The sequence below is a fragment of the Gordonia humi genome (genome assembly GCF_014197435.1).
Classification (GTDB): Bacteria; Actinomycetota; Actinomycetes; order Mycobacteriales; family Mycobacteriaceae; genus Gordonia; species Gordonia humi.
Genome location: NZ_JACIFP010000001.1, coordinates 3,272,222 through 3,733,594 on the forward strand (window position 1 = coordinate 3,272,222; position 461,373 = coordinate 3,733,594).

Here is a 461,373-nt window from a genome sequence, read left to right on the forward strand (position 1 = left end):
CCCTGTCGACGATCCACCAGGCGCCGTCGACGAATTCGAACGCCAGATGCGTCCGAGAGACCAGGGGGTGGTTCACGACCACGTCGTTCTCGGGGGTGCGCCCCAACGTCGCCGGGGACGTCCGCAGCACCTGGGGCCGGGACTGCGCCATGCGAACCGACAGCGGGGCGATCAGAGTGGCGGTCATCGGCGGTGCTCTCCGGGAGTGGCGTGCGGCGACGCGGTACTCTGCTGTACTCCGACGTCGAGTCTGATCAGGGTGTCGGCGACGTCGAAGTATCGGTCGTCGTGGGTGATCACGACGACGGTCTTTCCGCGCGCGGCGAGGTCGCCGAGGATCTCGCGGTAGAACCGGTCGCGGAACCGCGGCTCCTGGTCGGCCGCCCATTCGTCGAACAGGTAGATCGGCCGGTCCTCGAGCATCGCGGTGACCAGGGCCAGGCGTTTGCGCTGCCCCTGCGACAGCGCCGTCGTCGACAGGCGACCGTCGAGCACGCGCGCCTTGTCGCCGATGGCGAGCATGTCGAGGTAGCGGTTGGCCCGATCGTCCAGGTCGGGGTCGTCGAAGCCGAGGTATTCGTCGAACAGGTGGAAGTCGGTGAAGATCGCCGACGTGTTCTGCCGGAACCATTCGATGTTCCCGTGGTCGATGCGCTCGCCGTTCAGCGTGATCGTCCCCTGCTGCGGGACGTACAACCCGGTCAGGAGCTTGGCGAGGGTCGACTTTCCGCTGCCGTTGCCGCCGACGATGAAGGTGATCCGTCCCGGCTCGAAGACGGCGTCGACGGGGCCGAGGTGGAAGCCCGCGGGCGGGGGTCCGCCCGGCGCGCCGGGGCCGCGGCCGTCGGGAGGCGGTGGGCCCTGACGTCCGGGCGGCGGGCCCGCGGGTCCGCCGCGTCGACCCGGTCGTGCGGGGAGCCTGCCGTCGGGCACGGTCTCCGCACGTCCGCTCGTCCCCCAGTCGACGTCCGGTCGCGGCCGTCCGTCCCGGCCGCCGCCGTCCGGCGGCCGCCGGTGCTCGCCGCCGGGGCCCGGCGGCGGACCCGGCACGCCGGGTTCGGTCAGGTACGTGTAGCCCAGCCCGGCCAGTTCCAGGCGCGCCGAGGTCGCGAGCGGTCGTTCGGTGTAGGGCAGCGCCTCCTCGTCGTGCAGCGCCTCCATCGAGAGCTCGAGAGTCGTGATCTTGGCGAGGGCGACGTCGCCGCGCAGCAGATCGGGGATGCGGCTCATGAAGTTCTGCATCGGCATCGCCAGGAAGGTCGTGACGATCACGTAGCCGACCATCGTCTCGGCGGGCAGATCCATCCAGACGGCGACGCCGAACAGGATGAGCGCCATGGTCCCGAGCTGCAGGACCTGTCCGATGTTCTGGCCGATCGAGAACTTGACGCCGGCCTCGACGTTCCGGTCGCGGAGGTCGGCTGCCGCGCCGAGCAGCCGCCGGTCCATGAAGTCGCGGCGCCGTGCACGGTGGCCCTTGAGCTCCTTGATGCCGACGCTCACCGAATGGAACGATCCGAGCAGGTCGTCCTCGCGTTCGCGGGCGCCGCGGAAGATGCCCCGGACATGGGTGAGGAACGACTCCACGACGCCGATCGCGATGAGCGTCGCACCCACCTGGATCGCGAACAGCGGCGCCGACAGCACCGCCAGGTACACGAGGCAGCCGACGATGGTCGCGATGTCCACGCACATGCTCGGGATCGCCGAGACGGCCATCGACAGCGACCGCACATCCTCGGTGAGCGTGGCGAGGAGACGATGCGTGCCGAGCCGTTCGAGGTGTTCCAGCGGGGCCGAGACCACGCCGGCGCTGAGCTTGGCCCGCAGCCGGTAGATCGCGTCCTGGGCGAGTCGGATCAACAGGATCTGCGAAGCCAGGCCCGTCGCGATGACCACGGCGACGGTCGCCACGAACCGTTGCCAGGACGGATCGGCGCCGACGCCCGGCGGCGCGACCGCGGCGTTGATCTGGGTGACCAGGTACGCGTTCGCGCCTCCCCCGATCAACCCCATCAGCACCGCCGCGGCGATCTGTGCCCACGAGACGGAGAACAGGAAGCCGAAGAGCTTCATGACGTGCCCTTTCCTGGATCTGAGATCGTCGCCCCGGTCAGCGGACCAGGTCGAAGAGCATTCCCTCGAGGGTCACGCCGGGTGCGAACGAGAACGCCACCCCGGTCGACGGTCCCTCGTGATCGCCCCGGTCGGCGATGAGCCGTTCCAGCACGAACACCAACGCCACGCTCAGCATGTTCCCGTACTCGGCCAGGACCTCCCACCCGGTCGACGAGCGCTCCCGAGCGAGACCGAGCGACCGCGCGGACTGCTCCAGGATCGCCGGGCCGCCCGGATGAATCGCCCACAGCTGCACATCGCCGCGCACCAGCCCCGATTCGGCGAGCGCGGCGTCGATCGCCGGGCCGACACCGCGGTAGATGTAGTCGGGCAGGTCCCGGGCCAGCTCACACGTGATCCCGTCGTCGTTGACCCCCAGCACGATGCCGTCCTCGGTATCGGCGAACAGCCGGCTGAACGTGTCGCGGACGACGATCTGCCCGGCCGGCAGCTCATGCCCCGGCTCACTCGCACCGACGAGCATCGCGCCGCACCCGTCACCGAACAGGCTGTGCGTGACGATCTCCACGACGTCGCCGCCGAACACCGCGTTCACCGACGGCAGCTCCAGACAGATCACCAACGCCTTGCGGTCCGGGTGGGCCCGCACATAGTCGCTCGCGGTCCGGATCCCGTTGACCGCGGCCGCACAGCCCATGAAGTTCACGACCACCCGGCTCACCGTGGCCGGCAGACCGAGTCGCTTGATCACCGCGACGTCGACGCCCGGCGCGACGAACCCGGTGCTGGTCACGAAGACCACCGAGCCGATGTCGGCGACGTCGTCGACGGCGGCGATCGCCCGGGACGCGACGTCGACGGCGAGCGGAACGGCGTGCTCGGCGAACAGTCGCATCCGCTCGCGGACGGTGCCCGGCCGCGAGCTGAACTCGACGAACTCGGCGGCGGTCGGGTCGATCGCGAGACGCCGGGTGGCGATCCGGGTGTTGTCGTAGACGCGCAGGACGCGTTCGGCTGCCACGGGATCGCCGACGATCCGCGCGGTGCGGCGCGCGGCCTCGCGTTGGTCGACGACATGCGCCGGAGCGCCGGTGGCGAGCGATTCGATGACGGCGACCGTGGTCGGCGGCGACGGACGCTCGAGCGTGGGAGGCGACGTCGGCGCGGGCCGCTGTCGAGGATCGAACGAGAGGGTCATGGCGGGGTCCTTTCTCACCGTCTCGTACAGGTGCGGACAATCATGTCCGGTCGTGGCGGTCGTCGCGAGCATCGAGTCGATCGGCCGAATGGTCGGCTTCACACGGTTCCGATGCCGGTGAATCCCTTCACCGTGTAATCGGCGCACGTCTTCAACGCGGTCGGTGAGAAGTGCTCGCGGAAGAATCCCCACTCGTTCTCCTGCGCGGTTCTCGACCGTGCGCCGAGATAGGTCGACAGCTGTTTCGGCAGCCGATCGGTGAAGAAGCTCTTCGCGGGCAGCCATTCCACGTCGAATCTCTCGGCTTCTTCGCGCAGGACGTCCTCGGTGACGATGTTGGCGAATCCGCTGCGTTGATACGGCAGCACATGGTGGACCCGATGCGAACTGAGTCCGGCGGAGAGGAAGCAGTCGACGTACCGGTTGCCGATCACCTTGAGGTCGTAGGCCTGCTCCACCTGGTTCACCGCCCAGTCGTCGGTGTCGGATTCGACGTCGTCGGCGTCGATGTCGAAGTCGTGGCTGGCGACGACGAGGAAGGTCGAGACCCACAGGGTGGCGACGAACTGCAGGATCCAGGCCAGCACGTCGCCCGCGACGATGAACACGATCAGCTCGCCGAGCAGCAGGAATCGCATGCCGAACGCACCGATGAAGTGCGGCAGACCGCCGCGCCACGACCCGTACATGTCCGCGATGCCGACCTGGCGGGTGAGTTTGCAGATCTCCAGCAGCCGGACCGTCATTCCGGTGACCGTGTGCCCGAACTTGTGGACGGTGTGGATCGGAACCCGGTACAGGCGAGGCAGGTCCATCATGAAGGTGAAGACGTTCTTCTTGATGTCGACCTGGCTCTGGGTGTGCGGATGGTGAAGGAGCGCGTGCCCGTCCGCGGTGACGAACGAGAGCGCCACGTAGTTCATGTCGAAGGCGTTCACCGCTATCTTGTTCGCACCCTTCTGCGCGCGATGAATCGCATAGTGACCGACTCCGGCCAGTGCGCTGCGCACGACCACCATCAGGACGACGAACGCGACCAGCGGCATCCACGAGGTGTTCCACAGACGCAGCCCCATGATCGCGAAATAGGCGATGAACAGCAGGACGGCGACGATGTCGAAGGCTCGATCCATGCGCCGGATCCGCGCCCGCATCTCGGGTTCGGTCAACCGCCTCCGGACCGCGTGCAGGAGATCGTCCTGTCGCGAGAAGTCGTAGTGCGGGGTGTCGCGCCAACTGTCGAATCCCTCGGTGAACAGGAAGGCCGGCGCATTCGCCTTGGGGTGCACGTCCTCGATCACCGCGTCCCGGCCGAGAGCGTATCGCTCGATCATGCGACTCACCTTCTCCGGATCCTTGTGGTAGGACCCGATGATCGAGGTGATGTCGCGGTTCTTGGTGCGTCCGATGAAGAACTCCCCGCCCGGATGCTTGGAGATCCAGTCGGACAGATCGTAGGCGCGCCCGTTGTAGACCCACACGTCCGACAGCTGCGGGCCGCCGTCCGGCGCCGCCTTCCGCCCCAGATCGGGGCCGGGCGAGTCGTCGGGAAGATCATCTGCTTCATCCGCCTGAACGGCCTCGGACGACATCGTCGCTCCTGTCTCGATTCCGCCCACCTGCTGTGCGGTTGGCATCGACTCTGACACCGCGCAGCGTCCGAGTCATCCGGATTCATTCAATTGACAGATATTGAGTAGAGAATCCGACCGATTCCGTCAAGTGTCCGCTAGGGTACCGAGGTGTGAAATCAGACACATGCACGGCACCGTCCCGAATGAAGCGTTGGGCTGCACCCGCAGTCGCGACCATGGCGATCTGCGCCGTGGTTCTGACCGGTTGTTCGTCGGAGACCAAGAGCGACGAACCCACGAACTCCGCCCCGCCGACGTCGGCGGGGCCGCGGTCGGGCGACGCCCCGAAGGTCGACGTCACCGACGCCGCCGCCCTGCTCGACCAGGCGTCCAAGACCACTCGTCTGACCTCCGCGGTCCACATGAACCTGAAGGTCGACCCCGAATTCAAGGGTCTGCCCGTCAACGATCTCGACGCCGACGTGGTCGTCGAACCGGCTCCCGCGGCCAAGGGGTCGGGCGAGTTCCGACTCACCGAGGAGTACACGAGCGCGGAGTTCGTCATCGTCGACGGCACGCTCTACATCCGGGAGAAGGGCAAGACGGAGTGGACGACGTCGCCGGCCGGGGAACGGTCGTACGATCCGTCGGTCGTCCTGTCCGAGGACAAGGGCCTGGCGAATGTGCTCGCGAAGTTCCGGAATCCCGAGGTCGCGGGGACCGAGACGGTCAACGGCGTCGAGGCCGTCAAGATCACCGGCACCCTCGACTCCGCCGACTTCGAGGCGATCTTCCCGACCCAGGGGCCGGGTGCGCTCAAGGGCGAGCATCCGGCGACGGCCTACATCGCCGCCGAAGCACCGTACAACCTGGTGGAACTGGCGTTGAACACCAAGGACGGCGACATCACCCTGACCACGTCCAAGTGGGACGAGAAGGTCACCGTCACCAAGCCGTGACGGCTCCCGGGAGGCCGGACCGGTGGCGCACGGCGAACCGCATCAGCGCGGAGTCAGCTCCTTGCGGTAGAGGGACGTCCCGGTCGCATCGCGCAGGTCGACGGTCAGCGACCGGCTGTCCTTGGAGATCGTCACCGTGCCGAAGTGCGCGAAGCCCTCGGCCGGCGACGAGTCGGGCTCCGCGGGCGCGTGGACGAACTCGTACTTCGCGCCGAAGGTGCCGTCGAGCGGGCTCTCCGGGAAGGCTCCGGCCTGCAGCGGGCCGGTGACGAACTCCCAGAACGGCGCGAAGTCCTGGTAGTCGGCGCGCTCGGGCTCGTAGGAGATCGCCGCGGCGTAGTGGACGTCGGCGGTGAGGTACACGATGTTCGCGACGTCCCGGGTGGCGGAGAAGATCCGCGCGAACGCCTTCTCGCGGCCGAGAGGAGCGCCGTCGTCGCCTTGGGCGACTGCCTCCATCGACGCCCGCGCCCCGGGCCGGTCGGTGTTGGTGTCGGGTACGACGATGCTGATGGGCAGGTCGTTCGCGACGACCTTCCAGGTCGCCGTCGACGTTCTGAGCTCGTCGATCAGCCACCGTGTCTGCTCGGCTCCGAGGATTCCGTCGGAGTCGTCGGGGTTCCACGCGTCGGGATTCGGATCCTTGTACGAGCGCATGTCGAGGACGAAGACGTCGAGGAGCGGACCGTACGGAACCTTGCGGTAGAGCCGGCCGCCGGCGGCGAGCTGCGTGGGCTGCCACTCCGCCCAGGCCCGGTGCGCGCGCTCGGCGAGCACGTCGACGCGCATCTCCGTGTAGCCGTCGCGTTTCTGACCGGTCAGGTCCTCGCCGGGGAACCAGTTGTTGAGCACTTCGTGGTCGTCCCACTGGATGATCTGGGCGACCGACGACGCGAACCGTCGGTACTGCTTGTCGGTGAGGTTGTACGCGTAGTTGCCGCGGAACTGGTCGAGCGTCTGCGCGGGCTGGTTCTTGGCGTCGGCGGTGACACTCCGATAGACCTCGCCGTTGTTCTGCTTCTTGGTCTCGGCGATCGGGCCGTCGGCGTAGATCGCATCGCCCGAGTGCAGGAAGAAGTCCGGGCGGGCGTCGGCGATCGCACCGAAGATCGGCATGCCGCCCAGATCCGGGTTGATGCCCCAGCCCTGGCCCGCGACGTCTCCGGACCAGGCGAACGTGATGTCGGCCGCCGCCGTCGGCGCGGTGACGAACACGCCGGTGAGCGGCTCCGACGTCGCACCGTCGTCCCCTTCGAGCGTCACCCGGTAGTGCACGGTCCGGCCCGGTTCCAGACCGGCGACTCGGATGCGCCCGGTCCCGTCCGAGGCCGGTGTCAGCTGCGGTCCCCGCAGGCTCTTGGCGTTGGCGAAGTCCTCGGTGGCCGCCGTCTCGACGAGCATGCGGGCCGGTGTGTCCGACCGCGCCCACACCAGTGCGCTCGACGCGGTGATCTCCCCGGCGGCGACCCCGTGCGTCAGCGTCGGACGGTCCCGACGGAGAGTCGGTGACGGCTGGGCGGAGCTGCGGCCCGCGAGCACGGCGCCGGCCGGCACCAGAAGTGCTCCGGCCGCGCCCGCACGCAGAATCGTGCGACGGGACAGGGACTGATGAGGGCTCGACATGCGTCCACCGTCGCGGCGGCAGGCGACGTGCCCGCCAATGGCGCATGACGACCGGATGAATCGTTACTGTCGGTCGAACAGACGACACTTCGGCCGGTGTGCGGATCCGGCGACGTCAGCTCTTGCGCAGCACGGCCAGGAACATCGCGTCGGTGTCCTGCCGGTGAGGCCAGAGTTGAACGTGCGGACCCGCGCCGAACGACGAGGGGTCCACCGCGTCGCCCGCGACGAGGGGTCGCGCGTCGATCTGCTCGACGCCGTCGACCGTGTCGAGCACGGACGCGATCACTCCGGTCGTCTCGGCCGGATGCGGCGAGCACGTCGAGTAGACGACGACTCCCCCGGACCGGACCAGGCGCAGCGCCTCGGTCAGCAGCTGGGTCTGGAGTTCGACGAGGGCGGGGATCTCATCGGGGGTGCGCCGCCACCGGGCCTCCGGACGGCGACGCAGCGAGCCCAGACCCGAGCACGGCGCGTCGACCAGGACGCGGTCGTATCCCGGTTCCAGACCCGAGTCGCGGCCGTCGGCCACGTGCACGGTGACCGGCAGCGAGTCGACGACCTTCTCGATCAACGCGGCGCGGTGTTCGGACACTTCGACGGCGTCCAGGTGCGCGCCGTCGAGGTCGGCGAGCGAACCGAGCAGCGCGGCCTTGCCGCCCGGGCCCGCGCACAGGTCGAGCCACCGCCCGCCGTCGGCGCCGACGTCGGCGCGAGGGAGTGCGAGCGCGACGAGTTGGCTGCCCTCGTCCTGGACCCCCGCGAAACCGTCGCGGACGGCCTCCAGCGATCCGGGATCGCCCTCGGGCAGGTACACGCAGTACGGCGAGTAGCGCCCCTCGTCGCCGCCGCTGATCAGCGCGAGCTCCTCGGCGGTGATCTGTCCCGGACGGGCCACCAGATGGACGATCGGCCGTTCGTCGTCGGCGGCGAGCGCCGCCTGCAGTTCGCCGATCGAGCCGAGGGAATCGAGGAACACCTCGGCGATCCACCGCGGATGGGCGTAGGTGAACGCCAGGTGGCCGACCATGTCGTCGGCCATCGACGGTGCGACGGTGTCGATCCACAGCTGTTCGTCGCGCTGAGAAACCTTGCGCAGCACGGCGTTGACGAATCCGGCCTGCCCCATGCCGTGTCGGGCGCGCACCAGGTCGACCGACGTCGACACCGCGGCGTGCGAGCCGATGCGCGTGCGCAGCAGCTGGTACGACCCCAAACGGAGGACGTCGAGGAGATCGCCGTCGATCTCGGCGACCGGGCGTCCGGCAGCGGACGCGATGATCTCGTCGAGCATGCCCGCGCAGCGCGCGGTGCCGTAGGTCAGCTCGGTGGCCAGCGCCTTGTCGCGGCGGTCGAGGCTCCGCTCGCGGAGCAGGCGCGGCAGGAGCAGGTTCGCGTACGCGTCGTCGCGGCGGACGGCGCGCAGCACCTCCAGTGCGACGCTCCGCGCCGGATCGGTCTGCTTGTCGCGTGTCTTCGGATCGCGGGTCGTCTGCTGGGGATCTCGCCCGCGCGCCGCACTCCGATCCGGTCGGCCCCGTCCATCCTGTGTCATGCCAGTCGTCCGTTCTCGTCGAGTCGTGTGCCGCGCGCCCAGTCGGCGGCGTTCATCGCCTTCTTGCCGGGCGCCTGCACGGTGCTCAGGCGGACCGGACCCGATCCGGTGCCGACGAACACCGCCTTCTTGGTGACCGCGAGCCGTCCCGGCTCGAGCGGCCCCGGAACGTTCGGGTCGTCGTCGGCCGGGCTCACCGGGCCGAGCTTGAGGCGGAGGTCACCGAGACGGGTCCACGCTCCGGGCGAGGGTGTGTGGGCCCGCACCGTGCGGTCGACGATGTGCGCGGGAAGGTCCCATCGCACCCGGGCGTCGTCGACGGTGATCTTCGCCGCGTGCGAGACTCCGTCCCGGTCCTGCGGCACGGGTGACAGCTCCCCGGCCTCGATGCCGTCGACGACCGCGCGCGTGAGTCCGGATCCGGAGTCGGCCAGGCGCGCGAGGAGGTCGCCCGCGGTGTCCGTCGAGCGGACCGGCGCGGTGAGCGTGCCGTACACCGGCCCGGTGTCCAGGCCGGCTTCGAGGGCGAAGACGCTCGCCCCGGTGATCTCGTCGCCCGCCGCGATCGCCGCCTGCACCGGGGCCGCTCCGCGCCAGGCGGGCAGGATCGAGAAGTGCAGGTTGATCCAGCCGTGCGGGAGCAGGTCGAGCACCGGCTCCGGGATCAGGCCGCCGTAGGCGACCACGACGCCGAGGTCGGGCGCCCACCGCTCCAGGGTCTCCACGACCTCGGGATCGGACATGCGGCGCGGCGTGAGGACCTCGATGCCGTGTGCGTCGGCGACGACGCCCACCTCCGAGCGCACCGCCTTGCGTCCGCGTCCGGACGTCGTGTCGGGTCGGGTGATCACCCCCACCACATCGTGGTCGGATGAGTCGATCAGTTCTCGAAGGGTCGGCACCGCCACATCGGGCGTGCCCGCGAACACCAGCTTCATAATCATCCAATCGTAGGCGGGTCGATCTGGACCCGGATGCCCGCGGTGTCGTCGTGGCGGGCGTGGCGCACGGTCTGCGCGGCACGCAGCGCGTCGGCGAGGTGACGGCCGGAGCTGCGCGGGGCCCGGAGCAGGAGTCGTTCGACGTCCCCGTCGCCGTCCATCCCGGCCGGCCGCCGGACTCCGGACGGCAGCGGGACCGGGCCGAGGGTCTGGGCCCCGGCGGGCAGGTCGACCATCTCGACGAACGCGGTGATCGCCGGTCCCGGTCCGTCCACCGACGCCATCGTGACCGCGGGCGGAAATCCGAGCTCCCGCCGTTGCTGCAGGTCGGCGGCGGCGAATCCCACGGGATTCCACGCGATCAGCGCCTGGACCACGGCCCCGGAGGCGTCGGCGACCACGACGACCCGTCCGCCGTCGGCCTTGCATCGGACGAGGGAGGCGACGGCCGTCCACTGCCGCATCGCGTCTTCGCCCGCCCTCAGATCCTCGCGGTCGAGTTGCGCCCAGGTGTCGAGCAGGACGGCCGCACCGTATCCGTCCGGTGCGCGCGGAGCCGCCCCGGGAGTGGCGACGACGACGCGAGGTCCCGCCGGGATCTCGTCGACGATCTTCTGTCCGCCCGAGGTCACGACGGGGATCCCGGGAAACGCGCGGCCGAGTTCCTCCGCGGTGCGTTGATCTCCGATCATTAAGGCGCGCACCGCTTTCGCACCGCATACCGGGCAGACGAACCGAAGTTCGGGGCGTCCGCACCACCGGCACGACAGGTCGCCGCGATCGTTCATCGACAATGGCCCGCTGCACGTCCGACAGCGGGCGTGCGTCCGGCAGCGCGCGCAGGCGACCGACGGTAGATAGCCGCGACGGGGGACGCTGAACAGGACCGGAAATCCCGCGGCGATGGAGCGTCGAGCCGCGTCGAAGGCCGTCGCGGGGATGCGGGCCGAGCGTGCGAGCGGGTCTCCGCCCAGCCGACGGTCGTCGTCGGCGACGCCCTCGATGCGCGGGGCCGCCGCCCGAACGGTCTCCCGCGGGGCGAGCAGGTCGTGGGCCCAGCCCGACTCGACGAGCGCCTGGGCCTCGGCGGTGCGCGCGTAACCGCCGATGAGCATCGCCGCGCCCGCCGCGTGCGCCCGCAGCACCGCGACCTCGCGCGGATGCGGATACGGCGACCGGGGTTCGTTGAGGCTGTCGTCGCCGTCGTCGAAGACCACGGTCAGTGCGAGATCCACGACGGGGGCGAACATGGCGCTGCGCGTGCCGATCACCACCGACGCCTGACCGCGCAGCACCGCGAGCCACCGCCGGTAGCGCGCGGTGGGTCCGAGTCCGGCGGCCAGGGTGACGCACCGGTCGCCGAGCAGCGGCTCGCACGCCGCGGCGAGCCGGTCGAGGTCGCGCTGGTCCGGCACGACGACGATCGCGCCGCGGCCCGCGGCGGCGACCGTCGTGACCAGCTCGGCGAGCCGCGCCGCCCAGTCGTCGCCGGGCAGCACCTGCCACACCGCACGCGGATGGCGCCCGTCGACGACGGCCTCGAGGAACGACTCGCCCGCGGCGTACTGCGCCCACCCCGCGAGGTCCGGAGGCGTGATCGCGGGGTGCGGCCCGTGCGCCACGGCCTCCTTCTCGACGCGGGCGTGGCGCGGCGGAACCGCCAGTCGCAGCACGTCGGCCACCGTCCCGGCGTATCGCTGTGCGACGGCCCGACACACGGCGATCACCTCGTCGGTCAGCACCTGTTCGGGCGAGACGACCCGTTCGAGCCACGCGAGCTGTCCGCCGTGGTCGCTGGATTCGCGGCGTTCCAGTAGGTATCCGTCGACGAGGCGTCCGGCGAACCGGACCCGGACTCGGACCCCGGGCTGGGCGTCGGCGTCGGTCTTCTCGTCGACGAGATAGTCGAACGGGCGATCCAGGTGGGCCAGCGTCAGCATCGGCAGCACCCGAGCGACGGGACGATGCGTCGCCGGCCTGCGCCGGTTCACCTCGTTCGTGTCGCTCACTGCTCGGGCCTCATCATCGGGGAGAACGATCTCGACTCCGCTCGATCACCGAGGTGGCGCGTCGAGCGGAGTCGTGACGGGACATCGGGTCGAGCGCGGCGCCGACTGCTGGTCGAGCCCTCCGCCCGTACTCCGGGGAGTCGGTCGAGTCGAGCCCTACAGCCCCGCGGCGCTGCGCAGTTCGTCGACGCGGTCGGTGCGCTCCCACGGCAGATCGAGGTCGGTGCGGCCGAAGTGCCCGTAGGCGGCGGTCGGCGCGTATATCGGCTGCAACAGTTCCAGATCGCGGACGATGGCGCCCGGGCGCAGGTCGAACACCTGCGAGACGGCCTTCTGAATGGTTCCGGGATCGACCTGCTCGGTGCCGAAGGTCTCGACGAACAACCCGACCGGGGCGGCCTTGCCGATCGCGTACGCGACCTGGACCTCGATGCGCTTGGCGAGGCCCGCGGCCACCGCGTTCTTGGCGACCCAACGCATCGCGTAGGCGGCGCTGCGGTCGACCTTCGACGGGTCCTTGCCCGAGAACGCCCCGCCGCCGTGGCGGGCCATGCCGCCGTAGGTGTCGACGATGATCTTGCGGCCGGTGAGCCCGGCGTCGCCCATCGGTCCGCCGAGGACGAAGCTGCCGGTCGGGTTCACCAGCAGACGCACATCGCTGGTGTCGAGGGCGACGGGGAGGTCGAGTTCGGCGAACACCGGGCCGAGCACGTGCTGACGGATGTCCGGAGTCAGCATGTTGTCGATGTCGATGTCGGCGGCGTGCTGGGTGGAGACGACGACGGTGTCCAGGCGGACCGGCGTGTCGCCCGCGTACTCGATGGTCACCTGGGTCTTGCCGTCCGGGCGCAGGTACGGCAGAGTGCCGTTCTTGCGGACCTCGGTGAGACGCCGGGAGAGCCGGTGCGCCAGGGCGATCGGCAGCGGCATCAGTTCGGGGGTCTCGGCCGAGGCGTAGCCGAACATCAGCCCTTGGTCGCCCGCGCCCTGGCTGTCGAGGTCGTCCCCGCTCCCGCCGGTGCGCGTCTCGTGCGAGGCGTACAGGCCCTGCTCGATCTCCGGCGACTGCGCGCCGATCGCCACGTTCACGCCGCACGAGGCGCCGTCGAAGCCCTTGGTCGACGAGTCGTAGCCGATCTCCAGGATCTTCTCGCGCACGATGGTCGGGATGTCGACGTAGCCGGTGGTGTTCACCTCACCGGCGACGTGCACCTGGCCGGTGGTGACGAGGGTCTCCACGGCCACCTTCGCCTTGGGGTCGACGGCAAGCAGTGCGTCGAGCACGGCGTCGCTGATCGCATCGCAAATCTTGTCTGGGTGGCCTTCGGTCACGGATTCGCTGGTGAACAGGCGGGACGCTGAGGCGGTCATCGGTTCCTCTCGGGAGTGCTTTCATCGCAGGGCTCGCCCCTGCGGTCGTCAAATCAGAACAAGCGGGTTTCTGCTCGCCTAACCATGAGGCACGACAGACGCCGCTTCGTCAAGGATTCTGCTCGCCATCAATGTCTTCGATCCGAACGGGAGGGCCGTCTCCTGACCGTCGGCGGTCAGGATCCAGCCCGTGTTGTCGTCGGTGCCGAACGCCTTGCCGTCGCCGACGGCGTTCACGACGAGCAGATCGCAGCCCTTGCGGCGGAGTTTGGCCCGGCCGTGGTCGAGGACTCCCCCGTCGGCGTCACCGGTCTCGGCGGCGAAGCCGACGATCACCGTCTCCCGGCGGAGCGTGCCGTCCGACCTGGCCCGGACGAGTCCGGCGAGGATGTCGGGGTTGGTGTCGAGGCGGATCGGTGCGGGACCGTCGTCGCCCTTCTTGATCTTCGATCCGGCGACGGAGATCGGGCGGAAGTCGGCGACGGCCGCCGCCATGATCACGATGTCGGCGTCGCGGGCGTGCTCGATCATCTCGCGTTCGAGTTGCACCGCGGAGTCGATGTGCACGATGTCGACGGCGGCGGGCTCGCCCGGTTCGCTGGTCGCTCCCGAGACGAGGGTCACCTGTGCGCCGCGCTGCGCGGCCGCGCGGGCCAGGGCGTACCCCTGTTTGCCGGAGCTGTGGTTTCCGAGGTAGCGGACGGGATCGAGGGCCTCGCGTGTACCGCCCGCGCTGATCACCACGCGGCGACCGGCGAGGTCGTACGGGAGGGCGTCGGCGCGGTCGAGGAGCAGTTCGCCGATCAGTCCGATCTCGGTCGGCTCGGGCAGGCGGCCCGCGCCGCTGTCGGCACCGGTCAGCCGTCCGCTCGCCGGTGTCATCACCGTCGCGCCGCGACGGCGGAGGGTGGCGACGTTGTCGACGGTCGCGGGGTGCTGCCACATCTCGGTGTGCATCGCGGGCACGAACAGCACCGGGCAGGTGGCCGTCAGCAGCGACGCGGTCAGCAGGTCGTCGGCGCGGCCGGCGACCGCTCGCGCCATCAGGTCGGCGGTGGCGGGTGCGATCACCACGAGGTCGGCACGGCGGCCGAGCGCCACGTGGGCCACCTCGTCGACGTCGTCGAAGACCTCGGTGCTGACCGGGTTCCCGGACAGCGCCTCGAATGTCGCGGCCCCCACGAAGTTCAGGGCGGCGCGTGTCGGGACGACCCGTACATCGTGTCCGGCCTCGGTGAAGTGTCGGATGACACTGCACACCTTGTACGCGGCGATCCCCCCGCCGACCCCGATGAGGACGTGCGACACCGGCGGGCCTACTCGCCTTCGGTGTGCTCGAGCAGATCCGAGTGGATCTCGCGCATCGCGATCGAGAGCGGCTTCTCCTGGACGCCCGGCTCCACCAGGGGGCCGACGTATTCGAGGATGCCCTCGGCGAGCTGGTTGTAGTAGTCGTTGATCTGGCGGGCGCGCTTGGCGGCGTAGATCACCAGCGCGTACTTCGACGACGTGCGTTCGAGCAGTTCGTCGATCGGCGGGTTGGTGATGCCCAACGGGGTGTCGTACACGGGCTCGTCGACGACGGTCTGATCGATCTCGGTCTGAGTGCTCACACGTTCTCCTGCGCAGTATTCGTACGGTCGGCCGCATCTGACGGTCGCGGCCCGACCAGCAAGCTTAGCAATTGTCCCACCGCTTCGTCGACATCGTCGTTCACGATGAGGTGGTCGAACTCGTCCTGGGCCGCCATCTCGACCCGCGCGGTGTCCAGTCGACGCGCGACGGCGTCGGAGGTCTCGGTGCCGCGGCCGGTCAGGCGGGACACCAGTTCGTCCCAGCTGGGCGGGGCGAGGAACACGGTGATCGCCTCGTCGAGGTGTTCCCGGACGTTGCGGGCGCCGACGAGGTCGACCTCCACCAGGACGGGCCGTCCGGCGGCCATCGCCGCCTCCACCGGTGCCGCCGGGGTGCCGGAGCGCTGCAGCCCGCCGTGGACGTCCGCCCACTCGAGCATCTCGCCCGCGGCGATCATCTCGTCGAACGCCGCGCGCGTCACGAAGTGGTAGTCGCGGCCGTCGACCTCGCCGGGGCGAGGGTCGCGCGTCGTCACCGACACGCTGAAGTGCAGTTCGGGAAGTTCCTCACGGAGACGGCGTACCACCGTGGACTTACCTACGGCCGAGGGGCCGACCAGCACTACCAGTCGGCCCCTCGGTCGGGTGTTCTTCTCGGGCACGCTCAGGAGCTGAACTTCTCGAGCAGAGCCTTGCGCTGACGGTCGCCCAGGCCGCGCAGGCGGCGCGTCGGTGCGATCTCCAGTTCGGTCATGATCTCCTGCGCCTTGACCTTGCCGACCTTGGGCAGGGCCTCCAGAAGGGCCGAGACCTTCATCTTGCCGAGGATCTCGTCGTTCTCGGCATCGGCCAGGACCTGCTTGAGGTCGGTGCCACCGCTCTTGAGGCGGTTCTTGAGCTCGGCACGCACGCGGCGGGCTGCAGCCGCCTTCTCGAGCGCAGCAGCGCGCTGCTCGTCGGTCAACTGGGGAAGAGCCACGGTTCCTCCGTCTTTCGTTTCTACGGGTTCGGTTGGTCCGCACGACGCTACCAAGGTCGGACGGTGGTCCGCCGGGAGACCTGTCTGCCCCCGGCGATCTCCGACGATCGTAACGCTCGTCGCGTGGACCAGCACAGACGGTACCCGCTGCGGCCGGTACTTCGCACGCTCCACCCCGGGCGCGCCGCGGAATCTCCTGCGGTAGTACCGTGTCGCAGCATGCTGAACGACCTGCGCACGCTGGCTCGCGTGCTCTGTGACGACTACGCCCCGCGCACCGCCACCGAATCGGTGATCATCAGCGACCGCCCGCATGGACGTCTGCGCAGGTACGGGAGCCGCGAACAGTTCGATCGGGCTCGCCGCGACGGCGCCGTTCCAGTCCTTCTCGTGCCGCCGTTGGCGGTCCCGGCGAGGTGCTACGACCTCGCGCCGGGCGTCGAGCCGGCGAACTCCGTCGTCGAGTTCCTGTTGTCCACCGGATCGATTCCGTACGTCGTCGATTTCGGCGACGTGGGACGCGCCGAGCGGCGTCTGGGGTTCGAGGACTACTTCGACGGCTTCGTCCCGAGGGCGCTCGGGGACGCGCTCGGCGACTTCGGCGTGTCGGGCGGCTCCGCGGACCTGCTCGGGTGGAGTCTGGGCGGGACGATCTCGTTGCTGACGGCGGCGTTCCACCGCGATCTGCCGATCCGTTCGGTCATCACCGTCGGCACCCCTCTCAGCTACGCGAAGATCCCGATGTACCGCGCGGTGCGCACGGTGCTGGCACCCACCGCGGGCCGGCCCGTCGACTCGGTCCTGAAGGCGCTCGGCGGCATTCCGGCGCCGTTGGTCCAGTTCTCCTACCGGGCCCTCGCATGGCAGCGTGAGCTGCGTAAACCCAAGTACATCCTGGACAATCTGAACGACCGCGACGCGCTGATCCGGATGCAGGTCATCGACCGCTTCCAGGACTCGATGCCCGGCTATCCGGGACGTGTGAGCGAGCAGATGCTGCTCAACCTGGTGGTACGCGACGAGATCGGCGACGGGGTGCTCCACCTCGGCGACCGCACCGTCGACCTGCGCGCACTGACCGCGCCGGTGTTCGCCGTCGGCTCACACCGCGACGCCGTCGTGAGCCACGCCGCGGCACAGCACTGTGAGAACCTTCTGACGTCGTCGTCGCGCGTGGACTTCCACACAGTCGAGACGAGCCACCTGGGTCTGCTGACCGGCGGCGTCGCCGCCGCGCGGACCTGGCCCGCGATCGCGAAGTTCCGCGACGAACTCACGGTCACCGCCTGAGCGCTGATCGACCCGAGTGCCTGGCTACCCGAGCACCTGGCTGCCCCGAGTGCCCTGGCTGTCCCGACTGCCCTGGTTACAGGGCCGCCTCGATCTCGTCTCGGGTCGCCTCCACCGCGGCACGCAGCGCGGCGACGTCGGGACCGGCGCGCAGGATGCTGCGGGAGGCCGCGGGGAGCAGCCACGACACGTCGGCGCCGTCGAAGATGCGCGCGAGGTCGGCCGGGGTCGCCCCCTGGGCGCCGAGTCCCGGCGACAGGATCGGGCCGCCCAGACCGCTCAGGTCCAGACCGTGCTCGCGGGTCGCACCGACCACGACGCCGACGGTGCCCGGACTCTGCGCGTTGACCGCCGCGCCCGCGTCGACGATCGTCTGCGCGACGGTGCCGTGGTCGGCGACGGCGGCGGTCTGCAGCGCTCCGCCGTCGGGGTTGGACGTGCGCGCCAGGGCGAACACCCCCCGATCGGTCGCCTGCGCCGCCGTCACAGCGGGAGAGAGCGATCCGAAGCCCAGGTACGGGGATACCGTGACGGCGTCACTGCACAACGGTGAGGCGTCGTCGAGCCATGCCGTGGTGTAGGCGGCCATCGTCGATCCGATGTCGCCCCGTTTGGCGTCGGCCAGGACGAGGGCGCCGACGTCCCGGCAGCCGGCGATCGTCTCCTCCAGCACCGCGAATCCGGCGGATCCGAACTGCTCGAAGAAGGCGACCTGGGGCTTCACCACGGCGGCGATCGGTGCGACACCCGCCACGCACGCCTGCGCGAAGGCGCGCAGGCCGTCCACCGACACCGGCAGACCCCACTCGGTCAGCAGTGCGGCGTGCGGGTCGATGCCCGCGCAGAGGCGGCCGCGCGCGGCGACCGCCTCCGTGTAGCGTGCACCGAAACTCACGCCCGACCCAGCATCTCGGCGTGGCGGCGCTGCAGCGAGGCCACACCCATCGACGCGCCGATGGCGGCCTCGATGCCCTGCACCGCGGCGCTCGCGCCCGGCACCGTGGTGATGCACGGGACCGTTGCGCCGATGGCCGCCGCGCGGATCTCGTAGCCGTCCACGCGGGGACCGGACGTGCCGTACGGCGTGTTGATGATCATGTCGACCTCGCCCGCCTTGATCTCGTCGACGACGGTCCGCCTGCCCTGTGCCGCCTCGGCGCCCTTGGCGACGGTGGTGACCTCGATACCGTTGCGCCGCAGGACGTCCGCGGTACCGGCGGTGGCCATGATCGAGAAGCCGAGATCGGACAGCCGCTTGATCGGGAGCAGGATCGACGCCTTGTCGCGGTCGGCGACGGACACGAACACGGTTCCGGAGGTCGGGAGTGCACCGCCCGCGCCCTCCTGCGACTTGGCGAACGCGCGTCCGAAGTCGGCGTCGATGCCCATCACCTCGCCGGTGGACTTCATCTCCGGCGACAGCAGCGAGTCGACGCCCGTGCCGTCGGCCCGACGGAAGCGGTTGAACGGCAGGACGGCCTCCTTGACGGCCACCGGGGCGCCCGCCGGGGTCGTCGACCCGTCACCGGTCGCCGGCAGGATGCCCTCGGTGCGGAGCTCGGCGATGCTGCGGCCCATCATGACGCGGGCACAGGCCTTCGCCAGTGGGACGGCCGTCGCCTTGGAGACGAACGGCACGGTGCGGCTGGCGCGCGGATTGGCCTCCAGGACGTACAGGACACCGTCGGCCAGGGCGTACTGGACGTTGAGGAGCCCGCGGACGCCGATGCCCTTCGCGAGCGCCAGCGTGGACGCGCGCACCTGCTCGATCTGCGCGGCGCCCAGCGTGATCGGCGGCAGAGTGCACGCCGAGTCGCCGGAGTGGATGCCCGCCTCCTCGATGTGCTCCATGATGCCGCCGATGTAGATGTCGGTGCCGTCGTAGAGGGCGTCGACGTCGATCTCGACGGCGCCTTCCAGGAAGCGGTCGACGAGCACCGGGCGGTCGTCGGAGATCTCGGTGGCGCGGGCGATGTAGGAGGCCAGGGCCTGCTCGTCGTAGACGATCTCCATACCGCGGCCGCCGAGGACGTACGACGGGCGCACCAGCACCGGATAGCCGATGTCCGCGGCGATGTCGCGTGCGCCGTCGAAGGTGGTCGCGGTGCCGAACTTGGGCGCGGGCAGACCGGCTTCGGTCAGGACGCGGCCGAACTCGCCGCGATCCTCGGCGAGGTCGATGGCCTCCGGGCTCGTGCCGACGATCGGCACACCCGCGGACTGCAGGCGGGCGGCCAGGCCGAGCGGGGTCTGTCCGCCGAGCTGCACGATGACGCCGACGACGGTGCCCGAGACGCTCTCGGCGTGGTACACCTCCATCACGTCCTCGAACGTCAGCGGTTCGAAGTACAGGCGGTCGGCGGTGTCGTAGTCGGTGGAGACCGTCTCCGGGTTGCAGTTGACCATCACGGTCTCGTAGCCGGCTTCGCTGAGCGTGAGGGCGGCGTGCACGCACGAGTAGTCGAACTCGATGCCCTGACCGATGCGGTTGGGGCCCGATCCGAGGATCAACACCTTGGGCCGTTCGGTCTGCGGGGCGATCTCGCTGGTCGCGGCCGGATCGATCTCGTACGCGCTGTAGTGGTACGGGGTCTTGGCCTCGAATTCGGCGGCGCACGTGTCGACCGTCTTGTAGACCGGGCGGACGCCGAGACCCACTCGCAGGGCGCGCGCCGCGTCCTCGTCGGCGAGATCGGCGCGCAGCGCCGCGATCTGGCGGTCCGACAGACCCGTCGTCTTCGCCACCCGCATCAGCTCCTCGTCGACGACGTCGGCATCACGGACCCGGTGGCCCACCTCGCGGACTCCGTCGATCTCGGCGAGGAACCACGGGTCGATCGCCGTGACCTCGTACAGCTTCTCGATCGACACCCCGGCCTCGAGTGCGAGCATCAGCTTGTACATGCGGCCATCGCGGGCCACCGCGATGTCGGCGAGCAACGCGTCGACGTCGAGCGTCGCCGGATCCGGGCGGTCGGCTTCGGTCCAGAATCCGGCCGCCTTGGTCTCCATGGAGCGCATCACCTTGCCGAAGGCCTCGGCGAAGCTGCGGCCCAGGCTCATCGCCTCGCCCACCGACTTCATCGTGGTGGTCAGCTCGTCGTCGGCGCCCGGGAACTTCTCGAACGCGAAACGGGGCGCCTTGACGACCACGTAGTCGAGCGTCGGCTCGAACGCCGCCGGGGTCACCTTGGTGATGTCGTTGGTGATCTCGTCGAGCGAGTAGCCGATGGCCAGTTTGGCGGCCATCTTCGCGATCGGGTATCCGGTGGCCTTGGAGGCCAGCGCCGACGACCGAGACACGCGCGGGTTCATCTCGATGACCACCAGGCGGCCGTCGCGCGGATCCTGCGCGAACTGGATGTTGCAGCCGCCGGTGTCGACGCCCACCTCTCGGATGATGTCGATCGAGAGGTCACGCATGATCTGGTACTCGCGGTCGGTGAGGGTCATCGCCGGGGCGACGGTCACCGAGTCGCCGGTGTGCACACCGACCGGGTCGACGTTCTCGATCGAGCAGACGACGACGACGTTGTCCTTGTTGTCGCGCATCAGCTCCAGCTCGTACTCCTTCCAACCGAGGATCGACTCCTCGATGAGTACGTTGGCGGTCGGCGAGGCCGCGAGGCCGCCGCCCGCGATGCGCTTGAGATCGGCGTCGTTGTACGCCATGCCCGAGCCGAGTCCGCCCATGGTGAACGACGGGCGCACGACCACCGGGAAGCCGAGCTCGTCGACGGTCGCGCGGACCTCGTCCATCGTGTAGCAGACGGCCGAGCGGGCGCTCTCGCCGCCGACCTTGGTGACGATGTCCTTGAACATCTGACGGTCTTCACCGCGCTGGATGGCGTCGAAGTCGGCACCGATGAGTTCGATGTCGTACTTCTCCAGGATACCGGCGTCGTGCAGACCGACGGCGGCGTTGAGCGCGGTCTGTCCGCCGAGGGTCGCGAGCACCGCGTCGATCGGGTGACCGCCGGCCGCTTCGGCCTGGATGACCTTCTCGATGTACGCGGGGCTGATCGGCTCGACATAGGTGGCGTCGGCGAACTCCGGGTCGGTCATGATGGTCGCCGGATTCGAGTTGACCAACGACACGCGCAGGCCCTCGGCCTTGAGAACGCGGCAAGCCTGGGTGCCCGAGTAGTCGAACTCGCAGGCCTGGCCGATGACGATCGGGCCGGACCCGATCACCAGGACGTGGGAGATGTCTGTACGACGGGGCATCAGGAACGGTTCCCTTCCATGGTCTGGACGAACTTGTCGAAGAGGTTGGCGGCGTCGTGCGGGCCGGACGCGGCCTCGGGGTGGTACTGAACGGAGAAGGCCTTGCCCGAGAGCAGTTCGACGCCTTCGACGACGCCGTCGTTGGCACACACGTGGGAGACGCGGGCGCGGCCGAGCGGGCTGTCGAACTCCTCGCCGGCCTCCCCCTCGAGGGCGAAGCCGTGGTTCTGCGAGGTGATGGCGATACGGCCCGTCGCCGTGTCCAGGACCGGGATGTTGATGCCGCGGTGACCGAACTTGAGCTTGTAGGTGCCGCGACCGAGGGCGCGGCCCAAGATCTGGTTGCCGAAGCAGATGCCGAAGGTCGGCAGCCCCGAGTCGACGATCTCGCTCGTGAGGGCGACGGCGGCGTCGGCCGTGGCGGGGTCGCCGGGACCGTTGGAGAGGAAGAATCCGTCCGGGTTCACCGCGCGGATGTCGTCGTAGGTCGCCGTCGACGGCAGAACATGCACTTCGACGCCTCGGGCGGCGAGCATGCGCGGAGTGTTGGCCTTGACGCCCATGTCCAGCGCGGCGACCCGCAATCTGGCCTGTCCGCCCGCTGCCTCGACGACGTACGGCTCGGCGGTGCTGACCTCGGCGGCGAGGTCGGCTCCGGCCATCGACGGCTGGGCGCGGACCGCGTCGAGCATCTCCTCGGTGGAGGCCAGTGCGTCGCCGGAGAAAATTCCCGCGCGCATCGAACCGTTCTCGCGCAGGATCCGGACCAGGGCTCGCGTGTCGATGCCCGCGATCGAGACGACGCTCTGATCGGCGAGTTCGCCTTCGAGGGTCGAGCCGGCGCGCCAGTTGGACACGCGGCGCGCCGGATTGCGGACCGCGTAGCCCGCGACCCAGATCTTGCCCGGATCATCGTGATCGATGAAGTCCGCCGACCAGGTCTGATAAGGCCCGCTCCCCGGCTCTCCCGGCACCCAGCGCACCGACGACCGCTTGCCGAGCAGGCTCTCGCTGTCTTCGGTGTTCCAGCCGGTGTTCCCGATCTGCGGCGCCGTGGCGACCACGATCTGGCGGTGGTAGCTCGGGTCGGTCAGCGTCTCCTGGTACCCGGTCATCGCGGTGCAGAACACCGCTTCCCCGAGTGTGCGGCCGGTGGCGCCGTACGCCAGTCCGGTGAACACCTGGCCGTTCTCCAGCACCAGTACTGCCTTGCTCATCTAGTCTTCCTTCTTTTTCGTGGTGCCGGACTCGCGTTCCGCCGCGTCGAGGTCGGCGAAAGCGCGTTCGGTGAGTTCTTCGTATGCGGCCACCCACTCGGGGTAGGCCGACTTGTCGTCGCCGCGCAGACCGGTGTCGATCTGGGTTCCGGTCGGCAGGGTCCACCGGATCACCAGGACGCCGTCGCGGCTCATGACCTTGCCCGCGAGCCCGTTCTCGGTGCGGACCGCGACGATCGACTCGCGCGGGATCCAGATCGGCGAGGCGCCCCGGCGGGTGAGGGCGATGCCCTCCTCGTAGTCGGTCAGTTCGGCCAGGGCGCGGTCGCCCTTGTCGCCGATGGCGATGCGATTCTGCCAGCTCGGCGCCAGCGTGCTGCCGACGTACAGGCCGGTGTGCGGTCCGCGGACCGGTTCGCCGAGCTCGGCGGGGAGATCGGGGAACTCCCCGACCGCCTCCTCCTGACGACGGCCCCGATTGCGCCAGCCGCGCAGGGCCAGCGCCACCAGAATCAGCCAGACGAACAGCGCGCCGAGCGCGATCAGCAGGTAGTACAGGGTGTTGCTCATGACCACTCTCCCACCGTGTCCGCCGCCGCTCGGCGTGCGGTGACTCGTCCGCGCAGGAGCGTCGCCCGCACGACGCCGGGCAGTGTCATCTCCTCGTACGGGGTGTTGCTCGACTTGCTGGCCAGTCCGTCGCCGCGCACCGTCCACTCCTGGTCGGGGTCGACGACGGTGAGGTTGGCCGGTTCGCCGACGGCGATCGGGCGGCCCTGGTCGTCGAGTCCGACGATCTCGGCGGGCCGTTCGCTCATCACCCGGGCCACCCCCCGCCAGTCGAGCAGACCGGGCACGAGCATGGTCTCGACGATCACCGACAGCGCCGTCTCCAGGTTCAGCATGCCCGGGCGGGCCTGGGAGAACTCGCAGCACTTCTCCTGGGAGGCGTGCGGCGCGTGATCGGTGGCGACGCAGTCGACGATCCCGTCGGCGAGCGCCCGACGCAGCGCGGCGACGTCGCTCGCCTCGCGCAGCGGCGGGTTGACCTTGTTGACGCCGTCGTAGGTCTCCAGGCGGGAATCGTCGAGCAGCAGGTGATGCGGGGTGACCTCGGCGGTGATGTCGATGCCCTGACTTCGCGCCCACCTGATCAGTTCGACGGTGCCCGCGGTGGACGCGTGCGCGATGTGCACTCGCGCCCCGGCGTCGCGAGCGAGCAGCGCGTCGCGAGCGACGATCGACTCCTCGGCGGCACGCGGCCACCCGGCCAGACCGAGCCGGGCGGCGGTCGGACCGTCGTGGGCGACGGCGCCGACGGTCAGTCGCGGATCCTCCGAGTGCTGGGAGATCAGGACGCCGAGCCCCCTCGAGTACTCGAGGGCGCGCTTCATCAGCACCGGATCGTGAACGCACTTCCCGTCGTCGCTGAACAGGCGGACCTTGGCGACGCCGTCGGCCATCATGCCCATCTCGGCGAGTTGCTCGCCGGCCAGACCGACGGTGACCGCGCCGACCGGATGCACGTCGACGAGGCCGATCTCCCTGCCGAGTCGCCACACCAGGTCGGTGATCGACGAGTTGTCGGCGACGGGCGCGGTGTTGGCCATCGCGAACACCGCCGTATAGCCGCCGCGCGCCGCGGCGAGCGATCCGGACGCGATGGTCTCGGTGTCCTCCCGGCCGGGTTCGCGCAGGTGAGCGTGCAGATCGACGAATCCGGGCAGCAGGACGCCGCCGCGACCGTCGACGATCTCGGCGCCCTCGGGCGCGTCGAGTCCGCTGCCGATCGCCGCGATGACGCCGTCGACGACCGCGACGTCCACCGGGTCGCCGTCACCGTAGGGCCGAACATTGGTAATCAGGGCCGAACCGGCGACGGTCACTACTTGTCTCCTTGAGATTCGATGGCGGTGTGGTGGGCGGGCGCGGCGTCCTCGGCGCCCGCGATGAGGCGGAACAGCACGGCCATGCGGACGTGCACTCCGTTGCGGACCTGTTCCAGGACGGTCGCCTGCGGGGTGTCGGCCACGTCGAAGCCGACCTCCATACCGCGCAGCATCGGCCCGGGATGGAGCATGACCGCGTGCTCGGGCAGCATCGCCATGCGCAGGTCCGAGAGTCCGTACCGCACCGAGTACTCGCGGCTGCTCGGGAAGAAGCCGCCGTTCATGCGCTCGGCCTGCACGCGCAGCATCATGACCGCGTCGGCGCCGGGCAGTTCGGAGTCGAGGTCGGTGGCCACGCGGACCGGCCAGGTGTCGACGCCGGTCGGCAGCAGGGTCGGCGGTGCGACGAGGACGACCTCGGCGCCCAGCGTCGACAGCAGCAGCGCGTTCGAGCGCGCCACCCGGGAGTGCAGGATGTCGCCGACGATCAGCACGCGTCGGCCGTCGAGTCCGCCGAGTCGCTGCCGGATCGTGTAGGCGTCGAGCAGGGCCTGCGTCGGGTGCTCGTGCATGCCGTCGCCCGCGTTGACGATCGACGGTCCGCTCTGCCCGGGGATCGACAGCACATCGCTGCCGTCGTTGGTCCACCGCGCGATCTGCGCCGCGGCGCCCGAGGCGGGATGCCGCACGACGAGGGCGTCCGCCCCCAGCGCGCGGAGCGTCTTGGCGGTGTCGCGCAGGGATTCGCCCTTGTTGACCGAGGAACTGGAGGCGCTGACGTTGATCGCGTCCGCGCTCATCCATTTGGCGGCGACCTCGAAGGAGACCCGGGTGCGCGTGGAGTTCTCGTAGAACACCGTCATCACGGTGCGGCCGCGCAGGGTCGGCAGCTTGCGGACCTCGCGTCCGGCGAGCGCCTGCTCGAAGCGCTGCGCCTCGTCGAGGACGTCGATCGCGTCGTCGCGCGAGAGGTCGGCGGCCGAGAGCAGGTGCTTCATCGGAGCACCACCTCATCGACGCCGTCGTGCTCGAGGAGGTGGACCTGCACGTCCTCGTCGCGGGCGGTCGGGATGTTCTTGCCGACGTAGTCGGCGCGCAGCGGCAGTTCGCGGTGTCCGCGATCGACCAGCACGGCCAGTTGCACCGCGGCCGGCCGGCCGAGATCGCGCAGCGCATCGAGTGCGGCGCGGACGGTGCGGCCGGAGAACAGGACGTCGTCGACGAGGATCACCAGCGCACCGTCGACCCCGCCCTCCGGGACCAGGGTCCGTTCGAGGGGCCGGTGCGGCTTATCGCGCAGATCGTCGCGGTAGAGCGTGATGTCGAGGTACCCGGTGGGCAGTCGCACATCGGTGAACTCGGCGATCTTCTCGGCGAGTCGACGGGCCAGCGACGTGCCCCGGGTGGGAATCCCGATCAGCAGCACCCGGCGAGCGGACGGCTCGTCCAGGGTGGTCTTCTCGATGATCTGGTGCGCCATGCGGGCCACCGTGCGTCCGACGTCCGAGGTGTCGAGCAGGACCCGCGGCTGCGGCTTGTTCTGGGCATCATCGACCGGCGGAGCCAAGCCGACCTCCTTCCCCGCCTCACAGGACGGTCCGTTAAAGGAATTTCGCTTGTCGAGAAGTCTACCCCCGCGTCAGCGGGCGCCGCGAGCGGGCCGGGCTTCGGCCCGCTCGCACGTCATTCCGCGGAGGCGGCGGCGCGGACCTGCGGGGCGAGTTCGGCCACGCGACCCAGCACACCGTTGACGAACGCGGGCGATTCGTCGGTGGAGAGCTCCTTGGCGAGTTTGACGGCCTCGTCGATGACGACGTTGATGTCGACCTCGTTGGAGTAGAGCAGTTCCCACACCGACAGGCGCAGGATCGCGCGGTCGACGGCCGGAAGCCTCTCCAGTGTCCAGTTCTGCAGATGCGAGGAGATGACGGCGTCGATCTGCGCCGCGTCCGCCGCGACCCCTTCGACGAGGGTGACCGTGTAGCCGGTCATCTCGCCGACGGCGTCGTGTTCGGCGAACCAGGCGCGGCGTTCGGCCACCAGCTGGGTCGCGGGGACCTCCTTGGCCTCCGCCTCGAACAGGATGTCGACCGCACGACCGCGCATGCGGTGGCGACCCTTGGCTTCACTCACTGGTAGTTCTCGTCACTCGTCGTCGTGGTGGGATGGGGATGGTCGTCGCGAGCCTGATCAGCCGTTGACGCGACCGAGGTAGTTGCCGTCGCGCGAGTCGATCTTCAGCTTGTCACCGGTGTTGATGAACAGCGGAACGGCGATCTCCGCGCCGGTCTCGACCGTGGCGGGCTTGGTGCCGCCGGTGGAGCGGTCGCCCTGCAGACCCGGGTCGGTGTGGGTCACTTCGAGCTCGATGGTGACCGGCAGTTCCACCGACAGGGGCTCGCCCTCGTGGGTGGAGACCTGCACGGTCATGTTCTCCAGGATGAAGCGCGCACCGTCGCCGACCACTTCGGGGGCGATGTTGATCTGCTCGAAGGTCTCGCCGTCCATGAAGACGAAGTCGGCGCCGTCCTTGTACAGGAAGGTCATGTCGCGGCGGTCGACGGTCGCGGTCTCGACCTTGACGCCCGCGTTGAAGGTCTTGTCGATGTTCTTCGCCGACGTCACGTTCTTGAGCTTGGTCCGGACGAAGGCCGGGCCCTTGCCGGGCTTCACATGCTGGAACTCGACGATCTGCCAGAGCTGGTTGTCCATCTTGAGAACGAGGCCGTTCTTGAAGTCTGCGGTCGTCGCCATGGATAGGTCTCCTCGGGGTTGTCGTGCAGGGCCGGTGGCCTGCCGGGCGGTTGGTTCTACAGGGCGGTCAGCGCCCGGGACGCGGTCGTCAGTGACCGGGGTCCGGCGTCGGTGACCACCAGGGTGTCCTCGATCCGCACGCCACCGCGTCCGGGAAGGTAGATACCCGGCTCCACAGTGACCGTTGCGCCGTCAGGCAGTGTACCGCTCGCGGCGGCTCCGATTCCCGGTGCTTCGTGGATCTGCAGGCCCACACCGTGTCCGAGACCGTGCACGTACCGCGGTCCGTACCCCGCATCGGCGATCACCGAGCGCGCCGCGGCGTCGATTCCGGCCAGATCGGCCCCCACGGCCAGCGCGTCGCGGCCCGCACGCTGGGCGGTCGCGACGACGTCGTAGATCTCCCGTTGCCAGTCGGCGGGCGACCCGAGGACGAAGGTCCGTGTCATATCCGAGTGATATCCGCCGACGACGGCCCCGAAATCGATCTTGACCAGGTCGCCGGTGGCGAGGACGGCGTCCGTCGGGCGATGGTGCGGCACGGCGGACCACTGTCCCGTCGCGACGATCGTCTCGAAGGCGATCGCGTCGGCGCCGAGGTCGAACATCGCCCACTCCAGATCGCGGGCCACCTGTCGTTCGGTGCGGCCGGGTGCGATGGCTCCGCGCGCGATCAACCGGGCCAGGGCGTCGTCGCCGATCCGGCAGGCGGACGTGATCAACTCCACTTCGTCGGGGTCCTTCGCGATGCGCAGACGCTCGACCGCGTCGCCGACGGGGACGATGCTCGATCCGGTCTCGGCGGCGAGGTCGACGAGGCGCCGGTAGTCGGCGACCGGCATCACGTGGCCCTCGATCGCGATGCGGGAGCCCGGCCGCACCGTGCCCGCGTAGCGCACCAGCTCCGCCGGGCAGTCGCGCACGATGATCGCCGTGAGGTCGGGGGTCTGCTCGGCGACCTGGGTGATGTAGCGGCCGTCGGTGCTGATCCGGTCGTCGGCCCGGTCGTCCCCGGTCCAGACGATCGCCGCACCGTTGCTGCCGGTGAATCCGGTCAGATACCGGAGATTGGTCGGATCGCTGACGACGATCGAGTCGGCCTCGCCCAGGCTCGCCGAGGCCGCGAGGGCGGTTCGACGAGCACTGTTGTGGTTACTCATCGGTATGTCTCCATTGTTGAACGTGTTCCAGACCGCTAGTGTGTTCGGCATGACTTCGTGGCTTCTTCGTGGCGTGGTGATGTCCATTGTGCAGATCGCGGCACGGTTCATCCTCGGCGCCTTCATCATCTCGTCGCCGCTGTCGAAGACGCCGGCCACGTGGGTGACGATCGCGATCGTGATCGTCGTCGCCATCGTCTGGGGCGGCATCGACGGCATCCGAGACGCCAAAGCCCACAGCGACCCCGACGACTACGAGGACCTGACCGTCCGTTGGCTCAAGGCCGGGCTGCTCGCCGGCTTCGTCTCGTGCCTGGTCAGCTACATCGTGGGCACCGCGGGCTGGCTCAACGGCATCGGACAGGCCTCGTTCCCGATCGAGATCATCGCGGGCACCTCGTTCGTCGCCCTGCTCGTGTTCGTCCCGGCGTTCTTCGGCGTGTCGATGGGACGCATCATCATCCGTCGCGAACAGCGCAAGGCCGAAGAGGCCGCCGAGGCGCAGACGACGCAGTTGCCCGTCGCGAGCTGACCGGACCGCACTGCTCCACCCCGACTCGTCTCGTCCGCCCCTGGGGCTCGTCCAACCCGGCGCTCGTCCAACCCCGGGGCTCGTCTACAGCAGGATCGCTCCCCCGCCCGTCGGCGCGTCCTTGGAGATCGCCGAGTAGGCGGCCGCGATGAGCGACGGGTCGGGCGCCTCCAGGCGTCCGGGCTTGGCCAGTCCGTCCAAGACGACGAAGCGCAGCATGCCCGAGCGGTTCTTCTTGTCGCCGGCCATCGTCGTGAGCAGGGCGCTGAGCGCATCGGCGTCGTACGACGTCGGGAGTCCGACGAGTTCGAGGATCGCGCGGTGCCGGTCGGCGGTCTCATCGTCCAGTCGTCCGGCCAGGCGTGCGAGCTCGGCGGCGAACACCATGCCGACCGAGACGGCCGCCCCGTGGCGCCACTTGTACTGTTCGCGCCGTTCGATCGCGTGCGCCAACGTGTGACCGTAGTTCAGGATCTCGCGCAGCGACGACTCCTTGAGGTCGGCCGAGACGACGTCGGCCTTGACCTGGATCGCACGACGGATGAGTTCGGGCAGTACGTCGCCCGCGGGGTCCAGTGCGGCTTCGGGGTCGGCTTCGACGAGATCGAGGATCACCGGATCGGCGATGAAGCCCGCCTTGATGACCTCGGCCATACCGGACACGACTTCGTTGCGCGGCACGGTCTCCAGGGTCGCCAGGTCGACGAGGACGGCGTCGGGTTCGTGGAACGAGCCGACGAGATTCTTACCCGCATCGGTGTTGATACCGGTCTTGCCGCCGACGGCCGCGTCGACCATGGCCAGCAGCGTGGTCGGGACGTGGATGACGCCGATTCCGCGCATCCAGGTGGCGGCCACGAATCCCGCGAGGTCGGTGGCGGCGCCGCCGCCGAGGCTGATCACCTTGTCGTTGCGCATCATGCCGATGCGCCCGAAGACCTCCCAGCAGAACGACGCCACCGACAGGTCCTTCCCCGCTTCGGCGTCCGGGATCTCGACGCGGTGAGCGTCGAATCCGCGTTCGGCGAGATACTCGCGGATCTGCTCCGCGGTGGCGCCGAGCGTCGGCTGGTACACGATGGTGATGCGATCGGCGCCCCGGGCCGCGGCGACGACGTCGTCGAGCAGACCTCGTCCGATGGTCACGTCATAGGGCGACGCGGCGCGGACGGCGACGGTGACCGGTTCGGTCATGAGTTCTCTCCTTGCAGCGGGGCGTCGGACGGACGGTACGGCGTCCATCCTGAATTCGGCAGTCCTTCGATGATCTCGGCGACGATCTGCGCGACCGGACGCGCCGCGTCGACGGTCTGCGCGGCCACCGCGCGGTAAGCGTCGACGCGCGAGGCCAGGATCGCGGCGTAGCGGGCGCGCGGGTCCGGATCGGCGAGCATGGGACGGTCGGAGCCGCTCACCCGCTCGTAGCCGTCGTCGGGGCCGATCTCCAGGTACACGACGTGGTGTCCGGTGAGCGCCTCACGGATCGCCGGAACGGTCGGTGATCCGCCCCCGAGGGCGACGATCCCCCGGGAGGTCGCCAGAACGTCGCGGACGGTGTCGGCCTCGATGGCGCGGAAACCGTCTTCGCCGTCGGCGGCGAAGATCTCCGGGATGGTGCGGCCCGCCCGTCGCTCGATCTCGGCGTCGGTGTCGACGAAGTCGAGACCGAGTGCACCGAGCGCACGACCGACGGTCGACTTTCCCGACCCCATGAATCCGGTGAGGACGACGGCCGGGCGGGACGTCACGGCCGCGGCGGGCGAGCGTTCACGCCGGCGAGGTAGGCCTGGACGTTCTGTCCGGTCTCGGTGACCGAGTCGCCGCCGAACTTCTCCAGAGCGGCCTGCGCGACGACGAGGGCGACCATCGCCTCGGCGACGACGCCCGCCGCGGGCACCGCGCACACGTCGCTGCGCTGGTGGATGGCGCTGGCCGTCTCGCCGGTGGTCATGTCCACGGTGGCGAGGGCGCGCGGCACCGTGGAGATCGGCTTCATCGCGATGCGAACGCGCAGATCCTCGCCGTTGGTCATACCGCCTTCCAGACCGCCTGCGCGGTTGGTGGAGCGCAGCACGCCGTCGGCGCCGGGCACCATCTCGTCGTGGGCCTGGCTTCCGCGGCGGCGGGCCGTCTCGAAGCCGTCGCCGACCTCCACGCCCTTGATGGCCTGAATGCCCATCAGCGCGGCGGCCAGGCGTGCGTCCAGGCGGGTCTCGCCGCTGACGTGCGAGCCGAGGCCGACGGGCACGCCGGTCGCGATCACCTCGACGACGCCGCCGAGCGTGTCGCCGTCGCGCTTGGCCGCCTCGATCTGGTCGATCATGGACGTCTCCGCGTCCTTGCCGAACGCGCGGACCGGGCTGGCGTCGATCGCGTCGAGGTCGCCTGCGCGCGGCGCGGGGCCCTCGTACGGTTCGCTGGCGCCGATCGAGATGATGTGCGAGACGATGTCGACGCCCAGCACCTGCTTGAGGAAGTTGCGGGCCACGGTGCCCGCGGTGACTCGCGCCGCGGTCTCCCGCGCGCTCGCGCGCTCGAGGATGGGGCGCGCGTCGTCGAAGCCGTACTTGAGCATGCCCGAGTAGTCGGCGTGTCCGGGCCGCGGGCGGGTCAGCGCAGCGTTGCGCGCGGTACCCGCGAGCTCATCGGCGTCGACGGGGTCGGCCGACATCACCTTCTCCCACTTGGGCCACTCGGTGTTGCCGATCTCGACGGCGATCGGGCCGCCGAGGGTCTTGCCGTGGCGCACGCCGCCGATCATCGTGACCTTGTCAGCCTCGAACTTCATGCGGGCGCCGCGACCGTAGCCCAGGCGACGCCGAGCCAATTGCTCGGCGATGTCGGCGGAGGTGACGTCCACCCCCGCGACCATTCCCTCGACCATGGCGACCAGGGCCGGTCCGTGTGATTCTCCGGCAGTTATCCAACGCAGCACGATTCGATTGTTCCAGAGTCAGGTCCAGGCGCCGAATTCCGGCTTGAGGATCGTGTTCACATCCACCTCTACGCCCCCGACTCGCGACTGCCCGGGCAGCTGGCGAAGATGCGCCGCCGGGTGCACGTAGCCGGCAGGCGTTCCCCATCCGTGCTGCCAGAAGCGGGTGGCCAGACCGAGCGACGCCGCCCGCTGGATGGTCGGCGCGTTGGCGTAGAGCCCCACTCGACCGGGGCCGACCACAGCGTTCCATCCCGCCAGATACGGTGCGATCCGCAGGTAGAACTGCTCGGCGCTCGGATCGTCGTCGATGGACGCGTAGATCGGCGCGGACACCGGTCCGCCCGCCTGACGGTGCAGCTCGTCGCCGCGCCGCGCGTGTTCGAGACCCGCGGCGAACCCGCCGAGCCAGTCGGCGGTCTCGGCCTTGCCGAACTGGTAGCAGGAGACCACCGCCAGCCCGGCGGCGCGCATCTGGTCGGCCTCGGCGCGCAGCAGTGGTTTACCGGTCATGAACTCGGCGCCCGGTCGGCGATCGGAGACGTAGCGGATCACTCCCCGATGTCCCGCGCCGCGCACGGCCGCGGCGGACGGCACTCCGACCGCGTAGTCGAGCAGAGTGCCCAGGCCCGGGTCGGCCGCGCCCGACGGCGGCAGCTCGGACGATCCGGCCGCGGCCGCCCGTCCCCCGCTCCGTCCGGCGACCGCGACTCCGGCTCCCGCCACCGCGGAGGCCAGGAACGTACGACGAGTGAGCGACATGGCGAGATCCGATCTGCTTGGCGACGCAACGATCGTACCTTCAGCCACGTGAGAACCAACAGTCACTTGAGTAACAGGAGAAACAGGTTCTCGGCGTGCCGCAGCAGTCAGATCATCCGTCAGATCATCGCCGCCGCGAGGACCGCGGCGGCCGCGCCCACCATCGCCGGACCGTGGACCGTCGTGCGCCGTCGCCGCGCGGCGGCGGCGATCAGCGACAGCACGGCCGCCCCGACCACCACGAGAAGGATCGCGGCGGGGTTCCCGACCGCCCCGCCGACCACCGCGGCGAGCTTGACGTCGCCCCCACCGCACGCCCCGCACACGAAGGCCACCGCGTACACGGCCGCGCACAGGGCCGCGGACGCCCCGACGGCGGGCTGGAACATCGCGACGATCGCGACGACGCCGATCGCCGGCATCGTCAGCGCGTTGGGTATGCGACCGGTCCGCGCGTCGACGACGGCGCATGCGAACGCGACGGCGAGGAGACCGATCGTCAGGACCACCATGCCCCGAGCATCGTCCCCGTCCGCTCACCTGCCAAGGGCGTTGTCCACAACCGGCGAGTAACCGGGACACCGAAGGCGATGCGGATGTCCGCGCGGGACGAACGGCCGCATCACGGACGGTGGCCGGGGTCCGTCGTCACGACGTCAGGCCGACGGCCGACGCCATCGCCGACTTCGGCGCGGGCCTGCCGGTGAACTGCTCCACCTGGCTGTAGGCCTGGTGCAGGAGCATCACGACACCGCCGACCACGGTGCCGCCGGCCTCGGCCACCGCGGTGGCGAGCGGAGTCGGCCACGGATCGTAGATCACGTCGACGAGCCGCCGTGACGCGGCGACCGCCGGGGCGAGAACCGCCGCCGCGGGTGCGGGCACGGTGGAGATCGTCACATCCGACGCCGCGCATTCGCCGCGGAGTTCGGCGGAGTCCTCGAAGCCGACGAGACGCGCGCGCACCGACAGGCGGTCGGCCAGATCGAGGACGCCCGCGGCTCGGCCCGCATCACGGGCGACCACCGCCACGTCCGTCACCCCGGCGGCGGCGAGCGCGGCCAGCGCGGGACGGGCGGTGCCGCCCGCCCCGATCACGACGGCGCGCGAGCACGGTCCGGCGAGGCCGGTCTCGGCCAACGCACCGGTCACGCCGTCGACGTCGGTGCAGTCGGCGCGCCACCCGTCGGCCGTGCGCACCAGGGTGTTCGCCGATCCGATCAGTTCGGCCCGCGGGGTGACGACGTCGGCGAACGCCAGTGCGGCCGATTTGCACGGCATGGTGACCGAGAAGCCGATCCACTCGTCGCCGCACCCGCGCACTCGATCCGCGAGTCCGTCCGCGGTCGTCTCCACCGCGTCGTAGGTCCACCCGGTGAGACCGAGGGCCGCGTAGGCGGCGCGGTGCAGCGCGGGCGACTTCGAATGCCCGATCGGCGACCCGAGCACGGCCGCCTTGCGGGCGCCGGGATCAGGCACAGCCGACCTTCAGGAACCCGTTGCGGCAGGCCACCTCTCGGTTCTGATTGTGCTTGGCGAAGGTGTTCGCGAACAGCGTGGTGCCGTTCTCGTCGACGGTCACGAAGTACAGCCATTTACCCGGTGCCGGACTCTCGGTGGCGCGCAGCGCACGATCGCCGACGGCTCCGATCGGGGTCGGCGGCAGACCCTCGTGCTTGTAGGTGTTCCACGGGTTGTCGCCGTCGTAGACGTCACCGTGCACGTCGTTCGCGCGCACGTCGGCGGTGTAGTTGGCCGTCGAGTCCATCTCGAGGCGCTGCCCCTTGTCGAGCCGGTTGAGCAGCACTCGCGCGACCTTCGGGAAGTCCTCGTCCTTGCGTGCCTCGGCCTCCACGATCGACGCGAGGATCAGCGTGTCGTACGGCGACCGCCCGGTGCTGTTGTCGCCCAGCAGACCCCACGCGGTGTACCGCGAGACGCTGCGGGTGATGAGTTCACGCAGGATCTGCGTCGCGTCCAGACGCGGGTCGACGTTCTCCCAGGCGCCCGACGCGATGAGTCCCTCGATGCGCCGATGATCGCCGGTGAGGGCCTGGACCTGCTTCGCGGCCCATGCGGGAACACCGAGGTCGGCGGGCGACGCGTCGGCCGCCGCCTTGTCCAGATCGGCGACGCTCACCCCGTACTTCGCGTCGTCGGTGGTGAAGGTCGTCGCCTTCGAGATCATCTCGAACACGCCCGGTCGGCTCTCACCGCCGGTGCTCTTGGTCGAGTCCAGCTGGAGGCCCTCGGGGACCACGATGCGTCCGACGCGCTTGTCCGTGCCGCTCATCATGTCCACGGCGGCCTTGGCCGACAGTCCCTTCGGCAGGTCGTAGAAGCCCGCGGGCACCCCCGGCCCGTTCTCCGCGGCGTCCACGAACGCCCGCTTGCTGCCGACAACACCCGCGTCGGCGAGCGTCTGACCGACGTCGCGGATGGCGGCGTCGGCGGGTACTTCGACCAGTACCGAACCCGAACCGGTCGTGCTGCTGTAGTCGGTGCGCGAGTCGAAGACGCCCAAGAACTTCAGACCGAGCCCGCCGACGACGAGGATCACGACCAGCACGACCAGACCGATGCCGAGCAGCAGCCGCTTGTTGCGACTGCGTTCGGGCATCGCCCCGCCGACCCCGTCCGGATCGTCGTCGAGGATGTCCGGTGGCGGCGCCGCATCGTCGCCGCCGACGTACAGCGGCTCCTCTGGGGCAGGCACCACCTGGATCTCTCGCGGGGCGCTGCCGATCTCCTCGGGAACGGGTTCGAGGACGTCGAAATCAGGGGTGAACTCCGGACCGGACTCGTGCCAGGGCTCGCCGGAGGCCGCATGGCGCGGCTCGGCCGCCGGAACCACCTCGATCGGTCCGGTCGTCGCCTCGGCGGGAACATCCGGCTCGACGCCGCGTCGCGGCACGGCGGTGCGCGGCGGCTCCGAGACTCGCGGCGGCTCTGACACTCGCGGCGGTTCTGGGGTGCGCGGCGGTTCTGGGGTGCGCGGCGGCTCGGGCGTCGGCTCCGGCGCACGATGCGCGGCTCGGTACCGCTCCTCCCACTTGGGTTCGGAGAACTGCATCGTCGGCTCCGCCGTGCTCCGGTAGCGGACCTCGAAGTACGGCGAGGCGCCGGCCGGCGGCTCCGGCGTCCGATACTCGATCGTCGGATCCGGTAAGGCGTTGTCCACGCGGACGATCGGAATGCTGCCCGTGGTCGTCGGGTCTCCCGGACCGCGGCGACGCCGATGCCGGTTGGCGGCCTGCGCGGAGGACGAGTCGGTGAAGAACCGTCGCGCATCGTCGTCACCCGGTCGGGATGTCCGGTCCTGATCACTCACGTCGGTCGTTCCTCCTCATAGGCGGGGCACACATCACCGTCTCCCGTCCAACCATCCCTGAAGAATAGCCACCGCGGCCGCCTGATCCACGACGGCGCGCGCATCCTTCGCCTTCACACCACTTGCCCGTAATGCCGCCGTCGCGGTGACTGTCGTCAGTCGTTCGTCGTAGAATTCGATCGGCACATCGCCGCCGGTCTCGCGCCCGGCCAGACCCGCCGCCAGCGCTTTTCCGAAGCCGCGCGCGGCCCTGACCGCGGGCCCCTCGGTGTTCGAGAGGGTACGGGGCAGACCCATGACCACGCCGATCGCCTCGTACTCGTCGATGATCTCGATGATGCGCGCGATGTCACTGCCGTCCTTGGCGCGGCGCACCGTCTCGACCGGCGTCGCCAGGATCCCGTCGGGATCGCACACGGCGACGCCGATGCGGACGCTGCCCACATCGATCGCCACTCGCCGCCCGCGAGGGGTGATCATCGGCCCCCGACGACGTCGGCCAGACGCACCAGCGCGGCGTCGACGCCCGCGGCATCGGTTCCCGAGCCCTGCGCCAGATCGGGCTTGCCGCCGCCGCGACCGGCCACCAGCGGCGCGATCTCCTTGACGACGTCACCCGCCTTGATGCCCGCCGCGCGTGCGGCGTCGGTGGTGCCGACCGCGAACGGGACCTTGTCGCCGTCCACGGAGAACAGGGCGACCACGGCGTTGCGGTCGGCCACCCGGCCGCGCAGGTCGGTGACCAGCGCACGCAGTCCGTTCGCGTCCACACCGTCGGCGACGCGACCGGCGACGACGAGGGTGTCGCCGACGGTGCGCGCCTGATCGATCAGACCGGACACGGCGGCCCGCGCCTGCTCCGCCTTGGCCGCCTCGACCGCCTTCTCGGCATCGCGAAGGCGGGCCACGAGCTGCTCGACCCGCCCCGGGACCTGATCGGAGGGCACCTTGAGCGAGGACGCCAACCCGGCCATCAACGCCCGTTCCTTGGACAGGTAGCGGAACGAGTCCATGCCGACGTACGCCTCGACGCGGCGTACGCCCGAACCGACCGACGACTCGCCGATCACCGTGATCGGGCCGACCTGCGCCGAACTGCCGACGTGCGTACCACCGCACAACTCCATGGAGAAGGGTCCACCGATCTCGACCACACGCACGCGGTCGCCGTAGTTCTCGCCGAAGAGCGCCATCGCACCCATCGCCTTGGCCTTGGCCAGTTCCGTTTCGAAGGTGTTGACCTGGTAGTTCGCCTCGACGGCCTCATTGGAGATCTGTTCGATCTGCGCGCGCTGCTCGTCGCTGAGCCCGGTGGCCGAATGGAAGTCGAAGCGCAGGTAGCCCGGCCGGTTCAGCGAACCGGCCTGGGTGGCGGTCGGACCGAGGATCTGTCGCAGCGCCGCACCGACCAGGTGGGTGCCCGAATGCCCCTGCGTGGCGCCGTGGCGCCAGCCCGCGTCGACGCTGGCCAGGACCTCGTCGCCTTCGGCGATCTCGCCCTCGTCGACGATCACGCGGTGCAGCCACACCTGCTTGCCGACCTTCTGCACGTCCTTGACCGAGAGCCGGACGCCGTCGGAGGTCGTGATGACGCCCTGGTCGGCCGTCTGGCCGCCGGCCTCGGCGTACAGCGGGCTGCGATCCAGGATCACTTCGAGTTCGGTGCCCGGGGCGGCCGAACGGACGCGTTCGCCGCCCGCCACCAGACCGAGGACACGGGCCTCGGAGACCAGTTCGTCGAAGCCGGTGAACACCGTGGGGCCGCGGTCGAGGAACTCGCGGTACACGGTCTGATCGGCGTGGGACGACTTGCGCGCGGTCGCGTCGGCCTTGGCGCGGCTGCGCTGGGCGGCCATGAGCTCGGCGAATCCGTCGCGGTCGACCTCCAGGCCCGCCTCGGACGCCATCTCCAGCGTCAGGTCGATCGGGAAGCCGTACGTGTCGTGCAGGGTGAACGCGTCGGTACCGCTGAGCTGCGTCCTGCCGTGTGCCTTCGTGGCGTCGGCGGCCTCGGAGAACAGCTTCGAACCGGCGGCCAGGGTCTTGGAGAAGCTCGCCTCCTCGCCCACCGCGACGGCGACGATGTGGGCGCGCTGCTGCTCCAGTTCCGGGTACGACGGGCTCATCAGATCGATGACGGCCTCCACGATGCGACCCATCGTCGGCTCGCTGGCGCCGAGCAGACGCATCGAGCGGACCACGCGGCGCAGCAGGCGGCGCAGCACGTATCCGCCGCCCTCGTTGGACGGGACCACGCCGTCGCCGATGAGCATCACCGAGGTGCGGGCATGGTCGGCGACCACGCGGAAGCGGACGTCGTCCTCGTGACGACCGGCGCTGTAGCTCCGGCCGCTGAGGTCGGCGGCCAGGTCGATGATCGGGCGGCACAGATCGGTCTCGTAGACGTTGTCGACGCCCTGCAGGATGCAGGCGACACGTTCGATCCCCATACCTGTGTCGATGTTCTTCTTCGGGAGCGCACCGAGGATCTCGTAGCCGTCCTTGCCGCCGCCCTCGCCCCGGATGCTCTCCATGAAGACGAGGTTCCAGATCTCGATGTAGCGATCCTCGTCGGCCTCCGGACCGCCTTCGACGCCGTACTCCGGTCCGCGGTCGTAGAAGATCTCCGAGCACGGGCCGCACGGTCCGGGCACGCCCATCGACCAGAAGTTGTCCTTCTGTCCGCGCCGTTGGATGCGCTCGGCGGGCACGCCGATCTCGTCGCGCCAGATGGCCTCGGCCTCGTCGTCGTCGAGGTAGACCGTCGGCCACAGGCGGGTCGGGTCGATGCCGTAGCCGCCCTCGGCGACCGGGTTCGTCAGCAGTGTCCACGCGAACGAGATGGCATCGCGTTTGAAATAGTCGCCGAAGGAGAAGTTGCCCGCCATCTGGAAGAACGTGTTGTGGCGGGTGGTGACACCGACCTCCTCGATGTCGAGGGTGCGCACGCATTTCTGGACGCTGGTGGCGCGCTCGTACGGCGGTGTCTGGTCGCCGAGGAAGTACGGCTTGAACGGCACCATGCCCGCGTTCACGAACAGCAGGTTCGGGTCGTCGACGATCAGCGATGCGCTGGGCACCTCGGTGTGTCCGGCCCGGATGAAATGGTCCAGGAAGCGCTTCCGGATGTCATGCGTCTGCACTGCGGGGTGTCCTTCGTCGAATTCGGGCGATGATTCACCGGCGAGTTTACCGGGGCGCGACCGTGGGCCTGCATCACAGTCGGCGGCTCGCGTGTCAGTTGCGGCGGCCGCGGCCCGCGATGCCGCGCACGATCGAGCGCAGCTTGCCCACGCGCGGGCCGAGTTCCCGCTCGAAACCGTGATCGGTGGGCTGATAGTAGTCCGCGCCCACCAGTCCGTCCGGCGGATACTGTTGGGGCAGAACACCGTCCGGATGATCGTGCGGGTACTTGTAGCCGACGGCGTTCCCCAGCTTCTTGGCGCCCGCATAGTGCCCGTCCCGCAGATGCGGGGGCACCGCGCCGACCTTGCCCGCCGAGATGTCCGCGACGGCCGCACCGAGCCCCGAGGTGACGGCGCCGGACTTCGGTGCGGTCGCGAGATGGATCGTCGCCTGCGCCAGTGCGAGCTGCGCCTCCGGCATGCCGACCATCTGAACGACGTGCCCGGCGGCGACGGCGGTCTGCAGCGCGGTGGGATCGGCCATGCCGATGTCCTCGCTCGCATGGATCATCAGACGCCGCGCGATGAACCGGGGGTCCTCCCCCGCCACGATCATCCGCGCCAGGTAGTGCAGAGCGGCGTCGACGTCGGATCCGCGAATCGATTTGATGAACGCGCTGGTCACATCGTAGTGCTGGTCGCCGGAGCGGTCGTAGCGGACGGCGGCGCGATCGATCGCGGCCTCCACGTCGGCGACGGAGACCACGGCGTCCGTCGCGCCGTCGGCGCTGGCCTCCAGCGCCGTCAGAGCGCGCCGGGCGTCGCCGCCGGACACCGCGACGAGGTGATCGAGGGCCTCCTCGGACAGTTCGACGGTGCCGTCGAGCCCGCGCGGATCGGTCGTGGCCCGCCGCAGCAGCGTCTTCACATCGTCGTCGGTGAGCGAGCGCAGGTGCAGGACGAGCGACCGGGACAGGAGCGGCGCGACCACGGAGAACGACGGGTTCTCGGTGGTCGCGGCCACCAGCAGCACGATGCGGTTCTCGACGGCGTCGAGCAGTGCGTCCTGCTGAGTCTTGGAGAAGCGGTGCACCTCGTCGATGAACAGGACCGTCTGCTCGCCGCCGACCAGACGACGGCGAGCGGCGTCGATCACCGCGCGGACCTCCTTGACGCCGGCCGACAGCGCCGACAGCGCCTCGAAGCTGCCGCCGGTGGCCTGGCTGATCAGCGAGGCCATCGTCGTCTTGCCGGTACCGGGCGGGCCGTACAGCATCACCGAGGAGCCGCCGGATCCGGCGATGAGCCGCCGCAACGGCGACCGCTCGCCCAGCAGATGGTCCTGCCCGACCACCTCGTCGAGCGAGGTGGGACGCATCCGGACGGCCAGCGGCGCGGACGGCGCGGGGGTCGTCGGCGCCGACCGACGTGCAGTTCCGACATCGTCGAAGAGGCTGTCCTCGGTCACCGGGAACTCACTCGAACCAGAGGCGGCGCAGCGCCCGCTCCATGCTGCGGGCCACCTCGCCGACCACCTGGACGTCCTCGGCGCCGACCGAATCGTCGACCGTGTCCGCGAGATCGGCCCAGCGCATGGTCACCACGCGCGGATCGGAGGTGTGCAGGGCCCAATCGTGTCCGGACGTGTCGGACTCGAGCATCCAGTAGGTGCCCAACCACGCCCAGAGGGTGCACGCGGTGATCAGGCGTGTGTGCAGCGTCCGGTCGTCCGAGAGCGCGGGCCACAGCGGCGACGCCTCCGACCGCCAGGCGTCGATCAGCGCCGACTCCAGTTCCACGCGGCGAGTCGACGCCTGATCCGACAACGCGGCCGGGAACGTCGTCAGCGCATACGCGACGTCGAGTGCGGCATCGCGGAAGGCGCCCCACTCGTAGTCCATGAACTGCACGCCGTCGTCGTTGATCAGGATGTTCTCCGGACCGACGTCCGACGGACTGAACGCGCGGAACCGGCTGTCGCTGAACAGTTCGAGTCCCGCGGAGAGGACGTCGCCGAACTCGCCGGGGACGTCGATGCCCACCTCCGCGGCGACCTCGTCGGCGCGCCGCACCGAGGCCGCGGCCTCCCGACCGATGCCCGCCGCGAGGGCGTCGGCGTCCGGGCGTCGGCCGCCGCGACCGGACACGCGCAGCAAGGCTCTGAAGTCGTCCTCGCCGCCGTAGGTGGCGGCGTGCATCCGACCGAGCGCCTGGCCCCACGCGCTGACACCGCGTCGGACCTCGTCGACGTCGGGTGAGGCGAGCTGGTCGAGCATGCCGCGACCGTTGCCGAGGTCGGTCAGGACCAGGATCCGCGTGTCGAGATCGGATGCCAGCAGTTGCGGTCCCGGCCGAGACGCGGTCGGGAGGGCGGTCGCGTAACGGTACGACGCGATCTCGCGCAGCACCTGTGCGGACTCGGAGTTGTCGTCGAAGGCCTTCACCACCAGCGTCCGGTCCAGGGAGACGGGGTTGTCGGCGACCCGGACGCGCAGCACCGTGCTGCGTCCGGAGCCGCCGAGGTCTTCGGGGTCGTCGATGCGGACGGAGGCACCGGCTCGACGCGTCAGGATGTCCTGCGTCGCGTCGAGCACGGCATCGATCCGATCGTGTGCCACTAGGGTCATGTTCAGATCAGGCGCCGGACGCCTGTCCCTCCTGAGCTGCCACCGAGCTCTCGTCCCGCTTCTTGACGGCGGGTCTGGCGTCGATACCCGACTCCTTGCGCTGCGCCGCGGTGATCGGCGCGGGCGCATCGGTGAGCGGGTCGACGCCGCCGCCGGACTTCGGGAAGGCGATCACTTCGCGGATCGACGACTCGCCGGCGAGCAGCGAGGTGATGCGGTCCCAGCCGAAGGCGATGCCGCCGTGCGGCGGTGCGCCGTAGGCGAAGGCGTCCAGCAGGAAGCCGAACTTCTCCTGCGCCTCCTCTTCGCTGATGCCCATGATCGCGAAGACACGTTCCTGAACGTCACGTCGGTGGATGCGGATCGATCCGCCGCCGATCTCGTTGCCGTTGCACACGATGTCGTAGGCGTAGGCGACGGCCGCGCCCGGATCGGCCTCGAGGTCCTCGAGACACTCCGGCTTGGGCGAGGTGAACGCGTGGTGCACGGCGGTCCAGGCTCCGGAGCCGACGGCGACGTCGCCCGCCTCCACGGCGTCGCCCGCCGGTTCGAACATCGGCGCGTCGACGACCCAGGTGAACGCCCAGTCGCCGTCGTTGATGAGGCCGAGCTTGTTCGCGATCTCGCCGCGCGCGGCGCCCAGGAGCGCACGCGAGGACTTGACGGCGCCCGCCGCGAAGAAGATCGCGTCGCCGGGCCGCGCCCCGACGTGGGCGACGATGCCGTCGCGCTCGGCGTCGGAGATGTTCTTGGCGACCGGCCCGGTCAGCGAGCCGTCCTCCTGGACCAGGATGTAGGCCAGCCCCTTGGCGCCGCGCTGTTTGGCCCACTCCTGCCAGGCGTCGAGCTGGCGGCGCGGCTGCGAGGCGCCGCCCTCCATGACGACGGCGCCCACGTACGGAGCCTGGAACACGCGGAACGGCGAGTCGGCGAAGAACTCGGTGCACTCCACCAGCTCGATGCCGAAGCGGAGGTCGGGCTTGTCGGAGCCGTAGCGCGCCATGGCGTCCGCGTAGGTCATCCGCGGGATCGGGGTGGTGATCTCGTACCCGATCAGCTTCCACAGCGCCACCAGGATCTCCTCGGCGAGGGCGATCACGTCGTCCTCGTCGACGAAGCTCATCTCGATGTCGAGCTGGGTGAACTCGGGCTGGCGGTCTGCCCGGAAGTCCTCGTCGCGGTAGCAGCGCGCGATCTGGTAGTAGCGCTCCATACCCGCCACCATGAGCAGCTGCTTGAACAGCTGCGGGCTCTGCGGCAGAGCGTAGAAGCTGCCCGGCTGCAGGCGCGCGGGCACCAGGAAGTCGCGGGCGCCCTCGGGCGTCGAGCGGGTCAGCGTCGGGGTCTCGATCTCGACGAAGTCGTGACCGCCGAGCACCTCGCGGGCCGCGGCGCTCACTTTGGAGCGCAGCCGGATCGCCTTGGCCGGACCCTCGCGTCGCAGATCGAGGTACCGGTGGCGCAGACGCGCCTCCTCGCCGGGCTGCTCGTCGAGCTGGAACGGCAGCGGCGCCGACTCGTTCAGGACGACGAGTTCACGGGCGTTGAGCTCGACGGCGCCGGACGCGAGGGCAGTGTTCTCGCTGCCGTCGGGACGGACCTCGATCTCGCCGGTCACCTGCACGCAGAACTCGGCACGGAGCTTATGGGCGGCCTCGGCCACCTTCTCGTCGCGGAACACCACCTGGACCAGGCCCGAGGAGTCGCGGAGGTCGATGAAGACGACCCCGCCGTGGTCGCGTCGACGAGCCACCCAACCGGCTACGGTGACAGTCTGCGAGGCGTTCTCGCGGCGCAACGATCCGGCGAAATGCGTGCGGAGCACTGGGTTCCTTCCTGATAAGGACAAGATGATCTCGACCCAGTCTACGGTCCGGTCCCGACAAAGCGACACCTGGATCGACTGTCTGTGCGACAGTCCCCCGATCCGCCGTGGGCACCGGATATCGTGTTCGCATGACTTTCCAGGGAAGCGGCCCGCTGAACACCGGCGGAGTCTCCGCGGGCGGCGGCGGAGGCGGTGGCGGCCGGATCGCGATGGGCGGCGGACTCGGTCTCGTCGTCACGATCGTCGCGCTGCTGTTCGGCGTCAATCCCGGCGACATCATGGGCGGCGCGGACACGTCGTCGGGTCAGCAGGCGACCGGCGACCAGGCGGCCCTGCAGCAGCACATCGACGAGTGCACCGTCGAACTGGCCAACTCCGACGACGTGTGTCGGCTGGTGGCCACCAAGAACAGCCTGAACCAGGTGTGGCCGAAGCTGATGAACGGCTACACCGACGCCGACATGACCATCTTCTCCGGGGGCATCGACACCGGATGCGGTGCCGCGTCGTCGGCGATGGGCCCGTTCTACTGCCCCGCCGACCAGACCGCGTACTTCGATCCGAGCTTCTTCTCCGAGCTCAAACGCATGGGCGGATCGGACGGTCCGCTCGCTCAGATGTACGTCGTCGCCCACGAGTACGGCCACCACGTCGAGAATCTCACCGGCGTCCTCGCGAAAGGACAGCGGATGGGCAACGACGGTTCGGTCCGCATCGAGCTGCAGGCCGACTGCCTCGCGGGCGTGTGGGCCAACCACGCCGACGACGGCCCCGACGCCATGCTGGCTCCGCTGACCGACGACCAGATCGCGACCGTCATCCAGTCCGCGAAGGCCATCGGCGACGACACCATCCAGGGTGCCAACTCCAACCCCGAGGGCTGGACCCACGGCAGCGCGAAACAGCGCGTCCGCTGGTTCACCACCGGCTACGAGTCGGGCGACCCGAAGCGCTGCGACACGTTCGCGACCGACGACCTGTAAGCTCGTTCATCTCCGCCAGTCGACGCGCCGCATCCGCGGCACCCGCAGACGCCCGCGGCCGTCGGGAATGCCGCGCATGTCGGCGGAGCCCGCGAATGCCGGTGGTGCGACGACCCTGTGGACAACGCGGGTGCGCTTTTCGGGATTCGCGCGTGTACTTCAGGCCATGACATGGCCAGTAGATCGATACGGAATCATCCACCGTGACGTCGCTCTCGCGTCCGGTATCAGCGAACGCACGATCTCCGGCGCGCTGCGTCGTCACGAGATCCACGGCGTCGGACGCGGGAGGTACATCCCGACGCGGCCGCTGGCCGGTCGAGACGACGCCGCGGACCTCGTCTACATCGCGACGTGCATCGCGGCCGCGACGGGCGTCGGAAAGCCGGTGCTGAGCCACGACTCCGCGGCGGCCGTACACGGGTTGCCGACCCTCTTCCCCGACCGGACGCACGTCCACGTCACCAACGGACGCGACGGCGGCGGCACCAGGCGCGGGGCCGCATCGTGCACGCGGGACTGTTCGGCCCGGACGACGTGGTGGAGGTCGACGGGGTCGTCGTCACCAGCCTCGAACGCACCTGCGTCGACCTCGCGACCGCCCGTGACGATCTGCCCGAGGCGCTGACGGTGTTCGACGCCGCACTGCGCGCCGGTGCGAGCACCGAGGGGATGGAGAGGCACCTGCGCAGGAGCAAGCGCGGGGTCGCGATGGCTCGTCGCGCGTACTCGTTCGCCGATCCCCGAGCCGAATCGCCCGGCGAGTCGTGGAGCCGCGCGCAGATGATCGACGCCGCGCTGCCACTTCCCGACCTTCAGGTCGAGCACCTGCTCGGCTCGGGTCGTCTGGCGCGATGCGATTTCGGTGTCGACGGGGTCTTCGTCGGCGAGTTCGACGGCCTCGTCAAGTACCGTCGCGAGATGCGTCGGGGCGAACCGCCCGAGCAGGTGGTGATCCGGGAGAAGCTTCGCGAGGACGGCCTGCGCGCGCTCGGCCTCGACGTCGGACGGTGGATCTGGGACGACCTGCGCGCCGGCCGACTGGTCGCCAGACTCGAAGAGCGCTACGACAGGATCGGAATCCGATACGGCTGACCGCCGCGTCGGCGCATCCGCGGCCGCCACCGGCATCCGCGGCCTCCCCGACTGCCGCGGAAGCAGCCGGGAGCCGCGGATGTCAGGAGTCGAGTCGGCGCTGGACCTCGGCGAGGACGTCGTCGAGCGCCACCGACTCCTGGGAGCCGTCGCCGAGGTCCTTGAGTTCGACGATCCGCTCGCCGAGCTCGCGTTCGCCGAGGACCAGGGCCAGGCGCGCGCCGGAGCGGTCGGCGGCCTTCATGGCGCCCTTGAGGGCGCGGTCGCCGTAGGCCAGGTCGACGGTGACACCCGCGTCGCGGAGACGACCGGCGATCGCGACCATCTCGGCCTTCGCGTCGTCGCCCAGCGGGACGCCGAACACCTGGACCCGTCCGGCGCCGGCCACCGAGACGCCCTCGGCCTGCAGCGCCAGAATCGTGCGGTCGACGCCGATGCCGAACCCGATTCCGGAGAGCTCCTGTTTCCCGCCGATCTGCTTCATCAGACCGTCGTAGCGGCCACCGCCGCCGATGCCCGACTGCGCGCCGAGCCCGTCGTGCACGAACTCGAAGGTCGTCTTGGTGTAGTAGTCCAGGCCGCGGACCAGACGCGGGTTGATCACGTACTCGACGCCGAGCCGGTCGAGGTGGCCGGTGACCTTCGCGAAGTGGTCGCGGGCCGACTCGCTGAGGTGATCGAGCATGAGCGGGGCGTCGGCGGTCATCGCCTTGATCTCGGGGCGCTTGTCGTCGAGCACACGCAGCGGATTGATGCGGGCGCGCTCGCGCGTGGCCTCGTCCAGGTCGAGCCCGAGCAGGAACTCCTGCAGCGCCTCCCGGTACTGCGGACGGCACGTGTCGTCGCCGAGCGAGGTCAGGTCGAGGCGGTAGCCGGTGAGTCCCAGCCGCTTGTAGCCCTCGTCGGCGATCGCGATCACCTCCGCGTCCAGCGCCGGATCGTCGACGCCGATCGCCTCGACGCCCACCTGCTGCAGCTGGCGGTAGCGACCCGCCTGGGGCCGCTCGTAGCGGAAGAACGGACCCGAGTAGCAGAGCTTCACCGGGAGCTGACCGCGGTCCAGACCGTGCTGGATCACCGCACGCATCACCCCGGCCGTCCCCTCCGGACGCAGCGTCACCGTGCGGCCGCCGCGGTCGGCGAAGGTGTACATCTCCTTGCTGACGACGTCGGTCGACTCGCCGACACCGCGCGCGAACAGCGCGGTCTCCTCGAAGATCGGCAGCTCGATGTGTCCGTAACCCGCCCGGTAGGCGGCGTCGGTCAGCGCGGACCGGACGGCGACGAAGTCCGCCGAGGCCGGCGGGAAATAGTCCGGAATGCCTTTCGGCGCGGAGAACTCGCTCACAGTCCGAAACGTCCCTTCTTCTTCACATCGGGCAGATCGACGAGGAACGGGTTCCCGGTGCGCTCGGCGCCGATCGTCGTCTGCGGTCCATGGCCGGGCAGGATCACCTGGTCGTCGTCGCGCGGCATCAGTCTGGCCGCGATGGAGTCGAGCAGCTGCTGGTGACTGCCGCCGGGCAGATCGGTGCGGCCGATCGAACCGTTGAACAGCACGTCGCCGGAGAAGCAGACCGAAACCGCTCTCCCGGTCTCCGGATCGACGGGCAGATCGGGGGTCAACAGGACGCTGCCGCGCGAATGCCCGGGTGCGTGGTCGACGGCCCACCGCACACCGGCCACCTCCACGTCCTCCCCGTCGACGAATTCGACCACTTTCTCCGGCTCGCGGAACTCCAGACCGGCGATCATCGACGAGAGGGCCGAACCGATGCCCATCCCCGGATCGGTCAGCATCGGACGATCGTCGGCGTGGATGTAGGCCGGGATCGAGTACTCGTCGGCCAACTCCTGCGCGTTCCAGGTGTGGTCGAGGTGACCGTGCGTCAGAAAGATCGCGACCGGGGTCAGCGAGTACTCGGCGAGCGCGGCGCGGACCTGCGGCGCCGCGTCCTGCCCCGGATCGATGACGACCGCTTCCGAACCGGGCCCGTCGGCCACGAGGTAGCAGTTGGTCTGGAAAGCCCCCGCGGCGAATCCCGCTATCAACACTGCGCTGAAGTCCCTTCGATCGTCGGCACATTCGGTGTGCGTCGGACTCCATTGTCTCATCGACCTCTCACGGCTCTGCGATAGCATGGGTCGCGCCGTGCGGACGAGACCGCCGACGGCACCCGCGTACAGGAGGTTCCACCAGCGTGTCGACCAACGAAGAGCGTCGCGAGGCCGCCCGCCGCAAGCTCGAAGAACGGCTGGAGCGCGAGAAGCAGGCCGCGAAGAAGCGGCGCCTCTCGATGATCGCCGCCGCAGGCGTCGTCGTCGTCGCCATCGCCGCGGTGGGCGGTTACTTCTGGTGGCGGTCGTGGGACAACGGTCGTCACGCCCAGTGCACGTACGCGGACGCCCCGTCCGACTTCAAAGCGCAGATCGATCGACTCACCCAGGCGTTGCCGCAGGCGCCCGCCGATCAGAAGGCAGAGGTCGAATCGCTCATCAAGCAGCTCAAGGACGGTTCGCAGAAGGAGCGCAAGTCGGCTAAGCCCGACGACCGCCCCCGCAACTCCGGGACCGCGGATGTGACGTTCACGACCGACAAGGGCGACATCTCGATCGCCGTCGATCGCAGCACCGCCGCGTGCAATGCGAACGCGTTCCTCACCCTGGCCTCCGCAGGCTATTACGACGACACCGGCTGCTCGCAGCTGTGGAACACCGAGAACATCCGCGGTCTGCAGTGCGGCGATCCGACCCTCACCGGTATCGGGGCGCCCGGTTGGAGTTCGCCGGACGAGCCGCCGCACGGTCTGCGCACCGTCCCGATCGATCCGCAGACGGCCCAGATGGGCTCCCCCGACGCCGTCATCTATCCGCGCGGCACAGTGGCGATCGTCAACACCAACGCCGAGGACGGTTCCCGCACGAACACCGGCAGCGGCAACTTCATCATCTTCACCAAGGATTCGAAGCTGACTCCGACTCTCGCCGTCGTCGGCAAGGTCGACCGGGACGGTATGAAGATCGTCGACCAGATCGCCGCGGGCGGCATCGCTCCGGGACCGGGATCCACGGCGACCAACGGCCTGCCGAAGACTCAGCTGAACATCACGAAGGCGTCGGTCAGCGACGACGACTGAGCCCGCACCCGTGTGCCGGGGCGCGGCTCAGCTCGCCGAGGTCACCCGGTACACGTCGTAGACGCCTTCGACGTTGCGGACCACGTTCAGCACGTGGCCGAGATGTTTGGGATCGCCCATCTCGAAGGTGAATCGGCTGATAGCGACGCGGTCGCGGCTCGTCGTCAGCGACGCCGACAGGATGTTGACGCGTTCGTCGGCGAGCACTCTCGTCACATCCGAGAGCAGCCGATGCCGGTCGAGCGCCTCCACCTGGATGGCGACGAGGAACACCGCGTTCGTGGTGGCCGCCCAGCTCACCGGCACCAGTCGTTCGGGCTGGGTGCGGAGTTCTTCGGCGTTCGTGCAGTCCGAGCGGTGCACGCTCACGCCTCCGCCGCGCGTCACGAAGCCGAGGATCTCGTCGCCCGGCACCGGGGTGCAGCATTTGGCGAGTTTGACCAGCACGTTGTCGATGCCCTCGACGACGACGCCGCTGTCACCGCTTCCGGTGCGTGATGCGGGCGGGGTCGACGGCGTCGCCCGATTGGCGATCTCCTCCTCGGCGGCCTCCACCCCGCCGAGCATCGCCACCAGACGATGGACCATCCGCCCGGCGGGTACGTGTCCCTCGCCGACCGCCGTGTACAGGGCGTCCACGTCGTTGAACCCGAACTCTTTGGCCACGGCCGTCACGGACTCGCCCGAGAGCAGTCGGTGCAGCGGCAGACCGCCGCGGCGGACCTCCTTGACGATCGCCTCCTTGCCCGCCTCGAGCGCCTCCTCGCGACGCTCCTTGGCGAACCACTGACGGATCTTGGCCTTGGCGCGCGGCGAGACGACGAAGTTCTGCCAGTCCTTGCTCGGCCCGGCGCTCTCGGCCTTGGAGGTGAAGACCTCCACCACCTCGCCGTTCTCCAGCGGCCGTTCCAGGGCGACGAGCCGACCGTTGACGCGCGCGCCGATGCATCGGTGCCCCACCTCGGTGTGCACCGCGTACGCGAAGTCGACCGGAGTCGAGCCCGCGGGCAGCGTCACCACGTCGCCCTTGGGGGTGAAGACGAAGATCTCCTTGACCGCGAGGTCGTAGCGGAGCGACTCGAGGAACTCCCCCGGGTCCGCGGCTTCACGCTGCCAGTCGAGCAACTGCCGCATCCACGCCATGTCGTCCACTTCGGCGACGTCGGTGGCCTTGCGCCCCTTGCCTTTGCGTCCCTCTTTGTACCGCCAGTGCGCCGCGATGCCGAACTCGGCGGTGCGGTGCATCTCGTGGGTGCGGATCTGGATCTCGAGGGGTTTGCCCTCCGGTCCGATCACGGTGGTGTGCAGCGACTGGTACACGCCGAAGCTGGGCTGGGCGATGTAGTCCTTGAACCGGCCGGCCATCGGCTGCCACAGCGAGTGCACCACGCCGATCGCGGCATAGCAGTCGCGCACCTCGTCGCACAGGATGCGCATGCCCACGAGGTCGTGGATGTCGTCGAAGTCCTTGCCGCGCACGATCATCTTCTGATAGATCGACCAGTAGTGCTTGGGCCGTCCCTCGACGGTGGCCTGGATGTGGGCGCCGCCGAGGGCGTTGTTCAGGTCGCTGCGGACGCGTTCGAGATACGTGTCCCGGCTGGGCGCGCGATCGGCGACCAGACGCACGATCTCCTCGTACTTCTTCGGGTGCAGGATCGCGAACGCGAGGTCCTCCAGCTCCCACTTGACCGTTGCCATGCCGAGCCGGTGCGCCAGCGGAGCGATCACCTCGAGGGTCTCGCGTGCCTTGCGCGCCTGCTTCTCCGGCGGCAGGAAACGCATGGTCCGCATGTTGTGCAGCCGGTCGGCGACCTTGATCACGAGCACCCGGGGATCGCGGGCCATCGCGATGATCATCTTGCGGATGGTCTCGCCCTCGGCGGCGCTGCCGAGCGCCACCTTGTCGAGTTTGGTGACGCCGTCCACGAGGTGCGCCACCTCGGGACCGAAGTCGGACTCGAGCTGATCGAGCGAGTAGCCGGTGTCCTCGACCGTGTCGTGCAGCAGCGCGGCGACGAGGGTCGTGGTGTCCATTCCGAGGTCGGCGAGGATGGTCGCGACCGCGAGCGGATGCGTGATGTACGGGTCTCCGGACTTGCGCATCTGACCGGTGTGGTGGGCGTCGGCCACGTCGTAAGCCTGTTGGAGGACGGCGACGTCGGCTTTCGGGTAGACGTCTCGATGCAGGGCGACCAGCGGTTCGAGGACTTGCGCGACACCGCCGCGCGGCGCGGACGTCATGCGGCGCGCCAGACGCGCGCGCACCCGCCGGGAACTCAGAGGTGCAGCGGTCTCGTCACTGCGGCGCGCGGCATCGGGTTCGCTCATGGTGCGAGTCTAAGCCCCGATCGAGGAGTGACCCACATCACCCGTCACAGAGGTTGTGCACGCGCAGCGAACCGCCGCCCGCCGCCTCGACCCGCGTGCGTCCCGGAAAGCCCTCCAGTTCCATCACCACGGCCACATCGCGCACCGACGCACCCATTCGCATCAGGAGTTCCACACTGGCGCACAGGGTTCCACCCGTCGCGAGGACGTCGTCGACGACGGCGACACGGCGACCGGCGAACTCGATGCCCGATGCGGGCACCTCCAGCCGCGCCGAGCCGTACTCGAGGTCGTAATCGACGCCGACGACCGGCGGCGGCAGCTTTCCGCCCTTGCGGACGGCGACGACGCCGATGCCCAGCCGGTGCGCGATCGCGCCGCCGAGCAGGAAGCCGCGGGCGTCGATGCCGGCGATCAGATCCGCGCCCGCACAGACGTCGGCGAGCGCCTCGGTGACCGCGGCGAGCCCGTCGGCGGCGGCGAGGACCGGCGTCAGATCTTTGAACGCGACGCCCGGTTCCGGGAAGTCCGGCACCAGCCGGGCGTGTCGCTCGATCGCCGTCCGGGCACGCGCCAGGCGCACGGCCGTCTCCTCGGCCACTCCGACCGTCATCCGGTCACTCCCCATCGATCCATGTTCCATCCCGTTCCCGAGCGCCCGAGTCCGGGCACCATCCGTTGCACCGCGTCGGTGGCCTCTCGGCCTCGCACGGTGCCGTACAGCGGGATCGTCGGCAGCCGATCCCAGGTCTGCGTGTCGATCGTCCGCAACAGCGGCAGTCGAGCGCTGTCGCTCGCCGTCGCGGACAGGTCGGTCACCGCGGCGCCCACCGACTCGCTCCGGAAACCGGAGAGGTTCAGCGGATCGCCCGGATAGAACGCGTAGATCGCGGGCACCCCGCTGGCCGTGCCCGACGCGGCGAACGTGTCACCGGACATCAGGACCGCGTCCGCGGTCTTGCCGAGCTGGGACACCGAGAAGTCGGGCGTCGCGACGTCGCGCACGGTGATCCCTGCGCCGACACACGCGTCGGCGATCGTCGTGACCACCGCCGCCGCAGTCGGCGACCCCTTCGGATACCCGATGCGGATCACCGGCTTGGACCGCCGCCCGTTCTCGTCGGTCGGACGCTGTTCCAGGATGCCGCGGGCCCGCGCCGGGTTCGATCGCGGGTACCGCCTGCTGAACTGCGCGTTGAGCGACGGCCCGAGCGCATCCGCCGGGGCGGCGCTGCGCAGACTCCACACGATGCCGTTGGCGCCGTGCTCGCGGGCCAACCGATCCCGCGGCATGCACGTGGCCAGCGCCTGGCGCACTCGGAGATCGGCGGCCACGCCGCTCCGCGCGAACACCAGGCTCGTCACCGCCAGCGGCGCCGTGTCGCGCTGGGCGCTGCGATCGGTGTCGGTGGGCGCGGCATCCTCGCCCGCGACCTTGTCGGCGGTCGCGACGTCCGCGGTGTCGGCGACGTCGACGACACCGTCGTCGACGGCTTTCGCCCCGTCGGTGCCGGACGGCCAGACCGTCACGTCGCCCAGGACCGGATCGCGCCCCCACCACTTGTCGTTCGCGACCAGTCGCAGGCCCTTGTCCGCGCTGTAGGACTCCACCCGATACGGACCCGAGGCGACGAAGGTCTCCGGATCCACGTCGTCGCCGGGTGCGAGTTTGAAGCCGGTGTTCCACGCGTCGGCGATCTTCGCGATCGCCGCGCGGTTGCCCGTGGTGAGCGCGGAGGCCACCTCGGCGACCCCGGCGAGGCGTCCGACGACGTGGGCGGGCAGCAGGGTGCCGGCGCCGAACAGTCCCTGCCAGTCCAGGTACTGGCTGTTCTTGTCGAATGTGACGGTGGCCGTCTTGGCGCCCGGGGTGCAGTCGACGCGATCGATGTCGCGGTAGCCCGCGTTGGTGGCGGCGTCGAAGCCGCGGACCCGGCCGCCCATCGCGGCGGCGGCCAACACGATGTCGTCGCACACCATGGGCTTGCCGTCGGAGTAGACGGCCTTCGGGTCGAAGTCGTACCGGACGGTGGTCGGCGACGATTCGACGAGAGTCGCGGTGCCCACATCGCGGTCGGCGACGATCTGACCGTCGGGTCCGATGAACGAGAATCCGGGAAGCACACGGGTCAGCGCCATGAGCGAGCCGTCGGCGTACCCGTCACTCGTGTTCGCGTTGTAGTCGGAGACTCGGGCGTCGATCAGGTAGTCGATGCTCGAGGACTCCTGCTCGCCGCACGCGACGAGGCCTGCGCCCGCGGCCGCGAGGGCAGCGGTGAGTGCTGCGATCCGTCGCAGCCGCGGGCCGATCACGCCTGTGCCGCCATCTTCTCGCGGCGAGCCAGCACCTTCTTGGTGTGCCTCTGAACGTCCTTACGACGCTCCTTCATCGACACCAGCAGCGGCGATGCGAGGAACACCGACGAGTAGGTGCCGACGACGACGCCGACCAACTGGATCAGCGCGAGGTCCTTGAGCGTGCCGACGCCGAGCATCCAGACCGCGACGACCATCAACGCGATGATCGGCAGCACCGAGATGATCGTCGTGTTGATCGATCGCATCAGGGTCTGGTTGACGGCGAGGTTCGTCTGTTCGGCGAAGGTTCGACGGGATGTGGCGAACACCGATCGAGTGTTCTCCTCGACCTTGTCGAACACGACCACGGTGTCGTACACCGAGAAGCCGAGGATGGTGAGCAGACCGATGACCGTCGCGGGCGTCACCTCCCACCCGACGAGCGAGTACACGCCCGCGGTCGCGACCACGTCGAACAGCAGGGACACGAGTGCACCCGCGGACATCTCCCGGTCGAAACGGATCGCGATGTAGACGAACACCACCACGAGGAACACGATCAGCGCGATCACCATCTTGCGGGTGATCTCGGCGCCCCAGGTGGAGCTGACGTCCGAACTGCTCACATCCGACAGCGTGATGTCGGGTTTGAACGTGTCGGCGAGAGCATGCGAGAGCTTGTTGGCGTCCTGATCGGACAGCGACTCGGTGCGCAGCTGAATCGTGGCGGCGTCACCGGCGCCCGCGGTCTGCACGGCCTCCGGCGCGTACCCGAGGGTCGTGCTGAACACGTCGCTCACCGCATCGGTCGTGACCGACGACGACGCGGGCAGCGACACCTGGGTGCCGCCCTCGAAGTCGATGCCCGGCGTGAAGCCGCGGAAGATCATCGACAGCACGCAGATCAACATGATCACGGCCGAGACGATGTACCAGGTCTTGCGTTTTCCGACGATGTCGAACGCACCGGTGCCGGTGTACAGGCGGGACAGGAACGACTGGTTCTTCGCCGCGACGTAGTCGTCGTCGGCCCAGACCGTGGTGGGCTTCTCCTCGCTCACAGCGCGTCCTCTCCTGCGTTCGCCTTCTGCTTGGCGGCGGCACGTCGTTTACGGGCCACTTCCGACACCGCACCGAGACCGTTGATGCTCGGGCGGGACAGGAACTGCGTCCTGCTCGCCAGCACGACCATCGGATGCGTCACCAGGAACACGATGACGACGTCGATGATCGTGGTCAGGCCCAGCGTGAACGCGAAGCCCTTGACCTGACCGACGGCGAGGAAGTAGATGATCGCCGCGGCGATGAAGCTGACCGCGTTGCCGGTCCACACCGTGCGACGAGCGCTGGCCCAACCGCGCGAGACCGCCGAGCGGAACGATCTGCCCTCGCGCATCTCGTCCTTGATCCGCTCGAAGTAGACGACGAACGAGTCGGCGGTCATGCCGATGCCGATGATCAGACCGGCGATGCCCGAGAGGTCGAGGGTGAAGCCGATCCATCGGCCGAGCAGCACGATGAGGCCGTAGACCATCGCCGACGCCAGGATCAGCGACAGGAAGGTCAGGAAGCCCAGCATCCGGTAGTACAGCAGCGCGTACAGCAGCACCGCGAGGAGACCGATGGCACCGGCGATCAGACCCGCCTTCAGGGACGAGAGTCCGAGAGTCGCCGAGACGGTCTGCGCGTCCGAGGTCTCGAACGAGAGCGGCAGCGAGCCGTACTGGAGCGCGTTCGCGAGTTCTTCGGCCTCGGCCTGGGTGAAGTCGCCGGACACCTCCGTGGTGCCGATGATCGCCGAGTTGATCGTCGCGGCGCTGACCACCCGCGAGTCGAGGACGGTCGCGGTCACCTTGCCGACGTTCTTGGACGTGTAGTCGACCCAGGTCTGCTTGCCGTCGCCCTTGTAGTCGATCTGCACGACCCACTGGCCGGTCTGGTTCTGCGCCGCCTTGGCCTTGTCGACGTCGGTGCCCTTGATGATCTGCGGTGCGAGCAGGTACACCTGCCCGTCCTTCTGACCGCAGGCGACGAGGTACTCGTCGGGCTTGTCGTAGCCGACGAGCGGGTCGACGGCGTTCGGATCACAGTTGACCTTGGCCATCTCCGCGCGCAGACGCGTGATCTGCGCGTCCTTCGGGTCGTTGGGATCGGCGGTGGCCGGCGCCTGCCGCGCGGCGCGCGCGGCGTCGATGGCGGCCGTCTGCTCCTCCGAGGTCATCTCCGACAGCTTGGGCGCGTTCGGATCGGTCTTCTGCTGGACCGCCGCCTGCGAGTCGATGACCGGCCGGATGTAGAGCCGTGCGGTCTGCGCCAACGAGCGCGCCTGCTTGCCGTCGTTGCCGGGCACCGTGATCACCAGGGTGCTGCCGTTGACCACGACCTCGGAGCCGCCGACGCCGAGCCCGTCGACGCGCTGCTCGATGATCTGGCGAGCCAGATCGAGCTGCGACCGGTCGGGGGCCTTACCGTCCTCCGTGCGGGCCGTCAGGACCACGCGGGTACCGCCCTGCAGGTCGATGCCCAGCTTGGGTTCGGCCTTGTGATCGCCGGTCGCGAACACCAGCACGAAGATCAGGGCGAGGACGCCGATGAAGCCCAGGAGCGGCGCCCACGGCGACGTCTCCCGCTGCGCGTTGCGCCTCGCAGTGAGTGGATTGTTGCTCGTCACGTGCAGTGAGCCTACTTCTCTTCGGGCTTGTCGTCGTCCGACTCGTCCTTCGAGGGCTCCGGATCGGCGGCCTTGCGCAGATCCGGACCGTCACTCGCACCGTCCAGTCCTTCGAGGCTGTCGGGCACCTGGAAGTCGGTGTCGTCGAGGTTCTCGGGCTCGTCGGAGGCGATCGGGGCCGCCTCACGGATCGCGAGGCGGTTCCACTCGGTCACGACGCCGGGCGCGATCTCGATGTGCACCACATCGGAGTCGGAGGTGTCGGCCACGATGCCGAACAGACCGCAGTGCAGTTGAACACGTGTGCCCTCCACGATGGAGGACTGCATGTCGGCCGTCGCCGCGGCCCGCTTCTTCTGGTTGCGGATGTTCACGAACATGAACACCGCCATCGCCGCCAGCATCAGCGGGATGATCAATGAGGATGACATGGCCTCCAGTGTGCCAGGCCGAGTCGCGCACGCATGCAGCGCACACGCCGGGAGGCGGGCCGATCAGTCGAACGGCGTCTCTTCGCGGGCCCGCACACCGTGAACCTGGTCGATGGCGTCGGGCGGCGCCTGCAGGCCGAGGTGATTCCATGCCGCTCCCGTCGCGATCCGACCGCGCGGGGTGCGCGCGATCATGCCCGCGCGCACCAGGAACGGTTCGCACACCTCCTCGACGGTGGCCGGTTCCTCGCCGACGGCCACGGCGAGGGTCGACACGCCGACCGGTCCCCCGCCGAATCCGCGGACGAGGGCGCCGAGGACGGCACGGTCGAGCCGGTCGAGTCCGAGCTCGTCGACGTCGTAGACGGCCAGTGCCGCACGTGCGGCGGCCACGTCGACGCGGCCGTCGCCGCGGACCTCGGCGTAGTCGCGGACGCGCCGCAGGAGTCGGTTGGCGATACGCGGGGTCCCGCGTGAGCGTCCGGCGACCTCGGCGGCCGCATCGGCGTCGATGTCGATGTCGAGGATCTGCGCGGACCGCACCAGCACGCGGACCAGTTCGGCGGCCTCGTAGAACTCCATGTGCGCGGTGAAGCCGAATCGGTCGCGGAGAGGTCCGGTCAGCGCGCCCGACCGCGTCGTCGCGCCGACCAGGGTGAACGGTGCGATCTCCAGCGGGATCGACGTGGCGCCGGGCCCCTTGCCGACGACGACGTCGACGCGGAAGTCCTCCATCGCCATGTAGAGCATCTCCTCGGCGGGCCGGGCGATGCGGTGGATCTCGTCGATGAACAGGACGTCGCCCTCGACGAGATTCGACAGCATGGCCGCGAGGTCGCCCGCCCGCTCGATCGCCGGGCCGGACGTGATGCGGATGGCCGATCCCATCTCGCTGGCGATGATCATCGCCAGCGACGTCTTGCCGAGTCCGGGCGGACCCGACAGCAGGATGTGGTCGGGAGTCCGTCCGCGCCCTCGCGCGGCGTGCAGGACGAGTTCGAGCTGTTCCCGGACCTTCGGCTGCCCGACGAACTCGGCGAGGCTGCTCGGTCGTAGGCTCGCGTCGAGATCACGGTCGGCGGGGATGGCGTCGGCCGTGAGAAATCCGTCGTCGGCGTCGAAACCGTCGGTCATCGACGCGGTCCGAGTCCGGCGAGCGCGGTCCGCAGCAGCGTCGCGGAGTCGGCGTCGGGTTGTCCGGCCAGAACGGCGGCGACCGCCTGCTGCGCGGCGTTCTCGGTGAAGCCGAGACCGATGAGCGCCTCGACCACCTGGGCTCCGACGCCCGTCTCCGGGGCACCGGGCACACCCGCTCCGACCGGGGCGGCGGCCACCTTGTCGCGCAGTTCCACGACCAGACGCTCGGCCACCCGCTTGCCGATGCCGGGCACCGCGGTCAGCGCCTTGGCGTCCGATTCGGCGAGCGCGCGACGCAGACTGTCCGGTTCGAGGACGGCCAGGGTGGCCATCGCGAGCCGGGGTCCGACGCCGGTGACGGTCTGCAGCAGACCGAACAGCTCACGCGCCTCCGGATCGGTGAATCCGTACAGGGTCATCGAGTCCTCGCGCACGATCATCGACGTGAGCAGGCGCGCATGCTCCCCGCGGGTGAGTCTGCCGATGGTCGGCGGCGTCGCCAGCACCCGGTAGCCGACGCCAGCGCATTCGACGACGACGTGGTCGAGGGCGATCTCGACGACCTCTCCCGAGACAGACCTGATCATCGTGCTGCAGCCTCCTCCTGTGCCGCCTTCAGGCGCGCACGGTGCCGATCCTGAGCCGCCTTGGCCTTCGCGGCGGCCTCCTCCATCCGGTCGTTCAGGGGACCGCGCCAGCAGTGGCAGACCGCCAGCGCGAGGGCGTCCGCGGCGTCGGCGGGCTTAGGCGCGGTCTGCATCCCGAGGATCCGGGTGATCATCATCGTCACCTGGGCCTTGTCGGCGCGACCGGAACCGGTGACCGCGGCCTTGACCTCCGACGGCGTGTGGAAGCGGACCGGGATGTCGCGCTGCGCGGCGGCCAGGGCGACGACGCCCGCCGCCTGCGCGGTGCCCATCGCGGTGCTCACCTGACGCTGCGCGAAGACGCGCTCGACGGCCACCACGTCCGGTCGATGCGTGTCGAGCCAGTGCTCGACGGCCGTGTGGATCTTCAGCAGCCGCTCGGCCAGATCCATGGCGGCCGGGGTGCGCACGACGTCGACGTCGAGCGCGGTGACCTTACGACCCGAGCCGGACTCCACCAGTGCGACACCGCACCTCGTCAGCCCCGGATCGACGCCCATCACGCGCACCTTCGCGACCCACCTCTCCCGATTACGAACAGTTGTTCGAGATTGTATCGCATGGTCGCCCCGCATCGCGCCGCCGACACGGCCGTGCCGACGGCGAAGGCCCGGCGTCCGCCGATCGCGGTGCCGGGCCTTCGTCTAAGGAGGTCAGTCCTCGTCGAGCTGTGCGAGCACCTCGTCGCTGATGTCGACGTTGCTGTAGACGTTCTGCACGTCGTCGGAGTCCTCGAGGGCGTCGATGAGCTTCATCATCTTGCGAGCGCCGTCGACGTCCACCGCGACCTCGACCGACGCGCGGAAGTCCGGTTCGGCAGAGTCGTAGTCGATGCCCGCCTCCTGCAGCGCGGTGCGCACGGCCACGAGGTCGCCCGGTTCGCTGACCACCTCGAAGGTCTCGCCGAGGTCGGTGACCTCTTCGGCGCCGGCGTCGAGAACCGCCATCAGGACGTCGTCCTCGGTCTGGTCGCCCTTCTCGAGCGTCACGACGCCCTTACGGGTGAACAGGTACGAGACCGAACCCGGGTCGGCCATGTTGCCGCCGTTGCGGCTCATCGCGGTGCGGACCTCGGTGGCCGCACGGTTGCGGTTGTCGGTGAGGCACTCGATCAGGATCGCCACGCCGTTCGGGCCGTAGCCCTCGTAGGTGATGTTCTGCCAGTCGGCGCCGCCGCCCTCTTCACCGCCGCCGCGCTTGCGGGCGCGCTCGATGTTGTCGTTCGGGACCGACGACTTCTTCGCCTTCTGGATCGCGTCGTAGAGCGTCGGGTTGCCCGCAGGATCACCACCACCCGTACGGGCGGCCACCTCGATGTTCTTGATCAGCTTGGCGAACATCTTGCCGCGCTTGGCGTCGATGGCCGCCTTCTTGTGCTTGGTGGTGGCCCATTTGGAGTGGCCGCTCATGGTGGTGATCCCTTCCGTGTACGCAGTCCCGGCGCTGTCCGCACCGGAAGTGACTGTGAAATCTTACGCCGCCCGAACCATGTCGACGAAGTACCCGTGCACTCGATGGTCGCCGGTGACCTCCGGATGGAACGAGGTGGCCAGCACGTTCGCCTGTCGGACGGCGACGACGCGCCCGGCCGCCGGGCCCTGCGGGACGGTGGCCAGAACGTCGACGTTCTCGCCGACCGACTCGACCCACGGCGCGCGGATGAACACCGCGCGCATCGGAGCGGCGTCCGCGACATCGGTGATGCCGCGGAACTCCAGATCGGTCTCGAACGACTCGACTTGCCGTCCGAATGCGTTGCGCCGCACCGTGATGTCGAGGGCGTCGAGGTGTCGCGCATCGGCGCGCGTGTCGAGGATCGCCGAGGCGAGCATGATCATCCCGGCGCAGGAGCCGTAGGCGGGCAGGCCGTCGCGCAGCCGCGCCCGCAGCGGGTCGAACAGATCGAACACGCCGAGCAGGCGACTCATGGCCGTCGACTCCCCGCCGGGGATCACGATCCCGTCGACGCGGTCGAGTTCGCTCACGCGTCGCACCGGCAGGACGTCCGCCCCGGCCGCCCGCAGACCCGCCGTGTGCTCGCGCACATCGCCCTGCAGTGCCAGGACCCCGATGAGCGGCGTCACTCGCGCACCGCGATGAAGGTGGCCTTGCCCTCGGGCACGCCGGTGCGCGTGAGGCCCTCCTGGGTCACCGCCGCGACCATGCGGCCGGCCCGATCGTAGATCCGGCCCTGGGTCAGCGAACGCGCGTGCGACGCCGACGGCGAGGTCTGGTCGTACAGCAGCCAGTCGTCGGCGCGGAACGGACGCAGGAACCACATGGCGTGATCGAGCGAGGCGCTCTGCACCGTCGCATCGGGGTGCGCGACCTTCGACGAGCCGAGCAGCGTCATATCGCTCATGTACGCCAGCGTGCACACGTGCAGGAGCTGATCGTCGGGCAGCGGTTTGCGGTAGCGGAACCAGACGCGCTGCTGCGATGCGAACCACCCGTGGGTCACGAGTTGGTCGGGCGGGACGATGCGGACGTCGAAGTTGTCCCATTCGGCGCGCAGGAGCTTGGCCGTGCCCTCGAGTTCGCTGCCGTCGGGCAGGCTCTCCGGGTCGGGCGCCGGCGGCATCGTGTCCTGGTGCTCGATCCCCTCGTCGTCGGCGACGTGGAACGAGGCCGACATGGAGAAGATCGTCTCGCCGTTCTGCACCCCGTTGACGCGACGCGTGACGAAGGACCGTCCGTCCCGGATGCGGTCCACCAGGAACACCGTCGGCTGGTGGGGTTTGCCCGGACGCAGGAAGTAGCCGTGCAGCGAGTGCACACCGAACTCCGCTCCGACGGTGCGTGTCGCGGCGACCAGCGCCTGGCCCGCGACCTGGCCGCCGAAGGTGCGGCGGAGCGCGCTGGCGAAGGCGCTGCCGCGATAGATGTCGTCGTCGATGCGCTCGACGGCAAGAATGTCCTCGATGTCTGCCACAGCAGGCATTATCCCTCACCGGCGGGGCTCCGTCTCATCTGGGCTCACTGCGTGAACGCGGCTTCCTGGGTACGCTCGCGGCATGACTGGAGCCGACGCCGAGCACACCACAGCCACCGATCTGACCGACCTCCTCCGCGATGTCCTGGACGGGCGGTGGAGCGCCACGCGCGACGCGGTGCGCGCGCACATCGCCGCCGACGACGTCGTACCGCGCAGCGATCTGTCCATCCCCGAGTACCGAGCCCGGATGCTCGAGCAGATGACGGCGATGGTCCCGCTCGGCTTCCCGGCCGACGGGTTCGCCGCCTCGCACGGCGGCACCGGCGACGTGGGGGCCGCGGTGACCGCGATCGAGACCCTCGGGTACGGCGATCTGTCGCTCATGGTGAAGGCCGGCGTCCAGTGGGGACTCTTCGGCGGCGCGATCGAGAACCTCGGCACCGCGCGCCATCACGAGCGGTACGTCCGCGGCACCATCGATCTGGACGTTCTCGGCTGTTTCGCCATGACCGAGACCGGTCACGGTTCCAATGTCCAGGCGCTGGAGACCACGGCGACGTACCTGCCCGAGACCGGCGAGTTCGAGATCACCTCGCCGACCGCGAGCGCGCGCAAGGACTACATCGGCGGCGCGGCGCAGCACGCCCGGTATGCGGCGGTGTTCGCGCAGTTGATCACGGCGGGGCCGGGCGAGGAGCAGCAGGGGCGCGGCGTGCACTGCTTCGTCGTCCGGATCCGGGACGACGACGGGAACGACCTGCCCGGTGTCACCACCTCCGACTGCGGACGCAAGGGCGGCCTGCCGGGCGTCGACAACGGTCGGATCGTCTTCGATCACGTGCGGATCCCGCGCGACGACCTGCTGAACCGGTACGGGGACGTCGCCGCCGACGGGACGTACTCGAGCCCGATCGAATCGGTGAACCGACGCTTCTTCACGATGCTCGGCACGCTGATCCGCGGCCGGGTGACCGTCGGCGCGGCGGCGGGTGCCGCCGGACGTCTGGGACTGGCGACGGCCGTCAAGTACGCCCTGGTACGACGACAGTTCTCGGCGCCCGACAGCGACGACGAGTTGGTCCTGCTGGACTACCGGACGCATCAGCGTCGCCTCTTGCCGCTGGTCGCGCGGGCGTATGCGTTCGCCGTCGCCCAGAACGAGGTGGTCGCCGAACTCCACGAGTTGCAGTCCGGGGACCCGAGCGAGGCCGATCCGGACGCGGTTCGCAAGCTGGAGGTGAAGGCGGCCGCCATCAAGGCCGGGCACACCGCGCTCGCGTCCCAGGCCGTCTCGCAGGCGCGTGAGGCGTGCGGCGGCGCGGGCTATCTCGACGAGAACCGCTTGTCGTTGCTGCGCGGCGACATCGACGTGTTCACCACGTTCGAGGGCGACAATCTGATCCTGCGGCAGTTGGTGGCGAAGAACCTGCTGACCGCGTACGCCGCCGACATGTCCGATCTGGACGCGGTCGGCTGGATCCGGTTCGTGGCGTCGACGGTCCGGGACATCGCCTTGGAGAAGACGGCGGCGCGACAGGTGGTGCAGACGCTGTTGGACGATTCGGACGAGGATCCCGAGGACAGCGATCTCACGCATCCAGGCACGCAGCTGCGGTTGCTGCGCAATCGGGAGGATCATCTGCTCCGGACCGCGGCGGCCCGGATGCAGCGGGCCTCCGCCGACGACGCCGACGCGCAGGAGGTGTTCACCGAGACCCAGGACCACCTGATCAAGGTCGGCGACGCCCACATCGAGCGCATCGTGCTGGAGATCTTCGTCGACGTGATCGGCTCGGTCGAGGATCGGGCCGCTCGGACGGTGCTCAAGCGGGTGCGCGATCTGTTCGTCTATTCGCTGCTGGAAGAGGATCTCGGATGGTTCCTGATGCACCGGCACGTCTCGGTGGAGCGGGCCAAGGCCATCCGCCGCGGCGTCAATGATCTGTGCGGAACCCTGCGCCCGCACGCCGACGCCCTGGTCGACGCGTTCGGCGTCCCCGACGTCGCTCTCGACGTGCCGATGATCCGACACGGCTGACGCGAGTCTCCTCTCGCCGGTCGGTTCCTGTCGCCGGTCGAGCCCCGCTCACCGGTCGACCGGAGTCGACCCCGTCACAGCTCGTCGATGTCGACGATGTCGTCCTGGATGGCGCGGGCCACGAGAGCGGCCTTGGTGGAGGCCGGTCGGCCGATCTCGGCGTACTTGGCGCGGATGCGCGTCAGGTGCGTGTTGACGGTACCGAGCGAGATGTGGAGCTCGTCGCCGCATACGGGCTTCGAGTCGACCATCAGCCAGGTGCGCAGCACCTGCACCTCGCGGTCGGTCAGCGTCGGGCGGGGCAGTTCCGGAGCGGCCGGCTCGATCGATGCGACGGCGGTCAGGTGGCCGCGACGGCTCAACGGCGCCTCGACGTACACGGGTCGGCCGGGCAGCGGCATCACCCGGGCGGACAGACGCGCCAGAGCCTCGCGGCGACGGGCGTCGGCCGAGGCCGATCGGGCCGGTGTCGAAACGGTGAGACGTCCTGCGGTCGAGTGTCCTGCGGTGGAGTGGATCGCGGCGGCGGTCATCTGTTCTTCCCTTTCGTACCTGCCCGGGCCGGTCGGTCACCGGGCTGTTGAGAAGAACGTTATGGTGACGCCGACCATAACGCGATGGGGAGAACTACCCATGGTATCGACGCAGGTCAAACCCTGTTTTTCAGGTCGGCGGATTCGTGTTGCGCGCGTACTCCGCGTCGAGCATCGGCAGATCGCCGCGACTCACGAGTCCGGTCGACAGCGCGTACTCGACGAGCTTGAGTCGTCGGTTGGAGGCGAGTCGCCCGCCGCCCGCGCGCATGCCGCCGACCCCGATCATGTCGAGTTTGTCGCAGACGTTGTCGAGCTTGCGGTTGAACTTGGTCAACGACCATCCCAGGCGGGCGGCGGCCTGCGCCGAACTCGGCAACGCGCTGGCGCCGGTGCCGTCGCGGCGCAGGATGGCCTCGGCGAGGACGAGGACGGCCAGTTTCTGGCTGTCGGTGAAGTTGGGCACTCCCCTGGTGGTGTCGCCGCCGACCGTCGTCCCGGGCGGCGGCGGGGCCACCGCGGGTGCGCCGGCCTGGACCTGTACCTCGTAGGTGGTGGGGCCGGCCGCGAACACGATGCTGGTGCGGCCGAACACCAGCGGCATCCGCGCACCCGGCCCGAGCGTGGCGGTGAAGCCGAGGTCGGCGGCGGTGACCGTCGCCGACAGGTGGGTGCCCAGATTGGTGAGCCACCACATGCCGTTCTCGTCGTGCAACAGCAGGAACCGGCGATGCAGATACGGGTTGTCGTCGACGGTGAGCGTGGCCTCGCGGCCGATGTAGAACGGTTGTCCGGGGACGACGGGGTAGCGTTCCCCGACGAATTCGACGAACGTCGTGCCGTGGCCCGAGGCCTGCACCGCTATCGACTCACCGTCAACGCGGCGACGGTGACGTTGTCGTGGGCTCCGCTGTCGAGCGCGGCTTCGACGAGTGCGGCGGCGGCGACTTCCACGTCGCCGTCCGCGGCGGCGAGGACGGCGGCGATCTCGGAGTCGGCGAGCTCGCCGTCGAGGCCGTCCGAGCACAGTACGACGATGTCGCCCGGCACCGCGGCGAAGGCGAAGTAGTCGGCCACCGGCTCGGCCATCCCCGCGCCGAGAGCACGGGTGATCACGTTGCGGCGCGAGTCGACCCGGGCCTGCTCCGGCGTCAGATAGCCCGCGTCGACGAGCTCCTGGACCTGCGAGTGATCGACGCTCACCTGAGTGAGCGAACCCTGCGAGTACAGGTAGGTCCGCGAGTCGCCGATGTTGAACGCGACCCAGGCGGGACCGTCGTCGCCCGCGGCCATGACGACACCGGTCGTCGTGGTTCCGGCGCGGCGACCCGTGTCGGACCCGAAGGCCCCGATCTTCTCCTGCGCCGCGACGAGAAGTCCCGCGATGTCGGTGCGGGTGGCGTCGAAGTCCTCGCCGACGGGCGCCTGACTCAAGGTGAGGAGCGCGGCCTCGCTGGCGAGCTCTCCGCTGTCGTGGCCGCCCATGCCGTCGGCGACGAGGTAGCGCCCGGGCAGGGCGAGGGCCGCGTCCTCATTGGCCTCGCGGACCCGACCGACATGGCACACCACGGACCAGTCGACGGTCACGTCGCCGACCACGTCCTGCCCGGTCTGCGCTACGTCACGCAAGATGACGGTGTCGTCCATGCTGTTCCTGTCCCTCCGGCCACTGACTCATCACGCGAGACGTCTCATCGACCGCTCAACGAGGCGGGGCGTCCCAGTACTGATCTCTACCCTGTCACAGCACAAACCATGCCCGACAGAATAGTCGAGATCGCCCACGAGGATCACAGCGGTGTGGGCATCACGAGCGGGTCGGGCCCCGACTCACCATCCGCGTTCGGCGAACTGGATCGACCGTGCGGGCTCGTCGACGTTGATACCCACCATCGCCTCCCCCAGACCACGCGAGACCTGCGCCAACACATCCGGATCGTCATGGAACGTCGTCGCCTTCACGATCGCGGCCGCACGCTGAGCCGGATTCCCCGACTTGAAGATCCCCGACCCCACGAACACGCCCTCGGCGCCGAGCTGCATCATCATCGCCGCATCCGCCGGCGTCGCGATACCACCCGCGGTGAACAACGTGACCGGCAGCTTGCCCGCCCTGGCCACCTCCACGACCAACTCGTACGGCGCCTGCAACTCCTTCGCCGCCACGAACAACTCGTCCTCGGGCAGCGACGTCAGACGACGGATCTCCTGACGGATCTTCCGCATGTGGGTGGTCGCATTCGACACGTCACCGGTGCCGGCCTCACCCTTCGAGCGGATCATCGCCGCCCCCTCGTTGATCCGCCGCAACGCCTCACCCAGGTTGGTCGCGCCGCACACGAACGGCACCGTGAACGCGAACTTGTCGATGTGGTTCTCGAAATCGGCGGGAGTCAACACCTCCGACTCGTCGACATAGTCCACCCCCAGGCTCTGCAGGATCTGCGCCTCGACGAAGTGACCGATCCGAGCCTTGGCCATCACCGGGATCGACACGGCCTCGATGATCCCGTCGATCATGTCCGGATCGGACATGCGCGACACACCGCCCTGGGCCCGGATGTCGGCGGGCACGCGCTCGAGGGCCATCACGGCGACCGCACCGGCGTCCTCGGCGATCTTCGCCTGCTCGGGGGTGACCACGTCCATGATCACGCCGCCCTTCAGCATTTCCGCCATACCGCGCTTGACGCGGGCGGTACCGGTTGCCGGGGTGTTCTGCGGATCGGTCGTCACGGTGCGGTGCTCCTTGGTCTGTGCTGCGAACTGACCACATAAGTAAACCCGATCGACCGGGCGGCGACCAACGCCGGGTCGGTAAGCGGACCACGAGCACTTCCGCAGATCACGGACTCACCGGCCGGAGCGGTCGCCGGCGGATCGAGGCGCGGGCGTATCGAGCCGGTGTCGGCTTCGCCGGACCGTCGCGCCCGCGAGTCGAGGGGCACACCCGCGGACGGGTCAGCCGCGAGTGACGCGTTCGGTGATCTCGAAGTAGGCCGGCATCGGGGCGTGGCCCGCCAGGTGCAGCCAGCGGACCATCCGCCGACCACGCAGATTGCGGGTGTCGCGGACCGCGTCGTTGTAGAACCGCCGCGCCATTCCGACGCGGATCTGGGCGTCGGTGAGGTCGGCGGTCAGCTCGGAAGGTCGACGGTCCGCGTCGGCGTAGGCGATGGCCGTGGACAGCAGGTTCTCGGGGGCCTCGCGGGATGCGAGGTCGGCGGCGGCGGCCGCGTCGGCGGCGTCCAGCAGTGCCTGCGCGCCGTGCGCGTCCGGGTCGGCGCGGGCGATCGCCCGCACCACGTCGACTCGGCGGTCGAGTGCGGCGCGCAGCGCCCCTCGGGCGAGGTCGCCGCGGATGTGCAGGCGGTGCAGTCGGGAGGCCCGCGTCGTCGACAGGACGGCGAGCCAGATCGACCCGATCACGGCGAGCACGACGACGATCGTGACGATCCAGGAGGCGGCACTCATCAGTCGGACACCACCACGGGGCCCGCACCGTGGGTCACGGTGTCGTACACACGCTGGATCTGGTCGGCGACCCGCGACCAGTCGTACAGGTCGGCGCGGTCGCGCCCGCGCGCGATGAGTTCGGCGCGGAGACCGTCGTCGCGCAGCAGTGCGGTCACCTGCTCGGCGAGCGCCGCGGGCGACCCGGTCGACACCAGCCGGCCGGCTTGCCCGCCGTCGAGGACGCGGGAGAACGCGACGAGGTCGCTGGCCACGACGGCCGCTTCGGCGGCCATGGCCTCGACCAGCACGATGCCGAAGCTCTCGCCGCCCAGGTTGGGAGCGACGTACACGTCGGAGCTGCGCAGGGCGCGCGCCTTGGTCTCGTCGTCGACCATGCCCAGGAAGCGCAGGTGGTCGGCCAGGGCGCCCGCGCGTCGGCGCAGCGCCGCCTCGTTGCCGCCGCCGACCACCAGCACCTGGACGTCGGGGAACTCGTCGACGATGCTCGGCAGGGCGCGCATCAGGATGTCGATGCCCTTGCGCGGCTCGTCGAACCGGCCGAGGAACATCACGGTCCGGCCGTCTCGCGGGTATCCCTCGAGCGGCGTGGCGCGTGCGAAGGCGCCGACGTCGACGCCGTTGGGGATCTCGATCGCGTCGTTGCCGAGGGATTCCATCTGCCAGCGCCGAGCGAGTTCGGAGACGGCGATCTTACCGCTGATCCGTTCCCGGAACTGACGGAGCACGGAGTCGAAGAGCGACAGCCACAACGACTTCGTGGTCGCGGTGTGGAAGGTCGTGACGATCGGACCGCTGGCGATCATCAGCGCGAGCATCGACAGACTCGGCGAGTTCGGCTCGTGAACGTGCAGGACGTCGAACTCGTGGTCGGCGATCCATCGGCGCAGCCGCTGGTAGGCCTTCGGGGAGAAGGTGACCCGGGACACCGACCCGTTGTACGGGATGCCGAGCGCCGGTCCCGCCGAGTCGACGTAGTCGGGCAGCACGATGTCCGGTCCGGCGGGCGCCAGGACGCGCACCTCGTGGCCGCGTCCGATGAACACTTCGGCGAGTTCGACGACGTGCGCCTGCACGCCGCCGGGGATGTCGAACGCGTACGGGCAGATCATGCCGATCCTCACCCGTCGCGCTCCACTCCCAGTCGAGCACGACGCTCGGCGGACCAGTCGGCCTCCCACAGCGGCTGCAGCATGTGCCAGTCGGCGGGCGCGGTGGCGATGTCCCGGGTGAACGCGTCGGCGAGGCGCTGCGCGGTGGGCGCGACGCCGCCGTCGGTGTCGATGACGGTCCCGCAGCTCAGTTGCGACGTCCCGACCCCGGTGTAGCTGTGGTGCACCGCGTGCAGCACGGCGCCGGTCTCGATGGCGAGTTTGGCCGATCCCGCCGGAATGCGGGTCTTCTCGCCGAACATGGTCACCGGGACACCGTGCGCGGACAGATCGCGATCGGCCATCAGGCACACCAGGCCCCCGGCGCGCAGCCGCTCGGCGAGCAGATCGAACGGGGGCTGTTCGCCGCCGGTCAGCGGAAAGACCTCGAAGCCGAGCGATTCGCGGTAGGCGACGAACTGGTCGAACAGCGATTCGGGTTCGAGTCGCTCGGCGACGGTCGCGAACTGGCCGTAGTGCTTGACCAGCCACACCCCTGCGATGTCCCAGTTGCCGGAGTGCGGCAGCGCCATGACGACACCGCGTCCGGAACGGATCGACGCGTCGATCGCCCGCCGGTCGTGGTCGGTCATCGACACGCTCGCCACGATGTCGTCGGGGTCGGTCGTCGGCAGTCGGAACGCCTCCCGCCAGTATCGGGCGTACGAGCGCATCGCCTCTTCGACGAGAGCGTCGGGCACGTCGGCCGCCGTCGGGGCGCCGATGACGCGCGCCAGGTTCTTCCGCAGTTGAACCGGTCCCCCGTTGCGCCGGCCCGCGAACGTTCCGGCGGCGTCGAACACACCGCGCGCGAGAGCCTCCGGGGAGTGCTTCACCGCGGCCCAGCCCGCGCGGTAGCCCAGATCCGACACGAGGTCCGTGAGTCCGCCCAGCACCGGGTCAGGCCTCCGGCTCGGCGTCGTCGGCGTCCTCGGCGGGTGCGGCCGAGGGGATCAGATCCCGGGCGCCCGGCGAGCAGTAGATCGACCACATGCGCTGAGCGACGGTGATCACGCTGAGCACCGCCAGAATCCACATGGCGACGTGGATCGCCCAGCCCCAGTGCAGTCCCGGGAAGTCGGTGAACCCCGCGCCCACGAGGACGATGATCAGCCGGTCCGGGCGTTCGATGAGCCCGCCGTCGCCGTTGAGGCCCGCGGCCTCGGCGCGCGCTTTCGCATAGGAGATGACCTGCGAGGTCACCAGGCAGATCAGCGTCGCGATCAGCAGGAGTCGGTGCGGCTCCTGGACGGCCGCCCACCAGGCGAGGCCGCCGAAGATCGCACCGTCGGCGATGCGGTCGCAGGTCGCGTCGAGCACCGAACCGAAACGGGTGCCGCCGCCGCGCGCCCGGGCCATCGCACCGTCGAGCATGTCGAACATGACGAACGCCCACGTCACGAGCGCGCCGGCGAACAGGTGGCCCTGGGAGAACAGCCAGATCGACGCGGCGACGGTGATCACCGTGCCGACGATCGTCATGATGTCCGGCGTCAGTCCGGTGCGGATGAGTGCGCGACCGATCGGCAGCGTCACCTTCGACACCGACGCGCGACCCTTGATGCTAAGCACGTGCTGGTCCCCCGAGGTCCGTCCACGCCCGCGCGAGCAGCGCGCGCGTGTCTTGAAGCAGTTGCGGCATCACCTTGGTGTCGCCGACGACGGTGATGAAGTTCGCGTCGCCCGTCCATCGTGGCACGACATGCTGGTGCAGGTGTTCCGACAGCGAGCCGCCCGCCGCCGCACCGAGGTTGAGCCCGACGTTGAACGCGTTCGGGTTCGACACCGACTTGATCACCCGGATCAGATGCTGGGTGAACGCCATCAGCTCCCGCGACTCGTCGACGGTGAGCTCCTCCAGGTCGGCGACCTGACGGTACGGCACGATCATGGTGTGGCCGGGGTTGTAGGGGTACAGGTTGAGCACGGCGTAGACCCACTCGCCGCGAGCCACGATGAGCCCCTCCTCGTCGGTCATCCGCGGGATGTCGAGGAACGGGTGCCCGGTGAGTTCACCGCCGTCGGACGCCCTCTTCGGCGCCTCCGCGGTGATGTAGCTCATCCGATGCGGGGTCCAGAGGCGTTCGAGCGCCTTGCGCGCCGATCCCTCGGGCGCGGTCATCGGCGTTTCCTCACCAGCTCGACGAACTCGCGCACGGTGTCGGCGGTCGGCGAGTCGTTGCGCCGCGACTCCTCCCACTCGTCGATCGCGACGACGGCGTCGTCGACGTCGACCCCGTTGAGCTGAGTGCCGTCGCGGAACCGGAAGCTGACCGCGTTCGCTTCGACGTCGCGTTCGCCCGCGAGCAGCATGAACGGGACCTTCGCGGTGGTGTGGGTGCGGATCTTCTTCTGCATCCGATCGTCGGAGTGATCGACCTCGGCGCGGACTCGACGGCTCTTGAGGCGGTTGATCGTCGTCTGCAGATGACCCGCGAACGTGTCGGCGACCGGGATGCCGACCACCTGGACCGGCGAGAGCCAGACCGGGAAGGCGCCGGCGTAGTGCTCGGTGAGGACGCCGAAGAATCGCTCGATGGAACCGAAGAGCGCGCGGTGAATCATCACCGGACGCTTCTTGGTGCCGTCCGACGCCGTGTACTCGAGTTCGAACAGCTCCGGCTCGAAGAAGTCGAGTTGCAGCGTCGACATCTGCCAGGTGCGACCGAGCGCGTCTTTGACCTGCACCGAGATCTTGGGACCGTAGAACGCGGCGCCTTCAGGATCCGGCACCAGCTCCAGACCGGATGCCTCGCCGACCTGGCGCAGGGTGTCGGTCGCCTCGGCCCACACCTCGTCCGACCCGACTGACTTCTTCGGGTCCTGCGTGGACAACTCCAGGTAGTAGTCGTCCAGGCCGTAGTCCTTGAGTAACTGGAGCACGAAGTTCAGCGTGGTGGTCAGCTCTTCGACCACCTGCTCCTGCGTGCAGTAGATGTGCGCATCGTCCTGGGTGAAGCCGCGTGCGCGAGTCAGTCCGTGGACGACCCCGGACTTCTCGTATCGGTACACCGAGCCGAACTCGAAGAGCCGCAACGGAAGCTCCCGGTACGAACGGCCGCGCGAGCGGTAGATCAGATTGTGCATCGGGCAGTTCATCGGCTTGACGTAGTAGTCCTGGCCGGGCTTGCGAACTGTTCCGTCCTCGTTGTACTCGGCGTCGAGCTTCATCGGCGGGAACATGCCGTCGGCGTACCAGTCGAGGTGCTTGGAGACCTCGAACAGATGGCCCTTGGTGACGTGCGGGGTGTTGACGAACTCGTATCCGGCGGCGGCGTGCTGCTCGCGCGAGTAGTCCTCCATCTCCTTGCGGATGATGCCGCCCTTGGGGTGGAACACCGGCAGACCCGAGCCGAGTTCGTCGGGGAAGCTGAACAGGTCCAGCTCGCTGCCCAGGCGACGGTGATCGCGCTTCTCGGCCTCGGCGAGACGGTCGAGGTAGAGGTCCATCGCCTCGGTCGACTCCCACGCGGTGCCGTACACGCGCTGCAGATCGGCCAGGCTCTGGTCGCCGCGCCAGTACGCGGCCGAACTGCGGGTCAGTTTGAACGCCGCGATGTACTTGGTGGTCGGCACGTGCGGGCCGCGGCACAGATCGCCCCACACGCGGTCGCCGGTGCGCGGGTTCAGGTTGTCGTAGGCGGTGAGCTCGGCGCCGCCGACCTCCATGATCTCGTCGTCGTCGGCGGCGCCCTTGTCGTCGATCAGTTCCAGTTTGAACGGTTCGTCGGCGAGTTCGGCGCGCGCGGCGTCCTTCGACTCGTAGACGCGGCGCGAGAAGCGCTGCCCCGACTTGATGATCTTCTTCATCGACTTCTCGAGGGCCTTCAGATCCTCGGGGGTGAACGGCTCGTCCACCTGGAAGTCGTAGTAGAAGCCGTCGGTGATCGGCGGTCCGATGCCGAGGTTCGCCTTCGGATTGAGCTCCTGCACGGCCTGTGCCAGGACGTGCGCGGCCGAGTGACGGATCACCGAGCGGCCGTCGTCGGAGTCGGCGGTGACGGGTTCGACGTAGGCGTCCTCGTCCGGCGCCCACGACAGGTCGCGGAGGGTGCCGTCGGCCTCGCGGACCACGACGACGGCCTGCGGCCCCTTGTTCGGCAGTTCCACGCCCTCGGGCAGCTCAGTGTCCCGCATGGCTGCCCCCGCAGTAGTGCCCGCCGGAACCCGCACGGTCTCGGGAAGGCGAACTCGTTGGGCGGACGCGACGTTGTCGGGCACTAGCTGACTCCTGTGTTTCTCGTGTCTGACGACAGGGAACTGTCGAGCCTGATGGTATCGGTTCACCGCGGACGACGACGGACCGCGTCCGTCAGCGGGCGCGGTCCGTCGTCGTCGTACGGTCAGGGCGTGGTGAGTGCCGCGTACCTGGCCAGGTGACGGTCGGTGGTGCCGTACTCGTACTGCAGAGCCGACAGCCGCTTGAAGTAGTGGCCGATGGCCAGTTCTTCGGTCATGCCCATCCCGCCGTGCAGCTGCACCGCGTTCTGGCCGACGAACCGCGCGGCACGGCCGATCGTGACCTTGGCCGCGGAGACCGCACGGGCGCGCTCGTCGGGTGCCGCGTCGAGTTTGATCGTCGCGAGAAGTGCTGCGGCAGATGCCTGTTCGACCTCGATGAGCATGTCGACCATGCGGTGGCTCAGCACCTGAAAGCTGCTCAGCGGGACACCGAACTGCTGCCGCTGCTTGCTGTACTCGACGGTGTCGTCGAGCACCTTGCGCATGGCGCCGACGGCTTCGGCGCAGATCGCGGCCACGCCGGCGTCGACGGCGCGGTGCAGCACCGCGAGCGCGTCGTCGCCGGTCGCCAGGAGCGCGTCGGCGGGGATCCGCCAGCCGCTCAGCTCGAGGTCGGCGGCTTGACGGTCGTCGACGGTGCGGATCGCGTGGGCGGTGACACCGGCGGCGTCGGCGTCGTATCCGGCGACGAACAGGCCGACACCGTCGTCGGTCTGCGCGGTGACGAGCAGATGGGTGGCCAGCGGTGCGTCGACGACGAGCGCCTTGAACCCGTCGAGGACCCACGCGTCGCCGTCGCGCCGCGCGGTGGTCGTGACGGTGCCGAGGTCGTCCGACGAGTCCTCGGCGGCGGCGAACGCGACGATCGCGTCACCCTCGGCGATCTTCTCGGCGACGCCGCGCGCCGCCGGGGAGTCGATGCGCGCGAGGAGCCCGCCCGCGACCACGACGGTGTTCACGTACGGTTCGACGACGAGTGCGTGCCCGAGCGCCTCGGCGATCACCATGGTCTCGGCGGGGCCGCCGCCCATGCCGCCGACCGATTCGGGAAGGGTGGCGCCGAGGATGCCCAGCTCGTCGGCGAACGCCCGCCAGATCTCCGGCTGCCATCCGGCACCGGTCTTGACGGCCTTGCGCGACGACTCGAGGTCGTAGCGTGCGGCCAGGAAGTGCGTGAGTCCGTCGCGCAGCAGCTGCTGCTCGGCGGTGAGATCGAAGTCCATGTGTGTCAGAGCCCCAAAGCTGCTTTAGCGAGAATGTTCCGTTGGATTTCATTGCTGCCCGCGTAGATGGATCCGGCGCGGTCGTTGAAGTACCGCAGGGGCGCCACCGCCTGCCACGGCTGTCCGCCCGCATAGCCGTCGGCGGGCGGCGTGTACTCGGCGATCGGCCCGCCGGGTGCGGTCACATGCGGCTGGTAGGCGCGGCCGTATCGCCCGGCGGCCTCCATCGCCAGTTCGGTGATCGTCTGACTCAGCTCGGTGGAGATCACCTTGCCCATCGACGAGGCCGGTCCCGGGTTCTTACCCGCCGCGACGGTCGCCAGCACCCGGTATTCGAGGATCTCGAGGACCTCCGTGCGGATGCGCGCATCGGCGAGTTTGGCGGCGAAGTACGGGTCGTCGAGGAGACGTCCGCCACCGGGAAGCGTTCGGTCCGCGGCGTCGGACGTCAGATTCTCGAGCATCACCTGGAGCGCGGGCGCCGCGGCGCCGCCTCCGCGCTCGAACTCCAGCAGGTACTTGGCGACGGTCCAGCCGTCGTCGATCACGCCGAGCACCCCCGACTTCGGCACCCGGACCTGGTCGAAGAACACCTGGTTCTGCACCTCCTCGCCCGAGGTCATCACCAGGGGCCGGATCTCGATGCCCGGCAGGGTCATGTCGATGAGGATGAACGTGATGCCCTGCTGCTTGCGCTCGGAGCGCGAGGTCCGCACGAGGGCGAACATCCAGTTGGCCTCGGTGGCGTGCGTCGTCCAGATCTTGCTGCCGGTCAGGACGAGATGGTCGCCGTCGTCGACGGCCGCCATGGTCAGCGATGCGAGGTCCGACCCGGCCTCGGGTTCGGAGTACCCCTGGCAGAAGAAGACCTCGCCGGTGAGGATCCCCGGCAGGAAGTAGTCCTTCTGTTCGTCGCTGCCGAACTTCATGATCGCGTGCGAGACCATGCGTATGCCCATCGGGGAGAGCGCCGGCGCCCCGGCGAGAGTCATCTCGCGGCTGAAGATGTAATGCTGGGTCAGGCTCCAGTCGCACCCGCCGTAGCGCACCGGCCACGCCGGTGCCGCCCACCCGCGTTCGTGCAGGATGCCCCGCCACGCCATCGACGCCTCATGGTCGGAGTAGACGCTGGTCATCAAGCGTCCGGCATGCGCCAGGTCGGGTGTCAACTTCTCCTCGAGAAAGGCCCGGACCTCGTCGCGAAACGCGATGTCCGCCGGGGACCACTCCACATCCATGTGCTTCCCTTCCTCCGACTCACCGTCGAAGATTCTGATAACAACCGTTCTCGGATATGAAACGCAGGGGCGGGAGGCAATGTCAAGACGACATCACGCCGCCTCGGTCGACGTGTCGTGAACCACACCGGGACGGGCGCGACGGCGCGCCCAGACGAGCGTCACCGCGATGGTTCCGAGTAGAAGCAGCGGATAGGCGCCGCCGGCGATCAACTGCAGCGGCAGGTGCCAGCCGACGGTCTCGGATCCGTAGAACCCGCGGAACACGCCGAAGACGCGGCCGTCGATCGTCTTGCCCGCGGATCCGATGATCGGCAGCACCGCCGACTGCGAGTAGGTGAACGTCAGCGCGATGATCGCCGCGGGGGCGAGCCACCACAGCCAGGTGAGCGGCTCGCGCCTGCGCGTCGTATCCACCGCGTGGACGACGCTGATCAGCAGCAGCGGCAGCACCCACACCCAGTGGTGGCCCCACGAGAACGGTCCGACCGCGCACGAGGTCATGCCGGTGATCGAGACGGCGAGCAGACCGGCACCGGTCCGATAGGCGGCGTGCGCCGCCCACAGTCCGAGTATCCCGACGATAAGACCGATCGGCAGCCACAGCCACGACGGCGGGTGCGCGACGTCGAACGTCGCCAGCCGCGCGAAGTAGCCGCGGAAGGTCTGATTCGCGGGCGCGTCCAGTCTGCCGATCCGACCGGTCTGGGTCAGCTGTTCGGTCCAGAACCGGCGTCCTTCGCCTCCGAGCAGTGCGATTCCCAGGACGATGGTCGCGGCGAAGGTGATCACCGCGACCGCCGCCGCCCGGAATCGCCGGGTGGTGATCAGATGTGCGACGTAGAAGATCGGGGTCAGTTTGACCCCTGCCGCGAGTCCGACGCCGATCCCCCTCAACGTGCTGTTGCGCCGCACCAGATCGGCGACGACGATCAACGCGAGCACGATGTTGATCTGTCCGTTCCACAACGTGGTGTGGATCGGTTCGAGGACGGTGGAGGCGATCGTGACCAGGACGGTGAACACGACCAGTCGCAGATCGATCCGGAACGCCAGCCCGCGCATGCAGACCAGGACCAACAGGAACAGGCAGACGACGTTGCCGATGTTCCACAGCGTCATCGCGGTGTGCACGCTGAAACCGGCGAGCGGGAACATGAGGAGCGCCGCGAACGGCGGATAGGTGAACTGCCACACCCGGTAGACCGGCTTGTCGTACAGCGGCATGTGGTCCCACACCGCGACGGCGCCGCCGCGGTACACCCGGGTGTCGATGCCGTTGTGGAACAGTCCGTAGACCGGGTCCGTGTACGGCACCGCCCAGATGTGCCACGCGATGACGAGCGCTGCCGCGCACGCCGCAAGAACGATCATCGTCGGGGTCGTCGATCTGGTCGACGAGCGGTCACTCACTCACAGATGATACGTCCGCCGAGTGGTGTGGGGCGCGCCCGACACGTCGGTGCCCGAAGCATCCGATCTACCGGGTTGATCCTGGTGACGGGCGATTCTCCGGATTCTTCCGGTCGGGCGCGAGCGTACCCGCGCCGGGCCGAGCACCGGGTGTCCGGCAGCTGTGGATCAGGACGTCGACACGCCCCGGTCGGCGGACTCGGGCGCCGCGTCCGACGCGCGTCCGGTGGCGTCGACGCGGGCTCAGGCGAGACCGCCGTTCGCGAAGAGCGTCTGGCCGTTGATCCAGCGCGCCGGACCCGCGAGGAACGCGGCGACCTCGGCGATGTCCTCCGGGGCGCCGAGCCGGCCGAGCGGTGCGGCGTTCGCCAGGGCGGCGACGGCCTCATCGCTCTTGCCGTCGAGGAACAGCGGCGTCGCGGTGGGGCCGGGGGCGACCGCGTTGACGGTGATGTCGCGGCCGCGGAGTTCGCGGGCCAGGATCATCGTCATGCCCTCGACGGCCGATTTGCCTGCGACGTACGGACCGTAGGTCGGGAACTGGGTGCGCGTCACCGTGGTCGAGAAGTTGATGATCGCTCCCCCGCCGCGGACGCGACGTGCCGCCTGCTGTGAGACGACGAAGGTGCCGCGGACATTGGTGCGCATGAGGCGATCGAAGTCGTCGAGACCGAAGTCGGCGATCGGTCCGAGGATCATCACTCCGGCCGTGTTGACGACGACGTCGACGCCGCCGAACTCGGTCTCGACCCGGTCGAAGGCCGCCTCCATCGCGATCTCGTCGGCGACATCGCCGCCGACGGCGATCGCCCGACCACCCGCCGCTCGCGCATCGGCGACGATCGTGTCGGCCCGGGCCTGGTTGCCCGCGTAGTGAACGGCGACGGCGAATCCGTCGGCGATCAGCTTCTCGACGACGGCCTTGCCGATCCCGCCCGAGCCGCCGGTGACGAGTGCGACACGCGTGTTCTGTGTGGTGCTCATGATCGTCTCTCCTTGGATCATTGTGTCGTGCTGTTGGATTCCCGCCGGCCGAGCGGCGTCGGGACCCTAGCCCATCCGCCCGAGCCATTCCTCGAACAATGCGGCCTCCGGCGCCGTGAAGTCGTCCGACGACCGCACCCGCGCGCGGATGGTCGCGGCGGACCCGGCGATCGGATCGACGCCGTCGTGCGTCGCGAGGATTCCGCGGAGCGTCGCTTCGCGGGTGACGTCCGAGATCGCGGTGTCGGGGTACACTTCGCGGCGGAGCAGCAGACCGAGGGCGACGCCGCTGTTGGCGGCCATCACGACCTGTGCGGCGTCCTCCGGCGACATCGCGAGCCGTCCGTCGGCCGCGAGTCGCTCGAGGATCGCGGTGAGCAGTCCCACCGCTTCCACGATCGCCGCCGGCCGCTTCGAGAGGTCGGATGCGAAGACCAGTCGGTAGGCGTACGGGTTCTCGAGCGCGAACGCGGTGTGGTTGTCCCATCCCGCGCGCAGGTCGTCGAGCGGATCGCCGGAGCGCTCCGCGGCCCGTTTGCCCGCGAGGTACGACTCCCAGACCGAGTCGGCGACCGCGGACAGCAGTCCGTCCTTGTCGCCGAAGTGCCGGTACAGGACCGGCTGGGTGACTCCCGCCGCGTCGCACACCGCCCGAGTGGAGACGTCCCCGCTGCCGGACTCGGCCAACAGTCGCGCCGCGGCGGCGATTATCGATGATCTCGTTGACACCATATCAACGGTAATACGCGATATCACCGAATACAAGATTCGGTACCAACGATATGGATCGGAATCTCGTGATGGGCATCGTGGCCGGTCAAGCCCCGGGCCGTGGTGTAACTGGTTTGTGATCCTTCGTTGCTGGTCAGGCGGGTAGTTGCAGGTACGGGTCTGTGCCTACTTCCGTGGTCGTGTCGGTGTCAGTAGCGACGGTCAGGCGGCATCGGCTGAGGGCCTCGAGTCCGAGGTAGCGGCGACCTTCGGCCCACTCGTCGGTCTGCTCGGCGAGCACAGCGCCGATGAGGCGCACGATGGCGTCCCGGTTCGGGAAGATCCCGACGACGTCGGTGCGGCGGCGGGTCTCCCGGTCGAGCCGTTCGGTGGGATTGTTCGACCAGATCTGCCGCCACACGTCGTCCGGGAAACCGGCGAACGCGAGCAGGTCCTCGCGGGCGTCGCCGAGATGCTCGGCGACCTTGGGCAGGCGGTCCTCGGTGTACTCGAGGAGCCGATCGAACTGGTCATGCACCGCGGCGGCGGTGGGCTGGTCGTAGACGCTGTGGAGCATCGCTTTGACGGCCGGCCACATCGATTTCGGGCACACTGCCATGAGGTTCGCCGCGTAGTGGGTGCGGCAGCGTTGCCAGACGGCGCCGGGCAGGTTCGCCGCGATCGCCTCGACGAGCCCGGCGTGGGCGTCGGAGGTCACCAGCCGTACCCCGCCGAGCCCGCGTGCTACGAGGTCGGCGAAGAAGGTGTTCCAGGAGGCTTTGGTCTCGCTGGTGGCGACCTGCATGCCGAGGACCTCACGGTGCCCGTCGCCGTTCACGCCGGTGGCGAGCAGGACGACGGCCTTGACGACCTGCTTGTTCTCGCGGACCTTGATCGTCAGGGCATCGGCGGTGACGAAGGTGAACGGGCCGGCCTCGTCGAGGCGCCGGTGCCGGAATGCGGCGACCTGCTCGTCGAGGTCCTCGGCCATGCGTGAGACCTGCGATTTCGACAGCGAGTCGATACCGAGCGTCTTCACCAGCTTGTCCATCCGGCGGGTCGACACGCCGGCCAGATAGCAATCGGCGACGACGGTGATCAGTCGCTGATTCGCCACGCTTGCGGCGCTCGAGAAGCCATTCGGGGAAGTAGCTGCCCGACCGGAGTTTGGGCACGGCGACGTCGATGGTGCCGACGCGGGTGTCGAGCGGGCGGTGCCGGTAGCCGTTGCGCCGGTTGGTGCGTTCGGCGGTGCGGGCGTTCTACTCGGTGCCGCATACGGCGTCGGCGTCGGCGGAGAGCAGCGCGTTGATCATGGTCTGCAGCAGCTCACGCATCAGGTCCGGTGATGCGTTGGACAGGGCTTGGCCAAGCAGGCCGGCAGGGTTGACAATGTGGGGTGCGGTTATCGTGATGACTCCGTTCGAGGGTGCTGTGAGAGGTTCACTCGAAGGATCACACGGTGGCCGCACTGCGTCCGTGAGCGACGCGGCGTCGCAGGCGAACTCGGCCACCGAGTTACACCACCTTATGGGGCACTACTTCGTGGCCATGTTTCAACGGCGCGGCTGCGGGCGACCCTCAGTGCATGTCGCAGTCGAACAAGAGAATCTCGACGGTCGGACTCCTCGCCGACCCGGGAGCACCGCGAGACGTCGCCGGGCGCGTCGCCGACCGCTTGGCACGCGACCTGAACCGTCGACTCGACGGTGAGTGGTCGATCGAGGTCAGCGAGGAATCACTGCCGATCGACCCGAACGGCGAGATCCCGCTCACCGCACGCGCACCGGAACTCGTTCGGCGACACGAATGGAGCGTTCTCGTATATCTCACCGATCTGACGCAGAGTCGGTCGGGCGCACTGCTCAGGTACCAGCTCGACACCGACGAACCGGCGATCGTCGTGTTCCTTCCGACGGTCGGCTGCGTGCGCCGCGAGGCCGCGGCCCGCAGGCTCATCGCCGACATACTCGCGGCACCGATCACGCAGGCGATCGATGACCCGAGGACCGAGCTGCCCGATGATCGCGTGCGCGGTCTCATCGGACACCTGCGGATGCTGTCCGGCATGGTGCACAGCAACAAGCCGGCGGCGATGGGGCGAGCACTACGCGGCTGCACGGCCGTCGGGATGGCCTCGGGAGCCTTCGGCGTCTTCTTCGGCAGCGTGTGGCAGATAGCCGATTCGATGTCGATCGTCAGGTTGACCGCTGTGACGGTGGCCTCGATCTCGATGCTGAGTGCGTGGTTGATCGTCCGCAACGGGCTGTGGACCGGCCGTACGAACCGCACTCCCCCGAGCACCGTGCTCGACAACGCGTCGACCATCGCGACGGTGTCGTCGGCTGTGACCCTGATGCATCTCGTCCTCTTGACCGCATTGACCGCGCTCGCCGCGATCGTCGTGGATCCCGGTTATCTGACTTCGCAGCTCGGGCATGCCGCGTCAGCGACGGACTACCTCGAACTCGGCTGGTTCTCCGCATCGATGGGCACCGTCGCCGGAGCTCTGGGGTCCAACTTCGACAGCGAGGAGGTCGTCCGAGAGGCGACATACAGTAAGAGGTGGCATCAACGACGTCTCATGTTCGACGACTACGAGACGTGACGCGTCACCGCGCGATCACCGTCTCGTTCGCGGCCCACGCCTGCATGAACGCCGTGTCCAAGCGGCTCTCGACCGCCTGCAGGGCGAGAATCCCGAAGACGACGTCGTCGGCGAGCCACGGCTCGTTCGCGAGCAGTGATGCGACGACCTCGTGCCGCATCACCAGCTCGTGCACCGCATCTGCCTCGACGTGCTCGCGGTAGAACAGCCGGGCCTGTTCCGGGGCCCCGATCCGTTCCAGGCCTTTCAGCAGCCACGCCGATGCCACCGGAGACGACACCTCGGTGGCCGCGAAGTGCCCGACGACGGCGCCTCGACGGGACCTCCGTAGACCGAGTGTCGACATCAGGGTGACCGGGGCGAGCGCCACCGCTGGGGCCTCCGACAGGTATCCGAGGTAGCCGTCGTCGAGGTGCATCGACGCCAGCAGGTCGGCGAACAGCTCTTGATGCACCAGGCCGCCGCGCCCGGCGCCGTATTCGTCGTACTCCACGGCGACGAATGCGGCCTTGGCCGCACCCGACAGACGCGGAATCGCCCACGCGTGTGGATCGGCCTCCTTGAGGTGGTAGATCGACCGCGCCGCGAAGTAGTCCGCGAACTCCCGCTCGGTGCCGTGTCGCCGCAGATGGGCGGTGGCACCGGTCGGCACTGTACGAGCAAGTCCATCGAGCTCGTCCGCAGCGGTCGCCGAACCGCTGCGTGGATCGATCTCATCGCGCACTGCGTCGAGAAAGGACTCCTCGAGACGTGTCCGTGCCCCGATGAGAGCGGGGTCCCACTCGCAGTCTCTCCCGGCGTCTGCCCAACCCCGGTAGTGGAGCTCATGGCAGACGGTCAACGCGAGTTGCACGTCCTCGCCCCATGGATCGAGTCGCTCGGGGAGATCTATCCGTGTCGGTGCGGTGTCGTCCGACATGCGCACGGCATCGATGACGCGTTCCGAGATCGGTCCGCGAGGATCCGGCATCGCTCGCCGCGACGCGCGGATTCGGTTCGAAGTCTGTGATGCCATCCAGCTCACCTGCCTCCTGTACGGATGGGATCTCCAGAGCGGAGACCTCTCGGCCGAGTACCCGAGTGCGTCACTCGACAAACCTGCTGTCCGACCTCCTCTCCGGCAAGGGCTCACCGACGTTTGACTCTCGAACGACCGGGTACTCCCCTGCCATCTCGAATGCGTCGTATCGCAGGAGAGCACACAGAAGGAGACTCCCCCGTGAAGAACCTGATGGCTGAACTGAGATCGTTCGCCGATCCCGTGATCGGCTCCGTCTCACATCATGGACTCGACCGTCCTCTGTTTCACCGCCGCGGACTCGTCGTCCGAGGCCGGGCGTTCATCGACAGCGATGTGCTGCCGCTCAGATCCGGAGCGGTCTCCGTCCGGATCTCGAAGTCTCTCGGCCTGCCGGCGCGCGTTCCCGACGGTGTCGGCGTAAGCATTCGGTTTCCACCGGCCACAGTGCTCGTCGCCGACACGAGCGGCGGGTGGGACCTGATGATGTCCGGTCCCGAGCACCGGGTCGCAGGTGTCCCCGTGAAGAGTCCCGCGTTCGGGTGGAACGAGACTCGGGTCGCATCGCACACCGCGTATCGCTACCGCGGGGAGAGCTGGCATGTCTTCGGCGAGTTGCTCACACCGCCGGTGGAGACGGGGCTCGACCTGGACGGACTCGGTGCGGCGCTGACTCGTGATCCAGGCGTCCTCGCGCTGACCGCGAGCGTCGAGGGGCGGCCCTCGACGCCGATCGGAACGGTCGACTTCGGCGGTGAGCCGCTTGAGGACGAGATCGATTTCGACCCGTCGGCTGTGCCCGACGACGTACAGCCTGTGCACGGGTGGCGGGACGAGGTCCAGCACGCGCGTTCCCGCGGACGGAACGGTGACGCATGACCGTCCCAGTCACGGGGTCGACGGCCGACATCGACTCGATCCCTCCGGTCGGCGTGTACGCGCCTCGGGAGGACACCCACCTCCTGATCGATGAGCTGACGAAGATCTCGCTCACCGGCAGCCGCCTGCTGGATCTGTGTACCGGCTCCGGTGCCGTCGCGATTGCGGCCGCGCTGGCCGGTGCCGACGTCACGGCGGTGGACTCCTGCCCGGCCGCCGTCTCCCACGCCCGCCGGTGCGCTCTCGATGCGGGCGTCGACATCGGCGTGTCGTGCTTGGACCTGGCGGATTTCGGACGCACCGGATTCGACGTGGTCACATGCAATCCGCCTTACGTGCCGACTCCATCGGGCACGGAGGATTCGCTGCCCGGGCCCGCTCACGCATGGAACGCCGGTCCCGACGGACGCGCCGTCCTCGACGTGCTCTGCACACTGCTACCCGGCTTTCTCGCCGACGGCGGTACCGCATTCATCGTCCAGTCCGAACTGTCGGCCGTCGATGCCACGATTGCGGCGCTACGGGTCGGAGGATTGTCGGCCCGGGTGGTCCGCGAGCGCTTCGTCCCTTACGGACCGGTGGTCACGTCTCGTCGGCGTCAGTTGGTCGACGCCGGCTGTCTCGATCCCAACGACGACCACGAGGCGATCGTCGTCATTCGAGCCGACAAGCACCATGTCCGGTGAGTCGACGAGGGCCGGAGATCGCCGTCACCGCCGTGTTCGAGTGATACCCAAGGGCCCGGTCATGGTGGAGGGCCCCGTCGACATCGAGCGACCGGACGGCTCAACGATGCATTGCGATCGATTCCAGGTGGCCATATGCGCATGCGGCTGCAGCGGCACTCCGCCGCTGTGCGACGCGACCCATCGGCGGCTTCCGGGACCGTCGCCCGACCGGCCGACGCAGAAAGACCCGCAGAAGGAGTGAGGACATGACAGAGGACCCGATCCCAGACCAGGCGGCCACGACTGATCATCGACTCGACGGCGCGCTGGTCGCAATACTCGCGACCGATGGCGTCGAGGAGGTCGAATTGACGCAGCCGCGCGAAGCCCTTGAGAAGGCGGGCGCGCACACCTTGCTCGTGTCGCTGCACCCCGGAGAGATCCAGGCGATGCACGGCGACGTCCATCCCGCCGAGCGTTTTCGAGTCGACCGCGTCGTCGGCGACGTCTCTGCCGCAGACGTCGATGCACTGGTGCTTCCCGGCGGTACGACGAACCCCGATCAGCTCCGACAGGACGCGCACGCCGTCGACTTCGTCCGCGCGTGCATGCACGCCGAGCGGCCGACCGGCGTGATCTGCCACGGGCCGTGGACTCTCGTCGAGGCCGATGTCGTCGCCGGACGAACCCTCACCGGCTACCCGAGTGTGCGCACGGACATCCGGAACGCGGGCGGCACCGTGGTGGACGCTGAGGTCGTCGTCGACGGCCGGTTGGTGTCGAGCCGCGGTCCGGACGATCTGCCGGCATTCTGCGCGAAGCTCATCGAAGTGATCGCGGAGACCAGGCACCCGGCAGGGGGCGACTAGGCCGACCACCGAAGGCCATCTCTCCACTCGGCAGCCCGCTTGTATGCGGGCTGCCGAGTGCGTCTCCGCGCTACTCTAGTGTCGCGTGTCGTTAATTAGTTTTCGGTTGGGCTTTCTTCAGAATGTCCTCGGCGGTTTTGGTCCATACGAAGGGGTGTTTGCGGTCGTTCCAGCCGTTGATGAATGCCCGGATCTTCGCGTTGAGGTCTTTGACTGAAGTGAAGACACCTCGGCGGATGGCTTGTCGGTCGATGATGCCGAACCAGACCTCGACGAGGTTGAGCCATGACCCGGAGGTCGGGGTGAAGTGGGCTGTGATGTTCGGGTGCTGGGCGAGCCAGTCGCGGACTTCGGCCTTCTTGTGGGTGGCGTAGTTGTCCATGACCAGATGCAGTTCCTGGCCGGGGTAGGCGCGGTCGATCTGCCGTAGAAACGCCAGGAACTCCTGGTGGCGATGTCGCGGTTTGACCGCGGCGGTGACTTGCCCGGTGGCGATCTGCAGGGCCGCGAACAAGGTGGTGGTGCCGTGGCGTTTGTAGTCGTGGGTGCGGCGTTCGATCTGCCCTGGCTGTGTCGGCAGCATCGGGGCCGTGCGATCGAGGGCCTGGATCTGCGATTTCTCGTCCACGCACAACACGATCGCGTTCTCCGGTGGTTCCAGGTACAGGCCGACGACATCGGTGACCTTGGCGATCAGCTGCGGATCGGTGGAGAACTTGAATGTTCCCGATCGCCACGGCTGAACGCCGTACTCACGCCAGGCGCGGGCGACCGTGGCGTTCCCGATTCCGAGGTGCCCGGCCAGCAGCCGCGAGGACCAATGCGTGACCCCGTACTTTCTCGGTGGCGGCATCAACGTCGCCGACACGACATCGGCGTGATTGAGATACCTTGGGCGACCGGTCCTTTCAGCGTCGAGCAGACCATCGAGTCCGTCCTGGAGATACCGTGAACGCCACTTGAGGACCGTCGGTACCGACGTCCCGACGACCTCACTGATTCGCGTATTAGCCATCCCATCGGCAGCAAGCACGACGATCCGCGCCCGACGCGCCAGACCAGCCGACGTCGTGGTCGACCTCAACAACTGATCGAGCTCGTCCGCATCACCATCACGCAGTTCCAGGGCCGGGGCTGGAGTATTAGCCATAACCAATTCTCTCAACCCGACAACCCTAAACTAATTAACGACACGCGACACTAGATGACCTTCCGTAACTCGGGAGGGAACGTCAGGAACGGGATGAACCGGTCCCACGCTGCCCGGAACGACTTCACTGCCGATGGATACTTCCGCCCCATGTCGGAGTCTTCGAACGCGTCTAATGCGTCGGCGGCGGCCTGCTCGGTCGAGGCCTGATAGATCGGCTTCAACAGGCGCACGACGGCTTTGCGGTCGGTGTAGGAGACGAACCGCATCGACGCCCGGATCAGGTGCACCACACATGTTTGGACCGTCGCTTGCGGCCACGTGGCCTCAACGGCCTCAGCGAACCCGGTCAGCCCGTCACAGCACACGATGAGCACGTCCGCGACTCCGCGGTTGCGGAGCTCGGCGCAGACCCCAGCCCAGAACTTGGCACCCTCATGCTCCTGGATCCAGATGCCCAGGACGTGTTTGACCCCGTCCATGTCGACGCCGACGGCAATGTGCGCGGCCTTGTTGATCACGTGCCCGCCGTCACGGATCTTGACCACGATCGCGTCCAGGTAGATGACCGGGTACAGGGCGTCGAGGTCGCGGGTCTGCCACCGGGTCACTTCGTCGGAGACCTCGTCGGTGATCTTCGAAATCGTCTCGTGCGACAAGTCGGTGCCGATCGTCGAGATCAGGTGATGCTGAATGTCTCGGATCGCCATCCCACCCGCATACAGGGACACGATCATCCCGTCGAGCCCGTCGAGGCGGCGCTGCCCCTTACGCACGAGCATCGGCGTGAAGGTGCCGTCCCGATCACGCGGGACGCTGATCTCCACATCGCCGACCTCGGTCGCCAGCGTCTTCGCGCTGTAGCCGTTGCGCGAGTTCGGAAACGACGAGGCGTCGGCGTCACCAGTCTCGTAGCCGAGGTGCTCGGTCAGCTCGACGTTGAGCCCTCGCTCGAGGGTGGCCTTCAACAAGGCGTTGAGGAGGCCGTCTTCGCCGGCGATCGGCTGGCCGGCGTCGATCTGGGCGAACACGCCGTCCAACGCCCCGGAAGCGACGAGTTGATCGACGGTCGCTGCCTGGCGTCCTCGGCGTTCTTCACGCGAAACAGGTTGATCCACAACTACATTCTCTTCGATGGTCACGAGGTGAGTTCCTTTCAGGACTGAACATCACCGCTTACACACACCATCTGACACGCCCGACCAGGTCACGGGCTGTTTCCTGCTCGAGGGTCGGAACCGCCACCGGCACGACTTCATCCAGGCGTAAAAGTCGAGCAAGATGGATCGCGTCCCTGGCATCAGTCTTAACTCGGTCACCGGAAGGACGCTGCAACCTACTCGGCGCAGCGACCTCGCATCGGATTCCGGCCTCAGTAAGGTACCTGTACAGGCCGAACCCAGTCGGCCCGGCCTCGTAGGTGACCGCGACCGGGCCCGGCAAGTTCTGAAGCCAGGACCGCACATGTTCATACGCTGGGGTCAATCTCGCCTGAACCAGTCTATTCGTTTCACCGTCGATCGCTGCGGCAACAATCGAACGTGCGTGCACATCCAGACCTACACTCGTACGCTCTGTAAACACCGGGGCCTCCCACAAATGTCGGATAGGCCGGGCAGGGGACATCCTGTCCGGTAACCCACGAGTCTTTGTGAGTGAGGCCCCGGCCCGCAACGCCCGACGGAAGTCGGCGGTCACTACATACCGTCTAGAGATCCGCTGACGAGGGCCGCTTCCCCGCTGGTCGACCGCCGGGGAAGCCGCCCTCGTCGGCACGTCTCCCGAGCCCTGCCGTCCGTTGATATGCATCTGAGTGTCGTCCAATCGGATGATTCCTGTGACTGCCGATACATTCGACATATGAAACTCGGATTACAGCTCGGCTACTGGGGCGCACAGCCTCCGACCAATCACCGCGAACTCGTCGCCGCAGCCGAGGCGCACGGATTCGACTCGATGTTCACCGCGGAGGCGTGGGGCTCGGACGCCTACACTCCCCTCGCCTGGTGGGGCTCCGAGACCGAACGAATCCGGTTGGGCACCTCCGTCATTCAGATGTCGGCTCGGACACCGACAGCGTGCGCGATGGCAGCCCTGACACTCGACCACCTGTCCGGCGGCCGACACATCGTCGGCCTCGGCGTCTCCGGACCGCAGGTCGTCGAGGGCTGGTACGGACAGCCCTTCCCCAAACCACTGGCCCGCACCCGCGAGTACATCGACATCATGCGCCGGGTCTGGGCGCGCGAAGCCCCCGTCACCAGCGAGGGTCCGCACTATCGGCTGCCGTTGACCGGGGACGGCACCACCGGCCTGGGCAAGGCGCTCAAACCGATCGTCCATCCGCTGCGGTCGGACATCCCGGTCTTCCTCGGGGCCGAGGGCCCCAAGAACATCGCGCTGGCGGCGGAGATCGCCGACGGCTGGCTGCCGCTGTTCTACACGCCGCGCCTGGCCGATCAGTACAACGAGTGGCTCGACGAGGGCTTCGCTCGGCCGGGCGCGCGGAACACCCGTGAGACCTTCGAGATCTGCGCGACGGCGCATATCGTCGTCACCGACGACCGGGAGGCGGTGTACGCCGCCGTCAAACCGATGCTCGCGCTCTACCTGGGCGGTATGGGCAGCGAGGACACCAACTTCCACGCCGAGGTCTATCGCCGCATGGGCTACGCCGACATCGTCGACGAGGTGACCGCCCTGTTCCGCTCCGGACGCAAGGACGAGGCGGCGCAGATCATCCCGGATGCGGCGGTCGACGACTCGGCGATCATCGGCGACGAAGCGCACGTACGCGAGCAGATCCGCGTCTGGGAGGCCGCCGGAGTCACCACGATGCTGGTGTCCCCCGGTTCGGCCGCCGAGATCGAGCGTCTCGCCGCACTCGTGCGATGAGGCTCTGCGCCCGCGAGTCAAGGTGAACGGAAAGTTAACACGCAGGGAATGATGGTTGACGGCGAGTGGATCAATGGTTACCTTGGTGTGGACTGAAGAAGACGGAGGAGGACTCCACCATGCGAAACAGCACCAGTCCGACGTTCGCGTCGACCATCCGCGGTTACGGCAGCCGGATCAACAAGATGATGCACATGAGCAATGCAGACCGCGCGGCACTCCAGTTGTCGAACTCGCCGGTCGCAGTGCTCGGATCGCCGCAGCAACACCGCTGACACCCCACCTTCAGTGACGAAGGCCTCGACCCCACCGGGTCGGGGCCTTCGTCGCGTGTGGCCTGCTCACCCCTTGCCTGCTCACCCCGGTCGCGGCACACCGCTCGTCAGATGCCAGTAGCCGCATCGGCATTCGTAGCAGCGCAGCGACGGTCGGCCGCGCGAGGACCGGGTGATCGCGAGGATCGCACCGGCGACGGCGGCGTAGTCGGGGTACGCGATCTTCTCCGGCGTTGGACACACGACCGCGGTGGTCTCCACCAGGCGACGTCGACGGCGCGGGCGCGCGTTCGCGGCAGCCGTACTCGACTCGATACGTCGGTAGAACTGCTCGAGTTCGTCGTCGTCGAAGAGCGCCACCCGCTTCATTATCCTCGCGCGCGGCCGACATGCGCGAGCGACGTCCATGCCGCGCGCGCCCGCGGGCCCTACAGGCGAGGGAGCACTCGATACACCGACAGTTCCTTCGGAACGCCTTTCGCACGGAACCGCCGCTTCTTCACCGCGTACCGATCGGCGTCGAGGTCTGCGAGAGTCGTCTCGCTGACGAAGATCTCGCCCGCGCCCGCGCCGTCGCACACGCGCGCCGCGATGTTCACGTCGACGCCGATGTAGTCGTCGCCGACCGCTCGCGGTTCGCCGGTGTGCAGACCGGCACGCAGGGCGGGCCGATGTCCGTCGACGGTGATCGCGGTGACGGCCTCCCCGCATTCGTAGGCGGCGTCGACTCCCTGTGCGGCGTCGACGAACACGGCCATCGTCCCGTCGCCGAGCGTCTTGACCACGTGTCCGCCGTGCCGGCGGATCACTTCGGCGCACACCCGGTTCACCTGCCCGATCAGTTCCAGGACGCGATCGTCCCCGGCGCGCAGCGCCCAGGAGGAGAAGCTGACGAGATCGGTGAACAGGATCGTGACGGCCACCGGCGCATCGGCGGTCGTCGGGCGACGACGTTCGACGAGATTCTGCCACACGGCGACCGACGCCAGACCGAGCTCGCGGACGGCACTCTGCCTGCCGGGCCGGGAGTCGCCGATCACGCGGGCGATGCGATCGGAGGTGCGTTCGGCCACGGGCGGGAAGACGTGGGTGTCGGCCGGTGCCAACCGTCGCGCGATCTGTGCGGCCTTCACGGCGGCGTCGGACGAGTCGGTGCGGGAGATCAGTTCACCCGCACGGTGCAGCGGCGACTGCGGTTCGTCGCCGTGGGGCGTCTCCGGACGCGGTCGAGTCACGGTGACGAGTGTACGGCGGCCCGGCGGGAACAGTGGAGTTCGAGCCCGGTGTCGTCACGACGGTCGTCGGCGGCCTCGGTCATCGGAGCCGTTCGGCGGCCGCGGCCAGGGCGACGAGTTCGTCCGTGAGCACGGTGAGCTCGGCGGCGTCGGCGTTCTCGGCGACCGCCGTGCGCACGTCTTCGGCGGCGCATCGGACGGCGAAGAGCCGGTCGCCCAGTGCCGCGGCCTCGTCGGTCGAGAGGATCACCGCGTCGGCGGGAATAGCGGTGCCCGCCAGAAGCGTTCTCTGTTCGTAGGCCCGCTGGCGGCACGACCGTTTACAGTATTTCCGCCGACGGCCCGCATCGGAGTCGACCATCTCCCGCCCGCACCAGGCGCAGGCGTACGGGCGCTTGTGGGGTGAGGTCGACGACACGCTGAGCACGTTACCCTCACCGACCCGCACGGTCTGCACGGCGACACGTCGCGACGCGTAGACTGGTGTGGATAATCTGCCAGAGAGAGGAACCATGAATGGCTGATCGAGTACTGCGCGGTAGCCGTCTCGGAGCGGTGAGCTACGAGACCGACCGCGACCACGACCTCGCGCCGCGGCGGATCGTCCAGTACCGCACCGACAATGGTGAGATCTTCGACATCCCCTTCGCCGACGACGCGGAGATCCCGTCGAAGTGGCCGTGCAAGAACGGTATGGAGGGGACGATCCTCGAAGGCGCCGAGCCCGAGGAGAAGAAGGGCAAGCCGCCGCGCACCCACTGGGACATGCTCCTGGAGCGCCGCTCCGAGGAGGAGCTCGAGGTTCTTCTCACCGAGCGGCTGGACCTGCTCAAGCAGCGTCGCCGCGGGGGAACCGCATAAGAGATCACGACGGCGGGGCCTCGACTCGATGAGTCGAGGCCCCGCTCGTTCTGTGTCGGCTCGTTCTATGTCGGCTCGTTCTGTGTCGGGCCGCCCGCGAATGCACCGGACGCGGGGTGGAATCGTCCGACCGGCCGGCGCGGGTCAGCGACGGAGCTTGGCCAGACGCCCCTGAACGCCCCACCGGGCCACGTTGATGAAGGATTCGGCGATGACGCCGCCGTCCATCTTCGATTCGCCGATGGCGCGCTCGGTGAACGTGATCGGGACCTCGCGGATGGTGAACCCGTTCTGCAGGGTGCGCCACGCGAGATCGATCTGGAAGCAGTATCCCGCCGACTCGACCCGGTCCAGGCCGATGGTCTCCAGGACCTCGCGGCGGAACGCGCGGTATCCGGCGGTGATGTCGTTGACCTTGACGCCCAATGCGATACGCGCATAGGTGTTGGCGCCCTTGGACAGGAGCTCACGTCGTTTGGGCCAGTTGACCAGGGCGCCGCCGGGAACGTAGCGGGAGCCGATCACCAGGTCCGCGCCGTCGTTGATCGCGGCCAGGAGTCGGTGCAGCTGTTCGGGGGCGTGCGAGCCGTCCGCGTCCATCTCCACGATAACCCGGTAGTCGCGGTCGAGTCCCCAGGCGAACCCGGCGAGGTAGGCCTTGCCCAGTCCGTCCTTGGCGGTCCGGTGCAGCACGTGGATCCGGTCCGCGGCGTCGTCGGCGGCGAGAGCGTCCGCGACCTCGCCGGTGCCGTCCGGACTCGAATCGTCGACGATGAGCAGATGCACGTCGCCGAGCGAGGTGAACAGGCGCTCGGTGATGAGCGGGAGGTTCTCGCGTTCGTTGAACGTCGGGACGACGACGAGCGCGCCCGCGCCCTGCTGCCCCACCACGCTCTGATCGCTACCGCTCATCGTGCTCCTTCGTCCCACCGGTCGGCGACCCATCGCGGGTCCTGCGAAGCCTAGATTCGCCGACGAACATTTCGAGGTTAGTCGTTGCCACGAGCGCGACCAAAAATGCGATCGCCATGACCAGGAGAACGACTCGCTCGGGCCAGGGGCCGAGCCGGACCGCGGGGGTGGCGCCCTCGCGCAGTTCCATGGCGCTCTGCAGCGCCGCGGGCTCGAACAGTTCGCTCGAGGAGATGATCGAGCCGTCGGGGCGGATGAGCGCGCTCAGTCCGCTGGTCGCGACGACCGCCGTCGACCGCCCGGTCTCGACCGCTCGCACCCGCGACATCGCCAACTGCTGGCTGCTCATGTCGGTGAGTCCGAACGTCGCGTTGTTGGTCGGCACGTACAGGAGCTGAGCGCCGTCGTCGACGGCCTGCCGGGGCGAACGGTCGAAGGCGACCTCCCAGCAGGTGGACACGCCGATTCGGACCGGCCCCTTGGCCGTCTGGGCGGTCAGGATCGCCGGACCGGTTCCGGGCTGGAAGTTGCCCGCCCGGTCGGCGTACGAGGAGAAGTGCCGGAAGAATCCGCGCCACGGCAGGTATTCGCCGAACGGCTGGATGATGTGCTTGTCGTAGCGGTCGGACGGCAGGTCGTCGGCCACCCCGTCATGCAGTCCCCACAGCAGGACGCTGTTGGTCGGGCCGTCGGCTCCGGGCATCAGCGTGCCGACGGTGATCGGGGCCCGCGAGACGGTCACCGCTCCGCGGATCTCGGAGGCGGCGTCGGCGTTCTGGAGCGGTGGGATGTCCGAGGCGTTCTCCGGCCAGAGCACGAGGTCGGGCTGTGTGCGCTCGCCGTCACGCACCTGACGGGCGACGTCGAGGGTCTCGCGGACGTGATTGTCCAGGACGGCGCGGCGTTGGGAGTTGAAGTCGAGCCCCAGTCGGGGCACATTGCCCTGGATCGCGGCCACCTCGATCGTCGAGGAGCCGTGGGTGCCGGGGGCCCCGGTCGCGGCCAGTACGCCGCCCGCGATCAGCGGGACGATCAGCGCGGCGGTCGGCGCGAGCAGTCGACGCCACGAGGCGACGCCGTCGCGCAACGCGATCGCCGACAGGACCAGCGATGCGCCGCCTGCGCCGACGAGCGCGACGAGCAGCGAGACGCCGGGGGCGCCGACGACCGATGCGGTCGGCAGCAACAGCCCCGAGGTCTGACTGAACACCGCTCGTCCCCAGGGGAATCCACCGAACGGGAAGGACGAGCGGATCGCCTCGACACCGGTCCACGCCACGGCGAACCACAGCGGGGCCCACCGCAGACGCATGGTGAGCGTCGCGATCGCGCCGAACGCCGCCAGGTACAGGGCCATCACGACGCTCAGCGCCAGCCAGGGCACCGCACCGACGTACTCGCCGATCCACGGCAGCAGCGGAACGAAGAACACGAGCCCGAACACGAACCCCGAGAGTGCGCCGACCCGGATCCGGGGTCGGCCCACACGCAGCACCGCGTACAGCAGCCCGAGCGAGACCGGTGCCAGGAACCAGAGGTCACGCGGCGGGAACGCCGCGAACATCAGTCCACCCGATGCGGCGGCGCCGAGGGGGCGCCACGCCCACGCGGGCATCCTCACGCAGTCGGCCGCTCGTACACGGTGACCCCGCCGATCACCGTTCGCACGCATTCGGGCAGTCGTGCGCCCGGTGCGACGTCGGGCAGTGCGGGCACCCGCGAGCGCGGGTCGGTGGACCAGCGTTGCACACCCGCGTGCGAGGCCGCGACGACGAGGGCGTCGACGTCCCACACCGCGTAGTGTGCGGGTGCGCCGGGAACCAGGGTCCCGGTGAGACCGTCGTTGACTCCCCCGGCACGCCAGCCGCCGCGGGTGCAGGCCGCGAAGGCCGCGCGCGGCGAGACCGCGTTGGTCGGAGCGTGGTGGTGCACGGCGGCGCGGATGCTCGCCCACGGATCGATGTCGCACACCGGTGCGTCACTGGAGAAGGCCAGCGCGACACCGGCTCTGGCGAGTCCGGCGAAGTCGTTGAGGGTGGGTGCCCGATCGCCGAGTCGACGGATGTAGAGGGCGTCGTCGCCGCCCCACTCATCGTCGAAGAGGGGCTGCATGCTGGCCACTACTCCGCATCGCGCGAAGAGTTCGGCCTGTTCGGGGGTCACCATCTCGGCGTGTTCGAGGCGATGCGCGCAGCGCGCCAGCGCCGGGGTGCCGAGTTCGTCGGCCACGGTGGACATCGCCGCGGCGACTGCGGCGACGGCGCCGTCCCCGATCACGTGGAAACCGGCCTGCACGCCTGCCAGGGTCGTCGCCCGCAGGTGATTCGCGATGGTCTCCTCGTCGAGGTAGGCCACGCCGAACTCGCCGGGCGCGTCGGTGTACTCCTCGGTGAGCCACGCGGTGCGCGAACCGATGGCGCCGTCGACGAACAGGTCGCCGCCGATCGCATCGGCGCCCATGGCCGAGACCACCGCGCGCGCCTCCTCCAGCGTGCTGACCGGCTGCCCCCAGTAGCGGCGGACCATCACCGGGTGATCGAGATCGGCGATCGAGCGGAAGTCGTCGACCCCGCTGATGTCGGGTCCGCCGTTCTCGTGGACGGCCACCACGCCGCGGGAGGCGGCGTGGTCGAGCGCGCGCAGCTGGGCGCGGCGGCGCGCTTCCGGAGTGATCAGCGCGCGGGCCGCGGCGCGCACGCGATGGTGCGCGTCGGCGACGAGGGGACCCTGAGGGTCGAATCCGGTCGCGGCTTCGATGCCGTGGACCATCTCGCGCAGCGCGCTCGACGCCGCCGCCGAATGCTCGTCGATGCGCGACAGGTAGATCGGCCGACCGCCGGCGACCGTGTCGAGGTCGGCGGTCGACGGCGGCATGTCGTCGGCGTCGTTCTCACCGGCCCACGTCGAGGAGTCCCAGCCCAGACCCCAGACGATCTCGGCGTCGTGGTCGGCGACGTAGGCGGCCAGGCGTGCCAGGCAGTCGGTCCGGCTGGTGGCCTCACTCAGGTCCAGGCCGATCAGGCGCAGTCCGGTGTCGGTGAGGTGGACATGCGAGTCGACGAACGCCGGTGCGACGAAGCGTCCTTCTAGGTCGACGATCTCGGCGTCGGGATGCAGGGCCCGACCGACGTCGTCGGTCCCCACCCAGACGACGGTCCCGTCGGTGATCGCGAGGGCGGTGGCATCGGGCACGGCCGGCGAGGAATAGACCATCCCGCCGAGAAGCAGCTGAGTCGTCACGGGTCGATTGTGTCAGGGCGCGCCGGATCAGCCGCGTGCGGGCGGCGGCTCGGGGAGGCCGGGCACGTCGATGTACACGGTGCCGTCGGGCCGACGCTTGGTGACGTCGACGACGTCGGAGGTCTCGTCGACCACGGAGCCCTCGACGGTCCCGTCCACGTATCGGCCGTTCCGGACACGGCCGCCGGGGACACCGCCGAGGATCGCGGTGGCACGCCGCAACATGCTCGCCTCCACGGCCGGGCGCAGCACCGCTCGGGCGGGCGGAGTCATGAGCAGCAGTCCGACGACGGTCGACACGACGCCGGGCAGGATCGTCAGGACCGCGGCGCCCGCGAAGAGCGCGCCGTCGCCGGCCGGGCGGAGATCCGTCGGGCCGCGCCGTGTCGCCGATCGCAGATCGGCGGTGAGCCCGCGCGCCCGTCTGCCGAGGACGGCGAACCCGAGCGCGGCCGCTCCGACGGTGATCAACAGCGCCCACCCGAATCCGAGGAAGTGGGTCAGCGCCCAGAACGCCGCGATCTCCACGACGAGGTAGGCCACGATTGCGAGCCTGATCATGTGTCGTCACTCTCCGATGCACGAGGTGTGTTCTAGAGGGTGTAACGCTCGAGACGACGGATTGGTTCCCGGCGGGAAGGCGACGCGCGTCCTACTCCTCGCCGCGCCCTTCGATGTCGCCTTCGGCCTCCAGGTACACCCGACGCAGCCGGTCGAGCAGTTCGGCGGGCGGCTCATGCCACATGTCGCGTTCGACGGCTTCCAGCAGACGTTCCGAGATACCGTGCAGCGCCCAGGGATTGGACTGTTCGAGGAACTCTCGGTTGGTCTCGTCGAGCACGTACTGCTCGGTGAGCTGCTCGTACATCCAGTCGGCGACGACGTCGGTCGTCGCGTCGTAACCGAACAGGTAGTCGACGGTCGCGGCCATCTCGAAGGCGCCCTTGTAGCCGTGACGGCGCATCGCGGCGAGCCAGCGGGGGTTCACCACCCGGGCGCGGAACACGCGGGAGGTCTCCTCGTGGAGGGTGCGGGTGCGCACCGAGTCGGGGCGCGTCGAGTCGCCGATGTAGGCCTCCGGGTTCTCCCCGGTCAGCGCGCGGACGGTCGCGACCATGCCGCCGTGGAACTGGAAGTAGTCGTCCGAGTCGGCGATGTCGTGCTCGCGGGTGTCGGTGTTCTTGGCGGCGACGGCGATCCGCCGGTACGCCGCACGCATGTCGTCGACCGCGGCGACGCCGTCGAGGTCACGGCCGTAGGCGTAGCCGCCCCATTCGGTGTACACGGCCGCGAGGTCGTCGTCGGTGCGCCACTGCTTCGAGTCGATCAACTGCAGCAGGCCCGCGCCGTAGGTGCCCGGCCGCGAGCCGAACACGCGTGTGCTGGCGCGGCGGGCGTCGCCGTGCTCGGCGAGGGCGGCACGGGCGTGCGCGGCGACGTAGTTCAGCTCATCGGGTTCGTCGGCGTCGGCGGCGAGTCGCACCGCGTCGTCGAGCATGGTCACCACATGCGAGAACGCGTCGCGGAAGAATCCGGAGATGCGGATCGTCACATCGATGCGCGGGCGGTCGAGTTCGTCGAGCGGAACCAGTTCCAGACCGGTGATGCGCCGCGACATCTCGTCCCACACCGGGGCGACGCCGAGGAGCGCGAGGATCTCGCCGACATCGTCGCCGGAGGTCCGCATGGCGCTGGTCCCCCACACCGACAGCCCGACCGACGCCGGGTACTGCCCGTGATCGGCGAGGTACCGTTCGACGAGCGAGTCGGCCATCGCGCGACCGGTCTCGAACGCCAGTTGCGAGGGAACGGCCTTCGGGTCGACGGAGTAGAAGTTCCGGCCGGTGGGCAGGACGTTGATCAGACCGCGCAGCGGCGATCCGCTCGGACCGGCCTCGATGAATCCGCCGTCGAGGGCGTGCAACACCTGGTCGATCTCCCGCGACGTCTCACGAAGGCGCGGAATCACCTCGTGGGCGGCGAATTCGAGGATCGCACGCACCTGGTCGGGGCGGCCGTCCGCGGCGGCGGCCACGGCCGCGTCGGACCAGTCCCCTGCCGCGCAGGCCGACACCAGATCGCGGGCGATCTGCTCCACGCGGTCGACGTCGCCGCGGGCGGATTCGTTCTCGACCAGGCCGAGCGCCTCGCGCAGTCCGGGAAGCGTCTGCGATCCGCCCCAGATCTGGCGGGCGCGCAGCATCGCGAGCACCAGGTCCACCTCGGTCTCGGCGTCCGGCGCCTGCCCCAGGACGTGCAGCCCGTCGCGGATCGCGGCGTCCTTGATCTCGCAGAGCCAGCCGTCGACGTGCAGCAGCATGTCGTCGAAGACCTCTTCGTCGGGCCGTTCGGCCAGCCCCAGATCGGAGTCCATCTTCGCCGCGGTCAGCAGCGTCCAGATCTGCTGGCGGATCGCGGGGAGTTTGGACGGATCGAGCGCGGAGATGTTCGCGTGCTCGTCGAGCAGTTGTTCGAGGCGTTCGATGTCGCCGTAGCTCTCCGCGCGCGCCATCGGCGGGATCAGGTGGTCGACGAGCACCGCGTGCGCGCGACGCTTGGCCTGCGTGCCCTCACCCGGATCGTTCACCAGGAACGGGTAGATCAGCGGGAGGTCGCCGACGGCGGCGTCGGTTCCGCAGTCCGCGGACATGCCGAGCGTCTTGCCGGGTAGCCACTCCAGGTTCCCGTGCTTGCCGATGTGGACGATGGCGTCGGCGCCGAAGCCCCAGCCGTCGACGTCGGTGCGCGAGGCGAGCCAGCGGTAGCTCGCCAGGTAGTGGTGGCTCGGCGGCAGGTCGGGGTCGTGGTAGATCGCGACGGGGTTCTCGCCGAATCCGCGGGGCGGCTGCACCAGCAGGACCACGTTGCCGAACGTCATCGCGGCGATCACGATGTCGCCGTCGGCGTTCACGGAGCGGTCGACGAACAGCTCGCCCGGGGGCGGACCCCAGTGTTCGACGACGGACGCGCGCAGTCCGTCGGACAGCGTCTCGAACCACGCGGTGTAGTCGGCCGCGGACACCCGGATCGGGTTGGCGGCGAGGGCCTCCTCGGTGAGCCAGTCCTGATCCTGCCCGCCGGCGTCGATGAGGGCGTGCATCAGGGCGTCGGGATCGTCGTCGGCCTCGGTCGCGCCGAGACCGGGGATCCCGGCGTCGATCGTGTAGCCCGCCGTATGGAGGGCGCGCAGGAGGTGGACGAGGCTGCGCGGGGTGTCCAGACCGACGGCGTTGCCGATCCGCGCGTGCTTGGTCGGATACGCCGACAGCAGCAGGGCGATCCTCCGGTCCGCGGCGGGCAGATGTCGCAGACGGGCGTGGCGCACGGCGATCCCGCCGACGCGCGCACAGCGCTCCTGGTCGGGCGCGTAGAAGGGCAGTCCGTTCTCGTCGAACTCCTTGAACGAGAACGGGACCGTGATGATCCGGCCGTCGAACTCGGGCACGGCGACCTGGCTGGCGACGTCGAGCGGTGAGACACCGTCGTCGGCGGCCTCCCAGTCGGCCCGCGACGACGTCAGGCACAGACCCTGCAGGATCGGGATGTCCAGGCCGGCGAGGCGTTCGACGTTCCAGGCCTCGTCGTCGCCGCCGGCGCCCGCGGTCGCCGGTGTGGTGCCACCGGCGGCGAGGACGGTGACGATCAGCGCGTCGAACGTGCCCAGGTGCGCGATCAGGTCGTCGTCGGCGGCCCGCAGCGACGCGCAGAAGACGGCTTCGGCCGCCGCACCGTGGGTCTCGATCGCGCCGCAGAGCGTGTCGACGTAGTCGGTGTTGCCCGCCAGGTGCTGGGCGCGGTAGTAGAGGACGCCGATGCGGGGCGCGTCTGCGGAGACGGCACCGGCGGCGCGTTCGAGCGTCCCCCACGCGGGCGTCTCGACCGGCGGGGCGAAACCCAGTCCGGTGAGAAGCACGGTGTCGGAGAGGAAGTCGTGCACAGCCTCGATGTTGGCGCGCCCGCCGGCGACGAAGTAGCTGTGCGCCTGCGCCGCGACGCCGGTCGGCACGGTCGAGAGCGCCATCAGATCCGGATCGGAATTGAGTTCACCGGAGAGCACGATCACCGGAACCGACTGCGCGAGGACGGCGTCGAGGCCCTCCTCCCAGGCTCGTCGACCGCCGAGGATCCGGACCACCACGAGGTCGGCGCCGTCGATCAGTCCCGGGATCTCGTCGAGGAGGATGCGGCTGGGGTTGGCCACCCGGTAGTCGGCGCCGCACGTGGCCGCGGTGCGCAGATCGGTGTCGGACGTGGACAGCAGTGTGATCACGGGGTCACTCCTCGCCGGGTTGGCGCGCCCGGCATCGTAGGGTCGACCGGGTGCACCCGGCCTGGGGTGCGACGAGGGGTCTGGCTCGGGGCCCGTGATGCGGCCCCTCACAGTGGCGCGTCCGCTCCGGCTTCTCACCGGCTTCTCTCGTCGCGTATGTGTGATCAGCGTAATTGATGGGTCCGCGGCGGCGGGCGGCGGATCCGCCGAGAGTCGGGCCTACCCTGGAGGGGTGAGTTCTGCGCCGTCGTCACCCGTCCCCGATCGCTGCCCGGGCGTGTTCCGCACGCACACCGCGGCCGACGGGGAGTTGGCGCGCATCCGCGTGCCGGGCGGGGTGATCGACGCCGCGGCTCTCGAGGCTCTCGCGCTGGCGGCCGACGAGTACGGCGACGGCGCGATCGAGATCACCGTCCGCGGCAACCTTCAGGTCCGCGGGATCAGCGACGTCGCCGGATTCGGTGCCGCCGTGACCGCCGCCGGACTGGCCGGCGACGCCGACCACGATCGGGTGCGGAACATCGCGACCTCGCCGCTGACCGGTCGGATCGGTGGGCTCGCCGATCTGCGTCCCGTCGCGGACGAGCTGGGCGCCCATCTCACCGCGCAGTCGTGGTCGAGCGGCCTGTCCGGTCGATTCTGGTTCGGCCTCGACGACGGGCGCGGCGACGTCCTGGCCCACCGCACCGATGTGACCGGTGTGGCGGTCGACGCCGACTCTGCGGTCGTCGTCGTCGACGGCCGTGCGGTGGGCGGTCCGATGCCGCTCGCCGACCTCCCCGCGACGATGGCGCACGCCGCGTCGACGTTCCACGATCTCGCCGACGGCGCGTGGCGTATCGGCGATCTCCCCGCGGCTCGTCTCGCCGAGCTCCACGAGCGGCTCGAGACCGTCGACCGTCGGATCCCCGATGCGGTGCACCCCGATCCGCGAGTCGGCTGGTTCGAGCAGTCGGACGGGCGGGTGGTGCTCGGCGCCGTGGTTCCGTTCGGGCGCCTCACCGCCGAGCAGGCGCGCTACGCCGCGGCGGTCGGGCGACCGGTCACGGTGACGGCCGAGCGCGAGATCCTCATCGGCGACCTCGACGAGGCCGTCGCCGAGACCGTCGTCCGCGTCCTCGCTCCCCTCGGCTTCGTCTTCGACGCGCGGTCGCCGTGGGTGTCGCTGACCGCGTGCACGGGATCACCCGGCTGCGTGAGATCGCTGGCGGATGTGCGCCACGACCTGCGCAGGCACGTCGCCGCCCGCCACCTCGACGACGATACGCCGTCCGCCGAGCACTGGGTGGGGTGCGCACGCGGGTGCGGATCCCCCGCCCGCCCGCACGTGCGCGTCGAGGCGTCCGGCGACGGATATCGGCGCGGCGCACGCTGACCGAACGCTCGGGCGCCCGCCTGTTCGGGACGGACTATCGGCTCGGTTTCGGGACGAACCATTGCCTCGGTTTCGGGACGAACCATCGCCTCAGTAGTCTCGAACGCACTATGACCGAGTACATCCGTGACGGCGCGGAGATCTACCGCCGTTCGTTCGCCATGATCCGCGAGGAGTCCGACCTCGCCCGCTTTCCCGCCGATGTGGAGCCCGTGGTGGTGCGGATGATCCACGCCTCCGGACAGACCGATCTGGCCGACGACGTCGTGGCGACCCCGGGCGTGGTGACGGCCGCGCGGGCCGCCCTGGCCGCGGGCGGACCGATCCTGTGCGACACGAACATGGTGGCCTCGGGTGTGACGCGCACGCGACTTCCCGCCGACAACGACGTCCGCTGCCACCTGCGTGAACCGGGCGTCGCCGAGCTCGCCGAGAAGATCGGCAACACGCGTACGGCCGCCGCACTGCACTATTGGCGCGAGGACCTCGACCGTGCGGTGGTCGCCATCGGCAACGCACCGACCGCACTGTTCGCGCTGCTCGATCTGATCGACGAGGGCTGGCCGCGGCCGGCCGCGATCATCGGCGCCCCGGTCGGCTTCATCGGGGCGGCCGAGTCGTGCGAGGCGCTCGCCGCCCGCACCGACCTCGAGTTCGTCACCGTCCGTGGACGACGCGGCGGCTCGGCGATCACCGCCGCCGCACTCAACGCCCTCGCGAGCGTGGTCGAGTGAGCGGCAAACTGTGGGGTGTGGGACTCGGTCCCGGCGACTCCGAGCTGGTCACGGTCAAGGCCGCGCGGATCATCGGCGAGGCCGACGTGATCGCCTTCCACTCGGCTCGGCACGGGAACTCGATCGCACTCGGCGTCGCCGGGCCGTACCTGCGCGACGGCCAGATCCACGAGCGGCTCATGTATCCCCTCACCGTCGAGACCACCGACCACCCGGGCGGTTACGCCGGGGCGATGAGCGACTTCTACACCGCGAGCGCCGCGCGGCTCGCCGAGCATCTGGAGGCCGGACGCGATGTCGTCCTCCTCGCCGAGGGCGACCCGCTGTTCTTCAGTTCGTACATGCACATGCACAAGCGTCTGGTCGATCGTTTCGAGGCGGAGATCGTCCCCGGCGTCACCTCGGTGAGCGCGGCCGCGGCCGCCGTCGGCATCCCGCTCGTCGAGGGTGAGGAGACGCTCACCGTGGTGCCCGGCACCGCCGAACCCGGTGAGCTGGTCGCGAACTTCCGGTCGGGCAGGGCGCTGGCGGTGATGAAGCTCGGCCGGACCTTCGGGAAGGTTCGCGAGGCCCTGGAGACGGCGGGGCGGCTCGACGAGGCGTGGTATGTCGAACGCGCGTCGACCGACCGTCAGCGGGTGGAGCGCGTCGCGGACGTCGATCCGGCGACCGTGCCCTACTTCTCGCTGATCGTGGTACCCGGCGCGCGGAACAACCCGTACGCCGGCGAGCAGCGCGGCGCGGGTGAGGTGGTCGTGGTCGGCCTCGGTCCCGGCCCCGTGGACCAGACGACGCCGCAGGTGGCCGCCGAACTCGCCGCCGCGACCGATCTGATCGGCTACACCACCTATCTCAAGCGAGTCGCCGCGCGACCGGGGCAGCGCGTGCACGCCAGCGACAACCGGGTCGAGGCCGAGCGCGCCGAGTTCGCGCTCGATCTCGCCTCCCGCGGCGCCCGTGTCGCCGTGGTGTCTTCCGGCGATCCCGGTGTCTTCGCGATGGCCGCCGCCGTCTGCGAGGTCGCGTCCGAACCGGCCTGGCGAGACGTTCCGGTCCGCGTGGTGCCGGGCGTCAGCGCGGCGCACGCGGTCGCGGCGCGCGCCGGTGCGCCGATCGGTCACGACTTCGCGGTGATCTCACTGTCGGACCTGCTCAAGCCGGGTGCCGTGATCGAGGACCGGCTGCGGCACGCGATCGCCGCGGACCTCGCCGTCGCGATCTACAATCCGGCCTCGGCCAAGCGCACCGAGCAGATCGAGCGGCTCAAGGAACTGCTCACCGAACTGGTGCCCGCCGATCGTGTCGTGGTCCAGGGCCGCGATGTCGGCGGCCCGGGCGAACGGCTGCTCGTCACCACGGCGGGAGAGTTCGATCCGACAACCGTCGACATGCGGACCCTGCTGATCATCGGCTCGTCGACGACGGTCGCCGCGCGGCGGCCCGGCGGCGATCTGGCGTTCACCCCGCGGCATTACGGGCGCTGATCCGATCGGTCGGGACGTCGTTCTCGCGGGAGTGGTACGTGTGCTCGGAGCCGACCTCGTATACGCGGCGGCTCCGAGCACACGTACCGTTTGCGCGAGGATGCGATGACGACACGGTCAGATCGGTCCCCGGTCAGTGCTCAACCGAGCAGGCCGCGTACCCGTTCCATCGCCTCCTCGACGGTCGACACCGAGAGCGTCCCGGCGGGTTCGGGCGGCCGGTCGACGACGATCACCTCGATACCGCGTTCGGCGGCGACGTGCAACTTCGCCGAGGTCAGCGACCCGCCGCTGTTCTTGGTGACGATCAGATCGAGTCGGTGCTCATCGATCAGCGCACGCTCGTTCGCGAGCGTGTACGGTCCGCGGGAGCGGAGGACCAGATGGTGCGGAGGCAGCGCGGTGTCGGGCTCGTCGACCACGCGGATCAGGAACCACGCGTTGTCGACGCCCGCGAAAGCGGACACGTCCTGGCGGCCCGTGGTCAGGAACACCCGTCCGCCGCGGTCGGCGACGGCCCGCGCCGCCGCGGCGATGTCGGGCACGCGCGTCCAGCGGTCCCGCGGTCCCGGCTCCCACGCGGGTCTGGCGAGTCGGAGGTACGGCACATCGGCGTCATCGCACGCGTCGACGGCGTTCGGGGTGATCCGCGCGGCGAACGGGTGCGTGGCGTCGACGAGTGTGCCGACTCCGTTCTCGCGCAAGTAGTCCGCGAGACCTTCTCGGCCCCCGAAACCGCCGATCCGAACATCGCCCACCGGGAGGCGCGGATTCCTCACCCGTCCGGCGAGGGAGCTGATCACGTCGACGCCGTCGTCGGCCAGTCGCGCCGCCAACGCCCGGGCCTCGCCGGTGCCTCCTAGGATCAGGACCTCAGGCATCGGCGACGTTCCCTCGGAGCTTGGTCATGCGCGCCTGCGAGTACAGATAGCTGTCGACGAGGTCGGGGTGCGCGGCCCCGTCGAGCGCGCGCCCGACGAGGATCACCGCGGTCTTGGTGATGCCCGCGTCGGCGAGGGCCGCGGGCAGATCCGCGAGCGGTGCGCGCACGATCTGCTGATCGGCACGCGAGGCGAACGCGACGGTCGCCGTCGGAGCGTCGGCGCCGTAGTGCGGCGTCAGCTCCTCGACGATCTGCTCGGTGCGGTGCGCCGCGAGGTGCAGGGCGAGGGTCACGCCGGTGCGAGCCAGAGACGCCAGGTCCTCCCCCGGCGGCATATCGGTCGACAGCGTCGACACCCGTGTGATGAGCAGACTCTGCGCGACGCCGGGAACCGTGAGCTCGGCGTCGAGGGCGGCGGCGGCCGCGGCGAACGCGGGCACTCCCGGAACCAGCTCGTACGGGATGTCGAGCTCGCGCAGGTGCTTGAGCTGTTCGGTGAGCGCCGAGTAGAGGGCCAGATCGCCCGAGTGCAGGCGTGCGACGTCGTGCCCGGCCTCGTGTGCCTTCGCGATCTCGGCGATGATCCTGGTCAGCGGCATCCTCGCCGTGTCGATCGCGGCGGCGCCGGCGGGCAGTCGGTCGAGCAGTTCGCGGGGCACCAGGGACCCCGCGTAGAGGCAGGTGCGGCAACGCGTCAGGAGTTCGGCGCCGCGCACGGTGATGAGGTCGGCGGCGCCGGGTCCCGCGCCGATGAAGTAGACGGTCAAGCGTTGTCCTCAGTCTTGGTCGCGGTCCATTGGACGATCGGCAGCGAGGGTCGCCACGCCGTCGAACGGCCCAGCGGCGCAGCGTGTTCCACACTCAGACGCAGCAGGTCGCCACCGCGACGGTCGGCGGCGTCGGCGACGAGCCGCTCGGTCTCGCGGGTCACCGCGTTGGCGACGATCCGCCCGCCGACCCGCAGCGCGGACCACGCGTGCTCGAGCACCCGCGGCGTCATGCCGCCGCCGATGAAGACGGTGTCCGGAGTCGGCGCATCGGCCAGAGCGTCCGGTGCGCCGCCGCGGACCACGAGGCGATCGCCGACACCGTGGCGCTGCGCGTTCGCCGCGACGACGCGCGCCCGCTCAGGATCGGACTCGAACGCGTAGACGCGTCCGCCGTCGAGAAGGCGAAGCCACTCGATGCCGATGCTGCCCGATCCCGCGCCGATGTCCCACAGCGTCTGGCCTTCGGCGGGGCGCAGCGCGCTGACCGTGAGCGCCCGGATCGGCCGCTTGGTGAGCTGGCCGTCGTGGGTGTATTCGTCGTCGTCGAGTCCGGGGGCCCGACTCGACACCGGACCGACGCAGTCGAGTGCGACGATGTTCAGCGACGACGGCGCCCCGGTCCAGGTCGCGGCGGTGCCGGTGTGGTGTCGTTCGTGCGGTGCGCCCAGATCCGACAGCACCGCCATCGGCGAGGCGCCGAATCCCCGCCCGGTCGCGAAGTCCGCGACATCGGCGGGCGTCGTCGCGTCGCGAGACAGGATCAGGATCCGCGCACCGTCCGTGAGTCGGGACGCGAGCACGTCGACCGATGCGGTGACACAGCTGACGACGACGGTGCGCGCCAGATCCCATCCGAGGCGGGCGGCCGCCAGCGTGGCGCTCGACGGCGTCGGGATCACCTCGACGCGGTCGGCGCCGAGTACGCGGACCAGCGATGCCCCGACACCGTGGAACATCGGGTCACCGCTGGCGAGCACGTGCACCGGCGCGTCGGGTGCGGACTCGGCGAGTTCGGCGAGATGCTCGCTCATCGGGCTGCGCCAGACGATCCGTTCGGCGTCGACGACGGGAGGCAGCAGATCGAGTTGCCGCGCGGAGCCGTACACGATCCGGGCGGCCTCGAGTTCGCGATGCGCGTCCGGAGTCAGCCCGTTCCACCCGGCGGCACCGATGCCGACGACGACGAAGGATGCGCTCACCGCGACAGTCGCCTCCAGACGAACCGCGGGACCAGTCTCATCGCGAACGCCGCGGCGCGCAGCGGTCCGGGGATCCAGACCTCGCGGCGCCCCCTCCGATAGGCGGTCGCGACGGCGTCGGCCACCTGGTCGGCGGTCACGGACATGGGCGCGGGCTTCACCCCGGAGGCCATCAGGTCTCGGGTCATGGCGCCGACGACGAAGCCGGGCCGGGCCAGAAGCACCCGGACGCCGGTGTCGTGCAGTGCGTCGGAGAGGCCGCTGACGAACGCGTCGAGTCCGGCTTTGGTGGAGCCGTAGACGTAGTTGGCCTTGCGGGCGCGGACTCCGGCGATCGACGAGAACGCGATGATCGTCCCCGATCCCTGCGCCCGCAACGCCACCGCCAGCGGAGTGATCACACTGATCTGCGCGTAGTAGTCGGTGTGCGCGATCGCCAGAGCGTGCTCGACGTCCGTCTCGGCGCGGGCGCCGTCGCCGAGGACGCCGAAGGCGACGATCGCGGCCTCGATCGGTCCGTGGTCGGCCACGACGGCCTCGATGAGCCCGGGGTGCGAGGCGATGTCGTCGGCGTCGAACGCGACGGTGTGCACCGCCGTCGCTCCGGCGGCCTGCAGGACTCTGGTCTCGACCGCCAGGTCGTCGGGGCGTCTGGCCGCCAAGACCACTTCGCGGCCGGCGGCGAGTCTGGATGCGGTGGCGACGCCGATCTCACTGCGTCCGCCGAAGAGCACGATGGTTCCCACACCTGCAGTATTCCAGCCCGGCGTCCGCCGACTAGTGTCGGAGCATGCCGCGCACCCTCGCCGACCTCTCGCCCGCAGCTCACGCGATGCTCACCGAACGGCATCTGGGCTCCATCGCGACGCTCCGGCGCGACGGCACACCGCACGTGTGCCCGATCGGCTTCACCGTCGACCTCGATGCCGGCCTCGCGCGCGTGATCACCTCGGGCGGGAATCAGAAGGCCGTCAATGCGGCGCGCGGCGCCTATGCGTCGCTGTCGCACGTCGACGGCGCGCGGTGGATCACCGTCGAGGGGCCGGCGCGCGTGCTGACCGACGCGACGTCCGTGCGCGACGCCGAGGACCGCTATGCCGCGCGCTACAAGGCGCCGCGCGAGAATCCGAAGCGTGTGGTCATCGAAGTGACGATCACGCGGGTGATGGGTGCGCGGTCGATGTTCGTCGAGCGGTGACGGACCGGCGTCGGCCGTCACCCGCCGATGTGGCGGTCGTCGTCCGCCCCCTCACGGCGCCAACCGCACCAGGGAGTGCGGCCGGTTGTTGAGCGGCTCGCAGCCGTCGGCGGTCAGCACGACGATGTCCTCGATGCGGGCGCCCCAGTCGCCGCCGAAGTACACGCCCGGCTCGATGCTGAAGGCCATGCCCTCGCGGAGGATCTCGTCGTTGCCCGCGACGATGTACGGCTCCTCGTGGACCGACAGGCCGATGCCGTGGCCGGTGCGGTGGATGAACCGGTCGCCGTAGCCCGCCTCGGTGATCACCGACCGGGCGGCGGCGTCGACGGCCTCCGCCGTGACACCGGGTCTGGCCACCGCGACGGCGGCCGCCTGCGCCCGTTCGAGGACGTCGTAGGCGGCGGCGATGTCCGGACGCGGCGGCGCGAAGCAGTAGGTGCGCGTGGAGTCGGAGTTGTACCCGGGCTCCACCGGTCCGCCGATGTCGATCACGACGATGTCGTCCACGCCGATCACGCGGTCGGAGTGCTCGTGATGGGGATCGGCGCCGTTCGGCCCCGAACCGACGATGATGAACTCGGCGACGGTGTGGCCCTCGGCGAGGATCGCGGCGTCGATGTCGGCGGCCACCTGGCCCTCGGTGCGTCCGGGCCGCAGGAACTCGCCCATTCTCGCGTGCACGCGGTCGATCGCCGCACCGGCTCGCCGCAGCGCCTCGATCTCGGCGTCGTCCTTGATCATCCGGAGTTCGCGGAGCACCCCGGTCGCCAGCTCGGGGGCGTGCGAGAAGCGCTCGGACAGCGGAATCAGATGCAGTGCGGGCAGCGTGTCCGAGACGGCCAGGCGAGGATCGGCGAGCCCCGCGAGAGCCAATGCGTACGGGTCCTGACCGTCGACCCAGTCGACGACGTCGAGGTCGAGATCGCCGATCGCCGAATCGCGCAGCGACGCCAGTTCCAGTCGCGCGGTGACCACCCGCGCACGGCCGCGGGCCGGGATCACCAGGGCGGTCAGTCGCTCGAAGGTGTCCGCGTCGGAGCCGGTCAGATAGCGGAAGTCGGGGCCGGTACCGACCACGAGGGCGTCGAACCCCGCGTGGACGGTGAGGTCGGCGGCGCGCTCCAGGCGCCGGGCGTACACATCGGACTCGAATCGGGCTGCCATGGCACCCAGGGTATTGCACCGGTGTGGAAAGCTGATGGCATGACCGGATCAGTGATGCTCCTCGACGGCGCCAGCCTGTGGTTCCGTTCGTTCTACGCCCTGCCGGAGAAGATGACCTCCCCCGACGGGCGCCCGGTGAACGCGGTGCGCGGCTTCATCGACACGATCGCCGCACTCGTCACCGAGCATCGGCCCACCCGGCTCGTCGTGTGCCTCGACCTGGACTGGCGCCCGACGTTCCGCACCGATCTGATTCCGTCGTACAAGGCGCATCGCGTCGCGACCGTGGGCGACCACGCCGCAGGCGACGGCAGCGGTGACGTCGAAGAAGTGCCCGACACGCTGACCCCGCAGGTCGACATGATCCTCGAAGCGCTGCGCTGCGCCGGCATCGCCACGTCGGGGGCCGTCGGCTGCGAGGCCGACGACGTGATCGGCACGCTGGCCTTCACCGAGGCCGACGACGACGTCCTCGTCGTCTCCGGCGACCGCGATCTCCTCCAGGTGGTGGCCGACGATCCGGTGACCGTCCGCGTCCTGTACGTGGGCCGCGGCCTCAAGAACGCCGAGCTGATGGGTCCGGTCGAGGTCGCCGACAAGTACCACGTTCCGGCGGACCGGGCCGGCGCCGCGTACGCGGAGATGTCGATCCTGCGCGGCGACCCGTCGGACGGCCTGCCGGGCGTCCCCGGCATCGGCGACAAGACCGCTGCCAAGCTCATCACCGAGTACGGCGACCTCGACGCGCTCGAGGCCGCCGCGTACGACCCGTCGTCGTCGCTCGCCAAACGGGCCCGCAACTCGATCGTCGAATCGAAGGACTACCTGCGCGCGGCCCGGGTGGTCGTCGCCGTGCGCACGGATGCCGAGACCGTCCACAGCCTCGAGGACGACGTGCTGCCGACCGCCCCAGCCGACCTCGACGGTCTTCGCGCCCTCGTCGCCGAACTCGGCGTCGACAGCAGCGTCAACCGACTGTCCACGGCACTGGGCTGGGACGAGAGGTTCTAGTGCCCCGATCGGCGGACCGGCCTCAGTTCGTCGGGCGAGACACCTCGTAGGTGCCGTCCCCGTCCTTGACGGTCACGGTGACGTGCTTGTTGTCACCGTTGACGGTCACCGAGCAGGTGAAGGTAGTGCCCTGCTCGACCTTCTGGCCGCCGGGGCAGCTGACGTTCTTGACGTCCTTGAGCCCGTAGCCGTCGGGATCCGGTGACGTCAGGATCTTCTGCACGCCCTGTTCGACGGCGCTCTGGTTGAGCCCGCCCTTGGCCCAGTTCGGCCACACGAACGCGGTGATCAGCACGATCGCGGCGATCAGTACGACGACGCCGCCGATGATCGCGATCAGCTTGCCCTTGCCGCCGCTCGACGACGCGCCGTCGGCCGTCGGAGCGTACGGGTTGAGGGTCGGGTCGGCGGCGAACGGCTGCTGCCCGGCCTGCGGAGCCTGCTGACCGTACGCGGGTGCCCCGTACGGCTGCCGGCCGGGCTGCCCGGCCTGGGGGTATGCCGGCGCACCGTACTGGCCGGGAGCCGACTGCTGCCCCTGGTTCGGGTCGAACTGCGGCTGCCCGGTCGGACCGTAGGCGGGCGCCCCGTACTGGGGTGCCTGACCGTACGGACCGGGCTGGCCGTACTGGGGCGGCTGGCCTGACTGGGGCGGCTGGCCGGGCGCACCGTACTGCGGGGCGACACCTGGCTGGGGGTTCTGGCCGTACTGGGGGGCCTGCTGACCGTAGGCGGGCGGCTGACCGTACTGCGGAGCCTGCTGACCGTACTCGGGCGTCGGCTGCGGCGTCGTCGGTTCCGACGGAACTCCGGCCTGCGTGTAGGGTGCGGTACCGCCGACGGACGGCTGCTGCGGGCCGGGCGCGAAAGCGGTCTGCTCGTACGCGGCCTGCCCGTCTCCCGGATTCGGTGCGGTGGTCGACGCGTCCGGCTGCGGTGCCGGCGTCGCGGGCAGCTGCGAGATCGTGGTGGCGTCGGCATCGTCTCCGACGGTCGGCGCATCCGACACCGGGACGTCCGGCCGCTCCACGATCGACGTCTTGTCGTCGTCGGGCACGGGTGCACCCGGCTCGGTCGGCTCATTGCCAGTGGTCATCTAGACCTCTCCTCGTCAGTGTCGAATGCCCTGTCTGCGTCGGGTGTCAGGCTACCGCAGGACGACCCGCGCACCCGGCATGAACGACCGGTGTCGGCGGGTCAATCGAGCTCGGAGGCGACCACTCCTCGGCGCACTCCGGCGATCGCCCGCTTAGCCGCTCCGGCCAACGGCGCCGCCGGATCGAGGCTGCCTCGGATCTGCTCCAAGAGGTCGATGACCTGCCGGTTCCACCGGACGAAGTCGCCCGGGGACAGCAGGTTGCCCTGTTCGGACGCGGCGGCCAGCGCCTCCCGCAACGACCGCCCCGACGCCCATGCGAACACCGCCGCACAGAAGCCGGTGTCGGGTTCACGCGTTTGAACGACTCCGTGTCGATCCTGGACCCGATTGGTCGCCTCCCACACCTGGAGGGTGCCCGTCAGCGCCTCCCGCAGCGCCCGGTTCCCGGGCATCGAGTCGACGCCCGCGTTGTACGACTCGCGACGCGACTGGAACAGCACCGCGGACACCACCGCGGCGAGGTCCGGCGGCGTCAGCCGATCCCACACGCCCGCGCGAATGCACTCGGCGACGAGGAGATCGCTCTCGCTGTAGATCCGACGCAGGACCGTTCCCGTCGGGGTCACGCTCAACGCGCCCTGCCCGTCGTCCTCCAGGTAGTTCAACTCCAGCAGGACGGCGACGACGGCGTCGAAGTCGGTCTCGAGTTGGGAGGTCCGCTCGTGCACCGACTTCTCCAGGGCGCCGACCTCGCGTTGGATCCGCGCGCGCCGCTCGGCCAACCGGAACAGATCGTCCAGTCCGGCCGCCTTGTGCACCGGGTGTCGGCGCAGACGTCCGCGAAGCTCGTCGAGCTCGTGATCGGTCGGTGCCGCGTTCTTCTTGACACGGCCGCGCGGCCGCTCGATGCCGGAGTCCCGCAGACTCGCCGCGATCTCCCGGCGGGCGTGACGCGTCCTGGTGTCTTTCGGAACCCGGATGTTGCCGAGGACCTCCGGCGGATTGACGAACTCGGTGGTTCCGACACGACCGACCCAGCCGTCCTCGCTCAACACGAGCGGCTTCGGGTCGGCGCCCCGCCACGCGGGATCCAGGACCACGGCCAACCCTCGATGCCGACCGGCCTGCACCGCGACGACGTGACCGCGTTTGAGGGCGCCCAGGTCTTCGGCGATCGACTGCTCGCTGTCGTAACGGCGGATGAACCGCTGAGCGCGTTCGCGCTGCTTGATCGCCGCGCGCAGCTCGACGTACTCGACGAACGTCTCGGGATCGAGGGAGTGCCTGCCGGAGGCGGCGTCGAGCTCGCCGTCGATCTTGCGCAGGCTCCGCGTCGCCGAGTCGAGCTGGCGGGCCTGGCCGACCACCGAGCGGTCGGTCTGGAACTGGGCGAACGACTGCCGCAGCAGTTCCCGGGAACCGTCGAGTCCGAGCCGGTCGATGAGATTCATCGCCATGTTGTACTCGGGTGCGAACGAGCTCCGGAGCGGGAAGGTGCGCGCGCCCGCGAGCCCGGCGACCCGCTCGGGGATCACCTCGGGCGTCCACACCACCACGGCGTGGCCCTCGACGTCGATGCCCCGGCGACCGGCTCGGCCGGTCAGCTGCGTGTACTCCCCCGGCGTGAGGTCGACATGCGATTCGCCGTTGTACTTGACCAGACGCTCGAGCACGACGCTGCGCGCCGGCATGTTGATACCGAGGGCGAGGGTCTCCGTCGCGAAGACCGCCTTCACCAGACCCATCACGAACAGCTCCTCGACCGCCTGCCGGAACGTCGGCAGCATGCCCGCGTGATGCGCGGCGAAACCGCGGCGCAGCCCCGCGCGCCAATCGTCGACGCCGAGCACCGCCGCATCGCCGGGGGCGAGCTCGGTGAGATGACGGTCGACGACCTCGTCGACGCGGTCGGCCTCGGCGGGTTCGAGCAGATGCAGATCCGAACGCAGGCACTGGGCGAGGGCGCCCTCGCAACCGGCGCGGGAGAAGATGAAGGTGATCGCCGGGAGCAGGCCCTCGTCGGCGAGCATCGAGATCAGGCGAGGACGGGAGACGCCGGTCGATCGACTGCCCCGCCGTCCGCGCTCGCGCGCCATCGCGTTCCGATACTGACCGACCGCGTCGGCACCGAGGACCCGGTGCTTGATGTAGCGGCTCAGCTCGGGATTGACCTCCCGCTTGTCGCCGCCGCGCGGACGGCGGTCGAACAGTTCGAAGATCCGGTTGCCGACCAGCATGTGCTGGTGCAGCGGCACCGGTCGATGCTCGTCGACGACGACGGCGGTGTCGCCGCGGACCGCGGTGATCCAGTCGCCGAACTCCTCCGCGTTGCTGACGGTCGCCGACAGACTGACCACCCGCACGTCGGCGTCGAGTCCGAGGATCACCTCCTCCCACACCGCACCGCGGAAGCGATCGGCGAGGAAGTGGACTTCGTCCATCACCACGTGCGACAGGCCGACCAGCGCGGGCGAGTCGGCGTAGATCATGTTGCGCAACACCTCGGTGGTCATGACGACCACCGGCGCCGACGAGTTGATCGAGTTGTCGCCCGTCAACAGACCCACGTTCTCGTCGCCGTGCGCCGTCACCAGATCGTGGTACTTCTGATTGCTCAACGCCTTGATCGGCGTCGTATAGAAGCACTTGCCGCCGCGCGCCAACGCGAGGTGGACGGCGAACTCGCCGACGATCGTCTTGCCCGCACCGGTCGGCGCGCACACGAGGACCCCGAGTCCGTCCTCCAGTGCGGTGCACGCCTGGATCTGGAAGGGATCGATCGCGAAGTCCAGCCGCTCGGTGAAGGCGGACAGCTGTTCACCGGTGATCACAGGGTTCGTACTCATCCCCTACAGGATGTCATCGAATGTGTCGGCCGCGCGCACCGAACTCCGCTTCGGGGCACCGCCCAGAGTCGACGCGGGAGCCACCGGGGCGGGTCGCTCCACCGCGGAGGCCTGTTCCGAGCCGACCCGGTGATCGAGCGGAGAGGCCTCGTCGTCGGAGATGTCCATCCAGTCCGGACTCCGCTTGGCCTTGCGTCGATCGTGCAGCCGCGCGAACTGGATCGCGAACTCGAGCAGAACCGTCAGCGCCAGCGCGAGCGCGAGCATGGTGAACGGATCCTGACCGGGGGTGACCACCGCCGCGAACACGAACATGGTGAAGATCAGTCCCCGACGCCACACCTTGAGCTTGGCGTATTTGAGGACGCCGACCAGGTTCAACGCGACGATCAGCAGGGGCAGTTCGAAACTGATGCCGAAGATGATCAGCAGATGCAGCATGAAGCTGAAGTACTGGTCGCCGGAGAGCGCGGTCACCTGGACGTCGTTGCCGACGGTCAGCAGGAACTTGAAGGCCTTCGAGACGATGAAGTACGCGAGCACCGCGCCGCCGACGAACAGGACGGCCGATGCGGAGACGAAGCTCCCCGCGTACTTGCGTTCGTTCGTGTGCAGGCCGGGCGTGATGAAACGCCACAGTTGGTAGAACCAGATCGGACACGCCAGCACGATGCCCGCGGTCAACGCGACCTGCAGACGCAGCATGAACTGGTCGAACGGCCCGGTCGCCAGCAGTCGGCACTCCCCGTCGGGAGTCAGTGTGGCCCGCGTGTCGGCGGGCAGATCACAGTACGGTCGGCGCAGGAGCTCACCGAGCGATTCGATGCGCCACGGTCCGTAGCTGTACCAGATGAAGCCGACGATCGTCGTCAGGACGATGGCCGCGAGCGCGACGAGCAGACGGTACCGGAGTTCGTACAGGTGCTCCCGAAGAGGCATCGAGCCGTCGGGATTGACCTTGCTGCGTCGTTGTCGAGGGTCGAGTCGGCGGAGGTTGATGCGCACGCGAGACAGTCAGGTGCGCGGCTACGCCGACTTCTTGGTCTCGTCGCTGACGGTGACGTTCACATCGACGTCCGGATCGCTCGTGGTCAGTTCGTGCGGAGCCTGGACGTCGACGTGCGTCTTGTCCTTGTCGCCGTCCTTCGTCATCTCCGCCATCTCCGACTTGAAGATGCGCATCGAGCGTCCCAGGCCGCGTGCGGCCTCGGGCAGCTTCTTGGAGCCGAAGAGTACGACGAGCACGACGAGCACGATTGCCCAGTGCCACCAGGAGAGGGCGCCCATGAAGAAACCTCCGTTAGTTCTTTCGTGATGTCTGTGCTCACTCTACTCGTTCGGCGAGGGTCCGGCCGGACACCGGCGGAACACAGTCTGTTGAGTTGTATCATCACCCGATTCGGGCGATCAGTATCTCGACCGCGCCGCCGACGCGGTCGCGGCGACGGCCCGGGCCACATCGTGTTCGTCCGGCGCATCGACCAGACGCACGCGGCCGCCGAATCCGAGGAGGAACCGCACGAGCCACTGCGGCGATCCGTACCGAAGCCTAGCGGTGATCGGACCGTCTGTCTCGGCGGACAACTCGACCTCCGGCTCGGCCGGGTAGTACTCGAGCAGCCACCGCGCGTCCGGATCGATCTCGATGCGCGCGGTGGGCAGATCGTGGGGCAGCGTCGAACCCGTCGAGAACTCCTGGACGGGTGTGTCGGCGGGCGGCGACGACGGCTCGCCGGTCGGCTCGGCGGCCAGCACCCGGTCGAATCGGAACAGGCGCACCGCATCCGACGAGCGGCACCACGCCTCCAGGTAGCTCTGCCCGTCGACGGCCTTGATCCCGATCGGATCGACGATCCGGTCGGTCACCTCGTCGCGGCTGGGCGTGTAGTACTGGATCGCCAGCGCGGCGCGGTCGTTGACCGCCGCACGGATCGTCCGGCGCACCGGGTCGTCGGCGTCGACGGCCATCGGCGCCGCCGAGACCGCCGCATGCGACTCCCCGACCGCCTCCTCGATCTTCGCCATGGTCCGGCGCACCGCATCGGCGTCGACGGCGCCGGTGTCGACCAGCATGCGCAGCGCGATCAGCAGGACGTTGGCCTCCGTGCCGGTCAGCCGCAGCGGCCGATCCATGCCCGCGGTGAACCCGACGTGCACGTATCCGCTGGAGAACTCGATGTCGATGAGATCGTCGGGCATGTAGCCGGGCAGACCGCAGACGAACAGCTGCTCCAGGTCCTTGGTGAGCTGTCGTTCGGTGAGCCCGAGGTCGACGGCCGCCGTCGAGAGTTTGATGCCCGGGCGCGCCAGGAAGTACGGGACCATCGCCAGCAGCCGGGACAGCCTCGTGGGCGCCGCGCTCATCGGTTCGCCCCCTCCGGCGCGGCGACGAGCCGATCGAGCTCGTCGATCACCGTCTCCCGCAGATCCGCGGGTTCGAGGACGACGGCGTCGGCCCCCGCGCTGAGCACCGCTCGAACGACGCCGACGCGTGAACGCAGCTCGATCTCGGCGACGTCGCCCGGCTCGGATCCGAGCGGTTCGGACGTCAGCGACGTCGCCATGCGGCGCAGTCCCTGCGCACGCCCGTCGGCGAGCCAGATCCGCGCGGTGCCGCCCGTCGCGTCGTCGGTCCGCGAGACCGCCTCGTCGACCAGAGTGTTGAGATCGAGTCCGGCCGGCACGTGCACGGTGCCCCGGTCCGACGCGACCGCGACGTCCTCCACGCGAGACAGCCGGAACGTCCGGGTGGCGCCGCGGTCGAGATCGTGACCGATCACGTACCAGCGGCCGCGGTTCCCGACGACGCCCCACGGCTCGAGTCGGCGGACCGCCCGGCCTCGGGTCGAGCGGTGGGTGAACGTCACCGACTGGGCAGCCTCGACCGCTTCGATCAGGCCTCGGATCACACGCTCGGACCCCAACGACCGCGGTCCCCCGGCCTGGGTGACGCCCAGTTCGTCCGGGGCGACGACCTCGACGCCCGCCGCGCGGAGCTTCAGCACGGCGCTCTGCGACACGGCCGCGACCTCGGGCTCGTGCCACACGGCCGCGGCGGCCGCCAGCGCCGCGGCCTCGTCGGTCTCCAGGCTGATGTCGGGCAGCGCGTAATCGTCCGGCTTGATCCGATACCCTTCGTCGCCGACGCCGTTCCGCCCGGTCACGACGGGGATGCCGAGTTCACGCAGCTCGTTCTTGTCTCGTTCGAGCATGCGCTTGAAGGTGTCCTCGCTCTGATCGCCGTCGTATCCGGCGACGTTGGTCCGAAGATACTCCGCACTCACGAACTGACTCGTCGACATCAGGCAGATGACCAGATTGAGCAGCCGTTCCGGTTTCGAGGTGGATGCCACGCCGTGATCCTATGTCCTACAGGGACGCGATCAGGCGATCGACGCGCTCGTCGACGCTGCGGAACGGATCCTTGCACAGCACCGTCCGCTGGGCCTGATCGTTGAGTTTGAGATGAACCCAGTCGACGGTGAAGTCGCGCTCGGCCTTGGTCGCCGCGGCGATGAAGTCGCCGCGCAGCTTGGCGCGCGTGGTCTGCGGCGGCGTGGACACCGCGGCGTCGATCTCGGCGTCGGTCACGGTCCGGGCGGCGAGCCCCTTGCGTTGGAGCAGATCGAACACGCCGCGCCCGCGACGGATGTCGTGGTAGGCGAGGTCGAGTTGAGCGATCTTCGGATCGGACAGGTCGATGCCGTAACGGTCCTGGTACCGGCGGAACAGCTTCTGCTTGATCACCCAGTCGACCTCGGTGTCGACCGCGCTGAAGTCACCGGATTCGACGGCGTCGAGCATGCGGCCCCACAGGTCGACCACCCGGTCCATCGTCTCGTCCGGTGTGCGGTTCTCCAGATGCTTCACCGCGCGGGCATGGTATTCGCGCTGGATCGCCAGCGCGTTCGCCGTTCGGCCGCCCGCCAGGCGGACCTCCCGCCGCCCGCTCACATCGTGGCTGATGTCGCGGATGGCGCGGATCGGGTTGTCCAGGGCGAAGTCGTGGAACGAGATCCCCGACTCGATCATCTCCAGCACGAGCAGGGCCGAACCGACCTTGAGCATGGTGGTGGTCTCCGACATGTTCGAGTCGCCGACGATCACATGCATGCGTCGGTACTTCTCCGCGTCGGCGTGCGGCTCGTCGCGCGTGTTGATGATCGGCCGCGACCGCGTGGTGGCCGAGGACACGCCCTCCCAGATGTGGTCGGCGCGCTGGGACAGGCACAGCGTCGCGTCCTGTCCGACGGTCAGCACCTTGCCCGCGCCGCAGATGAGCTGGCGGGTCACCAGGAACGGCAACAGGACGTCGGAGACCCGACCGAACTCCCCCATCCGACTCACCAGGTAGTTCTCGTGGCAGCCGTACGAGTTGCCCGCCGAATCGGTGTTGTTCTTGAACAGGTAGATGTCGCCGCCGATGCCCTCGTCGGCGAGCCGCTGTTCGGCGTCGACGACCAGATCTTCCAGGATGCGCTCACCCGAGCGGTCGTGGGCGATCAGCTGTGCGATCGAATCGCATTCGGCGGTCGCGTACTCGGGATGCGAGCCGACGTCCAGGTACAGTCGGGCGCCGTTCTCCAGAAACACGTTCGACGACCGCCCCCACGCCACCACTCGCCGGAACAGGTAGCGCGCCACCTCGTCCGGGCTAAGCCTGCGCTGTCCGTGGGAGGTGCAGGTGACACCGAACTCGGTCTCGATGCCCATGATGCGGCGTTCCACGTCAGTCCTCTCCCAACAGTTCGGCGACCCGCTCGTCGGTGAGCCGCCGGAATGCGCGCCGGGTGCGCGTGCGGTCGAGGACCGCGGCCTCGATCTCGGCGACCGGAAGGGTCGGCGACGCCGTCGACTGCTCGGTCTTGTCGTTCTTCTCCGCGGGCGTCGCGAGTGCGCGTGCGGCCGCGCGCAGTGCCTCCTCGAGCGGCATGTCCGAGCGATAGGACTCCGTCATCGACGTGACGATCGGCTCGGTGGCACCGCCCATCACCAGGAACGACTGCTCGTCGACGATGGACCCGTCGTATCCGATGCGGTACAGCTGCGACGGGGTCCGCGTGTCGTAGCGCCCGACCTCGGCGACGCACAACTCGACCTCGAACGGCTTGGCCTGCTCGGTGAAGACGGTGCCGAGCGTGTTCGCGTATGCGCTGGCCAGCGACAGCCCGGTCACATCGGCGCGGTCGTACGAGTATCCGCGCAGATCGGCGAGCTGAATCCCGGCCTTGCGCAGACTCTCGAACTCGTTGTACTTGCCGACCGCGGCGAATCCGATCCGATCGTAGATCTCGCTGATCTTGCGGAGCGTGTTGGACGGATTGTGCGCGACGAACAGCACGCCCTCGTCGTAGGTCAGGGCGATGACGCTGCGTCCGCGAGCGATGCCCTTGCGCGCCAGTTCCGAGCGGTCGCGCATGATCTGCTCGGCACTCGCGTAGTACGGAAAGGTCATCGCGCGCCCTCTCGGTTCTCGGCGGCGCGTCGGTCGACCACGGCCTGCGCCGCATCGGCGATCTCCGCCTCGGGCACCTCGCGTGCACCGTCGTCGTCGATCCGCACGGCGGTGGGGAAGATCCGACGGATCAGATCCGGACCGCCGGTCGCCGAATCGTCGTCGGCCGCGTCGTAGAGCGCCTCGACGGCGAGTGCGAGCGCGTCGTCGCCGGTGATGTCGGCGCGGTAGAGCTTCTTGAGCGATGAGCGAGCGAACACCGATCCGGATCCGATGGCGTCGTACCCGCCGCGTTCCTCGTGCCGCGACCCGGCGACGTCGAAGGAGAAGATCCGCCCGTGCGTCGGCTCCGCCGACGGCTCGTAGCCCACGAGCAGCGGGATCGCGGCCAGTCCCTGCATGGCCGCGCCGAGGTTGCCACGGACCATGGACGCGAGTCGAGAGGCCTTGCCGTCGAGGGTGAGCCGAACGCCTTCGATCTTCTCGTAGTGCTCGAGTTCGACGGCGAACAGCTTGACCATCTCGATGGCGATGCCCGCGGTGCCTGCGATGCCCGCGGCCGAGTACTCGTCGGTGAGGTACACCTTCTGCACGTCGCGGGTGGCGATGACGTTGCCCATGGTGGACCGCCGGTCTCCGGCGAGGATCACTCCCCCGCGGTAGCCGACGGCGACGATCGTGGTGCCGTGCGGAATCTGTTCGGCCGCATCGAGGGGCAGACCGACTCCCGCCGACGCCCCCGGAAGACGGTCCGGGGCGTTGGCACGGAGGAATTCGGTGAACGAGGAGATGTCGTGCCTGCCGATGCCGCCGGAACGGGCGGTCACTGCCCGCCCTTCTGAACGTATGCGCGGACGAAGTCCTCGGCGTTCTCCTCCAGCACGTCGTCGATCTCGTCGAGCAGATCGTCGGTCTCGACTGCGAGCTTCTCCCGGCGCTCCTGACCTGCGCCGTCGCCGCCGATCGCCTCGTCGTCGCCCGAACCGCCGCCCCGCTTGGTCTGCTCCTGCGCCATCATCGCCTCCTGAAGAGTGGTTGTCCTTCAACACTACCGGTGCGCCGCACCCGGGGATGCGGCGAATCGCCGGTCAGTTCGCCGTCAGCTGATCTACCAGCTCGACGGCCGAGGTCGCGGTGTCGAGCAGGTCGCCGACATGAGAGCGCGTGCCGCGCAACGGTTCCGGCATCGGGATGCGGACCAGCGAGTCCGCCCCGACGTCGAAGATCACCGAGTCCCAGCTCGCGGCCGCGATGTCGGCGCCGAAGCGTCGCACCGATTCGCCACGGAAGTACGCGCGCGTGGACTCCGGCGGCGTCGACACCGCCGCCACGACCTGCTCCTCGGTCACCAGCCGCTGCATGGAGCCGCGGGCGACGAGCCGGTTGTACAGCCCCTTGTCGAGTCGGACGTCCGAGTACTGCAGGTCGATGAGCTGCAGCCGCGAGGCCGCCCAGCCCAGCCCCTCCCGGGTGCGGAATCCGTCGAGGAGCCGCAGTTTGGCGGGCCAGTCGAGGAGGTCGGCGCACTCCATCGGATCCCGTTCGAGCTTGTCGAGGACGTCGGCCCAGGTCGCGATGACATGGGCGGCGCGCTCGTCGTCGGAGGCGTGCTCATCGTGGTGTGCGCTCACGCGGGCGAGGTACTCGCGCTGCAGTGCCAGGCCGGTCAGCTCCCGGCCGTCGGCCAGGGCCACGGTGGCCCGCAGGGTCGGGTCGTGACTGATGGCGTGTACGGCCTCGACGGGGCGGGCCAGTGCGAGATCGGTCAGGTCGACACCGGCCTCGATGAGGTCCAGGACCAACGCGGTGGTGCCGACCTTGAGGTAGGTTGCGGTCTCGGCGAGGTTCGCGTCGCCGATGATCACGTGCAGGCGACGGTACTTGTCCGGGTCGGCGTGCGGCTCGTCGCGAGTGTTGATCAGCCCCCGCTTGAGGGTGGTCTCCAGGCCGACCTCGACCTCGATGTAGTCGGCGCGCTGGGACAGCTGGTAGCCGGGCTCCTCGCCGCGCTGCCCGATGCCGACGCGGCCGGATCCGCAGATCACCTGGCGGGAGGCGAAGAACGGCATGAGGCCGACGATGATCGACTCGAACGGGGTGTCGCGGCGCATCAGATAGTTCTCGTGGGTGCCGTATGAGGCGCCCTTGCCGTCGATGTTGTTCTTGTACAGCTGCAGCCGCGGTGCTCCCGGGACACTGGCGACGTAGCGTGCCGCCTCCTCCATCACGCGCTCGCCCGCCTTGTCCCAGATCACCGCGTCGAGCGGATCGGTCACCTCGGGCGCCGAATACTCCGGATGCGCGTGGTCGACGTAGAGTCGGGCGCCGTTGGTGAGGATCATGTTGGCGGCGCCGATCTCGTCGGCGTCGATGATCGGTGCGGGGCCGGTGTGACGACCGAGGTCGAATCCCCGTGCGTCGCGCAGCGGCGACTCCTCCTCGTAGTCCCAGCGAGTGCGCCGATCACGTCGCGGCACACTGGCCGCCGCCGCGTACGCGAGGACGGCCTGCGTCGAGGTCATGATGGGATTCGCGGTGGGGTCCGACGGTGCCGAGATGCCGTACTCGACTTCGGTGCCGATGATGCGCTGCATGTCACCCAGGGTAACCGGGCGCGGGGACGGTGCCGGGCGCGGGCGATCGGCCGCCGAAGCGGTCAGCGTTTGCGCAGGCGCAGCCGCGAGTAGATCAGGGCGAGGAGCAGCACGGCCATCACCGCCAGGACTCCGTAGGCGAGCACCGTGTGCGCGGTGGTCGGCTCCCACCACGGGTATTCGACCGCCTTGCCCGGCACCTGCCGGACCTGAGTGGCCTCCGGGTTGACCCGCGGGACGTCGACCGACTGCGCGGCGGCGGTGAAGCCCCAGTACGCCGGGAAGATCCAGCCGAGCTGGGCGGCGCCGGTCGCGGTGATCGGGAACAGGCCGCCGCAGAACACGAGCTGAACCATCACGACGATCACCAGCGGCGGCATCGTCTGCTCGTTGGACCGCACGAGCGAGGAGATCGCCAACCCGACCAGGGTGCTCACACACGCCAGGGCCGCGATCGCGACGAACAGCGACACCGGCGGAGGGAGGACCACGCCGCCGAACTCCGGGATGTCGCGCAGTCCGTAGGTGATGCCGAGCATGATGGCGCTCTGCATCGCCGTCAACGAGAAGAACACGACCGCCTTGGCGGCCAGATAGGCTCCGGGCCGCAGTCCCACGGCTCGTTCCCGTTCGAAGATCGGTCGCTCCCCGACCAGATCGCGGACGGTGAGCGCCGCGCCCATGAAGGCCGCGCCGATCACCAGCACCACCAGGAGCTGGATCGCCTCCGGACTCGACGGTATCGACGACCCGGGTGCCAGACCGGGTTCGGTCTCGATGAGCCCGAAGCCGTTCTCCCCCGGGATCACCAGGGTCAACGCCCCCAGCACGATCGGCAGGAGCAACAAGAACACGAGGTATCCGCGGTCGGCCAGGATCAGCCGCAGCTGGCGACGGAAGACGGTCGAGGCCTGCCTGCCCGCGCTGGCCTGGTGCACCTCGACCGATGGTCCGGTCGACGGTGCGGCGGGCGGCGACGACGAATGCGGATGCCGGTGCCGATAAGCCGCCCACGCCTGGTCCGGGTGATCGGCGGTGAAGGCGAATATCTCGGCCCAGTCGGTGGTGCCGAGCTCAGCGCCGACGTCCTTCGGCGCACCGCAGAACGCCGTCTTGCCGCCGGGCGCCAGGAGCAGCACCCGGTCGCACAGGCTCAGGTAGGTCAACGAGTGGGTCACGACGAGCACCACGCGACCCGCGTCGGCCAGCCGACGCAGGGTCTGCATCACTTGACGGTCGAGTGCCGGGTCCAGACCCGACGTCGGCTCGTCGAGGATCAGCAGCGACGGCCCGGTCAGCAGTTCCATCGCGACGGAGGCGCGTTTGCGCTGTCCGCCGGACAGTCTGTCGACCCGGGTGTCGACGTGCTCGGTGAGCTGGAGTTCGCTGAGCACACCGTCGATCACGTGGTCGCGGTCGGCGGTCGAGAGGTCGGCGGGCAGTCGGAGTTCGGCGGCGTAGCGCAGCGCCTGCCGCAGTGTCAGCTTCCGATGCAGCACGTCGTCTTGCGGGACCATGCCGATGCGGGTGCGCAGCGCCTCGTACTCGGCGTGCACACCGCGACCCTCGAATGTGACGACGCCGACCGTCGGGTCGCCGAGTCCGGCCACGATCTTCGAGATCGTCGACTTTCCCGCACCCGACGGGCCGATGATCGCCGTGAGAGTTCCGGGCGCGGCGTCGAAGGAGATGTCGTTGAGCAGGGTCTTGCCGTCGATCGTCAGGCCGACCCCGTCCACCCGGACTCCGCCCGCCACCTCGGTCTGCGGGCGGCCGCGCACCAGCACGCCCCCGGTCATCACGAAGTCGGAGTTGCCGATGGTGACGACGTCGTTCTCGGACAGGCGGTGCGCCATGACGCGACGTCCGTTGACGAACGTGCCGTTGACACTGCCCAGGTCCTCCAGGAGCAGGCCCTGGGGCGTGGACGTGACCCTCGCGTGATGACGCGAGGCCAGGACGTCGCTGACGACGATGTCGTTGTCGGGGGTGCGACCGATGCGCTGAGTTCCCGACAGGACGATCGTCTCGCGGCCGACCCGCAGATCCGAGGGGACCTCGAAGACCGCCGACGCGTTCTGATGCAGAGCCGCCAGATGAGGCGCGTCCGCGAGCTCGCCGAACCGGGGCGCCCTACGCGGCGGGGTCGGACGAGGCCGACCGGGGCCGGACTGATTGGGGTCGGACGGGTTGGGACCGGACTGGTTGGGGCCGGACTGATTGGGACCGGACTGGGGCCGGGGTTGCGCGGGCATCGGCCGGGACCGTTGCTGCTGTTGTGCGCGAACCGGATTCGACGGCGGTGGCGTCTGCGGCCGCGGCGGTCGGGGTGCCTGCTGCGGTGGGACCCGCGACGACTGCGGCTCCGAGGGGGCCGGCGGGGACGGCGTCTGCGGCTGCGCGGGCGTGCGTCCGGACGCTGGGACGATCGTGGGCCGCGCGGGCGCCAGTGCGGTCAACTCCAGCACCGGGCCGCTCGTCGCGTCGCCGAGACGGACACGGGCCGACCCGACGACCGCCACCACGTTCTGCCGGATCCCGCCGACGAACATTCCGTTCGTACTGCCCGCGTCGATCACCTGCCAGCCGTCGACGGCCGACCACTCGATCGACAGCTGCCGCCGCGAGACCAGCGGATGGTCGACCACGATCTCGTTGTCCGGTGTGCGCCCCAACGACACCGGACTGGTTCGGATCGTCTGCGGGCCGCCCGGCCCGACCCGAACCTGCAGCGGGGTGATTCCGTGAGTGCTCATCGCAGAACACCATAGCCGGTTCGGCTCGCCAGTCCCGTTTACCGGAATGACGGCGCGAACCGGTCATTCACGTCGGCGGGTCGTCCCCCGAGCATCCGACAGGCCCGAGTGTCCGACAGGCCCCGAGCGTCCTACAGGTACTGGCCGGTGTTCGACTCGGTGTCGATGGCCCGGCTCGCACCACTGCCCTTTCCGGTGACCAGGGTGCGGATGTAGACGATCCGCTCGCCCTTCTTACCGGAGATCCGCGCCCAGTCGTCGGGGTTGGTGGTGTTCGGCAGATCCTCGTTCTCGGAGAACTCGTCGAGGATCGAATCGAGCAGATGCGAGATCCGCAGACCACGCTGTCCACTGTCGAGATGCGCCTTGATCGCGTACTTCTTGGCCCGGTCGACGATGTTCTGGATCATCGCGCCCGAGTTGAAATCCTTGAAGTACATGACCTCCTTGTCGCCGTTGGCGTAGGTGACCTCGAGGAACCGGTTGTCGTCGGTCTCGGCGTACATGCGCTCCACGACGCGCTGGATCATCGCGTCCACGCAGGCCTGCGCGTCGCCGCCGAACTCGGCGACGTCGTCCGGGTGCAACGGGAGCCCGGGCGTCAGGTACTTGGTGAAGATGTCGACGGCCGATTCGGCGTCGGGACGCTCGATCTTGATCTTCACGTCAAGTCGTCCCGGGCGCAGAATGGCCGGGTCGATCATGTCCTCGCGGTTGGAGGCGCCGATCACGATGACGTTCTCCAGCCCCTCGACACCGTCGATCTCGCTCAGCAGCTGCGGGACCACGGTGGTCTCGACGTCGGACGACACACCGGATCCGCGGGTGCGGAAGATCGAGTCCATCTCGTCGAAGAAGACGATGACCGGGGTGCCCTCGGAGGCCTTCTCGCGCGCCCGCTGGAAGATCAGACGGATGTGCCGTTCGGTCTCGCCGACGAACTTGTTGAGCAGCTCGGGACCCTTGATGTTCAGGAAGTAGCTCTTGGCCTCGGCCTGATCGTCGCCGCGGTGTTCGGCGATCTGCTTGGCCAGCGAGTTCGCGACGGCCTTGGCGATGAGCGTCTTGCCGTTTCCGGGCGGACCGTACAGCAGAACGCCCTTCGGCGGACGCAGCGAGTACTCGGCGAACAGGTCGTTGTGCAGGAACGGCAGTTCGACGGCGTCGCGGATCTGTTCGATCTGACGACGCAGGCCGCCGATGTCGGAGTAGTCGACGTCGGGGACCTCCTCGAGGACGAGGTCCTCGACCTCGGCCTTGGGGATGCGTTCGAGGGCGAATCCGGCCTTGCCGTCGATCATCAGCGAATCGCCCGGGCGCAGCTTGCGCTCGGATCCCCCGCCGTCGTCGGTGTGCACCAGGGTGTCGGCGAGCGAGACGATGCGCTCCTCGTCGGTGTGTCCGACGACCAGGGCGCGGCGACCGCCCGCGAGGACCTCGCGCAGGGTGGCGATCTCGCCGACCTCGTCGTAGCCGAGCGCCTCGACCACGGTGAGCGCCTCGTTGAGCCGCAACGACTGTCCGCGGGTGAGCGTCTGGACGTCGATGTTCGGCGAGACCGTCAGGCGCATCTTCCGGCCGGAGGTGAACACGTCCACGTTGTCGTCGGATGCGACGCCCAGGAGCACCCCGTATCCGCTGGGCGGCTGCCCGAGGTTGTCGACTTCTTCACGCAGGGCGATGAGTTGCTGCCGCGCCTCTTTGAGCGTCTCCAGGAGCTTGGCGTTGCGCGCCGTCAGCTTCTCGATCCGCTCCTGCGGGTTGTCACCGTGTGCACCGGACTCCGTGGTCGGGGTCATCGGGCCCTCCTTCGTCGACAGTTCTCCCTCCTACGCTACCCGCGCGTGGGACGCCGCTTCACGCGGAGGGTTTCCGTGCCGTCGGCGAGTCGTCGCGCCGTGATCAGGAACGCCGTGTGCCCCTGCATGCGGTGTTCGGGGCGCACCGCCAGCCCCACCGCGCTCCAGTCGCGGACGAACGACTCCCAGGCGCGCGGTTCGGTCCAGCACTGGAGCTCGCGGAGACCTTCGACCACCTTGGAGAGCTGGGTGACGGTGGCGACGTACACAGTCAGGACGCCGCCGGGTCGCAGCGTCTTGGAGACGAGTTCGAGCTGTTCCCACGGGGCGAGCATGTCGAGGATGACGCGGTCGTACTGGTCGGCGGGATCGTGATTGGCCAGATCGTCGACGACGAGCGTCCAGTTGTCCGGGTGCTCGCCGAGGAACGTCTCCACGTTGCGGACGGCGTGCTCGGCGTGGTCGTCGCGGACCTCGTACGAGAGCACCGAGCCCTCCGGTCCCACGGCGCGCAGCAGCGACAGCGTCAGGGATCCCGATCCGGCGCCGGCCTCGAGGACCCGGGCGCCGGGGAAGATGTCGCCCTCGGCGACGATCTGCGCGGTGTCCTTCGGGTAGATCACCTGCGCCCCGCGGGGCATCGACAGGATGTAGTCGGTCAGCAGCGGACGGAGCGCGAGGTATTCGGTGCCGTTGACCGACTTCACGATGGAGCCCTCCGGGGCGCCGATCAGATCGTCGTGCTCGATTCCGCCCTTGTGGGTGTGGAACTGCTTACCGGGGTCGAGGACGACGGTGAACTTGCGCCCCTTGGAGTCGGTGAGCTGTACGCGGTCGCCCTCGGCGAACGGGCCGGTCGTCGGCATGCGAATGGGTGTCCTTCGGGTCGAGAGCGGAGGTGTCGGCTCCCCAAGCATAGAGTGACGCCCATGGCAGATGACGCACCGGCGGCCCCGAGCTATTACGAGCCGATCGCCGTCCCCGACGGGGCCGATCCCGACTACGACTACTTCCTTCCGACCGAGGCGACGGTGAGCGTCTGGTCGTCGGACATCCAGCACGGCGGTCCGCCCGCCGGGCTCATGATGCGCGCCATGCTGCGTGAGGCCGGGGACGACGGCAAGGTCGTGACCCGGGTGACCACGGAGATCCTCGGCGCGATGGGTCTGGGCGTGAACCGGGTCCGGGCCTGGACGCCGCGTCCGGGCAGGCGCATCGCACAGGTCGCCGCCGACCTGGAGGTCCAGACGCCCGGCGGCGAGTTCCGGACTGTCGGACGGACCGTCTCCTGGCGACTCGCGACGGCCGACTCCTCTCCGGTCGAGCACACTCCCCATCCCCCGCTGCCCGCCGGACCCGACGACCTGCCGCAGATCGTCGGCTTCCCCACCGACGGCGACGAGGCCGTGCCGTGGGGCAGGGTCGGTTTCATCGGGTCGACGGTGATCGCCCGCCAGCCCGGACGCAACGGCCGCACGCCGGCGGTATGGATCCGCCCGGCCATTCCCCTGATCGAGGGCGAGGAGATGTCACCGCTGGAATCGGTGTTCACCGTGCTCGACGTCGCGAACGGCGTCGGCACCCGACTGGATCCGACGAAGTGGTCGTGGATGAACGTGGACACCACCGTCCATCTGACGGCGCAGCCGACGACCGGATGGCTCGGTCTCGACGCGGACCTCGCGATCGGCGCCACCGGCTACGGCGCCACCTTCGCCGACCTGTACGACGTCACCGGGTTCATGGGACGCTCCGCCCAGGCCGACATGGTGGTTCCGACGTAGGCCCCTCCGCGCGTCCACCCGCGCCCGCGGCATTCGACGACGTCCGCGGCACGCCCGACTGCCGCCGATGTCGTCGGACGCCGCGTCTCAGAAGCGGCAGCTGCGGATGTCCGAGGCGAGGATGGCGCGGGCGCCTAGTTCGGACAGTCCGTCCATCAGCGACTGGTGCGTCTTGCGCGGCACCATGGCTCGCACGGCGAGCCATTCCGGATCGAGCATCGGCGAGACGGTCGGCGACTCGAGGCCAGGTGTCATCGCGACGGCGTCGTCGAGGAGGTTCTTGGGGCAGTCGTAGTCGATCATCACGTACTGCTGACCGAAGACGACGCCCTGCACGCGGGCGATGAGCTGCTTGGCGGCCTTCGACGGCTCGGCCGACTCCGGGTTGCGGATGAGGACCGCTTCGGAGTCGCAGATCGATTCTCCGAACGGGGCGAGACCGTGCTGGCGAAGTGTGCGCCCGGAGCTGACGACGTCGGCGATCGCATCGGCCACGCCGAGCTGGATCGAGATCTCGACGGCGCCGTCGAGGCGGATGATCTCCGCATCGATGCCGCGCTCGGTCAGGTGGCGGCGCACCAGGTTCGGGTACGACGTGGCGATCCGCTTGCCGTCGAGCGCGTCGACCGACCACTCCTGGTCGGTCGGGGCCGCGTAGCGGAACGTCGACGACCCGAACCCGAGTGCGACCTCCTCGATGACCTCGGCCCCGGAGTCGGCGGCCAGATCGCGACCGGTGATGCCCAGGTCGAGGGTGCCCGCGCCGACGTAGATGGCGACGTCCTTGGGACGGAGGAAATAGAACTCGACGTCGTTGTTGACGTCGATGACGGACAGATCCTTGGAGTCCGACCGCTTGCGGTATCCGGCCTCGGACAGGATCGCGGCGGCGGCTTCGGACAGTGCCCCCTTGTTGGGGACGGCGACACGCAACATGAGTGAGATATTCCTAGCGTTGGCGGGGTCGGCTCAGAGATACCGGTAGACGTCGGCCGGAGTGAGTCCGCGTTTGATCATCATGACCTGAAGCCAGTAGACGAGCTGACTGATCTCCTCGGAGAGCGACTCGTCGGACTCGTGCTCCGCGGCGAGCCACACCTCGCCCGCCTCCTCGATGATCTTCTTTCCGAGCGTATGGACGCCCTTGTCCAGTGCGGCGACGGTGCCGCTGCCTTCGGGGCGGGTCGCGGCCTTGTCGGTCAGCTCGGCGAAGAGTTCATCGAAGGTTTTCACGTGAGGTATTTTCGCATGACGTGCACCGCCTCGGCCGAGCGGGCCGAGGAAGATCACTCGTCGGCGGTGGCCGCGGTCGGGTCCGTGGCGGCCGCCGTCTCGGCCTCGGTCGCCGGGGCGCTCAACCGTCCCAGAGCGAAGGTCGCGATGCACATGAACGCCAGCGAGACCACGACGATGAAGTCGCCGGTCTTGGAGATGTGCAGCTGCTCCTGGTAGATCGACAGCCCCAGGGCCATCGCGACCATCGGCTTGAGGACGGTGACCGTCGGCAGCGAGGTCTGGACGTCGCCCGCCTGGTAGCTCGACTGCTGCCAGAGCGTGCCGAGGGTGGCGGTGACCGCCATCGCCCAGAACTCCCAGCTCGACAGCCCGTTCAGGAAACTCTCGCCGAACGCGTCGATGCCGGTCTTGGTGAACGGCGCCGAGAAGCCGAGCATGAGCCCCGCGCCGACGGCCAGCACCAGCGAACGGTTGGTGCCGTGCGGCAGACGCGAGCCTCCGACGATGCAGACCGCGACCACCACGACGAGGAAGATCAGCGGCACGATCCAGGAGTGGAAGGTCGGCGTCGTGATGCCCTCGGTCGGCTCCCCGAACACCGCGAATAGCACCAGCGAGATCATCAGCACCGTCGCCCACAGCCACTCGAACTTCGTGAGCATACGTCTCTCGCTGAAGGCGGCCAACGGGAGTGCGAACAGCAGCGTGCTCACCAGCAGCGGCTGCACCAGCAGGAGGCTGCCGACCGCGAGCGCACCGGCCTGCACGGCGAAGCCCGCGATGTCGGCGACGATCCCGGCGACCCACACCTTCCGCCGGATCAGTTTCGCGAAGAAGCCGATGCCGACGGCGTCGTCGTCCGACAGTCCCTCGGTGCCCTTCTCCTGCAGCACGGCGGCGAGCGCGAACAGCAGGGCGGCGACCAACGACAGTCCGATGGCGAGTACGGTCACGCTCTCTCCCAACATTCCTCAGACGGTCGAAACCGCCGATCAACGTGAATCAGACTACGCACCGCGCGCAAGGTCGAGCGCCCGGACACGACCGGACAGACCGAACCGTGCCGCGTCGACGCGCTATCGTGCCATCGCGTCGACGGCCGCCGGCTCCGGCGGAACGCTGAGCCTGCTGAGCGCGAAGGCGGCGACGACCATCACGCACAACGCGGCCACCACGGCGACATCGCCCGCACGATCGATCCGCAGATGCTCCTGATAGATCGTGAGACCGATCGCGGTCGCGACCATCGGCTTGAGGACGGTCACCGCCGGCAGCGACGTCTGCACGTCCCCCGCCTGAAAACTGGACTGCTGCCACATGGTGCCGACCGACGACGCGACGATCATCGCCCACAGCTCCCAACTGCACAGTCCGCGGACCAGACCGTCGCCGAGCGCGTCCATCGCCGTCTTGGTGAACGGCGCCGAATAGCCGAGGATGACGCCGGCGCCGAGCGCCAGGACCAGCGACCGCTGCGCACCGTGCGGCAGGCGCGCTCCCCGCGACATCGACAGGACCGCGCACGCCGCCAGGACCGCCAACGGCAGGATCCACGCGCGGAACGACGGCGCCGTGATGCCCGCGGCGGGTTCGCCGAGGACCGCGAAGACCACCAGCCCGACCACGAGTACGCCCGCCCACATCCATTCACGCCACTGCAGTCGCCGCTTCTGCGTCCACGCCGCGAGCGGCAGTGCGAACAGCAGGGTCGAGACGGTGAACGGTTGCACGAGAAGCAGACTCCCGATGGCCAGTGCGCCGGCCTGCAGCGCGAACCCGGCGAGGTTCGCAGCCAGCCCCGCAAGCCAGATCTTCCGCTGGAACAGGGCGATCACGAACCCGACGCCGATCGCGGCGTCGTCGGACATGCCCTCGGTGCCCTTCTGCTGGAGCACCGCGGCCACCGCGAAGAACGCGGCACTGAGCACCGCGAGGACGATCGATAGCGCGCTCACGCCACTTCTCACCGCTTCCGTCGACCCCCGGGTCATCGTCAAGAAGACTACGGGGGTCTCGCCGTCGCTCGACCGGCGGGACGCGACTCGACCGGGGCGGGAGGAGCCTCGACGCGAGAGCGGACTCGTCAGGCCAGAGCGGCGGCCAGGTCGTCGAGAGTGAGGCCGACGAGGGAGTCCCGATAGGTGTAGGTGGCGCGCGGCTGCACCTCGATCGCCGACGGGACGATGATCGCGCGCACCCCGGCGGCGAAGGTCGCGGCCGCACCGGCGGGCGAGTCCTCGATCGCCAGGCACCGGTGCGTCGGCGCGCCCACGAGTTCGGCCGCCCGCCGATAGATGTGCGGTTCCGGCTTGCCCGCCTCGACCTCGTCGCCGCACACGGTCGTGACGAACCGCTCCCGACCGATCGTCTCCAGGAGCACGTCGGTCACCTCGCGCATCGTATTCGTCACGAGCACCATCGGAATGTCCGCGGCGGCGACCAGGTCGAGGGCGTCGATCGCGCCCGGCCGCCACGGCGGGCCGCCCGCGAACTGCTCCAGCACACGCTGGACCATCCACTCCTCGTCACCCTCGAAATCCCGTCCCGCCTCGGGGACGAGGGCCGCCTCGTACACCTTCGTCATCGCGTCGACCGAGCTGTTGCCCATCGTCGAATCGCGCAACGCCGACGTCATCTCGGTGCCGAGCCGTTCGGCGAACTCGACGAGGACCTTCTCCCACAGCGGTTCGGTATCGAGCAGGGTGCCGTCCATGTCCCAGAACACGGCGTCGGGAAGTCGGGCGTCGAGCGGTCGAGCCTCGGGGGTCACTGGTGTCCTCCTGGTGGGGTCGGGCGCGAGCGGGTCCGCCCCCACCTTAGGCACACCGCGCGCTCACGTGTTGAAGTACTTGGCCTCCGGGTGGTGCAGGACGAACGCGTCGGTCGACTGCTCGGGATGCAGCTGCAGTTCCTCGGACAGTTCGACGCCGATACGACCGGGCTCCAGCAGATCGATCATCTTGGCGCGGTCCTCCAGATCCGGGCAGGCACCGTAGCCGAACGAATAGCGCGCACCGCGGTACTCCAGGTCGAAGAAGCCCTGCGGGCGGTCCGGATCGTCGTCGGCCATCACGCCCTTGGCGAACGCCAGCTCGCCGCGGACCCGCTGATGCCAGTACTCGGCCAGCGCCTCGGTCAGCTGCACGCCGATGCCGTGCACCTCGAGGTAGTCGCGGTACGAGTTGTCCGCGAACAGTCTGTTCGCGAAGTCGGCGATCGGCGCGCCCATCGTGACGAGTTGGAACGGCAGCACGTCGACGAGGCCGTCGGTCCGCGCCTGTTCACGCGAGCGGATGAAGTCCGCGATGCACAGGAACTTCGGTCGCTGCTGACGCGGGAAGGTGAAACTGTGCCGCACCGGCGACGACGGGTCCGGCGATTCGAGAACGTGCACGGTGTCGCCCTCGCTGACCGCCGGGAAGTAGCCGTAGACCACCGCCGCGTGCTGCAGAATGCCCTCGGTCGAGAGACGATCGATCCACTCGCGCAGACGCGGACGCCCCTCCGTCTCGACGAGTTCCTCGTAGCCCGGCCCCTCGTCGCCGCGCGTACCGCGCAGACCCCACTGCCCCAGGAACAGGGCGCGCTCGTCGAGCATCGTCATGTAGTCGGCCACCGGGATGCCCTTGACGATCCGGCTGCCCCAGAACGGCGGGGTCGGGACCTCGTTGTCGGCGGCGACATCCGAACGCGCGGGCACCTCGATCGGCACCTCCTCGGCCTTGCGCTTGGCCGCGATGCGCTGCGAACGCTCGCGGCGCGCCTTCCGCTCGGCGACCTTGGCCGCGGCGGCCTTCGCCTCCGGACTGTCCGGATCGGGTCCCTCGCCCCGCTTGATCGCCATGATCTCGTCCATCAGGGTCAGGCCCTCGAAGGCGTCACGGGCGTACCGGACGTCGCCGTCGTAGACCTCGGCGAGATCGCCCTCGACGTAGGTGCGCGTCAACGCGGCACCGCCGAGCAGGACCGGGAACTCGCTCTTGCCGCGGGCGTTGAGCTCCTCCAGGTTCTCCTTCATCACGACCGTCGACTTGACCAGCAGCCCGGACATGCCGATGACGTCGGCCCGGTGGTCCTCGGCGGCCGACAGGATGGTCGCGATCGGCTGTTTGATCCCGATGTTCACCACGTCGTAGCCGTTGTTGCTCAGGATGATGTCCACGAGGTTCTTGCCGATGTCGTGGACGTCGCCCTTGACCGTGGCGAGCACGATGCGTCCCTTGCCGTCCTCGTCGGTGGCCTCCATGAACTGCTCCAGGTGCGCCACCGCGATCTTCATCACCTCGGCCGACTGCAGCACGAACGGCAGCTGCATCTGACCGGAGCCGAAGAGTTCGCCGACGGTCTTCATACCCGCCAGCAGATGATCGTTGATGATCGCCAGGGGCGGAATCTGCGCGCGCGCCTCGTCGAGGTCCTCGATCAGTCCGTTGCGCTCGCCGTCGACGATGCGCTGCGCCAATCGCTCGAACAGCGGCTTCGCGGCGAGCTCGGCGGCGCGCGACTCGCGGGCCGAGGCGGCCGAGACGCCCTCGAACAGCTCCATGAGCTTGGCCAGCGGATCGTAGCCGGGATCGTCGGGGCCGTCGGTGCCGGGCTCGCGGCGACGGTTGTGCACCAGGTCGAGCGCGGTCTCGCGCTGCTCGTCCTCGATGCGCGCCATCGGCAGGATCTTCGACGCGTGCACGATGGCCGTGTCGAGGCCCGCCTGGACGCACTCGTGCAGGAACACCGAGTTCAGCACCTGGCGGGCGGCCGGGTTGAGTCCGAACGAGATGTTCGAGATGCCGAGCGTGAAGTGCACCTCCGGATGCGCCTGTTTGATCCGACGGATCGCCTCGATGGTCTCGACACCGTCGTTGCGGACCTCTGCCTGGCCCGTCGAGACGGGGAAGGTGAGGGCGTCGATGATGATGTCCTCTTCGGCCATCCCCCAGTTCGTGGTGAGGTCGGTGATGAGGCGTTCGGCGATCTCGACCTTGTGGTCGGCGGTGCGCGCCTGCCCCTGTTCATCGATGGTCAGTGCGACAACCGCCGCGCCGTGCTCGACGACGTGCGCCATGATCCGCGCGAACCGCGAGTCGGGTCCGTCCCCGTCCTCGTAGTTGACCGAGTTGACCGCGCAGCGCCCACCCAGATGCTCCAGACCCGCCTTGATGACGTCGGGCTCGGTGGAGTCGATCATGATCGGCAGCGTCGACGCGGTGGCGAAGCGGCCCGCCAGTTCGGTCATGTCGAGCGCACCGTCGCGGCCGACGTAGTCGATGTTCAGGTCGAGCATGTGCGCGCCATCGCGGGTCTGCTCCTTCGCGATCTCCAGGCACTTCTGGTAGTCGCCCGCGATCATCGCTTCGCGGAACGCCTTCGAGCCGTTGGAGTTGGTGCGTTCGGCGATCACCAGGAAGCTGGCGTCCTGATCGAAGGGCACGGCCGAATACAACGACGACGTCTCCGACACGTGCTCGGGAGTGCGTTTGCGCGCCTCGAGGACTTTGACCGCCTCGGCGACGCGACTGACGTGCTCGGGAGTGGTTCCGCAGCAGCCGCCGACGAACTGCAGCCCGTAGTCGGTCACGAACGACGACAGCGCGTCGGCCAGTTCGGGTGCGGTCAGCGGGTACTCGGCGCCGTGCTTGCCCAGGACCGGCAGTCCGGCGTTCGGCATCACCGACACCGGGATGCGCGAGTGCTTGGACAGGTAGCGCAGGTGCTCGCTCATCTCCGCCGGGCCGGTCGCACAGTTGAGACCGATCACGTCGACGCCGAGCGGCTCGACCGCGGCGAGCGCGGCGCCGATCTCGGAGCCGACCAGCATCGTGCCGGTGGTCTCCACGGTGATGTGGGCGATGATCGGCAGATGCCTGCCGAACTGGTCCATCGCACGCCGCGCGGCGACGACGGCCGCTTTGAGCTGCAGCAGGTCCTGGCAGGTCTCGACGAGGATCGCGTCGGCCCCGCCGTCGAGCATGCCCAGCACGCATTCGACGTACGCGTCGCGGATGGCCGCGAACGTGGTGTGGCCCAGGCTCGGCAGCTTGGTTCCCGGACCGATCGAGCCGAGCACGTAGCGGTCGGTGCCGTCGGCGGACGGGCCCATCTCGTCGGCGACGCCGCGAGCGATCGACGTGCCCTTGTAAGCGAGTTCGCGGATGCGGTCGGCGATGTCGTAGTCGCCGAGGTTCGACAGGTTGCAGCCGAAGGTGTTCGTTTCGACCGCGTCGGCGCCCGCCTCGAAGTACCGTCGATGGATGTCGGCGAGCACATCGGGTCGGGTGTCGTTGAGGATCTCGTTGCAGCCTTCGAGGCCCAGGAAGTCCGTGTCGAGGTCGAGGTCGGCGTTCTGCAGCATCGTGCCCATGGCCCCGTCGCCGATCAGTACACGACGGGACATCGCCTGCAGGAATGTCGAGTCGTAGTCGTCTGGTCGCGTTGAGGAGAAAGGCATGACCACTAGGGTAGTTCGCCGTCGTTCACACTCACCCGTAGGCTCTCCCCAGTGACCTCTCAGCGACCCTCCCGACTTCCCGCCCTGCGCCGACCGGTGATGATCGCCGCCTTCGGCGGATGGAACGACGCCGGCGACTCCGCATCGTCGGCGGCCGAACATCTCGCTCTGACCTGGGACGCGACGCAGCTGTGGGAGATCGACAGCGACGACTACTACGACTTCGCGGCCACGCGACCGAACATCACCCAGGCCGACGGTGTGACCAGGCGCATCGAGTGGCCGTCGACGTCGGTGTCGTATGCGCGGGTCCCGTCCGCGGGCCGCGACGTCGTCTTCGTGCTCGGTCCCGAACCGAATCTGCGGTGGCGCACGTACTGCGCGCAGCTGGTCGAACTGGCCGACGCTCTCGACGTGGAGCTGGTGGTGATGATGGGTGCGCTCTTGGCCGACACACCGCACACCCGCGACGTCCCGGTGTCCGGTTCGGCCGAGACCAGCGCCGCCGCGACCCGGTTCGGGCTGTCGCCGAGCAAGTACGAGGGCCCCACCGGGATCACCGGGGTGCTGCAGGACGCCTTCGTCCAGGCCGGGATACCGTCGGTGTCCCTGTGGGCGGCCGTCCCCCACTACATCGCCCATCCGCCCAATCCGAAGGCCACACTGGCACTGCTGCGCAGGCTCGAGCCGATCATCGAGATCCCGATCGACACCGATCTGCTCGCCGACCAGGCCGCCCAGTGGCAGGAGGCCGTCGACGAGATGATGTCCGAGGACGAGGATCTGGCCGGCTACGTCCGCGATCTCGAAGAGCAGGAGGACGCGGCCCGCGACGTCGACGACGCCATGACCGAGGTCGACGGCGACACCCTGGCCGCGGAGTTCGAGAAGTACCTGCGACGACGCGGCGACTCCTCGGCCGACTGAGCCTGCGGACGCGCGCCGAACGCCGCGGTCAGCCGATCCGCTCGATCTCGACGACGGGCGTGGTGATGCGCCAGGTGCGCACGTCGGGGTCGTCGGCGGCGGCGACCCAGAACTGGGCGGGCCGGCCCACCGTGCACTCCTTGACGCCCAGGAGCGGGATGTCCTCGGAGTCGCGACGGAGTTCGCTGACCTCCCAGTGCTCGTCGGAGTGCCGCCCCACGCCGGGTGCGCGGAGCAGCGTCATCTCCTCGAAGTCGAGAACGTAGGTCGAGGTGTGGGTGACGACCGTCCACACCCCTTCCCTCGTCCCGGCCGGAATCACGCTCGTGCGAGGCATGCGGTCACCGAGGTGCGATGTCGACGCCCAGCAGTGCGTCGACGGCGTCGGCGATCAGTCCCGGAGCCGTGGTCGACGAACCGATCCCGAGGATCGCGTCGGCCGCCCACGCGTCGACGGCGGCGAGCGCCTTCGGCGTGTCCAGGTCGTCGGCCAGGTGTTGGCGCAGCCGGGCGACGGTGTCGGTCGCATCCACCGCGGTGGCGACGGCGGCGGCACGGCGCCACGTCGCGAGGCGCCGTTCGCCCTCGGTGAGGACCTGATCGGTCCACATGCGGTCGCTCCGGTAGTGCTCGCTGAGCAGACCGAGACGGACCGCGCCCGCGTCGACGCCCTTGCTCCGCAGGACGGAGACCTTCACCAGGTTGCCCAGGCTCTTGGACATCTTCTCGCCGTCGAGGCCGATCATGCCGGTGTGCGTGTAATGGCGCGCGAACCGCCGCTCGCCGGTCGCGGCCTCGGCGTGTGCGGCGGAGAACTCGTGGTGCGGGAAGATCAGGTCGCTGCCGCCGCCCTGGACGTCGAACGCCATCCCGAGGCGGTTGAGCGCGATGGCCGAGCACTCGATGTGCCAGCCGGGGCGGCCCGCGCCGAACGGCGACGGCCAGGACGGCTCTCCCGGCCGTTCGGTCCGCCAGAGGAGGGCGTCGAGCGGGTTGCGCTTGCCGGGGCGATCCGGGTCGCCGCCGCGCTCGGCGAAGAAACGCGCCATCGTCTCCGCGTCGTAGTTCGACTCGTAGCCGAACTGCGGCGTCGCGTCGACGCTGAAGTAGACGTCCGGGTGCTCGGCGTCGTCGAGGACGTACGCCGCACCGGACTCGAGGAGTCTGCCGACGGCTTCGACCACCTCGTCGACCGATTCGACGGCGCCGATGTAGTCGCGCGGGGGCAGCACGCGCAGTGCGGTCATGTCCTCGCGGAACAGGTCGATCTCGCGGGAGCCGAGATCGCGCCAGTCGACGCCGTCGCGTTCGGCGCGCTCGAACAGCGGATCGTCGACGTCGGTGATGTTCTGCACGTAGTGGACGTCGTGTCCCTGATCGCGCAGGACGCGGTTGATCAGGTCGAAGGTCACGTAGGTCGCGGCGTGCCCGAGGTGTGTGGCGTCGTACGGGGTGATGCCGCAGACGTACATCGTGGCGACCGGTCCCGGCGCCACCGGCTTCACTTGCGCATCGGCGGTGTCGTACAGGCGAAGGGCCGGTGCGGTGCCGGGTACGGAGGGGATCTGGGGCGACGACCACGACTGCATGCGCACAACTCTATGTAAGCAGTCGAACCGTGTCAGAACGGGGGCCACGGGATGGCGCGCTCGGACGGCGGGAACGGCATCACGCCGTCGTCCCCGAGCAGCCGGGCGCGCCGCGCGAGTGCGGCGATCTCGTCGGAGGTGATGAGCGCCGCCAGCCGCACGGTGAGCGTGTCGTCCGGGTCGGCGAGACGGTCGGCCAGACGACGCAGATCCGAGGTGAGGTCCTCGGGCACCGGTCGACCGGCCCAGCCCCAGAGGATGGTCCGCAGCTTGTTCTCGGTGTGCAGGCAGATGCCGTGATCGATGCCGTACACGATGCCGTCGGCGTCGACGAGGATGTGTCCGGCCTTGCGGTCCGCGTTGTTGACGAGGGCGTCGAAGACCGCCATCCGCCACAGCTGCGGAGAGTCGGCGTGCACCAGGGCGACGAGGTGCCCCTCCTCGTCGTAGGCGCGCAGGATCGCGAGGCGATCGTCGGTCAGCTCGTCGACGGGAACGAGTTCGACGGGATCGGCGCCGGTCGGTTCGTCCGGCTCGTGGATCCACCGCTGCACCATCCCGGGACCGAGGTCGGCGTCGGGTGGACCGTCGTCGCGCAACACCGTCTCGGGCACCAGGTCCCAACCCAGCGCGTCGCTGACGAGGTAGGCGGCCACCTCGCGGCCGGCCAGGTCGCCGTCCGGGAAGTCCCAGAGCGGGGCCTCTCCGCGAATCGGCTTGTAGACGCACACGAACTCGTCGTCGCCGTCGCGCACACGGCAGGCCAGTGTCAGGTTGCTCGCGGTCGGGACGCGCCCCAGAAGCGTCAGGTCCCCGCCGGCGAGGACCTTCAGAACAGTCGAGTTCACTCGCGCGAATCGTCGTCGGGATCGGTCGGATCCTCGGCGTCGAAGTCCTCGTCGACCTCGAAGGCGGTATCGAATCCGGGCACGATGCGACCGAGAGCGGCCAGGACGTCGGGATCGATGAACTCGACCGACCGCGAGAACTCGGCGTCGCGCTTGTACCCGTTGCTGCGCGCGCAGATGTGACCGGCGGCGTCGAGCGGCTGGTTGCACAGCGGGCACAGCGGCCGACCCGCGGAGATGACCCGCATCGACCGCGCGCTGAACTCGCGGGCGGCGTCGGCGGTCAGGAAGATCCGGACGGTGTCGGGCCCCTCCTCGGTGTCGTCGAGGATCACGCTCTCGTCGAGCGGCTGTTCGGTGATCGCGAGCAGTTCGACGACCACCGCGGCAGCCTCGGCGTCCCAGCCCAGGCCCATGGATCCGACGCGGAACTCGGCGTCTATCGGCATCGCGAGCGGTGCGGCGTCGACCACCCGGTCGGTCTCCGGCGGCACGTCCGCGCCGAAACGCCGAGCCACCTCGTCCAGGAGGTAGCCGAGACGGTCGGCGAGGATCAGCACCTGCTGCTTCTCGAGCTCGACGCTCATCAACCGCTGTTCCTGGACCACTTGGAGAAAGAACGTGCGATCGCCGGGCTCGCCGACGGTCCCCGCCACGAAACGGCTCGGCGTGCGGAATTCATGAATGGTGCGCGACACGTCTACTTCGCCTCCCTGCTCATCGTCTTCACGGTACCCGGGTCCTGGGCTCCCGCGCCGCCGCCGACCTCGGCGTCGGTGGAGTGGCGCGGCGGCGGCAGCGCGAGCGCTCCATTGTTGTTCAGGGTGAGCACGTACGGTCGGTCCCTGGTGTAGCGGATCACGGTGATCGACGCCGGATCGACGACGATGCGCTGGAACCCGTCCAGGTGCATGCCGAGGGCGTCGGCGACGATCGACTTGATGACGTCGCCGTGCGAGCACGCCAGCCACAGGCCCTCACCGTCGTCGCCCCCGTGCTCGCGGTCGAGTTCGCGGACCGCGGCGCTCGCGCGGCGGGACACGTCGGCCAGCCCTTCGCCGCCGGGGAACACGGCGTGCGACGGATGCCGCTGCACGGTCTTCCACAACGGTTCGCCGACGAGTTCGGTGAGCTTGCGACCGCTCCAATCGCCGTAGTCCACCTCGGCGAGATCGTCCGCGGTGATCTCCCGGCAGCCGTCCAGACCCGCGACGAGCGGTGCGACGGTCTCGGCGCAGCGCTGCAACGGCGACCGGACGACGGCCCGCAGCCGGCCGGCCGCGTCGCCGAGACGGTCGACGAGCCCGTCGGCCTGACTGCGTCCGAGGTCGTCGAGCCCGACGCCCGGGGTGCGCCCGGCGAGGACTCCGGAGGTGTTGGCCGTCGATCGTCCGTGGCGGACCAGGATCACCGTCATGGGCATCAGATTACGGCGTGCCGGGCGCACGCGCGCCGATCAGGTGGTGATGACGCCCGCGGTCAGCAGGATCAGGACGAGCAGGCCCAGGGCGATGCGGTACCCGGCGAACCAACCGAGTGAATGGTGCGAGACGAATTTGAGGAGCCACGCGATGGAGGCGTAGCCGAGGACGAAGGCGATGAACGTGGCGACGAGGATCTGCGCACCCGAGGCGCTGACGCCTTCCCCGTCGGGGTGGAAGGCGTCCGGCAGGCTGAACAGACCGGAGGCGAGGACCGCGGGAATCGCGATGAGGAAGGAGAATCGGAACGCGGCCTCACGCTTCATGCCGAAGAACAGTCCGGCACTGGCGGTGCCGCCCGATCGCGAGACGCCCGGGATCAACGCGAGGCACTGGGCCACGCCCATGGCGAGGGCGTCCCTCGGTCGCATCTCCTCGAGCGATTTGCCGGGCCGCTGGGCGGCCGTCATCTCGGCTGCGATGAACACGAACGAGAAGGCGATCAACATGATCGCCACCAGCCAGAGGTTGCGCCCCGCCGTGCGGATCTCGTCTTTCAGGAGGTAACCGAGCAGCCCGATCGGAATGGTGGCGAGAATCACGTACCAACCGATCCGGTAGTCGAGGTTCCGCCGGTCCGGGTTCCGCAGTCCGCCGAACCACGCGAGGACGATCCGCCAGATGTCTTTGGCGAAGAAGATCAACACCGCGAGCTCGGTGCCCAGCTGCGTGACCGCGGTGAACGAGGCCCCCGCGTCCTGACCGAACCAGATCTGCGAGACGATCCGCAGATGGCCGGACGAGGAGATGGGCAGGAATTCGGTCAGTCCCTGGACTGCTCCGAGCACTATGGCCTGCAGCCAGTTCATCGAATCGATCACGAGCGACGATGCTACCCATCGATTCTTGAGTTTCGCTGATCGCGCAAGATGGAGGGCATGCGTGTGCGAACCAGATTGGCGGCCGGACTGCTCGTCGCGGCGACTGCCGTGTCCTTGACGGCGTGCGGCGACTCCGGTGACGGAGGCGCCGACGGAGTCGAGACCCTTCCGCCCGCCACCGCCGCGGTGTCGCCGACCGGTACCGCGCAGCCCGCGGGCACGGTCGTCCCGCAGGGTGCGGGCACGGCGGTCGCGGTCTCCGGATCGACCGCCGCGGTGCTCGGTGCGGACGGACGCACCGTGACTCTCCACGTCGAGCCGGGCGCGACGGGCGCCCCCGCACCGAAGACCGTCGTCTCGCCGTCGGACGGTCTGGTCGATCTGATCGCCGTCGACGATCACTTCCTGGCGGTCGGACCGAACGGACTGGTGCGCATCGAGACCGACGGCCGCACGTCGGTGACCGACGAGAAGATCGACTCACCGTTGACGCTCGCCGCGTACAAGGACCAGACGCTCGTCGGCACCGGAAAGGGCCAGATCGTGGTCCTCGACCACGACGGCAGACGGGACAAGGTGATCGGCGGCTTCGTCCGCGTCGACGACATCCTCGTGGCGCCGCCGACCGCGACCGAGGTCGAAGGCCAGGTCAGCGTGCTCGACCAGGCGCAGTCGGCCATCCTGCCGGTCGACATCGAGACCGGGGAGCACAAGGCCGCGCTGCGGGCGGGCAACGGCGCCACGAACGCCGTGGTCGACAAGGTGGGGCGCATCCTGGTGACCGGCACCCGCGACGACCAGTTCTACGCGTTCTTCGGTTCGCCGATCGTCATGCGGATGCGCGCGCCCGCCCCGGCGAGCCCGTTCGCTCTCGCCTACGACGATCAGCGCGATCTGCTCTGGGTGAGTTCGACCACCGAGAACGAGGCGGTCGCCTATGACATCTCCCACGGCGACGCCCGTGAACGCGACCGGGTGCCGACCGTCGGTCAGGTGACCGCGATGACCGTCGATCGCACGAGCGGCCGTCTGCTGATGGTGTCCGGTCGCGGCGACGGACTCCAGGCCGTCCCGCCGCTCGACGCCAAGCCCTGACCCTCTGCGACACCCGAAAGCACCCCATGCTGAGCACTCTGAATCGACTGGCCTATCCCCTGCTGCTCAAGGCGATGTTCCTCGTGCCGCCCGAGCGCATCCACCGGCTGATCGCGACGCTGATCAGACTCGCCGGGCGCACCCCGGTGGTGCGTTCGCTGCTGGCGCGGTTGTTCGCACAGCCCGATCCGGTGGTGGCGAGCACGGTCTTCGGCGTCGACTTCCCCGCCCCGATCGGGCTGGCCGCGGGCTTCGACAAGTCGGCCGAGTGCGTCAACGCGTGGGGGCAGCTCGGGTTCGGCTACGCCGAGATCGGGACGATCACCGGTCAGGGGCAGCCGGGCAACCCCGGACCGCGACTGTTCCGTCTACCCGCCGACCGCGCGTTGATCAACCGGATGGGCTTCAACAATCCGGGCGCGGCCGCGGCCGCGAAGAAGCTGCGGGAGCCGCGCCCGGGACCGGTGCGGACACCGATCGGCGCCAACATCGGCAAGACCAAGGCGGTCCCGCTCGACGGCGCCGTCGACGACTACCGTCTCTCGGCAGGTCTACTCGGGCCGCTCGCCGACTTCGTGGTGGTGAACGTCAGCTCGCCGAACACCCCGGGGCTGCGGGACCTGCAGGCGGTCGAGTCGCTGCGCCCCGTGCTGGCCGCCGTCATGGACGTCGCGGCGGCGCCCGTGCTGGTGAAGATCGCTCCGGACCTGTCCGACGAGGACGTCGACGCCGTCGCCGATCTCGCCGTGGAGCTGGGTCTGGCGGGCATCGTCGCCACGAACACGACCATCGGCCGCGACGGGCTGTCGACTCCGGCGGCGCGCGTCGAGGAGATGGGGGCGGGCGGCCTGTCCGGCCCACCGGTGGCCGATCGATCGTTGGAGGTGCTGCGGCGCCTGTACGCGCGCGTCGGCGGCCGGATCGCCCTGGTGAGCGTCGGCGGCATCGAGACCGTCGATCAGGCGTGGGAGCGCATCCGGGCGGGCGCCGACCTCCTGCAGGTCTACACCGGATTCATCTACGGCGGCCCGGTCTGGCTGCGCGGACTCAACGACGGCATCGCCGGACGCCTCCGAGCCCACGGCTTCGCCTCGCTGAGCGAGGCCGTGGGCTCGGAGAACGGGTAGGCGAGGAGGTGTCGACTCCGCTCGACCGGCGGAGTCGACACCTCTTACTCCCCCGGCAGCTCGAATACGGCGGTCAGCGTGCCGCGTGCGATGGCGTGGGAGTAGAGGTTGAAACCGAGGAACGCGGGCGTCGCGCCCTCGGGCAGTTCCAGCGACTCCACGTCGACGGCGTGCACGACGAAGATGTACCGGTGCGGGCCGTGGCCGGGAGGCGGTCCCGCACCGACGAACTGCGCCAGGCCCGCATCGTTGCCGAGGGTCACGGCGCCGGCGGGCAGATCGGCCGAGTCGGGCGAGCCCGCGCCCGCGGGCAGCGAGGTGACCGACGCCGGGATGTCGGCGACGGCCCAGTGCCAGAAGCCCGACGCGGTCGGGGCGTCCGGGTCGAAGCAGGTCACCGCGAAGCTCTTGGTGCCGGACGGGGAGCCGGACCAGCTCAACTGCGGGGAGACGTCCTCGCCGCCCGCGCCGAAGATCGCCGACACCTGCGGCATGGGGAGCGTCTGTCCCTCACTGAAATCGGTCGACGTCACGGTGAGGTCGGGCAGTCTCGGCAGGACCGAGTACGGATCGAATGCGGTCACGATCTGTTCCTTTCACCCTCTGGCGGCGACGCCGCCGTCCGGGTCAGCAGTGGTGGAGGAAATGCTCAAGAACCTTGGTACCGAACAGGATCGACTCTACCGGGACGCGCTCGTCGACTCCGTGGAACAGAGCGGCGAAGTCCAGATCCGGCGGCAGTTGCAGCGGCGCGAACCCGAAACAGCGGATGCCGAGCTTGGCGAACGCCTTCGCATCGGTGCCGCCGGACAGCATGTACGGCACGGTGCGCCCGTTCTCGTCGTGAGCGACGACCGCGTCGTTCATCGCATCGACGAGGTGACCGTCGAACGTCGTCTCGTAGGCGTCGAGGTGGGTGATCCACTCGCGCGTGATGTTCGGGCCGATGAGTTCGTCGATCGTCGCCTCGAACTCCTTCTGGCGGCCGGGCAGCACCCGGCAGTCGATGACCGCCTCGGCCTGCTGTGGAATGACGTTGGCCTTGTACCCGGCCGACAGCATCGTCGGATTGGCGGTGTCGCGCAGCGTGGCTCCGACGATGCGCGCCAGGTTGCCGATCTTGAACAGCGCGGTCTCCAGGTCCGGTGTCTCCGGGCTGAAGTCGAGACCCGTCTCCTCCGACAGCGCCGCGAGGAACTCGCGGACCGACTCGGTCATCACGAGCGGGAACGTGTGGGCGCCGATCCGGGCGACGGCGGCCGCGATCTCGGTGACCGCGTTGTCGGCGTGCAGGAACGAACCGTGCCCGGCGGTGGCGTCGCAGGTGAGCTTCATCCACGACAGGCCCTTCTCGGCCGTCTCCACCAGGTACAGACGGCGGGTGGTGCCGTCCGGGCGGTCGACGGTCAACGAGAAGCCGCCGACCTCGCCCACGGCCTCGGTGATCCCGTCGAACAGCTCCGGGCGGTTCGCGACGAGCCACTGTGATCCCCAGGCGCCGCCCGCCTCCTCGTCGGCGAGGAACGCGAACACGATGTCGCGCGGGGGCACCGTGCCGTCGCGTTTGAACTGGCGGGCCAATGCCAGGACCATGCCCGCCATGTCCTTCATGTCGACGGCTCCGCGGCCCCACACGTATCCGTCGCGGACGGCGCCGGAGAACGGATGCACGCTCCAGTCCTCGGCCTGTGCGGGCACCACGTCGAGGTGCACGTGGACCAGCAGCGCGCCGCGCTCGCGGTCGGCGCCCTCGAGACGGGTGAACACGTTGGCCCGTCCGGGCATCCCGGATTCGACGTACTCGGTCTGGTAGCCCACCTCTTCCAGCTGCTGCTGGACCCAGCGGGCGCATTCGGCTTCGCCGACCGTGGTCTCCGGCGCTCCGGTGTTCGACGTGTCGAACTGGATCAGACGGCTGACGAGGTCGACTACTTCTTCGGTTGCTCTAGAGGACGTCACACCCTCAATTACTAGGCGATTTGGGATACCGGGGCAAGCATGGTTATTGTTTACGGGCACGAGCGAAACGGCCCGCGCGGCAACTGAATACTGATCGAGTCCGAGTGGCGGAATGGCAGACGCGCTAGCTTGAGGTGCTAGTGTCCTATTAACGGACGTGGGGGTTCAAGTCCCCCCTCGGACACTCGAGAGATCCCCGGAGCGAGCGCTTCGGGGATTCTTCATCTGTCCAGGTCGTAGACGCGGAGGCATCCGCGCCCGGCGGCGGATGCCTCCGTCCGTCAGTCGAGGACGCCCGGCAGGGAGGCGATCTCGACGACCGATGCGAGCACGTGGTCGGCGCCGTTGTCCGCCAGCGTCGACGCGGGCGTCTGGCCGGTCAGCACACCGACCGAGACGGCCCCCGCGTTGCGGGCGGCCCGGACGTCGACCGCGGTGTCGCCCGCGGCGAGAACGGCCGCGGTGTCGACGACGCCCGTCGCCTCCATCGCGCGGAAGATCATGTACGGAGCGGGTCGGCCGGCGGGCACGTCGTCCGTGGTGATCACCGCGTCGAGCACCACGCCCGCCCCCTCCCGCTCGCTCCAGCCGAGAGAGCGAAGGAGCGGGTCGACGACGGTTCGGTCGAACCCGGTCGTCAACGCCACTTCGACGCCCGCGGCACGGAGTCGGGCGAAGAGCTCCTCGGTGCCCGGGATCGGCCGCGGCGGCCGGCTGCGGTACTCGTCGGCGAGGATCTCCTGGAAGCGCGCGAACGCGGTGAGCGCCGCGGCGCGGTCGACGTCGACGCCGCCCAGCCGCGCGAGGTTCTCGATCGCGGTCACCTTGTCGGTGCCCATCCACTGCGCCAGGTCGGCGTCGGCGACGCCCGCCCCCAGCTCCTCGACGCAACGCCGTAGCGCGTCGTACACGGCGCCGCCGTCGTCGACGGTGGTGCCCGCGATGTCGAAGGCTGCCAGTCTTATCATTCCGGTCACTGCTCTCCCTGTGGTGAACGACTCATGCGAGCCGGATCTGAGACCGACCGCCGGCGGCGGTCAGACGGTTCGTGATGCTGATCGCGCACTGTCCCGGCACGTACCGGTCTGTCGCGCATTCGATGACGCGACCAGTCGAGTCCTCGGTGGTCCGTCGCACCCGCATCATCGGGGTCCCCTCGTCGACCCCGAGATGCTCGCGGTCCTGCACGGTCGCGGCGACCGCGTCGACGTGATGGGTCGAGCTGTACAGGTCGATGCCCTGATCGAGCATGAAACGGTTGATCGACCCCGAGTCGGGGTCGAACTCCATCAGGACACGTCCGACATCCCAGACGAACGACATCGTCTCCAGCAGGGCGGGCTCGCCGTCGAGGGTGCGGGCGCGAACGATGGTCAGCACCGGGTCGCCGACCTCGACGTCGAGCCGATCGGCGAGATCGGCGTCGGCGGCATGCCTCGACTGCAGAACGGTGCGCTGCCCGGGCGTGCGTCCCTGAGCGACGGCCCACGCGGTCAGCGATCCGAGGACACTCGCCTCGTGGATCGGCGCGGATCTGCGGACCAGCGAAGGCCGTCCCTGACCGCCGACGAGCAGTCCGTCGGCGCGCAGCGCCGCGATCGCCTGTCGAACAGGGCCGCGGGAGACGCTGAACTCTTTGCACAGTTCGGCCTCGCTCGGTGCACGGGACCCCTCGGGCCACCGTCCGGAGGCGATCCGGGATCGGAACTCGTCGGTGAGACGTCGATGTATGGGCACGGTCACAGACTTGAGTATACAAATGAATCGGCATATCGAGCGCTTCCCGAGCGAACCGTAGATGAACAACGATCTACCTGGTTTAACAAGAATCCAACTTGTACATACAACTATCGATCTCGTGTTGCCACGGGGATCCGCCCCGAGTGAACTGTCCACCATGAGCACCACAGAATGCGACGTCCTCGTCGTCGGCGCCGGGATCGTCGGTCTCGGCCACGCCCTCGCCGCCGCCGACGCGGGCCTGTCCGTCACGATCATCGACCGCGATCGGCGACCGGTCGGCGCGTCGATCCGCAACTTCGGCCACGTCTGCGCGACCGCGCAGACCGGGACGCTCCGCGACCTCGCGCTCGGCAGCCGACAGCGCTGGCTCGACGTCGCATCGCGCTCCGGGATCGGCGTGCGGACCGGCGCGGGCCTCGCCGTGGCGCGGCACATCGACGAACTCGCCGTTCTCGACGAACTCGCGCAGACCCGCGGCTCGGTGCGCCCGCTGACCGCCCTGGACGTTCGCGACGAGATCGGCGGCGCGGCCGACGGCGTCGTCGGCGGAGCGCGTCTGCTCGACGATCTGCGGATCGATCCGCGGACGGCCGTGCCGACGCTGGCCGCGTGGCTCGCCGAGCGCGACCGCGTCGAGATCCGATGGAACACCGCCTACCACGGAGTCGACGAGACGCAGACCCCCGACGTCGTGGTCCGCACCTCACGCGGCGCCGTCCGCGCCGGACGCGTCTACGTCTGCGTCGGCCACGACCTCGACACCGTGGCGCCGTCGGTGACCGACGAGGCCCGCGTCGCCCGCTGCGCGCTGTCGATGATGCTCACCGCCGATCCCGGAATACGCATCGATCCGGCCGTGCTGACCGGCACCTCGCTGCTGCGCTACGAGGCCTTCGCGCAGACCGCCGCCGCGACCGCGCTCGGCGAGCGGCTGCGCGCCCGCCGACCGGAGCTGATGGCCGCCGACACGAACATCATGTTCACCCAGCGACCCGACGGCGGTCTGCTCATCGGCGACTCCCACCACGTGGAGCCGACCGTCGATCCGTTCCTCGACGAAGACGTCGCCGACCTGATCCGCCGGGAGGTCTCGTCGGTCCTCGGCGTGGACCTCACCGTCGTCCAACGGTGGCAGGGCGTGTACGCGTCACGGCCGGACGGCCCCTACCTCACCGCCGAACTCGCGCCCGGCGTACGCGCCTGTTCGGTCACCACCGGAGTCGGCATGACCGTCGGCCTCGAACTCGGCGCCCGTCACGTCGCCGACGACCTCCCCTGACTCATCCACCCCTCCGCTCACTCCATGCCCAGAAAGGCCCCATCAGCCATGCGCAAGCGCACTCTGCCCGTCCGTCCCCTCCGCATCGCGGCCGCGACCGCCGCGGCGTTGTCCCTGACCGCCGTCGCCGCATGCGGCGGCACCGGCGGCGGATCGTCGTCCGCCGACTCCGTCACCGTCTACAGCGCCGACGGCCTCGGCGACTGGTTCACGACCCAGTTCAAAGCGTTCGAGGACGAGACCGGCATCTCGGTGGACTACGTCGAGGGCGGATCCGGCGAGGTGGTCTCCCGCGCCGACAAGGAGAAGTCCAACCCGCAGATGGACGTCCTGGTGACGCTCCCCCCGTTCATCCAGCAGGCCGATGAGAAGGGACTCATCGGCGACACCCGTCCCGCCGGGATCGACGCGCTGCCCGCCGAGGCGAAGGCCGACGACGGCCACTACGTCACTCTCGCCGACAACTACTTCACGATGATCCGCGGCACGCGAGTGTCCCCCGAACCGACCTCGTGGGACGATCTCCTCGCGCCGCGCTTCGCCCAGAGGATCCAGTACTCGACACCCGGTCAGGCCGGCGACGGCACCGCCCTGATGCTGCTCGTGCAGCATCTGTACGGCGAGCAGGGCGGCCTGGACTACCTGACCCGGCTGCAGGCGAACAACGTCGGACCGTCGGCGTCGACGGGCAAGCTCGGCCCCAAGGTCGGCACCGGCGAGCTCTCGGTCGCCAACAGCGACGTCCAGATGGCGCTGGCCGCGATCAAGAACGACAAGGCCGCATACGAGACGTTCATCCCGACGGGACCGCACGGCGAGCGGGTGACGCTCTCGCTCCCCTACGCCATGGCCGAGGCCGCCGACGCGCCCCACGGCGCGAACGCGCAGAAACTCATCGACTTCCTGATGTCCGTCGACGTGCAGAAGACACTGGCCGACGACGCCTTCGGAGTCTCGGCGCGCACCGACGTCCACGCGACCGGTTCCAACGCCGACGCGATCACGGCGGCCGTCGACGGAGCCCAGATCTGGCAGCCCGACTGGAACGACGTGAACGAGCGGTTCGACGCCCTGGTCGAGGCGTACGGGAAGGCGACGGGCCAGTGAGCACCGGACTGCGTCGACTGCGTCGGACGACCGACTCCGCCCCCGCGCGCGACCGTGCCTCGACCGCTCCCGCCGTGCGACTGGCCGGTGTGTCGGTCGCGTACGGCTCCACGCTCGCGCTGGCGGACTGCTCGTTCGAGGTGGCCCGCGGCGAGACGCTCGCGCTTCTCGGACCGTCCGGATCCGGGAAGTCGACCGCGCTCAAAGCCGTCGCCGGATTCGAGAACGTGGTCGCCGGGACCGTCGAGATCAACGGCCGCGACGTCACCCGATTCCCGCCCGCCGCCCGGGGCATCGGTTTCGTCGTCCAGCAGTATGCGCTCTTCCCTCATATGACCGTGCGCAGGAACGTCGCGTTCGGGCTCACCGCCCGACGCACTCCCCGATCGGAGGTCAAACCGCGCGTCGACGAGGTGCTCCGCATGGTCGGCATGTTCGGATTCGCCGACCGCCTCCCGCGCGAACTGTCCGGCGGACAGCAGCAGCGGGTGGCGATCGCGCGGGCCCTCGCGAGTCGCCCCGATCTGCTCCTGCTCGACGAGCCGTTGTCGGCTCTGGACACCAGGCTCCGACAGGAGATGCTGGTCGAACTGCAACAGTTGCGGCGTGACCTCCCGGACATCGCGATCGTCCACGTCACCCACGATCAATCGGAGGCGCTCGCACTCGCCGACCGGATCGCGCTGATGCGCAACGCACGCCTGGAGTCGATCGACACCGCCGACACCCTGTTCCATCGCCCGCCCAGCGAGTTCGCGGCGACCTTCCTCGGCGGCGCAGACATCCTCCCGGTCCGCGCCGTCGACGAGATCGCGCCCGGCGGCGTCGGCGTCCTCGATCACGGCGGCGTCCCGATCCGCGCGCGCAGCGTCGACGGTGTGCCGCGCGGCAGGCATCTGGCACTCGCGGTGCGGCCGTGGGCGTGGCGGTTCACCGGTGCGGAGCCGGCGAACGGGTTCGAGGTCGAGGTGCTCGACGTCCAGTGGCGCGGATCGACGCGGCACGTCAGGGTACGAGTCGTCGCGACCGACCAGCGGCTCGGCGTGGACGTCCCGGTCCTGCAACACGCGCCGCCGCCCGGCGAGAGGCTCTTCGTCGACGTGGCGCCGCACGACGTCCACATGGTGCCCGCGGAGAAGAGCGCATGACGCCCGTCGCCGCGCCACCGCGCACCGAACGGGCGTCCCGGCCCGCTCCGCCGTCGCGGCGCACCGGGCTCCCCGGCCGCCTCGGAACCCTGGCCCTGCTCCTCGGTCCTCTCGTCGTACTGGCCGCCGCACTCGGCTACCCCCTCGTCGTCGCCGTGTCCCGATCGTTCACCGATCGCGACGACCGGTACGTCGGGACGCAGACCTGGGCGTCGGCGCTCGGCGACCCCGCCGTACGCCGAGCGATCGGGCAGACCGTCGAGATCGCGGTGGCGTCGACCATCGGCTGCGTGGTGGTCGGCACGTTCATCGCCTTCGTCCTGTCGTTCGTCCCGTTTCCGGGGGCCGGCGTGATCGTGCGCATCATCGAGGCCGTCGTCTCGCTGCCGTCGTTCCTGATCCCGCTCGCGCTCGGCGTGATGTTCGGCCCGGTCGGCGTCGTCTCCGCCGTCACCGGCCACCGTCTGGCGTTCATGAGTTCGGTGACCGGAGTCGTGCTCGCCGAGGTCGCCTTCTACACGCCGTTCGTCGTCCGACCGCTGCTGGCCGCGTTCAGCCAGTTCCCCACCGCTCAGATCGACGTCGCGTCCTCACTCGGCGCGGGCCCCCTGCGCATCGCGATGCGCGTGATCGCCCCCGCCGTGTGGCCCGCGCTCGCCGCCGCGGCGTCGTTGACGTTCCTGCTCACCCTCAACGAGTTCGGCATCGTCCTGTTCACCGGTGCGAAGAGCGTGACGACGTTGCCGATCCTGATCTACACGAAGTCGATCGTGGGCTCCGACTTCGCGACCGCGGCCGTCCTGGCGACCGTTCAACTGTTCCTGTCCCTCGGCGCCTACCTGCTCTACCGCACGGTGGTCCGCCGCTTCGACACCACCGGAGGCTGACATGCTGATTCGCGACCGAACCTCGCGCGTCGTCGTCTGGACGGTGTTCGCCGTCGTCGTCGCCGTGCTGGTGATCGCGCCGATCCTCATCACCGCGATCACCGCGTTCGCCGGTTCGTGGACGTCGGTGTTGCCGTCCGACTTCACTCTCGACCACGCGAACGCCGTGCTGTCCGCGGAGAACCTGCAGTCGGTGTCGGTGTCGGTGCAGACCGCGGTCGTCGCATCGGCGATCGCGGTCGCCGTCGGCACCTGGGCCGCGCTCGCCGTGCGGAAGGCCCCGCCGCGGCTGCGCGGTCTGCTCGACGCCGCCTATCACCTCCCCGTGGCGATACCGTCCGTCGTCATCGGTCTGGCCGTGCTGATCGCGTTCTCTCGTCCACCGGTGATCCTCAACGGCACCGCGAGCATCGTGATCCTCGTCCAGGCCCTGCTGGTGCTGTCGTTCGCGTTCTCGATGGTGTCGGCCGCGGCGAGATCGCTCGATCCCGATCTGGATCGGGTCGCCGGATCGCTGGGCGCATCGCGGCTTCGGATCCTGACGACCGTCACACTGCCCTTGCTGGCGCCGTCGATCGCGGCGGCGGCCGGCCTGTCGATCGCGCTGTGCATGGGGGAGCTCGGTGCCACGATCATGGTCTACCCGGGCTCATGGCGGACGCTCCCGGTCACGGTCTTCACCCAGTCCGACCGCGGCGACCTGTTCGGCGCCGCCGCCAACACGCTCCTGCTGGTGCTGGTCACGGTCGTGATCCTCGGCGTCCTCGGCCGGGTGCGCTCGCGCGCCCAGGTCCGCTGAGCACCGATCCGGACCGCACGTCCCGGCCGTGTGGCCGGGACGTGCGGCCGAGACGTGCGGCGACGCCCTAGAACCCGGCCTGCTCCACGATCTGATCGGCGGCGAGCGTCGGGGTCAGCGAGCCGTCCAGGACGGCCTGTTCGACGTCGCGGCGGACCGCCCGCACGCCGGGGGCCTCCTCCAGACGGTTCAGGACGTTCTCGCGGACCATCGTCCACATCCAGTCCACCTGCTGCTGCGCACGACGGCGAGCGAACTCCCCCGCCTCGGTCAACACGCTGCGATGTTCGGTCACCGACTCCCAGAAGCGGTCGACGCCGGACTTCTCCATCGCACTCATGGTGAGCACCGGCGGAGTCCACAGCGCATCGTGCGGATAGATGAAGCCCAGTGCGTTCCGCAGTTCCCGAGCCGCCGCCCGTGCCTCGTTGACATGCTTGCCGTCGGCCTTGTTGACCACGACGATCTCGGCGAGCTCGAGGACGCCCTTCTTGATGCCCTGGAGCGAGTCGCCGGTGCGGGCCAGGGTGAGGAAGGTGAACGTGTCGACCATGTTGGCCACGCTCACCTCCGATTGCCCGACGCCGACGGTCTCGACCAGGACCACGTCGTATCCGGCGGCCTCGACGAGCACGATGGTCTCGCACGTGGCCTTCGTGACGCCACCGAGGGTGCCCGACGTGGGCGACGGACGCACGTAGGCGTCGGCGGCGGCCGACAGCTCGCCCATCCGCGTCTTGTCGCCGAGGATCGAGCCGCGCGTGCGTGTCGACGACGGGTCGACGGCCAGCACGGCCACCCGGTGGCCCTGCGCGATCAGGTACATGCCGAGCGCCTCGATGGTCGTCGACTTGCCGACGCCCGGGACGCCGGTGATGCCGACGCGGAACGACTTCCCGGCATGCGGGGTCACCTGCAGGAGCAGCTTCTGCGCCGCTTCCCGGTGGTCCGGACGCGTCGATTCGACGAGGGTGATCGCCTTGGCCAGATCGGCGCGACGCCCCGCCAGCACTCCGGCTGCCAGGGCGTCGACGTCGATCGGGCGGCGGTTGGCCGCACTCATAGGATCTCCAGACTCACTTGTTGCGAGACGCCAGTTCCAGGTCCAGCTGATCGGCGAGCTTGCCGATCAACTCGACCGCCGAGTCGGCGATGACGGTGCCCGGCGGGAAGATCGCCGCCGCACCGGCCTCGTACAACTCGTCGAAGTCGCCCGGAGGAATCACACCGCCCACGACGATCATGATGTCCTCGCGGCCGACGGCCGCCAGCGCCTCGCGGAGTGCGGGCACCAGCGTGAGGTGGCCCGCCGCCAGCGACGACACGCCCACCACGTGGACGTCGTTGTCGGCGGCCTGCGCCGCCACCTCTTCGGGCGTGGCGAACAGCGGGCCCACGTCGACGTCGAAGCCGAGGTCGGCGAACGCCGTGGCGATCACCTTCTGGCCTCGGTCGTGGCCGTCCTGACCCATCTTCGCGACCAGGACGCGGGGACGCCGGCCTTCGGCCTCGGCGAACTCGTCGACCACGGCCAGCGCGTCGTCGATGTTCGACACAGCCTCTCCCGCCTCGTTCTTGTAGACGCCGGTGATCGTCTTGATCTCGGCCTGGTGGCGGCCGAAGACCTTCTCCATAGCGTCGGAGATCTCACCGCCGGTCGCACCGGCGCGCGCGGCGTTGATCGCCAGCGCCATCAGGTTGTCGTCGAGGTCGCTGCCGCCCGGCGCGGCCGCCGCCCGGGTGAGGTCGGCCAGTGCGGCGTCGACCGCCGACTGGTCGCGCTCGGCGCGCAGCTTCTCGAGTTTGGCGATCTGCTCGGCGCGGACCTTAGAGTTCTCGACCTTGAGGACCTCGATCTCCTCGTCCTGCTCCGGCCGGTACTTGTTGACGCCGATCAGCGGCTGACGACCCGAGTCGATGCGCGCCTGGGTGCGTGCCGCGGCCTCCTCGATCCGGAGCTTGGGCAGCCCCTCCTCGATCGCCTTGGTCATGCCGCCCGCGGCCTCGACCTCTTCGATGTGGGCGCGTGCCTTCTCCGCCAGCTGGTGGGTGAGCCACTCGACGTAGTTCGAACCGGCCCACGGGTCGATCGGTCGCGTGGTGCCCGACTCCTGCTGTAGGAGCAGCTGGGTGTTGCGGGCGATGCGCGCGGAGAAGTCGGTCGGCAGGGCGATCGCCTCGTCGAGCGCGTTGGTGTGCAGCGACTGGGTGTGCCCCTGGGTCGCCGCCATCGCCTCGACGCAGGTGCGTGCGACGTTGTTGTAGACGTCCTGTGCGGTCAGCGACCAGCCCGAGGTCTGCGAGTGGGTGCGCAGCGACAGGCTCTTGGCGTTGCGGGGCTCGAACTTCGCGACCAGTTCGCTCCACAGCAGACGCGCAGCGCGGAGCTTGGCGACCTCCATGAAGAAGTTCATGCCGATGCCCCAGAAGAACGACAGTCGCGGCGCGAACTTGTCGATGTCCAGTCCCGCCTCGAGACCGGCACGGATGTACTCGACGCCGTCGGCGAGCGTGTACGCCAGCTCCAGGTCGGCCGTCGCTCCGGCCTCCTGGATGTGGTAGCCGGAGATCGAGATGGAGTTGAACTTCGGCATCTTCTGGCTGGTGTAGGCGAAGATGTCCGAGATGATCCGCATCGACGGGGTCGGCGGATAGATGTAGGTGTTGCGGACCATGAACTCCTTCAGAATGTCGTTCTGAATCGTTCCGGCCAGCTTCTCCGGCGGCACGCCCTGCTCCTCGGCGGCCACGACGTACAGCGCCAGGATCGGCAGCACGGCGCCGTTCATGGTCATCGACACCGAGACGTTGCCCAGGTCGATGCCGTCGAACAGCTGACGCATGTCCAGGATCGAGTCGATCGCCACACCGGCCATGCCGACGTCGCCCGCCACGCGCGGGTGATCGGAGTCGTAGCCGCGGTGGGTGGCGAGGTCGAAGGCCACGGACAGTCCCTTCTGACCGGCCGCGAGGTTGCGACGGTAGAAGGCGTTCGACTCGGCCGCGGTGGAGAATCCGGCGTACTGGCGGATGGTCCACGGCTGGTTGACGTACATCGTCGGGTACGGGCCGCGGATGAACGGCGCCTCACCCGGGATCGAGTCGAGCGGGTAACCGCCGTCGGCGGCCGCGGCGTCGCGGTCGGCCCGGGTGTACACCGGGCGCACGTCGATCTGCTCGGGGGTGCTCCAGGTGATCTGTTCGGCGGTGTAGCCGTGGGCGCCGGCGAGCGCGTCGGTCAACGCCTCCCCGCTGCCCGCGTCCGCGGCGGCCGCGGTCAGTTCGACGTCGGCGAAGTTCGGAATCGTCGTGTCTGTCATGTCACACTCCCGTCGATGCGGTAGGGGCGGTGGCCTCGAGCAGGTCGGTCAGGACCGCGACGGCGTCGATGCCGACCTTCAGGTGTCCGTCGACGGGCTCGTCGGCCGTCCACTCGCGTTCGGGACCCGCGACGAGGAGTCGACCGACGCCTGCCTCGCGGGCGGCCGCCGCAGCGGCTCCGCCGTCGTCGGCGTACCGGGCCTTGGTGCCGCACAGCACGGCGACGACGTGCGGATTGTTCGCGACGGCGTCGGCGACGTCGGCCGGGCTCAGCGGACCGGGGTTGATCGCGTCGATGCCGCCGGCGGCGAGCAGGTTGGCGATGAAGGTCGTCCGGCCGTTGTGTTCGGCGACCGGGCCGAGCGGCAGCATGAGGATCTGCGGACGGTTCTCGGCGGCGTCGGCGCGGTCGCGGAGTTCCTCGAAGCGGCGTGCCACACGAGCCAGTGCGGGCGAGGCGGTCGGCAGGTCGGTGGTCCGAGCCGATCCCTCGGAGCGGGTCGGCTCGCCCAGGTTCGGGAACTCGCTGACGCCGGTCACCGGTGCGGTGCGGTGCGCGACGGCCTCGTCGCGTGCGGCCAACGACTCGGCGACGATCGAGGCGACGGCGCCCCCGTCCAGGGCCGCGGAGTATCCGCCCTGACGCTCGACGTCGGTGAACACCGTCCATGCGGCGGCCGCGAGATCACTGGTGAGCGACTCCACGTACCAGGAGCCGCCCGCCGGGTCGAGGACACGACCCAGGTTCGACTCCTCGAGCAGCAGCAGCTGGGTGTTGCGCGCGATGCGGCGAGTGAACGGCGAGCGCGAGGTCCGCTGGTCCACGGGGATCGCGGCGTCGAAGGTGTGCACGGTGACCTGATCCGCGCCGCCGACCCCGGCGCCGAAGGCGGCCACGGTGCTGCGGAGCATGTTGACCCAGGGGTCGCGCTGGCTGAACATCGCCAGATCGGTCACCGCGTGAGTGATCGCGGCGCCTGCCTCGGATGCACCGAGGACGTCGGCGACCCGGGACCACAGGGTGCGCAGCGCGCGCAGTTTGGCGATGCCCGCGAACTGGTCGTCGGCGATGGACACGGCGAACGTCACCTGGTTCAGGGCGGCCGCGGTGTCCAGTCCGGCGGCGACGGCGTCGCGCACATGAGCGAGGGCGACCGCCACGATCAGGCCGAGCTCTTGGGCGTTCGATGCGCCGGCCTGGGCGAAGTCGGTGCCGTCGACGCGGAAGGCGCGCACGCCCGCCGGTGCCGCGACGGCGAGCTCGGTGGCCTGCGCCGCCGATGCGCTCGCACGGCCGGAGAAGGCCGCGGTGTACGGGGAGAGTCCGAGACTGTGCGTGGTCGCCGCCGTCGTCGGAGCCTGCTCCGGCGCCGCGGGTGCGGCGGCCAGAACGTCCAGGAACGCTCGGGCCGCGGCGGCGCCGTCGGCCCCGCCGTCGATGGTGACGGGCATCAGATCGAGGTAGACGCCCCGCAGGACCACCGCGAGATCGTCGGCGGCGAGGTTCGCCCCCACCGCCAGCCACAGTCCGCTGGTGCCATTCGCGGCGGCTTCGAGGATCGACTCGTTGATCGCGACCGCATCGGCGTCGTCGGCGAGGTCGCCGAAGCGCTCGGTGACCCGCCATCCCTGGGTGACGTCGCGTGCCGGGTCGGCGCCGCGGACGAACGGAAACTCGCCGGGGACGCCCTGCTCGGCGACCTCGTCCTTCCGCGTGTACAGCGGGCGGACGGTCACACCGTCGCGGGTGGGCGTCGCGAGCATCGCCTCTGGGGGCTCTGGCAGCTCCTCCGGGGTGGTGCGCGCCGATTTGGCGAGCACCCCCGCAGCCGCCTTCGTCCACCGGTCGTATGCCTGTGCCAGGCTCGGGTCCACCGGATTCTCACCTGCCGTCATCGATCAGCAGCCTTCCGTCATACGCGAATAGAAACATGCATTCGAACCTTAACCGATCGATCGCTCGGCCGTAGCATCGCGCTGCGACCGCCCCCGTAAGATAAGTCACGATGCGCCGTGACACACGAGACCGGAAGATCCTGGTCGAAGAAGCAGTCTCCCTCGACGGCGAGACCGCCGCCCCGATCGCGGCTCCCGAAGCGGAGGACCAGCGCTCGACGGCGGTGCGGCGGGCCCTCATCGGCCTCGTGGTCGTGGTGATCGTCGCCCTCGCCGCCTACCTCGTCCCGTTGCCGTCGGTGGCCTTGGCTCGTGAGTGGTCCGACGATCTGGGCCCCTGGTTCGCCTGGGCGTTCTTCGCGGTCTACACGGTGGCGACGATCGCACCGATCCCCCGCACCCCGTTCACAGTGGCCTCCGGCGTGTTGTTCGGACCCGCTCTCGGATTCACCGGAGCGATCGTGGCGGCCACGATCGCGGCCGTCGTCGCCTTCGCGCTGGCGCGCGGACTGGGTCGGCGCCGCGTGGCGCCCCTGCTGGCCAAACCCGTCGTCGCCACGGTCGAGGCCCGACTCGCGCGGCGCGGCTGGCTCGCGGTCGGGTCGCTCCGACTGATTCCGGTCTGCCCGTTCTCCCTGGTGAACTACCTGTCCGGGCTGTCGTCGGTACGACCGGTCCCCTATCTGATCGCCTCCGTTGTGGGAACGGCCCCGGGCACCGCCGCCGTGGTGTTTCTCGCCGATGCGCTGACGGGCGAGACGCATCCGGCGATGATCTTCGTCTCCGGTGGACTCTTCGCGATCGGACTGATCGGACTGATCGTGGACGCGCGAATGCCTGTCAATGATTGAACCTTGATTCCCACAGAATCAAGCCTTTAGACTTGATTTGAGATAAATCAAAGTATTCCGCTTGACGAGGAGGGGCATGTTCGTCGTCACCGTCGATCAACGCAGCAGCAGAACCGACCGCGACCGCGTTCCCGAGGTCCTGGCGCGCTATGCGTCCGCGCACACAGTCCGTCCGTTCGATCGGACGGCGGGCGACGAGGTGCAGGCCGTATTCGACTCCGCCGACGAGCTCGCCCCGATCGCCGTCGACCTCGCCGCCTCCGGCAACTGGAGTGTGGGCATCGGTGTCGGGCCCGTGGAGCTCCCCCTGCCGGCGACGACGCGGGCCGGGCGGGGCCGGGCGTTCGAGGCCGCCCGCGAGGCGGTCGAGGCCGCCAAGCTCGATCGCAGACGACTCCGCGTGGTCGGCGACTCTGCCGCCGCGACGCACGCCCAGACCGCCGCCGCCCTCCTGGTCGACGTCGTCGCCGGCCGATCGGAGGCCGGTCACGACGCGGTGGCCCTCATGCGGACCGGTGTCACGCAGACGCAGGCCGCCCGCGAGCTCGGCATCTCCCCGCAGGCCATGTCCTCTCGCCTGCAGGCCGCGGGCTGGGACGTGCAGACGTCGGGTGAGGCTCTCGTCTCCTATCTGCTGGCCGAGGCCGGAGATCGATCATGATCGCGACGATCCTCCTCGGCGTCTCCGTCCTCGCCGCGGCACTGGGCGCCTGGCGTCGGTCGCGGATGGCGGCCGATCCGGCCGTGTCCGACCGGTCCGTCCTCGTCGCCGATGCGACGACCGCGATCGGCATCGTCGTGCTGCTGGTCCCCGCGGCGGTCCTCGCCTGGCGCGCCGACCCGCTGACCGGCGGCGAGTATGCGACCGCGGCGGTGCTGGCCGTCGCCGTGGCCGCGTTCACCGGCAGCAGCGTGGTGCGGCTCGTGCTCACCGCGGGCGGGATCCCGACGCGCGCGGACAATCACGACGATCCCGGCGACGGTGAGACTCCACTGCGGGGCGGGCGCATCATCGGGGTGCTCGAGCGGGCGAGCGTCGCGGCGTGTCTGTTACTCGCCTGGCCGGCGGGACTCGCGGTGATCCTCGCGGTCAAGAGCCTGGCCCGCTTCTCCGAACTGCGCGCGCCCCGCGCCAGCGAACAGTTCATCCTCGGCACGTTCGCGTCGGTGATGTGGGCGTGTGCCGTCGCCGGAATCGGTTGGCTCCTGGGCGTCTGACGTCCCTCCGCGTACCCTCGTCGAACGTGAGCAACCAGATCCAGATCATCGGCCATTGGACGGCGACGCTGCCCGGCGGCCTGCGTGCACAGCTGGCGGTGGCCGCCCAGGACGGCCGCTACGCGCTGATCTACACCGACGCCGACGAGTGGGACGCGGTCGCCTTCGCCTACGACGAGGAGTCGGCCCGCCGCACCGCCGACCTCATCGGTCACCTCGTCACCATGCCCGAACACCTGCGGATCGGCGGCGACAGCATCGCGTCCACGCCGGACGGCGACCATCCCGGCGTGGAATGGGTGGTGCCGACCGAAGTGGTCGACGACCCCGATCCGGCCGTGCGCCTCACCGGCCCCGGAACCCGACGTCTGTGGGCGGTGCCCAGCACCGACGGCGAGGTCCTCGGACTGCTCAATCCGGACGGTGATCCGCGGGACATCGCCGAGTTCGTCTCCGTGGAGGCCGCCGACGCGTTCATCGCGTTCCTGGACGCGATGCTCGGCGATCGGGCGTACGGGGAGAGACAGGCTCGCGGGGAGAGATAGGCGCACGGGGAGCGACAGGAGTACGGGAAACAGGCTACGGAGCACCCGGGCCGACGGTCACGAAGTCGATCAGTTCCTCGACGCTCCGGAGCAGCGGCACCTCGATGTCGCGGAAGCTCGAGACACCCGCGAGCACCCGTCGCCAGCCGTCGCGGGGCGCGCCCCACCCGAGTTCGGTGCAGATGCCGGTCTTCCAGTCGGTCCCCATCGGGATCGTGGGCCACGCGGTGATGCCGACCGACGCCGGCTTCACCGCCTCCCACACGTCGATGTAGGGGTGGCCGCAGACCAGCACGTTCTCCCCGACCTCCGCGGTGAGCCTGGCCTCCTTCGTCCCAGCCACGAGATGGTCGACGAGCACGCCGGCACGACGGTGCGGTGCGGGCTGGAACTCGGCGAGGACGGCGTCCAGGTTGTCCAGTCCGTCGAGGCTCTCGACGACGACGCCCTCGGCGCGCAGATCGTCGCCCCAGACCCGCTCCAGCAGCGTCGCGTCGTGCACGCCTTCGACGAAGATCCGACTCGCCCGGGCGGTACGAGCACGCTGCTTCGGGGCGGCCCGCGAACCCGACGCCGTCCGGGCCTGTGCCTGCGCGACCGGTCCGCGGCCCTTCGGCCGGACGAGCGTCACGGGCCTGCCGTCGATGAGGAACGCCGCCGGATACATGTGGAACACCCGGACACGACCGCGTCGGTCCTCCAAACGCACCATATCGCCCGCGTAGCTGCGTTCCATGCCGACCACCGCACCGCAGAATCCGGTGGCCGCGTCCTCGACGACGAGGTCTTTCTCGGCCGCCACCTCGGGTGCCTTCGGCTTGGTCTTGCGGGGTGAGGCCAGCACGTCGCGGCCGTAACGATCGTCCATCACGGTCGCCAACCCTATGGCACGCCGACGGCCCCGTCGCGCAGGCGCTCCGCGCACCCCCGCACGAGGTGTCCGAGTATCGTGGTCAGGCGATGAGCACTCCCCCGATCACCACCATGCGCGCCTGGCCCGCCGCGTCGCTCGCCGTCTGGGCGGCGGCCCGCGACGCCGGACGCTGCGCTCCCGACGACGTCCTGCACACCCTCGGCGACTTCGCACAGGTCCACGAGGTCGACGCCGCCGAGACGAGCGGCGATGTGCTGTCGCTACTCGACATCGTCTCGCGGAACGCCCATCTCGCGGTGCGGATGCCCGCACCCGGCGACGCGCAGGGGCTGCCTCCCGGGGCGTTGACGCAGGCCGCGATGACGGCCGGAGAGGTGCTGCTGCTCGATCCGCGGCCGGTCGGCGCGGAGGGCGTCGTCGACGCGCTGGCGCTGATCCCGCGCGGCACGCCCGAACGCTGCCGCTGGACGGTGCTGCGGTCGGAGACGCCGATCGCCGTGGACCGTCTCTCGTCCGATCTGCCGCTCGGCGAACTCGAGTACGAGTTGCGCGACGCCGTCGGAGAGACCGCGCAGATCATCGCGGGCCTGTCCGGGGCGCGCGCGGCGTCGCCCGCCGACCTGCGGGACGCTCTCGGCGCACTCACCGAGGCTCGCCGGATCGATCTCCCCCCGCACGACAATCCGCGCGTCGACCGGGTCCTGGCCAGTGCCGCGCAGATCGATGCGATCGTGGCGCTGGCGGGGTCGGGAACGCTCGGGGTGACCGGTGCGCAGCACGACGTCGCCGACGAACGGCTGCGCGAGCTGGCGTCGCTGACCCGGGCGGCCCGCACCGCCGCGATCAACACGTGCATCGTCGACTATCGGCGGTGAAGGACTATCGGCGGTGTAGGCCGCCTACACGCGAGTGAACGCCGCCTACACGCGAGTGGAGGCCGGCCGCCGCACCGGGACACAGCAGTCCGGGCGGCAGATCCCGCCGTTGTCGCCGCAGCCCATCGCGGTGAGATCTCCCCCGCCGTCGACATAGCGTTCGACGAGGTCGGCGACGAGCGCGACGAAACGCCGAGACGGACCGGCCGTGGCGACCCGGACGTAGTCCATGCCGAGTTCCTCGGCGAGGTCGGCGGCCTCCGAGTCGAGGTCCCACACCACTTCGAGGTGATCGGAGACGAAGCCGATCGGGCAGACCGCGACCCGCTGCACCCCGTCGGCGTGCAGAGCGCGCAGATGGTCGCAGATGTCGGGGTCGAGCCATGGCACCTGCGGCGGCCCCGACCGCGACTGCCAGACCACGTCGAACTCGTCGACGCCGACCAGTCCGGCGACCGCGGCCGATGCCGCCCGCACCTGGCGGGAGTAGAGCCGACCGCCGTCGGCGGCGGGTCCCGCCGCGCGATCGGCCGACTCGGGGATCGAGTGCGCGGTGAACACCAGACGCGGCACCGGGCCGTCGGCGAAACGCGCCAGGCCGACGCGGACCGCGTCGGCGACGGCACCTCGGAACTCAGTCTCCTCGCTGAACTGCGGCAGCTTGCGGAGCACCACGTCGGCCGGCAGACCGTCGACGGAGCCCAGCGCCTTCTCGATGTCCTCGTGGTATTGCCTGCAGCCCGAGTATCCGCCCCACGCGGAGGTCGGGAACACCAGGATCCGACGGTGTCCGTCGGCGATCATCTCGGCGAGGGTGTCGCCGGCCAGCGGATGCCAGTTGCGGTTGCCGAAGTAGATCGGCAGCCCGTCGCGGCCCCGACTGTCGAGTTCGGCGCGCAGGGCGTCGATCATGTCGAGGTTGAGTCGGTTGATCGGCGACACCCCGCCGAAGTGCAGGTAGTGTTGCGCGACGTCGTCGAGGCGTTCGGGCGGCACACCCCGGCCGCGCGTCACGTTCTCCAGGAACGGACGCACGTCGGCGGGCTTGTCGGGGCCGCCGAACGAGAGGAACAGCACCGCGTCGAACGGTGCTCCAGCGGAAGCCACCTCAGGCCAGGAAGTCGTCCGGGAACCAGGTGTTGTGGCTCGCGCCGCCGTCGACGTAGACGATCGAGCCGGTGGTGGCGGGCAGGAAGTCCGACAGCAGGGTGCACACGCTGGTGCCGACCACACCGGGGTCGTCGACGTTCCAGCCGATCGGCGACGCGCCGTCCCAGTACTCGTTGAGCATGTTCAGCTTCTTGGCGTCGTCGGTCGCGGTCCCCGAGATCGCCTTGGCGGCGAGTGTCTTGATCGGGCCCGCGGCCACGAGGTTGGAGCGGATGCGCTTGGCCTCGCCGACCTCGCGGGCCACGTAGCGGTTCACCGACTCGAGCGCGGCCTTGGCCACACCCATCCAGTTGTAGTCCGGCAGCGCGGTGCGGGGGTCGAAGTCCATGCCGACGATGGCGCCGCCCTCGTTCATGACCGGGAGTGCGGCCCGCGCGAGCGAGGCGTAGCTCCACGCCGAGATCTCGAACGACTTCGCGACGTCGGGTCCCGGGCCCTCGAGGAACGGCACCGCGTCCGGCCCCATCAGGGTCTTCGGGGCGAAGGCGATCGAGTGCACCAGGCCGTCGATGCCCTGCGGTGCGAGTTCGCGGACCTTGTCGGCGAGCGCACCGAGGCTCTCCTCGTCGGTCACGTCGAGCGGAACGGCGGGCGGCACCTCCTGCGGCAGACGCTTGGCGATGCGGTCGATCAGGCGCAGGCGCTCGGGGATGCCGGTGATGATCACCGTCGCCCCCTGCTCCTGGGCGACCTTCGCGGTGTGGAATGCGATGGAGGCGTCGGTGATGATGCCGGTGACGAGGATCGTCTTGCCGTCGAGAATGCCGGTCACTGCTGTGCTCCTAGCTCGAAGTGGGAAATGATCGTCGCGGGCAGGCTCACTGGCCCATGCCCATGCCACCGTCGACGGGCAGCACGGCGCCCGTGATGTACGACGCCGCATCGGAGGCGAGGAAGCTGATGGCCGCGGCGACGTCCTCGGCCTTGCCGGTCTTGCCGAGCGGGATCGCCTGCTTGGCCATCTCGATGTAACGGTCCTCCATCGCCGCGGTCATGTCGGTCTCGATGAAGCCGGGGGCGACGACGTTCGCGGTGATGTTGCGCGAGCCGACCTCGCGGGCGATCGACCGCGCCAGACCGATCAGGCCGGCCTTCGACGCCGCGTAGTTCGTCTGGCCCGGGACGCCCGACGTGCCCACGACCGACCCGAGGAAGATCATGCGACCGAACTTGGCGCGCTGCATGCCCTTCGTGGCGACCTTGGCGCACCGGAAGGCGCCGGTGAGGTTCGCGTCGATCACCTTCACGAAGCTCTCCTCGGACAGACGCATCAGCAGCATGTTGTCGTCGATGCCCGCGTTGGCCACGAGCACCTCGACCGGTCCCTGGTGCTCGGCGACCTCGGCGAAGGCGCGCTCGACCGACGCCATGTCGGTCACGTCGCACTGGACGCCGAACAGGCCGTCGGGGGCGCCCGAGCCTCGGTGGGTCACCGCGACCTTGTGGCCGTCGGCGGACAGTCGGCGTGCGGTGGCGAGTCCGATGCCGCGGTTGCCGCCGGTCACCAGGACCGAACGCGAGGTCTGCTCAGGGATCTGTGAGGTCTCTGCCATGGTTGATCAACCTATCTCAGCGGGACGGCGACCGCGAAAGCGCGTCGCACGATGTCGGTGTCAGGGAAGTCGTCGGTTGAGCAGGAGCGCGCCGGCCGCGCCGATCAGGACGATGAACGTGCCCGCCAACAGCCACGGCCGCGAGTTGTCGCCGCGCTGACGTTCGTACCCGATCTGCTTCTGCAGCGTCTCGTACACCTTGTTCAACTCGTCGAGGCTCGACGCGGTGAAGAAGTCGCCCTTGGACAGGTTCGCGATGGTGTGCAACGAGTCGTCGTCGACGGGCACCGGGACGCGTTCGGCCCCGCCGCTCGGCGACTCGATGTCGACGGTGCCGTGCATGGTTCCGAACGAGATCGTCGACACCGGAACGTGCTTCTCGGCGGCCTTGCGCGCCGCGGTGAACGCGCCGCGCGGGTCGTCCGGATTCTCCGGGACCGTCTCCTTGCCGTCCGAGAGGAGCACGATGCGGGCGGGCGGTGCCGCGGCGTCGCCGCCGAGCGCCGCGTTGAGCGTCTGGATCAGTTGCAGCCCGGCGAAGATGCCCTCTCCGGTGGCGGTCTTCTCGGCCAGGCGGAGGTTGTCCATCGCCTTCTTCGTCGCATCGTGATCCGGCGTCGGCGAGACGAGGGTCGACGCGGTGCCCGCGAACGAGACCAGGCCGAGGTTGATGCCGTCGGTCAGATCGTCGGCGAACCGCTTGCCCGACGCCTGTGCGGCCTGCAGGCGCGACGGCTCGACGTCGGTGGCCTTCATCGACTGCGAGACGTCGACCACCAGGACGACCGTCGCTCGGTTGCGGGCCACATCGCGTTCGGCGATCGGTCCCGCCGCCGCGATCGTCAACAACAGGACGCCCACCGCGAGGATCGCGAACGGCACGTGCTTGAACCGGTCGGCCTTGGCCGGTGCCACCGATTTGAGGACATCCATGTTCGAGAACGCCAGCGCCCGCGCCTTCCGACGCCGCAGGACGTAGACGTACACGCCGACGAGGGCGACGACGAGCAGGATCGACAGCAGCCACCAGGGGTGGGCGAACCAGTTGCTCATCGGCCGACTCCCGCCGACAGTCCGCGGCGGCGCCGTCCGACGAAGCGCACGGTGTCGGCGATCCAGTCGCGGTCGGTCCGCAGCGGCAGCACCGAGCCGCCGCTGCCGCGGAATGCCTTGTACACCTGCTCCCGGTGTGCCGCCGCGGCGGCGGCGAAGTCGGCGCGCAGGGCCGGGGTGGCGTCGACGTCGAGCAGTTCACCCGATTCGGCGTCGCGCAGGGTGAGCGCGCCGACCTCGGGGATGTCGACGTCGCGTGGATCGAGCACCTCGACACCGAGCAGTTCGTGGTGGGCGCCGATGGCACGCAGTGATCGAGTCCAGTCGAGGGGACCGAGGAAGTCGCTGACGACGACGGCCAGCCCGCGTCGGCGCAACGGGCGACGCAGCGCCTCCAGGCCCGCGTCCAGGTCGCCGCGCACACCGGGCGCACTCCGCTGCGTGGTCGCGACCGCCTTGAGGAGGGCGCGGTCGTGTGCGGCGCCCGATCGGGCGGGGATCCGGACGATGTTGTCGCCGGTCACGATGACCGCACCGTGCCTGTTGCCGCCGCCCGCGGTCAGGTGCACCACCGCCGCGCAGGCGGCGACGGCGAGGTCGCGCTTGGTGCGTCCGCCGGACCCGAAGTCGAGGCTCGCCGAGGCGTCGACGACGAACCACGTCTCGAGCTCGCGGTCGGCGATCATCTGGCGCACATGCGGGGTGCCGGTCCGCGCGGTGACCGACCATTCCATCCGACGCACGTCGTCGCCGGGTTGGTAGGGCCGCGCCTCGCCCGGTTCGGATCCCGGTCCCGGGATCAGACCGAGATGTTCGCCCTGGAGCACTCCGTCGAGCTTGCGACGGACCGTGAGTTCCAGAGTCTTGAGCGCTGCGGTCAGCTGCGGGTCGTTGAGGGTGCCGTCGTGGAACGACGGGAGGCCGCTATCGACCGGCATGACCCTGCTGATCCGGCGATGCCGCCTGCGTCTGCTGCGGAGCCTGTTGCGGCGGCGTCTGCGGCGGTGCGGCGGGTGCCTGCTGCGGCATCTGCGGCTGGGCCTGCGCCTGCGGCTGTCCCGGCTGCGCGACCGGCGTCGCGCTGACCTGCGGAAGTCCGACGGTCTGCAGAATGCGGGTGATGATCGCGTCCGCGGTCACCTCGTCGGCCATGGCGTCGTAGCTGAGCACGAGGCGGTGGCGCAGTACGTCGGGGATCACCTCGACCACGTCCTGCGGGATCACGTAGTCGCGTCCGTGGATGAGCGCGAGGGCGCGTGCGGCGGCGACGATGCCGAGGGTCGCGCGCGGCGAGGCTCCGTAGGCGAGCCACTGCTCGACCTCGTGGAGACCGGCCTCGGCCGGGCGACGCGTCGCGTTGATGACGCGGACCACGTAGTCGACGAGGGCGTGGTGGACGAAGACGTTCGCGGCCTTGGCCTGCAGGCGCATCGTCGTCTCGGGGTCGAGGATCTGCGACGCCGACGGCGGAATGTTGCCCATCCGGTAGACGATCTCACGCTCTTCTTCGACGCTCGGGTAGTCGACGACCACCTTGAACAGGAAGCGGTCGCGCTGCGCCTCGGGCAGCGGGTACACGCCTTCGTTCTCGATCGGGTTCTGGGTCGCCATGACCAGGAACGGCTCGGGCATCGGGTAGGTGGTGCCGCCGATGGACACGTGCCGTTCGGCCATCACCTCGAGCAGCGCGGACTGCACCTTGGCCGGCGCGCGGTTGATCTCGTCGGCGAGCAGGAAGTTCGCGACCACCGGGCCGAGCTCGGTGTCGAACTCTTCGCGGCCCTGACGGTAGATGCGGGTGCCGATGAGGTCGGTCGGCACCAGGTCGGGGGTGAACTGCACGCGGGAGAAGCTCCCGCCGATCACCGTCGCGAACGTCTCGACGGCCAGCGTCTTCGCGACACCGGGGACGCCCTCCAGGAGGATGTGCCCCTTGGCGAGCAGTCCGACGAGGATGCGTTCGACGAGTTTGTCCTGTCCGACGATCACGCGCTTGACCTCGTACATCGCGCGTTCGAGGATCTTGGTGTCCTCAGCGGTGAGTGCCAGGTCCGGACTGTCCGTTGAAGTCAAGCGTTCGCTCCTGAAGATCGACATGGTCGTGCTACCTCAACCACCCTAGCGGTCCGGCCCCGATGCGCGCCGCCGCAGACACGCCGACGTCGTTCACCGCGCCGACGCGGCGGATCGTCGCGGCGCCGCCCGCGGACGCATCCGCGGCACCCACCGACAGTCGCGGCCGTCGGGAGCGCCGCGGCTGTCGTCGGATGCCGCGAGTGTGCCGGGGAGGTGAGTGTGTCGGAGAGGTGAGATCCGCCGGCTAGAGCAGCCGCACCACGTTCGGCATCGCACCGGCGGTCCGGACCGGCGAGATCTTCACCACGTCGCCCGACTGCGGGGCTTCGATCATCGTGCCGTCGCCGAGGATCAGGGCGACGTGCTGGCTCGCGCTGGGCCCGTAGAAGATCATGTCCCCGCGGCGCATCTCCGACAGCGGGACCTGGGGACCGGACGTGTACTGATATCCGGTGTAGTGCGGCAGATCGATGCCGACGCCGGCGAAGCCGTAGATCATCAGTCCGGAGCAGTCGAAGCCGACCTTCTGGTAGTCGCCGTAGCTGTCGGCGACGCCGCCGTCGCGGATGCCGAGCGTGGGACCGTTCGCATCGCCGCCGCCCCACGCGTAGGTCACGCCGAGCTGCGACTTCATCCGGTTGACGACGAGTTCGATCGCCTGCGGTCCGCGCAGTCCCGGGTTGACCGGGCCGGACGGGCCCTGAGTGCCGCCGAACATGTCGCCGAGAGAGCCGTTGCCGATGCGGGTGAAGGTGTTGTCGTCGCCCGGCGAGAACGGATTGGTTCCGCCGATGCCGAGTTCGTCGAGCAGTTGCGAGTGCGGGATCTGCTGGTTGCCGATGAGACTCGCCAGCAGTGCCTGACCGGTGTCGGCGGCGAGCTTGGCCGCGGCCTCGGCGGCCTGGGCGACGAGGTCGTCGCCCGCGACCGGCTTCGACGGGATCGAGTCGACGGCCTTGCCGAGCGTGTCGGTCACCTCGGTGGGCAGTGCGGGCGCACCGGGTCGGGTGGACGGCTGTGTCTCGGTGCTCTTCGCAGCGGGCTTACCGCGCAGTTTCGCGAGTCTCTCGGCGAGCGAATCGCGCTGGCGGATCAACTCGCCGCGCGCGGTCTGCTGTTCGGCGACGGCCTTCTGCGCGTCCTTGTAGGCGGTGACGGCGGCGTCGCGTCGGGAGGAGGCGTCCTCGGCGGCCGCCTGAGTCTGCCGTTTCGTGACCTCGGTGGCCGCGACACGGTTGGCCTGCTGGTTGCGCGCCACCTGCAGCTTACGGATGACCCCCTGCTGCTGGCGGGTCACCTGGTCGACGGCGGTCATCTGCTCGAGGACCTTCTCGGGGTCGTCGGAGGCGACGTACTTCGTCATCGCGCCACGATTGTCGCCCTGCCGATACACCGACCGGACGAACGCGTCGAAGTCGCGTTGCGCGCGTTCGACCTCGGCGCCGACCTTCTCCAACGAGGTCTTGGCTCCCTGGTTCGCCTGGACCGCGAGCTGCCGTGCCGCGACGGCGTTCTGGAAGTCGACGAGCGACTTGTTGACCGTCTCCTGCTTCGCGGCGACCGCGTCGGCCAGGTTCGAGAGGTTCTGATCGACGTCGGCGATCTGATTGATCAGTGCCGCGACCGGATTCGCAGAGTTGGGCGCGGCCACCGCCGGACCCGCCGCGAGTAGGCCCGCGAGCGCGAACGCTCCGACGACGCTACCGCGCCGAGCCCAGCGCGCGCCTGTGTCAGCTCGCATCAACCGTGCACTCCCTCAACAATCGTCCCCCGCACACCACAAGTGTCCTCTGCACCGTACGTCACTCAGACAACACACGAAACCGTAGTCACTGAATTACAAAGGGGTGATTACCTGCGTGAACGCGGCTGATCAGCAGAAAGGAGACGACAGTCGATGTCGTCACAGTTCGATAACATGAAACGCCGGCCCGCGGGAGTCCTTCATACGGACGCAAATGCGCCGGTCAGCGGGACTCAGACCTCGTCGGGAGACGAGCCGGCGTCGCCCGCATCGGGCGGCGCGTCGTCCGATGCGGCGGCCTTCGGGCGGCGCGCGAGCATCCGTGCGACGACGGCGCCGATCACCACGACGACGATGAGCACGATGGTCGTGAGCGTCCAGTCGACGTTCGGCTGGGTGGCCTTGTCGTAGATCTCCCGCGCCTGCTGCGGTATCGAGACGCCCTTGTGCATCTCCGACGTCGCATCCTCGATCTGAACTCGAGAGAAGTCGGTCGAGCTGGTGCCCAACCCCGTCGGCCCGAAGACCAGCACCGTGCCGCCGGTCGAGGTCTGGATCTCGTGCGCGATGTCGCGGTAGACGGTGAACGGACTGAACGACTCATCGATCACCACCAGGTACAAGTCGTGTCCGTCGGCCTCGGCGTCCTTGACCACCTTGGTCAGTTCGGGAACCTGATCCGCAGGCGCGGACACCCCCGTGGCCTTCAGATCCTTGATGATCGCGGGCATGTCGAGCTTGGACCACGCGTCCGCGGGTCGGCCGCCCACCGGATCGGGTGAGGCGACGGTGACCGTGACCGGTTCCGGACTCATGCGCGATGACCTCGTCTCTTGGGTGCCGCATCGGTTGACTGACCGCGCATCAGGATACGGCAGGACACCGACAGACCCGACGCGCAGGTGAATTCGGCGAGTCGTCTTGGAGGTTCGGCGCGAACCAGTACGAACGTACTGCTAGGATGGAGGGCGTAGCGATCCGGCCGCGACCCGGCCCGCTTCGCGAACTTCCGACGACGCAGCCCGTCGCCGGTCAGCCCGAACAGAGTGGAGCACACATGAGCGTCAATTCATTTGGAGCCCGCGGCACACTTGAGGTCGGTGAGAACTCCTACGAGATCTTCCGCCTCAACGCAGTTCCCGGCACCGAGAAGCTGCCCTACGCGCTGAAGGTTCTCGCCGAGAACCTCCTGCGCACCGAGGACGGCGCCAACATCACCACCGAGCACATCAACGCGCTCGCCCAGTGGGATCCCAGCGCCGACCCGAGCATCGAGATCCAGTTCACTCCGGCCCGCGTCCTCATGCAGGACTTCACCGGCGTCCCCTGTGTGGTCGACCTGGCCACCATGCGCGAGGCCATCACCGCGCTCGGCGGCGACCCGAACAAGGTGAACCCGCTCTCCCCCGCCGAGATGGTCATCGACCACTCCGTGATCCTCGACGTGTTCGGCACCGCCGACGCGTTCGAGCGGAACGTCGAGTTGGAGTACCAGCGCAACGGCGAGCGCTACCAGTTCCTCCGGTGGGGCCAGGGCGCGTTCGACGACTTCAAGGTCGTCCCCCCGGGCACCGGCATCGTGCACCAGGTCAACATCGAGTACCTGGCGCGTTCGATCATGGTCCGCGACGGCAAGGCCTACCCGGACACCTGCGTCGGCACCGACTCGCACACCACGATGGAGAACGGTCTGGGCGTCCTGGGCTGGGGCGTCGGCGGCATCGAGGCCGAGGCCGCGATGCTCGGTCAGCCGGTCTCCATGCTGATCCCGCGCGTGGTCGGCTTCAAGCTGACCGGTGAGATCCAGCCGGGCGTCACCGCGACCGACGTCGTCCTCACCGTGACGGACATGCTCCGCCAGCACGGTGTGGTCGGCAAGTTCGTCGAGTTCTACGGCAAGGGCGTCGCCGAGGTGCCGCTGGCCAACCGCGCCACCCTGGGCAACATGAGCCCCGAGTTCGGCTCGACCTGCGCGATCTTCCCGATCGACGGCGAGACCATCAACTACCTGCGCCTGACCGGTCGCGACGACGACCAGCTCGCGCTCGTCGAGGCATACGCCAAGGAACAGGGCATGTGGCACGACCCGGACCACGAGCCCGCCTACTCCGAGTACCTCGAACTCGACCTGAGCACCGTCGTCCCGTCGATCGCCGGCCCGAAGCGTCCGCAGGACCGCATCCTGCTGTCGGAGTCGAAGGTCGCCTTCCGCAAGGACATCCACAACTACGTGGAAGAGGGCAACACCGCCGCCCACACCCAGCTCGACGAGGCCGTCGAGGAGTCGTTCCCGGCGTCCGACCCGGCAGCTCTCTCGTTCGCCGACGACGGCGCGGTGAGGGTCCAGTCGGCCGCCAACGGCGCCGAGGGCCGTCCGACCAAGCCGATCAAGGTCAGCTCGGCCGAGCGCGGCGAGTTCATCCTCGACCACGGCGCCGTCGCGGTCGCGGGCATCACCTCGTGCACCAACACCTCGAACCCGTCGGTCATGATCGGCGCGGGTCTCCTCGCTCGCAACGCGGTCGAGAAGGGCCTGGTCAGCAAGCCCTGGGTCAAGACCAACATGGCTCCGGGCAGCCAGGTCGTCACCGACTACTACGAGAAGGCCGGCCTCTGGCCGTACCTGGAGAAGCTCGGCTTCTACCTGGGCGGCTACGGCTGCACCACCTGCATCGGCAACACCGGTCCGCTGCCGGACGAGATCAGCGCCGCGGTCAACGACAACGATCTGACCGTCACCGCCGTGCTGTCGGGCAACCGCAACTTCGAGGGACGCATCTCCCCCGACGTCAAGATGAACTACCTGGCGTCGCCTCCGCTGGTCATCGCCTACGCCCTCGCCGGCACCATGGACTTCGACTTCGAGACCCAGGCCCTCGGCCAGGACACCGACGGCAACGACGTCTTCTTGAAGGACATCTGGCCGTCGGCGCAGGAGATCGACGACACGATCAAGAACGCGATCAGCCAGGACATGTTCCGCAAGTCGTACGCCGACGTGTTCGCCGGTGACGAGCGCTGGCAGGGCCTGAGCACCCCGGAGGGCGACACCTTCGAGTGGGACGACAAGTCGACCTACGTCCGCAAGGCCCCGTACTTCGACGGCATGACCGCCGAGCCGGCTCCGGTCGAGGACATCAAGGGCGCTCGCGTCCTGGCTCTGCTGGGCGATTCGGTCACCACCGACCACATCAGCCCGGCCGGTCCGATCAAGCCGGGCACCCCGGCCGCGCAGTACCTCGACGCCAACGGTGTGGCCCGCAAGGACTACAACTCGCTGGGCAGCCGTCGCGGCAACCACGAGGTCATGATCCGCGGCACGTTCGCGAACATCCGCCTGCAGAACCAGCTGCTCGACGGCGTCTCGGGCGGGTACACCCGTGACTTCACGCAGGAGGGCGGCCCGCAGTCGTTCATCTACGACGCGTCGGTCAACTACAAGGCGGCAGGCATCCCGCTGGTCGTCCTGGGCGGCAAGGAGTACGGTTCGGGCTCCTCGCGCGACTGGGCCGCCAAGGGCACCGTCCTGCTGGGCGTCAAGGCCGTCATCACCGAGTCGTTCGAGCGCATCCACCGCTCCAACCTCATCGGCATGGGCGTCGTCCCGCTGCAGTTCCCGGAGGGCGAGAACGCCAAGACCCTGGGTCTGGACGGCACCGAGGTCTTCGACATCGAGGGCGTCACCGAACTCAACAACGGGGTCACCCCGTCGACGATGAAGGTCACCGCCACCCGCGAGAACGGCGAGAAGGTCGAGTTCGACGCCGTGGTCCGCATCGACACCCCGGGAGAGGCCGACTACTACCGCAACGGCGGCATCCTGCAGTACGTTCTGCGGAACATGATCAAGGCCTGACTCAGTGCCGAAGGTCAGCGATGACCGGCTCGCCGCGCGTCGTCGGGAGATTCTCGACGGCGCGCGGCACTGTTTCGCCGAGTTCGGCTACGAAGGCGCCACCGTGAAGCGGCTGGAGGAGACCACGGGCCTGTCCCGCGGTGCGATCTTCCACCACTTCAAAGACAAGGAGGCCTTGTTTCTGGCGCTCGCTCGGGAAGACGCCGAGCGGATGGCCGACGTGGCGGCACAGGAGGGCCTGGTCCAAGTGATGCGGGACATCCTCGCGCGGCCGAAGGACTTCGACTGGCTGAGCACGCGTCTGGAGATCGTGCGGAAGATGCGGAGCGATCCGAACTTCCGTCGTGCGTGGGAGGAGCAGTCCGCCGATCGGGAGCGGGCGACGTTCGCCCGCCTCGAGCGCAAACGTCAGGCCGGCAGTCTGCGCAGCGACGTTCCGCCCGAGGTCCTGGTGACCTACCTCGACGTGATCCTCGACGGCATCGTCACCCGCCTGGCCTCCGGCCAGTCGACCGACGATCTCCACGCCGTCCTCGACCTCGTCGAACAGTCCGTCCGGAAGCCGCGCGCCGAATCGTGAGGTCGTGTCGACGTCGTTCGCGCTCGCGCGGACGACGTCGACACGTCTCGTTCGGGGGCGAGGGCCCGTCGGGTCGTCGCGATGACGCGGTCGGGACGCCGTCTCCGCGCCCGCGTCCGCCGATCTCCCGCCGGTCGCGAAGAACGTCGACGGATCTCGTGGTCGGACCGGTACCGTCGGAGGCGACACCGACATAAGGAGCGTTACGTGTACCCAGGCACTCATGCGGCGACCACTCCGGACAAGCCCGCCATCGTGCGGCCGGCGAGCGGCGAGACGGTCACCTTCGGACAGCTCGACGACAGTTCGACGCGGATCGCCCACCTGTTGCGCGACGAGTTGGGGCTGGTGCCGGGCGACACGGTCGCGATCGTCTCGGACAACGACCTGCGAGTGTTCGACGTGTACTGGGCGGCGATCCGCAGCGGCATGTACGTGACGGCCGTCAACCACCATCTGACCCCGGCCGAGGTCAACTACATCCTCACCGACTGCGACGCCAAGGCGCTGTTCGCCGGGACCGCCGTCGCCGAGGCGGTGTCGAAGGCGGCCGAGATCCCGGCGCTGGCCGACGCGACGCGCCGGATCGCGTGGGGCGACGGCATCGACGGATTCAGCGACTACGAGACGGTGAAGGCCGCCGCATCGGCCGAGCCGCTGACCGATCAGCCGCGCGGCACCGACATGCTGTACTCGTCCGGTACGACGGGCCGTCCGAAGGGCATCAAGCCGCTTCTGCCGCAGGCCCAGGTCGACGAGGAGCCGGATCTGATGTCGCTGGTGTTCGGGCCCGTCTACGGATTCGACACCGACACCGTCTACCTGTCGCCCGCCCCGGTCTATCACGCCGCTCCCCTGCGATACTGCGCCATGGTCAACGCCCTCGGCGGCACCGTCGTCCTGATGGACCGCTTCGAACCGGAGGCCGCGCTCAAGCTCATCCAGGACTACCGGGTGACCCACAGCCAGTGGGTGCCGACGATGTTCGTCCGCATGCTCAAACTCGCCGACGAGGTCCGCGGCAAGTACGACGTGTCGAGTATGAAGGTCGCCATCCACGCCGCGGCCCCGTGCCCGGCCGAGGTGAAGAAGGCGATGATCGACTGGTGGGGTCCGGTCATCAACGAGTACTACGCGGCGACCGAGGCCGCCGGCGTCACCCTCATCGGCTCGCAGGACTCGCTCGACCGCCCCGGATCGGTGGGCCGGGCCGTGCTCGGCGTCGTCCACATCTGCGACGACGAAGGCGCCGATCTCCCCGTCGGCGAGGTCGGCACCGTCTACTTCGAGCGCGATGAGATGCCGTTCGCCTATCACAACGACCCGGACAAGACCGCCGCCGCACAGCACCCGAAGCACGACAACTGGGCGACCACCGGCGACCTCGGGTACCTCGACGACGACGGATTCCTCTATCTGACGGACCGGAAGGCCTTCGTCATCATCTCCGGCGGCGTCAACATCTACCCGCAGGAGGCCGAGAACGTCCTGATCAACCATCCGGCGGTGTACGACGTCGGCGTCATCGGCCTGCCCGACGACGACCTCGGCGAGGTCGCCACCGGATTCGTCCAACTCGTCGACGGCGTCGACGCCACCGACGAGCTCGCGGCCGAACTGATCGAGTTCGCCAAGGCCGACCTCGCCGCGTACAAGGTGCCGCGGGACATCCGGTTCATCGAGGAGCTTCCGCGGACTCCCACCGGCAAGCTCGTCAAGGGCGATCTGCGCAAACAGATACTCGGCGGCTGAGTGCGACGTCCCGCTCGGCCCGCGGGCGGGACGCGCCCCTCCTGTGCCGGACGCGTACCGCGCGGACGCACCCTCCCCGCGTCGACGGCTCCTACCGCTCGCCTCGTCATTCAATCGAACGACGACGTCGCGGGCGGTGCGTAACCGGCTGTCTCCACACCGCGACATACCCGGTGTCGGGAACCAACGCCGCGGTGCGTTCGTCACCCGGCTGTCCTCAGGAGACAGACATGATCAGAGCACATCGTCGAACGCTCGCCGTACTGGTCGCACTACTGGTCGCGACGGTCACCGCGATCGCCCTCGCGGCCCCTCCCGCATCGGCCGATCCCGACGGGGCGCCGCCGTCGAGCACCACCGAGCCCGCGGATACGACGACCGACGGACCCCCGACGACCGACGGACCGACGACGAGCAGCACGCCCGAACCCGGCACACCGTCGAGTACGTCGCCGACGTCGACGCAGACTCCGCCGACCACCGGTACGGTCACAGTGACCGCGATCGATTTGAAGACGCACATCCCGGTCACCGGTGTCGGTGTGGAGCTCAGATCGGGCGACGCCGTCGAGGCTGTGGGCTCCGGGTCGAGCGTCGAGATGCCCGCCGGAACGGTCGTCGCACACGTCACCTCGATTCCCGCGGGCTACAGCCGAGCATGGGTCGATCCGACGAGCACGACGCTGACACCGGGCGGCACCGCCACGTTCATCGTCTCGCTGACCCGGATCGGGCAGGTCGGCGCCGTGTCGATCACGAAACGGGACGCGATCACCGGGGCTCTGCTGCCGGGTGCGCGGTATCGCATCACGGCCTCGCACAGTGATCAGAGCGTCGTGCTCGTCACCGGTGCGTCGGGCACCGGATCGGTCCAGCTCGCACCCGGCGGCTACGACGTCGAGGAGATCACCGCCCCCGCCGACCATCTGCTGGACCCGACCGTCCGCTTCGTCGAGGTGACGCCGTCGCAGACCCGGTACCTGGAGCTGTACGACTCCCCGATCCAGCCGCCGGTCGTGGTCCGAGACCCGGGCGGACGCCATCCGTTGACGTCGATCCCCACCGGCCGGACGCACTGATGTCCCGCCTGCGTCGGGTGCTGATCGCGGCCGCCGCGGCAGCGCTGCTGGCCGCGAGCGCATGCGGCTCCCAGGACGCCACGTCGGCGCCGAGCGGTGCCCAGTCGGGTCTGCCGACGCCGGTCACCGCGGTGTCGCACGACGCCTCGGCGCCGCAGCGGCTGGTGATCGACGGCGCATCGGCGCCGATCGAACCGGTGGCGACCGACGCCCGGGGAACACTGCTGCCGCCCACCGACGTCGCGAAGCTCGGCTGGTGGGTCGACTCCGCGCTGCCCGGCTCCGGCGCGGGCACGATCGTCATCGCGGGCCACGTCGACGACGCCGACCAGGGCGTCGGATACGCCGCCGAGTTCGCCCACCTGGCGACGGGGGGCACCGTCACGGTCGAGACCGCTGACGGTCACGATCTGCCGTACCGCGTCACCAGAATCGTCGACGCGCAGAAGGAGGGCACCGGCGCCGACGCCGTGCCGTTCGGCGAACTCAACAGGCTCGACGGACCGGAGACGCTCGCACTGGTGACCTGCGGCGGCCCCTTCGTCGGGCCGCCGCTCGGTTACCGCGACAACATCGTCGTGTTCGCGGTGCCGACGGCCGACGCCGCGCCGACGCCGTCGTGATCGTCGCCGACCGGCACGGGGACGTCACGCCAGTTCGATGAGCTCCTGGTATTCGGCCGACCAGTGGTCCTCGGTGCCGTCGGGCAGCAGGATGACGCGCTGCGGCTCGAGCGCCTCGGCGGCGCCCGGGTCGTGCGTCACCAGGACGACGGCCCCCGTGTAGCTGCGCAGCGCCTCCAGGACCTGCTCGCGCGAGATCGGGTCGAGGTTGTTCGTCGGCTCGTCGAGCAGCAGCACGTTGGCGGCCGACGAGACCAGACCGGCCAACGCCAGGCGAGTCTTCTCACCGCCGGACAACGTGCCCGCGGGCTGTTCGAGCTGCGGTCCGGTGAACATGAACGCGCCGAGGAGCCCCCGCAGGTCCTGCTCGCCCGCGTCCGGTGCGGCGTGCCGGATGTTCTCCCACACCGTGGCGTCGTCGTCGAGCGTGTCGTGCTCCTGCGCGAAGTACCCGATCTTGAGTCCGCGACCCGGTTCGAGTCCCCCCAGGTCGGGCTTCTCGACACCGGCCAGCAGTTTGAGCAGCGTCGTCTTGCCCGCACCGTTGAGACCGAGGATCACCACGCGCGACCCCTTGTCGATGGCCAGATCGACACCGGTGAAGATCTCCAACGAGCCGTACACCTTGGTCAGGTTCGACGCCATGAGCGGCGTCTTGCCGCACGGTGCGGGCTCGGGGAACCGGATGTGCGCGGTCTTGTCGGCCACGCGCACCTCGTCGAGCTCGTCCATCATGCGCTCGGCGCGCTTGAGCATCTGTTGGGCGGCGGTGGCCTTGGTGGCCTTGGCGCCGAGCTTGGCCGCCTGCACGCGCAGCGCTCCGGCCTTCTTCTCCGCGTTGGCGCGCTCGCGCTTGCGACGCTGTTCATCGGTGGCGCGGGCGTCGAGATACCGCTTCCAGCCCATGTTGTAGACGTCGGCCTCGCCGCGGACCGCGTCGAGGAACCAGACGCGGTTCACCACGTCGGCCAGCAGGTCCACATCGTGGCTGATCACGACGAGCCCGCCGTCGTGGTTCTGCAGGAACGTCCGCAGCCAGGCGATGGAGTCGGCGTCGAGGTGGTTGGTCGGCTCGTCGAGCAGCAGCGTGGTGTCCGACTTCCCCGACCCGTCCGACGCCGCGAACAGGATGCGTGCCAGCTCGATGCGACGGCGCTGGCCGCCGGACAGGGTGCGCAGCGACTGTGCGAGGACGCGGTCGGGCAGGCCCAGGCTGTTGCAGATGCGCGCCGCGTCGGCCTCGGCGACGTAGCCGCCCAGATTCGAGAACCGCTCCTCCAGGCGCGCGTACTTGGCGATCGCCCGGTCGCGGACCTTGTCGTCGGCGGACTCCTCCATCAGCGTCTGCTGTTTGGCCATCGATGCGAGGATCTCGTCGAGGCCGCGCGCGGACAGCACTCGATCCTTGGCGAGGACGTCGAGGTCGCCCTCCTTGGGGTCCTGGGGCAGGTATCCGACGGGCCCGGAGGAGCGGACTGTGCCCGCATACGGCTGCGTCTCCCCCGCGAGGATGCGCAGAGACGTCGTCTTGCCCGCACCGTTGCGGCCGACGAGTCCGATCCGGTCGCCCGGCTGAATGCGCAGATGGTCTCCGGGCGCCGACAGGAGGGTCCTCGCGCCCGCTCGAACTTCCAGGTCGGTCGCGGTGATCACGAGGATCCATCGTACGGATCGCCCACCCGGATCGGCTAATCGACATCGGGTGGAACCGCACACGTCGCCGTCGGTCGACCCGCGGCGGATCCGGTGGTCACCGTCGTCGACGCCGCGCCGGCCCTCGGACGCACAGCGCCGTCAGCGATCCGATCGCGACTCCGATCACCGTGTCGGCGCCGCGCTGGACCAGCATGTCCAACGGCGGCCCCGGGGCGGTCAGCTCGGTCATGAGCATGATCAGCGGGGTGAAGAACCCGATCGCGACGGCGTAATGCCTGCCCATGAACAGTTCGGTCGGCCACAGCAGCAGAGCGGCGACGACGGCCGCGATCGCGGGCTCGGGGCCGAGCGCGAGGATTCCGGCGGCCAACAGGAGACCCGACAGCGTGCCGATCGTCCGGTGGGCGGCGCGCCGGAGCGTCGGCACCGCCGTGCGGACGGGCCGGTATCCGTCGGCCGCCGCCAACGGCACCGCCGCCGCGGCCATCGCCCAGTTCGCGTGGTCGAATCCGAGGAGCATGCCGATCGAGCCGCTGAGGAACACGGCGATGCCGTACCGGAGCGCGTGGACGCGCACGCCCGACGGCGGGGTCCGTAGAAGGACGCGCAGCCCCGTGGTCCACGGCGGCCCGTCGAACGGCCGCGGCATGCCGACCGTCCCGACTGCGATCGCCAGAACGGCCGTCGCCGCGCAGACGACGATCGCGACGATCGGTGCGACGACTCCCGCGGGCACGGTCGCCGCGGCTCCGAGCCCGAAGATGAAGAAGAACGGACCGACCGGGCGCAGCCGGGCGATGTCGGCGAGGACGGAGCCGACCACGGCGTAGCCCGTCTCGACGAGGATGAGGACGGTGGTCGAGGCGCCGGTCGCCGCCAGTGCGACGCCGATCGCCACCCCGCCGACCAGCAGTCCCGCGGCCTGCACCTGGCGGACGATCCGCTGACGTCCGGCGACGCGTCGCCCGTACATGCCCGCGAAGGATCCGAACGCGGCGTAGACCAGCAGTTCGGGCCGACCGGTCGCGACCATGATCGAGACGGGGACCGCGAGAGCGACCAGCACCCGGAGCGCCTGTCCGTGATCGTCGCGGCCGGGAACGACGGCCCGCAGACTGCGGACGAGCGCACCCCGGCCGTCTGTACTCACCGCGCAACCGTAACCGATCCGTTGCGGGCGACTCCCGACCCAACAGCATAAGTCGAGATATGCTCAGCACGGATCCGCCGACGATGAGAGGCCATCGATGCGCGCAGCTGTACTGGACGAGGTGGGCGGGACCCCGACGATCACCGAGGTCGGCACGAGCGACCTGCGCGCGGGCGAGGTCTTGATCGCCGTGCGCGGCGTCGGGATCTGCCACACCGACCTCACCGTGATCGACGGCGCTCTCCCCCAACGCACCCCGCTGGTCCTCGGCCACGAGGGTGCGGGCGTCGTCGAGGCGGTCGGCCCCGGAGTCACCGAGCGTGTCGTCGGCGATCACGTGATCTGCAGCTTCGACTCGTGCGGCGCGTGCGATCGCTGCCTCACCGGAGAGCCCGCCTACTGCCGACGGTTCCAGGAGTACAACTACGCGGGCGCACGGCCGGACGGCTCCACCACCCTGTTCCGGGACGGACGGCCGCTGCACGGCAGTTGGTTCGGCCAGTCGACGTGGGCGACACACGCCGTCGCGAGCGTACGCAACACGGTGTCCGTCGACCGGTCGTTGCCCATCGAGACCTTCGGTCCCCTGGGCTGCGGTCTGTTGACCGGCGCGGGCGCCGTGCTGAACGTGCACGCACCGTCGCCCGGTGAGAGCTACGGGGTGTGGGGGCTCGGTTCGGTGGGCCTGGCCGCGATCATGGCCGCGAAGGCGTCCGGGTGCACGACGATCGTCGGCGTCGACCCGAATCCGGCCCGCCGCGATCTCGCGCGGGAGCTGGGCGCCACCGCCGCGTACGAGCCTGCCGACGATCTCGCCAAGACTCTCGTCCGGGAGACCGGCGGCCTCGACTACACGCTCGACACGGTCGGCACCGGTCCGGTGATCGGGGCCGCGATGATGTCGCTCGCCTCGCCCGGATCGTGTGTCACCGTCGGGTTCCGCGGGCCGCGCAATCGGATCGAAGTGGAGCAGGGCCACCTCCTGCAGGGGCGTACGCTGCGCGGGGTCATCGAGGGCGACGCCGATCCGCACGAGCTGATCCCCCGACTGGTGCGGATGTGGTCGGCGGGCGAGTTCCCGTTCGATCGACTCGTCACCACCTATCCCTTCGACGACATCGCGGCCGCGATCGCCGACTTCCGCGCGGGCGCGGTGATCAAACCGGTGCTCGTGCCTGCGGTAGCGTCGCACGAGTGACCGCTCTCCCCGATCTCGCCGTGGTCGGAGCCGGCCCGGCGGGCCGCGCACTGGCGCACCGCGCCGTCGCCGCCGGACTGCGCGTGGTGATCGTCGACCCGGCTCCCGACCGGGTCTGGTCGGCGACGTACGGGCTGTACACCGCCGATCTTCCGGGCTGGTTCGATCCGGCGGTGATCGCCGCCTCCGCACCGTCGGTCACGGTGTTCACCCCGGACGAGCGGGTGTTGCCGCACGGGTACGCCGTCCTGGACACCCCGGCACTGCAGCGCTCGTTGACGGTCGACGGCGCCCGGGTCGTCGTCGACTCCGCGGTCGCACTCACCGCCACGACGGTGACCCGCTCGGACGGAGCGCTCATCCGCGCCCGCCACGTGGTGGACGCCCGCGGCGCCCGTACCGCCGAGCACCGCGACCGGCCGCGCCAGACCGCGGCAGGCGCCGTCATCGACTCCCCGGATCCGACGATGGTCCTGATGGACTGGCGCCGCGCACCCGACCGGTCGGCCGAGCGCGCACCGTCGTTCAGCTACCGGGTGGCCCTCGGCGACGGCCGACGACTGGTCGAGGAGACGTGCCTGGCGGGTGCGCCGCCCGTCGACGTCGATGAGCTCGCCGCCCGCAACCTGGCCCGCGGCGGGTCGGCCGACGTCGACGAGGCCGTCGACTTCCCGCTGCTGACCGGTGCCGCTCCGTGGCGGCGCGGCCACGACGAGGCTCTGCGTGTCGGCGCCGCCGGCGGCCTGATGAACCCGGCCACCGGGTACAGCGTCGGACAGTCCCTGACCGTCGCCGACACCGTGGCCGCCGCGATCGCGGCCGGACGCGATCCGCACGCGGCCGTCTGGCCGCGATCGGCGCGGACCGCGTTCGGTCTGCGCGCGACCGGGCTCGGCGTGCTCCTGCGTCTGGACCCCGACGACCTCGTCTGCTTCTTCGACGCGTTCTTCCGCATCGATCCGACTCTGCAGCGTCGATATCTCACCGCGCATGCCGACGCCCACGGCGTCGTACGGGCCATGGGCTCGGTGTTCGCGCGGCTGCCGATGCGCCTGCGCGCGACGGTGGCGGCGGCGACGGTCTACTGATCGAGCTTCGTCAGGAATGTGTACTGGGCGGAGATCTTCTCCTGCGCGGTGGTGAGGTCCTCACCGTAGGCCTCGCCGACGTACGGTCCGACGGCGATGAAGCAGCCCGCGCCCTGGTCGACCGTGACGCAACGAGCGGTGCTCAAGTCCTGCGGGCTCGCCGCCGACCTCCCGGTCTGTCCCTTGGTGTCCTTCTCCAGGAAGTCGAGCCAGCCCTCGGCCTGCTCGTGACTTCCCGCCTTGTAGGCCTGTGTGTCGTTCCACGCGAACTGTTCGATACCGGCCTTCTTGAGCGCCTCGTAGGCGGCCGCCTGGTCGGAGTAGAACAGCGCGGCCGCGCGCTGGGAGTACACCGCGCCGTGCAGCGGCGCGGTCTGACCGTCGGGGTCGGCCACGGTCCCGGTGATGAGGTGGTCGGGGTCGGGGTCGCGGTCCTGCGACTCGGGGCCGGCCTCGTCGAGCAGCGCCTTCTGCTTCTCGTATGCGTCCTTGACGATCCGCTCGGCCCAGGAGCGGTCCGGGGACTGCGCCCACGTGTAGATCATCCGGGCGCCGACTGCGGTGAACGCGACCACGGTGTGCGTGCCGCGTTCCTCGTCGTGAATGACCACCGCGCCCGTCGGCATCCCCGGGACCGCGGCGAGACGATAGTGCGAGTACTCGGTCGGGCGGAGCATCAGATCGGAGAACTGCTTGGTGGCCGCGGTGGCCGCCGTCGGCGACGAGAACGCGTAGACCGCATGGTTGAAGCCGATGTCGGTGTCCGTCTCGTTACCGCTCGACAGCGTGAATCCGTACTGGAAGTCGCGCATCACCGGCAGATCGGCCGAATCCGGAACGATCACGGCGCTGTTGCGCGGGACGGCGAGCGCTTGAGTCGGCATCTTCCCGTCGTCGAGCTTCGGATCGAGGTCGTGCGCGAAAATCATGTGCTCGGCGAGCCGCACACCCCTGAGCTTCCCCCAACTGGCGTCGGTGGTGGCTTCGGGAAGAGGCGACGACTGCATCCGGCCGTATTCGCCGGTGAGCAGTTGCACGGGGCCGCGGGTCGCCGTGCCGTCGACGGTGCAGCCCGCCAGAACGCACGCGAGTGCCGCCGCGACGGCGACGAATGACTTACGCATGCACGTGATACTAGCCAGTCGGCGTCGATCTCCACTCGTCCGAATGACGCGTGTCCGCGGGCTCGCCGCCCGGCGCGGAACTACTCGGCCTGGCCGCTCTCGCGCAGCGCCTTCTCGACGTCGAGTTCCTTGAGCTGCCCGATGAGGGAGTCGAGCGCCTGCGGTGGGAGCGCACCCGCCTCGTTGAACACCAGGTGACCGCCCTTGAACGCCATGATGGTCGGGATGGAGCGGATCTGCGCGGCGCCGGCGAGCTGCTGCTCGGCCTCGGTGTCGACCTTGCCGAAGACGACGTCGTCGTGCTTCTCCGATGCGGCCGAATAGGTGGGAGCGAACTGCTTGCAGGGTCCGCACCACTCGGCCCAGAAGTCGACGAGGACGATCTCGTTGTCGAGGACGGTCTGCTCGAAGTCGCTGCCGGTCAAATCAATGGTTGCCATGTGGGTATTCAACAGGACGTGACGGGACCGTATTCCGCGGCGCCCGATCCGGCTCGGCGAGGCGGTCGCGGACGTCGTCGGCGAGCAGATCGGCGTTCACCGCCGCGCCGACGGCGACACCCGATCCGGCCGACGACGCCACCATGGCGGCGAGATCGACGGCGTTGCCGACCGCCCACACGCCCTCGATCGGGGTCGCACCGCCGGGACCGGACGGAACGAACCGGCCCATCGGGTGATCGGCCAGCTCGCCGCCGAGCCGTTCGTAGAGGTCGCCGCGGGCCACCATCCTTGGTCCGACGACCACGGCGTCCACATCGTGCGTGCGGTCGGTCAGCACCACCGATCGCACCTGGATCCCGTCCATCTGGAGCCGTAACACCCGACCGTCGACGATCGTCACACCCATCACGGCCAGTTCGGCGCGCTGAGCGTCGTCGACGTCGACGCCGTCGGTGAACAACGTGGTCTGGGGCGAGAGTCGGGAGAACAGAAGCGACTGGTGCACGGCCTGCGGCGCCACCGATGCGATGACGCCGATCCGCTGTCCGCGCACTTCGTATCCGTGACAGTACGGGCAGTGCAGCACGCTGTGCCCCCATCCGTCGCGGACGCCGTCGATCGCGGGCAGCTCGTCCGTCAGGCCGGTGGCCAGCACCAGTCGGCGCGCCCTGACGCTCGAGCCGTGTTCGAGGTCGACGACGAATCCGCCGCCGTCCCGTCGCGCGTCGACCGCGCGGGTGTCGGCGAACGCGACGCCGTATCCGGCCGCCTCGCGCCGCCCGTCGGCGAGCAGTGCGGCGGGCGCGATCCCCTCGCGCCCCAGCACGTTGTGCGCGGCGTCGGACGGCAGGTTCCGTTGCTGCCCGGCGTCGACGAGGAGGACCGAGCGCAGGGATCGTCCGAGGGCCACGGCGGCGGCGAGTCCGCCCGGACCGCCGCCGACGATGACGACGTCGTAGTCGGTCGCGGTGTCGTAGTCGGTCGCGGTGATGTCTGCTGATGTGCTCATGGTCATCGACGCTAATCGCATATTGCGCCGACGGCATACACTCTTGCCTATGACGCAAGAACCTGTGGATTCAGACGTGGACGCTCTGGTCCGGCACCGGATTCGCGGCCTTCGGGTGGCGCAGGGGTGGACGCTCGACGCGTTGGCCAAGCGCTGCCATATGAGTCCGTCGACGCTGTCGAGGATAGAGACGGGGCACCGTCGGGTGGCCCTGGATCAGTTGGTGCCGATCGCGAAGGTGCTCGGCACCACACTCGATCAGCTGGTGGAGCCCGTCGGCGACGACGACGTCGTGATCCGTCCCGAGCCCGATCAGCGACCGGGCACCACGACGTGGTTGCTCTCGCGCGATCGCGCGGAGAACGGCCAGGTGGTGGCCAAGATGCGGCTGACGCCGACGCCCGGCGCCCCGGTCGAGCAGCGAGTGCATCCCGGCCACGACTGGTTCACCGTCCTGTCCGGCACGGTGCGCCTGCATCTCGGTGACCGCGTGATCGACGTCCAGGCCGGCGAGGCCGCCGAGTTCGACACCATGACGCCGCACTACTTCACCGCCTACCGCAGGGTCGCCGAGATCCTGACCATCTTCGACCGCGACGGCCAGAAGGCGCACCTGCACGAGTGACGGCGGGGACGGGCTAGACCGTGAATCCCAGCGCCCGCAGCTGCTCGCGGCCGTCGTCGGTGATCTTCTCCGGTCCCCACGCCGGGATCCAGACCCAATTGATCTCCATATCGGTGCAGAGTCCGCTGTTGACGAGGACGCCGCGGGTCTGATCTTCGATGACGTCGGTCAGCGGGCAGGCCGGCGAGGTCAGCGTCATGTCGATCTTGACGGCGGCGTCCTCGTTGACCTCCAGTCCGTAGACGAGGCCGAGGTCGACGACGTTGATGCCGAGCTCCGGGTCGACGACGTCGCGCATGGCCTCTTCGACGTCGTCGACGGAGGGCAGCGAGGTGGATACGGGTTCGGTCATGTCATGCTCCGGTCTGTGCTGGGAGAATTGTGGGCGTCGACGGTCTGCGAGACCGCGTCCTTGAATGCCATCCAGCCGAGCAGCGCGCATTTCACGCGTGCCGGGTACTTGCTGACTCCGGCGAAGGCGATGCCGTCGCCGATCACGTCCTCGTCGCCGTCGTCCTGACCGCGGGAGGTCATCATGGTGTTGAACGAGTCGAGGGCCGCCATGGCGTCGCCGACGGAGAGCCCGACGATCTGGTCGAACAGCACCGACGTGGACGCCTGCGAGATGGAGCAGCCCTGGCCGTCGTAGGAGATGTCGGCGACGGCGTCGTCGACGACGGACACGCGCAGCGTGATCTCGTCTCCGCAGGTCGGGTTGACGTGGTGGACTTCGGCGTCGTACGGGTCGCGCAGACCGCGACCGTGCGGATGCTTGTAGTGGTCCAGGATCACGTCCTGGTACATCTGTTCCATTCTCATCGGTCGGCTCCGAAGAACTTCTGGGCGACGCCGATCGCGTCGGCGAGCGCGTCGACCTCGGTGATCGTGTTGTAGAGGGCGAACGACGCGCGGGCGCTCGCCTGCACGCCGAAGCGCCGGTGCATCGGCCACGCGCAGTGGTGGCCGACGCGGATCGCGACGCCCTCGTCGTCGAGGACCTGCCCGAGGTCGTGGGCGTGGATGCCGGCGACGTCGAACGCCACCGCTCCGCCGCGCGCGACGGCGTCGGTCGGCCCGACGATGCGCAGCCCGTCGATCGCGGTGAGCCGATCGAGCGCGTGCACCACCAGATCGTGCTCGTGGGCGGCCACGGCGTCCATCCCGAGGGCGGTCAGATAGTCGACGGCGGCGCCGAGCCCGACGACCTGCGAGGTCATCGGGACGCCGGCCTCGAAGCGCTGCGGCGGCGCGGCGTACGTCGAGCCCTCCATGGTGACGGTCTCGATCATCGAGCCGCCGGTCAGGAACGGCGGAAGCTGCTGCAGGAGGTCGGCTTTGCCGTAGAGGACGCCGACCCCGGACGGACCGAGCATCTTGTGTCCGGAGAAGGCGGCGAAGTCGACGTCGAGCGCCGCGAAGTCGACGGCCATGTGCGGCACCGACTGGCAGGCGTCGAGAACGACGTACGCGCCGACGGCACGGGCCCGCCGCACGAGTTCGGGCACGTCGGCGACGGCGCCGGTGACGTTCGACTGGTGGGTGAACGCCACGATCCTCACGGTCTCGTCGAGGTCGAGCGAATCGAGATCGATGCGCCCGTCGTCGGTGATCCCGTACCACCGCAGGGTGGCGCCGGTGCGCCGCGCGAGCTCCTGCCAGGGCACGAGGTTCGCGTGGTGTTCGAGTTCGGTGACGACGATGGTGTCGCCCTCGCCGAGCGCCCGCCCGCCGAACAGACCGGCCGACCGGTCGTCGCCGAGGGTGTAGGCCACCAGGTTCAGCGATTCGGTCGCGTTCTTGGTGAACACGATCTCGTCGACCTTCGCACCGACGAAGCCCGCGATGGCGCTGCGGGCGTACTCGTAGGCGTCGGTCGCCTCCTCGGCGAGCTGGTGCGCTCCCCGATGGACGGCCGCGTTGCGGTTGAGCAGGAAGTCGCGCTCCGCGTCGAGCACCTGCAGCGGACGCTGCGAGGTCGCACCGGAGTCGAGATAGACCAGCGGCTTGTCGTCGCGCACCGTCCGCGCCAGGATCGGGAAGTCCGCGCGGACGGCGGCGACGTCGAAGCCCGTTGCCAGAGTCACGACAACTACTTCGCGACGGCGGCGGTGAAGCGCTCGTACCCGTCGCGCTCGAGCTCGTCGGCCAGTTCGGGACCGCCGGACTCGACGACGCGACCACTGACGAACACGTGCACGAAGTCGGGCTTGATGTAGTTGAGGATCCGCGTGTAGTGCGTGATCAGCAGGATTCCGCCGTTCTCGCGCTCGGCGTAGCGGTTGACGCCCGCGGAGACGATGCGCAGCGCGTCGACGTCCAGACCGGAGTCGGTCTCGTCGAGGACGGCGATCTTCGGCTTGAGCAGGCCGAGCTGGAGCACCTCGTGGCGCTTCTTCTCGCCGCCCGAGAAGCCTTCGTTGACGCTGCGGTCGCCGAACGCCGGATCGATGTCCAGCTCGTTCATCGCCTCGCGGGCCTCCTTGACCCAGTGGCGCAGCTTGGGCGCCTCACCGCGGACCGCGGTGGCCGCCGAGCGCAGGAAGTTCGACATCGAGACGCCGGGGACCTCGACCGGGTACTGCATGGCGAGGAAGATGCCCGCGCGAGCGCGTTCGTCGACGCTCATCGCCAGCACGTCTTCACCGTCGAGGGTCACGGTGCCCGAGGTGACCGTGTACTTGGGGTGACCGGCGATCGCGTACGAGAGCGTCGACTTGCCCGACCCGTTGGGGCCCATGATGGCGTGCTTCTCGCCCGAGGAGATCGTCAGGTCGACGCCCTTGAGGATGTGGATGGGCTCGGCGTCGGGGTCGCTCGGGGTGACGTCGACGTGGAGGTCGCGGATTTCGAGGGTAGTCATCGGAAGTGTTGTTCCTTCGTATCGGTGAGAGTGTCAGGCGCCCGCGGTCTCGAGTTCGGCCTCGATGGCCGCCTCGAGTCGTTCACGGAGCTCGGGCACGGAGATCTTGGCCAGGACCTCGCCGAAGAAGCCGCGGATCACCAGGCGGCGGGCGACGTCCTCGGGGATGCCGCGCGAGCACAGGTAGAACAGCTGCTCGTCGTCGAAGCGACCGGTGGCGCTGGCGTGGCCCGCTCCGACGATCTCGCCGGTCTCGATCTCCAGGTTCGGCACCGAGTCGGCGCGCGCGTTGTCGGTGAGCACCAGGTTGCGGTTGAGCTCGTAGGTGTCGGTGCCCTCGGCCTCCGGACGGATCAGCACGTCGCCGATCCACACCGTGTGCGCCTCGCCGCGCTTGTCACCGGAGGTGTCGCCCTGCAGGGCGCCCTTGTAGGTGACGTGCGAACGGCAGTGCGGCGCCGAGTGGTCGACGAGCAGACGCTGCTCCAGGTGCTGACCCGCGTCGGCGAAGTACAGACCCCACATCTCGGCGTCTCCGCCGGGCCCCCGGTACTGCACGTGCGGGGACAGGCGGACCAGGTCGCCGCCGAGGCTCACCGCGAAGTGGCGGATCGCCGCATCGCGTCCCACGGACACGTGGTGCGCGGTGACGTGGACGGCGTCGTCGGCCCAGTCGTGGACGTTGACGACGGTCAGGTGCGAGCGGTCGCCGACGACGAACTCCACGTTCTCGCCGATCGTGCCGCTGCCGCGCTGGTCGAGGACCACGACGGCCTTGCTGAACGGCTCAGTGCGGATCTGCAGGTGCGTGTAGGCGACCTCGCCCTCGCCGGGACCGTCGAGGGTCACGGTGATCGGGTCGGCGATCTGCGCGTCGCGGGCGACGGTCAGGATCCGGGCCTTGTCGAACGACGAGAAGGCCTGGGCCGCGATGCGGTCGAACGGCACACCGCCCTGTCCCAGTCGTTCGTCGCCGCGCTCGACCAGTTCGACGCTCACACCGTCGGTGACACCGTCGAACTCGTAGTCGACGACCGCAGTGGACGGAGCGGTCCCGTTGTGCAGGCCGCGAAGACGACGGAACGGGGTGAACCGCCACGCCTCCTCGCGCGAGCCGGGCACCTCGAACGCCTCGACGTCGAACGCACTGAACAGCTCGCCCTTGTTGACTGTCACGCCGGACCCGCTCGCGGGGCTCCCCGCGTCGACGACGTCCTTGGCAGCGGTGGTGTCCGCCATCAGCCGACCGATCCTTCCATCTGCAGTTCGATGAGCCGGTTGAGTTCGAGCGCGTACTCCATCGGCAGCTCCTTGGCGATCGGCTCGACGAAGCCGCGCACCACCATGGCCATGGCCTCCTCTTCGGTGAGGCCGCGGCTCATCAGGTAGAACAACTGGTCGTCGCTGACCTTGGAGACCGTCGCCTCGTGGCCCATCGTGACGTCGTCCTCGCGGATGTCGACGTACGGATAGGTGTCGCTGCGGCTGATCTGGTCGACGAGCAGCGCATCGCACTGCACCGTCGAACGGCTGCCGTGCGCGCCCGGGTTGACCTTGATCAGACCGCGATACGACGAGCGGCCGCCGCCGCGCGCCACCGACTTGGAGACGATGTTGCTCGAGGTGTGCGGCGCCAGGTGCACCATCTTGGAGCCGGTGTCCTGGTGCTGGCCCTCGCCCGCGAACGCGACCGAGAGGACCTCGCCCTTGGCGTGCTCTCCGGTGAGCCACACGGCCGGGTACTTCATGGTGACCTTGGAGCCGATGTTGCCGTCGACCCACTCCATGGTGGCGCCCGCTTCGGCCTTGGCACGCTTGGTGACCAGGTTGTAGACGTTGTTCGACCAGTTCTGAATGGTCGTGTAGCGGCAGCGGCCGCCCTTCTTCACGATGATCTCGACCACCGCGGAGTGCAGCGAGTCGGACTTGTAGATCGGTGCGGTGCAGCCCTCGACGTAGTGGACGTACGCGTCCTCGTCGACGATGATCAGGGTCCGCTCGAACTGCCCCATGTTCTCGGTGTTGATGCGGAAGTACGCCTGCAGCGGGATGTCGACGTGCACGCCCGGCGGGACGTAGATGAACGAACCGCCCGACCAGACGGCCGAGTTCAGCGACGAGAACTTGTTGTCGCCCGCGGGGATGACGCTGCCGAAGTACTCCTCGAAGATCTCCGGGTGCTCGCGCAGACCGCTGTCGGTGTCGAGGAAGATGACGCCCTTCTCCTCCAGGTCCTCACGGATCTGGTGGTAGACGACCTCCGACTCGTACTGCGCGGCGACACCGGCGACGAGACGCTGCTTCTCCGCCTCGGGGATGCCGAGCTTGTCGTAGGTGTTCTTGATGTCCTCGGGAAGCTCTTCCCAGCTCTCGGCCTGCTTCTCGGTGGAGCGCACGAAGTACTTGATGTTGTCGAAGTCGATGCCCGACAGGTCGCCGCCCCAACTCGGCATCGGCTGCCGATCGAAGATGCGCAGTGCCTTGAGCCGCTGTTCGAGCATCCACTCGGGCTCGTTCTTCTTGGCCGAGATGTCGCGGACGACATCCTCGGACAGGCCGCGCTTGGCGGACGCGCCTGCATCGTCGCTGTCGGACCAGCCGTAGCCGTAGCGGTCGAAGGAAGCGATGGTCTCTTCCTGGGACAGCTGCGGAGTGGCGGGATCGGTGACCGTCATCGGGGGACCTTTCCATCGGGGGTGTCGGCGACGGCGGGCTGCGGCGTCGCCTTCTTCTCGAGCTCGGTGCCTGATTCGTGCGACGCGGGACGCGCCGAAACGACCGGGACATGGGTGCTGCACACGCAGTCGCCGTTGGCGATCGTGGCGAGCCGTTGCACATGCGTGCCGAGGAGTTCGGTGAACACCGCGGTCTCGGCTTCGCACAGTTCGGGGAACTCGGCGGCGACGTGAGCCACCGGGCAGTGGTGCTGGCACATCTGGACGCCCGCACCGACTTCGCGGATGTCGGCCGAGTAGCCGGCACCGGTGAGCGCGTTCGCGATCTGCTCCACGGTCGCGATGACCGATCCGGACTGCGCGACCGGTTCCACGTCGGCGACGAGTCCGGAGACGCGCTCACGAGCGAACTTCTCGACAGCGGCCTGTCCGGCGACGTCGCGCAGCGACCGGATCGCCGCACCGGCGAGATCGTCGTACGCGTGTCGGAGCTTGCCGCGGCCGGCCGGAGTCAACTGGAACCATTTGGCGGGGCGGCCGCGGCCGCCCTTGTGGAAACCGGCGGGAGCCAGTTCGACGTCGCCGCCGTCGGTGAGGTTGTCGAGGTGACGTCGGACGCCCGCCGGGCTGATGCCCAGCCGTTCGGCGATGTCGCTCGCCGTCATCGGCCCCTCGTCGACCAGCAACGACACGACGGCGGCCCGAGTCTGGCCGTCGGGGCCAGACCCTTCCGCATGCTGTTGCCACAGCAGCCGTTTCGAATCGGTCATGCTTTTCACAACACAAGTGTGACGTAATTGATTCCACGGTTCCAGCAAGGGTGACCTAAGCGGCAGTCGCCCGCGGGCCCCTCCCGCGCGGGGTGCGCCCGCGGGCTGCCGGGACCGCTAGAGTGCTCGTGTGCCCGAACTCCCGCTGATGCGCCGCGGACTCGACTACCTCGGCGTGGCTCGCCCCACCGTCGATCGTGACATCGACCGCACCGGCGAATACGGCAGTTCCCTGGCCCGGATGCACGACGACGAGCCGGAGGTCGGCCCGCTCAACGCGCTCGAGACCGCGAGGCTGCGTCGTATCCAGCTGTTCGGAACCACCGGATCGGTCCTGATCCTGATCGGCTCGCTGGGCACCGGCATGCTCCCCGTCCTGCAGAATCCGATCGTCGGCACCCGGATCCTGTCGCTGCCCTCGCGGATGTACTCGACCGCGCTGACGGTCTCCATCGGCGGGATGATGACGCTGGTCCTCGCGTGGCTCCTGCTGGCCAGGTTCACCATCGGCCGCTTCGGCGTCGAGGTGGCGGAGGGACGCAGTCCGGCGCGCCGGATGTCGCGGAGCCAGCTCTATCAGACGATGGTCATGTGGACGGTTCCGCTGATCATCGCCCCGCCGATCCTGAGCAAGGACGTCTACTCGTACCTCGCCCAGAGCGCCATCGCCTATCGCGGGATGGACCCGTACACCTACAGCCCGATGCGCGGACTCGGCGTCGACCATCCGCTGACCCTGTCGGTACCGAACCTGTGGAAGGACACGCCGGCGCCGTACGGCCCGCTGTTCCTGTGGCTCGGCGAGCACATCACGGCGATCACCGGGGACAACATCACCGTCGCCGTGCTGCTGCACCGGGTGATCGCACTCTGCGGTGTCGCGATGATCGTCTGGGCGCTCCCCCGCCTCGCGCGCCGGTGCGGCGTGTCGAGCGTGGCCGCACTCTGGCTCGGTGCCCTCAACCCGCTGGTGATCCTGCATCTGATCGGCGGCGTCCACAACGAGGCCCTCATGCTCGGCATGATGCTGGTCGGCATGGAGTGGTGCTTCCACGCGATCGACTCGGCCGACCCGCTGCGCAGTCGCGATCGGCCGCTGCCGTCCAGAACCGGCTGGATCCTGCTCGCGGGCGTCGCGATCATCGCGGCGTCGTCGATGGTCAAGGTGTCCTCGATTCTGGCTCTCGGCTTCATCGGCATCCATCTCGCTCGACGGTGGGGCGCCACGCTTCCCGCCTTGCGCAACGCGCCGATACGACGGTGGTGGGAGCGGTCGAAGACCTCGTTCGTGGCCGTGGTGAAGTCGGCCGCGCTCATGTCGGCCGTGACGATCGTGGTGATCGTCGGCGTCTGCGCCGGAACGGGCCTCGGATTCGGATGGACGGGCACCCTGACTACCGGCGGCATCGTCCGCTCGTGGATGTCGATGCCGACCCTGCTCGGCGTCGTCTCGGGCCGGATCGGACTGTGGCTCGGTCTCGGCGAACAGACGCAGGCGATCCTCGACGTCGCACGACCCATCGGCCAACTGGTCGCGGCCGTGCTCGTGGTGCGCTGGCTGCTGGCCTGCCTGTCCGGGCGGGTGCACCCGCTCGGCGCGCTGGGCATCGCCATGACGACGTTCGTCGTCTTCTTCCCCTTCGTTCAGGCCTGGTATCTGCTGTGGGCGATCATCCCGCTCGCGGCCTGGGCCACCACCCGCTGGTTCCGCGTCGGCACCGTCGTGATCTCGGCCGTCATGTCGGTGGTCGTGATGCCGACCAGTTCGGACACTCCGCCGCTCGTCGTCGCCCAAGGCCTGGCGACCGGGATCGTCATGGTCGCGGTGATGGCGATGGTCTTCTTCTCGGGCAGCCCGCTGCGGCTGCGGATCGCGCGTCGACATCGTTCCCGGACCCGGTGACGCACCGGCCGATCCTCGGCGACGCCGCGGATGTGCGCCCCGGCACATCGGTCTCACCCGATGGCCGTTCACCGGCCGTCCTCGCCTAGGCTGATCATCGTGCACGACGCCTCAACCTCCCCGAACGGTTCGGCCGACCGCGCCGCGGGCGAGACCACGCTGAGCATTCAGGGTCTGATCAAGCGGTACGGCGACGTCGTCGCGGTCGACGGCCTCGACCTGCGGATGCGACGCGGCGAGGTCGTGGCCCTCCTCGGTCCCAACGGCGCCGGTAAAACGACGACCGTCGAGATCTGTGAGGGGTTCGCCGGACCCGACGCCGGGAGCGTCCGCGTCCTCGGTCTCGATCCGGTGGCCGACAACGACGAACTCCGCAGCCGCATCGGGGTGATGCTGCAGGGCGGCGGAGCCTATCCGGGCGCCAAGGCCGCCGAGATGCTTCGGCTGTGCGCCGCGTACAGCGCCGACCCGCTCGACCCGGACTGGTTGATGGACATCCTCGGGATCACCGACATCGCCAAGACTCCTTTCCGGCGACTGTCCGGCGGACAGCAGCAGCGACTGTCGCTGGCGTGCGCACTGGTCGGCAGGCCCGAACTCGTGTTCCTGGACGAGCCGACGGCCGGACTCGACGCTCACGCCCGGATCATGGTGTGGGAGCTCATCGCACGCCTCAAGTCCGACGGCGTCTCGGTGCTGTTGACCACGCACCACCTCGACGAGGCCGAAGAGCTCGCCGACCACATCGTCATCATCGACGCCGGACGCGCGGTCGCGTCGGGCACACCGGCCGACCTCGTCCGCAACGACGCCGAGGGGCAGCTCCGGCTCACCGCCGACGACGTCGACGACGCGGCGCTGTCCGCCGCGCTCCCCGACGGCTACACGAGCAGCCGGACGCCCGCGGGCGACCATGTGGTCCGCGGCGACATCGATCCGCGCATCGTCGCCGCCGTCGCCTCGTGGTGCGCCGACAACGACGTGCTCGTCACCTCGATGACCGTCGACACGAACTCGCTGCAGGACGTGTTCCTGGAACTGACCGGACGCGAGGTACGCGCATGACCGAATCCAGCGGCGCCGCCGTGCCGAACCGCTTCCCCGCGGGCACGTTCACCCCGCGGCCGTCCCCCGCTCCGCTGGTCAGGATGCTGGCCGCGCAGACCCGGATGGAACTGACCCTGCTCCTGCGCAACGGCGAGCAGCTCCTGCTGACCCTGTTCATTCCGATCACCCTGCTCATCGGACTCAGCGTGCTGCCGATCGACACCGGCTCCGGCGACACCGCGGCCGCCCGCGCGACGACCTTCGTCCCGGCGATCCTCGCCGTCGCCATCATGTCGACCGCGTTCACCGGCCAGGCCATCGCCGTCGGCTTCGACCGCCGGTACGGGGCGTTGAAGAGACTCGGCGCGACGCCGATCCCCCGGTGGGGGGTCATCGCGGGCAAATCCGGCGCCGTCGTCATCGTGGTGATCCTGCAGTCGCTGATCATCGGCGTCATCGGCTTGGCGCTCGGCTGGCGACCGTCGATCGTCGGACTGGCGCTCGGCGCGATCGTCATCGCCCTCGGAACCGTCGCCTTCGCGACCCTCGGCCTGCTCCTCGGCGGGACCATGAAGGCCGAGGTGGTCCTGGCGCTGGGCAATCTCATCTGGTTCGTCCTCCTCGGGCTCGCCGGCCTGGTGGTCTTCGACGAGCACGTCCCCGACGCCGTGCACTGGGCGGCGCGCTGCAGTCCGTCCGGTGCTCTCACCGAAGCGCTCGTCCGGGCACTCGACTCCTCGGTGGACTTTTTCGGTATCGGCGTCCTGGCGGCCTGGGCCGTCGTCGGCGGCGCCCTCGCAGTGAGGTGGTTCCGTTTCCAATGACCGACGCAGCAACGAGACCGTCCGTGCTCGGCTCGTGGGCCGGGTTCAAGAACCCGACCCAGCGGTTCCTGTACGGCTGGGCCGTCGCCGACCTCGCCGTCAACATCCTGCTCGTCGTGACCGGCGGCGCGGTGCGTGTCACCGATTCCGGGCTCGGTTGTCCCACCTGGCCGCAGTGCACGTCCGGCTCCCTCACCCCCCACGCCGCGATGGGCGTTCACGGAGTGATCGAGTTCGGCAACAGGATGCTGACGTGGGTCCTCGTGATCGTCGCAATCGCAGCGTTCGTCGCGGCCTGGCGGCGTCGACCGGTCGACCGGCTCTCTCGCCGACTCACCCTCGGCATCGGACTCGGCGTCCCCCTGCAGGCCGTGGTGGGCGGCGTCACCGTGCTCACGAGTCTGAACCCGTGGGTCGTCTCGTTCCACTTCCTGGCGACGATGCTGATCATCTCGCTGGCCTCGTGGCTGGTGGTCCACACACGTCCGGTTCTGCGGACGGACACCCCGGCACCGGCTCCCGAGCTCATCTCGCGAATCGTCGTCGTGGCGGCGTGGGTGGTGTACGCCGTCACCTGGGTCACCGTGTATCTCGGCACCGTGGTCACCGGCTCCGGTCCGCACGCCGGTGACATCGATTCCAAACGCAACGGTCTGCAGCCCACTCAGGCCACCCAGCTGCACGTCGACGCGGTGTGGACCCTCGTCGGCATCACTGCGGGCCTGATCCTCGTCGCCGTGGTCGCGAAGCTCGCGATGCGCCGCGCAGCGGTCGTCTTCGGCGGGATCATCGTGCTCCAGGGCCTGATCGGCTACATCCAGTACGCGACGAACCTGCCCGAGTGGATGGTGGTCCTGCACATGTTCGGCAGCGCGCTCCTCATGGTCGGCGCCACGTACCTGCTGGTGTCGGCGACGCGCGCCCACCGCGCCGCGAGCGTGAGCGGCGTCATCTGATCCCGAACACTCCGACGAACATCGGGGTGTCGACCAGTGTGTGCGGGGCTATCGCGTGGTAGGCCCACACATGCGTCCACGCGTTCGCCGTCCGCACGGTGATGAACGTCTTGAACATGCCGGGACCGGTGTAGAAGAGCAGGACGTACGCCACGGACAGCACCGCGTCCGACGGCGACGTGAAATCCGTCCATCCGTCCACCACGTGCAGGAGCGCGTACGTCACCCCGCCGAGGACCACGGTGGCGGGCACCGATCCGGTGACTCGGAGGAACCGGGGCACCAGGATGCAGTAGATGAACACCATCGCGGGCAGCACCGTGCCGGCGAACGAGAGCACGAAGGTCACCGGCGCCCCGATCAGCGCCTGCCGTGCGGTCAGGTCCAGAATCGTCGAATCGGACACCGCGAGCTGCACCGCCGACTCGACGACCAGCACGGCGACGATCAGCATCAGGTCCGCGCGCCGGTCGCTCGAGCGCAGGTTCAGCTGCTCGGCGCTGTAGCGGCGACCGAACACCACCAAGGGAATCACCGCGTAGGCGACCACGTTGTACGCCGCCCAGCAGATCGCCTCCGCGGGAGTCACCGGATCGCCGGACCGGATCACCATGTTGTCCAGGTGCAGCCCGAACGCGTGCCATCCGCAGAGGGCGCCGATGATCGACCCGACGACGAGTACCGCCGCCCCGTAGGCGACGACGGCGACGATCTCCCGTCCGGCCCGTGATCGGTCCGGTGCGCGCTCGGCGATGTCGGGGACCTCGCGTCGCCGGGTGAACAGGTACACCATCACCGCGAGGGCCGCGACCTCCAGATACATCAGATCCGCTCGGACGATCGCGTCCCCCGTCGGTGGGTCGACCAACGACGACGCGTGGAACGGCAGATGTCCGCCGGCGAATCCGTACAGGACGGCGTTGACGGCGATCAGGCCGACGACGGTGCCGACGACCACTGCTCGTGCGCTGATGCGAGCCGTCGACGGGCGATGCCGAGGTCGTGTGATTCTGCTCATACTCGGCACGCTACCCCTCTTTCATACGTTCGTATAGTACGAACGTATGAAAGAAGTCGGTAGTATGCGGTCATGCCCGATCCGTCGTCACGCGCCGCGGTACTGACCGCGATCCTCGAGATCGTCGACGACCGCGGCCTCGACTCGGTCAGCTTCCGCGAGGTGGCCGCGGCGGCGGGGGTGTCGATCGGAACCGTGCAGTACTACTGCCGCTCCAAGGACGAGATGCTGCGAGCCGCCTACGAGCACATCGCCGAACGGTTGGCCGCGCGTGTCGTCGCCGTCGCCGCGCCGACCGTCCGCGAGCACATCGACCTCGTCGCCCGCGAGTTGCTCCCCCTCGATCCGGAGCGGACCGCCGAGTCCCGCGTGTATCTCGCGTTCGCCGCGCGCGCCGCGACGTCGCCCTCGCTGCGCGCGGTGCAGCATCGGATCCTCGGCTCGTTACGAGACGGGCTCGTCGACGCGTTCGCCCACGCCGTGGCGGAGGGCTCGGCTCGGCCGGACCTCGACCCACGGGTGGCCGCCGTCACGACTGCGGCGCTCGTCGACGGTCTGCTGTTGCACCGACTCACCGACCCCGACGAGGTGACACCCGCGACGGTCACCGACGCGCTCGACGCGCACCTGTCCGGACTGCTGCCGATCGAGTGAGGCGGCGCCGTCGGGTCAGTCGACGATCTTGCGGTTGCGGGCCCGCGGGAAGTGCTTCTGTCCGGCCACCCAGCCGGCCATCCGGCGCCAGTGGCTCGGGGCCACCGTCGCGACCGAGGTGAGGTCGCGATCCCATTCGGCCGTCTCCAGGCCTTCGACGGCGTCGACGACGGCTTCGGCCGTGGCCATATCGGTGACGACGCGGTCGCCGAGGATGCCGTTCTCACCGACGAGGGTCACCCGGACACCCGCCTGACCGGCCGGCTGGAGCACGGCCTTGGCCGAACCGCCCTCGGCGGCGACGAAGCGACGGATGGAGGAGACCACGTCGGACGGTGCGGTCGCGGGCGTGCGCACTGCGGCATCTTCAGTCATGCGGGTCATCATACCGGCGTGCGAGAATGGATACGTGCGCGCGATACACGTCACCCGCCACGGCGGGCCCGAAGTCCTGGCCACCGTCGAGGTCGACGACCCCGTACCCGGTCCGGACGATCTGTCGGTCCGGGTCCGAGCGGCCGGCGTCAACTTCATCGACACCTACCTCCGCGAGGGACGGTATGCGTCGTCTCCCCCGTACATCCCCGGTGCAGAGGGTGCGGGCGAGGTGATCGGCGTCGGCGCGAATGTGACCGGATTCGCGGTCGGCGACCGGGTCGCCTGGCCGGACGCACCCGGCTCGTACGCCGAGCTGGTGACGCTTCCCGCGGCCAAGGCCCTGCACATCCCCGACGGCGTGAGCGACGAGGTGGCCGGCGGCGCCGTCCTGCGCGGGCTGACCGTGCACTACCTCCTCGACGGCAGCGCGCACCCGACGGCCGGCGACACGATCCTCGTCCACGCCGGGGCGGGCGGAATCGGCTCGATCCTCACCCAATGGGCGACGGCACGCGACATCACCGTGATCGCCACCGTGTCCTCCGATGAGAAGGAGTCCCTCGCGCGCGCGGCGGGCGCCGCTCACGTCCTGCGCTACGACGAGGACATCGCGGGCCGAGTCCGTGAGATCACCGGCGGCGCGGGCGTCGCCGTGGCCTACGACGGTGTCGGTGCCGCGACGTTCGACGCGTCGATCGCCGCCACCGCGGTCCGAGGCACCGTCGTCCTGTTCGGCGCGGCGAGCGGCCCGGTGCCGCCGTTCGACCTCCAGCGACTCAACGCGGCGGGATCGCTGTCGGTGACGCGGCCGACGCTCGCGCACTTCATCGCCGATCCGGACGAGTTCGCCCGGCGCGCCGCCGACTACTTCGGGGCCATCGCCGACGGCACCCTCCGCGTGACTGTCGGCCAGACGTTCCCGCTCGCCCGGGCCGCCGACGCGCACCGTGCACTCGAGGCGCGGGCGACCACCGGTGCGACGGCGTTGATCCCGTGAGCCGCGAGCTCCAGATCCGCGCGGGTGCCGGAGTCGCCGCCTCTGCAGGCGTCCTCGCCCTCGCCGTCGCACGCCCGATGCCGGCCGCGCCACTGCTCGTCTGCTTCGCTCTGCTGCTCGGCATCGTCTTACTCGCCGCGGTGTGGCCGCGGACCGAGGACATCGCCGTCGAAGCCGCCCAGATCAAACGCGACATCGATGCGAAGAGCACCGCGAGCGCCAACGCCTTCGACACCGGCGCGACCGGCGCTGGCGCGCACCGAGCTCCGCCTCGTACGCCGCCGACCGCATCGACCGGTCCGTCGCCGGAGACTCGGCGCCAGCAGTGGGTCCGTGCCACCGAGCATCACGACGCCGTGCTGGGCGCATACGGCTCGTACGAGCTCGATCCGGCGATGCTGCTGAGGTATCCGGCGATGTGGGATCTCAGCGCGCAGCCGGTCATGGACTTCCACGACGCCCTCGATCTCGCGGGCAGTCTGCGGACCGAGCAGTTCACCGACGGCCCCATCGCGTCCGACTACGTCGACGCCGTCTCGATTCTCCGCAGCGAGTGGCACAAGGTCGATCGCTTCGCCCGCAGCACCGGCACCGATCATCTGACCGACGACGACGCCCGCGACTGCCGCCGCGCGCTGAAACTCCTCGACCACGCGAACGGCACGGCGGGCGCCGAACGCGCGACCTACCTGCAGCAGGTCATGACGACCGTCGGGCGCCTCACCGACCGCGGGGTCGTCGCCGACGTTCCACGGATCCGCCTGGCGTTGGAGGCACAGGTCCGCCTGGCGCTGGAGGCGTGAGCCCCGCCCGGTGTCCCGTCCGACGCTCGTTGCCAGGCCGGCGGGCGCCCGACGACGAGCAGGAGCCGCTCGGTGAAGCGATCAGCCGTCTCAACTGGTCCCGTCGCGGACGAAGCGCCCGGCGAGAGTGTAGACGCCGCCCTCGACGTCTCTGACGGCGCCGACGTTCATCCGGATCGCAGTCACCCGATCGCCGTCGTCGTTCGAGACCGCCTCCACCTGGAAGCCGACGACCTCCTTGTCGTAGGCCGCCAGACCGCGGCGCCGGATCAGGTCGTCGCGGGCGCGTGACACCGCCCGCTGGGGCACGTCCTTCACAGTGAACGAATTCTCCTGCGGAGACGGCTCGGTGGTGCGCTCGCTGAGTTCTGGGAACTCCCCGGGCACGGCGACGATCTCCGAGAGGGGGCCGTCGTCGAACTCCATCGCGATGCCTCCACTGCTCTGGACCGCCGACGCTCCGGGGACGTCGGATCCCACCTCGATGGACTGGAAGTCGAATGTGTTCAGCTTCGTCGTCGCAGCGTCGAGTCCGGCCGCTTCCATGATCCGCGTCGCCGACGCCATCACCGTGTCGACCGACCCCGCGTCGAGAGTGTCGGGGAGTCTGCCGCGCGTATCCACCTGGATGTCGCGCATGATGTCGTCGCTGTCGAATGTCAGAAGGAGCTTCTTGTCGGAGTCGCGACGTTCGATCTGGATCGTGTCTGCCGTCTTCTCGGCCGTGTCTCCGAGCTTGCGCGCCCCGGCGACGGCGGTCTTCGCCGCCTCCGACAGCGACAGACCCGTCAGGTCGGCCCGTCGGTACACGTCGCGGCTCGTGGCTCGCGACGACGACGGGTCGCTCCACGTGTCGCCGGACCGGCTCGACGAGAGCCGATCGCCCGTCCGCCGATCGAGCACGTCGACACTGGTCGACGTCCCGAACTGCATGCTCAAGATCGACGACGACCCGTTCGCCGCGAGACGGTCGGCGTGGTCGAGCGCTTCGGCGAGCTGTGCGTCGAGATCCAGGTCGTCGATCGACGCGGCCGGGTCGTCCGAGGAGCCTCCCCCGGACTCCGACGCGAACGGCCCGGGCCCCTCAGACGCGATGACCGCGGCCACCGGCGTCCCGACTGCCAGGACGAGCGCCGGAAGCACCACGGCACCGACCAGCGCCGCTGTCCGTGAACGCCCGGTCGCCGCGCGTACGCCGACGACCGCGGCACCCAGACCGACGATCGCCGCGATCACCCGAAGCGCGACACCATCGAGTGTTCCGGCCGCGACGAACGCGGCCACGGCGACCGTCGCAGACCCGACGAGTGCGACCACCGGCGTCGGTTTGGATGACTCTGTCACCCGTTCAGTTTAGGCGGGAGCGGTCGGCGCCGCCTCACCCGACGTATCGTCCGCCGAAGGTGTACCGCCCTTCGACGTCCATGGGTCCGACGGACATCCGCATCTGTCGCGGCTCGCCGAACGGACCTCCCGCTTGGAAGCCGACGAGATCCCGATCTGCGTCCGACAACGAGTGTCTGCGGATCTGGTCCTCGCGCGCCCTGGTCAGGCCCGCTCGGGTGAGGTCGGTCAGCGTGAACGACCGGCCGCTCGAATACGTCGGACCCGTTCCAGCGATCGGGAACTCTCCCGGCCGGACCAGGATCTCATCGATCGGGCCGTCGTCGAACGCCATGATCACCCCGCCGCTGTTCATGATCTGCGACGCACCGGGGAAGTTCGCGCCGTCGCGCGTGGTACGGAAGTCGAACTCACTCATCGGAGTGGTCCGCGGATCGAGCCCGACGGCCCGCATGGCGCGGCCGGCGCCGGCCAGAACGGTGTCCATCGACGCCATGTCGAGGGTGTCGGGCAGACGACCCCGCGCGTCGACCTGGAGCTTGCGTCCGGGGTCGTCGCTGTCGAAGGACGCCAGGAGACGATGATCGGGGTCTCGCCGCTCGATCACGACGGTCCCGACGTATCCGACCCCGGAGTCGCCGATCGCCTTCGCGGCGCTCGCGATCAGCGGTTCGACCGCTCGGAACGAGAAGCTCGACAGGTCGACCGCGGCGAACGTGTCCCGGGTGCGGGCCACGTCGTGCGACGGCGAACCCCAACCGTCCTCGTCCCAGCTCGCCGACACCGCGCTCTGATCGCGCGGATCCAGCACCACCAGCTCCGACGCCCAGCCGAACCGGATCGACAGGATCGACGCGGATCCGCCCGGGGCGAGCACATCGGCGTGCTCGATCGCGGCGGCCAGCTGCTCGTCGAGAGTCTTAGGCGCAGGCGTCTGACGGACCGGAGGATCGTAGTGCCGCGTCGCGGTCGGCGGCGAGTCCGCGGCGTCGAGGATTCCGGCGACCGGGGCGCCGACGACGACGACCGCCAGCGGCACAGCGGCGACGGCGACCAGCCCCGCGGTGCGCGAGCTCCGCGCCGCGAGGCCCGCACCCGCTCCGGCCGCGGCCAGACCGAACAGCGCACCGACGACGCGCACAAGAGAGTGGTCCACGGTGCCTGCGACGACGAAGCCGATGATCGACACGACGGCCGCGCCGATGACGAGCAGTGTCGGATTCGTCCTGTGCGTCACCCGATCAGACTACGGGTTCGCGAAACGGCGATCAGAAGTAACTGGCGATGTCCGGCAGGTTGATGACCGCATCGACGGCCAGACCGCAGAACAGCAGAGCCAGGTACTCGTTGGAGACGAGGAAGATCTTGAGCGGCTTGAGTTCGACGCCCGCACGGGTCTGCGCGTACAGCTTGGCGACCCACCAGGTGAACCAGACACCCGATGCGAGCGTGACGACCAGGTAGATCCAACTGGTCACCGGAATCAGGAACAGCGACGTGATCACGGTCAGTACCGTGTACACGAGCATCTGAAACGTGACCTTCTCGTCGGAGGCGATCACCGGGAGCATCGGTACCCCGGCCGCGCGGTAGTCCTCGCGGTAACGCATCGCCAGCGCCCACGTGTGCGGCGGGGTCCAGAAGAACACGACCAGGAACAGCACGAACGGCTGCCAGCTGAGCGAATGCGTCACCGCCGCCCAGCCGACCAGCGCGGGCATACAACCCGCCGCTCCGCCCCAGATCACGTTCTGCCAGGTGCGACGCTTGAGGATCAGTGTGTACACGAAGACGTAGAAGCCGATCGTGATCAACACGAGGATCGACGGGAGGAACGACCGGTCGCCCTGGTCGTCGACGGTGCCGAAGTACAAGACCACGAACGACGCCGCCGCGAGCACGATCCCGTAGATCAGCACGTTCCGGATGGGCACGGCGCGGCGGGCGAGCGGACGCTTCTGCGTGCGCTTCATCTTCTGATCGATGTCGGCGTCGGCCACCATGTTGAGACTGTTGGCGCTCGCCGCGCCCAGCCAGCCGCCGATCACGGTGACGATGATCAGCCAGATGTCGATGTGACCGCGGTGCGCCTGCAGCATCACCGGGATCGTCGACACGAGCAGGAGCTCGATGACGCGGGGCTTGGTGAGTGCGATGTAGGCGAGGACCGTGGCCTTCACCCGCGACCAAGCGGTGGACTCAGTCACGTCGGCATCGGCGCTCTCGGCGAGTCCCACACATGCTCCTCACAATACGAACAGCCGTGTCTCGTGACGCGTCCGCGCCGACGGCTACTACAAGCGATGGTAGACCGGGCTCCGTCGGCGGGAGGAATCGGGCGGACGCCCGTGCGACGAGTGCCACACTCGTCGTTTGAGTACAGCCGCACGCGCACAGTATGGGCACGGCTAGGCTGGAAGGCGTCATTGTCCGCGGGGGCAAGTTGAGAAACGACGCACAGGAGACACCACGATCGTGCCCATCACCGATGAGATTCGCGCACTGACCCGACCCGTCCACCCGTCCGACTGGACCGAGGTGGACACCAAGTCCGTCGACACCGCCCGGATCCTCGCCGCCGACGCGGTGCAGAAGTGCGGCAGCGGACATCCCGGCACCGCGATGAGCCTCGCGCCCCTCGCCTACAGCCTGTACCAGCGCGTCATGCGCCACGATCCGACCGATCCGTCGTGGGTGGGCCGCGACCGCTTCGTGCTCTCGTGCGGGCACTCGAGTCTGACGCAGTACATCCAGCTGTACCTCGGCGGATTCGGTCTCGAACTCGGCGATCTGGAGGCACTGCGCACCTGGGGTTCGCTGACCCCGGGCCACCCGGAGTTCCGCCACACCAAGGGCGTCGAGATCACCACCGGTCCCCTCGGCCAGGGCCTGGCGTCCGCGGTCGGCATGGCGATGGCCGCGCGCCGCGAGCGCGGGTTGTTCGACCCCCAGGCCCCCGCCGGGGAGAGCCCGTTCGACCACCACATCTACGTCATCGCCTCCGACGGCGACATCGAGGAGGGGGTGACCTCCGAGGCCTCGTCGCTGGCGGGCACCCAGGAGCTCGGCAACCTGATCGTCTTCTACGACGCCAATGAGATCTCCATCGAGGACGACACCAAGATCGCCCTCACCGAGGACACCGCCAAGCGCTACGAGGCGTACGGCTGGCACGTGCAGCACGTCGACGGCGGCGAGAACGTCGCGGGGATCGAGGACGCGATCGCCGCGGCCAAGGCCGTGACCGACCGCCCGTCGATCATCGTGCTGCGCACCGTGATCGCGTTCCCGGCTCCCAGCAAGATGAACACCGGAGCCGCGCACGGCAGCGCGCTCGGCGCCGACGAGGTCGCCGCCACCAAGGAGGCCGTCGGCTTCGACCCGACCAAGAGCTTCGACGTCGCCGACGACGTGATCGCGCACACCCGCGGCCTCGCCGGTCGCGCGGCCGCCGTACGCGCCGAGTGGCAGAAGGGCTTCGACGCGTGGGCCGCGGCTAACCCGGAGAACAAGGCGCTGTTCGACCGCCTGCACGCGGGCGAGCTGCCGCAGGGTTGGACCGACGCACTCCCGACGTGGGAGGTCGGTGACAAGGCCGTCGCGACGCGTTCGGCGTCGGGCAAGGTCCTCGGCGCGCTGGCGCCGATCCTGCCCGAACTGTGGGGCGGCAGCGCCGATCTCGCGGGCTCGAACAACACGACGATGGCCGGTGAGCCGTCGTTCGGTCCCACCGCGATCGCGACGTCGACGTGGGATGCGCAGCCGTACGGCCGCACACTGCACTTCGGTGTGCGTGAGCACGCGATGGGGTCGATCCTCTCGGGAATCGTCCTGCACGGTCCCACCCGCGCGTACGGCGGCACGTTCCTGCAGTTCGCCGACTACATGCGTCCGGCCGTCCGTCTGGCCGCACTGATGGAGATCGACCCGATCTACGTGTGGACCCACGACTCGATCGGCCTCGGCGAGGACGGCCCGACCCACCAGCCGGTGGAGCACCTGGCCGCGCTCCGCGCGATCCCGAACCTCGACGTCGTCCGCCCGGCCGACGCCAACGAGACCGTGTACGCCTGGCGTCACGTGTTGGGCCGCCGGAACCATCCGGTCGGTCTGGCGCTGACCCGTCAGAACGTCCCGATCCTCGCTGGCACCTCGTACGAGGGCGTCTCCCGCGGCGGCTACGTGCTCGCCGACACCGACGGCGCCCCGGACGTCGTGCTGATCGGCACCGGCTCCGAAGTGGAGTTGGCCGTCGCCGCCCGCGAGACCCTCGCCGGTGAGGGCGTCGCCGCGCGCGTCGTGTCGATGCCGTGCCTCGAGTGGTTCGACGAGCAGGACGCCGACTACCGCGAGTCGGTTCTGCCGACCGGGGTCCCGCGCGTGTCCGTCGAAGCGGGCATCGCCATGCCGTGGCACGCCGTCGTCGCCGGCGGCGCGATCGTCTCGCTGGAGCACTACGGCGCCTCGGCCCCGTACGGCACGCTCTACGAGGAGTTCGGCATCACCGCCGACGCCGTGGCCGCCGCCGCGCGCGGACTCCTCGGACGCTGACCCAACCTCCCCACGACGTCTGGAGCACATCCCAATGACTCAGAACCCCAATCTCGTAGCGCTCTCCGAAGCCGGCGTGTCCGTCTGGCTCGACGACCTCTCACGCACCCTCATCGCATCGGGCGGTCTGCAGGAGCAGATCGACACCCGCAGCGTCGTCGGTGTCACCACCAATCCGGCGATCTTCCAGAACGCGATCTCCTCGGGCGGCGGCGCGTACGCCGACCAGATCGCCGACCTGGCCCGTTCCGGCGCCGACGTCGATCGGGCGATCACGGCGTTGACCACCGATGACGTCCGGTCCGCGTGCGATGTCCTGGCCCCGGTCTTCGAGGCCTCCGGCGGCGCCGACGGTCGCGTCTCCATCGAGGTGGACCCGCGTCTGGCGAACAAGACCGCCGAGACCGTCGAGCAGGCTGTCGAGCTGTGGAACCTCGTCGATCGGAAGAACCTGCTCATCAAGATCCCGGCCACCCCGGCCGGCGTCCCGGCGATCGCCGACGTCATCGCACAGGGCATCAGCGTCAACGTGACCCTGATCTTCTCGGTGGACCGCTACCGCGAGGTGATGGACGCCTACCTCGACGGTCTCGATCGTGCGCTGCGCAACGGCCACGACGCCGGTGCGATCGCGTCGGTCGCGTCGTTCTTCGTCTCGCGCGTGGACTCCGAGATCGACAAGCGTCTCGATGCGATCGGCACCCCGGAGGCGCTCGAGCTGCGCGGAAAGGCCGGTCTGGCCAACGCACGCCTGGCCTACGCCGCCTACCAGGAGGTCTTCGAGACCGAGACCCGGTTCCCGGATCTGCAGGCGCAGGGTGCGGTTCCGCAGCGACCGCTGTGGGCGTCGACCGGCGTCAAGAACCCGGAGTACCCCGACACGCTGTACGTCAGCGAGCTCGTCGCGCCGAACACCGTCAACACGGTGCCCGGCAAGACCCTGGAAGCGTACGCCGACCACGGCTGGGTGAACGCCGAGTCGATCATCGGTCAGGGCCCCGCCTCCCGCGAGGTCTTCGACGCGTTGACCGCTGTCGGCGTCGACCTCGGCGACGTGTTCGAGGTGCTCGAACGCGAGGGCGTCGAGAAGTTCGACCAGGCGTGGGCCGAACTGCTCACCGCCACGTCGGCACAGTTGGACGCCAACCGCTGACCCAGGTCACCTCCGCGGAGAATCGACAGGACTGAACAGTGCCACAATCGGCCGAGCCGGAATGGACCAATCCACTTCGTGATCCGCACGACCGGCGGCTCCCGCGCATCGCGGGGCCGTCGGCGTTGGTGATCTTCGGTGTGACGGGAGACCTCGCCCATCGCAAACTGATGCCGGCGATCTACGATCTGGCGAACCGGGGGCTGTTGCCGCCGAGCTTCGCGCTGGTAGGGTTCGCGCGCCGGGACTGGGATCACGACCAGTTCGCCGACGTCGTCCGCGAGGCCGTCGAGGCGGGCAGCCGCACCGGGTTCCGACCGGAGGTGTGGGATCGGCTCGCCGAGGGCATCCGCTTCGTACAGGGGACGTTCGAGGACGACGACGCGTTCGAGCGTCTGCGCGCGACCCTCGCCGACCTCGACTCCGAGCGCGGCACGGACGGCAATCACGCGTACTACCTGTCGATTCCGCCGAACGCCTTCCCCGTCGTGCTGTCCCAGCTGCGACGCACCGGTATGGCCGATCAGACCGGCGACTCGTGGCGGCGGGTCGTCATCGAGAAGCCGTTCGGCCACGACGAGTCGTCGGCCGTCGAACTGAACGAACTGGTCAACAGTGTCTTCGCCGAGGAGTCGGTGTTCCGCATCGATCACTACCTCGGCAAGGAGACGGTGCAGAACATTCTGGCGCTGCGCTTCGCCAACCAGCTCTTCGATCCGCTGTGGAGTTCGCACTACGTCGACCACGTGCAGATCACCATGGCCGAGGACATCGGTCTGGGCGGCCGCGCCGGCTACTACGACGGCATCGGGGCCGCCCGCGACGTGATCCAGAATCATCTGCTGCAGCTCCTCGCGCTCGTCGCGATGGAGGAGCCGGTGTCGTTCTCCCCGCACCATCTGCAGACCGAGAAGATCAAGGTGCTGCAGTCCACCCGCAACATCCTGCCGATCGCCGAGAACTCCGCCCGCGGCCAGTACGGGGCGGGTTGGCAGGGCTCCGAACCCGTCGTCGGACTCAAGGACGAGGACGGCTTCGCGGCCGATTCGACGACCGAGACGTTCGCCGCGATCGCCCTGGAGGTCGACACCCGCCGCTGGGCCGGAGTGCCGTTCTACCTGCGGACCGGCAAACGTCTGGGCCGACGCGTCACCGAGATCGCGTTGGTCTTCAAGCGAGCACCTCACCTGCCGTTCGACGACACGATGACCGCCGAACTCGGCCACAACGCGCTGGTGATCCGGGTGCAGCCCGACGAGGGCGTCACACTCCGCTTCGGGTCCAAGGTGCCCGGGTCGTCGATGGAGGTCCGCGACGTCAACATGGACTTCAGCTACGGCGGGGCGTTCACGGTGTCCTCGCCCGAGGCCTACGAGCGGCTCCTGCTGGACGTGCTGCTCGGCGAGCCGTCGTTGTTCCCGGTGAACGAGGAGGTCGAGCTCAGCTGGCAGATCCTCGATCCGGTCCTCGACGAGTGGGCGGCGGACGGTTCGCCGGACGAGTACGAGTCCGGCACTTGGGGCCCGCACTCGGCAGACGAGATGATGAGCCGCACCGGTCGCGTCTGGCGGCGACCGTGAGCGCGGCGCAGAACAGGAGCCGTCGATGATCGTCGACCTGCCCGACACCGACACCACCGAGATCAGCAAGAAGCTGGTCCGCATGCGCAGCAGCGGCGGGGTCACCACGCTCAGCCGCGTCCTGACTCTGATCATCGACGTCGACGCCGGTGAAGCCACCGAGGACGCCGTCGAGGCGTCGAACGCGGCCAGCCGCGAGCATCCGTGCCGTGTGATCGTCGTATCGCGCGGCAGTCGCGACGGGCAGGCCCGTCTCGACGCCCAGATCAGGGTCGGCGGCGACGCGGGCGCATCCGAGGTGGTGCTGCTGACCCTGTCGGGGCCGATCGCCGAGCATCCGCACGCCGTGGTGACCCCGTTCCTGCTCCCGGACACCCCGGTCGTCACCTGGTGGCCGGGACGGGCGCCGGAGACGCCGTCCGAGGACCGGCTGGGCCGTCTCGCGTCGCGGCGGATCACCGATGCGCGCAAGGCCTCCGATCCGCGCGGGTTCCTGGAGGCCCGCCGCACGGGCTACTCGCCCGGCGACACCGATCTGTCCTGGTCGGCCCTGACCCCGACGCGTGCTCTGCTCGTGTCGGCGCTCGACCGGCCGCCGCATCCGGCGGTGACCGGGGCCGAAGTGACCGGCCCACTCGACCGAACGGGTCTGGACATGATGGCGGGCTGGCTCGCAACAGCGTTGGGCGTGCCGGTCACCAGACGTTCCGGCGCGATCGGCGTCCGCATGCTGCGTGGTGACTCCGTGTTGTCGATGACGGTCGACGAGGCGGGCGACAGCGGCACCGTGTCGAGTACCGGACATCCGGACGGCCACGTGGCCTATGCGCGCCGCACCACCGCCGAATGTCTGGCCGAAGAACTCCGCAGCCTGGATGCGGACGAAGTGTACGAGGCGGCGCTGGCCGGTCTGCCCGCCGTCGACTATGAGGAGATGCCATGACGCCCGAGACCCTCGTCTTCGACTCGTCGGCCGATCTGATCGAGACCGCCCGCGCGCGTCTCGTCGACGCCGTGGTGCGTGCGCAGGAGGCGCGCGGTGTCGCGTCGGTCGCCCTGACCGGCGGTTCCAACGGTATCGGTCTGCTGCGGGCGCTCGCCGCCGACTCGGGCGACATCGCCTGGCAGCGCGTCGAGATCTACTGGGGCGACGACCGGTTCGTCCCCGCCACCCATCCCGAGCGGAACGCCGGTCAGGCGTTCGAGGCGCTGCTGTCGTCGGTGCCCGTCGATCCGGCCCGCGTGCACGTGATGGCGCCGTCCGACGGCGAGTTCGGCGACGACATCGAGGCCGCCGCCCGCGACTACGCGCGCCTGGTGGGCCCGGAGACCGTCTTCGACGTGCACCTGCTCGGAATGGGCGGCGAGGGGCATGTCAACTCGCTGTTCCCGCACACGCCCGCCACCGCCGAGGAGTCGGCGGCCGTCGTCGCCGTGACCGACTCGCCGAAGCCCCCGCCCGCACGTCTGACGTTGACCTTCCCGGTGATCAACCGCTCCCGCGAGGTCTGGTTCCTCGTCTCGGGTCCGGAGAAGGCCGAGGCCGTCGCCGCGGCGCACGACGGCGCCGACCGCGTCGACTGGCCGTGCGCGGGCGCGCACGGCACCGAGGCGACGGTGTGGTTCCTCGATCAGACGGCCGCGTCGCAGTTGGGCTGACTCCCCCGCTTCCGGCCCGCGCCGGTTGAACTCGCCCGCTCTCGCTGTCGTTCCCGCGCGCGGAGCGAGTCACAGTTCACGATCGCCCCGTTCGGACTCCGGTCCGGGCGGGGCGATCGGCGTCTGTCGCCGGCCTTATGCGCATGACGACGCCAACTGTCCGGTATGCGGCATCGTGCCGGGAATTGGCGTCACACTGCTCCGGAGGGTGGGCCGAACCCGGCCGCGCCCGTAACGTCGTCGGCGGTTATGAGCGTCAGCGTCAAGCCCTGGCTTGCTGGCCGGCAACCCTCCCTCGCGGCGGGGTGCTCCAGGTGAGAACCCGGCCGTGCGAGATCCGCACGGTAAGCGCGATCGTTGAAGGACGTCACCCCGTGACCGAAGTCTTTGCCCGCCCGCTCCGCGGACCGAGCGTCGTCGACCTGCCCGGCGACGCCGATCTGGTCGCCGCGCCGCTGGTGTCCGCCCGCAGACCCGCACAGTGGATCGGCACCGCTGTCGTGGTGCTCCTGCTCGCCATGGCGCTCCACGCGGTGGTGACCAACGAACGTTTCCAATGGCACGTCGTCGGCTCCTACTTCACCGACGACGCCATCCTTCGCGGGCTCGGCCTCACTCTGTGGCTGACGGCGGCGGTCCTGGTGGTCGGCTATCTGCTGGGCATCGTGCTCGCCGCGATGCGGCTGTCGACCAATCGACTCCTGTCCGGCATCGCCTTCGGCTACGTGTGGCTGTTCCGCTCGGTCCCGCCGCTGGTCCAGCTCCTGTTCTGGTACGAGCTGGCGTCGCTGTACCCACGACTGTCGATCGGCATCCCGTTCGGCCCGGAGTTCGCGACGGTCGAGACGGCGCACCTGTTCAGCGGCGTGTTCGCCGCCTTCGTCGCCCTGTCGTTGGACATCGCGGCCTTCGCCGCCGAGGTGGTGCGCGGCGGGCTGCTGTCGGTCGACCACGGCCAGACCGAGGCCGCCCAATCCCTCGGGTTGGGCCGGCTGCGGATCTTCCGCCGCATCGTGCTCCCGCAGGCCATGCCGTCGATCATCCCCGCATCGGGCAACATGCTGATCGGGCTGTTGAAGGCGACGTCGATCGTCAGTGTCATCGCCGTACAGGACCTCCTGTACTCCGCGGAACTCATCTATCAGCAGAACTACCTGATCATCCCACTGCTCCTGGTGGCGACCGTCTGGTATGTGATCCTCACGACCGTCCTGTCGATCGGGCAGCACTACGTCGAACGCCACTATGCGCGCGGCAACCGACGCGACACCGGCACGGGCTTCCGGGACACCCTCCGAGCCAACCTGCCGCTCCTCGGGTCGGCGTGGACGCAGCGCGGAGCGAGGGCATGAGCGCCCCCGCGGTCCGCATCCGGGGCCTCCGTAAGAGCTTCGGCTCCGCGACAGTCCTGCACGGAATCGACCTGGACATCGCCGAAGGCGAGGTGACCGTCGTCATCGGACCGTCCGGCTCCGGCAAGTCGACGCTCTTGCGCTGCGTCAACCACCTCGAGCGACCGGACTCCGGATTCGTCGAGGTCGACGGGGAGGTCATCGGCTATCACCCGACCGGCGGACGCCTGCGGGAGCGATCCCCGCGCGACGTCGCTCGCCAACGGTCGCGGATCGGCATGGTGTTCCAACAGTTCAACCTGTTCGGACATCGCACTGCCGCCCAGAACGTCGCCGAGGGGCCGATCTCGGCGGGGGCATCGCGCGCCGACGCCACGGCGACCGCGACGGCCCTACTCGATCGTGTCGGCCTGACGGGCAAGGACGACGCCTACCCGCGGCAGCTCTCGGGCGGGCAGCAACAGCGCGTCGCGATCGCCCGGGCACTCGCCCAGCAGCCGCGCCTGATCCTGTTCGACGAACCGACCAGCGCACTCGATCCCGAGCTCGTCGGCGAGGTCCTCGGCGTCATCAGAGACCTGGCGGCCGAACGGATGACCATGCTGATCGTCACGCACGAACTGGGCTTCGCCCGCGAGGTCGCCGACACCGTCGTCTTCGTCGACGACGGCCGGATCGTCGAATCCGGTCCCGCCGACGCCGTACTGACCTCTCCCGTACACGAACGCACCCGCGCGTTCCTCTCCGCCGTCCTCTAAAAGCCCTCTCCCGGGCGCGCAGTCGCGCTCGCATCCCCCAAGGATCATTCATGCCTGTTTCACGAATTTCGCGACGTCTCGTCGCAGCCGCCGTACTCATCACCGCCGCGGTCGCCTCACTGACCGCATGCGGGTCGAGCTCGTCGACGCCGACCGATCAGGCGGCCGTTCCGACCGCCGACGTCGTGTCGGCGATACACGCCGACCCGAGGATCCACGACCTGCTGCCCGCGGACATCCGCACCGCGGGTTCGGCCACGCTCGGCACCGTGCAGGCCGTCGGGCAGGCCGGGCTGCCCCATGCCGGTGTCGTCGACGGCAGGCAGGTCGGTCTCGACATCGACATCGCCGACGCTGTCGCACGGGTCCTCGGCATCGAATGGAAACGCGACTACGGCACGTTCGCCACGATCATCCCCGGCGTGCAGAACGGCCGGTACCAGGTCGGCGAGGCGAACTTCGGCGTCACCGAGGCGCGGACCCGAGTCCTCGACTTCGCCACGTACCTGAACGACGGCCAGGGCTTCCTCGGCGCGTCGACGGTCACCGCCGAGCACATCGCGTCGCTGACCGACGCATGCGGTTATCGGATCGCCACCTCGCCGGGTTCCACGTTCCAGACGCTCCTGGAGACCCACGCCGACGACTGCGCGAAAGCCGGAAAGAAGCCGTGGACGGTACAGTACTTCGCCGACCAGGGACCGATCGTCCTCGGCCTGCAGAACGGCAAGGTGGACCTGTACTTCGGCCCCACGCTGAGCCTGCGCTACGCCGAGAAGCACATCGCAGGCACCCGTTTCCTCGGTGAACTGACCACCACCCCGGTCGGTTTCGTCACGGCGAAGGGTTCGCCGCTCGCGCCGGCCCTGGTCGCCGCGGTGAACAAGCTCATCACGACCGGCGAGTACGGTGCGATCTTCGCCAAGTGGGGTGTACCGGCGTCGCAGGTGCACGAATCCCAGATCAATCCGTCGGCGACGTTCTGACGCGGGCGCGCACATGACCGACATCCTGCCCGGCGTCCGCGAGACCGCCGTGTCCCGCGCCGACACACAGCGCCGACCGCTGCCCACCGCGACCGAACGTGTCGTCCCGCTCCGTCATCCGGGTCGCTGGATCGCCACCGTCGCCGTCCTCGTCGTGGTCGCACAGCTCGTCCACGGATTCGCGACCAACGAGTTCTTCCAATGGGGACGTTTCGCGTACTGGTTCGCCCGCCCCACGATCCTCCACGGTCTGCTCATCACTCTCGAGGTGACCGCCCTCAGCGCGGTGCTCGGACTGATCGGCGGACTGGTCCTCGCGCTGATGCGGTCGTCGCAGAACCCGGTCCTGCGTGCGGTCTCCTGGGCGTACATCTGGTTCTTCCGCTCCATCCCGCTGATCGTGCTCTTGCTGATCCTGTTCAACTTCGGCGCGCTCTACGAGTCGCTGTCGCTCGGTGTGCCGTTCGGCCCGTCGTTCCTCACCGTCCCCAGCTCCACGTTCTCCAACGCGATGGTGATCGCGGTCGTCGGCATCAGCCTCACCGAGGCCGCGTTCGCCGCCGAAGTGGTGCGCGCAGGATTCCTCGCCGTCGATCACGGCCAGCACGAGGCCGCCGCCGCACTCGGCCTCCCCCGCCGGTACCAGTTGCGTCGCATCGTGCTGCCGCAGGCGCTGCGGTCCATCGTCCCCGCCTACGTCAACCAGTTGATCGGCCTGGTGAAGGCCACCTCGCTCGTCTACTACGTGTCCCTGCTCGACGTGTTCGGCGTCGTCGCCACCACCTCGGCGACCTTCTCCGGCGACATCGTCCCGCTGCTGCTGGTCGCGACCGCCTGGTACGTGATCCTCACCAGCGTCATCTCCGTCGTCCAGTTCTACGTCGAACGGCACTATGCGAAAGGCGCCACCCGATGACCGCTCTCGCCGCCCCCACCACCGACCCCGTCAGCGTCGAGATCGTCGACGTCCACAAGTGGTTCGGCCGCAACCACGTGCTGCGTGGCGTCGACCTGTCGATCGCCCCCGGCCAGGTCACCGTGATCCTCGGCCCGTCCGGCTCGGGCAAATCGACGCTGCTGCGAACGATCAATCACCTGGAGCGGCCGGAGATCGGGCACGTCGACGTCGGCGGCGAACTCATCGGCGTCCGCCCGCACGGCGACCGGCGCAAAGAACTCCCCGAACGCGAGATCCTGGCCCAGCGTCGACGGATCGGATTCGTCTTCCAGCAGTTCAACCTGTTCCCCAACCTCACCGCGGTCGAAAACGTCGCGGTCGGGCCGTATGCCACCGGGCGCGAGTCCCGCGAGTCCGCTGTGGAACGGGCGCGGGAACTCCTCACGCAGGTCGGACTGTCGGCGAAGGCCGACGCGTACCCGCGGCAGTTGTCCGGCGGCCAGCAGCAGCGCGTCGCGATCGCGCGTGCCCTCGCGTCCCGGCCCGGTCTGCTCCTGTTCGACGAACCCACCTCCGCACTCGATCCCGAACTCGTCCGCGACGTGCTCGACGTGATCCGTCGGCTCGTCGACTCCGGCACCACGATGGTCATCGTCACACACGAGATCGCGTTCGCCCGCGACGTCGCCGATCTCGTCTGCTTCATGGACGACGGAGTGATCGTCGACAACGGCAGCGTCGCCGACGTCCTCGACGATCCCCGGCATCCACGCGTGCGGGAGTTCCTCACCCGCATGTGACCCCTTCCGATACTTCGAGCCCCTCCCCCAGTCCCGTTCTTCCCGAACGGCACTCCCGACAGCCAGGAGCAACCCATGTCCACCCGTCATCTCCGCGCCGCCCGCCGTACGGCAGCGCTCGTGGTCGTCGCTGCGACCCTCGTCACCGGCGCCACCGCCTGCTCCTCGTCCGACTCGGCAGACGCCGCGCCGGCCGGCTCGGTGCGGATCGGCGCGGCATCGAACGGCGCCGCCGATCCCGTCACCCTGAAAGTCGACGAGCAGACGTCGATCAGCGCCGAACTGCCGGAGGCCGTCCGGGACTCCGGCGAACTCACCGTCGGCCTCGGCATCCTGCCCGCAGGCAGCCCGCCGCTCGGCTACGTCGGCGACGACGGCACCACCCAGACCGGCTCGGAACCCGACCTCACCCGCCTCATCGCCGCAGTTCTCGGCCTCAAACCTCAGTTCACCGCGTACACCTGGGAGAACCTGTTCGTCGGCATCGACAGCGGCAAGGTCGACGTCGGCGCGACCAACATCACTGTCACCGAGGAGCGCAAGGACAAGTACGACTTCGCCACGTACCGCAAGGATCAGTTGGCATTGGAGACCGCCGCCGACCGAACGTGGACCTTCGACGGCGACTACCACGTCCTCGCGGGCAAGAAGATCGGTGTCGGCGCGGGCACCAACCAGGAGCGGATCCTCCTCGAATGGCAGTCCAGACTGCGATCCGTGGGCAAGGATCTCGAGGTCAAGTACTTCGCCGACGCCAACTCCTACTATCTGGCGTTGAACTCGGGGCAGATCGACGCCTACCTCGGCCCCAACCCGGCCTCTGCCTACCACGTCCGACAGACGGCGTCCGGACCGAATCCGACCCGCATCGCGGGCACCTACTCGGGTGCCGGCGCCTCCCTGCAGGGACTGATCGCGGTGACCACCAAGAAGGACAGCGGTCTGGCGAAGCCGATCGCCGACGCGATCGACTACCTGATCGCCAACGGTCAGTACGCGGACTGGCTGAAGGCGTGGAACCTGTCGAGCGAAGCCGTCACCGAGTCCCTGGTCAACCCGCCGGGGCTCCCCCGCACCAACGCCTGAACCCGCCGACCGCCCAGAGGAGACAACCATGACCCGCCCCGACCGCATCCATCTCGCCGCCGCCCTCGACGCCGCGGGGTGGCATCCCGCAGCCTGGCGAGAGGCCGACGCCCGGCCCGACGCACTGTTCACCGCCGACTACTGGGTCGACCTGGCACGCACGGCGCGCCGCGGCCGCCTCGACTTCATCACGGTCGAGGACTCGTTCGCACTTCAGAGCGACGAGTTCGGCGTCGCGGACTCGCGCACCGACCGGGTTCGCGGTCGGCTCGACGCGGTCGCGATCGCGGCACGCGTCGCACCCGCGGTACCTGGTCTCGGAGTCGTGCCGACGGCGGTCGTCACCCTCACCGAGCCGTTCCATCTGTCGAAGGCCGTCGCCACGCTCGACTACGTCAGCCGCGGCAATGCAGGTGTGCGGGTCCAGGTGGCCGCCGATCCGGCGGCGGCCGCGAACGTCGGTCGGCGCACCCCGGCGACGGCACGACGCGAGGACCTCGCCTCGGCCGGGACCGCCGAACTGATCGCCGAGTTGTTCGGTGAAACCGCCGACTACGTCGAGGTCCTGCGTCGCCTGTGGGACAGCTGGGAGGACGATGCCGAGATCCGCGACATCGCGTCGGGGCGCTTCATCGACCGGGACAAGCTGCACTACATCGACTTCGTCGGCGATCGGTTCTCGGTGCGCGGGCCGTCCATCACGCCGCGACCCCCGCAAGGCCAGCCGCCGGTGGCCGTCCTGGCCCACACCTCCGCCGGATTCGACCTGATCGCCTCGTCCGCCGATCTCGGCTTCGTCACCCCGATCGACCAGACGTCCGCACGGTCCACGGTGGCCGCGGTTCGAGACGCCGCCGTCGCGGCGGGTCGCGACCCCGATCTCCTCCGCCTGTTCGGCGATCTCGTCGTCGTGCTCGACGACACCGTCGATGCGGCGCGGGCTCGTCTCACCCGACTCGACGACCGCGCGGGCCGCGTCTTCGCCTCTGACGCGGAGATCTTCGTCGGCACCCCGGACGGACTCGCCGACCTCCTCACCGAACGACATCGTGCGGGCCTGACCGGGTTCCGGCTCCGTCCGGCCGCTCTGCCTCACGACCTCGAGCAGATCGTCGACGGCCTGGTCCCCGAACTGACCCGCCGGGGACTGTTCCCGACCGACGACTCGACCGGGACCCTGCGCGACCGCCTCGGTCTGCCCCGCCCCGCCAACCGCTACGCCGCAGCGACCGCCTGATAGGAGGCACCATGACTCGACCCCGCAAGCAGATCCACCTCGCCGCGCACTTCCCCGGCGTCAACAACACCACCGTGTGGAGCGACCCCGCGTCGGGCAGCCACATCGAGTTCGACAGCTTCACCCGATTCGCACAGGACGCCGAGCGCGGCAAGTTCGACTTCCTCTTCCTCGCCGAGGGGCTCCGGCTGCGTGAGCAGAACGGGCAGATCTACGATCTGGACGTGGTGGGTCGCCCGGACACGTTCACCGTCCTCACCGCGCTGGCCGCCGTCACCGAACGCATCGGCCTCACCGGCACCATCAACTCGACGTTCAACGAGCCGTTCGACGTCGCGCGCCAGTTCGCCTCCCTCGACCATCTGTCGGGCGGCCGCGCCGCCTGGAACGTCGTGACCAGCTGGGACTCGTTCACCGGCGAGAACTTCCGGCGCGGCGGCTACCTCGCCGAAGAGGACCGCTACGACCGTGCGCGGGCGTTCCTGTCGGCGGTCGAGACCCTGTGGGAGTCCTGGCACGACGGCGATCTGGTCGCCGACCGCGACGCCGGCCGCTTCCTCGCCGCGGGCGACGTCGGATCATACGCCGTCCACAACCGATTCTTCGACATCGAGGGCCGGTTCACCGTGCCACGCACGCCGCAGGGTCGGCCGGTGATCTTCCAGGCGGGCGACTCCGATCAGGGCCGCGAGTTCGCGGCCGCCGACGCCGACGCCATCTTCTCCCGGCACGCGGTCGGCGACGACGGTCGAGCGTTCTACCGCGATGTGAAGGACCGCCTCGCGAAGTACGGGCGCGACCGCGACGACCTCCTCATCCTCCCCGCCGCGACCTTCGTCGTCGGCGACACCGAGGCCGACGCCGAGGAACTGTCTCGGGAGATCCGGCTCGCGCAGGTGTCGCCGGCGACCGCCGTCCGTCTCATCGAACAGCTGTGGAACACCGCCCTGCCCGACTTCGACCCGGACGGACCGTTCCCGACCTTCGATCCGGTGGGCGGCGAGTCGACGGTGTCGCAGGGTCGGGCCAGTGTCCGGATGTTCGGTCGCAGCGCGCAGGAGTTGGCCGACGAGTGGCGAGAGGTCGCCGCCGCCGACGGGCTGACCGCTCGGGAGACGGTCGCCGTGACGCTCGGTCGGCACGCCTTCGTCGGCACCGCCGAGTCGGTGGCGACACAGATCGACGATGCCGTGCAGTCCGATGTCGCCGACGGCTACATCCTGGTCCCGCACATCACCCCGGGCGGCCTGGCGCCCTTCGTCGACACCGTGGTGCCCATCCTGCAGGAGCGCGGCGTGTTCCGCACCGAGTATTCGGGCACCACCCTGCGCGACCACCTCGGACTCGGCCCGGCCGACGAGCGGCGGGCCGCAGCGTCATGAGGTTCATCGCGATGACCCTGATCGCTCGGCAACCCGACCCGGTGACCGGCGAGCCGACCCCGACCGCGCAGCGGTTCCGCGAGGTCGTCGATCATGCGCGCCTCGCCGAGGAACTCGGCTTCGACGGATTCGGGGTCGGGGAACGACACGAGCGGCCGTTCCTGTCGTCGGCGCCCGCCGTCTGGCTGAGCCACCTCGCGGCGCTGACCACTGAGATCCGTCTGTTCACCACCGTCGCGACGCTCGCCCTGGTCGATCCGGTCCGCGCGTTCGAGGACTACGCGACGCTCGACCATCTGTCCGACGGGCGACTGGAACTGATGATCGGCAAGGGCAACGGTTCGGCCCAACGCGACCTGTTCGCCGTGACCGAGGACGATCAGTGGGCGCGCAACGCCGAATCGTTCGAGGTGTTCTCCCGGCTGTGGGCCGACAACCGGATCAGCGCCGACACCAGGTTCCGTCCCGCCCTTCGTGACGTCGAGGTGTGGCCGGAGCCGTTGCAGCGCCCCCTGCGGATCTGGCACGGCAGCGCGACGAGCACCGCGTCCGTCGAATTGGCTGTCGCACACGGCGATCCGATCTTCTCCGCGAACGTCACCCATCGTGTCGAACCGTATGCCGCGCTCGTCCGTCATTATCGCGAGCAGTGGGCGGCCGCGGGACGCGATCCGGCGCACGCCGCGGTCGGTGCCGGTACCGCGGGACTGCTCGTCGCACCGCGGTCGCAGGACGCGGTCGCGGCTTTCGCACCGGCATTCGCGCACTACCTGGCCGCTCACCGCCAGTCCGGTGTCGTACCGGCATTCGCGACCCTCGACGAATTCGTCACCGACTCGTCCGCCCTGATCGGCAGCCCGCAGCAGGTGATCGACAAACTGCACCGCTACCACGAGCAGCTCGGCCACAGCGTCGTGCACGTCCCGGCCGAACCCGGCGCCGTCGATCCCGCCGCCCACCGGGAGTCGATGGCCCTGTTCGCATCGGACGTCGTCCCGCGGCTCGGCGACCTCCCCGATCCGCCGTGGGGCTGGGGATCGCCCGACGCACAGCTGTCCGCCACTCATCCGAAGGAGGTCGCCCTGTCATGAGCGACACCGCTCTCACCGTCCTCGACCTGGTCCCGATCAGCAGTGGTTCCACGGCGCGCGACGCGATCGCCAACAGCGTCGATCTGGCGCGGGCCGCCGAGCAGGCCGGGTACCGGCGCTACTGGTTCGCCGAACACCACCTGAACCCGGGGGTGGCGGGGACCTCGCCCGCGGTTCTGCTCGCCTTGACGGCGTCGGCGACGTCGAGCATCCGCCTCGGCACGGCCGCCGTCCAGATGGGCCACCGGACCGCGCTGTCGACCGTCGAAGAGTTCGGACTCCTCGACGCCGTCCACCCGGGCCGCTTCGACCTGGGCCTGGGACGATCCGGCGGGAAGCCCGTCGGCCGGGAGCTGGTCACCACGGCGCCGCGTCGACTCGTCGACGGCCGCACCGACAACGGGCTGCTGATCCCGGAGTCGTTCGACTGGTCGCAGTTGCTCGGGAGTCCGCGCATCGGTCTCACCCAGCGACTCCTGCAACTGCCGAACGCCACCCCGCAGGACTACGTCGACCAGGTCGCCGACGTGCTCGCGCTGCTTGCGGGCACATTCGTCGACGAGCGGGGGCAGGAGGCGCACATCGTGCCCGGCGAGGGCGCCGACCTGCAGCTGTGGATCCTCGGCTCGAGCGCCGGTGAGAGCGCCCAGGTCGCGGGCGACCGCGGTCTCCGATTCGGTGCGAACTATCACGTGAGTCCCGGCACCGTGCTGGAGGCCGTGGACGCCTACCGTGCGGCGTTCGTTCCGTCGGACGACCTCGACGTCCCGTATGTGAGCGTGTCGGCGGACGTCGTCGTCGCTGACACCCATGACGCGGCGGTCGAGCTGGCCCGCGGTTACGCCCCGTGGGTCCACAGCATCCGCAGCCTCGCCGGGGCCATCGAGTATCCGACACCGGATCAGGCCCGCGGACTCGCGTGGGACGACGCGTCGGCCGCGCTGGTCGCCGACCGCGTCGCCACCCAGTTCGTCGGCACCGCACGAGAGGTCGCCGACGATCTCGAACGACTCCGCGACGCCACCAGCGCCGACGAACTGATCATCACCACGATCACTCACGACCACGCCGATCGGGTGCGCTCGTATCGTCTCCTCGCCGACGAATGGGCCCACCGATGACCGCCGTCGGTCTGCCGTCCGAGACCGTGCTGGACAATCCGGCGTACGCCTCCCTGCACGGTGCGCACGCGCATCTCGCCGAGCGTGTCGGCAACGCCGTCCGGTACCCGGCCGACGTCTCGCCCTTCACCGCCCTCCCCGACGACACGTCCGCGCGCGACTGGGCCGATCTCGCCGAACTGATCGGACCGGGCGGACGGGTGTCCCTCAGCTCGGCCGTCGTCCTTCGGCCGCCCGCCGGCTGGTCCGCCGAGTTCAGCGGCGAAGGCGTGCAACTGGTCGGCGACGACGTCCGACCCGGGGTCGACGAGCGAGCCGTTCCCCTCGGGTCCGACGACGTTCCGGCGATGCTCGACCTCGTCGCGCGCACCGCACCGGGTCCGTTCGAGACGCGGACGGTGGACCTGGGCGACTACTACGGGATCATCGAGGACGGTCGCCTCGTAGCCATGGCGGGCGAGCGACTGCGCCCGCCCGGGTGGACGGAGATCAGTGCGGTGTGCACGGACCCGCGGGTCCGCGGCCGCGGGCTGGCGACCGCGCTCGTCCTGACTGTCGCCGCGGGAATCCGGGCACGGGGCGAGACCCCGTTCCTGCACGCGGCGGCCGACAACACGAACGCCATCCGCCTCTACGAGTCCCTCGGCTTCCGCCGTCGTCGCCGCGTGCTGTTCACCTCCCTCATCGCGCCGTGACCCCCGGACGAGCGGCGGCCGGGACGGCCCGCTCGGCCCGCGGTGGTGACCGCGCGCTATCCGCTGTTGCGCAACGCCGTCGCGAGACCGTTCATCGTCAGCTGGATGCCGCGACGGATCTGCGGTGAGTCGTCGCCCGCGCGGAAGCGCTCCAGGAGTTCCACCTGAAGGAGGTTGAGCGGTTCCAGGTACGGGAAGCGGTTGACCACCGACCGCTTGAGGGCGTCATTGTCGGCGAGGAGATCGTCGCTGCCGGTGATCTTCGCACACCACGCGATGGTCTTCTCGTGCTCGTCGACGATCATCGAGAACACCCGCTCGCGCAGATCCTCGTCGGGCACCAGTTGCGCGTACCGGTACGCCAATCCCATGTCGCTCTTCGCGAGAACCTGCGCCATGTTCGACATGACGGACCGGAAGAACGGCCAGCGCCGGTAGTAGTCGGCGAGCAGCGCGATACGGTCCGGATCGTCGCCGGCCCACTCGTCGAAGGCGCTGCCGGTGCCGTACCAGCCCGGGAGCATCACGCGACACTGCGTCCACGACAGCACCCACGGGATCGCGCGCAGATCGGAGATCGCCGTCGTCTGCTTCCGCGAGGTCGGTCGGCTGCCGATGTTCAGCGCTCCGATCTCCGACAGCGGTGTCGACGACGTGAAGTACTCGACGAATCCCGGTGTGTCGTGCACCAGGCGCGAGTACGCGCGCCGCGCGCCCGCCGCCAGTTCGTCGAACACCTCGTAGGCCTGAGCCGACTCGTCACCGAGTCCTTCGACGTCGAGCAACGACGACTCGATGGTCGCCGCGACCAGGGACTCGAGGTTGCGGCGCGCGCTCACCGGCTCGGCGTACTTGGCCGCGATGATCTCGCCCTGTTCGGTGAGCCGCAGCGATCCCTGCACCGCACCGGGCGGCTGCGCGAGGATCGCGTCGTAGCTGGGACCGCCGCCGCGACCGACGGTGCCGCCCCGGCCGTGGAACAGCCGCAGTCGGATACCGGCCGACCGCGCGGCCTCGACGAGATCGAGTTCGGCCCGATAGAGCGCCCAGTTCGCGGCGAAGTAGCCGCCGTCCTTGTTCGAGTCGGAGTAGCCCAGCATCACCTCCTGGACGTCGTCCTGCCACCGGACGAGGCCTCTGTAGAAGTCCAGTGCCAGAGCGTCGGTGAGGATCGCGGCGCCCGCCTGGAGGTCCTCGATCGTCTCGAACAGCGGGACCACGCGCACGCTGGACGTGGGAACGCCGTTCCGCACGTAGTACAGGCCGGCCTCCTTGAGCAGCACCAGGGCCTCGAGCATGTCCGAGACGGACCGGCACATGCTGATGACGTAGTTCGGCACCGCGCGCGGACCGAACCGTTCGACGGCCGCCGCTGCCGCGTACACCACCCCGAGCTCCTTGGTCGCGAGCTCCGAGAGCACCGCCTCCGGACTCGTCAGGGGGCGGCGCGACGTCAGCTCTGCGGACAGCACCGCGACCTTCTCGTCCTCGTCGAGCGAGGCGTAGTCGTCGCATGCCCCGGCCCAGGCGAGGAGTTCGGCGACCACCTCCTCGTGCGTATCCGAGTTCTGTCGCATGTCCAGGCCGGAGAGGTGGAATCCGAAGGTGCGCGCCGATTCCCGCAGAGCGGCGAGCCGGTCGTCGGCGATCGCGTCGTCGACGACGGCCCGCAGCGCCGCGTCGATCACGTCGAGGTCGGCGAGGAACTGCGCCGCGCTCTCGTACGCCTCCGAGGCCGCGGCGAGCTCGCGGTCGGCCGGCGCGATGAAGTCCGCCCCCAACGTCGCCTGCGCGCGGGCGAGCAGCCGGGAGCGGACCGCGGTGACGGCCGACCGGAACGGTTCGTCGTCGACGCCGTCGGGATACTCGGGTGCGAACCCCGCTCCGAGCGTTGACAACTCATCGGTCACGCCGCGGACCAACCGCACCGACATCGCCAGCTCCTGATGCAGTTCGGCGAGTTCGTCGAGGTGGTGGCGCATCACGGTCGCCGCCGCCGCGGTCGTCGCCTCGGTGACCACCTCGCCGTTCACGAACGGGTTGCCGTCACGGTCGCCGCCGATCCACGAGCCCATCGCGATGATCGACAGGTCCGCCGTCCCCGCCGTCGGGAACACCTCGGCGAGTGCCGTGCGCACATCGGTGTTGAGCGACGGGATCACCTCGAAGAACGATGCGCCGTAGTAGCGGAGGCCGGTGGTGATCTCGTCGCTGATCGTCAGGCGACGCATGCGGATCAGCGCGGTCTGCCACAGCATGAGGATCTGTCGCGAGATGTCCCGGGTGATCCGAGCGTCCTCGTCGGCCGTCAGCTCGGTGCGACCGCGCAGGCGCATCAGTTCGGTGATGCGGTTCTGGGCGTCGAAGATGCTGCGCCGCCGGGTCTCGGTCGGGTGCGCGGTGATGACCGGGACGACGTGCGCCCCGCTCAGCTCGGCGCCCACCTGGGCGTCCGACAGACCCGCGTCCGCCAATCGCGCGAATGTCGCACCGAGCGACGAGTCCTGCGGCGGGTCGCCCGCGAGGACGTGGATGCGGCGTCGTCGTTCCCGATGGAGGTCCTCCGCGAGGTTCGCCAGCAGCGCGAAACTGGTGAACGCGCGGATCACCGGCATGAGTTCGCCGACGGCCCGGCCGTCGTAGCGCCCCGCGAGCTCATCACGCGTGACGTCCGCATAGCGGATGCCGAAGGCGTCCACTCGGGAGTTCTCGACGAGATCGAAGACCTCGTCGCCCGCCTGACTGCGGATCACGTCGCCGAGCAGTCCGCCGAGATAGCGGATGTCGTCGCGGAGGGGTTCGGTTGCCGCTCTGCCGGAGTCCTCGACGGCGATCCGATCGACCATGGGGGTGGCGATCGCGCGGCGGACGGATTCGGAGTTCATACCGGATGCCATGGCGTCCAAGGTACTCGGCGGATGCGACCGAAGCCGCCGGACCGCGCGTCGGCCGGTGCGCGGGCGCGTCGGCCGGTTGAAACATCGGGTTCTGCCGCGGCGGATCAGGAGATCGCCGGGCGCACGGGGTGTCTCCGAGCGGGGTTACGCGCCGTACTTGATGTTCAGGCCGACGCCGATGATCAGGATGAGCCAGAGCAGGCCGATGAAGACAGTGAGGCGGTCGAGGTTCTTCTCGACCACGGAGGAGCCGGAGAGGCTCGACTGGACGCCACCGCCGAACAGTGACGAGAGACCGCCGCCCTTGGCGCGGTGAAGCAGAACCAGCACGATCAGCAGGAGGCTGGTGATGATCAAGCCGATGTCGAGCGCGAGAGTCACGAGTCGATGGTCCTGTCAGTCTGTCGGAGCGCATCCCTGGTCGGGCCCGGGGCGCCGGGAAAAAGTCTGTGGCAGGTCGCTCCCGAGGAGCAACCTGCCACAGTCTACGCGATGGGGCGGTGGATCAGAGCAACGGCCCGCCCGCGGCGAACGCCGAGAGCTGAGCGAACTCGTCGGCTTTGAGCGACGCGCCGCCGACGAGAGCGCCGTCGACGTCGTTCTGTCCGACGATCTCGCCCACGTTCTTGGCGTTGACGCTGCCGCCGTACAGCACGCGGACCGCACCGGCGGTGGCCTCGTCGGCGAGTTCGGCGAGCGCGCCGCGGACGGCCGCGCACACCTCCTGCGCGTCGGCGGCACTGGCCACGCGACCGGTGCCGATGGCCCAGACGGGCTCGTAGGCGACGACGACCTTCGCGACGTCGTCCGCCGACAGTCCGGCCAGCGAGGCCTTGATCTGCTCGACGTTGTACGCGACGTGCTCACCGGCCTCGCGGACCTCGAGTCCCTCGCCGATGCACACGATCGGCGTCAGATCGTGCTTGAGGGCGGCCTTCGTCTTGGCCAGCACGGTCTCGTTCGACTCTCCGTGCAGCGTGCGCCGCTCGGAGTGGCCGACGACGGCGAACGTGCAGCCGAGCTTGGCCAGGAAAGCCCCGGAGATCTCGCCGGTGTAGGCGCCCGAGTCGTGCTCGGAGACGTCCTGCGCACCGTAGGTGAGCCCCAGCTTGTCGCCGTCGACGATGGTCTGGACGCTGCGGATGTCGGTGAACGGCGGGATCACCGTCACGTCGACCTTCTCGAAGTACTTCTCCGGAAGCGCGAACGAGATCTTCTGCACCAGGGCGATCGCCTCGAGGTGGTTCAGATTGCACTTCCAGTTGCCTGCGATCAGCGGCTTGCGAGCGCCGGAAGCCGAGCCGGCGGACCCGTTCGTGGCAGCCATCAGGCGGTCACCTCCAGAACCGACAGACCCGGGAGCTCCTTGCCCTCCAGGTACTCCAGCGACGCGCCGCCGCCGGTGGAGATGTGCGAGAACGCCTCATCGGCCAGGCCGAGCGCACGCACCGCCGCCGCCGAGTCGCCGCCGCCGACCACCGAGAACGCACCGTCGGCGGTCGCCTGCGCGATGGCTTCGGCGACCCCGCGGGTGCCCGCCGCGAACTTCTCGAACTCGAAGACGCCGGACGGACCGTTCCAGAAGATGGTCTTCGCACCGGTCAGCACCGCGGCGAAACGCTCCACGGTGCCCGGGCCGATGTCCAGCCCCATGCCCTCGGTGAATCCGTCGGCGGTCTTGACCACCCGTGCGTCGGCGTCCGCGGCGAACGCGTCGGCCACGACCACGTCGTGCGGCAGGTGGATCACGTCGCCGAAGCGCTCGAGCAGATCCTTGCAGGTGTCGATCATGTCTTCCTGCAGCAGCGACGAGCCCACCTCGGCGCCCTGCGCCTTGATGAACGTGAACGCCATTCCGCCGCCGATCACCAGGGTGTCGACCTTGGGGGCGAGGGCCTCGATGACGGCGAGCTTGTCGGAGACCTTGGACCCGCCCAGCACCACCGCGTACGGCTGTTCCGGGGTTCCCGCGATCTTCGCCAGCACGTCGACCTCGGTGGCGACCAGGTCGCCCGCGTAGGCCGGGAGCACCTTGGCGACGTCGTAGACCGACGCCTGCTTGCGGTGCACGACGCCGAAGCCGTCGGAGACGAAGGCGCCGTCGTCGCCGACCAGCTCGACGAGCGCCGCGGCGAGCTGGGCCCGCTCGACGTCGTCCTTGCTGGTCTCGCGCGGATCGAAGCGGATGTTCTCGAGCAGGAGGACGTCACCGTCGGTGAGTCCTTCGGCGCGGGCGAGCGCATCACTGCCGACGACGTCGCCCGCGAGCTGGACGTTGCGGCCCAGCTCCTGCCCCAGTCGTGCGGCGACCGGTGCGAGCGACAGCGCGGGATCCGGCTCGCCTCCGGGGCGGCCCAGGTGCGCGGTCACGATGACCTTCGCGCCGGCCTCGACGAGTTTCGTGATCGTCGGCGCCGATGCGACGATACGGCCCGCATCGGTGATCGTGCCGCCGTCGAGCGGCACGTTCAGATCCGACCGCACGAGCACTCCACGGCCTTCGACGCCCTCGGCGAGGAGGTCGGTGAGGGTACGTACCGCCATGCCTACAGCGACTTCGCGACGAGGCCGATGAGGTCGGCGAGACGGTTCGAGTAGCCCCACTCGTTGTCGTACCAGGAGACGATCTTGACCTGGTCGTCGATCACCTTGGTCAGCCCGGCGTCGAAGATCGACGAGTGCGGATCGGTGACGATGTCACTCGACACGATGGGGTCCTCGGTGTACTTCAGAATGCCCTTGAGCGGGCCGTCGGCCGCCTTCTTCATGGCTGCGTTGATCTCCTCCGCGGTGGCAGGCTTGGCCAGGTTGGCGGTGAGGTCGGTGACCGAGCCGGTGGGGATCGGCACGCGCAGGGCGTAGCCGTCGAGCTTGCCGAGCAGCTGCGGGAGCACGAGGCCGATGGCCTTGGCGGCGCCGGTGCCGGTCGGGACGACGTTCAGGGCCGCGGCGCGGGCGCGACGCAGATCGCTGTGCGGGCCGTCCTGCAGGTTCTGGTCCTGGGTGTAGGCGTGGACGGTGGTCATCAGACCCTTGACGATGCCGAACTCGTCGTCGAGGACCTTCGCGATCGGGCCGAGGCAGTTCGTGGTGCACGAGGCGTTCGAGATGATGGTCTGGCTGCCGTCGTACTTGTCGTCGTTGACGCCCATCACGATGGTGATGTCCTCGCCCTTGGCGGGCGCGGAGATGATGACCTTCTTGGCGCCGGCCTCGAGGTGGCCCTTCGCCTTCTCCGCGTCGGTGAAGATGCCGGTCGACTCGACGACGACGTCGACGCCCAGCTCGCCCCAGGGCAGCTCGGACAGCGGACCGCGGTGCGAGAGCGCCTTGACCTTCTGGTCACCGACGACGATGGTGTCATCGCCCTCGAGCGAGACGTCGTGCGGCAGGCGGCCGAGGATCGAGTCGTACTTGAGGAGGTGCGCGAGGGTCGCGTTGTCGGTCAGGTCGTTGACCGCGACGATCTCGATGTCGGTGGTTCCCAGCGCCTTCTGCGCGTCCACCGCGCGGAAGAAGTTACGGCCGATGCGGCCGAAGCCGTTGACGCCTACGCGAACAGTCACTGTTGAGCTCCTTAGCGGTGAATGAAGAGCCGCGGCTTCGAACGCGACCCGTTGGCTTCCAGCCTAGTGGTCGACCAACCCGAGGTCACGGGGTGGTCTCGGGTGTGATGACTCCCACGCCGGAACGGGGTATCACGCGTCGTCCATGAGGTCGGCGGTGACCGCGGACTCGGTGTCGGGAAGCCCCTCGGCCCGAGCCTTCTTGTCGGCCATCGAGAGCAGTCGGCGGATGCGGCCGGCGACCGCGTCCTTGGTCATCGGCGGATCGGCCAGCTGGCCGAGTTCCTCGAGTGAGGCCTGACGGTGCTGGACGCGCAGGGAGCCCGCGGCCACCAGGTGGTCGGGCACCTCGTCGCCCAGGATCTCCAGGGCACGTTCGACGCGGGCGGCCGCGGCCACGGCGGCGCGCGCGGACCGCCGCAGGTTCGCGTCGTCGAAGTTCGCGAGACGATTCGCGGTGGCGCGCACCTCGCGTCGCATCCGACGCTCCTCCCACACGAGCCTCGTGTCGTGCGCGCCCATCCTGGTCAGCAGCGCACCGATCGCCTCGCCGTCGCGGATCACCACCCGGTCCGCGCCGCGGACGTCGCGCGCCTTGGCGGTGACTCCGAGACGACGAGCCGCACCGACCAGTGCGAGCGCCGCCTCCGGTCCGGGGCAGCTGACCTCCAGCGCCGACGAGCGCCCGGGCTCGGTGAGCGATCCGTGCGCCAGGAACGCACCCCGCCACGCGGCTTCGGCGTCGCCGAGACTGCCGCCGACGACCTGGGCGGGCAGTCCCCGCACCGGACGGCCGCGCATGTCCAGCAAACCCGTCTGGCGCGCGAGCCCCTCCCCGTCCTTGGTGACGCGCAGAATGTAGCGCGCGCTCTTGCGTGCACCGCCCGACCGCAGAACGTGCACGTCGGAGGCGTATCCGAACAAGTCGTGGATCTCGTATCGGAGACGCCGGGCCACATTGCCCAGGTCGACCTCGGCCTCGACGATCACCCGACCGTTCTGGATGTGGAGATCGCCCGCGAATCGCAGCAGCGCGGACACCTCCGCCTTGCGGCAGCTGAGCTGCGTCACCGCGAGTCTGCTCAACTCGTCTTTGACCGCCCCGGTCATCGCCACTGGTCGCACCCTCCTGTAAACATCGTGAAACTCCCCCGTCCGACACCAGCCCGCGGCCCGGTGACACGGGCCGTCCACGACGGTGCAATCACAGTCACATTACCGGTCATCGGATCAGCTCAACAGACGAGCCATCGTCTCCGCCGCTTTGCGAGGATCATGCTCGTGGGTACCCGGAACGGCGAGATCGGCCACCACCAGTCGCGCACCGAAAGCCGCCGCGGCACGTTCGAGATGGTCGCGTTCGGCCCCCGCGGGAACCGACGCGGCGTCGACGATCACGTCGTCGACGCCGAACGTGTCGGCATGCGCGTGCAGTACGTGCAGATGCCGCTCGACCGAGAAACCGGTGGTCTCCCCCGGCTCGTTGGCCAGATTGACGAACAACACCTTGCGCGCGGCCGTCCGGCGCAGCGCGTCGAGCTGGCCCGGCACCAGGACGTGTGGAATCACGCTGGAGAACCATGACCCCGGACCCAGGGTGACCACGTCCGCGGCACCGATCGCCTCGACCGCCTCCCGGCACGAATCGGGTGCCACCGGAAGCACCCGGACGCGTCGCACCTTGCCGGGGGTGGTCGCGACGGCGACCTGTCCGCGGATCACCCGGCTCATCCGCGGATCGGACTCCAGACCGGTCACGTCGGCTTCGATGATCAACGGCTCCACGGCCATCGGCAGCACCCGTCCGGAGATGCCGAACAGGTCGACCATCGCGTCGAGTGCTTCGACGATGTCGCCGGTCAGCTCCTCGACTCCGGCCAGCATCAGGTTGCCGACCGGATGTCCGGCCAGCGCACCGTAGCCGCCAAGACGATGCTGCAGGATCCGCGACCAGCGCTTGTGGGCGAGCGCGGCCTTCGGATCGGTCTTCTCCAGGTCGGCGACGGCCGCCGGTGCGGCCATGAGCGCGGCCAACGCCATCCGCAGGTCGCCGGGCGGGACACCGCCGAGTTCGTTGCGCAGGCGTCCCGACGATCCGCCGTCGTCGGCGACGGTCACCACGGCCGTGACGTCCGGGGTCAGATACCGCAGCGCGGTGAGGGTGTTGAACAGTCCGTGTCCGCCGCCGAGCGCGACGGCCCGCAGACTCATTCGCGCCCCAGATCGCGGTGCGTCACCTGCACTCGATACGCGGGTTCGCCGTCGTCGCCGACGGTCTCGGACAGACGCCAGGCGAGTTCTTCCGACATGGCGACACTGCGATGCTTACCGCCCGTGCACCCGACACCGATCGTCATGTACCCCTTGCCCTCGCGCCGATAGCCGCGGGCGACGATGTCGACCAGGGCGACGTAACGGTCGAGGAAGTCGAGTGCGTCGTCCTGTCCGAGGACGTAGTCGCGGACCGGCGCCTCCCGACCGTTGTGCTCGCGCAACTCGGGAATCCAGTACGGATTCGGCAGGAACCGGACGTCGACCACCAGATCGCAGTCGATCGGCAGACCGTACTTGAAACCGAACGACTGCACCGCCACCGACAGCGCGCTGCCGCCGACGTTCGGGAAGGTGCTCTCCACGATCGCCCGCAGACGGGTGGAGCTCAGGTTCGAGGTGTCGATCACCGTGGACGCCGACGCCTGCACGTCGGCCAGGAGTTCGCGTTCGGCGGCGATGCCCTCGCCGAGCGTGCCGTCGCCCTGCAGCGGATGTCGTCGACGGACCTGTTCGAATCGTCGGACCAGCACTTCGTCGGACGCGTCGACGAAGACGATGCCGGTCCGGGTGCCCGCCGCCTCGAGTTCGTCACGCAGGGCGGCGATCGAGTCGCCGAACGACGCGTCGCCCGCACGCACGACCATGGCGATCTTCTGTCCCTGCACGCCCTCGCTGCGCACCTTGTCGATGACCTGGGCGATCACCGACACCGGGACGTTGTCGGTGACGTACCAGCCGTCGTCCTCGAGGACGTTCGCCACCGAGGTCCGGCCCGCGCCGGACATCCCCGTCACGAACAGCACCGTCGCCAGCCCGTCGTTGTCAGCCACTGACTGCCTCCTGCTCGATCGTCGAATCCGTCGCACTGTCGCCCTCCGAAGCAGTCTCCCCCACCGCCGGGTCGAGCGCATCGCGGACCGCCTGCGCGGTGGTGCGTCCGATGCCGGGGACCTCGGCGATCTCGTCGACCGTCGCCTTGGTCAGATTGGCGACCGAGCCGAAGTGCGTCACCAGCGCGGTCCGCCTGCTGGCGCCGAGCCCGGGGATCCCGTCGAGGGCCGACGCGGTCATCCGTTTGCTGCGCTTGCTGCGGTGGAAGGTGATCGCGAAGCGGTGCGCCTCGTCGCGGACGCGCTGCAGCAGGAAGAGGGCTTCGCTGTTGCGCGGCAGGATCACCGGTTCATCATCTCCCGGGACCCACACCTCTTCGAGCCGTTTCGCGAGTCCGATGAGCGCGACGTCGGTCACCCCGAGCTCGTCCAGGACGGTCGCCGCCGCGTGGACCTGCGGAGCACCGCCGTCGACCACGAACAGGTTGGGCGGGTAGGCGAATCTACGCGCCTTCTTCTCGGTCTCGGTCTCCGATCCGCCGCCGTCGACGGGCGGCGGTGTCGCCTCGCCCCCTCGATGCCGGAGGAATCGACGACGGGTCACCTCGGCGATCGAGGCGACGTCGTCGGAGTGTCCGTCGCCCGCGGCCTCCTTGATGCTGTAGTGGCGGTAGTCGGATTTGCGCGCCAGACCGTCCTCGAACACGACGAGGGAGGCGACGACGTCGGTGCCCTGCACGTGCGAGATGTCGATGCACTCGATGCGCAGCGGCGCGACGTCGAGTCCGAGGTACTCCTGGAGTTCGGTGAGGGCCGCCGAGCGGGTGGTGAGGTCACCCGCGCGCTGCAGTTTGTGCCGGGCGAGTGCGTCGGTGGCGTTGCGTTCGACGGTCGTCATGAGGTTCCGCTTGTCGCCGCGCTGCGGGACACGCACGTCCACTCGCGCCCCGCGCCGCTGCGTGAGCCACTCCTGCATCTGTACTCGATCGTCGGGCAGCACCGGTACCAGCACCTCCCGGGGGATGCCCGAGCTCATCTCCGACTCGGCGCCGTAGAACTGCGTGAGGAACGCCTCGACCTGTTCGGCGAGCGTCGCGTTCTCCTGCACCTCGACCACCCAGCCGCGTTCGCCGCGCACGCGCCCGTCTCGGACGTGGAAGATCTTGACCGACGATTCGAGTTCGTCACCGACCATGGCGATCACGTCGGCGTCGGTGCCGTCGCCCAGAACGACGGCCTGCTTCTCCATCGCGCGTTTGAGCGCGGACACGTCGTCGCGCAGTCGGGCGGCCTTCTCGAAGTCGAGCTCCTCCGCGGCGTCGGTCATCTCACGCTCCATGCGGCGGATGAGTCCGTCTGTCCGCCCGGCCAGGAAGTCGCAGAAGTCGTCGACGATGGCGCGGTGCTCGTCGGCGTCGACCCGGCCGACGCACGGCGCCGAGCACTTGTCGATGTACCCGAGCAGGCAGGGGCGTCCCATCTGCTCGTTGCGCCGGAACACGCCGGTCGAACAGGTGCGGATCGGGAACACGCGGGTCAGCAGGTCGACGGTCTCGCGGATCGCCCACGCGTGCGAGTACGGACCGAAGTACCGCACGCCGGGCTTGCGCGCACCGCGGTAGACGAACACGCGCGGATACTTCTCGTTCAACGTGACGGCGAGCATCGGATAGGTCTTGTCGTCCCGGTATCGGACGTTGAACCGCGGATCGAACTCCTTGATCCAGTTGTATTCGAGCTGCAGCGCCTCGACCTCGGTGCCGACGACGGTCCATTCGACCGACGCCGCCGTGGTCACCATCTGTCGGGTCCGCGGATGCAGGCCGGTGATGTCGGCGAAGTACGACGTCAACCGGGACCGGAGGTTCTTCGCCTTCCCGACGTAGATCACGCGCCGATGGACGTCACGGAACTTGTAGACGCCCGGATCGGTGGGGATCGCCCCCGGAGCCGGGCGGTAGGTCGACGGGTCAGCCATGCTCTCTACGTTAGTCAGGTGTCCGGCGGCCGCCGACTCGCGTCGTCGCCGACGCATTCGCGGCACCCGACGACATCGGCGGCCGTCGGGACTGCCGCGAACGTCGCCGGCGGCCGCGGATGGGTCTGCACGCCTATTCGTGCGGGGCGTACCGCCCCTGCAGATCGCGGAAGGCGGTCATCGCCTCGACGGCGCGCTCGCCGTCGCGGGCTCCGACGGCCATCACCGGAACATGCTCGTCGTACGGGAGCAGGAGTTGGGCCCAGTACCCCTTCTCCGGGTACTCCAGGCCCTGCACCTCGGTCCACGGAAACACTCGCTCGGAGACCAGATTGCGGACTCCGACGCCGGACGGGCCGACGCGGAGTCGGGCACGCGTGGGCAGCAGACAGACGCACGCGATGATGACGCCGACGGCGATGAGACCGACCTTGTCCGACCAGCCGACGCCGACCCCCGTGTACGAGATGCCCAGCAGCAGTCCGAAGATCAGATGGATGGCGATGACCACGCCCGCGGCCCAGTAGCAGGCTCGACGCAGCCAGCGCGGTGTGTAGACCAGATCCCACTCCAGCGCCGACTCCGCGGGCATCGACCAGTTCGGGCCGTCGGCGGGGTTCACGCCAACTTCCGCAGGGTCAACGCCGACGCGATCGCCGCGTTCATCGCCTGAGCGCCCTTGTCCTCGTCGGAGCCCGGCAGCCCCGCACGGTCGAGGGCCTGCTGCTCGGTGAGCGTGGTCAACACCCCGTTGCCGACCGGTGTCGACTCGTCGAGCGAGACCCGCGTCAGTCCGGCGGTCACCGCGTCGCACACGTACTCGAAATGCGGTGTGCCACCCTTGATGACCACGCCCAGCGCGACGACCACGTCGTGGGTGCGGGCCAGTGCCTGCACGATCACCGGCAGCTCGATGGCCCCCGCGACCCGGATGATCGTCGGATCGACCACACCGGCCTGGCGGGCGGCGTTCACCGCGCCGTCGAGTAGCGCGGTGCAGATCTTCTCATGCCACTGCGAGGCGGCGATGGCGACCGTCAGACCGCCGGCGTCGCCGAGTTCGAGGACGGGTTCCCCGTTGCCGCTCATGCGCCTTCACCCTTTCCGGAGACGACGCTCTGGTCGTCGATGTCGTCGAGACCGTCGAGCAGATGCCCCATCCGGTCGCGTTTGGTCCGCAGGTACCGCAGATTCTCGGCGTTGGCTCGCAGCGGCATCGGCACTCGGTCGACGATCTGCAGACCGTAACCGTCCAACCCGACACGCTTGGCCGGGTTGTTCGTCAGCAGACGCATCGACGTGATGCCCAGATCCACCAGGATCTGCGCGCCGAGGCCGTAGTCACGCGCGTCGGCGGGCAACCCGAGCTCGAGATTCGCATCGACGGTGTCCGCGCCCGCGTCCTGGAGCTGATAGGCCTGGAGCTTGTGCATCAGACCGATGCCGCGGCCCTCGTGCCCGCGCATGTACAGCACCACCCCGCGTCCCTCGGCCGCGACCATCTCCATCGCCGCGTCCAGCTGAGGGCCGCAGTCGCAGCGCAGCGATCCGAACACGTCGCCGGTCAGACACTCCGAATGGACTCGGACCAAGACGTCCTCGCCGTTGTTCTCCGACAGGTCGCCCATCACCAGTGCGACGTGCTCGGCGTCGTCGTACGGACTCGAGTAGCCGACCGCTCGGAACGTGCCGTGCGTGGTCGGGATCCGCGCGTCGGCCACCCGCTCGACGTGCTTCTCGTTGCGGCGACGCCACGCGATCAGATCGGCGATCGAGATCATCGCCAGATCGTGCTCGTCGGCGAAGACTCGCAGTTCGGCGGACTGGGCCATCGACCCGTCCTCTTTCTGCGAGACGATCTCGCAGATCGCGCCAGCCGGACGCAGCCCCGCGAGTTTGGCGAGGTCGACGGCGGCCTCGGTGTGCCCGGGACGCCGCAACACTCCGCCTTCCTTCGCACGCAACGGCACCACGTGTCCGGGCCGGGTCAATTCGTGCGCCTGGGCGTTCGGGTCGGCCAGCAGACGCATCGTCGTCGCGCGGTCGACGGCGCTGATACCGGTCGTCACACCCTCCCGGGCGTCGACCGTCACCGTGTAGGCGGTGCCGTGCTTGTCCTGATTCTGGGAGTACATCGGCGGCAGTCCCAGGCGGTCGCAGTCGGCGCCTTCGAGCGGCACGCACAGGTACCCCGAGGTGTAACGGACCATGAACGCCACCAGTGCCGGAGTGGCCTTCTCCGCGGCGAAGATCAGATCGCCCTCGTTCTCGCGGTCCTCGTCGTCGACCACGACGACGGCCTTTCCCGCCGCGATGTCGGCGATCGCCCGCTCGACCGAGTCCAACACCACCGGAGCCTGCTTCTCGTCGCTCATCACGCCCGTCCTTCGTTCGAGCCGGCGCCGGTCAGGCGCTCGACGTACTTCGCGATCACATCGACTTCCAGATTCACCCGCGCGCCCTCGACCGCGGCGCCCAGGGTCGTCTCGGCCAGAGTCGTCGGAATCAACGACACCTCGAGCCAGTCCCCGTATTCCCCGGCCGTCCCGATCGCCGAGACGGTCAACGAGATCCCGTCGATGGTGATCGACCCCTTCTCGACGACGTACCTGGCCAGATCCGCCGGCACCGCGACTCGCACGACGGTCCAGTTCTCGCTCGGCGACACCGACACGATCGTGCCGACCCCGTCGACGTGTCCCTGCACGATGTGACCGCCGAAACGACCGCCCGCCGCCATCGCGCGTTCGAGGTTGACCGCCGCACCCGCACCCAGCCCCGTCAGCGAACTCCGATCGAGGGTCTCGGCCATGACGTCCACGGTGAACTCGCCGTCGCCGAATTCGACGACGGTCAGGCACACCCCGTTCACGGCGATCGAGTCGCCGAACGAGGCGTCGCTGGTCACCAATGGGCCGCGAATGCGGAAACGAGCGGCTTCTGCGAGGTCGTCGCGGGCCACGATCTCGCCCCGCTCCTCAACGATTCCGGTGAACACCGTCTCTCCTTTGCACGCGAGCGCTCGGGACAGACAGTCTGCGGCACCGTACCGCACTGCCGTTCTCTCGTATCCGGACTATGACCGTCGGCTCCGGAATCACACCGGAATCTGCTGTCCTCGCGCCCAGTGGCGCGAGCGCTCGCGGGCTCGGCCCCGTCAGAGGCCATCACCGCCGGTGGGGACTTTCACCCCGCCCCGAGAACTACCATTCGAAGGTATCACGGCACAGATCATGCGCGTCGTGCACACCCGGCGCGGCCTGCGGTGTTAGATAGACGCACACCGCGCAAAACTCCCGTGCGCGGATCCACTCGAATTGGAGACTCCCGATGTCGACGAACGCGTCCGCCCCGTCCCCCCGGAAAGGTCCGTCGACCGGACAGTCGCAGACCACGCGCGACGCCGGAACGTTCGTCAAACAGTACTGGCTGCCGATCGTCCTCGTCATCGTCGCGATCGTCTTCATCTTGACCAACACGAACCGGGCGCCCCTGACGATCCTGTGGGTCGACATCAACTCCCCGCTGTGGCTCACGTTGACCGTCACCGTGCTGGTCGGCTTCGTGGTCGGCTGGTTCGTCGGGCGTCGGCAGAAGAAGTAGCCGCCCCGCGAGACCGCCTCAGTCCGTCGCCCGCCCGAACGTCACCAGCAGGTCGTCGCCCAACTCCGTCACGGACTCGCGCCGAAACCGGTGCGCCCGGGTCAACGTCGTGACCGTCGCATCGTCGACGGCCGCCGCACCCGCTCCGAGGATCGTCGGCGCGAGGTAGGCGTGCACCTCGTCGACCAGGTCAGCGGCGAGGAACGCACCGACGATCATCGGTCCGCCTTCGACGATCACCTGCAACGCGTCGGGCAGGGCGGCGAGGACCTCGTGCGGATCGTGCGTCGTGACGTGGACGAACGGCGACGTCCCGTCGCGCAGCCTCGCATCGGCCGGTATCTGTCTGAGCCCCATCACGACTCGCCTCGGCTGATGCGGATACAGCGTGCCGTCCGGACGACGGGCCGTCAGCGACGGATCGTCGGCGAGCGCCGTCCCGGTCCCGATCACCATCGCGTCCACCGCGGCCCGCTGCGTGTGCGCATGCTCGCGGGCCCGCGGGCCGGTGATCCACCGGCTCGTGCCGTCGGGTGCGGCGATCCGCCCGTCGAGTGTCGCCGCGATCTTCGCCGTCACGAACGGACGGCCGTGCCGTTGCCGGTGCAGCCACGCCCGCAGCGGTCCTCGTCGCGCCTGGGCTTCGAGGACGCCGCCGACCACCTCGACCCCCGCGTCGCGGAGCGTCGCCGCTCCCCCGGCGGCCGCCGGATTCGGATCGGCCACCGCGTAGTGGACGGCCGCGACTCCCGCGTCGACGAGTGCCTCGGCGCACGGTCCGGTGCGTCCCGTGTGATTGCAGGGCTCCAGGGTGACGACCGCGGTGCCGCCCAGTGCGCCGTCGCCCGCCGCGCGCAACGCCATGACCTCCGCGTGAGGGCCGCCCGGCGGCTGCGTGTGTCCCACGCCGATCACCACGCCGTCGCGGTCGAGGATCACCGCGCCGACGGCCGGGTTGGGCGAACTCGCACCGCGCGCCGCGGCCGACGCGGCGATCGCCCGCCGCATGGCTGTCTCGATCACGGTCGTCAGGCGTTCGCGCGGACCGCGGTGGCCTTGCGACGCAGCTCGGCCACCCGCTCGGCGGGATCATCGCCGCCGTAGACCGCCGAACCGGCGACGAAGCAGTCGACGCCGGCCTCGGCCGCCTGCTCGATCGTCGAGTCGGCGATGCCTCCGTCGATCTCGACGAGCAGCCGCAGGTCTCCGCGATCGATGATCGAGCGGATGGTCCGGACCTTGTCGAGCACCTCCGGCCTGAACTTCTGGCCGCCGAATCCGGGTTCGACGCTCATCACCAGGAGTGTGTCGAAGTCACGCAGGATCTCCAGATACGGCTCCAGCGCGGTGTCCGGTTTGATCGCGAGCCCAGCCTTGCCGCCCGCGGCCCGGATGTCGCGCGCGACGGCGGACGGATCATCGGAGGCCTCGGCGTGGAAGGTCACGTTGTAGACGCCCGCCTCGGCGTACGGCGGCGCCCACCGGGCCGGATCGTCGATCATCAGGTGGCAGTCGAGCGGGATGTCGGTCGCTTTGAGCAGGCTCTCCACCACGGGCATGCCGAGTGTCAGGTTCGGGACGAAGTGATTGTCCATGACGTCCACGTGCACCCAGTCGACGCCGGGGTCGACGTCGGACGGGCCGACGGCCGCCACTTCGGACGCCAAGTTCGCGAAGTCTGCGGAGAGAATGGACGGGGCGATCATCGGTGCCGGACGGCCGGGGTTGCACATGGGTGAGAGTCTACGAGAGGCCGGTCGCGATCGACGTGTCGACCGACCTGCAACTCTGAGTCGAGACGGCCCCGTTCTGTGCCAGCGGACCGCTCGCAGCGTCCCGGCGATGTACTCATTGATCCATCTCGAATGCGACGAATCCCAGCATTCACCGAGCCGAGGAGACCGTCGCGATGGAGGCCGTCCGGGTCATCGTTCAGATCGTCCTGTTCCTGATCCCCCTCGGCATGGGGGCGCGCTACGGTCCGATGGCGTTGATCGGCACCTCCGGGGTGTCGGTGTTCATCCTGGTCGAGGTCCTGCGCATGCAACCGGGGTCCCCGCCGCTGTCGGCGATCTTCATCATCCTGTCGGTGATCAGCGCGACGGCGGCCCTGACGGCGGCCGGCGGCATGGACTTCCTGGTGCGTCTGGCCGGCCGCGCGATGCGCAGGCATCCCGGCGCGATCCCGGTCGTCGGACCGCTGTTCGTGTGGCTGTTCACCGTCATGTCGGGCACCGGGAACATCACCTTCGCACTGATTCCGATCATGTACGACGTCTCCTATTCGGCGAAGATCCGTCCGGCGCGCATCCTGGCCACCGCCAACGCGGTCTGCCAGCTCGCCTTGATGGCCAGTCCGGTCGCCGCGGTCACCTACGTCTTCGTGAACATGACCGAATCCGACGGCAACACCCTCGCCAAGACGCTGATGGTGACCGTCCCCGCCTCACTCGTCGCCACGGTCGGCACCTCGCTGATCATGTCGCGCTACGGCAAGGATCTCGACGACGATCCCGAGTATCAGCGGCGTCTGGCCGCGGGCGAGATCGAGCCGCCGCAACCGGTCGGCGACGACGCCGATCTGCCGCCTCTGCGACCGCGCGCGGCGATCAGCGCGTACGTCTTCCTCGCCGGTGTCGTGACCGGAGTGGTGCTCGGCTTCTTCTCGTCGCTGCGCCCCACGTACTCCGTGCCGCAGGACGACGGTTCGCTCCTGGACAACACCGTGTCGATGTCGTTCATGATCCCGATCATCATGTTCGCCGCCGCCGGGATCATCATGGTGGTCTGCAAGATCAAGACTCCCGCGGTGATGTCCGAGCCGATCATCGGCACCGGCCTGATCGCCGCACTGCTGCTGTTGGCCGTGCCGGTGCTCGCCGGCACCATCCTCAACGACCACATGGACGCGGTGTCGTCGTTCGTCAACAGCACGATCGGCGTCTCGGTGATGCTGTTCGCGGTGATCCTGTTCCTGCTCGCCTCACTCATTCAGAGTCAGGTGGCGTCGCTGAGCATCCTGGTACCGGTCGCGATGACCGCGGGGCTGGGCGTGGGTCCGATGGCGGGCATGCTCGGCGCCGCGAGCGGCAACAATCTGCTGGCGTCGATGGGCGGACTCGGTCAGGCGTGCATCCTGACAGACAAGACGGGTTCCACCAAGCAGGGCTCGTTCCTGATCAACAGCTCGTTCTTCGTTCCGATGATCTGCTCGGTGATCATCGCCGTCGCCGCCGGTCTGGGTCTCCAGCTCGTCGTCTACTGACCGTCCGCAACTCACAGAAAGTCTCTCCTGATGACCGAACTCCGAGACCTCTACATCGATCTGCACCGCCACCCGGAACTATCCGGCTTCGAAGAGCGCACCGCGGGCGTCGTCGCGACGCAGCTCGCGGACACCGGCTGCGAGGTGATCGAGCACATCGGCGGTCACGGCGTGGCCGGTGTGCTCGCCAACGGCGACGGCCCCGTCGTCTGGCTGCGCGCGGACATGGACGCTCTACCGGTCAAGGAGGAGACCGGACTGGACTACGCCAGCGAGGTGGTCGCCACCGCCGAGAACGGTGAGAGCACCCCGGTGATGCACGCGTGCGGCCACGACATGCACGTCACAGCGCTGATCGGCGCGATGCGCGAACTCGCCGGTTCGACCGCGGACTGGTCCGGGACGGTGGTCGCGGTGGTCCAGCCCGCCGAGGAGAACCTGTCCGGGGCGCGCGCCATGGTCGCCGACGCGCTGCTCGACCGCGTACCGCGACCGGACGTCGTCCTCGGCCAGCACGTCGCACCGGGGCCGGCGGGCATGCTGTTCTACCATCCGGGCGCGACCCTCGCCGCCAGCGACGCCCTGCGGATCACGCTCCACGGTCGCGGCGGACACGGTTCACGGCCGGAGACCACCGTCGATCCGGTGGTGATGGCCGCCGCCGTCGTGCTGCGGCTGCAGACGATCGTGGCTCGCGAGATCCCGGCGACCGATCGCGCGGTGGTGACCGTCGGGACCATGGAGGCGGGCACCAAGAACAACATCATCCCCGACTCGGCGACACTCGGTCTCTCCGTCCGAACCTACGACGAGCCGACCCGCGCCAAGGTCCTCGACGCGATCGAACGCATCGTGCGAGGTGAGGCCGCCGCGGCGGGCGCCGATCGCGAACCCGAGATCACCACGATGTACCACTCGCCGCCGACGGTCAACGACGACGCGGCCTTGCGACGGGTCGTCGAGGCGTTCGGCGAGTCGTTCGCGGGCCGGGTGATGGAGGTACCGCCGGGCACCGGGTCGGAGGACTTCGGGATCCTGGGAGCCGAAGCCGGTGTGCCGTCGGTGTACTGGTTCCTCGGCGGCGCCGACCCCCAGTTGTTCGCGCCTCCCGCCGACCTCATGCAGGTCCTCGGCGAGATCCCGTCGAACCACTCCCCCGAATACGCACCGGTCATCGAGCCGACCATCACGATGGGCGTCGGCGCACTCGTCTGCGCCGCACGGGCGTGGCTGACCGGCGACGCCTGATCGGACTCCGGGTTCCCGGTCGGTGCCGAACGCCGTACCGACCGGGAACCGGGGTGACGCGCCCTACTGGACGCCCCCTACTGCACGGCCCCTACTGGGCAGCGGCGATCCGGACCTGGATGTTCTTCATCAGGGGTTGATCGCTCTGCGTGCTGTAATCGGCCGCACCGACGAGCGCGTTCATCTCCGGCATGTACCCGGCGGCCGCACCCACGGGCAGGTCGTAGGTGATCGCCCGGTACCGCGTGAGCGTGCGCGTCGAACCGTCCCGCGAGGTCGACGTGACGTCCACGAACGATCCCTCGCTCAGACCCCGCGCACGCATGTCGTCGGCGTTCATGAACACCAGCTCGCGCAGGTTCTTGATACCGCGGTACCGGTCGTCTGCCGAATAGATCGTGGTGTTCCACTGATCGTGCGACCGCATCGTCTGCAACACCAGCACGTCGGCGTCATCCGGGATCGCGTTGGGCACCGGCGCATGCGAGAACTCCGCCCTACCGCTCGGAGTCAGGAAGATCCGCTCACGCGCGGGCTGCGGAATCCGGAATCCCATCGGCTGCCGCACCAACTCGTTGAAGCCCTCGAACCCCGGCAGCACCCGCGACATCGAATCGCGGACCAGATCGTAGTCGGCGACGTACTCCTCCCACGGCGTCGCGCTGTCGGGCAGCGTCGCCCGCGCCATACCGCCGAGAATCGCCAGTTCCGATCGCAGATGCGGCGAGGCGGGCTTCTTCTTGCCCATCGACAACTGGACGTTGCTCATCGCGTCCTCCGCGGACACACCCTGCACCCCCGACGCCTGCTCGTCGCGCTCGGTGCGACCCAGACACGGCAGGATCAGCGCCCTGCGCCCGTGCACGAGGTGACTGCGATTCAGCTTGGTGCTGACCTGCACCGTCAACTCGCAGTTGCGCAATCCCCGCGCCGTGTACTTGGTGTCCGGCGCGGCCAGCACGAAGTTGCCGCCCAACGCCACGAACACCTTCACCGAGCCGTCGTTCATCCCCTCGATCGTCGCGACCGTGTCCAGACCCGGTGTACGCGGACTGACGATGCCGCACTCGGCGTCGAGCGCGGCGAGGAAGCTCTCACTCGGGTTGTGGTCGATGCCGCACGTGCGATTGCCCTGCACATTCGAATGACCGCGGATCGGCGACGGCCCGGCGCCCTCACGGCCGATGTTGCCGCGCAACAACAGCAGATTCGAGAACTCGCGGACCGTGTCGACGCCGTGCTCGTGCTGGGTCACTCCCAGGCACCACGCGATGATGCTGCGCGGCGAGTCCAGATACACCTGCGCGACGGCGCGGATCTGCTCCTCGCTCACCCCCGCCTGCACCGACAACTCGTCCCACGTCGCCGCGTCGACCAGCGCGCGGTATTCGTCGAACCCGTCGGTGAACCGAGCGAGGAACTCGTGATCGAGCGCCCCGCCACCCGGATTCGCGTCCTCGGCCTCGAACACCGCTTTGGCCACACCGCGGATCAGCGCCAGATCACCGCCCGGACGCACCTGCACGTTCATCGTGCTGGTGTCCGACGCCCGGAACGTCGCCATCTGACCGATCTCGTGCGGCACGATCGTGCGGGTCGCCGCCGCCTCGGTCATCGGATTGATGTGCACCACCTGCGCGCCGCGTTTGACCGCGTGCGCGAGCGAGGTCAGCATGCGCGGCGCGTTCGACGCCGCGTTCACCCCGAGGACGAACAGCGCGGTGCACGCGTCCCAGTCGTCGAGCGACACCGTTCCCTTGCCGGTCGCGATCGACGCCTTCAACGCCCGACCCGACGCCTCGTGACACATGTTCGAGCAGTCCGGGACGTTGTTGGTGCCGAACTCGCGCGCCCACAACTGGTACATGAACGTCGCCTCGTTCGACAGACGCCCCGAGGTGTAGAACGCCGCCGCATGGGGACTGTCGAGTGCGCGTAGCGCCTCGCCGACCATCGTGTACGCGTCGTCCCAGCCGATCGGCACGTATCGGTCGGTCGCCGCGTCATAACTCATCGGCTCGGTGAGCCGTCCCTGATCCTCGAGGTCGTAATCGTTCCACTCCGCCAACTCGGTCACCGTGTGCGCGGCGAAGAACTCACGGTCGACGCGCTTGGGAGTCATCTCCCACGTGACGTGCTTGATGCCGTTCTCGCAGATGTCGAGCTTCACGCCGTGGTTGTCGTCGGGCCACGCACAGCCCGGGCAGTCGAAACCGCGCACCGGGTGGTTCATCGTCAGCATCGCCGTCGACCCCTTGAACAGTTCGCGTTCCTTGATGAGCACCTTCGCGACCGACCGCGCGGCGCCCCAAGCCGCGGCCGGATGGTGGTACGGCTTCGACGACCACGGCTTCGACGTGGACGGCCCGTATCCGCCCTGGCGGGGGCCGTCGCTCATCAGTCCGGTGAACTCGGACGCCTGCAGTGCCGCGGGCACGCGGTTGGAGATGTCGGTCATGTCAGCCCCTCACGGTGGTCGGAAGTGGATTGTCGATGCGGTCGGCGTGCGTGTAGACGTTCATGGTGGATCCGCGAAGGAAACCGACCAGTGTCAGCCCGGAGTCCTTGGCCAACTGGACGGCCAACGACGACGGCGCCGAGACCGCGGTCAAGACCGGGACTCCGGCCATCACGGCCTTCTGGACGAGTTCGAAACTCGCTCGACCGGACACCTGGAGCACGGTGCCGCGCAACGGGAGCCGACCGTTGAGCAGCGCCCAGCCGATCACCTTGTCGACCGCGTTGTGGCGTCCGACATCCTCGCGGAGCACCAGGAGTTCGCCGGTGGCGGCGTCGAACAGGGCGGCGGCATGCAGCCCGCCGGTCTTGGCGAAGACGGCCTGCGCCGCGCGCAGCGACTCGGGGAACTCGGCGATCCGGTCGGCGCGCACGACGGTCTCGTCGGCGGTGACGTCGTATGCGGACACGGTGTGCACGGCGTCGATGCTGGCCTTGCCGCACACACCGCACGAACTGGTCGTGTAGAAGGATCGCTCGACCTCCGGACGCGGCGGTGCGACGTGCGCGGCGAGCGTGATGTCGAGGACGTTGTACGTGTTCTCCTGTCCGCCGGTGCCCGGTCCACCGCAGTGGATCGCCGAGTAGAAGTCGTCGGACCCGGCGATCACGCCTTCGGACACGAGGAAGCCCGCGGCGAGTTCGACGTCGTGCCCGGGAGTGCGCATCGTGACGACCAGCGGTCGACCCGCGACGCGGATCTCGAGCGGCTCCTCCACGGCGAGCATGTCGACACGACGGTCACTGCTCTCGGCAACCGAGACCTTCGTGATCGGCCAGCGCGCGGTGATTCGTCCCACACCGTCGAGGATAGTCCGTCCGGGCACGCCGGATCGGCCCGCCCGTGTCGACTCTCTGTGTCGTCCGGTACCGGGCTGCGCTCGTCAGACGCCGACGATCCGCATGCGCTGCGGGATCAGGAGGTACCGCTGACCGGCCTGCGGCAGCGCACCGCCGCCGAGTCCGATCGCCTCCTCCATCGCGAGTTCGGCCGCCAACCCGATCACGGTGTCGAGTCGGACCACGCCCGCCTGCACCGACACCGCCGAGAGTTCGACGCCCGGATCCGATCCGGTCGCCGGTGCGGCGGCCACATCGCGCGGTGCGACGATCCCGGCCGCCGCATCGCCGTCGGCGAGGTCGGCGTCGAGTTCGCCGGCCAACGTCCGACCGTTCACGTCCAGGGCCCCGCCTCGCCACCGCCCCGCGACGACCCCGAACCCGGCGAGCGCCGCGGTGAAGCTGCGTCGCGGTCGCAACGTCAGATCGGCCGGGGTCCCGTCTTCGACGACCGTCCCCCGATTCATCACCAGACATCGATCCGCCCACTGCCACGCATCGGACATCTCGTGCGTCACGAGCACCGCGGTGACTCCGGTGCGGGTGAGTTCGTCGGCCAGGACCTGACGGACGATCGGAGTGCTCTCGGCGTCCAGTGCGGCGAACGGCTCGTCGAGCAGAATGACCCGGGGCTGGGCGGCGAACGCCCGCGCGATCGCGACCCGCTGCTGCTGTCCGCCCGAGAGCTGATGCGGCTTCGCACGCGCGCGGTCGGCCAGGCCGATCCGATCGAGCCAGTCGGCGACGATCGCCTGCACCTGCGACCGGCCCGCTCCGTGCGCGCGCGGCCCGAACGCCAGATTCTGTTCGACGCTCAAGTGCGGGAACAGCCTCGCTCGCTGATCGAGCAGAGCGATGCCGCGCTTGTCCGGAGACAGTCGGACCGAACCCGCCCGCTCCAGACATGTCCCGTCGACACTGATCTGCCCGCCGTCGAGCCGGGTCAGTCCCGCGATGCCGCCGAGCACCGTCGACTTGCCGCAGCCGTTGGGTCCCAGGAGCGCGACGCAACCGCCGGGCTCGACGTCGAAGGCCACCGACACGTCGAGCTGCGACCGGCCGATCCGCGCGTCGACGTTCAACCGTGCACCGCTCATCGGACCGCGTCCTCGCGCCAGGACCGCAGACCGCACACCACGACCGCGGCGCTGACCAGCAGCAGCAGCGACAGCGCCACCGCCGAGTCCTGTGTCACGCCGACACCGTTGAACGCGGTGTAGATGGCCAACGGCATGGTGCGGGTGACGCCCTGTGCATTGCCCGCGAACAGCGCCGTCGCCCCGAACTCACCGAGCGCCCTCGCGAAACTCAACACCGTGCCCGCCACCAGCCCCGGCATCACCAGCGGCAACGTGACCCGTGACAGCACCCGCCACCGACCGGCGCCGAGTGTGGCGGCGATCTGCTCGTGCGAGATCCCCGACGTCCGCAACGCACCCTCCAGGGTGATCACGAAGAACGGCAGTGCCACGAACGACTGCGCCACCACGACGGCGGCCGTCGTGTACGGCAGGCTGTATCCACTCCATTCGAAGATCGGTCTGCCGATCAGTCCCGATCTGCCCAACAGCGACAGGAGCGCGAGACCGCCGACCATCGGCGGCAGCACGAGCGGCACCAGCACCAGGGTCCGCAGGACCGACGCCGTCCGGCGCCCGGTCCGCCCGATCAGCAACGCCATCGGCAGGCCGACCACCACACAGACCACCGTCGCGCACGCCGCCGTGCCCAGGGAGAGCCCGAGCGCGGTCATCGACTCCGACGAGAACAGGTCGTCGCCGAGGGTCTCCCACCGCACGCGGGACACCAGCCCCACGATGGGCAGCAGCAGGAGTGCGAACCCGATCAGCGCCAGAAGATAGAGCGGACGAGGCAGTCTCACGCAGGCCCGAACCCGTACTGCTTGAGGATCTTCTGGCCCTCCGCGGAGAGCACGAAGTCGGCGAACGCCTTCGCGGCCTCCGGCGAGGGCGCATTCTTCGGAACGACGATCGGGTAACGGTTGATCGCGTCGTCGGCGTTCGGCAGGGTCACACCCTCGAGCTTGTCGCCCGCGGCGGCGACGTCGGTCGCGTACACCAGACCGGCATCGGCCTCACCGTTGGCGATGCGCGTCACGACGCTCGTGACGTTGGTCTCCTCGCTCACGGCCTTGACATCGATGTTCGCCGCCTTCAGCAGTTTCTGCGACGCGCTGCCGCACGGCACCTCCGGCGCGCACAGCACCGTGGTCACGTCCGGCTTCGCCAGATCCGCGAGCGTGGTGATGTGCTTCGGGTTGCCCGGGGCCACCGCGATCTCCATCGTGTTGGTCGCGAAGATGCTCCCCTTGTCGCTGAGCCCGGCCTCGGTGACCGGATCCAGGCTCGACTCGTTGGCGAAGGCGATCACGTCGACGTCGGCGCCTTCGACGATCTGTTTGGCCAGTGCCTGCGAACCGTCGTAGACGATCGGCGCCACCGTGTACTCCGGGTGCGCCTTGGTGAACGCCGCCGAGAGATCGTCGAAGGACCCCTGCAACGACGCCGCGGCGAAGATCGTGATCTTGGCATCGCTCGACCCGTCGGCCTTGTCGTCGTTGCTGCCGCACGCGGCCAGGATCAACGCGAGCAGCGCCAGCAGCGCCGCCGACACCCGTGCAGTTCTACTCATCGGTCGTTCTCCTTGTCCGACGGGGTCTCCACGATCACCGTCGTAGCTTTGACGCTCGCGGTCGCGAGCGATCCGACTTCCAGACCGAGTTCCCGGACCGCCTCGGTCGACATCAACGACACGATGCGGTGGGGTCCGCAGCGCATCTCGACCTGAGACATGACCGTGTCGCTGACGACGCCGGTCACGATCCCGACGAGGCGGTTGCGCGCACTCGACGCACGGTCGACGGGATCGTCGGGCGCCTGCGCACCGTCGACGAGGAAGCGAGCCAGCTCGGCCCCGTCGACGACTGCGCGCCCGGCCTCGTCCCGATGCGATGAGAGCTTGCCCGCATCGATCCAGCGACGGACCGTGTCGTCGCTGACACCGAGAAGGGAAGCCGCACGGCTGATCCGGAATTCAGTCACGATTGGGAGATTATCACCGCGTTCACGGGACAATTTCCGAAATATCTCCGTGTTTCAGGAGAGCGTGCCGCCCGACGACGAGTCCGATCCGCGATCGCCGGCCCGGCGTCGCCCTCACCTCGCACGCAGGCGTGTCCGCACTCGTCGAGGACGGGTCGCCGCACCTCCCGTCGGGCTCCCGTTCTGGCATGATCGCGAGTCCGTTATGTCACATATAGACCGTGAGTTCCGGACTCGCTCGCCGCGGCGGGTCCGGCCGTCGATCACCGCGTTAACCTGAGACCATGCCCGTTCCGCCCCTCGTCGCTCCCGCGCTCTCGATTCCCCCCGACGAGACGCTGCGCGCGGCGCGCCAGATCCGGCTCCCCGAGATCGGGGACGTCGGCCAGCGGCGACTGGCCGCGGCACGCGTCTGTGTCATCGGGGCGGGCGGCCTCGGCTCCCCGGTCCTTCTCTATCTGGCCTCCGCCGGCGTGGGGACCATCGGCATCGTCGACGACGACACCGTCGACGCGTCGAACCTCCAGCGCCAGATCGTGTTCGGCCGTGACGATGTCGGTGCGTTCAAGGCCGCGGTCGCCGCCGACCGGGTGCGCGCGCTGTCTCCGCACACCGAGGTGGTCGAGCATCGCGAACACCTCGACGCCGACAACGCGGCGGACGTGTTCGACGGGTATCACCTGGTGATCGACGGCAGCGACAGTTTCGACACCCGTTATACCGTCGCCGACACCTGCGCAGACCTGGGCATACCGCTCGTGTGGGGTTCGGTGCTGCGGTTCGACGCGCAGGCCACCGTGTTCTGGTCGGCCCCGCCCGTCGGCGCACCGATCACCCTGCGCGACGTGTTCCCCGCCCCGCCTCCGGCGGGTGAGGTGCCCAACTGCGCCGAAGCCGGCGTCCTGGGTGCGCTCTGCGGACAACTCGGCGGCATCCTGGTGACCGAGGCGGTGAAGCTCGTCTGCGGTTTCGGCGAACCCCTCGTGGGCAGGATGCTCGTGCTGGACGCCCTCGGATCGCGGACCGACGAGGTGCCCCTGACCCCGGCGGCGCCGACCACCGCGATCGGACGGGTACACGTCGACGACCTGCCGTCGACGGACGCGACCACCCTGATCGACGTGCGTCGCCCCGACGAGACGGCCGCCGGAGTGATTCCCGGCGCGGTGACGGTGCCGCTGGACGACCTGCTCGCCGACGCCGCCGCCGTGCCGGTCGCCGGGATCACCGTCGTCTACTGCGGGCAGGGCCCGCGCGCCCGCGCCGCGGTGCACGCTCTGGCCGCGCATCATCCCGGCGCCGACCTGCGCATCCTCCTCGGCGGATATGCCGCCTGGTCTGAAAGGAACATCTCAAGGTGATGATCACCGTCGACGAGCACCGCGCTCGCATCCTCGCCGCCGTCGCCGTGACGCCGGTCGAGACCGTCGCTCTCGCCGATGCCGCCGGTCGGGTCCTCGCCGACGACGTGGTGTCACGGTGGCCCGTGCCTCTCTTCGACAACTCCGGCATGGACGGGTACGCCGTCCGTGCGGCCGATGCGGCCGAGGGCGCGGTGCTGCGGGTGATCGCCGACGTCCCCGCCGGGTCGTCCCTCGATCCGACGATCGGTGTCGGCGAGGCCGCCCGGATCATGACCGGCGCCCCCGTGCCCTCCGATGCGGACGCGGTGATTCCCCTCGAGCACACCGATCTCGGCACCACGATCACGACCGAACCACCGTCCCGGATCACGGTGACGACGGCGCCCGCGCACGGCGCGCACATCCGACGCACCGGTGGCGACTCCCCGGCCGGCGCCGTCGCCGTCGCCGCCGGTACGGTGCTGGGCCCGTGGCAGCTCAGCTCCATCGCATCCGCCGGCTACACCGAGATCCCCGTGCACCGCGCACCGCGCGTGGCCGTGATCTCCACGGGCTCCGAACTCATCGACCCGGCGGGCACTCCGCGGCGCGGCGAGATCCCCGAATCCAACTCGGTGCTGCTCGCCGCCGCCGCGGCGGCCGCCGGCGCCGACCTGGTGACCGTCACGACGGTGGCCGACGACGAGGCGGCCCTGTCGTCGCTGCTCGACGGCATCGACGCCGACGCCGTGATCCTGTCCGGCGGTGCCAGTGTCGGAGCATTCGACGTCGTCAAGGCCGTCCTGGACCGCACCGGCTCCATCGAGTTCGGCCCGGTGCGAATGCAGCCCGGCAAACCGCAGGGCTTCGGCGCCGACGAGGCCGGTCGCCTGTTCTTCTGCCTGCCGGGCAACCCGGTCAGCGTCGCCGTCTCGTTCGAGACATTCGTGCGGCCCGCCCTTCTGGCGATGGCCGGACGGACCGTCATCGACCGCCCCCGGGTGCACCGGACGGCGGCGACGTCCTGGCGCTGCCCGCCCGGTCGCGCCCAGTTCCTGCCCGTCCTCCTCGACGAGACGACAGTCCGCCCGGCCACCGCGGGCGGCAGCGGATCGCATCTGGTGACGTCGCTGGCCGTCGCGCAGGCACTGGCCGTGATCCCCGCCGACACCGAGCAGGTCGTCGAAGGCGACATCGTGGAAGTGATGGTCCTGTCATGACCTCGCATCAGCCGTTCACCCACCTCGACGGCGCGGGCGCCGCCCGCATGGTCGACGTGACGGAGAAGACCCCGACCGTCCGCAGCGCGACGGCGACCGGCTTCGTCCGCTGCGGCACGCACATCGTCGACGCGCTCCGCGACGGAACCGCCCCCAAGGGCGACGTGCTGGCCGTGGCCCGCATCGCCGGGATCGCCGCCGCCAAACGCACTCCCGAGCTCCTGCCCCTGGCTCACGTGATCGGCGTGCACGGGGCCGTCGTCGATCTGGACGTCACCGACGACGGCGTACAGATCGCCGCGACGGTCCGCACCGCCGACCGCACCGGCGTCGAGATGGAGGCACTGACCGCCGTCTCCGTCGCCGCACTGTCGGTGGTCGACATGGTCAAGGGACTCGACAAGTCCGTGACCATCGAACAGATCCAGCTCATCCGCAAGACCGGCGGCAAGAACGGCGACTGGTCGCGATGACCGCCGCCATCGTCGTGGCGGGAGGCCGGGCGTCCCGACTCGGCGGCGCCGACAAGGCCGCCGTCGACATCGCCGGTCGCCCGCTCGTCGACCACGTGTACGCGGCCCTGATCGGCTGCAGCCCGGTCGTCGCGGTGGGTCCCGACGGCCTCGCCAGGCCGGACGTGGTCGTGGTCCGCGAGGAGCCGCCCTTCGGCGGACCGGTCGCCGCCGTCGCCGCGGCACTCGCGGTTCTCGGGAACGCCGACCAGACCTGGCTTCTCGCCTGCGATCTGCCGCGCGCCGACCGAATCGTCCGACGCCTGGACCACGAGCCGCTCGGCGACGACGACGGCGTACTCCTCACCGATGCGGCCGGCCGCGCGCAGTGGCTGGCCGGCCGATACCGCGTGGCCGCGCTGCGCGGCGCGCTGGCGGCGATCGGCGACCCGGACGGCGCGTCGATGCGCCGTCTCCTCCGCGGGCTGCGACTGCGCGAGGTGCCCGACCTCGACGACGCGAGCATCGACCTGGACACCCCCGACGACATCCGAACCTATCTGTCGACGATCGAAGGAGACGCTCATGAGTGACAAGCCCCTGCCCAATCTCGACGCATGGATCGCCGAACTCGCCCCCGCCCTCGGACTGGGCGAGGTCGACGTCCCCCTGCGGCCACTGCTCGACCTCACCCGCGACGTCGCGCACAACGTCGCCCGCCCGGCCGGACCGATCACCACGTATATCGTGGGACTCGCCGTCGCACAGGGCCTGGCGGTCGAGGACGCCCACGCGGCGATCACCACTCTGATTCAGGAGCGTGCCGAGTGAAGATCCGATACTTCGCGGGCGCCGCGGACGCCGCGGGCCGACGCGATCAATACCTCGACGGTCCCCTCGCGCTCGGTGCCCTCCGCGCGGCGCTCGCCGACGAACTCGGCCCCGAGTTCGCGGCCGTCCTCGGCCGGTGCTCGCTCATGGTCGACGGCGCCCGTCTCGACGACGACGCCGTCGCCCCCGACACCGCCACGGTCGACGTGCTCCCGCCGTTCGCCGGCGGATAGCGGCCCGCGGTCGACGAGAGAGTGTGCCCGGGTCGCGGCTCGAGCGGTCGGTCGCCGACGTCAGCCGCCGATCGCCGACGTCAGCCGCCGATCGCCGACATGGGCCGGTCCGGCTGGAGGAAGTTCGGGCCGTCGATCCCGTGCCCCTCGCGCTTCTCGCCGATGCAGCGGCGGATCATCGCCGTCAGATCGCCGTCGGAACCGCCTCCGCGCAGCAACCCCAGCAGATCCGACTCGTCGCGGGCGAACAGGCAGTTGCGGAGTTGACCGTCCGCGGTGATCCGCACGCGGTCGCACGACCCGCAGAACGGCGCCGACACCGAGGCGATGACGCCGACCGTCGTCGGACCGCCGTCGACGACGAACAGCTCGGCCGGATCCGAACCGCGCTCGCCGATCGGCTCCAGGGTGAAGGCCGCCGACAGTCGGTCGAGGATCTCCTCGCCGCCGACCATCTCCGCGCGCGACCACGTGTGACCGGCGTCCAGAGGCATCTGTTCGATGAACCGCAGCTGAGCGTCGTGATCACGGGCGAACCGCAGGAGGTCGACGAACTCGTCGTCGTTCACCCCGCGCATCGCGACCGCGTTGAGCTTCAGCGGCCGCAGTCCCGACCGCTGTGCGGCGGCGATCCCGGCGAGGACGTCGTCGAGCCGGTTACGGCGGGTGAGCCGGTGGAACCGATCGGCGTCGAGTGTGTCGATGCTGATGTTGAGCCGTTCGAGTCCGGCGTCGACGAGGTCGTCCATCACCGGCGCGAGCCCGAGTGCGTTGGTCGTCATCGACACGCGCAGCCGCCCCCGCTCGGTCTCGATCGCCGCCAGACGACGCACCACCTCGACCGCGTCCGGTCGCAGCAACGGCTCGCCCCCGGTCAGCCGTGCCTCGACGACGCCGAGATCGGCGAACACCCGCCCCACCCGTTCGATCTCGTCGGTGGTCAGCAGGTTCTGTTTCGCGATCCACGGCACTCCCTCGGCGGGCATGCAGTACGTGCAGCGCAGGTTGCACTTGTCGGTCAACGAGATCCGCAGATCGCGATGGGTCCGGCCGAATCGGTCCACGAGCAGATCGGTCATGCCAGGCCGCCCAGACCGATCCACGCCGACGCACCGTCGGACTCCACCTGCTTCTTCCACACCGGCAACTCCGCCTTGACGCGCTCGACGAGCTCCCGATTGACCTCGTAGGCGGCGGCGCGATGCACGGACGACACCGCGCACACGATCGCGACGTCGCCCACCGCGAGGTCGCCGACGCGGTGGCTGACCGCCAGCCGCACGTCGTCGGTGTCGAGCGACGCGGTGATCTCGCCGAGGACCCGCTCGGCATCCGGGTGCGCGCTGTACTCCAGGAGGACGACGCGACCGGCCGCGTCCGGATCGTTGTCTCGTACGGTTCCGACGAACAGTGCGGTGGCTCCGGCGCTCGGCGAGGCCACCGCCCGCAGATGCTCGGTCACGTCCAACGGCTCGCCGCTCACGGCGGAGATCGTGATCATCCGTGATCTCCTCCGTCCAGCTGCGAGACGACGTGTGCGGCGATCTGCAGGATCACCGGCACACCGTCACGGACCGCACCGGTCGATCCGGCGAGGTTCACCACCAGGGATCGATCGAGGACGCCCGCCACCGCGCGTGAGAGCATGGCCTGCGGCAGCGTCGCGATGCCGACCGCGCGAATCGCCTCGGCCAATCCGGGCAGTTCGCGATCGAGGACCGTCGCGGTGGCCTCGGGCGTCACATCGCGCGGCGCGATGCCGGTGCCGCCCGTGGTGACGACCAGTCGCGATCCGTCGTCGACGGCGCATCGGATCGCGTCCTGGATCTCGGCGGCTTCGTCGGGGACCACCGTCACCGTCGTCGTCCATCCCGCATCGACCAGCTGCTGCGCGGCCAGCGGTCCGGACCGGTCGACGGCGGTGCCCGCGGCACAGCGGTCCGACACCGTGATCACGGTCGCGGCGGTATGCGGCGGCGGAACAGGATGAATCACCCTTCCAGTGTTCCACGCATCGGCCGGACGGCGGATTCCCGGGCACAGGCGTTCGGCGCGCCGCGACGAAATGGCGTCTCTCACCGGCGCACAGCGGTCTACTGTCGGGCCATGACGTCCCGCATGCGCGCGATCGCACCGCTGTTCGCAGTCGTGATCGCCGTCCTCGGCCTGCTCACCGCGTGCTCGTCGAGCGCCTCCGACTCGGACTCCGGGGTGATCCGCTTCGGCACCGAGGGCACATACAGCCCGTTCAGCTATCACGACGCCGCGACCGGGCAGCTCGCCGGCTACGACGTCGACGTGGCGAAGGCCGTCGCCGACAAGCTCGGGAAGCGAGCCGAATTCGTCGAGGCCCCGTGGGATTCGATCTTCGCCGCACTCGGCGCCGACCGGTTCGACGCGGTCGCCAACCAGGTGACGATCACCCCCGAACGCGAGGCCGAGTACTCGATGTCGACCCCGTATGCCATCGGCGAAGGGGTGATCGTCACCCGCGCCGACGACACCTCGATCTCCTCCCTCGACGATCTGCGGGGACGGACGTCGGCCCAGACGGCGACGGCGAACTGGACCGATCTCGCCCGCCGGGCGGGCGCGAAGGTCGAAACGGTGGAGGGCTTCACGCAGGCCGTCAAACTCCTGCAGCAGGGTCGCGTCGACGCCACCGTGAACGACAGCATCGCCGTCTACGCGTATCTCGCCGAGACGGGCGACACGTCGGTGAAGATCGCGGGGAACACCGGTGAGAAGAGCGAACAGGCCTTCGCGCTCCGCAAGGGCAGCCCGCTCACCGACGACATCGACGGCGCGCTCGACGAGCTCCGTTCCGACGGCACTCTCGCCAGAATCTCCCAGAAGTATCTCAAGGCCGATGCGAGCGATTCGGCCGCGAAGGCGCCGGCCCAGGGACGATCGACATGGCGCCTGGTCTCCGACAACCTCTGGCCGATGGCCAGGGCCACCGTCACCACGACCATCCCGCTCGCTGCGATCAGCTTCGTGATCGGCCTGGCGATCGCGGTGCTCGTCGCACTCGCCCGGATGTCGACGAAGCCGTTCCTCGGATGGCCCGCGCGCGTCTACATCTCCATCGTGCGAGGCACACCGTTGCTGGTGCAGCTGTTCATCATCTTCTACGCGCTGCCCGAACTCGGAATCAAGGTGTCGCCGTTCCCGGCCGCCGTGGTCGCGTTCTCGTTGAACGTCGGCGGATACGCGGCGGAAGTGATCCGCGGCGCCATCATGGCCGTGCCGAAGGGCCAGACCGAGGCCGCCCAGACCATCGGCATGAGTTACGCGGCGACGATGCGGCTGATCGTGCTTCCGCAGGCCGCGCGGATCGCGACACCGGGACTGTCGAACACCCTCATCTCGTTGGTCAAGGACACCTCGTTGGCGTCCACGATCCTGGTGACCGAGCTGTTCCGGACCGCGCAGATCGCGGCGGCGCCGACCTTCGAGTTCCTCTCGCTGTACGTCACGGCGGCCGTCTACTACTGGATCGTGTGCCTGGTCCTGTCCGCGCTCCAGGCACCGCTGGAATCGCGTCTGAGCAGATTCGTCGCGACGTGACTCGGGCCGCCTAGACCCGGACGCCTCCGGCGCGGCGCGAACTCGTGTAGTCCGCGACGCCGACGGCGGCGGCGAGCAGGGCGACGACGCCCGCGAAGACCAGTCCCGCATCGCGCAGTCCGAGGGGGCCCGCGAGCAGTCCGACACCGATCGCGGGGAACGCCAGCATCACGTAGATCACGATGAAGAACGCCGAGGAGACGCCGCCGCGCTCGGCCACCGGCACCTCCTCCACGGTGGTCGCCAGGCCGACGTTCATACAGATCCCGCACGACGTGCCGACGCCGATCGCCGCCACGATCAGGGGCGCCAACAGGGGCCCGGCCAACGCCCACGCCAAGAACCCCGCCGCGACCACCATCCCCGCGCAGGCACTCGGCATCGCCCACCGGCGCGGAATCCACCGCGCGAGCAGCTGCCCGGACGCGACGAAGGCGAACACGAGGAAGACGACGAAGCCGGCCAGCGCGTGATCGGTGAGCGCGAGGTCGTCGGCGAGAAAGATCCCGGTGACGGCGGTCAGGACTCCGCCGGAAGCGAAACCCGCGCCCGCCGCGAGGGAGCCGCGGACGAAGGCACCGCGGATCTGAGCGGGCACTCGCAGACGCTGCACCCGGAAGACGAAGCCGCCGCGCGGCCCGGGGGCCTCCCCGAACAACCGCATGCCGACCAGGGCGATCACCGCCAGCACCAGATGAGCCGCGAACGGCACCACCAGGGGCGACCGACTGATGTCGGCCAGTACCCCGCCGCCGAGATTGCCGATGGCGAGGCCGCCGGAGTTGACCGCGACGGCGAGGATTCCGGCGCGCGCCCGCCGATCGGACGGGAACAGATCGACGATGGCGGCGGTGCCCGCACCGGTCATGAGGCCGGCACTGACACCGGAGAGCACTCGACCCACGATCAGGGTCGCCAGGCTCGCCGGGATCAGGAACATGATCGCGCTGAGCACTGCGAACACGAGGGAGGCCACCAGCACCAGGCGGCGCCCGATCTGATCGGAGAGCCGACCGAACAGCAGCAGCGCCCCGAACACGCCGCACGCGTAGACGGCGAACAGGATCGTCACGGTGAGCGACGAGAATCCGAGTTCGTCGGCGTAGATCGGGTACAGCGCGGTGGGAACGGTGGTCCCGATCATCGCGACCAGGAACGCGAACGAGGTCGCGACGACGGCCGTGCGGCTCATCGACGCACCACCAGCGGCACGAACTGCTCATCGTCCGACCATGCGCCGTGATGCCCGACGAGTGTGGACTCCATCGGCTCGGCCTCGGGGCGGAGCAGGACGGCGTCGCCCTCGGCCACGGCGATGACGTCGCCGAAGCGAGCGGCGATGCCGGGCTCGGGCCGGATGTCGCCGAACCAGTGCTCGTCGAACGCCTGCTCGCGGGTGGCGACGCGGGCGTGAGGACCGAGAGTGCCCGCCCAGGTCTGGGCGACGTCGTCGCGCGCATCGAGTCGATCGAGGTAGACGTGGCGCACGCGCGCCTCTCCGGCGACGGCCCGGACACCCCGATGCAGCTGCGGTGCCGCGTCGAGGTCCACTCTGGTCCCGGCGCTGATCATCCCGTGGTCGCCGGTGATCAGCAGGGTGCAGGTGGCAGGCAGATCGGCGTACAGGTCGGCGACCGTCTTCTCGACGGCGCGCAACTGCTCGTGCCATTCGTCTGACTCCGGTCCGTGCAGGTGCCCGGCCATGTCGAGTCCCGGGTAGTAGGCGTAAGCGAACCGTCGATCGGGACCGTCGTGCCGGGCGACGGCGAGGATGCCCGCACGCACCTCGTCGAGTGTCGACGCCGGATGGACGGTTCCGGCCGCACGGAACGCCGCACGGGTGAGCCCTGACGTCGCCTGATAGCCGGGGACCACGTAGTGGACGTCGACACCGCGGGCGGCGAGCGCCTCCAATCGGCTCGGCCCGGTCTGGATCGACTCGGGCTCCGCCTCGGCTCGCGCATCGGGACCGTCCGCGTTGTCGTAGGTCCAGCGCAGCGCGTTGAGCGTCCGAGGCCCTCCCGCTCCGGTCGGGACGGCGAAGCTGTACCCGATGACCCCGTGGACGGCACACGGCGCTCCGACGGCCAGGCTCGTCAGACTCGTCGCCGTCGTGGCCGGGAACCCCGCCCGCAAGGTGGTCGTGACGTGTCCGGCGAGGGTGGGCGCCTCATGGGCGCCGCGGATCAGCAGTTGCGCGCCGAGCCCGTCCACGAGCAGCACCACGACGTCGCGATTCTCCTCGATCGCGAGCGGGTTCGGATCGGACACTCCGAACGACGCGGCGACCGACGGCAGGACGTCGGCGAGTGTGTGCTGCATGGAATCCACACTCGCATACCGTGACCGCACCCCTCTTCGGAGGGGTGTGACTGCAGTCACCTGTGGTGGGAGAATCTCATCCATGACCACATCGCCAGCAACCGACAGTCTCCGCGCGGCGCGCGACACCCTCCTTCGTCTCCGGTCCGACTACGACGATGCACTCGCCGAGTTCTCCTGGCCCGACGTCGGCGACACGTTCAACTTCGGCCACGACTGGTTCGACGCGTACGCGCGCGGGAACGACTCTCCCGGACTCGTGATCGTCGAGGACGACGGATCGCGGGCGTCGTACTCGTTCGGACAGTTGTCGCGTCGATCCGACCAGGTCGCCGCCATGCTCCGGGACTCCGGCGTCCAGCGCGGGCAGAGCGTGATCGTCATGCTGAACAACCAGGTGGAACTCTGGGAGTCGATGCTCGCGATCATCAAGATCGGCGCGGTCATCATGCCGACGACCACCGCGGTCGGTCCGGCCGATCTCGCGGACCGCGTCGCACGAGGCGACGCCGTCGCCGCGATCTGCAACGTCGCCGACGCCCCGAAGTTCGCCGATGTCGCGGGAGTCGGCCACCGCTTCGTCGTGGGCGGGGACGCGGAGGGATGGCGCGACTACGCGACGGCGTCGGACATCGAGGATCCGGCCGTCGAGCATCCCGGGAACTCGTCGACCGACCGGCTCCTGCTCTACTTCACCTCCGGCACCACCAGTAAGCCGAAGCTCGTCGAGCACACGCACGTCTCCTATCCCGTGGGGCACCTGTCGACGATGTACTGGCTCGGTCTGCGGCCCGGCGACGTCCACCTCAACATCTCGAGCCCGGGCTGGGCCAAGCACGCGTGGTCGAACTTCTTCGCACCGTTCCTCGCGGAGGCCGCGGTCCTGGTCTACAACTACGCCCGGTTCGACGCCGTGGCGCTTCTCGGCCGCATCACCGACGAGCACGTGTCGACCTTCTGCGCCCCGCCGACCGTCTGGCGCATGCTCATCAACGCCGATCTGTCCGGCGGCCGACCCGATTCGCTCCGGGAGGCGATCGGTGCGGGCGAACCGCTCAACCCGGAGGTGATCAGCCAGGTGGAGAAGCACTGGGGTCTGACCATCCGCGACGGCTTCGGTCAGACGGAGTGCACGGCCTCGATCGCCAACTCCCCCGGCCAACCGGTGAAGTCCGGCTCCATGGGGCGGCCGCTTCCCGGCGTGCCCGTCGTCCTCGTCGACCCGGAGACCGGCGAGAGGGTCGACGGCCCCGGCGAGGGCGAGCTGTGTCTCGATCTGAGCGGTGCACAGGGTCGCCCGCTCACGCTGATGACCGGCTACCAGGGCGATGAGGAGCGCAATGCTCTCGCCATGTCCGGCGGCTTCTATCACACCGGCGACGTCGCCGAACGCGACGACGACGGGTACATCACCTACATCGGTCGCACCGACGACGTGTTCAAGGCCTCCGACTACAAGGTCAGCCCGTTCGAGTTGGAGAGCGTCCTCATCGAGCACGCCGCCGTCGCCGAGGCCGCCATCGTGCCCGCCCCGGACGCGGTGCGCCTGGCCGTTCCGAAGGCGTACATCGCCCTGGCGCCCGGCTACGACCCGACCGCCGACACGGCCCGGGAGATCCTCGCCTACGCACGTGAGCACCTTCCGCCGTACCTGCGCGTGCGCCGAGTCGAGTTCTTCGAACTTCCGAAGACGATCTCGGGGAAGATCCGCCGTGTCGAACTCCGACGCCGCGAGGACGACCACGCCGACGAACGATTCGGCGGGGAGTTCCGCGACGAGGACTTCGGCATGCGCGGCGGCAGCTGATCCCCAGCGGCACGACCGGAACGAAACCGGCCGTCGCCGAGGAATACTCGGCGGCGACGCGATGTTGACGTCGGCGGACCGGACCCTGTCTCTGCGGGGTCCGGCCCGCCGACGAACGGAGATCGCATGAAGGCATGGGCGCTGCTGCTCGCGGCCATCGCGCTGGAGCTGGCGGGCACCCTTTCGCTTCGCGCGTCGGTCGATCACAAGGCGTGGATCGCGATCGTCGTCGTGGCGTACGTCGGCGCCTTCGTGCTCCTCGGGCTCGCATTGCGCACCGGTATGCCGATCGGTGTCGCCTACGGTGCGTGGGGTGCTCTCGGCGTCGCCGCGACCGCGGTGCTCGGCTGGGTGATCTTCGACGAAGCTCTCAGTGCCCTCAGCATCGTCGGCATCGCTCTCGTGATGGTCGGTGTCGTGGTGGTCGAGAACGGTTCGCATCCGCCCGCCGAGAACACCGTGGACGAGGTGTCCGCGTGAGCGCCCTCTGGCTGTCACTGGCCATCGTCAGCGAGCTCGCGGCGACGCTCTGCCTGCGCGCATCCGACGGCATGCGCCGCCGACTGTGGCTGATCCCCACCGCGTTCGGCTACGTCGCGTCGTTCGTCCTCCTCTCGTTGACCCTCGCCGCAGGGGTCCCGGTGGCGATCGCCTACGGCGTGTGGACCGCCGTCGGCATCGCCGCGGTCGCTCTGCTGGCGCGCATCGTCTGGCGCGATCCACTCACGCCGAGGATGATGATCGGCATTGCGATCATCATCCTCGGCGTCGTACTGATCGAAGCGGGCTAGGAGACGCGCTCCAAGACAGTCCTCAGCGCAGCAGTCCGCGAATCGTCGAGATGGTGTCCGCCTCGCTCGGGCTCTTCGCATCGACGCCGGTGCGGTACCGCTTGACCCGGGCGAATCGCAGGGCTGCGCCTCCGGGATAGCGCGTCGACCGCTGCACACCGTCGACGGCGATCTCGACGACGGTCTCCGGCCGCAGTCGGAGCACGTGGCCGTCGTCGTGCTCGGCGATCGTCGGAAAGTGCTCGGTCTGCCAGCGCAGCAGATCATCGGTCAGCCCTTTGAACGTCTTGCCCACCATCACGAATCCGCCCGGCTCGCCGTATTCGCCGTCGGGATCACGCGCGCCGAGGTGGATGTTCGACAACCATCCCGACCGACGACCGGATCCGCGTTCGACGGCCAGCACCACCAGGTCGTAGGTGTAGACGGGCTTCACCTTGATCCAGTGCGCACCTCGTCGGCCCGCCGCGTACGTCGAATCGAGCGCCTTGACGACGATTCCTTCGTTGCCGGCGGCGAGCGCGTCGTCGAGCACCGTCTGCGCGGCCGCGCCGTCATCGGCCGGGACGACCTGTCCGGGGATCAGGCGGGCACCGACCGTCGACGCGAGGATCTCCCGCCGTACGCTCAGCGGCTCGTCGACGAGCGAGCGTCCGTCGGCGTACAGCACGTCGAAGAACCAGACGGTCAGGGCGTTCTCCCCCGCGTCTCCGAAGCTGCTCATCGTGTCCTGGAAGGGGCGGGCCGCGCCGTCTTCGTCGAGGGCCAGGGTCTCGCCGTCGAGGACCAGATCGTCCCCGGGCAGACCTCGCACCACGTCGACGACGTCGGGCACGCGGGCCGTGATGTCGGCCAGGCTGCGGGTGTAGGCGGTGACGGTCCCCCCGACACGATGTATCTGCAGCCGGGCTCCGTCGAGCTTGAACTCCACCGACGACGCGCCCGCGGTCCGGATCGCCTCGGCCGCCGTGGACGCCGTCGCCGCGAGCATCGGCTGCACGGCGACTCCGGGCGTGAGTCCGACACCGCTCAGATCGTCGCCGTCGATCACCGCTCGCACCGTTCGACCGAGGTCACCGGTGAGCATGGCCGCACGTCGGACCGTCGCCTTGGGAAGGTCCGCCGCGATCGCCGCCGCGTCGACGACGACGCCGTCGAGTGCGCCCGTCCGCATCTCCCCGATCATCACGCGCACGAGGTAGTCCTGCTCGTCTGCGGTCGCCGCTCGCAAGAGGCCGGTCAGGATCTCGGTTCGCCGAGCGGCCGATCCCGGACCCGTGCTCGCGGCCAGGACGGTGAACGCCGCATCGACATCGCCGACGGTCAGCCGTGCCGACGCCGCGGGCTCGGGCCGGATCCGGTCCAGTGTCCGCCAGCCGACTCTCAGACGCCCTTGGACCGGTCTGCCGAGCACGAGGCCGACCACGGCGACCACATCGTCCGAGCCGGCGGCGATCAGCAGACGCGCCAGCACGTGCGTCTTCGCCGTTCTCGACCGCGTGGCGGCGACATCGGCGACGGCCGACACGACCTCGACGAGCGCGGTGGTCACTGCGCGCCGAACGGCCGGCCGTCGAACCGCTCGGCGGTGACGAAATCGGCGACGGCCGCTCGTGAGAGTCTGGTGAGCTGCTTCACGGGCCGCCCGATCGGCAGCACCGCGGCGACGGCGTGGTGCTCGGGAATCGCGAGCAGTTCCCGAACGGCGGGCTCCTCCGCCGAGGCCATCGTGGTGATGGTCCCGCCGAGTCCGTGCGCACGCGCGCCGGTCAGGATGTTCCAGACGAGCGGATAGATCGAACCACCGGGCACCACACCGATCCGCTCGAGGTCCTGATCGGTCGCGGCGACCACGGCGAGGTCGATCGTCACCACGAGCAGGACCGGTGCGACGGCGAGCGGCCGGACGAAGGAGTCGACACCGACGACGTCGTCGAGTTCGTCGGCGGTGACCGCGGTGGGGTGCACCGGATTCCACGGATTCTCCCCCGCCGCCTTCTGCGCCAGATACCGGCGCGCACCCGTCCTGCTCAGATCCGCCAGCGCCCGCTTCGTGTCCTCGTCGCGGACGATCACGATGTGCGCCCCCTGCCGGTTGCCACCGCTGGGCGCGAAGCGGGCGGTGTCGAGAACGCCGAGCAGGGCCTCGTCCGACACCGGATCATCGGTGAACTCGCGCGCCGCGAACGTCGTCCTGACGACCTCGCTGTACTCCATCACCCCATCTTCGCACGGTATCGGCGTCCACCACCGCGTCCTGCGCACCGGTAGGCCATGATGGACCTCATGGCTATCCGCGAAGGCACGGCGACCGTCGGCGACGTCGACCTGTTCTACGACGAGTTCGGTTCGCCCGACGATCCTGCGGTCCTCCTGATCATGGGACTCGGTGCCCAGATGGTCTTGTGGCGGACGGAGTTCTGCGAGCAGATCGCCGCTGCCGGATACCGCGTGATCCGATTCGACAACCGCGACAGCGGCCTGTCGACCAAGTTCGACGGCGCGCGTTCGGGAGGCGGGCCGCTTCCACTGAAGCTGCTCAAGTTCTTCGTCGGTCTGCCCGCCGCGGGATCGGCCTACACGCTGACCGATCTGGCGAACGACGCGGCAGGGGTCCTCGATCACCTCGGCATCGACCGGGCGCACATCGTCGGCGCGTCGATGGGCGGCATGATCGCTCAGGTCTTCGCCGCCGACCACGCCGATCGCACGCTGTCCGCGACGGTGATCATGTCGAGCAACAACCGCGCATTCCTCCCGCCGCCCGGACCGCGCCAGCTCCTCGCACTGCTGTCGCCGCCACCCAAAGGCGCCGGTCGGGAGGAGATCATCGCGAACTCCGTCGCGGTCAGCGGTGTCATCGGCAGCCCTGTCTACCCGCCTGCCGCCGAGACCGCCCTCGCCCGCGCCACCGAATACTTCGACCGCTGCTACTACCCGATCGGCGTCGCTCGGCAGTTCGCCGCGATCCTGGCGTCCGGGTCGCTCGTCGGGCACGACGAGCTGATCGGTGCGCGCACCCTGGTACTGCACGGCACGCACGACAAGCTGATGCGCGCGTCCGGTGCGCGCGCCGTCGCCCGGTCCGTCTCGGACGCTCGTCTCGTCATGGTCGACGGTATGGCGCACGACCTTCCGGAACCACTCTGGGATCGGATCATCGGCGAGTTGACCCGGCACTTCGCCGCGAGCTGAGCAATCTGACCGACCCCGCGCCGTGAAGCGAATGGCGGAGAATCTCCCATTCGCCGCCATTGCCGTCGAACGGCCCCAATAGGTCGACTTCTACTTTTAGCGAGAATCCCCGTTATATAATCGTTATACAGGGGAATTCCCACCTCATAACGCTTTTCTCACGACACTCCCCTCCATTCATGTCGCGCCGGACCCGTATATGCGTTACCAACGCCTTACGGCCGCAAACACTGACGCTCTCGCGTCAGCCGAGGAGGGAGACACATATGGCCACCACGATCGCGATCGACTACGGTGCGGGAATATCCGACGCCTGGTCGTCGGTAGCGAATTTCGTACCGAAGCTCGTCGCATTCCTAGTGATCGGACTGATCGGCTGGATCGTCGCGAAGATCCTCGCCAAGATCGTCACCGCCGTTCTTCGCAAGGTCGGATTCGATCGATTGACCCAGCGCAGCGGCCTGTCGACGATGCTCGCTAAAAGCGATTACGACGCCGTATCGCTCCTCGCCAAGGTCGTCTATTACGCGATTCTTCTGATCACGTTGCAATTGGCGATCGGCGTATTCGGACCCAATCCGATCAGCGATCTGTTGACCCGATTCGTGTCGTGGCTGCCCAAGTTGTTCGTCGCGATTCTGATCATCGTGATCGTCGCCGCGATCGCCCGCGCGGTCAGTGAACTGATTCGCGGCGCACTCGGCGGAGCGTCGTACGGCCCGATGATCGCGACGATCGTCTCGGTCCTCATCTGGGGCGCCGGAATCATCGCGGCTCTTAATCAGATCGGCGTCGCGACGACGGTCACCACACCGGTTCTCGTGGCCGTTCTGGCGACCATCGGCGGCGTGATCGTCGTCGGTGTCGGCGGCGGTCTGATCCGACCGATGCAGGCCCGCTGGGAGACCGCGCTCGACAAGGTCGCCGAGGAGATCCCGGCTCGTCGCGCCGAACGGAAGCAGCAAGCCGCCGCCGCGGGCGGTCGTGGTCAGCACGCCGCCGCGGCCCAGCAGCAGCCCCAGACGCAGGCGTACTCGCAGCCCGCGACCGGTCAGACGCAGCAGATGCCGCCGCAGAGCCCGCCGACCGGTCCCCAGCAGTACCCGCACCAGTTCGATCCGTCGCAGCCGTACGACCAGCCGCCGCAGCAGTACGGCGGCTACGGTCAGCAGCCGGGTCAGTACCCGCCGCCGCCTCCGTATCCGGACGACCGGCGCGAGTAGCCCGAACACGCAGTGCGGAAGGGGGACGCCGTCACCGGTGTCCCCCTTCCGTTGCACCCGTCCTTCGGTTGCACCCGTCGCCGAGCACGTCGCTCACCGCCAGCGGTATCGGTTCTGCGGTCTGCCGCGCCCACCGTAGTCGGGTACGCGCTCGCAGACGCGATCGTCGGCGAGGCGTTCCAGGTACCGCCAGGCCGTCACCCGTGACACCCCGGTTCGTTGAGCGATCTCATTGGCGCTCAACGCTTCCGGAGACTCACGCAGGGTCGCGGTGATCAGTTCGAGGGTCGGCGCGGCGATACCCTTCGGCGTCGCCGGACCCGCCGCGGGTTCGCGCAGCGCGGCGAGCGCCGCATCGACTTGAGCCTGCTCCGCGTCGGCGCCGTCGAGCATGCGCCGGTACTCCCGGTAGTGCTCGAGTTTGGCCGAGAACGCGGCGAATGCGAACGGCTTGATCAGGTACAGGAGGGCCCCGCGCGCAACGGAGGTTCGGACGGTGTCGACGTCGCGGGCCGAGGTCACCATGATGACGTCCGGTCGCGGCGTCATCCGGGTCACTGCTCCGGCCACCTCCAGACCGCTCATGTCGGGGAGTCCGACGTCGACCAGGAGCAGGTCGATGGGTGCCGGTCCCTGCGCGGCGCGGCGGACCCCGTCGATCGCCTCCGCTCCGGTTCCGACCGCGGTCACGACGTCGAATCCCGGGACCCGCCGGACGTACTCGGCGTGCGCGGCCGCGATGCGCGGCTCGTCCTCGACGATCAGGACTCGGATGCCCATCGATCCTCCTCCCCGCGCACCGGCAACACCAGTTCGACCGTCGACGGGTCCCGATGCACGGTCAGCGTACCGCCGCGCCTGTCCGCCAGTTGCCCGAGCAGGGCGAGCCCGAGCCCTCGCCCGTGCACCCGATCGCCGCGGTCCTTGGTGGTGTATCCGCGCGCCCGCGACCGAGCGAACTCGTCGTCGTCCATGCCCGGCCCGCTGTCGGCCACGCGCAGCGACCACGACCGGTCTCCAGTCGGTCCGGCGTCGACCTCGACCCAGCCGCCGGGCCCCGCGGCGTCCACCGCGTTGTCGACGAGATTGCCTACCGCCGTGAGAGATTCGGCCGGCGTCAACGGCCCGCCCACAAGGTCGGCTCCGGCCGCCACCGTCACCTCAACCCCGACGGCTGCCGCCTCGGAGATCTTCGCGACCAACAGCGCGGTGACCGCCGGATCGGCGGCGGACGCCAATTGCTCGACGACGCCCTGCGATGTCGTCAGCTGCTGGGTGGCGAAGTCGACCGCGTCGTCGCGCCGACCCAACTCGATCATCGTCACCACCGAGTGCATGCGGTTGGCGTGCTCGTGTGCCTGAGCACTCAGAGCGTTCGCGAGCGACCGCACGGCGTCGAGTTCACCGAGCACATCCTGCAACTGCGTCCGATCGCGGATGGTCAGCACGGTGCCGAGCCGACCGGTGCCGCCGGACACCGCCTGCCGACTGGCCACCAGAACTCGACTTCCCGACAGGTGGATCTCGTCGACGAGGTCGTCGTCGCCGCGTAGCGACGCCGGGAGGTCGGCACGCATGATCGGCCCGTCCGGCAGATGCAGCAGGCGACGCGCTTCGTCGTTGACGACGGCGGCTGGACCGTCGGGTGCGGCGTCGTCGAAGACGATCATGCCCTCGGCGATCGCGTGCAGCACCGCGTCGTGGTGTTCGTACAGTTCGCGGAGCGCGTCCGGCGTGAGGCCGAGCGTCTGCCGGCGCAGTCGGCGTTCGAGTCCGAGCGACGACGCGACGGCCGCCGCGAGTCCGATCAGCACCACCGCGATCACCGCGGGAAGACTGCCTCGCACCTGGTCGGACAGATGCTCGCGCGTGACGCCGGCCGACACCAGTCCGACGATCCGGCCGTCGTCGTCGCGCACCGGCGTCACCGCTCGGATCGACGGTCCGAGGCTACCGGTGTAGGTCTCGGTGAAGGTCTCCCCGCGCAGTGCCCGATCGATGGTGCCGGTGAACTTGCCGCCGATCCGCGCGCGGTCGGAGTGCGTGTATCGGGTCCGGTCCGGCGCCATCACCACGATGAAGTCCATACCGGACGCTCGGGAGACGGCGTCGGTCGTCGGCAGCAGACGCGCGGTCGGATCGGCCGATCGCAGTGCGTCGCGCGTCGACGGGGCCTGAGCGATCGACACGGCGACCGCCACCGTGCGCTCACGCGCGTCGTCGTCGGTGCGCGACCGCTCATGCCAGACCGCCGCGACCGCGCCCAACACCGCGACCACCACGAGCAGGGCCACTTGGGCGGCGAACACCTGGGTCGACACGGCCGGACGCCATCGTCGCCGATGCCGCTGTTCGACGTTCATCGCCCTGCCTTCCCCGTGTACAGAATGAACACAAGAGTGCTCCCGATCACATGCACGCTCATGATTCTCGTATTCGCCGCACGAGAGTCGAAGGAGACCTGCAGTGACATCATCGTCGAATACAGCGTCGCACCCCGGTGCGACAGGCCGCAGACGCGACCGCACGCACTTCCTCTACATCGCCGTCATCGTCGCGGTGATCGCCGGCGTCATCGTCGGAATGGTGTGGCCGGAGGTCGGCAAGGACCTCAAGCCGCTGGGCGAGATCTTCGTCAATCTGATCAAGATGATGATCTCGCCGGTCATCTTCTGCACCATCGTGCTGGGCATCGGCTCCGTGCGCAAGGCCGCGAGCGTCGGCCGCATCGGCGGTCTCGCTCTCGTGTACTTCATCGTGATGTCGACCTTCGCACTCGGCATCGGAGTCCTCGTCGGCAACGTCCTCAAACCGGGTACCGGCCTGCACGTGACCGCGGGATCGGGCGCCGAGTACGCCGAGCAGGCGCACGAGGGCGGCGGCACGTGGGGCTTCATCAAGGGCATCGTGCCCGACTCGATGCTGTCCGCGCTGACGTCGGGCAGTGTGCTGCAGACCCTGTTCATCGCGCTTCTGGTCGGCTTCGCGCTGCAGGCCGTCGGCGATGCGGGCGAGCCGATCCTGCGCGGTGTCGCCCTGATCCAGAAGCTCGTCTTCCGGGTGCTCGTGATGATCCTCTGGCTGGCTCCGATCGGCGCGTTCGGCGCGATGGCCGCCGTGGTCGGCTCCACCGGATTCGACGCCGTGAAGCAGCTCGGTCTGCTCATGCTCGCCTTCTACATCACGTGCATCCTGTTCGTCTTCGTCGTGCTCGGCAGTCTGCTGCGGTTCGTCGCACACCTGTCGGTGTTCAAACTGGCTCGCTACCTGGCTCGCGAGTACCTGCTGATCGTCGCGACATCGTCGAGTGAGGCGGCTCTGCCTCGACTCATCGCAAAGATGGAGCATGCGGGCGTGCAGAAGTCGACCGTCGGCATCGTGGTCCCGACCGGCTACTCGTTCAATCTCGACGGCACCGCCATCTACCTGACGATGGCCTCGCTGTTCGTCGCCGACGCGATGGGCGCACCGCTGAACTACGGCGAGCAGTTCTCGCTGCTGCTGTTCATGATGATCGCGTCCAAGGGCGCCGCCGGCGTCACCGGCGCCGGACTCGCCACCCTGGCGGGCGGGCTGCAGAGCCACCGGCCCGAGCTCCTCGACGGCGTCGGGGTGATCGTGGGCATCGACCGCTTCATGTCGGAGGCGCGCGCGTTGACCAACTTCTCGGGGAACGCGATCGCCACGCTCCTCGTCGGGACTTGGACCAAGACCGTCGATCACGACCAGGCACGGCGCGTTCTCGACGGCGACGATCCCTTCGACGAGTCGCTCATGGTCGACGACCACGATCCGGCGGAGCCCGAACCGATCGCGAAACCCGAACCGGTGTCCGTCTGAGTCCGACGGCGATACGCACAGCCCGCGCCACCCAGGACCGTTGCATGTCACGTCGATACGGAAGGTATGACGACAACCATGCCTTCACTTATTTAGTAAGTGAAGGCATGGTTGTCGTCATACCTTCACCTGTGCCCGACAGCAGCCGGCCGACGGTCGGTTCGGAACTCGTCGACTGGGCGCCCCGGGGTGCCGCGCGAGTTGCTCACTCGTGGACAGCGTGGGCGGTACCCGGCGCGTATCGCACAGCACGCGACGCTCCCTCCGACGCGGCCGACGACCGAACCTGCCACGCAGCACTACGTCTTACGGATACCTGTTCGCCTCTGCTCGATGATCAGGCAGCGGTCCTCGACGTACAGCAGACCGGCCGACTCGGCGATCTCGCGGGCCTGCGCGCTGACGATGCCCAACTGCAGCCAGAGCGCGGTCGCACCGGCGGCCACCGCCTGGCGGGCGATCTCGGCGCAGTCGGCCGACGGCCGGAACACGTCCACCAACCCGACCTGTTCGGGAATGTCGGCGAGACTGCGGTACACCGTCTCGCCGACGATCTCGTCGGCGCGCGGGTTCACCGGGATGATCCGCCACCCGGCGCTCTTCATATACGCCGGGACCTCGTTCGCGGCCTTATTCGTGTCGGCGCTGGCTCCGACGACCGTGATCGTGTCGTAGGAGGCGAGGATCTGTTCGACGACGTCATCGGTGGTGGTCATGGATCCACTGTAGAACGATCAGGTTTCGAGAAGTCGTCCGTCACCGGCGACACATAGAGTCGACGTCGACGACGCGCCACTGGCAGAAAGGTAAGGAAGAACATGACCGTGGAGTTCACCGGACAGGTCGAGGAGATCAACGGCCGACGCCTCGTCCGGCTGCCCGCCGACGCGAGTACCGAACTGCCCTCGCGCGGACAGGTTGCTGCGACCGCTGTTGTGAACGAGACGCGGTTCGAGACCGTCGTCGAACCCGACGGCAACCGCGGCCACTGGATCCGGCTCGACGGGCACGCCGTCGACGCGGGCACGACGGTGACGGCGGCACTCGCCCCGACCAAGCAGTGGCCCGAACCGACGGTGCCCGACGACCTCCGGTCCGCCCTCGACGCGGCGCCGGACATCGCCGGTCTCTGGAACGAGATCACTCCGATGGCCCGCTGGGAGTGGGTCCGCTGGGTTCAGGCGACGAAGAACGCGCAGACCCGCGCTCGCCGCGTCGAGGTCGGTGTGTCGAAACTGCGCGACGGCAAACGACGCCCGTGCTGCTTCGACCTCTCATCGTGCACCGATCCGGACGTGGCGCGCAGCGGCGTCCTGATCGGCGCGAAGTAGGCCGGTCAGCGCCGCGGGGTGAGGACCACGACGGGGATGTCGCGGTCGGTCTTGCGCTGGTAGCCGTCGTAGCCGGGGTTGACTTTCACCACGGTCGGCCACAGTGCGGCCTTCGCGTCGGCGTCTGCGGTCACGGCCGTCCACGGTGTGGTCGTCTCCCGGAAGGTCACCTCGACATCGGGATTCGCGACGAGGTTCTTATACCAGTCGGGGTGGTCGGAATGACCGCCCTTGGATGCGACGACGACGATCCTGTCGCGTTCGAAGATCGGCGCCGTCAGCATCGACGAGCGGCGCTGCCCCGACGTGCGGCCCACGGTGTGCAGTTCGATCGTCTCCATGCCGAGGAGCTTCTTGGGGAATCGTCCACCGGTCACCGCCAACAGTGCGCGATGACCGTTCTCCAGAACCCAGGCACCGGCGGACGCGGTCGTGTCAGAGAAGTTCATACCGCCATCATGCACGCCTCGGCCAACAATGTCGATACCGTCCGTCACAGATAAATCGGTTCGGGCGTGCTGATAAAATCGGTGATCAAATGGCTCAGACTCCCACCGTTTCCGTACAGTCCGCGGCACCACTGACAACGGCGGGACGCACTCGCCAGACCTTCGGCGAGTGGTTCAACCGCTTTGTCGCGTCCGACCCGGGACTGACTCGTCTGCGCACGGCCGTGCAGATCGTGGTGTCCGTGGCGGCAGTCATTCTCGCCGAATGGATCTTCGCTCGGGTCGCGCACCCGCTCACGATCTCCGGTGATTCGGCCACGGCCGCCATGGAGAACCGCGCCGCCGGTGTGATGGGCATGATGGCCGGTGCGATGGTCGTGATGGTCTCCAGCTTCGCCGGACCGATGTTCGGTTCGATCCGCGACGGCCTCCTGGGACTGGCACTGCTGCCGTGCGCCATGTTCGTCGGCGTCGTGGCCGGACTCGCGCTCGAACACGTCAAGGTGGTCGCGCTGATCGTGATGGTCGCCGCGCTCGGCGGCGCGGGCTTCCTCCGCCGCTTCGGCGCGTGGGGCTTCGTACTCGGGCAGGGCCTCTTCATGGGCAATTTTCTGGGCTTCTTCCTGGCTCGGCTGACCGATGTGAGCGGCATCGGCTGGATCGCCGCGGAACTCGCCATCGGCGGAGCCGTCGCCATCGTGGCGCAGCTCGTGCTCTTCTATCCGAGTCGGTGGTCGGCGGTTCAGCGTCTGCGATCGTCGTTCCTCGGCCGCGCAGACGGGGTCGCGGCCGCGACAGTCGATGTTCTCGACCATCCGAACACGCAGCGGCTCCGCGTGCGGCAGCACCGGAAGCTGATCCGGCTCAACGAGACCGCGTTGATGATCGACGCCCAACTCGCCGAGAACCCGCGTCTGCCGGTCGGTACCACCGCCGCCGAGATCCACGGTCACGTGTTCAACGCCGAACTCGCGCTGGCGAACGCGGCTCGCTTCGCCCGGTCGATCGCCATCTCGCAGGTTCCGGATCGGATCCGCGATCAGGTCCGTGAGGCCATGGTCGCCATCGGCCACCGTGACGGCGACGTCATCGAACGCCTGGGATGTCGGCTCCGCGAGCGGCTGCGCGACGACGCGGTGCGCACGAGCGTCAGTGACGACGTCCTGGTGGTACTCCACCGCTTCGCGACGTCGGTCAGCGACTACGGACGCGTCGTCTCGGCGATCGGTCGGCAGCGATTCGAGCCGTACTGGGAGCGGCTCAAGGCCCACGACGTCCCCGAGCAGGAACGCTTCGAGGCGTCGGTCGCACTGGTCGCCGGCTGGCTGCCCGGCTCGTCCGCGGTCAGCGCTACCGCGTCGAAGGAGAAGGCCGCGCAGTCGGTCACGGCGCGCCTGGATCCGTCGGTGCGCGCCGGAATCCAGATGACGGTCGCGGCCGCGATCTCCGTCGTCGTCGGCACACTGATCTCACACGACCGCTTCTACTGGGCGGTCCTGGCGACATTCGTGACCTTCATGGGCGCGAACAATGCGGCCGAACAGGTCCGCAAGGGAGCGTTCCGTGTCATCGGCACCGTCCTCGGTGTGATCGTCGGCGCGATCCTGGCGCACCTCGTCGGAGAGAACGTACCGCTGTCGATCGCGGTGATCCTCGTGTCGCTGTTCATCGGCATCTACATGATGCGTATCAGCTACGCCTTCTTCGCCATGTCGATCACGATTCTGGTCGCCCAGCTGTACGTGCAGTTGGCGGAGTTCTCCGCGGATCTGCTCGAGATGCGGGTGGTCGAGACGCTCGTCGGCGCCGCGGCCGCGGTGGTCACGGTGATCTTCGTGCTCCCGTTGCGCACCAGCCGAGTGGTCCGCGTGGCCACGCGGGAGTTCCTCGACGCGATGTCGGCGATGGTGTCGGCGACGGCGCGTGTGGTGCGGGAGGACGAGGACTACCACCGTCTGGAGTCCGCGTCCCGTGATCTCGACGTCGCCTTCCAAGCACTGGAGGCCGCGACCTCGCCGAGTCGCGCGATGCTCCGTGTGCCCGGAACGTTCGGCGGCGTGAAACAGCAGTGGTGGGCGGCCGCGAATGCCGCGCACTCGTACGCGCGCGATCTGGTGGCCGACGCGCGGTGGTGCGACGGCGTCGACGGCGTGTCGGGCGAGCGGCTCGACGAGGCCGCTCGCGCCATGAACTCCTCGATCGCCGAACTCTCCGAAGGACTCTCCGAGCACCGATCGCGTCGCGTCTACGTGCGATCGGCGTCGAAGTTCGAGCGAGTCGCCGCCGTCCTCGACGATCACGGACGACTCACCCCGCGTCAGCTCGTCCTACGCGACCTCCAGCTGATCGACGGCGCACTGGCCGCCATCGCGGCATCCGCCGAGATCGAGGTGCAGGCCGTCGACACCGCGGTAGCGAGCCGATGACCGTGCGTCCGCGCGGACCGCGCCATACGGTGATCGCGTCACCGGTCGACGACGTGCTCCTGATCGCCGACGGCGACGAACTCGTGCGGGTCGTCTTCGCCGCCCATTCGGTCGGCGAGTCCGCTCGCGGACCGCTCGCCGCCGACGACGACCCCGTGCTCGCCGCCACGCGGCACCAGTTGCGCGAGTACTTCGACGGCGATCGGACGGCGTTCGACCTCCCGCTGCGCACCGACGGCAACGAGTTCGACACCGCCGTCTGGCATGCGCTCGCCGACATCCCGTGCGGCACCACGGTCACCTACGGTGACCTCGGAGAACGTCTCGGAGACCGACGACTGGCCCAGCGCGTCGGCCAGTCCGTCGGGCGCAACCCGATCCCGATCGTCCTGCCGTGTCACCGCGTCGTCGGCGCCGACGGTTCGCTCACGGGATTCGGCGGCGGACTCGCCCGTAAACGAATCCTCCTCGATCTCGAGGAGCCCGACGCCGACGACGGAATGCGGCTGTTCTGAGTCGGCGGCGCCGCGGCTTCGCGGCCCGTCCCGACGTCAGGCCTCGGCGATGACGCGCGCGAACGCCTCTTCCCGGTGGACGTCCGGATCCGGCCCGTTGCGCACCCCGGTGTCGAGCGCGTCGAGGCGGTCGAGTTCCTCGGCGGTCAGCGCGAAGTCGAACACATCGAAGTTCTCGGCGATGCGGCTGGGCGTCACCGACTTCGGAATCGCCGACCGGCCGCGCTGCAGATGCCGGCGCAGCATCGCCTGAGCCGGGGTCTTCCCGTGTGCGTCGGCGATCTCGTGCACGGTCGGGTCGGCCATCACGTTGCGGCGATCCTCGCCCGTCCCGGATAGAAGGTGATGCCGCCGATCGGCGACCACGCCTGAGTGAGGACTCCGTGCGTCGCGTCGGCGGCCTGCACCGCGGGTTGGGTGAAGTACGGGTGCAATTCGATCTGGTTCACCGCGGGTACGACGTCGGTCCCGCCGAGCAGCCGTTCGAGGTGATCGGGCATGAAATTGCTGACACCGATCGATCGCACGCGACCGTCGGCGAGCAATGTCTCGAGTGCGCGGTACGCGGCGACGGTGGTGTCGAAGCGGCTCGGCGCGGGTTGGTGAAGTCCCCCACCTCACGCTCATTGCCGTACGCCGCGGCCGTGTCTATATGCCGGTAACCCGTCGTCAGCGCAGCCTCGACGGCGGCGACCGTCTCCTCCGGCGGCGATTGGAAGACGCCGAATCCCAGAGCGGGCATGGTGATTCCGTTGTTCGACGTCAGATCGACTGTCATGGGATCGACCATACCGATGATGCGGTCGGCCTGTCGCTCACCGGCGCCGGCCCGTGCTCCGACACCGCAGGCGAAGGCCCGGCTCCCCACGCGAAGAATCGTGTGGAACCACCGTCCGTCACGAACAGCGGTTCCACACGATTCTCGGTCGTCACTCCAGAACGAACGCCGGGATCCTGCGATCGGTGTTCTTCTGGTACTCGGCGTACGACGGGAAGGCCGCCACGGCGAGCTCCCACCAGTGGGCGTACTCGTCGCCGTCGATCTCGCGGGCGGTCAGCTCGACCACCTTCTCGCCGTCCTGCACGGTGACCTGCGGGTTCGCCTTGACGTTGTAGTACCAGGACGGGTTCTCCGGTGCGCCGCCCTTGGATGCGACCATCAGGTACTTGCCGTTCTCCTCGACGCGCATCAGCGGGACGTACCGCTTCTTGCCCGACTTGGCGCCGGTGGTGGTGAACAGGACGATGGGACGGTCCTGGACCTGAACACCGTCGGTGGTCCCGGTGGACAGAATGGTCTCGGTCTGTGTGCGCACCCAGTCGACGGGGCTGAACTCTGCGTTGCTCATACCGGGGTTCAACCACGCGGCGTGCGGTCGGTATTCCCCTCGCGACACATCGCCGGTCATGTCTGATTCACGCGTTCGGTACGGTGTGCGGCCGAGGAGGACACACAGTCTCCCGTTCCGTCCGGGGCCGCTGTCGGCGCATACTCGTCCCATGCGCATCTTTCTCGCCGGTGGTTCCGGCGTCATCGGCCGTCGTCTCATTCCGCAACTCGTCTCGGCCGGTCATCAGGTGAGTGCGACGACACGTCGCGCCGGGACGGCCGATCGGCTCCGCGAACTGGGCGCCGACCCGGTCGTCGTCGACGTCTACGACGCGGACGGTCTGGCGGCCGCCGTCGCGGCGGCCGCCCCCGACACCGTGATCCATCAGCTGACGGACCTCAGCGACTACGACACCGACGCCAACGCGCGGCTGCGCCGCGAGGGCACCGCGAACCTCGTCGCCGCGGCCGAGGCCGCGGGCGTCGAGCGGATGATCACCCAGTCGATCGCGTGGGCGTACGTTCCCGGCGACTCCCCCGCCGACGAAGACGTCGAGATCCCGGAGGGTTCGGCCGTGCGAATCATGGAGGACCTCGTGTTCTCGATGTCGCACGGAACGATCCTTCGCTACGGCATGCTGTACGGTCCGACCACCTGGTACGAGCCGGGCGGCCGCGTCGCCGACGCCGTGGCGGCGGGCGCCTACCCCGCGACCGACGCCGTGACGTCGTTCGCGCACATCGACGACGTCGTCGCCGCGACCGTGCAGGCTCTCGACTGGCCCGACGGCGCGTACAACATCGTCGACGACGAGCCCGCGCCGGCCACCGCGTGGCTGCCCGTCTATGCGGCGGGACTGGGCGCGCCCGCGCCGGTCGTCACCGATCGTCCCGACGGCACCCCGCGCGGGCGCGGCGCGTCGAACGCCAAGGCTCGGGGCGTCGGCTGGTCGCCGATTCATCCGACGTGGCGGGAGGGGTTTCCGCAGATGTGATGCGCGCGACAGGGCGCCGGTGGAGCAGATTCGGCGCCGACCGCGTTACACCGTGTGACAGCCCCATCGACGACAGGAGCATCCCCATGGCCAGCGGCATCGACGACACCGGCGAGATCACCCGGGAGGCCGGCGCGGAGACGGCAGTCCTCGCGGGCGGCTGCTTCTGGGGCATGGAGGACCTGATCCGGCGTGAGCCCGGTGTCCTCGCCACACGTGTCGGCTACACCGGCGGCGACAACGACCACGCGACGTACCGGAACCACCCGGGGCACGCCGAGGCCGTCGAGATCGTCTTCGACCCGACCCAGACGACCTATCGCGACATCCTCGCGTTCTTCTTCCAGATCCACGATCCGACGACGATCGACCGACAGGGCAACGACACCGGCACCAGCTACCGGTCGGCGATCTTCCCGCTCACCTCCGAGCAGGAGACCGTCGCCCGCGACACCGTCGCCGACGTCGACGCCTCCGGTCTGTGGCCCGGGCATGCGGTCACCACGATCGAGGAGCCCGGCCCGTTCTGGGAGGCCGAGCCCGAGCATCAGGACTATCTGATCAACTACCCCGACGGCTACACCTGTCACTTCCCGCGACCTGACTGGGTGCTGCCGAAGCGAGCACAGGGCTGACGCCCCGACCTCATCGGCGGCCGGTCGCCGACAACAGCCACAGGAGATAGAGTCCGCCGACGGCTCCGGTCACGAGACCGACTGGAATCTGGAACGGACTGAGCACCCGTTGCGCCGCGAAGTCGGCGACTACGAGCAGCGTCGACCCCATCGCGATCGAGACGACGAGGGTGATACCGGCCGACCGAGCCAGACGTTTCGCCAGTTGCGGCGCCGCCAGGGCCAGGAACCCGATCGGTCCGGCGGCCGCGACCGAGACCGCGGCCAGCGCCACCCCCAGGAACAGGATTCGGGCGCGGACCCGACGCGCGTCGACGCCGAGGCCCGCGGCGGCGTCGTCGCCCATCTCGAGCGCCGCGAGCGGACGGGACACGGCGAGCGTGACGGGAATCAGCACTGCCACGGCGACCAGCAACGGTCCGGCCTGCGACCAAGAGATCGCGTTGAGACTGCCGAACTGCCACGCCCGCGCAGTCTCCGCGGCTTCGATGTCGGCGCGGGTGATCAGATAGTCGTTGATCGAGGCCAGCATCGCACCGACAGCGATACCGACGAGGATCAGTCGTTCGCCGCCCACTCCGCGGGCTGAAGAGAGCAGGTAGACGACGAGTGCGGTCGCCAGACCGCCGAGGATCGTCCCGGATGCGATCGCCGCCGACGAGGTGACTCCCGCGAGGAGGATCGCCGCGAGTCCACCCGATGCGGCGCCGGTGGTGAAGCCCACGATGTCGGGACTGCCCAGCGGGTTCCGCGACACGGTCTGAAACAGCGCGCCCGAGAGGCCCATCGCCCCGCCGATCGCCCACGCGGCCACGGTCCTCGGCAACCGTTGATCGACGACGATCAAGCGATCGGTGGAGTCGCCGCGGCCGAGGATCGCACGTCCGATGTCGCCGAGACCGACGTGGTAGACGCCGGTGGTCACGGCCAGCACCGAGACGGTCAGGCCGACGACGACGAGGGCGATCGTCGCGCCCACCGCGCGCCGCTGCATCCGGATCGTGCGTCCGCCCGGCAACGGGGCGATCCAGTGGACCGGCGCTCGCCGGGTTCTCGACGTCGTCACAGGCATCTCATGACCTCCCGGTTCGGGCACGGAGAATCAGGAGCAGCAGCACCGGCGCACCGATGAAGGCGGTGACGATACCGACCTCCAGTTCGGCGGGACGGACGACGAGTCGCCCGACGATGTCGCTCGCCAGCAGCAGGATCGGCCCGGCCACCAGCGACAGCGCCAGGTTCCTGCAGTGGTCGACGCCCGCGACCAGCCGGACCGCGTGCGGTACGACGAGGCCGACGAAAGCGATCGGCCCGGCCGCCGCGGTGGCGGCTCCGCACAGGATCACTACGACACCGAAGCCGAGCACACGCACTCGCGCCACCGTCAGCCCGAGGGCGGCGCCCATCTCGTCGCCGAGGGCCAATGCGTTGAAGTGGTTGCCCAGGACCAGCGCGACGCCCAGCCCGACGACGACGAACGGGGTCACCCACAGGGCCACTTCCATCGTCCTGTTCTCCAACGATCCGACGACCCAGAACCGATACGAGTCGAACGTCGACGAGTCGAACATCGTGATGATCCCGATGAACGAGCTCAGGCTCGTCGAGAGGGCGATGCCCGCCAGAACCAGCCGTGTGTGACTCGTCGGACCGGTCCGGCTGGTCCCGAGCACGAAGACGACCACGGCCGCCACCCCCGCGCCGACGAACGCGAACCACATGTACCCGGCCGGGGTCGCGACGCCGAGCGCCGCGATCGCCAGCACCACCGCGATGGACGCTCCCGAGTTGACTCCCAGGATTCCCGGCTCGGCCAGCGGGTTCCGGGTGATCGCCTGCATCACGACACCGGCGACGGCGAGCGCGGCGCCGCAGACCACGGCGAGCAGGGTCCTCGGCACACGCAGTTCCCAGACGATGATCGACTCGCGCGAATCGTCGTGGTCGGCGAGCGCGGTGAGGACGTCGCCGATCGGAATGCTCCGCGAACCGACCGCGCAGCTGAGAACGCAGAGCACCGCCAGGGCGACGAGTCCGAGAAGCCATGCCGTCAGGTATCGTCGCCCGCCCTGCGAAGCCGTCCCCGTCGATTCACGTACGTCCTCGTCTGGCCGCGGTGTGCCGCCCGGGAGCTCGCCCACACGCGAGTAGCGCACACCGCCGGCGGACGTCGCCGACGCGCCGACACGGTTCTGGTCCGCGGCAGGTCTCACAGCTGTCACTCCCATCGATCCGACCTGGGTCAGGGCGGTCCGCCAGAGCTCGTGGCCGACGCACCGTCGTCTGCTTCGTCGCGACGCCTATTTCGCGATGGCGGCAGCCGCGTCGTCCGCCGACTCCTGCCGGGGCGATCGGGGTCCCACGCGCGGCAGCATGAGCGGGGTCCCGGTCACCGGGTCGGCGGTGACCAGGGCGTCGACTCCGAACACCTCGCGGACGAGGTCTTCGGTCAGGACGTCGTGCGGCGCTCCCCTGCCCACGACGTGCCCGTCCTTCATCGCGATCAAGGTGTGCGCGTACCGGCACGCCTGGTTGAGGTCGTGCAGGACGGCGACGATCGTCTTGTCCTCCTCCTCGTTGAGCGCCCGGCACAGTTCGAGGACCTCCACCTGGTGCGCGATGTCCAGATAGGTGGTCGGTTCGTCGAGCAGCACGATCGACGTCTCCTGTGCCAGGGCCATCGCCAGCCACACTCGTTGTCGCTGTCCGCCGGAGAGCTCGTCGACGAACCTGTCGGCGAGATCGTCGACACCCGTGCGTCGCATCGCCGCATCGGTGACCTTCTGGTCGCGCGGCGACCATTGACGAAGAAGCCCCTGGTGCGGGAATCGCCCGCGGGCGACGAGATCGCGAACGGTGATGCCGTCCGGTGCGATCGACGACTGCGGCAGCAGCCCGATCTCTCGGGCCACGACTTTCGCGGGATGATCGGCGATGGCCTTGCCGTCGAGCAGGACTCGCCCTCGCACCGGTGGAAGCAGTCGTGTCAGCGCGCGCAGCAACGTCGACTTCCCGCATGCGTTCGGGCCGACGATGACGGTGAACGATCCGTCGTCGATCGACAGGTCGAGGCCGTCGGAGACGAGCCGTCCTCCGGAGTAGCCGATCGCGATGTCCTCGGCTACCAGTCGGGGGCCCGGTGCATTCGACACGACTGCTCCGATCAGCGGCCGAGCTTGGCGCGCAACTGGTCGAGGACGTCCCTGGCGGCGGTCGGACCGACGTTCAGATAGAAGACGTCGTCGTCGACCGCGACCGCGTGGTCGTCCGAGACCGCCTGCAGCGTCTTCCACAACGGTGCACCCGTCACGGCGGCGGTGTCGCCGCCCTGAACGCCGTAGAAGATCCAGTCGGCGTCGGCCTGGTCGAGCTGTTCGTTGCTGATGTCGTGCGAGGTCTCATCGGTGAACGACTGCGTCTGCGGCCGCGCCAACCCGGCGTCCTCGGCCACCGATCCGCTGAACGAGGCCACTCCGAACACGCGGAGTCGGTCGCCGTTCTTGCGCAGGAACGAGACCGTCGGCGAGCCGTCGACGGTCTTTCCGAAGTCAGCGGCGTCGCCCTGGTACTCGTCGAGCCATGTCTGGGCCTGATCACGCTTGCCGAGCGCGTCGGCCAGGAGCAGGAGGTCCTGCTTCCAGTACAGGCCGGTTCCCTGGGTGACGACGGTGGGCGCTATCGCGGCCAGGCTCGCGTACAGCTTGTCCGAGTCCTTGCCCGCCTTGTTCATGAGGATCAGGTCGGGCTTGAGGTTCGCGACGGCTTCGAGATTCGGCTCGAAGCGACTGCCGACGTCGGCGACTCCGCCGAGTTCGGCCTTGCGGTCGGGAAAGGCGTCGTACAGATACGCGGGAACGAGGTCGGCGCCGTCGCCGCTCGTGGATCCGACGGGGACGACGCCGAGTGTCAGCAGTGCGTCGGCCTGCCCGGTCGAGATCACGACCACGCGCTTCGGAGCAGCCGCCACGTCGGTCTCACCCTTGAAGTGCTTCACCGTCCGGGGAAACACACCGTCGGCCACTCCACTGCCCTTCCCTTCGGGCATGGTCCGCGGCGTCACGAACGAGGTCGGGCTCGACGACGAATCCGATTCACCGCCGTCGGCATCGGACGACGAGCACCCGGACAGCGCCACCGCGGAAGCGGTGACCAGCGCGGCTGCGCAGAGGCTGATTCGTTTCAGGAACATGAATCAGATATTAGGGTAGGCAAAGCATCACTTCATCGTCAGGGGTAGGTATGCCTTACCTCGTATCCTGCGCTGGACGGTCAGGTGAGGTGATCGAAGTCGCCGCGCGCCCAGGCGGAGTGCCGAGCGGCGGACGTACGCACGATCGACGAGGCGCTCTCGTCGATGAGGCCCCCGCGCAGACTGTAGAGGCGGTCGAAGGCGAACCGGGTTACGTGGGCCGCGATGCGTTCGGCGACGGCGCCGGACAGCGGCAGGTGGTTCGGGATGCTTCGCATGAAGCTCACGGACCTGCGGTCGGGATTGGCGTAGACGGTGTCGCCGGCCAACAGCACACCGCGTCCGTCGACACCGGCCGCCCAATGCGCGACGGCGCTTCCCGGGAAGTGTCCGCCCGGCTGGGTGAGGGTGATGCCGGGCAGGATCTCGACATCGTCCGACCACGGTCGGATGCAGCGGTCGGTACGCTCGACCCAACCGAGATCGGCTTCGGCGACGAGGACCGGAACGCCGCCGAACGCTCGGCTCCACTCGATCTGCACGCCAAACATGTGCGGATGGGAGGCGACGACGAACGCGACGCCGCCGAGGTCCGCGACGGCAGCGGTCGCCGCGTCGTCGATGTACCCGGGCGGGTCCCATAACAGGTTGCCCGCGCGGGTGCGCACGAGTTTGCTCCACTGACCGATGCCGACCGGAGGCCGGGTCCGGATGTGATACAGGTCGGGCTCCGCTTCGACGACGTCGATCGTCGTCCCGCCCTCCGCGAGGTCGGCGAGAGTGGTCCACCGCTGCCCGTCGGCGGGCACCCACTGCCGCTCGTCGTCGCAGATCGCGCAGACGTCCGGCCGCCGCGCGTGCTCCACCCCGCAGGTGGCGCAGATCCAGAATTCGTCGGCGTCCATGAGGGTCTCCTTCGCGTCGGATCGTCGCCTCCATCGTGCTCCATGCAGCGGCCGTCGATCCGGGCGCGGTGGATCGTCCGACGTGTGTGCTGTCGTACCGATGATCCCGCAGCGGGCGGCGTCGGGGAGGACGCGCTCGAAACCAGGGACAGCCCCGCCGTTTCCGGCGGGGCTGTCCCTGGTTGCCTATCTGATTCTCACGCTCCTGCTTCAAACAAGAGCACCATGGTCGGGCTAACAGGATTTGAACCTGCGACCCCCTCACCCCCAGTGAGGTGCGCTACCAAGCTGCGCCATAGCCCGTTCCGCCTCGTCGCCGAAGCGAGATTTACCTTATCCGACGAAGCGACTCAACGACGAATCGCCTGGTCAGGGCGGCAATATCTCTACTTCTTCTTTCTCAGCTCGCGTTTGTCGCGCACGCGGACGTTGACGCGGACCGGCGAGCCCTCGAAGCCGAAACTCTCCCGCAACTTGCGCTCGAGGAATCGGCGGTAGCCGGCTTCGAGAAAGCCGGTCGTGAAGAGAACGAACGTCGGCGGGCGCGTCGCGGCCTGCGTCGCGAACTTCACGCGCGGCTGACGGCCGCCGCGGACCGGCGGCGGCGTCGCTGCGATGATGTCCTTGAGCCACGAGTTGAGCTGACCGGTCGAGACGCGACGGTCCCACGACTCGAGGGCGCCCTCCATGGCGGGCACCAGCTTCTGCACGCTGCGACCGGTGGTCGCCGAGATGTTGACCCGTCGTGCCCACGGCACGCGTTCGAGTTCGCGGTCGATCTCCTTGTCGAGTCGTTCACGCCGGTCCTCGTCGACGAGGTCCCACTTGTTGAACACGACGACGAGCGCACGACCGGAGTCGACGATCATCGACAGCACGCGCAGGTCCTGTTCGGTGATCGGCTGACTCGCGTCGATCAGCAGCAGCGCGACCTCCGCGGACTCCAACGCGGCTCGTGTACGCAGCGACGCGTAGTACTCGTGGCCGGTGGCGCTGCGCACCTTGCGGCGCAGACCCGCGGTGTCGACGAAGTGCCACGACTTGCCACCGAGTTCGATCAGCTCGTCCACCGGGTCGACGGTGGTGCCCGCGACGTTGTCGACGACCGACCGCTCCTCACCGACCAGCTTGTTCAGCAGCGAGCTCTTGCCCACGTTCGGTTTGCCGACCAGCGCCACCCGTCGCGGACCTCCCGGAGCGAACCGCTCGCGCGGCTTCTCCGGCAGCGCTGCGACGATCAGGTCGAGCAGATCCGCGGTGCCGCGGCCGTGCGCGGCCGAGATCGTGTGCGGCTCGCCCAGTCCCAGGGACCACAGCACGGCGGCATCGGCCTCCGCGCGCTCGCTGTCGACTTTGTTGGCGGCCAGCAGGACCGGCACCGTGGAACGGCGCAGAATGCGGGAGACGGCCTCGTCGGCCGAGGTAGCACCGACGGTGGCGTCGACGACGACGACGATCACGTCGGCCGCCCGCATCGCCAACTCGGCCTGTACCGCGATCGATCGGCCCATCCCCTTGGCGTCGGGCTCCCAACCGCCGGTGTCGGTGACGGTGAACGGATGCCCGGTCCACTCGGCGCTGTAGGAGACGCGGTCGCGGGTCACGCCCGGAACGTCTTCGACGACGGCCTCGCGGCGGCCGAGGATGCGGTTCACGAGAGTCGACTTGCCGACGTTGGGCCGTCCGACCACCGCGACGACCGGCAGCGCCGGGGCGCCCTCGAGTTCCTCCTCGGCCAGGAACTCTCCGAGGTCGAAGTCGTCTTCGCTCGACCAGGTACCGTCGCCCGCCATCGAGTCGGCGTCACCGGACTGGTCGTCGATAGAGAATTCGTCAGTCACCGTTGTGCTCCGATCCGCGTCTCGACGAGCTCGGTGAGCGTGTCGAGGACGTCGTCTAATGTCATGTCGCTGGTGTCCACGTGCACCGCATCGTCCGCCGGACGCAGCGGCGACGCCTCCCGCGTGGAATCCAAGTGGTCGCGGCGATTGACGCTCTCGAGCACCTCGTCGAGGATGCTCTCGCGTCCGGCCGCCACGTTCTGCCGGTGGCGTCGCTCGGCGCGCGCCTCCGGTGTCGCCGTCAAATACACCTTGAGCGCGGCGGTCGGGAACACGACGGTGCCGATGTCTCGTCCCTCCACCACCAGCAGCGTTTGATCGGCATGGGTGCGCTGCAGGTCGACGAGTCGCTCGCGCACCCGCGCGTTCGCCGACACCGCCGAGACCGATCCGGTCACCTCGTCGGTGCGGATCGCCTCCGAGACGTCGTCCCCGTCGAGCAACACGACGAGTGCGCCGTCGTCGCCGACCAGCAGACGGATGTCGGTCCGGGCGACGATGTCGGCGACCTCGTCGGAGTCCGGCGCCGCACCGGCCCGCAGAACGGCGAGCGTCGCGGCCCGGTACATCGCGCCGGTGTCCAGATAGCGGGCTCCTACGCGGTCGGCGAGGAGTCGAGCCACGCTCGACTTGCCGGTTCCCGCGGGTCCGTCGATCGCGACGACCGGCGCGACCGTCACGGCGTCGGCCGCATCGATGCTCACAATCCCACCGCCTTGTACAGGGCCCCGATCTCCTTGCTGTCGAGGACGCGCAGGCTGCCCGGGCGCTGGGTGCCGAGGTGCACCGCGCCGATGTCGGTGCGGACGAGTCGGATCACCGGGTGGCCGACGGCCTCCATCATGCGGCGCACCACGTGCTTGCGGCCCTCGTGCAGCGTCAGTCGCACCAGAGATTCGCCCTGATACTTCTCCATCTGGGTGTACGAGTCGACGGAGACGGAGCCGTCGTCGAGCTCGACGCCGTCCTTCAACCGGTGTCCGAGACCGCGGCCGACCTCGCCGCGCACAGTCGCCAGGTAGGTCTTGGGGACCTCGAACGACGGATGCATCAGACGGTGGGCCAGCTCGCCGTCGTTGGTCAGCAGGATGAGTCCTTCGGTGTCGGCGTCGAGACGACCGACGTGGAACAGTCGCTGGCCGGACATGACCCGCTCGGAGACGATGTCACCGATGCACGGGCGGCCGAACTCGTCGCTCATCGTCGAGTGCCAGCCCTTGGGCTTGTTCAGCGCCAGGTACTGCTTGGTCTCGTCGACGACGACGCGTGCACCGTCGACCTTGATGATCGCGGTGTTCGGATCGATGCGCAGACCCTGTTCGACGACGATCTGACCGTCGACCTCGACCCGACCGGCGGCGATCAGTTCCTCGGCGCCGCGACGCGAGGCGACGCCCGCGGCGGCCAGGATCTTCTGCAGGCGCATCCCGTCGGCGACGTAGGTCGCGCCGTCGCCCTCGACGACGGGCACCTGATGCCGTGCCGGGCGAGAGTTGTTGAGGCGGGCCTGCCCCTTCGCGACGTCGGGACGCGCGCCCTTGCGGTGGACCTTGCGGGTGCCCTGTCCGCCCCGCGCGGCGCCGCCCTTACCGGTCGGTGCGCCGCCGGAACGCCCTGCGGCGCCCTTGCCCGCGGGCTTGCGGCCCTTGCCGTTTCGCCCTGATCTGTCGTCTCGTCCCGGTCTGCCGTCTCGGCTAGCGGATGCCATGTGAAATCCTTCGAGTGTGGTGTGCAGTTGTGCGCGGCTACTCCTCGTCAGCCTGCGCGAGTGCCTCCGCGGAGGCATCAGTAGTCGATTCTGCCGACTGAGCACCCAGTTTGGCGAATCGGGGATCGTCCAGGAGCTCATCGCCCAGGTCGTCGATCACATCGACGTCGGGGAGCAGCGGGGCGATGTCGGGCAGTTCCGACAGCGATGCGAGACCGAGCCGTTCCAGGAACAGCTCGCTCGTGGCGTAGAGAATGCCACCGGTCTGCGGATCATTGCCGACCTCGGTCAGCAGACCGCGGGCGACGAGGGTGCGAACCACGCCGTCGACGTTGACGCCGCGGATCGCGCTGACGCGGGCACGAGTCACCGGTTGCCGGTAGGCCACCACCGCGAGGGTCTCCAGCGCGGCGCGGGTCAGTTTGCTGCGAGTACCGTCCAAGAGGAGTCGTTCCACGTAGGGGGCGTATTCGGTGCGCGTGTAGAAGCGCCAGCCGTCGCCGGCGTACCGCAGATCGATGCCGCTGCGCGCCGCTGTCAGATCCGCGCTCAACGCGCGGATCATCGCGTCGACGCGTTCGGGCTCGTCGTCGACCGCGACGGCCAACTCGTCGACGGTGACCGGCGTGTCGACGACGAGCAGCACCGCTTCCAGAGCCGCGCGCAGGGTGGCGTCGTCGAGGATCTCCGGGTCGTCGTCGAGGTCGGCGAACATCGGCTCGTCGGTCATCATCCGTAGTCCTCCGTCGTGTCGATGTCGATGTCGTCGCGGTCACGATCGCCGGTCCACCCGACTTTCAACTCACCCAGTGCCTCGGGCTGGTCGAAGACGACGGCGCGTTCGCGGTAGAGCTCCAGGAGTCCGAGGAAGCGGGCCACCACTTCGAGCCCGCTGGCGCATTCGGCGACGAGTTCGCCGAAGGTCAGCATCTCCCCCTTCGCGGCCAGGAGGAGTTCGGTGAGACGGCGCGCCTGTTCGGGCACGGACACCGGCGACCCGTGGAGATGGTCGAGGCCGACGGTGGGCACCGGCTTCGGCGCGATCGCCGTCGCCGCTATCTCGGCGAACTGTGCGGCGTCGACTCCGAGCTGCACCTCGGGCAGCAGATCCACGTACCGACTCTCCAGGGACACCGCTCGCGGATAGCGTTGCAGCGCTGCTGCTTCGAGTTCGGCGAACAGGACGGCCACCTGTTTGTACGCCCGATACTGCAACAGGCGCGCGAACAGGAGGTCGCGGGCTTCGAGGAGTGCGAGGTCGTCGGGGTCGTCCACCTCGCCGGAGGGCACCAGTCGCGCCGCCTTCAAGTCGAGCAGAGTCGCGGCGATCACCAGGAACTCGGTGGTCTGTTCGAGGTCGGCTTCGGCGCCGAGATTCTTGGTGTAGGCGATGAAGTCGTCGGTCACCACGTGCAGCGCCACTTCGGTGACGTCCATCCGCCGCTGACTGATCAGGTTCAACAGAAGATCGAACGGTCCGGTGAAGTTGGCCAGCCGGACCTGGAATCTGCCGTCGGCAGGCTCGGTGACGGCGTCGTCGGCGGGCTCTGTCCCAGCCGGGGCGTCCGAGTCTGCCGTCGGAGTGCTCATTCGCGGGGTTCGTTGTGCGCGATGACCTCTCGCGCCAGATTCCGGTAGGCCGCGGCACCGGACGACTTCGGGGCCCAGGAGGTGATCGGCTCCCCCGCCACCGAGGTCTCCGGGAACCGGACCGTTCGGTTGATGACGGTGTCGAACACGGCGTCGCCGAACACCTCGACGACGCGCGCCATGACGTCGCGCGAGTGCAGGGTGCGCTGGTCGTACATGGTCACCAGGATGCCGCCGAGTTCGAGTCTCGGGTTGAGCCGGTCGTGCACCTTGTCGATGGTGTCGGTGAGCAGTGCGAGTCCGCGGAGGCTGAAGTATTCGCACTCCATCGGGATCAGCACGTTGTCGGCGCAGGCGAGCGCGTTGACGGTGAGCAGGCCGAGCGAGGGCTGGCAGTCGATGAGGATGTAGTCGTAGCGGTCGGCGACCGGATGGAGTGCGCGCGCCAGCGCCTGCTCGCGGCCGACCTCGCTGACCAACTGGATCTCGGCGGCCGACAGGTCGATGTTCGACGGCAGGATGTCCAGACCGTCGACCCGGGTGCGCATCAGGACGTCGTCGGTTGACGCGTACGGGGCGACGAGGAGATTGTGGACGGTCAGTTCCAGTTCGTGGTGCGGAACGCCCAGCCCCGCCGACAGCGCGCCCTGCGGATCCAGGTCGACGAGCAGGACGCGTCGCCCCTGTTCGGCCAGCGCCGCACCGAGGTTGATGGTCGACGTCGTCTTGCCGACGCCGCCCTTCTGATTGCACATCGCGATGACGACGGCGGGCCCGTGCTTCTCGCGCGGCAACGGATCGGGGACGTCACGATAAGGGCGACCGGTGGGTCCGAGTTTGTCTGCGGGCACATCGAGCTGGCCCTGCTTCCCCTTGGCACCGGCTTTGTGCTCCACCTTCTCCGATGCTCCTTCCAGCGCGCAGACCTCGGGCCCGCGCGGTCGCCCGCCACTGTCTCGATCGATCCTAATGTGTTGTCTTCACACGACTTCGGAGGCAGTCGGCGTGCCGCTGCATCGGGACCATCGGCCCGTCGAAGCACGGTCTTTCCGCTGGTCCGACGATGCGTCGCCGCAGTTCGAGGGGCGGGTTCGGCCGACCGGGCGGGCCCGAGACCCTCGATGGTCGGTCGAGACTCACACGTCGGCCGGGCCGCTGCGGCCGGTCGATCTCGCCTCCCGCTCTCAGCCGTCGAGGTGATTCGCTCTCCTGCTCGACCGGCGGTGCGCCGCGCCTGTCCCTATCGTGCCCGCGGGTGCGCGGTCGCGTACACCTCGCGCATGGTGTTGACGGTGACCATGGTGTACACCTGCGTGGTCGTCACCGACGAATGGCCGAGCAGTTCCTGCACCACGCGGACATCGGCGCCGCCGTCGAGCAGATGGGTGGCGAAGCTGTGCCGCAGGGTGTGCGGCGAGACGTCCTTGGTGACGCCCGCACGCTCGGCGGCGTCGACCAGGACCTGCCAGGCGCTCTGTCGCGAGAGACGCCCGCCGCGGATGTTGAGGAACAGCGCGGGCGTCCCCTTCTTGACCAGTGCGGGCCGGCCCCGCACCAGGTACGCGTCGAGCGCCGCCAGCGCCGGTCGGCCGACGGGGACGATCCGCTCTTTGCCGCCCTTGCCGCGCAGAACCACGGCGCGGTGCTCGACGTCGATGTCGTCGACGTCGAGCCCGACCACCTCGGAGATGCGGGCACCGCACGAGTACAGCAGTTCCAAGAGCGCCCGATCACGCAGGGCTCGTGGACCCTCGGACTGTCCGGCGGCGTCGAGGATCTTCAGGACGTCGTCCACCGGCAACGACTTCGGGAGCCGCTGCGCTGGTCGAGGCGGACGCACCGCGTGCGCGACGTCGTCGGCCACCACACCCTCGGCCGCGGCGAACTTGTGGAATCCGCGCACCGCGATCAGGGTTCGGGCGACGGAGCTGTCCGCGAGCGCCGGCACCTCGTTGTCCGGATCGCCGCGACGCAGCGCGACGAGGAACTCGCGGACCGTCCCCTCGGTGACCTCGTCGAGAGCGACGACACCGAGTCGGGACAGGAACTCCTGGTACCGACGCAGATCGCGACCGTAGGAGGCGACGGTGTTCGCCGCCGAGCCGCGCTCGACGGTCAGGTGGTCCAGGTAGGCGCCGATGAGTCGATCGACGTCGGCGCGGTTCACGAGCCTTTGCGCGCGACGAGGTCCGTCGGCTGATCCGGCCAGTCCGCGTCCACCGTCCGCAATCGCGCGCCCGTGGCGTCGGCGGCCGCCAGTGCGAGCACACCCGCCGCGGCGGTCGCGTTCACGATCTCACCGCCCAATGCCAGCGCGACGGCGTCGGCCAGGGACACCCATTCGACCACGAGGTCGGCCTCTTCGTGCTCGCGTTCGGCGGCGGGCAGCGCACTCAGACCCTCCGCGAGGTACACGCGCAGCGCCTCGTCGGTGAAGCCCGGCGACACCGCGAGGTCGACCAGGACCGACCAGCGCTGGGCTGCGAGATCGACCTCCTCGGCGAGTTCTCGTCGCGCGGCGTCGAGTGGACGCTCGTCCGGTCCACCGTCCAGAAGTCCCGCGGGCAGTTCCAGCAGCCGCCTGCCGAGAGGATGCCGGTACTGGCGGATCATCGCGATCCGGCCCCGGTCGTCGCGCGCGACGACGGCCACGGCGCCGTGGTGCTCGACCACTTCCCGTCGCGCCGTGCGCCCACCCGGCATCCGCACCTCGTCGAGGCGCAGGGCCAGGATCGCACCGGAGTAGACCGTCTCGGAGGAGACGACGTCGAACTCGTGCGATCCCGGCTCGGTCATCACTCGCCGCTCTCCTGATCGGCCTCGGCGTCGCCCGCGTCGTAGCCCTCGAGCTCCACCGGCAGACGCGTCGCCCGCTTGTACTTGAGGGCAGCGTCGATGAACGACTTGAACAGCGGGTGGGGACGCGTCGGACGGCTCTTGAGCTCCGGGTGCGCCTGCGTGGCGACCAGGAACGGGTGCATGTCCTTCGGGTACTCGACGAACTCGACGAGGCGTCCGTCCGGCGAGGTGCCGGAGAACACCAGACCGGATTTCGCGATGGTCTCGCGGTAGGCGTTGTTGACCTCGAAGCGGTGCCGGTGACGCTCGCTGACGTCGGTGGCGCCGTACGCCTTGGCCACCTGCGAACCGGCGGTCAGGGTCGCCGGGTAGGCGCCGAGACGCATGGTGCCGCCCAGATCGGCGTCACCCGCGACGGCGGCCTCCTGGTCGGCCATCGTCGCGATGACCGGCGACGGCGTCTCGGGATCGAACTCGGTCGAACTCGCGTCCGCCAGACCGGCGGAACGGGCCGCTTCGATGACGACGCACTGCAGACCGAGGCACAGACCGAGCAGCGGGATGCCGTTCTCACGGGCGTACGTGATGGCCCCGAGCTTGCCCTCGATACCGCGGATGCCGAAGCCGCCGGGCACGAGGACGGCGTCGACGTCACGCAGTGCGGCCGCGGCGCCGTCGGGCGTCTCACAGTCGTCCGACGGCACCCATTTGATCTCGGTGCGCGCGTGGTGCGCGAACCCACCGGCGCGGATGGCCTCGGTCACCGACAGGTAGGCGTCGGGCAGGTCGATGTACTTTCCGACGAGGGCCACGTTGACCGTCTCGCGGGGCGAGTGGACGCGTTCGAGCAGATCGCCCCACACGGTCCAGTCGACGTCGCGGAACGGCAGGCCCAGCTGGCGGACCACGTAGGCGTCGAGCTGCTCGGCATGCAGCACCTTGGGGATGTCGTAGATCGACGGCGCGTCCGGCGTCGAGATGCAGCCGTCGATGTCGACGTCGCACATCAGCGCGATCTTCTTCTTGAGGCCGTCCGGAACGGGCCGGTCGCAGCGCAGGATCAGCGCGTCCGGCTGGATGCCGATGCTGCGCAGCGCGGCCACCGAGTGCTGCGTCGGCTTGGTCTTGAGTTCGCCCGACGGAGCGAGGTACGGAACCAGCGACACGTGGAGGAAGAACACGTTGTCGCGGCCGAGGTCGTGGCGGATCTGACGGGCGGCCTCGATGAACGGCTGCGACTCGATGTCGCCGACGGTGCCGCCGATCTCGGTGATGACCACGTCGGGGACCTCGCCGCTCGCGTCGGCGTCGTGCATCGCCATCATCCGCGACTTGAGTTCGTCGGTGATGTGCGGGATCACCTGAACGGTGTCCCCGAGGTATTCGCCGCGTCGTTCCTTGGCGATGACCGTCGAGTACACCTGACCGGTGGTGACGTTGGCCGACCCCGACAGGTTCCGGTCGAGGAAACGCTCGTAGTGGCCGATGTCCAGATCGGTCTCGGCGCCGTCTTCGGTGACGAAGACCTCGCCGTGCTGGAAGGGATTCATCGTGCCCGGGTCGACGTTCAGGTACGGGTCGACCTTCTGCATCGTGACGCGTATGCCGCGCGAGGTGAGCAGCTGGCCCAGGCTCGACGCCGTGAGCCCCTTGCCCAGCGACGACGCGACTCCGCCGGTGACGAAGATGTGTTTGGGGGCGGTGCGCTCGAAACGCAGTGATCGCAAAGAATTCTCCCGTCGGGGTGTATCAGGATTGCCGATTACCTGATGACCTACGGGACTTCAGCCTAACAGCATCTCCGGCGAAATCCCGCCGACCCGCGTACGCGCGGCGGCGAGGATGACGGTCGTCACTTCGCGGGTTCGGCGCCCACCGTGATGGCCGTCGCACCCGGCCCGGTGCCGTAGGCGCCCGACCTGCCCTGCAGTTCCTCGTTCAACGCCATGACCGTGGTGAGTCGACCGATCTCCTGATTGACGTCGTCGACCGTCGTCACCGCGTTGCCCAGCGACGGGTCGGAGCGGATCACGCCGATCGGCGATCCGCCGTCGGCCGAACCGGTGCGTCCGACGAGGGCGCCGCCCTGCGCACGCATCGCCATGGTCGCAGCCAGCCGCGCGACCATCTGCCCCTGTGCGCCGGAGTCCTTGCCCATCTCGCCTCCGGTCACCACGAGGACGAGGTCGGCCGGTTTGATCGTGCCCTCCGCGTAGTCGATGAACTGTCCCTCGCGCAGTGCCGCCAGCGCGGTGTCGCGATCGTTCGCCGACGCAGGCTTGGCGCCGGACCGATGCAGCAGCGTGACCCCGAGGAGGTCGCCCAGTCGCGAACCGGAGTCGGTGTACTCCACGCGGAGTTGCGCGCCCGACGGAATCGACTGGTCGACGACGGTGCTGAGTTTGGACGCGTTCTCGTCGCGGATCAGTCCGGTGGTCAAGGCGATCTGTCCGGCGAAGGTCCCCTCGGCGTCGTTGATCAACGTCTTGAGCGCTTCGACGTCGCCGTCGGCCGCGTCCGGTGAGGTCACGACGAGCACCGACTGGTCTTTGAGCAGGTCGCCGGTGATCCGACCGGCGATAGCCGAGGTGAAGGCGTCGTTGGAGTCGACTTGTTTGGCGAGGTCGTCGCGTTCGTCTTGGAGATTGCCGATCTTGTCGCGATCGGTCCCGGTCAACGCGTTGACGCGGTCACCGATGAAGCCGGATCCGAGGAACAGCCCCAACGCGAGCGCGAGGAAGACCGCGATCAACGAGACCGCGTGTTGGCGCATGCTGATCATTCGCGGTTCCACACTCCGCTGATCCAGTCGACCAGCGCGTTCCACTGGTCGGAGATCCATCCGGTCACATCGCTGCCGCCCTGAGTGATGACGATCGCCGCGATGATCGCGACGAGCGCTGCCAGGATCAGCATGGCGATCGCGGCGCCGCTGACCCGGCTGCGGTACAGCGTCGAGACGGCCTTCGCGTCGACGAGCTTCGGACCCACCTTGAGTCGGGTGAGGAACGTCGACGGGATCTCCTCGCGCAGTTCGCGGTCGAAGAAGTCGTTGAGGGTGCCGCCGAGGCCCGCGGTGACGATGAGGTCGGCGCCGTGGAAGTCGGTCAGCAGCAACGCGAGGTCGGCGGCCGACCCGGCGGCGGGGAACGTCGTCGCGCCGACACCCAGATCCTGGATACGTTCCAGGCCCGGCGCATGACCGTCGGGGTCGGCGGGCAGCACGAGCTCCGCGCCCGATTTGAGCGTCTCGGTCTCCAGGTCGTCGGGGTCGGCGACGATCAACGCGGGCTTGTAACCGGCCTCCATGAGGGTGTCCGCGCCCACGCCGACACCGACCATGATCGGCTGATACTCCTTGATGAACGGCTTGAGCGCCTTCAGGTCGGCGCCGCGGCCGCTTCCCTCGGCGACGACGACCACGTGGCGGCCTTCGAATTTGACGCGCACGTCGGGGATGCCGACGCCGTCGATCAGCAATGGCGATTCACTCCGAATGAACTCGATGGTGTTGCCGGAGAACGCCTCGAGGTGGTCGACGATTCCGTTCTTGGCATCGAGCATGCGGCTGGCGACGATCCGCTCGTCCAGCTCCTCCCCGCGGGCCACGACCCGATCGCCGACGTAGAGGCGCTGATCGTGCAGACGGACCTTCTGCCCGTCCTTGATCCGCGAGAAGATCTCCGGCCCGACGGCGTCGAGGATCGGCACACCGGATGCGGCGAGGACCTCCGGTCCGAGGTTCGGGTACCGGCCGGTGATCGAGCGCGAGACGTTCACCACCGCGCCCACCTGGGCGTCGACGAGGATGTCGGCGGTCACTCGATCGAGGTCCACCTCGTCGAGTACGACGATCTCCCCCTCGCCGACGCGTTCGAGGAGTCGTTTCGAGTTCTTGTCGATCCGCGCGACGCCGATCAGGCCGGGCAGCTCTTCGGTGGTGCGTGACAGCAAAGCGGGCATCCTCATGACAGCCATGGTGGGCCCCCCGCCCATGAATGCCACGGAGGCGCGCCGTAACATTGGCAACTTTTGTCACACAGACATCATCAGTCGCGCCCTAGTCCGCCGCTCGGGCCGCCTCCGCGGTCTCGAGCAGTTCCTCGGCGTGTGCGCGGCCGGTCTCGGAGTCGCCGAGACCCGCGAGCATGCGGGCCAGCTCGGCGACCCGTTCGTCGCGAGTCAACGTGGTCAGCGTGGACCGCTGTCTGCCCGCGGAGCCGCCTCCGTGCTTGCCGATCACCAGATGGTTGTCGGCGAACGCGGCGACCTGCGGAAGGTGCGTCACGACGATCACCTGATGGCGACGGGCCAGTCTCGCCAGTCGAGCACCGATCTGTACCGCCGCGGCGCCGCCGACACCCGCATCGACCTCGTCGAACACCATCACCGATCCCGAGTCCGGTTCGGCGAGCACCACTTCGAGCGCCAGCATGACCCGCGAGAGTTCGCCGCCGGACGCCGAGCGGGCGATCGGCAGCGGGTCGGCGCCCTTGTGCGAGACGAGGCCGAACTCGACCTGGTCGACGCCGTGTCCACCCGCTGTGGTGGCGGTGCCGTCCACGTCCACCGCCAGACGCGGGTCGTCGGCGGGTTTGAGTCCGACGGTCACGGCGAGGGCGCTTCCGCCCATCGCGAGTCCGGCGAGTTCGGCCGAGACCCTGGTGCCGAGCGACTTCGCCGCCTTCGCGCGTTGGCGGTGCAGGGTGGCCGCCAGGGCGGCGACCTCGTCGCGGACGTCGGCGGCTTCGGATTCGAGTTCGTCGATCCTCGCCTGCGGATCGGAGATCTCGGTCAGACGCTGCTGAGCCTCCTCGCGCCAGGCGAGCACACCGTCGACGTCGGCGGCGTATTTGCGGGTGAGCGACTTCAGCTCGGCCTGCCGAGTCAGGAGGCTGTCGAGGTCGGCGGCGTCGTCGGGCAGACCGCTGAGGAAACCGGTCAACTCGTCTCCGATGTCGCCGACGACGACGAGCGCCTCCTGGACACGAGGCCCGAGGTCGCGCAGGGCCGCATCGGCCGCGGATTCGAGGAGCGACCGTACGGTGCCGAGGGCGTCGAGCACCGACGATCCCTCCGCCCCCGCGACGATGCCGTGTGCCGACGCGGCGGCCGACCTGATGTCCTCCAGGTCGGTGAGTCGGCGGACCACGTCGATGATGTCGGCGTCCTCGCCCGGCATCGGCTTGACCGCGTCGATCTCCTCGAGCCCGAACTGGAGGCGATCGGCCTCCTGCGCGAGAGCACGCGAGTCGGCGCGCAACCGATCCAGATCGTCGAGGATGTCGGTCCACCGTTTGCGGGCCCGCTGGTACTTGGCGAGTGTCTTGGCGGTCGGGGCGCCGGCGAAGCGGTCGAGGGCGGCGCGCTGTTGATCACCGCGGAGGAGTCGGAGCTGATCGTTCTGGCCGTGGATGGCCAGCAGTTCCCCGGTCAGCGCACCCAGTGTGCCGACGGGGACGCTGCGTCCGCCGAGATGCGCGCGGGAGCGGCCGTCGGCGTTCACGGTGCGGACGGCGATCACGGTGTCATCGTCGTCGACGTCGGCACCGGTCTCGTCGAGGACTTCGCCGATCGTTCCGCCGCGGTCGGCGGGAAGCCGGAATCGACCTTCGACGACGGCTTTGGCGTCACCGCTGCGCACGCGGCCCGCGTCGGCGCGACCGCCCGACAGCAGCCGCAGACTGGTGACGATCATGGTCTTTCCCGCACCGGTCTCACCGGTGAGCGCGGTGAAGCCGGGATGGAATTCGGCGGAGGCCGCCTCCAGCACTCCCAGACTCGTGATCGACAGTTCTTCGAGCACAGGCGGTCAGCTCCTCCCCCGCCACCCCGTCACGGGCAGCGAGAACTTGGTCACCAGACGGTCGGCGAACGGTTCCGAGTCGATCCGGACCCAGCGCAGGGATCGCGGCGCCCGCGCGACCTCGATGCGGGAACCCGCGGGGACGTCGAGCATCCGACGCCCGTCGCTGACGGCCACCCCGTCGCGGCCGTCACGGTGGATCTCCACGGCGACGGTGGAGCGGGGGCTCGTCACCATCGGGCGGGCGAAGAGCGCGTGCGCGTTGCTGGGGACGACGAGGATCGCCTCGAGGTCGGGCCACATCACGGGTCCTCCCGCGGAGAACGCGTACGCCGTGGATCCGGTCGGCGTCGCGACCATGAGCCCGTCCGCGCCGAAGGCGGCCACCGGACGGCCGTCGACCTCGGTGACGAGCTCGAGGACGCCGTTGTGCGACCGGTTCTGGATCACGACTTCGTTGAGTGCCCACGTGCGGGCGCGCGGCCGGTCCGATCCGGGATCGATCACGGACACGTCGAGCACCATCCGGTCCTCGACGCGGTAGCGCCCGGAGATCAACATGTCGAGCACTTCGTCGACGCGATGCGATTCGGCCTCCGCGAGGAAGCCGATGTGTCCGAGGTTGATGCCCATCAGCGGAACGGACGCGGGGTAGGCGAGTTCGGCCGCACGCAGGAATGTTCCGTCGCCGCCGAGCACGATCACCAGTTCGCAGCCCTTCGCCGACGCCGACCCGGCCGAGGTGACCTCGACGTCCGCGCCGGTGGCCCGCAGCATGTCCGGGTCGACCGGGTGGGTCGTCTCGGTGATCGGTTCGGCCGCCAGTCGGGTGTCGTGGTCGACGATCCGCAGGCCGACGCCCGCGTCGGCGCATCGCTGCGCGATCGTCCGCAGGGTGCCCGTCACCGACTCGCGGCCGGTGTGTGCGACCACCAGGAAGGTGCGCTCTGTCATGGAGTCTCCCCTCCTCGTATCACGCGGGACCGTCGGCGACGGCCTTGTCGATCATCGCGCGGACGTCGTCGTCGACCGGCGACTGCTCCACGGTATCGGCAACAGCGCCGTCCGGCTGACTGTGGGTCTTGCGGAGCCAGAGGAAGTACTCGACGTTCCCGGACGGTCCGGGCAGCGGACTCGCGACGACGCCGCGGGTCTGGAGGCCGAGTGCGGTGGCCGCGGTGGACACGTGGGCCACCGCTTCGGCTCGTAGTGCCGGGTCGCGTACCACGCCGCCGGTTCCGACGCGGTCTTTGCCCACCTCGAACTGCGGCTTGACCATGGGCAGCGCGTCTCCGCCGATGCGCAGGCAGGATGCGAGAGCGGGGAGCACGAGTCGCAACGAGATGAACGACAGGTCGCCGACGATCAGGTCGACGTCACCGCCGATCGACTCGGGAGTGATGTGTCGGACGTTGGTCCGGTCGTGCACGTGCACGCGGTCGTCGGTCTGCAGTCGCCAGACGAGTTGGCCGTAGCCGACGTCGACGGCCTCGACCTCGCGGGCGCCGCGCCGCAGCAGGACGTCGGTGAAGCCGCCCGTCGATGCGCCGGCGTCGAGACAGCGACGACCGTCGACGGAGACTCCGAGTGGCTCGAACGCGTCGAGAGCACCGATCAGCTTGTGTGCGCCGCGAGAGGCCCAGTCGTCGGTGTCGGGTTCGGTCACCAGCACCGGGGTGTCCTTCGCGACGTTGGTGGCGGCCTTCGATGCGACGGTTCCGTTGACTTTCACCTTGCCCGCGTCGATCAGCTCGCGCGCCTGTTCCCGCGACCGTGCGAGGCCTCGGCGGACGAGTTCGGCGTCCAGTCGGGCGCGGGTCGCCATCAGTGCTCGCCCGTACTGTGCTCAGCCACGTCCGACGTCCTCCAGCGCATCGGCGAGGGCATCGTGCGCCCGCGTCAGCAGTTCCGCCTGACGGGAGGTGGCGCCCAGATCGAACTCGTCGCCGACGGCGTCTCGGATCTGCGACACCTCGTCGAGGATCTCGCGAACCGTCTCGGTCACCGGATGGTCGTCCGGGTCGCCGGGGTCGGCGTTTCGGCGGGCCGCCTGCGCGGCCAATGCGGCTGGATTCGGTGCATTCATGACCCGTCCAGGCTAACGCAGGGCTGTGACACCGACCGCGGCGAGCGCCTCTGCGGCCGTGTCGTCGCCGGCTGCGATGCGCAGATCGCGGTCGCCGACGTCGGCCGTCCACACGGCGTGTGCCAGCGCGGCCAGGAGCGACGTGCCGTCGGACGCTCCGCTCGACGCGACGTCGACGTGCTCGTCGATCACTTGGATGCGCCACCCGTGGTGTCCGCCGATCCGCGCGGCGTCGGCCGCGCTGTCGAGGGCGGCGAGGTCGGTCGCGACATACGTCGGGCGTGCGTCGGGTCCGGCCGCGAGGAGGTCGAGTGCTCCGGAGACTCCGGTGATCACGAGCAGACTGTCGATGCCAACCGTGTTGGCTCCGGCGATGTCGGTGTCGAGCCGATCACCGACGACCAGCGGACGGCGCCCCTCGGATCGTGAGAGCGCGTCGCGCATGATCGGCGCAGCCGGTTTACCCGCCACCAACGGCTCGGCTCCGGTCGCCGACTTCACCGCGGCGACCATCGATCCGTTGCCCACGAGCAGTCCTCGTTCGTTCGGCAATGTGGTGTCGACGTTGCAGGCGACCCACGTCGCACCCGCTCGAACGGCCAGTGCCGCCTCCGACAGTTGCGCCCACCCGGTGTCGGGCGAGTGGCCCTGGACCACGGCGATCGGTTCGTCGTCCGCCGACGCGACCGCGACCATTCCGTGCGCGTTCACTTCGTCGCGCAGCGCATCGGCGCCGACGACGAGGACGCGGCTGCCGGCCGGAACGTGCTCGCTCACCAACGCCGCACCCGCTTGAGCGCTGGTCACGACCTGATCCGCGACCGCGGTGAACCCGAGCTCCGTCAGGTGTTCGGCCACCGCCTCGGGCGAGCGGCTGGCGTTGTTCGTCACGAACAGGACCGAGGACGCACTGGTGTTGACCGCATCCACCGCGTGCGGAAGCGCGGACGCCCCGGCGAACAGCGTGCCGTCGAGGTCGAAGAGCAGGGAGTCGTAGTGGGCGCCGAGCGAATCCGGGTCCGCCTCCGACGCCTCGCCGGTCTCACGTCCGGCGGGCACCGCCCCGTTCTTCGTGCTACCGAGTTCCATGAGGCGGAACTCGGCGTCGGTCAGGTCGTCGACGTCGGCCGCCGCTGCGTTCTGGAACCAGGTCAGTGCGTCGCTCCGTCTGCCCGCGGTCTCGAGGGCGGAGGCGTATGCATAGAAGAGTCGGGCGGCGTCGTCTCCGGTCCGGCCGGGCCTGAGGTCGCCTGCTTCGAGCACGGCGACGGCGAGTTCGGGCTGACCGAGGTCGAGTCGAGCGCCGGATGCGACGATCAGCATCTCGAGCGCGTCGTCGCCGCTCAGAGTCTTCGCCTCGCTCGATTCGGCGATCTCGATCGCGCGCTCGGGGCGGCCGAGCCCGCGTTCGCTGTCGGCGATGAGCGGGAGCAGTGCATCGCCCCCGCTCATGCGCCGTGCCGCTCGCAGTTCGGTGATCGCCTCCTGCCATTCGCCGGCGTTGTAAGCCGCGATACCGGCCGTCTCTCGAACGACGCCCACGCGGGCGGCGCGGGCTCGCGCAGCTCGGGCGTGTGCGAGTGCCGCGTCGGGGTCTTCACCGAGGAGTTCGGAGACGACAACGAGGTGGCGAGCGACGCGATCGGCGGTCTGCTTGTCGAGTGCGTGGAGATCGCGGCGGATCTCGGGATCGAGATCGGCGGCCTCTACATCGTCGGGGATCACCGGTTCCGATCCGTTGACCGAATCGCCGGCGCGCTGTCGCTTGCTCATGGTTCCAATCTATCGCGAATGCCCAGTCGTAAAAGAATTCTCGATGCGGCCGGTCTGGTACCCGGGTGCAGACAGCAGTAGAGCCCCTGACCTGTCACAGATCAGGGGCCCCACCAAGTAAATTACGGCAGTGTCCTACTCTCCCACACCCATTACAGTGCAGTACCATCGGCGCTGGCAGGCTTAGCTTCCGGGTTCGGAAAGGGACCGGGCGTTCCCCCACCGCTAAAACCACCGTAAAAACACAAGACACACACAAACACGTGTGTTGCCTCAGAAGCAAATAGTGGATGCAAACAACCAAACAAAAACGTGTGAGCATTGTATGTAAGCCCTCGGCCTATTAGTACCAGTCACCTCAACACATTACTGCGCTCACAATTCTGGCCTATCAACCCCATCATCTCTAGGGGGCCTTACCCAACCAAAGTTGGTAAGAAACCTCATCTTGGAACAGGCTTCCCGCTTAGATGCTTTCAGCGGTTATCCCTTCCGAACGTAGCCAACCAGCCGTGCCCTTGGCAGAACAACTGGCACACCAGAGGTCCGTCCGTCCCGGTCCTCTCGTACTAGGGACAGGATTCCTCAAGTTTCTAATCGCGCGCGGCGGATAGAGACCGAACTGTCTCACGACGTTCTAAACCCAGCTCGCGTGCCGCTTTAATGGGCGAACAGCCCAACCCTTGGGACCTACTCCAGCCCCAGGATGCGACGAGCCGACATCGAGGTGCCAAACCATCCCGTCGATATGGACTCTTGGGGAAGATCAGCCTGTTATCCCCGGGGTACCTTTTATCCGTTGAGCGACACCGCTTCCACACGCCGGTGCCGGATCACTAGTCCCGACTTTCGTCCCTGCTCGACACGTACGTCTCACAGTCAAGCTCCCTTGTGCACTTACACTCAACACCTGATTGCCAACCAGGCTGAGGGAACCTTTGGGCGCCTCCGTTACACTTTAGGAGGCAACCGCCCCAGTTAAACTACCCACCAGGCACTGTCCCTGAACCCGATCAGGGTCCGAAGTTAGAAGCCCAATACGATCAGAGTGGTATTTCAACAACGACTCCACACACACTAGCGTGCACGCTTCACAGTCTCCCACCTATCCTACACAAACCGTACCGAACACCAATACCAAGCTATAGTGAAGGTCCCGGGGTCTTTTCGTCCTGCCGCGCGAAACGAGCATCTTTACTCGTACTGCAATTTCGCCGAGCCTGTGGTTGAGACAGCAGAGAAGTCGTTACGCCATTCGTGCAGGTCGGAACTTACCCGACAAGGAATTTCGCTACCTTAGGATGGTTATAGTTACCACCGCCGTTTACTGGGGCTTAAATTCTCAGCTTCACCACCAAAGTGGTTAACCGGTCCTCTTAACCTTCCAGCACCGGGCAGGCGTCAGTCCGTATACATCGTCTTACGACTTCGCACGGACCTGTGTTTTTAGTAAACAGTCGCTTCTCTCTGGTCTCTGCGACCACCACCAACTCCAGACGCGAAGTCCTTCACCAGCAATGGTCCCCCTTCTCCCGAAGTTACGGGGGCAATTTGCCGAGTTCCTTAACCACAGTTCACTCGATCGCCTTAGTATTCTCTACCTGACCACCTGTGTCGGTTTGGGGTACGGGCCATGCACCAACTCACTAGAGGCTTTTCTCGGCAGCATAGGATCACTGAATTCACCACAACGGCTACGCATCACCTCTCAGACACACAGAACACGGATTTACCTATGTCCCGTCCTACAGGCTTACACCAGCACAACCAACGACTGGCCCAGCTACCTTCCTGCGTCACCCCATCGCTTGACTACTACACCCAAGGTCCCATGCAGCCACCACCACAACAATCCGAAGAAAGCCACAGCAGCTTTTGGATGGTTAGTACAGATGATTCACCACTTGTCGCGAGTGCACGGGTACGGGAATATCAACCCGTTGTCCATCGACTACGCCTGTCGGCCTCGCCTTAGGTCCCGACTCACCCTGGGCGGATTAACCTGGCCCAGGAACCCTTGGTCATTCGGCGGACAAGTTTCTCACTTGTCTTTCGCTACTCATGCCTGCATTCTCACTCCCACACCCTCCACACCTAGATCACTCCGGCGCTTCCACGGATGCAGGACGCTCCCCTACCCACCCACACCACTAGACAGGAAAACCTGCCGATGTTCTCGTGTGAGTGCCGCGGCTTCGGCGGTGTACTTGAGCCCCGCTACATTGTCGGCGCAGGATCACTTGACCAGTGAGCTATTACGCACTCTTTCAAGGATGGCTGCTTCTAAGCCAACCTCCTGGTTGTCTAAGCGACCCCACATCCTTTTCCACTTAGTACACGCTTAGGGGCCTTAGCCGGCGATCTGGGCTGTTTCCCTCTCGACTACGAAGCTTATCCCCCGCAGTCTCACTGCCACGCTCTCACTTACCGGCATTCGGAGTTTGGCTGACGTCAGTAACCTAGTAGGGCCCATCGGCCATCCAGTAGCTCTACCTCCAGTAAGAAACACGTGACGCTGCACCTAAATGCATTTCGGGGAGAACCAGCTATCACGGAGTTTGATTGGCCTTTCACCCCTACCCACAACTCATCCCCTCCATTTTCAACTGAAGTGGGTTCGCGCCTCCACAACCTCTTACAGCTGCTTCACACTGGCCATGGGTAGATCACTCCGCTTCGGGTCTAGACCCAGCGACTACACGCCCTATTCAGACTCGCTTTCGCTACGGCTACCCCACACGGGTTAACCTCGCCACTGAGCACTAACTCGCAGGCTCATTCTTCAAAAGGCACGCCATCACCCCACAACAATAGAGGGCTCTGACGGATTGTAAGCGTCCGGTTTCAGGTACTATTTCACTCCCCTCCCGGGGTACTTTTCACCTTTCCCTCACGGTACTAGTCCGCTATCGGTCACCAGAAAGTATTTAGGCTTACCGGGTGGTCCCGGCAGATTCACAGCAGATTCCACGAGCCCGCTGCTACTTGAGAAACACTAAAGCCAGTCATCGCGTTTTCGGTTACGGGACTCTCACCCACTACGGCAGACCATTCCAAGCCACTTCACCTAACACAACAATTTTTTACTGACCCCACCGCCGGCAGACGATGACATAATGCCCTCACAACCCCACACGCACAACCCCTGCCGAGTATCACATACGCATGGTTTAGCCTCATCCGCTTTCGCTCGCCACTACTCACGGAATCACTCTTGTTTTCTCTTCCTATGGGTACTGAGATGTTTCACTTCCCCACGTTCCCTCCACACCCGCTATACATTCACGAGTGGGTAACACGACATAACTCGTGCTGGGTTTCCCCATTCGGACACCCTCGGATCACAGCTCGTTTGACAACTCCCCGAGGACTATCGCGGCCTACCACGTCCTTCATCGGCTCCTGGTACCAAGGCATCCACCGAACGCCCTAAAACACTTACAACAACACCCACAAACACACCACAACCACCACCCCCCACACACAGATGGGAAACAGTCGACTGTGACACGAATGTGGACATCACATTTTCATTGAAATTGCAATACACACCTTACATGTAAGATGCTCGCATCCACTATCTACTTCTCAAACAACACACACCCACCCGACCCACCACACAACACGTTGTGCGCGGACATCCAGCAAGCACGAAGAAACACACCCAGTGTATTCCCTCAGAACCCCGATAGCGTGTGACATCCCAGCATGCCGGTCACCCGACACACCCCCACCACCAGCAAGCACCACATCGATGCTCACCAGCACGGCCGGCACCACCAGGGTGCCCGCCGCAGGCGTGGATTTCTTGTGTTTCACCCATGAACACACACTCGCCCATCCTGCGTTCGAGGACAGCACGAGAGTGTTGTGTGCTCCTTAGAAAGGAGGTGATCCAGCCGCACCTTCCGGTACGGCTACCTTGTTACGACTTCGTCCCAATCGCCGATCCCACCTTCGACAGCTCCCTCCCACAAAGGGGTTAGGCCACCGGCTTCGGGTGTTACCGACTTTCATGACGTGACGGGCGGTGTGTACAAGGCCCGGGAACGTATTCACCGCAGCGTTGCTGATCTGCGATTACTAGCGACTCCGACTTCATGGGGTCGAGTTGCAGACCCCAATCCGAACTGAGACGCGCTTTAAGGGATTCGCTCCACCTCACGGTCTCGCAGCCCTCTGTACGCGCCATTGTAGCATGTGTGAAGCCCTGGACATAAGGGGCATGATGACTTGACGTCATCCCCACCTTCCTCCGAGTTGACCCCGGCAGTCTCCTGCAAGTCCCCGGCATAACCCGCTGGCAATACAGGACAAGGGTTGCGCTCGTTGCGGGACTTAACCCAACATCTCACGACACGAGCTGACGACAGCCATGCACCACCTGTACACCAACCACAAGGGAACACATATCTCTATGCGCGTCTGGTGTATGTCAAACCCAGGTAAGGTTCTTCGCGTTGCATCGAATTAATCCACATGCTCCGCCGCTTGTGCGGGCCCCCGTCAATTCCTTTGAGTTTTAGCCTTGCGGCCGTACTCCCCAGGCGGGGTACTTAATGCGTTAGCTACGGCACGGAATCCGTGAAATGGACCCCACACCTAGTACCCACCGTTTACGGCGTGGACTACCAGGGTATCTAATCCTGTTCGCTCCCCACGCTTTCGCTCCTCAGCGTCAGTTACTACCCAGAGACCCGCCTTCGCCACCGGTGTTCCTCCTGATATCTGCGCATTTCACCGCTACACCAGGAATTCCAGTCTCCCCTGTAGTACTCAAGTCTGCCCGTATCGCCTGCACGCCTGCAATTGAGTTGCAGAATTTCACAGACGACGCGACAAACCGCCTACGAGCTCTTTACGCCCAGTAATTCCGGACAACGCTCGCACCCTACGTATTACCGCGGCTGCTGGCACGTAGTTGGCCGGTGCTTCTTCTCCAGGTACCGTCACTTGCGCTTCGTCCCTAGCGAAAGAGGTTTACAACCCGAAGGCCGTCATCCCTCACGCGGCGTCGCTGCATCAGGCTTGCGCCCATTGTGCAATATTCCCCACTGCTGCCTCCCGTAGGAGTCTGGGCCGTGTCTCAGTCCCAGTGTGGCCGATCACCCTCTCAGGTCGGCTACCCGTCGTCGCCTTGGTAGGCCATTACCCCACCAACAAGCTGATAGGCCGCGGGCCCATCCCACACCGCAAAAGCTTTCCACCCGATACCATGCAGCATCAGGTCATATCCGGTATTAGACCCAGTTTCCCAGGCTTATCCCAGAGTGCAGGGCAGATCACCCACGTGTTACTCACCCGTTCGCCACTCGAGTACCCCCGAAGGGGCCTTTCCGTTCGACTTGCATGTGTTAAGCACGCCGCCAGCGTTCGTCCTGAGCCAGGATCAAACTCTCCAACAAAAAATATTGAAAACACAGTTTTCAACACAAGCCAGAAAGCAAAGCCTGACCAAATCCAAAAAACTGACAAGAATAACAATCATCAAACAACACGACAACAACCACACAAGGTTGTGTCATGCCTGTTCACAAAATAGTTTTCCTGCCACAAAAAACAATCTTTATGTGGCACAAGAAAATCTCTGTCACACACTATCGAGTTCTCAAAGAACACACACCCACCAGCACCACCCCGACATGGTCGGGTCGACCTCCAGTGAACATATTTCATTGTGTATCGACCGTTTCAGGCCAACTCTTCCAACCTACCAGACTGGAATCTGCTTGGCAAGTACGTTGTTCTTCCGTAATTCTGATGGAAGAAGTTCTTACTGCCGAAGCGGCTTCTTACTCTACACCACCGAGTCGGAGTCTTTCAACTCGCGGCCCAGGAGGTTCCGGTCGGTGTCTCCAGCGGCCGGAGCCGCTCGGACTCCGACTAAGTTACACGTCCGCCCTGTTGGTGCCAAGTCTGCTGGTCAGACGCCGATCCGCGCCCCGGCGAAAGTCTTCTTCCCACGCCTGAGCACCAGCCATCTGCCATGAAGGAGGTCGGCGGACGTCGGCGCCCAGTCGGCGTCGACGATCTTGACGTTGTTGACGTAGGCGCCGCCCTCGTCGATCGCCCGACGCGCCGCCTTGTTGCCGGCACACAGGCCGGACTCGACGAGAAGCTCGATGATCGTCGGCGTCGCACCGGCCTCGAACTCGGCGACTCCGGTCTCCGACAGTGCGGCGGACAGAGTCCCCTCGTCGATTCCGTCGAGTTCTCCCCGGCCGAACAGTGCCTGGCTGGCCAGCTGTGCGGCGGCCGTCATCTCCGGACCGTGGATGAGAGTCGTCAGTTCCGCGGCCAATCGCTTCTGCGCCTCACGCAGATGCGGCTTCTCCGCCGTGAGCCGTTCGAGTTCGGCGATCTCCTCACGCGAGAGGAACGTGAACCACTTCAGGTACCCGATGACATCGGCGTCCGCCGTGTTCACGAAGTACTGGTACCACGCGTACGGAGTGGTCAGATCGGGATCGAGCCACACGCTTCCGCCACCGGTCGACTTGCCGAACTTCTTGCCGTCCGAGGAGGTGACCAGCGGAACGGTCAGGACGTGCGCCGACTCCCCTTCGACCTTCCGGATCAGGTCGGCACCGCCGACGATGTTGCCCCACTGGTCGGATCCACCGATCTGCAGCGTCGCACCGTACCGGCGGAACAGTTGCAAGTAGTCGTTCGACTGCAGGAGCAGGTAGCTGAACTCCGTGTAACTGATGCCGTCCGACTCGAGACGCCGCCTGACCGTGTCGCGAGCCAGCATCACGTTGACCGAGAAGTGCTTGCCGACGTCGCGGAGGAACTCGATGGTGCTCATCGGTCCGGTCCAGTCCATGTTGTTGACCAGGATCGCGCCGGTCGGCGTCTCATCGATGTCGACGAAGCGCTCGAGCTGCCCGACGATGCGACCGGCCCAGCCCGCGACGGTGTCGGAACTGTTCATCGTGCGCTCACCGACCTCGCGCGGATCGCCGATGAGTCCCGTCGCACCACCGGACAGGACGATCGGCCGATGACCGGCGAGTTGGAAACGGCGCAGGGTCAGCAGCGGCACGAGGTGACCGGCGTGCAGACTCGACGCGGTGGGATCGAATCCCGCGTAGAGCGTGATCGGGCCGTCGTCGATGGCCGCCCGCAGTGCGTCGAGATCGGTGGTCTGCGCGATGAGTCCGCGCCAGGCGAGCTCGTCGAGGATGTTCTCACTCACGGTGGAGGTCACTCCCCCGCGCCGGAGGTGAACGCGCGGTGCTCGTCGTCGGAGACGGTGCGCGCGTCGTCGATCAGCATGTTCGGGATGCCGAGCTCGTCGATCGCGTACGCCACGCGCAGACGAGGGTTGTAGAGTTCGTCCCCCGCGTCGATCAGTTCACCGAGGTCTTGCGGACAGACGAGGCGGTCGCGAACGACCGGGTCGAGACTTTGGGCGCGAGTGCTCATGGGTCCTCAGGTTACTCGGCGAGTGCGGTCAGTTCTGAGTGCGGTCGATCGCGTGCGGCGTGGGCGACGACCAGTCGATGTCCTTGGCGGCCGACGCCGTGTAGCGCCGGTATCGTCCCTCGGCATCGCGAAACCAGACCTTCGCACCCGGTCTGGGCAGACCGCGGGCGGCGAAGCCGCTGCTGATCGGGCGGAACGACTCCGACAGCGGGATCTCGTCGGTGACCCAGACGAGGTCGGGGCGCAGGTCCGACGGCATCTCACCGAGTGCGACTCGCAGCGCGGTCGGCGTGATCGACGTCGAGCCGGTCCGGAGACTGATCGCGGCGACGGCGACCTGGGTCCCCGGTTCCCCGACCCCGTAGACCGTGACCTGATCGATGAGCGCGACCTTCGACAACGCCTCCTGGATCGGGATCGGGTAGACGATGCCGCGCGGTGACCGGATGAGGTTCTGCGCCGAGCCGACGAACCAGAGGTCGCCGTCGGCATCGGCGCGGAACAGACTTCCGGTGATCTCCCACCGGTCATGAGTGCGGAACACGTCGCGCAACACCGGTCCGTTCGACTCGAATCGCTGAGCGGCGTGGGCCAGCAGCATCCCGACCTCGCCGGCACCTGCCTCATAGATGAAGCCGGTCTCGGCGTCGACCTTCAGCTGCTCGGTGTCGGCATCGTAAGCGGCGATTCGAACAGCGTTGGTCTCCGGCAGCGCGCGTCCCATCGAGCCGACCTTGTCGCCGCCGATGTTCGCCAGGATCGTCGACCCGTCGGCTGTCGCGAAGAATTCGAGGACCCGGGCCTTCGGCATCGCCTCGACGATCTCCGACCACAGGCCGCTCGCGAGACCGGACCCCATGAACAGGCGGACGGTGCTCAGTTGGGCGGGGTCGAAGTCCTCGCTGCGGATGACGTCGGCGAGCATCGACCAGGTGTACGACACGACGGTCACGCCGTAATGGCGCACCTCGAACGAGAACGTCTCCGGGTCGACGCCGTTCGACAACGCGATCCGCGAACGGCCTGCGACCGTCGCACCCAGCGTGGTCAGCAGACCGGACGCATGGTGCAGCGGCGGCAGACAGTAGACGGTGTCACGGTTGGTCAGTCCTGCGGCCGCGGCCGCACCGAACGCCGACATCGCGAACCGGTGGTTGGTGATCGACCACTTCGAGATGCGTCCCTGCGTCTTGGTGAACAGGATGAACGCGAGGTCGCCCGCCAGACCCGGGTCCCGCCGGTACCAGATCGGGACCCGCACCAGCTCCGGGTCGATCTTCTCCATGTCGACGATCTTGTCCCCGTCGGCGCGGGCGATGGCGCGGGAGTCTCCGCTTCCGCCACCGAGTACGAGTACCCGGTCGCTGACCTCGGCGGCCTCGTCGAGATGCGTGGGGTCGGTGATGATCGCGTGCGTGTCCGACAGTTTGAGCATCTCCGGAAGGTCCTCGCCCGAGGCGAGGACGACGGCGACGGCTCCCAGCCGAGACAGCGCGGCGACGACGACGAGCGCCGACGGACGGGTGTCCATCAAGACGCCGATGTGCTCGCCCGGACGCGCACCGCACGAGATGAGGCCGGCGACCACATTGTCGATACGGGTGTTGACCTGCTCGTGCGTGAGCACCCGGTTCTCGAAGAGGAACAGTTCGTTGTGCGGGGTGCGGCGCTCGTTCTCGCTCATCAGCTTGGCGAGGGATATCCGAGTCGACGGCTGGATCTGGCCGAGGCGGAACAGCCGCGGCACGGTCCGCACCGATTCGTGGGCGACTGCGACCGTGGTGCGCTGGATCGAGGAGACCGCGTCGAATATCTCCCTGGAGACCGCGGTGCTCGCGCCGGCCACCTGGCCGACGCCGTAGCTCAACCGATTGGCCCAGCTGATCCCGGATCCGACGGTCGTCGAGGCGTCCATCGGAGCGACGGCGTCTGGACGGTCCCCGCGACCGTCGCGCCACAGGATCCACTCGGCCGACGTCGGCCACGACAGCCGACCGGCCGTCGAACCCACGACCAGGCCGAAGTGTCCGGCGGGAACGGGAGTCTCGTACACGTCGGCGTCGGGTGCGGCGCGCTGGATGCCGCGGACCGCGACCGGTTGGCCGATGTCGTCGGTCTCCCCGACGAAGGCGAGTATCGGGCAGGTGATGTCGCTCATCGACACGACGTCGCCGTCGATGACGAAGCCGCCGGAGACCATGCGGTTGTGCACCACGAACTGCCGCAGGAGCTCGGCCACCGCGGGTCCGGACCAGGCGACCCACCCCTCCTGTTCGATGAAGCGACGCTGGTCCTCCCGCGGCAGCAGCGCGTCACGGTCGTGCAGCTTGCGGAGGAAGTCGATCCGGCTCTTCGCGGTCTTGACCGGGTCCGCGAGCTGGAATCCGGTGCGCGCCAGCCAGCTCGGGATCCACAGATTGTTGAAGAATCGATCGCCGAGCAACTCGACTCCGGGAACGACGAGGTTCGCCGGGATGCCCAGCGGCATGGCCGCGGTGATGTCGACCGGGCTGCCGAACGTGACCAGACTGGCCACGCCTTCCGACCGTCGGTACGCGGCGGTCTGGTAGGCGAACATGCCGCCCTGCGAGTATCCGCCGAGGTGCACATCGCGTCCGACCACGCGGCGGACCAGGTCGACCACCCGGCTGATCGCGACGACGTGGTCGGTGAGGGTGCGCTCCATACCGCCCTCTTCGTGATCGGGCGAGCCGAAGTCGACGACCCACGGGATGATCCCCCGCTCGTGCAGCACCGACACCGCGCCGTTGGCCTCGGTCACGTCGTAGACGTTGGCGGAGACCATCATCGGCGGAACGAGGATGATGTGCGACGCGTCGACGCCGGGGTCGTCCGGGAAGTACCGCCGCAGCCGGAACATCTTCTCGGTCTCGACCACCTTGTACGGCGCGGGCTCGGTTCCGGTCTCGAGGCCACCCATGCGGATGACCTCCAAACCGTTCTGAGCGGTCGCCACGACGCGCCCGACAGCGGTTCCGACCCTCGGCAGTCCGACCACAGCAGTCCCTTCGTCCCGTCCGCGGCAATCGTCACCGTCTGAACGGGTCCGCGTCGCGAATCACCTTACCTGTATCGACAGGTCCCAGACATCGTTGTCGCCGCTACGGGATGCACGTCACGCCAGTGCTGCGCGCAGATCCGCGATGGTCGCCGTGGCCACCTCGATCTGCCGTTGCACCTGCGTCGACGCGGTGCCGCCGAGGGCGTTGCGCGATTCGATCGAACCCGTCACGGTGAGGACCTCGGAGACGTCCGGAGTGAGCGACGGGTTGATCTCGGCGAGCGTCTGCGCGTCGAGCTCGTCCAGACCCACACCCCGCGATTCGGCCTCGCGAACGCATGCGCCTGCCACCTCGTGGGCGACTCGGAACGGGACGCCCTGACGGACAAGCCATTCCGCGATGTCGGTGGCGAGCGTGAACCCCGCGGGCGCGAGCTCGGCCATGCGGTCCGGGTGAAAGGTCAGCGTGGCCACCAGCCCGGTCATCGCGGGCAGGAGCAGCTCGAGCTGGGCCACCGAGTCGAACACCGGCTCCTTGTCCTCCTGCAGATCCCGGTTGTACGCCAACGGCTGTGCCTTGAGCGTCGCCAACAGCCCGGTCAGGTTTCCGATCACCCGACCGGCTTTGCCGCGCGCGAGTTCTGCGACGTCGGGGTTCTTCTTCTGCGGCATGATCGAGCTGCCCGTCGACCACGCGTCGGCGAGCGTGACGTATCCGAACTCCGGTGTGCTCCAAAGGATCACGTCCTCGCCCAGACGCGAGAGATCAACCGCGGCCATCGCGAAGACGAAGGCGGCCTCAGCGGCGAAGTCACGCGAGGCGGTGGCATCGATGGAGTTGTCGGCGGCGGCGTCGAAGCCCAGGTCGGCGGCGATGGCCGCCGGATCGAGCCCCAGCGACGATCCCGCGAGCGCACCCGAACCGTAGGGCGAGACGGCCACCCGTCGGTCGGCGTCCACCAGACGCGCGACGTCGCGCAACAGCGGCTGCGCGTGCGCGAGGAGCGTGTGGCCGAGGAGCACGGGCTGGGCGGCCTGCAGATGCGTCTTGCCCGGCATCACCGCACCGGGATTGGCCGCCGCCTGTCCGACGAGGGCCTCGGCGACATCGAGCAGACCGGCTCCCACGCGGCGCATGCCGTCCCGCAGCCACATCCGGAACAACGTCGCGACCTGGTCGTTGCGCGAACGTCCTGCGCGGAGTCGGCCGCCGAGTTCGGCGCCAACGCGCTCGATGAGCCCGCGTTCGAGCGCGCCGTGCACGTCCTCGTCCGATTCGGCGGGCCCGAACGTACCGTCGGCGACGTCGGACGCGAGTCGATCGAGACCCGCGAGCATCGCGGTCAGATCGTCGTCGGTCAGCAGACCGGCCCGATTCAAGACGCGAGCGTGCGCCTTCGACGCCGCGACGTCGTACGGTGCCAGCGCCCAGTCGAAGTGCGTCGACTTGCTCAGCGCAGCCATCGCGGCGGCCGGGCCGTCGGCGAAGCGACCGCCCCACAGGGCGCCCTCGTTGGTGCCTTCTTTGCGAGCGGGTGCGTCGTTCTCGGCCATGAGGTCGGATTCTCCTTGCGGACGGGGTCGATGGATTTCATTGTGCGGGTGCTGATGCGGAGGGAGTGCGGCGCACCGGCTTCGAGGCGCTCGTCGCCACGTCTCAGACGAGGTCTTCGATCTGCTGGGCCAGTTCGGCGCCGGTGACCGGTCGGCGGGCGAGGACGAAGATCGTGTCGTCGCCCGCGATGGTGCCGACCACACCGGGCAACCGGGCGCGGTCGAGGGCGCTCGCCAGATACTGTGCCGCACCCGGCGGTGTGCGCAGCACCGCCATGTCACCGGAGGAGTCCGTGGAGACGAGCAGATCGGCGAGCAGTCGGGACACGCGGTCGGTGCCGCCCGCCACTCCGCGCACCGGACTGCCGTCCTCGGGCACCACGTACACGCCCGCGCCGCCGTCTGCGGCGCGCAGCTTGACGGCGCCGAGTTCGTCGAGATCACGCGAGAGAGTGGCCTGGGTGGCCTCGACGCCGATGTCGGCCAGGCGCTGCTGCAGATCGGCTTGGCTGCGCACCTGCTCGGCGGCGAGGATCTCGACGATCCGCGCGTGCCGTCCGGCCCTCGTCGCAGCCAGACGCGACGGCTCCGAATCGGTCACTGGTTCTCCAGCAGCCAGGTGAGCAGTGCCTTCTGCGCGTGCAGACGATTCTCCGCCTCGTCGAAGACGACGCTGGCCGGCCCGTCGATCACCTCGTCGGTGATCTCCTCGCCGCGGTGTGCGGGCAGGCAGTGCAGCACGATCGCGCCGTGCGCGGCGCGCCCGAGCAGAGCGTCGTTGATCTGGTACGGCCGGAACGGACCCACCCGGTCGAGTCCGTCGCCCTCCTGCCCCATCGACACCCAGGTGTCGGTCACCAGGACATCGGCGCCGGTCGCGGCCTCGTTCGGATCGTCGATCACCGTGATGCTGCCGCCGGTGCTCACGGCCTGCTGCCGTGCCTGATCGACGATCCCCGGACCCGGTCGGAATCCGTCGGGTCCGGAGAGTCGGACGTGCATGCCCGCGATCGCGCAGCCGAGCATCAGCGAGTTCGCCATGTTGTTCGCCGCATCGCCGAGATAGGTCAGGGTCAGACCTGCGGCCGTCCCCTTGTGTTCGATGATCGTCTGCAGATCGGCGAGGACCTGGCACGGGTGGAAGCTGTCGCTCAGCGCGTTGACCACCGGCACCGACGAGTGCCGCGCGAGCTCGTCGAGCCGATCCTGGCCGAAGGTGCGCCAGACGATGGCGTCGACGAATCGCGACAGCACGCGTCCGGTGTCGGCGAGCGACTCGTCACGTCCCATCTGCGTGGTCGCCCCGTCGACGACGATCGCGTGTCCGCCGAGCTGCGCGATGCCCGCCTCGAAGGAGAAGCGCGTCCGCGTCGAGTTCTTGTCGAAGACGACCCCCACTGCCTTCGGTCCGGCGAGTGGCTTCGCCGAGTACGGGTCGGCCTTCATCCGCGCGGCCAGTGCCAACACCTGCGCCTGGTCCGCGGGTGAGAGGTCGTCGTCCCGGAGGAAGTGTCGGGTCATGTCAGCCTTTCGAATGCGCGGCAGCCGCTGCGTCGAGGATGCCGGGGAGGTCGGCGACAAAGTTACTCGCCTGCTCATCGGACAGGATCAGCGGCGGCGCCAGTCGGATCACACCCGCGGCCGGAACGTTGATGAGGTACCCCGCTTCCCGCGCCGCGAGATCGACCTGCTTGGCGACCGGCTCGGTCAGGACCACGCCCAGGAGCAGACCGTCACCGCGCACCCCGGCGACCAACGGATGGTCGAGGTTCTCGATGTCGGCGCTCAGCGTCTTGCCGAGCGAGTCGACGCGGGCGCACAGGTCGTGCTCGTCGATGTAGTCGAGCACGGCGAGGGCGGCCGCCGCACACGCCGGGTTGCCGCCGAACGTCGTGCCGTGGTGTCCGGGACCGAACAGCTCCGCGGCCGGTCCCGTCGCCAGGACCGCACCGATCGGCATGCCGCCGCCGAGGCCCTTGGCCAGGGTCATGACGTCCGGAACCACGCCTGCCCGCTGGTGGGCGAACATCGCCCCGGTCCGGGCGATGCCAGTCTGCACCTCGTCGAGGATGAGGAGCGCGCCGTGACGCGAGGTGATCTCCCGGGCGGCCGCCAGGTAGCCGGCCGGCGGCACGATGACGCCGTTCTCGCCCTGGATCGGTTCGAGGATCACCGCGGCGGTCTGCTCGGAGACGGCGGATTCGAGGGCCGCGACGTCGCCGTAGGGCACGAAGTCGACGCCGGCGGGCATCGGCTCGAACGCCTCTCGCTTGCCCGGCTGACCGGTCATCGCCAGCGCACCCATGGTGCGGCCGTGGAACCCGCCGTCGGCGGCGATGATCTGCGGTCGCCCGGTCAGTCGTGCGAGCTTGAACGCGGCCTCGTTCGCCTCGGTGCCCGAATTGCAGAAGAACGCGCGGCCGTCGTGACCGAACGCCGCGAGCAGCCGCTCCGCGAGTTCGACGACGGGCGGTGCGACGTACAGGTTCGACACGTGGCCGAGCGTCGACAGCTGCGTCGAGACGGCGTCGACGATCGCCGGGTTGGCGTGTCCGAGCGCATTGACGGCGATGCCCCCGAGCAGGTCGAGGTAGGCCTTGCCGTCGGCGTCGTACACGACGGCGCCGTCGCCGCGGACCAGCGCGACCGGCGGTGTGCCGTAGTTGTTCATCAGCGACGCCGACCAGCGCTGCTGCAGTGGTGCGGTCATACCCGCTCCCCTTCCGTTTCGTCGGCCTGCACCGTGGTGCCCGCGGTGGACGCGGTCAGCAGGGCGGCCAGGACTGCGTGCGGCTCACGGCCGTCGATCACATGCGCGGCGCCGACGCCGCCTCGGACGGCGTGCAGGCACGCCTCCATCTTCGGAACCATGCCGGCGTCGAGGCTCGGCAGCAGTTCGGCGACTTCGCTCGCGGTGATCGTCGACACGAGTGATCCGCGGTCGGGCCAGTCCGTGTACAGGCCCTCCACGTCGGTCAGCATCACGAGGTGCTCGGCGGCGAGGGCGTTCGCGACGGCACCCGCCGCGGTGTCGGCGTTGATGTTGTGCACGACGCCGTCGACGTCGGGAGCGATCGTGGAGATCACCGGGATGCGGCCGGCGGCGATGAGATCGTCGACGGCCGAGGTGTTGACGGTGCTGATGTCACCGACGAGTCCGATGTCGGTGGGCTCGCCGTCGACCATGACGCTGCGCCGAGCCGCGGTGAACAGGTGCGCGTCCTCACCGGTGATGCCGACCGCGTACGGCCCGTGTCGATTGATCAGGCCGACGAGTTCCCGGCCGACCTGGCCGAACAGGACCATGCGCGCCACATCCATCACCTCGGGGGTGGTGACGCGGAAGCCGCCGCGGAACTCGCCCTGGAGGCCGAGTCGTTTCAGCATGGCCGATATCTGCGGGCCGCCGCCGTGCACCACGACGGGGAAGATCCCGCACGCGCGCAGCAGCACCATGTCGGCGGCGAACGCCCTCTTGAGCTCGTCGTCGACCATCGCGTTGCCGCCGTACTTGATCACGACCCGGGTGCCGTGCAGCGCCTGCAGAGCGGGCAGCGATTCGGCGATGACCGACGCCTTCTCCAGCGGAGTCTGTGCATCGCTCATGAGGAGTACGCCGAGTTCTCTTCGACGTAGGCGTGCGAGAGGTCCGTGGTCCGCACCGTCGCCTCACCGTCGCCGAGTCCGAGGTCGGCGACGACGTGGATGCGGTCGCCGCTGAGGTCGACCTCGCGCGCGCCCGGGACGCCGGTGCCGTTCGCGCACACCGTGGAGCCGTTGAACGAGACCGAGATGACGTCCGGATCGATGAGCACCGAGGTGACGCCGAGCGCGGCGAGTACTCGGCCCCAGTTCGGATCGGACCCGAACAGCGCGGTCTTGACCAGGGAGTCGCGGGCGACCGTCCGGGCGACCTCGAGCGCGTCGGCGTCGGTCTTCGCACCGGTCACGGTGATCTCGACCCGTTTGGTGACGCCCTCGGCGTCGTTCTGCAACTGGGCGGCGAGATCGTCGCACACCGCGAAGACCGCGGCGTCGAGGTCGGTCTGGTCCACCCGTACGGCGCTGGCACCCGACGAGAGGAGGAGCACGGTGTCGTTGGTCGACATGGCGCCGTCGATGTCGAGCCGGTCGAAGGTGCGCGCGGTGGCGCGACGCAGCGCGGTGTCGAGCTGATCCGCCGTGGCCTCGGCGTCGGTGGTGAGCACGACGAGCATGGTCGCGAGCGACGGTGCCATCATGCCTGCGCCCTTGGCCATGCCGCCCACGTTCCACCCGCCCGGATGGTGTAGCGCGACCTGCTTGGGGATGGTGTCGGTGGTCATGATCGCGTGCGCGGCGTCGGTGCCGCCCTCGATGCCGCCGGCCATCTCGTGAACGATCTCGGTGACGCCGGCCAGGACCTTGTCCATCGGAAGGCGGTCGCCGATCAGCCCGGTGGAGCACACGGCGACCTCGCCCGCACCGGTCTCGGTGCCCCAGTTCGACAGCGCCTGAGCGACGGCTTCGGCGGTGGCGTGCGAGTCCTGGAATCCGCCCGGACCGGTGCACGCGTTGGCGCCGCCCGAATTGAGGATCACCGAGCGCAGCCGCCGCCCCTTGAGCACCTGCTGCGACCAGCGGACCGGCGCCGCCTTGACCTGGTTGCTCGTGAACACACCCGCGGCGGCGTACTCGGGGCCCTCGTTGAACACGAGGGCGAGGTCGGGTCTGCCGCTGACCTTGATGCCCGCGGCGAGCCCCGCGGCGCGGAAGCCGAGCGGCGCCGTGACGCCCTGGCGGCGGACCATCCGGCCGCCGGTGGCGGCGTCGTCGAACTCGGCGGGCTCGAGCGGGGACTGATGCTGAGGTTCGGTCACGGTGCCACTCCTACCACTGAGAGTCCTTCGGTCTCGCCGAATCCGACAGCGAGGTTCATCGACTGCACGGCCGCGCCGCCAGTCCCCTTGGTGAGGTTGTCGACGACGCCGACGGCGGTGAAGGTGCCGGTCTTCTCGTCAACGGCGATGCCGATGACGACGGCGTTCGAGCCGATCACCGACCCGGTCTCGGGGAATTCGCCCTCCGGCAGCACGTGCACGAACGGCTCGTCCGCGTACGCCTTCTCGTAGACCTCGCGCAGTTGCGCGGCGGTCGCCGATGTCCGTGCGGTGCACGTGGCCAGGATGCCGCGGCTGGTCGGCACGAGGACCGGGGTGAACGAGACGTCGACGGGCGCGTTCGCCGCGTTCGACAGCGCCTGCGTGATCTCCGGGGTGTGCCGGTGGACGCCGCCGACGCCGTAGGCCCTGACCGATCCGATGACCTCGGAGGCGAGCAGGTTCACCTTGGGCGACCGACCGGCGCCGGACGCACCCGACATGGCGACGACGGTGACCCGCGTGTCGACCAGACCGGACGCCAGCGCCGGGAACAGCGACAGGATCGAGACCGTCGGATAGCAGCCGGGAACCGCGACCCGCGTCGTCGACTCCAGCTCGTCCCGGTTGCCGGGCAACTCGGGCATGCCGTACGGCCAGGTGCCCGCATGCTCGCCGCCGTAGTAGTGCATCCATTCGGCGGCGTCTTCGAGTCGGAAGTCGGCGCCGCAGTCGACGATGACGGTCGACGGCGGCAGCGCGTCGGCGATCACCGCGGACTGGCCGTGCGGAAGTCCGAGGAACACCACGTCGTGTCCGGCGAGGACCTCGGCCGTGGTCTCCTGCAGGACGCGGTCGGCCAGCGGAATCAGATTCTTGTGGTGCTCGCCGAGTCGGCTGCCCGCGTTCCCGCCAGCGGTGAGTGCGCCGATCTCCAGTTCGCCCGTGGCCAGACGGGGGTGGCCGCAGAGGAGTCGAAGGATCTCTCCGCCCGCATACCCGCTCGCTCCCGCGACCGCTACCTTGATAGTCATGTCTATCATTATGCACTAGAGCGCAAATTAATTCACGTAACGGTGGGTGGGCGATTCAACCGGCCGTGCGTACACGTCCGCGGCGTCTCCTCACGCACCTCGTCGGACACGGCGCGCGGACCGTCGCTTGCGGCGTCGAGACCATGTCGCGCCCTGCGAACGACTACCCGGCTACGGACCGACCCCCCCCCCGGTCGCAGCGTGATCACGGTGATCTCCGGCGGAGCCAGAACGCGGACCGGCGGGCCCCACGCGCCGGTCCCGCGCGTGACGTACACGGGGACGCCGTCGACGTCGCCCCATCCCGCGGTGACCGGCTGCTGTAGACCGACGAGGTAGGTCAGCGGCCAGATCTGGCCGTCGTGCGTGTGACCGGAGAGCTGCAGGTCGGCACCGAACGCCGCGGCGTCCTCTGCTTGGATCGGCTGATGCGCCAGGAGGATCACCGGGTGCGACCGATCCCGTCCGCCGAGCGCGGCGGCGTAGTCGGGCTCGTGCGGGGCGGGAGCCGTCGCGTCGTAGACGCCTGCGAGGTCGACGACACCGTCGCCGCGACGCAGCTCCACCCGCTGATTGCGCAATGTCTGCACGCCGAGCGTCTCCCAGTAGTCGAGCCAGGCGCCGCCGTCGTCGACGTAGTACTCGTGATTGCCGCTGATGCCGAACACGCCGAGTGGGGCGCGCAGGTCTCGAAGCGGCTCGAGATCCCTGCCGACCTTCGCGACGGTACCGTCTGTGAGATCGCCGCCGAGCACGATGAGGTCCGGTCTCTGGGCCATCACCTCGTCGACCACCTTCCGGACGAACCCCTCACCGCGGGCGGGACCGACGTGGACGTCGGTGACCAGGGCGATCCGAACGCCGTCGAACGAGGGCGGCAGGTCCACGATCCGCGCATCGGTCTCGACGATGCGCGGGGTGGCCGCCTCGTACACGCCGTACCCGGTGGCCGCGAACGAGACGACGACCACCACCGCGGTGAGCGACGCCGTCACACGCTGCGCCAGACCGCCGCCCGAACGTCCGCGCAGTCGTCGGACGAGCCGGACCAGGAGCGACACCAGGCCGATCAGGACAGTGCCGATGATCAGGTACAGGATCACCGCCGCCCAGGTGTAGCCGACGAACCCGATCGGCCTCGCCCAGCCGGGCGCGAAGACGTCGCCGGTCCCGGATGCGACGACCGTCGCCGCGCCGAGGAGCACCAGGGCGACGTCGGCGGCGACCGCCCACCCGCCGCGGACACCGGGCGCGCGCACCAGCCTGCGGTGCAGGTAGAACGTGACGAGTGCGGCGACGACCGCGAAGATCAGGACGCGGATCACCGCAGTCGCGCACCCACCGCGCCGGCGGCCCGCTCGACGGCCGCGAGCTTGGCCGCGCTCGCGTCGTCCTCGGTCAGCGTGCGGTCGCTCGCACGGAACGTCAGGGCGAAGGTCAGCGACTTGTTCCCGGCACCGACCTGCTCGCCGGCGAACACGTCGAACAACGAGATCGACTCGAGCAGTTCCCCGGCGCCCTCGACGAGCGCGTCCTGCACGTCCTGCGCCGCGACGGTGTCGGCGACCACGACGTTGACGTCCTGCAGCACGGCCGGGAACGGCGACACCGTCGGCGACGGCAGGTTCTCGGTGAGCGGCAGCGCGTCGACGTCGATCTCGACGGCGCAGAGGCGAGCCGGCAATCCGGCCCGCTCGAGAACCGCCGGGTGCAGCTCGCCCGCGTGGCCGACGGTCACACCGTCCACCTCGAGTCGAGCGCAGCGGCCCGGATGCCACGGCGCCGTGTCGTCGGCGACCAGCGTCACCTCGACACCGGAGGCTGCGCCGATCGCTCGAGCGGCTTCGAACACGTCGTAAGCGTCGGCGGCGCGCCCCGGCCCCCACGGACCCGCCGGATCACGCAGGCCGGTCACCACGGCGGCCGCGTGCAACGGCTGCCGCGGCAACGACGCGTCGAGCGCGTCGAGCTCCTCCTGCGTCGGTCGCTCGGTCACGTCGAGCGCGTCGACGACGGGCCCCTGGTCGCCGCCGAGGACCACCTGGCCCACGGCGTAGAGAGCGAGGTCGCGACGCCCGCGTGCGATGTTCCGCGACGTCATCTCGAGCAGGCCCGGAAGCAGTGTGGTGTTCAGTTCCGGCCGATCGGATTCGAGCGGGTTCAACACCGACACCGTGCTGCGACGCGGATCGTCGTCGGCCAGACCCCACGTGTCGAAGACGCCCGCAGGCATGAACGGGTACGGCAGGACCTCGACGAAGCCGTCCGCGGCGAGCGTGACACCGATCGCGCGACGACGACGCTGCACCGCGGTCAACCCGCGACCGCCCGGCGCACGCGGCACCACCGCGGGGATGTCCTCCAACCCTTCCAGGCGCAGAACCTCTTCGACGAGGTCGGCGCGCTGGCGCAGGTCCGGGCGCCACGAGGGCGGCGTCACAGACAACATCTCGCCGGAGTCGTCGACGATGCAGCCCACCTCGCGCAGTCGCGCGGCCGTGGTGCCGTCCGGATACACGACGCCCGCGGTCGCGTCCGGCTGGTCGGCCGCGATCTCGATCGCGGCGACGGGGGCCGTCTCCGCACGCGCGTCAGCCAGGTCACCGGCCACGCGTCCGCCGGTCAGGGCGACGATCAGCGACGCGGCGCGGTCGGAGGCGACCGGAGTCAGTTCGGGGTCGACGAGGCGCTCGAAACGCTTCTGCGCCTCCGAGCTCAGCTTGTGCCGCTTGCCGGTGCGGAACACCCGGACCTGATCGAAGTTGGCCGACTCCAACAGGACGTTCGCCGTCTCGTCGCTCACCTCGGTCGACGCTCCGCCCATGACGCCGGCCAGGGCGATCGGTCCGGACTCGTCGGCGATCACCACGTCTTCGGGATCGAGGGTGCGCGTGACGCCGTCGAGCGTCACCAGGATCTCCCCCGCGCGCGCCGACCGAACGGTGATCGTGCCGGTGACCTTGTCGGCGTCGAACGCGTGCAACGGCTGACCGAGTTCGATCATCACGTAGTTGGTGACGTCGACGATCGCGGAGATGGGGCGGATGCCCGCCACCATGAGTCGTTTGACCATCCACCACGGCGTCGGCGCCATCGGGTCGACCCCGGTGATCACACGCGCGGTGTACCGGGTGGCGGCGCTGTCGGCGTCGATCGACACCGGCCACGGTGCGCTGTCGACCGTCGCGGCGAGCGGCTCGCCGCGCAGTCCCGGATCGACATACGGCACGGCGAACGCGCTCGCCAGTTCACGGCCGAGACCGCGCATCGAGAAGGCGTATCCGCGGTCCGGAGTCACGTTGACGTCGATCGCGGTGTCGTCCAGGCCGAGCGCCTCGCGTGCGTCGGCGCCCGGCTCAGCGGTACCCGGTGCGAGCACCAGGATGCCGGAGTGGTCGCCCCCGACACCGAGTTCGGAGACCGAGCAGATCATGCCGTCGGACGTCTTGCCGTACGTCTTGCGCGTGGCGATCTCGAACGGTCCGGGCAGCACGGTGCCCGGCAGTGCGACGACCACGAGATCGCCCACCGCGAAGTTCCGGGCTCCGCACACGATGTCGCGCGGAGCGTCCTCGCCGACCTCCACCTGGCAGAACCGGATCGGCTTCTTGAACTCGGTGAGCTCCTCGATCGCCGCGACGCGCCCGACGACGAGCGGTCCGGTGATCTCCGGGAACGGCTCGACGTCTTCGATCTCGAATCCGACGCGGACGAAGCCCGCGTCGATGTCGTCGGTGGACGCGGACCAGTCGGGGGCGCCTGCGCGCAGGACTTCGGTCAACCAGGACTGTGGGAGACGCACGGGTAACCAGCTTCTTTCGTGTGGTCGTGTCGGTCAGGCGGATGTCAGAAGGCGGGGCCGAACGGCGCGGTGAACCGCACGTCGCCCTCGACCATGTCGCGCATGTCGGGCAGATCGTTGCGGAACTGCAGGGTGCGTTCCAGACCCATGCCGAATGCGAAGCCGGTGTACTCGTCGGGATCGATTCCGCTGGCGCGCAGTACATTCGGGTTGACCATGCCGCAGCCTCCCCACTCCACCCAGCCGGCGCCGCCCTTCTTGCCGGGGAACCAGACGTCCACTTCCGCCGACGGCTCGGTGAACGGGAAGTACGAGGCCCGCATGCGCGTCGTGGTCTCCGGACCGAACAGGGCCTTGGCGAACGCCTCGAGGGTGCCGCGCAGGTTGGCCATGGTCAGCCCCTTGTCGACGGCCAGGCCCTCGATCTGATGGAAGACCGGCGTGTGCGTGGCGTCGAGTTCGTCGGTGCGGAACGTCCGTCCGGGGCATGCGACGTAGATCGGCACGTCGCGGCTGAGCATGGAGCGCACCTGCACCGGCGACGTGTGCGTGCGGAGCACCTGGCGCGATCCTTCGGGCGCGATGTAGAAGGTGTCCTGCATCGACCGCGCCGGGTGATCGGGCAGGAAGTTCAGCGCGTCGAAGTTGTGGTGTTCGGTCTCGACCTCGGGCCCCTCGGCGATCTCCCAGCCCATCGACACGAACACGTCGGCGACCTGCTCGGCGATCACCGTGATCGGATGACGGGCGCCGACCGGACGGCGCCCGGCGGGCAGCGTCACGTCGATCGTCTCGGCGACGAGGACGGCGGCGTCTCGCTCGGCGACGAGGACCTCGGTCCGCGCGTCGAGGGCGGCCGCGACGCGGCCACGCACCTGGTTGACGAGCTTGCCGCCCGCCGACCGCTGATCCTTCGGGATCGACCCGAGCGCGCGGCGCGCCAGCGCGATCGGCGACCGGTCGCCGATGTGGGCGATCTTGGCCTGCGCCAACTCGTCGAGGCCGCTCGCGGCGTCGAACGCGGCGAGCGCGTCGACGACCGCGGCCTCGAGCTGCGCTTCGGACGGGAACTCGTTCGCCGAGTCGGGGACTTCGTTGGGGTTCTGCGCGTCGGCCACCTGGCTCGCTTCTCCTAAGACCTGCGGGCTGAAAGTACTTCCCCAGGGTAATCGACCTGGTGCGACGCACCGTCGCCAGCCCGGCGCTCACGACACGCGTCGTCCACCGGAAGTCCACGAGGCAGGCAGCGGTCGCCCGTCCCGGACGGGTTCGCGCGGTTGAACGACGCGACGCAAACCGCGCATTAGGCTTGATCCGATCGCAGTCGCCGTCCGAGAGGATCCCGTCATGTCTGCCCAGCCCGGATCGGTCATCGCCGGATACCGAGTGGTCTCACTACTCGGCTCCGGCGGCATGGGCGACGTCTACGTCGTCGAGAACACGCAGCTTCAACGCAACGAGGCGATGAAGGTGATCTCGGTGGCCGGAGCCTCGAACCCGGACTTCCAGCAGCGCTTCGCCAACGAAGCACGCACCGCGGCGTCGCTCGACCATCCGAGCATCATCACCGTCCACGGGTACGGCGTCGCCGACCAGGACGGCGGTCTGCCCTGGTTCACCATGAGCTACCTCGACGGGCCCGACATGGCCTCCACCCGACTCACGCCCGTCGAGACCGTCCAGGCCGTCTCGCAGGTGGCCGAGGGACTCGACTACGCCCACCACCGTGGCATCGTCCACCGCGACATCAAACCCGCCAACATCGTCATCACCCGCGACAACGACGGCGCTCTGGCCCGCGCCGTGATCCTCGACTTCGGCATCGCGAAACTCGCCGACTCTCCGCAACTCACCGCCATGAACTCCGTCGTCGGGACCATGGCGTACACCGCACCCGAGATCATCTCCGGACAGTCGGCCACCGGACGATCCGATCAGTACTCACTCGCCTGCGCCACGTATCAGGTCCTGACCGGTCACGCACCGTTCGAAGCGGACACCGCGACGGCGCTGATGATGGCCCACGTCCAGAAGCCGCCGCCTCCCCTCGGACAGGCACGGCCGGACCTGGCGCCTCTGGGACCGGTCCTGGCGCGTGCGATGGCCAAGGATCCCGCCGCGCGCTACCCCGACTGCCGCGCCTTCGCCGCCGAGCTCAGACGAGCGTTCGCCCAGACCGCGGCCGGAACCTCGACCACCGTCGCACCGACGCCCGCCCCGCCGCAGCACTTCACGCCTGCACCGGGGCCCGCGCCGTCGAACCCGGGCTTCACACCCGTGCCCGTCGCACAGCAGTATCCCCCGCAGACGCCGGCACCGATGTCCGGACCGGGCGGCACACCGTATCCGGGGGTCGTGTCGCAACCCGCATACGCGTCCAATCCGCAGCAGCCGGGATTCGGCCCCGGCGGCCCGGGCGTGCCGCCGAGCGGACCGTGGGCGCCGGGCGGCGTGCCCGGGCCGCCGCCGCGCCGATCCAGGCGAGGGCTGTTCATCGCCCTGGCGATCGCCGCGGTCGCGGTCATCGCCGTCGGCGGCACCGCGCCGCTGTGGTGGCCGTCCTCGTCCGACGAGGCGCCGGCGAAGTCGTATTACCAGACGATCGCGATGTCGTTCGGCTCCGTCTGCTCGGTCCACGACGACGACCTGTACTGCTGGGGCGACAATTCGAGCGGTCAGCTCGGCGACGGGACCACCACGTCGCGGAATGCTCCGACGAAGGTCGGTGCGCTCACCGGTGTGACCGCGGTCGCGCTGGGCACCTACAAGACCGAGGGCGACGACTACGTGACCACGACCTGTGCGGCCGTCGACGGCTCGGCGTATTGCTGGGGTGCGAACCACTACGGTCAGATCGGCGACGGCTCCACCGACGACAAGACGGCGCCGGTGAAGGTCGGCGACCTCGAGGGAGTCACCGCGGTGGCCGTGAGCATGGGTTCGTCGTGTGCGATCGCCGACGCCGAACTGTACTGCTGGGGCAACGGCGAGTTCGGCCAGTTGGGCACCGGGGACACCTCCGAACGTGTGACCCGCCCCGCCAAGATCCCCGGGCTGCACGACGTGACCCAGGTGTCGGCCGCCAACGGCACCGTGTGCGCCGTCGCCGACAAGGACGTCTACTGCTGGGGCGACAACCGCGACGGCCAGATCGGCGACGGCAGCACAGCGGTGCGCAACACCCCCGTCAAGGTGAACGGTCTGGGCGAGGTCACCTCGCTCGCCGTCGGCGCCTCGTCGTACACCGACAGTGACGACAAGCTGACCCTGAACTACTACACATGCGCGGTGTCCGACGGCGACACCTACTGCTGGGGCAGCCAGCCGTCGGGTTCGGAGACGGTCCAGACCCCGCGCCAGGTGTCCGGTCTCTCCGACGTCAAACAGGTCGCGGTCGACGTCGCGACCTTCTGTGCGGTCGACGGCGACGACAAGGTCCAGTGCTGGGGCAACAACAAGTTCGGCCAGGTCGGGAACGGTTCCTCGGATGAGAACACAGCGGTCGGTTCGCCGACCACGGTCGCGGCGCTCAGCGACGTCCGGTACGTCGCCACCGGCACCAGTCTCACCTGTGCTCGGACGGGCGACGACGTCTACTGCTGGGGTCTGAACTCCTCGGGACAGCTGGGAAGCCCGCAGGCTCCCAGCGACAAGAGCACCGCACCGGTCAAGGTCGCCTTCTGAGCCGTCAACGGTTGCGTACGCGGGAGCTCGCGTACAGGCAGATCGCGCTTGCGGCGGCGAGATTGAGGCTTTCCGCTCGCCCGCGGATCGGGATGGACAACCGGTGGTCGGCATCGGCGAGGACCTGCTCGGACAATCCGTGCGCCTCGTTGCCGAACAGCCACGCATGCGGCAGGGCGAGAGCCTCATCGGCGTCGTCGAGCAGCAACTCGCCGTCCATGGCCGTCGCGATGACTCCGATTCCCGCCGACCGGACGCGCTTCAGAGCAGCATCGACATCGCTCTCGCGCACCAGCGGGACGTGGAAGACGCTTCCGGCGGATGCGCGCACGCACTTCGCGTTGTGCGGGTCCACGGCGTCGCCGAGCAGGATCACGGCATCGGCCCCCATCGCATCGGCGCAGCGGGTCAGCGTGCCGACATTGCCCGGCTCGCGCGGCTCCACCGCCACCACCAGAAATCCCGGCGACGTCGCGAGCACCTCGTCGAGTGTGGTCGTCACGAGTTCGCATACGGCGAAGACTCCCGGCGGCGTCGTGGTCTCGGACAGCTTCGACGCGGCACGCTCGGTGACCCGGAACACCGGCAGGCGGACCTCGATCGCCCGTGCGACGAGGTCGGCGTGACGTTCGGTGTCGGTGTCGCGCACCAGCAACGCGCTCGCCCGCCCGGTGGCCAGCGCCGCGTCGACCGAGTTGAATCCCTCGGCCAGGAACCGGTTCTCGGCGCGGCGGACGGACGCTCGATGAAGTTTCGCCAACGAGACGACCCGCGACGAACGTTCGGTGAGAACGTCCGTCGCGGGTCGATTGTCGATCATGCCTCGCTCCGCGCTGCGGGCGAAGTCATATCACGCGTCAATTCGGAACCGGTCAGGCTGCCGGGGCGTTGACGTCGGCCGGCAGCGCGGCGCGAGCGACCTCGACGAGGCCGGTGAAGGCCGCCGGGTCGGTGATCGCGATGTCCGAGAGGACCTTGCGGTCGACCTCGACACCCGCGAGCTTCAGCCCCTGGATGAGGCGGTTGTAGGTGATGTCGTTCGCGCGCGCCGCGGCGTTGATGCGAGTGATCCACAGCTTGCGGAAGTCGCCCTTGCGCTGGCGGCGGTCACGGTACGCGTAGGTCATCGAGTGGAGCTGCTGCTCCTTGGCCTTGCGGTACAGGCGCGACCGCTGGCCGCGGTAGCCCTTCGATGCCTCGAGCGTGGAGCGGCGCTTCTTCTGGGCGTTGACGGCCCTTTTCACACGTGCCATTAGTCAGTAGTCCTTATACGTCGTTTCAGGGGAAGATCAGCGGTTGAGCAGGCGCTTGATGCGCGGCGCGTCGTTCTCGCTCACGACCTCGGTGCCGCTCATGCGACGGGTCACGCGGGACGACTTGTGCTCGAGGAGGTGGCGCTTGCCCGCCTTCTCACGGACGATCTTGCCGCTGCCGGTCACCTTGAAACGCTTCGCGGTGCCCTTGTGGGTCTTGCTCTTCGGCATGGTTTTCCTTCATTCGGGCGAACTCCACCCGCACCGGCGCACCGGTGCTGGTCGGAGTCCGCGAGTGCGGAGTTCTTGCTGTGGTCCTATTCGGGCGCCTGCTGGGCCTTGGCCCGAGTCTTCGCGCCCTTGTGAGGGGCCAGGACCATGGTCATGTTGCGGCCGTCCTGCTTCGCCGAGGTCTCGACGAAGCCGTACTCTGCGACATCGTTGCCGAGCCGCTGAAGCAGACGGAATCCCAGTTCCGGACGTGACTGCTCACGTCCGCGGAACATGATCGTGACCTTCACCTTGGATCCCGCTTCGAGGAATCGGACGACGTGACCCTTCTTGGTCTCGTAGTCGTGGTCGTCGATCTTCGGGCGGAGCTTCTGCTCCTTGATGACGGTCATCTGCTGGTTACGGCGCGACTCGCGCTTCTTCTGCGCCGCCTCGTACTTGAACTTGCCGTAGTCCATGATCTTGCACACCGGCGGTCGCGCGTCGGGCGCGACCTCGACCAGGTCCAGATCGGCTTCGTAAGCCAGGCGGAGCGCATCTTCAACACGCACGATGCCCACCTGCTCTCCCCCGGGTCCGACGAGACGAACCTCGGGAACGCGGATGCGCTCGTTGATGCGGGTTTCAGTGCTGATGTGGCCTCCTCGATAAATGTGTACTCACGTGGCCGGCCAGAAGAACTGGCAGCTCGAGGAGATCGAGACCGACGAACACCGTCGCGCGCAGGGCCTCAGCGGCGAACTCGTGCTCGCTGCTACGCCCCGTCGTCTCGCGACGGTGTGACCGGAACCGGACAACTGCCTTCCCCTGCGGGACCTGCGTCGTACGGTGGGACTCGACGTTCCTCTTGCTACCCCGGAGTCACCCGGAGCGGTCATGCTGTGAAAGTCTAACAGGCGTGAGCGCTAACTCCTATTCGACCGGCAGTCCCTCCCCCGACGACTCGCATGCGCACGTCGCACCGGGAGGTTCCACAGACGAGAACGTCCGCGAACTCGCCACCATTCCCGCCGTCGAGGTGACCACCCGTGCCGTGGTGATGCTGATGAGTGCGGCGGCCGAGAAGATCGGCCCCGAGGCCGGCGGCGAGGAGGAGCACAAGGACCTGCCCGAGGCCCGCGCCCTGATCCACGCGCTGGCCGGGCTGGTGACCGCGGCGTCGGCCGACCTCGGTCTGCACCGCAAGCCGATTCTGGACGGGCTCAAGGCCCTCCAGCTCGCGTTCCGCGAGGCCTCGGCCTATCCGGACGAGCCCGGCGAGAGCCCCGGTGAGAAGTTCACCGGCCCGGTGAAGGCCTGAGCGGACTACCCTGGACGCCATGACCTCCGCCAGCGACGACCTGCCGCCCATCGACGCCGAGATCGTGCCGTCGCCCGACGTCACGCCGACCGTGGCGGCCCCGTCGATCGAAGACGTCACCGGCTACACCGAGAGCGGCGTACCGACCTTCGACTTCGTGCGCGACAAGATCGAACACCGTACGGCCACCGCCGACGGGGGCCAGGTGCTGGCGGAGACGGGCACGGCGGCTGCCGAACTCGACGAGGCGATGGCCAAGCGGGACGAGGCGGCCAAGTCGAAGCTCGACGAGATCCGCAGGTCGATGGGCCTCTAGAACAGAGAGCCTCGTTTCGCCCAGCACTTCGGCACTCGCGACGACCGTGGAAGTCGTAGCGAGTGCCGAAGTCCATTCAGCGTCGCCTCACGCCCCGGTGAACGGCGGAACCGCGATGCATGGCACCGGCCGGGGGTGCGTCGGATCGAGCGCGTTGAGGACCAGCGCGGCACTGCGCCGGTTGGCGACGATCGACATGTGGTCGGAATGGTCCTTCGCGCAGCCGTCCTGGACGGTGATGTTGCGGACGTCGGTACCCGCAGGCCCGGCGAGGATGCCGGAGCTGTACGGCGTGACGATCGTGTCGTGCTCGGTGACGATGTTCGTGTAGTGCACGCCCGGCAGATACGGCGTCGGGAGTCGCACCGCACGGTTGAAGTCGAGGTCGGCCGGTGCAGGCGTGCATTCCGGGCAGTCGGACTCGTCGGGCGCCTGTGCACCGAGCAGGTCGCGGAACCAGGCGATCCGACCGCCGATGGAGTCGTCGGCGTCGGGACCCTGCTTCCAGTACGGAGCCAGGGAGATGTAGGCGTTCACATGGCGCGCCCCACCGAGGTACTTCATCCAGTACGTCGGATGTTCGGTGCCCTGCGAGTGGCCGATCACGTCGAGCTTCTCCGATCCCGTCGCCGCGAGGACACGGTCGGCGAAGCGTTTCACCTCCCACGAGCTGTCGACCTTGGGACCGAGTCCGCCGATCGCCGACGCCGGCCACGGCTTGCCGAGCGCACCGTAGGTCGGTGCGAACACGCAGTAGCCCTCACGGACCAGGACGGCGGCCAATGTGGCCCAGTTCGTCTGGCGGCCCCCGCCGGTCCCGTGGACGAGCATGACCGGTCGCGGATGCTCGGCGGGCGGCGCACAGTCGAAGTCGTTCGTGCCGGGCAACGAGCCTCCGGGATTCGCGAGCTCGGCCCGGATGCCGTCCATGAAGTCGTAGGTGATCGGCGTCGCAGTCGCCGGAGCTGTGACGAGACCGGTGAGGCACAGAGCCGCCGCGGCCGCGACGGCGGCGATCTTCGATGTCAGCGAACGTCTCATATCAGTCACGGTAGTCCACGACCGCCCTCCCGCACGCCGATCCGGTCATGCACTCGTGGCGGCGACCAGAACGGCGGTCTGGCCGTCGTCGCCGAGGACGACGCTCGGGGAGAATCCGACGCCCTCGGCGATCCGCGCCGCGGCGTCGGCCTGACTCCGATGCATCTCCAGGGCGACGGCCCCGTTCGGCGCCACGACGTCCACCGCCTCGACCAACAGACGACGGATCACATCGAGTCCGTCCCATCCACCGAACAGGGCGTGCGGTCGCTCATGCTCGACGGCCTCCGCCGGGAGGAGACCGGCCTGGTCGTCGGGCACGTACGGGGCGACCGCGGCGATCACCGCGACGCTCCGCCGCATCCGGATCGGCACCGCGTCGAGAAGCTCCCCGCGGCATACGGCGGCGCCCACCACATTGCGCCGAGCGTGTTCGAGCACCGCGGCGTCGGAGTCGGTCAGAACGATCCACACCTCGGGACGACGATCCGCGATCACCGCGCCGATCGGGGCGACTCCGCAGCACGCCTCGACGAACACACCCCGACGCCCGGCGACGAGGTCGGTCGCGACATCGGCCAGCAGGAGCGACCGTTGTCGGGGCACGAACTCTCCGGGTCCGACTCGCAGATCCAATCCGGCGAACTCGACACGGCCGACGATGTGCTCGAGCGGCTCGCCGCCGGTCCGCCGTCGCACCCACGCGGCGAGCTGGGCGGCATCCGACGCCCACCGACGGAGGACGCGCGCCTCGTCGTCCGCGAACACACAGCCCGCGGACCTCAGCTCGGCGACGAGGGCGTCGATCAGCCGGCCTCCTCCACGGCGGGCAGGAGTTCGGCGATGAATCCACCGGTGTGCGAATCAGGAACGGCCGCAACCGCTTCCGGTGTGCCCTGTGCGACGACGGTGCCACCGCCACTGCCGCCCTCGGGTCCCATGTCGATGATCCAGTCGGCCGTTTTGATGACGTCGAGGTTGTGCTCGATGACGATCACGGTGTTGCCCTTGTCGACGAGCCCGTTGATCACCAGCAGCAGCTTGCGGATGTCCTCGAAGTGAAGACCTGTGGTCGGCTCGTCGAGGATGTAGACGGTGCGCCCGGTCGATCGCTTCTGCAGTTCGGCGGCCAACTTGACTCGCTGCGCCTCACCGCCGGACAGGGTCGGGGCCGGCTGTCCGAGCCGGACGTAGCCGAGCCCGACGTCGACCAGGGTCTTGAGGTACCGGTGGATGGAGGTGACCGGCTCGAAGAACTCGGCGGCCTCCTCGATCGGCATGTCGAGCACCTCGGCGATGGTCTTGCCCTTGTAGTGCACTTCGAGCGTCTCGCGGTTGTAGCGGGCGCCATGACACACCTCGCACGGGACGTACACGTCGGGCAGGAAGTTCATCTCGATCTTGATGGTGCCCTCGCCCATGCACGCCTCGCAGCGTCCGCCCTTGACGTTGAACGAGAAGCGTCCCGGCTGATAGCCGCGCACCTTGGCCTCCGTGGTGGCGGCGAACAGGGTGCGGATCTTGTCGAACACGCCCGTGTACGTGGCTGGGTTCGATCGCGGCGTGCGGCCGATCGGCGACTGGTCCACCTGCACCAGTTTGTCGAGGTGTTCGAGGCCCTTGATCCGCGTGTGGTGACCGGGCACCTGGCGGGCGCCGTTGAGCTTGTTCGCCAGAACTGTCGCCAGGATGTCGTTGACCAGCGTCGACTTACCCGACCCGGAGACGCCGGTCACCGCGGTGAGCACACCGAGGGGAAACGAGACGTCGATGCCGCGCAGATTGTTCTCCCGCGCTCCGACGACCGTGACCTGCCGTTTCTTGTCGACGGGACGGCGGATCGCAGGCACCTCGAGGCTCTCGCGCCCGGACAGGTAGGCGCCTGTCAACGAGGTCTCGCTGGCGAGCAGCCCGGCGTAGTCGCCGCTGTGCACCACCCGGCCGCCGTGCTCGCCGGCACGCGGTCCGATGTCGACGATCCAGTCGGCGGCCCGGATGGTGTCCTCGTCGTGTTCGACGACGATCAGCGTGTTGCCCAGGTCCCGCAGGCGCACGAGCGTGTCGATGAGTCGGCGGTTGTCTCGCTGGTGCAGACCGATCGACGGCTCGTCGAGCACGTACAGGACGCCGGCCAGACCCGCGCCGATCTGGGTCGCCAGCCGGATGCGCTGCGCCTCGCCGCCCGACAGCGAGCCCGCGGCGCGCGAGAGCGACAGGTACTCGAGTCCGACGTCGAGCAGGAATCGGATGCGCGCCTGGACCTCTTTGAGGACCCGACCGGCGATCGCCGCCTCACGCTCGCCGAGGGCGAGGCCGTCGAGGTATTCGGCGCACTCGGCCACCGACAACGACGTGACATCGGCGATCGACTTGGTTCCGTGGGTCGGATTGTCGAGCGTCACCGCGAGGATCTCCGGACGCAGTCTGGTGCCGCTGCACGCCGGGCACGGCACATCGCGCATGTACCCCTCGTAGCGGTCCTTCATCTGTTCGGACTCGGTGGCGTCGGCGCGACGCGACAGGAACGCCATGACGCCTTCGAACTCGGTGTAGTACGAGCGGACGCGTCCGTACCGATTCTTGAAGCGGACGTGGACCTGGTGGTCCGAGCCGTTGAGCAACGCGTTACGTGCCTTGCGCGGCAACTCGTTCCAGGGAGTGTCGACGTCGAAGCCCATCTGGTCGCCGAGTCCCTCCATCAGACGGAGGAAGTACGCGGCGTTGTGCCCGCTCGACCACGGTGCGATGGCGCCGTCACGCAGTGTGCTGTCCGAGTCGGGGACGACGAGCGATTCGTCGACCTCCTTCTGGACACCGAGACCGTCGCATGACGGGCAGGCGCCGTACGGCGAGTTGAACGAGAACGCGCGCGGCTCGAGATCGTCGATCGCGATCGGATGCGCGTTCGGGCAGGCCATCTTCTCGGAGAAGCGTCGTTCGCGCTCCGCGTCGTCCTCGTCGAGGTCGACGAAGTCGAGGACCACGATCCCGTCGGCCAGCCGCAGCGCGGTCTCGATCGAGTCGGTGAGTCGCTGCTTGGCCGACGGCTTCACGACGAGGCGGTCGACCACGACGTCGATGTCGTGCTTCTCCTGCTTCTTGAGCTTCGGCGGATCGGACAGCTGGTGGACGACGCCGTCGATGCGCGCGCGGGCGAAGCCCTGCACCTGGAGTTCGGCGAACAGGTCGACGAACTCGCCTTTTCGTGTGCGCACGACGGGCGCGAGAACCTGGAATCGCGTGCCCTCGTCCATCGCGAGGATCTGGTCGACGATCTGCTGCGGTGTCTGCCGTTCGATCCGCTCCCCGCACACCGGACAGTGCGCCGTGCCCGCGCGTGCGTAGAGCAGGCGCAGGTAATCGTAGACCTCGGTGATCGTGCCGACCGTCGACCGCGGATTGCGGTTGGTCGACTTCTGGTCGATCGACACCGCGGGCGACAGGCCCTCGATGAAGTCGACATCCGGTTTGTCCATCTGACCGAGGAACTGCCGCGCGTACGCCGACAGCGATTCCACATACCGCCGTTGGCCCTCGGCGAAGATCGTGTCGAAGGCCAACGACGACTTGCCCGACCCCGACAGGCCGGTGAACACGATCAGCGAGTCTCGAGGCAGGTCGACGTCGACACCACGCAGATTGTGCTCGCGCGCGCCACGGACGATGAGCCGATCAACCACTACTCTTCCTCACATCTGACATCTGTTTCCCCCAGGTCGACAGAGTACGCGGACCCTCCGACAATTCTCGGCGAGCGTCGCCCCGGAGCCGCCCCGCAGTGTCGGACCCGACAGCTAACGTAGGGGTATGACGCAGCAGATCACAGTCTCCGACGAGTACACCGGCAACGTCTCCCCCGACGGCGACGACCAGCAGAACAAGGCGCAGCGCCGCGATCTCGACAACGCCACGGTCGTGAAGCTGTCCGTCGGTCCGATGGACAACAACGTCTACGTCGTCACCGACAAGGCCACTGGCGACGCGCTGCTGATCGACGCCGCGAACGATGCGGGGGTGCTGCTGGACCTCGCCGAACAGATCCCCGGCACCGTCAAACAGATCGTCACGACCCACGGCCACTTCGACCACTGGCAGGCGCTCGACGAGGTGAGCACCGGACTCGCCGTCCCCCACGCCGTGGGGACCGCCGATGCGGGCGACCTCCCGGTGACCGCCGACCGGCTCCTGTCCGACGGCGACACCGTGGTCGTCGGCGAGCTGACGCTCGACGTGATCGGCATCGTCGGCCACACGCTCGGCTCCGTGGCCCTGGCCCTCACCGAGCAGTCCGGTCGCGTCCACCTCTTCACCGGCGACACCCTTTTTCCCGGCGGTGTCGGAAAGACCTGGCAGCCGGGCGACTTCGAAATCCTCCTCGGCGACGTCGAGACCAAGTTCTTCGGCCGCTACGGCGACGACACCGTGGTCTACCCGGGCCACGGCAAGGACACGACGCTGGGCGCCGAGCGCCCCGGTCTGCCGGAGTGGCGCGCCCGCGGCTGGTGACCCGCCGGTCCGCCGGTGTCCGGGGACGGCCGCTGTCGGCCGTCTCCTATCGGACTCATCAGTCCCAGTAAGGTCGACCTCGACGGCGCGTTCGTACCGACAGCGGTAGTTCGGCGCACGCGGTGTCGTCCTGTTCGACGAGACGAAAGGTATTCACCATGATTCTTCGACGAATCGCCCGACCGCTTCTCGGCGTTGCGTTCATCACCTCCGGCGTCGAGGCCGTCCGGTCCCCGTCCGGCCCCGCACGCACCGCGGAGCCGTTGCTCGACTCCGTGCCCGCGAACACCGAGACGGTCATCAGGGCCGCCGGTGTCGTACAGGTCGGTGCGGGCGTCGCGCTCGCCGTGGGAAAGGCTCCTCGTCTCGCGTCGACGGTGCTCGCCGGAACCCTGGTCCCGACCACCGTGTTCGCCAGCGACTTCTGGAACGAGTCCGATCCGGCGCGTAAGAGCGCCAAGCAGACCGAGTTCGTCAAGAACATCGGACTGTTGGGCGGAGCGCTCCTGGCGTCCGCGGACACCGAGGGCCGACCCTCGCTCGGCTGGCGTGGCCGCCGTGGCCTCGTCCGGACACGAGACGCTGTGGCCGACGCGCTGCCCAGCCGCTCCGAGTCGTCGCACCGTTTGAACGAGGCCGCCGACCGCGCCGAGCACTGGGCGCACGACGTCGCCGATCGTCTACCGGTCGACGCCGTCGCCGATCGTGCGGCACACTACGCCGACGCCGCGCGGTCGCAGGCCTACGACGTGGCCTCCACCGTGGCCGACCGCGCTCCGGGCGTCATCGACTCGGTGCGGGACCACGCGGAGTCTCTGGCATCGGAGATCGCCGACCGGGCACCTGACGCCGCGACGCGGGCGCGTGAGCTCGCCGAGGAGTCGGGGAAGAAGGCCACCCGACGAGTCTCTCGACTGCGTAAGCAGCTCACCGCCTGACTCTGCGCACGAATCGACGTCGGGGCCACGACCGAGCGGTGCTCGGTCGTGGCCCCGACGCCATCGTGCAGACGCCGGTAATATGGAACGACTGTGAGCGCGCCACACCCCCATTCCACTGAAGATGCTGCTCCGGACCCTCGTCTGTCCGAAGAGCAGGTGCACCTCGATGCCGTCTATTCCCGCCTCGACCGGATGCGCACGACGACGCGTCGTCGCCTGAACGAGACGCTCCGAGAGTCCGCGGGAACCCCGCAGGCGCTGTCCGAACGCGAATCGTACGAGCGGATGTACAGCGACGAGCTGACCAAGATCGACGCGGCCGAGCACAACCTGTACTTCGGTCGACTCGACATGACCGACGCCGCCGACGACGACGAGATCCGACGCATCGGCCGGATCGGCATCCTCGACGACGACGACCGCGACACCACTCTGCTCCTGGACTGGCGCGCACCGCTGGCGCGGCCGTTCTACCTCGCCACGCCCGCCGCACCCGAAGACGTCGAGCGTCGCCGTCACATCCGCACCCGCTCACGAGCGGTGCGCAGCGTGTCGGACGAGTACCTGCTGTCCGGGAAGATCGACGACGACGCCACCGGAGCGAATGTGGTCAACGAGTCGGCGTTGGTGGATGCGCTGAACGCGGCGCGCACCGGCGAGATGACCGACATCGTCGAGACCATTCAACGCGAGCAGGACGAGATCATCCGGTCCGTCCACCGCGGCGTCCTGGTGGTCCAGGGCGGACCCGGCACCGGCAAGACCGCCGTCGCCCTGCATCGCGCGGCATATCTGCTGTACACGCACCGCGATCTGCTCTCGCGCAGCGGTGTGCTGATCCTGGGCCCCAACGAAGACTTCCTCTCCTACATCGGGCAGGTTCTGCCGTCCCTCGGCGAGACCGGCGTCCTGCTCTCCACCGTCGCCGATCTATTCCCCGACGTCACCGCACGCGGTCACGACTCCCGCGAGGCGACCGCCATCAAGGGCGACCAGCGCATGCTGAACGTGCTGCGCGCCGCCGTACGCGGCCGACAGTCGTTGCCGGGCAAGGGATTGGTCACACACTTCGACGGCTATGAGCTCCCCATCGACGCCGAGACCATCAAGGTCGCGCGAGCGCACGCACGATCGACCCGCCGCGCACACAATCTGGCGCAGCGCGCATTCCTACGCGCCGCACTCGACGAGTTGGCCGCCGTTCACTCCCGACGTATCGGGTCCAGCGAACTCGACGGCTCCCAGCTGCTCACGGCGGCCGATCTGGAGGACATTCGCGCCGAACTCGAAGCCGATCCGCACGTCGTCGAGGCGCTGACCGAGTTCTGGCCCACGCTGACTCCCCAGGGCGTGCTCCGCGACCTGTACGACGACCCGACATTCCTGCGGAAGTCGACGCGCGGGTGGACCGACGCCGACCGCGCGGCGTTGTACCGACCGGCGCGTCCCCTTCGCGGCGACGCGGATCTCGCCCCGGGCGACGTTCCCCTCCTCGACGAACTCGCCGAGCTCATCGGCTATCGCACGGACGAGGCCGACCGAATCAATCAGGCGCGCTGGCGCCAGCAGCTCACCGAGGCGCAGGACGCCCTCGACATCCTGACCGGATCGGCGCCACAGGACCTCGAGGACGAACTCGATCCCGAGATCCTGATGGCCTACGACCTGATCGACGCCGAGCAACTCGCCGAACGACAGGTCCACACCGAACGTCGGACCACTGCGGAGCGCGCCTACGAGGACCGCACCTGGACGTTCGGGCACGTGATCGTCGACGAGGCGCAGGAGCTGTCGTCCATGGCGTGGCGCATGGTGATGCGTCGTATCCCGAACCGCTGGATGACTGTCATCGGCGACACCGCTCAGACCGGCGACGCGGCGGGCAGCACGTCCTGGCGCGAGGTGTTCGAGCCGTACGTCGCACACCGGTGGCGCCTGCACGAGCTGACCGTCAACTACCGCACGCCCGCGGAGATCACTCACTACGCCAACCGCGTGCTCGCCTGGATCGACCCCGATCAGGAGCCGCCGACGTCGTTGCGGTCCAACGGGATCGAGCCGTACGCGGTGTCCGCCGGCGATCCCGCCGAAGCCGTGGCCGCGCTGGTGGCCGGTCACGACTGGCATGGACTGACCACCGTCATCGCCTCGGACGAGACCGCCGACGGCCTCCGCGAACGCCTCGTCGGGCTCGGCTGCGACGTGTCCGTCCACGCGATCACCGCGGCCAAAGGGCTCGAGTTCGACTCGGTGGTCCTCGTCGAACCCGCCGACCTCGTCGCCGAGTCGCCACGCGGCTACAACGACCTCTACGTCGCATTGACGCGTGCGACGCAACGGCTCGTCGTGATCCATGCGAAGGCGCTGCCGCCGGACCTGGCGGACATGCCCCACCCCGTCTGACACGCATCGGGGCCGCAGACGCGTCGAGCGGAGTCGAGACCCCGAGGTCTCGACTCCGCTCGACGGCCGACCCTTAGGTGGTGTGAACGATCAGAACGTCGCAGGCGGCCTTGCGGGCGACGTCCGCGGGCACCGAACCGAGCAGCCGGCCCGCGATCGAGTTGAGACCGCGGTTGCCCACGACGAGCAGGTCCGACTGGACGTCGACGACGAGTTGCAGAAGCGCGTCGACCGGCGCGCCCTGCACCGCCCGCTGAACGACGGTGGTGGCGCCCGCGCCGAGGGCATGCTCCTTCGCGGTACGCAGAATCTCTTCGGTGGGCGAGGATCCCATCACCTGGTAGGCCTCGTCGCGCAAGGTGTCGGAGGCCCCGGCGGCCGCCTTGCCGTCGTTCGGGAAGTAGGCGCACGCGATGACGACGGTCGCGTCACCGGCGATCGCGCCGGCCCGCTCGACTGCCTTCAGCGACGATTCCGACCCATCGGTGCCGACCACGATGGTCGAGTATCCGCTCATGTGTGAGTTCCCTCCAGGTGTTGTCATCGGGTCCGGCCGCGACCGGTGTGGCGCGCGAACCCATTTCCGTCACCGAACATACCCTGTCCCGATACCCAATCTGTGCTGGTTCGTACCCACTGTCACAGAGAATTCAGTGCGTACGACGATGAAAGCCGCGTCACTTGATGCCAGCCGCGTCCATTCCTCGCAGTTCCTTCTTCAGATCGGCGATCTCGTCGCGAAGACGACCGGCGAGCTCGAACTGCAGATCGCGCGCCGCGTTCATCATCTGATCGGTGAGCGACTGCACCAGTTCGGCGAGCTCCGCGCGCGGCATCGCCGATGTGTCGCGCTTCTCGTAGACGCCGGAGCTCACCGACTTCGACACCTCGCCCTGGGCGCGGCGTCCACGGCTGGCGTTGCGGCCGGAGCCGCCGACTTCCACCGAGTCGTCCGCCTCGGCGTACACCTGGTCGAGGATGTCGGCGATCCTCTTCCGCAGCGGCTGCGGGTCGACGCCCGCCTCCTTGTTGTAGGCGATCTGCTTCGCGCGCCGACGCTCGGTCTCGTCGATCGCGTTCTGCATCGAGTCGGTGATCTTGTCGGCGTACATGTGGACTTGACCGGACACGTTGCGCGCCGCGCGACCGATCGTCTGGATCAGCGATGTGGTGGAGCGCAGGAAGCCCTCCTTGTCGGCGTCGAGGATCGCGACCAGCGACACCTCGGGCAGGTCGAGTCCCTCGCGCAGGAGGTTGATGCCGACGAGTACGTCGTACTCCCCCGACCTGAGCTGCCGGAGGAGTTCGACACGACGGAGGGTATCGACCTCCGAATGCAGGTACCGGACGCGGATCCCGAGTTCGAGGAGGTAGTCGGTGAGGTCCTCGGACATCTTCTTGGTGAGTGTGGTGACCAGAACGCGCTCGTCGCGGTCGGTGCGTTCCCGGATCTCGTGGACGAGGTCGTCGATCTGCCCCTTCGTCGGTTTGACGACGATCTCTGGGTCGAGCAGACCGGTCGGTCGGATCACCTGTTCGACGAACTCGCCGCCCGACTGCCCGAGCTCGTAGGCGCCCGGTGTCGCCGACAGATAGACGGTCTGTCCGATGCGGTCGGCGAACTCGTCCCAGGTGAGTGGTCGGTTGTCGACGGCCGACGGCAGCCGGAAGCCGAATTCGACGAGGTTGCGCTTACGCGACATGTCGCCCTCGTACATGGCGCCGATCTGCGGCACCGTCACATGCGACTCGTCGATCACAAGAAGGAAGTCGTCGGGGAAGTAGTCGATCAGCGTCGCGGGCGCCGACCCGGGGCCGCGCCCGTCGATGTGCCGCGAGTAGTTCTCGATACCCGAGCAGAAGCCGACCTGGCGCATCATCTCCAAGTCGTACGTGGTGCGCATCCGAAGCCGCTGCGCCTCGAGCAGCTTACCCTTCGCCTCCAGGTCGGCGAGGCGTTCCTCGAGTTCCTTCTCGATGCTCGCCATGGCCTTCTCCATGCGCTCGGGGCCCGCGACGTAGTGGGTGGCCGGGAAGATGCGCAGATTGTCGACCTGGCGAACGACGTCGCCGGTCAGCGGGTGCAGATAATAGAGCGCTTCGACCTCGTCGCCGAAGAACTCGATCCGCACCGCCAGCTCCTCGTACGACGGGATTATCTCGACGGTGTCTCCGCGCACCCGGAATCCGCCGCGGGTGAACGACATGTCGTTGCGGGTGTACTGCACGTCGACGAGGAGTCGGAGCAGCGCATCGCGATCGATGGTCTCCCCGACGCTCATCTCGATCGACCGGTCCAGATACGACTGGGGCGTACCCAGACCGTAGATGCACGAGACGGACGCGACCACGACCACGTCTCGACGCGACAGCAGATTCGACGTCGCCGAATGTCGGAGCCGCTCGACGTCGTCGTTGATCGAGCTGTCCTTCTCGATATACGTGTCGGTCTGGGCGATATACGCCTCAGGTTGGTAGTAGTCGTAGTACGAGACGAAGTACTCGACCGCGTTGTTGGGCAGCATCTCCCGCAGTTCGTTCGCCAACTGCGCGGCGAGCGTCTTGTTCGGCGCCATCACGAGCGTCGGTCGCTGCACTCGCTCGATGAGCCACGCGGTGGTCGCCGACTTGCCCGTGCCGGTCGCGCCGAGCAGGACGATATCCTTCTCCCCCGCCGTGAGTCGCTGTTCGAGATCGGCGATCGCCGTCGGCTGATCGCCCGCCGGTTCGTACTCGCTGACGACCTCGAAGGTGCCGTCGGTCCGCTCGATGTCGCCGACCGGACGGAACTCCGAATGCGCGATGACGGGTTTCTCCGCGGGAAATGCCATGACATCAGGGTAGAACGTGCCACCGACAATTCCATTCCCAGCCGATCACCAGGTTCTAGTGCTGCAATGGACCCCGACCGACCGTCAGCCCCGTTCGTCAGGAGATCCCATGCCCGACCTCGCGCCCGCACCCGCGTCACCGAGCCTCGCCCGCCGCACCGTCCTCGTCGCAGCGCCGATCACAGCCGTCGCGCTCGGCGCTGCGGCCTGCGGCGGCAACGATTCGAACGCCCCGGCATCGGACGCCCCGGCCGCGGACACCTCGTCCGGTACGGCGCTCACACCGACGGCGAAGGTCCCGGTCGGCGGCGGTGTGGTCGTCGGCGACGTGGTCGTGACGCAGCCTGTCGCCGGAACGTTCGAGGCGTTCTCGACGACGTGCCCGCACATGGGGTGCGCGGTGGCTCCGAAGGACGGCGACCTCGTCTGTCCGTGTCACGGCAGCGAGTTCGGACTCGACGGCTCGCTCGTCCAGGGCCCGGCGACCACGGGTCTGACGCCGGTGCGGGTACAGGTGCGGGACGCCGACGTCGTACGGGCCTAGGCTCCCCGGGCCGGGGCGCCGGATCCCGGCCGCGGGTCGCGCGCGAGGCGTTAGAGTCGAGCCATGACTGCTCCCGGCAACGCCGCGGCCCATGTCCACCCGCCGAAGACGGAGGTCTTCGACGTCCCGGCGATGACGAACACCGACAACAAGGGATTCGTGCGCCCGGTCGACGACTACCGGGAGACCGCGTACGGACTCTACATGTCGCGCACAGCCGACCATCCGCGCTTCTCCCACCTCGAAGTATGGTTGCTTCCCGCCCTCGGCCTGCGCGCCAACGTCTTTCACTTCACCGGTGGCTACCGGCCGAACCAGTGCCTCTACCTCGACGTCGGCCGCTTCCACGGCCCCGACGAGCACGGACGGTGGCATTCGGTCGACTGGTACCTGGACCTGGTCGACGAGGCCGATCGGCCGCTGCAGTTGATCGACGTCGACGAGATCTTCGCCGCCCACGCCGTCGGCCTGCTGACCACCGCCGAATGCGAAGAGGCGGTGTCGATCTCGGCACGCGCCCTCACCGGCGCGACGGCCGCGGGCGACGTGTCGGCATGGCTCGACGCACAGGTCGGCGAGCACCTCACCTGGCTCGATCGGCGCTGAGACTGGCCGGTCCGAGTCCCGGCGGGCGCTCCAGCGAAACCGACTTCTAGCTCGATCAGATGACACCACCGCATGCAGCGACCTGATCACTGTGCAAAAATTCATCGACATTTCTCACGCTCCTCACAGGAAGTGGATCGACGATGACGACGCCTCCCCCACCCGGCGGGACCGGCCGGCCGGAACAGCCGAACAACGCGGGCAATCCGTTCAGCCCGAATGCCGGTGACGGCCAGTACCCGACCTACGGTCAGCAGACCCCGCAGCAACAGCCTCCGGCTCAGGGCCAGACCGGCGCGCAGCAGCAACCCGCCTACGGTCAGCAGCAGCCCCAGGGCCACGGTCAGCCGCCGCAGCAGGGCTACGGTCAGCCCCCGGCCTACGGTCAGCCCCAGCAGGGCGGCGGACAACCGCCGACCGGCGGGTACGCACCGATTCCCGGGACTCCCGGCTACCCGGCCACGCCGCCGCCGGGAAACGGCACCGGCCAGACCATCACCCGAGCGGTCCTCGGTGTGGCCGCGCTCGTCGTCGTGCTGATCGTCGCCCTGTTCGTCTGGTCGCCGTGGAGTAAGGACGACGGGAAGTCGGTGAAGTCGACGGCCGTGGGCTCCTGCATCGATGTCACCGAGGCCGAGGGCATGAACGTCGAGACCAAGGCGATCGAGTGCGACGACACGAGCACCGTGTCGTTCATCGTGGGCGCGAAGCTCGCCGACAAGGACGCGTGCGTCGCGGCCGGTCTGAGCTACTACGTGACCGAGTACGGTTCGGCGGCCAGCGACGACGTCCTGTGCCTGATGCCGAACTTCCGCAAGGGCGAGTGCTACAGCGAGTCGTCGTTCAGCGTCGGCCTCGGACTCGAGACCGTCGCGTGCACCGAAGAGTCGACGATCTCGAAGACCGTCTTCAAGATCACCGAGCGCGTCGACTCGAAGACGGTTCCCAACTGCACGGACCCCGAGCAGGATCAGGTGCTGGCCGCGAAGATCGAGTCCGATCCCGCCCGTGAGATCGGGTTCTGCGCCCGCATCCTCGGCGACGGCGCCTACTGGCAGTAGCACCGATACGGCGAAGGCCGGCCCCCAGTTCCGAACTGGGGGCCGGCCTTCGTCGTACGATGCGCCTCAGCCGACGAGCGCGGCCTCCTTCGCATCGGCATAGGTCTCGGCGGCCTCGTCGGTGGTGTCGACCTGCGGCGGCGAACCGTTGAGCGGCAGCCCCGCCGACTCCTTCAGATACTTGACCGCGACCAGGCCGATCACTCCGCTGACCATGAGGATGAAACCGGGCACCAGTGTGTTGTCGGTGGCCTTCACGATCGCCTCGGTGTAGAGCGGCGTCGTACCGCCGAACGCCGACACCGCGATGTTGAAGCCGATCGACAGCGCACCGTAGCGCACGGACGTCGGGAACAGCGCGGGCAGCGTGGACGCGGTCGGAGCCGCGAAGCACGCCAGCACGACACCGAACACCACACACGCCACGGCGGGCGCCCAGATGCCCTCCGAGCGGAACAGCATGAAGCACGGGACCGCGACGATGATCTGCATGACGGCTCCGAAGGCGAACACCGGGCGACGCCCGATCTTGTCGCTGAGGGCGCCGACGCCGACGATGATCAGCACCACGACGACCATCGACGCGAGAACCAGGAGATCGGCGCTGAGCTGACTGCGTCCGATCACATCGGTGAAGTACGTGGGCAGATACGCGGTGATCATGTAGTTGGTCACGTTGTAGAGAAGGACCAGACCGATGCAGATCAGGAGCGGCCGCCAGAAGCGGACGAAGATGGTGCCGATCTCCCGGCCCGCGCTCTCGTTCTGCTTCATCTTCGCTTCGTGGTCGTCGAGCTGCTTGCGGAAGGCGGGGGTGTCCTCGAGCTTCATCCTCAGGTACAGACCGATCAGCCCCATCGGGCCCGCGATGAAGAACGGAATGCGCCAGCCCCAGTCGATCATCGCCTCCTCGCCGAGCCAGCCGTTGAGCACGGTGACCGTCAGCGAACCGAGCGAATAGCCGACGAACGTGCCGAAGTCGAGCCAGCTGCCCAGGAAGCCGCGGCGACGGTCCGGCGAGTACTCGGCGATGAACGTCGTCGCACCCCCGTACTCCCCGCCCGTCGAGAACCCCTGCACCATGCGGGCGATCAGCAGGAGGATCGGCGCCCAGATGCCGATGCTGGCGTACGACGGGATGCAGCCCACGAGGAAGGTGCCGACCGCCATCATGATCATGGTGGCGGCCAAGACCTTCTGCCGTCCGATCTTGTCGCCGAGCGGACCGAAGAAGAGACCGCCGAGCGGTCGGACGACGAATGCCGCGGCGAAGGTGGCGAAAGTCGCCAGCAGCTGCGCACTCGACGAGGCGTCCGGATAGAAGACCTTTCCGAGCGTCGCGGCGAGGTAGCCGTACACACCGAAGTCGAACCACTCCATCGTGTTGCCGAGCGCCGAAGCGGTGATCGCCCGCTTGAGCATCGGCTGGTCGACGACGGTGATGGATTCCTCCGTCAGCGGTGGTTTACGGCGGATCAGAGCCGCGAGGGCGCGCAGCCTCGATTCTGCGAGCCCCTGCGAGGCCCTGCTGAACAATCGCGTCGTTTGATCGTTCCGTTGAACATTCGACATGAATTTCAGCTTTACACAGACGACCGCACTCTATTCGGGCAACACCTTCGACACTCCCGCTATTTCCGAAATGCCGTGCGACTATGTGTGATTCACGAATATTCCGATGGATGCGGAACGAGTCTCCGTCGCTGTTCGACGGTTCGGTCACAAACCGCCCACTCGCGACGAAACACCGTCGAGCAGCACGGCGAGGCCGATCTCGAAACCGTCGACACCGCTGCCGGGCGCCTCGTAGCGCTCGCCGACCGCCGTGCCCACTCTCCCGGCCAGCGGGAACTCCGACGCGGGCATGACCGACGCCAGTTCGGGGCCGACCACCTGCCACCATTGCGCATCGCTCATCGCTCCGACCGCCTCCGCCCCGAGCGCACTGCGGGCGCTGCCCGCGGCATACGACTCCAGCAGCGTCACGAGAGCGTCGCGTTCGACGTCGTCGATCGGCAGCCCTTCGAACAGCGTCAGCTGCGTCTCGTACCGGCGGAGCCGCCCGGGGCCGAGCACATCACGCCACCCGGACACGTCCATGAGCCACGGATGCGTCAGATACTCCTCACGCCGTGCGCGGACCACCGCGGCCAGATCCGCCCGCAGGTCGCCGACCGCCCTCGGAACCGGCGTCCGCAGTGCGACCGCGTCGACCATGAGTCCGACCAGCACCTCGCGGGTCGGCACATAGGTGTAGACGCTCATCGCGCTCACTCCCAACTGTGCCGCGAGGGCTCGCACGGTGACCGCCGTCAACCCGCGGTCGTCGGCGAGACGGACCGCGGCATCGACCACGTCGTCGACGGTGAAGCGTTGCCTCGGCCCCTTCTTCGCGGCTGTCGAATCCGCACCCCGCCCCCGCCACAACAGCCGCACCAGCGCGCGAGCCTCGTCCTCGGGCGTCATGGCACCTCTTCTCCGCGTTATGTACACTGTGCGCGTACTCCGTACAACGTACAACATCGAACTGGCGATAAGGACGAGTCCTGAGTCTCGAAGTCACGTATCTGCCCGATCTCCATCAGTTCGCCGTGTGGGCGTCACATCGCCCGGACGATCCGAAACGATCCACCGTCGTCCGTCTGGCGACTCCCGTCGACGGTGCGCTCGCCGCGCGTGATGTCCGATGCGACGTCGTGGACGTCACGGGCCTGCCGAACCGAAAGGCTCCGTCGAAGTCGCTGAGCGCCTGGCGCGAGTTCGTCGCGGGCGGAGCGCCGACCGCACTGCCGATCGCCGCCCACGCCGACGTCGATCCGACCGGCACCGCGGTGACCTCGGCCGACTATGCGAGGTCCGCCTTCGTCGAAGCCGAGTCCATCCGCACGGCGCTCGACGACATCGACGCCGAACTCCGCCCGTATCAGGTGGCCGGCGTCGCCTGGATGCTGCGCACCGTCGCCGTCCACGGCGGCGCGCTCCTGGCCGACGAGATGGGACTGGGCAAGACACTGCAGACCATCGTCGCGATGTCCCGGCTCGGCGACGGGCCGCATCTGGTGGTCTGCCCCACCAGTCTGATCTCGAACTGGCGTCGCGAGATCGCCCGCTTCGCCCCGAACCTGGCCGACCGCGTCACGGTGGTCTCGTACGCGCGGCTGCGGCTGTCCGCCGACGAACTGGCGAGAACTCGGTGGGCCACTGCGGTCTTCGACGAGGCCCACGCGTTGAAGAATCCACGCACCCAGGTCGCTCGCGCGGCTCGCGGTCTCGACGCCGACGCCCGTATCGCGCTGACCGGCACCCCCATCGAGAACTCGCTCGACGACCTGTGGGCGGTGCTGCGGGTCGTGACGCCGTCGATGTTCCCGGTGCGCGCGGTGTTCCGGCGACGGTTCACCAAGGCCGTCGCCTCCGGCGACACCGCGGCGATCGGTCGGCTCCGAGCCGCGGCCGCCCCGGTGATGCTGGCCCGCACCAAGGACCACGCGGCCGGAGCGTTGCCGCCGAAGATCGACAATCCGATCCTGTGCGACCTGTCCGACGAACAGGCTCGCGTATACGACGACGCTCTACGCCGAGCCGCCGACGACGGCTTCGGCAGCGGACTCGCCCGGCACGGCCGGCTCCTCGCGGTCCTCACGACGCTCAAACAGATCTGCAATCATCCGGACCTGACGGGCGCCGTGGACTCGCCCGACGTCGGCCGGTCCGGAGAGCTCGGCCGGTCCGGAAAGCTCGACGTTCTCCTCGACATCCTCGAGTCCAACGTCGCGGCCGACCGCCCGACGCTCGTGTTCACCCAGTACCGCCAGACCGGCGAGATGCTCGCCGCGGCGGCGTCCGAGATCGTGGGTGAGAACGTCCCGTTCTTCCACGGCGGGCTGTCGGTCGAGGAACGCGGCGTCGTCACCGATCGATTCCAGTCGGGCGACGGACCACCCGTACTCGTGATGAGTCTCAAAGCGGGCGGCTCCGGTCTGACCTTGACACGCGCATCCGACGTGGTCCACTTCGACCGATGGTGGAATCCCGCGGTCGAGGCCCAGGCCACCGACCGCGTGCACCGCATCGGGCAGGACCGACCGGTCACCGTCACCACGCTGACCACGGCGACCACCCTCGAGGAGCACATCGACGCGATGCACCGTCGCAAGGCGATGCTCGGCGTCCACGCCGACGACGGGTCGATCGTGTCCGATCTCGCCGCCCTCGACGACGAGCGGCTGCTCGACGTCCTTCGACGACACCGGGAGGCCTGATGGGCGCCGATTTCGGATTCACCGCATGGGGACGCGATGTGGTGCGCATCGCCGAACCCGTCTCCGCGCGCACACCCAACACGTCGGCGCCGCGGGCGCGGAGCATCGCCCGCAATGGCGGGGTGACCCTCGACCGGAGCGGCCGCCAGATCACCGCGCGCATTCATCGGGGCTCCGAGGCCTCGGTCGCACACCTGGAGTTCGCCGCACCGGATCCGGGCGCCGTCGCCGCGCTCCGCGAGGAGACGGGGTCGCGTACCGAACCCGACGACGCGGTGCACGCCGCGCTGCGCACGCGTGGGCTGCTTCCCGCACTCGCTCTCGAGGCGGCCGACTGCTCCTGCCGCGCACGGACGACGATGTGCGTGCACGTCCTCGCCGCGGTGTACGCGGTCGCCGCACTGGTCGATCATGAACCGGCGACGTTGTTCACGCTGTTGTCGGGGAGCGGCGCCGAGGTCCCCTCCAATGGTCCGACGCCACGGTGGACGCCGATCGCCGCTCTGGACGTGCGGGACTATTGGACGGCGCGGTAGCCCGCTGCCGCCGATTCGTCCGATCGACCCCATGGAACTCTCCACCGCATGGGGCACGTCGGACATGACGCCCGCGGGCCACTCGGCCCGATGACCGTTCCGTCCACCGGTCGTGCCGTTTCGGTCACGACTCTTCTCGTCGCCGCCGACTGAGCGACGGTCCCCGACTGCGCGACCTACGTGACGCGGCCGCCGATGGTCTCCACGATCCGAACCGGCCCACCGCGGACGCCGCGGTTCTGCGGCGAGGTGATCGGCGCGCCCGCAGTCGCGCGCAAGTGAGACCTGTGCGCGGAGCCGGCCTCGCAGGGCCGCCGGAGTCGCGCACAGGTCCCACTTGCGCGATTCGAGTCAGGCGGGACGCACCGTCACGCGGACGCCGCGGCCCGGATCGGCGCTGCCGTGTACACGGCCGTCGCCGACGGTCGAGACCGGCGGGAAGCCGCCGACGGAGAGCGGCCGTGCCAGTGCGCCGGCGGCCGCGTCGTCGGCGACGGTCACGGTCATCTCCAGGATCGGTCGGTCCGGATCGCCGTCCGACGAGGACGTCCCCGTGTGCTCGATGCTCTGCGCGCCCGCTCCGGCCAGCGCCCACAACCGGTTGACGACGCGCGCGCCGAGGATCGACCGGTCCGGATCGTCCGCGGTGTAGGGCAGCACGGGATCGACGGCACGACCGGCACCGACGTTGTCCCGGAACGGGACCAGCCGCTCAGTCCACGCGCGCAACGCCGCGGCGGCGAGGTCGTCGGTGGTGCCGGAGTTGTCGAGCCACACGTCGGCGACGGCCCGTCGCTGGTCGTCGGAGGCCTGCGCGGCGATACGTCGGCGGGCGTCGTCGGCGTCCATCCCGCGGGAGTCGCGGAGGCGCTGCAGCCGGACGTCGGCATCGGCGTGGACCATCACGACGAGGTGGTAGAACGGCGCCATATTGCCCTCCACCAGCAGGGGAACGTCGTGCAGGATGATCGCGTCCTCGGGGGCGGCGTCGGTCAGCTCCTGGGTGCGCGCCCCGATGAGGGGGTGGGTGATCGAGTTGAGGAGTTTGCGATTGTCCTCGCTGGCGAATGCCTTCGCGGCCAACGCCGGGCGGTCGAGAGCGCCGTCACCGTCGAGGACGTCCTCGCCGAACGCGTCCGCGAGCTGCGCGAGTCCGGGCGTTCCCTCGGCGACGACCTCGCGGGCGATCTCGTCCGCGTCGATGTGGTACGCGCCGTGGGCGATGAATGTCCGGGCGACGGTTGATTTGCCGGCGCCGATGCCGCCGGTCAGGCCGATTCTGATCACGCTTCCACTGTGTCAGATCGCCCCGACCGGCGGGCGGGTCACACGCCGACCGGCTCACCCTGCGCGGCTTCGCGCTCCTCGACCAGGGTCAGCGCGATGTCGACGATCATGTCCTCCTGGCCGCCGACGAGACGACGCTCACCGCAGACGGTCAGGATGTCGCGCACATCCAGTTCGTATCGCTTGGCCGCGGCCTCGGCGTGACGCAGGAACGACGAGTAGACGCCCGCGTAGCCGAGGGTGAGGGTCTCGCGGTCGACACGGACCGGCCGGTCCTGCAGCGGCCGGACGATGTCGTCGGCGGCGTCCTCGAGCGCGTTGAGATCGCAGCGGTGCTCGAAGCCCGAGAGGTTCGCGACGGCGACGAACGGTTCGATCGGGCAGTTGCCCGCGCCCGCACCGTGTCCGGCGAGTGACGCGTCGACGCGATACACCCCGTTCTCGACGGCGACGACGGAGTTGGCCACCGACAGCGACAGGTTCTCATGCGCGTGGATGCCGATCTGGGTGCCCTCGTCGAGGACGTCGCGGTAGGCCTTGATCCGCGCGGCGACGTCGTTCATCGTGAGACGACCGCCGGAGTCGGTGACGTACACGCAGTGCGCACCGTACGACTCCATCAGCTTGGCCTGGCCGGCGAGCTTCTCCGGCTCGGACATGTGCGAGAGCATCAGGAAGCCGGAGACGTCCATGCCGATCTCGCGGGCCGCGGCGATGTGCTGTGCGGAGACGTCGGCCTCGGTGCAGTGCGTGGCGATGCGGACCGAGCGGACGCCGAGGTCCCAAGCGCGCTGGAGTTCTTCGACGGTGCCGACGCCGGGCAGCAGCAGGGTGGTCAGACGAGCGTTCTTCAGGACGCTCGCCGCGGCCTCGATCCACTCCCAGTCGGTGTTGGATCCGGGCCCGTAGTTGACCGATCCGCCGGCCAGACCGTCGCCGTGCGCCACCTCGATGGCGTCGACGCCCGCCTCGTCGAGCGCGGACACGATGCGTTTGACGTCGTCGGTGCTGATCTGGTGACGGATGGCGTGCATTCCGTCGCGCAGCGTGACGTCCTGCACGAAGATCGGGGTGCCGCCGGGATTCTGTGTCTGGTGGGCGCTCATGCGATGGGCTCCTTCTCTGCGGCGAGGGCAGCGATCCGCTCGGCGTACTGCATGCCCGCGGAGGTCATGATGTCGAGGTTCCCCGCGTAGGCGGGGAGGTAGTGCGCGGCGCCCTCCACTTCGAGGAACACCGAGACCTGGTGTGTGGGAGCCGATTCCGGTTCTTCCGTCATGAGGGTCTCGATGGTGGCGCCCTCGGCGATCGGGTTGATCTGCACCTTCTGCTTGAGGCGGTAGCCGGGAACATACGCCGACACGTCGGCGACCATCTTCTCCACCGAGTTGCGGATCTGCTCCTGCGTGTCCAGATCGGGTGCGTCGACCAGCGCGTACACGGTGTCGCGCATGATCAGCGGAGGCTCCGCCGGGTTGAGGATGATGATCGCCTTGCCGTTGCGGGCGCCGCCGACCTGTTCGATGGCCCCCGAGGTGGTCTCGGTGAACTCGTCGATGTTGGCTCGGGTGCCGGGGCCCGCGGACTTGGAGGCGATCGACGCGACGATCTCGGCGTAGGCGACGGGGGCGACGCGCGAGACGGCGGCGACGATCGGGATGGTCGCCTGGCCACCACAGGTCACCATGTTGACGTTCTGTGCGTCGAGGTGATCGTCGATGTTGACCGCCGGGACCACGTACGGGCCGATCGCCGCGGGCGTCAGATCGATCATGCGTTTGCCCAGCGGCTGCAGGATCGACGCGTTGTGCTCGTGTGCCTTGGCCGATGTCGCGTCGAAGACGATCTCGATCTCGTCGAAGTTCGGCAGCTTGATCAGTCCGTCGACCCCCTCGGCGGTCGTGGGTACGCCCATGCGCGCGGCGCGCGCCAGGCCGTCCGACTCGGGGTCGATGCCGACCATCGCACCCATTTCGAGGTGCTTGGAGTGGCGGATCACCTTGATCATCAGGTCGGTGCCGATGTTGCCGGAGCCGATGATGGCGACCTTGGTGCGGCTCCCGCCGCCGGGGACGCCTGCAGTCTTCTTACTCATGTGCGTTTCCTTCACTGAACTTCGCGGTGACCGTGCCGAGACCGGTGATCTCGACGGTCACCTCGTCGCCGGATTGCAGCGGCCGCATGGGGCCGAGAGCGCCGGACAGGATCACCTGTCCCGCGCGGAGGGGTTCGCCGAAGTCGCGGGCCGACGTGGCCAGCCACGCGACGGCGTTGAGCGGGTCGCCGAGGCAGGCGGCGCCGTCGCCGGTCGAGACCTCGTCGCCGTTGATGAGCATCCGCATGCCGACCTCGACGGGCGCGAACTCGTCGAGCGTCTTGCGGTCGGTGCCGAGGACGTAGACGCCGGACGACGCGTTGTCGGCGACGGTGTCGGCGAAAGCGATGTCCCAGTTGTCGATTCGACTGTCGCAGATCTCGATCGCGGCCACCGCGTAGTCGACCGCGTCACGGATCTGTGCGATGTCGAGGGGACCGTCGGCGAGGTCCTTCTTGAGGACGAACGCCACCTCGGCCTCGGCCTTGGGCTGCAGGAGGCGATCCATCGGCACCTCGTCGCCGTCGGTGTAGTCCATATCGTCGAAGAGGACACCGAAGTCGGGCTGGTCGACGCCCATCTGGTCCTGGACGGCCTGTGACGTGAGACCGATCTTGCGCCCGACGACGGTGCGACCGTCGGCGAGGCGGCCCGCGGTGAGTCGTTCCTGGACGCGGTAGGCGGCGGCCAGGTCGACGGGGCCGATGAGGTCGCGCACGGGGGTGCACGCGGTGCGGGTCTGGAGGGCCTGGAGGAGTCGGTCGGCCGCTTGCGCCTCGGCCGCCGTGGAGTCGGTGGTGGTCGTCATGTGACCATGTTCACCGGCGGGGCGCACCCAACGGAAGCATTACGTCTCACTCAGCGATACGGTGCGTAGAATCATCATCGTGACCAGCGAGTACTCCGGCGTTCCCGACACCGTCATCGGCAAGGTGATGCTGATCCTGCACGCCTTCGAGGTCGACGACCACGACCTTCCGCTGGCCGAGATCGTCCGCCGGACCGGGCTGCACAAGGCGACGGTTCACCGTCTCGCGCGTGAACTGGTCGAGGCCCGGATGCTCGATCGGACCGAGATCGGCTACCGCCTCTCGGGCGGTCTGTTCGAGCTCGGCATGCGAGCGTCCGTCGAGCGGAGCCTGTTGGAGATCGCGATGCCGTTCCTGCAGGATCTCTATGCGCGGACCCGCGAGACCGTGCACCTCGGCGTCCTCGACGGCCACGAGGTGCTCTACGTCGCGAAGATCGGCGGGCACCGTCAGGCGAGTGCGCCGTCGCGCACCGGCGGACGGATGCCGTTGCACTGCACCGGGATCGGGAAAGCCCTACTCGCCCACTCCGATGTCGAGCTCCGGCAGGAGGTCCTCAGCGCGCCGCTCGCCCGTCGTACGCCGCGCACCATCATCGCCCCGGGTCTGCTCGCCGCACACCTGGACACCGTCCGCGAGAACGGCATCGCCTTCGAGTACGAGGAGTCCACGATCGGCATCGCCTGCGTCGCCGCCCCGATCCTGGACGTCGGCACTAACGACGCCGTCGCCGCCGTCAGCGTCACCGGCCCGCTCACCCGCTACCGCCCCGAACCGCACGCCGACGCCGTCCGCGCCGCAGCCACCGGAATCGCGGCGACGCTGCATCGCCGGCGCGCGCTGCAGAACTGACCGCATCCGCGGCACCCCGCGACTTTCGCGGCACCCGAGAATGCCGCCGATGTCGGCGGATGCCGCGAGTACGGCGGGGCTCCAACGCGCCCCTCCCGGTGCATCGCCGAGAGACCGCGCGTCTCGGCGTGTTCGACGGGCGGGAAGCGGTGTACGTGCGACGGCGACGCACCGACTCTCTCGTGATGCGAGTGAGGCCCGGCTCCCCCGCTCAAGGGGAACCGGGCCGGCCACGTCGCGGCGAGATCAGGCGGCAGACGCTTCATCCACCTGCGTCGCCGACGCGGAGGGCTCGGTGCGCCGGAACAGAATCACCGCGCTGACCAAGCTGATCAGGCAGATCGCGATGAGGTACACGGTCACCCCCGCCGACCCGTCGGACTCCCCGACCAGTGCCGACGAGATGATCGGAGCCAGACCGCCGCCGAGGATCGCACCCAGTTGGAGGACCAGAGAGGTGCCGGAGTAGCGCACCGCCGCGGGGAAGGTGTCGGCGATGATCGCGCCCTGCACACTGTGCGTCACCGGAATGATCAGGCCCATGCCGAGGAACGCGACCGCCGTCAGCACGGCACTTCCGGTGTTCATCATCGGCAGGAAGAGAACACACCAGATCAGCAGCGCGATCGACCCGCCGACAAACATCGTGCGGCGTCCGCTCCGGTCCGCAACGCCGGTCCACCAGGGGATCGTCGCGAACCAGATCACCGCGGCCACCGAGACACAGACGATGAGGAACGATCGGTTGTAGTCGAGCTGTTTGGTCCCGTACGACAACGTGAAGACCATGAAGACGTAGGCAACGGCGGAATTCGCCACCATCAGACCGAGAGTGAGACCCATCCGGACCACGCCGACGCGGAGCGCCTCTCGAAGGGGAAACGTCTCGACCTTGTGGTGACTGACCACCTTGCTGAACGACGGCGACTCCTCGATGTGCAGTCGGATCGCCAAGCCCACGGCGACGAGCACCCCGCTCAGCAGGAACGGGATACGCCATCCCCAGGCGTCGAAGGCGCCGCTGGGCATCAACGCGTTCGTGGTCAGGAAGACGATGTTCGCCAGGACCAGGCCGGCGGGTGTTCCCATCTGCGGGAACCCGGCGTACAGATTGCGCTTGTCGGCGGGCGCATGCTCCATCGACATCAAGGTCGCGCCCGCGCCCTCGCCACCGAGACCGATGCCCTGCACCACGCGCAGCAGTACCAGGAGGACCGGCGCCCAGACACCGATGCTCGCATAGTTGGGCACGACGCCGATGAGCGTGGAGGCGATGCCCATCATGAGCAGCGAGACGATCAGCGTGTTGCGGCGGCCGACGCGGTCACCGAAGTGGCCGAACACGAGGCCACCGATCGGGCGCGCGACGAAGCCCACCGCGAACGTGCTGAACGCCGCGAGCGTGCCGGCCGCCGGACTGAGCGACGGGAAGAACTGCTTGTTGAAGATGAGCGCTGCGGCGGTGCCGTAGAGGAAGAAGTCGTACCACTCGAGGGTGGTGCCGACGAGCATCGCCGAGGCGACGCGACGCCTCGCCTGCTGATCGGACAGCGCCCGGCCGTGGTGATTGGTGGTCATCGGAGAGCCTTTCGATGTGCTGGATGCCGAGACGATCTGGATGCCGAGACAATTTGGATGCCGAGACAATGAGGACGGGCGCTGCGTGCGGGCAGCACCGATCACCGCCGAGGCCGACGTGCGCGAAGCGCATGACCGCGGAGGGAAGGGACGGCGGCAGGAAGAGGCGGCGGAGGGAGGAGACGGCGGAGGGAGAAGTGCCGGAGAAGAAGAGGCGGGATGCAGACGGCGCGCGGCTTACAGCCCCAAGAACCGCTCGGCGTTGCCGTGAGTGATCAGCGCGCGGGTGGCGTCGTCGAGGAAGTCGCTCTTGCGGACCACCTCACCGACCGGACGTTCGCCCAGCGGGTACGGGTAGTCGCTGCCGACCAGGACGCGTTCGCGGCCGATGGTGTCGACCAGCAAACGCAGGGCGCGCTCGTCGAAGACCACGGAGTCGACGTAGAACCGGCCGAGGTAGTGCGACGGCGGGAACTCGGAGGTGCCGATGACGTCGTTGCGTCGATGCCACGCGTTCTCCATCCGACCGAGCCAGAAGGCGAACGATCCACCGCCGTGCGCGAAGGCGATCTTGAGCCGCTCGTCGACGCGATCGAAGGTGCCGCCGAGGATCATCGCAAGGATTGACAGGTGCGATTCGGCAGGCATCCCGACGAGCCAGCGCGCCATCCATCGATCGAGTCGGGGTGAGCCCGCCATGTCCCACGGGTGAACGAAGACCGGTATATCCTTCTCCGCGCAGTGCTGCAGGAAGGTGACGACGCCTTCGTCGTCGAGGTCGCGGTCGCCGACGTGGTTGCCGATCTCCACGCCGCGATGACCGTTGGCGATGCACCGATCGAGTTCCGCGCACGCGAGGTCGGTGTCCTGCAGCGGAACCTGGCAGAACGGGATCATCCGATCACCGGTCGACTCCACGATCTCCAGCGCGAGGTCGTTGAAGACGGTCGCGATGCGTGCGGCCTGTTCACCCGATCGGGCGTAGTTGAAGAACACCGGGGTCGGCGAGACGACCTGAGCGGCGACGCCGTCGGCGTCCATATCGGCCACTCGCACCTCGGGATCCCAGGCGTCGGACTGGATCCGCCGGAACTCCGTGCTGCCGGTCATCATCATGGCCTCGCGCTCGGATTCGACGCGTAACCACGGGGCTTCGGCGCCCGCGACGTCGCTCAGGTCGGGCCAGCCCTTCGGGACGTAGTGGGTGTGGACGTCGATGATGTCACGCACGTCAGCCCTTTCCGGGGTGCAGCGCACCGCATTTCTTGCAGGTCCGAGCGTCGAGGTTCTCGTGGAAGTCCGCGAACACCGGCGGCATGTCGACGACGAGATCGCGCACCTGCAATTGGACCTCGTGCACCTTCGCATCGCATTCGAGGCAGTACCACCGGAACTCCTCGAGTGTGCCCTCGTGCCGGACCCGTTCGATGACCAGACCGATCGATTCCGGGTCCGGCCGCTGCGGCGAGTGCGGAATGTTCGCGGGCATCAGCCAGCTCTCCCCCTCGCGGATGTCGATGCGCCGAGGCCCGTCGTCGGTCATCACGTTGACGTGAATATCACCCTTGAGCTGGTAGAACCACTCCTCGTAGGGCTCGAAATGGAAGTCGTAGCGCTCATTGGGGCCGCCGACGACCTGCACGATGAAGTCGTCGCCCAGCGCCATCATCTGGTTGTTCACCGGCGGCTTGAGCAGATGTCGATGGTCACGAATCCAGCCTTGGAAATCGATGACCGGCGGAATCGTCGTCATGGGGTTCTCCTGATCGGGGTGAGTGGTCAGCGGGCCCGGCGATGCGCGATCGCCTGGATCTCGATGAGCAGATGCGGGTGCGGAAGTTGATGCACGGCGACGGTGGTCCGGGTGGGACCGAATTCGTCGAAGTACTCGCCGTAGACCTGGTTGTAGCGGCCGAAATCGTTCATCGACACCAGGTACGACGTCACTTGGCAGACGTCGGACAGATCGGCGCCGACCTCGGTGAGGATGTCGCGGATGTTCTCGATGACCGCGCGGGTCTGCACTTCGATGTCCAGATCGACTGTGCCCATCTCGTCCGCCCGCACACCCGCGAAGGTGTTGTCCGGCAGCCGGGAACTGGTTCCGGAGACGAAGATGAGGTCGCCGACGACCTTCACATGCGGGAATCGGCCGCGGGGCTTGGCCTTGCCGTCCACGACGGTGGCGCCGGAATCACGCTGGGCGGAGTCGACATCGGTCGTATCGCTGTCTGTCATGAGGTCTCCTGTCCGACGGTGCAGTCCAAGCGCACCGATCCGAGACCGTCGACCGTGCAGTCGACGGTGGTCTCGTGCAGCGGCAGCGCCGCGGTGGCCGCGCCCGCGAGGACGACGTCGCCCGCGCGCAGCGGGATTCGCGTGCGACGGCACATGTCCAGCAGCGCGTGGAGCGCCTGGACCGGGTCGCCGAGGATCGCCGCGGTGGAACCGGTCACCGATTCGTCGCCGACGCGCAGGGTGACGGCCAGGTCGGCGGCCTCGCGCATCGGCGCCCAGGCGCCGACGGCGAAGCCCGAGGCCGAGGTGTTGTCGGCGACGACGTCGGCGTAGGTGAACTTGAAGTCGAGGTACCGCGAGTCGATGATCTCCACCGCGGGGGCGATCGCGTCGACGGCGGTCAGGATGTCCTCATCGGGATCGTCGAGATCCACGTCGCGACACAGCCGGTAGGCCACCTCGGGCTCCACCTTCGGGTGGATGAATCGGCGCAGGTCGACGGTGCCGCAGTCGGCCGTCTCCATGGCGTCGGTGAGTCGGCCGACGATGACGTCCGAGACGCCCATCTGCGCCATCTTCGCTTTGCTGGTGAAACCCAGTTTGACGCCGACGAGCCGCTCGCCGCGCGCGATGCGGCGCGAGACCAGAGCTTCTTGGATCCGGTAGGCCAGGTCGACGTCGAAATCGTCGGTGACGGCCGGGTCGCGTTCCAGACTCGGCGTCTCGAGTCGGCCGGTCGCAGCGTCGTCGAGTCGCTGCGCGAGCGCATCGATCTGTTCGGTCCGGGACCGCTGTCCGGTGGTGGTGGTGTGATCGGTCATGGTGACGGCCTCTCGCAAGTGATGATCAGGTCAGAGAGAAATGCAGACATTGGTCGGCTCGGTGTAGAAGTGCAGCGAGGACTGACCGCCCTCACGTCCGATCCCAGACAACCCGACCCCGCCGAACGGGGCACGCAGATCCCGCAGATACCAGGTGTTGACCCAGGACAGCCCGACGTTCATCGCAGCGGCGACGCGATGCCCGCGGCGCAGATCGTTGGTCCAGACCACCGAGGCCAGGCCGTACTCGGTGTCGTTGGCGAGCGCGATCGCCTCCTCCTCGGTGTCGAAGGGCACCAGCCCGGCCACCGGCCCGAAGATCTCCTCGCGCATCACCCGCGCGTCGTTGGTCAGGCCGGCCCACAGGGTCGGCTCGATCCACGAGCCGCCCGCCAGATCGCCGCCCGGGTCGGCGACGCCGCCGCCGCACAGCACCCGCGCGCCTTCTTCGCGGGCGAGTTCGAAGTAGCTCAGGACCTTGCGGCGGTGCTTGTCGGAGATCAACGGTCCGGTCGTCGTCGCGGGGTCCGTCGGCTCACCGAGTCGGAGCTTCGCGGCGGTCTCGACCAGCCCTGCGACGATCTCGTCGAAGATCGTGCGCTGGATGTAGACGCGCTCGGTGCACAGGCATACCTGCCCGGTATTGGTGAAGATCGACTTGCTCAGCCCCGCAACGGCTTCCTCGACGTCGACGTCGTCGAACACGATGGCCGCGTTCTTGCCGCCGAGTTCCAGCGAGACCGGTCGCACTCGCGGCGCCACCGTCTTCATCACGTGGGTGCCGGTCGCCGACGAGCCGGTGAAGGTGACGGCGTCGATGTGGGGATGCTCGGTCAGGTACGCGCCCGCCGAGTCGGCGCCGAAACCGTGGACGACGTTGTAGACCCCGCGCGGCAGACCCGCCTGTTCGAGGACTTCGGCCAGCAGCGAGGCCGTGGCGGGAGTGTCCTCGCTCGGCTTGACGACGACGGAGTTGCCGCACGCCAGGGCCGGTGCCACCTTCCAGGTGAGCAGGAGGAGCGGCAGGTTCCACGGCACGATGATCGCCACCACGCCGATCGGCTTGCGGATCGCATAGTTCACGGCGCGACCACCGTCGGCGAGTTCGGTGAGGAACGACTCCTGACCGTCGGCGGCCACCATGTCGGCGAAGGCGCGGAAGTTGACCGGAGCCCGAGCGACGTCGAGACTGCGCGCCTGCGTCACCGGCTTACCCGTGTCCGCGAGTTCGGCGGCCACGAAGTCCTCGAAACGCTCCTCGATGAGGTCGGCGGCGCGGCGCAGGACTGCGACTCGGTCCGCGACCGGGCGCGTGGCCCATCCGTCGGCCAATGCTCGACGCGCGCTGGTGACGGCTCGGTCCACCAGATCGGCATCCGCCTCGTGCACCCGGGCATAGGCCCGCCCCGTCGCCGGGTCGACGGCGTCGAAGGCGTGGTCGGCGTCGGGCGCGACGAACGCGCCGTCGACGTAATTGCGAATCCACAGTGATGGCTGATCGGTCATGCATCTACTGTGACTCAACTCGCAATACCCTACAAATACCTATTCAGGTATCACTCATACCTGAATAGGCATAGTGTTTTGTCGGAAACTCCCTGTCATCGACGATCCGCACATGGCAGAGTCCACACTCGTCCCGATCGACGACAAGGAGTGAGATGACCAGGCCCGAGATCGCCCCCGAGACCAGTGCCGACTACGACGCCCGCGCCACGGTCTCCGCCGCGGAGTTCGACTCCATCATGGCCGAGTACCGCCGACGATCCGATGCCGCCGTCGCAGATCTGACCGGCGCCGCCGGGCTCGTCTACGACACTCCGAGCGGGCAGCGGCTGGACATCTGGGGCACGGGCGACGAGCCCCGACCGGTCTTCTTCGTCGTCCACGGCGGCTACTGGCGCATGCTGGCACGCGAGGACACCGCCTTCATGGCCGACGCCTTGGCCGCCGACGGCATCGCGACCGTCGCCGTCGACTACGGACTGGCGCCGTCGACATCGCTGCCCGAGATCGTGCGACAGGTCCGAACGGCACTCGCCTGGGTCTACCGCAACGGACGCGACTACGGCCTCGACGTCGACCGGATCGTGGTCGGAGGCAGTTCGGCGGGCGCCCATCTGGCGGCGATGACCATGGTTCCCGGGTGGCAGGACGCCGCGGGCGTCCCGGAGTCCACTGCGCGCGCCGGACTGCTGCTCAGCGGACTCTACGATCTGCGCCCGCTCGTTCACGCGCCGGCGAACGCGTGGCTCGGCCTGACACCGGAGTCCGCCGACGCCGTCAGCCCCGCCCGCTGCTCACCACCGGCCGCACCGGTCGTCGTCGCGATGGCCGAGAGCGAGGCCGGCGGCTTCCACCAGCAGAGCCGCGACCTGCACCGGCAGTGGTCGGGTGCGGGCACCGCGGAGCCGCTGACGGTCCCCGACCGCAATCACTTCGACGTCTTTCTCGATCTCGCGGATCCATCGAGCACCCTCTCGGACAGCCTGCGTCGCCTGATCGCGGGAACGGCCGATCCGCTCCCGAACGATTCGGAGACGTGAGGAGTCATCCGATGTCCACACCGAATTCAGAGTCCGCACCCGACGTCGGGCCGTCATCCGACTCCGACCTCGGCCCGTCGATTCCCCGACTGCTCGACGGACGGCTCAAGATCCGGCATCTGGTGCTCGTCGACGCCCTCACCCGCCAAGGCAGCGTCATCGGTGCGGCCGCCGAACTGCACGTCACCCAACCGGTCGCCACCCGCGGCCTGCGCGACATCGAGGCGATCCTCGGCGTCGAACTCTACGTTCGAGGCCCACGCGGAATCACCCCGACCATCTTCGGCACCGCCTTCACCGACCATGCGCGCGCAGTCCTGGCCCAACTCAGCCAGGCGGGCAGGCATGTCGTGGAACTGAGCAATGCCGATCGCGGCACGGTGATCGTCGGCACCCACCTGGCGGGATCGAATGTGCTTCTCCCCCAAGCCATCGCCCGTATCAAGGCCGAGCATCCGCTGCTGACCGTCATCGTCCGCGAAGGTGCGCCGTCAGCATTGCTCACCGAGTTGGAGTCCGGTCGCGTCGATGTGATCGTCGGCCGACTCACCGCTCCGAGCACCGCGGGCATCACGCGGATTCCGCTGTACGACGAGTCGGTCGAGGTCTTCGCGGGCTGCGAGCATCCGCTCGTCGCCGCGACGGAACTGGATCTCGCCGACCTGCGCGATCACCAGTGGATTCTGCCCGGGGTGGAGACCGCCCTGCGGAGCGAGTTGGAGAAGGCCTTCACCCGGCACGCCATTCCGCTTCCGGCGCAACGAGTCGAGGCGACCAGCTATCTCACGGTGCGCGAGCTGCTGCGCGCCACCGAGATGGTCGCCGTCCTGCCCAGCCTGATCGGGCGCAGCGACTCCAACCTGTGTCCATTGGCTGTCGACCTGTCGGCGATCAGCCACAGTGTCGGTCTCACCGTCGCCGCCGACCGCTCGTTCAGCCCTTCCGCCGCCGCCCTGATCGCCGCCCTGCGACACGTCGCCGAGAAGGAGCTGAGGTGACACGTCCACGGCAGTCGACGACGTGCGCGGCAGTCGGGAGTGCCGCGGGTGTCGGCGGATGCCGCGTCGTCGACGCCCGTCGACTCTCTACAGTTCGAACAGGTTCATCTTGTATGTCCGAACGGGCGGGGCGAAGCGACCGAGAACCGTCATCAGGAACCTAGACTTCGGCGACATCCGCTGCGCGACGGCGGACCCCGGAGTCGCGAACGTGCGGCTCTCGAGCAATCGAATCCCCAGTTCTTCCAACGATGCCGGATCGCGGCACGTCCACACCATGCGGGCCGAGAGCACACGGAACACCGGATTCGAGTCCTGGGTCTTCATCATCGTCGCTCCGCCGGTGTCGACCGCGAACCTCGTACCGGGGAAGCGCTTCGACAGACGTCGCAGAAGGTCGTGGACCATCGTCTCCTCGAAGTACAGGAGCACCGCCTCACTGATGAGCAGGATCGGTCCGCCTCCGACGGAGACGACGTCCCACCAGTTCTCGTCGAAGATCGATCCGGCGATCATCGTGTATCGCTCGGTGTCCTCGAAGTATCTGCGACGCAGCGCCATCGTGTCGGGGACGTCGAGGTCGAACCACCGCACCGAGCCGTTGTCGAGACGACGAAACCGGGTCGACAGTCCGCATCCCAGGTCGACGACGGTGCCGTCGGGATGCTCGCGGAGGAAGTCGCGGACGTACTCGTCGAAGATCGCGGCCCGCAGCACCGAGCCGCCGAGCGACGGTCCCCGGAACTTCTCGAAGTCGTAGTCGATCGCGGCGACGAGGTCGATCGCGGTCGAGTCGCCGAGAATGCCGTCCGCCGCCTCGGCATCCTTCGCCCGTCCGTACAGAGGGATCAGAAGCGTCTCCTGGATCTCGCCGAGGTCTACCGGATCAGCCATATCGATTCCTAACTTAGGCTTACCTAATTTAGGTCAGATCGTATTGGTTTCCACACCCGCCCGTCAAGGGACGACGAGCCTCGGACGTCACCTATCCCGTGCGCTGATCGGGAGGAGCCGAGACCTCCGGCTCCCGTTCGGCTGCCGGCGCCTCGCGCGAATCCACCGGTTCGGCGCTCGCCAGCCACCCCGGCAGACCCCTGCCCCGCCTGCTGAACAGCACGGCGACGATCGCCACCGCGGCGAACACCATCGAGGCGGCGTCGTATGGATCGGGCAACAGGGTCAGCACGAAGTACATGCCGACGCCACCGGCGAATCTGAGAGGTCGGACGAGGGCGCCCGGCAGGCGTTCACTGCGGTAGACGAGTTCGACGCAGAGGTCGCCGACCGATCGACCGGTCGCGACGATCACCAGGAACCAGACGCCGGCCGGGACGGCGGCGCCGAGCACCGACGCGAGGCCGCCGGACAGGACGGCTGCGCGGTCGTCGGACACGTACTCGAGCCACACCTGAGTGCCGACCGCGACCAGTGCGGACAGCATCGCCGCGGCGAGGACGTCACAGCCGACGCCGATCAGACGTCGCGTCTTGGTGACCGGCTGCGCGAGGTCGCGTCCGGGCAGTTTCTCCAACCCCCGCAGTCGCCTCGGAACAGCAAGCGAGAGAACAGACCCCAGCACTGCACCGGCAGTGTTGGTGACCATGTCGTCGACGTCGAAGAGACGATAGGCGCACTCGTACACACCCCACATACCGGTGAGCTGGGTGGTCTCGATGAACACGGAGACGGCGGCGCCGGTCACGAGCGCGGTCGGCAGACCACGACCGCCGAGAATCCGCACGAAGGCGCCGAGCGGGATGAACAGCAGGACGTTCAATGCCAACTGCAGGCCGGCCGGGTCGGTGAACGGGTGGCCACGATCGCGTGCCCCCTGCACGTCCCGAACCGCTTGCCACACATCGGTGTTCTTGCCGACGCAGATCAGATCGTCCGGGTCGGGCAACGGGAACAACGTGTACGTCCAGATCGCGCAGAAGTACACCAGCGCCGCGGCCCAGAGCAGCGACCTGCCCACCGTCAGACGACCGCGGCGCCGATAACTGATCGCCACGAAAGGCACGAATGCCGCGACAGCGAGCACCACGCCGAAACCGATGGCCAGTGCTCCCGAGAAGACCTCATTCCCCACGCCGACAAGACTATTCGGACTTGCGCTCGACGCGAAACGCAACAGTGCCCCGGAACTCTCGAGGAGTTCCGGGGCACTGTCAGCTCAGTGAGCGGATGTTATCAGGCGTTGCCCGACAGCTTCTCGCGCAGAGCGGCGAGCTGCTCGTCGCTGGCCAGCGAACCGCCGGTCGACGCCGCACCGGTCGAGGACGAGGCCTCGGTCGACGACGACGAAGTGGTCGACGACGAGTAGTCGGTCGGAGCGTTCTCGGCCTCGGCGGCCGCCGCGGCGAACTTCTCCATCTGAGCGGTGTGCATCTTGTGGCGACGCTCGGCCTCGGCGTAGCGGGCCTCCCACTCTTCACGCTGCTTGTCGAAGCCCTCGAGCCATTCGTTGGTCTCGGCGTCGAAGCCCTCCGGGAAGATGTAGTTGCCCTGCTCGTCGTAGCTGTCGGCCATGCCGTACTTCGAGGGATCGAACTCTTCGGTGTAGTCCTCGTTGGCCTGCTTCAGCGACAGCGAGATACGACGACGGTCGAGATCGATATCGATGACCTTCACCATCGCGTCGTCGCCGACGGAGACGACCTGGTCCGGAACCTCGACGTGGCGCTCGGCCAGCTCGGAGATGTGGACCAGACCCTCGATGCCCTCCTCGACGCGGACGAACGCACCGAACGGCACCAGCTTGGTGACCTTGCCCGGAACGATCTGACCGATCGCGTGGGTGCGGGCGAACTGACGCCACGGGTCTTCCTGCGTCGCCTTGAGCGACAGCGAGACGCGCTCGCGGTCCATGTCGACGTCGAGGACCTCCACGGTGACCTCGTCGCCCACGGTGACGACCTCGGACGGGTGGTCGATGTGCTTCCAGGACAGCTCGGAGACGTGAACCAGACCGTCGACGCCGCCGAGGTCGACGAACGCACCGAAGTTGACGATCGAGGACACGACGCCCTTGCGGACCTGGCCCTTCTGCAGCTGGTTGAGGAACTCGCTGCGGACCTCGGACTGGGTCTGCTCGAGCCATGCGCGGCGCGACAGGACCACGTTGTTGCGGTTCTTGTCGAGCTCGATGATCTTGGCCTCGACCTCCTTGCCGATGTACGGCTGGAGGTCGCGGACGCGACGCATCTCGACGAGCGAGGCGGGCAGGAAGCCGCGGAGACCGATGTCCAGGATCAGGCCGCCCTTGACGACCTCGATGACGGTGCCCTTGACGGCCTCGTCCTTCTCCTTGAGCTCCTCGATCGTGCCCCACGCGCGCTCGTACTGGGCGCGCTTCTTCGACAGGATCAGGCGGCCTTCCTTGTCCTCCTTGGTGAGGACAAGGGCTTCGACCTCGTCACCGACGGTGACGACTTCGCTCGGGTCGACGTCGTGCTTGATCGACAGCTCGCGCGAGGGGATGACACCCTCGGTCTTGTAGCCGATGTCAAGCAGAACCTCGTCGCGGTCGACCTTGACGATGGTGCCCTCGACGATGTCGCCATCGTTGAAGTACTTGATCGTGGAGTCGATGGCGGCGAGGAAGTCCTCAGCCGAGCCGATGTCATTGACGGCTACTTGCGGCGAGGTGATCGTGGGGGACGACATATGGTGAGTTGCTCCGGACAGGTAGGTAGTAGGTACGAGAATCCGATGCTGTCCACGCAGGCCAGACCCGATTTTCGTTGATTGTGTGCGCGCACGACGAACATGCGCGATTACCAGGGTACTACCCCGGCCTGGCCTGCACAAACGGAGTTCTCGCGCCTCGTCCGGGCGAGGACCGTCCCTGCCGAGGACTATAGGGATGGAATGATCGTCGGTGTGGCCCATTCCATCGAATTGCTGCTCGACGACAAGGCGGACGCCGCCGTCCGCCTGCGGTGGCGATCGCTCGACGCGCTCGGGATCCGTACGCCGGGTGCGACCGACTCGCCGACCGTCCGGCCGCACCTCACGTTGCTCGCCGGAACCGGAGTCCGCGGAGCCGACTCCGGCCTCGCGGCACTCGCGCAGCGGCTCCCGTTCCCGGTGACTCTCGGCGCCCCGGTGCTCCTGCCTGCCGGATCGCACTGGACTCTCGCACTGGGCGTGGTGCCCTCGACCGAGCTGCTGTCGGTGCATGCGACCGCGTTCCGCCTGTGCGGGGACGCGGTGACCGGGCTCGACGACCACGGCGTCCCCGGATCGTGGACGCCGCACGTCACGCTCGCGCGCCGCGTCGACGGCGACGGCGTGTCCGCCGCGGTCGCTGTACTCGGCGGTCCGATCCACGGTCGCGCCGTCGCCGTTCGTCGCTGGGACGGCGACGCGAAGTCCGAACAGGTGGTGTCCGGCCGTGAGTGCTGACTCTCCGCGTCCGCCCCGTGTGCTGGGCGACGTCGACTCGGGTACGAGCGAACGCGCCAATCGGTCCTGGTGGGATGCCGAGGCCGACGAGTACCACGACGAACACGGATCGTTCATCGGCTCGCATACGCCCGGCGGCGAGTTCGTCTGGGGACCGGAACGCCTACGCGAAGAGGACGCGGCGCTCCTCGGCGACGTCGCGGGCCGCGACGTCCTCGAAGTCGGCTGCGGTTCGGCGCCCTGCTCACGATGGCTCGCCGCCCGAGGCGCTCACGTGGTCGGCCTGGACGTGTCGGCCGGGATGCTCGCCCACGCCGTCGACTCGATGGCGCTCGACGATCGGCGCGTGCCGCTCGTGCAGGCCGGTGCCGAGCATCTGCCGTTCGCCGATGAATCGTTCGACATCGCCTGCTCGTCGTTCGGGGCGATCCCGTTCGTCGCCGACTCCGCCCGCGCCATGAACGAGGTGGCCCGCGTCCTACGACCCGGCGGCCGCTGGGTGTTCGCCACCAATCATCCGATGCGCTGGATGTTCCTGGACGATCCCGGACCGGATGGCCTGGTGGTCCGCATGTCGTACTTCGATCGGACCCCGTACAGCGAGGCCGACGACGACGGCGCCGTCACCTATGCCGAACACCACCGCACCATGGGCGACCGCATCCGCGAGATCGTCGCGGCGGGTCTGGTGCTCGACGACGTCGTCGAACCCGAATGGCCGGACGATCTCGATGCCGAGTGGGGTCAGTGGTCGCCGCTGCGCGGCTCCTACTTCCCCGGCACCGCCGTGTTCGTGACCCACAAGCCGGGGTAGGCGAGATCTCGTCGGCTCTGCGTCCGTCCCGGGCATCGACCCGATGTCGGCGACCGGCCGCCCTCACAGCAGCTTCGACAGGAACCCCTGCGTCCGTTCGTGCTGCGGATTCGACAAGACCTCGCGCGGGTCGCCCTTCTCGACGACGACGCCGCCGTCCATGAACACGAGTTGATCGGCGACCTCCCGAGCGAATCCCATCTCGTGGGTGACAACGAGCATCGTCATGCCGTCGGCCGCGAGAGCGCGCATCACCTCGAGGACGTCACCGACGAGTTCGGGGTCGAGCGCTGAGGTCGGCTCGTCGAACAGCATGAGCTTCGGCTCCATCGCGAGCGCGCGGGCGATGGCCACGCGCTGTTGCTGCCCACCGGACAGCTGGGCGGGGTAGGCGTCGGCCTTGCTGCGCAGACCGACCTGGTCGAGCAACGACAGCGCGCGCTCGGTGGCCTTCTCCTTCGACGCGCCGCCGACCAGGACCGGTGCCTCGATGACGTTGGCGAGGACCGTGCGGTGCGGGAACAGGTTGAAGTGCTGGAACACCATGCCGATGTCCCGCCGCTGGCGTCCCGCCTCCTTCGGGCTCAGCTCGTACAGTCGGCCGTTGCGCTCGCGGTACCCGATCAGATCGCCGTCGACGGTGAGGCGCCCGGCGTTGACCTTCTCGAGATGGTTCACACAGCGCAGGAACGTCGACTTTCCCGAACCCGACGGGCCGATCAGACAGGCCACCTCCCCGCGCGCGACCTCCAGGGACACGCCTTTGAGGACCTGCAGCGCACCGAAGTTCTTGCACACCTGGTCGGCGACGACCATCGGCGTCGTATCGGCGGTCACTTGCCCTCCTCCACGATCGGTTCGTTCGCGGCCGCGAGCGCCGCGAGCTGTCGTCCGGACAGGTTGCGCGACGAGCCCTTGGAGTAGTGCCTCTCCAGGTAGTACTGGCCCACCATGAGGACGCTGGTCACCACCAGGTACCAGGTCGACGCGACGAGCAGCATCGGGATCGGCTGGAAGTTGACGCCCGAGATGTCACGCTGACGGCCGAAGAGGTCCAGTGTGAACGGAACGGCCGAGACGAGGCTCGTCGTCTTCAGCATCGAGATGACCTCGTTGCCGGTCGGCGGGATGATCACCCGCATCGCCTGGGGCAGCACTGTACGGCGCATGGCCTGCCACCAGGTCATGCCGAGTGCGGTCGACGCCTCCATCTGTCCCTCGCCCACCGACGAGATGCCTGCGCGGACGATCTCGGCCATGTACGCGGCCTCGTTGAGAGCCAGACCGATCACCGCGATCACGAAGACGTTCTTCAGGCTGAACTCCTGAATGTTCACCTCGACGAACGTCGGTCCCCACGGGATGCCGACGTTCACGGTCTGGTAGATCGACCCGACGAGCCCCCACAGCACCAGCTGCACGTAGACCGGGGTGCCGCGGAAGATCCACAGGTACACCCACGACGTCCACCGGAACACCGCGTTCGGCGACATCCTCATCACCGCGACGATCACGCCGAGGATCACTCCGATGATCATCGAGAGGACCGTCAGCGCGAGGGTGTATCCGACACCGGAGAGGATCCGCTGCTCGAACAGGTAGTCACCGTACGTGCTCCACTTGTAGGCGTCGTTGGTCGCCGCACCGTAGACGAACAGCACGGCCAGAATGACGATGATGACGCCGACGACCCACTGGCCCGGGTGTTTGAGCGGAACCGCTTTGATCGGCGCCGGGACGTCCGACGTGTGATGGTCAGTCATCCGGCTACTCCTGTGCCCCGTTGATCTGCGATGTCTCGATCATTCCCGCCTCTACGCCCCAATGCTCCGCGATCGTCCGATACTGTCCGTCGTCGATCAGGTACTGAACCGCCCTCTGCACCGCCTCCGACAACGACGACCCCTTCCTGATCGGAAAACCGTACGGCGCCGAATCGTAGGTCGGACCGATCTCCTCGAGCTGGCCGTCGGTCTTCTTCACCGCGTACGCGGTGACCGGCGAGTCGGCGGAGAAGGCGGCCACCTGCCCGAGGAGTGCGGCGTTCACCGCCTGATCCTGGGTGTCGAAGGCGACTTTGACGATCGGGTCCTGTCCTCGGGCGACGCATTCGTCGCTCTTGCCCGGGACCTCATCGGTGTCCTGCGTGGTCGACACCTGGACGCCGATCCGCAGTCCGCACGCGTTGTCCGGGTCGACGCCGCTGCCCGGCTTGGCCGCCCATTTGATGCCCGCCGTGTAGTAGTCGACGAAGTCCACCTGCTTCTCACGCTCGACCGAGTCGGTGAACGAGGACATCCCCATGTCGTACGTGCCGGCCTGAATCGACGGGATGATCTTGTCGAAGTCCGACTGCGTGTACACGACCTTCAGTCCGAGCACGTCGCCGATCGCGTCGACGAGGTCTACGTCGTAACCGATGATGTCGCCGTTCCGGTCTTTGAACTCGTTCGGCTGATACGGCGGATTGGTGCCGACCTTGAGCACTCCTGAGGCGCGGATGTTCGCGGGCACGAGAGCCGCGATGTCCGGCTGCTCCTCGATGTGGATGTCGATCGGCTTGGTGTCGAGCGCCGACTCGTCCACCACGCATCCCGACAACAGCAGTGTCGCGCATGCGGCTGCCGCGCCGAACGGTCGCACACGCATCGCCTCAACCCCCGTCAATCGTCTCGTCGGTCCCCCGAAACCTACTCGGCCCGACCATCGAGTATGAACGAATCGGTATCGGCGACGCGCCGGGGGTCCCACGACGGAGCCGAGACCGCCGTCGGCGCGTCCGACCCCGCATGGAGATGTCCGGACAGTCGCGGCATTTCCGGCCGCGGGTCGTCATCCACCGCGAACATCACGTCGAACGCGACGATCAGAGGGCGTCGACGACCGCCTCGGTGAAGGCGCTCGTGGTCGCGTCGCCGCCCAGATCGACGGTTCGGACACCGCCCGCGAGCACATGCGCCACCGCGGCGTCGATCGCATCGGCGGCGCGCACCGCGCGAGCGTCGTCGGACCTCTCCCCGTGCCAGCGCAGCGACATCGCCACCGAACCGATCGTCGCGACCGGATTCGCACTGTTCCGGCCCGCGATGTCGGGTGCTGCGCCGTGCACCGCCTGCGCCATCGCGCGATCGGCCGACGAGTTGAGCGACGACGCCAGCCCGAGCGAACCGGACAGTTCGGCGGCGAGGTCGGACAGGATGTCGCCGAACAGATTCTCGGTCACGATCACGTCGAAGTCCGCGGGTCTGCGAACCAGCAACGCCGCCATCGCATCCACGTGCTCGGTGTCGACTCGGACATCCGGGTACCGCTGCGCCACCTGCAGGCACACGTCGCGGAACAGGCCTGTGGTCAGGCGCAGCACGTTGGCCTTGTGCACGATCGTCACGTGCCCGCGACGACGCCGTGCGGCCTCGAACGCCTCGACGGCGATCCTCTCCGTCGCCGCCCGCGTGACCAGACCGACGGACAGCGCCACGTCGGGAGTCGGCATGAACTCGCCGCTGCCGACGGCCATGTTGCGATCCGCGTACAGACCCTCGCTGTTCTCCCGGACGATCAGGAGGTCGATGTCGGGTGCGGTGGCCGGCACACCGGGGACCGCGCGGGCCGGACGCAGGTTGGCGAACAAGCCGAACTGTTTACGCATCACCGCGCCGGGCGCCGGATGACGGAGTTCGGCCGGATACGACGCGCTGTCGTGGGGGCCGACGAGCCACAGATCGAACTCCGCGAGAGCGTCGAGCGTGCTGCCGGGGATCGGCACGCCGTGCGATGCGATCGCGGCGGCACCGAACGGCAGCTCGACCGTGTCCAGGGCGATCCCCTGCCGGTCGAGTGCGGCGCGGGCCACCGCCGCCGCGGCGGGAACCACCTCGGGGCCGATGCCGTCGCCGGGCAGTACAGCGAGCCGAACCGAGAACGTCATCGCAGCGCCTCCTTCACGGTGCACTTATTCATTCGCACAGCCGCACAGACCGGCCTGATCGGGTCGTCATCTCGGTCCGGCGCTCAGTGCGCGGCCGCGTCCCAGGTGCGACCGACGCCCACGGACACCTCCAGGGGCACCGACAGGTCGATGGCGCCGGCCATCTCCTCGCGGACGAGGGCCTCGACCCGGTCCCGTTCGCCGACCGCCACGTCGAGGACGAGTTCGTCGTGCACCTGAAGGAGCATGCGCGAGGTGAGCCGCTCGGCGGCGAGACGACGCTGCACGTTGATCATGGCGACCTTGATGATGTCGGCCGCCGTACCCTGGATCGGCGCGTTGAGCGCCATGCGCTCGGCGGACTGACGGCGCTGGAAGTTGTCGGAGTTCAGGTCCGGCAGATAGCGGCGTCGCCCGAACAGGGTCGCGGTGTACTCGTTGCGACGGGCCTCGACGACGACGTCGTGCAGGTAGTCGCGCACCCCGCCGAACCGGTCGAAGTACTGTTCCATCTGCTGTTTGGCCTCTTCACGGCCGATCCCCAACTGCGCGGCCAGACCGTAGGCGCTCAACCCGTACGCGAGACCGTACGACATCGCCTTGACCCGCGACCGCATCTGCGGGTCCACCTGGTCGACCGGGACGCCGAAAGCGCGCGATCCGACGAAGTTGTGCAGGTCCTCCCCCGACCGGAACGCCTCGATCAGGCCCTCGTCCTCGGACAGGTGCGCCATGATCCGCATCTCGATCTGCGAGTAGTCGGCAGTCATCAGGCACTCGAACCGGTCGTCCGAGTCGACGACGAAACCGCCGCGGATCTGTCTGCCGGCCTCGGTGCGGACCGGGATGTTCTGCAGGTTCGGATCGGTCGACGACAGTCGGCCGGTCGCGGCTACGGTCTGGTTGAACGTCGTGTGGATGCGACCGTCGTCGGCGACCGACTTGAGCAGCCCGTCGACGGTCACCTTCAGCCGCGTCGCGTCGCGGTGCTCGAGGAGGAACTTCAGGAACGGGTGCTCGGTCTTCTCGTACAGGCCCGCCAGCGCATCCGCGTCCGTCGTGTAACCGGTCTTGGTCTTCTTGGTCTTGGGCATGTCGAGTTTGTCGAACAGGATCGCCTGCAACTGTTTCGGCGAACCGAGGTTGACCTGTTCACCGATCACCTCGTACGCCGACTCCGCCGCATCGCGCACGCGCTGCGCGAACTCGGACTCCAGATCGTTGAAATGCGCGACGTCGACACCGATGCCGACCGCTTCGAGATCGGCGAGGACGAACGTCAGCGGCAGCTCCATCTCGGTGAGGAGCTTGACCGAGTCGATCCGTTCGAGTTCGGTGTCGAGGGCGTCGGCGAGTTCGGCGACGGCGCGCGCCGACAGCATCAGCGACTCGGCGGCACGCGCGGAGTCGGCGTCGTCGTCGAGCAGCGACAGCTGTCCGTCGTCGTCGACGCTGTCGTCGGCCTTCAACTCGCGCCGCAGGTACCGCAACGCGAGGTCGTCGAGGTTGAAGCTCCGCTGACCCGGCCGGACCAGGTATGCGGCCAACGAGGTGTCCGAGGTGACGCCGGCGATCCGCCAGCCGCGACCGCGCAGCGCGTGCACCGCCCACTTCGCCTCGTGCACGGCCTTGGCCGCCGATTCGTCGGACAGCCACGCGGCCAGCGCGGCATCGTCGTCGGCCGACATCGACACCGGATCGATGAACGCGCCCTCGCCGTCGGCCGCGGCGATCGCCAGCCCGTCGACGTCCGCGCCGACCACCACTTTCTGCGCGTCGACGGCGATACCCGACCGTCCGGTGCGGGCGTGAGCGTCGAGCCAGTCGGCCACCTCCCCGGCGCCGAGCCGTTCACCGCGCACCTCGAGCCCTTCGTCGGCTTCGGGTTCGGACGAGGTCAGCGTCGAGAACAGCCGGTCGCGTAGGACTTTGAACTCGAGATCGTCGAACAGGCGGTGGATGGCGTCGCGGTCCCACGCGTGGAGTTTGAGGTCGTCGGGTCCGGCAGGCAGGTCCATGTCGCGGATCATCTCGGTGAGCGTCCGGTTCATCTGCACCGATGCGAGGTTGGCGCGCAACGAGTCGCCGGTCTTGCCCTTGATCTCGTCGACGTGGTGCACGAGTTGTTCGAGCGACCCGTACTCGACGATCCACTTGGTGGCGGTCTTGTCGCCGACACCGGGAATTCCCGGGAGGTTGTCGCTCTTGTCGCCGCGCAGTGCGGCGAAGTCGGGGTACTGCTGCGGTGTCAGTCCGTACTTCTTCTCGACCTCGTCGGGGGTGAAGCGAGTCAGCACGGAGACACCGGTCTTCGGGTACAGCACGGTGACGTTCTCGTTGACCAGTTGCAGCGAGTCGCGGTCGCCGGTCACCACGAGCACGCGGTATCCGGCGGCGTCGGCTCGAGTCGCCAGGGTCGCGATGATGTCGTCGGCCTCGTATCCCTCGACGGCCATCACCGGGATGCCCATCGCGCCGAGGACGTCCTTGGTGATGTCGACCTGGCCGCGGAACTCGTCCGGCGACTTGCTGCGCTGCGCCTTGTACTCCGGGAACATCTCCGACCGGAACGTCTGGCGGGAGACGTCGAACGCGGCGGCGACATGCGTGGGTTCCTCGTCGCGCAGCAGATTGATCAGCATCGAGGTGAAGCCGTAGACCGCGTTGGTGCTCTGCCCGGTGTTGGTCTTGAAGTTCTCGGGCGGCAGGGCGAAGAACGCCCGGTAGGCCAATGAGTGCCCGTCGAGGAGCATCAGGGTCGGTCGGGTGTCGGTCTTCTTCGCTGCGCTCACATCAGTGAGTCTAGTGATGGGCTCCGACAGTCCGGCGGCTACTCTCCGAGCGTCTCGACGACGACCTGTGCCACGACCTTCATCGTGACGCGACCGTCCATCGCGTTGCGCTGAATCCACCGGAAGGCGTCGGGTTCGGTGAGCTCATGCTTGTCCATCAGCAGCCCCTTGGCCTTCTCGATGAGCTTGCGCGTCTCGAAGCGCTCGTTCATGTCGGCGACCTCGGACTCGAGCTGGGCGAGTTCACGGTAGCGACTGAGCGCCACCTCGATCGCCGGTACGAGATCCGCCTGAGTGAACGGCTTCACCAGATACGCCATGGCCCCGGCGTCGCGCGCACGCTCGACGAACTCGCGCTGACTGAACGCGGTCAGCATGACGACGGGGGTGATCCGCTTCCTCGCGATCTCGCTGGCCGCATCGATGCCGTCGCGGACGGGCATCTTGACGTCCATGATGACCAGATCGGGACGCAGCCGCTCGGCGAGTTCGACGGCGACCTGGCCGTTGGGCGCCTCGCCGACGACGTCGTAGCCCTCTTCGCGGAGCATCTCGATCAGATCGAGGCGGATGAGCGAATCGTCTTCGGCGACGACCACCCGGCTCGCCTGTCGGCTGGTGGGCTGATCGTCTGCCATCCGCTGGTCCTCGTCGTAGAAGTGTGCCCCGGGCCGGACTCGAACCGGCACCTCGTTAGAGACCGCATTTTGAGTGCGGCGCGTCTGCCAATTTCGCCACCGGGGCCGGTGGATCAGTGCGAGGTGAAAGTGTACTAGGCGTCGGCCGCGCACACCCAACCCGGGTCCGCTCCGCCCACGGCGACACACCGGGCTCTCGACTGTGACGTGCCCACGTCCTATTGTTACTTGCGAGTCAGATCACGCGGGGGTGACGATCACGTCGTCTTTCCGACCCGTCTGGCCTTTCGGGGAAGGTTCATTGCAGATGTTCGTCTCGTTGCGCCGGATAGTCCGGCAGATACTCATCGCACTCGTCGCGACGGTCACCGTCGTCGCCGGAGCGGGCATGGTGCCCGCGACGTCGACTCAGGCACACGCCGACGTCTACGGCTCGCTCGGCGCTCGCTGGACGCGCACGCACGACGGCCCGCAGAAGTACTCGGGCTACTCGGTGAAACCCGATGTTCCGATCCGGATGAGCGATGGAACCGTCTTGCGTTCCAACGTGATCCGCCCGACGAAGAACGGCAGGCCGGTCTCGGACAAACTGCCGACCATCGTCACGATGACCCCGTACACCAAGATGGTGTCGGCGCTGGCCGCCGAGGTGACGAACTATCCGGTGCTCGTGCCGCAGCTGATCGACCTGCTCAACGGCATCAACGCTCGCGGCACATTCTTATCGGGCTACAACGAGCTCGTGGGTGCGCTGCGCGGCGGACTGGTCAACACGTTCGCCTACGACCCGCAGCTGGTGAAGAGCGGTTACAACGTGGTGGTGGTCGACGTCCGCGGCACCGGATTCTCTCAGGGCACGTGGCAGGTGTTCGGCGAGCGCGAACGCAAGGACACCGTCGAAGTGGTCGACTGGGCCAAGAAGCAGAAGTGGAACAACGGCAAGGTCGGCATGTCCGGTGTCTCGTATTCGGCGATCAACCAGTTGCAGGCGGCCTCCGACCGCCCCGGCGCCCTCGATGCGATCTTCCCGGTGGTGCCCGGCGCCGACCTCGTGCAGGACGTCATCGCCCCGGGTGGCGGCGTCGGATTCGGCTTCCTCGCACCGTGGCTCTCGCTCGTCAACGGCAGCAAGCTGATCCCGAACGTCGCCTCGATGCTGAACGGCACCTTCGACTGGCGCTGGCTCGCGGACCGCGTGAAGGATCCGCTCACATACTTCGACGTGATGATCGAAGCGCTGACCACGCAGTCGCCGAGTACGTTGCACGGCACCACACGCGATCTCGTGACAGCGGGTTCGGAGCGGCGTCGCACGCTGTCGACCGACCTGTCGAAGATCTCCACGCCGACGTTCGGCATCGGCGGCTGGAACGATCTGTTCACCAACAGCGAGTCCCGACTCCTGACGGGGCTCACACAGCTCCCCGACACGCAGAAGAAGCTCATCATGGACGACGGGTACCACATCACGTCGGGCTCGAACTTCGGGCAGAAGGGCTATCCGCCGCGCCTGGACGTGCTCGCCCGTGCCTGGTACGACAAGTGGCTCAAGGGCGTCGACAACGGGATCGATCGGTACTCTCCCGCCACGCTGGCCTCCGAGCCGAGCGGTTGGTTCGTGCAGGGGCCGACCTATCCGTTGCCGGGTCACACCTATCAGCGGCAGTATCTGTCCGGGCGGCGGTCGGGAACGACGAACACGCCGGTCGCGGGCGACGGCTCACTGTCGTCGGCCGCACCCGCGGCGCGGACGACGCGGCGGGTGGCGCCCGGTCTGTCGACGCTGTGCAGCCGTGACTCCGCCCAGGCCACGGTCGGCATCACCGCGATCTTCGACTTCTGCGGAAAGGACTCGCGGGTCTCGGAGATCGCGGCGCAGACCTTCACGTCCGCCCCGGCGACGGTCGCGACGTCGATCAGCGGAACCTCGGTCGTCCATCTCCGGCAACGGCTGGCCGCGACCGACGGCTACTGGCACGCGACGGTGAACATCGTCTCGCCCGACGGGCGCTCCACGACGGTGTCGATGGGACAGCTGATGGTGTCGTTGCGTGGCATCGACCGCGAGCGGAGCTCGTACGCCCCGAACGGCGATCTGACCGACGCGATCCCCACTCTCACATTGTCCGATTACCGCAAGGTGAAGCCGGGTCAGGTCCTCGACGTCGACATTCCGATGACGGCGACACAGGCCAAGCTGCGTCCGGGCGACCGCTTGCGCGTCGATCTGTACGCGTTCAACTTCCCCAAGGCGGTGCCGCTCGGACCGGAGCTCTGGTCGTCGCGGTTGCAGCCGCAGTACATCGAGATCGACCCCGCACACCCGAGCTGGGTCAACGTGCCGCTGTCGCGTCCACTCCGATGACGGCGCTCGAGATCGCGGTTCAGGACGCCCCGGGCGCGGCCGTCGCGCTCGCCGGCGGGGCCGACCGCGTGGAGCGCCGACCGCGTGGAGCTCTGCGCGGCGCTGGGTGCGACGGGCGGGCTCACACCGTCGATCGGCGCGGTGCGCACCGCATCGGCGACCGGTATCGACGTGCACGTCCTGATCCGTTGTCGCCCAGGAGGGTTCGTCTACTCGCGTGACGAGATCGAGGTGATGGCGTTCGATGTCGCGGCGGTCGTCGCCGCCGGTGCCCGCGGCGTGGTGGTCGGTGCGTTACGCGCCGACGGATCCGTCGACGAGGCGGCCGTCGCGGGTCTGGTCGGGCAGGCACGTGCCGCGGGCGAGGTCGATGTGACCTTTCACCGCGCGCTCGACGCCGCGGCCGATCCCGTCGCGGCTCTGCGCACTGTGGCCGCACTGGGGGTCGACCGCGTCTTGACCTCCGGCGGCGCCGCGGCGGCAGGCGAGGGTCTGGACATGCTCGCTCGGCTCGTCGCCGAGGACACCGGCGTTCAGGTGATGGCGGGCGGCGGGGTGCGGCCGGAGACCATTCCGGCGCTGGTCGACGTCGGTGTCGACGCCGTGCATCTGTCGGCGAAGACCGTGATCCCCGACCCCGGGGCGACGGGACCCGGAGGCGGTGCGGGCGGCGGAATCGAAGTGACCGACCCGGACATCGTCGCCGCCGCGCGGACCTCGGCTCACTCGAACAAGTAGCCGGCCTGCAGCGCGGACGGGGTGACGATGCGGCGGTAGTCGTCACCGATCCGCACCACGTAGGCGTCGACCGTCTCGAGATCGTCCACCTCGAACTGCGCGATGCATGTCTCGCCGCCGAGAGCCTTGAGCCGATCCAGCCGGGTGGCGGCCAGCGGCGCCGACCGGTTCTCGGCGGCGTCGAAGATCTCGACGCGGTCGCCGAATGCGACCGGTACGGTTCCGGCGGCCGCTCGCGTACCGCAGTCGACGGTGACGCCGCCGATCGCCGTGATCGTCGAGCGGGCCTGATACCCGGCCACCAACGCGACGAGTCCGCCGACCACCGTCGCGAGCACCACCACCGCCGTGGCTATGCGGATGGGCCACTTGTAGCGGCGCTGCCAGCTCTTCGGCGGCACCGCGGGTCCTGGAGGCAGATGGAATCGGACGTCCGGGACGCCCGCCGACGGCTCGGTCATGACCGCGGGGGGAAGTACTTGATCAACGCCTCCTGTACGACCGACGCGGCGAGAGTGCCGTCTCGGGTGAAGAAGCGTCCTGTCCCGATGCCACGCGATCCGGCGGCCACCGGCGACTCGGTCGCGTAGAGCAGCCACTCGTCGAACCGGAACTCGCGGTGGAACCACATCGAATGGTTGACGGTGGCCGCGAACAGTCGGTCGAAACCCCACGAGAGGCCGTGAGTGGTGATGATCGAGTCGAGGACCGTCGTGTCCGACGAGTACGCGAGCGCGGCGACATGCAGCAGCGGGTCGTCGGGCATCACACCGTCGGTCTTCATCCACGCCCGATTGTGATTGAGCTGTTCGCCGGTGCCCTTGAGCTTCCACGCCGGATCGTTCACGAAACGGATGTCGATCGGATGGAGCGCGTTGACGAACGCTTCGACTGTCTCCTCATAGCCGACGAAGTGCTCGCCGATCGGAGGCAGATCCTCCGGGTAGGCGACCTCGGGGATCTCGACGGCGTGCTCGAGACCGGCGGCGTTGTTCTGGAAGGCGACGAGCATCGTGAAGATCACCTCGCCGTCCTGCATCGCGGTGACCTGACGGTTGGCGAACGGTCTGCCGTCGCGGAATCGGTCGACGTGGTACTCGAGTGGTTTCGCGACGTCGCCGCCCCTCACGAAATGCGCATTCACCGCATGGACCGGCGGGTCGCCCTTCACCAGGGTCCGACCGGCCGCGACGATGCCCTGACCGAGAAGCTGCCCGCCGAAGGTCCGCGGACCGACCTGCTCGGGATGCTGCCCGATGAACAGGTCGTCGTCGACACGTTCCAGGTCGAGCAGCGCCAACAGCGTCGTCAGATCGGCGGACTGCTGTGCGCTCACGGATTCTCCGTCGGGATCGGTGCTCATGGGAGTCCACCCTATGCGACGCCGATCGTCCGGCCGGGATCGGCGCGGGCGGCCCCCGTCGACCGGCGCCGCCCACGTTCTCGGACGCTCGACCGAGACTCCGAGCACGTGAGCGGTACCGACCCGACGGGCCGGCGCCGCGAGACCTCAGTGGTCCTGTTCGCCGATGCGGTGGACGTGGACGAAGTTCGTCGATCCGACGACCGACGCGGGCGCACCGGCGACGATGACGACGGTGTCGCCGCGCTGCAGGCGACCGCTGGCGGTCAGCACCTCGTCGACCTGATCGATCATTCCGTCGGTGTCCTTCATGCGCGGGACGAACAGCGGCTCGCAACCCCAGCTGAGCGTCAGCTGACGCTGGGTCGACTCGGTCGCGGTGAGCGCCAGCAGCGGTACACGCGAATGCAGGCGTGCGACACGACGGAGGGTGTCGCCCGACTCGGTGAACGTGATGATCGCGGCCGCGTTGAGACGCTCGGCGATATCGCGCGCGGCGAAGGTCACGATGCCGCGCCGGGTGCGCGGAACGTGCGTGAGCTCGGGCACGTCGCGGGTGCCCTCCTCGACGGCGGTGACGATACGCGCCATGGTCTGGACGGTCTCGTTCGGGTACTTGCCGACCGAGGTCTCGCCGGACAGCATCACGGCGTCCGCGCCGTCGAGCACGGCGTTGGCGACGTCGGACGCCTCGGCGCGCGTCGGGCGGGAGTTCTCGATCATCGAGTCGAGCATCTGGGTGGCGACGATGACCGGCTTCGCGTTCTCCCGCGCCATTTGAATGGCGCGCTTCTGCACCAGCGGAACCTGCTCGAGCGGCATCTCGACACCCAGGTCGCCGCGGGCCACCATGATCGCGTCGAAGGCCAGGACGATGGCCTCGAGGTTGTCGATGGCCTCGGGCTTCTCCAGCTTGGCGATCACCGGGACCCGTCGACCGACGCGGTCCATCACCTCGTGGACCAGTTCGATGTCCGCCGGGCTCCGCACGAACGAGAGCGCGACGAGATCGACACCCAGGCCCAGCGCGAACTCGAGGTCGGCGATGTCCTTCTCCGACATGGCCGGAACCGAGATGTTCATCCCCGGCATGGACAGGCCCTTGTTGTTGCTGACCGTGCCGCCCTCGGTCACGTTGCAGACGACGTCGTTGCCGTCGACGTGATCGACGGTGAGGCCGACCTTGCCGTCGTCGACGAGCAGACGGTCGCCGGGGCGGGCGTCCTGTGCGAGCTGCGCGTAGGTGGTCGAGACGCGATCATGGTTGCCGATCACGTCGTCGACGGTGATACGGACCTGTTCGCCGTCGTTCCAGTCGACGGCGCCGTTGGGTCGGCCGTTGTCCTCGAACTTGCCGAGGCGGATCTTCGGGCCCTGAAGGTCGGCCAGGATGCCGACCGGCTTGCCGGTGTTCGCACTCGCCGCGCGAACCGCCTCGTAGACGCCGCGGTGGTCGCTGTGCGCCCCGTGGCTGAAGTTCATGCGGGCGACGTTCATACCGCACTCGACGAGCGCGGTGATCCCTTCTTCGGTGTTGGTTGCAGGGCCGAGAGTACAGACGATCTTGGTTCGACGAGTCACCCCACAAGGCTATCGGGCCGGCGGCCACAATTCGAACCAACTGGCGAGTAGCCGGGGGTGTTCACCGCATGTTCGTCCGTCCACGGTGGAGAGTCCGATCTCGTACCGATGCAATGCCGTCCGAGACCGGGTGGACGGTGTCAGTCGTCCTCGGGCTCGGCGCGGCGGATCTCCATGGCGCCGATCTCGTGAGCCGGACCGGATTCGACGACGGTGATCTCGTCGAGCCCGTCCAATCCGTCCAGATCGGAGACCACGGTGTACCCCGGGCCCGCCGTGATCGGCGTATCGGCCACGGGCTCGTCGGCCGCGGGGTCGTCGGTCACGGGCTCGTCGGTGCCTGCCCCGTCGCCGGACTCGTCTGCGCCGGACTCATCTGCGCCGGACTCGTCTGCGGGCTCGTCGGCAGAGGGCTCCTGGGCCTCGGACTCGTGAGCGGCGACCGACTCATCGGTGACGGGGTCGTCGATGCCCGCCTCATCGGTGGGCTCGACGCCGGACTCGTCTGCGCCGGGCTCGTCGGCGCCGGGCTCGTGTGCGGCGGACCCGTCACCCGGTGTGTCGTCGACGGTCTCGTCGGCGGATTCGGCCGTCGCCGCGGGCTCCTCCGCGACTGCGTCGCCCGATTCTGCCACCGCGGGCGCATCGACGACGGGCCCTGCCGCGCCCCCCGCCTCGACGGCCCCCGCCTCGACGGCCTCCGCCCCGACGGGGGCCGCGGTGCCCGCTTCGTCGTCGGTCACGGCATCATCGGTCGCAACGTCATCGGTCACGGCGTCGTCGGTCACGTCATCGTCGGTCACGGCGTCGTCGGTCACGTCATCGACAACGTGGTCGGGTTCGTCAGAGTCGTCCTCGGACGGTTCGTCGCCGATCTCGTCCTGATCGAGTTCGTCCTGGTAACCGTCGTGGTCCCCGTCCGCGCCGGAGTCGAGTCTGTCGTCGAACTCACCGTTGTCGAACTCACCGTCGCCGACATCGTCGAACTCGCCGTCGTCGTCGAGCGTCGGCGGCACGTAGCCGACAGCGCCCTCGGCGGCGAGGACCTTCGCACGGTCGGGCCAATACATTGACAGACCGGTCTCTCGGCCCTTCGGCGCCATCACGACGTACAGCGCCGCCCCGAGGAACACCAGTGCCGCGACCAGGACATTGACGCGCAGGCCGAGGATGTGGGTCGCCTCGTCACTGCGCATCAGTTCGATCGCGAAGCGACCGACACAGTAGCCCGCGACGTAGAGCGCGAACAGACGGCCGTGACCGATGCGGAACCTGCGGTCCAGGAACACCAGCAGCGCCACGATGATCAGGTTCCACAGGAGCTCGTAGAGGAACGTCGGGTGCGCCACCTCCAGAACGGTGCCGTTCGAGACGCCGTCGATGACGCCGATGCCGCGCCGGCCGGTGTCCGGATCGACCCGCTCGTACAGTTCCAGGCCCCACGGCACCGTCGTAGAGTCGCCGTACAGCTCCTGGTTGAAGTAGTTGCCGAGCCGACCGATGGCCTGCGCCAGCAGGATCGCCGGGGCGATCGCATCGCCGAACGACGGCAGTTTGATGCGCTTCCAACGGCAGCCGATCCATCCGCCGAGTGCGCCGAACGCGACAGCACCCCAGATGCCGAGACCGCCGTCCCACACCTCGAACGCGGCCTTGAGACCCTTGCCGTCGTCGCCGAAGTAGCGCCACCAGTCGGTGATGACGTGGTAGATGCGACCGCCGATCAGACCGAACGGGACGGCGATCAGCGCGACGTCGAGGACGTCACCGGGCTGGCCGCCACGCGCCCGCCAGCGGCGGTCGCTCCACCAGGCGGCGACGATGATGCCGACGATGATGCACAACGCGTAGGCCCGCAACGGGATCGGTCCGAGTTGCCACACGCCTTGCGGCGGGCTCGGAAGGTAGGCGAGAACGAGTCCGGCAGTCACAGGTGACACACTAATGCACCCGCCGCCGGGCTCGATCCGACCGGTCAGCCACGCGAGCGGCGCACTCCCCGCGCGAGGTCGTCGACCAGCGCCGCGACCGCCGACTGTCCCTCGTCGACGGCGGACACGATCGCCGATCCGACGATCACGCCGTCGGCGTAGGCGCCGATCTCGGCCGCCTGGTCGCCGTTGCGGACGCCGAGCCCGACGCCGATCGGGATGTCCGAGTGCTCGCGGACCCGCGCGCAGAGTTCGGGCGCCATGTTCGAGACCGTCGAACGCGCTCCGGTCACGCCCATCGTCGATGCGGCGTAGACGAATCCGCGGCACGAGTCGACGGTCATCGCCAGTCGCTCCGGCGTCGACGACGGCGCGACGAGGTAGATCCGGTCGATGTCGTGGGCGTCGGACGCGGCATGCCAGGCCTCGCCTTCGTCTGGGATCAGATCGGGAGTGATGACTCCGACGCCGCCCGCCGCGTTCAGGTCACGCGCGAAGGCGTCCACTCCGTAGCGGAGGATGAGGTTCCAATAGCTCATGACCACGGGCTTGGCACCGGCGTCGGCGACAGCTTCGATAGCCGCGAATACGTCTCGCACACGGGTGCCGCCGGCCAGGGCGTGCACCGCGGCCTTGGCGATGGTCGGGCCGTCCATCACCGGGTCGGAGTACGGGATGCCGATCTCGACGATGTCGCAACCGGCGTCGACCATGGTGCGCACGGTCTGCAGCGACGTGTCGAGATCGGGGTATCCGACCGGGAAGTAGCCGATCAACGCGCTGCGGTTCTCGGCGCGGCAGGCGGTGAACGTGTCGCCGAGGCGGCCGGCGGGAGCGGTGACGGTCACTGAGCTTCCTTTGCGTTCTGGGCGAGCTGAGCGGCGTATTCGGTCTCCGACGGCGGTCTGCCGTACAGGTCGAACCACTTCGCCGCCGTGTCGACGTCCTTGTCGCCGCGACCGGACAGATTGACGACGATGATCGCACCGCCGCCGAGTTCGCGCCCGAGCGTGAGCGCGCCCGCGACGGCGTGCGCCGACTCGATCGCCGGGATGATGCCTTCCAGACGCGACAGGTCGCGCAGGGCGTCCATCGCCTCGGTGTCGGTGACCGGCCGGTACTCGGCGCGACCGATGTCCTTCAGGTGCGCGTGCTCGGGACCGACGCCCGGATAGTCCAGTCCGGCCGAGATCGAGTGCGACTCGATGGTCTGGCCGTCCTCGTCCTGCAGGAGGTACGAGTAGGCGCCCTGGAAGGCGCCCGGGGTGCCACCGGTGAACGTCGCGGCATGACGACCGGTCTCGACGCCGTCTCCCGCGGCCTCGAAGCCGACCAGGCGTACGTCGGCGTCGTCGATGAACGGGTGGAAGATGCCGATCGCGTTCGATCCGCCGCCCACGCACGCGGTGACCGCGTCGGGCAGTCGTCCGGCCTTCTCGAGGATCTGGCGACGCGCCTCCATGCCGATGATCCGTTGGAAGTCGCGCACCAGCATGGGGAACGGGTGCGGTCCGGCGGCGGTGCCGAAACAGTAGTAGGTGGTGTCGGCGTTGGTCACCCAGTCGCGCAGCGCCTCGTTGATCGCGTCCTTGAGGGTGGCCGAACCGGATTCGACCGCGACGACGGTCGCGCCGAGCAACTGCATGCGGGCGACGTTGAGCGCCTGACGCTCGGTGTCGACGCGGCCCATGTAGATCAGGCACTCGAGTCCGAGGAGCGCGCAGGCCGTCGCGGTGGCGACACCGTGCTGACCGGCACCGGTTTCGGCGATGACGCGCTTCTTGCCCATCCTCTGCGCGAGCAGCGCCTGACCGAGAACGTTGTTGATCTTGTGTGATCCGGTGTGGTTCAGATCCTCACGCTTGAGGAACAGGCGTGCGCCGCCCGCGAGGTCGCGCATCCGCTCGGCTTCGTACAGGGGAGACGGCCGGCCGGCGTAGTCGCGCTGCAGTCGGTCGAGTTCGTCGAGGAACTCGCGATCGCTGCGCAGCTTCTCGTAGGTTGCGGTGACCTCGTCGATGACCGCCATCAGGGCCTCGGGGACATGGCGTCCGCCGTAGACGCCCCAGTGCCCCTTCTCGTCGGGTCCGATGGGCGCGATGTTCGCGACGCCGTCGCTGGCCTTGGGGAACTCGTCGATCTGATCGGTCACAGCAGTGATTGTCCTCATCTGAGTGGGTGGACGGCAAACGAATAAGAAGAGGTCGAGGCTGCCCTGCCCGGCCGGCCGAGCGGAGTCCGCCGCTCGGGACCTTCCCTGCCGGTCGAGACCCTCCTGCCGGTCGAGTCGAGTCGAGACCCCCGACCGGTCGAGATCCCTCTACCGGACGAGACCTCAGCGCGCAGGCTTCGGGCACGACGGATGCGCGCCCGCCGCCACGAGGTCGGAGACCGCGGTGCGCGGATCGCCGGAGGTCACCAGGCCTTCGCCGACGAGGACGGCGTCGGCGCCCGCCCCCGCGTACGCCAGCAGATCCGCCGGGCCGCGAACACCTGATTCGGCGATGCGCACGACGTCGGTCGGCAGTCCCGGAGCGATGCGGGCGAAGACGTCACGGTGCACGTCGAGCGTCTTGAGGTCACGAGCGTTGACACCGACGACGGTGGCGCCCGCTTCGAGCGCGCGATCGGCCTCGGCCTCGGTGTGAACCTCGACGAGGGCGGTCATGCCCAGCGACTCGGTGCGGTCGAGCAGGGACGCCAGAACCTTCTGCTCCAGGGCGGCGACGATCAGCAGGATCACGTCCGCGCCGTGGGCGCGAGCCTCGTGGATCTGATACGGGCCGACGATGAAGTCCTTGCGCAGCACCGGGATGTCGACGGCCGCGCGGACCGCGTCCAGATCGGCGAGCGACCCGTTGAATCGACGCTGTTCGGTGAGCACGCTGATGACACGCGCTCCCCCGTCCTCGTACGATTTCGCCAGCTCCGCGGGATCGGCGATGTTGGACAGCTGCCCCTTGGACGGACTGGCCCGTTTGACTTCGGCGATCACCGCGATGTCCGGCTGGCGGAGCGCCGCCGCAGCGTCCCGCGGCTCGGGCGCTTTCGCGGCGAGGGCCTTGACTGCGGCGAGGTCGAGGACGGCTTCGCGCGCAGCGACGTCCGCCTTGACCCCGTCGAGGATGGAATCGAGCACTGTCTGGCTGCTCACTGCGACGCCCCTTTCTCGCGTTGTGTCTCAAGAGTAGGCAAGGTGCTTTCCGCCCGTGGCCTCGGGGTGTCGTCGGCTCCGACCGCGAGGCGTCTCGGTGCGGCGTCACCGGACGGCCGAGGGTGATCGCGCGGCTCGTCATCGCCTCGACCGACGGATGTCGGAGGCCACGTCTATTGTCCGTTGTATGCCGTGGACGCGAGAGCAGGTGCTGGCCGTTGCGCCGGACGAGTCGTCGGTCAAAGCCGGTCAGAAGCTGGCGACCCCGGGGCCGTGGTCGGCGACCGGACACACCGAAGCACTGCTGTGGGGCTCATGCCAAGGGAGTGGCAAGAAGCCGTACCAGGTGAGCATCGATCTCACCGGACCCGCGTACAAGTGCTCGTGCCCGAGCCGAAAGTTCCCGTGCAAACACGCGATCGCACTCCTGCTGCTGTGGTCGACGGGAGCGATCGGCGACGGCGAGGTCGCCGGGTTCGCGGCCGAATGGGCCGATGATCGCGCATCACGGACCGAACGTGCCGCGACGACGGCCGCATCGGCCGATCCCGCGGCGGCGCAGGCTCGCAGGGCCGAGCGGATCGCGAAGATGGATGCGGGCGTCGCCGACTTCGCCCAATGGCTCACCGATCTGGCGCGCGCCGGTCTGGCCGACGCCCTGCGCCGTGCCCCCGACTGGTGGGAGTCGACGGCCGCGCGGCTGGTCGACGCACAACTACCCGGACTCGCCGAACGCGTACGGGACGCCGGCGGCGAGGTGGCCCAGGGGCTCGAGGCCTCCGATCTCCTCGAACGGGTCGGGGTGTGGTGGCTGCTGGTCCAGGCGTGGCGCCGACGCGAGACGCTCGACGCCGCGCGGACCGCCGATCTCGACGCCGCCGTCGGTCTGCCGACCGCGGCCGCCGACGTGCGGGCGGGTGAGACCAGAACGCAGAACTGGACCGTACTCGGCGCACACCGCGACCTGCGCGGACGCCTCGAACAGCAGCGCACCTGGCTGCGCGGCGATGACGGAACCGTCATCGTGCTGCTCGACACCGCGGGTCCCGGGCAGAGCCTCGGCGTCCCGCAGCTCACCGGATCACGGGTCCACGCCGAGGTCGCACTCTATCCGGGGACCGCGCCGCGGCGAGCGTTGTTCGCCACGCCGCCGGAGCCGGTGGGAACCAGCGACCGGTTCGGTCCCGGCGGCACCGTCGACGATGCCCTCGCCGAGGCCGCCGCGGCTCTCGCCGCGGTCCCCTGGCGGGACCGTCACCCGGTCACCGTGAACGACGTCGCCGTGGCCGACGACGCCGAGCATCTCCTCGACGCGGGCGGCGGCGCCCTCCGCCTCACCGACGACACGCCGACTCCACTTCTGCTGGCGGCCACCGGCGGTCGCGCCGCGCAGGTGTTCGGCGAACTCGACGCCGGCCGACTCCGCGTTCTCGCGGTGGCCGCCGACGGCGAGGTGACGGCCCTGTGACCGCCGCCGAGGACACCGCGACCTGGTTCACTGACCTGTTGTCCGCCGCCGTACTCGGCACCGATCGCCGCCCGGCACCCGCTCGGCCCGATGTCATCGGGCCGACGGCCGACGACGACCCCGCCGAAGACCTGCTGCAACAGGCCGCCCTGGCCGCGGCGCTCGTGCGCGGCGGTCGGACCGCCGGAGCGGCGACACCGATGGCCGCGGCCCCTCCGGAGACGTCACCGGTGGCGCCTGCGCGCGCCGTGCAGATTCTGCGGATGCTGCTCGAGACGCCGCCGTCGCCGCGGGAAGCACGGTCCACGCTGATCGTCAGGTGGCTCGACGCCGCGTCCGCGCGGGGCATGCGTGTCCCGCCGACGCTGCTGCCCACGCTCATCGCGGACTCGAGCGACGAGGTGACCGCCGCCCTGCGCTCGGCGTGGGGTGCTCGCGGGGCGTGGTTGGCCGAACCCGACGGAGCCTCGGGCACCCCCGACGCGACGTCCCGGACGTCGCGGGCAGACCTGGAGAAGCAGTGGTCGACGATGCCGGCCCGCGCCAAGCAGGAGGCACTCGAAGCGTTGGGCGTCGGCCTCTCGATGGACGACGAGCCCCTCCTCGAACGCTGCCTCGACGAGCGGTCGGCCCGCGTCCGCGACGCGGCGCGCCTGCTGCTGTCCGAACTGACCTCGAGCCGGTACTCGGCACGAATGGCTGATCGTCTGCGACCGCTGGTCACTCGCCGGACTCCGAGCGTGGCCCGACGACTCACCGCGCTCGTCTCCGACGCTCCGGTCCTGGTCGACGTGCACCCGCCGACGGCCCTCGACGCCGCCGCCGACCGCGACGGGCTGCCCGCCCTCCACAGCGACGCCGATCGGACGAAGGCGCTACGCGCGATCGTCGTCGCGGCGCCGCTGGACACGTGGACGCGACTGCTCGATGCGACACCCGAACGGATCGTCGCCGGGTTGTCCTCCGATGCGACGGTGATCGACGCGATGGCCCGCGCCGCGATCCGGCAGCATGATTCCGCATGGGCCGCGGCGCTCGCGCGATACTCGTCGTCGCCCGGTCTGACCGAGACGATGACACCCGCCGATCGTGAGCGCGAACTGCTGCAACGGCTGCGGTCCGAACCGGACAGGCAGGTACCGCAGGTGCTGTCCCGACTGGACGCTCCGTGGTCGGAGACGATCGCCGACGCCGTCCTCGATCGACTCGCCGCACCGCCCGTCGTACAGAAGGGGCACGCGCAGGGCGTGACCCTGCCGACCGCGTATGCCGTCGCGTTCCCCGCCGCGGCCCTGCCCCGCATCCAGTACATCCTCGACCAGCCTGTTCCCGACGCGGACGCGACGGGTGCCCATTCGATCATCGGCAGCCGCCGTGCACTGCTGCAGGCGGCCACCACCTTCCACGCATTCGACCGTTCCATCCAGGAGGCTTTCGCATGACCGATACAGATCTCGATGCCGCTCGATCAGCGGAAACCGTCGACGATGTCGTCCGGGCGCACGCCGAACAGGCCTTCGCCGATGAACTCGCCGCGCTCGCCGCAGCCGACGACCGCCCCCGTCCGCCGCAGTGGAAGCTGTCGCCGTGGGCGGTGTCGACCTATCTGCTCGGCGGAACACTCGCCGACGGCACCGAGATCAGCCCGAAGTACATCGGCAGCCGCCGACTCATCGAGATCGCCGTCGCCTCGTTGGCCACCGATCGCGCGCTGCTTCTCCTCGGCGTGCCCGGCACCGCCAAATCGTGGGTCAGCGAACACCTGGCGGCCGCGGTCAGCGGCGACTCGACACTCGTGGTCCAGGGCACGGCCGGCACCGGCGAGGAGACCATCCGCTACGGCTGGAACTACGCGAGCCTCCTCGCACACGGTCCCTCGCGCGACGCCCTCGTTCCCGGCCCGGTGATGCGCGCGATGGACACCGGCGCCATCGCCCGCATCGAAGAACTCACCCGGATCCCCGCGGACGTGCAGGACTCGCTCATCACGATCCTGTCGGAGAAGACGCTCCCGGTCCCCGAACTCGACTCGGAGGTCCAGGCACGGCGCGGCTTCAACGTGATCGCCACCGCCAACAACCGCGACAAGGGCGTCAACGATCTCTCGTCGGCGCTGCGACGCCGCTTCACCACCGTCGTGCTTCCGCTGCCGGACTCACTCGACGACGAGGTCGACATCGTCACGCGACGTGTCAGCAGTCTCGGCGCATCCCTCGACCTGCCCGCCGAGCTCGAGTCGCTGAGCGAGATCCGGCGCGTCGTCACGGTGATGCGCGAACTGCGCGGCGGCGTCACCGCCGACGGACGCACCACCATCAAGTCGCCGAGCTCCACCCTGTCGACGGCCGAGGCGATCTCCGTCGTGACGAGCGGTCTGAGCCTGGCCGCGCACTTCGGCGACGGAGTGGTCGGCGCCGACGACGTCGCGGCGGGCCTTCTCGGCGCGGTGGTCAAGGATCCGGTGGGCGACGCCGTCGTCTGGGACGAGTATCTGGAGACCGTGGTCCGCGGTCGCGACGGCTGGGACGATCTGTATCGGGCCTGCCGCGACCTGGGGCCGGCCTCGGAGAAGGCGTGAGCGGACAGTCCACGCCCGGGCTGCACGTCCTCGGCATCCGACACCACGGACCCGGCTCGGCGCGGTCGGTCGCGGCCGCGCTCGACGAGTTGGCCCCGGATCTGGTCTTGGTCGAGGGCCCGCCCGAGCTGACCGCGATCCTGCCGTTCCTCGCCGACGAGGCGACGGCTCCTCCCGTGGCGGGCTTGGCGTACGACGTCGACGAGCCGCGGCGCGCGTCGTTCTACCCGCTCGCGGTGTTCTCCCCCGAATGGGTCGCGACGCGCTGGGCGCTGAGCCGCACCGTCGACGTCGCCTGGATCGACCTGCCCGCGGCCTCGACGGCGGCGATCCGAGCGGCCGTCTCGGACACCGGAGAGTTCACGGAGCCCTCCGACGAGACCGTCACCGATCCGATCGGCGCCCTCGCGGCCGCTGCCGGCTACGACGATCCCGAACGCTGGTGGGAGGACGCCGTCGAACACCGATCGGGCACCGCCGTCGAACGGTTCGCCGACATCACCGAGGCGATCGCCGAACTCCGTCGAGACGAGCCGACGCCCACACCGCTGGTCGACGACGACAAGGTCCTCGACGTGCGGGCCGCGGCGGCGCCGACCGGTGCCGCGATGACCGCGGTCCGCGAGGCCGCGATGCGCAAAGCCGTGCGCACGGCCGTCAAGAACGGCAGCGAGCGGATCGTCGTGGTGTGCGGTGCATGGCACGCGCCCGCCGTCGATCCGGCGCGCGGCCCGTCCGCGGCCGCCGACAACCGCCTCCTGCGCGGACTGCCGAAGACCAAGGTGGCCGCCGCGTGGGTGCCGTGGACGGCCAGTCGGCTGTCGCAGGCGTCCGGCTACGGCGCGGGCGTTCAATCGCCCGGCTGGTACCGACACCTGTACGAGACCGCCGAGCGTGGCGACGATCCGGACGCCGCCGCATCGTCGTGGCTGGTCCGGGTGGCCCGTGAACTCCGCGCGCAGGGGCTCGGGGCGTCCCCCGCCGCGGTGGTCGACGCGACTCGCCTCGCGCGGACCCTCGCCACGCTGCGGGGGCGTCCGCACCCGGGGTTGAGTGAGCTCGACGACGCGGCGCTGACCGTGCTCGCCGACGGCGCCCCGCTGCCGTTGCGGCTGGTCCACGAGAACCTCGTCGTCGGACCGGATCTCGGGGCCGTGCCCGACGACGCGCCGATGATTCCACTGGCCGCCGACCTGGCGAAGCGGCAACGCGCGTGCCGACTGAAACCGGCCGCCACCGCCAAGACCGTCACCCTGGATCTGCGGACCGACGCCGGTCGCACCCGGTCGACGCTTCTGCACCGACTGGTGTTGCTCGGAATCGATTGGGGCACGACCGTCGACGTCGGACGGACCACCGGAACGTTCAAGGAGGCGTGGCAGCTCGCCTGGGACCCGGCACTGTCGGTGGCCGTCGTCGAGGCGGGTATGCACGGCACCACGGTGGAGTCGGCCGCCGCCGCGAAGGTCGCCTCCGTCGCCCGCGACGCGACATCGTTGGCGACGCTGTCCGAGCTGGTCGACGCGTGTCTGCTCGCCGACCTTCCCACCGGCGATGTGGTCGCTGTGCTCGCCGACCGCGCCGCCACGCACGCCGAGGTGTCCGAGTTGCTCGGCGCCGTCGAACCGCTGGCTCGGGTGTGCCGGTACGGGAACGTCCGCGATGTCGACACCGCCGAGGTCCGGGCCGTGCTGGAGACGACCGCCGTCCGCGCCGCGGTCGGACTGCCCCCGGCGGCGGTCGCACTCGCCGACGACGCCGCGCTGACGTTGCGGGAGGCGATCGAGTCGGCGCACCGCGGCCTGATGCTCCTCGCCGATCCCGGACTCTCGCAGCAGTGGTTCCGCGCGCTGGCCGAGGTCTCGGTGCGGGACACCACGCCCGGCCTCATCGCGGGCCGCGCGACCCGCATGCTCGCCGACGCGGGGCGGATCGACCGCGACGTCGTCGAGGTCCGGATGAGTCGAGCCCTGTCGACGGCGTCCGATCCGGCCGACGGCGCGGGCTGGCTCGACGGCTTCCTCGCGGGCGATGCAATGATTCTGATCCACGACAGCGCATTGCTCGGCGTCGTCGACCGGTGGCTCGCAGCGGTTTCGACGGAGGTCTTCGACGACCTGATTCCGCTGCTGCGACGGACGTTCGCCGAATTCACCAAGGCCGAACGACGCAACATCGGCCAGGCGTTGACTCGCCGATCCGACGACACGACCCGATACGAATTCGATGTGCGACGCGCCGAACCCGCGATGGCCGCTGTCGCAGACCTCATCGGATGGGAGAGGCCATGACCGACACCGACGAACGATCACTCGACCGACTCACCCGCTGGCGGCTGGTCCTCGGCGGCGACGAGGCCGACGGCATCGGCATCGCGCGGTCGGCGTTGTCGGAGGCCGACGCCGGCCGCGACACCGTGCTGACCGATCTGTACGACGCACCCCGTCGCGGCGGTCTGGGCGGATCCAAACCGCGGGTGTCGCGCTGGCTCGGCGACATCCGAACCTACTTCCCGTCATCGGTCGTCAAAGTGATGCAGTCGGACGCGATGGAACGACTCGGACTGCGGCAACTGCTCCTGGAACCGGAGATGCTCGAGTCCGTCCAGCCGGACGTGCATCTGGCGACGACGCTGATCGGGCTGTCGTCGGTGATGGACGAGTCGACCAAGGAGACGGCGCGCACCGTGGTCCGGATGGTCACCGACGAATTGGAGAAACGGCTCCGGAGCGCGACCGTACAGGCCGTGACCGGCGCACTGGACCGGTCGGCGCGCACCTCCCGACCGCGGCACGGCGACATCGACTGGAATCGGACGATCGCCGCGAATCTGCGTCACTACCAAGCGGAGTACCGGACGGTGGTCCCGGAGAAGCTCGTCGGCTACGCACGACGACGCTCGCAGGTCCAACGCGAGATCATTCTCGCCATCGACCAGTCCGGATCGATGGCCGAGTCCGTGGCGTTCGCGAGCGTGTTCGGCGCCGTCCTCGCGTCGCTGCCGTCGGTGTCGACGCGGCTCGTGGTGTTCGATACGAACGTCGTGGATCTGACGGACGATCTGGATGATCCGGTCGACGTGCTGTTCGGCGTGCAGCTCGGCGGCGGCACCGACATCAACCGGGCCGTCGCCTACTGCCAGGGCCACATCACGAAGCCGACCGAGACGATCATGATCCTGATCAGCGACCTGTACGAAGGCGGCGTGGCCGACGAACTGCTGGAGCGCTCACGGGCGATCGCCGACTCCGGCGCCACGATGATCGCTCTTCTGGCCCTCTCGGACTCGGGCGCGCCGTCGTTCGACGCCGAGCTGGCCGGCGAACTGTCGGCGATCGGCGTCCCGTCGTTCGCCTGCACACCGGATCTGTTCCCGGATCTGATGGCCGCGGCGATCGAAGGCCGCGACGTCGAAGAATGGGCTTCTGGGAACGACATCGTGACGCACTAGCGTGTGAGCGTCGCCGTCAGTCCCGATCCTCGGTCGGATCCAGTCCGTTGTCGAGAGAGTCCCACATCAGCCGCTCGTTGCCGTCGGACTCGGTCGTCTCGCCGCGGGCGGCGCGCTCACGCTCGGCGAACACCTTGCGCTCCAACTCTTCGCGACGGGCGGCGGGCGAGGTGTACTTCGACGACATGCCGCCCGCCGCGGCGCCGCGCACGACGAAGACCGCGGCGATCGCGGCGCAGACCGCACCGGCTATCACCACATAGCCGGGCGTCGAGAATGCGAGAACGGCCCGCACGTCATACTTGGGATCCAGATCGATCGCCCGGGCGGCGAACAGATTGTTCGCGCCCTCCCCGATCAGGGAGATCCCGGGGAACACGGACATGATCGCAGCCAGAGCGAGGATCAGGGCCACCAACCACAGCGCCCAGCCGCGGACGGCGAACTGCGCGACGACACCCGCGACGAACAGCAGCGCGACCGCCACCAGCCACGGACTCCAGTCCGAACCGTGGACGTCGAACGAGCGGGGCTCCCCGAGACCGTCCTCGGCGATCACCTCGGCCCATCGCATCCGCGACGAGATCCACAGCAGCAGCGCGGCCGCGATCAGGAACAGCGAAGCGATCCCCTGCCGTCGTCGGCCGATCGATTTCGCCGCGGCCGCCAGTTCTCCGTCGGATGCGGTCATGCCCGGTCTCCTTCTGTGCCCACCCGCGTCACGGTACCCGCGGCGGCGACCGCGTTCAGGACCGCGGTGGCCTTGTTGCGGGCCTCGTTGAACTCGTATTCGGCGTCGCTGTCGGCGACCACACCGCCGCCCGCCTGCACGTAGGCGGTGCCGCCGGACATGAGCGCGGTGCGGATCGCGATGGCCGTGTCCGCATCGCCCGCGAAGTCGAGGTAGCCGACGATCCCGCCGTAGGTGCCGCGTCGAGTGAGCTCGTGCTCCTCGATGATCTGCATCGCGCGGACCTTCGGGGCGCCGGTCAGGGTGCCCGCCGGGAAACACGCGGTGACCGCGTCGAGCGCCTGTTTGTCCTCGCGCAGCCGCCCGGAGACCGTCGACACCAGGTGCATCACGTGGCTGTAGCGCTCCACGCGACGGTAGTCGGTGACGCGGACGGTGCCCGGTTCGCAGACCCGTCCGAGATCGTTGCGGCCGAGGTCGACGAGCATCAGGTGCTCGGAGTTCTCCTTCTCGTCCTCCAGGAGTCCCTTGGCCAGGAGTCGGTCCTCCTCCTCGGTGGAGCCGCGCCACCGGGTGCCCGCGATCGGATGCGTCGTGGCGACGCCGTCGGCGACGGTGACCAGGGCCTCCGGCGACGATCCGACGATGGTGAACGGATCGCGGTCGACGCCGGGGATTCGGACCAGATACATGTACGGGCTCGGATTCGAGGCGCGTAGCACGCGATACACGTCGATCGGGTCGGCGTCGGTGTCGATGGAGAAGCGCTGCGACGGCACCACCTGGAACGCCTCACCGGCGTGGATCGCCTCGACGACCTCGTCGACGATCACCCGGTACTCGTCCAGGGTCCGCTGCGAGGCGTAGTCGGGTGTCGGCCGCTCGAACGTCGACACGGTCGACGGCGCCGACGCGGCCAAGGCCGCCGTCATCTCGTCGAGGCGGCGCACCGCGTCGGCGTACGCCTCCTCGGCACGGTCGGCCGAACCGTCCCAGTTGATCGCATTGGCGATCAGCGTGATGCTGCCCTCGTGGTGATCGAACGCGGCGAGCTCGGAGGTCAGCAGCCAGAACATGTCCGGCAGACCGAGATCGTCGTCGACGAGCGACGGTATCCGCTCCAGTCGTCGCACGAAGTCGTACGCCATGAATCCGACGAAGCCGCCGGTCAGCGGCGGCATGCCGGCAAGCGCCTCGGTCTGCAGGAGACGCAGCGATTCGGCGAGTGCGGTCAGCGGGTCGCCGCCGACCGGCGCACCCGCCGGGACGGCCCCCCACCAGTGCGCTTCGTCGTCGGAGACGGTCAGACCCGTCGAGCCCGAGCCGATGAACGACCAGCGCGACCACGACTGACCGTTGGGCGCCGATTCGAGGAGGAACGTGGCGTCCCGGTCGCCCGCCAGCTTGCGGTACGCCGACAGCGGTGTCTCCGAGTCGGCGAGCACCTTGCGAGTGACCGGCACGACGCGGTGATCGGCGGCCAGGTCGAGGAACTCCGCCAGGGAGGTGGTACCGGTGCTCATCCGAGCGGTTCCCCGCCGACGCCCCACTGCGTGCGCGGGATCTCGGTGATCGTCACCCACACCGAATCGGGGTTCTTGCCCGTCGCCTTCGCATAGGCGTCGGTGACCGCGGCGATCGTCTCGCGCTTCACGGCGTCCGACAGTCCCTGCGTCTGCGAGATCTGGATCAACGGCATGTCAACGTCCTTCCTGGTCGGTGATGTCGACCGAGTCGGTGAACTCGAGCGGCTCGGTGTCGAAACAGCTGTGGTTGCCGGTGTGGCAGGCGGGACCGATCTGATCGACGATGAGCAGCAGTGCGTCGCCGTCGCAGTCCAGGCGCACGTCGTGGACGTACTGGGTGTGTCCGCTCGTCTCGCCCTTGACCCAGTACTGCTGCCGCGACCGCGAGTAGTAGGTGCCCTTGCGGGTGGCCAGAGTGCGTTCGAGCGCTTCGTCGTCCATCCACGCGAGCATCAGGACGGTACCGGTCTCACGCTCCTGCGCGATGGCCGCGAACAGTCCGTCCGGTCCGCGCTTGAGTTTGGCGGCGAGTTCTTCGGGCAATGCCATGATGGGTCCTCGAGAATGGGTGGGAATCAGCGGACGACGATGCCGTCGGCGCGCATCGCGTCCTTGACCTGGCCGATCGTCAGATCGCCGAAGTGGAACACCGACGCGGCCAGGACGGCGTCGGCGCCCGCGCGAACGGCGGGCGCGAAATCGGCCGCCTCGCCGGCACCGCCCGACGCGATCACCGGGATGGTGACCGCCGCGCGAACGGCTTCGATCATCCGCAGGTCGAAACCGTCCTTGGTGCCGTCGGCGTCCATCGAGTTGAGCAGGATCTCGCCGACGCCGAGTTCGGCACCGCGACGCGCCCACGCGACGGCGTCGATGCCGGTTCCGCGGCGGCCGCCGTGCGTGGTGACTTCCCATCCCGAGGGAACGGACGACTCCACGCCGCGTTCATCGGGCACCGTCCGTGCGTCGACCGACAGCACGATGCACTGCGAGCCGAAACGGCGACTCATCTCGTCGAGTACTTCGGGGCGCGCGATGGCCGCGGTGTTGACGCTGACCTTGTCCGCACCCGCGCGCAGCATCGTATCGACGTCGTCGACCGTGCGGATGCCGCCGCCGACGGTCAGCGGGATGAAGATCTGGTCGGCGGTGCGTCGGACCACGTCGATCATGGTCGAGCGTCCCGAACTCGACGCGGTGACGTCGAGGAAGGTCAGTTCGTCGGCGCCCTCGGCGTCGTACCTCGCGGCCAGTTCGACGGGGTCGCCGGCGTCGCGCAGATTCGCGAAGTTGACGCCCTTCACCACCCGGCCGTCGTCGACGTCCAGGCATGGGATGACGCGTACCGCGACACTCACTGATCCACCTTGCTTTCGTCTGTCTCGTCATCGTCGGCCACACCGCTGTCGGCGATGACCTGGAGGAGTTCTTCGTGCAGTCGCGGTCCGCCGGTCACCAGCGACGCCGAGCCCACCCGCCACGGCTCGCCGTGGACGTCGGTCGCCACGCCGCCCGCGGCCCGGACGAGCGCCGCACCGGCGGCGTTGTCCCACGCGTGATAGCTGAACGAGACCGCGCCGCCGAAGATTCCCGCCGCGACGTACGCCATGTCGGTTCCCGTCGATCCGGTCATCCGCAACCGCCGCGCGCGATGGCTGAGCGCACCGTACAGTTCGGCTCGGCCCGCGCCCGGATAGCGGCCGCCCGAGCGCACGTTGAACGCGCCGCAGCCGATCACCGCCGTCGTCAACGGCGTCGGCGGCAGCGGATCGGCGGCCACGCCGTTCGCGGTGAATCCGCCGCCGACCACACCCGCGTACCGCTGGTTCAACAACGGCAGGCGCGTCAATCCGAGCACCGGCTCGCCGTCGACGGCCAGCGCCAGCAGCATCGCGGCGAGCGGAAGACCGACCGAGTAGTTGTACGTACCGTCGATCGGATCGAGGATCCATACCGGGCCGGAGTCGGCGGGCGGACCGCCGAACTCCTCACCGTGCACGCCTATCCCGGTCCGGTCCTGCAGTTCGAGCGCGATCCGACGTTCGAGCGACAGGTCGACCTCGGTCGCGAAGTCGTCGCCGGACTTGCCGACCGCACGCGGGGCGCCGAGACCGTCGGAGAACGTCTGCTCGACCGAGTCGAGCACGCGCTCGGCCGCCGCGAGCAGACGCGGCAAGTCGAGATCGGCGCGAGGGGGCATGGCGCTCACTTCGTCGCGGACACCGCCGCCAGGGCGTCGGGCAGGGTGAACCGACCCGCGTAGAGGGCCTTGCCGATGATGGCGCCCTCCACTCCGAGATCGGTGAGTTCGGCGATCGCGACGAGATCGGCGATCGTCGACACGCCTCCGGAGGCGACGACGGGGGCGTCGGTGGCGCGCGCGACCTGCGCGAGGAGGTCCAGGTTCGGTCCGGTCAGGGTGCCGTCCTTGCTGACATCGGTCACGACGTACCGCGCACAGCCGTCGTTGTTCAACCGCTCCAGGGTGGCCCAGAGGTCGCCGCCGTCGGTGACCCAGCCGCGACCGCGCACCCGCCACGAGCCGTTCTCCCGCAGCACGTCGAGACCGACCGCGATCTTGTCTCCGTGCTCGGCGATCGCCCGCGCACACCACTGCGGGTTCTCGATGGCCGCGGTGCCGAGATTGACACGGGTCGCGCCGGTGGCGAGGGCCGCGGCGAGGGTCCCATCGTCGCGGATCCCGCCGGAGAGCTCCACATGGATGTCGAGTTCGCTCGCCACCTCGGCGAGGAGCGCACGGTTGTCGCCGCGACCGAAGGCCGCATCGAGATCGACCAGGTGCACCCACCGCGCACCGCCCGCCTGCCAGGCCCGTGCGGCGTCGCGCGGCGACCCGTACGAGGTCTCCGATCCGGCTTCGCCCTGCACCAGGCGGACCGCCTGCCCATCGACGACGTCGACCGCAGGCAGCAGCTCCAGAGTGTTACCCATTGCGTTCAGTTCCCGTTTCCTCTTCGCGTGCCGCTGCCGCGGCACGTCGCTCATCGATCTCGGCCTGCACTCCGGCCATCATCCGCCGCGAGACCAGCGCGATCACACCGACGATCGCCACCACCGCGACGAGGGCGACGATCAGCGCCGCCGTCGCCGACACCTGTGCGACGAACAGGATGACGATCGCCGCCACCACGATGACGCCGGTGGCGGCTCCCAATGCATAGGCGACCAGCCGCCCGAACGAGAAGTCGGCCGACGCCGATCGCTTCTTCTCCCCCATCTACAGGCCCTCGATCCAGTTTCTCAGCAGGTGGGCCCCCACGTCGCCGGACTTCTCCGGATGGAACTGGGTCGCCGACAGCGGGCCGTTCTCGACGGCGGCCAGGAACGGCCCCCCGTGATCGGCCCACGTCAGCTTCGGCGGCGCGATCTTCGAGCCGTCGGAGTCCATCTCCCACGACTGCACGCCGTACGAGTGGACGAAGTAGAAGCGCGCGTCGTCGTCGATGCCCGCGAAGAGCGCGGAGTCGTCCGGGGCGTCGACCGAGTTCCATCCCATGTGCGGAAGCACGTCGGCCTGCAAGCGGGTGACCGACCCCGGCCATTCGTCGCAGCCGGGAGTGTCGACACCGAATTCGACGCCTCGGCCGAACAGGATCTGCATGCCGACGCAGATGCCCAGGACCGGTCGGCCGCCGGCGAGACGCCGTCCGATGATCCGTTCACCGCGGACGGCGAGCAGCCCCTCCATGCAGGCGGCGAAGGCGCCGACACCCGGGACCAACAGCCCTTCGGCGTTGAGCGCGGTGTCGAAGTCGGCGGTGATCTCCACTTCGGCGCCCGCGCGTTCCAGAGCGCGCTGTGCGGATCGGAGATTGCCCGACCCGTAATCGAGGAGCGCGACCTTCCGGGTCACCGTGCCCTCCCCTTCGTCGCGCACCTCGTCGTCGCTGCGATCACAGGGTCCCCTTCGTCGACGGCACGCCGCTCACCCGCGGATCCGGCTCGACGGCCTCTCGCAGAGCGCGGGCGACGGCCTTGAACTCGGCCTCGGTGATGTGGTGCTGGTCGCGACCGTACAGGACGCGAACGTGCAGGGCGATGCGCGCATTGAGCGCTATCGACTCGAAGACGTGGCGGTTGATCACCGTCGAATACGACGAGTACGGGCGTTCCCCGCCGGAGTAGCCGCCGATGGTGGCGGTGAGCAGGTGCTCGGGCTCGCCGGTGTGCACGATGTAGGGGCGCCCCGAGACGTCGACGATCGCCTGCGCGAGGGTCTCGTCCATCGGGATCCATGCGTCGCCGAAGCGGCGGATCCCCTTCTTGTCGCCGAGCGCCTGCCCGATCGCGGTGCCGAGCACGATCGAGGTGTCCTCGACCGTGTGGTGGGCGTCGATCTCGATGTCGCCCTTCGCGTGCACCGTGAGGTCGAAGCTGCCGTGTGCGCCGAACGCCGTCAGCATGTGGTCGAAGAACGGCACCCCGGTGTCGATGTCGGTGACGCCGGTCCCGTCGAGGTTGATCTCGACGACGATCGACGACTCGCGCGTCGTCCGTTCCACGCGGGCGATGCGGGCCTGGCCTGGCATGGTCACACTCACTGCTTTCGGTCGGTGGCGGCCAGCTTCTCGCTGACGGCCAGGAAGGCGTCGTTCTCGGCGGGCAGTCCAATCGTCGCACGCAGACGCCCCGGAAGGCCGACGTCCCTGATCAGGACGCCGTCGTCGAGGTAACGCTGCCAGGTGGCGGGTGCGTCCGCGAACTCGCCGAAGAGGATGAAGTTGGCATTCGACGGGCTCACGTCGAACCCCATCTCAGTGAGCGCGGCGACGACGCGCTCGCGCTCGGCGACCAGCGCGGTCACCGATCCGAGGGTCTCGGCACTGTGCTGGAGCGCGGCGCGCGCGGCGGCCTGCGTGATCACCGACAGGTGGTACGGCAGGCGGACCAGCAGGAGCGCCTCGATCATGGCCGGAGCGGCCGCGAGGTAACCGAGGCGGCCGCCCGCGAACGCGAACGCCTTGCTCATGGTGCGCGAGACGATCAGCTTGGCACCGTACTCGTCGAGCAGGGTCACGGCGCTCGGCTCGTCGGAGAACTCTGCGTACGCCTCGTCGACGATCACGACGCCGGGTGCGGCGCGCACGATCGCGGCGACGTCGGCGGCGGGCAGGCTCTCTCCCGTCGGGTTGTTCGGCGAGGTCACGAAGACCACGTCGGGCCGGTGCTCGGCGATCGCGGCGATCGCGGCGTCGACGTCGAGTCCGTAGTCGTCCGCGCGGTGCGCGGGAACCCACTCGGTCTGGGTTCCATCGGAGATGATCGGGTGCATCGAGTACGACGGGACGAACCCCATCGCGGTGCGGCCCGGGCCGCCGAACGCCTGCAGGATCTGCTGCAGGATCTCGTTGGATCCGTTCGCGGCCCACAGGTTGTCGACGGTCAGCGACACGCCGGTCGCACGGGACAGATACGCGGCGAGGTCGGTGCGCAGGTCGATCGCATCGCGGTCCGGGTACCGGTGCAGTTCCTCGGCCGCACTGCCGACCGCTTTCGCGACGTCGTCGACCAGCGCCTGGCTCGGCGGGTGCGGGTTCTCGTTGGTGTTGAGAATCACCGGCACCCGCAGCTGCGGTGCACCGTAGGCCGACTTTCCGCGCAGATCGTCTCGCAGGGGCAGGTCCGCGAGGGTGAATCGCCCGCCGACGCCGGTCGAGCCGTCTCCGCCGGTCGAGTGGCTTCGAGACACGCCGCTCACTGCTCGCCCGCGAATCGTGCGGTCACGGCTTCGCCGTGGGCGGGCAGGTCTTCGGCGTCGGCCAGGGTCACGACGTGACCGGCCACATCGCGCAGAGCGTCGCGGTCGTAGTCGATGACGTGGACGCCGCGCAGGAACGTCTGCACCGACAGACCCGAGGCGTACTTGGCCGAGCCGGTGGTCGGCAGAACGTGGTTCGAGCCCGCGCAGTAGTCGCCGAGGCTGACCGGCGAATAGGCGCCGACGAAGATCGCGCCCGCGCTGGTGATGCGGTCGGCCACCGCGGCCGCGTCGCGTGTCTGGATCTCGAGGTGCTCGGCGGCATAGGCGTCGACGACGGCGACGCCTGCGTCGAGATCGTCGACCAGGACGATGCCCGACTGCTTGCCCTCGAGCGCTTGTGTGACCCGCTCGGTGTGCTTGGTGGCGTTCGCGGCCTGCTGCACGGCCGCGTCGACGGCGTCGGCGAGCGCTTCACTGTCGGTGACCAGCACCGACGCGGCGAGGACGTCGTGTTCGGCCTGGCTCACCATGTCGGAGGCGACGACCGTCGGGTCGGCGGAGTCGTCGGCGAGGATCGCGATCTCGGTGGGCCCGGCCTCGGAGTCGATGCCGACCACCCCGCGGACGAGGCGTTTGGCCGCGGTGACGAAGATGTTGCCGGGGCCGGTGATCAGGTCGACCGGGTCGAGGGTCTCGCCATCGGTGTCGGTGCCGCCGTACGCCAGGAGCGCGATGCCCTGAGCGCCGCCGACCGCCCACACCTCGTCGACGCCGAGCAGCGAGCATGCGGCCAGGATCGTCGGGTGCGGCCACCCGCCGAAGTCGGCCTGCGCGGGCGAGGCGACGACGAGCGAGCCGACGCCGGCCTCCTGGGCGGGAACCACGTTCATGATGACGCTCGACGGGTACACGGCGTTGCCGCCCGGCACGTAGAGGCCGACGCGGCGCACCGGAATCCACTTCTCGGCGACGCTGCCGCCGGGTACCACCTGGGTGACGGTGGTCTGACGTCTCTGCTCGGCGTGAACCATGCGGGCGCGTCGGATCGACTCGTCGAGCGCGGCCGTGACGTCGGCGTCGAGATTCTCGCGGGCGGCGGCGATGACCGCTGCGGGCACGCGCACGCTGGTCGGCCGGATCTTGTCGAACTGTTCGGTGTAGTCGAGCGCAGCCGTGGACCCATGCTCGGCGACCGCTTCGACGACGGGAGTGATGCGAGGCAGCACGGCGTTGACGTCGGTTCCGCCACGAGGCAGCGCGCGACGCAGTTGGCTCAGCGTCGGGACCGTGCCCCGCAGATCGGTGCGGGCGAGCATGTGAATCTCTTTTCTCGATGGATGGTGGGTTCTCACCAGGATATGCGGTGCGCGCAAACTGTTTGCGGGTGGACCGTGGTCGCGGAGACCTCCGCGCGGTGCGCGGGACGGTGCCGGATCGAACCGTCGCCGACGGCTACCCTCGATTCATGCCGACGACCCGCCGTACCGACGCCTCCGTCGAGGATTTCATCGCGGCGGTGCCGAACGCCCGACGACGCGACGACACCGTCGCCGCGGTCCGGCTGATCCGCGACACGATCGGCGAGGACCCCTCGATGTGGGGGCCGTCGATCATCGGATTCGGCGACCGCCCCTACCGCACTGCTGACGGCCGCGAACACGAGTGGTTCGCGGTCGGGCTCTCGCCGCGCCGCCAGGCCCTCACGCTGTACGGTCTCACCGCCGACGGCTCCAACGGCGACCTCCTCGACGGGCTCGGCCCGCACACGACCGGAAAAGGGTGCCTGTACATCGCGCGCCTCGCCGACGTCGACGCATCGGTCCTGACCGAGCTGATCGCGCGGGCGTGGACGTCGTGACGGCGGACCGTCGTGCCGTCAGCTGACCGGATCGTGCGGTCGTCCGACGCGGCGCATCGGGACATGAGGTATCCCGTCCTCTAGGAACTCCGGGCCGTCGGCGACGTAACCCCAGCGGCCGTACATCGACTCGAGGTGCTTCTGTGCGTCGAGGACACTCGGCCGCTCACCGATCTCGGTGACGACGGCGTCGAGGATCGCCCTGGTCAGTCCGGTCCCCCGGAGTTCGTGCCGGGTGCACACGCGACCGATCCGCATCTGCGTGGTGCCATCGGGCAGTTCGTCGACCAGCAGGCGCGCGGTCGCGATCGGACTCCCGTCCGGATCGGCGCACCAGTAGTGCACCGTGCTCGCCTCCGCGTCCCGGCCGTCGATCTCCGGATACGGACAGTTCTGTTCGACGACGAACACGTCGACCCGCAGCTTCAATATCCCGTGCAGCGTGGCTGGATCGAGTTCGACGAGAGGCGCGGAGTGCACGAAGTGAGTCATCGCCGACCATGATGCCCGACGGCCGCGCTCCGGGCCGGGCGTTGTGCACGTCTGCTCACCGCCGGACCCTCCGACGACGCGGGCTCTCCGGCCGATCCGCCCGCGACGATCTCCGACGTCATCGTCCTCGACGAGACTCCCGACCTCGCTCCGACCCCTGCGCGTGCGGAGCGTCGGGCGAGAACGACGTGTATCGCGTGCGTGCGTCGCGACCGGCTCGCCGTCCGCGCGACGCGGACATCGTGGCGGTCGACTGTCCGGACGGTGGTGACGCCACCACCCGACCGAACGCCTGAGCCGCTGTCGGAGGCGGGCGATACGGTCCGATCATCGCTGGAGCACACCCGCTGTCGAGCCGATGAGGAGACCATCGTGAACCGCAGTTCGCCGCCGACGACCGGGCGGTGCGCCGTCTGCGCCAAGGTGTCGTTCACCAGCCGTCAGGCCGCGCGCCGCGCCGCACGTCGGCACAGCACGTTCGACGTGCAGCCGTATCGGTGTCCGGCGGGCAACGGGATCCACCTCGGACATCGCCCGAGTGGCGTGGCCAGGGGCGAGTTGACACGCGGCGAGTTCAACCGAGGCGTCCGTCCGCACCGAACACGGCCCGTCGCCGAAGCCGTCCGCGCCCGGTTCGACGACATCTTCCCACCCGCCGAGCTCAACGCCTTCGGGCCGGACTTCGCCCGCGAGCTCGTTGCCCTGCACGAGGTCCTCGGCGACTGGCCGACCTGGCGACAGTCGCTGCTCCGCTTCGCCTCGAGCGCCGATCATCCGGCCCAGCGACTGCTCACGCCGTCCGCGGGACATCCCCGATACCAGTGGCGTGAAGACTCGACCCGCCTATTGATGGAGGAGCTCCGCGACTTCCGTTGGATCGAGTTCACCGATGCGCCGCGGTCGTTGCGGCCGGGCACTCGCGCGTACTGAACGCGTGATCGCCGGACGCGGAGTGCGCGGGACAGGTCGCCGGGTCAGGATGTCGGGGTCAGGATGTCGTACGCGAGGAGAAGGCTGCGAGCACTCTGGCCGGAATTCAGTCTGTTCGTCGATCCGGCATCGCGACGCGCGGACTGGCGGACCGTCCGCGAGAACGACGGACTGAGCCGCTCGCTGGTCGCGGCATGGCCGACGACCGACATCGTCTGCCACGGCGACGACATGGCGATGAGACACGCCGCGCCACCACGCACGAGGCGCAGAATGCGCGCTGATCGAACTCTTGTGCTATCGAACATGTGAGCGTATGATTTGTGTCACACGTTGTTTGAGAACTACATAGCCGTCGCCCCGCAGGCGACTTCGCGGTAAGCGATCCCCGGTGGGATCGAACTGCAGCGAAGGGCGTGGCGACGGCACCCCGTTCCGGGACGTGACCCGGAACGGTCGAGCCCACGGCCACTCGATGGCGACTGATCGCATGTTCCACGTCACGTACCGCCGCGACGGCTTCGCGGCAACGTTCGTCACGCTCGACGCCCCTCAATGAAAGGAGGGTGCCATGTTCACTTCACTCATCAGCGAGTTTGCCGACCGGCTGGTCGACGAACTCGCACCGCTCACCGCCGACGAAGGCACAGCCGAGGACAGCCCGCGGCTGATTGCGCGCCTCGATCGCCTCTCGCACGTCGGCGTCGATGATGCCGAGGTGCTGGCGGCACTCGTCGAGACCGCGCGACTGCGCAATCTCGTCGATGCGGTCCAGACGCAGCTCGTATCGGCCGCGTCCCGGATCGGGATTCCGGGACGGAAGAAGCTCCGCTCGCCGGCGGCACTGCTGACCGAGATCGGCGTACCGCCTGCGGTCGCGTATCGAACCGTCCGCAACGGAGTCCATGCGGACGCCCTGCCGGCGGTCGCACAGGGCATGCGCGACGGATCACTCGCTCCGGAGAAGGCCGACGCCGTCGGCCGCGGAGTCGACTTCGTCCAGAAGCGCGTCCCGCTCGACGACGAGACGAAGGTCTCGCTCACTCGGAAGCTGCTGGCGCAGGACACTCCGGGCGATATCGACAAGCGGGCACGCGAGTTCGCGATCGCGGCAGGCGGCGACGGCGCCGAGTCCGATGCGATTCCAGTCGCCGAGAACGCCGAGCTCAACGAGATGACGTTGTCGTCGAACGACGAGGGTCGCCTGACCGCGGAGATCGACCTCGACGTGTTGACCGGGGAGGAGCTGTCACAGGCCTTGGATCCGTTGATGCAACCGGTGGCCGAGGCAGACGGCTCGCCCGACAAGCGGTCGGGCAAGCAACGCCGGGCCGACGCGTTCGGTCAGATCGTTCGGGCGTACCTGTCCCGGTCCGACCGTCCGACGTCGGGCGGGGTCCTCCCCCACGCGACGCTGGTGATTCCCGCGGGCCGGTCGGTCGGCGGATCGCCGCCGATCGGGCGGAGTCCGGTTGCCTCGACCGTCTTCACCGGCCCGGTCTCGACCGCGACTGTCGCGCTCGTGCTGTGCGACTCCGCGATCTCAGCGGTCACCGTCGATGCGACCGGGGCGCCACTGCACGTCGGACGCGAACAACGGCTGTTCACCTCAGCGATGCGGCGAGCGCTCCTGGTCCGCGACCAGTGCTGTGCCCGACCCGGCTGCGGCCGACCGGCGAGCTGGTGCGACATCCACCACGTCGTCCCCTGGTCCGAGGGCGGTGAGACCGGCATCGAGAACGGCGTCCTGCTCTGTCGGCGCTGCCACACGCTGGTCCATCACGGCGGATGGACGGTGTTCATCGGCGACGACGGGCACCCGTGGTTCGTCCCGCCGGCCGACGGCGCCGGTTCGAGCAACGAGGGCGTGCCGATCCGGTCCCATGCGCGACGGACGTTGACGATCCACGAGACCGCTGACGCGGCCTGAGACGAGCCGAACCCGATCGGCCCGAGCGAACCGGGACCTACATGTCCAGTCCGAAGTCGAGCACGGTCACCGAATGAGTGAGGGCGCCGACGGCGAGATAGTCGACGCCGGTCCGCGCGTAGTCCATGGCCGCCTCGAGCGAGAGTCCTCCCGAGGATTCCAGCTTGGTCTCCGGCGCCTTCGCGTCTCGACGCTGGACGGCCATCTGGGTCTCCCAGGGCTCGAAGTTGTCCAGCAACACCAGCTGCGGGTTCAATGCCAGGACCTCGTCGAACTGGGCCAGCGAGTCGACCTCCACCTCGACCGGCATCTCGGGGGCGACGGCACGCACCGCCTCGAGAGCGTTCGCGACACCTCCGGCAGCGACGACGTGGTTGTCCTTGATCAGCGCGGCGTCGCCGAGACCCATACGGTGGTTGACGCCACCGCCCGCGCGAACCGCGTACTTCTGCAGGGCGCGCATCCCCGGCATCGTCTTACGGGAGTCACGGATCTTGGCGTTCGTCCCATCGACGGCCGCCACCCAGGCCGCGGTCGCGGTCGCGATGCCGGACAGGTGGCACAGCAGGTTGAGGGCGGTGCGTTCGGCGGTGAGCAGCGACCGCGTCGGAGCGGTCACCGCGAGTGCCACAGTGCCGGGCTCGACGGTCGAACCGTCGTCGATCCGCGCGGATACCTCGTAGCCTCCCTCACCGATCACCTGGTCGAACACGGCGAGCACCGCGGGCAGACCGGCCACCACGCCGTGCTGGCGTGAGACGATCTTCGCCTCCGCCGTGGCATCGTCGGGGACCGTGGCCAGCGAAGTGATGTCCGGGCCGTACCGCAGATCCTCGATCAGCGCGGTACGGATCAACGCGAGCAGATCCTCGTCGACGTCGAGGACGAGTTCGCCGGATGCGGACTCCGACCCGATGAACGACGTCATTCGCCTCCTCCCGGGTTGCCGATCGCGATCATCCGCTCCACCGACAGGCGGGCGCGCTCGGCGACGTCGGGCGCCACATGGACCTCGTCCTTGCCCTCGGTGAGACAGCGCAGCAGTGCCGCGGGGGTGATCATCTTCATGTACGGGCAGGCCGCACGCGAGTTCACGGCCTGGAAGTCGACCTCGGGCGCCGCGCGCCGCAGCTGGTGCAGCATGCCGACCTCGGTCGCGACGAGGACCTGCTTCGCATGCGTCGCCCGGGCGGCGTCGATCATTCCGCCGGTCGACAGGATCTGCACGCGATCCTGCGGGACCGTTCCCTCGCCGGCGAGGTAGAGTGCGCTCGTCGCGCAACCGCACTCCGGGTGAATGAAGAGCGCCGCATCCGGGTGCGAATCGACCTGATCGGTCAACTCGTCTCCGTTGATGCCCGCGTGCACGTGGCACTCGCCCGCCCAGATGTGGATGTTGTCGCGGCCGGTCTCACGCTTGACGTGCGCGCCGAGGAACTGGTCCGGCAGAAACAGGACCTCACGATCCGGATCGATCGACGCGACGACATCGACGGCGTTCGACGAGGTACAGCAGATGTCGGTCAGTCCCTTCACCTCGGCCGTCGTGTTCACATACGAGACCACCAGAGCGTCCGGGTAGTCGGCCTTCCACGCACGCAGATCGTCGGCGGTGATCGAGTCGGCGAGCGAGCACCCGGCGCGTTCGTCCGGGATCAGGACGCGCTTCTCGGGCGAGAGGATCTTCGCGGTCTCGGCCATGAAGTGCACACCGCAGAAGATGATCTCGTCGGCCTCGACTTCGGCGGCGATCCGGGACAGCGCCAGGGAGTCGCCGACGTGGTCGGCGATGTCCTGGATCGCGGGCAGCTGGTAGTTGTGGGCGAGGATCGTCGCATTGCGCGCCTTCGCGAGCCGCTTGATCTCGGCGGCCCACGCGGCGTCGGCGTCGACTCCCCCGTAGGCTGCGGGAATGCCGTGGCGGGGATCGGGCATGCCGAGATCGGTCTCGGTCCGGGTGATCATGGTTCCAGTGGTCATGGCGGGAGCTCCATTCGCATCGCCTCCGACGACGGGCCGTGTCGCGGAGCAGGTCTGCGGGTTTCCGACTGTTGATCGATAACCTCGCGGCCATCGTATCACCGAACGATGTGACGGCGTTCGCACCGTACGACGGAACGGGCGGCGCACGGATTCCTCCCACGATTCCCGGCGTCGTCGTGTCGACGCCGATCCGGACTCCGACCTCGCCCGGGACAGCCCTCGTCGGCCCGGCCGTCACGCCCGCATAGACTCGCTTCATGCCCGAGTCCGTGCACGTCGAAGTCCTGACCGCGGTGTTCCAGGTGCGCGAATGCGCCGACGCAGGCCACACGCTGCATGTTCTACTGGTGCGGCGAGACGGCGAGTGGTCGCTGCCCGGCGGCGACATCGGTGATCGGGACACGCTGTCGGCCTCGGCACGCCGCCATCTGTCCGAGCAGGCGCAGCTCACCCGCGTCGCCCATCTCGAGCAGCTGACCGTGTTCTCCGATCCGGACCGGGTGCCACAGCATCGGACCGTCGCGTCGACGTTCCTCGGGCTGGTCCCCCGCGACATCCCCGCGGACCGGACCTCCGACGACGTGGCCTGGGTCGACGTCGCCGAGCTCCCCGCCCTGGCCTACGACCACGCGCAGATCATCGACCAGGCCCGACAGCGGTTGGCCGCGAAGCTCTCGTACACGAACATCGCGTTCGCGCTGGCCCCGGGCGCGTTCTCCATGTCGGAACTGTCGGAGATCTACGGCGCGGCGCTCGGGTACACCGTCGACGCGACCAATCTGCTACGGATCCTGTCGAGGCGCGGGGTGGTCGTCTCCACCGGCACCGTCGGCCGGACCGGACGCTCCGGTGGGCGCCCACCCAGTCTGTACGCCTTCGCCGACACCGTACTGCGGGTGACCGACGAGTTCGCCACCCTGCGGCCACCCATGTGACGGCGCCGCGACCGGCGTCCACCCGGGATCCGCGGCGGGCTCATCGGGACGCAGCGTCGGGTTCTTCGCGGTGAGGACGCAGATCAGATAGACGATCACCGCGGTGGTCGGCGCGCAGATCAACAGCAGCCACGGCTGCGAGACGTCCGAATCGAACCACAGCCGCACGGTGAACCGGTAGTCGCCCGGCACGTTCGGGTCGAACGTCGGCCGCACGGCCTTCGCGATGCGCGTTCCTATGTCCATCGCCAGACCGGACGAGACGATCGCGATGACGGTGGTCAGCACCAGCCCCTGCACCCCGCGCATCGACCGGAGACCGAACCAGGCCGCCAACGCGAGCACCGCGCCCAGGGCGAAGGACAGGAATGCGAACGTCGCCACCCCGCCGAACAGGTTCGCTATGGAGCCCTCGTCGAACGTCCCGTCGCCGGGCTTGTCGACGGTCACGTCGACCGGCGGCGAGAGCCACACCCACAGTCCGCCGACCAGCACCGACAGTGCCAGCACGACGACGATGAACACGATCGCCGTGCGGATGTCCGGCTTCTTCCGGGCGGACACGGTCGTGGGAGCGGGTGCGGCGGCGGTCATCGACGTTCGAGCTCCGTCGAATCGACGACGCCGTGGCGCGAACAACGGGCGTCCCACCCGTCGGGGCGGACCTGCACCACCATCCGACGGCCGCACTGGCCGCAGAAACGCGCCGGTTCGAGGCCGAGTCGGGCCGCAGCGGGCACCGCGTCGTCGGCCTGCAACTCCAGCTCGACACCGGTGAAGACGCCGTACTTCAGTGGCTCGGCGAGCGGTCCGGGAACCGTTCGGGTCCCCACGGGGTCGGTACCGATCATCTCTGCCTCCTCGTCGACGCGGTCGCGTCCACGACGGTACACGCCGTCGCCCCGGCGTCAGATCGTGTCATTGAGCACCTTGATCGGCATCGACAGGTCCGACAGCAGATCGAGGTCGGATTCGGCCGGTCGGCCGAGCGTCGTCAGATAGTTGCCGACGATCACCGCGTTGATGCCGCCCAGGATGCCCTGTTCGGCACCGAGGTCGCCGAGCGTGATCTCGCGACCGCCCGCGAACCGCAGGATGGTGCGCGGCAACGCGAGTCGGAACGCGGCCACCGACTTGAGGGCCTCGGAGGCCGGGAGCACGTCGAGGTCGCCGAACGGCGTGCCCGGACGCGGGTTCAGGAAGTTCAGCGGCACCTCGTCCGGGTCGAGCGAGGCGAGGTCGGCGGCGAACTCGGCGCGCTGCTCCAGGGTCTCGCCCATGCCGAGGATGCCTCCGCAGCACACCTCCATGCCGGCGTCGCGCACCATCCGCAGGGTGCCCCAACGCTCCTCCCACGTGTGGGTGGTGACGACGTTCGGGAAGTGGCTGCGCGCGGTCTCGAGGTTGTGGTTGTAACGATGGACGCCCATGGCGGCGAGCTCGTCGACCTGTTCCTGGGTGAGCATGCCGAGACTGCACGCGATCTGGATGTCGACCTCGTTGCGGATCGCCTCGATGCCGGCCGCGACCTGAGCCAGCAGACGCTTGTCGGGACCACGGACCGCGGCGACGATGCAGAACTCGGTGGCACCGGTCTTCGCGGTCTGCTTAGCCGCCTCGACGAGAGACGGGATGTCGATCCAGGCGCTGCGGACCGGGGACGCGAACAGTCCCGACTGGCTGCAGAAGTGGCAGTCCTCGGGGCAGCCGCCGGTCTTGAGGGAGATGATGCCCTCGACTTCGACCTCCGGACCGCACCAGCGCATCCGTACATCGTGTGCCAGCGCGAGCGTCTCGGTGAGGCGATCGTCCGGCAGCTGCAGGACCTGCAGCACCTGCTCCTTGTCGAGTCCGACGCCGCGTTCGAGGACCTGTTCGCGAGCGATGTCGAGGATGTCGCCGGTGGCCGCGCCCTCGCGCGCCTGTTCGGTGGTGGTCATGCGGTGTTCTCCTGTCGTGGGGCTGGATTCTGGTGAGCTGAGAAGAGGGTTCGATCGACCCACTCGGGGGCCGCGGCTCGGAAGTCGGCGCGATCGCGGGTGCCTGCCCGGGCGGGAACGACGCCGACGATCGGAGTCTCGGTGAGCCGGACGAGATCGGCACGGTTGCACGTCATCGCCAGATCGGGCTCCTCGGGCCACGACCCGATGATCAGCCCGGCGACGGCGACGCCGGCGCGCCGGAGCTCGCGGACGGTGAGTTCGGTGTGGTTGAGCGTGCCGAGCCCCGGATCGGTCACGACGACGACCGGCGCGTCGAGGTCGAGTGCCACATCGACGACGGTCAGCTCCGGCGCCAACCGGACGAGCACGCCGCCCGCCCCCTCGACGAGCACGAGGTCGCAGACGGCCGCCAGGTCGGCGACCGCTCCGCGGATGTCGGCGAGGGTCACGAACGGAAGGCCGGAGCGGCGTGCGGCCGTCTCCGGTGCGAGCGGTTCCGGGTAGCGGGCGCCTTCGCGGATCGGCAGGTCGCCGACGAGTTCGGTGACCACGGCGAGGTCGCCGGGGTCGCCCGGTGCGACGCCGGTCTGCGCGGCCTTGACGACGCCCACGCGCAGATCCGCCGCCTGCGCCGCCGCGGCGAGGGTGGCGACGACGATCGTCTTCCCGACGTCGGTGCCCGTCCCGGTGATCACGAGGGTCGAGGTCATCGGACGGTCTCCACGTCGGTTCTCCCGACCTCGGCCAACGCGTCGCGCACCACGTCGGCGACCAGGTCCAGGGTGGCCTCGTCGACGTCGGCGCGGACTGTCAGGCGCAGCCTCGAGGTGCCCTCGGGCACCGACGGCGGCCGGAAGCATCCGACGAGCACCCCGCGATCGCGGCAGATGCCCGCAGCGGTCACGGCGGCCACCGGGTCGCCGACGATCAGCGACACGACGGCCGAATCGGGTGCCGGCGCGCCGAGCGCGGCCGCGATCCGCTGCGCGTTCGACCGGAGGCGCAACGGGAGTTCGGGACGGTCCATCAGGACGCGCAACGCCGCGTGCGCGGCGCCGACGGCGGCCGGGTTGAGCCCGGTGTCGAAGATGAACGTCCGCGCATGGTCGATCAGATGATCACGCAGCAGCCGCGACCCCGCGACCACACCGCCCTGGGCGGCGAGCGATTTGGAGCAGACCGCGGTCACGATCAACCCGTCGGATCCGGCGAGCCCGCATTCGGCGACCAGACCGCGGCCGCCCGGGCCGCGCACTCCGACGGCATGGGCCTCGTCGACGAGCATCGTCGCACCGCCCTCGCGCGCTGCCGCGTACAGCTCACGCAGGGGTGCCAGTCGCCCGTCGACGCTGTACACCGAATCGGTGACGACCAGCGCCCGCGGCTCCGACCGGTCGGCGAGGACACGTCGTACGGCCTCGTGGTCGCCGCGATCGACGACGACCACGCGGGCGCGGGAGAGCCGACACCCGTCGATCAGCGACGCATGCGTACCGGTGTCGCTGACGATGAGATCGCCGCGCCCGACGAGAGCGGTGATCGCACCGATGTTCGCGAGATAGCCCGACGAGAAGACGAGCGCAGCCTCGGCGCCGAGGAATCGGGCCATGTCGTCCTCGAAGTCCAGATGCGCCTGGGTGGTGCCCACCACCAGGCGCGACGACGTCGACCCGGTCCCCCACGCGTCGACTCCGGCGTGGGCGCCGGCGATCACCTCCGGGTGCGTGGACAGCCCGAGGTAGTCGTTGGAGGCCAGGTTGATCTCACTGCCGTTGGCCTGGCGGGCGACCGGCGCCCGATGCAGACCGGCGGCGACGGTCCGCTCGGCGACCTCGGCGAGCCACGGCGCGCTCATGCGAGGACCCCCGTCGCGGAGGCCTGGGCGGTCGCGGAGACATGGGCGGTCTCGGAGACCTCGGCAGTCTCGGCGGCCGCCAGCGATGCCCAGACCCCGGCGCCGAGTCCAGCCGTCAGAGTCGCCAGATCGGCGTCGTCGACGATCAACGGCGGCATCGTGTAGATCAGGTTGCGGAAGGGGCGCAGCCACACGCCCGCGTCCAGGACCGCATCGGTCGCCGCGACCATGTCGACGTCGCGGTCGAGTGCGACGACGCCGATCGCCCCGCGCACCCGTACGTCGGCGACGCCGTCGAGTCCGCGCAGCGGCTCCAGACCGGCACTCAACCCGGCCTCGATCTGCGGGACCCGTCGCCGCCAGTCCGATGCCGCCAACACCTCGAGCGAGGCGCAGGCCACGGCACACGCGAGTGGATTGGCCATGAACGTGGGCCCGTGCGCCAGACCGCCCGCTTCTCCGCGGCTGATGACCTCGGCGATCTCGTCGGTCGTCAAGGTCGCCGCCAACGTCAGATATCCGCCGGTCAGGGCCTTGCCGACGCACATGATGTCCGGGGCGACGCCGGCGTGGTCGACGGCGAACAGTTCGCCGGTCCGGCCGAATCCGGTGGCGATCTCGTCACAGATCAGCAGCACGTCGTGTGCATCGCACAGTCGGCGGACCTCGGCGACGAGGCGCGGATCATGAAACCGCATGCCGCCCGCGCCTTGGACGACGGGTTCGATGATCATCGCGGCGAGACGATCCGAGTGAACCGCGAGCGCCTCGTCGAGCGACTCGACGTAGGCGGGGTCGAAGTCGGCGGGCGGTGCGGGCACGAACACCTGCTCGGCGATGACTCCGGCCCACATGGCGTGCATCCCACCGTCGGGATCGCACACGCTCATCGGCGCGAAGGTGTCGCCGTGGTAGCCGCCGCGCCAGGTGAGGACCCGGTTGCGGGCACTGCGCCCGCGGCTGCGCTGGTACTGGATCGCCATCTTGATCGCGACCTCGACCGACACCGAGCCCGAGTCGGCGAAGAACACCTTCGTCAACGGCTCCGGCGTCATGTCGACGAGAGCCGCGGCCAGTCGCGCCGCGGGTTCGTGGGTCAATCCGCCGAACATGACGTGCGACATCTTCGCGAGCTGGTCGGTCACCGCGGCGTCGAGGACCGGGTGCCGGTAGCCGTGGATCGCGGCCCACCAGGAACTCATGCCGTCGATCGCCGCCGAGCCGTCGGCGAACGTCAGCCGCACACCGGCGGCCGACGAGACGACCCGGGGCGAGGTCGACGCCGGGAAGCCCCCGTAGGGGTGCCACACGTGCTCGGCGTCGATCCGGGCGATGGTGTGCTGATCCACTCGCTCCTCCTCACAGGTTCCCCGTCACATCTGCGACCGCAGTCCTGAACACTGTACAGGCGAACCTGGACGGCGTACAGGAGGTCGAGACGGCGGCTATCCTGTCACGGTGAGCAACACCCGGGCCGACGTCCTCGCCGCCGCACGCGCGATCCTCGCCGAGCACAGCCTCGCCGACCTGACGATGCGCCGACTGGCGACCGACCTCGGCGTCCGGCCGAACGCGCTGTACTGGCACTTCCCGAACAAGCAGACGATGCTCGCCGCCCTGGCCGACGACATCCTGGGTGCTCTGGTCCCGCCCACCGACGGCCCGGTGCCGCAGCGGATCAGGCAGGTCGCCGCGGATATGCGCGCGGCGCTGCTGCAGGTGCCCGACAGCGCCGAGATCGTCTCATCGGCGTGGGCCTCGGGACTGTCCGACCGTGCCGCGGTCGACCTGATCGCACGTATCGCCCGCGACGGAGACCTCGACGACACCGCCGCAGCGGGTGTCGCGACCGCCGTGTGCCAGTTGACGATCGGATTGACGATCGAGGAGCAGACCCGGACGCAGATGGAGCGCCTCGGCGTCACGGGACCGTCCGGTCGCGATTTCGCGGGCGAGTTCGCCGGCGGCCTCGACGTTATCGTCGCGGGTGTGACCGCGGCGGTCCACGCACTCGCCGATTAGCGGCCGACTGCCGCGGGTGAGTAGATTCGTCAGTCGTTCGTACCGTACGAGTCCGCTCCAAGTCCGCACACTGAAACGATCTGACGAATTGCCTCATTCCGACACCCGACGGGACATCCGCGCGGTGTACCGCACCGACCTGGACGGCCTCCGAGGGGTGGCCATCGCGCTGGTCGCGTGCTTCCACGTCTGGTTCGGGCGGGTGTCCGGCGGCGTCGACGTCTTCCTCACCCTGTCCGGGTACTTCTTCGTGGGCTCACTGTTGCGGCATGCGATCGCCTCGTCCGACCCGGTCGCCACCTTCCGCGATGCGGTGAACCCGTGGCCGCGACTGTCCCGTCTGCTGCGCCGGCTGCTGCCCGCGCTGATCACCGTGCTCATCGGAGTAGCGATCCTGACCGTGGCGATCCTGCCGCAGACGCGGTGGGTCAACGTCGGCCGCGAGACGATCGCCAGCGCCCTCTACTTCCAGAACTACTATCTGGCGCAGAACTCACAGGACTATCTCGCCGCGAGTTCGGCCAACAGCCCACTGCAGCATCTGTGGTCGATGTCCATGCAGGGGCAGTTCTTCGTGGCCACACTGCTGGTCCTTCTGGTGCTCGCCGCGCTCCTCAAGCTCCTGGGACTTCGACTGCGCGCCTTCGCCCGGCCCGCCGTCATCCGCGGGGTGCTCGGCGGCCTCGTCGCGCTCGTCGCGCTGGCCTCCTTCTACTACGCGCAGGCCCGTCAGGGCGTCGACCTGGGCATCAATCACTGGCTACAGGACCGGCTCGGCGTCAACCAGCCGTACAACTACTACGACACCCTCGCACGTCTGTGGGAGCCGCTGGTGGGCGGTCTGCTGGCGGTGTGGATGCCGAGAATTCGTCTCCGGTCGTGGCTGCGCACACTGCTCACGGTCGGCGCCCTCGGGCTGATCGTCTCGTGCGGCTGGTGGATCGACGGCGTCGCCGAATATCCCGGGCCGATGGCCCTGGTCCCGGTCGGTGCGACGCTGCTCATCATCTTCTCCGGTGCGGTGGCGCCCGACGAACCGGTTCCGGCGGCCAATCGGATGCTCGCGTCCCGACAGGGCGTGTGGCTCGGCAACCTGGCCTACGCCCTGTACCTCATCCACTGGCCGCTGCTGATCTTCTACCTCGCCCTCGTCTCCCGCGATCAGGCGAACGTCGTCGAGGGCACCGGCATCCTCGCCGTCTCCCTCGGCCTCGCGTGGCTGACCAAGCGGTACATCGAAGACCCGCTGCGCGGCGGCGGCCGGTCCCCGCTCGCCGAACGGACCCTGCCGCGCCTGCCCGGAATCCGATACGGCGCCGCGCTGACCACACTGCTCGTAGTGGGCACGCTGGCCGTCGGAACCGGAGCCAAGGTGTGGGAACACCGCATGGCCGGTGTCAGCGTCGACACGACGAACCTCGACCCACACCAGTATCCGGGTGCACGGGCATGGCTCGACGACGCTCCGGTTCCGGCGCTGGACCCGCAGCCGACCCCGCTGGCCGCCGAGTTCGACCTCGCGCCGACCTCCGGCGACCATGTGATGGCGCACTTCGAAGACCCCGACTTCCACGTCGGCGTGTACGGCGATCCGACCGCCGAGCGCACCCTCGCCGTCGCGGGCGGCTCGCACGCGGAGATGTGGGTGCCCGCCCTGGACATCATCGGCAAGCGCAACGGCTTCAAAGTGACGACCTATCTGAAGATGGGCTGTCCGCTGACCCTGGAGGACTATCCCACCCGCCCGGACGGCAGCCCGTACCCTGAATGCGGCCCGTGGGTCCGCAAGGTCCTCGACGAACTCGAACGGGTCCGTCCCGACGCCGTGTTCACCAACACCACCCGACCGAATCCGGACGGTCCCGCCGATCATGTGCCGCCGGGCTATCTGATGGTGTTCGACGAACTGCTCGCGGCCGGCATCCCGGTTCTCGGCATGCGCGACACCCCGTGGCCCCACGACGGCGACGGGCGGGCCATCACGACCCCCGGGTGTCTCGCGGCAGGCGGCGACGCACAGAGCTGCGGCTCCTCGCGCGCCTACTCGCTGGCACCGATCGACCCGATCACCGACTACGCGTCGACGCACCCGGGACTGCATGCCGTCGACATGTCCGACGCGGTGTGCGACGACACGTTCTGCCCGGCGATCATCGGTAACATCATCGTCTACAAGGACTACCACCACCTGGGGGCGACGTACGTCCGGAGTCTGAGCAGCGCGCTGTCGTATCGACTCGCGCAGGCGCTGCCGTGGACCGGGCCACCGTTCGGTCCATTCGACTGATCCAGAATCGGAGCGCTATGACGACGGTCCCGCACCACCCCGTCGCCACGTACCGCGTTCAGTTGACGCCGACGTTCACCTTCGCCGAGGTCGTCGGGATTCTCGACCACCTCGTGGACCTGGGGATCAGCCACCTGTATCTCTCGCCGATCCTGACCGCGATGCCGGGTTCGACGCACGGCTACGACTGGTGTCCGCCCGCTCGCATCTCCCCCGCCTTGGGCGGCGAGGACGGATATCGACTGCTGCGGGCGCACGCGCGAGCAGTCGGCATCGGAATCGTCCTGGACATCGTTCCGAACCACGTCGGCATCGGCGACGCCCATCACAATCACTGGTGGGCCGACGTCATGCGCCGCGGCTCCGCATCGCCGTACGCCGAGTACTTCGACCTGGACCTCGCCTTCGGCGACGGCCTGCTGTGCCTGCCGTGGCTGCCCGTCGACGGCGATCTGTCGCCGTTGCGGATCGACGCCGACGCCGGTGAACTGTGGTACGGCGACCGCTATCTGCCGACCGCCGACGGCACGCTCCGCGTCGGCGACGATCCGCTCGCGGTGCTCGCACGACAGGCGTACCGCCTGGTGCCGTGTGACAGCCGGCAGATCGGATACCGGCGGTTCCTGGCCGTGAACGAGCTCGCGGCGCTGCGGCAGGAGGTGCCCGCCGTCTACGACGCCACGCACGCCTGGCTGCGCGAACTCGCCGCCGAGGACCTGTTCGACGGAGTCCGGGTGGACCATCTCGACGGGCTGACCGATCCGGTCGGCTACTGCCGTCGGCTGCGCACCGACATCGGAGACCGTCTCCTGTACGTGGAGAAGGGGCTGGGTGTCGGCGAGCGCCTCGACCCGGTACTGCCGGTGGACGGGACCACCGGATACGACCAGCTGCGCCTGATCGAGGGTGCGTTCACCCCGCCGTCGGGCGCCGTCGAACTCTCAGAGCTGTTCCAGCGCATCACCGGGATCTCGGGCGACGGCGACGGGATGACCGCCCGCGCGGACGATCTGCGGCATGTGACGCTGATCGACGTGTTCTCCGATCGGGTCCGGCGGACCACCGCGCTGTTCTCGGCCACCGCACCCGATGTACCGGTCCACAAGGTGCAGCAGGCGGTCACCACGTTCATCACCCGGGTGCGACTCGCCCGCCCGGACTATCCGTCGCTGCGGCACGCCGCACTCGACGAGATCACGCAGATCCGCGCCGACAATCCGTCGATGAGCGACGCCCTCGACGTGCTGTCGTACGCGTTCGTCGACCGGAGCCGTGCCCCCGAGGGACTCGGCCGCCTCGGCGAGGCCGTCGCCGCGGTGACCGCGAAGGCGATCGAGGACATCGGCTACCACCGCACGTCACGTCTGGTCTCGGCCAACGAGATCGGCTGCACCCCGGCGGCGCCGTCGGTGAACCGCGACGAGTTCCACGGCGCACAGCTCGCCCGGGTCGAGGAGTGGCCGCTCGGTCTCACGACGCTGTCGACCCACGACACCAAACGCAGCGAGGACGTCCGAGCCCGGATCGCGATGACCGCGCAGACCCCGCAGCGGTGGACGGTCCTGGTGCTGACGCTGTGGCGGATCATGCCGCCGCCGGACGCGATGACCGGGTACTTTCTGCTGCAGAATCTGATCGGAGTCTGGCCGGACGAGGGCCGACCGGACGAGACCGTTCGCACGCGGATGCGCGCCTACGCGCGCAAGGCGATGCGGGAGGGCGGCCTCGTCTCGTCGTGGACCGACGTCGACGAGGCAGGCGAGAACGCGATGATCGACTGGATCGATGCTCTGCAGTGCGGCGTCGCGAGCGACCTCATCGCCGAGTACGTCGCCGTCGTGGCCCCTCCGGCCCGTGACGAGTCCGTCTCGCGCAAGACCATGTCGCTGCTCCTGCCCGGCGTCGGCGACGTGTATCAAGGCACCCAGTGGTGGTCCGACTCGTTGACCGACCCGGACAATCGCCGTCCGGTCGACTACACGCGGAGTCTGGACGACCCGAAGACGCGGATGATCCGGACCGCCCTCGACGTCCGGCGCCGACATCCGGAGAGCTTCGGCCCCGGCAGCACGTATCTGCCGGTGATCGGTCGTGGACGCCGCGGCATCCACCTCGTGGCCTTCGCACGCGGCGACGCCGACGGCGATCCTCGCGTCCTGTTCGCCGGGATGCGACTGGCACACACCTTCCGTCCCGTATCGGTGCGCGACGACGCCCTGCTCCCGCTGCCCGCCGGTCTGTGGCGCGACGCGGTCACCGGCGCCGACCACACCGGTCAGGTGACCGCCTCGGCCCTGCTCGGCGACCGGCCCGCGGTGGTGCTGGAGAAGTTGTAGAACTTATCCGGTCGGCTGAGCCGGCGCGGACTCGTCCGCCGGGGCCTGCTGCGCGGGCGTCTGTTCACCGCTCACCTGATCCCCCGCCATGCCCGGCACCAGATCCAGCCGCGACACCAGCCACTGCCCGTCGACCTTGTCCAGGGTGAGCTGCATGAGCGAGACGAACTTCCCGCCGCCGGGCGCCGTCGCCGACGTACCGGTGAACTCGAAGCCGACGACGGTCACGGCGTGCTCGGTGGAGAAGGACTCCACCATCGCCGTGTTGACCTTGGTCTGCACGTTCGACAGTTTCTGCGTGTCCCGGAACTGGACGGCGTCCGGCGCCGAACTCTCGATCTGCTTCTTCTGATCGCCCGTCGACAGCGGGCCGACGGCCTCGCGCAGCTCGTCGGCCGTCGACCCCTCCTTCATCAGGACGGTGAAGTACTCGGTCACATAGTGTGAGGCCGCGGTCTTGGCGTCGTCGAACGCCGCCAACTCCTGTTCGGTGTCGTACCACTTCCAGCCGAAGACGCAGGCGACGGCGATCACCGCGACGGCGACGATCCCGACCACGGCGCGTTTGATCGCACGCGCGGAGATCGTGAACTCGCGGCCGGTCCGGGCGTCCGACTCGCGGGCCTGTGCACGGGCCTTGGCCTTCGCGGCGACCCCCGATTCCTTCCCCAGCTCGACCACCTCGGTCGGTTTCGGCTGGTCCTCGTTGTTCTCGGCTGCGATCTCAGAATCGTCGGAGCTCATACATCCTTCACTTGTCCAGCGGAATCGTGCGTGCTTCTGGATCGTAGTTCGGCGGCGGACCAGCGGTGTCGTCGCCCTTGGGTCGGGGCGCCTTCGACGAGCCGCGGGTCTGCAGCGTCGGATCCTTCGTCTCGCAGTACAGGTTGGTCGGTACGGTCAGCTCCAAGATCTTGGTCGGCCGCACCGGCGCGAGTGCGTAGTTGCAGGCCGGCCGCGGGTAGACCGAGGCGAGTGCCCACCACGCGCCGTCGTGGAACATCTTCTGCGCCTGGGCGCTTCCGTCTCGGATCGACGGGAACAGGTTGGCCAGGGCGGGAGCCCGCAGCGCACCCTGCTGTCCGATGTCGAGGAACTGTTTGAGGATGTCGCTGACCGGATCGGTGATCGTCGCGAGCGATCCCGAGAGGGAGGACAGCTGGGCCGGTCCCTTCCCCAGCAGCTCGCGGATCTCACCGTCGGCCGCGGCGACCGCCGTCATCAGCTCGTTCGCACCGCCGGCGAGCCGCGCCAGATCCGGTTGGACGTCGGCAGTGGTCTTGAAGACGGTCCCGAGGTTGTCGATCAGCCTCGTGGTCTCGGGCAGCGCCTTGGCCAGATCGGCGAAGATCGCGCCGCCGGAGCGGAACACCGACCGGAGCTGGTTTGGTCCCTTGTCGTTGAGCGCGATCTCCAGCTCCTGCAGGGTCGCGGTCAGCTTCGGCGCATCGATCTGGCCGATGACGTCCAACGACGACTGCAGCATGGACGAGAACGCGACGGTCACATGCGTCTGCCCGACCTCGATGACATCGCCGTCGGACAGGTACGGGCCGTCGTCGGTGGTCGGGGTGAAGTTCACGTACTGCTCGCCGGCCGCCGACAGCCCCAGCGCGGACACCTGCGCGGCCTTGTTGATCTTCACGTCGTCGTTCAGTCGGAGCCGAACGCGGACGGAGTCCGGTGTCACCTGGATGTCGCGGACCTCGCCGATCTGGGAGCCGCGCAGCATCGCCTTACTGGTGCTCTGGAGTCCGCCCGACTGCGGGAAGTTGACCGTCACCTCGTAGGTGCCCTGCCACGGACGCCAACTCAACGAACCGAACGCGATGTACGCCAGTCCGAGGAGCATCACCACGACCAGGCCGAGGTTGCCGATCATGATCTTGCGTTTGGCGAACCACTTCTTCATCGCTGACCCCCGCCCTTGACGCCGAACATGGCCAGCAGCCGGGCGAGGGTCACCTGCAGGGCGTGATCGCCCTGGGTGACGTCGCTCGCCTCGGGCAGCCGCGTGGCCGCGTCGAAGCCGACACCCGGCGAGAGCCAGTACACCTTGGCCGCGACGTCGGCCGCCGACCCCATCGTCGCCGACTTCCACTTCGGGTTCAGCGCGGACAGTCGATCCGACAGCGGTCCGAGCGTCGGCGCCGACTCGTTCAATGCGGTCAGCGTCGTGTTCAGGTTCACCAGCAACTCGCCGAAGTCGTCCTTCTCGGTGCGCAGGAAGTCGTTGGTCGCGGCCGTCACCTTGTTCGACTTGTCGAGGGTGTCCAGGATCGACCCGACCTGGCCGTCGACCGCGTCGATCGCGGCGGGCAGTTTGTTCACGGCCGCGGCGATCTGGCTGCGGCCGTCCGCGAGTTCCTGCGTCAGCTTCGCGGTCGCGGCCATCGCCTCGTCGACCTGGTCCGAGTTCTTGTTGAACTTGTCGATCGCGGTGGTGAAGCCGTCGATCGCGCCCTTGAGTTCGGGAGCGTTGCCGCCGATCGCGGTGGACAGTTCGGTGAAGATCCGTTGCAGCGCGTTGATCGACCCGCCGTCGACGAGTCCGGTCGCGCTGACCAGTAGATCTTCGACAGTGGCGGCGGCCGACGTGGGACCGCTCAGCGCTCCGCCGTCCGGCACCTGTCCCTTCGACGCGTCCGTCGGCGGTATGAGCGCGACGAAGACGTCGCCGAGCGGTGTCGCCTGTCGAAGCTCGGCGCCGGTCCCCACCGGGACGACGACGTCCTTGGACACCGACATGGTGACCTCGGCGCGATAGTCCTTGGCGACGATCTGATCGACCTGCCCGACGTCGGTGCCGCCGAGGCGCACCTTGGCCTGCGCGGGCAGGTTGAGGGCGTTGTCGAACGAGGCGTGCACGGTGATCGCGTCGCCGATGCCGCCGGGGGCCGGCAGCGGGATCTGCTCGACGGTGATGCCGGGCACCGCTCCGCACGCCGCGAGGCTGACCGACGTGATCAGTGCGACGGCGGCCGCGGCGGCCTTCTTCACTCCCCGGTTCCGGAATCCTGTCGTCATTTCGTCATCAGCCCCAACAGACCCGAGTAGATCCCCAGATCGGGACCGAAATCGTCCAAGCGGCCGGTGCGGCAGCCCTTCTTGTCAATGTTGATCGCCTCGCAGAGCTTGACGGTCAGTTCGTTGTCGAGGAGCGACTTGTCCAAGAGCACCGATGCGCGCCACGCACCCTGCTCGGCGGATATCGAGTTGGACAGGTTCTGGAACAGCAGCGGCGCCACGTCGATCGTCTCGACGACCTGCCGCGAGTAGTCGGAGAGGTTGGCGATGACGGCGCTCAGCCTGCCGGTGGACGAGCTGATGGTGTTCGCGTTGTCCTCCAGGAACTCGGAGGTGTTCGCCAGCGTCCGGTTCAGGTCGTCGAGGGTGGCGACGAGCCCGTCGGACTGGTCGCCGAGCATCTGAGCCACCTGCGTCATCGACGACGAGAACGCCGTCATCTTGGGGTAGTTGTCGGTCAGCGCGGTCGTCAGCGAGCTGAGCGATTTCAGGATGTCGACGATGGCGTCGCCGTTGTCGGCACCGGTCTTGCCGGCCTTGGCGAGTCCGTCGAGGGCCGCGCGCAGCCGTTCGCCGTTGCCGTCCGCGATACCGGAGGTGATGTCGACGAGGTCGGCCAGCGGCCCCTCGCCCGGTCGGTCGCCGGACAGGTTCACCACGAGCTGGTCGATGGAGTCGAACAGGGTGCCGATCTCCACGGGCGCCTTCGTGTTCTTGATGACTCCGTCGTCGTCGAGTGTCGGTCCCCCGGTGTACGCGGGCGACAGTTCGATGTGTCGGGTGGTGACGATCGAGGTGTTCACGATGGCCGCTGTCACGTCCTCGGGGACCTTGACGTCGTCGTCGACGGTCATCGTCACCTTGACGCGGGTGCCCTGCGGGGTGACGTCGGTGATCTGCCCGACCGGCATGCCGAGCACGGCGACGTCGTTGCCCGTGTAGAGGCCGGACACGTCGTCGAAGTAGGCGGTCACGGTCTTCGCGCTGCCGAGGGCCGCACTCCAACTCGCCGGCATCAGCGAGCAGGCGCCGACCGTGAGCGCCGTGGCCGCGGCGACCGCGACCGCGGCGACTCCGCGGCCGATCCCGTTGCGCGAGGTCAGCATCCGTCCACCACCTTCGCCAGGCACAACCAGTTGTCGGGGAAGATGCCCCACGGCAGGTAGCCGTTGGCGTACGGTCCGTCGCCCATCAGATTGTTGGTCAGACGTGCCGTCACCGGGAGCACCTCCAGCATCTTGCGCAGGTTGTCGCGATTCTTCTCCAGGCCGGACGCGATGGTGTCGAGGTTGGCCATCACCGGGGCGAACTGGTTCCCGTTCTCGGCGGCCACGGCACGCGCCTGTTCGGTGAGTTCGGCGATCCCGTCGAGCATCTTGGTGACGAGCCGTTCTCGGGTGGCGATCTTCGTCGCCAGTTGCGCGCCCTGTCCGACGATGATCGACAGCTGGAACTGGCTGCTCTGCACCTGTTCGGTGACGGCCTTCGTGTCGGTGAGGAGCTGGTTGATCTGGTCGGTGCGGTTGTTGATGACCGCCGACATCCGGGTGAGCGCGTCGAGGGTCGGCGCCGCGATCGCCGGGGCGCCCTTGAGCTGGGAGTTCAAGGTCCGGATGCTGTTGGCGAGATCGTCCGCCTTGATACCGGCGAGTACCGGTGTACCTTTGGCGAGCGTCTGCTGCAGGTCGTAGGGCACACGGGTGGTCTGGATGCGATCGCCGGAGAGCTCGTCGTCGGAGTCGCCGAGGACGACGTCGATGTACCGCTGACCGAGGAGGGTCGACATCTTGATCTCGGCCGATCCGTCCTGGCGGATGTGGACGTCGCTGTCGACCTTCATGGTGATCGTGACGTGGTCGCCGGCGAGCCGGGTGTCGGTCACCTCCCCCTTGTCGATGCCCGCGACGCGTACCTTGTCGCCGGGGCGGATCCCGCCCGCCTGGACGAAGTCGCCCGTGTACGTCCGTTTGCCGATGTCGGCCGAGCTGATGCCGACCACGGCGACGATGAGCACGATGATGCCGACGGCGCCGATGATGCCGTACCAGAGGCGTCGGCGGCCGGCGAACGATGCTGCGAGGCGGTTCTTCATCGGCACACCACCGAGTGCTGGGTGCCGCCGATCTGGGTGACCAGTCCCGGCGGGAGCAGGACGTCGCCGATCGCGATGTCGAGTTCACATGCGTAGATGTTCAAGTAGGCGCCCTGCATCATGACGAATGGGAAGTGGCCCAGGAACTCCGGGAGGACTCTGGCCATCGTGTCGAGTTTCGACCCCTCCGCTATGAGGTTGTCGGTGGCCTGGCGCGCAGAGGTGCCCGCACTCGCGAGCGAACCGCGGTTGCGCGCCAGCACGTCGCCGAAACCGGTTGCGGTGGTGCCGATCTGGTCGATCGCCTTGCCGAACGCGGCCGAGTTCCCGTTGAGGTCTTCGACGAGGCGTGACGTGCTGTCGATGAGCGTCTCGACCTGCTTGCCCTGAGAGGCCAGTTCGCGCATCACGACCGAGAGGTTCGTGATGACAGCCCCGAGCACCTGGTCACGGTTCGCCATGTCGTTCGCGACCTGCCCGATCTGGGCGAGGGTCCGCGAGAGGGAGACGTCGTCGCCCTGGAACGTCTGGATGAGGCTCTCTGAGAGCGTGTTGACCTGTTCGGGGGTGAGGGTGTCGAACACCGGTTGGAATCCCGCGAGCAGTTTGGTCACATCGAAGGAGTCCTCGCCGGGCAGATGCAGCGTCGCCCCCTTGTCGAGTTCGGGGCCGGGGGTCTTCTCGTCGAGGCTCAACGCCAGGTAGCGCTGCCCGATCAGATTCTGGTAGCGAATCGCCGCCCGGGTGTTCGCGTACACGTGCTGACCGTCCTGCACTTCGAACGTGACACGCGCCTGACCGTCGTCGAGGTCGATGCTCTCGACGCGCCCGACGCGGACGCCCGCCATTCGGACGTCGTCGCCCGTCGCCAGGCCCGACGCGTCGTGGAACATCGTGGCGTAGCCGGTGGTCGACCCCTGCACCGATCGTTCGAGCGTCGACCAGATGACGTAGGTCAGGAGCACCGCGACCACCGCGAACACTCCGAAGCCGATGAGGGGCCTGCGGATGCTGTCTGTGTTCTTGCCGCTCACCGGTCCCCTCCCTGCGTCGGAGCGACCGACACCAGCGGACCCAGCATCAGGGTCTCGGCGGCGGTCGGCGTGCGGCCGAGCGCATCACTGAGCGTCTTCTCATCCCGCGTGGTGGTCACACCGCGCACCTTCTTGGTGTTCCGGTTCCGATCGGGCTGCATTCCGCCCTCCGGGTACACGGTCAGCGGTCCGGACATGGTGGGACCGGTGCCGGTGCCCGCGCCGACGCAGCCCGGTCCGCGCAGTTGACCGTAGGGGCCGCCGTCGTACACCGGACAGTTCTGGTGGGTGTACATGCGGTACGCGCCGAAGTTGATGCCGAGGTTGAGCTGCGGCTTCCCGTTGGTCCCGGTGAACACGCCGAGCACCCGGCCGGCGAGTACGTACAGTTCGCGCAGCGCCTGCGGCATGGCGTCCGGATCGAGCATGGTGGCGCCGAGCGTGGTGTTGAGACTGCGCACCACGCGTTTGCCCGCGTCTCCGTTCGCGGCGAACAGCGCCTGCGTCGAATCGAGCACGTCCTGCCCGCTCGAGAGCAGCGCGGTCAGCTCGTCCTGCTTCTCGGCGATGGTGAGTGCGGGCTTGACCGATCTGCCGAGCGTGTCGAGCAGTTCCGGTGTCGAGGCGGCCAGCCCCTTGATCGCCTTGTCGAAGTTGTCGAAGCCCGACGGTGCACCCGGCGGGAACTGCGCGTTGATCGTCTTCCAATAGGTGTCGAGCACCCCGACGAAGGTCGAGAACGTCGCACCGCCGCCGTCGAGGGCGTCGGCGATGGTGCCCAGGACCATGCCGAGATCCTCGGGCGGGACGCTGCGCAGCAGCGTGCGCAGCTCGTTCTGCGCATCCTGCAGGCGAATCGTCGGCTCGGAGGTGTCGGCCTTGACGACGTCGCCGGTCGACAGACGATCGCTGGACGGGTCCTTCGGTGCGATGAGCTCCACCGAGTTGACGCCGAACAGGTTCGACGGGACGGTGCGCGCCGTCGTGTTGGCCGGGATCCCCTCCGCTTGTTTGGGTTCGAGGAGCATGTGCACCGACCGGAGCTGATCCGATGAACTGCCGATCACCGCGACCGAGTCGACCTCGCCGACGATCATGCCGTTGTAGCGGACGTCCGCACCGCTGATGAGGCCGTCGCCGACATCGTTGAGCTCGGCGGAGACGTCGGTCGTGCTGTCGAACTTCCCCTCGTACCGTGCCCACAGCAGACCGAGGACGACCAGTCCGACGACGGCGAAGATCGTGCCGCGGATGAAGTACGTCTTCATCGACGGGTCGCGGCCGCCTGTATCGATTCTCATAGCCGGTTACCCCGATATCCTTATTCCGGCGGTCATTCCCCAGAACACGAGCGTCAAGATCAGATTCGCGAACACGATGGTGATGATCGAGAGCCGGATCGCGTGACCGGCGGCGATGCCGACGCCCTCCGGACCGCCCGACGCGAAGTACCCGTAATAGCACTGGATGAACGTCGTCAGCAGGACGAAGACGATCACTTTGACGAACGAGAACACCACATCGCGCGAGAGGATGAACGACTCGAAGTAGTGGTCGTAGGTGCCGGACCCCTGTCCGCTCTGCACCTGGAACATGATCTGGCAGGCGAGGTAGTTCGCGGCGAGCGAGATCGCGTACAGCGGGATGATCGAGAGCACTGCCGCCGCCATCCGGGTGGTGACCAGATACGGCAACGGTCGGATCGCGATGGACTCGAGCGCGTCGATCTCCTCGCTGATCCGCATCGAACCCAGCTGTGCGGTGAATCGGCACCCGGACTGCGCGGTGAACGCGGTCGCGGCGAGCAGCGGCGCGATCTCGCGAGTGGTCGCGAACGCCGACAGGCCACCGGTCACCGGGTCCATGCCGAGCAGGTGCAGAGCCGTGTATCCCTCGATGCCGACCGTGGCGCCGCCCATCACGCCGAGGATCACCATGACGCCCACCGTTCCGCCGCCGACGACGATGGCGCCGTTGCCCCAGGCGACGTCCGACAGCAGTCGCCACACCTCCTTGCGGTAGTGGCGGAAGGTGATCGGGGCCAGTCCGATGGACTTGACCAGGAAGGTGATGAGATGCCCCATCGCGACCAGCGCGTCGCGCGGCCCTTCGAGCGCCTTGCGGCCCCAGACGAGGGGTCTGAGCGCGGGCGGGGTGTACCGCGATGCCGTCATGTCACACCACCTTCGCCGGAACGACGAGGGCGAACACCTGGGTGAGCACGACATTCACCGTGAACAGCAGCAGCACGGAGTTGACGACGGCCGCGTTGACCGAGTTCGCGACTCCGGCAGGGCCGCCGCTGGTGTTGAGGCCGCGGTCGCAGGCGACGACGGCGACGATGGCACCGAAGATCACCGATTTCACGAGTGCGAAGATCAGGTCCGACGTGCCGGCGAACGATGCGAACGTCCCGGTGTAGCTGCCCGGGGTCCCGCCCTGCGCGTACACGTTGAAGACGTATCCGGTGATGAAGCCGACGAAGCACACGAAGCCGCAGAGCAGGATCGCCACGAGCATCGTCGCGAGCAGCCGCGGCGAGATGAGTCGCTGCACGGGGTTCACGCCCATCACCTTCATCGCGTCGATCTCGTCGCGGATGGTGCGCGACCCGAGGTCGGCGGCGATCGCCGAACCGACGGCACCCGCGAGCAGCAATGAGGTGACCAGCGGCGCTCCCTGCCGGATCACGCCGAGGCCCGTCGCCGCACCGGAGAACGACGTCGCACCGATCTGGCCGGCGATGTTCGACACCTGGATCGACACGATGACACCGATCGGGATGGCCACCAGGAGCGTCGGAAACACGGATGTGGACGCCATGAACGCACACTGGCGGACGAACTCCTTGAACGGGAAGCGTCGTTCGACTATGTCGGTGACGAGAACTTTGAAGACCTCGACGAACATCGCCAGCTGCCGTCCGAAGGTCTCGAACGATTTCGTGATGTGCTCGCGGAACCACGTACCGGCACCGCTTCGCGACCACCTCTCGCCGAGGCCGACGCGAGTCCCTACCGTCTCCGTGCTCACTCCCCTGCCTTCACATCGTGGACCCGCAGGTCGTCGATCGGGCGGACGATCATCCCCCGGGCTGCTTCCTGATCCTCACTGAGATTTCTCTGTGATTCGCCGATCCGTGGGTCGAAGCATACACATCCGAACGCATTTTTGTGTGTATGCGGTCACAGATACTCTGGCGGTGTCGTTTGTAGCATAGCGATACACGAACACACGAATCGTTACATCGCGGATCGGTGGTACAGCAAAGCGTCGGCAATCCCGAGACGGGAGTGCCGACGCCGTTGCCGCGGTCGTGCTAGCGAGTCATGTCAAGTAGCGGTATGCGGGCGATCCCGGTTCGAGACGTTCGACGTTGAGCCGCGAGCGTGACATACGGTCCTGCAGGCCGTCGAGTCCGGATCGATCACCGAGCTCGATGCCGACGAGAGCCTCGCCGGTGTCACGGTTGTTGCGCTTGACGTACTCGAAGAGGGTGATGTCGTCGTCCGGACCGAGGACCTCATCGAGGAAGCGACGGAGCGCGCCGGGCTCCTGCGGGAAGTTGACCAGGAAGTAGTGCTTGAGCCCGCGGTGCACCAGCGACCGTTCGATGATCTCGCCGTAGCGGGAGACGTCGTTGTTCCCGCCGGACACCAGAGACACGACACGCGCGTCGGCGGGCAGCGGCAGATCGGCGAGCGCGGTGGCCGCCAACGCTCCGGCGGGCTCGGCGATGATCCCCTCGTTCTGATAGAGCTCCAGCATCGTCGAGCAGATGGCGCCCTCGTCGACGTGCATGATGGTGACGCTGCCGGGCGCGAGGTCGACGTCGGCGAGATCGATCACCGGAACCGCGGGTGTCCGCGCGATGGCCGCCAGATCCGGGTGTGCGACCACTCGGGCACCGGCTGCGGCCATCACGGCGTGTCCGAGTCCGCCGATCCGCTGGACCGACGCGCCGTCGACGAATGGGTCGATCCGATCGAGCGTGTAGGGCTCACCGTAGATCAGCGATGCGGCCAACGACGCGGCTCCGGCCGGCTCTACCCCGACGATCGCGACGTCGGGAACCGCCGCTCGCAGGTAGGTCACGATGCCCGCCATGCATCCCGCACCGCCGACCGGCAGGACGACCACGTCGGGGTCGCCGTCGAGCTGGTCGACGATCTCCTTGCCGATGGTGCCCTGCCCCGATGCGGTGCGCGGATCGTCGAACGCGTGAATCCAGGTGGCCCCGGTGCGCAGCACGTCCGACTGCGCGGCCGACGCCGCGGCGTCGTAGGTGTCGCCGACGGCGATCAACTCGACGAAGCCCTTGCCGTGCCAGTCGATGCGGTCCCGCTTCTGCTTGGGTGTCGTCGTCGGGACGTAGATGCGTCCCCGCACCCCCATCGTGGCGCACGCGTACGCGACACCCTGCGCGTGGTTGCCCGCGCTCGCCGCGACGACGCCGGCGGCCAGCTCCTCGGCGGACAGCTGTGCCATCACGTTGTAGGCGCCGCGGATCTTGTACGACCGGACCGTCTGCAGGTCTTCGCGCTTGAGGTACACGTGTGCGCCGGTGTCCGCACTCAGGCGAGCGCAGGCCTCCAGCGGGGTCTTCGAGACGACGCCGTCGAGCCGCCGCGCGGCGTCGATAATGGAGTCGCGAGTCAGTCCTGGGACGGGATTCTCAACGGTCTTGGCTGCGACATGCGACGGCGTACTCACTCGCTCCATGTTTCCACTGCGATCGGCACCAGGCGAATCCGCCCCACCACACCGCCAGACTGACCGCGGCCGCGGCCCACGCGGCCATGACCGCGCTGCCGCCGAACGCCAGGATCCCGACCACCATCAGCATCCCCGCAGCGACCGCGGCCAACTTGTGCAGCGGCCATCGGACGCCCGCGACGTCGACCGTCGGCAGTTCCCGCGAGCCATGCTGGATGAGGGTGGTCATGCTGAACAGTGTAGCGCATCCGGACACATGTTTTCGGCTACCCGAAATTCATGGTGTCGGCGACCCCGAGAACAGGGCCCGGCGTCGGCGATCGCCTCACGCCCACTGTTCGGAGACGGCGACGATCTCGGCGGCGCCGGATGTGGCCGACAGGACGTGGTCGCGGACGCGATTCTGTACGTCGGAGGCCGCCTCCACGACGAACTCGACGGCGCAGGGTCCGTAGTCCACCGACCGGACCGTGGTGAACGCGTGCAGATCGGTGGCGATCCGTCCGGCGTCGTCGACCGGCACGCGGAGCCGGATCACGCTGGACGGCACGGCCTCCCGCAATGGGGCGACGTCGAGGACCGCGCTCGCGGCTCCCCCGTACGCACGGATCAGACCGCCCGCCCCGAGCTTGACTCCGCCGAACCAGCGGACCACGACCACGGCGGCGTTCACCACCTCGCGGCCGACGAGCGCCGCGAGGATCGGCGGTCCGGCGGTGCCCGCCGGTTCGCCGTCGTCGCTCGACCGCGTCTTCTGGTGCGGGCCCGAACCCAGCACGTACGCCCAGCAGACGTGATTCGCACCGGCCGCGTCGACCCGCTCGCGCAGCGCGACGACGTCGTCCTCGGACTCGACACGCGCCAGCGTCGCCACGAACCGCGATCGACGAATGATCGTGGTCTCTCCGACGTCTCCGACCGCCCCGTCCAGGACGAGCACCGATGTCGCCTACGCCAGGCAGCTCGGGCCCAACAGGGCCTTCAGATCGCCCATCAACGCCGACGACGGGTTCACTCGCAGCGCCTCGGTCAGCTTGAGCTGGGTCTCCCGACGGTCGCTCACCAGAGTCACGTGCACGTCGGACGTGCCCGGGTGACGGGTCAGGATCTGCTTCAAATCGCTGACGCGGTCGGGTGTGCAGCGGTTCGACGGCACCGTCAGCTTCACCGGTTTGGAGGCGCCGACCGCGGTCAGGTCGGGCACCGCGAGGTCGTTGGCGCTGATCATGATCGAGTCGTCGCGCTTGTTGACCCTGGCTCGCACCAGGACGATGTTGTCCTGCAACAGATCCATGCCGTACGCGGTGAAGGCGCGCGGGAAGAAGTAGACCTCGACGCCACCCACCATGTCTTCGATGGTGACCGCGGCCCAGGGTTCGCCCTTCTTGTTGACGCGCCGGGTGACCGACGAGATGATGCCGCCGATCGTGATCTGCGCGCCGTCGGAGATGTTGCCCTCCAGCAGGGCGGTGATGGACGTGTCGGTCTCCGCGGAGATGGCGTGCTCGACGCCGGCCAGGGGATGCCCGGACACGTACAGACCCAGCATGTCGCGTTCGAGAGCGAGCTTGTGCTTGTTGTCCCACTCCTCGTCGGGGATCTTCACCGCGAACACGTCGCCCACGTCGTCGACGTCGGCGCCGCCGAAGAGGTCGAACTGCCCCATCGCTTCGGCCTTCTTGGTGCTCATCACCGAGTCGACGGCGTCGGCGTGCACGAGGAACAGCCCCTTGCGCGGATGGTCCATCGAGTCGAATGCGCCCGCCTTGACCAGCGATTCGGTGACCTTCTTGGTACAGGCCACGACGTCGATCTTCCCCAGATAGTCGGAGAAGTCGCTGTAGGAGCCCTTCTCCGTGCGAGTGGAGATGATCGAGTCGACGACGCCCGAGCCGACGTTGCGGATCGCGGCGAGGCCGAAACGAATGTCCTCGCCCACCGCGGCGAAGTTCGGCAGGGACGCGTTGACGTCCGGGGGCAGCACCGTGATGCCCATCTTGCGGCAGTCCGCGAGGTAGATCGCGGCCTTGTCCTTGTCGTCGCCGACCGAGGTCAGCAGACCGGCCATGTACTCGGCTGGGTAGTTGGCCTTGAGGTACGCGGTCCAGAAGGAGACGAGCCCGTAGCCCGCGGCGTGCGACTTGTTGAACGCGTAGCCCGCGAACGGGAGGACGGTGTCCCAGAGCGCAGTGATCGCGCCTTGCGAGTATCCGTTGTCGCGCATCCCCTGCGCGAAGCCGTCGTAGGCCTCGTCGAGGATCTCCTTCTTCTTCTTGCCCATGGCGCGTCGCAGCAGATCGGCCTGGCCGAGCGAATAGCCCGCGACCTTCTGCGCGATCTGCATGATCTGCTCCTGGTAGACGATCAGACCGAACGTCTCGGCGAGGATGTCCTTGAGCGGCTCTTCGAGTTCGGGATGGATCGGCTTGATGTCCTGGAGCCCGTTCTTGCGCTTGGCGTAGTCGGTGTGCGCGTTCACACCCATCGGACCGGGCCGGTACAGCGCCAGGACGGCGACGATGTCCTCGAAACCGGTCGGCTGCATCATCTTCAGCAGTTCGCGCATGGCCGCGCCGTCGAGCTGGAACACGCCGAGGGTGTCGCCGCGTGCCAGGAGCTCATAGGTCTTGTCGTCTTCGAGCGGCAGCGTGTCGAGGTTCAGCTCGACGCCGCGGTTGGTCTTGATGTTCTCGATCGCGTCACCGATGACCGTCAGGTTCCGCAGACCCAGGAAGTCCATCTTCAGCAGGCCGATGGCCTCACACGACGGGTAGTCCCAGCCGGTGATGATCGCGCCGTCCTGGGCGCGCTTCCACACCGGGATCGCATCGGTCAGCGGCTCGGACGACATGATCACCGCGCACGCGTGCACACCCGCGTTACGGACCAGGCCCTCCAGCCCGAGCGCGGTGTCGTAGATCCGCTTGACGTCGGGGTCGGTCTCGATCAGCGTTCGGACCTCGGCCGCCTCCGAGTACCGCTCGTGCTCCGGATCGGTGATGCCCCACACCGGAATGTCCTTGGCCATGATGGGCGGCGGCAGCGCCTTGGTGATCCGGTCGGCGATCGCGAATCCAGGCTGACCGAACTGCACCCGGGCCGAGTCCTTCAACGCGGCTTTGGTCTTGATGGTGCCGAACGTGATGACCTGAGCCACCTTGTCATGGCCCCACTTCTCCGACGCGTAGGTGATCATCTCACCGCGACGACGGTCGTCGAAGTCGATGTCGATATCGGGCATCGACACACGCTCGGGGTTGAGGAACCGCTCGAACAGCAGACCATGCGGAATCGGATCGATGTTCGTGATGCCCATCGCGTACGCGACGAGCGAACCCGCCGCCGATCCGCGCCCGGGCCCCACCCGGATCCCGACCTCCAGCGCATGCGAGATGAGGTCGCCGACCACCAGGAAGTACGCCGGAAACCCCATCTGATTGATGACGTTCATCTCGTACTTCGCCCGGTCGACGTACTTCTCCGGCACGGCCTGGCCGGCGAAACGACGGTCCAGACCCGACATCACCTCGTGCTCGAGCCACGACTCCTGCGTGTAGCCCTCCGGCACCGGGAAGATCGGCATCCGGTCGTGGTGGGTGAACACGTCCTCGTACGACTGGACCCGTTCGGCGATCTCCAGCGTCGAATCGCAACCCCCCGGGACGACGTCGTCCCACAGCTCACGCATCTCCTGGGCCGACTTCAAGTAGTAACCGTCGCCGTCGAACTTGAACCGCGTCGGATCGGACAGCGTCTTACCGGTCTGGATGCACAGCAACGCCTCGTGCGCAGTCGAGTGCTCGCGCGTGACGTAGTGACAGTCGTTGGTCACCAGCGGTTTGATGCCGAGCTTGCGACCAACCTCGAGCAGCCCCGAACGGACCCGCTGCTCGATCTCGAGCCCGTGCTCCATCAACTCCATGTAGAAGTTCTCTTTGCCGAAGATGTCCTGCCACTTGGCCGCCGCGGCCAACGCCTCGTCGTCCTGGCCCAGACGCAGGCGGGTCTGCACCTCCCCCGACGGACACCCGGTCGTGGCGATGACGCCCTCCGCGTGCTGCGCGATGATCTCGGCGTCCATACGCGCCCACTTGCCCAACTGTCCCTCGATCGAGGCCAGCGACGACAGCTTGAACAGGTTCCGCAGACCGGTGGCGTTCTCGGCCACCATCGTCATATGGGTGTACGCACCCGAACCCGACACGTCGTCGGACTTCTGGTCCCGGCTGCCCCACAGCACCCGCTTGGTGTTGAAACGGGACTCCGGTGCGATGTACGCCTCGATGCCGATGATCGGCTTGATGTCGAACTTCTTCGCGGTGTTGTAGAAGTCCGACGAGCCGTACATGTTGCCGTGGTCGGTCATCCCGATCGCCGGCATCTCCAACCGCTTCGCCTCGGTGAACAGCGGCGACATCTTCGCGGCGCCGTCGAGCATCGAGAACTCGGTGTGATTGTGCAGATGAACAAACGACCCGGACACTGCGGCGGCTCCTCGCTCGGCGTTATCGATTGGACGGCTCTACCGTACGCGGTCGGTACGACAGGGGGTGGGACGCTCGCGCGTGCACTGCGGACAGTCTCCGGCGACGACGGATCACTCTCCCGACGGCGTGTCCGATGCGACGATCACACGTCGCGCAGGACGTCGATCGCCCGCTGCAGATCGTCCGGATAGTCGGTGGTGAACTGCACCCGGCGGCCGTCGGCGGGGTGCGCGAACGCCAACGAGCGGGCGTGCAGCCACTGGCGGTCCAGACCGAGGCGCGCGGCGAGCTTCGGGTCGGCGCCGTAGGTCGGATCGCCCGCGCACGGATGGTGCAGCGCGGAGAAGTGCACGCGGATCTGGTGGGTGCGACCGGTCTCGAGGTGCACGTCGAGCAGCGACGCCGCGGCGAACATCTCGAGGGTCTCGTAGTGGGTGGTCGACGGCTTGCCGTTGGAGGTCACGGCGAACCGCCAGTCCGAGCCCGGGTGACGGCCGATGGGCGCCTCGACGGTGCCGACCGGCGGATCCAGGTGTCCCTGCACGACGGCGTGATAGACCTTCTCGACGGTCCGATACTTGAACGCCCGTTTGAGCACCGTGTAGGCGTGCTCGGATGCGGCGACCACCATGACGCCGGAGGTGCCGACGTCGAGTCGGTGGACGATGCCCTGGCGTTCCTGGGCCCCGGAGGTGGAGATGCGGAAGCCCGCGGCGGCGAGCGCCCCGATGACCGTCGGACCGGTCCACCCCTGCGACGGGTGGGCCGCGACGCCCGGCGGCTTGTTCACCACGACGATGTCGGAGTCGTGGTAGATCACGTCGAGGTCCTCGACCGGGGTGGGCTCCACGGTGAGCGGACGCTCCGGCTCGGGCAGCGTCACGTCGAGCCAGGCGCCCGCGACGAGCTTGTGCGCCTTGTCGACGGCGCCGCCGTCGACGGTGATGTCACCGGCGTCCGCGAGGCCGGCCGCAACCGTCCGAGACAGCCCCAGGAGGCGTGCGACACCGGCGTCGACCCGCATGCCGTGCAGTCCGTCGGGCACGGGCATCGCTCGTGAATCACGCATCCTTGTGCTCCTCGTCCCGGGACCCGCCGTCCGTCGGCTCCGCGGGCAGGTTCCGCGCCGCCCACCCCGAGCGGCTGCCGTCGTAGTCGTACCCGAGCAGCGTCAGGACCACCAACAGGACGGCGCCGCAGACGACGGCGGAGTCGGCCACGTTGAAAGTCGGCCACCAACTGCCGACCTGGATGAAGTCGACGACGTGCCCGCGCAGCGGCCCGGGGGCCCGGAACAGTCGGTCGGTCAGATTGCCGATCGCACCGCCGAGAACCAGTCCGAGACCGATGACCCAGCCGATCGAGACGAGTTTGCTGCTGTACCGGACGATCCCGAGCACCACGATCAGCGCGATGAAGGTCAGGACCCAGGTGTATCCGGTCGCCATCGAGAACGCCGCGCCGCTGTTGCGGATCAGTTTGAACGTGAGGAAGTCACCGATGACGTGGGTCGGGTGATAGGGATCGAGCTTCGCGACGGCGAGCGTCTTGGTGAGCAGGTCCAGCAGGAAGGCGACCACTGCCACGAGGGCCAGCAGCGCCACGGTCCGGGCGGTGTTGTGCCCGGGCTCGGTTCGACTCATACGTCGATTGTCCACGATCGCCGCCGCGACCCCCGACGTAGCCCGGCCCACAGTGCCGCATGCCCTAGTCTCGTGGTCGTGAGTCTGTCGTCGCATGCACCCGCCGCACGTCCCGGTCCGTCGCCGCTGCCGCGGCGCGTGATCGCCTGCTTGTCGGCGATTCCGATCGGCGCCGTCCTCGCGCTGACCGGTTGTTCGTCCGACGGCGGCGACTCCGCAGACGCCGGTCCGTGCGCGGCGACGTCGAGTGTCGACACCGCGGGCCTGCGTCCGATTCCGATACCGCCGGCCGAGGTGACTGTCCTCGATCCGGGTGCAGGCTATCGAGAGGTGCCGACTCCTCGTCCCGACACCGGCAGCCCGCAGGAGGTGACCCTCACCACCGATTCACAGGAGTCGAGCATCACCCCCGCCGCAGACGGCGAACAGTCGGTGCAGAGCACCCAGGAGAAGCTGACCACGGCGGTCACCGCGCGAGTGGTGTGCGACGACCCGTCGAACCTGGAGTTCACGATCGGGACTCCGACCACGCCCGATGAGGCGCTGACCCCCGAACTCGACGCCATCGGCGGGTCGGCGGGCGGGATCACCGTCGCCGACGGACTGAATGTGCGATCGCTGCGGCTGATGCCGAAGCAGGAGTCGGGTTCACCCGCCCGCAGCGCGTTGGAGCAGTCGTTCTCCGGCGCCCTCGACCAGTCCGTCCCGCTGCCCACCGAACCGGTCGGTGTCGGCGCGCGCTGGCAGTCGGTGCGCACGATCTCGGCGGCGGCGACCATCAAGCGCACCACGACGGTGACTCTCGCCGAGCGCACCGGCGACATTCTGCAACTCGACGTCGCCGTCGACGAGACGCCCGTAGACTCGGTGTTCCGCATTCCCGGTTCGGCGCAGACGTTGACGATCGCCCGCTACTCGATGGCCGGATCCGGCCGCATCACCGTGGACCTGAAACGCATCCTGCCGGTCGGCGGGTCGCTGACCACCAAGGGTGCGCGCGAACTGGTCGGCGACGAGCACGGAGTCCCGCTCCTCCAGCAGAACCAGTACACGGTGACCTGGGAGTAGCCCCGGTGGTAAGAGACGAGCCGCGCACCGATGTCGGTGCGCGGCTCGTCTCGTACGGCGGGTGGTGTCAGCCGGCCTTCTTCTTCGACGTCGTCTCCGTCGCAGACGAGTCGGCGCACAGCTTGGACTTCACATCGTTGGCCTGCAGCAGCGGGCACACCGTCGACTTCGAGAGCTTCCAGCGTCCGTTGTCGAAGACGATGGCGGCGTCGATCTTGGTCGGCGGGTTGTCCGGGAGCTTGACCTCCACCTTGACCTTGGCCTTGTTCGGTCCGTTCTTGGTGACCGGCGGCTTGATCTTGTACGTCACGTCCGGGTTGTCCTTGACGGCCTTGACCAGCTGGTTGAACAGGGCGGGATCCACCTCGGAGCCCTCGACCAGATCGGTCTTGTCGGCGGCCTTGACCTTCGGGTCGAGCGCGGTGTCGAGCATCTCGTTCAGTGCCGCGACGTTCGGCACCTTCTTGGCGTCGGTCAGGGGGTCGGCGTCGGCAGCGGCCGAGCTGTCGGCGGCGGCACTCGTCGTCGAGCTGTCTGCGGTGGGGACCGGGGGCAGGTCGTTGCTGCCGTCGTCAGAACCGCACGCGGCGGTTGCGGCGACGGCGGCGGCCACCACGGCACCGGTCACGAAATTGCGAATCTTCACGGATCCATCCTCACGTCTGTTCGGTCACGGAAAGAACAGCCTCCTCCCCGCGGACTTCCACCACTATGCCAAACGGCCACCGGTGAGCGCATCCACACACGGCGTGTCGCACCCGTCACTTGAGCCACGCTCGTCGCGCATGACCTGCAGACATCCGGGTCGCAGAAGTGCGAGAATCAGCGTATGGGCACACGGCACGTTGTGATGATCACCACCGGCGGCACCGCCGCCTCGCAGACCACCGACGACGGCGCGGTCCCCGTTCTGTCGGCCACCGATCTGGTCCCGGACACCGCCGACGACGTCGTCGTCCGACCGCACGAACTGATGGCGGTCGACTCCTCGTCGATGTCCGTACGCCAGCAGTTCGACGTGGTCCGCGCCGTCCGCGAGGCGCTCACCGACCCCGATGTGTCCGGAGTGGTCGTGACACACGGGACCGACACGCTGGAGGAGACCGCGTTCCTGGCCGACGTGTTCGCCGCGGATCCGCGACCGGTGATCTTCACCGGGGCGCAGCGGCCGGCTGATCACCCGGCCGCCGACGGCCCGGCCAACATCGCCGACGCCGTCACGTTGGCGGCCGATCCGGCGACTCGCGGTCGCGGCGTCCTGGTCGCCCTGGGCGGTCCCGTCCTGCAGGCGCGTGGCGCGTTCAAGACCTCGACCACCGACCTGCGGGCGTTCGACACCGTGCACCCCCGCCTTCCACGTCCTCTCGTCTCGCGTGCGGTCCCCGGCGGCACGCCCGCCCGTGTCGATCTCCTCGCCCTGTATCCGGGTGTGTCGCCGGGCCTGATCGCCGCCGCCGTCGACCAGCGCGCCGCTGGAATCGTGTTGTCGGCCACCGGGTCCGGCAACACTCACCCGGACATCACCGCGCAGGTGAACCTCGCCGTGCAACGCGGCGTTCCCGTCGTCGTGTCCACGCGCGTGCCCTACGGCGAGGTGGAACCGACGTACGGCGGCGGCGGAGGCGGCGTCGACCTCCTCCGCGCCGGGGCGATCTTCTCGCCGTGGCTGCGCGCACCCCAGGCCCGCATGGCGCTGATCGCGCTGCTGACCGAGGGAGCCGACCGCGGTGAGGTCGCCGAATTCTTCACGGCGTCGTCGCCGAACTGAGGAGACGCCGGGGTCTGGCCGCCGATTCGCCTCACTCCACGACGTCAGCCAGCCGAGGCAACTGCTTGAGCGGATTGAGCCGTTCGATCTCGTACCGCTGATTCGAATCGAAGACACCGTCGAGTCCGGGTGCGGGATCTCCGCTTCCGGTGAAGGTCATCTGGCTGAACGGCCAGTCGGACCCGAACACGATGTGCGAGCGCGGCGCGACCGCGAGCACCGCGCGCATCGCAGGCTCGGAAGCGCTGAGGGCGGTGTCGTAGAAGAACGATCGGACCTGCTCCTGCACCCCGAGCAGGGACGGCCGGGGCGCGCCCTTCGGCCAGACGTCACCGACCGGCGTCTGCGCGAGGACTCCGATACGCCACGACAGGAACGGCAGCGTCCCGCCGGCATGCGCGAGCTGAAAGCGGATCCCCGGGTACCGCTGCACGGTGCCCGCCGCCATCATCATGGACGCCGCGCGCGTCGTATCGAACGTGAACTCTTCCAGGAAGTCCGGCAACGGCAGCGACGGCTTCGCGCTGTCGGGGATCGCCGCCGGATGGACGAACACGAACGCCTTCCTCTTGTTCAGTGCGGCCATCAGCGGTTCGAAGCGCGGATCGCCGAGATACACGCCGTCGTACGCGCTGAGTAGGACGACGCCGTCGAGGTGCAGCCGGTCGAGTGCATACTCGGCTTCAGCGATCGACGCGGCGACATCGGGCATCGGCAACACTGCGAAGGCACCGAACCTGCGACGGTGCGTACGGAACAGCTTGGCGGCGTAGGTGTTGCAGTACCGCGCGAGATCACGGGACTCCTTGCCCCGCAGGAACGACGTGCCCGGGTCGGACACCGACAACGCCTGCGCCTGAATCCCCCACCGATCCATGAAGTCGATCGCGGACTCCGGTGACCACTGCGGCGTCGGATAGCCGCCGATCGTGACGTGACCGTGCTCCAGGAGCGCCGACCGATACTCCGGCGGCAGGAAATGAGCGTGCAGGTCGATACGATAGCGCCCGGTCGTCTTCCCGGGAGCTGCGGACGAGCGACCCGCTGCCGGAGCGATGCCGGCCGCCACGGCTGCGCCGGCGGCCGCTCCCGCTCCCATCAACAGGGAACGGCGGCTCACTCCGGGCGTATTCGGAGGTGTCATCGTGGATTCCCGGGTCCCTTCGATTGCTCTCGGTCAGATGGTCGAGAGGAGGTCACGCCTGCTCCGTCGGCGGTCACTCTCCGGCTCCGCCGACCAACTCCGCAGCAACGGCCATCACCGCACTCGCGTGAAGGCCGAACATCACCGGCAGGTCGACGTCGTCGCCACCGATCTCCTTGGCGACGAACAGCCCGTCGGCACCGGCCATCGCGTACGTCGCCAGTCGGTCGAGCCCCCGATCGTCGAGTCCGGGTGCGAGCTCGATCGCGGCGTCGCGAATCGCCTGATGCGCCTCGGCGCGCACTTTCAGGTACATCTCCCGAGCTCGCGGTTCCACCGGGCGGCGTTCGAGCGCGAGCATCAGTCCGAGGCGCAGAAAGTCCGGAGACTCGCGGAGTGCCTCGGCGACGCGCGCGGACATCTGCGAGACCCGCTGCCGTGCATCGCCTCCGTCGGGCACCGACCACGCCGTCAACCAGCGACCGAAACTGCGCTCGATCACCGCGGCGATGAGATCGTCCTTATCGGCGAAGTGCCAGTAGATCGAACTCGCGGGCAGCCCACACCGCTTACTGACCTGCGCGATGCTCGTGCCGTCGTAGCCGCGTTCACTCGCGATCTCGGTGGCAGCGTCCAGGATCTTCGCCTTGGACGCCTCGCCGTTCGAGCGGGCCTTCCGAGGAGCCTGTGCCATCGTGACCATCCCTTCGATCGGCCGTCGAGCACGGCCGCATTTCCTGTAGTGGTCACTACAATAAGTCCTTGACGGGCTCCGGTCAAGCACTTACCGTAGTGATCACTACAGGAATTGTTATGCGTCTCCACGTGGATAGACGCACCATTCACAGGAGAGATCCGTTGAACGATCAGCCGCTCTACGACGTCGCGATCATCGGGTACGGCCCCACCGGCGTCACCGCCGCCAATCTGCTCGGACAGCGGGGACTACGCGTCGTCGTCCTCGAACGTGATCCCGAGGTCTACGGTCGTGCTCGAGCGATCTCCACCGACGAGGAGGTGATGCGCATCTGGCAGTCGGTCGGGCTCGACGAGCAATTGCAGACCGATATGCTGCCGGGCGGCGTCGTCGCCTTTGTGGACGCCGACGGCCGTCCGTTCACCCGGGTCCAGCCCCGGTCACGTCACTGTGGGCATCCGCCGCAGCAGTTCATCTATCAACCGGCCGTCGACGCGACGCTGCGCTCGGGCGCCGCCCGGTTCGACACCGTGACAGTGTTGACCCGCCACCAATGCCTGAAGGTCGCCAACCACCCCGACTACGCCGAGGTGCTCGCCGCCGATCTGACCGACGACACCTTCGTACGACTGAGAGCGAAGTACGTCATCGCTGCAGACGGTGGCTCATCGGCCACGCGCGGACAACTCGGCATCGGATATCAGGGCACGACGTTCACCGAACGATGGATCGTCATCGATACGAAGGTCCTCCGGGACTGGGAAGGCAGCTCCCAGCTGCGGTTCCACTGCGATCCAGCCCGGCCGACCGTCGACTGCCCGACGCCCCTCGGCCACCACCGCTGGGAGTTCCCGGTCCGAGACGGAGAGGACGAAGACCACCTGGTGACCCACGAGGCGATCTGGGAGATCCTCCGCGGCCAGGGCGTCACTCCCGACCACGTCGAGATCCTTCGTTCGGTCGTCTACAGTCACCATGTCCGCGTCGCCGACCGGTGGCGCGCGGGACGTGTCTTCCTGGCGGGCGACGCCGCACACGCCATGCCGCCGTGGATCGGTCAGGGCATGGCTTCGGGGGTTCGCGATGCGGCGAATCTGTGCTGGAAGATCGCGGACGTGCTCGCCGGTGTCCTTCCGGACACCGCACTCGACAGCTACCAGATCGAGCGGGAACCGCACGTACGAGAGACCACCGCGCACGCCGTCTTCGTCGGCCGCATCATCACGGAGCGCCGAGAGTGGATCGCCGCCGTTCGAAACCGGGTCCTGCGCGCCGCGTCGATGGTCCCCGGCTACAGCCGGGCGATGGTGGAGTCCAAGTGGATTCCCGCCGCACGCTACACGGCCGGACTCCTTGCATCGGAGAAGCACCCGGCGCGTGGTCGACAGATCCCACAACCGTGGGTACTCGACTCCACAGGGACACGCGTCCGACTCGACGACGCTCTCGGCGCCCGCTGGCTCGTGTTGACGTCCGACGGCCGGGGTCTGCCGTCTGTGTGGGACGGCGTGCCCGTCGTACGTATCCGTTCCTGCGGTGCGACACCGGGCCCCGACACGATCGTCGACATCGACGGGGACCTCACCGCATGGCTGGCCGAACACTCTGCGACTGTCGTCGCCCTGCGACCCGACGGATTCGTCTATGCGGCTGCCCGTGCCGGAGCGCCGCTGCCTTCCCCACCAGCCGACTTCCGCGCACCCGCACACACTCGATCCCGAAGGACCACACCATGACCACCTCGCACACCGTCACCGTGAACGGCGACACCGAGATCTTCTACACCGACTCCGGCGTCGACACGACCGACACCGGAGTCCCGATCGTCCTGCTGCACGGCGGCGGCCCGGGCGCGTCCGGCATGTCGAACTACGCGCGGAACGTCGACGCTCTCGCCGAGCATTTCCGGGTCATCGTTCCCGACATGCCCGGATACGGCGGCAGCAGCAAGAACCTGAGCCAGGACGATCCGTTCGGTTCCCTCGCCGACGGAATCCGCGCGCTTCTCGACCATCTCGGCGTCGAGAAGGCACACCTCGTCGGCAACTCGTACGGCGGCGCCTGCGCGCTGCGGCTCGCCCTCGACACCCCGCACCGGGCGGAACGAATGGTCCTCATGGGCCCCGGCGGCATCGGCACCACCCGGGGCGCACCGACGAAGGGACTGTCGACTCTGCTGAACTACTACGGCGGCGACGGGCCCAGCCGGTCGAAGCTCGAACATTTCATCCGCACCTATCTCGTATACGACGCCGAGTCGGTGTCCGCCGCAGCGATCGACGAACGCTACACGGCATCGATCGTCCCGGAGGTCGTCGCGCATCCCCCACTGCGTCGCCCATCCGGGACAAGCGCGCTGAAGACGCTGTGGCGCATGGACTTCACCCGAGACAAGCGTCTGCCGCAGCTGCGAACCCGGACACTGATCCTGTGGGGACGCGACGACAAAGTGAATCGACCATCCGGCGGGCAGATGCTCGTCGATCGGATGCCCGACGCCGATCTGATGATGGTGGCGCGCACCGGGCACTGGGTGCAGTTCGAGCGCGCCGCGCTGTTCAACCGGGTCGTCGCCGCGTTCTGCGACGGGACGTACGCGTGAGCGCGCCGGAATCGGTCTTCGGCAGCGTTCACCTCGGATACGTCGTCATCGAGTCGATGAAGTTCGCGCAGTGGCGACGGTTCGGCAAGGACGCGATCGGCATGCACCTCGACGACATCGCACCGGACGTCATCCGCTTCCGGCTCGACGACCATGAGGCCCGGTTCATCATCGTTCGAGGTCCGGCCGAGGACGTAGTCGCCCTCGGATGGGAACTCGACGATCACGAGACGTTCGACACGATCCTCGCCCGCGTCACCGACCGCGGCGTACCGGTCATCGACGGCACCGCCGACGACGCGGTGGTCCGGGGCGTCGAACGGTTCGTACGGTTCCCCGGCCCGAACGGCCTCACCCAGGAGATCTTCGCCCGGGCCCGGATCAGCGATGCACCGCTGTCTATGAGCGTCCGTGACGGATTCGTCACGGGCCAATCGGGAATGGGCCACGTCGCGATCACGTCGACCCGACCACATCAGATGCGTGGCTACTACAACACAGTCTTCGACGCCCGACTGACCGACTACATCGACGAGACGATCAGCGGTGCGAAACTCAAGATTCGGTTCCTACGGGTCAACGAGCGACATCACTCGGTGGCGATTGCGAATGTGCGTGGGCTGCCCGTCAACCCGATTCGTACCACGGTGCAGCACCTCAACATCCAAGTGGCATCGCTCGACGATATGACGGCGGCGTATCAGCGCGTCAAACAGCTCGGCTTCGGCATGGCGCTCGCGGTGGGCCAGCACACCAACGACAAGGAATTGTCGTTCTACGCGCTGACCCCGTCCGGCTTCGAATGGGAGGTCGGGTGGAATCCCATCGTCGTCGACGAGACGACGTGGGAGCCGAGCACTCACCGGGGCATCAGCATCTGGGGCCACACCCCAGAGGGACGGGTCGTCGTCGATGCGCTCGGGCGGTTCCGGAATGCGGCACGATCACTCCGGTCTGTCGAAGACACCGTGCCGCAACTGTCCGGTCCGGGACTACCCGATAGCCGATGACCAGATGTCGGTGAGGCTATGACTCGTATCAACGCGCACCTTCACACCCTTCCCCAGTTCTACCGTGACGCGCTGCGGGCGCAGACATCGACGCAACCGTCACCCACACTCTGCGCCCCTGAGCGCTGAGTCACTCCTGCACCGGGAGCTCCCAGTCCAGGCTCGCCAACGGATCGGCGCGTCGCAGGAGAGGTTCGGGCAGGCGGAAGTTGCGTGTGCGGCCGGGGCCGGTGGAGCGGGTCTCGAAGCGCACGGTGACGAACCCGTGTCCGGTCCCCTGAACCCATCCGTGACCGTGTTCGGGATGGGCGACGTCGGTGCCGGTGGGCCACTCGTCCGCGACGACGGGGCCGCGCGGGATCTGCACGCTCTGCGGCGCGGCGACGGTCGGCTCCGTCTCGTCGGCGCCTCCGTGCCGCTCGATCCCTCGTTCCTGCTGGTCGAGCCCTCGTTCCCGCTGATCGAACGGAGTCGCGATCCCGGCCCCGGCATCGAGTTCCGGGAACAACGAGTCCTGTCGGACGTCGTCGAGTCCGGAGTAGCCGACGCCGACGAGGCGGACCGGTCCGATCTCGAGCGGGTCCAGCATCACCCGATAGGCGGCGGCCGTCAGCGCGTTCAGATCGGTGGTGGCGGTCGCCATCGTCGACGACCTGGTCAGGATCGACATGTCGCTCAGCCGGTGTTTGACCACGACGGTCCGGGCGCCACGCCCGTCGTCGAGCAGCCGGCGGTGGGCGTGCGACGCGGCGGACGCGACCGCCGCGCGCAGCCCGGCGAGGTCGACGATGTCGGTGGCGAACGTCGACTCCGCGCTGATCTGCTTCGCCTCGGCGCGTTCGGCGACCGGACGGTGATCGATCCCCTTCGCCAGTTTGTGCAGGGCCGGCCCGACCGTCGGTCCGAGGACCGAGGCCACTTCGGTCTCCGCCAATGCGGCGAAGTCGCCGATGGTCTCGACGCCGAGGCGTCCGAGTCGGTCGCCGGACACCGGCCCGATCCCCCACAGCTTGCGGACGGGCAGCTCGTGCAGGAACTCCAGCTCCGTGCTGGGCGCTATCACCCGGAAGCCGTCGGGCTTGGCCATTCCCGAGGCGATCTTGGCGATCTGCTTGCCCGACCCGATGCCGACCGACGCCGCCAGACCGGTCTCCTCGCGGATCGCCGCTCGCAGGCGCCGAGCGAGGTCGGCTGCCTCGGCGGCGGTCGCCCCGACGAGGTCGGCGGGTTCGCCGAACGCCTCGTCGAGCGACAGCGTCTCGATGGTCGGCGAATACCGCCGGATGATCTCGAAGACGCGGGTGCTGACGACTCGATACACCGATCCGCGAGGCGGCACGACGACGGCGGACGGTCCGATGAGCCGCCGCGCCTCGTGCATGGGCATCGCCGACCGCGCACCGTATACCCGTGACTCGTAGCTCGCTCCCGCGACGACACCCCGTACTCCTGTGCCGCCGACGAGCACGGGGCGTCCAGCGAGCGTCGGGCGGGTGAGTTGTTCCACGGACGCGAAGAAGGCGTCCATGTCGATGTGGAACACCCAGCGCGTACTGCGCTCAGCGTCGTCGGACGAGGTCACCACCGCTCACGGCAGAGCGCCAGGACTCGCGGGTCGGTGGTGACGAATCGTTCGACTTCCTCGCCGGCATCGCACCGCATCAGCGAGATCGTCGCCGACTCGGGTCGCAGCGCGGCCACCTCCCAGACGGCGCCCGCGTCTTCCCAGCGGGTGATGCGTTCGAGATCGTCGGTGGTCATGGGCTGATTCTATCGCCGCCGCGCGCGACAGACGTGTGCCGGTCGGCGGGAGCGGGCGACGGTCCGTGCTCGCCGTCGCACGCCGCCCACGGTGAGAGGTCGGCCGCGGCGGCGTCCCCCTCCGACGGACCCGGCGGGTTACCGGCGAGTACCGTCGATCGGGTGGCATTCACTCGTTACGTCGCACTCGGCGATTCGTTCACAGAAGGCGTCGGCGACCCCGACGAAACACTGCCCAACGGCGTCCGCGGATGGGCCGACCGCGTCGCGACGGCGTTGACCGCCGTCGACGCTCAGACTCGGTATGCGAATCTCGCGATCCGCGGCCGCAAGCTCGTTCCGATCGTCGACGAACAGATCGACGCGGCGGTCGCGTTGAACCCCGATCTGGTCACCATTCACGCCGGCGGCAACGACATGCTCCGTCCAGGTGTCGATCTCGACGCCATCGGGCGGGTGTACGACGAGGCGGTCGGCAAGCTCGTCGCGACAGGCGCGACGGTGGTGATCTTCACCCCGCACGATCCCGGCGCGTCGAAGTTCTTCCGCCCGCTGCGCGGCCGTTTCGCGCTGATGGCCGAGATCACCCGGGAGATCGCCGATCGTCACGACCTGACCGTCGTCGACTACTGGCGCATCCGCGACTACGACGACAACCGGATGTGGGCCGACGACCGTCTGCACATGTCACCGCAGGGACACCAGCGGATGGCTGTCGCTGTACTCGACGCCCTCGGCGTGAAGCACGATCTGCAGCCGCTGCCGCTTCCCGAGTCGATCCCGTCCGGCGCCGCCGAGAACATCCGCTGGACCCGCGAGTTCCTCGGGCCGTGGCTCGGACGCCGCATCCGCGGCACCTCCAGCGGCGACGACCTGGCCCCGAAGTACCCGGACTGGTCGGTCGCACCCGCGTGATCTGATCACCGGTCGACGCCGTCAGGCGGTCTTCGTCGCGCCCGCGTCGATCGTCAGGTCCGAACCCGTCATCCCGACGGACCGCGGCGACGCGGTGAAGGCGATGAGCGCAGCCTTCGCCGCGCTGTAGCCGACGGGACCCGTCGCCGGGATCCGACCGTTGATCGACCCGACGTTCACGATCGACCCTCTGCCCGCCACGAGATGAGGCATCGCCGCACGACTCCCCAGGACCGTGCTGGACAGACTGGTGTTCAGAAGGCGACACACCACTGTTCGTCGGCTGCGTCGAGACTTCCGCCGAGGGAGAGCACGTCGCCGAATGCAGTCCTTCGCCGACCGGAATTGTCGGAGTCTGTTGTTAGTGTGTGGTCAAAGGTGAATATAAACCATGACCAGCACTTTCAAGGGGGTGAATCCGATGACCGAACCCGCCCACGACGGACCGGCGCTCCCGGATTCACCCGCCGAACTGATTGCTCTCGGTGAGGCTGTCGCAGCCAAGCTGAACGAGGTGTCGTTCGCCTCGCTCGCCGGCGACGACCTCCTCGCCGCGGCGGAGGCCGACGAACGCACTCGGTCCCGCCGGGAAGCCGCCACCACCTCGCTGATGATCGAAATCAACGACCAGTACGCCTTCCACACCCGCGGCTTCCAAAACATACAGAAGTACATGACGACCGGCCTCCGGGTGGGTCCCCCTGAGGCGAATGCTCGGATGAAGTTGATGTTCGCCACCGGCGAGTTCCTCGGCATCGGCGGCCAACGACTTCCCGCCCGTTTGGAGGCTACCGCCCACGCCCTCCGCGAGGGCGCGATCAACCGGGCACACGTCCGCACTATCGCCGACGTGATCGACAAGATCCCGGCCGCGATCGACGCCGACACCGTCACCGCCGCCGAAGAACACCTCGCGGCTACCGCGCGCACACTGTCTCCGGACGGAGTCCGTACGGTCGGCGAGCGACTCCTGGGCCACCTCGACCCCGACGGGGACCTCACCGACGACCGCGACCGCAAACGCACGCGCGGGTTCACCGTCGCCCCGCAAGATGCCCGGTTGATGTCCAAGCTCCGCGGATCACTCACCCCGGCGGTCCGCGCCAAACTCGACGTCGTCCTGACCGCGTGGGCCGCGCCCGGGATGAACAATCCCGAAGATGAAGCGCCCCTGTTCGGGGCCGTCGACCAGGACGACATCGATGCCGACGCCCTGGCCGCAGCGGTCGAGCGCGATACCCGCAGCACCGCGCAACGCAACCACGACGCATTGGCCGCGATGCTCGACTTCGTGTTGGGACATGGTGCGCTCGGTCGGCCGGATCGGATACCGGCCGAGCTGGTCGTGACCGTCACCGACCAGGAGTTGGCCGCTGAAGCCGGTGTCGCGCACACGGCGACCGGAGCGCGGGTTCCGGTGAAGGATCTCGTCGAGGTCGCCGCCCACGCCACCCCACACCTGGCCGTGTTCAAAGCGCACACCAGCGAAATCCTCTACCTCGGACGGGGTAAACGCCTGGCGTCGAAGGCGCAGCGGCTGGCGCTGTTCGCCCGCGATCGCGGGTGCAGCGGCCCCGAATGCGATGTCCCGTTCGCCCGGACCGAAGCCCACCACGTCCAACGATGGGAGGACGGCGGCGCGACCGACATCATCAACCTGGGTGCGGCGTGCGGAAAACACAATCGGGCCGAGGGGAAGCGACCCGGGAAATGGGAGACGGGCATCGTGCGCGACGGCCCGCACGCCGGGCGCATCGGGTGGCGACCGTCCGGATCGACCCGCCCGTGGCAGGTCAATCCACTCCACCACGTCGGGCAGGAACCCGAATTCCTGCCCCATGGCCCGCCCCGCGGCTCCGGTTCGGCCGTCGAAGCGCTCCTGGCGACGCTTCTCGACGCCGCCTGACCCGGCTCTCGGATCCCGAGAGCCGGGGCAGACGTCGTCGCCGTCCACCGGTTACGACTGCCATGTAATCGAACCGGCGGAACGGCGAGCCACCTCAGTCGTCGGCGAGCGCGACGAGCATCAGACCTTGGTCACGTCGGCACTCACGCCATCGTTGAGTTCGATGGCGGCCGCGTCGCCGGTCGCCACGTCGAACGAGGTCGCGAGGACTTCACCCGCGATGAGATCGGCGTGCGTGTGGGCGGTCTCGACGTCGTCGGCGGGCACCACCAGGCGCACGGCGATCCGGTCGGAGACCTCCAGCCCCAGGTTGCGACGGGCGTCCTGCAGCTCGCGGATACGGTCCTTGGCCCAGCCCTCGGCCTCGAGTTCCGGCGTCACCGCCGTATCGAGGACCACCAGTCCCTTGCCGCCCGGCATCTCCGCGGTCGAATCCGGCGACGCCGCGACGAGCTTACGAGTGAACTCCTCGCCGCGCATTTCGATGCCGTCGGCGACGACGACCTGCTCGCCGGTCTCCGCACTGGTACCGAACTCCCAGTTCCCGGACTTGACGGCCCTGATGGCCCGCTGTACGTCCTTGCCGATGCGCGGACCGGCCGCACGCGCGTTGACGACGACCTCCACCTTGCCGAACGCGTCGACGTCCGTCGACAGGTCGACGGTCTTGACGTTCATCTCCTCGGCGATCAGATCCGCGTACGGCGCCATCGCATCGGCGGTCGGCGACGCGACGGTCAGACCGGGCAGCGGCAGCCGCACGCGCAGCTTGTTGGCCTTGCGCACGCTCGACGCCACCGAGCACACCGACTGGATCTCGTCCATGGCGGCCACGAGATCGGGGTCGGCGGGCAGCTCGCTCTCGGCGGGCCAGTCGGCCAGATGCACCGACCGCTCCCCCGTCAGCCCGCGCCACATCGCCTCGGTCGCCAACGGAAGCAGCGGGGCGGCGAGACGACCCGCCACCTCGAGCACCGTGTAGAGCGTGTCGAAGGCGTCGGCGTCCTCGTCCTGACCGGCCCAGAACCGGGCGCGCGAACGACGCACGTACCAGTTGGTGAGCGACTCGCAGAATTCGCGGAAGCTCTCACACGCGCCGGCGATGTCGTACACGTCGAGCGCCTCGGTCATCTCGTCGCGGGTCGACGCGAGCTTGGCCAGGATGTACCTGTCGAGCACGCTCTCCGAGTCGGTGCGCCACGTGGCCCGCCGATCCGCGTACAACTGCAGGAAGCTGTACGCGTTCCACATCGGCAGGAGCGCCTGACGCACGCCCTCGCGGATGCCCCGCTCGGTGACGACCAGGTTGCCGCCGCGCAGGATCGGCGACGCCATCAGGAACCACCGCATGGCGTCGGAGCCGTCGCGGTCGAAGACCTCGTTCACATCCGGGTAGTTGCGCTTGGACTTGCTCATCTTGGCGCCGTCGTCGCCCAGCACGATGCCGTGCGCGGCGACCGTCTTGAACGCCGGGCGGTCGAACAGCGCCGTCGCCAGCACGTGCAGGTTGTAGAACCAGCCGCGGGTCTGGCCGTTGTACTCGACGATGAAGTCGCCCGGATTGTGCGGCAGCACACCCGATTCCGCCGATCCGTCGAACCACTCCGTGTTCTCGAACGGGTAGTGGACCTGCGCGTACGGCATCGAACCGGACTCGAACCAGCAGTCGAGCACCTCGGGCACCCGGCGCATCGTCGATCGGCCGGTGGGATCGTCGGGGTTCGGTCGGGTCAACTCGTCGATGTACGGGCGGTGCAGATTGTCCGGGCGCACACCGAAGTCGGCCTCGAGCGCATCGAGGCTGCCGTACACGTCCACACGCGGGTACTCGGGGTCGTCGGAGATCCAGACCGGGATCGGTGCACCCCAGAACCGGTTGCGGCTGATGTTCCAGTCCTTGGCGCCCTCGAGCCACTTGCCGAACTGACCGTCTCGGATGTGCGACGGCGACCAGGTGATCTCCTGGTTGAGTTCGATCATCCGCTGCTTGATCGGCTGCACGGCGACGAACCACGACGGGACGGCCATGTAGATCAACGGCTTGCCCGACCGCCACGAGTGCGGATACGAGTGCTCGATGGTCTCGTGCCGGACGATCCGTCCCTGCTGATTCGACCCGCCCGCCGCGCTCCCGGTGTCGGCTGCCTTGAGGTCCTTGATGATCACCGGGTTCGCGTCGAACACCATGAGGCCCTCGTACGGCGGGACCAGGGAGGTGAATCTGCCTCCCGGATCGAGCGGCTGCACCACCTCGATCCCGTTCGCCGTCGCGACGTCCATGTCCTCTTCACCGAAGGCGGGAGCGAGGTGCACGACGCCGGTGCCGGAATCGGTGGTCACGTAGTCGGCGAGCAGCACGCGGTGACTGTTCGGGTGGCCGACGAAGAAGTCGAACGGCGGCGTGTAGGCCAGGTCGGCCAAGTCGCGGCCGACGTAGGTCGCGACGGTCTCCGGCTCGACGATCTCCTTGGCGTACGCGCCGACGAGCGCCGATGCGAGGAGGTACTGCCCGCCGTCGGCGGTGCGCACGTGCGAGTACTCGACGTCGGGGTGCACGGCGACGGCCAGGTTCGACGGCAGCGTCCACGGGGTGGTCGTCCAGATCAGAGCGTTGACGCCGTCGAGCGCGGCGAGCGGCGAATCGGCGGGCACCGTCAACGGCATCGAGACGGTCACCGCCGGATCCTGCCGCATCCGGTAGGCGTCGTCGAGCTTCGCCTCCTGATTGCTCAGCGGGGTCTGCTCGTACCAGGAGTACGGCAGCACGCGGTAGCCCTGATACACCAGGCCCTTGTCGTGCAGTCGTTTGAACGCCCACATGACCGACTCCATGAAGTCCAGGTCGAGCGTCTTGTAGTCGTTGTCGAAGTCGACCCAGCGAGCCTGACGGGTCACGTAGTCGCGCCACTCGCCGGTGTAGCGCAGCACCGAGTCGCGGCAGTAGTCGTTGAACTTCTCCACGCCCATCGTCTCGATCTCCGACTTGTCGGTGATCCCGAGTTGGCGCTCGGCTTCCAGTTCGGCCGGCAGACCGTGTGTGTCCCAACCGAATCGGCGATCCACCTTCTTACCGCGCATCGTCTGATAGCGCGGGACGACGTCTTTGACGTACCCGGTCAGCAGGTGTCCGTAGTGCGGGAGGCCGTTGGCGAACGGCGGGCCGTCGTAGAAGACGAACTCCTCCGCGCCCTCACGATTGGCGATCGACGCCGTGAACGTGTCGTCGGCGGCCCAGAAGTCCAGGACGCGCTGCTCGACGTCCGGGAACGACGGCGCGCCCCGGCCGGTGCCGTCGGTCATGTCGACGATCGGATACACCGGAGTCGACGGGTTGTCGGGGGTGTGTTCGCTCACGCGGGTCTCCTCGTGCCTGCGGCCGAGCCCTGTCGGCCTGTGTCCGGCACGGGGACGACGACCTCACGGCCGACGCGGTACCACCCCGCTTGCTCGGCTCGCGTACGCACGCGAACCGAGCCACTCGATTCTTCTCGGCTGTGACGGGCCTGCCCGTCCGGTTCTACTGGGGCGCTCGGCCCGTTCTTCCGGAAGCTCCCCGGTGATGGCCGGATCGTCGCTGATTGCAGTCGATACTACTTGTTCTCTGATTCGTCGTTCGCGGAGGCGTCGTCGGACTCCGCGGTCTCCGCCGAGTCGGTGCTGTCGGCATCGGTGTCGTGGTAGACGAACTGCATCGCGGGCAGAGTCGGATCGGACGTGTTCACCACGAGCGATTCGGACTGCTCGATCCGACGACGCCGACCCACGTAGTCGTCGGCCTTCGGATCGATCTCCTGCGCCGGCGGCTCGAACCTCGGCGGATCGAAGGCGGGCGTCCGGAACGGCGTGGAGTCGGGGGCGGGCGACCCGGCATCGGGTGCCCGGCCGGATGCGGTGCCCGGCTCCGGCTGTTCCGGAACGGCTGTGGACGACGAATCGCGCGACGGTTCATCCGCGACGGGTGTCTGGCCGGTCGGTGTCGCAGTCGGGAACGACCCGGTGACCGAACGGATGTAGTCGTGCGCGTCGCCGGTCTCGGCCGCCGGAATCGGCTGCGATCCGGGTCCGGCGACGGCGTTGCCGTGCGCATCCGGCGAGACGATCGACCCGAGTCCCCCGCTCGCGGACGAACCCTCCCAGGTCGGAGTGAACCCGTCGTCGACGGTCCCGACCGCCTCGGTCGGCGCCTCCGACGCGACCCGGCGGTCCGCCGAGGGGGCGCCGCGTGCGGCGTCGTCGTTCGGGACCTCGTCCGATCCGGCGTCGCCGGGCGTCTCGGTCTCGTCGATGAGCGGTTCGGCTCGGGTCGCCGACTCCCGTCCCCGGATGGTGAACAGCGGCTCGTCGTCGACGCCTGCTCGGCCGCGTTTTCCGGCACGGATCGTATCGACCAGCAGGATCACCAGTCCGATGACGCACACCGCGATGCATGCGACGGCCAGCCAGAAGTTGGCGGCCATCAGAGCGAAGACGAGCAAGACGAAACCGATGAGGGTCAGTCCCACGGCCAGTGTCAGCATGGGAAGCACCTCATCGGTTCGGTCTGCAGACTATGTGCGCCCACGTCAGCTCTGCGGGTAGCCGCCGTCGAAGCCCTGCCCCTGGCCCGACTCGGCCGGCGCCGCGCTGCCTCGCTGCTGCAGCTCCTCCAACTGCGACTCGAGGTAGGTCTTGAGGCGGGTGCGGTACTCGCGCTCAAAGGTCTTGAGCTGCTCGATGCGACCTTCCAGCACACTGCGCTGCTGGTTGATGGTCGTCATGATCTCGGTGTGCTTCTGCTCGGCGTCACGCTGCAGGAAGTCGGCACGCTCCTGCGCCTGACGCACCTGGGTCTCGGCACGGGTCTGTGCGTCGGCCAGCAGGGCCTCGCTGCGCTGGCGGGCGTCGGCGAGGGTCGCGTCCGCGTTGCCCTGAGCCTCGGCGACCATCGCCTCGCTGCGCTGGCGGGCGTCGCCGAGCAGACCGTCGGCCTCGCTGCGCGCCGAACCGGTGACGCGGTCCGCCGTGTCCTGCGCAAGCGCCAGGATACGAGCTGCACGGCCGCTGGCCTCGTCATCGGTCGCGGGGACGGCGGCTGCGACGGGCGCGGGGGCCGGTGTCGGCTCGGGCACCGGTGCAGGAGTCGGAGCCACGGGAGCGGAGAAGGCCTGCGTGCGGTCCGGACCGGCCGCGCGCGCCTCGTTCAGCTCGGTCTCCAACTCGCTGACGCGCTGCTTCAGGTCGTTGTTCTCGTCGATCAGGCGCGCGAGCTCCGCCTCCGCGAAGTCGAGGAACTGGTCGACTTCATCCTCGTTGTATCCGCGCTTGCCAATCGGCGGTTTACTGAACGCCACATTGTGCACATCAGCCGGTGTCAGCCGCATTTGCCGAGTCCCCTCTTACCTTTCGCTCGCATCCGGCCGGACACGAGATCGTGTTCTCTCGTCGATTCTGGCGAGTCCGCACGAGCGAACACGTCGACGCGATGATTACATCGCAATTCCATTAATACCAGTACCACTACGCCACTAGCGTGTCATCTCGTCACATCAGGACCAAGCGCCGCCTTCAACCTCCACCGGTTCGCAATCGAACCTCGACCAAGTCGTCATCTTCGGCTGTTATTCGCCCTGCGCATCGCCGCATCCGAGTCGTGAACTGCGCAGACGTCTCGATCCCGGCCACCGCGATCCGAATCCGCCGCTCAGCTCCCGTAGCTGACCGCGAAGGCCTGTGTGATCTGCATTCCTATCGTGACCACGATCAGCACGATGAGCAGGGACAGGTCCAGTCGCACGGCGCCCAGATTGAGCGGCGGCACCACGCGTCGCAGGAATTTGACAGGCGGATCGGTCGTGGTGAACACGATCTCGATCGCGATCACCGAGGCCCCCCTCGGGTGCCAGCGCCGGGCGAACGACTGCACCATCTCCAGCACGAGTCGCCCGAGAAGCAGGAGGGTGTACACGAACAGCACGAAATAGAGGATCCACAGAAAGGACGTCACAGTACAAGGGTGCCTGATCGGAGACGAGAACGCCGCGCCGACCCGCCCGAAGGGGCGGAGTCGGCGCGGCGCCGATGCTCGAACCGGGTTCGATCAGGACTGGTTGGAGAATCCCGTCTCGACGATGCGACGACGCTGCTCGGGTGTCACGTCGATGCCTGCGGGTGAGAGCAGGAACACCTTGGTGGCGACCTTCTCCAACGAGCCGCGGGCGGCGAATGCGAGGCCGGCGGCGAAGTCGACGAGTCGCTTGGCGTCGTCGTTGCTCATGTCGACCAGGTCCATGATGACGGGGTTGCCGTCGCGGTAACGCTCACCGATGGTGCGGGCCTCCGAGTAGTCGGCCGGGCGCAGCGTGCTGATCTTGCCTGCTGCATCAACCATCGGGTCGACCTCCATGCGCGGTTCGGGCGCGATCGCATTGGCGCCGCGGACGGCGAGGTTGGACGGCCGGTCGAGCGGCTCCAGGCGAGACCGCACGGGCACCTCGTCGGCCATTCGGCGCGGTGCGGGCCCCCCGGCCAGGTGCCGGGACGATCCGTACGGGCGCTGGGCGCGCGGGGCGAAGCCGCGGGCGCTCTCGAACCGCTCCGACTCGCGCATCGGGGCCTCGAACTCGATGTCCCGGTAACCGGCCTCGCGGTACTCGCCACGGAACTCCGGCTCGCGGAGTTCACCGCGCATCGGCTCCCCACGCATCGGCTCCCCACGTCGGGACTCGCCGCGGACGGCCTCGTCGCGGTAGTCGTCCTCGTAGAACGGCTCCTCGCGCAGCGCACTGGAACGGTACTTCTCCATGTAGGTGCGCTCACGCGCACTCATGGCGCCTTCGGCGGACTCGTCGAAGTAGTCGTCGTCGTACTCACTCGGCGCGGCCATGCCGAAATATGCCTTGAACTTCTGCATCGTCGTCATCGGAAGCCTTTCTGGAGATGCGCGAGGTAGTCGTGAAAGTCTATGTCTATTGATCCAGGTGATTCTGTTGTGACCAATGTGACTAAGGGGAGAGTATCGGCCTCGGACCCATGATTGCGGTTCCGACACGCACACATGTCGATCCGTGCGCAATCGCGTGTTCGAGGTCTCCCGACATGCCCGCGGAGAACTCCCTCGCCTCCGGACGCGCGGCGACGAACCGTTCGCGGATCGCCGCGGCCTGCGCCATCGCCTGCTCCGGCTCGATCCCCAGCGGCGCGATGACCATGAGTCCGTCCAGCCGCAGCGACTGCGCGTACTCGTCCACTCGATCGGCCGCGGCCGCCAGGTCGGCTTCGACCAGTCCTCCGCGCTCGGGGTCGCCGTCCAGACTCATCTGCAGCAGCACACCGAGAGGCTCCTCGCGCTCACCGTCGGCGACGCACCGCTCCACCGCACCGCCGAGAGCGTCCACCAGTTCGATCGAGTCGACCGAGTGCACACGTCGCGCCCAGCGTGCCACCGACCGCGCCTTCTTCCGTTGCACCCGACCGATCATGTCCGCGGCGAAATCGACGTCCGGGCGATCGGCGCGGACCTGCGCGAGCTTGCGACCGGCCTCCGGCTCGCGCGACTCGCCGATCTCCCGGACCCCCAGATCCAACAGATGCTCGACGTCGACGGCCGGGAAGAACTTGGTGACCACGAGAAGCGTCGTCTCACCCGCGGTCCGCCCCGCGACCGCCTCCGCGGCGGCCACCCGTTCTCGGGCGCCGCTCAGTCCGGCGGCGAGCTGCGAGCGCCGGTCCTCACTCACCGGTGTCCATCCAGATCACCGAGGCGATCCGCCCGGTCGGGGCACCGCGTCGGTGACTGAACAGCCGCGTGTCCTCGATGGTGCAGCGCGGATCCGCGGCGACCGCGGCCACTCCGGCGTCGAGGAGTTGCCGACGGATGCCCGCGCGCAGATCCAGACCGGTCGTCCCCCGACGGGTCCGGCACGCACTGCCGGGCAGATGCTTCTCCACATCGGCCTGCATCGCGGGCGGCACCTCGTACATCTCGCCGCTCGCGGCCGGACCCAGGAACGCGCCGATCCGTTCGGCGGCGGCGCCCAGCTCGATCATCTTCTCGAGCACCACCGGGACGATGCCGATGCGTGCGCCCACCCGCCCGGCGTGGACGGCGGCGATCACGCCCGCCTCGTCGTCGCTGAGCAGGATCGGCACGCAGTCGGCGGTCAGCACCGCGAGCACCAGATCTCGCCGGGTGGTCACGAGTGCGTCGGTGACCGGCACCGGCTCGGCGACCGGGCCGTCGACGACGGTCACCGTCCGGCTGTGCACCTGCTCCATCCAGACCACCCGGTCCGGACCGACGCCGAGATCGCGCGCCAGACGCGACCTATTCTCCGCGACGGCAGTCGGATCGTCGCCGACGTGGTCGCCGAGGTTGAACGAGTCGTACGGCGACTGCGAGACACCGCCGGCCCGTGTCGTCACCGCACGACGGACCTTGAACGGCACCGCCGCGGTCACTTCATGAAGTCGGGGACGTCGACGTCGTCGTCGTCGAACCGCAGTGAGTTGCGGCGCGGGGCCGACTCGCCGAACGGGTTGCCCTGCTTCTCCCGCTCATCGCCGAACAGCGGATCCTTGGCCTCCGGGGCGGACGACTGCACCGGCGGCGCCGTGGGCGTCGCGGCGTGACCCGGCGCGGACGCGGCCTGCGGAGCATCGGAGCGCTTACGCGGCCCGCCGTCGAACCCCGCGGCGATCACCGTGACGCGGACCTCGTCACCGAGGTTGTCGTCGATCACCGTGCCGAAGATGATGTTGGCCTCCTCGTGGGCGGCCTCCTGCACCTGCGAGGCGGCGTCGTTGATCTCGAACAGACCGAGATCGCTTCCGCCCGCGATGGAGATCAGCACACCGCGCGCACCCTCCATCGACGCCTCGAGCAGCGGCGAATTGATGGCCGCCTGGGCCGCCTTACTGGCCCGGCCCTCGCCCCGCGAGGCGCCGATGCCCATCAGGGCACTGCCCGCATCGCTCATGACGCCCTTGACGTCGGCGAAGTCGACATTGATCAGACCCGGTGTGGTGATCAGGTCGGTGATGCCCTGAACACCGTTGAGGAGCACCTCGTCGGCGCTGCGGAACGCGTCCATCAACGACAGCTGGGAATCGCCCAACTGCAGGAGTCGGTCGTTCGGAATGACGATGAGCGTGTCGCACGACTCACGCAGAGCGGTGATGCCCGCGTCCGCCTGGTTGCCGCGACGCTTGCCCTCGAACGAGAACGGACGGGTCACGACGCCGACGGTCAGCGCCCCGAGCTTACGCGCGATCGACGCGACGACGGGCGCGCCGCCGGTACCGGTGCCGCCGCCCTCCCCCGCGGTCACGAACACCATGTCGGCGCCCTTGAGGAGTTCCTCGATCTCATCGCGCGCATCCTCCGCCGCCGCACGACCGACGTCGGGATTGGCTCCCGCGCCGAGTCCGCGGGTCGAATCGCGCCCGATGTCGAGTTTGACGTCCGCATCCGAGATCAGAAGAGCCTGCGCATCGGTGTTGATCGCGATGAACTCAACACCCTTGAGCCCCTGCTCGATCATCCGGTTGACGGCGTTGACGCCGCCGCCGCCGATGCCGACGACCTTGATGACGGCCAGGTAGTTGTGGGGTGGCGTCATGATGCCTTCCTACTTCGAACCGAACCCTAAAGCTCAACCATAGGGTTATAGTTATGTCAAGTACTGGTGTTGGGGTCAACGTTATTGACTGTGCACAGTCAACCGTCGCAAGGCGATCGGGCGTGTCGCGAATCGATCGCCAATTCTCTCCCGTCGACGTGTCCGCGCGGTCACTTCACGGCCGGGAACTCCGGACTCGAGACGTTGAACTCGTCCGCCTTGACCTTCAGGACCTCGCGCAGCGCCTCCGCCTTGTCGGCGGTCCGCTCGGCGTCGCCCCACACCGCCCGACGGCCGCTCTTGAGCGCCAGCGTGATGTCGGCCGGCGAGGACGCCTCGATCGAGACGGTACGCTCTCGCAGCCATCCCGGCAGGTCCTGTGCGACGGTGAGGACCGCCATGGTCGTCGGATCGCCCGTGCCCGGGCGGTCGGTCACCAGCGCGGGCAGCGCGGCGGCGTCGGCGGGCAGCGACTTGCGGTCGTCGAAACGCTCGTACACCACGCCGAGGCGATCCATCACCCCGATCTGCCCGTCGTGGTCGACGGTCACCAGAGGCGTCCGCTCGGTCACGTCGATGGTCAGCGTCGACGGATAGCTGCGTTCCACGGTGACCTGTTCGACGGCGGGGATGGCCGCCACGCGGTCGGCGATGGCCCCGGTGTCGACCTGCAGCAGCGGTGTGCCGGTCGGCGCCTGCGCGGTCGCGATCACGTCGTTGCGGTCGACGACTCTGGTTCCGACCACGTCGACGTTGCGCACCGACATCAGCGGAGTGAAGTAGGCGATCGCCGTCGCGCCGCCCACCGCGACCACGATGAGCACCGCGACGACGATCACCGTCGCGCGGCTCGGGCGCCGTCGACGGTCGTGGCCGGCGCGGCGATCGGTCATTCGCTCGCGGCCAGCGCCGACAGGATCGGCGCGGCCTGCATCGTGATGTCGCCCGCTCCGATCGTCAACACCAGATCACCGCGTCGCGCACGCACGGCGACGGCGTCGGCGATCTCGGACAGATTCGGGACGAAGACGCACGGTGCGGTGACCTTCTCGGCGATCGAGGCCCCGCTGACGCCGGGCTGCGGCGCCTCCCGCGCCCCGTAGACGTCGGCGACGAGGACCTCGTCGGCCAGGCTGAGGGCCTCCGCGAACTCGTCGGCGAACTCCGCGGTCCGCGAGTACAGATGGGGCTGGAAGACGGCGATCACGCGACCGGATCCGTGCTGGACCACATCGCGGGCGGCCTCGAGCACGGCGTGCACCTCGGTCGGGTGGTGCGCGTAGTCGTCGTACACGTCCACTTCGCGTTCGCGGCCGCGGAACTCGAATCGACGGTGCACTCCCCCGAACCCCTCGATGCCGTCGGCGACGGTGTCCGCGTCCTGACCGGTCGCCACGCAGGCCACGAGGGCGCCGAGTGCGTTCAGCGCCATGTGCCGCCCGGGGAGGGTCACCTCGAGCGAGCGTTCGACGACCTCGTCGGTGACCGGCGGGTGCAGGCGGATCGCCGACGTGCTGCCCGCACCGCGCGGGGTCACCTCGAGCAGTTCGGCCACCAGCGGCACATCGGGCGTCAGATGCGCGTATCGACCCTGGCCGTATCCGAGCACGCGCACCCCGTTGGCCGCCAGCGCGGCCGCGCACCGGCCGCCGAGCGCCGCCGATCCCGGATCGTCCACGCAGATCACCAGGGTGCCGCCGCTGCGGATCCGCGCGGCGAAGTCGTCGAAGACCTGGACGTAGGCCGCTTCGCTGCCGAAGAAGTCGAGGTGATCCACCTCGATGTTCGTCACGACCACCACGTCGGGCGTGTACTGGAGCAGCGAGCCGTCGCTCTCGTCGGCCTCGGCGACGAACACCTCGCCGCTGCCGTGGTGGGCGTTGGTACCCGATTCGTTGAGTTCGCCGCCGACGGCGAACGAGGGGTCGCCACCGCAGTGCTGCAGCGCGACGACGGCCATCGACGTGGTCGAGGTCTTGCCGTGCGTACCGGATACGAGCAGCGTCCGGTGATCGGCCATCAGCAGCGCCAGGACCTGCGGTCGGTAGAGGATCTCGATGCCCCGTTCGCGGGCGGCCACGAGTTCCGGATTGTCCTTGGGGATGGCGGCGTGCGTGGTGACGACGACGGTGGGGCCGCCGTCGAGCAGATCGAGGGCCGCCGGATCATGCCCCACTCGGACCACCGCCCCCCGGGTGCGCAGGGCGAGGATGCCGCGCGAGTCCTTGGCGTCCGAACCGGACACCTGACCGCCGCGGGCCAGCAGGATGCGCGCCAGTCCCGACATCCCGGCTCCGCCGATGCCGACCATGTGCACGCGGGCGAGTTCGGCGGGCAGCTGCCGCCCGGTGACCGGCGCAGTCATCGTGCTCTTCTCTCTCGTGCCAGGTCGAGGGCGGCGGTCGCGACCTCGACCGCGGCGTCGCGATGTCCCACCGACGCGGCGGCCGCACCCATCGCGGCCAGCCGGTCGGTGTCGGCGAGCAGTGCGGGCACCTCGCGGCCCACCCATTCGGCGGTCACCACGTCGTTGTCGACGATGACGCAGCCGCCGGCCTTCTCGACGGGCAGCGCGTTGAGCCGCTGCTCGCCGTTGCCGTGCGGGAGCGGCACGTAGACCGCGGGCAGTCCGGTCGCGGAGATCTCCGCGACGGTCATCGCCCCGGACCGGCAGATCACCAGGTCCGCGGCGGCGTATGCGAGGTCCATCCGATTGAGGTAGCTCACACCGACGTAGGGCGGTGCGCCGTCGGGCGAGACCGGGTTGATCGAGTTCTTCGGCCCGTAGGCGTGCAGGACGCCGATGCCGGCCGCGCCGAGCGCCGTGGCCGCGGGAGCCACCGCCTCGTTGAGTCGCTGCGCCCCCTGCGAACCGCCGAACACCAGCAGAGTCGGCGCGTCCTGGTCGAGTCCGAAGAACCGGCGGGCCTGTGCCCGGACCGCGGCGCGGTCGAGAGTGGCGATGGCGCCGCGTACCGGGATGCCGACGACCTTCGCGTCCGGCAGACCGCAGTCGTCGACGGCCGCGAGTACCCGATCGGCCACCTTGGCTCCGACCTTGTTCGCGATTCCGGCGCTGGCGTTGGCCTCGTGAATCACCACGGGGAGACGACCGGATCGGAGGACGCCCGCGCGGGCGGCGAGGTAGGCGGGCAGCGCGACGTAGCCGCCGAAGCCGACCACGACGTCCGCGTCGACCTCGGCGAACACCTTGCGTGTGGCGGCCACCGACCGCACGACTCGCCACGGCGTCTTGGCCAGTTCCATTCCAGGCTTGCGCGGCAACGGCACCGGCGGAATCAACCGCAGGTCGAATCCGCGGTCCGGGACGATCGTGGTCTCCAGTCCGCGCGTGGTGCCCAGCGCGGTGATCCGCGCTGTCGGGTCGAGGCGGCGGACCGCGTCGGCGACGGCGAGCGCGGGCTCGATGTGGCCCGCGGTTCCTCCGCCCGCCACCACGATCGACAGCGGCTTGTCGCCGGATTCCCTGTTGTTGCTCACCGGCGCCTGTACTCCCGTTCGTTCGGCCACTGCGGTCCCGGCCGCGCCGAGCGCGCGCGCCCGGTGGTCGACCGTGGTGATCTGTCTCGTCCGGTCGCCCCCGGTCGATACTGCGCGTCCGGGGCGACCGAACCTCCTCGCCCGCCAGGATAGTGGATCTCACCGGAGCGGACCGCGCCCGCGCCGCGGGCCGCGGGAGCCGCGGTGCGCCGCGGTCGGGGCGAGCGGACGGGCGCCGGTCGTCGGCGGTCCGGCTGCCCGGTGCGACGCCGCTCGAGCCGATCGCGGAGCTGCTCGGTGCGCGGCGGGCGATACATGGCGGGCACGGGCAGGCGGAGAATCCGCGACAGGCCCGTCGGACGTGTCGAGTTCAACGCGCGCACCGCGTCCGGTTCGTGGCGGGCGGCCGTCGCCAGCAGCCCGAGCATCGTCAGCATCGTCAGCATCGAGGTGCCGCCGTTCGACAGGATCGGCAGCTGGATGCCGGTCACCGGCAGCAGGCCGACCACATATCCGATGTTGATGAAGGCCTGCACCAGGAACAGCACGGTGATCGTCGCCGACAGCAGCCGCAGGAACGGGTCGATCGAACGACGCGCGATCCGCATGCCGACCCAGCCCAGGAGAACGAACAACGCCACCACGATGAACGCGCCGACCAGACCAAGCTCCTCGCCGATGATCGCGAAGATGAAGTCGTTGTGCGCGTTGGGCAGGTAGTTCCATTTCGCGGTGCTCTGTCCGAGACCGACACCGAACAGGCCGCCGTTGGCGAGGGCGTACTGGGCCTGTGTCGCCTGATAGCCGTCACCGAGCGGGTCGTTCGACTGGCCGAGGAAGCTGAACACGCGCGCGGCGCGGTACGTCGACGAGAGCGCCAGCGCGACGCCGACGGCGACGAACACGACGGCGAATCCGCCGAACACCCGCCCGGGCAGTCCGGCGAACCACAGCAGGGCGGCGACGATCAGTCCGATGATCATCGTCGTCGACTGGTTGGGCTCGAGAATGATCAGCGCGCAGACCAGGATGCCGACCGGGACCAGCGGCAGCAGCAGTTCCTTGCCGAAGGCGCCGACGCTGCGCCGGCTGGCCAGCAGGTGTGCGCCCCAGACGCACAGGGCCACCTTCACCAGCTCGGAGGGCTGCACCGACAGTCCGGCGACGGAGAACCAGCGCCGCGCACCGTTGACTGTGACACCGATGCCCGGGACGAGGACCAGCACGAGCAGCAGGATGCTGACCATGATCCCCACGGTCGCGAACTTCCGGAAGTATCGGATCGGGGTCTT

419 protein-coding genes, 3 tRNA genes, 3 rRNA genes, 6 pseudogenes and 2 riboswitches (2 of these 433 only partly in view) are annotated in these 461,373 nt (G+C 68.8%); of the genes and pseudogenes, 125 read left to right on the forward strand and 306 right to left on the reverse strand.

The genetic code is table 11. From position 1 onward, the window contains the following. The 4 genes from BKA16_RS15015 to BKA16_RS15030 all read right to left on the reverse strand — a co-directional run. Positions 1-187, reverse strand: partial view of an FHA domain-containing protein gene (locus tag BKA16_RS15015; RefSeq protein WP_183371448.1) — the beginning only. 2,336 nt of this gene lie to the left of the window's left edge; 187 of the gene's 2,523 nt are visible here — the first part of the coding sequence; its start codon is at positions 185-187; its stop codon lies beyond the left edge, outside the window. Then, a complete protein-coding gene (locus BKA16_RS15020; protein WP_183371450.1) occupies positions 184-2,076 on the reverse strand; it encodes an ATP-binding cassette domain-containing protein in 1,893 nt (630 codons plus the stop codon). Before BKA16_RS15020 ends, BKA16_RS15015 begins: the two co-directional genes overlap by 4 nt. Before the next feature lie 37 nt (positions 2,077-2,113). Next, positions 2,114-3,277, reverse strand: a complete 1,164-nt coding sequence (locus tag BKA16_RS15025) for a type III polyketide synthase (RefSeq protein WP_183371452.1) — start codon at positions 3,275-3,277, stop codon at positions 2,114-2,116. 98 nt (positions 3,278-3,375) lie between these two features. Then, positions 3,376-4,869, reverse strand: a complete 1,494-nt coding sequence (locus BKA16_RS15030) for a fatty acid desaturase (RefSeq protein ID WP_183371454.1) — start codon at positions 4,867-4,869, stop codon at positions 3,376-3,378. A gap of 185 nt (positions 4,870-5,054) precedes the next feature. On the opposite strand from BKA16_RS15030, the gene BKA16_RS15035 reads away from it, so the two are divergent. Beyond that, positions 5,055-5,810: an LppX_LprAFG lipoprotein gene (locus BKA16_RS15035; protein ID WP_183371455.1), complete on the forward strand. Its 756-nt coding sequence runs from the start codon at positions 5,055-5,057 to the stop codon at positions 5,808-5,810. Between the two features lie 42 nt (positions 5,811-5,852). Here the strand turns inward: BKA16_RS15035 and BKA16_RS15040 are convergent, their stop codons facing one another. The 9 genes from BKA16_RS15040 to mihF form a co-directional block, all read right to left on the reverse strand. Beyond that, entirely contained in the window at positions 5,853-7,433 is a 1,581-nt protein-coding gene (locus BKA16_RS15040) for an alkaline phosphatase D family protein (RefSeq protein WP_183371456.1), read from the reverse strand. Positions 7,434-7,548: 115 nt separating this feature from the next. Further along, positions 7,549-8,988 carry an RsmB/NOP family class I SAM-dependent RNA methyltransferase gene (locus BKA16_RS15045; RefSeq protein WP_183371457.1) on the reverse strand — a complete coding sequence of 480 codons (1,440 nt, stop codon included), beginning with the start codon at positions 8,986-8,988 and terminating at the stop codon, positions 7,549-7,551. Continuing rightward, complete coding sequence (gene fmt, locus BKA16_RS15050) at positions 8,985-9,926, reverse strand: methionyl-tRNA formyltransferase (protein WP_183371458.1); 942 nt, start codon at positions 9,924-9,926, stop codon at positions 8,985-8,987. The genes BKA16_RS15045 and fmt overlap by 4 nt, the downstream gene beginning before the upstream one ends. Before the next feature lie 2 nt (positions 9,927-9,928). Further along, positions 9,929-11,869: a primosomal protein N' gene (locus BKA16_RS15055; protein WP_183373095.1), complete on the reverse strand. Its 1,941-nt coding sequence runs from the start codon at positions 11,867-11,869 to the stop codon at positions 9,929-9,931. Between the two features lie 225 nt (positions 11,870-12,094). Then, positions 12,095-13,309 carry a methionine adenosyltransferase gene (gene metK / locus BKA16_RS15060; protein WP_183371459.1) on the reverse strand — a complete coding sequence of 405 codons (1,215 nt, stop codon included), beginning with the start codon at positions 13,307-13,309 and terminating at the stop codon, positions 12,095-12,097. A gap of 78 nt (positions 13,310-13,387) precedes the next feature. Beyond that, complete coding sequence (gene coaBC, locus BKA16_RS15065; RefSeq protein ID WP_183371460.1) at positions 13,388-14,617, reverse strand: bifunctional phosphopantothenoylcysteine decarboxylase/phosphopantothenate--cysteine ligase CoaBC; 1,230 nt, start codon at positions 14,615-14,617, stop codon at positions 13,388-13,390. A gap of 8 nt (positions 14,618-14,625) precedes the next feature. Continuing rightward, positions 14,626-14,922: a DNA-directed RNA polymerase subunit omega gene (gene rpoZ / locus BKA16_RS15070; protein WP_183371461.1), complete on the reverse strand. Its 297-nt coding sequence runs from the start codon at positions 14,920-14,922 to the stop codon at positions 14,626-14,628. Next, positions 14,919-15,545: a guanylate kinase gene (gene gmk, locus BKA16_RS15075; RefSeq protein ID WP_183371462.1), complete on the reverse strand. Its 627-nt coding sequence runs from the start codon at positions 15,543-15,545 to the stop codon at positions 14,919-14,921. Before gmk ends, rpoZ begins: the two co-directional genes overlap by 4 nt. A gap of 2 nt (positions 15,546-15,547) precedes the next feature. Beyond that, positions 15,548-15,862, reverse strand: a complete 315-nt coding sequence (mihF, locus tag BKA16_RS15080; protein WP_183371463.1) for an integration host factor, actinobacterial type — start codon at positions 15,860-15,862, stop codon at positions 15,548-15,550. A 219-nt stretch (positions 15,863-16,081) separates the two neighbouring features. Between mihF and BKA16_RS15085 the strand changes: the two genes are divergently transcribed. Continuing rightward, complete coding sequence (locus BKA16_RS15085; RefSeq protein ID WP_183371464.1) at positions 16,082-17,152, forward strand: alpha/beta hydrolase; 1,071 nt, start codon at positions 16,082-16,084, stop codon at positions 17,150-17,152. Positions 17,153-17,228: 76 nt separating this feature from the next. On the opposite strand, the gene pyrF is transcribed toward BKA16_RS15085, so the two are convergent. The 10 genes from pyrF to BKA16_RS15135 all read right to left on the reverse strand — a co-directional run bounded on the left by pyrF (position 17,229) and on the right by BKA16_RS15135 (position 28,399). Beyond that, entirely contained in the window at positions 17,229-18,047 is an 819-nt protein-coding gene (gene pyrF / locus BKA16_RS15090; RefSeq protein ID WP_183371465.1) for an orotidine-5'-phosphate decarboxylase, read from the reverse strand. Next, complete coding sequence (gene carB / locus BKA16_RS15095) at positions 18,044-21,379, reverse strand: carbamoyl-phosphate synthase large subunit (protein ID WP_183371466.1); 3,336 nt, start codon at positions 21,377-21,379, stop codon at positions 18,044-18,046. Before carB ends, pyrF begins: the two co-directional genes overlap by 4 nt. Further along, entirely contained in the window at positions 21,379-22,596 is a 1,218-nt protein-coding gene (gene carA / locus BKA16_RS15100) for a glutamine-hydrolyzing carbamoyl-phosphate synthase small subunit (protein WP_183371467.1), read from the reverse strand. The genes carB and carA overlap by 1 nt, the downstream gene beginning before the upstream one ends. Next, positions 22,597-23,166, reverse strand: coding sequence for a PH-like domain-containing protein (locus BKA16_RS15105; protein WP_183371468.1), 570 nt, complete (start codon positions 23,164-23,166; stop codon positions 22,597-22,599). Next, on the reverse strand, positions 23,163-24,482 hold the full coding sequence (locus BKA16_RS15110) for a dihydroorotase (RefSeq protein ID WP_183371469.1): 1,320 nt from the start codon (positions 24,480-24,482) through the stop codon (positions 23,163-23,165). The genes BKA16_RS15105 and BKA16_RS15110 overlap by 4 nt, the downstream gene beginning before the upstream one ends. Beyond that, the gene (locus BKA16_RS15115; protein ID WP_183371470.1) at positions 24,482-25,483 is read right to left on the reverse strand and encodes an aspartate carbamoyltransferase catalytic subunit; all 1,002 of its coding nucleotides are present in this window, start codon (positions 25,481-25,483) and stop codon (positions 24,482-24,484) included. The genes BKA16_RS15110 and BKA16_RS15115 overlap by 1 nt, the downstream gene beginning before the upstream one ends. Beyond that, positions 25,480-26,052 carry a bifunctional pyr operon transcriptional regulator/uracil phosphoribosyltransferase PyrR gene (gene pyrR / locus BKA16_RS15120; protein WP_183371471.1) on the reverse strand — a complete coding sequence of 191 codons (573 nt, stop codon included), beginning with the start codon at positions 26,050-26,052 and terminating at the stop codon, positions 25,480-25,482. Before pyrR ends, BKA16_RS15115 begins: the two co-directional genes overlap by 4 nt. A gap of 116 nt (positions 26,053-26,168) precedes the next feature. Then, positions 26,169-26,618 (reverse strand): transcription antitermination factor NusB, encoded by a 450-nt coding sequence (gene nusB / locus BKA16_RS15125; RefSeq protein WP_382427528.1) that lies wholly within the window; start codon positions 26,616-26,618, stop codon positions 26,169-26,171. A gap of 57 nt (positions 26,619-26,675) precedes the next feature. Further along, positions 26,676-27,239, reverse strand: coding sequence for an elongation factor P (gene efp, locus BKA16_RS15130; RefSeq protein ID WP_183371472.1), 564 nt, complete (start codon positions 27,237-27,239; stop codon positions 26,676-26,678). 56 nt (positions 27,240-27,295) lie between these two features. Continuing rightward, a complete protein-coding gene (locus BKA16_RS15135) occupies positions 27,296-28,399 on the reverse strand; it encodes an aminopeptidase P family protein (RefSeq protein WP_183371473.1) in 1,104 nt (367 codons plus the stop codon). Positions 28,400-28,448: 49 nt separating this feature from the next. On the opposite strand from BKA16_RS15135, the gene BKA16_RS15140 reads away from it, so the two are divergent. Further along, positions 28,449-28,931, forward strand: a complete 483-nt coding sequence (locus BKA16_RS15140) for a B-4DMT family transporter (protein ID WP_183371474.1) — start codon at positions 28,449-28,451, stop codon at positions 28,929-28,931. 84 nt (positions 28,932-29,015) lie between these two features. On the opposite strand, the gene aroB is transcribed toward BKA16_RS15140, so the two are convergent. From aroB to aspS, 12 genes are all read right to left on the reverse strand, one after another. Next, on the reverse strand, positions 29,016-30,125 hold the full coding sequence (gene aroB / locus BKA16_RS15145) for a 3-dehydroquinate synthase (protein ID WP_183371475.1): 1,110 nt from the start codon (positions 30,123-30,125) through the stop codon (positions 29,016-29,018). Next, positions 30,122-30,643 (reverse strand): shikimate kinase, encoded by a 522-nt coding sequence (locus tag BKA16_RS15150; RefSeq protein ID WP_183373097.1) that lies wholly within the window; start codon positions 30,641-30,643, stop codon positions 30,122-30,124. The genes aroB and BKA16_RS15150 overlap by 4 nt, the downstream gene beginning before the upstream one ends. A 32-nt stretch (positions 30,644-30,675) precedes the next feature. Next, entirely contained in the window at positions 30,676-31,866 is a 1,191-nt protein-coding gene (aroC, locus tag BKA16_RS15155; protein ID WP_343067443.1) for a chorismate synthase, read from the reverse strand. Between the two features lie 18 nt (positions 31,867-31,884). After that, complete coding sequence (locus tag BKA16_RS15160; RefSeq protein ID WP_183371476.1) at positions 31,885-32,628, reverse strand: DUF1906 domain-containing protein; 744 nt, start codon at positions 32,626-32,628, stop codon at positions 31,885-31,887. A gap of 119 nt (positions 32,629-32,747) precedes the next feature. Beyond that, on the reverse strand, positions 32,748-33,140 hold the full coding sequence (locus BKA16_RS15165) for a prepilin peptidase (protein ID WP_183371477.1): 393 nt from the start codon (positions 33,138-33,140) through the stop codon (positions 32,748-32,750). Positions 33,141-33,276: 136 nt separating this feature from the next. Then, complete coding sequence (locus BKA16_RS15170) at positions 33,277-34,107, reverse strand: shikimate dehydrogenase (RefSeq protein ID WP_183371478.1); 831 nt, start codon at positions 34,105-34,107, stop codon at positions 33,277-33,279. Then, entirely contained in the window at positions 34,100-35,959 is a 1,860-nt protein-coding gene (gene mltG, locus BKA16_RS24195) for an endolytic transglycosylase MltG (protein WP_183371479.1), read from the reverse strand. Before mltG ends, BKA16_RS15170 begins: the two co-directional genes overlap by 8 nt. Before the next feature lie 33 nt (positions 35,960-35,992). Further along, positions 35,993-36,439, reverse strand: coding sequence for a Holliday junction resolvase RuvX (ruvX, locus tag BKA16_RS15180; RefSeq protein WP_183371480.1), 447 nt, complete (start codon positions 36,437-36,439; stop codon positions 35,993-35,995). Further along, the gene (gene alaS, locus BKA16_RS15185; protein WP_183371481.1) at positions 36,436-39,102 is read right to left on the reverse strand and encodes an alanine--tRNA ligase; all 2,667 of its coding nucleotides are present in this window, start codon (positions 39,100-39,102) and stop codon (positions 36,436-36,438) included. Before alaS ends, ruvX begins: the two co-directional genes overlap by 4 nt. 94 nt (positions 39,103-39,196) lie before the next feature. Next, positions 39,197-40,552 carry a replication-associated recombination protein A gene (locus BKA16_RS15190; RefSeq protein WP_343067444.1) on the reverse strand — a complete coding sequence of 452 codons (1,356 nt, stop codon included), beginning with the start codon at positions 40,550-40,552 and terminating at the stop codon, positions 39,197-39,199. A 7-nt stretch (positions 40,553-40,559) separates the two neighbouring features. After that, positions 40,560-41,711 (reverse strand): protein kinase family protein, encoded by a 1,152-nt coding sequence (locus BKA16_RS15195; protein ID WP_183371482.1) that lies wholly within the window; start codon positions 41,709-41,711, stop codon positions 40,560-40,562. A 7-nt stretch (positions 41,712-41,718) separates the two neighbouring features. After that, a complete protein-coding gene (gene aspS, locus BKA16_RS15200; protein WP_183371483.1) occupies positions 41,719-43,536 on the reverse strand; it encodes an aspartate--tRNA ligase in 1,818 nt (605 codons plus the stop codon). Positions 43,537-43,667: 131 nt separating this feature from the next. On the opposite strand from aspS, the gene ypfJ reads away from it, so the two are divergent. Both ypfJ and BKA16_RS24200 read left to right on the forward strand, forming a co-directional pair. Next, on the forward strand, positions 43,668-44,522 hold the full coding sequence (ypfJ, locus tag BKA16_RS15205; protein WP_183371484.1) for a KPN_02809 family neutral zinc metallopeptidase: 855 nt from the start codon (positions 43,668-43,670) through the stop codon (positions 44,520-44,522). A 507-nt stretch (positions 44,523-45,029) separates the two neighbouring features. Continuing rightward, positions 45,030-45,617 (forward strand): hypothetical protein, encoded by a 588-nt coding sequence (locus BKA16_RS24200; protein ID WP_343067445.1) that lies wholly within the window; start codon positions 45,030-45,032, stop codon positions 45,615-45,617. A gap of 82 nt (positions 45,618-45,699) precedes the next feature. Here BKA16_RS24200 and hisS read toward each other — a convergent pair whose 3' ends face one another. Then, positions 45,700-46,965: a histidine--tRNA ligase gene (gene hisS, locus BKA16_RS15215; protein ID WP_183371485.1), complete on the reverse strand. Its 1,266-nt coding sequence runs from the start codon at positions 46,963-46,965 to the stop codon at positions 45,700-45,702. After that, positions 46,962-47,672 carry an MBL fold metallo-hydrolase gene (locus tag BKA16_RS15220; protein ID WP_183371486.1) on the reverse strand — a complete coding sequence of 237 codons (711 nt, stop codon included), beginning with the start codon at positions 47,670-47,672 and terminating at the stop codon, positions 46,962-46,964. Before BKA16_RS15220 ends, hisS begins: the two co-directional genes overlap by 4 nt. 146 nt (positions 47,673-47,818) lie before the next feature. On the opposite strand from BKA16_RS15220, the gene BKA16_RS15225 reads away from it, so the two are divergent. Beyond that, on the forward strand, positions 47,819-48,754 hold the full coding sequence (locus BKA16_RS15225; protein ID WP_183371487.1) for a peptidylprolyl isomerase: 936 nt from the start codon (positions 47,819-47,821) through the stop codon (positions 48,752-48,754). Positions 48,755-48,781: 27 nt separating this feature from the next. Here the strand turns inward: BKA16_RS15225 and BKA16_RS15230 are convergent, their stop codons facing one another. The 12 genes from BKA16_RS15230 to BKA16_RS15285 form a co-directional block, all read right to left on the reverse strand. After that, positions 48,782-51,085, reverse strand: coding sequence for a RelA/SpoT family protein (locus BKA16_RS15230; protein WP_183371488.1), 2,304 nt, complete (start codon positions 51,083-51,085; stop codon positions 48,782-48,784). Positions 51,086-51,122: 37 nt separating this feature from the next. Beyond that, positions 51,123-51,698 (reverse strand): adenine phosphoribosyltransferase, encoded by a 576-nt coding sequence (locus BKA16_RS15235; protein WP_183371489.1) that lies wholly within the window; start codon positions 51,696-51,698, stop codon positions 51,123-51,125. After that, positions 51,695-53,398 (reverse strand): ABC transporter substrate-binding protein, encoded by a 1,704-nt coding sequence (locus BKA16_RS15240; protein ID WP_183371490.1) that lies wholly within the window; start codon positions 53,396-53,398, stop codon positions 51,695-51,697. The genes BKA16_RS15235 and BKA16_RS15240 overlap by 4 nt, the downstream gene beginning before the upstream one ends. After that, complete coding sequence (gene secF / locus BKA16_RS15245) at positions 53,395-54,444, reverse strand: protein translocase subunit SecF (protein WP_183371491.1); 1,050 nt, start codon at positions 54,442-54,444, stop codon at positions 53,395-53,397. Before secF ends, BKA16_RS15240 begins: the two co-directional genes overlap by 4 nt. Beyond that, positions 54,441-56,054 carry a protein translocase subunit SecD gene (gene secD / locus BKA16_RS15250; protein WP_183371492.1) on the reverse strand — a complete coding sequence of 538 codons (1,614 nt, stop codon included), beginning with the start codon at positions 56,052-56,054 and terminating at the stop codon, positions 54,441-54,443. The genes secF and secD overlap by 4 nt, the downstream gene beginning before the upstream one ends. Positions 56,055-56,065: 11 nt before the next feature. Then, positions 56,066-56,485: a preprotein translocase subunit YajC gene (gene yajC / locus BKA16_RS15255; protein WP_183371493.1), complete on the reverse strand. Its 420-nt coding sequence runs from the start codon at positions 56,483-56,485 to the stop codon at positions 56,066-56,068. 63 nt (positions 56,486-56,548) lie between these two features. Next, positions 56,549-57,619, reverse strand: coding sequence for a Holliday junction branch migration DNA helicase RuvB (gene ruvB / locus BKA16_RS15260; RefSeq protein ID WP_183371494.1), 1,071 nt, complete (start codon positions 57,617-57,619; stop codon positions 56,549-56,551). Continuing rightward, the gene (gene ruvA, locus BKA16_RS15265; protein WP_183371495.1) at positions 57,616-58,209 is read right to left on the reverse strand and encodes a Holliday junction branch migration protein RuvA; all 594 of its coding nucleotides are present in this window, start codon (positions 58,207-58,209) and stop codon (positions 57,616-57,618) included. The genes ruvB and ruvA overlap by 4 nt, the downstream gene beginning before the upstream one ends. Beyond that, positions 58,206-58,778 (reverse strand): crossover junction endodeoxyribonuclease RuvC, encoded by a 573-nt coding sequence (gene ruvC / locus BKA16_RS15270; RefSeq protein WP_183371496.1) that lies wholly within the window; start codon positions 58,776-58,778, stop codon positions 58,206-58,208. Before ruvC ends, ruvA begins: the two co-directional genes overlap by 4 nt. A 144-nt stretch (positions 58,779-58,922) precedes the next feature. Beyond that, positions 58,923-59,678, reverse strand: coding sequence for a YebC/PmpR family DNA-binding transcriptional regulator (locus BKA16_RS15275; RefSeq protein ID WP_183371497.1), 756 nt, complete (start codon positions 59,676-59,678; stop codon positions 58,923-58,925). Positions 59,679-59,741: 63 nt separating this feature from the next. Continuing rightward, a complete protein-coding gene (pdxT, locus tag BKA16_RS15280) occupies positions 59,742-60,353 on the reverse strand; it encodes a pyridoxal 5'-phosphate synthase glutaminase subunit PdxT (RefSeq protein ID WP_183371498.1) in 612 nt (203 codons plus the stop codon). Further along, on the reverse strand, positions 60,350-61,201 hold the full coding sequence (locus BKA16_RS15285; protein ID WP_183371499.1) for an acyl-CoA thioesterase domain-containing protein: 852 nt from the start codon (positions 61,199-61,201) through the stop codon (positions 60,350-60,352). Before BKA16_RS15285 ends, pdxT begins: the two co-directional genes overlap by 4 nt. 82 nt (positions 61,202-61,283) lie before the next feature. Here BKA16_RS15285 and BKA16_RS15290 point away from each other — a divergent pair, with 82 nt between their 5' ends. Next, positions 61,284-63,242 (forward strand): acyl-CoA dehydrogenase family protein, encoded by a 1,959-nt coding sequence (locus tag BKA16_RS15290; RefSeq protein ID WP_183371500.1) that lies wholly within the window; start codon positions 61,284-61,286, stop codon positions 63,240-63,242. A 74-nt stretch (positions 63,243-63,316) separates the two neighbouring features. Here the strand turns inward: BKA16_RS15290 and BKA16_RS15295 are convergent, their stop codons facing one another. The 16 genes and pseudogenes from BKA16_RS15295 to BKA16_RS15370 form a co-directional block, all read right to left on the reverse strand. Beyond that, on the reverse strand, positions 63,317-63,775 hold the full coding sequence (locus BKA16_RS15295) for a helix-turn-helix transcriptional regulator (protein WP_183371501.1): 459 nt from the start codon (positions 63,773-63,775) through the stop codon (positions 63,317-63,319). Positions 63,776-63,905: 130 nt separating this feature from the next. Then, the gene (locus BKA16_RS15300) at positions 63,906-64,634 is read right to left on the reverse strand and encodes a hypothetical protein (protein ID WP_183371502.1); all 729 of its coding nucleotides are present in this window, start codon (positions 64,632-64,634) and stop codon (positions 63,906-63,908) included. 2 nt (positions 64,635-64,636) lie between these two features. Then, positions 64,637-65,422, reverse strand: coding sequence for a PP2C family protein-serine/threonine phosphatase (locus tag BKA16_RS15305; protein ID WP_183371503.1), 786 nt, complete (start codon positions 65,420-65,422; stop codon positions 64,637-64,639). Positions 65,423-65,605: 183 nt separating this feature from the next. After that, entirely contained in the window at positions 65,606-66,511 is a 906-nt protein-coding gene (gene pdxS, locus BKA16_RS15310; RefSeq protein WP_183371504.1) for a pyridoxal 5'-phosphate synthase lyase subunit PdxS, read from the reverse strand. Positions 66,512-66,736: 225 nt separating this feature from the next. Next, positions 66,737-67,249, reverse strand: coding sequence for a LemA family protein (locus BKA16_RS15315; protein WP_183371505.1), 513 nt, complete (start codon positions 67,247-67,249; stop codon positions 66,737-66,739). Continuing rightward, a complete protein-coding gene (locus tag BKA16_RS15320; RefSeq protein WP_183371506.1) occupies positions 67,249-68,373 on the reverse strand; it encodes a glycosyltransferase in 1,125 nt (374 codons plus the stop codon). The genes BKA16_RS15315 and BKA16_RS15320 overlap by 1 nt, the downstream gene beginning before the upstream one ends. After that, positions 68,370-69,296, reverse strand: coding sequence for a phosphatidylinositol mannoside acyltransferase (locus BKA16_RS15325; RefSeq protein WP_183371507.1), 927 nt, complete (start codon positions 69,294-69,296; stop codon positions 68,370-68,372). Before BKA16_RS15325 ends, BKA16_RS15320 begins: the two co-directional genes overlap by 4 nt. Before the next feature lie 4 nt (positions 69,297-69,300). Beyond that, the gene (gene pgsA / locus BKA16_RS15330) at positions 69,301-69,972 is read right to left on the reverse strand and encodes a phosphatidylinositol phosphate synthase (protein WP_183371508.1); all 672 of its coding nucleotides are present in this window, start codon (positions 69,970-69,972) and stop codon (positions 69,301-69,303) included. After that, a complete protein-coding gene (locus tag BKA16_RS15335; RefSeq protein ID WP_183371509.1) occupies positions 69,965-70,522 on the reverse strand; it encodes an ATP adenylyltransferase in 558 nt (185 codons plus the stop codon). Before BKA16_RS15335 ends, pgsA begins: the two co-directional genes overlap by 8 nt. Next, complete coding sequence (gene thrS / locus BKA16_RS15340; RefSeq protein WP_183371510.1) at positions 70,519-72,621, reverse strand: threonine--tRNA ligase; 2,103 nt, start codon at positions 72,619-72,621, stop codon at positions 70,519-70,521. Before thrS ends, BKA16_RS15335 begins: the two co-directional genes overlap by 4 nt. 122 nt (positions 72,622-72,743) lie before the next feature. Continuing rightward, on the reverse strand, positions 72,744-73,865 hold the full coding sequence (locus tag BKA16_RS15345; protein ID WP_183371511.1) for an acyl-CoA dehydrogenase family protein: 1,122 nt from the start codon (positions 73,863-73,865) through the stop codon (positions 72,744-72,746). Positions 73,866-73,870: 5 nt separating this feature from the next. After that, positions 73,871-75,103 (reverse strand): acyl-CoA dehydrogenase family protein, encoded by a 1,233-nt coding sequence (locus BKA16_RS15350; RefSeq protein WP_183371512.1) that lies wholly within the window; start codon positions 75,101-75,103, stop codon positions 73,871-73,873. Positions 75,104-75,196: 93 nt separating this feature from the next. Continuing rightward, positions 75,197-76,516: a glycosyltransferase 87 family protein gene (locus tag BKA16_RS15355; RefSeq protein ID WP_343067447.1), complete on the reverse strand. Its 1,320-nt coding sequence runs from the start codon at positions 76,514-76,516 to the stop codon at positions 75,197-75,199. A gap of 243 nt (positions 76,517-76,759) precedes the next feature. Next, positions 76,760-77,500, reverse strand: coding sequence for an SDR family oxidoreductase (locus tag BKA16_RS15360; protein ID WP_183371513.1), 741 nt, complete (start codon positions 77,498-77,500; stop codon positions 76,760-76,762). 66 nt (positions 77,501-77,566) lie between these two features. Then, complete coding sequence (locus BKA16_RS15365; RefSeq protein WP_343067448.1) at positions 77,567-78,229, reverse strand: TetR/AcrR family transcriptional regulator; 663 nt, start codon at positions 78,227-78,229, stop codon at positions 77,567-77,569. 136 nt (positions 78,230-78,365) lie between these two features. After that, a pseudogene (locus tag BKA16_RS15370) lies at positions 78,366-79,620 on the reverse strand (IS256 family transposase). Between the two features lie 179 nt (positions 79,621-79,799). Between BKA16_RS15370 and BKA16_RS15375 the strand changes: the two are divergent. Then, positions 79,800-80,819 (forward strand): hypothetical protein, encoded by a 1,020-nt coding sequence (locus BKA16_RS15375; RefSeq protein ID WP_183371515.1) that lies wholly within the window; start codon positions 79,800-79,802, stop codon positions 80,817-80,819. 4 nt (positions 80,820-80,823) lie between these two features. On the opposite strand, the gene BKA16_RS15380 is transcribed toward BKA16_RS15375, so the two are convergent. Continuing rightward, positions 80,824-81,834 carry an iron-containing redox enzyme family protein gene (locus BKA16_RS15380; RefSeq protein ID WP_183371516.1) on the reverse strand — a complete coding sequence of 337 codons (1,011 nt, stop codon included), beginning with the start codon at positions 81,832-81,834 and terminating at the stop codon, positions 80,824-80,826. A gap of 216 nt (positions 81,835-82,050) precedes the next feature. On the opposite strand from BKA16_RS15380, the gene BKA16_RS15385 reads away from it, so the two are divergent. From BKA16_RS15385 to BKA16_RS15400, 4 genes are all read left to right on the forward strand, one after another. After that, the gene (locus BKA16_RS15385) at positions 82,051-82,716 is read left to right on the forward strand and encodes a hypothetical protein (RefSeq protein ID WP_183371517.1); all 666 of its coding nucleotides are present in this window, start codon (positions 82,051-82,053) and stop codon (positions 82,714-82,716) included. Next, entirely contained in the window at positions 82,713-83,402 is a 690-nt protein-coding gene (locus BKA16_RS15390; RefSeq protein ID WP_183371518.1) for a HemK2/MTQ2 family protein methyltransferase, read from the forward strand. The genes BKA16_RS15385 and BKA16_RS15390 overlap by 4 nt, the downstream gene beginning before the upstream one ends. A 106-nt stretch (positions 83,403-83,508) precedes the next feature. Continuing rightward, positions 83,509-83,646, forward strand: a complete 138-nt coding sequence (locus BKA16_RS24325; protein ID WP_425489507.1) for a CDGSH iron-sulfur domain-containing protein — start codon at positions 83,509-83,511, stop codon at positions 83,644-83,646. 4 nt (positions 83,647-83,650) lie between these two features. Further along, positions 83,651-84,253, forward strand: coding sequence for a type 1 glutamine amidotransferase domain-containing protein (locus BKA16_RS15400; RefSeq protein WP_183371520.1), 603 nt, complete (start codon positions 83,651-83,653; stop codon positions 84,251-84,253). Positions 84,254-84,344: 91 nt separating this feature from the next. On the opposite strand, the gene BKA16_RS15405 is transcribed toward BKA16_RS15400, so the two are convergent. The 3 genes and pseudogenes from BKA16_RS15405 to BKA16_RS15415 all read right to left on the reverse strand — a co-directional run. Further along, positions 84,345-85,403: an IS630 family transposase gene (locus tag BKA16_RS15405; RefSeq protein WP_183371209.1), complete on the reverse strand. Its 1,059-nt coding sequence runs from the start codon at positions 85,401-85,403 to the stop codon at positions 84,345-84,347. A 53-nt stretch (positions 85,404-85,456) separates the two neighbouring features. After that, a pseudogene (locus BKA16_RS15410) lies at positions 85,457-86,521 on the reverse strand (IS256 family transposase); the annotation flags it as partial. 82 nt (positions 86,522-86,603) lie between these two features. Continuing rightward, a pseudogene (locus tag BKA16_RS15415) lies at positions 86,604-86,987 on the reverse strand (IS110 family transposase); the annotation flags it as partial. Positions 86,988-87,263: 276 nt separating this feature from the next. Here BKA16_RS15415 and BKA16_RS15420 point away from each other — a divergent pair. Together BKA16_RS15420 and BKA16_RS15425 are read left to right on the forward strand one after the other, a co-directional pair. Then, complete coding sequence (locus BKA16_RS15420; protein WP_183371521.1) at positions 87,264-88,298, forward strand: LLM class F420-dependent oxidoreductase; 1,035 nt, start codon at positions 87,264-87,266, stop codon at positions 88,296-88,298. A 119-nt stretch (positions 88,299-88,417) separates the two neighbouring features. Then, a complete protein-coding gene (locus tag BKA16_RS15425; protein WP_183371522.1) occupies positions 88,418-88,573 on the forward strand; it encodes a hypothetical protein in 156 nt (51 codons plus the stop codon). An 81-nt stretch (positions 88,574-88,654) separates the two neighbouring features. Here the strand turns inward: BKA16_RS15425 and BKA16_RS15430 are convergent, their stop codons facing one another. From BKA16_RS15430 to BKA16_RS15440, 3 genes are all read right to left on the reverse strand, one after another. Continuing rightward, positions 88,655-88,933 (reverse strand): hypothetical protein, encoded by a 279-nt coding sequence (locus tag BKA16_RS15430; RefSeq protein ID WP_343067450.1) that lies wholly within the window; start codon positions 88,931-88,933, stop codon positions 88,655-88,657. 68 nt (positions 88,934-89,001) lie between these two features. Continuing rightward, entirely contained in the window at positions 89,002-89,808 is an 807-nt protein-coding gene (locus BKA16_RS15435) for an adenylate/guanylate cyclase domain-containing protein (protein WP_183371524.1), read from the reverse strand. A gap of 79 nt (positions 89,809-89,887) precedes the next feature. Further along, positions 89,888-90,169 (reverse strand): hypothetical protein, encoded by a 282-nt coding sequence (locus BKA16_RS15440; protein WP_221247439.1) that lies wholly within the window; start codon positions 90,167-90,169, stop codon positions 89,888-89,890. A gap of 155 nt (positions 90,170-90,324) precedes the next feature. Here BKA16_RS15440 and BKA16_RS15445 point away from each other — a divergent pair, with 155 nt between their 5' ends. Continuing rightward, positions 90,325-90,669 carry an RNA polymerase-binding protein RbpA gene (locus BKA16_RS15445; RefSeq protein WP_183371526.1) on the forward strand — a complete coding sequence of 115 codons (345 nt, stop codon included), beginning with the start codon at positions 90,325-90,327 and terminating at the stop codon, positions 90,667-90,669. Between the two features lie 144 nt (positions 90,670-90,813). Here BKA16_RS15445 and BKA16_RS15450 read toward each other — a convergent pair whose 3' ends face one another. The 5 genes from BKA16_RS15450 to cobN all read right to left on the reverse strand — a co-directional run bounded on the left by BKA16_RS15450 (position 90,814) and on the right by cobN (position 99,091). Further along, the gene (locus BKA16_RS15450) at positions 90,814-91,581 is read right to left on the reverse strand and encodes a polyprenol monophosphomannose synthase (RefSeq protein WP_183371527.1); all 768 of its coding nucleotides are present in this window, start codon (positions 91,579-91,581) and stop codon (positions 90,814-90,816) included. Continuing rightward, positions 91,571-93,196 (reverse strand): apolipoprotein N-acyltransferase, encoded by a 1,626-nt coding sequence (lnt, locus tag BKA16_RS15455; protein ID WP_246372372.1) that lies wholly within the window; start codon positions 93,194-93,196, stop codon positions 91,571-91,573. The genes BKA16_RS15450 and lnt overlap by 11 nt, the downstream gene beginning before the upstream one ends. A gap of 2 nt (positions 93,197-93,198) precedes the next feature. Continuing rightward, entirely contained in the window at positions 93,199-94,821 is a 1,623-nt protein-coding gene (locus BKA16_RS15460; protein WP_183371528.1) for an amidohydrolase family protein, read from the reverse strand. A 27-nt stretch (positions 94,822-94,848) separates the two neighbouring features. Further along, entirely contained in the window at positions 94,849-95,382 is a 534-nt protein-coding gene (locus tag BKA16_RS15465; protein ID WP_183371529.1) for an FxsA family protein, read from the reverse strand. A gap of 91 nt (positions 95,383-95,473) precedes the next feature. Next, on the reverse strand, positions 95,474-99,091 hold the full coding sequence (gene cobN / locus BKA16_RS15470; protein WP_183371530.1) for a cobaltochelatase subunit CobN: 3,618 nt from the start codon (positions 99,089-99,091) through the stop codon (positions 95,474-95,476). A 232-nt stretch (positions 99,092-99,323) separates the two neighbouring features. On the opposite strand from cobN, the gene cobG reads away from it, so the two are divergent. From cobG to BKA16_RS15485, 3 genes are all read left to right on the forward strand, one after another. Beyond that, on the forward strand, positions 99,324-100,466 hold the full coding sequence (gene cobG / locus BKA16_RS15475; RefSeq protein ID WP_183371531.1) for a precorrin-3B synthase: 1,143 nt from the start codon (positions 99,324-99,326) through the stop codon (positions 100,464-100,466). 110 nt (positions 100,467-100,576) lie between these two features. Next, positions 100,577-101,200 (forward strand): precorrin-8X methylmutase, encoded by a 624-nt coding sequence (locus BKA16_RS15480; RefSeq protein WP_183371532.1) that lies wholly within the window; start codon positions 100,577-100,579, stop codon positions 101,198-101,200. Continuing rightward, positions 101,197-102,684, forward strand: a complete 1,488-nt coding sequence (locus BKA16_RS15485; RefSeq protein ID WP_183371533.1) for a precorrin-2 C(20)-methyltransferase — start codon at positions 101,197-101,199, stop codon at positions 102,682-102,684. The genes BKA16_RS15480 and BKA16_RS15485 overlap by 4 nt, the downstream gene beginning before the upstream one ends. A 140-nt stretch (positions 102,685-102,824) precedes the next feature. Here the strand turns inward: BKA16_RS15485 and BKA16_RS15490 are convergent, their stop codons facing one another. The 4 genes from BKA16_RS15490 to dprE2 are packed head-to-tail and all read right to left on the reverse strand — an operon-like array spanning position 102,825 to position 106,282. Beyond that, positions 102,825-103,565, reverse strand: coding sequence for a cobalt-precorrin-6A reductase (locus tag BKA16_RS15490; RefSeq protein ID WP_183371534.1), 741 nt, complete (start codon positions 103,563-103,565; stop codon positions 102,825-102,827). Further along, positions 103,558-104,334: a precorrin-4 C(11)-methyltransferase gene (gene cobM / locus BKA16_RS15495; protein ID WP_183371535.1), complete on the reverse strand. Its 777-nt coding sequence runs from the start codon at positions 104,332-104,334 to the stop codon at positions 103,558-103,560. Before cobM ends, BKA16_RS15490 begins: the two co-directional genes overlap by 8 nt. Continuing rightward, positions 104,331-105,536 (reverse strand): precorrin-6y C5,15-methyltransferase (decarboxylating) subunit CbiE, encoded by a 1,206-nt coding sequence (gene cbiE / locus BKA16_RS15500; protein WP_183371536.1) that lies wholly within the window; start codon positions 105,534-105,536, stop codon positions 104,331-104,333. Before cbiE ends, cobM begins: the two co-directional genes overlap by 4 nt. Beyond that, positions 105,533-106,282: a decaprenylphospho-beta-D-erythro-pentofuranosid-2-ulose 2-reductase gene (gene dprE2 / locus BKA16_RS15505; RefSeq protein ID WP_343067452.1), complete on the reverse strand. Its 750-nt coding sequence runs from the start codon at positions 106,280-106,282 to the stop codon at positions 105,533-105,535. Before dprE2 ends, cbiE begins: the two co-directional genes overlap by 4 nt. Positions 106,283-106,326: 44 nt before the next feature. Between dprE2 and BKA16_RS15510 the strand changes: the two genes are divergently transcribed. Further along, positions 106,327-106,734 carry a TIGR03618 family F420-dependent PPOX class oxidoreductase gene (locus tag BKA16_RS15510; RefSeq protein ID WP_183371537.1) on the forward strand — a complete coding sequence of 136 codons (408 nt, stop codon included), beginning with the start codon at positions 106,327-106,329 and terminating at the stop codon, positions 106,732-106,734. A gap of 51 nt (positions 106,735-106,785) precedes the next feature. Here BKA16_RS15510 and BKA16_RS15515 read toward each other — a convergent pair whose 3' ends face one another. Then, positions 106,786-107,901, reverse strand: a complete 1,116-nt coding sequence (locus BKA16_RS15515; protein ID WP_183371538.1) for a M24 family metallopeptidase — start codon at positions 107,899-107,901, stop codon at positions 106,786-106,788. A gap of 39 nt (positions 107,902-107,940) precedes the next feature. Here BKA16_RS15515 and BKA16_RS15520 point away from each other — a divergent pair, with 39 nt between their 5' ends. Next, positions 107,941-108,912, forward strand: coding sequence for a 5'-3' exonuclease (locus BKA16_RS15520; RefSeq protein WP_246371788.1), 972 nt, complete (start codon positions 107,941-107,943; stop codon positions 108,910-108,912). 22 nt (positions 108,913-108,934) lie between these two features. On the opposite strand, the gene BKA16_RS15525 is transcribed toward BKA16_RS15520, so the two are convergent. The 14 genes from BKA16_RS15525 to BKA16_RS15590 form a co-directional block, all read right to left on the reverse strand. Further along, positions 108,935-110,008, reverse strand: coding sequence for a DUF4333 domain-containing protein (locus BKA16_RS15525; protein WP_183371539.1), 1,074 nt, complete (start codon positions 110,006-110,008; stop codon positions 108,935-108,937). Positions 110,009-110,109: 101 nt separating this feature from the next. Further along, a complete protein-coding gene (locus BKA16_RS15530; RefSeq protein ID WP_183371540.1) occupies positions 110,110-112,857 on the reverse strand; it encodes a DEAD/DEAH box helicase in 2,748 nt (915 codons plus the stop codon). 3 nt (positions 112,858-112,860) lie between these two features. Continuing rightward, positions 112,861-113,796, reverse strand: coding sequence for a twin-arginine translocase subunit TatC (tatC, locus tag BKA16_RS15535; protein ID WP_183373104.1), 936 nt, complete (start codon positions 113,794-113,796; stop codon positions 112,861-112,863). Between the two features lie 87 nt (positions 113,797-113,883). Next, a complete protein-coding gene (gene tatA, locus BKA16_RS15540; protein WP_183371541.1) occupies positions 113,884-114,144 on the reverse strand; it encodes a Sec-independent protein translocase subunit TatA in 261 nt (86 codons plus the stop codon). Positions 114,145-114,264: 120 nt separating this feature from the next. Then, complete coding sequence (locus tag BKA16_RS15545) at positions 114,265-115,221, reverse strand: helix-turn-helix transcriptional regulator (RefSeq protein ID WP_183371542.1); 957 nt, start codon at positions 115,219-115,221, stop codon at positions 114,265-114,267. Then, positions 115,218-116,159: a helix-turn-helix transcriptional regulator gene (locus BKA16_RS15550; RefSeq protein ID WP_183373105.1), complete on the reverse strand. Its 942-nt coding sequence runs from the start codon at positions 116,157-116,159 to the stop codon at positions 115,218-115,220. The genes BKA16_RS15545 and BKA16_RS15550 overlap by 4 nt, the downstream gene beginning before the upstream one ends. Before the next feature lie 67 nt (positions 116,160-116,226). Beyond that, positions 116,227-117,585 (reverse strand): Pup--protein ligase, encoded by a 1,359-nt coding sequence (pafA, locus tag BKA16_RS15555; RefSeq protein ID WP_183371543.1) that lies wholly within the window; start codon positions 117,583-117,585, stop codon positions 116,227-116,229. Position 117,586: 1 nt separating this feature from the next. Beyond that, positions 117,587-118,312: a proteasome subunit alpha gene (gene prcA / locus BKA16_RS15560; protein ID WP_183371544.1), complete on the reverse strand. Its 726-nt coding sequence runs from the start codon at positions 118,310-118,312 to the stop codon at positions 117,587-117,589. Then, the gene (prcB, locus tag BKA16_RS15565; protein WP_343067453.1) at positions 118,309-119,139 is read right to left on the reverse strand and encodes a proteasome subunit beta; all 831 of its coding nucleotides are present in this window, start codon (positions 119,137-119,139) and stop codon (positions 118,309-118,311) included. The genes prcA and prcB overlap by 4 nt, the downstream gene beginning before the upstream one ends. Beyond that, a complete protein-coding gene (locus BKA16_RS15570; RefSeq protein WP_183373107.1) occupies positions 119,136-119,327 on the reverse strand; it encodes a ubiquitin-like protein Pup in 192 nt (63 codons plus the stop codon). The genes prcB and BKA16_RS15570 overlap by 4 nt, the downstream gene beginning before the upstream one ends. A gap of 73 nt (positions 119,328-119,400) precedes the next feature. Then, on the reverse strand, positions 119,401-120,906 hold the full coding sequence (dop, locus tag BKA16_RS15575; protein WP_183371545.1) for a depupylase/deamidase Dop: 1,506 nt from the start codon (positions 120,904-120,906) through the stop codon (positions 119,401-119,403). A gap of 62 nt (positions 120,907-120,968) precedes the next feature. Then, a complete protein-coding gene (locus BKA16_RS15580) occupies positions 120,969-123,662 on the reverse strand; it encodes an ATP-binding cassette domain-containing protein (RefSeq protein WP_183371546.1) in 2,694 nt (897 codons plus the stop codon). Positions 123,663-123,793: 131 nt separating this feature from the next. Then, positions 123,794-125,461 (reverse strand): proteasome ATPase, encoded by a 1,668-nt coding sequence (gene arc, locus BKA16_RS15585; protein WP_183371547.1) that lies wholly within the window; start codon positions 125,459-125,461, stop codon positions 123,794-123,796. A 35-nt stretch (positions 125,462-125,496) separates the two neighbouring features. Beyond that, positions 125,497-126,327, reverse strand: a complete 831-nt coding sequence (locus tag BKA16_RS15590; protein ID WP_183371548.1) for a tRNA (adenine-N1)-methyltransferase — start codon at positions 126,325-126,327, stop codon at positions 125,497-125,499. A gap of 63 nt (positions 126,328-126,390) precedes the next feature. On the opposite strand from BKA16_RS15590, the gene BKA16_RS15595 reads away from it, so the two are divergent. Then, on the forward strand, positions 126,391-127,245 hold the full coding sequence (locus BKA16_RS15595) for a thioesterase family protein (RefSeq protein WP_183371549.1): 855 nt from the start codon (positions 126,391-126,393) through the stop codon (positions 127,243-127,245). 87 nt (positions 127,246-127,332) lie between these two features. Here the strand turns inward: BKA16_RS15595 and hisG are convergent, their stop codons facing one another. The 6 genes from hisG to metH all read right to left on the reverse strand — a co-directional run bounded on the left by hisG (position 127,333) and on the right by metH (position 134,926). Beyond that, positions 127,333-128,181: an ATP phosphoribosyltransferase gene (hisG, locus tag BKA16_RS15600; RefSeq protein ID WP_183371550.1), complete on the reverse strand. Its 849-nt coding sequence runs from the start codon at positions 128,179-128,181 to the stop codon at positions 127,333-127,335. A gap of 33 nt (positions 128,182-128,214) precedes the next feature. Beyond that, positions 128,215-128,478 carry a phosphoribosyl-ATP diphosphatase gene (locus BKA16_RS15605; protein ID WP_183371551.1) on the reverse strand — a complete coding sequence of 88 codons (264 nt, stop codon included), beginning with the start codon at positions 128,476-128,478 and terminating at the stop codon, positions 128,215-128,217. Positions 128,479-128,531: 53 nt separating this feature from the next. Then, positions 128,532-129,434: a DMT family transporter gene (locus tag BKA16_RS15610; RefSeq protein WP_183371552.1), complete on the reverse strand. Its 903-nt coding sequence runs from the start codon at positions 129,432-129,434 to the stop codon at positions 128,532-128,534. A 123-nt stretch (positions 129,435-129,557) separates the two neighbouring features. After that, positions 129,558-130,436, reverse strand: coding sequence for a DMT family transporter (locus BKA16_RS15615; protein WP_183371553.1), 879 nt, complete (start codon positions 130,434-130,436; stop codon positions 129,558-129,560). A 128-nt stretch (positions 130,437-130,564) separates the two neighbouring features. Continuing rightward, positions 130,565-131,251, reverse strand: a complete 687-nt coding sequence (locus tag BKA16_RS15620; protein ID WP_343067454.1) for an HAD family hydrolase — start codon at positions 131,249-131,251, stop codon at positions 130,565-130,567. A 63-nt stretch (positions 131,252-131,314) separates the two neighbouring features. Further along, positions 131,315-134,926 (reverse strand): methionine synthase, encoded by a 3,612-nt coding sequence (metH, locus tag BKA16_RS15625; protein ID WP_183371555.1) that lies wholly within the window; start codon positions 134,924-134,926, stop codon positions 131,315-131,317. A 51-nt stretch (positions 134,927-134,977) separates the two neighbouring features. On the opposite strand from metH, the gene BKA16_RS15630 reads away from it, so the two are divergent. Continuing rightward, complete coding sequence (locus BKA16_RS15630; RefSeq protein WP_183371556.1) at positions 134,978-135,853, forward strand: PAC2 family protein; 876 nt, start codon at positions 134,978-134,980, stop codon at positions 135,851-135,853. A 28-nt stretch (positions 135,854-135,881) separates the two neighbouring features. On the opposite strand, the gene BKA16_RS15635 is transcribed toward BKA16_RS15630, so the two are convergent. From BKA16_RS15635 to BKA16_RS15660, 6 genes are read right to left on the reverse strand one after another with little or no spacing between them, the layout of a single operon-like run. Next, positions 135,882-136,190, reverse strand: coding sequence for a hypothetical protein (locus BKA16_RS15635; RefSeq protein WP_183371557.1), 309 nt, complete (start codon positions 136,188-136,190; stop codon positions 135,882-135,884). A 4-nt stretch (positions 136,191-136,194) separates the two neighbouring features. Beyond that, positions 136,195-137,442 (reverse strand): cysteine--1-D-myo-inosityl 2-amino-2-deoxy-alpha-D-glucopyranoside ligase, encoded by a 1,248-nt coding sequence (mshC, locus tag BKA16_RS15640; RefSeq protein ID WP_183371558.1) that lies wholly within the window; start codon positions 137,440-137,442, stop codon positions 136,195-136,197. Between the two features lie 32 nt (positions 137,443-137,474). After that, on the reverse strand, positions 137,475-138,290 hold the full coding sequence (locus BKA16_RS15645) for an SCO1664 family protein (RefSeq protein WP_183371559.1): 816 nt from the start codon (positions 138,288-138,290) through the stop codon (positions 137,475-137,477). Further along, complete coding sequence (locus BKA16_RS15650) at positions 138,287-138,988, reverse strand: DUF3090 family protein (protein WP_183371560.1); 702 nt, start codon at positions 138,986-138,988, stop codon at positions 138,287-138,289. Before BKA16_RS15650 ends, BKA16_RS15645 begins: the two co-directional genes overlap by 4 nt. Before the next feature lie 2 nt (positions 138,989-138,990). After that, on the reverse strand, positions 138,991-139,707 hold the full coding sequence (locus BKA16_RS15655; protein WP_183371561.1) for an MSMEG_4193 family putative phosphomutase: 717 nt from the start codon (positions 139,705-139,707) through the stop codon (positions 138,991-138,993). A gap of 39 nt (positions 139,708-139,746) precedes the next feature. Continuing rightward, the gene (locus BKA16_RS15660; protein ID WP_183371562.1) at positions 139,747-140,592 is read right to left on the reverse strand and encodes an undecaprenyl-diphosphate phosphatase; all 846 of its coding nucleotides are present in this window, start codon (positions 140,590-140,592) and stop codon (positions 139,747-139,749) included. 57 nt (positions 140,593-140,649) lie between these two features. On the opposite strand from BKA16_RS15660, the gene BKA16_RS15665 reads away from it, so the two are divergent. Both BKA16_RS15665 and BKA16_RS15670 read left to right on the forward strand, forming a co-directional pair. Next, entirely contained in the window at positions 140,650-141,687 is a 1,038-nt protein-coding gene (locus BKA16_RS15665; RefSeq protein WP_183371563.1) for a YncE family protein, read from the forward strand. Between the two features lie 26 nt (positions 141,688-141,713). Continuing rightward, complete coding sequence (locus tag BKA16_RS15670; protein ID WP_183371564.1) at positions 141,714-142,814, forward strand: quinone-dependent dihydroorotate dehydrogenase; 1,101 nt, start codon at positions 141,714-141,716, stop codon at positions 142,812-142,814. Positions 142,815-142,858: 44 nt separating this feature from the next. Here BKA16_RS15670 and BKA16_RS15675 read toward each other — a convergent pair whose 3' ends face one another. Next, positions 142,859-143,398 carry a YbhB/YbcL family Raf kinase inhibitor-like protein gene (locus BKA16_RS15675; RefSeq protein WP_183371565.1) on the reverse strand — a complete coding sequence of 180 codons (540 nt, stop codon included), beginning with the start codon at positions 143,396-143,398 and terminating at the stop codon, positions 142,859-142,861. Between the two features lie 43 nt (positions 143,399-143,441). Continuing rightward, complete coding sequence (locus BKA16_RS15680; protein ID WP_183371566.1) at positions 143,442-144,773, reverse strand: M20/M25/M40 family metallo-hydrolase; 1,332 nt, start codon at positions 144,771-144,773, stop codon at positions 143,442-143,444. A 98-nt stretch (positions 144,774-144,871) separates the two neighbouring features. On the opposite strand from BKA16_RS15680, the gene BKA16_RS15685 reads away from it, so the two are divergent. Further along, positions 144,872-144,957: transfer RNA gene (locus BKA16_RS15685), tRNA-Leu, on the forward strand. Positions 144,958-145,054: 97 nt separating this feature from the next. Here BKA16_RS15685 and BKA16_RS15690 read toward each other — a convergent pair. Both BKA16_RS15690 and BKA16_RS15695 read right to left on the reverse strand, forming a co-directional pair. Continuing rightward, positions 145,055-145,741, reverse strand: a complete 687-nt coding sequence (locus BKA16_RS15690) for a phosphonatase-like hydrolase (protein ID WP_183373108.1) — start codon at positions 145,739-145,741, stop codon at positions 145,055-145,057. 31 nt (positions 145,742-145,772) lie between these two features. Further along, positions 145,773-146,516 carry a GntR family transcriptional regulator gene (locus tag BKA16_RS15695; protein ID WP_343067455.1) on the reverse strand — a complete coding sequence of 248 codons (744 nt, stop codon included), beginning with the start codon at positions 146,514-146,516 and terminating at the stop codon, positions 145,773-145,775. A 154-nt stretch (positions 146,517-146,670) separates the two neighbouring features. Here BKA16_RS15695 and BKA16_RS15700 point away from each other — a divergent pair, with 154 nt between their 5' ends. From BKA16_RS15700 to BKA16_RS15720, 5 genes are all read left to right on the forward strand, one after another. Then, positions 146,671-147,795: a TIGR03364 family FAD-dependent oxidoreductase gene (locus BKA16_RS15700; protein ID WP_183371568.1), complete on the forward strand. Its 1,125-nt coding sequence runs from the start codon at positions 146,671-146,673 to the stop codon at positions 147,793-147,795. 63 nt (positions 147,796-147,858) lie between these two features. Then, positions 147,859-148,902, forward strand: a complete 1,044-nt coding sequence (locus BKA16_RS15705; RefSeq protein ID WP_183373109.1) for a 2-aminoethylphosphonate ABC transporter substrate-binding protein — start codon at positions 147,859-147,861, stop codon at positions 148,900-148,902. Further along, positions 148,899-150,050, forward strand: coding sequence for an ABC transporter ATP-binding protein (locus BKA16_RS15710; RefSeq protein ID WP_183371569.1), 1,152 nt, complete (start codon positions 148,899-148,901; stop codon positions 150,048-150,050). The genes BKA16_RS15705 and BKA16_RS15710 overlap by 4 nt, the downstream gene beginning before the upstream one ends. Further along, positions 150,047-150,937 (forward strand): 2-aminoethylphosphonate ABC transporter permease subunit, encoded by an 891-nt coding sequence (locus BKA16_RS15715; RefSeq protein ID WP_183371570.1) that lies wholly within the window; start codon positions 150,047-150,049, stop codon positions 150,935-150,937. Before BKA16_RS15710 ends, BKA16_RS15715 begins: the two co-directional genes overlap by 4 nt. A 1-nt stretch (position 150,938) precedes the next feature. Continuing rightward, positions 150,939-151,736 (forward strand): ABC transporter permease, encoded by a 798-nt coding sequence (locus BKA16_RS15720; protein ID WP_183371571.1) that lies wholly within the window; start codon positions 150,939-150,941, stop codon positions 151,734-151,736. Positions 151,737-151,803: 67 nt separating this feature from the next. On the opposite strand, the gene meaB is transcribed toward BKA16_RS15720, so the two are convergent. The 3 genes from meaB to BKA16_RS15735 are packed head-to-tail and all read right to left on the reverse strand — an operon-like array spanning position 151,804 to position 156,953. Further along, complete coding sequence (gene meaB, locus BKA16_RS15725) at positions 151,804-152,799, reverse strand: methylmalonyl Co-A mutase-associated GTPase MeaB (protein ID WP_183371572.1); 996 nt, start codon at positions 152,797-152,799, stop codon at positions 151,804-151,806. 13 nt (positions 152,800-152,812) lie between these two features. Continuing rightward, entirely contained in the window at positions 152,813-155,056 is a 2,244-nt protein-coding gene (gene scpA, locus BKA16_RS15730; protein ID WP_183371573.1) for a methylmalonyl-CoA mutase, read from the reverse strand. Between the two features lies 1 nt (position 155,057). Then, on the reverse strand, positions 155,058-156,953 hold the full coding sequence (locus tag BKA16_RS15735; protein WP_183371574.1) for a methylmalonyl-CoA mutase family protein: 1,896 nt from the start codon (positions 156,951-156,953) through the stop codon (positions 155,058-155,060). Between the two features lie 110 nt (positions 156,954-157,063). Between BKA16_RS15735 and BKA16_RS15740 the strand changes: the two genes are divergently transcribed. The 4 genes from BKA16_RS15740 to BKA16_RS15755 all read left to right on the forward strand — a co-directional run bounded on the left by BKA16_RS15740 (position 157,064) and on the right by BKA16_RS15755 (position 159,567). Then, the gene (locus BKA16_RS15740) at positions 157,064-157,804 is read left to right on the forward strand and encodes a TVP38/TMEM64 family protein (RefSeq protein ID WP_183371575.1); all 741 of its coding nucleotides are present in this window, start codon (positions 157,064-157,066) and stop codon (positions 157,802-157,804) included. Positions 157,805-157,880: 76 nt separating this feature from the next. Beyond that, positions 157,881-158,465: a hypothetical protein gene (locus BKA16_RS15745; RefSeq protein WP_183371576.1), complete on the forward strand. Its 585-nt coding sequence runs from the start codon at positions 157,881-157,883 to the stop codon at positions 158,463-158,465. Beyond that, positions 158,462-159,022 (forward strand): hypothetical protein, encoded by a 561-nt coding sequence (locus tag BKA16_RS15750; protein WP_183371577.1) that lies wholly within the window; start codon positions 158,462-158,464, stop codon positions 159,020-159,022. The genes BKA16_RS15745 and BKA16_RS15750 overlap by 4 nt, the downstream gene beginning before the upstream one ends. Positions 159,023-159,048: 26 nt before the next feature. Next, positions 159,049-159,567: a hypothetical protein gene (locus tag BKA16_RS15755; protein WP_343067457.1), complete on the forward strand. Its 519-nt coding sequence runs from the start codon at positions 159,049-159,051 to the stop codon at positions 159,565-159,567. Positions 159,568-159,601: 34 nt separating this feature from the next. On the opposite strand, the gene BKA16_RS15760 is transcribed toward BKA16_RS15755, so the two are convergent. Then, complete coding sequence (locus tag BKA16_RS15760) at positions 159,602-160,435, reverse strand: DUF3097 domain-containing protein (protein ID WP_183373111.1); 834 nt, start codon at positions 160,433-160,435, stop codon at positions 159,602-159,604. 92 nt (positions 160,436-160,527) lie between these two features. On the opposite strand from BKA16_RS15760, the gene BKA16_RS15765 reads away from it, so the two are divergent. Beyond that, positions 160,528-161,316: a serine/threonine protein kinase gene (locus tag BKA16_RS15765; protein WP_183371578.1), complete on the forward strand. Its 789-nt coding sequence runs from the start codon at positions 160,528-160,530 to the stop codon at positions 161,314-161,316. A gap of 45 nt (positions 161,317-161,361) precedes the next feature. On the opposite strand, the gene BKA16_RS15770 is transcribed toward BKA16_RS15765, so the two are convergent. The 8 genes from BKA16_RS15770 to BKA16_RS15805 all read right to left on the reverse strand — a co-directional run bounded on the left by BKA16_RS15770 (position 161,362) and on the right by BKA16_RS15805 (position 169,727). Further along, on the reverse strand, positions 161,362-162,423 hold the full coding sequence (locus tag BKA16_RS15770) for a ferrochelatase (protein WP_183371579.1): 1,062 nt from the start codon (positions 162,421-162,423) through the stop codon (positions 161,362-161,364). 1 nt (position 162,424) lies between these two features. Beyond that, positions 162,425-163,258: an NADH-dependent enoyl-ACP reductase InhA gene (gene inhA, locus BKA16_RS15775; protein WP_183371580.1), complete on the reverse strand. Its 834-nt coding sequence runs from the start codon at positions 163,256-163,258 to the stop codon at positions 162,425-162,427. Positions 163,259-163,304: 46 nt separating this feature from the next. Continuing rightward, a complete protein-coding gene (gene fabG1 / locus BKA16_RS15780; protein ID WP_183371581.1) occupies positions 163,305-164,039 on the reverse strand; it encodes a 3-oxoacyl-ACP reductase FabG1 in 735 nt (244 codons plus the stop codon). Between the two features lie 60 nt (positions 164,040-164,099). Then, positions 164,100-165,092 carry a VWA domain-containing protein gene (locus BKA16_RS15785; RefSeq protein WP_183371582.1) on the reverse strand — a complete coding sequence of 331 codons (993 nt, stop codon included), beginning with the start codon at positions 165,090-165,092 and terminating at the stop codon, positions 164,100-164,102. Next, the gene (locus tag BKA16_RS15790) at positions 165,089-166,030 is read right to left on the reverse strand and encodes a DUF58 domain-containing protein (RefSeq protein ID WP_183371583.1); all 942 of its coding nucleotides are present in this window, start codon (positions 166,028-166,030) and stop codon (positions 165,089-165,091) included. The genes BKA16_RS15785 and BKA16_RS15790 overlap by 4 nt, the downstream gene beginning before the upstream one ends. Then, complete coding sequence (locus tag BKA16_RS15795; protein ID WP_246372376.1) at positions 166,017-167,099, reverse strand: AAA family ATPase; 1,083 nt, start codon at positions 167,097-167,099, stop codon at positions 166,017-166,019. The genes BKA16_RS15790 and BKA16_RS15795 overlap by 14 nt, the downstream gene beginning before the upstream one ends. Before the next feature lie 313 nt (positions 167,100-167,412). Continuing rightward, the gene (locus tag BKA16_RS15800) at positions 167,413-168,909 is read right to left on the reverse strand and encodes an NlpC/P60 family protein (protein ID WP_183371585.1); all 1,497 of its coding nucleotides are present in this window, start codon (positions 168,907-168,909) and stop codon (positions 167,413-167,415) included. A gap of 236 nt (positions 168,910-169,145) precedes the next feature. Continuing rightward, the gene (locus BKA16_RS15805) at positions 169,146-169,727 is read right to left on the reverse strand and encodes an Rv1476 family membrane protein (protein WP_183371586.1); all 582 of its coding nucleotides are present in this window, start codon (positions 169,725-169,727) and stop codon (positions 169,146-169,148) included. Between the two features lie 242 nt (positions 169,728-169,969). Between BKA16_RS15805 and acnA the strand changes: the two genes are divergently transcribed. The 5 genes from acnA (at position 169,970) to BKA16_RS15830 (ending at position 176,802) form a co-directional block, all read left to right on the forward strand. Then, complete coding sequence (gene acnA / locus BKA16_RS15810; RefSeq protein WP_183371587.1) at positions 169,970-172,768, forward strand: aconitate hydratase AcnA; 2,799 nt, start codon at positions 169,970-169,972, stop codon at positions 172,766-172,768. Between the two features lie 4 nt (positions 172,769-172,772). Continuing rightward, on the forward strand, positions 172,773-173,348 hold the full coding sequence (locus BKA16_RS15815) for a TetR family transcriptional regulator (protein WP_183371588.1): 576 nt from the start codon (positions 172,773-172,775) through the stop codon (positions 173,346-173,348). Between the two features lie 207 nt (positions 173,349-173,555). Next, complete coding sequence (locus BKA16_RS15820) at positions 173,556-175,100, forward strand: AMP-binding protein (RefSeq protein WP_183371589.1); 1,545 nt, start codon at positions 173,556-173,558, stop codon at positions 175,098-175,100. A gap of 230 nt (positions 175,101-175,330) precedes the next feature. After that, positions 175,331-176,179 (forward strand): MSCRAMM family protein, encoded by an 849-nt coding sequence (locus BKA16_RS15825; protein WP_183371590.1) that lies wholly within the window; start codon positions 175,331-175,333, stop codon positions 176,177-176,179. Next, entirely contained in the window at positions 176,179-176,802 is a 624-nt protein-coding gene (locus BKA16_RS15830; RefSeq protein WP_183371591.1) for a class F sortase, read from the forward strand. The genes BKA16_RS15825 and BKA16_RS15830 overlap by 1 nt, the downstream gene beginning before the upstream one ends. A 24-nt stretch (positions 176,803-176,826) precedes the next feature. Here the strand turns inward: BKA16_RS15830 and BKA16_RS15835 are convergent, their stop codons facing one another. Together BKA16_RS15835 and BKA16_RS15840 are read right to left on the reverse strand one after the other, a co-directional pair. Further along, a complete protein-coding gene (locus BKA16_RS15835; protein WP_183371592.1) occupies positions 176,827-178,455 on the reverse strand; it encodes an ATP-binding cassette domain-containing protein in 1,629 nt (542 codons plus the stop codon). A 97-nt stretch (positions 178,456-178,552) separates the two neighbouring features. Next, complete coding sequence (locus BKA16_RS15840) at positions 178,553-179,608, reverse strand: FUSC family protein (protein WP_343067458.1); 1,056 nt, start codon at positions 179,606-179,608, stop codon at positions 178,553-178,555. Between the two features lie 97 nt (positions 179,609-179,705). Between BKA16_RS15840 and BKA16_RS15845 the strand changes: the two genes are divergently transcribed. Together BKA16_RS15845 and BKA16_RS15850 are read left to right on the forward strand one after the other, a co-directional pair. Continuing rightward, a complete protein-coding gene (locus tag BKA16_RS15845; RefSeq protein WP_183371593.1) occupies positions 179,706-180,806 on the forward strand; it encodes an NAD(P)-dependent alcohol dehydrogenase in 1,101 nt (366 codons plus the stop codon). Beyond that, positions 180,803-181,894 (forward strand): lycopene cyclase family protein, encoded by a 1,092-nt coding sequence (locus BKA16_RS15850; RefSeq protein WP_183371594.1) that lies wholly within the window; start codon positions 180,803-180,805, stop codon positions 181,892-181,894. The genes BKA16_RS15845 and BKA16_RS15850 overlap by 4 nt, the downstream gene beginning before the upstream one ends. On the opposite strand, the gene BKA16_RS15855 is transcribed toward BKA16_RS15850, so the two are convergent. The 3 genes from BKA16_RS15855 to BKA16_RS15865 form a co-directional block, all read right to left on the reverse strand. Further along, a complete protein-coding gene (locus BKA16_RS15855; RefSeq protein WP_183371595.1) occupies positions 181,888-183,018 on the reverse strand; it encodes a DUF7373 family lipoprotein in 1,131 nt (376 codons plus the stop codon). The two genes, BKA16_RS15850 and BKA16_RS15855, sit on opposite strands and share 7 nt — an antisense overlap. An 80-nt stretch (positions 183,019-183,098) precedes the next feature. After that, entirely contained in the window at positions 183,099-183,458 is a 360-nt protein-coding gene (gene trxA / locus BKA16_RS15860) for a thioredoxin (RefSeq protein ID WP_183371596.1), read from the reverse strand. Continuing rightward, on the reverse strand, positions 183,445-184,470 hold the full coding sequence (locus BKA16_RS15865; protein ID WP_183371597.1) for an NAD(P)/FAD-dependent oxidoreductase: 1,026 nt from the start codon (positions 184,468-184,470) through the stop codon (positions 183,445-183,447). Before BKA16_RS15865 ends, trxA begins: the two co-directional genes overlap by 14 nt. A 49-nt stretch (positions 184,471-184,519) precedes the next feature. Between BKA16_RS15865 and BKA16_RS15870 the strand changes: the two genes are divergently transcribed. Next, positions 184,520-185,095, forward strand: a complete 576-nt coding sequence (locus tag BKA16_RS15870) for a helix-turn-helix domain-containing protein (RefSeq protein WP_183371598.1) — start codon at positions 184,520-184,522, stop codon at positions 185,093-185,095. Positions 185,096-185,108: 13 nt separating this feature from the next. On the opposite strand, the gene BKA16_RS15875 is transcribed toward BKA16_RS15870, so the two are convergent. The 7 genes from BKA16_RS15875 to BKA16_RS15905 are packed head-to-tail and all read right to left on the reverse strand — an operon-like array spanning position 185,109 to position 191,400. Further along, on the reverse strand, positions 185,109-185,447 hold the full coding sequence (locus tag BKA16_RS15875) for a metal-sulfur cluster assembly factor (RefSeq protein ID WP_183371599.1): 339 nt from the start codon (positions 185,445-185,447) through the stop codon (positions 185,109-185,111). Further along, positions 185,444-185,914, reverse strand: coding sequence for a Fe-S cluster assembly sulfur transfer protein SufU (gene sufU, locus BKA16_RS15880; RefSeq protein ID WP_183371600.1), 471 nt, complete (start codon positions 185,912-185,914; stop codon positions 185,444-185,446). The genes BKA16_RS15875 and sufU overlap by 4 nt, the downstream gene beginning before the upstream one ends. Continuing rightward, the gene (locus BKA16_RS15885) at positions 185,911-187,179 is read right to left on the reverse strand and encodes a SufS family cysteine desulfurase (protein WP_183371601.1); all 1,269 of its coding nucleotides are present in this window, start codon (positions 187,177-187,179) and stop codon (positions 185,911-185,913) included. Before BKA16_RS15885 ends, sufU begins: the two co-directional genes overlap by 4 nt. Before the next feature lie 5 nt (positions 187,180-187,184). Continuing rightward, positions 187,185-187,955 (reverse strand): Fe-S cluster assembly ATPase SufC, encoded by a 771-nt coding sequence (gene sufC / locus BKA16_RS15890; protein ID WP_183371602.1) that lies wholly within the window; start codon positions 187,953-187,955, stop codon positions 187,185-187,187. Positions 187,956-187,988: 33 nt separating this feature from the next. Further along, positions 187,989-189,194 (reverse strand): Fe-S cluster assembly protein SufD, encoded by a 1,206-nt coding sequence (sufD, locus tag BKA16_RS15895; RefSeq protein ID WP_183371603.1) that lies wholly within the window; start codon positions 189,192-189,194, stop codon positions 187,989-187,991. After that, the gene (sufB, locus tag BKA16_RS15900) at positions 189,194-190,630 is read right to left on the reverse strand and encodes a Fe-S cluster assembly protein SufB (RefSeq protein WP_183371604.1); all 1,437 of its coding nucleotides are present in this window, start codon (positions 190,628-190,630) and stop codon (positions 189,194-189,196) included. Before sufB ends, sufD begins: the two co-directional genes overlap by 1 nt. After that, entirely contained in the window at positions 190,627-191,400 is a 774-nt protein-coding gene (locus tag BKA16_RS15905) for a helix-turn-helix transcriptional regulator (RefSeq protein WP_246371791.1), read from the reverse strand. The genes sufB and BKA16_RS15905 overlap by 4 nt, the downstream gene beginning before the upstream one ends. A 148-nt stretch (positions 191,401-191,548) precedes the next feature. Here BKA16_RS15905 and mptB point away from each other — a divergent pair, with 148 nt between their 5' ends. From mptB to BKA16_RS15925, 4 genes are read left to right on the forward strand one after another with little or no spacing between them, the layout of a single operon-like run. Next, entirely contained in the window at positions 191,549-193,303 is a 1,755-nt protein-coding gene (mptB, locus tag BKA16_RS15910) for a polyprenol phosphomannose-dependent alpha 1,6 mannosyltransferase MptB (RefSeq protein ID WP_183373114.1), read from the forward strand. A 60-nt stretch (positions 193,304-193,363) separates the two neighbouring features. Continuing rightward, positions 193,364-194,368: an ABC transporter ATP-binding protein gene (locus BKA16_RS15915; protein WP_183371605.1), complete on the forward strand. Its 1,005-nt coding sequence runs from the start codon at positions 193,364-193,366 to the stop codon at positions 194,366-194,368. Further along, positions 194,365-195,174 (forward strand): ABC transporter permease, encoded by an 810-nt coding sequence (locus tag BKA16_RS15920; protein WP_183371606.1) that lies wholly within the window; start codon positions 194,365-194,367, stop codon positions 195,172-195,174. Before BKA16_RS15915 ends, BKA16_RS15920 begins: the two co-directional genes overlap by 4 nt. Next, the gene (locus BKA16_RS15925) at positions 195,171-196,130 is read left to right on the forward strand and encodes a COX15/CtaA family protein (protein ID WP_183371607.1); all 960 of its coding nucleotides are present in this window, start codon (positions 195,171-195,173) and stop codon (positions 196,128-196,130) included. The genes BKA16_RS15920 and BKA16_RS15925 overlap by 4 nt, the downstream gene beginning before the upstream one ends. Here the strand turns inward: BKA16_RS15925 and BKA16_RS15930 are convergent. Beyond that, positions 196,123-197,148: a hypothetical protein gene (locus tag BKA16_RS15930; RefSeq protein ID WP_246371792.1), complete on the reverse strand. Its 1,026-nt coding sequence runs from the start codon at positions 197,146-197,148 to the stop codon at positions 196,123-196,125. The two genes, BKA16_RS15925 and BKA16_RS15930, sit on opposite strands and share 8 nt — an antisense overlap. A gap of 72 nt (positions 197,149-197,220) precedes the next feature. Here BKA16_RS15930 and BKA16_RS15935 point away from each other — a divergent pair, with 72 nt between their 5' ends. Further along, positions 197,221-197,802, forward strand: a complete 582-nt coding sequence (locus tag BKA16_RS15935; protein WP_183371608.1) for a TetR/AcrR family transcriptional regulator — start codon at positions 197,221-197,223, stop codon at positions 197,800-197,802. Positions 197,803-197,817: 15 nt separating this feature from the next. On the opposite strand, the gene BKA16_RS15940 is transcribed toward BKA16_RS15935, so the two are convergent. Continuing rightward, positions 197,818-198,189 carry a hypothetical protein gene (locus BKA16_RS15940; RefSeq protein ID WP_183371609.1) on the reverse strand — a complete coding sequence of 124 codons (372 nt, stop codon included), beginning with the start codon at positions 198,187-198,189 and terminating at the stop codon, positions 197,818-197,820. Positions 198,190-198,211: 22 nt separating this feature from the next. Here BKA16_RS15940 and BKA16_RS15945 point away from each other — a divergent pair, with 22 nt between their 5' ends. Then, positions 198,212-199,177 carry a zinc-binding dehydrogenase gene (locus BKA16_RS15945; protein WP_183371610.1) on the forward strand — a complete coding sequence of 322 codons (966 nt, stop codon included), beginning with the start codon at positions 198,212-198,214 and terminating at the stop codon, positions 199,175-199,177. Next, positions 199,174-199,980 carry a hypothetical protein gene (locus BKA16_RS15950; protein WP_183371611.1) on the forward strand — a complete coding sequence of 269 codons (807 nt, stop codon included), beginning with the start codon at positions 199,174-199,176 and terminating at the stop codon, positions 199,978-199,980. Before BKA16_RS15945 ends, BKA16_RS15950 begins: the two co-directional genes overlap by 4 nt. Positions 199,981-200,070: 90 nt before the next feature. On the opposite strand, the gene BKA16_RS15955 is transcribed toward BKA16_RS15950, so the two are convergent. The 3 genes from BKA16_RS15955 to BKA16_RS15965 are packed head-to-tail and all read right to left on the reverse strand — an operon-like array spanning position 200,071 to position 203,561. Beyond that, on the reverse strand, positions 200,071-201,324 hold the full coding sequence (locus BKA16_RS15955) for a hypothetical protein (RefSeq protein WP_183371612.1): 1,254 nt from the start codon (positions 201,322-201,324) through the stop codon (positions 200,071-200,073). A 34-nt stretch (positions 201,325-201,358) separates the two neighbouring features. Next, positions 201,359-202,561 (reverse strand): hypothetical protein, encoded by a 1,203-nt coding sequence (locus BKA16_RS15960; protein ID WP_183371613.1) that lies wholly within the window; start codon positions 202,559-202,561, stop codon positions 201,359-201,361. Positions 202,562-202,592: 31 nt separating this feature from the next. Then, positions 202,593-203,561: a heme o synthase gene (locus BKA16_RS15965; RefSeq protein WP_343067461.1), complete on the reverse strand. Its 969-nt coding sequence runs from the start codon at positions 203,559-203,561 to the stop codon at positions 202,593-202,595. 238 nt (positions 203,562-203,799) lie between these two features. Between BKA16_RS15965 and tkt the strand changes: the two genes are divergently transcribed. From tkt to BKA16_RS16045, 16 genes are all read left to right on the forward strand, one after another. Then, a complete protein-coding gene (gene tkt / locus BKA16_RS15970) occupies positions 203,800-205,875 on the forward strand; it encodes a transketolase (RefSeq protein WP_183371614.1) in 2,076 nt (691 codons plus the stop codon). Between the two features lie 34 nt (positions 205,876-205,909). Further along, positions 205,910-207,028 carry a transaldolase gene (tal, locus tag BKA16_RS15975; RefSeq protein WP_183371615.1) on the forward strand — a complete coding sequence of 373 codons (1,119 nt, stop codon included), beginning with the start codon at positions 205,910-205,912 and terminating at the stop codon, positions 207,026-207,028. A gap of 38 nt (positions 207,029-207,066) precedes the next feature. After that, positions 207,067-208,608, forward strand: coding sequence for a glucose-6-phosphate dehydrogenase (zwf, locus tag BKA16_RS15980; protein WP_183371616.1), 1,542 nt, complete (start codon positions 207,067-207,069; stop codon positions 208,606-208,608). A 25-nt stretch (positions 208,609-208,633) separates the two neighbouring features. Next, positions 208,634-209,551: a glucose-6-phosphate dehydrogenase assembly protein OpcA gene (locus BKA16_RS15985; RefSeq protein WP_183371617.1), complete on the forward strand. Its 918-nt coding sequence runs from the start codon at positions 208,634-208,636 to the stop codon at positions 209,549-209,551. Continuing rightward, positions 209,548-210,267, forward strand: a complete 720-nt coding sequence (gene pgl, locus BKA16_RS15990) for a 6-phosphogluconolactonase (RefSeq protein ID WP_183371618.1) — start codon at positions 209,548-209,550, stop codon at positions 210,265-210,267. Before BKA16_RS15985 ends, pgl begins: the two co-directional genes overlap by 4 nt. Positions 210,268-210,512: 245 nt before the next feature. Further along, positions 210,513-210,624: riboswitch (SAM riboswitch) on the forward strand. A 17-nt stretch (positions 210,625-210,641) separates the two neighbouring features. After that, a complete protein-coding gene (locus BKA16_RS15995) occupies positions 210,642-211,619 on the forward strand; it encodes an amino acid ABC transporter permease (protein WP_343067462.1) in 978 nt (325 codons plus the stop codon). Beyond that, positions 211,616-212,377 (forward strand): amino acid ABC transporter ATP-binding protein, encoded by a 762-nt coding sequence (locus BKA16_RS16000; RefSeq protein WP_183371619.1) that lies wholly within the window; start codon positions 211,616-211,618, stop codon positions 212,375-212,377. The genes BKA16_RS15995 and BKA16_RS16000 overlap by 4 nt, the downstream gene beginning before the upstream one ends. A gap of 50 nt (positions 212,378-212,427) precedes the next feature. Next, a complete protein-coding gene (locus BKA16_RS16005) occupies positions 212,428-213,363 on the forward strand; it encodes a transporter substrate-binding domain-containing protein (protein WP_183371620.1) in 936 nt (311 codons plus the stop codon). Between the two features lie 13 nt (positions 213,364-213,376). Continuing rightward, positions 213,377-214,279: an amino acid ABC transporter permease gene (locus tag BKA16_RS16010; protein WP_183371621.1), complete on the forward strand. Its 903-nt coding sequence runs from the start codon at positions 213,377-213,379 to the stop codon at positions 214,277-214,279. After that, positions 214,276-215,061 carry an amino acid ABC transporter ATP-binding protein gene (locus tag BKA16_RS16015; RefSeq protein WP_183371622.1) on the forward strand — a complete coding sequence of 262 codons (786 nt, stop codon included), beginning with the start codon at positions 214,276-214,278 and terminating at the stop codon, positions 215,059-215,061. The genes BKA16_RS16010 and BKA16_RS16015 overlap by 4 nt, the downstream gene beginning before the upstream one ends. A gap of 75 nt (positions 215,062-215,136) precedes the next feature. Continuing rightward, on the forward strand, positions 215,137-216,147 hold the full coding sequence (locus BKA16_RS16020; protein ID WP_183371623.1) for a transporter substrate-binding domain-containing protein: 1,011 nt from the start codon (positions 215,137-215,139) through the stop codon (positions 216,145-216,147). A gap of 28 nt (positions 216,148-216,175) precedes the next feature. Beyond that, the gene (locus BKA16_RS16025; RefSeq protein ID WP_183371624.1) at positions 216,176-217,384 is read left to right on the forward strand and encodes an LLM class flavin-dependent oxidoreductase; all 1,209 of its coding nucleotides are present in this window, start codon (positions 216,176-216,178) and stop codon (positions 217,382-217,384) included. 11 nt (positions 217,385-217,395) lie between these two features. Further along, a complete protein-coding gene (locus BKA16_RS16030; protein WP_183371625.1) occupies positions 217,396-218,766 on the forward strand; it encodes an NtaA/DmoA family FMN-dependent monooxygenase in 1,371 nt (456 codons plus the stop codon). Beyond that, complete coding sequence (locus tag BKA16_RS16035) at positions 218,763-219,857, forward strand: LLM class flavin-dependent oxidoreductase (RefSeq protein ID WP_183371626.1); 1,095 nt, start codon at positions 218,763-218,765, stop codon at positions 219,855-219,857. The genes BKA16_RS16030 and BKA16_RS16035 overlap by 4 nt, the downstream gene beginning before the upstream one ends. Then, the gene (locus BKA16_RS16040; protein WP_183371627.1) at positions 219,854-220,978 is read left to right on the forward strand and encodes an LLM class flavin-dependent oxidoreductase; all 1,125 of its coding nucleotides are present in this window, start codon (positions 219,854-219,856) and stop codon (positions 220,976-220,978) included. Before BKA16_RS16035 ends, BKA16_RS16040 begins: the two co-directional genes overlap by 4 nt. Continuing rightward, positions 220,975-221,673, forward strand: a complete 699-nt coding sequence (locus tag BKA16_RS16045) for a GNAT family N-acetyltransferase (protein WP_183371628.1) — start codon at positions 220,975-220,977, stop codon at positions 221,671-221,673. The genes BKA16_RS16040 and BKA16_RS16045 overlap by 4 nt, the downstream gene beginning before the upstream one ends. A gap of 56 nt (positions 221,674-221,729) precedes the next feature. On the opposite strand, the gene ppc is transcribed toward BKA16_RS16045, so the two are convergent. From ppc to BKA16_RS16110, 13 genes are all read right to left on the reverse strand, one after another. Further along, positions 221,730-224,570, reverse strand: coding sequence for a phosphoenolpyruvate carboxylase (gene ppc / locus BKA16_RS16050; RefSeq protein ID WP_183371629.1), 2,841 nt, complete (start codon positions 224,568-224,570; stop codon positions 221,730-221,732). Positions 224,571-224,714: 144 nt separating this feature from the next. Next, positions 224,715-224,951: a preprotein translocase subunit SecG gene (secG, locus tag BKA16_RS16055; protein WP_183371630.1), complete on the reverse strand. Its 237-nt coding sequence runs from the start codon at positions 224,949-224,951 to the stop codon at positions 224,715-224,717. 124 nt (positions 224,952-225,075) lie between these two features. Next, the gene (gene tpiA / locus BKA16_RS16060) at positions 225,076-225,897 is read right to left on the reverse strand and encodes a triose-phosphate isomerase (protein ID WP_183371631.1); all 822 of its coding nucleotides are present in this window, start codon (positions 225,895-225,897) and stop codon (positions 225,076-225,078) included. Continuing rightward, positions 225,897-227,114: a phosphoglycerate kinase gene (locus tag BKA16_RS16065; RefSeq protein WP_183371632.1), complete on the reverse strand. Its 1,218-nt coding sequence runs from the start codon at positions 227,112-227,114 to the stop codon at positions 225,897-225,899. The genes tpiA and BKA16_RS16065 overlap by 1 nt, the downstream gene beginning before the upstream one ends. Before the next feature lie 2 nt (positions 227,115-227,116). After that, on the reverse strand, positions 227,117-228,136 hold the full coding sequence (gap, locus tag BKA16_RS16070; protein ID WP_183371633.1) for a type I glyceraldehyde-3-phosphate dehydrogenase: 1,020 nt from the start codon (positions 228,134-228,136) through the stop codon (positions 227,117-227,119). A gap of 132 nt (positions 228,137-228,268) precedes the next feature. Further along, positions 228,269-229,246, reverse strand: a complete 978-nt coding sequence (gene whiA / locus BKA16_RS16075) for a DNA-binding protein WhiA (protein ID WP_183373118.1) — start codon at positions 229,244-229,246, stop codon at positions 228,269-228,271. Between the two features lie 120 nt (positions 229,247-229,366). Continuing rightward, a complete protein-coding gene (locus BKA16_RS16080; RefSeq protein WP_183371634.1) occupies positions 229,367-230,347 on the reverse strand; it encodes a gluconeogenesis factor YvcK family protein in 981 nt (326 codons plus the stop codon). Beyond that, on the reverse strand, positions 230,344-231,240 hold the full coding sequence (gene rapZ / locus BKA16_RS16085) for an RNase adapter RapZ (RefSeq protein WP_343067465.1): 897 nt from the start codon (positions 231,238-231,240) through the stop codon (positions 230,344-230,346). The genes BKA16_RS16080 and rapZ overlap by 4 nt, the downstream gene beginning before the upstream one ends. After that, positions 231,233-233,218, reverse strand: coding sequence for an excinuclease ABC subunit UvrC (uvrC, locus tag BKA16_RS16090; RefSeq protein WP_183371636.1), 1,986 nt, complete (start codon positions 233,216-233,218; stop codon positions 231,233-231,235). The genes rapZ and uvrC overlap by 8 nt, the downstream gene beginning before the upstream one ends. Positions 233,219-233,351: 133 nt before the next feature. Then, positions 233,352-233,840: a PH domain-containing protein gene (locus BKA16_RS16095; protein ID WP_343067466.1), complete on the reverse strand. Its 489-nt coding sequence runs from the start codon at positions 233,838-233,840 to the stop codon at positions 233,352-233,354. After that, the gene (ribH, locus tag BKA16_RS16100; RefSeq protein WP_183371637.1) at positions 233,837-234,307 is read right to left on the reverse strand and encodes a 6,7-dimethyl-8-ribityllumazine synthase; all 471 of its coding nucleotides are present in this window, start codon (positions 234,305-234,307) and stop codon (positions 233,837-233,839) included. Before ribH ends, BKA16_RS16095 begins: the two co-directional genes overlap by 4 nt. Continuing rightward, positions 234,304-235,593: a bifunctional 3,4-dihydroxy-2-butanone-4-phosphate synthase/GTP cyclohydrolase II gene (locus BKA16_RS16105; protein WP_221246878.1), complete on the reverse strand. Its 1,290-nt coding sequence runs from the start codon at positions 235,591-235,593 to the stop codon at positions 234,304-234,306. The genes ribH and BKA16_RS16105 overlap by 4 nt, the downstream gene beginning before the upstream one ends. Continuing rightward, a complete protein-coding gene (locus BKA16_RS16110; RefSeq protein WP_183371638.1) occupies positions 235,593-236,216 on the reverse strand; it encodes a riboflavin synthase in 624 nt (207 codons plus the stop codon). The genes BKA16_RS16105 and BKA16_RS16110 overlap by 1 nt, the downstream gene beginning before the upstream one ends. Before the next feature lie 57 nt (positions 236,217-236,273). Then, positions 236,274-236,426, reverse strand: a riboswitch (FMN riboswitch). A 122-nt stretch (positions 236,427-236,548) separates the two neighbouring features. Between BKA16_RS16110 and BKA16_RS16115 the strand changes: the two genes are divergently transcribed. Next, entirely contained in the window at positions 236,549-236,821 is a 273-nt protein-coding gene (locus BKA16_RS16115; protein WP_183371639.1) for a LapA family protein, read from the forward strand. A gap of 18 nt (positions 236,822-236,839) precedes the next feature. Here the strand turns inward: BKA16_RS16115 and ribD are convergent, their stop codons facing one another. Both ribD and rpe read right to left on the reverse strand, forming a co-directional pair. After that, positions 236,840-237,829, reverse strand: a complete 990-nt coding sequence (gene ribD, locus BKA16_RS16120) for a bifunctional diaminohydroxyphosphoribosylaminopyrimidine deaminase/5-amino-6-(5-phosphoribosylamino)uracil reductase RibD (RefSeq protein ID WP_183373121.1) — start codon at positions 237,827-237,829, stop codon at positions 236,840-236,842. Between the two features lie 20 nt (positions 237,830-237,849). Continuing rightward, complete coding sequence (gene rpe, locus BKA16_RS16125; RefSeq protein WP_183371640.1) at positions 237,850-238,554, reverse strand: ribulose-phosphate 3-epimerase; 705 nt, start codon at positions 238,552-238,554, stop codon at positions 237,850-237,852. Between the two features lie 176 nt (positions 238,555-238,730). Between rpe and BKA16_RS16130 the strand changes: the two genes are divergently transcribed. After that, positions 238,731-240,086: an anaerobic C4-dicarboxylate transporter family protein gene (locus BKA16_RS16130; protein WP_183371641.1), complete on the forward strand. Its 1,356-nt coding sequence runs from the start codon at positions 238,731-238,733 to the stop codon at positions 240,084-240,086. A 30-nt stretch (positions 240,087-240,116) separates the two neighbouring features. After that, positions 240,117-241,334 (forward strand): amidohydrolase, encoded by a 1,218-nt coding sequence (locus BKA16_RS16135; protein ID WP_183371642.1) that lies wholly within the window; start codon positions 240,117-240,119, stop codon positions 241,332-241,334. A gap of 91 nt (positions 241,335-241,425) precedes the next feature. On the opposite strand, the gene BKA16_RS16140 is transcribed toward BKA16_RS16135, so the two are convergent. From BKA16_RS16140 to BKA16_RS16165, 6 genes are all read right to left on the reverse strand, one after another. Beyond that, positions 241,426-243,732 (reverse strand): FdhF/YdeP family oxidoreductase, encoded by a 2,307-nt coding sequence (locus BKA16_RS16140; RefSeq protein WP_183373122.1) that lies wholly within the window; start codon positions 243,730-243,732, stop codon positions 241,426-241,428. 61 nt (positions 243,733-243,793) lie between these two features. Further along, positions 243,794-244,651, reverse strand: a complete 858-nt coding sequence (fdhD, locus tag BKA16_RS16145; RefSeq protein ID WP_183371643.1) for a formate dehydrogenase accessory sulfurtransferase FdhD — start codon at positions 244,649-244,651, stop codon at positions 243,794-243,796. Between the two features lie 84 nt (positions 244,652-244,735). Beyond that, positions 244,736-245,788, reverse strand: a complete 1,053-nt coding sequence (locus tag BKA16_RS16150; protein ID WP_183371644.1) for a sulfate/molybdate ABC transporter ATP-binding protein — start codon at positions 245,786-245,788, stop codon at positions 244,736-244,738. Beyond that, complete coding sequence (modB, locus tag BKA16_RS16155) at positions 245,785-246,573, reverse strand: molybdate ABC transporter permease subunit (protein ID WP_183371645.1); 789 nt, start codon at positions 246,571-246,573, stop codon at positions 245,785-245,787. The genes BKA16_RS16150 and modB overlap by 4 nt, the downstream gene beginning before the upstream one ends. Then, complete coding sequence (gene modA / locus BKA16_RS16160; RefSeq protein WP_183371646.1) at positions 246,570-247,343, reverse strand: molybdate ABC transporter substrate-binding protein; 774 nt, start codon at positions 247,341-247,343, stop codon at positions 246,570-246,572. The genes modB and modA overlap by 4 nt, the downstream gene beginning before the upstream one ends. Next, positions 247,340-247,753 (reverse strand): TOBE domain-containing protein, encoded by a 414-nt coding sequence (locus tag BKA16_RS16165; RefSeq protein ID WP_183371647.1) that lies wholly within the window; start codon positions 247,751-247,753, stop codon positions 247,340-247,342. The genes modA and BKA16_RS16165 overlap by 4 nt, the downstream gene beginning before the upstream one ends. Positions 247,754-248,037: 284 nt before the next feature. On the opposite strand from BKA16_RS16165, the gene BKA16_RS16170 reads away from it, so the two are divergent. The 6 genes from BKA16_RS16170 to BKA16_RS23930 are packed head-to-tail and all read left to right on the forward strand — an operon-like array spanning position 248,038 to position 251,832. Further along, positions 248,038-249,114 (forward strand): ThiF family adenylyltransferase, encoded by a 1,077-nt coding sequence (locus tag BKA16_RS16170; protein WP_183371648.1) that lies wholly within the window; start codon positions 248,038-248,040, stop codon positions 249,112-249,114. Continuing rightward, on the forward strand, positions 249,114-250,316 hold the full coding sequence (locus BKA16_RS16175; protein WP_183373123.1) for a molybdopterin molybdotransferase MoeA: 1,203 nt from the start codon (positions 249,114-249,116) through the stop codon (positions 250,314-250,316). The genes BKA16_RS16170 and BKA16_RS16175 overlap by 1 nt, the downstream gene beginning before the upstream one ends. Continuing rightward, positions 250,313-250,789 (forward strand): cyclic pyranopterin monophosphate synthase MoaC, encoded by a 477-nt coding sequence (gene moaC, locus BKA16_RS16180; protein ID WP_183371649.1) that lies wholly within the window; start codon positions 250,313-250,315, stop codon positions 250,787-250,789. Before BKA16_RS16175 ends, moaC begins: the two co-directional genes overlap by 4 nt. Further along, positions 250,786-251,361 carry a molybdenum cofactor guanylyltransferase gene (gene mobA / locus BKA16_RS16185; protein ID WP_183371650.1) on the forward strand — a complete coding sequence of 192 codons (576 nt, stop codon included), beginning with the start codon at positions 250,786-250,788 and terminating at the stop codon, positions 251,359-251,361. Before moaC ends, mobA begins: the two co-directional genes overlap by 4 nt. Continuing rightward, positions 251,354-251,599 carry a DUF6457 domain-containing protein gene (locus tag BKA16_RS23925; RefSeq protein ID WP_183371651.1) on the forward strand — a complete coding sequence of 82 codons (246 nt, stop codon included), beginning with the start codon at positions 251,354-251,356 and terminating at the stop codon, positions 251,597-251,599. The genes mobA and BKA16_RS23925 overlap by 8 nt, the downstream gene beginning before the upstream one ends. After that, positions 251,596-251,832, forward strand: a complete 237-nt coding sequence (locus BKA16_RS23930; RefSeq protein WP_183371652.1) for a MoaD/ThiS family protein — start codon at positions 251,596-251,598, stop codon at positions 251,830-251,832. The genes BKA16_RS23925 and BKA16_RS23930 overlap by 4 nt, the downstream gene beginning before the upstream one ends. Before the next feature lie 80 nt (positions 251,833-251,912). Here the strand turns inward: BKA16_RS23930 and moaA are convergent, their stop codons facing one another. Genes moaA through BKA16_RS16210 form a run of 3 tightly spaced genes read right to left on the reverse strand, consistent with a single transcriptional unit; the run spans position 251,913 to position 253,827 of the window. Further along, a complete protein-coding gene (gene moaA / locus BKA16_RS16200; protein ID WP_183371653.1) occupies positions 251,913-252,911 on the reverse strand; it encodes a GTP 3',8-cyclase MoaA in 999 nt (332 codons plus the stop codon). Continuing rightward, entirely contained in the window at positions 252,908-253,333 is a 426-nt protein-coding gene (locus BKA16_RS16205) for a molybdenum cofactor biosynthesis protein MoaE (protein ID WP_183371654.1), read from the reverse strand. Before BKA16_RS16205 ends, moaA begins: the two co-directional genes overlap by 4 nt. After that, on the reverse strand, positions 253,330-253,827 hold the full coding sequence (locus BKA16_RS16210) for a molybdenum cofactor synthesis domain-containing protein (RefSeq protein WP_183371655.1): 498 nt from the start codon (positions 253,825-253,827) through the stop codon (positions 253,330-253,332). Before BKA16_RS16210 ends, BKA16_RS16205 begins: the two co-directional genes overlap by 4 nt. 111 nt (positions 253,828-253,938) lie before the next feature. Between BKA16_RS16210 and BKA16_RS16215 the strand changes: the two genes are divergently transcribed. Further along, positions 253,939-255,402 (forward strand): ABC transporter permease subunit, encoded by a 1,464-nt coding sequence (locus BKA16_RS16215; RefSeq protein ID WP_246371794.1) that lies wholly within the window; start codon positions 253,939-253,941, stop codon positions 255,400-255,402. Positions 255,403-255,412: 10 nt separating this feature from the next. Here the strand turns inward: BKA16_RS16215 and BKA16_RS16220 are convergent, their stop codons facing one another. Together BKA16_RS16220 and BKA16_RS16225 are read right to left on the reverse strand one after the other, a co-directional pair. Then, entirely contained in the window at positions 255,413-256,594 is a 1,182-nt protein-coding gene (locus tag BKA16_RS16220; protein ID WP_183371656.1) for an MFS transporter, read from the reverse strand. Beyond that, entirely contained in the window at positions 256,591-257,724 is a 1,134-nt protein-coding gene (locus tag BKA16_RS16225) for an alkaline phosphatase family protein (RefSeq protein WP_183371657.1), read from the reverse strand. Before BKA16_RS16225 ends, BKA16_RS16220 begins: the two co-directional genes overlap by 4 nt. Before the next feature lie 82 nt (positions 257,725-257,806). On the opposite strand from BKA16_RS16225, the gene BKA16_RS16230 reads away from it, so the two are divergent. From BKA16_RS16230 to BKA16_RS16240, 3 genes are all read left to right on the forward strand, one after another. Next, positions 257,807-259,531 carry an AMP-binding protein gene (locus BKA16_RS16230; protein ID WP_183371658.1) on the forward strand — a complete coding sequence of 575 codons (1,725 nt, stop codon included), beginning with the start codon at positions 257,807-257,809 and terminating at the stop codon, positions 259,529-259,531. A 126-nt stretch (positions 259,532-259,657) separates the two neighbouring features. Then, positions 259,658-260,011 carry a DMT family transporter gene (locus BKA16_RS16235; protein WP_183371659.1) on the forward strand — a complete coding sequence of 118 codons (354 nt, stop codon included), beginning with the start codon at positions 259,658-259,660 and terminating at the stop codon, positions 260,009-260,011. Next, on the forward strand, positions 260,008-260,322 hold the full coding sequence (locus BKA16_RS16240) for an SMR family transporter (protein WP_183371660.1): 315 nt from the start codon (positions 260,008-260,010) through the stop codon (positions 260,320-260,322). The genes BKA16_RS16235 and BKA16_RS16240 overlap by 4 nt, the downstream gene beginning before the upstream one ends. Positions 260,323-260,344: 22 nt before the next feature. On the opposite strand, the gene BKA16_RS16245 is transcribed toward BKA16_RS16240, so the two are convergent. Together BKA16_RS16245 and BKA16_RS16250 are read right to left on the reverse strand one after the other, a co-directional pair. Continuing rightward, a complete protein-coding gene (locus tag BKA16_RS16245; protein ID WP_343067469.1) occupies positions 260,345-261,874 on the reverse strand; it encodes an ATP-dependent DNA ligase in 1,530 nt (509 codons plus the stop codon). Next, positions 261,871-262,539, reverse strand: coding sequence for a nitroreductase family protein (locus BKA16_RS16250; RefSeq protein ID WP_183371661.1), 669 nt, complete (start codon positions 262,537-262,539; stop codon positions 261,871-261,873). The genes BKA16_RS16245 and BKA16_RS16250 overlap by 4 nt, the downstream gene beginning before the upstream one ends. Positions 262,540-262,614: 75 nt before the next feature. Here BKA16_RS16250 and BKA16_RS16255 point away from each other — a divergent pair, with 75 nt between their 5' ends. Both BKA16_RS16255 and BKA16_RS16260 read left to right on the forward strand, forming a co-directional pair. Then, entirely contained in the window at positions 262,615-263,517 is a 903-nt protein-coding gene (locus tag BKA16_RS16255) for an alpha/beta fold hydrolase (RefSeq protein WP_343067613.1), read from the forward strand. A gap of 266 nt (positions 263,518-263,783) precedes the next feature. Further along, positions 263,784-264,740 (forward strand): mechanosensitive ion channel family protein, encoded by a 957-nt coding sequence (locus BKA16_RS16260; protein ID WP_183371663.1) that lies wholly within the window; start codon positions 263,784-263,786, stop codon positions 264,738-264,740. Positions 264,741-264,833: 93 nt separating this feature from the next. Here the strand turns inward: BKA16_RS16260 and BKA16_RS16265 are convergent, their stop codons facing one another. Both BKA16_RS16265 and BKA16_RS16270 read right to left on the reverse strand, forming a co-directional pair. After that, a complete protein-coding gene (locus BKA16_RS16265; protein ID WP_183371664.1) occupies positions 264,834-265,520 on the reverse strand; it encodes a response regulator in 687 nt (228 codons plus the stop codon). After that, entirely contained in the window at positions 265,502-267,103 is a 1,602-nt protein-coding gene (locus tag BKA16_RS16270; RefSeq protein ID WP_183371665.1) for a sensor histidine kinase, read from the reverse strand. The genes BKA16_RS16265 and BKA16_RS16270 overlap by 19 nt, the downstream gene beginning before the upstream one ends. Positions 267,104-267,206: 103 nt before the next feature. On the opposite strand from BKA16_RS16270, the gene BKA16_RS16275 reads away from it, so the two are divergent. Continuing rightward, positions 267,207-268,580, forward strand: coding sequence for a cation:dicarboxylate symporter family transporter (locus tag BKA16_RS16275; protein ID WP_183371666.1), 1,374 nt, complete (start codon positions 267,207-267,209; stop codon positions 268,578-268,580). 299 nt (positions 268,581-268,879) lie between these two features. Here the strand turns inward: BKA16_RS16275 and BKA16_RS16280 are convergent, their stop codons facing one another. After that, on the reverse strand, positions 268,880-269,296 hold the full coding sequence (locus BKA16_RS16280; protein ID WP_183371667.1) for a CoA-binding protein: 417 nt from the start codon (positions 269,294-269,296) through the stop codon (positions 268,880-268,882). A gap of 102 nt (positions 269,297-269,398) precedes the next feature. On the opposite strand from BKA16_RS16280, the gene BKA16_RS16285 reads away from it, so the two are divergent. Continuing rightward, entirely contained in the window at positions 269,399-269,911 is a 513-nt protein-coding gene (locus tag BKA16_RS16285) for a YdeI/OmpD-associated family protein (protein ID WP_183371668.1), read from the forward strand. A 5-nt stretch (positions 269,912-269,916) separates the two neighbouring features. Here the strand turns inward: BKA16_RS16285 and BKA16_RS16290 are convergent, their stop codons facing one another. Further along, positions 269,917-270,360 (reverse strand): nitroreductase/quinone reductase family protein, encoded by a 444-nt coding sequence (locus BKA16_RS16290; protein ID WP_183371669.1) that lies wholly within the window; start codon positions 270,358-270,360, stop codon positions 269,917-269,919. 89 nt (positions 270,361-270,449) lie between these two features. Here BKA16_RS16290 and BKA16_RS16295 point away from each other — a divergent pair, with 89 nt between their 5' ends. Both BKA16_RS16295 and BKA16_RS16300 read left to right on the forward strand, forming a co-directional pair. Continuing rightward, entirely contained in the window at positions 270,450-272,786 is a 2,337-nt protein-coding gene (locus tag BKA16_RS16295; RefSeq protein ID WP_183371670.1) for an FUSC family protein, read from the forward strand. Further along, a complete protein-coding gene (locus BKA16_RS16300; RefSeq protein ID WP_183371671.1) occupies positions 272,783-273,301 on the forward strand; it encodes a methylated-DNA--[protein]-cysteine S-methyltransferase in 519 nt (172 codons plus the stop codon). Before BKA16_RS16295 ends, BKA16_RS16300 begins: the two co-directional genes overlap by 4 nt. Positions 273,302-273,337: 36 nt before the next feature. On the opposite strand, the pseudogene BKA16_RS16305 reads toward BKA16_RS16300, so the two are convergent. After that, positions 273,338-274,079 (reverse strand): annotated as a pseudogene (locus tag BKA16_RS16305) (aldo/keto reductase). Positions 274,080-274,230: 151 nt separating this feature from the next. Beyond that, on the reverse strand, positions 274,231-274,650 hold the full coding sequence (locus BKA16_RS16310) for a nitroreductase family deazaflavin-dependent oxidoreductase (RefSeq protein ID WP_183371672.1): 420 nt from the start codon (positions 274,648-274,650) through the stop codon (positions 274,231-274,233). Between the two features lie 151 nt (positions 274,651-274,801). On the opposite strand from BKA16_RS16310, the gene BKA16_RS16315 reads away from it, so the two are divergent. Both BKA16_RS16315 and msrA read left to right on the forward strand, forming a co-directional pair. Then, positions 274,802-275,626: an NAD-dependent epimerase/dehydratase family protein gene (locus tag BKA16_RS16315; protein ID WP_183371673.1), complete on the forward strand. Its 825-nt coding sequence runs from the start codon at positions 274,802-274,804 to the stop codon at positions 275,624-275,626. Between the two features lie 86 nt (positions 275,627-275,712). Further along, positions 275,713-276,261, forward strand: coding sequence for a peptide-methionine (S)-S-oxide reductase MsrA (msrA, locus tag BKA16_RS16320; RefSeq protein WP_183371674.1), 549 nt, complete (start codon positions 275,713-275,715; stop codon positions 276,259-276,261). Positions 276,262-276,271: 10 nt separating this feature from the next. Here msrA and BKA16_RS16325 read toward each other — a convergent pair whose 3' ends face one another. From BKA16_RS16325 to pheS, 38 genes are all read right to left on the reverse strand, one after another. After that, entirely contained in the window at positions 276,272-277,327 is a 1,056-nt protein-coding gene (locus tag BKA16_RS16325) for an iron chelate uptake ABC transporter family permease subunit (protein WP_221246883.1), read from the reverse strand. Positions 277,328-277,334: 7 nt separating this feature from the next. After that, a complete protein-coding gene (locus BKA16_RS16330; protein ID WP_183371676.1) occupies positions 277,335-278,489 on the reverse strand; it encodes a FecCD family ABC transporter permease in 1,155 nt (384 codons plus the stop codon). 72 nt (positions 278,490-278,561) lie between these two features. Continuing rightward, on the reverse strand, positions 278,562-279,413 hold the full coding sequence (locus tag BKA16_RS16335) for an ATP-binding cassette domain-containing protein (RefSeq protein WP_183371677.1): 852 nt from the start codon (positions 279,411-279,413) through the stop codon (positions 278,562-278,564). A gap of 11 nt (positions 279,414-279,424) precedes the next feature. Further along, positions 279,425-280,450, reverse strand: coding sequence for an ABC transporter substrate-binding protein (locus tag BKA16_RS16340; RefSeq protein ID WP_183371678.1), 1,026 nt, complete (start codon positions 280,448-280,450; stop codon positions 279,425-279,427). An 80-nt stretch (positions 280,451-280,530) separates the two neighbouring features. After that, entirely contained in the window at positions 280,531-281,355 is an 825-nt protein-coding gene (locus BKA16_RS16345) for an MBL fold metallo-hydrolase (protein ID WP_183371679.1), read from the reverse strand. 226 nt (positions 281,356-281,581) lie between these two features. After that, positions 281,582-281,658 (reverse strand) — tRNA-Pro (locus BKA16_RS16350). An 83-nt stretch (positions 281,659-281,741) separates the two neighbouring features. After that, entirely contained in the window at positions 281,742-283,148 is a 1,407-nt protein-coding gene (gene der / locus BKA16_RS16355) for a ribosome biogenesis GTPase Der (protein WP_183373126.1), read from the reverse strand. Positions 283,149-283,192: 44 nt separating this feature from the next. Beyond that, positions 283,193-283,900 (reverse strand): (d)CMP kinase, encoded by a 708-nt coding sequence (cmk, locus tag BKA16_RS16360; protein WP_343067474.1) that lies wholly within the window; start codon positions 283,898-283,900, stop codon positions 283,193-283,195. Next, positions 283,897-284,904, reverse strand: coding sequence for a pseudouridine synthase (locus BKA16_RS16365; protein ID WP_183371680.1), 1,008 nt, complete (start codon positions 284,902-284,904; stop codon positions 283,897-283,899). The genes cmk and BKA16_RS16365 overlap by 4 nt, the downstream gene beginning before the upstream one ends. 37 nt (positions 284,905-284,941) lie before the next feature. Then, the gene (scpB, locus tag BKA16_RS16370; RefSeq protein WP_183371681.1) at positions 284,942-285,634 is read right to left on the reverse strand and encodes an SMC-Scp complex subunit ScpB; all 693 of its coding nucleotides are present in this window, start codon (positions 285,632-285,634) and stop codon (positions 284,942-284,944) included. Next, the gene (locus BKA16_RS16375) at positions 285,634-286,494 is read right to left on the reverse strand and encodes a segregation and condensation protein A (protein ID WP_183371682.1); all 861 of its coding nucleotides are present in this window, start codon (positions 286,492-286,494) and stop codon (positions 285,634-285,636) included. Before BKA16_RS16375 ends, scpB begins: the two co-directional genes overlap by 1 nt. Continuing rightward, complete coding sequence (locus BKA16_RS16380) at positions 286,491-287,390, reverse strand: AAA family ATPase (RefSeq protein WP_183371683.1); 900 nt, start codon at positions 287,388-287,390, stop codon at positions 286,491-286,493. Before BKA16_RS16380 ends, BKA16_RS16375 begins: the two co-directional genes overlap by 4 nt. A 344-nt stretch (positions 287,391-287,734) precedes the next feature. Further along, positions 287,735-288,661, reverse strand: a complete 927-nt coding sequence (xerD, locus tag BKA16_RS16385; RefSeq protein ID WP_183371684.1) for a site-specific tyrosine recombinase XerD — start codon at positions 288,659-288,661, stop codon at positions 287,735-287,737. Further along, a complete protein-coding gene (locus BKA16_RS16390) occupies positions 288,658-289,290 on the reverse strand; it encodes an NUDIX domain-containing protein (protein WP_183371685.1) in 633 nt (210 codons plus the stop codon). The genes xerD and BKA16_RS16390 overlap by 4 nt, the downstream gene beginning before the upstream one ends. Beyond that, a complete protein-coding gene (gene pyrG, locus BKA16_RS16395; RefSeq protein WP_183371686.1) occupies positions 289,290-291,020 on the reverse strand; it encodes a CTP synthase in 1,731 nt (576 codons plus the stop codon). Before pyrG ends, BKA16_RS16390 begins: the two co-directional genes overlap by 1 nt. A gap of 125 nt (positions 291,021-291,145) precedes the next feature. After that, positions 291,146-292,075: a copper transporter gene (locus tag BKA16_RS16400; protein ID WP_183371687.1), complete on the reverse strand. Its 930-nt coding sequence runs from the start codon at positions 292,073-292,075 to the stop codon at positions 291,146-291,148. After that, entirely contained in the window at positions 292,072-293,256 is a 1,185-nt protein-coding gene (gene steA, locus BKA16_RS16405; RefSeq protein ID WP_246372389.1) for a putative cytokinetic ring protein SteA, read from the reverse strand. Before steA ends, BKA16_RS16400 begins: the two co-directional genes overlap by 4 nt. A 97-nt stretch (positions 293,257-293,353) precedes the next feature. Beyond that, positions 293,354-295,099, reverse strand: a complete 1,746-nt coding sequence (gene recN, locus BKA16_RS16410) for a DNA repair protein RecN (protein WP_183371689.1) — start codon at positions 295,097-295,099, stop codon at positions 293,354-293,356. 6 nt (positions 295,100-295,105) lie between these two features. Next, positions 295,106-296,053 carry an NAD kinase gene (locus BKA16_RS16415; protein ID WP_183371690.1) on the reverse strand — a complete coding sequence of 316 codons (948 nt, stop codon included), beginning with the start codon at positions 296,051-296,053 and terminating at the stop codon, positions 295,106-295,108. Positions 296,054-296,072: 19 nt separating this feature from the next. Further along, positions 296,073-296,924, reverse strand: coding sequence for a TlyA family RNA methyltransferase (locus BKA16_RS16420; protein WP_183371691.1), 852 nt, complete (start codon positions 296,922-296,924; stop codon positions 296,073-296,075). Between the two features lie 21 nt (positions 296,925-296,945). Then, on the reverse strand, positions 296,946-297,185 hold the full coding sequence (locus tag BKA16_RS16425) for a hypothetical protein (RefSeq protein WP_246371796.1): 240 nt from the start codon (positions 297,183-297,185) through the stop codon (positions 296,946-296,948). A gap of 12 nt (positions 297,186-297,197) precedes the next feature. Next, entirely contained in the window at positions 297,198-298,958 is a 1,761-nt protein-coding gene (locus tag BKA16_RS16430) for an HAD-IIA family hydrolase (RefSeq protein WP_183371692.1), read from the reverse strand. Between the two features lie 122 nt (positions 298,959-299,080). Continuing rightward, a 5S ribosomal RNA gene (gene rrf / locus BKA16_RS16435) occupies positions 299,081-299,197 on the reverse strand. An 84-nt stretch (positions 299,198-299,281) separates the two neighbouring features. After that, a 23S ribosomal RNA gene (locus BKA16_RS16440) occupies positions 299,282-302,402 on the reverse strand. A gap of 439 nt (positions 302,403-302,841) precedes the next feature. Beyond that, a 16S ribosomal RNA gene (locus BKA16_RS16445) occupies positions 302,842-304,363 on the reverse strand. Together the 16S, 23S and 5S rRNA genes form the textbook arrangement of a ribosomal RNA operon. 518 nt (positions 304,364-304,881) lie before the next feature. Beyond that, positions 304,882-306,156, reverse strand: coding sequence for a tyrosine--tRNA ligase (tyrS, locus tag BKA16_RS16450; protein WP_183371693.1), 1,275 nt, complete (start codon positions 306,154-306,156; stop codon positions 304,882-304,884). Positions 306,157-306,164: 8 nt separating this feature from the next. Then, positions 306,165-306,386, reverse strand: coding sequence for a Trm112 family protein (locus BKA16_RS16455; RefSeq protein WP_183371694.1), 222 nt, complete (start codon positions 306,384-306,386; stop codon positions 306,165-306,167). 28 nt (positions 306,387-306,414) lie between these two features. Next, positions 306,415-309,405 carry an AMP-binding protein gene (locus tag BKA16_RS16460; RefSeq protein WP_183371695.1) on the reverse strand — a complete coding sequence of 997 codons (2,991 nt, stop codon included), beginning with the start codon at positions 309,403-309,405 and terminating at the stop codon, positions 306,415-306,417. Positions 309,406-309,522: 117 nt separating this feature from the next. Next, positions 309,523-310,962, reverse strand: coding sequence for an argininosuccinate lyase (gene argH, locus BKA16_RS16465; RefSeq protein WP_183371696.1), 1,440 nt, complete (start codon positions 310,960-310,962; stop codon positions 309,523-309,525). A gap of 103 nt (positions 310,963-311,065) precedes the next feature. Then, entirely contained in the window at positions 311,066-311,563 is a 498-nt protein-coding gene (locus BKA16_RS16470; protein WP_183371697.1) for an arginine repressor, read from the reverse strand. After that, the gene (gene argF, locus BKA16_RS16475) at positions 311,560-312,483 is read right to left on the reverse strand and encodes an ornithine carbamoyltransferase (RefSeq protein ID WP_183371698.1); all 924 of its coding nucleotides are present in this window, start codon (positions 312,481-312,483) and stop codon (positions 311,560-311,562) included. The genes BKA16_RS16470 and argF overlap by 4 nt, the downstream gene beginning before the upstream one ends. A 1-nt stretch (position 312,484) precedes the next feature. Further along, positions 312,485-313,672: an acetylornithine transaminase gene (locus BKA16_RS16480; protein ID WP_183371699.1), complete on the reverse strand. Its 1,188-nt coding sequence runs from the start codon at positions 313,670-313,672 to the stop codon at positions 312,485-312,487. After that, positions 313,669-314,568 carry an acetylglutamate kinase gene (argB, locus tag BKA16_RS16485; RefSeq protein WP_183371700.1) on the reverse strand — a complete coding sequence of 300 codons (900 nt, stop codon included), beginning with the start codon at positions 314,566-314,568 and terminating at the stop codon, positions 313,669-313,671. The genes BKA16_RS16480 and argB overlap by 4 nt, the downstream gene beginning before the upstream one ends. Further along, a complete protein-coding gene (gene argJ / locus BKA16_RS16490) occupies positions 314,565-315,752 on the reverse strand; it encodes a bifunctional glutamate N-acetyltransferase/amino-acid acetyltransferase ArgJ (RefSeq protein ID WP_183373129.1) in 1,188 nt (395 codons plus the stop codon). The genes argB and argJ overlap by 4 nt, the downstream gene beginning before the upstream one ends. Positions 315,753-315,817: 65 nt before the next feature. Continuing rightward, entirely contained in the window at positions 315,818-316,855 is a 1,038-nt protein-coding gene (gene argC, locus BKA16_RS16495) for an N-acetyl-gamma-glutamyl-phosphate reductase (RefSeq protein WP_183371701.1), read from the reverse strand. A 32-nt stretch (positions 316,856-316,887) separates the two neighbouring features. Continuing rightward, positions 316,888-318,180 carry a metallophosphoesterase gene (locus BKA16_RS16500; protein WP_183371702.1) on the reverse strand — a complete coding sequence of 431 codons (1,293 nt, stop codon included), beginning with the start codon at positions 318,178-318,180 and terminating at the stop codon, positions 316,888-316,890. Next, complete coding sequence (gene pheT / locus BKA16_RS16505; RefSeq protein WP_183371703.1) at positions 318,177-320,657, reverse strand: phenylalanine--tRNA ligase subunit beta; 2,481 nt, start codon at positions 320,655-320,657, stop codon at positions 318,177-318,179. Before pheT ends, BKA16_RS16500 begins: the two co-directional genes overlap by 4 nt. Positions 320,658-320,701: 44 nt before the next feature. Next, the gene (pheS, locus tag BKA16_RS16510) at positions 320,702-321,775 is read right to left on the reverse strand and encodes a phenylalanine--tRNA ligase subunit alpha (RefSeq protein ID WP_183371704.1); all 1,074 of its coding nucleotides are present in this window, start codon (positions 321,773-321,775) and stop codon (positions 320,702-320,704) included. 229 nt (positions 321,776-322,004) lie between these two features. Between pheS and BKA16_RS16515 the strand changes: the two genes are divergently transcribed. Then, on the forward strand, positions 322,005-324,341 hold the full coding sequence (locus BKA16_RS16515; protein ID WP_183371705.1) for a protein kinase domain-containing protein: 2,337 nt from the start codon (positions 322,005-322,007) through the stop codon (positions 324,339-324,341). Between the two features lie 4 nt (positions 324,342-324,345). On the opposite strand, the gene BKA16_RS16520 is transcribed toward BKA16_RS16515, so the two are convergent. The 4 genes from BKA16_RS16520 to infC all read right to left on the reverse strand — a co-directional run bounded on the left by BKA16_RS16520 (position 324,346) and on the right by infC (position 326,478). Beyond that, positions 324,346-325,161, reverse strand: coding sequence for a TrmH family RNA methyltransferase (locus BKA16_RS16520; protein WP_183371706.1), 816 nt, complete (start codon positions 325,159-325,161; stop codon positions 324,346-324,348). Positions 325,162-325,213: 52 nt separating this feature from the next. Then, the gene (gene rplT, locus BKA16_RS16525; RefSeq protein ID WP_183371707.1) at positions 325,214-325,594 is read right to left on the reverse strand and encodes a 50S ribosomal protein L20; all 381 of its coding nucleotides are present in this window, start codon (positions 325,592-325,594) and stop codon (positions 325,214-325,216) included. Between the two features lie 36 nt (positions 325,595-325,630). Further along, positions 325,631-325,825, reverse strand: a complete 195-nt coding sequence (gene rpmI, locus BKA16_RS16530; protein ID WP_008379957.1) for a 50S ribosomal protein L35 — start codon at positions 325,823-325,825, stop codon at positions 325,631-325,633. A gap of 86 nt (positions 325,826-325,911) precedes the next feature. Further along, a complete protein-coding gene (gene infC, locus BKA16_RS16535) occupies positions 325,912-326,478 on the reverse strand; it encodes a translation initiation factor IF-3 (protein ID WP_343067614.1) in 567 nt (188 codons plus the stop codon). A gap of 245 nt (positions 326,479-326,723) precedes the next feature. On the opposite strand from infC, the gene BKA16_RS16540 reads away from it, so the two are divergent. Further along, a complete protein-coding gene (locus tag BKA16_RS16540) occupies positions 326,724-327,125 on the forward strand; it encodes a DUF1844 domain-containing protein (protein ID WP_183371708.1) in 402 nt (133 codons plus the stop codon). A 19-nt stretch (positions 327,126-327,144) separates the two neighbouring features. Continuing rightward, positions 327,145-327,441, forward strand: a complete 297-nt coding sequence (locus BKA16_RS16545; RefSeq protein WP_183371709.1) for a hypothetical protein — start codon at positions 327,145-327,147, stop codon at positions 327,439-327,441. An 87-nt stretch (positions 327,442-327,528) separates the two neighbouring features. Here BKA16_RS16545 and BKA16_RS16550 read toward each other — a convergent pair whose 3' ends face one another. Genes BKA16_RS16550 through uvrA form a run of 3 tightly spaced genes read right to left on the reverse strand, consistent with a single transcriptional unit; the run spans position 327,529 to position 332,162 of the window. Further along, positions 327,529-328,482 (reverse strand): esterase/lipase family protein, encoded by a 954-nt coding sequence (locus BKA16_RS16550; RefSeq protein ID WP_183371710.1) that lies wholly within the window; start codon positions 328,480-328,482, stop codon positions 327,529-327,531. 45 nt (positions 328,483-328,527) lie between these two features. Next, the gene (locus tag BKA16_RS16555; RefSeq protein WP_343067480.1) at positions 328,528-329,250 is read right to left on the reverse strand and encodes a N5-glutamine methyltransferase family protein; all 723 of its coding nucleotides are present in this window, start codon (positions 329,248-329,250) and stop codon (positions 328,528-328,530) included. Between the two features lie 38 nt (positions 329,251-329,288). Beyond that, positions 329,289-332,162: an excinuclease ABC subunit UvrA gene (uvrA, locus tag BKA16_RS16560; protein ID WP_183371711.1), complete on the reverse strand. Its 2,874-nt coding sequence runs from the start codon at positions 332,160-332,162 to the stop codon at positions 329,289-329,291. A gap of 127 nt (positions 332,163-332,289) precedes the next feature. Here uvrA and BKA16_RS16565 point away from each other — a divergent pair, with 127 nt between their 5' ends. From BKA16_RS16565 to BKA16_RS16575, 3 genes are all read left to right on the forward strand, one after another. Further along, positions 332,290-332,988 carry an MBL fold metallo-hydrolase gene (locus BKA16_RS16565; RefSeq protein WP_183371712.1) on the forward strand — a complete coding sequence of 233 codons (699 nt, stop codon included), beginning with the start codon at positions 332,290-332,292 and terminating at the stop codon, positions 332,986-332,988. A 158-nt stretch (positions 332,989-333,146) separates the two neighbouring features. After that, positions 333,147-333,926 carry a DoxX family protein gene (locus BKA16_RS16570; RefSeq protein ID WP_183371713.1) on the forward strand — a complete coding sequence of 260 codons (780 nt, stop codon included), beginning with the start codon at positions 333,147-333,149 and terminating at the stop codon, positions 333,924-333,926. A gap of 93 nt (positions 333,927-334,019) precedes the next feature. After that, a complete protein-coding gene (locus tag BKA16_RS16575; protein ID WP_183371714.1) occupies positions 334,020-336,332 on the forward strand; it encodes an ATP-binding domain-containing protein in 2,313 nt (770 codons plus the stop codon). A 73-nt stretch (positions 336,333-336,405) separates the two neighbouring features. Here the strand turns inward: BKA16_RS16575 and BKA16_RS16580 are convergent, their stop codons facing one another. Continuing rightward, complete coding sequence (locus BKA16_RS16580) at positions 336,406-336,849, reverse strand: universal stress protein (protein WP_183371715.1); 444 nt, start codon at positions 336,847-336,849, stop codon at positions 336,406-336,408. 160 nt (positions 336,850-337,009) lie between these two features. Continuing rightward, the gene (uvrB, locus tag BKA16_RS16585; protein ID WP_183371716.1) at positions 337,010-339,163 is read right to left on the reverse strand and encodes an excinuclease ABC subunit UvrB; all 2,154 of its coding nucleotides are present in this window, start codon (positions 339,161-339,163) and stop codon (positions 337,010-337,012) included. A gap of 109 nt (positions 339,164-339,272) precedes the next feature. Here uvrB and BKA16_RS16590 point away from each other — a divergent pair, with 109 nt between their 5' ends. From BKA16_RS16590 to BKA16_RS23665, 3 genes are all read left to right on the forward strand, one after another. Then, positions 339,273-339,707 carry a Rieske (2Fe-2S) protein gene (locus BKA16_RS16590; RefSeq protein WP_183371717.1) on the forward strand — a complete coding sequence of 145 codons (435 nt, stop codon included), beginning with the start codon at positions 339,273-339,275 and terminating at the stop codon, positions 339,705-339,707. 63 nt (positions 339,708-339,770) lie between these two features. Further along, positions 339,771-340,313, forward strand: a complete 543-nt coding sequence (locus tag BKA16_RS16595) for a ribonuclease FAU-1 family protein (RefSeq protein WP_183371718.1) — start codon at positions 339,771-339,773, stop codon at positions 340,311-340,313. Between the two features lie 143 nt (positions 340,314-340,456). After that, entirely contained in the window at positions 340,457-341,374 is a 918-nt protein-coding gene (locus BKA16_RS23665; RefSeq protein ID WP_221247654.1) for an LppU/SCO3897 family protein, read from the forward strand. Between the two features lie 66 nt (positions 341,375-341,440). Here the strand turns inward: BKA16_RS23665 and BKA16_RS16605 are convergent, their stop codons facing one another. After that, positions 341,441-342,946, reverse strand: coding sequence for an MFS transporter (locus BKA16_RS16605; protein ID WP_183371719.1), 1,506 nt, complete (start codon positions 342,944-342,946; stop codon positions 341,441-341,443). A 147-nt stretch (positions 342,947-343,093) separates the two neighbouring features. Beyond that, positions 343,094-343,840: a TetR/AcrR family transcriptional regulator gene (locus BKA16_RS16610; protein ID WP_183371720.1), complete on the reverse strand. Its 747-nt coding sequence runs from the start codon at positions 343,838-343,840 to the stop codon at positions 343,094-343,096. Positions 343,841-343,965: 125 nt separating this feature from the next. On the opposite strand from BKA16_RS16610, the gene BKA16_RS16615 reads away from it, so the two are divergent. Both BKA16_RS16615 and BKA16_RS16620 read left to right on the forward strand, forming a co-directional pair. After that, the gene (locus BKA16_RS16615; protein ID WP_343067481.1) at positions 343,966-345,636 is read left to right on the forward strand and encodes a DEAD/DEAH box helicase; all 1,671 of its coding nucleotides are present in this window, start codon (positions 343,966-343,968) and stop codon (positions 345,634-345,636) included. Beyond that, complete coding sequence (locus BKA16_RS16620) at positions 345,636-346,172, forward strand: hypothetical protein (RefSeq protein ID WP_183371721.1); 537 nt, start codon at positions 345,636-345,638, stop codon at positions 346,170-346,172. Before BKA16_RS16615 ends, BKA16_RS16620 begins: the two co-directional genes overlap by 1 nt. Before the next feature lie 351 nt (positions 346,173-346,523). On the opposite strand, the gene coaE is transcribed toward BKA16_RS16620, so the two are convergent. Genes coaE through BKA16_RS16640 form a run of 4 tightly spaced genes read right to left on the reverse strand, consistent with a single transcriptional unit; the run spans position 346,524 to position 350,362 of the window. Beyond that, a complete protein-coding gene (gene coaE / locus BKA16_RS16625) occupies positions 346,524-347,459 on the reverse strand; it encodes a dephospho-CoA kinase (RefSeq protein WP_183371722.1) in 936 nt (311 codons plus the stop codon). Between the two features lie 38 nt (positions 347,460-347,497). Beyond that, positions 347,498-348,565, reverse strand: a complete 1,068-nt coding sequence (dmpG, locus tag BKA16_RS16630; protein ID WP_183371723.1) for a 4-hydroxy-2-oxovalerate aldolase — start codon at positions 348,563-348,565, stop codon at positions 347,498-347,500. Further along, complete coding sequence (locus tag BKA16_RS16635; protein ID WP_183371724.1) at positions 348,562-349,554, reverse strand: acetaldehyde dehydrogenase (acetylating); 993 nt, start codon at positions 349,552-349,554, stop codon at positions 348,562-348,564. The genes dmpG and BKA16_RS16635 overlap by 4 nt, the downstream gene beginning before the upstream one ends. Further along, positions 349,547-350,362, reverse strand: coding sequence for a 2-keto-4-pentenoate hydratase (locus BKA16_RS16640; protein ID WP_183371725.1), 816 nt, complete (start codon positions 350,360-350,362; stop codon positions 349,547-349,549). The genes BKA16_RS16635 and BKA16_RS16640 overlap by 8 nt, the downstream gene beginning before the upstream one ends. Positions 350,363-350,489: 127 nt before the next feature. Between BKA16_RS16640 and BKA16_RS16645 the strand changes: the two genes are divergently transcribed. Next, on the forward strand, positions 350,490-351,215 hold the full coding sequence (locus tag BKA16_RS16645) for an IclR family transcriptional regulator (RefSeq protein ID WP_183373134.1): 726 nt from the start codon (positions 350,490-350,492) through the stop codon (positions 351,213-351,215). Between the two features lie 246 nt (positions 351,216-351,461). On the opposite strand, the gene BKA16_RS16650 is transcribed toward BKA16_RS16645, so the two are convergent. The 6 genes from BKA16_RS16650 to BKA16_RS16675 form a co-directional block, all read right to left on the reverse strand. Next, positions 351,462-352,793, reverse strand: a complete 1,332-nt coding sequence (locus BKA16_RS16650) for an MFS transporter (RefSeq protein WP_183371726.1) — start codon at positions 352,791-352,793, stop codon at positions 351,462-351,464. A gap of 237 nt (positions 352,794-353,030) precedes the next feature. Then, positions 353,031-354,023 (reverse strand): amidohydrolase family protein, encoded by a 993-nt coding sequence (locus tag BKA16_RS16655; protein ID WP_183371727.1) that lies wholly within the window; start codon positions 354,021-354,023, stop codon positions 353,031-353,033. Between the two features lies 1 nt (position 354,024). Continuing rightward, a complete protein-coding gene (locus BKA16_RS16660) occupies positions 354,025-354,546 on the reverse strand; it encodes a 3-hydroxyanthranilate 3,4-dioxygenase (protein WP_183371728.1) in 522 nt (173 codons plus the stop codon). 26 nt (positions 354,547-354,572) lie between these two features. Beyond that, positions 354,573-355,031 carry a RidA family protein gene (locus BKA16_RS16665; RefSeq protein WP_183371729.1) on the reverse strand — a complete coding sequence of 153 codons (459 nt, stop codon included), beginning with the start codon at positions 355,029-355,031 and terminating at the stop codon, positions 354,573-354,575. Further along, entirely contained in the window at positions 355,028-355,852 is an 825-nt protein-coding gene (locus BKA16_RS16670; protein WP_183371730.1) for a 2-keto-4-pentenoate hydratase, read from the reverse strand. The genes BKA16_RS16665 and BKA16_RS16670 overlap by 4 nt, the downstream gene beginning before the upstream one ends. A gap of 30 nt (positions 355,853-355,882) precedes the next feature. Next, positions 355,883-357,358 (reverse strand): 2-hydroxymuconic semialdehyde dehydrogenase, encoded by a 1,476-nt coding sequence (locus BKA16_RS16675; protein ID WP_183371731.1) that lies wholly within the window; start codon positions 357,356-357,358, stop codon positions 355,883-355,885. Positions 357,359-357,513: 155 nt separating this feature from the next. Between BKA16_RS16675 and BKA16_RS16680 the strand changes: the two genes are divergently transcribed. Next, a complete protein-coding gene (locus BKA16_RS16680) occupies positions 357,514-358,398 on the forward strand; it encodes an alpha/beta hydrolase (protein WP_183371732.1) in 885 nt (294 codons plus the stop codon). Between the two features lie 11 nt (positions 358,399-358,409). Then, positions 358,410-359,396, forward strand: coding sequence for a LysR substrate-binding domain-containing protein (locus BKA16_RS16685; protein WP_183371733.1), 987 nt, complete (start codon positions 358,410-358,412; stop codon positions 359,394-359,396). An 87-nt stretch (positions 359,397-359,483) separates the two neighbouring features. On the opposite strand, the gene BKA16_RS16690 is transcribed toward BKA16_RS16685, so the two are convergent. From BKA16_RS16690 to rpsA, 3 genes are all read right to left on the reverse strand, one after another. Next, entirely contained in the window at positions 359,484-360,290 is an 807-nt protein-coding gene (locus BKA16_RS16690) for a class I SAM-dependent methyltransferase (protein ID WP_183371734.1), read from the reverse strand. Between the two features lie 91 nt (positions 360,291-360,381). Continuing rightward, a complete protein-coding gene (locus tag BKA16_RS16695; RefSeq protein WP_183371735.1) occupies positions 360,382-361,485 on the reverse strand; it encodes a VanZ family protein in 1,104 nt (367 codons plus the stop codon). A gap of 101 nt (positions 361,486-361,586) precedes the next feature. Beyond that, the gene (gene rpsA / locus BKA16_RS16700) at positions 361,587-363,062 is read right to left on the reverse strand and encodes a 30S ribosomal protein S1 (protein ID WP_183371736.1); all 1,476 of its coding nucleotides are present in this window, start codon (positions 363,060-363,062) and stop codon (positions 361,587-361,589) included. A 216-nt stretch (positions 363,063-363,278) separates the two neighbouring features. On the opposite strand from rpsA, the gene BKA16_RS16705 reads away from it, so the two are divergent. Both BKA16_RS16705 and BKA16_RS16710 read left to right on the forward strand, forming a co-directional pair. After that, positions 363,279-363,803, forward strand: a complete 525-nt coding sequence (locus tag BKA16_RS16705) for a 2'-5' RNA ligase family protein (RefSeq protein WP_183371737.1) — start codon at positions 363,279-363,281, stop codon at positions 363,801-363,803. After that, positions 363,793-364,617 (forward strand): methyltransferase domain-containing protein, encoded by an 825-nt coding sequence (locus tag BKA16_RS16710; protein WP_183371738.1) that lies wholly within the window; start codon positions 363,793-363,795, stop codon positions 364,615-364,617. The genes BKA16_RS16705 and BKA16_RS16710 overlap by 11 nt, the downstream gene beginning before the upstream one ends. A gap of 63 nt (positions 364,618-364,680) precedes the next feature. On the opposite strand, the gene BKA16_RS16715 is transcribed toward BKA16_RS16710, so the two are convergent. The 7 genes from BKA16_RS16715 to BKA16_RS16745 form a co-directional block, all read right to left on the reverse strand. Beyond that, positions 364,681-365,433, reverse strand: a complete 753-nt coding sequence (locus tag BKA16_RS16715) for an amino acid ABC transporter ATP-binding protein (RefSeq protein ID WP_183373135.1) — start codon at positions 365,431-365,433, stop codon at positions 364,681-364,683. Between the two features lie 17 nt (positions 365,434-365,450). Next, a complete protein-coding gene (locus BKA16_RS16720; RefSeq protein WP_183371739.1) occupies positions 365,451-366,380 on the reverse strand; it encodes an amino acid ABC transporter permease in 930 nt (309 codons plus the stop codon). 4 nt (positions 366,381-366,384) lie between these two features. Further along, complete coding sequence (locus BKA16_RS16725; RefSeq protein ID WP_183371740.1) at positions 366,385-367,266, reverse strand: ABC transporter substrate-binding protein; 882 nt, start codon at positions 367,264-367,266, stop codon at positions 366,385-366,387. Between the two features lie 217 nt (positions 367,267-367,483). Further along, entirely contained in the window at positions 367,484-368,545 is a 1,062-nt protein-coding gene (locus tag BKA16_RS16730) for an isocitrate/isopropylmalate dehydrogenase family protein (RefSeq protein ID WP_183371741.1), read from the reverse strand. A gap of 83 nt (positions 368,546-368,628) precedes the next feature. Further along, entirely contained in the window at positions 368,629-371,298 is a 2,670-nt protein-coding gene (gene polA / locus BKA16_RS16735) for a DNA polymerase I (protein ID WP_183373136.1), read from the reverse strand. Positions 371,299-371,375: 77 nt separating this feature from the next. Then, a complete protein-coding gene (locus BKA16_RS16740; protein ID WP_183371742.1) occupies positions 371,376-371,975 on the reverse strand; it encodes an ANTAR domain-containing response regulator in 600 nt (199 codons plus the stop codon). Between the two features lie 24 nt (positions 371,976-371,999). Next, positions 372,000-372,081, reverse strand: a tRNA-Leu gene (locus BKA16_RS16745). Positions 372,082-372,282: 201 nt separating this feature from the next. Here BKA16_RS16745 and BKA16_RS16750 point away from each other — a divergent pair. Both BKA16_RS16750 and BKA16_RS16755 read left to right on the forward strand, forming a co-directional pair. Continuing rightward, entirely contained in the window at positions 372,283-374,340 is a 2,058-nt protein-coding gene (locus BKA16_RS16750; protein ID WP_183371743.1) for a CocE/NonD family hydrolase, read from the forward strand. Positions 374,341-374,424: 84 nt separating this feature from the next. Continuing rightward, positions 374,425-375,078, forward strand: coding sequence for a copper homeostasis protein CutC (locus BKA16_RS16755; protein WP_382425243.1), 654 nt, complete (start codon positions 374,425-374,427; stop codon positions 375,076-375,078). Here the strand turns inward: BKA16_RS16755 and BKA16_RS16760 are convergent. The 7 genes from BKA16_RS16760 to trpC all read right to left on the reverse strand — a co-directional run bounded on the left by BKA16_RS16760 (position 375,063) and on the right by trpC (position 383,107). Further along, positions 375,063-375,539: a hypothetical protein gene (locus BKA16_RS16760; protein ID WP_183371744.1), complete on the reverse strand. Its 477-nt coding sequence runs from the start codon at positions 375,537-375,539 to the stop codon at positions 375,063-375,065. The genes BKA16_RS16755 and BKA16_RS16760 overlap by 16 nt on opposite strands. Then, the gene (locus BKA16_RS16765; protein ID WP_221246889.1) at positions 375,536-376,441 is read right to left on the reverse strand and encodes an acyl-CoA thioesterase; all 906 of its coding nucleotides are present in this window, start codon (positions 376,439-376,441) and stop codon (positions 375,536-375,538) included. The genes BKA16_RS16760 and BKA16_RS16765 overlap by 4 nt, the downstream gene beginning before the upstream one ends. 147 nt (positions 376,442-376,588) lie before the next feature. After that, entirely contained in the window at positions 376,589-378,022 is a 1,434-nt protein-coding gene (gene pyk / locus BKA16_RS16770; RefSeq protein WP_183371745.1) for a pyruvate kinase, read from the reverse strand. Between the two features lie 140 nt (positions 378,023-378,162). Next, complete coding sequence (gene lgt / locus BKA16_RS16775) at positions 378,163-379,953, reverse strand: prolipoprotein diacylglyceryl transferase (protein WP_183371746.1); 1,791 nt, start codon at positions 379,951-379,953, stop codon at positions 378,163-378,165. Between the two features lie 44 nt (positions 379,954-379,997). Continuing rightward, complete coding sequence (trpA, locus tag BKA16_RS16780; RefSeq protein WP_183371747.1) at positions 379,998-380,801, reverse strand: tryptophan synthase subunit alpha; 804 nt, start codon at positions 380,799-380,801, stop codon at positions 379,998-380,000. Continuing rightward, positions 380,798-382,123: a tryptophan synthase subunit beta gene (gene trpB, locus BKA16_RS16785; RefSeq protein ID WP_183371748.1), complete on the reverse strand. Its 1,326-nt coding sequence runs from the start codon at positions 382,121-382,123 to the stop codon at positions 380,798-380,800. The genes trpA and trpB overlap by 4 nt, the downstream gene beginning before the upstream one ends. 165 nt (positions 382,124-382,288) lie before the next feature. Next, positions 382,289-383,107, reverse strand: coding sequence for an indole-3-glycerol phosphate synthase TrpC (trpC, locus tag BKA16_RS16790; RefSeq protein ID WP_183371749.1), 819 nt, complete (start codon positions 383,105-383,107; stop codon positions 382,289-382,291). A gap of 187 nt (positions 383,108-383,294) precedes the next feature. On the opposite strand from trpC, the gene BKA16_RS16795 reads away from it, so the two are divergent. From BKA16_RS16795 to BKA16_RS16815, 5 genes are read left to right on the forward strand one after another with little or no spacing between them, the layout of a single operon-like run. Further along, positions 383,295-384,575: an SWIM zinc finger family protein gene (locus tag BKA16_RS16795; protein ID WP_183371750.1), complete on the forward strand. Its 1,281-nt coding sequence runs from the start codon at positions 383,295-383,297 to the stop codon at positions 384,573-384,575. Then, a complete protein-coding gene (locus BKA16_RS23935; protein WP_183371751.1) occupies positions 384,572-386,017 on the forward strand; it encodes a DUF5691 domain-containing protein in 1,446 nt (481 codons plus the stop codon). Before BKA16_RS16795 ends, BKA16_RS23935 begins: the two co-directional genes overlap by 4 nt. Continuing rightward, positions 386,014-387,153: an ATP-binding protein gene (locus tag BKA16_RS16805; protein ID WP_183371752.1), complete on the forward strand. Its 1,140-nt coding sequence runs from the start codon at positions 386,014-386,016 to the stop codon at positions 387,151-387,153. The genes BKA16_RS23935 and BKA16_RS16805 overlap by 4 nt, the downstream gene beginning before the upstream one ends. Then, positions 387,150-389,444 (forward strand): DUF5682 family protein, encoded by a 2,295-nt coding sequence (locus tag BKA16_RS16810; RefSeq protein ID WP_343067483.1) that lies wholly within the window; start codon positions 387,150-387,152, stop codon positions 389,442-389,444. Before BKA16_RS16805 ends, BKA16_RS16810 begins: the two co-directional genes overlap by 4 nt. Continuing rightward, a complete protein-coding gene (locus BKA16_RS16815) occupies positions 389,441-390,604 on the forward strand; it encodes a VWA domain-containing protein (RefSeq protein WP_183371753.1) in 1,164 nt (387 codons plus the stop codon). The genes BKA16_RS16810 and BKA16_RS16815 overlap by 4 nt, the downstream gene beginning before the upstream one ends. A 16-nt stretch (positions 390,605-390,620) precedes the next feature. On the opposite strand, the gene BKA16_RS16820 is transcribed toward BKA16_RS16815, so the two are convergent. Genes BKA16_RS16820 through hisD form a run of 12 tightly spaced genes read right to left on the reverse strand, consistent with a single transcriptional unit; the run spans position 390,621 to position 399,859 of the window. Next, a complete protein-coding gene (locus BKA16_RS16820; protein WP_183371754.1) occupies positions 390,621-391,295 on the reverse strand; it encodes a TIGR02234 family membrane protein in 675 nt (224 codons plus the stop codon). Beyond that, positions 391,292-392,818, reverse strand: coding sequence for an anthranilate synthase component I (locus BKA16_RS16825; protein ID WP_221246891.1), 1,527 nt, complete (start codon positions 392,816-392,818; stop codon positions 391,292-391,294). Before BKA16_RS16825 ends, BKA16_RS16820 begins: the two co-directional genes overlap by 4 nt. Beyond that, positions 392,815-392,994: a tautomerase family protein gene (locus tag BKA16_RS16830; protein WP_183371756.1), complete on the reverse strand. Its 180-nt coding sequence runs from the start codon at positions 392,992-392,994 to the stop codon at positions 392,815-392,817. The genes BKA16_RS16825 and BKA16_RS16830 overlap by 4 nt, the downstream gene beginning before the upstream one ends. 1 nt (position 392,995) lies before the next feature. Continuing rightward, the gene (gene hisI / locus BKA16_RS16835; protein WP_183371757.1) at positions 392,996-393,370 is read right to left on the reverse strand and encodes a phosphoribosyl-AMP cyclohydrolase; all 375 of its coding nucleotides are present in this window, start codon (positions 393,368-393,370) and stop codon (positions 392,996-392,998) included. Between the two features lie 26 nt (positions 393,371-393,396). Next, positions 393,397-394,179 carry an imidazole glycerol phosphate synthase subunit HisF gene (gene hisF / locus BKA16_RS16840; RefSeq protein ID WP_183371758.1) on the reverse strand — a complete coding sequence of 261 codons (783 nt, stop codon included), beginning with the start codon at positions 394,177-394,179 and terminating at the stop codon, positions 393,397-393,399. Beyond that, the gene (locus tag BKA16_RS16845) at positions 394,176-395,021 is read right to left on the reverse strand and encodes an inositol monophosphatase family protein (RefSeq protein WP_183373139.1); all 846 of its coding nucleotides are present in this window, start codon (positions 395,019-395,021) and stop codon (positions 394,176-394,178) included. Before BKA16_RS16845 ends, hisF begins: the two co-directional genes overlap by 4 nt. Positions 395,022-395,026: 5 nt before the next feature. Continuing rightward, complete coding sequence (gene priA, locus BKA16_RS16850) at positions 395,027-395,773, reverse strand: bifunctional 1-(5-phosphoribosyl)-5-((5-phosphoribosylamino)methylideneamino)imidazole-4-carboxamide isomerase/phosphoribosylanthranilate isomerase PriA (protein WP_183371759.1); 747 nt, start codon at positions 395,771-395,773, stop codon at positions 395,027-395,029. Beyond that, positions 395,766-396,059, reverse strand: a complete 294-nt coding sequence (locus BKA16_RS16855) for a hypothetical protein (protein ID WP_183371760.1) — start codon at positions 396,057-396,059, stop codon at positions 395,766-395,768. Before BKA16_RS16855 ends, priA begins: the two co-directional genes overlap by 8 nt. Beyond that, a complete protein-coding gene (gene hisH / locus BKA16_RS16860; RefSeq protein ID WP_183371761.1) occupies positions 396,060-396,695 on the reverse strand; it encodes an imidazole glycerol phosphate synthase subunit HisH in 636 nt (211 codons plus the stop codon). Positions 396,696-396,735: 40 nt separating this feature from the next. Next, positions 396,736-397,371 (reverse strand): imidazoleglycerol-phosphate dehydratase HisB, encoded by a 636-nt coding sequence (gene hisB, locus BKA16_RS16865; RefSeq protein ID WP_183373140.1) that lies wholly within the window; start codon positions 397,369-397,371, stop codon positions 396,736-396,738. Between the two features lie 8 nt (positions 397,372-397,379). Further along, on the reverse strand, positions 397,380-398,531 hold the full coding sequence (locus tag BKA16_RS16870; protein ID WP_183371762.1) for a histidinol-phosphate transaminase: 1,152 nt from the start codon (positions 398,529-398,531) through the stop codon (positions 397,380-397,382). 5 nt (positions 398,532-398,536) lie between these two features. Beyond that, entirely contained in the window at positions 398,537-399,859 is a 1,323-nt protein-coding gene (hisD, locus tag BKA16_RS16875; RefSeq protein WP_183371763.1) for a histidinol dehydrogenase, read from the reverse strand. Positions 399,860-400,008: 149 nt separating this feature from the next. Between hisD and BKA16_RS16880 the strand changes: the two genes are divergently transcribed. Beyond that, the gene (locus BKA16_RS16880) at positions 400,009-400,401 is read left to right on the forward strand and encodes a DUF1801 domain-containing protein (protein WP_183371764.1); all 393 of its coding nucleotides are present in this window, start codon (positions 400,009-400,011) and stop codon (positions 400,399-400,401) included. An 18-nt stretch (positions 400,402-400,419) separates the two neighbouring features. Here BKA16_RS16880 and BKA16_RS16885 read toward each other — a convergent pair whose 3' ends face one another. Beyond that, on the reverse strand, positions 400,420-400,893 hold the full coding sequence (locus BKA16_RS16885; RefSeq protein WP_183371765.1) for a GNAT family N-acetyltransferase: 474 nt from the start codon (positions 400,891-400,893) through the stop codon (positions 400,420-400,422). A gap of 51 nt (positions 400,894-400,944) precedes the next feature. Here BKA16_RS16885 and BKA16_RS24395 point away from each other — a divergent pair. Together BKA16_RS24395 and BKA16_RS16890 are read left to right on the forward strand one after the other, a co-directional pair. After that, positions 400,945-400,992 (forward strand): annotated as a pseudogene (locus BKA16_RS24395) (hypothetical protein); the annotation flags it as partial. Between the two features lie 273 nt (positions 400,993-401,265). Beyond that, positions 401,266-401,823: a hypothetical protein gene (locus tag BKA16_RS16890; RefSeq protein ID WP_183371766.1), complete on the forward strand. Its 558-nt coding sequence runs from the start codon at positions 401,266-401,268 to the stop codon at positions 401,821-401,823. Between the two features lie 44 nt (positions 401,824-401,867). Here BKA16_RS16890 and BKA16_RS16895 read toward each other — a convergent pair whose 3' ends face one another. Beyond that, positions 401,868-402,131: a hypothetical protein gene (locus tag BKA16_RS16895; RefSeq protein WP_183371767.1), complete on the reverse strand. Its 264-nt coding sequence runs from the start codon at positions 402,129-402,131 to the stop codon at positions 401,868-401,870. A gap of 263 nt (positions 402,132-402,394) precedes the next feature. Here BKA16_RS16895 and BKA16_RS16900 point away from each other — a divergent pair, with 263 nt between their 5' ends. Continuing rightward, complete coding sequence (locus BKA16_RS16900) at positions 402,395-403,753, forward strand: HNH endonuclease signature motif containing protein (RefSeq protein ID WP_183371768.1); 1,359 nt, start codon at positions 402,395-402,397, stop codon at positions 403,751-403,753. A gap of 37 nt (positions 403,754-403,790) precedes the next feature. Here BKA16_RS16900 and nadC read toward each other — a convergent pair whose 3' ends face one another. Next, on the reverse strand, positions 403,791-404,681 hold the full coding sequence (nadC, locus tag BKA16_RS16905; protein WP_183371769.1) for a carboxylating nicotinate-nucleotide diphosphorylase: 891 nt from the start codon (positions 404,679-404,681) through the stop codon (positions 403,791-403,793). Continuing rightward, positions 404,678-405,718, reverse strand: a complete 1,041-nt coding sequence (gene nadA, locus BKA16_RS16910) for a quinolinate synthase NadA (protein WP_382427675.1) — start codon at positions 405,716-405,718, stop codon at positions 404,678-404,680. The genes nadC and nadA overlap by 4 nt, the downstream gene beginning before the upstream one ends. A gap of 275 nt (positions 405,719-405,993) precedes the next feature. Between nadA and BKA16_RS16915 the strand changes: the two genes are divergently transcribed. Next, positions 405,994-406,671, forward strand: coding sequence for an NUDIX hydrolase (locus BKA16_RS16915; protein ID WP_183371771.1), 678 nt, complete (start codon positions 405,994-405,996; stop codon positions 406,669-406,671). Positions 406,672-406,746: 75 nt separating this feature from the next. On the opposite strand, the pseudogene BKA16_RS23940 reads toward BKA16_RS16915, so the two are convergent. The 6 genes and pseudogenes from BKA16_RS23940 to BKA16_RS16940 form a co-directional block, all read right to left on the reverse strand. Further along, positions 406,747-407,265, reverse strand: a pseudogene (locus BKA16_RS23940) (DUF2567 domain-containing protein); the annotation flags it as partial. Then, entirely contained in the window at positions 407,262-407,522 is a 261-nt protein-coding gene (gene bsaP, locus BKA16_RS16920) for a biotin synthase auxiliary protein BsaP (RefSeq protein WP_183371772.1), read from the reverse strand. The pseudogene BKA16_RS23940 and the gene bsaP, both read right to left, overlap by 4 nt. Positions 407,523-407,579: 57 nt before the next feature. Further along, complete coding sequence (gene bioB / locus BKA16_RS16925; protein ID WP_183371773.1) at positions 407,580-408,611, reverse strand: biotin synthase BioB; 1,032 nt, start codon at positions 408,609-408,611, stop codon at positions 407,580-407,582. Next, positions 408,608-409,324, reverse strand: a complete 717-nt coding sequence (gene bioD / locus BKA16_RS16930) for a dethiobiotin synthase (protein ID WP_183371774.1) — start codon at positions 409,322-409,324, stop codon at positions 408,608-408,610. Before bioD ends, bioB begins: the two co-directional genes overlap by 4 nt. Continuing rightward, on the reverse strand, positions 409,321-410,469 hold the full coding sequence (locus tag BKA16_RS16935; protein WP_183371775.1) for an 8-amino-7-oxononanoate synthase: 1,149 nt from the start codon (positions 410,467-410,469) through the stop codon (positions 409,321-409,323). Before BKA16_RS16935 ends, bioD begins: the two co-directional genes overlap by 4 nt. Beyond that, entirely contained in the window at positions 410,466-411,818 is a 1,353-nt protein-coding gene (locus BKA16_RS16940; protein WP_183371776.1) for an adenosylmethionine--8-amino-7-oxononanoate transaminase, read from the reverse strand. The genes BKA16_RS16935 and BKA16_RS16940 overlap by 4 nt, the downstream gene beginning before the upstream one ends. A gap of 109 nt (positions 411,819-411,927) precedes the next feature. Between BKA16_RS16940 and BKA16_RS16945 the strand changes: the two genes are divergently transcribed. From BKA16_RS16945 to treY, 3 genes are all read left to right on the forward strand, one after another. After that, entirely contained in the window at positions 411,928-412,491 is a 564-nt protein-coding gene (locus tag BKA16_RS16945; protein ID WP_183371777.1) for a TetR family transcriptional regulator, read from the forward strand. Between the two features lie 88 nt (positions 412,492-412,579). After that, positions 412,580-414,778 carry an acyltransferase family protein gene (locus tag BKA16_RS16950; RefSeq protein ID WP_183371778.1) on the forward strand — a complete coding sequence of 733 codons (2,199 nt, stop codon included), beginning with the start codon at positions 412,580-412,582 and terminating at the stop codon, positions 414,776-414,778. Positions 414,779-414,795: 17 nt separating this feature from the next. Beyond that, positions 414,796-417,114, forward strand: a complete 2,319-nt coding sequence (gene treY, locus BKA16_RS16955) for a malto-oligosyltrehalose synthase (RefSeq protein WP_183371779.1) — start codon at positions 414,796-414,798, stop codon at positions 417,112-417,114. A gap of 3 nt (positions 417,115-417,117) precedes the next feature. On the opposite strand, the gene BKA16_RS16960 is transcribed toward treY, so the two are convergent. From BKA16_RS16960 to lspA, 15 genes are all read right to left on the reverse strand, one after another. Continuing rightward, positions 417,118-417,858 (reverse strand): hypothetical protein, encoded by a 741-nt coding sequence (locus BKA16_RS16960; RefSeq protein ID WP_183371780.1) that lies wholly within the window; start codon positions 417,856-417,858, stop codon positions 417,118-417,120. 7 nt (positions 417,859-417,865) lie between these two features. Continuing rightward, entirely contained in the window at positions 417,866-419,026 is a 1,161-nt protein-coding gene (locus BKA16_RS16965) for an MCE family protein (protein WP_183371781.1), read from the reverse strand. Then, positions 419,023-420,141, reverse strand: coding sequence for an MCE family protein (locus BKA16_RS16970; protein WP_183371782.1), 1,119 nt, complete (start codon positions 420,139-420,141; stop codon positions 419,023-419,025). The genes BKA16_RS16965 and BKA16_RS16970 overlap by 4 nt, the downstream gene beginning before the upstream one ends. Continuing rightward, the gene (locus BKA16_RS16975; RefSeq protein WP_183371783.1) at positions 420,138-421,247 is read right to left on the reverse strand and encodes an MCE family protein; all 1,110 of its coding nucleotides are present in this window, start codon (positions 421,245-421,247) and stop codon (positions 420,138-420,140) included. The genes BKA16_RS16970 and BKA16_RS16975 overlap by 4 nt, the downstream gene beginning before the upstream one ends. Then, positions 421,241-422,233, reverse strand: coding sequence for an MCE family protein (locus BKA16_RS16980; RefSeq protein ID WP_183371784.1), 993 nt, complete (start codon positions 422,231-422,233; stop codon positions 421,241-421,243). The genes BKA16_RS16975 and BKA16_RS16980 overlap by 7 nt, the downstream gene beginning before the upstream one ends. After that, positions 422,230-423,267, reverse strand: a complete 1,038-nt coding sequence (locus BKA16_RS16985) for an MCE family protein (RefSeq protein ID WP_183371785.1) — start codon at positions 423,265-423,267, stop codon at positions 422,230-422,232. Before BKA16_RS16985 ends, BKA16_RS16980 begins: the two co-directional genes overlap by 4 nt. Next, positions 423,264-424,568 carry an MCE family protein gene (locus BKA16_RS16990; protein ID WP_183371786.1) on the reverse strand — a complete coding sequence of 435 codons (1,305 nt, stop codon included), beginning with the start codon at positions 424,566-424,568 and terminating at the stop codon, positions 423,264-423,266. Before BKA16_RS16990 ends, BKA16_RS16985 begins: the two co-directional genes overlap by 4 nt. Before the next feature lie 6 nt (positions 424,569-424,574). Continuing rightward, positions 424,575-425,441: an ABC transporter permease gene (locus tag BKA16_RS16995; protein ID WP_183371787.1), complete on the reverse strand. Its 867-nt coding sequence runs from the start codon at positions 425,439-425,441 to the stop codon at positions 424,575-424,577. Position 425,442: 1 nt separating this feature from the next. Further along, positions 425,443-426,300, reverse strand: coding sequence for an MlaE family ABC transporter permease (locus BKA16_RS17000; RefSeq protein WP_183371788.1), 858 nt, complete (start codon positions 426,298-426,300; stop codon positions 425,443-425,445). A 294-nt stretch (positions 426,301-426,594) separates the two neighbouring features. Then, on the reverse strand, positions 426,595-427,989 hold the full coding sequence (gene ilvA, locus BKA16_RS17005; protein ID WP_183371789.1) for a threonine ammonia-lyase IlvA: 1,395 nt from the start codon (positions 427,987-427,989) through the stop codon (positions 426,595-426,597). Then, a complete protein-coding gene (locus BKA16_RS17010; RefSeq protein ID WP_183371790.1) occupies positions 427,943-428,212 on the reverse strand; it encodes a hypothetical protein in 270 nt (89 codons plus the stop codon). The genes ilvA and BKA16_RS17010 overlap by 47 nt, the downstream gene beginning before the upstream one ends. A 96-nt stretch (positions 428,213-428,308) precedes the next feature. Then, positions 428,309-428,923: a YigZ family protein gene (locus BKA16_RS17015; RefSeq protein ID WP_183371791.1), complete on the reverse strand. Its 615-nt coding sequence runs from the start codon at positions 428,921-428,923 to the stop codon at positions 428,309-428,311. A 9-nt stretch (positions 428,924-428,932) separates the two neighbouring features. Beyond that, entirely contained in the window at positions 428,933-432,466 is a 3,534-nt protein-coding gene (gene dnaE, locus BKA16_RS17020; RefSeq protein WP_183371792.1) for a DNA polymerase III subunit alpha, read from the reverse strand. A 146-nt stretch (positions 432,467-432,612) separates the two neighbouring features. Next, entirely contained in the window at positions 432,613-433,539 is a 927-nt protein-coding gene (locus BKA16_RS17025; RefSeq protein WP_183371793.1) for an RluA family pseudouridine synthase, read from the reverse strand. Next, positions 433,532-434,113: a signal peptidase II gene (gene lspA / locus BKA16_RS17030; protein ID WP_183371794.1), complete on the reverse strand. Its 582-nt coding sequence runs from the start codon at positions 434,111-434,113 to the stop codon at positions 433,532-433,534. The genes BKA16_RS17025 and lspA overlap by 8 nt, the downstream gene beginning before the upstream one ends. A gap of 78 nt (positions 434,114-434,191) precedes the next feature. On the opposite strand from lspA, the gene BKA16_RS17035 reads away from it, so the two are divergent. Beyond that, the gene (locus BKA16_RS17035; RefSeq protein ID WP_183371795.1) at positions 434,192-435,181 is read left to right on the forward strand and encodes a hypothetical protein; all 990 of its coding nucleotides are present in this window, start codon (positions 434,192-434,194) and stop codon (positions 435,179-435,181) included. 67 nt (positions 435,182-435,248) lie between these two features. Here BKA16_RS17035 and BKA16_RS17040 read toward each other — a convergent pair whose 3' ends face one another. Further along, positions 435,249-435,827, reverse strand: a complete 579-nt coding sequence (locus BKA16_RS17040; protein WP_183371796.1) for a WKL family lipoprotein — start codon at positions 435,825-435,827, stop codon at positions 435,249-435,251. Between the two features lie 183 nt (positions 435,828-436,010). Here BKA16_RS17040 and BKA16_RS17045 point away from each other — a divergent pair, with 183 nt between their 5' ends. Beyond that, a complete protein-coding gene (locus BKA16_RS17045) occupies positions 436,011-436,949 on the forward strand; it encodes an asparaginase (protein WP_183371797.1) in 939 nt (312 codons plus the stop codon). Positions 436,950-436,980: 31 nt separating this feature from the next. On the opposite strand, the gene BKA16_RS17050 is transcribed toward BKA16_RS17045, so the two are convergent. Further along, positions 436,981-438,093, reverse strand: coding sequence for an amidohydrolase family protein (locus BKA16_RS17050; protein WP_183371798.1), 1,113 nt, complete (start codon positions 438,091-438,093; stop codon positions 436,981-436,983). Between the two features lie 73 nt (positions 438,094-438,166). Beyond that, positions 438,167-438,796: a TetR/AcrR family transcriptional regulator gene (locus BKA16_RS17055; protein WP_382425275.1), complete on the reverse strand. Its 630-nt coding sequence runs from the start codon at positions 438,794-438,796 to the stop codon at positions 438,167-438,169. Positions 438,797-438,906: 110 nt separating this feature from the next. Here BKA16_RS17055 and BKA16_RS17060 point away from each other — a divergent pair, with 110 nt between their 5' ends. Genes BKA16_RS17060 through BKA16_RS17070 form a run of 3 tightly spaced genes read left to right on the forward strand, consistent with a single transcriptional unit; the run spans position 438,907 to position 442,402 of the window. Continuing rightward, positions 438,907-440,526 carry a bifunctional 3-(3-hydroxy-phenyl)propionate/3-hydroxycinnamic acid hydroxylase gene (locus tag BKA16_RS17060; RefSeq protein ID WP_183371800.1) on the forward strand — a complete coding sequence of 540 codons (1,620 nt, stop codon included), beginning with the start codon at positions 438,907-438,909 and terminating at the stop codon, positions 440,524-440,526. Beyond that, positions 440,523-441,392, forward strand: coding sequence for an alpha/beta fold hydrolase (locus BKA16_RS17065; protein ID WP_183371801.1), 870 nt, complete (start codon positions 440,523-440,525; stop codon positions 441,390-441,392). The genes BKA16_RS17060 and BKA16_RS17065 overlap by 4 nt, the downstream gene beginning before the upstream one ends. Then, positions 441,389-442,402 carry a VOC family protein gene (locus BKA16_RS17070; RefSeq protein WP_382425277.1) on the forward strand — a complete coding sequence of 338 codons (1,014 nt, stop codon included), beginning with the start codon at positions 441,389-441,391 and terminating at the stop codon, positions 442,400-442,402. The genes BKA16_RS17065 and BKA16_RS17070 overlap by 4 nt, the downstream gene beginning before the upstream one ends. A 130-nt stretch (positions 442,403-442,532) precedes the next feature. On the opposite strand, the gene BKA16_RS17075 is transcribed toward BKA16_RS17070, so the two are convergent. After that, the gene (locus BKA16_RS17075) at positions 442,533-443,930 is read right to left on the reverse strand and encodes a DNA polymerase IV (RefSeq protein ID WP_221247490.1); all 1,398 of its coding nucleotides are present in this window, start codon (positions 443,928-443,930) and stop codon (positions 442,533-442,535) included. A 50-nt stretch (positions 443,931-443,980) separates the two neighbouring features. Next, entirely contained in the window at positions 443,981-444,163 is a 183-nt protein-coding gene (locus BKA16_RS17080) for a hypothetical protein (protein ID WP_183371802.1), read from the reverse strand. Positions 444,164-444,325: 162 nt separating this feature from the next. Between BKA16_RS17080 and BKA16_RS17085 the strand changes: the two genes are divergently transcribed. Further along, positions 444,326-445,078 (forward strand): GDSL-type esterase/lipase family protein, encoded by a 753-nt coding sequence (locus tag BKA16_RS17085; RefSeq protein ID WP_183371803.1) that lies wholly within the window; start codon positions 444,326-444,328, stop codon positions 445,076-445,078. A 21-nt stretch (positions 445,079-445,099) separates the two neighbouring features. On the opposite strand, the gene BKA16_RS17090 is transcribed toward BKA16_RS17085, so the two are convergent. Continuing rightward, positions 445,100-445,351 carry an SDR family NAD(P)-dependent oxidoreductase gene (locus BKA16_RS17090; RefSeq protein WP_343067485.1) on the reverse strand — a complete coding sequence of 84 codons (252 nt, stop codon included), beginning with the start codon at positions 445,349-445,351 and terminating at the stop codon, positions 445,100-445,102. 118 nt (positions 445,352-445,469) lie between these two features. Between BKA16_RS17090 and BKA16_RS17095 the strand changes: the two genes are divergently transcribed. Beyond that, a complete protein-coding gene (locus tag BKA16_RS17095) occupies positions 445,470-446,984 on the forward strand; it encodes an HNH endonuclease signature motif containing protein (RefSeq protein WP_246371807.1) in 1,515 nt (504 codons plus the stop codon). Positions 446,985-447,104: 120 nt separating this feature from the next. Here the strand turns inward: BKA16_RS17095 and ileS are convergent, their stop codons facing one another. The 12 genes from ileS to ftsW form a co-directional block, all read right to left on the reverse strand. Beyond that, entirely contained in the window at positions 447,105-450,284 is a 3,180-nt protein-coding gene (ileS, locus tag BKA16_RS17100) for an isoleucine--tRNA ligase (protein WP_183373144.1), read from the reverse strand. A gap of 290 nt (positions 450,285-450,574) precedes the next feature. After that, complete coding sequence (locus tag BKA16_RS17105) at positions 450,575-451,501, reverse strand: hypothetical protein (protein WP_183371804.1); 927 nt, start codon at positions 451,499-451,501, stop codon at positions 450,575-450,577. 45 nt (positions 451,502-451,546) lie between these two features. After that, entirely contained in the window at positions 451,547-452,344 is a 798-nt protein-coding gene (gene wag31 / locus BKA16_RS17110; RefSeq protein WP_183371805.1) for a DivIVA-like cell division protein Wag31, read from the reverse strand. 320 nt (positions 452,345-452,664) lie between these two features. Further along, complete coding sequence (locus BKA16_RS17115) at positions 452,665-452,967, reverse strand: YggT family protein (RefSeq protein WP_183371806.1); 303 nt, start codon at positions 452,965-452,967, stop codon at positions 452,665-452,667. A 93-nt stretch (positions 452,968-453,060) separates the two neighbouring features. Further along, entirely contained in the window at positions 453,061-453,882 is an 822-nt protein-coding gene (locus BKA16_RS17120; protein WP_183371807.1) for a cell division protein SepF, read from the reverse strand. An 82-nt stretch (positions 453,883-453,964) separates the two neighbouring features. Continuing rightward, complete coding sequence (locus BKA16_RS17125; RefSeq protein WP_183371808.1) at positions 453,965-454,699, reverse strand: YggS family pyridoxal phosphate-dependent enzyme; 735 nt, start codon at positions 454,697-454,699, stop codon at positions 453,965-453,967. After that, complete coding sequence (pgeF, locus tag BKA16_RS17130) at positions 454,692-455,408, reverse strand: peptidoglycan editing factor PgeF (protein ID WP_183373145.1); 717 nt, start codon at positions 455,406-455,408, stop codon at positions 454,692-454,694. The genes BKA16_RS17125 and pgeF overlap by 8 nt, the downstream gene beginning before the upstream one ends. An 8-nt stretch (positions 455,409-455,416) precedes the next feature. Further along, positions 455,417-456,580: a cell division protein FtsZ gene (gene ftsZ, locus BKA16_RS17135; RefSeq protein WP_183371809.1), complete on the reverse strand. Its 1,164-nt coding sequence runs from the start codon at positions 456,578-456,580 to the stop codon at positions 455,417-455,419. Positions 456,581-456,750: 170 nt separating this feature from the next. Further along, positions 456,751-457,473, reverse strand: coding sequence for a cell division protein FtsQ/DivIB (locus BKA16_RS17140; protein WP_183371810.1), 723 nt, complete (start codon positions 457,471-457,473; stop codon positions 456,751-456,753). Beyond that, positions 457,470-458,945, reverse strand: a complete 1,476-nt coding sequence (gene murC / locus BKA16_RS17145) for a UDP-N-acetylmuramate--L-alanine ligase (protein ID WP_183371811.1) — start codon at positions 458,943-458,945, stop codon at positions 457,470-457,472. The genes BKA16_RS17140 and murC overlap by 4 nt, the downstream gene beginning before the upstream one ends. Continuing rightward, positions 458,942-460,081: an undecaprenyldiphospho-muramoylpentapeptide beta-N-acetylglucosaminyltransferase gene (murG, locus tag BKA16_RS17150; RefSeq protein WP_183371812.1), complete on the reverse strand. Its 1,140-nt coding sequence runs from the start codon at positions 460,079-460,081 to the stop codon at positions 458,942-458,944. The genes murC and murG overlap by 4 nt, the downstream gene beginning before the upstream one ends. Next, positions 460,078-461,373 carry the 3' portion of a putative lipid II flippase FtsW gene (gene ftsW, locus BKA16_RS17155; RefSeq protein ID WP_183371813.1) on the reverse strand. Its footprint extends 555 nt past the window's final position, so 1,296 of the gene's 1,851 nt are visible here — the last part of the coding sequence; its start codon lies beyond the right edge, outside the window — the gene reads right to left on this strand; the stop codon is at positions 460,078-460,080. Before ftsW ends, murG begins: the two co-directional genes overlap by 4 nt.

Coding starts and splice junctions, on each gene's coding strand:
- BKA16_RS15020 (WP_183371450.1), bottom strand. CDS start 2,076: ATGAAGCTCTTCGGCTTCCTGTTCTCCGTCTCGTGGGCACAGATCGCC.
- BKA16_RS15025 (WP_183371452.1), bottom strand. CDS start 3,277: ATGACCCTCTCGTTCGATCCTCGACAGCGGCCCGCGCCGACGTCGCCT.
- BKA16_RS15030 (WP_183371454.1), bottom strand. CDS start 4,869: ATGTCGTCCGAGGCCGTTCAGGCGGATGAAGCAGATGATCTTCCCGAC.
- BKA16_RS15035 (WP_183371455.1), top strand. CDS start 5,055: ATGAAGCGTTGGGCTGCACCCGCAGTCGCGACCATGGCGATCTGCGCC.
- BKA16_RS15040 (WP_183371456.1), bottom strand. CDS start 7,433: ATGTCGAGCCCTCATCAGTCCCTGTCCCGTCGCACGATTCTGCGTGCG.
- BKA16_RS15045 (WP_183371457.1), bottom strand. CDS start 8,988: ATGACACAGGATGGACGGGGCCGACCGGATCGGAGTGCGGCGCGCGGG.
- fmt (WP_183371458.1), bottom strand. CDS start 9,926: ATGAAGCTGGTGTTCGCGGGCACGCCCGATGTGGCGGTGCCGACCCTT.
- BKA16_RS15055 (WP_183373095.1), bottom strand. CDS start 11,869: ATGCTGACGCTGGCCCACCTGGATCGCCCGTTCGACTATCTCGTCGAC.
- metK (WP_183371459.1), bottom strand. CDS start 13,309: ATGACCGCCTCAGCGTCCCGCCTGTTCACCAGCGAATCCGTGACCGAA.
- BKA16_RS15085 (WP_183371464.1), top strand. CDS start 16,082: ATGCTGAACGACCTGCGCACGCTGGCTCGCGTGCTCTGTGACGACTAC.
- carB (WP_183371466.1), bottom strand. CDS start 21,379: ATGCCCCGTCGTACAGACATCTCCCACGTCCTGGTGATCGGGTCCGGC.
- carA (WP_183371467.1), bottom strand. CDS start 22,596: ATGAGCAAGGCAGTACTGGTGCTGGAGAACGGCCAGGTGTTCACCGGA.
- BKA16_RS15105 (WP_183371468.1), bottom strand. CDS start 23,166: ATGAGCAACACCCTGTACTACCTGCTGATCGCGCTCGGCGCGCTGTTC.
- BKA16_RS15115 (WP_183371470.1), bottom strand. CDS start 25,483: ATGAAGCACCTGCTCTCGGCCGCCGACCTCTCGCGCGACGACGCGATC.
- efp (WP_183371472.1), bottom strand. CDS start 27,239: ATGGCGACGACCGCAGACTTCAAGAACGGCCTCGTTCTCAAGATGGAC.
- BKA16_RS15135 (WP_183371473.1), bottom strand. CDS start 28,399: ATGAGTAACCACAACAGTGCTCGTCGAACCGCCCTCGCGGCCTCGGCG.
- BKA16_RS15140 (WP_183371474.1), top strand. CDS start 28,449: ATGACTTCGTGGCTTCTTCGTGGCGTGGTGATGTCCATTGTGCAGATC.
- aroB (WP_183371475.1), bottom strand. CDS start 30,125: ATGACCGAACCGGTCACCGTCGCCGTCCGCGCCGCGTCGCCCTATGAC.
- BKA16_RS15150 (WP_183373097.1), bottom strand. CDS start 30,643: ATGGGGTCGGGAAAGTCGACCGTCGGTCGTGCGCTCGGTGCACTCGGT.
- BKA16_RS15160 (WP_183371476.1), bottom strand. CDS start 32,628: ATGTCGCTCACTCGTCGTACGTTCCTGGCCTCCGCGGTGGCGGGAGCC.
- BKA16_RS15165 (WP_183371477.1), bottom strand. CDS start 33,140: ATGGTGGTCCTGACGATCGGTCTCCTCGCCGTCGCGTTCGCATGCGCC.
- ruvX (WP_183371480.1), bottom strand. CDS start 36,439: ATGATCACCCCTCGCGGGCGGCGAGTGGCGATCGATGTGGGCAGCGTC.
- BKA16_RS15195 (WP_183371482.1), bottom strand. CDS start 41,711: ATGACCCTAGTGGCACACGATCGGATCGATGCCGTGCTCGACGCGACG.
- ypfJ (WP_183371484.1), top strand. CDS start 43,668: ATGACTTTCCAGGGAAGCGGCCCGCTGAACACCGGCGGAGTCTCCGCG.
- BKA16_RS15230 (WP_183371488.1), bottom strand. CDS start 51,085: ATGAGCGAACCCGATGCCGCGCGCCGCAGTGACGAGACCGCTGCACCT.
- BKA16_RS15235 (WP_183371489.1), bottom strand. CDS start 51,698: ATGACGGTCGGAGTGGCCGAGGAGACGGCCGTGCGCCTGGCGCGTGCC.
- yajC (WP_183371493.1), bottom strand. CDS start 56,485: ATGTCATCCTCATTGATCATCCCGCTGATGCTGGCGGCGATGGCGGTG.
- ruvB (WP_183371494.1), bottom strand. CDS start 57,619: ATGACCGACGGTTTCGACGCCGACGACGGATTTCTCACGGCCGACGCC.
- ruvA (WP_183371495.1), bottom strand. CDS start 58,209: ATGATCAGGTCTGTCTCGGGAGAGGTCGTCGAGATCGCCCTCGACCAC.
- BKA16_RS15275 (WP_183371497.1), bottom strand. CDS start 59,678: ATGAGCGGCCACTCCAAATGGGCCACCACCAAGCACAAGAAGGCGGCC.
- BKA16_RS15290 (WP_183371500.1), top strand. CDS start 61,284: ATGACTGGAGCCGACGCCGAGCACACCACAGCCACCGATCTGACCGAC.
- BKA16_RS15295 (WP_183371501.1), bottom strand. CDS start 63,775: ATGACCGCCGCCGCGATCCACTCCACCGCAGGACACTCGACCGCAGGA.
- BKA16_RS15305 (WP_183371503.1), bottom strand. CDS start 65,422: ATGGACGACACCGTCATCTTGCGTGACGTAGCGCAGACCGGGCAGGAC.
- BKA16_RS15315 (WP_183371505.1), bottom strand. CDS start 67,249: ATGAGTGCCGCCTCCTGGATCGTCACGATCGTCGTCGTGCTCGCCGTG.
- BKA16_RS15335 (WP_183371509.1), bottom strand. CDS start 70,522: ATGACCGCGCCCGAGGGATCGGCGCGCAAGGCGCTCGAACGCCTCTGG.
- BKA16_RS15345 (WP_183371511.1), bottom strand. CDS start 73,865: ATGGACTTCGATCTCACCGCCGAGCAGCAGCTGCTGCGCGACGGACTC.
- BKA16_RS15350 (WP_183371512.1), bottom strand. CDS start 75,103: ATGGATGTGGAGTGGTCCCCGGCGGACATCGCGTTTCGCGACGAGGTC.
- BKA16_RS15360 (WP_183371513.1), bottom strand. CDS start 77,500: ATGAGCACCACACAGAACACGCGTGTCGCACTCGTCACCGGCGGCTCG.
- BKA16_RS15375 (WP_183371515.1), top strand. CDS start 79,800: ATGTCGCAGTCGAACAAGAGAATCTCGACGGTCGGACTCCTCGCCGAC.
- BKA16_RS15380 (WP_183371516.1), bottom strand. CDS start 81,834: ATGGCATCACAGACTTCGAACCGAATCCGCGCGTCGCGGCGAGCGATG.
- BKA16_RS15385 (WP_183371517.1), top strand. CDS start 82,051: ATGGCTGAACTGAGATCGTTCGCCGATCCCGTGATCGGCTCCGTCTCA.
- BKA16_RS15390 (WP_183371518.1), top strand. CDS start 82,713: ATGACCGTCCCAGTCACGGGGTCGACGGCCGACATCGACTCGATCCCT.
- BKA16_RS24325 (WP_425489507.1), top strand. CDS start 83,509: ATGCATTGCGATCGATTCCAGGTGGCCATATGCGCATGCGGCTGCAGC.
- BKA16_RS15400 (WP_183371520.1), top strand. CDS start 83,651: ATGACAGAGGACCCGATCCCAGACCAGGCGGCCACGACTGATCATCGA.
- BKA16_RS15405 (WP_183371209.1), bottom strand. CDS start 85,403: ATGGCTAATACTCCAGCCCCGGCCCTGGAACTGCGTGATGGTGATGCG.
- BKA16_RS15420 (WP_183371521.1), top strand. CDS start 87,264: ATGAAACTCGGATTACAGCTCGGCTACTGGGGCGCACAGCCTCCGACC.
- BKA16_RS15425 (WP_183371522.1), top strand. CDS start 88,418: ATGCGAAACAGCACCAGTCCGACGTTCGCGTCGACCATCCGCGGTTAC.
- BKA16_RS15440 (WP_221247439.1), bottom strand. CDS start 90,169: ATGGTCGACTCCGATGCGGGCCGTCGGCGGAAATACTGTAAACGGTCG.
- BKA16_RS15445 (WP_183371526.1), top strand. CDS start 90,325: ATGGCTGATCGAGTACTGCGCGGTAGCCGTCTCGGAGCGGTGAGCTAC.
- BKA16_RS15450 (WP_183371527.1), bottom strand. CDS start 91,581: ATGAGCGGTAGCGATCAGAGCGTGGTGGGGCAGCAGGGCGCGGGCGCG.
- lnt (WP_246372372.1), bottom strand. CDS start 93,196: ATGCCCGCGTGGGCGTGGCGCCCCCTCGGCGCCGCCGCATCGGGTGGA.
- BKA16_RS15465 (WP_183371529.1), bottom strand. CDS start 95,382: ATGATCAGGCTCGCAATCGTGGCCTACCTCGTCGTGGAGATCGCGGCG.
- BKA16_RS15480 (WP_183371532.1), top strand. CDS start 100,577: ATGACCGAGTACATCCGTGACGGCGCGGAGATCTACCGCCGTTCGTTC.
- BKA16_RS15490 (WP_183371534.1), bottom strand. CDS start 103,565: ATGCCTGAGGTCCTGATCCTAGGAGGCACCGGCGAGGCCCGGGCGTTG.
- BKA16_RS15510 (WP_183371537.1), top strand. CDS start 106,327: ATGCCGCGCACCCTCGCCGACCTCTCGCCCGCAGCTCACGCGATGCTC.
- BKA16_RS15515 (WP_183371538.1), bottom strand. CDS start 107,901: ATGGCAGCCCGATTCGAGTCCGATGTGTACGCCCGGCGCCTGGAGCGC.
- BKA16_RS15520 (WP_246371788.1), top strand. CDS start 107,941: ATGACCGGATCAGTGATGCTCCTCGACGGCGCCAGCCTGTGGTTCCGT.
- BKA16_RS15525 (WP_183371539.1), bottom strand. CDS start 110,008: ATGACCACTGGCAATGAGCCGACCGAGCCGGGTGCACCCGTGCCCGAC.
- BKA16_RS15530 (WP_183371540.1), bottom strand. CDS start 112,857: ATGAGTACGAACCCTGTGATCACCGGTGAACAGCTGTCCGCCTTCACC.
- tatC (WP_183373104.1), bottom strand. CDS start 113,796: ATGCCTCTTCGGGAGCACCTGTACGAACTCCGGTACCGTCTGCTCGTC.
- tatA (WP_183371541.1), bottom strand. CDS start 114,144: ATGGGCGCCCTCTCCTGGTGGCACTGGGCAATCGTGCTCGTCGTGCTC.
- BKA16_RS15545 (WP_183371542.1), bottom strand. CDS start 115,221: ATGAGCGCGGCGCCCACGAGGCTGTCCCGGCTGCTGGCGATGGTCCCG.
- BKA16_RS15550 (WP_183373105.1), bottom strand. CDS start 116,159: ATGTCGACGAGTCAGTTCGTGAGTGCGGAGTATCTTCGGACCAACGTC.
- prcA (WP_183371544.1), bottom strand. CDS start 118,312: ATGACCTTTCCGTACTACGCGAGTGCCGAGCAGATCATGCGCGACCGC.
- BKA16_RS15570 (WP_183373107.1), bottom strand. CDS start 119,327: ATGGCGCAGGAGCAGACCAAGCGGGGCGGCGGTTCGGGCGACGACGAG.
- dop (WP_183371545.1), bottom strand. CDS start 120,906: ATGCAGCGCATCATCGGCACCGAAGTCGAGTACGGCATCTCGGCACCG.
- BKA16_RS15580 (WP_183371546.1), bottom strand. CDS start 123,662: ATGAGCACTCACGGAATCACCCCGCTGCAGGTTCGGGTCGGGCCGGGC.
- arc (WP_183371547.1), bottom strand. CDS start 125,461: ATGACCCCGACCACGGAGTCCGGTGCACACGGTGACAACCCGCAGGAG.
- BKA16_RS15590 (WP_183371548.1), bottom strand. CDS start 126,327: ATGCCGACGACCGGCCCGTTCGCCGAGGGCGACCGCGTACAGCTCACC.
- BKA16_RS15595 (WP_183371549.1), top strand. CDS start 126,391: ATGGCAGATGACGCACCGGCGGCCCCGAGCTATTACGAGCCGATCGCC.
- hisG (WP_183371550.1), bottom strand. CDS start 128,181: ATGTTGCGTGTCGCCGTCCCCAACAAGGGGGCACTGTCCGAAGCCGCC.
- metH (WP_183371555.1), bottom strand. CDS start 134,926: ATGCCTTTCTCCTCAACGCGACCAGACGACTACGACTCGACATTCCTG.
- BKA16_RS15635 (WP_183371557.1), bottom strand. CDS start 136,190: ATGCCTCGCACGAGCGTGATTCCGGCCGGGACGAGGGAAGGGGTGTGG.
- mshC (WP_183371558.1), bottom strand. CDS start 137,442: ATGCAGTCGTGGTCGTCGCCCCAGATCCCCTCCGTACCCGGCACCGCA.
- BKA16_RS15655 (WP_183371561.1), bottom strand. CDS start 139,707: ATGACGGTGATCCTGGTCCGCCACGGACGATCGACGGCCAACACCTCC.
- BKA16_RS15665 (WP_183371563.1), top strand. CDS start 140,650: ATGCGTGTGCGAACCAGATTGGCGGCCGGACTGCTCGTCGCGGCGACT.
- BKA16_RS15670 (WP_183371564.1), top strand. CDS start 141,714: ATGCTGAGCACTCTGAATCGACTGGCCTATCCCCTGCTGCTCAAGGCG.
- BKA16_RS15690 (WP_183373108.1), bottom strand. CDS start 145,741: ATGATAAGACTGGCAGCCTTCGACATCGCGGGCACCACCGTCGACGAC.
- BKA16_RS15700 (WP_183371568.1), top strand. CDS start 146,671: ATGAGCACCACAGAATGCGACGTCCTCGTCGTCGGCGCCGGGATCGTC.
- BKA16_RS15715 (WP_183371570.1), top strand. CDS start 150,047: ATGACGCCCGTCGCCGCGCCACCGCGCACCGAACGGGCGTCCCGGCCC.
- BKA16_RS15720 (WP_183371571.1), top strand. CDS start 150,939: ATGCTGATTCGCGACCGAACCTCGCGCGTCGTCGTCTGGACGGTGTTC.
- meaB (WP_183371572.1), bottom strand. CDS start 152,799: ATGAGTGCGGCCAACCGCCGCCCGATCGACGTCGACGCCCTGGCAGCC.
- scpA (WP_183371573.1), bottom strand. CDS start 155,056: ATGACAGACACGACGATTCCGAACTTCGCCGACGTCGAACTGACCGCG.
- BKA16_RS15735 (WP_183371574.1), bottom strand. CDS start 156,953: ATGACGGCAGGTGAGAATCCGGTGGACCCGAGCCTGGCACAGGCATAC.
- BKA16_RS15740 (WP_183371575.1), top strand. CDS start 157,064: ATGCGCCGTGACACACGAGACCGGAAGATCCTGGTCGAAGAAGCAGTC.
- BKA16_RS15745 (WP_183371576.1), top strand. CDS start 157,881: ATGTTCGTCGTCACCGTCGATCAACGCAGCAGCAGAACCGACCGCGAC.
- BKA16_RS15750 (WP_183371577.1), top strand. CDS start 158,462: ATGATCGCGACGATCCTCCTCGGCGTCTCCGTCCTCGCCGCGGCACTG.
- BKA16_RS15760 (WP_183373111.1), bottom strand. CDS start 160,435: ATGGACGATCGTTACGGCCGCGACGTGCTGGCCTCACCCCGCAAGACC.
- BKA16_RS15765 (WP_183371578.1), top strand. CDS start 160,528: ATGAGCACTCCCCCGATCACCACCATGCGCGCCTGGCCCGCCGCGTCG.
- fabG1 (WP_183371581.1), bottom strand. CDS start 164,039: ATGGCAGAGACCTCACAGATCCCTGAGCAGACCTCGCGTTCGGTCCTG.
- BKA16_RS15785 (WP_183371582.1), bottom strand. CDS start 165,092: ATGAGCAACTGGTTCGCCCACCCCTGGTGGCTGCTGTCGATCCTGCTC.
- BKA16_RS15790 (WP_183371583.1), bottom strand. CDS start 166,030: ATGCCGGTCGATAGCGGCCTCCCGTCGTTCCACGACGGCACCCTCAAC.
- BKA16_RS15795 (WP_246372376.1), bottom strand. CDS start 167,099: ATGTACGAGGTCAAGCGCGTGATCGTCGGACAGGACAAACTCGTCGAA.
- BKA16_RS15800 (WP_183371585.1), bottom strand. CDS start 168,909: ATGCGAGCTGACACAGGCGCGCGCTGGGCTCGGCGCGGTAGCGTCGTC.
- BKA16_RS15805 (WP_183371586.1), bottom strand. CDS start 169,727: ATGAGTCCGGAACCGGTCACGGTCACCGTCGCCTCACCCGATCCGGTG.
- acnA (WP_183371587.1), top strand. CDS start 169,970: ATGAGCGTCAATTCATTTGGAGCCCGCGGCACACTTGAGGTCGGTGAG.
- BKA16_RS15825 (WP_183371590.1), top strand. CDS start 175,331: ATGATCAGAGCACATCGTCGAACGCTCGCCGTACTGGTCGCACTACTG.
- BKA16_RS15830 (WP_183371591.1), top strand. CDS start 176,179: ATGTCCCGCCTGCGTCGGGTGCTGATCGCGGCCGCCGCGGCAGCGCTG.
- BKA16_RS15845 (WP_183371593.1), top strand. CDS start 179,706: ATGCGCGCAGCTGTACTGGACGAGGTGGGCGGGACCCCGACGATCACC.
- BKA16_RS15855 (WP_183371595.1), bottom strand. CDS start 183,018: ATGCGTAAGTCATTCGTCGCCGTCGCGGCGGCACTCGCGTGCGTTCTG.
- trxA (WP_183371596.1), bottom strand. CDS start 183,458: ATGGCAACCATTGATTTGACCGGCAGCGACTTCGAGCAGACCGTCCTC.
- BKA16_RS15865 (WP_183371597.1), bottom strand. CDS start 184,470: ATGAGCACATCAGCAGACATCACCGCGACCGACTACGACACCGCGACC.
- BKA16_RS15870 (WP_183371598.1), top strand. CDS start 184,520: ATGACGCAAGAACCTGTGGATTCAGACGTGGACGCTCTGGTCCGGCAC.
- BKA16_RS15875 (WP_183371599.1), bottom strand. CDS start 185,447: ATGACCGAACCCGTATCCACCTCGCTGCCCTCCGTCGACGACGTCGAA.
- sufU (WP_183371600.1), bottom strand. CDS start 185,914: ATGAGAATGGAACAGATGTACCAGGACGTGATCCTGGACCACTACAAG.
- sufC (WP_183371602.1), bottom strand. CDS start 187,955: ATGACTACCCTCGAAATCCGCGACCTCCACGTCGACGTCACCCCGAGC.
- sufD (WP_183371603.1), bottom strand. CDS start 189,194: ATGGCGGACACCACCGCTGCCAAGGACGTCGTCGACGCGGGGAGCCCC.
- sufB (WP_183371604.1), bottom strand. CDS start 190,630: ATGACGGTCACCGATCCCGCCACTCCGCAGCTGTCCCAGGAAGAGACC.
- BKA16_RS15905 (WP_246371791.1), bottom strand. CDS start 191,400: ATGACCGATTCGAAACGGCTGCTGTGGCAACAGCATGCGGAAGGGTCT.
- mptB (WP_183373114.1), top strand. CDS start 191,549: ATGCGCCGCGGACTCGACTACCTCGGCGTGGCTCGCCCCACCGTCGAT.
- BKA16_RS15915 (WP_183371605.1), top strand. CDS start 193,364: ATGGCCGTTCACCGGCCGTCCTCGCCTAGGCTGATCATCGTGCACGAC.
- BKA16_RS15920 (WP_183371606.1), top strand. CDS start 194,365: ATGACCGAATCCAGCGGCGCCGCCGTGCCGAACCGCTTCCCCGCGGGC.
- BKA16_RS15925 (WP_183371607.1), top strand. CDS start 195,171: ATGACCGACGCAGCAACGAGACCGTCCGTGCTCGGCTCGTGGGCCGGG.
- BKA16_RS15930 (WP_246371792.1), bottom strand. CDS start 197,148: ATGAGCAGAATCACACGACCTCGGCATCGCCCGTCGACGGCTCGCATC.
- BKA16_RS15935 (WP_183371608.1), top strand. CDS start 197,221: ATGCCCGATCCGTCGTCACGCGCCGCGGTACTGACCGCGATCCTCGAG.
- BKA16_RS15940 (WP_183371609.1), bottom strand. CDS start 198,189: ATGATGACCCGCATGACTGAAGATGCCGCAGTGCGCACGCCCGCGACC.
- tal (WP_183371615.1), top strand. CDS start 205,910: ATGACTCAGAACCCCAATCTCGTAGCGCTCTCCGAAGCCGGCGTGTCC.
- BKA16_RS15985 (WP_183371617.1), top strand. CDS start 208,634: ATGATCGTCGACCTGCCCGACACCGACACCACCGAGATCAGCAAGAAG.
- pgl (WP_183371618.1), top strand. CDS start 209,548: ATGACGCCCGAGACCCTCGTCTTCGACTCGTCGGCCGATCTGATCGAG.
- BKA16_RS16000 (WP_183371619.1), top strand. CDS start 211,616: ATGAGCGCCCCCGCGGTCCGCATCCGGGGCCTCCGTAAGAGCTTCGGC.
- BKA16_RS16005 (WP_183371620.1), top strand. CDS start 212,428: ATGCCTGTTTCACGAATTTCGCGACGTCTCGTCGCAGCCGCCGTACTC.
- BKA16_RS16010 (WP_183371621.1), top strand. CDS start 213,377: ATGACCGACATCCTGCCCGGCGTCCGCGAGACCGCCGTGTCCCGCGCC.
- BKA16_RS16015 (WP_183371622.1), top strand. CDS start 214,276: ATGACCGCTCTCGCCGCCCCCACCACCGACCCCGTCAGCGTCGAGATC.
- BKA16_RS16020 (WP_183371623.1), top strand. CDS start 215,137: ATGTCCACCCGTCATCTCCGCGCCGCCCGCCGTACGGCAGCGCTCGTG.
- BKA16_RS16025 (WP_183371624.1), top strand. CDS start 216,176: ATGACCCGCCCCGACCGCATCCATCTCGCCGCCGCCCTCGACGCCGCG.
- BKA16_RS16030 (WP_183371625.1), top strand. CDS start 217,396: ATGACTCGACCCCGCAAGCAGATCCACCTCGCCGCGCACTTCCCCGGC.
- BKA16_RS16035 (WP_183371626.1), top strand. CDS start 218,763: ATGAGGTTCATCGCGATGACCCTGATCGCTCGGCAACCCGACCCGGTG.
- BKA16_RS16040 (WP_183371627.1), top strand. CDS start 219,854: ATGAGCGACACCGCTCTCACCGTCCTCGACCTGGTCCCGATCAGCAGT.
- BKA16_RS16045 (WP_183371628.1), top strand. CDS start 220,975: ATGACCGCCGTCGGTCTGCCGTCCGAGACCGTGCTGGACAATCCGGCG.
- ppc (WP_183371629.1), bottom strand. CDS start 224,570: ATGGCATCCGGTATGAACTCCGAATCCGTCCGCCGCGCGATCGCCACC.
- tpiA (WP_183371631.1), bottom strand. CDS start 225,897: ATGGCTGCCACGAACGGGTCCGCCGGCTCGGCTTCCGGCGCTCGCAAG.
- BKA16_RS16065 (WP_183371632.1), bottom strand. CDS start 227,114: ATGGCGGTACGTACCCTCACCGACCTCCTCGCCGAGGGCGTCGAAGGC.
- whiA (WP_183373118.1), bottom strand. CDS start 229,246: ATGACCGGGGCGGTCAAAGACGAGTTGAGCAGACTCGCGGTGACGCAG.
- BKA16_RS16080 (WP_183371634.1), bottom strand. CDS start 230,347: ATGAGTCTGCGGGCCGTCGCGCTCGGCGGCGGACACGGACTGTTCAAC.
- uvrC (WP_183371636.1), bottom strand. CDS start 233,218: ATGGCTGACCCGTCGACCTACCGCCCGGCTCCGGGGGCGATCCCCACC.
- ribH (WP_183371637.1), bottom strand. CDS start 234,307: ATGAGCGGCAACGGGGAACCCGTCCTCGAACTCGGCGACGCCGGCGGT.
- BKA16_RS16105 (WP_221246878.1), bottom strand. CDS start 235,593: ATGAGCGACGAGAAGCAGGCTCCGGTGGTGTTGGACTCGGTCGAGCGG.
- BKA16_RS16115 (WP_183371639.1), top strand. CDS start 236,549: ATGTCGACGAACGCGTCCGCCCCGTCCCCCCGGAAAGGTCCGTCGACC.
- ribD (WP_183373121.1), bottom strand. CDS start 237,829: ATGCGGCGGGCGATCGCCGCGTCGGCCGCGGCGCGCGGTGCGAGTTCG.
- rpe (WP_183371640.1), bottom strand. CDS start 238,554: ATGTGCAACCCCGGCCGTCCGGCACCGATGATCGCCCCGTCCATTCTC.
- BKA16_RS16130 (WP_183371641.1), top strand. CDS start 238,731: ATGGAGGCCGTCCGGGTCATCGTTCAGATCGTCCTGTTCCTGATCCCC.
- BKA16_RS16135 (WP_183371642.1), top strand. CDS start 240,117: ATGACCGAACTCCGAGACCTCTACATCGATCTGCACCGCCACCCGGAA.
- BKA16_RS16140 (WP_183373122.1), bottom strand. CDS start 243,732: ATGAGCGACGGCCCCCGCCAGGGCGGATACGGGCCGTCCACGTCGAAG.
- BKA16_RS16150 (WP_183371644.1), bottom strand. CDS start 245,788: ATGAGCGGTGCACGGTTGAACGTCGACGCGCGGATCGGCCGGTCGCAG.
- modA (WP_183371646.1), bottom strand. CDS start 247,343: ATGAGTAGAACTGCACGGGTGTCGGCGGCGCTGCTGGCGCTGCTCGCG.
- BKA16_RS16170 (WP_183371648.1), top strand. CDS start 248,038: ATGCCCGTTCCGCCCCTCGTCGCTCCCGCGCTCTCGATTCCCCCCGAC.
- BKA16_RS16175 (WP_183373123.1), top strand. CDS start 249,114: ATGATCACCGTCGACGAGCACCGCGCTCGCATCCTCGCCGCCGTCGCC.
- moaC (WP_183371649.1), top strand. CDS start 250,313: ATGACCTCGCATCAGCCGTTCACCCACCTCGACGGCGCGGGCGCCGCC.
- mobA (WP_183371650.1), top strand. CDS start 250,786: ATGACCGCCGCCATCGTCGTGGCGGGAGGCCGGGCGTCCCGACTCGGC.
- BKA16_RS23925 (WP_183371651.1), top strand. CDS start 251,354: ATGAGTGACAAGCCCCTGCCCAATCTCGACGCATGGATCGCCGAACTC.
- moaA (WP_183371653.1), bottom strand. CDS start 252,911: ATGACCGATCTGCTCGTGGACCGATTCGGCCGGACCCATCGCGATCTG.
- BKA16_RS16205 (WP_183371654.1), bottom strand. CDS start 253,333: ATGATCACGATCTCCGCCGTGAGCGGCGAGCCGTTGGACGTGACCGAG.
- BKA16_RS16215 (WP_246371794.1), top strand. CDS start 253,939: ATGACGTCCCGCATGCGCGCGATCGCACCGCTGTTCGCAGTCGTGATC.
- BKA16_RS16220 (WP_183371656.1), bottom strand. CDS start 256,594: ATGAGCCGCACGGCCGTCGTCGCGACCTCGTTCGCGTTCCTGGTCGCG.
- BKA16_RS16225 (WP_183371657.1), bottom strand. CDS start 257,724: ATGCAGCACACACTCGCCGACGTCCTGCCGTCGGTCGCCGCGTCGTTC.
- BKA16_RS16230 (WP_183371658.1), top strand. CDS start 257,807: ATGACCACATCGCCAGCAACCGACAGTCTCCGCGCGGCGCGCGACACC.
- BKA16_RS16235 (WP_183371659.1), top strand. CDS start 259,658: ATGAAGGCATGGGCGCTGCTGCTCGCGGCCATCGCGCTGGAGCTGGCG.
- BKA16_RS16250 (WP_183371661.1), bottom strand. CDS start 262,539: ATGGAGTACAGCGAGGTCGTCAGGACGACGTTCGCGGCGCGCGAGTTC.
- BKA16_RS16260 (WP_183371663.1), top strand. CDS start 263,784: ATGGCCACCACGATCGCGATCGACTACGGTGCGGGAATATCCGACGCC.
- BKA16_RS16265 (WP_183371664.1), bottom strand. CDS start 265,520: ATGGGCATCCGAGTCCTGATCGTCGAGGACGAGCCGCGCATCGCGGCC.
- BKA16_RS16270 (WP_183371665.1), bottom strand. CDS start 267,103: ATGAACGTCGAACAGCGGCATCGGCGACGATGGCGTCCGGCCGTGTCG.
- BKA16_RS16280 (WP_183371667.1), bottom strand. CDS start 269,296: ATGACCACCACCGATGACGTCGTCGAACAGATCCTCGCCTCCTACGAC.
- BKA16_RS16285 (WP_183371668.1), top strand. CDS start 269,399: ATGACCGTGGAGTTCACCGGACAGGTCGAGGAGATCAACGGCCGACGC.
- BKA16_RS16290 (WP_183371669.1), bottom strand. CDS start 270,360: ATGAACTTCTCTGACACGACCGCGTCCGCCGGTGCCTGGGTTCTGGAG.
- BKA16_RS16295 (WP_183371670.1), top strand. CDS start 270,450: ATGGCTCAGACTCCCACCGTTTCCGTACAGTCCGCGGCACCACTGACA.
- BKA16_RS16300 (WP_183371671.1), top strand. CDS start 272,783: ATGACCGTGCGTCCGCGCGGACCGCGCCATACGGTGATCGCGTCACCG.
- BKA16_RS16310 (WP_183371672.1), bottom strand. CDS start 274,650: ATGAGCAACGCAGAGTTCAGCCCCGTCGACTGGGTGCGCACACAGACC.
- BKA16_RS16315 (WP_183371673.1), top strand. CDS start 274,802: ATGCGCATCTTTCTCGCCGGTGGTTCCGGCGTCATCGGCCGTCGTCTC.
- msrA (WP_183371674.1), top strand. CDS start 275,713: ATGGCCAGCGGCATCGACGACACCGGCGAGATCACCCGGGAGGCCGGC.
- BKA16_RS16330 (WP_183371676.1), bottom strand. CDS start 278,489: ATGGGAGTGACAGCTGTGAGACCTGCCGCGGACCAGAACCGTGTCGGC.
- BKA16_RS16340 (WP_183371678.1), bottom strand. CDS start 280,450: ATGTTCCTGAAACGAATCAGCCTCTGCGCAGCCGCGCTGGTCACCGCT.
- BKA16_RS16345 (WP_183371679.1), bottom strand. CDS start 281,355: ATGGACGCCGACGAATTCTGGATCTGCGCCACCTGCGGGGTGGAGCAC.
- der (WP_183373126.1), bottom strand. CDS start 283,148: ATGGCGGGCGACGGTACCTGGTCGAGCGAAGACGACTTCGACCTCGGA.
- BKA16_RS16365 (WP_183371680.1), bottom strand. CDS start 284,904: ATGGCATCCGCTAGCCGAGACGGCAGACCGGGACGAGACGACAGATCA.
- scpB (WP_183371681.1), bottom strand. CDS start 285,634: ATGACCGACGAGCCGATGTTCGCCGACCTCGACGACGACCCGGAGATC.
- BKA16_RS16375 (WP_183371682.1), bottom strand. CDS start 286,494: ATGAGCACTCCGACGGCAGACTCGGACGCCCCGGCTGGGACAGAGCCC.
- BKA16_RS16390 (WP_183371685.1), bottom strand. CDS start 289,290: ATGACCGAGCCGGGATCGCACGAGTTCGACGTCGTCTCCTCCGAGACG.
- BKA16_RS16400 (WP_183371687.1), bottom strand. CDS start 292,075: ATGATCAGCATGCGCCAACACGCGGTCTCGTTGATCGCGGTCTTCCTC.
- steA (WP_246372389.1), bottom strand. CDS start 293,256: ATGCCCGCTTTGCTGTCACGCACCACCGAAGAGCTGCCCGGCCTGATC.
- BKA16_RS16415 (WP_183371690.1), bottom strand. CDS start 296,053: ATGACAGAGCGCACCTTCCTGGTGGTCGCACACACCGGCCGCGAGTCG.
- BKA16_RS16420 (WP_183371691.1), bottom strand. CDS start 296,924: ATGGCGACCCGCGCCCGACTGGACGCCGAACTCGTCCGCCGAGGCCTC.
- BKA16_RS16425 (WP_246371796.1), bottom strand. CDS start 297,185: ATGAATGCACCGAATCCAGCCGCATTGGCCGCGCAGGCGGCCCGCCGA.
- BKA16_RS16430 (WP_183371692.1), bottom strand. CDS start 298,958: ATGAGCAAGCGACAGCGCGCCGGCGATTCGGTCAACGGATCGGAACCG.
- BKA16_RS16455 (WP_183371694.1), bottom strand. CDS start 306,386: ATGAGCACTCGCGCCCAAAGTCTCGACCCGGTCGTTCGCGACCGCCTC.
- argH (WP_183371696.1), bottom strand. CDS start 310,962: ATGGCCGAGAACGACGCACCCGCTCGCAAAGAAGGCACCAACGAGGGC.
- argF (WP_183371698.1), bottom strand. CDS start 312,483: ATGACCCGACACTTCCTCCGGGACGACGACCTCTCACCCGCGGACCAG.
- BKA16_RS16480 (WP_183371699.1), bottom strand. CDS start 313,672: ATGACCGCACCACTGCAGCAGCGCTGGTCGGCGTCGCTGATGAACAAC.
- argB (WP_183371700.1), bottom strand. CDS start 314,568: ATGAGCGATGCACAGACTCCGCTGGAGAAGGCGTCGGTCATCGCCGAA.
- argJ (WP_183373129.1), bottom strand. CDS start 315,752: ATGGTCCGCCGCCAGGGCGTCACGGCGCCGCTCGGCTTCCGCGCCGCG.
- argC (WP_183371701.1), bottom strand. CDS start 316,855: ATGACTATCAAGGTAGCGGTCGCGGGAGCGAGCGGGTATGCGGGCGGA.
- BKA16_RS16515 (WP_183371705.1), top strand. CDS start 322,005: ATGTCTGCCCAGCCCGGATCGGTCATCGCCGGATACCGAGTGGTCTCA.
- BKA16_RS16520 (WP_183371706.1), bottom strand. CDS start 325,161: ATGATCGACAATCGACCCGCGACGGACGTTCTCACCGAACGTTCGTCG.
- rplT (WP_183371707.1), bottom strand. CDS start 325,594: ATGGCACGTGTGAAAAGGGCCGTCAACGCCCAGAAGAAGCGCCGCTCC.
- rpmI (WP_008379957.1), bottom strand. CDS start 325,825: ATGCCGAAGAGCAAGACCCACAAGGGCACCGCGAAGCGTTTCAAGGTG.
- BKA16_RS16545 (WP_183371709.1), top strand. CDS start 327,145: ATGACCTCCGCCAGCGACGACCTGCCGCCCATCGACGCCGAGATCGTG.
- BKA16_RS16550 (WP_183371710.1), bottom strand. CDS start 328,482: ATGAGACGTTCGCTGACATCGAAGATCGCCGCCGTCGCGGCCGCGGCG.
- BKA16_RS16565 (WP_183371712.1), top strand. CDS start 332,290: ATGACGCAGCAGATCACAGTCTCCGACGAGTACACCGGCAACGTCTCC.
- BKA16_RS16570 (WP_183371713.1), top strand. CDS start 333,147: ATGATTCTTCGACGAATCGCCCGACCGCTTCTCGGCGTTGCGTTCATC.
- BKA16_RS16580 (WP_183371715.1), bottom strand. CDS start 336,849: ATGAGCGGATACTCGACCATCGTGGTCGGCACCGATGGGTCGGAATCG.
- uvrB (WP_183371716.1), bottom strand. CDS start 339,163: ATGGCATTTCCCGCGGAGAAACCCGTCATCGCGCATTCGGAGTTCCGT.
- BKA16_RS16590 (WP_183371717.1), top strand. CDS start 339,273: ATGCCCGACCTCGCGCCCGCACCCGCGTCACCGAGCCTCGCCCGCCGC.
- BKA16_RS16595 (WP_183371718.1), top strand. CDS start 339,771: ATGACTGCTCCCGGCAACGCCGCGGCCCATGTCCACCCGCCGAAGACG.
- BKA16_RS23665 (WP_221247654.1), top strand. CDS start 340,457: ATGACGACGCCTCCCCCACCCGGCGGGACCGGCCGGCCGGAACAGCCG.
- BKA16_RS16605 (WP_183371719.1), bottom strand. CDS start 342,946: ATGTCGAATGTTCAACGGAACGATCAAACGACGCGATTGTTCAGCAGG.
- BKA16_RS16610 (WP_183371720.1), bottom strand. CDS start 343,840: ATGACGCCCGAGGACGAGGCTCGCGCGCTGGTGCGGCTGTTGTGGCGG.
- BKA16_RS16620 (WP_183371721.1), top strand. CDS start 345,636: ATGGGCGCCGATTTCGGATTCACCGCATGGGGACGCGATGTGGTGCGC.
- dmpG (WP_183371723.1), bottom strand. CDS start 348,565: ATGAGCGCCCACCAGACACAGAATCCCGGCGGCACCCCGATCTTCGTG.
- BKA16_RS16635 (WP_183371724.1), bottom strand. CDS start 349,554: ATGAGTAAGAAGACTGCAGGCGTCCCCGGCGGCGGGAGCCGCACCAAG.
- BKA16_RS16640 (WP_183371725.1), bottom strand. CDS start 350,362: ATGACGACCACCACCGACTCCACGGCGGCCGAGGCGCAAGCGGCCGAC.
- BKA16_RS16645 (WP_183373134.1), top strand. CDS start 350,490: ATGCTGATCCTGCACGCCTTCGAGGTCGACGACCACGACCTTCCGCTG.
- BKA16_RS16650 (WP_183371726.1), bottom strand. CDS start 352,793: ATGACCACCAATCACCACGGCCGGGCGCTGTCCGATCAGCAGGCGAGG.
- BKA16_RS16660 (WP_183371728.1), bottom strand. CDS start 354,546: ATGACGACGATTCCGCCGGTCATCGATTTCCAAGGCTGGATTCGTGAC.
- BKA16_RS16665 (WP_183371729.1), bottom strand. CDS start 355,031: ATGACAGACAGCGATACGACCGATGTCGACTCCGCCCAGCGTGATTCC.
- BKA16_RS16670 (WP_183371730.1), bottom strand. CDS start 355,852: ATGACCGATCACACCACCACCACCGGACAGCGGTCCCGGACCGAACAG.
- BKA16_RS16675 (WP_183371731.1), bottom strand. CDS start 357,358: ATGACCGATCAGCCATCACTGTGGATTCGCAATTACGTCGACGGCGCG.
- BKA16_RS16680 (WP_183371732.1), top strand. CDS start 357,514: ATGACCAGGCCCGAGATCGCCCCCGAGACCAGTGCCGACTACGACGCC.
- BKA16_RS16685 (WP_183371733.1), top strand. CDS start 358,410: ATGTCCACACCGAATTCAGAGTCCGCACCCGACGTCGGGCCGTCATCC.
- BKA16_RS16690 (WP_183371734.1), bottom strand. CDS start 360,290: ATGGCTGATCCGGTAGACCTCGGCGAGATCCAGGAGACGCTTCTGATC.
- rpsA (WP_183371736.1), bottom strand. CDS start 363,062: ATGTCGTCCCCCACGATCACCTCGCCGCAAGTAGCCGTCAATGACATC.
- BKA16_RS16715 (WP_183373135.1), bottom strand. CDS start 365,433: ATGGTCGTCGCCGACCAGGTGTGCAAGAACTTCGGTGCGCTGCAGGTC.
- BKA16_RS16720 (WP_183371739.1), bottom strand. CDS start 366,380: ATGACTGACCATCACACGTCGGACGTCCCGGCGCCGATCAAAGCGGTT.
- BKA16_RS16725 (WP_183371740.1), bottom strand. CDS start 367,266: ATGCGTGTGCGACCGTTCGGCGCGGCAGCCGCATGCGCGACACTGCTG.
- BKA16_RS16730 (WP_183371741.1), bottom strand. CDS start 368,545: ATGACGTTCTCGGTTCGGCTCGCTGTACTGCCCGGCGACGGCATCGGC.
- polA (WP_183373136.1), bottom strand. CDS start 371,298: ATGCTCCTCGACGGGCACTCATTGGCCTACCGGGCGTTCTTCGCCCTG.
- BKA16_RS16740 (WP_183371742.1), bottom strand. CDS start 371,975: ATGGCAGACGATCAGCCCACCAGCCGACAGGCGAGCCGGGTGGTCGTC.
- BKA16_RS16750 (WP_183371743.1), top strand. CDS start 372,283: ATGTTCGTCTCGTTGCGCCGGATAGTCCGGCAGATACTCATCGCACTC.
- BKA16_RS16760 (WP_183371744.1), bottom strand. CDS start 375,539: ATGACCGAGCCGTCGGCGGGCGTCCCGGACGTCCGATTCCATCTGCCT.
- BKA16_RS16765 (WP_221246889.1), bottom strand. CDS start 376,441: ATGAGCACCGATCCCGACGGAGAATCCGTGAGCGCACAGCAGTCCGCC.
- trpB (WP_183371748.1), bottom strand. CDS start 382,123: ATGAGGACAATCACTGCTGTGACCGATCAGATCGACGAGTTCCCCAAG.
- BKA16_RS16795 (WP_183371750.1), top strand. CDS start 383,295: ATGCCGTGGACGCGAGAGCAGGTGCTGGCCGTTGCGCCGGACGAGTCG.
- BKA16_RS16805 (WP_183371752.1), top strand. CDS start 386,014: ATGACCGATACAGATCTCGATGCCGCTCGATCAGCGGAAACCGTCGAC.
- BKA16_RS16815 (WP_183371753.1), top strand. CDS start 389,441: ATGACCGACACCGACGAACGATCACTCGACCGACTCACCCGCTGGCGG.
- BKA16_RS16820 (WP_183371754.1), bottom strand. CDS start 391,295: ATGACCGCATCCGACGGAGAACTGGCGGCCGCGGCGAAATCGATCGGC.
- BKA16_RS16825 (WP_221246891.1), bottom strand. CDS start 392,818: ATGAGCACCGGTACCACCTCCCTGGCGGAGTTCCTCGACCTGGCCGCC.
- BKA16_RS16830 (WP_183371756.1), bottom strand. CDS start 392,994: ATGCCGTTGATCCAGATCTCGCAGACGCAGGGACTGTCGGACGCCGTG.
- hisI (WP_183371757.1), bottom strand. CDS start 393,370: ATGGCATTGCCCGAAGAACTCGCCGCCAAACTCAAGCGCGGACCGGAC.
- BKA16_RS16845 (WP_183373139.1), bottom strand. CDS start 395,021: ATGCCCCCTCGCGCCGATCTCGACTTGCCGCGTCTGCTCGCGGCGGCC.
- priA (WP_183371759.1), bottom strand. CDS start 395,773: ATGGGTAACACTCTGGAGCTGCTGCCTGCGGTCGACGTCGTCGATGGG.
- BKA16_RS16855 (WP_183371760.1), bottom strand. CDS start 396,059: ATGGGGGAGAAGAAGCGATCGGCGTCGGCCGACTTCTCGTTCGGGCGG.
- hisB (WP_183373140.1), bottom strand. CDS start 397,371: ATGCCAGGCCAGGCCCGCATCGCCCGCGTGGAACGGACGACGCGCGAG.
- hisD (WP_183371763.1), bottom strand. CDS start 399,859: ATGCTCGCCCGCACCGATCTGCGGGGCACGGTCCCGACGCTGAGCCAA.
- BKA16_RS16880 (WP_183371764.1), top strand. CDS start 400,009: ATGCCGACGACCCGCCGTACCGACGCCTCCGTCGAGGATTTCATCGCG.
- BKA16_RS16885 (WP_183371765.1), bottom strand. CDS start 400,893: ATGACTCACTTCGTGCACTCCGCGCCTCTCGTCGAACTCGATCCAGCC.
- BKA16_RS16895 (WP_183371767.1), bottom strand. CDS start 402,131: ATGTTCGATAGCACAAGAGTTCGATCAGCGCGCATTCTGCGCCTCGTG.
- BKA16_RS16900 (WP_183371768.1), top strand. CDS start 402,395: ATGTTCACTTCACTCATCAGCGAGTTTGCCGACCGGCTGGTCGACGAA.
- nadC (WP_183371769.1), bottom strand. CDS start 404,681: ATGACGTCGTTCATCGGGTCGGAGTCCGCATCCGGCGAACTCGTCCTC.
- nadA (WP_382427675.1), bottom strand. CDS start 405,718: ATGATCACCCGGACCGAGACCGATCTCGGCATGCCCGATCCCCGCCAC.
- BKA16_RS16915 (WP_183371771.1), top strand. CDS start 405,994: ATGCCCGAGTCCGTGCACGTCGAAGTCCTGACCGCGGTGTTCCAGGTG.
- bsaP (WP_183371772.1), bottom strand. CDS start 407,522: ATGATCGGTACCGACCCCGTGGGGACCCGAACGGTTCCCGGACCGCTC.
- bioB (WP_183371773.1), bottom strand. CDS start 408,611: ATGACCACCACCGAACAGGCGCGCGAGGGCGCGGCCACCGGCGACATC.
- bioD (WP_183371774.1), bottom strand. CDS start 409,324: ATGACCTCGACCCTCGTGATCACCGGGACGGGCACCGACGTCGGGAAG.
- BKA16_RS16935 (WP_183371775.1), bottom strand. CDS start 410,469: ATGAGCGCGCCGTGGCTCGCCGAGGTCGCCGAGCGGACCGTCGCCGCC.
- treY (WP_183371779.1), top strand. CDS start 414,796: ATGACGACGGTCCCGCACCACCCCGTCGCCACGTACCGCGTTCAGTTG.
- BKA16_RS16960 (WP_183371780.1), bottom strand. CDS start 417,858: ATGAGCTCCGACGATTCTGAGATCGCAGCCGAGAACAACGAGGACCAG.
- BKA16_RS16965 (WP_183371781.1), bottom strand. CDS start 419,026: ATGAAGAAGTGGTTCGCCAAACGCAAGATCATGATCGGCAACCTCGGC.
- BKA16_RS16970 (WP_183371782.1), bottom strand. CDS start 420,141: ATGACGACAGGATTCCGGAACCGGGGAGTGAAGAAGGCCGCCGCGGCC.
- BKA16_RS16975 (WP_183371783.1), bottom strand. CDS start 421,247: ATGCTGACCTCGCGCAACGGGATCGGCCGCGGAGTCGCCGCGGTCGCG.
- BKA16_RS16980 (WP_183371784.1), bottom strand. CDS start 422,233: ATGAAGAACCGCCTCGCAGCATCGTTCGCCGGCCGCCGACGCCTCTGG.
- BKA16_RS16990 (WP_183371786.1), bottom strand. CDS start 424,568: ATGAGAATCGATACAGGCGGCCGCGACCCGTCGATGAAGACGTACTTC.
- BKA16_RS16995 (WP_183371787.1), bottom strand. CDS start 425,441: ATGACGGCATCGCGGTACACCCCGCCCGCGCTCAGACCCCTCGTCTGG.
- ilvA (WP_183371789.1), bottom strand. CDS start 427,989: ATGGAGCGAGTGAGTACGCCGTCGCATGTCGCAGCCAAGACCGTTGAG.
- BKA16_RS17010 (WP_183371790.1), bottom strand. CDS start 428,212: ATGACCACCCTCATCCAGCATGGCTCGCGGGAACTGCCGACGGTCGAC.
- BKA16_RS17025 (WP_183371793.1), bottom strand. CDS start 433,539: ATGCGTGATTCACGAGCGATGCCCGTGCCCGACGGACTGCACGGCATG.
- lspA (WP_183371794.1), bottom strand. CDS start 434,113: ATGAGTCGAACCGAGCCCGGGCACAACACCGCCCGGACCGTGGCGCTG.
- BKA16_RS17045 (WP_183371797.1), top strand. CDS start 436,011: ATGGGCACACGGCACGTTGTGATGATCACCACCGGCGGCACCGCCGCC.
- BKA16_RS17050 (WP_183371798.1), bottom strand. CDS start 438,093: ATGACACCTCCGAATACGCCCGGAGTGAGCCGCCGTTCCCTGTTGATG.
- BKA16_RS17055 (WP_382425275.1), bottom strand. CDS start 438,796: ATGGTCACGATGGCACAGGCTCCTCGGAAGGCCCGCTCGAACGGCGAG.
- BKA16_RS17060 (WP_183371800.1), top strand. CDS start 438,907: ATGCGTCTCCACGTGGATAGACGCACCATTCACAGGAGAGATCCGTTG.
- BKA16_RS17065 (WP_183371801.1), top strand. CDS start 440,523: ATGACCACCTCGCACACCGTCACCGTGAACGGCGACACCGAGATCTTC.
- BKA16_RS17075 (WP_221247490.1), bottom strand. CDS start 443,930: ATGGACGCCTTCTTCGCGTCCGTGGAACAACTCACCCGCCCGACGCTC.
- BKA16_RS17080 (WP_183371802.1), bottom strand. CDS start 444,163: ATGACCACCGACGATCTCGAACGCATCACCCGCTGGGAAGACGCGGGC.
- BKA16_RS17095 (WP_246371807.1), top strand. CDS start 445,470: ATGACCAGCACTTTCAAGGGGGTGAATCCGATGACCGAACCCGCCCAC.
- ileS (WP_183373144.1), bottom strand. CDS start 450,284: ATGACCGACGGCACCGGCCGGGGCGCGCCGTCGTTCCCGGACGTCGAG.
- BKA16_RS17105 (WP_183371804.1), bottom strand. CDS start 451,501: ATGCTGACACTGGCCGTGGGACTGACCCTCATCGGTTTCGTCTTGCTC.
- wag31 (WP_183371805.1), bottom strand. CDS start 452,344: ATGCGGCTGACACCGGCTGATGTGCACAATGTGGCGTTCAGTAAACCG.
- BKA16_RS17120 (WP_183371807.1), bottom strand. CDS start 453,882: ATGACGACGATGCAGAAGTTCAAGGCATATTTCGGCATGGCCGCGCCG.
- ftsZ (WP_183371809.1), bottom strand. CDS start 456,580: ATGACGCCACCCCACAACTACCTGGCCGTCATCAAGGTCGTCGGCATC.
- BKA16_RS17140 (WP_183371810.1), bottom strand. CDS start 457,473: ATGACCGATCGCCGCGCCGGCCACGACCGTCGACGGCGCCCGAGCCGC.
- murC (WP_183371811.1), bottom strand. CDS start 458,945: ATGACTGCGCCGGTCACCGGGCGGCAGCTGCCCGCCGAACTCGCCCGC.